Below are 389,936 nucleotides of genomic sequence, written 5' to 3'. Positions count from 1 at the left end.
CCTCGCCGACCGCCTCCACCCGGATCGTCGGCGTCCGCCGAACATAGGGCGCCAGCCGCGCGGCCGCCGCCTCGATCTCCGCGAGGCCGATCATGATGTCATTCTCCGAGTGTGGGGAGCGGCGGACGAGGATGAGAGCGCCGCATCAGGGCAGGGTGAGCCGGCAGGATATCATGATCGGCGGCTGTCCCAGCAAGCGGGGACGGTGCCGGACCTCCCGCGGCACGCATTTCGGCAGCGGTCCTGAAACGCCCGACCGCCGGGCCGGGCGCGACCGCCGCAGCGTCCGGCTGAAGCCGTGGCCGGTTGCCGGCTTCAGCGCGGCCGGGTCTGATCGCGGATCGCGGCGAGGGCGCGCTGCGCGTCGCGCGAGCCGGTCGAGGCGAGCGCGACGAAGATGCGCTTCGCCTCGTCGAGCCGGCGCAGATGGAAATAGCTCCAGCCGCGCATCATCAGGAGGTCGTTGCGCTCCGCCGCGACCTCGGCGCGCGCGTCGAGATGGAAGAGGGTCTCGACATAGCGGCCGTCATTATAGGCGCCGATCGCGCGCTGGGCGAGGATGGCGGCGGAGAGTTCGCTCCGCCGGCCGGCGCTCTGCGGCGCTTCCGCCGCGGCGGTCGCCGCGAGATCGGTGAGCCCGGCGCGCAGATAAGCGAGGCTCTTGCCATAGGCGGCGTCGCGCCGCGTGGTCTCGCCGCCGGCTGCGCCAGCGGCGGCGAAAGCGTCGGCCGCCTCGATCGGCCGGTCGAGATCGAGCAGGCACCAGCCGCGGTCGAGCGCGCCGCGGCCTCCGCAGGACCCGCGCGCGGCGGGCGCCGCGGGCGCAGCGCGCGGTGTGGCCGGGGCGGGCGGTTCGGCAGCGGCGAACGCGGCCTCCTCCTCCGGTGCGTCGGGAGCGGGGCGCGCGACGGCCGCCGGCGGGGCGGCGCGGCGCGCGGCACGGCCTCCGCCGAGTTCGGCGATGCGGGGCGAGCGAACGGACCAGGCGGCGACGATCGATGCGAGTCCGGCGCGGTCGCCGAGCTTCTGGCGGGCGAGGGCGAGGCCGAAGGCGGCCGGCTCGGCATCGGCCTGCCAGCCGAGCGCCGTCTCGAACCATTGCGCGGCGGCGCGCGTCTGGCCGATCCGGTAGGCGTACCAGCCGAACTCCTCCGCCCCCGGCGCATCCTTCGCCGCGGTGACGGCGCTCGCCATCCGGCTCATCACGTCGGGGGCGAGCCGGGTCGGCGGCTCGAGCGCGAGCAGGCTCGCGGCGGCGATCAGATAGGCGGCGCGGTTGTCGTCGCCCGCGTCGCGGAAGGGCGCGGCCGCGGCCTCGGCGTCCGCCGGCCGCTTGAGGGCGTTCAGGGTGAGTGCGCGGCCGCGTCCGATCTCGGCATTGTCGCCCTTCGTTCGGGCGATCTCGAACCAGCGCAGCGCCTCGTCCGGCTGGCTGCGGCGGAAGAAATACCAGCCGAGAAGGATGGCATCGTCGGGCGCGGTCTCCGCCCTCGCGAGGGTCTCGACCCGCTCGCGGTCGGCATCGGAGACCGTGAGGGTCGGGTCCGTCGCGGCGCGGCTGAGGCCACGGCGGGCGATGTCGTCGCGCACCGCCTCGAATTCTCCCTTGCCGTCCGGGCCGCGCCGCTCGAGCGCCAGCAGACCGGCGAACTCGGCCTCGGACAGCAGCGGCAGCGCCTTCTGCACGGTGGCGAGCCGCTCGGCGGGTTCCTGGCAGTTGCGCAGGACGTAGGTGTAGACATCCCGGGCGCGGCCCGTGCGGTCGGTTTTCGCGAAGGCTTCCGCGACGCGCCAGAGCACGTCGATCTCCGCGCAGGTGAGAAGACTGGGCGTCGCCGCCGCCACCGTCACCACCGTGTTCCACTGCTGGTTGTCGGAGGCGTTGACGAGACGCTCGCGCGCCTCCGCAACATCGAGCCGGGTCAGCAGGTCGGCCGGCGGCTGCCATTGCGGGTCGCGCGTCTGGCGTGCGGCGATCGCGGCGCGGACCTCGGCATAGCGCTGCTCGCCATAGAGCCGCCACATCCGGTCGAGTTCGGCATCGCGGATCGGCGCGGGGCTCGTCAGGTCGTCGGGCGGAACCCAGTCGGGATAGAGCGCGCGCAGCCGGGCGATCTCGCGCGCCAGCCGCTCCTGATCGCCGTTGCGGGCGAAATAGCGCAGGGCCGTCTCGTCGACCGCCGGCTCGGCGGAAGGGGCGGCCGGCTCGTCCGGCGCGGGCGGCGACGGCGCCACGGGCGGATTTGCGGCGGACGGCGCGGGCGCGATGGTCGCCTGCGCCATGATGACCGGCGGCAGCGAGCCGCGCAGCGATGCGGTGACGATCGGCTGCGTCTCGCCGAGCGCGGCCCGGGCGGGCGAGACGGCCGCCGGCTCGCCGTGCTCGAGATAGAGCGCGAGCGCACCGCCGCAGACGGCGGAGGCGAGCGCGAGGGCGAGCGGGCGGCGCGTCACAGGCATTGCGGATGTCTCTCGCGCAGATAGGCGAGCGAAAGCAGGTGCAGCGTCGAGGGGTAGTAGAGCGTCGGCGCGAAACTCTCGAGCGCGTCCGGCATCTTGCGTCCGTCGAGGATGCAGCCGAGCACCGCACCGACCGCGGCATAGCCCGGCTCGCCGAGCGCCTCCTTCGGCTTCCCGGTCGTGACGTCGACGACCGCCGGGCCGGCCTCGGCGGCGGCCCGGAACGGGCCGAGGAGATCGGCATCGGTCTCGCCGGCGCGGGCGAGATAGAGCGGGATGCGGAAGGCGTTGTAGCCGTAGACCGGGTCGAAGCCCTTCGCGGGCGAGACCTTTCCGTCCCGGTAGTCGATCCAGTCGGTCGGCAGGCGCGTTTCGCCGAAGCGTGCGGCGGCGACGAGCCCGCGGCCGCTCCGCCCGAGCGCGGCCCAGTCCGTCGCGGCATCGAGCCGGGCGAGCACCGGCAGCGCCTCGAACACGAAGTATGAGAGATTGAGGATGAGCCTGTCCTTCTCCGACCGCTCGTCGAACCCCTCGACGCCGGGCAGGAGCAGCGGAACGCCGTTCCGCTCGATCACAACCGCCCGGCCGATCGAGGCGGCGAGGCGAGCGCCGGCCTGCCTATAGCGCGGCTCGGCCCAGCCTTCGCCCGCGAGGCCGAGGGCATAGGCGATCAGGATGTCGCCGTCGCTCGCATTGTTGCGGTCGGTGACGTGCGGCGTCGTCGCCGGGTCCCAGCGCCAGAAGGCGAGTCCGTCGTCGCGCAGCAGGAGCTGGGTCCGGGTGAAGAACCAGATCGATTCGAAACTCGCCCGGTCGTTCGCCGCATAGGCGAGGATGAGGCCATAGCCCTGGCTCTCGCTATGGCTGATGCCGCCATTGCCGTCGTCGATCACCCGTCCGCCCGGGTCGACGAAGCGGTCGCGATAGGCGGCCCACTCCGCCGCGGTGACGGTGTCCTTCACGGTGAGCTCCTCGGCCTCGACGGCCGAGGCCGAGGCGAAGAGCAGCGCGGCGCAGAGCGCGAGCCTCATCCCTGTCTCCCGATCCGGCGCAGGAGGAAGGCCGTCATCGCGCCGAGTATCGCGCACATCAGCACGAGCGCCACGGCGTAGACGAGAATATTGCTCGACAGCCAGTTCGCCGCGATCATCCGCAGATTGCCGACAGAGCGGTCGGTGAGCGGCAGGAAGGTCACGGCAGCGGCGGGGGCGGTTTCGATCGTGTCGGTCGCCGCCGCATAGGTGGCGAGACGGCCGTCGATGTCGCGCCAGCGGTCCTCGCGCGTCGCGGCCGCCATCGCGTCGGCGAGAAGGTCTTCCGACGGGGCGGCGAAGACCGTCCAGACGCCGTCGCCCGTCGGCGCTGCGGCCTGGGCGATGACGAGGCTCGTCTCCCGCGCCGGCGCATAGGGCGGAGCCTCGGGGGCTCGCAGGCGGAGTTCCGAGAGTGAGATGTCGAAGGTGCGCTGCAGCCAGTCCTCGAAGGAACTGACCTGACCCTGCCAGCCGCCGCCGCCCGACAGCCGGTCGCGCCAGCGGTCGAACACCTGCTCGGTGTCCGCAGGAGGTGCCGCTCTCTCGGTGGCCTGTTCCGTCGCTCGCGTTGGCACCTGGCCGGCCGGCTCGCGCCAGTCCGTCCGCGCGCTCTCGGCGATCCGCGTCGCCTGGAGCGCGACGGGCGGCGTCTGCGCGGCCGCGCCGACGAACAGCGCCATCGAGCGCGGCGCGGCCGAGGCACTCGTCTCCGCGACGGGTACGATCCGGCCGGCCTGGAGCGCCAGCCGGCCGAGCAGTGTCGCCGCGGCGGAGATCACCTGCGGGCTATGGCGGCCGAGCACCAGCGAGACGGGCTCGACGCTCGGACCATAGGGATATCCGGTGCCCGAAAGCGCGGCGAGATCGGGGGTGCGGGCCGCCCGGGCAAAGGCGGGCATATGGAACTCGGTCGTGTCGAACAGCACGAAGCGGCTGTCGTCGGTCGCGGCGGCATCCGGGGCGCAGGCCTCGTCGGCCGCGGTGTCGAGATTGGCTTCGATGGTGACGTGGTTGATGCCGGGCGTGAAGTGGCGGAGCGGAATCGGCACGGGATAGTGCCGGAAGATGCCGCCGCGCCGGCCGATGATGCGCGTCGTGGCGGCGATGTGGCCGTTCACATAGACGTCGAGATGGCTCGCCGGCCGCACCGCCTCCGTGAAGGCGGCGTCGAGCAGCAACGCCGCCTCGCCATAGGCCGCCGCATAGAAGTCGGCGGTGACGGCGACGGCGAAGGTCGTGCTGAAGCGGCGACCCGAGAACTCCGTCGTCCGCACCCCGAGGGCGGAGAGCGGCACGGTCTGCTCGCCCCGGAACAGCCGCACCGGCGGTGATTCCCAGCTCGCCGTGTCGAGCGTCTCGCGCAGTGCCGTGGCCGGCCGGTCGATACGACTGACCAGCGCCTCCACCGCATTGGCGATGTCGCCTTGCCGCGGTCCGGAGATCAGGAGCACCGCGCGGCCGAGATCGGGCCGGTCGAGAAAGGTGGTGACGGTCGTGCTCTGCGCGTCACGGCCCTCCGGTCCGACGAGGCCGGCGAGCTCCTCGGCGGTGCCCAGCAGCACTGTGAGAGTTCCGTGGCCGCCGCCCGGCGGCGGTGCGTCGAGCACTTCGACGCGGATATTCGGGAAGCCGCCGAGCAGGGCCAGCGACTGCGCGAGCGGCCAGATATGAGCCGCGGCGGCGCTCCGCTGCGCGCCGGGGGCCACGATCGCGATCGTGGTGAGGCCGGTGCCGTCGAAGCCGACCGCGGCGAGTTCGTCGATCGAGCGCGGCCGCAACTCGGCGGCGGAGCCGGCGAAGCTCAGATGGCTGCGGCTGCCGTCGATCTCCGTCCACAGCTCATAGGTCGACGGGATGGTGCAGTCGGTGCGATGGCGTTGCGCCGCCTCGAGCCGAAAGACGTTGGCGCCCGGCTGGAGCACACCGGACGGAAGGTCGGCCGTCAGCAGGCCGGTGGTCTCAGGCGCGGAAATCGGCGCGTCGATCACCGTCTGATCGTTGAGCACGAGCCGCAGGCGGGAGCGCTCGGGCATCACGAGCACCGCATTGCGATAGGCGAGGGTGACCGAAGCGGCGGCCGCCGCCTCCTCCTCGGTGACGAAGAGGGTCCAGCTGCGCCCCGCCATCTCGCCCTCGAACCGGACGGAGCCGAAGGGCAGCAGGGAGCGTTCGTCGGCCTCCGTTGCGGCCGGCTGCGGCCCGGCCGCGGGTTCCGGCACGGTCGCCTCGGGCGGCGCCGGTGCGGGTGGCGGGGCCTCGGGGGGAACGGGCGCCGGTATCGCGGGTGCCGTCGACGGCCCGGGGGCCGGCGCGGCGGCGGGCGGGGGGTCGGGCGGGGTCGGCGCGACGGCCGCGGGTGGGATCGGCTGCGGGGACGGCGCCTGCCCCGGCGGCGCCGGACGAGGCGCGAGGGGGGCGGGCAGGGCGCCCCGTTCGGGCGTCATGTCGAAAGGCTGCTGCGCCGCGGAGGGCGGAGCCGACGCGGCGAGCAGGAGCGCGAGGAGCCGGAACGCCGCTCTCATCGCCCGCCGGCCTCCGCCGCGGGATCGGCCGCGGGCCGCGCGGGCCTCAGCATCCGCGCGTAATAGGTGAGGCCGCGGCCGGTCTGGAACAGCGCGGTGCGCAGGAACCACACCGTGCCGCGCAGGATACCCGGATTGACGCGACGATTGTTCTGGATCCGCGTCCACACATCGGAATTGGCGAAGACGAGATCGGCGATCTTCGAGTAGTCCTTCGTCTCGGCGGGGCGGTACTGCACACGCAGCATGGCGCCATTGTCGGTGCGGTCGACGGCCCGGATCTCGACCGGCAGTTCGAGCGCCGGTCCGCCATCGTGCGGGCTGAAACGGATCCGCGCTATGGCGCCGCGCGGCACGCCCGCATCGGCGGCGATACCGACCCGGGCACCGCCGACCGAAACATCCTCGATCACCGCCGGCAGCACGCGGTCGCCGTGCAGCAACTCGGCGCGGCGCTGCACCGGCACGCGCTGGCTCGCGCGGCTCTCCGCCCGCTCGGAAACCACGCCGAGCGCACACCCCGCCATCAAGAGGTTGAAGATGTTCCAGGCGCCGACGACCATCGTCACATCGGCCTTGTACGGCTCGGTCAGCGTGCGCCAGACCGTCATCGCCACAGCGCCCGACAGCAACAGGAAGATCAGGAAGAACGGCGTGCCGAGCTCCGAAACGAAGCTGCGGTCGAGCGATTCGTTCTTCGCCGTCACCTTGAAGGTGGGCTTTCGCGGGTTGAGGAAAACCGAGATGACCGCCGGCAGAAGATAGACGGACTGCACGAACTCGTAGAGCTCGGATACCCAAGGCCAACGATAGCGCCCGTAGAGATAGTTCTGCATCATCATATTCACGATCATATACGAGAACGTATAGGACATGAATTCCGCGCCGGAGGCGATGAAGATCTCGAGATCGAAGAAGAGATAGCCGAGAGGGGCGAGCAGAAAGGCCCAGCGCGTGAACGGGAAAAGCCAGAACAGCGTGCTCGACATATAGCAGAGGCGCTGCGGCAGCGAGAGGCCGCGCTTGAGCGGCGGGACGCGGAGCCGCAGGATCTGCATCATGCCCTGGGCCCAGCGGCTGCGCTGGCCGATGAAGCTCGTGAAGGTCGCGGGTTGCAGGCCGGCGATCAGCGGCTTGTCGACATAGACGCTGTGCCAGCCCTTGGCGTGCAGTTCGAGCGCCGTCTCGGCGTCCTCGGTGATCGAGACGCCGCTGAAACCCTTCGTCGTGACGAGCGCTTCGCGCCGCAAGACGGCCGCCGAACCGCAGAAGAAGGAGGCGTCCCATTTGTCGAGGCCGCGCTGGATGATGCCGTAGAACATGTCGTTCTCGGACGGCATCCGGTCGAAGGTCTTGAGGTTCCGCTCGATCGGGTCCGGATTGAGGAAGAAGTGCGGCGTCTGGACGAGGAAGAGCTTGGGGTCGCGGCGGAAATAGCCGACCGTGCGGAGCAGGAAGTCGCGCGCCGGAGCGTGATCGGCATCGAAGACGCAGACGAGTTCGCCCGTCGAATGGGCGAGGCCGTTGTTGAGATTGCCCGCTTTGGCGTGCTGGTTGCGGTCGCGCGTCAGGTAGCGTGCGCCGAGCGATTCGCAGAGCGCCTCGAGGGTGCGCCGCCGCTCGATCGCTTCCGCGGCGGAGCGGATGTCGGTCGCCTCGCGCTTCTGCCGCGTGCCGCCGTCGTCGAGCAGCCAGACGGTGAACTTGTCCTTCGGATATTCCATCGCCATCGCCGCGGCGACGGTCATGGCGAGCAGCTCCGGCTCCTCGTTATAGGTCGGCACGAAGACGTCGACGGTCGGCAGGTCCTCGTCCTGCGGGGACACGACGAGATCGCGCGAGGGCAGCGGCGCCGACACGACGAACAGGCTGATGCCGAGCATCAACACGTTGTACATCTCGGCGAGATAGAGCATCAGGCCGGGGATGAAGTCTTCCGGCTGGTTGATCGGCGGCAGCGTGCTCGTCGTGCGCCAGTAGACATAGCGCAGCACGATGGACGTGCCGAGCGCGAGTGCGACCTGCCGCCAGATGCCGCCGAAGTTGAAGAACTTCAGGACGATCATTGCCCCGACGACGATCGTTCCGGCGACGAGATGAGCCTGCAGATTGATCGGCAGCGTGATCATGACGATCACGACGAGGGCGGCGAGGCCCCAGAGCAGAGCGTTGACGAACCGCATGCCGGCCTCCCGCCGCGATCAGACGGACGCGCGCAGGCGCGCCGCCCGGGGGTTGCGCGGACCCGCCGGATGGTTCGGTCGGCCGGAGGCGGCCGCGGCGTTCGGGGCGCTGTTCACGGTGTGCCCCCCGGCAGAGGCACGACCTCGAAGTCTTGATAGCGCTCCGATGCCGCCCCCGGCGCTGCGGGCGCGGCTGCCGATGGCGACGGCGCGACGGCCGCGGACGAGCCGGCCGGCATGGGGACGTCGGGATAGCCTTGCATCGGCGCGTCGGCGGGTGCTGCGGCGGCTGCCGTCCTCCGCCGCGGTGCCGCGGCAGCGGGTGCAGGCGCGATCGCGCCGGTGACGGTCGCGTCGGGCAGCATCACCGCGCCGGCCCGGCCGAAATCCGCGGCGAGCGGCGGCGGGTCGCCATAGGGGTTCCAGCCCGGCGCGCGCAGATAGCTGTTGATGGTGAAGCCCGCCATCACCGCGACGAGGTCCTGCTCGGTGGCGTCCGGATCGCAGATGCGCAGCCGGATCGCCAGCGTGCCGCGGCGGGCGAACAGCGTATCGTCGAGATCGGGCGCCCGGATCCGCTGCCAGCCATAGAAGCACAGATCGCGGGCCGCGGAGCGCCCGGTCGCGTAGCCGAATGCGCCGTAGCGGTTCTGCGCGTAATAGGGCGAGACGGACATCGCGACGCCGGGGACCGCGGCGCGCATGTCGCGCGCCACCGCGCCGATGTCGACCGGCGGATTGCCGGCGGTGTTTTCAGGCCCGGTCGAGGCGGCGACCGGGCCGAACACGGTCACCGTCATGCGGTTCTCGCCCGGCGTGCGGGAGCGGTTGCCGAGGATGATCTCCTGCCGGTGCGCGTTGGCGAGCTCCGTCGCGACGATGCCGACAATGCCCGGGCCACCGGGCGGCAGGTCGACCATCGCCTGTTCGGGCGCGACACGGGAGGCGAGCCGGCCGCTTTCGACCGGCACGACGCTGGTGCAGCCGGCGAGGAGGAGGGCGGAGAGGGCGATCGCGCAACGGCGCAGGCCGACGCCGGCCGCAAGGCCGCGCCGTCCTCCTTCGCACCCCGTCTCGTCCCATCCGTACATGAGCCGATGTTCACCCGCGTATGGTTAAGTCGCGGTTAAGTCTCGATTCGCCGCTCCGTTCGACCCGGCTCGCGGGTCGTCCCCCGTCGCTTTCGCTCCACCCGAGCGGAACTCACCTGCCAGTGGTGCATTCCGTTCGACAGGTCCGCGCGGCTTCCGAGGGGAATGCCGTGCGCCAGCGATGAGGGGACGGCAAGGATGGAGGGGGGCGCCACGCTTCCAGCGCAGGTCTATTGCGGGCCGGCGCCGACGCCGGCAGGCCTCGCATGGGCATGGAACGGGGATCCGTTCGCCATCGCCTTCGGCCTCCTCCTCGCGGGTGTCGTGCTGCCGCGGGCGCAGGCGCGCCGCGCGCCGCTCCTCCTCGCGCTCGGGCTCCTCGCCATCCTCTACCTCTCGCCGCTCTGCGCGCTCACCGCGGCGCTCTTCTCGGCCCGTGTTCTGCACCATGTCGTGCTGGTCGCCGTCGTCGCGCCGCTCCTCGCGCTCGCCCTGCCGCAGCGCGGCCGGACCGTGCCGCTCGGCCTTCTGGTCGCGCTGCACACCGCGACCCTATGGCTCTCTCACGTTCCGGCCGTCTATGACGTCGCGATCCGCGGGGCGGCGGGCTACTGGCTGATGCAGGCGGGCCTCGTCGCCACCGGCTGGCTCGTCTGGCGGGCCGTGCTCGCGGAGCGCACGCCGCCGCTCGCCGCCGTGTTCGGCCTCTTCACCCTGACCGTCCAGATGGGCCTGCTCGGTGCCTTGATCACCTTCGCGCCGGCCGCGCTCTACACGGCCCATTTTGCCACGACAGCCGCGTTCGCATTGACGCCGCTCGAGGACCAGCAGCTCGCCGGGCTCGTCATGTGGGTTCCGGCGGCGTTGCCCTATCTCGCCGTCGCGCTCTGGCGAATCGGCAGGGCGCTTTCCGGCGATCGCCCCGCCCCGGCGGCCGAGCGGCCATGATCCTGCTGAAAACGGTCCATCTCACCACGATCGCCCTGTGGGCGGCGGCGCTCGTCTGTCTGCCCGGCCTCTATGTCCAGCGCACCCGGCTTTCCGACGGACCGACGCTGCACCGGCTGCAGGCGACCGTCCGCTTCGTCTATGTGGCACTGATGTCGCCGGCCGCCTTCCTCGCCATCGCGAGCGGCACGGCGCTGATCTTCGTGCGCGAGGTGTTTGCGCCCTGGTTTGCCGCGAAGCTCCTGCTCGTCGGCCTGCTCGTCATGGCCCATGTGCTGACCGGGCTCGTCATCGTCCGGCTGTTCGACGAGCGTTTCGTCTATCCGCCCTGGCGGTTCGTCCTTACGACGGTCGTCACGCTGGCGATCGTCACCGGCATCCTGACGCTCGTTCTCGCCAAGCCGGACCTGCCCGACCTCGCACCGGAGGTGCTGCGCGAGCCCGGCGGCCTGTCGCGGCTCGTCGAGCGGCTCACTGGTCTTCCGACACGATGAGGCCGACACCGTGATCGAAGACGAGCTTGCCGCCATGCCAGCCCGCAAGGGCCGTGAAGAGCGCGCCGAGGACGGAAAGCATCAGCCCCATCGGCAGCACCGCCGCCTCATGGTCTTCGAGCCGGATGCCCCAGTTGAGGCCGGCGATCGAGACGAGCGTCATCGCCGCCACGGCGTGGGTCCAGCTCGCGACACGCAGCCGGATGCCGCGCACCAGCAACAGTTCCGCCGTGCCGACGAGACCGGCCGCGACGCCGAAGGCGAAGCCGAAGCCGGCCGCCCACAGCCCGGCCCGCGCCCAGAACGGATCGCCCCACCACCAGTAGAAGACGTCGCAGCCGAGCGTCGCGATGACGAGGGCGATCGGGAAATGCACGCTCATCGCATGCAGCGGATGGCCGGCGACAGCGACCGTCGAGGAGACATCCTCGGCGATCACCGCCTCGATGATCGGATTGGTCTTCTCGCCTTCGATCGAGCTCATCGCGCCTCTCTCTTTCCAGCGGAAAGCCGCGGAGGGCCGATCGGGTTCCGGCGCGATCGCCGCGCCCGCCGGCTTGCGGCGGTCTTTCTGGCGCCCTTGGCGCTCGCGGCGTGCGGCGGACCCTATTCGGCGCTCGCGCCCGCGGGGCCGGTCGCCGCGAATGTCGCGCTCCTGTGGTGGATCATGGCCGCCGGCGCGACCATCATCTTCCTCGCGGTGTTCGTCGCGCTCGCCATCGTCTGGCGGCGGCCGGCCCTCCTCGGCGCCGCGCCGGAGCGCCGGCTGATCCTGTGGGGCGGGCTCGCCCTGCCGGGCGCGATCCTCCTGCTCCTCCTCGCCGCCGCCTTCGTGCTCGGCGAGCGGCTCGTCGCGGCGGCGCGGGAGGACGAGGGCGCGATCGAGGTGATCGGGCGGCGCTGGGAATGGAGCTTCCGCTATCCGGGTGCGGCGGGCGCGGTGTCGACCGGCACGCTGCACATTCCGGCCGGCGAGGACGTCGCGTTCCGCGTCATCAGCGAGGATGTCATTCACGCCTTCTGGATCCCGCGGCTCGGCGGCAAGATCGACGCCATCCCCGGTCACGTCACCCGCATCCGGCTGCGCGCCGATGCGCCCGGTGTCTATGGCGGCGTGTGCGCGGAATTCTGCGGCACCGACCATGCCGCCATGTTCTTCCGCGTCGAGGCGCATCCGCCGGAGCGCTATGCGGACGTGCTCGCCGGCCTCGCACGGGAGACCGGCCAGTGACCGAGCGCATGACGGACCCCGACGCTCCTCCCGCAACGCCGACACCGCCGTCCGAACCGCCGCGGCTGTCGCCGATCCGCCTGCACAAGGCGCTCTCGGCCGCCTGGGGCACGCCGCCCGGCCTCGGCCGGCTGTCGGCGGTCAACCACACCGTGCTCGGCAAACGCTTCATCATCGCTGCCTTCGTCTTTTTCGCGATCGGTGGCGCGCTCGCCATGCTGATCCGTGTCCAGCTCGCCACCTCGGAGACCGCCTTCGTCGGACCGGACGTCTACAACCAGTTCTTCACGATGCACGGCAGCGTGATGATGTTCCTCTTCGCCATTCCGATGTTCGAGGGATTTGCGATCTACCTGCTGCCGAAGATGCTCGGCGCGCGAGACATGGCCTTTCCACGGCTCACCGCCTATGGCTTCTGGTGCTATGTCTTCGGCGGGGCGATCCTCGTCGCCGCGCTCGTCGCCGGCGTGGCGCCGAACGGCGGCTGGTTCATGTATACCCCGCTCACCTCCTCGACCTATACGCCGGGGATCAATTCCGACGTCTGGCTGCTCGGCGTCACCTTCGTCGAGATCTCGGCGCTCACCGCGGCGATCGAGATCACGGTGAGCGTGCTCAAGCTGCGCGCCCCCGGCATGTCGATCGACCGCATGCCGATCATGGCGTGGTATCTGCTGATCACCGCCTTCATGATGCTGTTCGGCTTCCCGCCGCTGATCCTCGGCTCGATCCTGCTCGAGCTCGAGCGGGCGGCGGACCTCCCCTTCTTCGACCCGCTGCGGGGCGGCGACCCGCTGCTCTGGCAGCATCTCTTCTGGCTGTTCGGCCATCCCGAGGTCTACATCATCTTCCTGCCCGCGGCGGGCGCGGTGTCGATGATGATCCCGACCTTCGCCCGGCACGAACTGGTCGGCTATCGCACCGTCGTCGTCGCCGTCATGGCCGTCGCCTTCCTCTCCTTCGGCCTCTGGGTGCACCACATGTTCACCGTGGGCATCCCGCATCTCGCGCTCGCCTTCTTCTCGGCGGCGAGCGGCCTCGTCGCCATTCCGACCGCGGTGCAGATCTTCGCCTGGCTCGGCACGATCGCCGCCGGCCGGCCGCGCTACGACGTGCCGATGCTCTATCTCGGCGGCTTTCTCGCCGTCTTCGTCATCGGCGGGCTGACCGGCGTCATGCTCGCCATGGTGCCGTTCAATTTCCAGGCGCACGACACCCATTTCGTCGTCGCGCATCTCCACTATGTGCTGGTCGGCGGCTTCGTCTTCCCGATGCTCGCCGCCACCTATTACTGGCTGCCGCACATCACCGGCCGCGCCTGCGAGCGGCGGCTCGCCGTGCCGGCCTTCTGGCTGATCTTCGTCGGGTTCAACCTCACCTTCTTCCTGATGCATCTGACGGGCCTCGCCGGCATGCCGCGCCGGGTCTGGACCTATCCGGAATCGGCCGGCTGGGACGGGCTCAACCTCCTCTCTTCGGTCGGCGGATTCCTGACGGCGATGGGTTTCGCGCTCTTCGTCATGGATATCGTCGTCCAGCTCCGCTTCGGCCGGCGCTTCCGGCGCAATCCGTGGCAGGCCCGGACGCTCGAATGGGCGACGCCGACGCCGCCGCCGGCCTATGCCTTCGCCGCGCTGCCGCGGATCGCCGACCGGGCGGACCGGCTCGACCCCGGCGCGATCGGCGTGGCGCTCGCCCGCGGCGAGGGCTATCTCGGCTTCGACCGCGATGGCCGGATGGAGACCCTTGCGGTGGAGATGGCGAGCGGCGCGCCGCAGCAGGTCGTCGTCCTGCCGAAGCCGACCTACCTGCCGCTCGCGACCGGCCTCGCCACGGGCGCGGTGGTGCTCGCTCTGCTCTTCAAGCTCTATCTGGTCGCATTGCTCGGCCTCGCCGCGACGCTCGCGCTGTTTCTCGCCTGGACGCCCAGTTGCGGCGCCCGGGCGGACAGCGGGCCGCTGCCGATCGGCATGGGGGAAACGGCGCCGCCGCATTGGGAGGCGGCGCGGCCGCCCTCCTGGTGGGCGATGGTCTTCACCCTCGCGGCGGATGCGACCCTTTTCGGCTCGCTTCTCTTCGGCGGCGTCTTTCTCGCCGTCGTCGGGCCGGCCGTGCCGGCGCCACCGATCGTCCTGCCGCCGGCCTTGCTGATCGGCGCCGGTGCGGCGCTCGTCGCAGGGGCCGCGGCGGCGGCCTTCGCCGTGCGGCGGCTCGTCGCCGGCCGTTCGCCGGCGGCAGCCCTTCTCGCGGCGCTCGTGCTCCCCCTCGCGGCGGTCGCGCTCCTCCTTCCCGTCATCGGCGGGCTCGGCGATCCGACCCTCCATGCGAGCCGGGCCGTCACCTTCGTGACGCTCGCCTATCTGATCCTGCACGCGCTGATCGCCGCGCTCTTCGCCGGCTTCGGCCTGTGGCGGATGCGGGCAGGCTTCCTCTCCGCCACGCGGAGCCTCGATCTGCGGCTCGGCGCCCTCTGGCACGGCTATTCCGCCGCGGCGGGCATTGCGGGCCTCGCCTTTCTCTGCGGGCTGTCGCTGCTCGGTGTGGTGCTGCCGGCGGTGCCGGGCGTCGAGGGAGGGCCCCCTTGAGAACCCGCCACCCGCTCGCGCTCGTCGCGCTCGCCGCCGGCTTCGGCCTCTGGCTCGCCGCCTTTATCCTTCTCTATGGCAGCCTGTCGGTCGGTTGCCGGCTCGGTTGGCACAGGATCGAACTGGCCGGTGGCCTCACCCTGCAGCGGGCGCAGCTCGTCGCGCTCTTCGCCGTCGCGGTGGCGGCGAGCGGGGGGCTCGCCGTCGCGCTGCGGCCCGTCCGCCCGGCCGATGAGCCCGCCGAGGGCTTCCTGCGGCCGGTCGCCTTCCGCGCGGCGGTGGCGGCGACGGCCGCGACCGTCGTCACCTTCGCCGCCGTGCTCGTCCTCACGACCTGTCGCTGAGGTCGGCGTCGCTCCAGGTGAGCACCGCGACCGGTGCCTCAGAAAGTGCCTGGTCGAGCCTCGCCGGCGCATCTCCGGCGCGTGCGTCGCGCAGGCCCTCGGCCGGCACGTCCTCCGGCAGGGCGAGGCGGAGGGGACCGTTTTCCTCCTCCGGTCCGAGCCGGCAGGCGACGAGCAGGCCCTCGCCGGCATGGCGGCGCAGGAAGGCGCAGATGCGCGCTGCGTTGGTGCCCTCGGCGAAGACCGGTTCGTAGGTGCCGTTCTCGAAGAGCGCGGGCGACCGGCGGCGCAGCGCGAGCAGGGCGGCGACGAGCCCTTGCTTCACGCCGTCCGGCGTCTCGCCCTCCTCGTCATTCGACGCGAGCGAGGCCGCGCGCCGCTCGAAATCGACCGGCCGGCGGTTGTCCGGATCGACCATGCCGAGGTCGAGCCGCTCGGCGCCCTGGTATATGTCGGGCACGCCCGGCAGGGTGAGCTTGAGCACGGTCTGGATCAGGCTGTTGCGCAGCCCGGCGGGCGCCAGCCGTTCGACGAACAACCCGACCGCGCCGAGAAAGCCGTCGTCACCGAGCGCCAGCCCGATGAAGGTCCGCACCGCCGCTTCATAGGCCTCGTTCGGCGCGACCCAGAAGCTCTCCTGCTTCGCTTCGCGGACCACCTTGATCATCGTCGTCTCGATGCGTTCCCGGAGCGCATCGATGGCGCCCGGGTCGGCGAGGATCGCGCTCGGATCGGCCGGCCAGGCGCCGACGAGGATCTGATAGAAGGCGTATTCGTCGTTGCGGCTGATCTGCGCCGCCTGCGGCGCCGCCGCAGCCCGCTCGTGCAGGGTCGCGCTCCAGCCTTCCACCACGGCCGCCCATTCGTCGCCCCGCTCCGACAGCGCGGCGAGCCGTGCACGGGCGTCCTCGCCGCGCTTGGTGTCGTGCGTCGAGGTGGCGAGCACGGCATGCGGATGAACCGCCGCGCGCCGGGCCACTGCCCTGTGGAAGGCGTCGACGCGCAGGCCGAAACGATCGGGATCGCCGCCGACCTCGTTGAGCGCGAGCAGCCGGTTGTAGCGATAGAAGGCGGTGTCCTCGCAGCCCTTCGCCATGACGGGCCCGCTATACTGCTGGATCCGCATCGCGGCGTCGCGGACCGCCTCGGGCGGATGGGTCCCGGCCGGCAGGGTGAGGGTCATCACCGCCGCGACGAAATCGAAGGCGGCCGGGTCGATCATCGGATGGCGGCGCCGGGCACGGCGGACCGCCTGGCCGATGACGCGGCGGTCCACTTCGGTCACCGGCCCCTCCGCGGCGACATAGCTCCGATAGACCGAAAACTCGGTGAGGATCGCGGCAACGGCCCGGCGGAGCGCGGCCGGTGCGAGGTCGACGGTGTCGGCCTCGGCCGCGGCGAGGGCGGCGAGACGCGCCGTGATGGTTGCGAGCTCGCTCGCCATCTCGTCACGCATGATCGCCTGCTTGCTCTCGCGCGCGATCTCGGCGAAGCCGCGGCTCTCGCCCGTGAAGCGGCGATAGGCCTCGGTGAGCGGCGTCTCGCCGGCCGGATCGATCATCAGGCCGAGCGCGAGATTGGCGAAGTCGTAGCCGGTCGTGCCGTCGACCCCCCAATCCTGCGGCAGCATCTCATCGGCCGAGAGGATCTTCTCGACGACGAGATAGATCGGCCGCGGGCTGGCCGCGCGCAGGCGGCGGCAATAGGAGGCGGGATCGAGCAGGCCATCGACATGATCGAGCCGCACGCCATGGACGATGCCCGCTTCGATCAGATCGAAGAGCAGCCGATGCGCGTCGGCGAAGACGGCGTCGTCCTCGATCCGGATCGCGGCGAGATCGCTGATATTGAAGAAGCGGCGATAGTTGATCTCGTCGGCGGCGAGGCGGAAATGCGCCGGGCGCCAGTGCTGCGCCGCGATCAGTGCCGCGAGGCGCGAGCCGCCGCGTTCCTCCCGCGCTTCGCCGTTCAGGGCGTCGAGATGACGCTCGATCGCCTCGCGCACCGGCTCGTCGGCGAGCCGCGCGGAGAGGGCGGCCTTAGCGGCCGCAGGGTCGCCATCCAGCCCCTCGGCAAACTCCGGGGGCAGGGCGTCGCGATAGGTCTCGGGTGCGAGCGGCAGCTTGTGCGCCTCGTGCGCCCAGACGGCGAGGCCGCCATCCTCCGCGTCGAGCCGGATCGTCAGCGCGCCGGAGCCGAGCGCCCGGCCATAAGGCTCGCCGAGAAAGGGCACGAGCACCCGGCCGTCATGACGCGACCAGTCGACATCGAACCAGCGCGCCGCTTCGGAGTCCCGTCCGCGCTCGAGCAGATCGAGCCACAGCGCGTTCCGGTCGCCGCCGACCCCCATATGATTGGGGACGAAATCGACGAGGAGGCGCATGCCGTGCGCGGCGAGCGTTTCCGACAGGCGCTCGAGGCCGGCCCGGCCGCCGAGGTCGGGACTCACCTCGTCGAAGCGCACGGCGTCGTAGCCATGCGTGCTGTCGCGCCGGGCGGTGAGGATCGGCGAGAGATAGAGATGGCTGATGCCGAGCTCGGCGAGATAGGGCGCGACGCGGGCCGCGTCGTCGAAGCCGAAGCGGCTTTCGAGCTGCAGGCGGTAGGTGGCGCGGGGGATTTGGCTGTCGGTCATCGGGGGGCCTCGGCGAGGGTCCAGAGCACGGAAGCGGGAGCGAGCCGGTCGCCGTCGAGGCGGCCTTCTGTCCAGAGCGACGTGCCGTGCGGGGGGCGGGGGAGGAGGACGGGCGCCGGACCGAGATTGGCGTGGAGGACGAGATCACCGCCGGCGAAGCGCCAGTCGACGCGGACCGCCTGCGGGCCGAGCACCTCGAACGTCCCGGCCGCCGCGAGCCCATCGGCGAGGAGCGGCACGATCGATCGTCGACGCAGGGCGAGAAGGTCGCGGCAGAAGGCGCGGTGTGCACGTGCCGCCTCCGTCTCCGCTTCGCTCCAGTCGAGTTTCGCGGCCAGGAAGGTCTCCTCGATGGTCGGATCGGGAATGCGCTCCCGGCTCTCCTCGTTCGAGAAGGCGGCGAAGTGGGCGAATTCCTTCCGCCGGCCGTTGCGGATCGCGTCGCGCATGCCCTCCTCGAAATCGCTGAAGAAGAGAAATGGCCGTTTCGAGCCCCATTCCTCGCCCATGAAGAGGAGCGGGATCTGCGGCAGGAGGAGCAGGAGCGCCGTCGCCGCCCGAACGGCGGCGGGATCGGCGAGCGCTGCGATCCGCTCGCCGAAGGCGCGGTTGCCGATCTGGTCGTGATTCTGCAGAAAGGCGATGAAGGCCGTCGGCGGCAGATGTCCGCTCGGCGCACCGCGGGCGCTGCCCCTGAAGGGCATCAGCTCGCCCTGGAAGCCGAAACCCTCGGCGAGCGCCCGGCCGAGCTTGGTCGTATCGCCGAGATAGTCGCCGTAATAGCCCTCGCCTTCGCCCGTCAGCGCGGTATGGAGGGCGTGATGGACGTCGTCGTTCCACTGGGCGCTATAGAGCCGCGCGACGCCCGTCTCGTCCCGCTCGAGCCAGCGCGGGTCGTTCTCCTCGTTCTCGACGATGAGATGCACCCTTCGGTCGGTTGTTCCGCGGACCTTTGTGGCGATCTCTTCAAGGATGTGCGGCGCACCCTCGTCGAGAAGGGCGTGCACGGCGTCGAGCCGCAGCCCGTCGATATGGTAGTCGGTGACCCAGCAGACCGCGCTCTCGATGATGAAGGCGCGCACCTCGTCGGCGTCATCGCCGCAGAAATTCACCGCCGCGCCCCAGGCCGTATGATGCTGTGGATCGAAGATCGGCGCGTAGAGGGGGAGATAGTTCCCTTCCGGCCCGAAGTGGTTGTAGACGACGTCGAGGATGACCTGCAGGCCGAGGCCGTGTGCGGCGTCCACGAACCGCATCAGATCTTCAGGCCGGCCGTAACGGGAGTCCGGGGCGAAAGGCAGCACGCCGTCATAGCCCCAGTTCCAGCGGCCTGGGAAATCGGCGATCGGCATCAATTCGATCGCCGTGACGCCGAGTTCGGCGAGCGCGGCGAGATGCGGGATGGCGGCGGCGAATGTGCCTTCCCCGGTGAAGGCGCCGACATGCAGCTCATAGATCACCGTCTCGGCCCAGCGCCGTCCGCGCCAGCCGGCATCGGTCCAGCCGAAGCCGGCGGTGTCGACCACTTCGCTCGGGCCGTGCACGTCCTCGGGTTGGTGCCGCGAGGCGGGATCGGGCACGGCGCTACCGTCCGCGAGCACGAATCGGTAGCGCGCGCCCGGACCGGCGCCGGCGGCGTCGAGGCCGTGCCAGCCGTCGGGGTGGCGGGTCATCGCCTGCGGCGCGCCGCCGTCCAGTTCGAGCCTGACCTCGTCCTGCAGCGGTGCCCAGAGGCGGAATTCGACGCCTCGCGAATGAAGCCGGGGGCCGAACCGACGGCCCGCTGCGGCCGGCGAGGCGGCTCCTGCAGCGGCCGGGTTGACGAAAGTGTCCAAGGGGGAGCCTCGCTCGCTCGAGAAGGCTCACCCAACGGCGCGTCGCGTCGGCCGGTTCCTGCACCGCAGCAAGATGGAGCGGCGCATGTGCAAGCCTGCGGCACGATTGCTCTGGGATCGCTGCGCTGCCGGGCGCATTGTCCCGGCAAAGCGCCCGCCACGGGCACCCCGCCACGAGTTCAAGGATCGCGCCGCCCTTGTCGCCCTCTGCCACACGCCCCCAGATACCCGGAGCGGTCCCGCTCCGGATCCTCACCTATAATGTTCATCGCTGTCTCGGCCTCGACCGGCGCTATTCGCCGCAGCGGATCGCGTCGGTGATCGCCGAGAGCGGCGCGGACGTGATCGCGCTGCAGGAGATCGACGCGCACCGGCCGCGCAGCGGCCATGTCGACCAGGCGATGGAGATCGCCGAGGCCCTGAAGATGCAGGTCCACTTCTTCCCGGCGCTCCGGCTCGAAGAGGAGCTCTATGGCGACGCCGTGCTGTCGACCTATCCGATGCGGCTCGTGAAGGCGGCCTCGCTGCCGCGCCCGCCCGGCCGGCTGTGGGAGGAGCGCGGCGCCTTGTGGGTCGAGATCGATCTCGGCGCCGCCCGGCTGCAGGTCGTGAACACCCATTTCGGCCTGCGCGACCGCGAGCGGCGGATGCAGGCGGAGGTGATCATGGGGCCGGAATGGTTCGCCCGGCCGGACATGCGGCCTCCGGCGGTGCTGCTCGGCGATTTCAACTCCGTGCCCGATTCCGCCGCCTATCGCCGGCTGACGACCGATTTGCGCGATGCGCAGCGTCTGATCGAGCGGCCGCCGCGGGCCACCTTTCCGACCCGCTTTCCCCTGCTGCGCCTCGATCACGTCTTTCTCTACGGCGACATCGCCGTGCGCGACGTGACGCTGCTCAGGAGCCGCACGGCGCGCATCGCCTCCGACCACGTGCCGCTCAGCGTCGACCTCACCATCCCCGCCGAGACAAAGGTCGCAGTGCCGGAAGGCATGGATATCGGCGCATGAGCGCCGCTGCGGATGCCTCCCCGAGCGGGCGCGCCGGGAAGCGGCTGCTGCGCTGGGGCATCGGCCTCGCCGCCGTGGCGCTCGGCGGCTTCCTGCTCTACCGGACGCTCGCCGGCTATTCCCTCGATGATCTGGTTGCGTCGGTGACAGGCCTGCCCGGCCCGCGGCTCGCCGGTGCCGCCGGCTTCGCCGCGGCGAGCTATCTCGCGCTCACCGTGTTCGACTTTCTGGCGCTCGGCTATGCCGGCCGGCCGCTGCCCTATCGCCAGGCTGCGCTCGCCTCCTTCTGCAGCCTGTCGCTCGGCCACAATATCGGCTTCGCGGGCTTGAGTTCGGGCGCCATCCGGTATCGCTTCTACGCCCGCTGGGGCCTCGATACGGAAGCCGTGGCGAAGGTCGTGCTGTTCTGCGGGGTCACCGTGGGGCTCGGCCTTTCGATGCTCGCCGGCATCGGGCTGGCGCTCGATCCGACGCTCGCCACCGATCTCGCCGGTCTTTCGACGGGCGTGGTCTATGCGATCGCCGCACTGTGCTGCCTGGTGCCGCTCGCCTATATCGGGCTCGCCGCCCGGCTGCGGCAGCCGCTCCGCATCCGGAGCTGGAGCTTCGCCATGCCCTCGGCCCGGCGCGCCGCAGCGCAGGTGGCGGTCGGCACGGTCAATTTCGCCCTCGTCGCCGCCTGTCTGCACCAGGTGCTGCAGGCCGTGGCCGAGCCTTCCTACGCCGATACCGTCTCCGCCTATGTGACGGCGAACGTCGCGACCCTCGTCACCCATGTGCCGGGTGGCGCGGGTGTCATCGAGACGGTGATCCAGCACATGCTGCCGGGCGCCCGGCTGATCGGCGCGCTGATCGCCTTCCGGGCGATCTATTTCCTCGCCCCGCTCGCGATCGGCAGCCTCGTCTTCGCCGTGGCCGAACTCGTCTTCCGCGGCCGTTCGGCTCAGCGCTGACGGCGGCGCCGCCGTTTCAGGAACCAGAGCGGCTCGAAGGGGCGCTTCGGATCGAAGATCGCCGTGCCCGGCATCGGCCGGCGGGGACCGCGCGGCGCGAGATCGCGGATCGAATCGAGCGTCCGCGGTCCGCCGGCCAGGGCGCGGATCGTCCCGGCGATCGAGCCGGTCGCGGCATGGGCGGATGCCACCTGCCGCGGCGTCGTGCCGAGATGTTCGGCGAGCAGCCGGTCGCGGAAGGCCGTAATCGCCGTGGCCTGGTCTTCCTCGGCGGCCTCCAGCGTGATGTCGAGTTCGGTATCGAGCCCGAGCGAACGGTTGTTCATGTTGGACGAGCCGATCCGCATCAGCCGGTCGTCGACGAGGATCAGCTTCGAGTGGACGAGAATCGCGGTCCGCCCGCTTTCGTCGGACACCATCGGCGAATGGATGTGGAAGCGGCCGAACCGATCGGCATCGACGAGCCGGCGGATCAGCCGGTCGCGATTCTCGCACATCACGAAACGCTCGAGCAGGCTGTGCGCGGACCGGCTGACGATGACGACGATCTCCGGTCCGTCGGGTTCGGCGAGCCGCTTGGCGACCTCCGCGCCGATCGGCGCAGCGCTGAAATATTGCGCCTCGATCAGGATGCTGCGCCGGGCCGCGCGGATGAGGTCGACCGTCATCCGCGCCGATTCGTGAGCCGCCTGTCGCTCGCCCCAGGCCGGCTGGGTGCGCGACAGGGCGAGCCGCAGGCCGCGGAACTCGACCGGCAGACCGGCGGGCCAGAGATCGGCCGCGCAGTCGCCTTTTTTGGACGGCGGTTCGCCCGTGCCCTGCCGCCAGCGCGTCTCGGCGAGACCGCACACGGCCTGCGCCGCCTCGCCGTCGACGAGCATGTGGAGATCGTGCACGGGCCCATAGAGATCGCCGTTCGGCAGGCGCCGGCGCGGATCTTCGGGCCGATGCTCGGGCGTGTCCCAGCGGTCGACGGTCAGGTCCATGCCGCCGACGAAGGCGAGCGCCCCGTCGATGCAGACGATCTTCTGATGGTGCGCGGCATAGATCGGATGGGTGGTGTCGAGCCGGACGCGGATGCGCGGATGGTCCTGCCAGGCCCCGCCGACCAGCAGTTCGCCGGGCGCGCTCGGGGCGTGCACGACGGCGACGCTCCAGACGAGGACGCGCACCTCGAGATCTTCGTTTTCCTCGACGAGCCGGCGCAGCAGCGGGCCGAGCGGAACCGCGTCGTCGCCCTCGCGGTCGGCACGGAGGCGGAGATGCCCGTCGAAATCCCAGCCGACGATGAGGATCGACCGCCGCGCGCCCCGCAGCGCCTCGTCGAGTGCGGCGAAATAGATGCAGCCGTCGACGAGCACGGTGGCGCGGTCGGCGGTCGCCACAGTGCAGCAATTCCGCCCCGGTTCGAACAGCGTCGGGTTCGTGGCGCGCGCCGGGAGGGAAGGGGAAGCGGGATAGTGGACTTGGGCTTGCGCGCTCATCACCGGCCGGGCGAAAGGCCCGCCGCGCGGGCTGCGCGGCGGCTGCTCGCAGAAGAATGCGGCGCCGGCCGGTGCGTTCCGCTCCGGCACCGCATCGAACCGCCCCTTGACCTTCCCGTCGCTGGAAGCCCCATCTTCGGGTCCGATCGATCCGGGAGACCGCGATGACTGAGAAGCACGGACAGGCCGAAGGCTGCTGCGCGAGCGGCGGGCATCATGCGCCGACGCCGCACGCCCATCACGACCACCATCACCATCACGGCGTGCCTTCGGCCGCCGCCGGCGCAGACGCCGCGCAGGGCGCCTGCTGTTCGGGCGAAGCGGCGGGGAGGGCCGAGACGGCGCGCGATCCGGTCTGCGGCATGACCGTCACGGTCGCGACCGCCAAGCATTCGACGGTTCATGACGGCGAGACGTATTATTTCTGCTGCGCCGGCTGCAGGGCGAAGTTCGAGGCCGATCCCGGCCGCTATCTGGCGCCGCCGGTGACGCCGCCCGCGGCTCCGCCGGTCGCGGAAGGAACGATCTACACCTGCCCGATGCACCCCGAGGTGCGGCAGGTCGGCCCGGGCAGCTGTCCGATCTGCGGCATGGCGCTCGAGCCGGAGATGCCGACGGCGGAGGCCGGCCCCAACCCGGAACTCGCCGACATGACGCGCCGGCTGAAGATCGGTGCGCTCTTCGCCGTTCCCGTCGTGGTGCTCGAGATGGGTGGCCATTTCCTCGGCCTTGATCGCCTGATCGCGCCGCGCCTCTCCGCTTTCCTGCAGCTCGTCCTCGCCGCGCCCGTCGTGCTGTGGGCGGGCTGGCCGTTTTTCGTGCGCGGCGTCGCCTCGGTGCGGAACCGGGCGCTCAACATGTTCACCCTGATCGCGATGGGAACCGGGGTCGCCTATGTCTACAGCGTCGTGGCGACGCTCGCGCCTGAACTCTTTCCGCACGCCTTCCGCCATGACGGGGCCGTCGCGGTCTATTTCGAGGCGGCCGCGGTGATCACGCTCCTCGTGCTGGTCGGCCAGGTGCTCGAACTGGGCGCTCGCGAGCGCACATCGGGCGCCATCCGCGCCCTGCTCGATCTCGCTCCGGCAGTGGCGCGGCGGATCGAGGCAGGCGGGGCGGAGCGCGAGGTGCCGCTCGCCGAGGTGAGGGAGGGCGACCGGCTGCGGGTGCGGCCGGGCGACAAGGTGCCGGTCGACGGCGTCGTGGTCGAGGGCCGCTCGCATCTCGACGAATCGATGGTGACCGGCGAGGCGCTGCCGGTCGCGAAGGCGGCGGGCGATCCGGTGATCGGCGGCACGCTGAACGGCCAGGGTGGCTTCGTCATGCGGGCGGAGCGGGTCGGCCGCGACACCATGCTGTCGCAGATCGTCGCGATGGTCGCCAAGGCGCAGCGCTCGCGCGCGCCGATCCAGCGCCTCGCCGACCGGGTCGCCGCCTGGTTCGTGCCGCTCGTCATTGCGGCGGCGGTCGCCGCCTTCCTCGCCTGGGCATATTTCGGGCCGGAGCCGGCGATGGCCTATGGCCTCGTCGCGGCGGTGAGCGTGCTGATCATCGCCTGCCCCTGCGCGCTCGGGCTCGCCACGCCGATGTCGATCATGGTCGGCGTCGGCCGCGGCGCCGAGGCCGGCGTGCTGATCCGCGATGCCGAGGCGCTGGAACGGATGGAGCGCGTCGATACGGTCGTCGTCGACAAGACGGGCACGCTGACCGAGGGCAAGCCGCGCGTCACCGCCATGCGATCCGCGGGGATGGCCGAGGACGAGATGCTGCGGCTCGCGGCGAGCGTCGAGGCGGCGAGCGAGCATCCGCTCGGCGCGGCGATCGTCGCGGTGGCGAAGGGGCGCGGCCTGGTCCCGGCGCCGGTCGCCGGGTTCGATGCGCCGGCCGGCAAGGGCGTCGTCGGTGAGGTCGGCGGCCGGCGCGTCGCGATCGGCAACCGCCGCTTCCTCGCCGAACAGGGCATCGCGCCCGCGCCGGCGCTGGAGGACGAGGCGGACCGGCTGCGCGCCGAGGGCGCGAGTGCGGTTCTCGTCGCGGTCGACGGCCGGACGGTCGGCACGATCGCCATCGCCGATCCGGTCAAGGAGACGACGGCGGAGGCGCTCCGCCTGCTGCACGAGGCCGGTCTGCGCGTCGTCATGCTCACCGGCGACAACCGCACGACGGCGGAGGCCGTCGGCCACCGGCTCGGCATCGATACCGTGCGGGCGGAGGTTCTTCCGGAGGAGAAGGGTGCGGTGATCGCGGCTCTCAAGCGGGAGGGCCGCGTGGTGGCGATGGTCGGCGACGGCGTCAACGACGCGCCGGCGCTCGCCGCGGCCGATGTCGGCATCGCGATGGGAACGGGCACCGATGTCGCGATCGAGAGCGCCGGGATCACGCTCCTGTCGGGTGATCTGACCGGCATCGTCAAGGCGCACCGGCTGAGCCGGGCGGTGATGGCGAACATCCGGCAGAACCTGTTCTTCGCCTTCGTCTACAACGCCGCCGGCGTGCCGATCGCCGCGGGCGTTCTCTACCCGGTGCTCGGGCTGCTGCTCTCGCCGATGCTCGCCGCGGCGGCGATGGCGCTGTCCTCGGTCAGCGTGATCGGCAATGCGCTGCGGCTGAGGACGCTGCGGCTCTGACCGTCACCCCGGCGGCCGGCGAAAGCGCCGGCCGTCCCGGCTGTCCGGGATCGATCAGAAGAACTGGCGCTGCTGCAGCGCGATACGGGTGTAGCGGTCGGACAGTTCGGAGCGGACATCCTGGCCGGTAAGGCCGATATCGGCGAGCAGCCGGTCGTCGAGATGCCGCAGCCGGCGCCGGGCCCGCGCGCCTTCGATCTGCTCTTTCAAAAGGTTGAACATTCCCGTCTCCGTCCATCCATTGCCTGTGTCGTCATCCCGATGCTCAGGAGACGCGCACTATCCTGCTCAGGATATAGGCAGGGCCGCCGCGGATATCGACAGTCCAGGGCTGCGCGCTTTGCCGCACCGCAACAGCACGGGTAGAGCGATGTGGGCGGCGCAACGAAGGAGGATGAAGGCGGGCGCTCAGGCCTCGCCATGCACCGCTGCGGGGTCGGAACGGGAGGCACCCTCCGCCGGTTCGGCGGGCGAACCGGGCGGGGCGGCCGAAGTTCCGCCGAAAAGGGCGGTGAGCGCCTCGTGGAAGGCCCGGGCGGACACCGGCTTCGCGAGGACCGTAACGCCCGGGGAGCCCAGCGAAGCGGCGTTGGCGCCCTCGCCCGCGAGCAGGATCAGGGCCGGCGGCGGCGCGACGGCGCGGGCGGCGTCGAGCGTCAACGCGGCGTCGGCAAGGTCGCGGTCGAGTACGAGGACGGCCGGCGGCGCGGCGGCGAGCGCCGCGCGGGCGGTCGCGCCGTCGGCCGCCTCCTCGATGCGCAGCACGCCGAAACCCTCAAGCATGCCGCGCAGCACGGCACGCAGATGACCGTTGTCTTCGACGAGAAGGAAGGACAGTTGATGGAAATCAATGTTCAAGGCGGCGCCCTCGACCACCCTCTTGATGCGCCTCGACCTCTGAAGATGCGGTAAATTGCGCCATGGCCCATGGCGGCGTGCGTGTGCTTCGTCACACCCCGTCGAACCGGGCGGTGCTAACACCCCGTCCTCCCTCCGGAGACCGCGGCAAACTGGCGTTGGACAGGGAGCGTCCGGGCCACTAGTTTTGAAGCGCTCCAATCATAGGCGTCGGAATGGACTATCAGTCGTTCTTCCACGATGCGATCGCGGCCCTGCACGCCGAGAAGCGCTACCGGGTCTTCGCCGATCTCGAACGCATCGTCGGCCGTTTTCCGAAGGCGATCTGGCGTCACGACGGCGTCGCGCGCGAGATCACCGTCTGGTGCTCGAACGACTATCTCGGCATGGGCCAGCACCCGTCCGTGCTCGCCGCGATGACCGGTGCGGCGAACGGCATGGGCGCCGGCGCCGGCGGCACGCGCAACATCTCCGGCACTAACCATCCCCTCGTCGAGCTCGAGGCCGAACTCGCCGACCTGCACGGCAAGGAAGCCGGCCTCGTCTTCACCTCCGGCTTTGTCTCCAACGAGGCGGCGATCTCGACGCTCGCCCGCCTGCTGCCGGATTGCGTCATCCTCTCGGACGAGTTGAACCACGCCTCGATGATCGAGGGCGTGCGCCGCTCCGGCGCGCAGAAGCGCATCTTCCGCCACAACGACCTCGCCCATCTCGAGGCGCTCCTCAAGGAGATCCCGGCCGAACGGGCCAAGCTGATCGTCTTCGAGAGCGTCTATTCGATGGATGGCGACATCGCCCCGATCGGCGCGATCTGCGACCTCGCCGAGAAATACGGCGCGATGACCTATATCGACGAGGTCCATGCGGTCGGCATGTACGGCCAGCGCGGTGCCGGCATCGCCGAGCGGGACGGCCAGATGCACCGCATCGACGTCATCGAAGGCACGCTCGCCAAGGCGTTCGGCACGCTCGGCGGCTACATCACGGCGAGCAAGGCGGTGGTCGACGCGGTCCGTTCCTATGCGCCGGGCTTCATCTTCACGACGGCCCTGCCGCCGGCGATCGCCGCGGCGGCGACCGCTTCGATCCGCCATCTGAAGACCTCGCAGGCCGAGCGCACCGCCCATCAGGCGAATGCCGCGCGGGTCAAGCAGGTGCTCGCCGAGGCCGGCCTGCCGGTGATGCCATCCGAAACCCACATCGTGCCGGTCTTCGTCGGCAATCCCGATCTCTGCAAGCGCGCCTCGGACATGCTTCTCGAGGAGCACGGCATCTACATCCAGCCGATCAACTATCCGACCGTGCCGCGCGGCACGGAGCGGCTGCGCATCACCCCGACGCCGTTCCACGGCGAGGCGGAGATCGCCGTGCTGCGCGACGCGCTGGTCGATGTCTGGCATCGGCTCTGGCTGCCGCTCGGCCGGACCGCGCCGGCGGCCGTGCCGCGCGTCGCCGCCGCGGGTGGCGACCTGACCCGCCTCGCCGTCTTCCCGCCCGCCGGCGGCTGACGGTCGCGGCAGGGGCGTGCGCCGGGAGCGAAGGGCTGTCCGGCTCCGCCGCCTCCAGTTCTGCCGCTCCGATAGCGTTCGGCCGCCCGGCTTCGGGCCGCTCGGCCCCGGCCGATCGCCGCGGCGAGGCGTTCTCCTGCGGCGACGCATTGGCGGGCGCCCCCGTGGAGCGAACCCTGTGACGCCGGACACAGGCCGCCAACGCGACATAAAAAGAACAACGCCGTCAAAGTCTTGACCGAGGCCCCCGGAATCCGCCCCGGCTTGCGGGCGGGGCGGCGCGGACGTAGTGTCGCGGCAGGGCTGGGCTGATCGATCGGGAGGTTTCGATGCGCGGTCTTCGCCGTTTCGCGCGCCATGCGCTGATGGTGCTCGGTCTCGCCGCGCTCGCCGCCGGGCCGGCCGCGGCGCGCGACGAGGCTGCGGGTCAGCGTGTCGTCACCACGCGGAACGCCGATTATCCCGGTTTCGATCTCGAAACGCTGAAGGATGTCGATCTCGACGCCTGCACCGCGGCCTGCACGGCGGACCAATCCTGCCGTGCCTTCACCTATAACGAGAAGGCGCGCTGGTGCTTCCTGAAGTCCGATTTCGGCACGCTGACCCAGGCGCCCGGGGCCACGGCCGGCCGAATCGTGCCGGTCGCCACCCTGTCGCAGAGCGAGACGGTGAAGCGGCGCGACGAGCTCGGCTTCGTCATGCCCTGGTTCATGGACGAGGCGCGCGCCCTCGAGGGCGCGCTCGCGCAGCGCGCTGCGGGCGAGTCCCGCAGCGCCGCGACGCTCTCGGCCGATCTCGCGCAGGCCCTGTCGGGCGGCGATTTCGAGGCCGCGTCGAGCGCGGCGATCGGACTGCTCGCCCTGTCGCCCGAGGATCCGGCGAACTGGCTCGCGCTCGCCCGCGCCGCGCTCGGCCGCAGCCCGCAGGACTGGCAGGCTCAGAACGAGGCGAAGACCGACGGCACGGCCGCGGTCATCGCCGCCTATCTGCGGATGACCGGGCCGGCGGAGCGGGCGCAGGCGCTCGCGCTGCTCGGCCGGGCGTTCGAGAAGCGCGGCGAGGGCAGGATGGCGCTGAAGGCCTATCGCGCCAGCCGCGGGCTCGAGGCCGACGCCGCCGTCGCCGCCGATTACGAGCGGGCGCTCGAGCAATACGGCTTCCGCGTCGTCTCGAACGAGGTCGACGCCGATTCGGCCTCGCCGCGGCTCTGCATCGTCTTCTCGGACAGTCTGAAGCCCGGCGCGCCGATCGCCGATTTCGTCACCGTCGAGGGCGGCACCGGTCTCGCCATCGAGCCGCGCGACAATCAGGTCTGTGTCGAAGGTCTGAAGCATGGCGGTCGCTATACGGTGCGGGTGCGGCCCGGCCTGCCGGCCGCCGACGATGAGGCGCTCGCGCGCCAGGTCGAGATCACGAGCTATGTCCGCGACCGGGCGCCCTGGGTCGGCTTCGCCGGCAAGGCCTATGTGCTGCCGGCGGGCGGCGAGGCCTCGATCCCGATCGATTCGGTCAATGCCGACCGCATCGACGCCAAGGTCTACCGGATCGGCGACCGCGCGCTCGCCTCTGCGGTGCGCGACGGCACTTTCCTTCGCCAGCTCGAACGCTATGCCGCCGATCAGATCGGCGACAGTTCGGGCACGCTCGTCTGGCAGGGCGAGATCGAGGTGAAGGGCGGCACGCTCAACGAGACGATCACCACGGCGATCCCGATCACCGAGGCGGTCGGCAAGGCCGAACCGGGCGTCTATGTGATCGTCGGGCGCGCCGCGCTCGACCAGCAGAACCAGTGGGGGACGCAGGCGACGCAGTGGTTCATCGTCTCGGATCTCGGCCTCACCGCGCTCTCGGCCACCGACGGGGTGCACGCCTTCGTGCGCTCGCTCGGCTCGGCGAAGGCGCTCGCCGGCGCCCGCGTGAAGCTCGTCGCCACCAATGACGAAGTGCTCGGCGAGGCGACGACCGACGCCGACGGCCATGTCCGCTTCGAGCCCGGCCTTGCCCGCGGCGCCGGCGGCATGGCACCGCAGCTCCTCGTCGCCGAGACGGATGCCGGCGACTATGCCTTCCTCGATCTGAAGAAGACGCCGTTCGACCTTGCCGATCGCGGCGTCGACGGCCGGCCGGCGCCCGCGGCGATCGACGCCTTCCTGACGCCGGAGCGGGGCATCTACCGGCCGGGCGAGACGGTGCATCTGACGGCGCTGCTGCGCGATTCGCGCGCGCAGTCGGTCGACGGCCTGCCGCTCACCCTCGTCGTCGAGCGGCCGGATTCGGTCGAGGCGTCGCGCGAGCAGATCGCCGATCAGGGGCTGGGGGGCTATCACGCCGCCGTGCCGCTCGCCGCCGAGGCGATGCGCGGCGCCTGGCGGTTCAAGCTCTTCGTCGATCCGAAGGGCGCACCGATCGCCGAAATCTCCGTGCTCGTCGAGGATTTCGAGCCCGACCGGCTCGCCTTCGAGGCGGACAGCCCGGCCGAGCGGCTCACCTCCGGCGGCGCGCTGCCGCTCTCGATCGCCGCGCGCTACCTCTACGGCGCGCCGGCGGGCGATCTCGCGGTCGACGGCGAGGTGATCGCGACGCCGACCGCGACGCTCGATGCCTATCCGGGCTATCGCTTCGGCCTCGCCGACGATCCGGCCCCGACGGTGCGCGACACGCTCGGCGCCACCGGCCTCACCGATACGGACGGCGCCGCCGCCTTCGAGGCCACGGTGCCGACGCTGCCCGAGACGACGCGGCTGTGGAACGCCGAGATCGTGGTGCGCGTCACCGACACCAATGGCCGGGCGGTCGAACGGCGGCTCAGCCGGCCGGTCGACGCCGGCGGGCCGCGGCTCGGCATCCGGCCGGCCTTCGACGGCAGCGTCGCCGAGGGCGGCCCGGCCGATTTCATGCTCGTCGCGATCGGCGGCGACGGCACGCGCATCGCCGCCGCGGGCGTCGCCTGGACGCTCGAACGGCTGACGACGACCTACCAATGGTATCGCCGCGACGGCAACTGGAACTATGAGCCGATCACCTCGGCGGAGAAGATCGCCGACGGCGCGCTCGATCTCGCCGCGTCGGGCGAGCCGGCGAAGCTCTCTCTGCCGGTGGACTGGGGCCATTACCGCCTGACCGCGACGCTGTCGGGCGCGGCGACGACCGCCTCGAGCGTCGATTTCGACGCCGGCTGGTATGTCGACGCCGCCGGCGGCTCGGAGACGCCCGACATGCTCGGCGTGTCGCTCGACAAGCCGCGCTATAAGGTCGGGGACACCGCCCATCTGCGCCTCGAGGCGCGTTTCGCCGGCGTCGCGCTCGTCGCCGTCATCGACGACCGGCTGATCGCCATGAAGACGGTCGAGGTGCCGGAGGGCGGCACCACCGTGGCGCTGCCGGTCACCGCCGAATGGGGGCCGGGCGCCTATGTGACGGCGGCGCTCTACCGGCCGATGGACATCGCCGCGAAGCGCATGCCGGCGCGCGCCCTCGGCCTTTCCTGGCTGGCGGTCGATCCGGGCGAGCGCAAGCTCGATCTCGCCCTCGACGTCGCCGCCGAGTTGCGGCCGCGCGAGGCCATGGCGATCCCCGTGACGCTCCGCGATCTCGCGCCGGGGACGGAGGCCTATGTAACGGTCGCCGCCGTCGATGTCGGCATTCTCAACCTGACCGGCTTCAGGACGCCGGACCCGGACGGCTGGTATTATGGCCAGCGCCGGCTCGGCACCGAGATCCGTGATCTCTACGGCCAGCTGATCGACCGCATGCAGGGCGTGCCCGGCGTGCTGCGCTCGGGCGGCGATGGCGGTTCGGCCGGGCTCAAGGCGCCGCCGCCGACACAGAAGCTGCTCGCCTTCCATTCCGGTGTCGTCCGTGTCGACGATGACGGCCGCGCCACGGTCTCCTTCGACCTGCCGGACTTCAACGGCACGGTGCGAGTGATGGCGATGGCCTGGTCGAAGGCCGGCGTCGGCCATGCCGAGAAGGACGTGATCGTGCGCGATCCGGTCGTCGTCTCGGCGAGCCTGCCGCGCTTCATGACGCCGGGCGACAAGAGCCGGCTGCTCGTCGAGATCGACAATGTCGCCGGCCGAGCGGGCGACTACACGCTCGCGATCGGCGCCGCCGGCCTCGCCCTCGCGTCCGAGGACGCCGCCCGCATCGTCACCCTCGCCGAGAAGCAGAAGGTCACCCTCGTCCTGCCGATCGAGGCGGTCGACATCGGCGATCACACGATCACGGTCGACCTCGCCGCGCCGGACGGCGAGCGCTTCCCGAAGGATTATGCGCTCGGCATCCGTCCGGCCGGGACGCCGGTGTCGCGCCGGTCGCTCGTCGCGCTTGCGCCGCAGACCGGCCGGCTGACGGTGAACGGCGCCGCCTTTGCCGATTTCGTGCCCGGCACGGCGAGCGCGACGCTCGGCCTCGGCGGTCCGGCGCGGCTCGACGTGGCGACGCTGATCGACGCGCTCGACCGCTATCCCTATGGCTGCACGGAGCAGATCGCCAGCCGGGCGATGCCGCTCCTCTATCTCAACCAGGTGGCGGCGACGATCGGCATCGCCGAGGACACCGAGATCCGGAAGCGCGTCGCGGATGCGATCGGCGCCGTGCTCGCCAACCAGTCGGGCGCCGGCTCCTTCGGCCTGTGGGGGCCGGGCTGGGACGATCTCTGGCTCGACGCCTATGTGACGGACTTCCTCACCCGGGCGAAGGCGGTCGGCTATGCCGTTCCCGAGGTCGCCTTCGGCAATGCCGTCGACAATCTCGCCAACAAGCTCGCCTATGCGCAGGATTTCGAAAGCGGCGGCGAGGCGATCGCCTATGCGCTCTACGTGCTCGCCCGCAACGGCCGGGCGGCGATCGGCGACCTGCGCTATTATGCGGAGACCAAGCTCGATGCCTTCGCGACGCCGCTCGCCAAGGCGCAGATCGGCGCCGGCCTCGCCCTTTATGGCGACAGGGCCCGGGCCGAGCGCGTCTTCGAGGCGGCTTATCGAGACGCCCGCGCCGGCGCGGGTCCGCAGTCGGGCGGCCGCGACGATTACGGCTCGGCGCTCCGCGACGAGGCGGGCGTGCTCACCCTCGCGGCCGAGACGGGCCAGAACGGGCTCGATCTCGGCGCGCTCATCGACAGGGTGTCGGAGACCCGCGCGACCCGCCGCGCCGTCTCGACGCAGGAGCAGAGCTGGACGCTCCTCGCCGCCGCCGCGCTGATGGACGGCATGGCGAAGGGCTCGGCCGAGGTCGACGGCGTCGCAGCCGACCTGCCGCTCTTCCGCAAGCTCTCCGGCACAGAGGTGGAGGACCGGCCGCTCGCCATCGCCAACACCGGCACGACGGCGCTCGACGCGGCGCTCACCATCACCGGCGTCCCGGCCGTTCCGGAGCCGGCCGGTGGGGTGGGCTTCTCGATCGCCCGCGCCTATTACGCGACGGACGGCTCCGAAATCGACCCGTCGACGGTCGCGCAGAACGACCGGATGGTGGTGGTGCTGACCGTGACGGCGACCGAAGGGCGGTTCGGCCGGCTGATGGTGACGGACGGACTGCCGGCGGGCTTCGAGATCGAGAACCCCAACATCTCGCGCTCGGGCGATACGGCGAGCTATGACTGGCTGTCGGTCGAGACCAATGTCGCCCATACCGAGGCGCGCACCGACCGCTTCCTCGCCGCCGTCACGCGCTCGGCCTCCGATCCGCTCGAATTCTCCGTCGCCTATACGGCGCGCGCCGTCTCGCCCGGAACCTTCGTCCACCCGGCGGCGACCGTCGAGGACATGTACGATCCCGACCGGTGGGCGCGCACCGATACCGGCGCGGTCGAGATCGTCGGCGCGATGCGGTGATGTCACGACCTCGTCGTCCGTCATCCCGGGCGAGCCAGGCGAGACCCGGAACCCCGCAGGCCGAGGACGGCGCGGCGGGAGGGATCCCCGCCTCCGCGGGGAGGGCGGCGGGGAAATGGCCTCGCCGCATCACGGCCGCCCTCACCGCCACCGCCTTCGGCGCCTTTCTCGGCGTCGCCTGGCTGTCGGGCGAGATCGCGGCGATCGAGGGCTCGCTCCCGGCGACGCCCCAGGCGGCGGAGCTCGCCCGCTCGACCGTCGTGCTCGACCGCACCGGCGCGCTGTTGCGGCCCTACACGACGCCCGAGGGGCGCTGGCGCCTGCCGGTGGCGCGCGACGCGGTCGATCCGGCCTTCCTCGCCATGCTCTGCGCCTATGAAGACCGCCGCTTTCGCGACCATCACGGCGTCGACTGGCGGGCGATCGGCCGCGCCGCATGGCAGCTCGTCCGCTCCGGTCACATCGTCTCCGGCGGCTCGACCCTGACCATGCAGGTCGCCCGCCTGATCGAGGCGCGGCCGACCCGCGGCCTTTCCGAGAAGCTGCGCCAGATCGTTCATGCCCGCCGGCTCGAGGCCGACTTGTCGAAGGACGGGATCCTCGATCTCTATCTCGCCCTCGCCCCCTATGGCGGCAATATCGAGGGCGTGCGGGCGGCGAGCCTCGCCTGGTTCGGCAAGGAGCCGCGCCGGCTGACGCTCGCCGAGAGCGCGCTGCTCGTCGCGCTGCCGCAGGCGCCCGAGGCCCGCCGGCCGGACCGCGACCCGGCCGCGGCGAAGGCGGCACGCGACCGCGTGCTCGACCGGCTGGCGGCGGCCGGCGCCATCGATGCCGAGGCGGCCGCGGCCGCGAAGAGCGAGCGCGTGCCCGCCGCGCGGCGCGATTTCCCGCTTCTCGCCGCGCATCTCGGCGATGCCGCCCGGCGGGCGCAGCCCGGCGCCGGCGCGATCCGTCTCACGCTCGATGCCCGGCTGCAGGCGCGGCTCGAGCGGCTCGCCGCCGAGCGGGCCGCCGCCGCCGGGCCGAAGGCTTCGGTCGCCATCCTCGTCGCCGACCAGACGACGGGCGAGATTCTCGCCTCGGTCGGCTCGGCCGGTTTCACGACGGAGGGCCGCGGCGGCTATCTCGACATGACGCGCGCGGTGCGCTCGCCCGGCTCGACGCTCAAGCCGCTCATCTACGGCCTCGCCTTCGAGGACGGGCTCGCCCATCCGCAGAGCCTGATCGAGGACCGGCCTTCCGCTTTCGCCGGCTACACGCCGGTCAATTTCGACGGCTTCTATCGCGGCACGGTGACGGTGCACGACGCGCTCACCGAATCCTTGAACGTGCCGGCGGTCGCCGTGCTCGACGCGGTCGGCCCGGCGCGTCTGGTGGCGCGGCTGAAGCGGGCGGCGGCCGCGCCGGTGCTTCCGGAGCTCTCGGCGCCCGGCCTCGCGGTCGGGCTCGGCGGCGTCGGCCTTTCGCTGCGCGATCTCGTCGCCACCTATGCGGCGATCGCCCGCGGCGGCGCGCCCGTTCCGCTCGTCGACGGTTCGGAGGCCGCAGCGCCGGTGCGGGAGGCGGCCGCCCCCCCGGTGCTCGACCGTATCGCGGCCTGGTATGTCGCCGACATCCTCGCCGACGTGCCGCCGCCGGCGAACGGCGCGCGTGGCCGCATCGCCTACAAGACCGGCACCTCCTATGGCTATCGCGACGCCTGGTCGATCGGCTTCGACGGATCGGTGGTGATCGGCGTCTGGGTCGGACGGCCGGACGGCGCGCCGGTCACCGGCCTCACCGGCATCGGCACGGCGGCGCCGATCCTCTTCGAGGCCTTCGACCGGCTCGGCCATGAGCCGGCGCCGCTGCGGCCTGCACCCGCCGGTGCGCTCATCGCCCGCACCGGCGACCTGCCGGCGCCGCTGCGCCGTTTCCGTGGCCGCGCCGTGCTCGCCGGCAAGGCCGACGACCTGCCGGAGATCGCCTTTCCGCCCGACGGCGTGGCGATCGATCTCGGTTTCGCCGCCGGCGATCCCGGGCCGCTCGCCATCAAGGTGCGGAACGGCCGGCCGCCCTTCGTCTTCCTCGCCAATGGCGTGCCGATCGCGCGCTCGCCGTTTGCCCGCAGCGAGAGCTATGCCCCGGAGGGGCCCGGCTTCGTCACCCTCTCGGTGGTCGATGCCGACGGCCGCTCCGACCGGGTGACGGTGTTCGTCGAATGAGACCTATTCCGCTGCCGCCTTGAGCGCCCGGCTGCGGGCGAGAAAGGCGCGCAGCGCCGCCGGCTTGACCGGCTTGTTGATCACCGTCACGGCGGCCGCCGTCGCGGTCTCGCGCACCGCCGGCGTGCGGTCGGCCGTGACGAGCGCGGCCGGCACCGCGCTGCCGAAGCGCGAGCGCAGCCGGCCGATCGCCTCGAGCCCGTTCCCCGTATCGAGATGATAATCGACGAGGAGCACGTCGGGCGGCGCCCGCCCTGCGGCCGCGGCGTGCACCGCTTCGTCGGCCGACAGCGCGGTGATGACGTGGCAGCCCCAGCCGCCGAGCAGCGCCGCGGTGCCGGCGAGGATCTGCGGCTCGTTGTCGAGCGCCAGCACGACGAGCCCGTCGAGCGCCGCGGCCGGGGCGGGTGCGGCGGCATGGGCGGGGATGGTGGCGGCGCGCCCTTCGGCACGTGGCAGCTCGACGGAGAAATGTGAGCCGCGGCCGGGCTCGGAGACGACGCGCACCCGGTGCTTGAGCACGCGGGCGATCCGCTCGACGATCGAAAGCCCGAGGCCGAGGCCGCGCGCTGCCCGCGCGCCGGCATCGAGCCGGTGGAACTCGCGGAAGATCGCCTTCTGCTTCGAGGCGGGAATGCCGAGCCCGGTGTCGTAGACGGAGATCACCACCGTCTCGCCGCGGCGACGCGCGCCGAGGAGGACCCGGCCGGAGGCGGTGTATTTGACGGCGTTCGAGACGAGGTTCTGCACCACGCGGCGCAAGAGGCGCCGGTCCGACCGTACGGAGAGCGAGGTCGGCACGAACCGGAGCGCGACGCCCTTTTCCCGCGCCATCGCGTCGAACTCGGCTGCGATCGGCCGCAGCACGTCGTCGAGCGCGAAGACGCCGATTTCGGGTTTCAGCGCGCCCGCGTCGAGCCGCGAGATGTCGAGCACCGCCCCGATGATCTCCTCGACGCCTTCGAGCGCGCTGTCGATATTGCCGACGAGCGCGCGCTCCGGCCCCTTGTCGAAGCGCTCGACGAGGCTCGTCGTGTAGAGCCGGGCGGCGTTGAGCGGCTGCAGGATGTCGTGGCCGGCGGCGGCGAGGAAGCGCGTCTTCGAGAGGTTCGCCTCGTCGGCCTCGGCCTTCGCCCGGACGAGCTGCTCGTTGACGCGCACCAGTTCCTCGGTGCGCTCCTGCACCCGTTTCTCGAGCGTGTCGCGGGCGCGTTCCAGCGCCTCGGCGCTCTTCACCCGCTCGGTGATGTCGGCGAAGGTGGCGACGATGCCGCCGTCGGGCATGGCATCGACACGCACTTCGAGCACGGTTCCGGAGGGGTGCAGGACCTCCTGATAGGGGCCGCGGCGGCCGACCAGACGGTCGAGCCGGCTCGCCACCGCCTCCTCGATCGGACCCGGTCCGAACGCGCCGACCGCCGCCTGGTGGCGCAGGATCGCGTCGAGCCCGATACCGACCTGGCCGAGCTCCGGCGGCAGGTCGAGGAGGGCGCGGAACGGCCGGTTCCAGCAGATGAGCTTCAGCTCGCGGTCGAACACCGCTATGCCCTGGCTCACCTGGTCGATCGCGGTCTGCAGGAGGTCGCGATTGTACTGGATCGCCGCCGAGGCGTCGTCGAGCAGCTTCACGGCGCCCTTCGTCGCCGGGTCGCGTCGTTTGATCAGCAGCGACAGCACGAGTCGGGAGGAGGCGGCGCCGATCGCGCTCGCGAGCAGGCGTTCGGCGAAGCGCAGCAGCGGCAGGTCGGCCGGCCGTGCCGGATCGAGCGCGATGCCCCGCTCGCGCGCATAGGCGGCGAAGGAGCGCCCCGTCCGCTCGGCGCCGAGGAAGCGGGCGACGGTTTCCTCGAGATCGCGCACCGTCACGGCGGTGCGCCAGAGCCGGAGCGCCGGCGCGTGCACCCGCTCGGCGGCGACGAAGATCGTCGCCTGGACGCGCTCGCTCGGCTCCGGCCCGCGGGCGAGCGAGACGAGCACGAAGGCAAGGATGTTGACCGAAAGGCTCCACACGACGCCGTGGGTGAGCGGCTCGAAGGAGAAGTTGAGGAGCCCTTCCGGCCGCAGGAAGCCGAGGCCGAACGGCCCCTCGGTGACGAAGCGCTCGGGCAGCCAGCCCGAGGCGGCGAAGGCCGGCAGCATCAGCGTGTAGAGCCAGACGGCGAAGCCGGCGAGCATGCCGGCGATCGCGCCGCGGCCGGTGGCGCGCCGCCAGACCAGCCCGCCGAAAAAGGCCGGTGCGAACTGCGCGATGGCCGCGAAGGAGAGCAGGCCGATCGAGGCGAGCGCCGCCGTGCCGCCGGTCGCCTTGTAGTAGCCATAGGCGAGCAGCATGACGAGGAGGATCGCCGCCCGGCGGATGAGGAGGAGCCGCGGCCGCTGGTCGGCGCCGGCGTCGAAGCCGTGCTGCCGGTGCCGCAGCAGAAGCGGCATGACGACGTCGTTCGAGATCATGATCGACAGCGCGACGCATTCGACGATCACCATCGCGGTGGCGGCCGAAAGGCCGCCGACGAAGGCGAAGAGGGTCAGCGCCTCCGCGCCGTGCGCCATCGGCAGGGCCACGACATAGGTGTCGGCGTCGACCCCCGCGGGCAGCAGGACGAGGCCGGCGAGGGCGATCGGCACGACGAAGAGGTTGATGAGGACGAGATAGCTCGGCAGCAGCCAGCGCGCCCGCCTGAGCTCGGAATCGGCGTTGTTCTCGACAACCGTGACGTGGAACTGGCGCGGGAGCAGGACGATGGCGCAGAAGGAGAGCAGCGTCATCGTCAGCCAGGCGCCACCGTCGAACGGCCGGCCGAGAATGTCGATCGTGCCGGCCCGGGCCGCGGCCTGCGCGGCGAGATCGCCGAAGCCGTCGAACAGCCCGTAGGTGACGTAGAGCCCGACGGCCAGAAAGGCGACGAGCTTGATCAGCGATTCGGTGGCGATCGCCAGCATCAGGCCTTCCTGATGCTCCGTCGCGTCGGCGTGGCGGGTGCCGAAGAGGATCGAGAAGGCGGCGAGGGCGAGGGCGATCGGAAAGGCGACGTCGCCGAGTGCGGCGAAGCCGCCGCCCGGTCCTGCGAGCGTCACGAAGGAGGTCGAGATCGCCTTCAGCTGCAGCGCGATGTAGGGCACGATGCCGACGACCGCGATCAGCGCGACGACGCCGGCGACGGCGTAGCTCTTGCCGTAGCGCGCGCCGATGAAGTCGGCGATCGAGGTGATCCGTTCGGCCTTGGCGAGCCGGACGAGCCGGCGCAAGAGCGGATAGAACAGCCCGATCATCAGCGCCGGGCCGAGATAGATGGTGAGGAATTCGAGGCCGGAGCGGCTCGCGAGACCGACCGAGCCGAAGAAGGTCCAGGACGTGCAATAGACCGACAGCGAGAGCGCGTAGATGAAGGGCCGGCCGCGGCCGCTGGCGCGCGGCCGACGCGCCCGGTCGCCATAGCTCGCGACCAGGAACAGAAAGCCGATATAGAGGATCGCCGCCAGGACGACGATCGAGCCCTGCAGCATCGCGCCTCCCCCTCCGGTCCCGGAACCTAGCATGAAGATCGGCCCTTATCCGCTCGCTTGCCGCATCCGGGTCGCTCGGGCACCCTGGAGGGCGCGAGAGGCGTTTCTGAAGAGGCAGGAGACGGGCCGATGCTGAAGGAATTCCGCGAATTCGCCCTCAAGGGCAACATGGTCGATCTGGCGATCGGCATTATCATCGGCGCGGCCTTTTCAGGCCTCGTCAACTCGGTCGTCAACGATCTCTTCATGCCGATCATCGGCTTCATCACCGGCGGCATCGATTTCTCGAACATGTTCATCCAGCTCGCCGGTGCGCCGCAGGCGACGCTCGCCCAGGCGCGCGAGGCCGGAGCGACGATCGCCTATGGCAACTTCATCACCTTGGCGATCAATTTCATCATCGTCGCCTGGGTGCTGTTCATGGTCGTCAAGCTGATGAACCGGCTGAAGCGGCAGCAGGAGGTGGCGCCGAAGCCCGCCGAGGATCCGAAGGACGTGCAGTTGCTGCGCGAGATCCGGGACCTGCTCGCCAAGCCTTGAGGGCTCCGATCGATCAGATCGGGTGAAGCGACCGACCACGAGAAATCATGGGCGGGGCCGGGACCGATCGGCTATGGTCCCGGCCTTCCGTTAGAGCCCGAGGCCGCCCGTGACGTCGCTTTCCTTTCTCTCCACGCTCCGCCCCGAGGCGCGCGAGGCCCCCGAGAGCGGCATCGTCGAGGTGTTCAATTACGGCCGCGGCCGGCAGGGGCTGATCCCGCTCTGGGTCGGCGAGGGCGATCTTTCGACGCCCTCCTTCATCTCGGAGGCGGCGAGCGCGGCACTCGCCGCCGGCGAGACCTTCTACACCTGGCAGCGCGGCATTCCGGATCTGCGCGCCGCGCTCGCCCGCTATCACGAGCGGACCTTCGGCCGCCCCTTCGACGTGGAGCGCTTCTACGTCACGATCGGCGGCATGCACGCGATCCAGACCGCGCTGCGGATGATCGCCGGCACAGGCGACGAGGTCATCGTGCCGACCCCGGCCTGGCCGAACTTCGCGGCGGCGATCGAGGTCGGCGGCGCGCGCACCGTCGAGGTGCCGATGGGGTTCGGCAATCGGGGCTGGGTGCTCGATCTCGACCGGATGTTCGAGGCGGTGACGCCGCGCACCCGGGCGCTCTTCATCAACTCCCCCTCCAACCCGACCGGTTGGACCGCGACGCGCGACGAACTCGTCGCCATTCTGGCTTTCGCGCGGCAGAACGGTCTGTGGATCATCGCCGACGAGGTCTATTCCCGCTTCTTCTATGAGGGCATCCGGGCGCCGTCCTTCTACGACATCGCCGAGCCGGAGGACCGCATCCTCTATGTCAACACCATGTCGAAGAACTGGGCGATGACCGGCTGGCGGGTCGGCTGGCTGTCGGCGCCGCCCGAGCTCGGCCAGGTGATCGAGAATCTCGTCCAGTATTCGAGCTCCGGCGTGCCGCAATTCCTGCAGCGCGGTGCGGTGACGGCGCTCGACGAGGGCGACGATTTCATCGCGCTGCAGCGCGGCCGTGCCGAGGCGAGCCGGGCGGTGATCTGCGATGCGCTCGCGGCGACCGGCCGTGTCCGCTTCGCCCGGCCGGCCGGGGCCTTCTATCTGTTCTTCTCGGTCGACGGCGAGCCGGATACGCGCCGGCTCGGCCTCAGACTGGTCGACGAGGCGAATGTCGGCGTCGCGCCGGGCGATGCCTTCGGCGCCGCCGGAAAGGGGTTCCTGCGCCTCTGCTATCTGCGCAAGCGCGAGGACATCGAGGTCGCCGCCGAGCGTCTGGTCGCCTGGCTGAAGCGCTGAGCCGGCCACCCGGTCCGCGTCGCGCCGTCTACCGCTCGCCGAGCACCTTCAGCACGGCGACCGCCGCGGAGGCGCGGTTCTCGACGCCGAGCTTCTGGTAGATCGTCTCGAGGTGCTTGTTCACGGTGCGCGGCGACAGGCCGAGGATCTCGCCGATGTCGCGGTTCGACTTGCCGCGGGCAACCCAGATCAATACGTCGGCTTCGCGCGGGGTGAGCTGGAACTGGCGGCGCAGCACCTCGGCCTCGTCCTTCTCCTCGCCGCGCGAGAGCCGGAAGAGCAGTTCGTCCTCGCCGGCCGAGCCGACGAAGGAGAGGGTCAGCACGGTGCCGTCGGCGAGCGCCAGCGTCGTCGCGGTCGCCTCGGCCGCGCCGCCGGCGAGCGCCGCGAGCCAGGGGCGCAGGCGCTCGGGGAGCACGCGGCCCCCGCCATCCGCTGGCAGCAGCGTTTCGAGGAGCCGCACCGCCTGCGGCGTAGACCACAGGATGGCGCCGGCCCGGCTCGCCGCGAAGAGGAAACGGCCGGCGCTGTCGAGGGCGACGCGCGCGCTCTGCGCCGAGCGGGCATTGGCGAGGTGGACGCGGATGCGCGCGAACAGTTCGTCGAGCACGATCGGCTTCGTTACATAGTCGACGCCGCCGGCGCCGAGCCCCTGCACGACGTGTTCCGTCTCCGAAAGCCCGGTCATGAAGATCACCGGCACATGGGCGACGGTGCCGGTCGCCTTCAGCCGGCGGCAGGTCTCGAACCCGTCCATGCCGGGCATGACCGCGTCCATCAGGATGATGTCGGGCGTGATGTCCTCGACAAGGGTGAGCGCCTGAAGGCCGCCGGTGGCGACCAGCACCATGCGGCCGGACTGTTCGAGCGCATCGGTGAGGAAGGACAGAGTCTCGGGCGAATCGTCGACGACGAGGACGATATCGCGCGCCTTCATCGCATCAACCATGGCCGCGCAGCCCCTCCAGGACCTCGGTCAGGCGGCGGAAGTCGAAGCTCTTCAGATGGGTGCGCAGCGCGTCCACGAACGGTCTGTTCTCCTCGTCGGCGTCGAGCTGGTCGAGCTTCGCCTCGATGCCGCGGACATAGCCGATCCGGCCGAGCCGCAGAAGCTCCGCGACATGCTCCGGCCCCGGGCTCTTCAGCCGGATGCCGGCCGGCCGCGGCGGTCCGAACCGGTCCGGCGCGCTCTCGTCGATCCAGGCGAGGCCGAGCAGGCTCTGCACGCGGTCGAGCAGTTGCGACACGTCGAAGGGCTTGGCGAGCGTGTCGTCATGCGCAGGCGCCTCCGCCTCGGAGGGCGCCGTCTCGCCGACATTCGCCGACAGCATGACGATCCGGCCCGGGTGTCCGGTGGCGCGCAGCGCCCGCGCGAGCGCATAGCCGTTCATGCCCGGCATCGAGATGTCGAGGAGGAAGAGGTCGGGTTCGAGCGTCTCGGCGAGGGCCAGCGCGGACGGTCCGTCCGCGGCGAGCAGAACGGTGAAGCCGACCGGCTCCAGCACCTCGCGCACGAGGGCGCGATGGTCGGCGTCGTCGTCGACGCAGAGGATGGTGCGGCGCGGACCCTGATAGCCGAGGATGCGCTTCGCCGGCAGCACGGCGTGCGGCCGCTCGATCGCCGAGAGCATCAGCCGCACCTCGAACAGCGAGCCGCGTCCCGGCGTGCTCTTCACCGTGATGTCGCCGCCCATCAGCTGGGCGAGCATCTTGGTGATGGTCAGGCCGAGACCGGTGCCGGGCACGGTGGCGCCGGTGCCGCGGCCGCGTTCGAACGGCTCGAAGATGCGCTCGAGTTCGTCCTCCGGAATGCCCGGCCCGGTATCCGCGACGGCGATCGTGGCGACCTGGCTGCGATAGCGGATGGTGAGCGAGACGGTACCGCGCTCGGTGAACTTGATGGCGTTCGACAGCAGGTTGACGAGGATCTGGCGGAGCCGCTTGTCGTCGGTGGTCACCACTTCGGGCAGATGGGCGGGCCGGTGGAATTCGAAGCCCAGCCCCTTCGCCTCGGCCTGGAAGCGCATCATCTCGACGATCTGGTCGAGGAAATCGGTGAGCCGGACCTCGTTGCGCTGCAATTGCAGGCGGCCGGCCTCGATCTTGGAGATCTCGAGCAGGCCGTCGATCAGGCCGGAGAGGTGTTCGGCCGAGCGGCGGATCACCCGCACGCTGCCCTGCCGCTTCTCCGGCAGTTCGGGGTCGCGCTCGAGGATCTGGGCGTAGCCGAACACGGCGTTGAGGGGCGTGCGCAATTCGTGGCTGAGGCCGACCAGATAGCGGCTCTTGGCGTCGTTCGCGGCCTCCGCCGCCTCCTTCGCCTTCTGCAGCGCCGCGTCGGTGCGCCGGTGCGCCGCGATTTCGCGCAAGAGCAGTGTCGTCTGGCGGGCGGACTCTTCCTGCGCGACGCGGCGGCTCTCCTGCGCCAGCACGAGGAACCACGCCGCGACGCCGGCGACGATCAGGAGCACGAAGAAGGCGGCCCACAGCGTCTGGCCGATCACCGCCTGGTTCTCGGTGGAAAAGCCGTCGGCCTGCACGCGGATCAGCATGAGAACGAGGATGATCACCGCGACGAAGACGGCGAGCACGCCGAAATAGCGCACGAGCCGCGGGCTGATCCGCTCCTTGAGCCGGGCGGGCAGGAGTGTGGCGATCGCGCCGTTCACCTGCGTCTCGAACTTCGCGTGCGGCTTGCAGAGATCGTGGCAGCGGGCATCGAGCGAGCAGCAGAGCGAGCAGATCGGCCCGGCATAGGCCGGGCAATAGGCCATGTCCTCGGGCTCGAAATCGTGCTCGCAGATCGAGCAGGTGAGGGTGCGCATCGACGCCCACTGCGCCCGCGGCTTCCGCGCGAGATAGTAGCGGCCCTTGGTGGCATAGGCGATCGCCGGCGCCGTGACGAGGGCGACGCCGAGGGCGACGAAGGGGGCGAGCGCCTGCGCCGTCACGCCGAACGCGCCGAACGAGGCGGCGAGCGCGATCGCCGCGGCGATCCCCATCGCGCCGGTGCCGACCGGATTGACGTCGTAGAGATGGGCGCGCTTGAACTCGATGCCCGGGGGGGCGAGGCCGAGCGGCTTGTTGATCGCGAGGTCGGCGACGATCGCGCCGAGCCAGGCGACGGCGACGACCGAGAACAGGCCGAGCGTCTGCTCGAGCACGTGATAGATGCCGAGTTCCATCAGAAGCAGGGCGATCACCACGTTGAACACCAGCCAGACGACGCGGCCCGGATGGCTGTGGGTCAATCGCGAGAAGAAGTTCGACCATGCGAGCGAGCCCGCATAGGCGTTCATCACATTGATCTTCAGTTGCGAGACGACGACGAAGGCGGCGGTGAGGAAGAGCACCGCATCCTGCCAGGGCAGCACATAGCCGAAGGCGACCGCGTACATATAGGCCGGTTCCGCGGCGTGTTCGGCGGGTACCGCATGGCGCAGCGCGAGCACCGCGAGGAAGGAGCCGAACAGGAGCTTCGGCGCGCCGACGACGATCCAGCCCGCGCCGGCGAGGAGCGCCGCGACGCGGCCGCGGCCGCCGGCCGAGCGCGGCGGGCGGAAGCGCAGCATGTCGACCTGCTCGCCGATCTGCGGCATCAGGGCGAGAATCACCGAGCAGGCCGAGCCGAAGGAGACGAGATCGAGCGGCTTCGCTCCGGCGAGCCCTTCGAAGGCGAACCAGGCGTCGAGCGAGCCCCAGTCCTGCCACAGGATGAAGCCGACCGGCAGCACGTTGAGGCCGATCCACAGCGGCTGGGTGAAGATCTGGAAGCGCGAGATGCCGGCGAAGCCGTGCGTGACGAGCGGAATGACGACGACCGCGCTGACGATGTAGCCGAGCCAGTCGGGCACGCCGAAGGCGAGTTCGAGCGCCGTCGTCATGATCGACGCTTCGATCGCGAAGAGGATGAAGGTGAAGGTGGCATAGATCAGCGAGGTGATCGTCGAGCCGATATAGCCGAACCCCGCGCCGCGGGTGAGCAGGTCGATATCGACGCCGTAGCGCGAAGCGTAGCGGGCGATCGGCAGGCCGGTGAGGAAGAGGACGACGCCGGCGACGAGCGTCGCGGCGAGGGCGTTGGCGAAGCCGTGCGACAGGGTGATCGTGCCGCCGATCGCCTCGAGCGCCAGGAAGGAGATGGCGCCGATCGCCGTCTGCGCCACGCGCGGTGTCGACCAGCGGCGGGCGCTCTTCGCGGTGAAGCGCAGCGCATAGTCCTCGAGCGTCTGGTTGGCGACCCAGCGATTATACTCCCGCCGGACCGGGACGATCCGCTGCCTGCCCGCCATCGCGCTCTTCTGCCCATTCGCAGGGCGTGCCTATGCCCGCGGCACAGACTAGCGGCGGCGGCGCGGAGCGCAAGGACTGCGGCGTCCGCGCCCGCTGATCGCCGTCCAGCGGAACAAATTTCTAAATCACGGCTAGTTCAGTCGTGATTTAGGCTCGGCTTCGGGAGGGCGTTGGGCGCCACCACATGCTTCGCCGACCCGAAAAAGCCTTCATCCATAAGGTGCTGCGCGATCACCGCGGGCTGGCGCGGAAACGCTGCGGACTGGATTCTTTTTCCGCGAGGAGGGGAAAGATTGGAAGCGCCGTCGTCGCGGGCGGGACCGGCTTCGCCTAAATAGGCTGGAACCGTTTCAGCCTGCGCCCGCGGGCGCGCCCCGAGGAGTCCGGCGCATGGCCGATCGCCGCAAGCTCGGCGTCTTCCCTGCCTTCCATGTCGTCGATGGCCGGCGCGTCGCCGTCGTGGGCGGCGGCGTGGAAGCCGCGGCAAAGCTGCGGCTCGTCGCCGAAACGAAGGCCACGCTCGTCCTCTACGCCCCCGCGATCGAGGCGGCGACCGCCGCGGATGCGATCGCTGCCGGAGCGGAGATCGTGCCGCGCCTGCCGGAAACCGGCGATCTCGAAGGCGCCGCGCTCGTCTTTGCCGCGACCGGCGAGGAAAGCGAAGACCGGATCGTTCGGGATCGGGCGAAGGCCGCCGGCGTGCCGGTCAATGTCGTCGACCGGCCGGAGCTCTGCGATTTCTATACGCCCGCCCTCGTCAACCGGGCGCCGCTCGCCGTCGCGATCGGCTCGGAGGGGGCCGCGCCCGTGCTCGCCCGCCATGTCCGGGCGCGGATCGAGGCGATGCTGGCGCCGGCCTTCGGCGATCTCGCCTTCCTCGCCGACCGGCTGCGGGCGCGCGTCGCCCGGGCCATCCCGCCGGGCGAAGGCCGCCGCCGCTTCTGGGCGCGCTTCTTCTCAGGCCCGATCGCGCAGCGGGCGCTGTCGGGCGATCTCGCCGGCGCGGAAGGTGACGCCGTCGCGGTACTGGAGCGGCCGGAGGCAGCCGGCGGCCATGTCGCGCTGGTCGGCGCCGGACCGGGCGCCGAGGACCTCCTGACGCTGCGCGCCCAGCGCCTGCTCCAGGAGGCGGACGTCATCGTCTACGACAAGCTCGTCCCCGAGACGATCGTCGCCATGGGCCGGCGCGATGCGCTCCGCCTCTATGTCGGCAAGGCGAAGGGCGCGCACGCGGCGAGCCAGGACGAGATCAACGCCATCCTGGTCCGCGAGGCGAAGGACGGTCGCCGCGTCGTGCGGCTGAAATCGGGCGACCCGCTGATCTTCGGCCGGGCCGGCGAGGAGATCGCGGCGCTGCGCGAGGCCGGGATTTCCTTCGAGATCGTGCCGGGCGTCACCGCGGCGATCGCCGCGGCCGCCGAGACCGAGATCCCGCTCACGCTGCGCGGTGCCGCGTCGAGCCTCGTCTTCGCGACCGGCCATGATCTGCGCGGCGACACCCTGCCGGATTGGGCGGGGCTCGCGCTTTCGGGGGCCACGGTCGCCGTCTATATGGGCCGTTCGGTCGCCGCGAAGGTCGCGGCGAAACTGATCGAGAACGGCCTCGCCCCCTCGACCCCTGTCGCGATGGTCGAGAACGCCTCGCGGCCCGACCGCCGCAGCCATGCCGGCCGGCTCGACGGGCTCGCCGCACTCGCCGATCTTTCGGGCTCCGCAGCGCCCGTGGTCTTCATCATCGGCGCCGTGGTGGCGGAGGGGGCGGTCGCCGTGCCCCCGCTCGCCCGCGCGGCGCTCGCCGCCTGAGGTCCCGATGGCGCTCTTCCTCGTCACCGCCAACCGACTGTCCGACGGTCTCGTCGTGTTTCTCGATCCGTCCGGCGGCTGGACGACGGCGCTCGCGGGCGCGCGCGTGATCGCGCCCGACGAGCTCGCCGCCGCGCTCGCCCACGGCAAGGCGCAGCACGATGCCCGGATCGTCGTCGAGCCCTATGAGATCGAGACGACGGTCGAGGCGGGCGTGCCGGTCCCGGTGCGCCTGCGCGAACGTATCCGCGCCGCCGGGCCCACCGTCCCTTATGGCGAGGCCGAGTTCGAGGCCCGCGTCGCCGCCCAGTCGGGAACGCCCTGATGTATCGCTATGACGAATTCGACCAGGATTTCGTGGCGGCCCGCGTCGCGCAGTTCCGCGACCAGGTCGAGCGGCGCGTCTCGGGCGCGCTGACCGAGGACCAGTTCAAGCCGCTCCGGCTGATGAACGGCGTCTATCTGCAGCTGCACGCCTATATGCTCAGGATCGCCATCCCCTATGGCACGCTCGACGCGCGCCAGATGCGGATGCTCGCCCATATCGCACGCACCTATGACCGCGGCTACGGCCATTTCACCACCCGGCAGAACATCCAGTTCAACTGGCCGGCCCTGTCGCAGATCCCCGATATCCTCGCCGAGCTCGCCTCCGTCGAGATGCACGCCATCCAGACCTCGGGCAATTGCATCCGCAACGTCACGGCGGACCATTTCGCCGGCGTCGCCGCGGACGAGGTCGCCGATCCGCGGCCCTATGCGGAGATTCTGCGGCAGTGGTCGTCGCTGCATCCGGAATTCGTCTTCCTGCCGCGGAAGTTCAAGGTCGCGGTCACGGGCGCCGAGCGCGACCGCGCGGCGATCCAGGTGCACGACATCGGCCTGCATCTGAAGAAGGACGAGAACGGCCGGCCCGGCTTCGCGGTCTATGTCGGCGGCGGCCAGGGCCGCACGCCGATGATCGCCAAGAAGATCCGCGATTTCCTGCCCGAGGAGGACCTGCTCTCCTATTGCGAGGCGGTGCTGCGCGTCTACAACCTCTCCGGCCGGCGCGACAACAAATACAAGGCCCGCATCAAGATCCTCGTGCACGAGACCGGCGAGGAGGAGATCCGCCGTCAGGTCGAGGAGGAGTGGGAGCGTATCCGCCGCGGTGCGCTGAAGCTGCCGCAGGGCGAGGTCGAGCGCATCCGCGCCTATTTCGACCTTCCTCCGTCGGTGCGGCCGCGCGAGGACGGCGCCGCGGCGCTCGCCGCCGCGCGCGCCGCCGATCCGGAATTCGACGCCTGGGTGCGGCAGAACACCGTGCCGCACCGCGTCGCCGGCCATGTCGCGGCGACGGTCTCGCTGAAGCCGATCGGCGGCACGCCGGGCGATGCCACCGCGGCGCAGATGGACGCCGTCGCCGATCTCGCCGAGCGCTACGGCCATGACGAGCTGCGGGTCAGCCACGAGCAGAACCTCGTTCTGCCGCATGTCGCGGAGGCCGATCTGAAGGCGGTCTATGACGAGCTCGTCTCGGCGGGGCTCGCCACCGCCAATGCCGGCCTCATCACCGACATCATCGCCTGTCCGGGGCTCGACTACTGCGCGCTCGCCAATGCCCGTTCGATCCCGATTGCGCAGCGCCTCTCCGACCGCTTCGGCGACGCGGCGCGGCAGCGGGAGATCGGCGAGCTGAAGATCAAGATCTCGGGTTGCATCAATGCCTGCGGCCACCACCATGTCGGTCATATCGGCATTCTGGGCGTCGAGAAGAAGGGCGAGGAATTCTACCAGATCACCCTCGGCGGCTCGGGCGCGGAGGACGCCTCGATCGGCGAGATCGTCGGCCGCGGCTTCTCGACCGAGGAGATCGTCGATGCGGTCGAGACCGTGGTCGACACTTATCTCGCGCAACGCACCGGACCCGACGAGAGCTTCCTCGCCGCCTATCGGCGCCTCGGCCAGGCGCCGTTCAAGGAAGCCCTCTATGGCGCCGCTTGACGCGCTCGCCTTCGACGCGGCCGCACCCTCCGCAGCGCCCGACCTCGCGCGGCTCAACGCGGCGCATGGCGACCGTCCGGCGCGCGAGATCGTCGCCCGCGCGCTCGACCTGTTCGGCCGCCGCATCGCGCTGGTCTCGAGCTTCGGCGCGGAATCCGCCGTGCTGCTCCATCAGGCGGCCTCGGTCGACCGGGCGATCCCGGTCGTCTTCGTCGATACCGGCCGGCTGTTTCCCGAGACGCTCGCCCATCGCGACCGGTTGATCGAGATGCTCGGCCTCGCCGATGTCCGCACCGTCGGGCCGGACCCGGCGAAGCTCGCCAATGCCGATCCCTACAAGGCGCTGTGGATGCGGGACCCCGACGCCTGCTGCCAGATCCGCAAGACCGAGCCGCTCGCCCGCGCGCTCGCCGGCTTCGACGCCTGGTTCACCGGCCGCAAGCGCTTCCAGGCCGCGACGCGGGCGGCGCTCTCTGTTTTCGAGGCCGACGGCGCGCGCATCAAGGTCAATCCGCTCGCCGGCTGGACCTCGGCCGACCTGAAGGCCTATGCGGCCGAACACGGCCTGCCCGCCCATCCGCTCGTCGCCGAGGGCTATCCCTCGATCGGCTGCGTGCCCTGCACCTCGAAGGTCGCGGCGGGCGAGGACGAGCGCGCCGGTCGCTGGCGGGGGCTGGACAAGACCGAATGCGGCATCCATCTCGGGCTCGAAGCGGACGGGAGCGGGATTTGACCGCGCCGCCGGCTTGGGCGATGACGGACGGCGCGCCGCCGCGGATGATCGCGCCCTCTTCTGGGAACTGACCATGGCCTTGTGGAAGAACCGCCGTTTCGTCGAGGATCCGTTCCGCCGCGCCGCCGATGACGAGGCGATCGCGCCCGGCGAGGCGGTGCTCGTCTCGCTCGGCCGCTATCTCGACGAGCGCGAAACACTCATCGCCCGATCGGCGCCGCTCGGCATCGTCGTGCCGCCGGGCGCGGACTGGAGCGGCCTCGTGCCCGATCTCGGCCGGCTCGCCGTCATCGCGGTGGAGATGCCGAAATTCGCCGACGGCCGCGCCTTCTCGATCGGCCGGCTGATCCGCGACCGCGAAGGCTATCGCGGCGAATTGCGGGTGGTCGGCGACTTCTTCCTCGATCAGGTGCCCTTCCTGCTGCGGGTCGGCTTCGACGCCTTCGCGGTCGACAATCCGCTCGTCGAACAGGGCTTGCGCGAAGGGCGCTGGCCGGAAGTGAAGGAATATCTCCAGCCGGCCGGCGAGGTGGGCGAGGTGCCCGCCGGAACCCGCCCCTGGATCCGCCGCCCCGCCGCGGCGGCCGAGTAGGACGCGCGCATGAAGATCTTCGTCACCGACCACAAGGGCGCCGAGCACGAGCTCGAGGCGCTCGAGGGCTGGCGGGTCATGGAAGTGATCCGCGACTGGGGCATCGGCATCAAGGCGGAATGCGGCGGCGCCTGCGCCTGCGCCACCTGCCACGTCTATGTCGACGCCGACTGGCTCGACCGTCTCGTGCCGATGACGGACGAGGAGGAAGAGCGGCTCGACGACGCGATGGCGGTCAAGCCGACCTCGCGCCTCTCCTGCCAGATCCTGATGTCGGACGAGCTCGACGGCCTGCGCGTCCGCCTCGCCCCCGGCAGCGAGCCGGAGGAGATGGCGGCGTAGCGGCCCGGCACACCGTCAATCCAGCGTCCGACGATACCTGAGCAGCGCCAGTGTGCCGACGGCGAGCCAGAAGGCGGCGAGCGGCCAGATCTGCGGGGCGAGGTCGGCGAGGCCGCTGCCCTTCAGCATGATCGCCCGGACGATGCGCAGGTAATGGGTGAGCGGGAACACCTCGCCGACCCATTGCGCCCAGACCGGCATGCCGCGGAACGGGAACATGAAGCCCGAGAGCAGGATCGACGGCAGGAACCAGAAGAAGGTCATCTGCATCGCCTGCATCTGCGTCCGCGCGACGGTCGAGAAGGTGTAGCCGAGCGTCACATTGGCGGCGATGAAGAGCAGCGTCGCGGCGAGCAGCAGCGGAAAGGAGCCGGCCATCGGCACGGCGAAGAGCAGCCGCGCGCAGACGAGGATCACCGCCACCTGGACGAAGCCGAGGCCGATATAGGGCACCACCTTGCCGATCATGATCTCGAGCGGCGTCGCCGGCATCGCCATCAGGTTTTCGAGCGTGCCGCGCTCCCGTTCGCGGGTGAGCGCGAGCGCCGTCATCAGGATCGTCGTCATGGTGAGGATGGTGCCGAGCAGGCCCGGCACGATGTTGTGCGAGGTGATGCCTTCCGGATTGTAGCGCCGTTGCACGACGAGATCGACCGGCAGGGCCGACGGCGCGCGGGCGGCGAGCGGGCCGACGAGCTCCGGCCGGAACGCGCTTTCGAGGATCGGCTGCAGCGCGCCGAGCGCGTTGGAGGTCGCGGCGGGGTCGGTCGCGTCCGCCTCGACGAGGAGTTGCGGCCGGTCGCCGCGCACGAAGTCGCGCTCGAAGCCGGGCGGGAAGGTGATCGCATAGGTCACGGTGCCGGCCGCCATCGCCGCCTCGACCTCGCGCTCGGTGGCGAGCCCGACGCGCACGTCGAAATAGCCCGACGCCTGCATGCCGGCGAGGACGGTGCGCACCACCGGGCCGTTGTCGGCGGCGACGACGAGGGTCGGCAGCCGCTTCGGATCCATGTTGATCGCATAGCCGAACAGCACGAGCTGCAGGATCGGCACGCCGATGATCATCGCGAAGGTCAGCCGGTCGCGTCGCATCTGGATCATCTCCTTGACCATCAGCGCGGCGATGCGCGAGGCGGAGACGAAGTCGGCGGCGGTCCGGCGGGCGTGTGCGGCGCTCATGCCGCGGCCTCCGGCCGGTTGGAGGGGTCGTCGGCGCGGGCGACGTCCATCAGCCGGATGAAGACGTCCTCGAGGCTCGTCTCGCCGCGCGCGGTGGTGACGTCCCGCCCTTCCGCCGCCGCATCGACCGCCGCGCCGAGGAGACCGTCATCGGTGCCGACGACGTGCAGCGCGCTGCCGAACAGCGCCACCTGAGCGACACCCGGCGCGCCCCGCACGGCCCGGGCGACGGCGGCGACCTCGCGGCCGGTGACGACATAGGTCGAGAGGCCCGACTGTGCGATCACCTCGCCGACCGTGCCGCGCGCGACGATGCGGCCATAGGCGATGTAGACGATGCGGTGGCAGCGCTCGGCCTCGTCCATGTAATGGGTCGAGACGAGGACGGTCAGCCCGTCCTCGGCGAGGGCATGGATCTCGTCCCAGAACTCGCGCCGGGCGAGCGGGTCGACGCCGGCGGTCGGCTCGTCGAGGAGGAGCACCTTCGGCGCGTGCATGATCGAAGCGGCGAGCGCGAGGCGCTGCTTCCAGCCGCCGGAGAGGGCGCCGGCGAGCTGGTTCTGGCGCGTCTTCAGCCCGAGCCGGTCGAGCGTCGCGTCGACCGCGCGGCGGCGGTCCGGCAGGGCGTAGAGCCGCGCGACGAAGTCGAGATTCTCCCGGATCGTCAGGTCCTCGTAGAAGGAGAAACGCTGCGTCATGTAGCCGACCTCGCGCTTGATCCGCTCCGACTGGGTGCGGATGTCGAAGCCGAGCGCGGTGCCCTCGCCCGCATCGGGCCGCAGCAGGCCGCAGATCATGCGGATGGTGGTCGTCTTGCCGGAGCCGTTCGGTCCGAGAAAACCGACGATCTCGCCGCGCCGCACTTCGAGATCGACGGCGTCGACCACGGTCTTCTCTCCGAAGCGCTTGGTGAGGCCCTTGATCGCGACGACCGTCTCGTCGCTCACGTCCCGCTCCCTTCGAGCGGCCGCACGTCGACCGGCTGGCCGGGCGCGAGCGTCGCGGCCGCCCCGTCGAGCCGCGCCTCGACGCGGAAGACGAGCTTGGCGCGGCTCGCCTCGGAATAGATCACCGGCGGGGTGTATTCGGCATCGGTCGCGACGCTCTCGACGGTCGCGGAAAGGCCCGCGGCGCAGCCGTCGCAGGCGAGCGCCACCCGGCTTCCGGGCGCGAAGCGGGCGCGCACCGGTTCGGGCACGTAGAAGCGGGCGATCGCCGCCCCCTTCGGCAGCAGCGAGACCACCGGCTGGCCGGCCGCGACGAACTCGCCCGGCTCGAAATAGGTCTCCTCGATGCGGCCCGCGGCGACCGCCGCGGCGGAGCGGCGGGCGAGGGCCGTGCGGGCCGTCTCGACGGCCGCCCCCAGCGCTCCGACATTCGCCTCGGCCGCGGCGATCGTCTCCGGCCGCGCCTCGAGCGTCGCGACGAGCCGGTTCTGCCGCGCCGCCGCAGTGCGGGCGCGGGCCGCATCGAGCGAGGCCTGCGCCTGGTCGAGCTCGGCGCGTGCGGAGACGGCGCGCGCGGTCAGCGCCTGGGTGCGCCGATAGGTCTGCCCGGCGGCCCGCTCGCTCGCCTCCGCCTCGGCGAGCTCGGCGTCGAGCACGCGGATCTCCTCCGGGCGCTTGCCGGAGCGCAGATCGGCGAGCTGCGCCTGTCCTTGCGCGAGCCGCGCCTCGGCCTCGGCGAGCGCCGCCGTCTCGACGCGCGTGTCGAGCGTGAAGAGCGCTGCGCCCGTCTCGACGGTCTCGCCGCGACGTACCGGCCGCGCGTCGAGCCGGCCGGCGCTCTCCGCGGCGACCAGCACGTATTTGCCCTCGACATAGCCCTGATAGACATCCTCGCCCGTTTCGCCGCTGCAGGCGGCGAGGAGGAGCGTGATCGGGGCGAGCCCGAGGGCTGCCCTTCTCATCGCGCCACCCCGAGCAGGATCGCCTCGAAATTGTCCGCGAGGATTGCCGCCACCTCTGCCCGGTCCTCGGCCGTCAGGCTCTTCTTGTTCAGCCGGCGCAACACGACGGGATGGCAGAAGCGGAAGACGAGGATCTGGCCGAGCAGGGTGAACACCCGCATGCGGACGCGGTCGCTCGCCGGATCCTCGCCGAGCGCGATGCCGACCAGCCGGCAGATCAGTTCGTGCGCGCCGGCCATGAAGTCGAAGATCACCTCGAACACCGCCGAGGGCTCCATCTGCTCGCGCATCACGAAGCGCGCCCAGAGTTCTGCTTCGGTCGTGCCGAGCATCAGCTCGACCTGGCTCTGCGCCAGCCATTGCAGACGCTCGATCGCCTGCGCCCTCGACAGGGCGGCGAGATCGCCCGTCGCCATCGCTTCGAGCGTCGGGCGGAGCTGGCTGCCGATGCGGGACACGACATAGTCGGCGACGGCGCGGTGCAGCCCGTCCTTGCCACCGAAATGATAGACGATCGCCGCGAGATTGGCGTCCGCCCGGCGGGCGATCTCGCGCGTCGGGGCCGCCTCGAATCCGTAGCGGCCGAACACGTCGAGCGCGGCCAGCACGAGCCGCTGCCGCGTTTCGCCGCCGCGGTCCGCCTTGGCGCGGCGATAATGCCGGGAGGCCGGCGTCCGTCGCTCCGCCCTGTCCTCGGCCGCCGCGTCGACTGCAGCCGCTACGGATGAGGCGCCGCCGTCGAGCTCCGCCGGCCGTCGCCCCTCGGCGCTTGCGTCTTGCTCCCCGCCATACGGGCCGTCCTGCCGGGCGAGGGGCGCCGAATCGGGTGCGAAGAGGGTGGAGGTCGCTCTCGGGTCCATCTCGGTCTCCTTGGTCTCCGCCTAAATCAGTCGATCGATTTAGTCAATCGATCGACTGACTGTTGCGGCCCTCCGGCACAGCCGGGCACGTGCGACGCCCTTCCGGGAGCGAGGCCGAACGCACCACCGAACGGGCGAGGCCGGGATCGGCCGACGCGATCACCGGCCAGTCGGTGATCCGGGCTACCCCCGCGGCCCCGCCGCGCGTCATGGCCGCGGCGGCGGCGGCTGCAGCGCCTGCCGGCGCGTTTCGAGGAAACGCCGCACCGCCGGGTCCGCGGCGAGGCCGATGGCGATCTCATAGGCGTGTACCGCCTCGTCCACGGCATCCGCCGCGGCGAGCAGGGCGGCGCGCGCCGCCCAATAGGGCTGATAGGTGGCGAGCCGTCCGTCCGCGGCGAGTCCGTCGAGCAGGGCGAGGCCGGCCTGCGGTCCCTCGGTCCCGGCGATTGCGACGGCGCGGTTGAGCCCCACCACCGGCGAGCCGGTGAGGGCGAAGAGGGCCTCATAGAGGGCCGCCACGGCACGGCTCGTGTCGCGGCCGCTGCGGCGACGGTCCGCATGGGCCGATTGCAGCGCCGCTTCGATCTGGTAGCGGCCGGGCTGGCGGCGGGAGGCCGCGCGGCGGAGCAGCCTCTCGGCCTCGGCGATCATCGCCCCGTCCCAGAGTGCGGGGTTCTGTGCCTCGAGCGGGATATAGTCGCCGTCCGCGCTGCGCCGGGCCGGCCGCCGCGCCTCGGCATGCAGCATCAGCGCGGCGAGGCCGAGCGCCTCCGGCTCGTCCGGCATCAGTTCGGCCATCAGCCGCGCGAGGAAGAGCGCTTCCTCCGGCAGGTCGCGCCGCGACGGGTCGGTGCCGGCCGGGTCGCTCCAGCCTTCGGCGAAGGCGGCATAGATGGCGTCGAGCACGGCGGCGAGCCGCGGCGCCAGCTCGTCCCGCCCGGGCGGCGCGAAGGGAATGCCGGCGGCGCGTATCTTCTCCTTCGCCCGGACGAGCCGTTTCGCCATCGCGGCGGGCGAGGTGAGGAACGCCGAGGCGATCGCCGCCGCGTCGAGGCCGAGCACCGTCTGCAGCATCAGCGGCGCGCGGATCCCGGCATCGATCGCCGGATGGGCGCAGGCGAAGAGCAGCGCCAGTCGCCGGTCCGGCAGTTCGCCCGCCGTGTCGCCGGCCCGTTCCTCGGCGAGCTGCCGCAGGGTCTCGGCGGCGGCCGTCCCGGTACGGCTTCGCCGTCCGGCATCGACCATCCGCCGCCGCGCCACCGTCAGCAGCCAGGCCTCCGGATTGTCCGGGCAGCCGGTCTCCGGCCAGTCGCGCAGCGCTGTCGCGAAGGCTTCGGCGAGCGCGTCTTCGGCCCCCGCGAGATCGCGGGTGGCGGCGGCGAGGAAGGCGACGAGCTTGCCGTAACTGTGCCGTGCCACCGCCTCGGCCGTGCGCCGCGCCCGCTCCGCCGCCATCGCCGCCCTCCCGCCTCAGCCGGTCCGCGGCGGCCAGACCGGCCGGACCTCGACGACACCGTGGCCGACCGTCGGGCAGCGGGCGGCCCAGGCGAGCGCCTGGTCGAGATCCGGCAGTTCGACGAGATAATAGCCGCCGAGCTGTTCCTTCGTGTCGGCATAGGGTCCGTCGAGCACCTGGCTCTTGCCGCCGGTGAGCCGGACGGTCGTCGCCGAGGGGCTGGGCTGCAGCCGGTTGGCGCCGATGAGGATGCCGGCCGTCTGGAGCGCCTCGGTATAGGCCATGTAGGCGCCTTCACCCTCGGCCTGCTGCTCCGGCGTCATGGCGTCCCAGCCGCCTTCCTCGAGATAGAGAAGATAGAGATAGCGCATGTCCGTCTCCTGTGATCGGTGATGGCGTCGTCCGCCGCAGAGATGTCGCGCGCGGCGAGCCCCGATGGACAGCCGGCCCGCTTTTCTTGCCTGAGCCGGTTCATCGCGGCGGCCATTCCCAGGCGGGCGCGTCGAGGCCCTCGACCTCGGTCTCGCCGAACGGCTTTTCGAGCTCGTGCCGGACGAGGCCGCGGCACCCGGCGAGGGCCTCGGCGAGCGGCGCGGCGTGGGTGACGACGACGATCTGGCAGCGCGTGGCCGCCGCGCCGATCAGCCTTCCGAGGGGAGGCAGGAGGTCGGGATGGAGGCTCGTCTCCGGCTCGTTGAGCACGATCAGGCCGGGCGGACGCGGCGTCAGCAGCGCCGCGAGCAGGAGCAGATAGCGGAGCGTCCCGTCCGAAAGTTCGGCGGCGGCGAGCGGACGCAGCAGTCCCTTCTGCCGCATGCCGACCGTGAAGGCGCCGTTCGTCTCGCCGATCTCCACCGTCGCGCCGGGAAAGGCGTCGTCGATCGCCGCATCGAGCGCGGCGGCATCGCCGATCTCGCGGATCGTCTGCAGCGCCGCGGCGAGATCGGCGCCGTCCGCGGCGAGCGCCGGCGTTCGTGTTCCCGCCGTCGCCGCGCGGGCGGGGGCCGCCGCATCGGTGCGGAAATGGTCGTAGAACCGCCAGCGCCGCATCCGCTCGCGCAGCACGAGCAGTTCGGCGAGGCTCTGCGGGTCGGCCGCATGCGTCATCATGCTCTCATAGGGCGGCAGGTCGCCGATCAGCACGCGCCGCCGACCGTCCGCACCGAGCGCTGTCACCGCAGGGCCGGCCCGGGTGGCGAAGGCGTTGCGGCGCGACAGCACGTCGCCGGCCCAGACCGCCTCGGCCTTCACTTCCGGGTCGCGGTTGAACATCGAGCCGTTCTGCGGCACCGGCAGGCCGAGATCGATCGCATAGCCGTAGTCTTCCGCGGCGAAGCCGAGCCGCAAGCTCACCGGCCCGCCGCGCACCGTCCCCTCGAGCGGCCGCTCGCCGCGGCGGACCGCCGCGCCGATCCGTTCCGGCCCGGCCCACAGCGTGGAGGCGAGGCCGCCCTCGGCGGCGAGCGCGGCGACGACGCGCCCCTGCGCCACTTCGGCGAGCAGGCGGAGCGCGCGATAGAAGCTCGACTTGCCGGTGCCGTTGCGGCCGGTGATCACCGTGAGCGGGCCGAGCGGCAGGACGAGGCTGCGGATCGACCGGTAGCCGGCAATGGCGAGGGTGTGGATCAAGCGCGGGGCCTCCCGGTTCGGTGGCGCCGGCCCGGCCGCCGGCGCATCGAGAATGACCAATGCCGCCGGAGCGGAGAAGGTGTCCTGTCGCCGATAGTGCCATTTTCGCGCCCGCCCCGCCGCCGATTGGGCTATGAGCCCCGTGTTGCGGTGCAGCGCAGGAGAGACGCCGATGGATGAGGGGTCGGAACCGCCCGCAAGGGTCCTGCCGCCGTCTGTCCAGTGGGCGGCGCTCGTCGCCGGCACGGTCGCGCTCGTCGCCGTGCTCGAATGGGCGGCGCTGCCGGCGGCGCTCCTCCTCGGCCCGATGATCGCGGCGATTCTCCTGTCGACGAATGGCGGCACCGTGCGGCCGCCGCCGATCGCCTTTCTCGCCGCGCAAGCGGTCGTCGGCTGCCTCGTCGCCCGTTCGATCACGCCCTCGATCCTCGTCTCCTTCCTCGACGACTGGCCGCTCCTCCTCGCGGTCGTCCTGACGACGCTCGCCGCGTCGAGCCTGCTCGGCTTCCTGATGAGCCGCTGGCGCGTGCTGCCGGGCACGACGGGCGTCTGGGGCTCGACCCCCGGCGCGGCGAGCGCGATGGTGATCATGGCGGGGGCGTTCGGGGCCGACGCTCGCCTCGTCGCCTTCATGCAGTATCTGCGCGTCGTCTGCGTCGCCGGGGCGGCGGCGCTGATCGCGGGGCTGATGGTCGACACCTCGGGCGCCGCGCCGCCGGCGGTCGTCTGGTTTCCGCCGCTCGACCTCCTCGCCTTAGGCGAGACGCTGGCGCTCGCGGCGGTCGGCGGCTTCGTCGGCGTGAAGCTGCGCGTGCCGGCCGGCTCTATGCTGGTGCCGCTCGTCGCCGGCGCGGTGCTGCACGGCACCGGGCTGATGGCGATCGAGCTGCCGCCGGCGCTGCTCGCGCTCGCCTATGCGATCGTCGGCTGGCGGATCGGCGGCGCCTTCACCCGGCAGGCGCTCCGCCACGCCTTTCGCGCCCTGCCGCAGATCCTCGGCTCCATCCTGCTCCTGATCGCCTTCTGCGGCGGCCTCGCCTGGCTGCTCGCGCATTTCGTCGGCATCGACCCGCTCACCGCCTATCTGGCGACGAGTCCCGGCGGCATGGATACCGTCGCGATCATCGCGGCCGCGAGCCATGTCGACCTGTCCTTCGTCATGGCGCTGCAGACGCTGCGCTTCCTGATCGTCCTCCTGCTTGGCCCCGCCCTCTCCCGCCTCGTCTCCCGCCGCCTGCCACCGCCTCCGCCGTGAGAGGTAACGCGATAGCGCTCACCGTCACTGAAGCCTACGTTTCAAGCTTGGCGCCGGGTATCCCAAGTAGGAGGGTACGTATGTCGTCTTGCGACCATATGAGATCCTCTCCGATCGATTCAGAGAATCCGCTTACCAGTATTAATATTTCACCATCTTCAACTTCCATATGCATTATTAGCATAAGTCCAGGAAAGGTGACGTTGCATATCCGAAATAATTGTGTCCTTCGTGTCCCGCAGCGTCCTATCCTGCCTTTTTTACTTTCAAAATACGTTATCATGGGAGGAGGAATTTCATTTATTAATTCAAATTTCTCTTTATCTTCTGTGCCTAGGGGCACTCGGATAACTTCGGACACCACTTCGAATGCCGGACCCACCCAATCTGTACCCGCCGAGGAGAGTATCGCTTTCCGGTCTCCTCCAATGGACGCGCTATAGTAGGATTTGAAAGAATCCCATGCCTCGGTCAGTGCATCGAGATCAGTAGATGCGAGTAAGACTATTGTTAATCGGTTGCTATTCTCTACGATACAGCGCGCGCCGATCCGAATGCCGCGTCGCTCGGTAAAGTTGACTTGGTCTGGCGAGTGCCAAAAGACAATCGACGCAAACTCGCGCCATTTTACCCATTCTCGCACTCGGTCGAGGCACGCCTTGCTGCTTTGAAAAGGGAAAGCAACCCATGCCATCCGGATGTCGGAGGATTGATTGAGAGTGATGTTACCGGTAGGACCAACTATTGAGTTAGCCTCTGATGGCAACTTAGTGATTTCTATATCATAGCTACTCCATAAAACAGTACCTGCTGTAGTAGCCGAGACAAGGCAGAAAAGTACAATGGATCCTACTATGTGCTCCGTAATTTTATCAAAGATTACTTTGAGCAGGCCTCTTCTGTGACCATGCGGGGCGGCTTGGCTTGGGCCGGGGTCGTTTGCTTGATGGTCCATCGGGCATTCTCAACATGGATTGGGGCCGACTTTGCAGCTGCCTCCCAAGAGTAGTGGATCATGAACAGCTCGCCAATCGAGAGTGGGGCCTGGCGGAAGAATTTACGGGGAGAATCAAGGGTTGGGCCAATCTGCTAACCGTCAAATCCGGTCCCGGAGCGCGTACCACGTCATCCCCGCGACCAGCGCGGGGTAGCGGAGCAGCGTGCCGCCGGGGAAGGCCGGGGCGGGCAGGGCGGCGAAGGTGTCGAGGCGCGCCGGGTCGCCGCGGATCGCCTCGGCGAGTATCTTGCCGCCATAGGGCGCGAGCGCCACGCCCTGGCCGGAATAGCCCGAGGCGACATAGACGCCGGGCCGCGCCCGGCGGATATAGGGCAGGCGCTTCACCGTGACGGCGAGCGTGCCGCCCCAGGCGTGCGAGATCGGCGTATCGGCGAGGCCGGGATAGATGCGCAGGAGATGCCGCCGCACGAAGGCGAACAGGTCGCGCGGATCGGTCCGCGAATAGGTCTCGCCGCCGCCGAAGAGCAGCCGCCCGTCCGCCGTCGGCCGCCAGTAATAGACGACGAAGCGGGAATCGGAGACCGCCTCGCCGCCCGGCAGAAGGCCGCCCGCCGCGCCGGCGCCGATCGGCTCCGTGGTCAGGATGAAGTTCTTGATCGGCAGCACGCGGGCTTCGACCGTGCCGTCTATGCCGTCGAGATAGCCATTGCCGGCGAGCACGACGATGTCCGCCGTGACCCGGCCGCGCGCCGTCTCGAGCGTCGGCTTCGCGCCCGTGGCGAGGCGGCGGACGCGTGTCCCTTCGTGGAGCCGGGCGCCCGCCTTCGCCGCGGCGCGGGCGAGGCCTTGGGCGAATTTGAGCGGGTGGAGATGGCCGGCGCCGCGGTCGAGACGGCCGCCGAAATAGGCGTCCGTGCCGATCATCGCGGCGAGCCGGTCAGGCTCCAGCCATTCGGCGTCCCGGTAGCCGTAGTCGCGGGCGAGCCGCTCGGCATAGGCCCGCTCGTGCGGCACCATGCGGCGCTTGTGAACCGCCTCGACGAGGCCTGGGCGCCATTCCGCATCGATGCCGTGCCGGGCGATCAGGTCGTGGACGAGCGCCTTCGCCTCCTCGGCCATCGTCCACAGCGCGCGTGCCGGGGCGAGGCCGAGCCGCGCCTCGAGCCAGTCCTGGTCGCGGCGCTGGCCGGTGTGGAGCTGGCCGCCGTTCCGCCCCGAGGCGCCCCAGCCGACCCGCTCCGCCTCCAGAAGCACGACGTCGACGCCGGCCTCGGCGAGATGCAGCGCCGCCGACAGGCCGGTATAGCCGCCGCCGACGATCGCCACATCGGCGCGCGTGTCGCCCTCGAGGGGGGGAAAGGCGAGTTCGGCATCGGCGGTCGCCGCATAGAAGGAGGGCGCGTGCGGCGCCCTCATGCCTTGAGCCCGAGCCGGCGCGCCGCGTCGAGCGTGTCGTCGAGCGTCTTCCGGGCGGCGGCGAGGAGGAAATCGGCCTCCTCGAAGGAAAGGGTGAAGGGCGGCGCGATGATCAGCGAATCGCGCACCGCCCGCATGACGAGACCGTTCGCGATCGAGAGATCCCGGGCGAGCGTGCCGACCTTGCCGGTGTCGGGGAAGGCGACGCTGCGCGACGGCTTGTCGGGCACCAGTTCGAGCGCGCCGATCAGGCCGACCATCCGCGCCTCACCCACCAGCGGATGGTCGGCGAGCGCCCGCCAGCCACGCTGCAGATAGGGGCCGATCTCCTCCGCCACCCGATCGACGAGCCTCTCCTCTTCGAGGATGCGCAGATTTTCGAGCGCGGCGGCGCAGCACACCGGATGAGCCGAATAGGTGAAACCGTGGTTGAACTCGTTCGCCGACAGCACCTCGGCCACCGCCGAGGAGACGACGACGCCCCCGATCGGCAGATAGCCGGAGGAGAGACCCTTGGCGATCGACATCAGGTCGGGCCGGATGCCGAAGAAATCCGAGCCGAACCAGCGGCCGGTGCGGCCGAAGCCGCAGATCACCTCGTCGGCGACGGTGAGGATCTCGCGGCCGGCGAGGATCCGGGCGATCTCCGGCCAGTATGTCTCGGGCGGGATGATCACGCCGCCGGCGCCCTGGATCGGCTCGGCGATGAAGGCGGCGATGTTGTCCTCGCCGATCTCCTCGATCGCCGCTTCGATGTCGCGCGCCGCCGCGATGCCGAATTCCTCCGGGCTCATTTCGCCGCCCTCGCCGAACCAGTAGGGCTGGGCACGGTGGACGATGCCGGGAATGGGCAGGCCGCCCTGCGCGTGCATCGGCTTCATGCCGCCGAGCGAGGCGCCGGCCATGGTCGAGCCGTGATAGGCGTTACGGCGGCTGATGATCACCTGCTTTGCGGGCTTTCCCCGCTCGGCCCAATAGTGCCGCACCATCCGCACGACGGTGTCGTTCGCCTCCGAGCCGGAGCCGGTGAAGAAGACGTGCGACAGGTGCGGCTGGGTCAGCGTCGCGATCTTTTCGGCGAGCGCGATCGCCGGCGGATGCGTGCTCTTGAAGAAGGTGTTGGTATAGGAGAGTTCGGCCATCTGGCGGGTGACCGCAGCGGCGATCTCGCGCCGTCCGTGGCCGATGTTGACGCACCAGAGGCCCGACATGCCGTCGAGCGCGCGACGGCCGTCCGAATCCCAGATCCAGCTCCCTTCGCCGCGCACCACGACGCGACTGCCCTCGGCATTGAGCGCCCGCATCTCGGAAAAGGGATGAAGATGATGCGCCGCATCGCGGGCACGGTAGTCGGCGGTGATGTTGGAGATCATGGTCGTGGTGTCGGACCTGGAGGCTTTCGTTTGCGCGGCGAAGAGGGCGGCGGGAAGGCGCGAAGATCGGGCGTCGCACGGCTTGATGGGTCCCGGGTCTCCGCTGCGCTTCGCCCGGGATGACGGGCCGTATCTTTAGTGGAAAGAAGCGATCTCATCGTAGAGGTCCGCCCAACGCGGATTCATCTTCTCGATGAGCTCCAGTTTCCATGCCCGGCGCCAACGCTTCAGCAGCTTTTCCCGGGCGATCGCCGCTTCCATGGTCGCGTGGGTTTCGTACCACACCAGCCTCTTCAGTTCGTGCTCCTTGGTGAAGCCTTCGAATATGGCTTCGCGGTGCTGCCAGACTCTTTGCACCAGGTTGCTGGTTACGCCAACATAGAGCGTGCCGTTGTAGAAATTCGTGACGATGTAGACCGAGGGAAGCACCGCATCCTCCGTCATCCCGGGCGGAGCGCAGCGGAGACCCGGGACCCATCTCGCCGAGCGACGCTTCTCTACTCCGATGAGGCAAGGGCCTGTGCTGCATCGTTCCCTGCGCGCCACTCGAACACAGCGCGACCCTCACACGTTCAACAGCAGGAACTCCCGCTCCCAGGGGCTGATCACTTCCATGAAGGTTTCGAACTCCGCCCGCTTGATCGCGCGGTAGGTGGTGACGAAGGAGGAGCCGAAGATGTCGACCAGTTCCTCGCAGTCTTCGAACAGCGCCACCGCTTCGAGCAGGCCGCGCGGCAGGTCGATCTCGTCGGAATTGGCCGAGCCCTGCACCGGCTCGCCCGGCTTCAGCCCCTCGGTCATGCCGAGATAGCCGCAGGCGAGCGAGGCGGCGATGGCGAGATAGGGGTTGGCGTCGGAGGAGGGCAGGCGGTTCTCGAGGCGGCGGCCGGAGGGCGAAGAGTTCGGGATCCTGAGGCCCACCGTGCGGTTGTCGTAGCCCCATTGCGTGTTGACCGGCGCTGAAGAGCCGCGCACCAGCCGGCGGTAGGAGTTCACGTAAGGGGCGAGGATGCACATCACCGCCGGCAGGTATTTCTGCGAGCCGCCGATGAAGGCGAAGAACTCGTCGGTCGGGTCGCCGTCCGAGTCGGAGAAGATGTTGCGGCCGGTCTCCGTCGACAGCACCGATTGATGGATGTGCATCGCCGATCCCGGCTCGCGCATCATCGGCTTCGCCATGAAGGTGGCGTACATGCTGTGCCGCAGCGCCGCCTCGCGGATCGTCCGCTTGAAGAGGAAGACCTGGTCGGCGAGGGTGAGCGGGTCGCCGTGCAGCAGGTTGATCTCCATCTGCGCGGCGCCCTCCTCGTGGATCAGCGTGTCGATCTCGAGCCCTTGCGCGGCGGAGAAGTCATAGATGTCGTCGAAGAGGTCGTCGAACTCGTTGATCGCGGCGATCGAATAGGATTGGCGCGCCGCCTCCGGCCGGCCGGAACGGCCCATCGGCGGCTCGAGCTGGTAGTCCGGATCGGTGTTCGGCTTGACGAGGTAGAACTCGATCTCCGGCGCCACGACGGGCTTCCAGCCGCGCTTCGCGTAGAGCTCGACGATCCGGCGCAGCACCTGGCGCGGCGCGGTCTCGACCGGACGGCCGTCGCGGTGGAAGCCGTCATGGATGAGCTGGGCCGTCGGATCGTTCTCCCAGGGCACCACGGTGAGGGTCGAGAAGTCGGGCTCGAACAGGATGTCGGCGTCGGCGGCGTCGTTGTGATAGAGGTCGTCGTCGTGCGGATAGTCGCCGGTGATCGTCTGGGTGAGGATCGAACCCGGCATCGACATGGTCGGCCCGGCGAGGAATTTCGACACCGGCATCATCTTGCCGCGAGCGACGCCGGCCTGATCCGGCGCGATGCATTCGATGTCCTCGATGCCGCGGGCGCGAAGCCAATCCTGCGCCTCGTCGAGCGAGGCCACCCCCCGCACGTTGTCGGCGGGCGATTTCTCCCCCTTTTTGCGTCTGGCCACGCTCTATCCTTTCGTTTCCCCGGCGATTCTGTGATCGGAGGCCGGGTCCGAGTCAACCGCGCGCAATCGCCCGGACGCTGCGGCAACACGACCGGCAGCCCGCAACCGCACGAACATGACGCCGCGCCCGCCATCTCGCTGTTGTCGCACCGCCGCAAGCACACTAACCTTCGCCGCCGGGGACGCGAGCCGAACCGAATTCGAGCGAAAGGCAGGGCAAGAGATGAGTTTTTCCCGTTTGATCGGCGCGACGGCGCCGCGTGCTGTGATCGCCGCCGCCTTCGCGGCCGCGCTCGGCGGTGCCGCAATGGCGCAGGAAGTCCATATCTACAACTGGTCGGACTATATCGATCCGACGATCCTCGACGATTTCACCAAGGAGACCGGGATCAAGGTCGTCTACGACGTCTTCGATTCGAACGAGATGGTCGAGACGAAGATGCTCGCCGGTGGATCGGGCTACGACATCGTCGTGCCGACCGACCGCAACATGCAGCGCCTGATCGAAGCCGGCGTTTTCCAGCCGCTCGACAAGGCGAAGATTCCCAACCTTCAGTATGCCTGGCCGGCGATCTATGAGCGGCTCGCCACCTATGACCCGGGCAACCAGTATGCCGTGAATTATATGTGGGGCACCACCGGCATTGGTTACAACAAGAAGATGATCGCCGACCGGATGGCCGATGCTCCGGTCAACTCGATGGATATGATCTTCAAGCCCGAAGTAGCGGCGAAATTCGCCGATTGCGGCATCTATGTCCTCGATTCGGCGGACGATGTGATGCCGGCCGCGCTCAACTATCTCGGCCTGCCGGCCGATTCGAAGAAGACCGAGGATCTCGAAAAGGCCGCGGAACTGCTTTCCTCGGTGAAGCCCTATATCCGCAAGTTCCATTCCTCGGAGTTCATCGAGGCGCTGGCGAATGGCGACGCCTGCATTGCCTTCGGCTTCTCCGGCGACATCCTCCAGGCCCGCGACCGCGCCGTCGAGGCCGGCAACGGCATCGAGATCGCCTATACGATCCCCAAGGAGGGTGCCCTCCTGTGGATGGATTCCATGGTGATCCCGAAGGACGCGCCGAATCCCGATGCGGCCTATGCTTTCATCAACTATCTGCAGAAGCCGGAAGTCATCGCCAAGGCGACGAACTACGTCAACTATCCGAACGGCAATCTCGAGTCGCAGAAGTTCGTCAATAAGGAGATCCTCGACGATCCGACGATTTATCCGTCGGCGGACGTGCTCGCCAAGCTCTACACGACGACGCCGAACGACCCGAAGGTGCAACGTGTGGTGACCCGGCTCTGGACGCGGATCAAGAGCGGGACCTAAACTTCGGGAGGCCCGGCTTCGGCCGGGCCTTTTCCTGCGGCGGGGCTGGGGAGTTCTGAAGCGTGGCAGCAGACAAGGCGATCGGGCCGATCCGGCGTTCCTTTGCGCCGTGGAATGATCCGAAGGCACGACCCTTCATCGAATTTCGCAACGTCACCAAACGGTTCGGCGATTTCACCGCGGTCGACCACCTGTCGCTCGGGATCTACGAACGCGAGTTCTTCGCGCTGCTCGGGCCGTCGGGCTGCGGCAAGACCACGCTGATGCGGATGATCGCCGGCTTCGAGGAGCCGACCGAGGGCCATGTTCTGCTCGACGGGCAGGATCTGGTCGGCGTGCCGCCCTACCGCCGGCCGACCAATATGATGTTCCAGTCCTATGCGTTGTTCCCGCATATGAGCGTGTGGGACAACATCGCCTTCGGGCTCAAACAGGACAAGATGCCGAAGCCGGAGATCGCCGCCCGCGTCGAGGAGATGCTGGCGCTCGTCAAGCTCGGGCCCTTTGCGCGGCGCAAGCCCCACCAGCTCTCCGGCGGCCAGAAGCAGCGCGTCGCGCTCGCCCGCTCGCTCGCCAAGAAGCCGAAAGTGCTGCTGCTCGACGAGCCGCTCGGCGCGCTCGACAAGAAGCTGCGCGAGGAGACGCAGTTCGAACTGACCGACCTGCAGATGAAGCTCGGCATGACCTTCATCATCGTCACCCACGATCAGGAGGAGGCGATGACCGTCGCCGACCGGATCGCCGTGATGGATCACGGCAAGATCGTGCAGGTGGCGACGCCGGCCGAGATCTATGAGCTGCCGAATTCGCGCTATGTCGCGGACTTCATCGGCGACATCAATCTGATCGAGGGCCGGCTGGCACCGGCGGCGGGCAACGGGGCGCGGCTCGAATGCGCGGGTACGGGCGCGACGGTCGAGACGAGCCAGCCGGTCGAGGCCGCGCCCGGCAGCGAGGCCTGGTTTGCGATCCGTCCCGAGAAGGTGACGATCGGCCTTGAGCCGCCGGCCGATCCCACGAAGAACGCGCTGAAAGGCACGGTCTGGGACATCGGCTATCTCGGCGACGTTTCGATCTATCATGTCCGGCTCGCCACCGGCGCCACGGTGAAGGCGACGATCGCCAACCGCACCCGGCTCGTCGAGCGGCCGATCACCTGGGAGGACGAGGTCTGGCTCTCCTGGTCGCGCGACGGTGGCGTCGTGCTGACGCGGTAGGGGGAACACCATGGCGGTTGCATGCGAGACGGTGAGGCCGGCGCTCTCCCGCAGGCGAGACGGCGGCGACGCGGGCGCGATGCGCCGAGCGGGAGGCGCCGATGGCCGGGCCTGATCCGAAGGGCGGCGGCGGCCGCTTCCTGGTGCTCGGCATCCCCTATCTCTGGCTGATCGTCTTCTTCCTCATCCCCTTCCTGATCGTCCTCAAGATCTCCTTCTCGACGACGGCGATCGCCATCCCGCCCTATACGCCGGCGATCGATTTCGCGCAGGGGCTGACGGCGGTCTGGGAACAGGCGAAGGAATTCACCACCGACAATTACGTCTGGCTGACCGAGGATGCCCTCTACTGGAAGGCCTATCTCGAGAGCCTGTGGATCGCGCTCGTCTCGACCTTCCTCGTGCTCCTGATCGGCTATCCGCTCGCCTATGGCATGGCGCGGGCGCCGGCCCGCTGGCGCCCGACCCTCGTGATGATGGTGATCCTGCCGTTCTGGACCTCGTTCCTGATCCGCGTCTATGCCTGGATCGGCATTCTGAAGCCGGAGGGCCTGCTCAATCAGGTGCTGCTCGCGGTCGGCGTGATCGACGAGCCGCTCGTCATCACAGGCACCAATCTCGCGGTCTATATCGGCATCGTCTATTCCTACTTGCCCTTCATGGTGCTGCCGCTCTATGCCGCGCTCGAGCGGCAGGACCAGACCCTGCTCGAGGCGGCGGCCGATCTCGGCTGCCGGCCGATCGAGTCGTTCTGGAAGATCACGTTCCCGCTGTCGCTGCCGGGCGTCGTCGCCGGCTGCTTCCTCGTCTTCATTCCGGCGGTCGGCGAGTTCGTCATTCCCGACCTGCTCGGCGGCTCGGGCACGCTGATGATCGGCCGCACGCTGTGGAACGAGTTCTTCCTCAATCGCGACTGGCCGGTCGCCTCGGCCGTCGCCGTCATCCTGCTCCTCGTGCTCGTCGTGCCGATCGTGATCTTCCAGAACCAGCAGAAGAAGAACGAGGAGCGGCTCAGATGAACGACAGGCCGTCCTGGTTCAACGTCACCTCGCTGGTGCTCGGCTTCTCCTTCCTCTATCTGCCGATCGTGCTGCTCGTCGTTTATTCGTTCAACGCCTCGCGGCTCGTGACGGTATGGGGTGGGTTCTCGACCCAGTGGTACGTGTCGCTGATCCACAATCAGGGCATTCTCGACGCCGCCTGGGTGACCATCCGCGTCGCGCTGATCTCGGCGACCTGCGCCACGATCCTCGGCACCCTCGCCGCGGTGGCGCTGGTGCGCTACGGCCGCTTCCATGGCCGGACGCTCTTTTCGGGCATGGTCTACGCCCCGCTCGTCATGCCGGAGGTGATCACCGGCCTGTCGCTGCTGCTGCTCTTCGTGGCGGTCGGGTTCGACCGCGGCTTCTGGACCGTTGTGCTCGCCCACATCACGCTCTCGATGTGCTTCGTCGCGGTGGTGGTGCAGTCGCGCCTCGTCACCTTCGACCGCTCGCTCGAGGAGGCCGCGCTCGATCTCGGCTGTCCGCCGGGGAAGACCTTTCTCAAGATCACCCTGCCGCTGATCGCGCCGGCCGTCGTCGCCGGCTGGATGCTCGCCTTCACCCTGTCGCTCGACGATCTCGTCATCGCGAGTTTCACGACGGGGCCGGGGGCGACGACCCTGCCGATGAAGATCTACAGCCAGGTGCGGCTGGGCGTGACGCCGGAGATCAACGCCGTCTGCACGATCCTGATCGGCATCGTCGCGACCGGCGTGATCATCGCCTCGATCGCCACCAAGCGGCGCGAGGTCGAGCGCGCCCGGGCCGAACGGCTCGCCGCCGCAGCGCCCTGAGGCGCGGCTTCTCCGTCAGAGCGGCGGCGGGGGCGGCGGGTCGTCGAATCGCGGGCCGCGCGGCTCGCGGATTTCGGACCGTTCCTCGGGGGTAGCGCGTTCGAGGGCCCGCAGCACGGCCTGTTCGCCGCGCTTGCGCATGCCTTCGAGCCGGTCCCCCAGCGCGGCGAAGGCCGCTTCGACGCGGCTGCGGTCGAAGGGCTCCGTCTTGATCGCTTGCACCAGATCCCGGCGCTGCTCGCGAATCCGGGCGAGATCCGCCGCCATCTCAGGCTGCGTCGCTTCGAGTTCCGCCGCGACCGCATCGCGCAGCGATGGCGGCAGCCCGCCCAGTCCCTGTTCGACGATCCGCATCATGTTGGGTGGGCCGCCGGGGTGGAAGCCGCGGCCGGCGAGGAAGCCGATCACCAGGAAATTCGCCGACAGCGACAGAGCGAGCAGCACGAAGAGCGCGATCACGAGGCGGCGCGACAGGGTCAAAGCGTGCCTCCCGAACTCGTGCCGGCGCTCGACCCGCCATCGATGTCGGGCAATACGAGCGCGGCGAGCGTCGACGCGTCATCGGTCGGCGCGAGCGTCGTGCCGAGCACGAAGCCGGCGACGAGCGAGGCGGCGAGCGCCGTCGTGCCGAAGGCTGCCGCGAGACGGCCGAGTCGCGGGGCCGCCATCCGGTCGGCGACCCGTGCGGCGATCCGCGTCGCATAGCCCAGTTCGACCGGGGCGGCCGGCAGGGCGCCGAGCGCCCGGTCGAGACGCGCCGCGAGCGCGAGTGCGGCTGCAGCGTCCCGGTCGGACAGGACGAGCGACTGCGCGGCGCGGCGCTCCGCCTCGGGCCACTGCGCCAGCGTGCCGCCGTGGCGATCGAGCGAATCCTCGAATTCGGTCCGGCTCATCGAGAGAGGCTGACGGGTCGATCCGGTCATGTCTGGTCCCCTTCTCCGGCATCCTGACGCGCGGCGAGCTTCGTGCGAAGCGTCCGGCGCGCCCGGACGAGCAATTGTTCGGCGGCACCCTCGCTGACGCCGAGCGTTGCGGCGATCTCCGCCACCCCGCGATCCCCCTCCGCCGCGAGCAGGATCGCGGCCCGCTGGCGGTCGGGCAGGGTCCGTATGTCGTCGAGCACCGCGCGGGTCTCCGCCGCGTCGATCATGGCGGCCTCGGGACCGGGCGCGGGGTCTTCGGGCTCCGCCGTCTCCGCGAGGCCGGTCCAGCGCCAGAGCCGCGCCCGCCGGGCGCGATCGATGGCGCGATTGATCGCAACCCGCGTCAAGAAGGCGGCGAAAGGCGCAGCGCCGGGCCGCCACCGCGCGGCCTCCTTCCAGGCGACGACGAAGGTTTCCTGCACGATGTCGTCCGCTTCGTCCCGCCGGCCGCTGAAGCGCAGCACGAGCGTACGCAGCCGCCCGCCATGGCGGCGGATCAGCTCGGCGAGCGCCCGCTCGTCGCCCTGCCGCAAAGCGGCGACGAGTGGTGCGTCGGGATCGTCCGCCGGGCTCGTCGCGCCCGGCGCAGCTGGGCGCATCAGGAAGCCTCGCGAGAAGCCGTCGCGGACGATCTTAGCATGGCGGACGCGCGCTGCGTCGGGCGCGGGGGCGGTTGGCCCTTTCGCAGCGATCGCGTCCGCCATGCATCCCTCGGCCCGTCAGCGCGCCAGGGGACCCAGGAAGCCGAGCACATGAGGCCCGGCCACCATGAATTCGGCGCGGCTCACCTTGCCGTCCTCATTGGTGTCGAGCCGGGTGAAAGCGGGCGTCGGCCGTGCGACGAAATCGGCCCGCGTGATCGAATCGCCCTCGCCGAAGCCGAGCCGGGCGAAGAGGCGCTCTTCCATCTTCTCGTGACGCTCTTCCATCTTCGCGCGGCGTTCGTCGCGGCGGGCACGCCGTTCCTCGCGCCGCGCGTCGCGGTCGCCCTCCGCCGCGGGGCCGCCATCCGGTCCGCCCCAGCCGGGGCCGCGACCGTCCGGTCCGGGGCCATCCCGACCCATGGGTCCGCCCGGCCCATCCTCGGGACCCATCATGCCCCTCTCCATGCCGGGACCGCGACCCATGCCGGGGCCGCCCCAGCCATGCGGGCCATGGCCCATGCGCGGCAGGCCGGCGAGCACCTCCTCGCGGGTCAGCGTGCCGTTCTTGTCGGCGTCGAGCGCGTCGAAGAGGGCGCCGCGCGCCGCCTGGAGCTCGCTCTGATCGATCGCGCCGTCGCCATTGCGGTCGAGCGCCCAGAACAGCATCGCCCGGCCGACCGGTTCGCGGTCTTCGGGATCGGGGCCTTGCGCGGCCGCCGGGAGGGAAAACGCGGTCGCGGCGAGCACCAGGGTGGTCGCGAGCAATCGGCTTCTCATCATCGGTTCGTCTCCTGTCGAAGAGCGCCCCGTCAAACGCCTTCGAGGAGCATCACGCCGCAGCGCGGTTTTCCCTACGCGGGTGAAGATCTTTTTTCGTGCCTCAGCGGGGGCTGAGAAAGCCGAGCCGGATCGGCCCCGGCGCAGCGCCGGCATCGGCATGGTCGAGAATGCCGTCGAAATCCGGCACAAGGGTCGGCGCATCCCAATGCCCACCGAGAAGGAAGGGGACGGGGACGGTGTCGGCCGGCCCGTCGGGCCTGCGGGCCGCGCGCTCGACGAGCAACTGGCCGCGGCCGGAGATCGACGTGGTGCCGATCGGCGCCCGCCCGACGAGTTCGACCGTATAGCCGCTGCCGCGGATCGACAGATCGCCGGTGCGCACCTCTCCGTCGCCGATCGAGAGACCGGCGGTCAGCTGTTCGAAACCGGTGCTGCCGCCGACCAGGCTGTTGAGCGGGCTGAAACTCCCCGTGTTGACGGCCCGCACGATGGCGCCGACGTCGAGACCGGCGATCGTCCCGCGGGTGATGCGCACTCGTCCGTCCCCGGAAAGCGACCCGATCAGGGCGCCGAGCGTCGCGCCCTGCGCACCGAGCGTCACCTCGCCGCCGCCGATGCCGTCGACGGCGCCGAGGCCGAGCAGATCGGAGAGGGCGAGCCGTGCGGGGATGCCGTCCAGTCGGGCCGAGAGCCGCGCGGCGGCGCCGCCGGCCTTCGGGCCGAGATCGAGCGAGCCGACGAGCCGCCCGCCGAGGAGCTGCGCTTCGCCGAGACTGGCCGCGAGCCGGCCGGCGGAGATATTCAGGGCAGCGGCGCTGCGGCCGAGCCGCACGCGGCCGGTCAGTACCTCGTTCGCAGAGAGACGCAGGTCGATGTCGAGCGCGTCGAGCAGGCCGGTCGGAACGGGGAAAGTGCTCCAGCGCCTCGGGCCGCCCGTTGCCGCGACGAGCGCGTCGGCGTAGGGCGTCAGATCGAGCCGGTCGAGCGCCAGCGTGCCGGCGAGGGCCGGACGCGCCGTCCCCGGCGAAAGGCTGAGTGCCCCTTCCGCCTCGTTGCCGTCGAGCCGCAGCGTCGCCTGGCTGAAGGAGAGTCCGTCGGCGGCGAGTCGCGCGCGCCCCTCGACGGAGGCGGGACCGAAAGTTGCGCCGGAGCCGCCGGGGCCGTCGAGCCAGGCGGAGAGATCGCGCAGCGACGCGGTCGAGAGCGAGAGCTGCCCCTCGGCGACGAAGCCGCCGGCCGTCTGCGTCGTGCCGGAGAAGCTCGCGCGGACCGGCTTGGCCCCGAGGCTCAGGCGCAGCGTCGTCGACCGTCCGTCGGCCAACGCCGCCGGGTTCGCGATCGTCGCGCCGAACTCGACCGGCTCGCCGCGCCAGGCGAGCCAGCCATGCGCGTCGAAAGCGGCCGCCGTCGAGGGCCAGTCGAACTCCGCGTCGATCGCGTCGGCCGAGAAGGCCGGGGCGCCCGCCGCGTCGCGATAGACGAGCGTGCCGGACCGGATCATCACCCGGCCGAAGCGCGACTTCACCGGATCGTCGTCGAAGGCGTAGCGCGCGAGATGTGCGGCCTCCGGCGAAAGATGGAAATGCGGCCTGTCGAGCTCGAAGGATTTCGTCTCCAGCCGCCCGAAGAGCAGGGCGAGCATGCCGACCCGCACGACGAGCGCGTCCATCTCGGCGAGCGGCGCGTCGGCGGGGCCGATCCGCGCGTCCTGGAAGCGGATCGACAGGCCGTGATCGAAACGCACCGCCGGCGTGCCGGAGAAGGCGAGGGTCTGGCCGGTCCAGCCGAGCACGTGGCGGGTCAGCGCGGTGGCGACCATATCGGTCGAGACGAGGAAGGGCGTCGCGGACAGAGCCGCGGCCACCGCTGCGGCCACGAGGAGGACGGGAATGAGCAGCCGTTTCATCAGCGCACCGCCCCCGGTCTTTTCATTGCACCGCGGCATAGGCATCGGATAGGGCCATTCGGCAGGCCCTTCAAGGAATTTTTCAGAACGTCCACATCCCGTGATCGACGGGCGGCGAGCGACGGGGAAGGATTATCGCCGTCCGGTGCGGGCGAGGAGCGCGACCGGGACGAGGCCGGCGAGCACGATGGCGAGCGCGGCGACGGCGCCATCCTCATAGGTGCCGCGGGCCGCCTCGCCATAGACATGGGTAGCGAGAGTCTCGAAATTGAACGGCCGCAGCAGCAGCGTCGCCGGCAATTCCTTCATGCAGTCGACGAAGACGAGCAGCCCGGCGGCGGCGAGCGCCGGAGAGAGCATCGGCAGGTGGATGCGGCCGACCGTCTTCAGCGGCCCGGCGCCGAGGCTGCGCGCCGCCATGTCGATCGACGGGCTGATCCGCGCGAGACCGGCCTCGAGCCCGCCGGCCGAGACCGCGAGGAAGCGCAGCACATAGGCGAAGACGAGCGCCGCCCCCGAGCCGGTGAGGAGGAGGCCGGGCGAGACGCCGGTCCAGCTCCTGACCGCATTGGCGATGAGATTGTCGAGGCTCGCGAGCGGCACGAGCAGCCCCGCCGCGAGCACCGTGCCGGGAAGCGCATAGCCGACGCTCGCCACGCGCACGAGGAAGGGCGCGAGCGGACCGCGCACGACGCGCACCGTATAGGCGAGCACGAGGCCGACCGCGACGGCGACGAGCGCGGCGATCGCCGCGAGGCCGACGCTGTTGGCGATCCAGGAGCCGAGATCGGCCGGCAGGCCCCGCGTCCCGACCCGGCGCACCGCGGAGAGGACGAGATAGCTCGCCGGCACGACGAAGCCGAGCAGGACGGGAAGCGAGAGGAGCAGGGCGGCGGCGAGCCCGCGCCAGCCGGCGAGCCGCCGCGGCGCCGGCGCGCGGCCGCGGCCGGCGGGGCCGGCATAGCGGCGGCTCCGGCGGGCGCGGTGCTCGACGAGGATGAGGACGAAGACGATCGCCAGCATGAAGAGGGCGATCTGCGCGGCGCCCTCGATCGAGGAGCGGGTGACCCAGGTGGTGTAGATCGCGACCGTGAGGGTGCGCACGCCGAGGAATTCCGAAGCGCCGATGTCGTTGAGCGCTTCCAGCATGGCGAGGCTGACGCCGACGACGAGCGCCGGCCGGGCGAGCGGCAGCGCGACGGTGCGGAAACTGCGCCACGGCCCGGCGCCGAGCGTGCGCGACACCTCGAGCATCGAGGCCGACTGCATCAGGAAGAGCGCCCGCACCGGGAGATAGACGTAAGGGTAGAGCACGAAGGCGAGAAGAAAGATCGCCCCGCCGAGCGAGCGGATCTCGGGAAACCACAGGCCGCGCGGGTCGGAAATGCCGAGAAGGCCGCGCAGGAAGGTCTGCACCGGCCCGACCGGGTGGGTCACGTCGAGATAGGCATAGGCGGCGATATAGGTCGGCACCGCGAGCGGCAGGATCAGCGCCACTTCGAGGATGCGCCGGCCGGGAAAGCGGAACATCGCCACGAGCCAGGCCGCGCCGACGCCGATCACCGCGACCGACAGGCCGACCCCGGCGAGCAGCAGCACGGTGGTGCGGACCGCCACCGGCAGGACGTTCTGGAGAAGGTGGGGCCACAGCCCGCCGGAGCCGCGGCTCGCGAAGACGACGAGGCCGGCGACCGGCGCGAGCACGAGCAGCGCCACGGCGAAGGAGGCGGCGAGCCAGGGCCAGCCCGGGCCCAGGCGGCTCTTCACGGCCGCCGCTTCGGCGACGGGATCGGCGGGCTCGAGAAGGTCTGTCAAGCGGGCGCGGTGGTCTGAAGGGGAAAAGGCGGGCCGGGACGGCCCGCCTCGAGGCGCTTCGCTTTACTCGTCGAAGCCGACCTTGTCGACGAGCTCGCTCGCCTGCTTGCGGTTCTTCGCGACCACGGTGAGCGGCAGCGGGTCGATGGTGAGCGGGCCGAGTGCGGCGATGATCGGGTCCGCCTCGATGCCCGGCTTGACCGGATATTCGAAGTTCGCCTTGGCATAGATGTGCTGCGCCTCGTCGGACGCGAGGAATTCGAGCAGCTTCTTCGCATTGTCGAGGTTCGGCGCGTTCTTGGCGATCGCCGCACCGGAGACGTTCACATGCGTACCCTTGCCGTCCTTGAAGGTCGGCAGGATCACGCGGATCGCCTCGCCCCAGGGCTTCTGTTCCTCGCCGCCGGCGCCCGACCGCATCAGGCCGACATAGTAGGAGTTGCCGATGCCGATGTCGCAGAGGCCGGCGAGGATGTCGCGCGCCACATCGCGATCGCCGCCGCCGGGCTTGCGGGCGAGGTTCTCCTTGACGCCGGAGAGCCAGGTCTCGGCCGCCTCGGCGCCGTCCTTGGCGATCAGCGCGGCGATCAGCGAGGTGTTGTAGGGGTGCTGGCCCGAGCGGATGCAGACCTTGCCCTTCCATTTCGGATCGGCGAAGTCCTCATAGGTCAGCGTCTCGTCGCTCACCCGGTCCTTCGAGACATAGGCGACGCGGGCGCGGATCGAGAGAGCGAACCACTGATTGTCCGGGTCGCGCAGGTTCTGCGGAATCGAAGCGGTCAGAACCTCGGACTGGACCGGCTGGGTGAGGCCACGGTCGACGAGTTCGATCAGATTGCCGTAATCGACGACATTGAAGAGGTCGGCGGGCGAGTTCTCCCCCTCCGCGGCGACGCGCTCGGCGAGGCCCTCCTTGACGAAGATCGTGTTGACCTTGATGCCGGTCTCGGTGCTGAAGGTATCGAGGAGCGGCTGGATCAGCCCGGGTTCGCGGGTCGTGTAGACGTTCACCTCTTGCGCGAGCGCAGTGGGCACGGCAGCGCAGAACGCGCCGAAGGCCAGAAGGGGGCCTGCGAGAAGGCGGGTCATCGTCTCTCTCCATCCGTTCGTGTCGCCGGCGCGTCTGCGCCGGAGCGCCGGCAAAATGCGGGCGGCGACCGTTGCGGTCAACCAGAAGCCCAATCAAATCAATGTATTAGATTGATTCCAATGTGGAACATCTCTAAACTCGGCTCGGAAACTGCGGATCGGACTGGGACCTCGCGACCGGATTCCAAGTGATCCTTACGATCCGCGCCAGTCGCCCTTCGCGGCCTGGACGAGCGCGAGCGCGGCGACCGCCGCGGTATCGGCGCGCAGGATGCGCGGCCCGAGCGCGATCGGAACGACGAAAGGCAGGCGCCTCAGCCGGTCGCGTTCCTCGGCGGAGAAGCCGCCCTCCGGCCCGATCAGGACGCCGAGCGGGCCATCGGTCAGGCGCGACAGCACGGCGAGCGGATCGCCCGCCTCGTTCTCGTCGCAGAAGACGAGCGGCATCGCCATGGGCCACTCGGCGACGACATCGAGGAGGGGCCGCGGCGGGTCGATCGCCGGCAGGGACAGGATGCCGCACTGCTCGGCCGCCTCGATGGCGTTCGCCCGCAGTCGCTCCGGATTGAGCTTCGGCACCTGGGTGTGCTGGGTGATCACCGGCCGCAGCCGGCCGGCGCCCATCTCGACGGCCTTCTGCACCATATAGTCGAGGCGGCCCTGCTTGAGCGGCGCGAAGAGATAGTCGAGCACCGCCGGCGGCGTCTGCGGACGGGTGCGTTCCCCGATCGTCAGGGCCGCGCGCTTGCGGTCGCCCTCGAGCACGGCGCGCCATTCGCCGTCGCGCCCGTTGAAGACGAGCAGGCTCTCGCCCGGCCGCATGCGCAGCACGGTGACGAGATAGTTCGCCTGGTCGCGATCGAGCGGCAGCGTCGCGCCAATGGCGAGATCGGCGTCGAGGAAGAGGCGCTGGCTGGTGAAATCATAGCGGGACATGCTTCTTCCGATACCTCCCGCCGCATCGTGTCGCAACGGAGCGGTCGACGGGAACACCGGATCGGGTTAGGCATGCGCCATGGCCGAAACGCCCGCCACCAACGCCGCCGAATTCACGGTCTCCGAGATCTCGCTCGCCCTCAAACGGACGGTCGAGGAGAATTTCGGCTATGTCCGCGTCCGGGGCGAGGTGTCGGGCTATCGCGGGCCGCATTCCTCGGGCCACGCCTATTTCGCGCTCAAGGACGACCGCGCCAAGCTCGAGGCGGTGATCTGGAAGATGACCTTCCAGCGGCTGCGCTTCCGCCCCGAGGAGGGGCTGGAAGTGATCGCCACGGGCAAGCTCACCACCTTCCCCGGCTCGTCGAAATACCAGATCGTCATCGATTCGCTGGAACCGGCCGGCGCCGGCGCGCTGATGGCGCTGCTCGAGGAGCGCCGCCGCCGGCTCGCCGCCGAGGGCCTCTTCGACGCGGCGCGGAAGCGCCCGATCCCCTATCTGCCGCGCGTCATCGGCGTCGTCACCTCGCCGACGGGTGCGGTGATCCGCGACATCCTGCACCGCCTCGCCGACCGCTTTCCGGTTCATGTCCTCGTCTGGCCGGTGCGCGTCCAGGGCGAGACGGCGGCCGCCGAGGTGGCGGCGGCGATCGCCGGCTTCAATGCGCTGCCCGCGGGCGGCCGGATCCCGCGGCCGGACGTGCTGATCGTGGCGCGCGGCGGCGGCAGCCTCGAGGATCTGTGGGCGTTCAACGAGGAGGTGGTGGTGCGGGCCGCCGCGGCCTCGGCGATCCCGCTCATCTCGGCGGTGGGCCATGAGACGGACACGACGCTGATCGACCACGCCGCGGATCTGCGCGCGCCGACGCCGACCGGCGCCGCCGAGATGGCCGTGCCGGTGCGCTCCGTACTCGTCGCGGCGGTGGGCGATCTCGCCCGCCGGCTCGAGAGCGGGGCGCTGCGCGGCATCGAGCAGCGCCGCCGCGAGGTGCGCGCGCTCGCCCGTGGCCTGCCGCGGCTCGACGACCTGCTCGCCATCCCGCGCCGCGCCTTCGACGAATGGGCGACGCGCCTCGACCGGGCGCTCGCCGCCAGCGCCTTCGCCCACAAGGCGCGGCTCGGCCGTGTCGAGGCACGCTTCACGCCCGCCTGTCTCGAGCGCATCGTCGGCCGCGCGCGCGAACGGCTCGCGCTCGCCGCGGATCGCAAGGGCCGGGCGCTCGAACGTTCGGTCGAACGCCGCCGGGCGACGTTTCTGCGGGCCTCCGGCCGATTGCGCATCGAGCCGGTGGCGGAGCGGCTGCGGCGCGCCGCTGAGCGGGCCGAGACGCTCGACCGGCGCGCCTTCACGGCCTTCTGCCGCAGCGCGGAGCGGAGCCGTGAGCGAATGGACCGGCTGTGGCGGCTCGCCGAGACGCTGTCCTACAAGGCGGTGCTCGCCCGCGGCTTCGCGCTCGTCACCGACAGCGACGGCGCACCCGTGAAGACGGCTGTCGCGGTGTCGCCGGGCATGGCGCTCACGATCCGGTTCCAGGACGGCCCGGTCGGCGCGACGGCCGCCGGCTCCCCCGCGGAGCCGGCGGAACGGCCGAAGCCGGCACCCGCCGCGCCGAAGAAGTCGTCGTCCGCCCGCAGCGGCCAGGGCAGCCTGTTCTAGGCACGTCCTCTCCCGGACCGGGCGGGGGCGTAGGCGTTTCTGCCGCTCTCTTCTGCCTCGTTTTTGGGCGGCAACCGACGGATGTCCCGTGCAGGACGGCTGCGCGCGCCGGCGGCATGGAACTTGCCATGGGCTCGACAGGGTGCGGGCCGCAGGGTCCGCGCGGTCGTTCCCGGAAGGAGAGTTCATGCCCACGTCGCGCCTCGTCCGTCGCTTCTCGTCCCTTGCCGCGCTGGCCGGCTTCGCGCTCGCCGGCCTCGCGGCCGCCGCGTCGGCGCAGACGCCGGTCAAGTTCTCGCTCGACTGGAAGTATGAGGGTCCGGCGGCGCCGTTCCTGATCGCGCTCGACAAGGGCTACTTCAAGGATGCCGGGCTCGACGTCACGATCGATACGGCGGGCGGCTCGCTCGAGCCGATCAATCGGGTCGCGTCCGGCACCTACGACATGGGGTTCGGCGACATCAATTCGCTGATCAAATTCGTCGACGCCAATCCGACCGTGCCGCTCAAGGCCGTCTACATGGTCTACAACAAGCCGGCCTTCTCGATCGTCGGGCGCAAGAGCCTCGGCATCACCGCGCCGAAGGATCTCGAGGGCAAGAAGCTCGGCGCACCCGCGCCGGACGGTGCCTGGGCGCAGTGGAAGATCTTCGCCGCCGCGAACGGCATCGACAGCACGAAGGTGACCGTCGAGAATGTCGGCTTCCCGGTCCGCGAGCCGATGCTCGCCGCCGGCGATGTCGATGCGATCACCGGCTTCTCCTTCTCCTCCTTCATCAATCTGAAGGCGAACGGAGTGCCGGCGGACGACATCACCGTGCTCCTGATGGCCGATCACGGCGTCGATCTCTACGGCAATGCGATCTTCGTGAATCCGGCCTTCGCCGAGAAGAATCCCGAGGCGGTGAAGGGCTTCCTCGCCGCCTTCAACAAGGCGCTGAAGGAGACGGTCGCCGATCCCGCCGCGGCGGTCGAGCACGTGACGGCCGCCAACCCGCTGGTCGCGAAGAATGTCGAGCTCGAACGGCTGCAGATGGCGGTCGACCAGAACATCCTGACGGACGAGGTCAAGGCGAACGGCTTCGGCGCTATCGACTCCGCCCGGCTCGGCGCCGCCATCGACCAGATCGGCCTCACCTACGAATTCAAGGCGAAGCCGGCGGCCGAGGCCGTCTTCGACCCGTCCTTCCTGCCGTCGGCCGACGACCGGAAGGTGATGTAGGCGTGTCGGCGGGGCAGGGGGCGGCGGCGGATCCCTTCGTCCGCCTCGAGGGGGTCAGCCATGTCTATGGCGGCGCGGCCGCGCTGAAGGCGGGGACCGGCACGCTCGCCGTGGACGGTCTCGACATCACGATCGGCCGCGGCGAATTCGCCGCGGTGGTCGGGCCGTCGGGTTGCGGCAAGTCGACCCTGATGAAGCTCGCGACCGGGCTGCAATTCCCGGTCGGGGGCACGGTCTCCGTTGCAGGCGAGCCGGTCACGAAGCCGGTGAAGATCGCCGGCATGGCCTTCCAGGCGCCGAACCTCCTGCCCTGGCGGACGACGCTCGACAATCTGATGCTGCCGCTCGAAGTGGTCGAGCCGCATCGGCGGCGGCTGCGCTGGAACAAGGCGGAGTATGTCGACCGGGCGGAGCGTCTGCTCGCCTCGGTCGGCCTCGCCGGCTTCGGCGACAAATTCCCCTGGCAGCTCTCGGGCGGCATGCAGATGCGCGCCGCGCTCTGCCGGGCGCTGATCCACGAGCCCCAACTGCTGATGCTCGACGAGCCGTTCGGCGCGCTCGACGCCTTCACGCGCGAGGAATTGTGGTGCGTCATCCGCGACCTGCACCAGCGGACCGGCATCACGGTCGTGCTCGTCACCCATGATCTGCGCGAGGCGGTGTTCCTCGCCGACCGGATCTTCGTCATGTCGGCCCGGCCGGGCCGCATCCTCGTCGAACGGACGGTCGGCATTGCGAGGCCGCGCGACCTCGAGATCACCTATACGGCCGGCTTCCAGGAGATCGTGCACGAGTTGCGCGGCCATATCGTGGAGGCCCGCCGATGACCGCGACGCCCGTGCTCATCCGCTTCGCGCCGTGGATCTTCACCGTCGGCCTGTTCGTGATCTGGGAAGCGGTGTGCCGGCTCTTCGCCATCCCGCCCTTCTTCCTGCCGCCGCCCTCGCTCGTCTTCGGCGCGATGGTGCAGTTCTGGCGGCCGCTCGTCGACAATTCGCTCGTCACCCTCGTGACGACGCTGATCGGCTTCCTGCTCGCGGTCGGCTTCGGCCTCCTGCTCGGCCTCGCGATCGGCGCCTCGCGCACCGTCTATGCCGGCGTCTATCCGCTGATGATCGGCTTCAACGCCATCCCGAAGGTGGCGGTCGTGCCGATCCTGGTGCTGTGGTTCGGCATCGGCGCGGTACCCGCCGTGCTCACCGCCTTCCTGATCTCGTTCTTCCCGATCGTCGTCAATGTCGCGACCGGGCTCGCCACCATCGAGCCGGAGCTCGAGGACGTGCTGAAGGCGCTCGGCGCCTCGAAGCTCGACATCATGCGCAAGGTCGGCATTCCGCGCGCGCTGCCCTATTTCTTCGGCTCGCTCAAAATCGCCATCACGCTCGCCTTCGTCGGCTCGGTGATCTCGGAATCGGTCGCCTCCAATCGCGGCATCGGCAATCTGATGCTGCAGGCGCAGGCGCTGTTCCAGGTGCCGCTCGTCTTCGCCGGTCTGATCGCCCTCGCAGTCGAGGGCATCGTCATGTATGCGGCGATGGCCTGGCTCGAAAAGCGCACTACCGGCTGGGCGCAGCGCTCCGGCTTCGGAACCTGAGGGCCTCGCGCGCCGGTGTTGTTTTCATCGACAACGGGGCGGTATGGCGGTATCGTTGCGGACGTGAAAGCGGAGCTGCTCTATTTCCGTCGTATGCCGATCGGTGAAACGGCCTTCACCGAGATGGTCCTTTGGAGAGTGCCTACCCCGGTTCCCGGCAGCAGCCATGCCTTCAGATATCGGCTCGCGCTGATCGTCGAGGGTGTCTGCGTGGTGCGCTACGACAATGAGCGGGGCAAGGGCGACCACCGCCACATCGCCGGCCGGGAAGAGCCGTTCGTTTTCACCGGGCCGGCCGATCTGTTCGCTGCGTTCGAGGCCGACGTGAGGAGGATCATGGCATGAGGACGCTGCACGTTCGGATCGAGACGATGGATGCCATGAGGGCGGGCTTCCTCGACGCGTGGGAGAACGCTGCCGCGGGCAAGCCGAGGACCGCCGATCACGGGGTAAGCTTTGCCAGCTACGACGACATGCATCGCGTTCTTGCGCCTTCGCGCCTCGCCATCGTCAAGATCATGGCGGGTCAGGGGCCGCTCGCGATTCGCGAGGTCGCCCGGCGGGTGGGCCGCGACGTCCAGGCGGTTCATCGCGATATCACGACCCTCATCAATGCCGGCATCATCGATCGCGAAGAGGGAGGCGTCGTGTTCCCCTATGACGAGATCGACTTCGCCTTCAAGGTGAGCGCGGCGGCGTGAGGGCGGGCGGTCCGCCGGTTGCGCCCCGCGCCGATCGGACCTAGACGAGAAGCATCGCTTCCTCCTCACGCGGTCCCCATGGTCGAAAACATTCCTCCCCGCACCGGCGGCCGGTTGCTCGTCGAGGCGCTCGCGGCAAACGGTGTCGAACGGGTCTTCTGCGTTCCGGGCGAGAGCTATCTCGCCGCGCTCGACGCGCTCTATGATTCCGGCATTCCGGTCACGGTGGCACGCCACGAGGGCGGCGCGGCGATGATGGCCGAGGCGTTCGGCAAGCTCTCCGGCCGGCCGGGCATCTGCTTCGTCACGCGCGGGCCGGGGGCGACCAACGCCGCCGCGGGCCTGCACGTCGCCATGCAGGATTCGACGCCGATGATCCTCTTCGTCGGCCAGGTCGGGCGCGACATGCGCGAGCGCGAGGCCTTCCAGGAGATCGACTATCGCCGCATGTTCGGCAGCGTCGTCAAATGGGTGGCCGAGATCGACAGCGCCGAGCGTGTGCCGGAATTCGTCTCGCGCGCCTTCCATGTCGCCGTCGCCGGCCGGCCGGGACCCGTCGTGCTCGCCCTGCCGGAGGACATGCTGCGCGAGACCGCGGCCGTGCCGGTCGCGGCGGCGGCCGAGCCGGTCGAGACCTATCCGGGCCTCACCCAGACCGCGCAGCTGCAGAAGCTGCTGTGGGCGGCGCAGCGCCCCTTCGCCATTCTCGGCGGGGCGCGCTGGAGCGAGAAGGCGCTCGCCTCGGTCGCCCGTTTCGCGGAGCGCTTCGACCTGCCGGTGGCGGTTTCCTTCCGCCGCCAGGGCCTGTTCGACCACGAGCACCCGAATTTCGCCGGCGATGTCGGCGTCGGCATCAATCCGGCGCTCGCTGCGCGCATCCGCGCGGCCGATCTCCTGCTCCTGATCGGCGGCCGGATGGGGGAGATGCCGTCGCAGGGCTATACGCTGATCGGCATTCCCGAGCCCGACCAGACGCTCGTCCACGTCCATGCCGATGCCGATGAACTCGGCCGGGTCTATCGGCCGGCGCTCGCCATCAATGCGACGCCGAACGGCTTCGCCGCGCAGCTCGAAGTCGTCCATCCGCCGGTCTCGATCCCCTGGGGCGCCGAGACCCGGGCGGCAAACGCGGCCTATCGCGCCTGGTCGGAGCCGACGCCGCGCGATCTCGACGGGGTCGACATGGGGCCGGTGATCAAGGCGCTCGGTGCCCGCCTGCCCGCCGACGCCATCCTCACCAATGGCGCGGGCAATTACGCCGTCTGGCTGCATCGCTATCATCGCTTCCGCGCCCCCGGCACCCAGCTCGCGCCGACCTCCGGCTCGATGGGCTATGGCGTTCCGGCGGCGGTCGCAGCGAAGCTGCGTCATCCCGAGCGGATCGTCGTCGCTTTCGCGGGCGACGGCTGCTTCCAGATGACGGGGCTCGAATTCGGCACGGCCGTGCAGGCCGGCGCGGCGATCGTCGTCGTGGTGGTCGACAACGGCATGTACGGCACGATCCGCATGCACCAGGAACGTCATTATCCGGAACGGGTCGTCGCCACGCCGCTCGTCAATCCGGATTTCGCCGCCTTTGCCCGCGCCTATGGCGGGCATGGCGAGACCGTCGCGACGACCGGGGACTTCATGCCGGCCTTCGAACGCGCGCTCGCCTCGGGCAAGCCGGCGATCCTGCACGTCAAGGTCGATCCCGAGGCCATCACCCCGTCCTCGACCATCGGCGCGATCCGCGGCGCAGGGCGGCGCTGAGGGGTCTTCGGTCGCGGCTCGCAATCGGCAGGAGCCTCGCGACGGGCGGCACGTCGCAGCCTTTCGAGATGACCGGCCGAAAGCTAGGGTGGAAGCCGTCGAGCGAGTCGAGAGGGGCGTGTCGGATGAAGCTGTTCGAACATGCGCGTGCCGCCCGCGGCGGCCTCGCCGTCCTGATGGCCGTCGGATCGATGCTCCTGGCGGCGCCCGCCTTCGCGCAGGACCCGGAGGAGGACGGCCCGGCCTATCCGCACATCGAGTTCTCCGAAGGCGCTCGCGACGGCAGCGTTACAGACGGCCCGATCACCGCGCGGATCGTCCAGGAACCGATGCCGGCGGGCGCCGATGCGGTCGAGACCCCGGAACTGACCGTTTCGGTCGACGGCAAGGCGGTGTTGAGGGCGAAGGGCGCGCCCTCGGGCCTCGATGAGATCGCTGCGGACGCGATGATCGCGGAGATCGACCCGGCGAACGCCGGCAAGGAGGTCTATTTCTCGAGCTATACCGGCGGGGCGCATTGCTGCTCGCAGGCGATTGTCGCGACGGAGACCGAGGCCGGCTGGACGGGCGTCGAGATCGGCACGTTCGACGGCGACGGCGATTACCTGCGCGACGTCGACGGCGATGGTGTTGCCGAGATCGTCACGGTCGACAACCGTTTCCTTTATGCCTTCGATTGCTATGCCTGCAGCGCCGCACCGCTCGTCGTCTATGCGGTGCGGGCGGGCGTGCGGATCGACGTGACGGCGGAGCCGCGCTTTCTTGCCGAACACCGGGCCTGGCTCGCGCAGCTCGAGTCGGACGTCGACCCGGAGAATCGCTGGACCTCGCCGGGCTTCGTCGCCGGCTGGGTGGCGGCGAAGGCGCGCGTGGGGGAGGGGGGCGCGGCGATGGCGGCGCTGCGGTCGCACTGGGACTCCGCCGCCGACGAGGGCGAGGAGACCTGCCTTTCCGGTGACGATATCGACGCCTGTCCGCGCAAGGACCGGAAGCTGCTCAAATTCCCCGACCGCCTGGCGCTGTTCCTCAAACGCACCGGCTATCCGATCTGAGCGACGGAAAGCGGCTTCTTCTTCGTTCACGCGATCGGGGGACCGGGGCGCGCCTGCGAGGAGCGGGCGCGTTCATGTCCAAGGAGTCGTGCATGCTCTCGCGTCGTAGCCTGTTGACGGGTCTTTTCGCTTCGGTGGCGCTCGTGCCGCTCGCGGCGGTGGATGAAGCCGCCGCCGATGTGCGGGTGCGGATGGCGCCGCCGGCGCCGCGCCGCGAGGTCCGGCCGCCGCCCCGCCGCGGCTATGTCTGGGTGCCGGGCTATTGGGAGTGGCGGCGCGGCCGTTTCGCCTGGGTCGAGGGACGCTTCGAGCGCGAGCGCCGCGGCCAGCGCTGGCGCGAGCCGCGCTGGGTCCGCCGCGGCGGCGAATGGCAGTTCACGCCGGGCGGCTGGGGGCGCTGAGGCGCCGCCCATCAGCGATCATCGGGAGGGGGCGGCCACGGCCGCCTCTTCGCCGCTCATCTCGGTCTCGCGCCGTTCCGGCCGACCACACGCCAGCCTCGCGCCAGCTTCGGCGCCTATCTCGCGTGGAGGTGGTATATCACGAAGGAGCGGTCATGGCCGGCGTCGGTCGGAAACTGGGCAGTGTCCTCGTTCTCGTCGCAACGAGCGCCGTGGCGGCCTCGGGAATCGCGATTTATGCGAGCGAGCGTTTCGCGGGCGAGCTGTCGCTCTCGGCCACCACCAATACGGCGCTGCGCCAGCACATGGTCGGCGACATGATGCACGACGCCTTGCGGGGCGACGTCTATGAGGCGCTGATCGACTCTGGCGACGGGCAGGCCGCCGCCGCCGCGGTGCGCGCGGCGACGGACGAGCACGCCGCGACCTTCCGCGAGACGGTCGCGCGGAACAAGGCGCTGCCGCTGTCGCCCGAGGCGCGCGCCATGCTCGACGGGCTGGACCAGCCGCTCGCCGATTATATCGATCAGGCGCAGCGCATTGTCGCACTGGCCTTCGAGGACGGTGCCGCGGCGCGTGCGCAGCTCGCGCAGTTCGATCAGCGTTTCAGCGTCCTCGAAGATGCGATGGAGAAGGCCGGGGATGCGATCGAGCGGAGCGTCACCGAGGCCGCGGCTCAGGGCGCCCGTTTCGCGCAGCAGGCCATATCTGTGGCCGTGCTCCTGCTCGCCGCTGCCCTTCTGATCGCCGCCATCGGGCTCTTCATAACCAATCGCGCCGTGGTTCGTCCGCTCGTGCGTCTGCAGCGGACCACGCAGCGTCTCGCCGAGGGCGATCTCGACGTCGCGGTCACCGGCCACGACCGGCGCGACGAGATCGGCCGCATGGCGGCGGCGCTCTCGGTGTTCCGCGAGAACGGGCTCGAGGTCCGCCGGCTCGCCGCGGAGCGGCGCGAGGCGGAAGCGCGCGCCGCCGCCGAGCGTCGGGAGGCGTTCGGCGCCCTCGCCGACCGGTTCGAACGCAACGTGCGCGGGGTCGTCACCGCCGTCGAGACGGCCGCCGTCCGGCTGAAGGAGAACGCCAAGGTGATGGACGAGACGGCGCGCGACGCCTCGAGCCGTTCCGCCGCGATCGTCACCGCTTCGGGCAGCACATCGGACAATGTCGGCCTCGTCGCGGCCGCTGCCGAAGAACTGTCCTCCTCGATCGACGAGATCGGCGCCAAGGTCTCGGACGCGGCGGTGATCGCGGCGGAGGCGGCGAGCCAGGCGAGCACGACCCGGCAGATCGCCGGCGGTCTCGCCACGACCGCCGGGCGGATCGGCGAGGTGGTCGACCTCATCAACCGCATCGCCGAGCAGACCAATCTCCTCGCGCTCAATGCGACGATCGAAGCGGCGCGGGCCGGCGATGCCGGCCGCGGCTTCGCGGTCGTCGCGTCGGAGGTGAAGACGCTCGCCAACCAGACGGCGAAGTCCACCGAGGACATATCCCAGCAGGTCGCGTCGGTGCAGCAATCGACCCGTGCCGTGGTCGACGCGATCGGCGGCGTCACCCGCACGATCGACCGCGTCAACGAGATCTCGGCGGCGATCGCCGCCTCGGTGGAGGAACAGACCGCGGCGACCGGCGAGATCGCCCGCAATGTCGACCAGGCGGCGATCGGGACGCGCGCCGTCTCGACCACGATCACCGGGCTCTCGGCCGCCGCAGAGCGGACGGGCAGCGCGGCCGCCTCGATCGTCGATTCGGCCGAAGACCTCGCCCATCAGGCCGAGACCCTGCGCAGCCAGCTCGATCATTTCGTCGCCGAGATCCGCGCCGCCTGAGCGGCGCGGTCCGGCCTCAGACGATCTGCGCGATCTCGTCGAAGGGCAGGCGGTAGCCGCGGGGGAAGAGCTTCCCGCTGTCGCCATAGCCGATATTGACGAGGAGGTCGGTCTTCACCGTGCCGCCGGGGAAGAACTCGGCATCGACCTTCTCCGCGTCGAAGCCGGCCATCGGGCCGGTGTCGAGCCCGAGCGCGCGCAGCGCCAGGATCAGATAGGCGATCTGCAGCGTCGCGCTCTGGCGCGCCGTCGCCTTCGCCGCATCCGGATTGCCCTCGAACATCGGCTTCAGGTCGACATGCGGGAAAGTGCGGTGCATCTGGTCGAAGAAGCGGACATCGTGGCCGACGATCGCCGTCACCGGGGCGCTCATCGTCTTGTCGACATTGCCCGGCGCGAGCGCCGGCTTCAGCCGCTCCTTCGCCTCCTGCGAGCGGACGAAGACCACCCGGAGCGGCAGGCTGTTCGCCGCGGTGGGGCCGAAGCTCGCGACCTCGACCGCCTCGCGCAGCAGTTCTTCGGAGACGTCCCGGTCCTGCCAGGCGAAATGGGTGCGCGCCGTGCGGAAGATCTGGTCGAGCGCGGCGTCTGAGACGCGCGCCGGCACAGCGGTCGCGGCCTGCGGCCGATCGAGGGTTTCGGTGGTCATGGTCGGGTGCTCCGTCGTGGTCCCGTCTTGCGGTGACCCGAAGATCGGCATCGACATCCATCATCTCAATCGGCAAAAATTAGATGAGAACCATCTGTGGAGATGATGGATGTTGGACCGTCTGACGCTCGACCAGCTCCGCGTGTTCGTCGCGGTGGTCGAAACCGGATCCTTCTCGGGCGCGGCGCGCCAGCTGCGGCGCGTCCAGTCGGCGGTGAGCCAGGCGATGCAGACGCTCGAGGAGACGCTCGGTGTCGCGCTTTTCGACCGCGCCGGCCGGACGCCGAAGGTCACCGAGGCGGGTGCCGCGCTCGTCGTCGACGCGCGGGCGATCCTGCGCGACGCGGAGCGGCTGAAGGACAAGGCGCGGGCGATCACCGAGGACATCGAGCCTTCCCTCCCGGTCGCCATCGACCCGATCCTGTCGCCGACCGTCATCGTCGGGGCGCTGCGCCGCTTCTCGCGCACCTTTCCCGATGTGCCGCTCACCGTGATGACCGAGCCGCTCGCCGGCCCGGAGCGTCGGCTGCGCGACGGCGATGTGCGGCTCGCCTTCCATTCCTGGCCGATGGGCGGCGATCTCGACGTCGAGCGGCGCTTCCTCGTCGGCTATCCGATGATTCCGGTCGTCGCAATGAACCACCCGCTCGCCCGCGAGGCGGAGCCGGTGCCGCGCGCGGTGCTCGAGCGGCATCGTCAGCTCGTCATGACGGATGGCCGGCCGACCCAGCCGGCGGCGAGCGTGATCAGCCGCGACGTGTGGCGCTTCATCGATATGCCGACCCGCGTCTCCTTCCTCTTTGCCGGCTTCGGCTGGTGCAACATGCCGGTGCATCTCGTCGCGCGGGCGATCGCCTCGGGCCGGTTGAAGGCGATCGCCACCGAGAACCGGCAGAGCTTCGAGATCCCGATCAGCGCGGTCAATCTCGTCAGCCGGCCGCTCGGCCGCGCCGGGCGCTGGCTGGTCGACGAGATGGAGCGGCAGATCCGTGCCGAGCTGGAGGCGCTTCCGCATCTCCTGCCCGGCGTCTGCGAGGCCGTCCGTCTCGGCGGGCGTGACGCGGCGCCGCCTGTCGGCTAACCTCGCCGGCCGAACCACAAGAAACCGGAAACGCCCCGATGCGCGCCCTCGTCCTCGAAGAAAAACACCGTCTGTCGCTGCGGGAGATCGACCTGCCGCTCGACCTCGGCCCGCGCGACGTCAAGATCGCCATCCACACGGTCGGTATCTGTGGCAGCGACGTGCACTATTACACGCACGGCCGCATCGGCCCCTTCGTCGTCGAGGCGCCGATGGTGCTCGGCCATGAGGCGGCCGGGACGGTGGTCGAGGTCGGTGCGCAGGTGAAGAGCCTGAAGCCGGGCGATCGCGTCTGCATGGAACCCGGCATTCCCGACCCGCAGTCGAAGGCCTCGAAGCTCGGCCTCTACAATGTCGATCCGGCCGTCACCTTCTGGGCGACGCCGCCGATCCATGGCTGCCTGACGCCGCATGTCATCCATCCCGAGGCCTATACCTACAAGCTGCCGGACCATGTCTCGTTTGCGGAAGGCGCGATGGTCGAGCCGTTCGCCATCGGCATGCAGGCGGCGACGCGGGCGAAGATCGTGCCCGGCGACGTCTGCGCGGTGATCGGCGCCGGCCCCATCGGCATCATGGTGGCGCTCGCCGCGCTCGCCGGCGGCGCGAGCCGGGTCTACATCTCCGATCTGGTCGCCGAGAAGCTCGCGATCGCCGGCCGCTATGACGGGCTGATCCCCGTCAACATCCGCGAGCGCGGCCTCGCCGCGACGGTGGCGGCGGAGACCGAGGGCTGGGGCGCCGACGTGGTGTTCGAGGCGAGCGGTTCGCCGAAGGCCTATCAAGGCCTCTTCGACACCGTTCGGCCGGGCGGCTGCGTCGTCTTCGTCGGCATGCCGGTCGAGCCCGTCGCCTTCGACATCGTCGCGGCCCAGGCGAAGGAAGTGCGGATGGAGACGGTGTTCCGCTACGCCAATGTCTATGACCGGGCGATCAACCTGATCGCCTCGGGCAAGGTGGACCTCGAGCCGCTCGTTACCGGCACTTATCCGTTCGAGAAGAGCGTCGAGGCGTTCGAGCGCGCCGCGTCCGCCAATCCCAACGATGTCAAGCTGCAGATCGTGCTCGGCGCCTGAGCCGGCGGCGGTTGGCGCGGATGCGCTTGCCATAGGCGCCGGTCACCACGCGGCTCGTCTCGACGACCGACAGCGGGCCCTTGACCGAGGCGGCGATCACCGCCGCCATCGCCTCGGCGGGGGCGAACATCTTTTCGACGATCATCTTCTCGTATTCCGCGGTCGCGAAGGCGCCGGGGCTGGCGAGGGCGGCGAGGCGATGGGCGATCACCTCCTGGGCGGCGAGCGCGAGGCGCATCTGCTCCAGGCCGAGCGAGAGGAACGGGTTCATATGTTCGCCTTACGAAGCATCGGGTGGCGGAACAAGCCGCGGCAGCCCGCCGGGTTCCGGCGACGCGAGCGGTGCCCTTGACCCTCGTCCCCATCGACGATCCTTCCGATCCCCGGCTCGATCCCTACAGGGCGGTCCGCGAGCGCGATCTCGTCGGCCGCGCCGGCCTCTTCGTCGCCGAGGGCGAGGTGGTGCTGCGTATGCTCGCCGCCAGCCGGCGCTTCGCCGCCGTCTCGGCGCTGATCGTCGACAAGCGGCGCGACAAGCTCGCCGATCTCCTCGCCGCGCTCGATCCCGACGTGCCGGTCTATCTCGTGCCGCAGGCGGTGATCGATACGGTCGCCGGCTTCGAGATCCATCGCGGCATCCTGGCGCTCGGCCGGCGCCCCGAACCCGTCCCGGCCGATGCGCTGCTCGCCGGCTTGCCGGCGCGGGCGCTCGTGGTCGCCGCGGTCGGCATCGCCAATCACGACAATATGGGGGGCATCTTCCGCAACGCCGCCGCCTTCGGCGCCGCCGCGGTGCTGCTCGACCCGACCTCGTGCGACCCGCTCTACCGCAAGGCGATCCGCGTCTCGGTCGGCGGTGTGCTCGCCATGCCCTTCGCCCGTCTGGCGGCGGAGGATGACCTGCCGGACCTCCTCGCCCGGCACGGCTTCACCGCCTTCGCCCTGTCGCCGCAGGGCTCGACCCGCCTCGCCGATCTCGCCCGGCCGCCCCGTGCCGCGGTGATTCTCGGCGCCGAGGGGCCCGGCCTGCCGGCCGCTCTGCTCGCCCGGACCCACACGGTGCGCATCCCGATGGCGGCCGGCTTCGATTCCCTCAACGTCGCGACGACATCCGGAATCGTGCTCCACCGGCTCGCCGAGGCGGACGGTCTCCCGGTTTCCTGACCCGGCGGGACGGATTTCGGGTTGCGGAGGCGGCGAAGCTCCGCGACAGTGTCGCGCCGCCCGACCGGGCGGCGAGCACTGTGCCGCGGTCCGTCGCGACGGGCGACCGGAGAGGACGGGCGGCGGCCGAAACGCACCATCCGGCTTTCAATGCCGATTTTCGGCATGGCCGAGGAGGAAGAATGGCAACGGTCAATATCGACAAGGTCCGCAAGAGTTACGGCGGACACGAGGTGATCCACGGCGTCTCCGTGGATATCGCAGATGGCGAGTTCGTCATCCTGGTCGGCCCGTCGGGCTGCGGAAAGTCGACGCTCCTGCGCATGATCGCGGGGCTCGAGGAGATCACCGACGGCGACATCCGCATCGGCAACCGCGTCGTCAACGACGTGCCGCCGAAAGAGCGCGACATCGCCATGGTGTTCCAGAACTATGCGCTCTATCCGCACATGACGGTCGCCGAGAACATGGGCTTCTCGCTCAAGCTGTCGCGCGCCTCGAAGGCGGAGATCGCGCAGCGCGTCGGCAAGGCGGCCGATATTCTCGGGCTGCAGCCGCTGCTCGAGCGTTATCCGCGCCAGCTCTCGGGCGGCCAGCGCCAGCGCGTCGCGATGGGCCGCGCGATCGTGCGCAATCCGCAGGTCTTCCTCTTCGACGAGCCGCTGTCGAATCTCGACGCCAAGCTGCGCGTGCAGATGCGCACCGAGATCAAGGCGCTGCACCAGCGGCTGAAGACGACGACGGTCTATGTCACGCACGATCAGATCGAGGCGATGACGATGGCCGACCGGATCGTCGTGATGCATGACGGCATCGTCGAGCAGGTCGGCGCGCCGCTCGAGCTCTACGATCGCCCGGCCAATCTGTTCGTCGCCGCCTTCATCGGCTCGCCCTCGATGAACCTTCTCGAAGGCACGGTCGAGGCGGGCAATGGCCGGCCTGTGTTCCGCGTCAAGCAGGGCGGCGCGAGCCTGCCTCTGCCGTCGGACATCGCGGCGCAGCCGGGCAAGGCGGCGGTCTATGGCGTGCGGCCGGAGCATTTCGCGCTGTCGAGCGAGAGCAATCCGGACGCGCTCGCCGCCACCGTCGAGGTGGTCGAGCCGACCGGATCGGAGACCCAGGTGTTCATGAAGCTCGGCGGCGTCGATCTCGTCGGCGTGTTCCGCGAGCGCATCGAGGTCGCCCCCGGCGCCAAGCTCCACATCGCCCCCGACCTCGCCAAGCTGCACCTGTTCGACCAGGCGAGCGGCAAGCGGATCTAACCGTCTCCCCGGAGCGGCCCGCGCCGCTCCGGGCCTCCGTGTTGGCGCCGCATCCCGGAACACCCGTCACCCCGGCCTCTGTGCCGGGGTCCATAATCGTGCCGCCGGGCTGCCCGAGGGGGGCGTCACCCCACACGCCGTGACCCGGGTGAGACGCAGCCGAGACCCGGGAAGCATCCCGCAGACCGCTCCGGATCGGTGCTGTCGCCCGGCTCGATGGGCCCCGGCTTTCGCCGGGGTGACGGATGGTGAGATCGTTCCAAAGACACCGCCGTCACGATTATGGAGCCCGGCACGGAGGCCGGCATGACGGGTCGATCGGACCGGTCGCAGCATGACGGGTCGGGCTGTTCCGATAGGAAAGGCGCCCGCCCGCGGCCGTGAGGGGCAACGCCCCTTCAGAAAATCCCGAGCGCCCGCTGCAGCGCCTGCGAGAAGTGGAGCTGGAGCGCCGCCTCGGCCGCGTCGATGTCGCGGCTGCGGCAGGCGGCGAGGATGTCGAGGTGCTCGTTGAGCGTCCTGAGCGCCGTCGCCGCGGTCAGGCGGCGGTCGAGACGGATCAGCTGCAGATAATTGTGCACCCGGCGATAGGTCGAGCCGACCAGAGGGTTGGCGAGCGCCGCGACGATCGCGAAATGGAAATCGGCGTCGATCGCGATGATCTCGTGCACGTTCTCGCCGGCGAGACCCGCGGCGCCGATCGCGGCGATCAGCCGGTCGTGGCGCGAGACGAAGGCGTCGATCGCGTCGGCGCCGGCCGTCTCGGCGAAGACGCGGACGGCCGGCCGCTCGAGAATGCCGCGGAACTGGTAGGTGTTCTTCGTGAACTCGAAATCGGGCTTCAGGAAGCGGATGCCCGAGCGCGAGTGGATCGTCAGCACGCCCTCGGTCTGAAGGACACGGAGCGCATCGCGCAGCGGCGCGACCGGCACGCCGACCAGCCGCACCAATTCGTTCTGCGACACGAAGGCGCCGGCCGGCAGATGGCGGCCGAACAGCATTTCGAGGATGCGGTGATAGGCGACCTCGCTCAGCGAGACCGGACCCGCCTCGCTCTCGCGCTCCGCGTGCGCCTCGCCCTCTTGCGGGTCCGGCACAATTGATCTATCAGTCGCCATACTTGATATATCAATCTGTCTCTGTTGATCGATCACCGAGTCTTAGCATGCGCCTCGCCGATTTTCGAGTGACCCGTTTCCAGTTCCGGCGCGATCGCGTGATCGGCGACAGCCAGGTCCGCACCGACCAGGTTCATGTCGCGGCGCTCGAACTCTTCGCCGAGAGCGGCGAGGTCGGGCTCGGCTTCGTCTTCTCGCTGTTCCATCCGCTGCCCGACGAGGCCGAGATCGCCCGCATCTTCCGCGAGGAGGCCTGGCCGCGGCTCGAGGGCAAGGACCCGTCGGCCCTCGTCCACCGCGTTCGCCGGCCGCGCGGCGGCAACTGGCGCGGCTACACGCTCCTGTTCGCGGAGGGCATCGACCAGGCGCTGTGGGACCTCTCCGCGAAGCGGCTCGGCATGCCGCTGTGGCGGCTGCTCGGCGGCGAGCCGCGGCGCATCAAGGCCTATGCGAGCGGGCTCGACTACCATCTGTCGGATGCCGACTTCGTCGCGCTCTTCGAGCACGCCGCCTCGGTCGGCTACCGCTCCTTCAAGGTGAAGGTCGGCCATCCCGATCTCGACTGGGACATCCACCGGCTCGACCTGCTGAAGAAGACGGTCGGCAAGGCCGAGGCGGTGATGATCGACGCCAATGAGGCGTGGTCGCCGCAGGAGGCGGTCCGCCGGCTGAACGCCATCCACCGCGCCGGCTTCGACATTCTGTGGATCGAGGATCCCTGCCTCAGGACCGATTTCGCGGGCTTGAACGTCATCCGCGCCGGCTGCCCCTTCACCCTCGTCAATTCGGGCGAGTATCTCGACGCCTCGGGCAAGCGCGCCTTGATGGAGGCGCGCGGCACCGACATGATCAACGTGCACGGCCATGTCACCGACGTGATGCGCGTCGGCTGGCTCGCCGCCGAATACGGCATTCCGGTCAGCCTCGGCAACTCGTTCCTCGAGATCGGCGCCAACATGGCGTTCGCGCTGCCCGAGGTCGACTGGCTCGAATACTCGTTCCAGAACTTCGACCATCTGGTCGAGCAGCCGATGGAGATCCGCGACGGCGTGATCCTGCCGCACGACCGGCCGGGCCACGGCCTCGCGCTTTCGGCCACCGCCCGCGCGATGGCGGTGCCCACCGTAACGGCGACCGACGCTCTGCCGCCGGCGCCGGCCAATCCGCGCCTGCCGCCGCTTTCCGGAAGCCGCCTCGCCGCGGCCGCCGGCTGATCGTTCACACACGCTTCTCGAGGGAGGGGACTGCGATGATGAAGACGAGGACCATTCTGCTCGCCGCCGCCGCGCTGGCGGGTCTGGCCACCACCGCCGCGCGCGCCGAGGACGCGACGCTGACGGTATGGGACTGGAAGTCGGGCGATCCGGTGACGGCGCCCTATTACGAGAAGGTGAAGGCCGATTTCGAGGCCGCGCATCCGGGTGTGACGGTCAATTACGTCATGCAGCCGCACGACCAGTATTACACCCTGCTCGGCACCGCGATCGCGGCGAGCCGCGGCCCCGATCTCGTGCTCGTCCATGGCGGTTCGCAGGCGAAGGAGCGCGTCGGTGCTTTCGTGAAGCTCGACGAGGCGATCGCCGACATTCGAAACGATGTCGTCGGCTGGGGCGAGTTCGCCGATGCCGCCGGCGCGGTCTATGCCGTGCCGCTGTCGATCCAGGGCTTCATGGTCTATTACAACAAGGATCTCTACACGAAGGCCGGGCTCGATCCCGAAAAGGCGCCCGCGACCTGGGCGGAGCTCGAGGCGAACTGCGCCGCGATCAAGGAGAAGGCCGGCGTCGCCTGCTTCGCGCTCGGCAACAAGGAAGGCTTCGGCGCCGACTTCTTCCTCTCCGCGCTCGCGGCGAACGGCTGGACCGACGCGCAGCAGGCGGACTGGGCGGCCGGCACGCTGCACTGGTCGGATGCGCCGGTGAAGGCGGTCGTCGCCGAGTGGCTCGAGACCTGGAAGACCGGCTGGTATTCCGAGGGCGCCAACTCGACGCTCAAATTCATGGACGAATACGAGAGCTTCATGCGCGGCGAGAACGCCCACACGATCGGGCTGATCTCCGACGTCGCGCACTGGAAGCAGTTCGACGAGTTCCTCGGCGCGGACAAGGTCGGTGCCTTCCCGATGCCGGCGCCGACGCCGGCCGCGGAAGGCCCGGTGCGCATGCCGTTCGCCGGCGGCATCGGCTATGCGGTCACCCGCTTCTCGCCGCACCAGGATCTCGCCATTGCGCTTGCGAAGTCGTTCGCGGCCCCGGCCGCGATGCAGATCTTCTTCGAGAGCGCCGGCGCCATCCCGGCGAGCACCAAGGTCGACACGTCGGGCCTTTCGAGCCCTTCGGCGAAGGTCGTTCTCGCCCTGCTCGGCTGCTGCGGCGCGAGCATCGCGCACAACAACATGTCGACCGCCGAGGTCGAGGAGTGGCATCGTCAGAGCCAGCTCCTCTTCACGGGTGAGACCACCGTCGACGGCGCCGTGACGCGGCTCGACGAGGTTCAGGCCGCGGCGAAGAAGAAGTAGGCACCGATCGTCTCTCCCGGACGCGCCGCGACGTGGCGAGGGCGTCCGATCCACCGGGCTGGCGGTGCGCCGGCCCGGTGGAAGCCCCGCTCGGCGGGGACGACGGATCAGGCGGCGAACACGACTGAAGAGAGCATGACTTCGGCGACAGAAACGCACGGAACGGCGACGGCAGTCCGCGCCCGGGAATTGCTCGACCGCAACCCGGCGAGCCGGGCGGAACGACGCTTCGGCATCCTCTTCGTCCTGCCGGCGCTCGCCCTCGTCATCGTCTTCCGCATCGTGCCGCTCGTCTGGGGCGCGGGCTATTCGCTCACCGACTACAACGGCATCGACGCGCCGTCCTATATCGGGCTGCAGAACTATGCCGCGCTCGCGACCGACCCGGCCTTTCGAGACAGCATCGTCAACACGCTGATCCTGCTCGCCACGCTGCCGGTCTGGATCGGCCTGCCGCTCGTCCTCGCCATCCTCATCCATCAGGGCGTGCCGGGCGGGCGGCTGTTCCGGGCGGTCTATTTCTTCCCGGCCGTGCTTTCGAGCGTGATCGTCGGCGCCATCTTCAACATGGTGCTGCGCTATGACGGCTCGTTCAATGCCATGCTCGGCAGCCTCGGCCTCTCGCCGGTCGACTGGCTCGGCAATTCGAACACGGCGCTCTTCGCCCTGATCGGCGTGCAGCTCTGGTCGACCTTCGGCATGAACGTGCTGATCTTCCTCGCCGGCCTGTCGACCGTTCCGGAGGAACTGGTCGAGGCGGCGAAGCTCGATGGCGCCTCGACGCTGCAGACCTGGCGCCATGTCGTCGTGCCGTCGATGGTGCCGATCATCGAATTCGCCACCGTCGCGACGACGATCGGCGTGCTCACCTCGATGTTCGGACTCATCTATGTGCTGACCGCGGGCGGGCCGGGCACCTCGACGACGCTGCCGGAATATCTGATCTGGCTCGAACAGGGCCGCATGAACCGGCCGGGCTATGCGAGCGCGATCTCGATCGTCCTGTTCGGCGTGATGGCGGTGCTCGCGCTCGTCCAGATCCGCATCATGACGAAGAACGCGGAGATCTGAGATGGCGACGCTCGGCGCCTCGGAGAAGCGCATCCGCTGGCTGATCGCCGTGCCGATGGCGCTGCTCGCGATCTCCTGCATCTATCCGCTCGTCTTCGCGTTCAATGTCGCCCTGAAGAGCAAACGCGACTACATCCTCAACCGCTTCTCGCTCGTCGCCGACGCGACCTTCGACAATTTCCGCCTCGCCTGGGTGCAGGCGAAGCTCGCCGACTATTTCGTCAATTCGCTCACCGTCACGGTCGGTGCGGTGGCGCTTCTTCTGCTCGTCTCGTCGCTCGCGGGCTATGCGCTGGCGAGCCTGCGCTTCCCCTATCGGCGGGCGGTGTTCCTGGTCCTGCTCGCCGCGCTGATGATCCCGGTGCAGGTGGTGCTGGTGCCGTTCTACCGGACGATGATCGCGACCGGCCTCGTCGACACGCGGATCGGCCTGATCCTCGCCTATACGGCGTTCTTCCTGCCCTTCTCGATCTATCTGATGACGGCCTTCTATGCCCGGCTGCCGCGCGAGCTGATCGAGGCGGCGAAGATCGACGGGGCGAGCCTGCTCGCGATCTGGTGGCACGTCATGCTGCCGCTCGGCAAGCCGGCGCTCTTCACGCTCGGCATCCTCAACACGCTCTATTGCTGGAACGACCTTTTGATCTCGCTGCTCGTCTTGCAGAGCCGGCGCACGCTGATGGTCGGCATCGCCGCGCTCCGGGGCGAGTACACGACCAATGTGCCGATGCTCGCCGCCGGCGTGGTGCTCGCCGCGCTGCCGATCGTGGTGATCTATGTGATCTTCCAGCGTCGGATCGTCGCCGGCATCGCCGTCGGCGCGGTCAAGGGGTAGCGCCGATGCGCCGGATGGGCATGGTGATCCGGGTGCGGCCGGAGAAGATCGCCGAATACAAGCGCCTGCATGCCGATCCCTCGCCGGAGGTGAACGCGCTGCTCTCGGGGTGCGGCGTGCGCAACTACTCGATCTATCTGCGCGAGCCGGAGAATCTCCTGTTCGGCTATTGGGAGTATCACGGCGCCGACTGGCCGGCGGATGCCGCGCGGCTCGGTGAGGAGCCGGCGATCCGCGTTTGGCTGGCGCAGACCGATCCCTGTCAGGAGAAGCTCGCCTCCGCCGGCCCCGACGAATGGTGGGCGGCGATGGAAGAGGTCTTCCACCTCGACTGACGGCTGTCGGCCGCCGCTCAGGCCGCCTCGACGAAGGCCGCCGACAGCACGTCGTTCTCGCCGAGCCCGGCCCGCGGCGCATAGAGCGTGCGCCGGCCGTGCGCGAGCACCATCACGGTCGAGGCGAGCGCCAGGATCTCCGGCAGTTCGGACGAGACGAAGACCACGGCGAGACCCTCGCCGGCGAGGTCGCGCACCGTCCTGTAGATGTCGCCCTTGGTGCGCACGTCGACGCCGTGCGTCGGCTCGTCGAGCAGCAGGATGGAAGGGTCGGCGGCGAGGCAGCGGGCGAACAGCGCCTTCTGCTGGTTGCCGCCGGAAAGGCTGCGGATCGGCTGGCCGGGACCGGCGGCGACGATGCCGAGCGTGCGCCACAGGCGGTCGGCGAGCGCCCGCTCGCTGCCCCGCGCGACGAGCCCGCCGCCCGCCTGACGGCGCGCCACGACGATGTTCTCCTCGACCGAGAGGTTCGGCAGGATGCCGTTCGTCTTGCGCCCTTCGGGCAGCAGCGCGAGGCCGCTCCGCCAGGCGGCGGTCGGCGAGGCGGGCGCGGCGCCCGAGGCGAGCCGGATCGCGCCGCTCTTTATCGCGCGCTTGCCGCAGAGCATTTCGAGCAGTTCGGTCCGCCCTGCGCCGACGAGGCCGAACACGCCGAGGATTTCCCCCGCCCTGAGCTCGAAGGAGATCGGGCCGATGCCGGCGCCGTCGCCGATCGCCTCCGCCGCGAGCCGCAGCGGCGCGCCCTCCGGCACGATCGCCGGCGGCATCGCGCCGAGCGCGAAGGCGCGGCCGGTCATGTCGGCGATGATCGCCTCGCGCGAGGTGGCGGCGACCGGCCGGTCGCTGACGACGCCGCCGTCGCGCAGCACCACCACCCGGTCGGCGATCTGGAACACCTCTTCGAGCCGGTGGCTGATGAAGATCACGGCGACGCCGCGGCTCTTCAGCTCGCGCACGACGGCGAAGAGCGCCGCCGCCTCGTGCGGCGTCAGCGAGGCGGTCGGCTCGTCGAGGATGAGGAGCCTGGCGTTCCGCGACAGGGCCTTGGCGATCTCGACCAGCTGCTGCTCGGCGGTCGACAGCTCCCCGGCGGTGCGGCGCGGATCGATATGGCCGGCGCCGACCCGTTCGAGCAGCGGGCGCGACGCGGCGGCGAGCGCCTTGCGGTCGATGATGCCGGAGCGGCCCGTGCGGTAGTCGCCGATGAAGAGGTTTTCCATCACCGACAAGGAGCCGATCAGCGACAGCTCCTGATGGATGTGGATGATGCCGGCGTCGATCGCCTCCCGCGTGGTGGAGAAGACGGTCTCGGCGCCGGCGAAGACGACGCGGCCGGCGTCGCGGCCGAGCGCACCCGACAGGATGTTGACGAAGGTCGACTTGCCCGCGCCGTTCTCGCCGAGCAGCGCGACCACTTCGCCCGCGGCGATGTCGAGGTCGATGCCGGTGAGCACCCGGTTGCGGTCGAAGGATTTCTCGATGCCGCGGACGGAGAGGAGGGCGGTCATGGATGTCTCCCATCGAGGCCGCCCGAAGACCCTCGCCCCGACCCTCTCCCGCGGGGCGGGAGAGGGAGGCTCGGGCCTTTGCGGCGGCCGTTCCGCGCGGCGGCCGCGCGTTTGGCTCGGCGTTACGGCTTGGCGTTCTTGCCGAGCGCGAGCGGCGCCGCGACCGGGATGTCGGCCGGGTATTCCTTGCCGAAGGCGAGGATGTTGTGGAGCATCACGAGGCTCTCGAAGGTCTGCCGGCCCGGCGCCTGGTCGAGCAGGGCGAGGATCTCGCCGCCGTCCTTGTACTGCTGCTTCTCGGGCAGGTCGTCATAGCCGACGACGCCCACCTTGCCGGTCTGTCCGGCGTCGCGCACCGCCTTCGCCGCCGCTTCCGAGCCGCCGGCCGTCACATAGATGACGGAAAGATCGGGGTTGGAGGTCATCGCGTCGGTCGCCTGCGAATAGGCGGTCGCATCGTCGTCCTTGCACTCGAACGGGCCGACGATGGTGATGTCGGGATGCTCGGCCTTCAGATAGTCGAGCGCGCCGTTCATCCGCGCGTCGTGCTGGGCGGCGCCGAGATAGCCGGTGATGACGGCGATCTTGCCCTTGCCGCCGAGCTGCTTGGCAATGAACGCGCCCGCCGTCTTGCCGGCGTCGTAGGCGAGCTGGCCCATGCCGACGGTGCGGTTCGAGCGCTCGGCCGAGTCGGCGATGAAGGCGACGAAGGGCACGCCGGCGGCGACCGCCTCGTTCACCTTGGCGACGGTGCCGTCGAAGATCGGCACGGTGGCGATGCCGTCATACTGCTTGGTCAGCGCGCCATCGATGCCGGCGACGATCGTCTCGGCGGTCAGGCCGGTGCCGAGCTGGATGTAGTCGACCGTGGTGTTGAGCGGCTTCAGATAGTCCGTCGCGGCGGCGATGCCCTTGTCGGCCGCTTCCCAGAAGGACGATCCCTGGAAGGAGAGCACGGCGAGGCGGAGCGGCTTTTCCGAGGGGCCTTCGGCGGCGACCGTCGCGCCGAGCGCCTTCGCGGCGTCGGGCAGCGGCACCTCGGCGGCGGCGAGCCGCGGCAGCGCGGTGAGCGAAAGGCCGGCGGCCGAGAGCGCCAGGAAGCGGCGGCGGTCGAGCAGGATCTTCATCTTTGTCTCCTCCCAGAGGTTCAGTGCGATCAAACGGTTCAGTCGGGGCAGGGCCGGCGCCGCGGGCGTCGCCGGTCAGTCGTCCTCCCGTCGCCGGTTCAGGCTGTCCGCACCGACCGCCAGGATGACGACGAGGCCGATGGTGATGGTCTGCCAGTAGCCGGAGACGTTGAGCAGCACGAAGGCGTTGCGCAGCAGTCCCATGAGGGCGGCGCCGATCACGACGCCGCCGATCGAGCCGCGGCCGCCCGACAGCGCGACGCCGCCGAGGATCACCGCGGCGATCACGTCGAGCTCGTAACCGAGGCCGAGATTGGGGTTCGAATTGGTGAGCATGCCGCCGAGCAGCAGCCCGCCGAGCCCGGCGAGGCTGCCCGAGAGCGTGAACACCATGATCCGCGTCCGTGCGACATCGATGCCGGCGAGCCGCGCGGCGCGGGCATTGTCGCCGACCGCATAGACATTGCGGCCCCAGCGGGTGCGCGTCGCGAAGAAAGCGACGACGAGGGTGAGCGCGACGAGGAGCAGGAACTGCACCGGCACCTCGCCGATCCGGCCATAGCCGAGCCAGGCCGCCCAGTTGTCGAAGCGCTGCGGGTTGCCGTTGGTGGCGAGCAGCGCCGCGCCGCGGGCGATCGACAGCGTGCCGAGCGTGGTGATGAACGGGTTGATGCGGATGCGGGTGACGAGCACGCCGTTGAGGAAGCCGACCGCCATGCCGATCGCGATCGCGCCGACGATGCCGAGCGAGGGCATGCCGGTCGCCGCCGAGACCATCGCCGCGGTCACCGCGGCGAGGCCGATCACCGAGCCGACCGACAGGTCGATGCCGCCGGCGATGATGACGAGCGCCTGGCCGAGCGCGACGATGCCGACGACCGAGATCTGCCGCGCGACATTCGACAGATTGCGCCCGGTCAGGAAGAACTCGCTCGCGAAGGTGAGACCGAGAAAGACGATGACGAGCATCGCCAGGACGGTCGCTTCACGGCGGGTCCGCAGGAAGCGGACGACGGACCTCCCCTCCATCCCCTTCGCCCTCACTTCCGCGAGAAGACGGGCGGCCGCTTTTCCTTGAAGGCGGCGCGGCCCTCGGCGGCATCGGCGGTGGCGAAGCAGATGGTCTGCAGGTCGCGCTCATATTCGATGGCGTTTTCGAGCGGCATCGAGAAGGCGGCGCGCAGGTTCGCCTTCGCCGTCTCGGCGGCGATCGGGGCGCGGCTCGCGATCGTCGCGGCGATCGCGCGCGCCCGGTCCATCAGGCTCGCGAGCGGCACCACCTCGGAGACGAGGCCCCAGGCGAGCGCCTTCTCGGCGTTGATCGGGTCGCCGGTCATGATCATCAGCGCGGCGTTGGACGGGCCGACCGAATGGGCGAGGAAGGCCGACATGCCGCCGCCGCCGATCCAGCCGAGCTTGATCTCGGGCGCGGCGAACTGGGCGTTCTCGCTCGCGATCCGGATGTCGCAGCTCATCGCCGTCTCGAGCCCGCCGCCGAAGGCATAGCCGTTGACCGCGCAGAGGGTCGGCTTGAGCAGCTTGCGGATGGCGTCGCAATAGTCCGGCCGGTTGCGGAACTGCCAGGGCGTCTCGTAGGTGTCGAGCTCCTTGATGTCGGACCCGGCGCAGAAGGCGCGCTCGCCCGCACCCGTCACGATGACGACGCGGATCGTGTCGCTGTCGTTGCACTCGGCCACCGCCGCGGTGATCGCCTCCGCCATTTCGGGCGTCACGGCGTTGAGCTTCTGCGGCCGGTTGAGGGTGATCGTGGCGATCGCGCCGTCGATCGAGAAGGTGACGTCGTCGGTCATGGTCCTCACCTCTCGCCGCCCGGCACGCGGCCGGCGGCATAACGGTCGTTCAAACGGGCGATGGTGTCGCGGTGCGGCGTGCCGGCGGCGAGCGCCGCGCGGATCGCCGCCGAGGCCTCGGTCTGGAAGGCGATATACCCGTCGTGCCTCGGCCGCACGTAAGCCGCCTCGAGCGTCGCCGCGGTGTTGCGGTAGAAATCGCCCCAGCGGGCGTTGACGGCGTCATCGGCCCAGGCCGAGCGCCGGCTCGGCTGGCCGTCATGGGCCGGGATGAAGCGGGTCTGCGCCTCGTCCGACAGGAGCCAGCGCAGATGGTCGAGGAGCGCCGGGGTGACCTTCGCATGGCGCGACACGGCGATCCCGGTGCCGCCGAGCGTCGTGCCCGGTCGGCCGCCGGGAACCGCCACCGGGGCGTCGCGGAAGGTGACCTTCGCCGCGCCGGCCGCCGGCGCCGCGTAATTGACATAGCCATAGACGAGCGGGGCGAGCGCCACGGCGTCGCTCGACGCCATCAGGCCGAGCAGGCCGATCGGGTTGAGCGGCTTCGCCGCCTCCGGCATGCGGGCGAACAGCCGCGCCATGATGTCGAGCGCCGCTGTGCCGGTTTCTTCCGAGACGAGGCGGTCCGGATCGGCGACGGCCGGCGGCTCGCCGAGCGCGGTGGCGATCGACCAGAGCGACAGGGCCGCGTGCGGCCCGGCGAGCGACAGGGCGACCGGCTTCGTCTCGGAGAGCGCGATCACGCCGTCCCAGTCGCGCGGCCAGTCCTCGCCGAGGAGGTCGGCACGGGTCGCCATCACCTGCGTCGCCGCATCGAGCGGCAGCGCCCAGTGCCGGCCGGCGAAGCGATAGCTCGACAGCGACGGCCCGATCGATTCGGCTTCGAGCGCCGCGACGGCTTCGGTGCCGAGGAGGTCCTCCATCGGCAGCAGCACGCCCTTCGCCACCGCCTCGCCGACATGGGGATGGTCGAGCACGATGAGGTCGTAGCGCGCGGCGAGATCGTCGATCGGGTGCGCCTCGAAGCCCTCGAGCGGCTGTTTCTCCCAGTCGATGGCGAGGCCGTCGCGGGCCTCGTCGAGCCGGGCGGCCGCGGCGGCGAGCGCGTTATAGCCGCGCGGATGATCCCAGGTGAGGGCGCGATAGCGCATCCTCACGCCTCCGTCGTCGCGGCGACGGCGCCCTTGGCGATCAGCGCATCGATCGCATCGTCGCCGAGCCCGGCCTCCTTCAGCACCTCGCGGGTGTGCTCGCCGACGAGCGGGGCACCGCGCCAGACGTCGGACGGCGTCTTCGAGAATTTGATCGGGAAGCCGGGGACCTTCACATGGCCCTCGGTCGGATGGTCGTATTCGACGAAGGTGCCGTTATGGGCGATCTGCGGGTCGGCGACGAGATCGGCATAGCCATAGACCGGGCCGCACCAGATGTCGGCGGCGCGCAGCGCCTCGAGCCATTCGGCCGAGCTCTTCGTTTTCAGCTTCTCGCGCGTCTTCGCAAAGATCTCGTCGCGCCGCGTCCAGGTGTCCGTCTCGTCGTTCATGGTGAGGAAGGATTCCTCGCCGATCACCGTGCCGAGCGTCTTCAGGCTCGGGAAGGCGACGATGATGTAGCCGTCCGTGGTGGCGAAGGCGCCGTAGGGCGAGCGGATATAAACATGCGCATGCGGCTCGGCGGAGCGCTGCTGCGGCTTGCCGGCGACGGTGAAGACCGACAGCTCCTGCATCTGCAGCGTCGTGATCGCGTCGAGCATGTTCACCTGGACGAGCTGGCCCTCGCCGGTCCGCTCGCGGTGGAGGAGCGCGGCGAGCGCCCCCTCGAAGGCCGTGTACGCGGTGACCGCGTCGACGAGATACTGGCCGGCGGCGGTCGGCGGCTCGCCGGCGCGGCCGGCCGAGAGCATGGCGCCCGAAAGGCCCTGCAGGACGAGATCCTGGCCGGGCCGGTCGACATAGGGGCCGTCCTCGCCATAGCCGGACATCGAGACATAGACGAGGCGCGGATTGATCGCCGACAGCGTCTCGTAGTCGACGCCCAGCCGCTTCGCGACCCCCGGCCGGTAGTTCTGCAGGAACACGTCGGCGGTCTTGACGAGCTCCATCAGCAGGGCCTTGCCCTCCGGGTTCTTCAGGTCGACGGCGAGCGAGCGTTTGTTGCGGTTGAGCGAGAGGAAGGAGACGTTGATCTTGTTGCCGCGGGCGCCGCCGGCCGAGACATGGCGCTGCCATTCGCCGGTGACCGGCTCGACCTTGACGACGTCGGCGCCGAGATCGCCGAGCCGCTGCGCCGCGAAGGGGCCGGCCATGGCGATCGAGCAGTCGAGCACCCGGTAGCCCGAGAGGATGCCTTTTCCATTGGTCACGACGAGTGCTCCGGCGTCGACGGGCGGTGCCCATCCGTGTTAGCGTTCAAGTGAGCGCTAACATCGGCTCGGCGAGCGCGCAAGTGGATTTCATGCGCCGTCCACGGCTTGACCGGTCGGGCGCAGCGCGGCAAGCCGGGCGGAGCGGAACTGAGGAACGCGGGTGGCGGGCGAAACGGCGGGCGAGGGCAGGACACGGACGCGGCGCCGCTCCGCCGGGCGGGCGGCGACCATGGCCGACGTGGCGCGCGAGGCCGGCGTCTCGGCGCAGACCGTGTCGCGGGCGCTCCGCGACGCCGCGACCGTGACGCCCGAGACGCTCCGCCTCGTTCAGGAGGCGGTGCGAAAGACGCGCTATGTGCAGAACCTCTCGGCGAGCCATCTCGCCTCCAACCGCTCGATGACGGTGGCGGCGATCATCCCCAACATCTCCGCTTCGATCTTCGCCGAGACGATCCAGGGCCTCGCCGATACCCTTTCGGCGGAGGGCTACCAGATCTTCCTCGGGGATACGGAATACCGCACGGACCGCGAGGAGGCGCTGATCCGCAGCTTTCTCGGCCGGCGGCCGGACGGCATCTTCCTGATCGGCGCCCATCACAGCCGAGCGGCGGCGGCGCTGCTGAGGCGCGCCGGCGTGCCGGTGATCGAGAGCTGGGAATGGCCGGCGCGGCCGATCGACGGGCTGGTCGGCTTCTCGAACCGCGCCTCCATGGCGGCCGTCGCCGCGCATCTCATCGAGCGCGGCCGGCGCCGGCCGGTCTTCGCCGGCGTGCTGCGGCCGGGCGATCATCGCGCCGCCGAGCGGCGTGACGGCTTCGCCGAGGCGGTCGGCCGGCTGCTGCCCGGCGCGCCGGCGCGCATCGTCGATCCGACCGACCTGCCGCTCGCCATCCGCAGCGGCGAGGCGTTGCTCGACCGGGCGCTCGCCGCGCATCCGGATGCCGACGCGCTCGTGTTTTCGAGCGACCTCCTCGCCGCCGGCGCGCTGCTCGCCTGCGACCGGCGCGGCATCGCCGTTCCCGACAGGATCGCGATCACCGGCTTCGGCGATTACGACATCGCCCGCGAACTCAATCCGGCGCTCACCACGATTGCCGTGCCGAGCCGGCGGATCGGCAGCGAGGCGGGGCAGATGTTGCTCGCCGCGATGCGGGGCGGGGGCGGCCCGGCCGGCCGCCGCATCGACGTCGGCACCGAGCTGGTGGTCCGCGAGAGCACCTGAACGGCCCTCCGTTCTGCGGCTCGGGACGCCACGGCGCCGGCTGGCAACGATGGCGGATCCCCGGCGTTCTCCTTGCGCAACCGCAACCAAGGAGGATCCCATGGCGCGCGCGAGCAAGAAGGGCAAGGGCATGGGCGACGGGCAGGTCGTCGGCCATCCCCACACCGGGCCGGTCGGCCCGGAGGTGCTCGACGAGGACGATCTCGCGAACGAGATCAAGGGCCGCAACGCCCTGCAGGGCGAGGACCAGGGCCGCCATCACAATCAGAGACTGACCAATCCGGGCGCGCAGGATCTGCGCAACCAGCCCGATTAGGTCAGTCGTCGGGAGCGGAGCCGACGGGCGAGCGGCGGCAGAGCGCCGCGGCCTCGCGCGCGACCACGAGTTCGGCGCGGGGATCGGCATCCGGCCCGGCGAGCCGGAACAGCTCCGGCACCAAGTGACCGGCCGCCATCAGGGCCGCCGCGGCGCAATGGGTGTGCGGCGGGCTGACGCCGGCGAGCCGGGCGAAGCGCGCCGCGGTCTCGGCGAGATCGGGCCGGGGTCCGCTGCGCGCCGCGGCGAGGCTTTCGGCGAGTCTCGCCTGCGCCGGCATGGCGGCGACGCCCGACCACAGATAGGCGACGGCCCGCGCCTGCAGTTCGATCACCGGCAGCGCGGCCCCGCGCTGGTCGAAATGGCCGAGCACGGCGATTCCCGGCAGGTCCGGATGGAAGGTCGATTCGGCGAGGGCGATACGCCCGTCGGCCGTGACGAGCGCTGCTTCGAGACCGGGCGGGAAAATCGAGAGGGCGGGCCGGTACCCGGTCGCCGCGATGATCGAATCATAGGTCTCGGCGGTGCCGTCGGCGAAATACACGCCGTGCGTCGTGACGGAGGCGACCGGCGGCGCCGGCAGAAGGCGTCCCTCGGCGCAGAGGGCAGCCAGAGCGGCGTCGCACCGGGCGGGATGAGCCGCCGGGGAAGAGAGCCACGCCGGACCCGCGAGTGCGACGCTGACGCCCGCTCCCGCGAGATCGAGCGCGATCGCTCCCCCGGCCGGTCCACCGCCGATGACGAGGACGCGCCGGCCGCGATGTTCGGCGGCGCCGCGATAGCCGGAGCTGTGGACGAGTCCGCCCGGACCCGTGAAACGGTCGGCGCCGCGCAGGCCGCCGAAAGAGCGCTCCGCATAGAAGCCCGTCGCCACCACGACCCGGGCGAAGGCCTCCTCGCGACGGGTGGTCGCGGCGGTCGTCGAGCGCACCATCCAGCCGCCGATCGGATGACGGGCGACGGAGTCGACGCTCGTCCGCAGCCGGATCTCGGTGCCGAGCGCGAATCCGGCCGTATACCGGGTGAGATAGGCGGAGATCGCGTCGGCGCTCGGGCGGGCGGCGACCGCCTCGTCGTGATCGAGATCGGCAAAGCGGGTGGCCGCCCGCGGGGTGTTGGCTGTCAGGCCCTCGGCGCTCGCGGTGGAGCAGGGCCCCTGCGTCCAGAGGCCGCCGAGCCGGCCGCCCCGCTCGAAGACGACCGGTGAAAAGCCCCGAGCGCCGAGCCAGCGCGCCGCAGCGATTCCGGCCGGCCCTCCGCCCAGCACGGCGATACGTTCGGCATTGCCCGGCATCTCGGTTCGTCCCTCCCCCGATCAAGCGCGCCTTGATCTGCCCGGCATCCGATGTCGCGCATTAGCTTGTGCGACGCTGTGATCGCCTTCACCTTCCCCACCGAGCCTGACGCCGCGCTTCCTTCCGCCCTCCGCTGCCCAAAAGGCATGCACTGCGCCCCTCCGCCGCGGGCAGCCTTGCGCGACGGGGTTGCCGGCGCGCGCGGATCGGCTCAGACTCCACCCTTGATCGCACCGGTTCCGCGACGGCATCCATGTTGCATCGTGCCAGGGGTGGCGCGCCGCGCCGAGGTACCGCGAGCCCGAAGACGGATGAGGCCGATGAACGACAGCACGGTGTTGGACGCGCCCGCGGGCGGAGGACCGGTCGGCCCTCCGCCGGACCGGGTTGATGTGATCCGCAAGTCCATCCTCGCCAAGCTCACCTATGTCGTCGGCAAGAACCCTGCTACGGCGAGCGAGCGCGACTGGTTCATCGCCACCGCGCATGCGGTGCGCGATCATATGGTCGACCCCTGGATCGCCTCTTCGCGGGCCACCTATGCCGAGGGCCGCAAGCGGGTCTATTATCTCAGCCTCGAATTCCTGATCGGACGGCTGCTGTTCGACACGCTCGGCAATCTCGGCCTCACCGATACCGTGCGCAGCGCCCTCGGCGATCTGGGCGTCGATCTCGACAAGCTGCGGACCGTCGAGCCGGACGCCGCCCTCGGCAATGGCGGTCTCGGCCGTCTCGCCGCCTGCTTCATCGAGAGCATGGCGACGCTGTCGATCCCGGCCTATGGCTACGGCATCCGCTACGATCACGGCCTGTTCCGGCAGGTGATCAAGGGCGGCTGGCAGCAGGAATATCCCGAGGACTGGCTGTCCTTCGGCTATCCGTGGCAGTTCGAGCGCCCGGAGGTCACCTACGACATCGCCTTCGGCGGTTCGGTCGAGGCGGTCGCCTGGCCCGGCGGCGCGACCCGCTATGTCTGGCATCCGGCCGAGACGATCGAAGCGGTCGCCTACGACACCCCGGTGGTGGGCTGGCGCGGCCGCCACGTCAACACGCTGCGTCTGTGGTCGGCACGCGCCATGGACCCGCTGCGGCTCGATGCCTTCAACCAGGGCGACCATGTCGGCGCGCTGGTCGAGCAGGTGAAGGCCGAGGCGATTTCGAAGGTTCTCTACCCCTCCGACGCGACACCGGCCGGGCAGGAATTGCGGTTGCGGCAGGAGTATTTCTTCGCCTCGGCGTCGCTGCAGGACCTCATTTACCGCCACACCCGGACCTATGGCGACATCCGCTCGCTGCCCGACAAGGTCGCGATCCAGCTCAACGACACCCACCCTGCCATCGCCGTCGCCGAACTGATGCGCATCCTCGTCGATCTGAAGGATATTTCCTGGGACGAGGCTTGGGATATCACCCGGCGGACCTTCGCCTATACCAATCACACCCTGATGCCGGAGGCGCTCGAGACCTGGCCGGTGCCGCTGATGGAGCGGATGCTGCCGCGCCACATGCAGATCATCTATCTGATCAACGCCTATCATCTGGAGGCGGTGCGCAAGGACTTTCCGCAGGATCCGGACAGTTTTCTCTCCTCGGTCTCGATCATCGAGGAGAACCATGGCCGCCGGGTCAAAATGGGCCATCTCGCCTTCATCGGGTCGCATTCGGTGAACGGTGTCTCGGCCTTGCATTCAGACCTGATGAAGGTGACGGTCTTCCGGGATCTGCACCGGCTGCATCCGGAGCGCATCAACAACAAGACCAACGGCATTACGTTCCGCCGCTGGCTCTACCAATCCAATCCCGGGCTGACCCGCGCTCTGGTCGACATTTGCGGCCCGCGCGTGCTCGACGATCCTGCTGCGCTCGGGGCGCTCGCCGACCGCGCCACCGAGGCGGCGGTTCAGCAAAGGCTGGAGCAGATCAAACACGACAACAAGATCGCGCTCGCCCGGCTGATCCGCGACCGCATGGAGACACGCGTCAATCCGAGCGCCTTGTTCGACGTCCAGATCAAGCGCATCCACGAATACAAGCGCCAGCTCCTCAACATCCTGGAGACCATCGCGCTCTATCAGGCGATGCGGGCGCAGCCGCATCGCGACTGGGCGCCGCGGGTCAAGATCTTCGCCGGCAAGGCGGCGGCGAGCTATCACATCGCCAAGCTGACCATCAAGCTCGCCAATGACGTCGCCGCGGTGGTCAACAGCGATCCGATGGTGCGCGACCTGCTCAAGGTCGTGTTCATGCCGAACTACAATGTCAGTCTCGCCGAGACGATCATCCCCGCCGCCGATCTCTCCGAACAGATCTCGACCGCCGGCATGGAGGCGTCGGGCACCGGCAATATGAAGCTGGCGTTGAACGGCGCGCTGACGATCGGCACGCTCGACGGCGCCAATGTCGAGATCCGCGACCATGTCGGTGACGACAACATCTTCATCTTCGGTCTGACCACCGACCAGGTCGCCGAAACGCGGGCCCGCGGAAACTGGGCCGAGGCGGCGATCGGCAACTCGCCGCTCCTTTCCGACGTGCTCGCGGCGATCGAAGGCGGCTTCTTTTCACCCGGCGAAAAGGACCGCTTCCGCGATCTCACCGGGAACCTTCGCTATCACGACCACTTCTTGGTGACAGCGGACTTCGACTCCTATTTCGCGGCCCAGCGGAGGGTTGACGCCAAGTGGGCCGACAAGCGAGCTTGGTGGGCATCGAGCGCGATCAACACGGCGAAGGTTGGATGGTTTTCATCGGACAGGACGATCGCCGAATACGCCCGGGACATCTGGGACGTCCCGGTGCGCCCGATCGCCTGAGGGCGGGCTCCGGCCTCCGCCCCCGGGCTGCAGCCGCGGCCGAAGCCGCGGGGTGGCTTGATGGCTGAGTGGAAGGCGTCCGAGGATGACGTGAGGGCGCTCGTCGAGGCGCGGCACGCCGATCCCTTCGGTGTGCTGGGGCCGCACGAGACGGAGGCGGGCCTCGTCATCCGGGCGCTCGTTCCGCGCGCGGAGACCGTCGAAGTGGTCGAGATCGGCGGTGCGCCGGTCGACACGCTCGAGCGGCGGGACCCCGGCGGCTTCTTCGAAGGGCACGTCGACCGGCCCGGGCGGTTCTCCTATTTCCTGCGCGCCGCCAACGCGACCGATGCCTGGGAGTTCTGCGACCCCTACGCCTTCGTCGGCGTGCTCGGCGACATGGACGACTACCTGCTCGTCGAAGGCACGCACCGCCGGCTCTACGAGCGGCTCGGCGCCCACCCGATGGTGCATCAGGGGGTCGAGGGTGTGCATTTCGCCGTCTGGGCGCCGAACGCGCAGCGCGTCTCGGTGGTCGGCGACTTCAACGAGTGGGACGGTCGCCGCCACCAGATGCGCAAGCGCGTGACGAGCGGCCTTTGGGAGATCTTCGCGCCCGATCTCGGCGAGGGCACACTCTATAAATACGAGATCGTCGGCGCGCACGGCGAACTGCTGCCGCTGAAGGCGGATCCGTTCGGCTTTTCCGGCGAGATGCGCCCCTCGACGGCCTCGCGCGTCGCCCGCACCGACAATTTCACCTGGAGCGACGAAGCCTGGATGGCCGAGCGCGCGGAGGGCGATCCGCGCCGCAAGCCGATGTCGATCTACGAAGTCCATCTCGGCTCCTGGCGGAAGGCCGAGGGCTGGCGCTTCCAGACCTATGACGAGATCGCCGACGAACTGATCCCTTACGTCGTCGACCTCGGCTACACCCATCTCGAACTGCTGCCGATCTCCGAGCATCCGCTCGACGCCTCATGGGGCTACCAGCCGATCGGCCTGTTCGCGCCGACGAGCCGGTTCGGCGATCCGGCCGGCTTCGCCCGCTTCGTCGACCGCGCCCATCAGGCCGGCCTCGGCGTCATCCTCGACTGGGTGCCGGCCCATTTCCCGACCGACGTGCACGGCCTCGCCCATTTCGACGGCACGCCGCTCTACGAACATCCCGATCCGCGCCGCGGCTTCCATCCCGACTGGAACACCGCGATCTACGATTACGGGCGCCGCGAAGTGTCGAACGTGCTCGCGGCGAACGCGCTCTACTGGCTCGACCGGTTCCATGTCGACGGCTTGCGCGTCGATGCCGTCGCCTCGATGCTCTATCTCGACTATTCGCGCAAGGCGGGCGAATGGCTGCCCAATCCGGACGGCTCGAACGACAATCGCGATGCGATCGGCTTTCTGCGGCGCGCCAATACGCTCGTCTATGGCGAGCATCCCGGCGCGATGACGATCGCCGAGGAATCGACCTCCTGGCCAGGCGTCACCCGGCCCGTGCACGATTCCGGCCTCGGCTTCGGCTTCAAGTGGAACATGGGCTGGATGAACGACATGCTCGGCTACATGAAGCACGAGCCGGTTCATCGCCGCTGGCACCACGATCGGGTGACCTTCGGATTGCTCTACGCCTTCTCCGAGAATTTCGTGCTGCCGATCAGCCATGACGAGGTGGTGCACGGCAAGGGCACGGTGCTCGGCCGCATGCCGGGCGATGCGTGGCAGCAATTCGCCAACGTCCGCGCCTTCTACGGCTTCATGTGGGGCTATCCGGGCAAGAAACTGCTCTTCATGGGGCAGGAATTCGCGCAAGGCATCGAGTGGAACGACGAGAAGGGCCTCGAATGGCATCTGCTCGGCCAGCCGGCCCATGCGGGCGTCCACCGGCTCGTCGGCGACCTGAACCGCGCCTATCGCGGCATCCCGGCGCTGCATGCCCGGGACTGCGAGCCCGAAGGCTTCCGCTGGGTTGTGGTCGACGACCGCGACCAGTCGGTCTTCGCCTGGCTCCGCTTCGGCGCGCCGGATGACCCGCCGGTGCTGGTGGTGTCGAACTTCACGCCGGTGCCGCGTCCCGGCTATCGCATCGGCCTGCCGCGCGCCGGGCGCTGGCGCGAGATCCTCAACACCGACGCGGTCGTCTATGGCGGTTCGGGTCAGGGCAATATGGGGGGCGTCGAGGCGGCCGCGCAGGGCGCGCACGGCTTCCCGGCCTCGGCCGAGATCACGCTGCCGCCCCTCTCGACGGTTTTTTTCGAAGCCGAACAACAATAACTTGGCCTTGGGGGGCTTGGGAGGAAGATGATGGAGCGTCCTGGACAGACCGGCGGTCCGCTCGCGCGGCACGCCATGGCCTATGTGCTCGCCGGGGGCCGCGGCAGCCGGCTGCTCGAACTGACCGATCGGCGGGCGAAGCCGGCTGTCTATTTCGGCGGCAAATCGCGCATCATCGACTTCGCCCTGTCCAACGCGCTCAATTCGGGCATCCGCCGGATCGGCGTCGCGACACAGTACAAGGCGCACAGCCTGCTGCGCCATCTCCAGCGCGGCTGGAACTTCTTCCGCCCCGAGCGCAACGAGACGCTCGACATGTTTCCCGCCAGCCAGCGCATTTCCGAAGAGCAGTGGTATCTCGGCACGGCGGATGCCGTCTATCAGAACCTCGACATCATCGAGAGCTACGATCCCAAATATCTGGTCATTCTGGCGGGGGATCACATCTACAAGATGGACTATGAGGAGATGCTGAAGCAGCACTGCGAGAGCCAGGCCGACGTGACCGTCGGCTGCCTCGAAGTGCCGCGCATGGAGGCGACCGGCTTCGGCGTCATGCATGTCGACGAGCAGGATCGGATCCTCGCCTTCGTCGAGAAGCCGAAGGACCCGCCGGCGATCCCCGGCAAGCCCGACAGCGCGCTCGCCTCGATGGGCATTTATGTCTTCGACACGCGCTTCCTGATGGAGGAACTGCGCCGCGACGCCGCCGACCCGCATTCGAGCCATGATTTCGGCAAGGACATCATTCCCGCCATCGTCAAGGGCGGCAAGGCGGTGGCGCATCGCTTCGAGAACTCCTGCGTCCGTTCTCCGGGCGAGACCGGCGTCTATTGGCGCGATGTCGGCACGGTCGACGCCTATTGGGAGGCGAACATCGCCTTGACCGACGTGGTCCCCGACCTCGACCTCTATGATCGGGACTGGCCGATCTGGACCTATGGCGAGATCGTCCCGCCGGCGAAATTCGTCCACAACGAGGAGCATCGCCGCGGGCACGCGCTGTCCTCCCTCATTTCCGGCGGCTGTATCGTCTCCGGCTCGCAGCTCAACCGGTCGCTCCTGTTCACCGGAGTGCGCGTGAATTCGTACGGCAGTCTCGAGGGCTGCGTCGTGCTGCCCTATGTCGAGATCGGCCGCGGTGCGCGATTGAGAAACGTCGTCATCGATGCGCGGGTCCGGATCCCCGAGGGGCTGGTGGTCGGTGAGGATCCCGAGGCGGATGCGCGGCGCTTCCGCCGCACGGAGAAGGGGATCGTGCTGATCACCCAGACGATGATCGATCGCTTGGGAGGCTGATCCTGGCTGCGACCGACGAGCCGCCGCGCAAGACCGTGCGGCCGCGCAAATCCCCGACGCGCAAATCCCCGACGCGCATGGCCGCGACCGGCGCGGCGACGGCGCCGCAGTCCCCGGCCGACCCGATCAGCGAGCCGGCCGGCGGGGATATCGCTGCGGCGACCGAGCCCCCGGCGGCGCCGGCCGAGCCGCGCCCTGCGCTCCGCGCGCTGTCGGTGACCTCCGAGGTCTATCCGCTCGTCAAGACCGGCGGTCTCGCCGATGTCGCCGGCGCGCTGCCGAAGGCGCTCGCCGATCACGGCGTCGAGACGGTGACGCTCGTCCCCGGCTATCCGCGCGTCATGGCCGCGCTCGAGGCGGCCGAGCCGGTGCATTTCTTCGCCGATCTGTTCGGCGGGCCGGCGCGCCTCCTGCGCGCCTCGGCCGCAGGGCTCGATCTCCTGATTGTCGACGCGCCGCATCTCTACGATCGGCCGGGCGGCCCCTATCTCGATCCGAACGGACAGGATTTCGCCGACAACCCGATCCGCTTCGCCGCCCTCGGCGCCGCGGCGGCCGCGGTCGGCCTCGGCTATGCCGGCAGCTGGCAGCCCGATCTCGTGCACGGCCACGACTGGCAGTCCGGACCGGCGATCGCCTATCTCGCCTATGCCGAAGGGCCCCGGCCGGCGACGGTGGCGACCGTGCACAATCTCGCCTTCCAGGGCCAGTTCGCACTGTCGCTGGTCGGCGTGCTCGGCCTGCCGCCCCGCGCGCTCTCGGTCGAGGGCGTCGAGTATTTCGGCTCGGTCGGCTATCTGAAGGCCGCACTCCGGCTCGCCGACCGGGTCACCACCGTATCGCCGAGCTATGCCCGCGAGATCCGGACACCCGAGGGCGGCATGGGGCTCGACGGGGTGTTGCGGGCGCGCGGCGCCGCCTTCAGCGGTATCCTGAACGGCATCGACACCGGCATCTGGAACCCGCAGGCCGATCCCCTCGTGCCGCATCCCTTCGGGCCGGATTCGCTCGCCGAGCGGCAGGGCAACAAGGCGGCGCTGCAGCGCAGCCTCGGCCTCGACGAGCATCGCGACGCGCTGCTTTTCGGCGTCGTCAGCCGGCTGACCTGGCAGAAGGGGCTCGACCTTCTCGTCGACCGGCTCGATGCCTTGATGATGACCGGGGCGCAGCTCGTCGTGCTCGGCGACGGCGACGCCGCGATCGCCGAGGGCCTGCGCGGCATCGCGGCGCAGCATCCGAACCGGGTGGCGCTCGCGACCGGCTATGACGAAGGCCTCGCCCATCTGATCCAGGCCGGCGCCGACGCGCTGCTCGTGCCGTCCCGTTTCGAGCCCTGCGGGCTCACCCAGCTCTGCGCGCTCCGCTATGGCGCCCTGCCGGTGGTGTCGCGCGTCGGCGGGCTCAACGACACGGTGATCGATGCCAATCCGGTGGCGCTCGCCGCGGGGGTGGCGACCGGTTTCCAGTTCGGACCGGTGTCCGCGCTCGGCCTCGAGGCGGTGCTCCACCGCGTCGTCGAGCTCTGGCGCGACCGGCCGGCCTGGCGCCGCATGCAGGAGAACGCCATGCGCACCGACGTCTCCTGGGACCGGGCTGCGGCCGCCTATGCCGCGCTCTACCGGCAGGCGGTCGCCGAGCGCGCGGTCGGCGAATGATGCCCCTCGGCCTCGGCCGGCCGGAGCCGCTCGGCGCGGCCTATGACGGGGCCGGTGTCAATTTCGCCGTCCATTCGGCCCATGCCGACGCGATCGATCTGTGTCTCTTCGACGCCGATGGCGGCGAGACGCGCATACCGCTGCCCGGCCGGACCGGCGCGGTGTTCCACGGCCGCGCCGAAGGGCTCGCCCTCGGCGCCCGCTATGGCTTCCGCGCGCATGGCCCCTTCGCACCGCATAAAGGCCACCGGTTCAACCCGGCCAAACTGCTCGTCGATCCCTTCGCGGCGGCGCTCGACCGGCCCTTCGCGCTCCATCCCTCCCTGTTCGATGCGCGCCGGCTCGGCGCGGCCGAGGACGGGGCCGACAGCGCCCCCTTCGTACCGAAGGCGCTCGTCATCGCCGATCTTCCTGCCGCGTCGCGTCTCGCATCGGCCGTGCCGTGGGACCGACAGATCGTCTACGAACTGCATGTCCGCGGCTTCACGATGCGTCATCCCGGCGTGCCCGAGGCGCTGCGCGGCACCTTCGCCGGGCTCGCCCAGCCGGCGGCGGTCGAGCATCTCGTCCGGCTCGGCGTGACGACGGTGGAGCTGATGCCGTCCGCCGCCTGGATCGACGAGCGGCATCTGCCGCCGCTCGGCCTCTCCAATTACTGGGGCTATAATCCGATCGCCTTCTGCGCGCCCGATCCGCGGCTCGCGCCCGGCGGCTGGCCGGAGGTGCGCGCCGCGATCGCCGCGCTGCACGCCGCCGGGATCGCCGTCATCCTCGACGTCGTCTTCAACCATTCCGGCGAGAGCGATCATCTCGGCCCGACCCTCTCGATGCGCGGCCTCGACAATGCCTCCTGGTACCGGTTGCGGCCGGATGACCCGGCCCTCTATATCGACGATGCCGGCTGCGGCAACATCCTCGCCGCCGACCGGCCGATCGTCGTGCGGCTCGTCATGGATGCGCTGCGACGCTGGGCGGATGCCGGGCTCGACGGCTTCCGCTTCGACCTCGCCACCACGCTCGCCCGGCGACCGGGCGGCTTCGACGCCGAGGCGCCGCTCCTGACCGCGATCGCGCAGGATCCGCGGCTGCGCGATCTCACGCTGATCGCGGAACCGTGGGACATCGGCCCCGGCGGCTACCAGCTCGGCGAGTTTCCGGCCGGCTGGGGCGAGTGGAACGACGAATACCGCGACGCGGTGCGTCGCTTCTGGCGCGGCGATGCCGGGTTGCTCGGCGCCTTCGCGACGCGGTTCGCCGGTTCGGCCGATGTCTTCGTGCCCCGCTGCCGGCCGCTGTCGCGCTCGATCAATTTCGTCACCGCGCATGACGGCTTCACCCTCGCCGACCTCGTCGCCTATGAGCGCAAGCACAATCGCGCCAATGGCGAGGACAATCGCGACGGCACGGACGACAACAAGAGCTGGAACAACGGCGCCGAAGGGCCGAGCGACGATCCGGCGGTCGCCGCCGCGCGGGCGAACGACGTGCGGGCGCTGCTCGCCACCCTCCTCGTCTCGCGCGGCACGCCGATGCTCGCGATGGGCGACGAGGCGGGCCGCAGCCAGGCGGGCAACAACAATGCCTATGCGCAGGACGGCCCGATCGCCTGGTTCGACTGGGCGGGCAAGGACGAGGCGCTCGTCGACTACACCGCCGCGCTGATCCGGCTGCGCGCGCGACATCCGGCGCTGCGGGACGAGCGGCCGCTCGGCGGCGCGCCGAACGATCAGAGCGGCGTGCCCGACGTGCTCTGGCTGCGGCCGGACGGCGCGCCGATGGCCGAGGCGGACTGGCACGGCGGCCGTGCGGTCGTCGCCGTCCTCTATGCCGATGCGGATCGGGTCGCGGTGGCCGTCAACGGCGCGCCCGAGGCGCCCGCGCTCAGGCTCGCGCCGCCGCGGCCCGGCTTCCGCTGGGAGCGGGCGATCGCCTCCGCCGAGCCGCCGGCGCCGGATCGGCTCGCGCCGCGCTCGGTGTCGGTGTTCGTCGAGGTCGCGGCGCCGGAGTGAGGCGTCCGCGCAACGATGCTTCGCCGTCGCGCGAGAATTTCCGAGCACCCTCTTTCGCTTCCGCAAAAGCGGGCCTATCTTTTGATCATCGTCAACAAACGGAAGGAGGTGATCCAGTGTCTCATTGTCACGCATCGCGGTCGTCGGAGACCCGGGTCCTCGCCTTTGAGGGTTTCGCTGCGTAACACCGACGTTCGTCCGGCCCTTGCCGGAACGCGGTCAGGCAATGGAGGGGTCGCTCGACCGAGCGACCCCTCTTTGTATTTGATGGTTGCTTGGCGGCCCCGCCGCGGCAGGAAGGAAGCATGAGCCGTCCGATCCGCATCTTCGTCGATGCCGACGCCTGCCCGGTGAAGGACGAGATCTATCGCGTCGCCGAGCGTCACGACCTCGCCGTCTTCATCGTCGCCAACGCCTTCGTCCAGGTGCCGCGCGACCCGCGCATCGAGCGGGTGATCGTGCCGGCGGGGCCGGACGTCGCGGACGACTGGATCGCCGAGCGGGCGGCGACGGGCGACGTGGTGGTCACGGCCGATGTGCCCCTCGCCGCGCGCTGCGTGAAGACGGGTGCGACGGTGATCGGCCCGACCGGGCGCCTCTTCGACGACGCCTCGATCGGCATGGCGCTCGCCACCCGCAATCTGCTCGACGAGCTGCGCTCGGCCGGCGCCGTGACGCGCGGACCGCCGCCTTTCGCGAAGAAGGACCGCTCGGCCTTCCTCTCCGCCCTCGACCTCGCGATCCGCAGGCTCTCTCGCGCGGCCTGAGCGCGTCAGAGAAGCGTGCGGCGGAGGAAGCCGACGATCTGGTCGCGCGCCGACCGGGCGCCGTCGAGGAGCCGGGTCTGGTTGAGGAAGCCGTGCGGCATCCCTTCGTAGATCGTCAGCTCGACCGGGTTGCCGGCCGCGGCGAGCCGCGGCTCGAGGGCGAGCGTGTCGTCGAGCAGGGGGTCGAGCGCGGCCGCGATCAGGAGCACCGGCGGCAGGCCTGCGAGATCGGCGGCGGCGAGATCGTCGAGCACCTGCCGGCGGAGCGCGGCGTCGGGCAGGTAGCGCGACCAGAACCATGCGAGCCGGGCCGTCGTCAGCCCATAGCTGCCATCGCCGAAGTCGCGGTGCGAGGGGCTGTCGTGCCGGTCGCTCAGCATCGCATAGACGAGCGCCGCGGCCCGGAAGCGGCCGAGCCCGGCGGCCCGATCGGCGAGCAGCTGCTGCAGGGCGAGATGCGCGCCGGCCGAATCGCCGCCGATCGCCATGCGCTGCGGATCGAGCCCATGGGCCGCCCCATCGCTCGACAGCCAGGCCGCGACCGCGGCGACCTGGCGCGGCGCCGCGGGGTAGGGGTGTTCCGGGGCCAGCGCATATTCGAGCCCCACCACGGCGATGCCGGCCTCGCTCGCGATCTCGCGCTTCACCCGGTCGAGCGTCTCGAGCGTCCCTTGCGCGAAGCCGCCGCCATGGATGTGCAGATAGACCGGATGCGGGCCGGGCCCGTCGGGCTTGTAGAGACGCAGCGGCACCGGCGGCTCGGCGGCCACCGTCGCGGTCTCGACGGCCGGCTGCGGCCCGCCCTCGTTCAGGAAATGCTGGAAGCGCAGATTGGCGGCACGGACCTCATCGGCCGGCGCCTTGACGAAATCGAGCTGCACGATGCCGGCATCGGCTGCTGCCCGCTGGGCGGCCTTCACCTCGTCGGCGAGCGCCGGCTTCGTTTCGGTCGTCATGATCCTTACTCCTCCCGCTTGTCGGCGCCCGAGAAGGGCCGCCCAAGAAAGGCCGAGCCGCCGCATTGCGCAAGAGGGGTCCGGGCTTCGGGCCAGTTCGGGCGTCCCGCGGCAGCGTCTTCACCACGGCCTCGAGCTTCACCCGGTCCGGCACGGCGGCGTCCGTCCGAACGCGCTCGGCTGGGCGTTCATACGTCGATATACCCTGTTCAGAACATTCTTATTGATGGTCTGGACATCATTCTTCAGGCGCGATAGAGTCGTGCATCAGTCGGAGCCACGATGATCACCGCCGCGCAGATGCGGGCCGCCCGGGCCCTGCTCGGGATCGACCAGCGCCAGCTCGCCGAGCTGTCGGGCGTCTCTCTGCCGACCATCCAGCGGATGGAGGCGAGCGAGGGCACGGTACGCGGTGTGATCGACACGCTGACCAAAGTCGTCGAGGCGTTCGATGCCGCCGGCATCGAGCTGATCGGCGACAACGCGCCGAGCCAGGGCCGCGGCCGCGGTGTCCGGCTCAAGGACGCGAAAGCGTGATCGGGGGCGACGGCTGACCACCCGCGACGGCGACCGCCGACGAGAAGCCGACGATCCCGCCGCCTTTCATTCCTGAAGGCGGATTGAATGGCTGCCCAGACCCGCGAAGCGAGCTTCGCCGACCTCTACACCCCGAAACTCGTCACGGTGCTGCGCGAGGGCTACCGCCTCGCCGACCTGAAGCCCGACATCGTCGCCGGGCTCACGGTGGCGATCGTCGCGCTGCCCTTGTCGATGGCGATCGCCATCGCCTCCGGCGTCACGCCCGACCGCGGGCTCTATGCCTCGATCGTCGGCGGCTTCATCGTCTCGGCGCTCGGCGGCAGCCGGTTCCAGATCGGTGGGCCGGCCGGCGCCTTCATCGTACTCGTCGCGGCGACCGTCGCACGGCACGGCGTCGACGGGTTGATGCTCGCCACCATGATGTCGGGCGTCTTCCTGCTCTTGATCGGCCTCCTGCGGCTCGGCACCTTCATCAAATACCTGCCCTATCCGGTGACCGTCGGCTTCACCTCGGGCATCGCTGTCATCATCTTCTCGAGCCAGATCAAGGATCTGTTCGGCCTGACGCTCGACCATGAGCCGGGCCCGCTGCTGCCGAAGCTCGAGGCACTCGCCGGCGCCATGCCGACGCTCAATCCCGCCGCGCTCGGCGTGGCGCTCGGCTCGATCGCCGTCATCATCGCGGTGCGCCGGCTGCGGCCGCACTGGCCGGCCTTCCTGATCGCCGTCGCGGTCGCCTCGGTCGCGGCGCTCCTCCTCCATCTGCCGGTCGAGACGATCGGCACGCGCTTCGGCGGCATTCCGCAGAGCCTGCCGCTGCCGCATCTGCCGCCGATCTCGCTCGACCTGATGGTCGATCTCTTGCCCGATGCGATCGCCTTCACCCTGCTCGGCGGCATCGAGAGCCTCCTGTCGGCGGTCGTCGCCGATTCGATGACCGGCCGGCGGCACCGGTCGAACAGCGAACTGGTCGCGCAGGGCGTCGCCAACATCGTCACGCCGCTCTTCGGCGGCATCTGCGTCACCGGCACGATCGCCCGCACCGCGACCAATGTGCGCGCCGGTGCGCGCGGGCCGATCGCCGGCATGCTCCACTCCGCCTTCCTGCTCGTCTTCATCCTCGTCGCCGCGCCGCTCGCGAGCTATATCCCGCTCTCCGCGCTCGCGGCCGTGCTCGCGGTCGTGTGCTGGAACATGGCGGAAAAGCACCAGTTCGCGACGCTGGTGCGCGCCTCCTGGGGCGATGCGCTGGTCCTCCTCGCCACCTTCCTCCTCGTCGTCTTCCGCGATCTGACCGAGGGCATTCTCGCCGGGTTCATCATCGGCACGCTGCTCTTCGTCCACCGCATGGCGCAGACGGTCGAGATCGAGAGCGGCCGGCCGCTCGCGCAAGCCGATCTCGCCGACGCACCCGACGGGGCGCGGGAGCGCTACGATACGGCGGTCGCGACGGACGAGGACGTCGTGCTCTGCCGGATCTCCGGTGCCTTCTTCTTCGGCGCGGCGGCGAGCGTCGGTGCGGTGCTCGACCGGATCGGCGCGCATCCGAAGGCCTATGTGATCGATTTCGCCGCTGTGCCGATCCTCGATTCGACCGGCGCGGCGACGGTCGAGGGCTTTGTCGGCAAGGCGCGGCGGGCGGGCGCGCGGGTCTTCGTTTCGGGCGCGCGGCCGTCTGTGCGGCGGGTGCTGCTCGCCCATGGCGTGCGCATGCCCGAAGTGGTCTTCGAGAACGATGCGGAGACGGCCCTCGCCGCAGCCCATGCGGCGGCGAGGGGGGAGGCGGTGGCGACCTGAGCCCCGGCGGGGGCTCAGCTGCCCTTCATTGTCTCCTGGAAGGTCGCGAGGTGCTTCTGCTGCGCCTCGAGCATCCGCTCGCGATAGACGCCGTAGATGATGTCGGTGTCGTGCAGCGTGACGCCCGGAATGGTCGGCGAGGCGAAGACCGGCAGCTCGACGTTCCGCTTCGACAGCTGGTCGGCGGTGCGGGCGATCAGCTCGTGCGTCAGGGCCATCGCGAGCACGGTCGAGGAGCCCGACACCGGCCGGCTCCAGCCCTCGATCGGGACGATCGCGTCCTCGACCGGCGAACCGGTGTCGATGACGACATCCGCGATGTCCTTGAGGCGCTTGCCCGAGGAATGCTTGGCCGGGCGGTCGTTCTTGGCGCTCGTCACGGCGACGACGAAGAGGCCGCGCTTCTTCGCATAGAGCGCGGTCTCGATGCCGGCCGAATTGGTGCCGGAATGACTGTAGATGATGATCGAGTCGCCCGGATTGAGCGGCTGGTGGTCGAGGAACTTGTCGATGTAGTTTTCGGTCCGCTCGAGCCACAGCAGTTCGCGCACGCCGCCGGCGCCGAGCACGTTGTGCCACATCACGCGCGGGTCGGTGAGCGGGTTGAAACCGACATAGGTGCCGTAGCGCGGGAAGGCCTCCTGGCAGGGCAGCACCGAATGGCCCGAGCCGAAGAGATGGACGAGGCCGCAATCGGCGAGGCTCTGCGCGAAGCGCTCGGCGACCTGCGAGAGATTGGCGTCGTTCTCGCGCCCGGCGGATTCGATCAGCGCCGTCAGGCGGTGCAGGTAGAAATCGGTCATGGTCTTCTCTTTTCTTCTCTCGGGAGAGCTCGGAGCGAGGGGTTGATCAAAGCCGCAGCGTCGAACGGATCTCGTAGCGATCGCCGCGCATGATGGAGCTCGTGAATTCGAACGGTCCGCGCGCATCGACGGTGACGCGCTCGACGATGAAGCCCGGGCTACCCTCCGGCACGCCGAGCAGCTTCGCCTCTTCGGCCGGCACCGCGCCGACGCGATAGAGTTCCGTCGCCTCCACCGGCTCGATGCCGAAGCGCCGCTTCAGATGCAGATAGAGCGAGCCTTCCGCGAGCTCTTCGTCGAAGAGGCCGGGCACCCGGTCGGCGCGCAGATGGGCGTTCTGGATGCCGACCGGCGCGTCATTGCCGATCCGCAGGCGGCGGATCAGGAACACCTCCTCGCCCTCATCGATCTCGAGCGCGGCGGCGACGAGTGTCGAGGCAGGCACGCGGGCGCGCTCGAGCACCAGCGAGCCGACCGAGACGCCGAGCGCCCGCATCTCCTCGGTGAAGCTCGTCAGCCCGCGCGCGCCGGCAACGACGGTGGCGCTCCGCACGAAGGTGCCGCGGCCGTGCTCGCGGCGCAGCAGCCCCTGCGCCTCGAGATTCTTGAGCGCGTGGCGGACGGTGATGCGCGACACGCCGAGCAGATCGCAGAGCCGGTCCTCGGCCGGGATCTGGCTCGCCGGCGGCCATTCGCCGCTTTCGATGCGGGACCGGATGGCGCGCTCGGCCTGGTGCCAGAGCGGCTCCGGCCGCCGGCGGTCGAGATCGACGGCGGGCGTCGTCTTGGTCATCGGCGGATCCTCCACCAGTCGGAACCGAGCGTCGCGGCGATCGCCGCACCGGTCAGCCCGGCACGCGGGCCGAAGGCGCCGACCTCGACGCGGACGGCGCGCAGATGCGCCGGCAGATTGCGGATAAGCGCGGCGCGCAGGTCGGGCATCAGCACGTCGGCCGCCTCCGAGACGCCGCCGGCGAGCAGCACGGCCGAGGGGTCGAGCAGGCCGACCGCGCCGGCGAGTGCCGCGCCGAGCGCGGCTGCGGCGGGAGCGATCGCGGCGCGCGCCTGCGGGCTGCCGGAGCGGGCGGCGGCGATCAGCGCGGCGCCATCGGCGAGGCCGACCGTCCGCGCCGCTCGGTCGAGCGCCGGGCCGGCGGCGTTCCGCTCGAGCCAGCCGAGCCGCTCGGCGCCGGGATCGGCGGGATCGCCATTTGCCCAGCCGAAGGAACAGGCGCCGCCGCGCGCGCCGCGCACGATCCTGCCCGCGGCGAGAACGGCCGAGCCGATGCCGGTGCCGATCGCGACGAGGAGGGCGTCGTCGAGGCCTTTCGCAGCGCCGGCCGACGCTTCGGCGACCAGCGCCATCTGCGCGTCATTGCCGGCGGCGAGCGGCAGGCCGCGGCAGAGCGGGGCGAGGTCGACGCCGTCGAGCGCCGGCAGGTTGGGCATCCAGCGCGACACCGTGCCCTCGACGAGACCGGGTGCGGTGAGGCCGATGGCGGCGACGTCCGGCGCCGCCTCGAGAAGGGCGCCGATCCGGGCGGCGAGCGCCTCCGGTGTCTGCGGCGCCGGCCAGTGTCCGGCCGGTTCGAGCGCGGTCGGCGCGGCGGCCGGCGCGGTGGCGGCGCGCAGGCTGGTGCCGCCGAGATCGAGGGCGAGGACGCGGCTCATCCGTGCTTTCCCCCGCAGCCACAGGCGGGCCGCAGCCGCATCGGCGGCATGAACTGGCCGAAGCCCGCGCTCCAGGAATGCGAGGTGGTGGCGAAGGCCTGGGCGTAGGTGACGCCGCGCAGGCAGCCATGCGTTCGGTAGAGCGCGCTGTAGTAATCGACATAGGGGAAGCTCGCGAGGCCGCGCGCGAGCTCGTATTCGAGGATGCCGGCGCGCCAGGCCTCGAAACCCTCGGTGACGTCGACGAGCTGGCTCGGCACGAAGCCCTCGTCGTCCTCCCAATTCTGGCCGAAGAGAAGGAGATCGGGCGTGTGGGCCGGCGCGGCGCGGACGAGGGTCGGCAGGGCGGCGTAGAAGACGGCCTTCCTGGTCGCCTCGCCGGCGGCACGATGGTCCTTGTGCCAGCTCCCCGACCAATGGGTGATGACGGTCTGCGGCTTCGTCTCGCGGATCACGTCGCAGATCCGGAGCGCCGTTTCGTCGGTGTCGGGCAGGAAGGCATCCGGCAGGTCGAAGCCGAGCCAGGAGATGCCGAGCCGGGCGGCGCAGCGCGACGCCTCCTCCTTCTTCTGCGCGGCATAGGCATCGGGGGCGAGCCGCGTGTGCCCCTGCTCGCCCATCGTCAGGTGCAGGAAGGTGACCGCGGCGCCGCGGGCGGCTGCGGTGGCGGCGAGCGGCCCGGCGATCACCTCGGCATCGAAGGCGTGTGCGCCGACGACGAGCACCGGCCCGCCGGAATAGATGCGATCCTCGATCATTTCAGTCCTCCGCCCGCGCCGACACCTTCGCGGATCTGCCTCGCGAGCAGCACATACATGAGGAGCACCGGCGCCATCGAGAGGGCGAGCGAAGCGAAGACCTCGCCCCATTCGGTCCGGTACTGGCCGATGAAGCTCATCGTCGCGAAGGGGACGGTGCGCAGGTCCTGATCGAAGATGAAGATCAGCGGGAAGAAGAAGTCGTTCCACACCGCGATCGCCGTGAAGATCGCGACGATCGCCACCGCCGGCCGCACGATCGGCAGGATGACGAGGAAGAGCACGCGCCATTCCCCGGCGCCGTCGATGCGGGCCGCCTCTTCGAGTTCGCGCGGCAGGGCGCGCATGAAGTTCGCGAAAATGAAGATCGCGAAGGGCAGCCGGATCGCGACATAGACGAAGACGAGGCCGAGCCGGCTGTCGAGCAGGCCGAGCTCCTTCATCAGCGTGAAGAGTTCGACCGAGGCGAGCCGGATCGGCAACATGATGCCGGCGAGGAAGAAGGCGAGCACCGGCGAGGCCCATTTCAGCTCGTAGCGGCTGAGCGGATAGGCCGCCATCGCGGCGAAGAGAACGGTGAAGACGACCGCGGCTCCGGTGACGCCGAGGCTGTTGAGCAGGTAGCGGCCGAAATCGACATGCGTCCAGGCCGAGATGAAGTTCTGGAAGGTCCAGGCGGAGGGCAGGCCGAACTTGTCGTTGTAGATCTCGGCCGTCGTCTTGAAGCAGGAGACGATGAGAATGTAGAGCGGCAGCGCGACGGCGGCGGCCCAGGCGAGGAGCACGATCCAGCCGGGGACCTGCCCGATGCGGTGACGGAGGGCGAGGGAGGTCATGCCGGCTGCACCGTGCGGCGCTCGAAGAAGCGGATGAGCAGGATCGTGACGAGCGTCAGCAACAGGAAGAGCGCCGAGCCGAGCGCGAGCGCGAGCCCGATATCGGTGATGCCGACCGCGCCGATGGCGCCGAAGGCGAGCCGGTAGAAATAGGTGACCAGCGTGTCGGTCGCGTAGTTCGGGTTCCCGGCCACACCCTGCATCACATAGACGAGGTCGAACTGGTTGAAGGTGTTGATGAAGGAGAGCGTCGTCAGCGACGACACGGCCGGCACCAGCAGCGGCAGGGCGATGCTCCACAGCGTGCGCACCGGGCCGGCGCCGTCGAGCCGCGCCGCCTCGAAGACGGAGGGGTGGATCTGGCGCAGCCCCGCGAGGAAGATGAGCACCGGCAGGCCCATCCAGTTCCAGGCGTCGATGGCGATCAGCACGTAGAGCGCATAGGTCGAATTGCCGAGGATGGTCAGCCGGCCCTCCATCAGACCGAGCGCGGAGAGCATCGCCTCGACCGCACCCTCGGGCGAGAGAAGCAGCTTCCACAGCGCGCCGACGATCACCGGACTCAGCACCGCGGGGAAGAAGAAGACGGACTGGAGCAGCGCGGTGCCGCGGCCGCGCCGGAAGAGCAGATAGGCGAAGATCAGTCCCAGCCCGTTCTGCAGCAGCATGACGCCGGCGAACCAGATCACGTTGTGGCCGAAGGCGCCGAAAAGGAGATCGCGGCTCGGCGGCTCGACCAGGCGGACGAAATTGTCGAGGCCGATGAAGCCCTGCTGGCGCAGGCCGCGCCAGCGGAACAGGCTGCCCCACAGCGAGAGGGCGAGCGGATAGACGATGAAGACGACATAGAGGGTGAGCGCCGGCAGGATGAAGAGGAAGGCGCGGCGGTGCCGTGCGAAGGCGGCGGCGGAAAACCGCCGTCCCGTCCGCGCCCTCCCGGTCCTTGTTGCTTCGGCCATGCCCCTCTCCGCGCCTTATGGGCGGGCCGCGTCGCCGCGGCCCGCATCGGCATCACTCTTTCGGCTTGAACCAGGTGGAGACCGCCGCATCGGTATCGGCGGCGAGCTTCTCGGCGGCAATCTTGCCCTCGATCATGTCGATGATGCCGGCCTGGATGACCGAGGAGGCGGTCGGCGTCTGCCAGCGGTAGCCGACCAGAGTCAGGTAGGGCGTCGCGTGCTTCTGCATCTCGAGCATCGCCTTCAGCACCGGGTCGTTCGCCGTCGCGTCGATCCGGGCCGGCGGCCAGCCCAGCTCGTCCGCGAAGAGCTGCGCGAATTCGGCCGAGGCCATGAAGCGCAGCACCTCGACCGCCGCGTCCTTGTTCTCGCTGTCGGCGACGAGGCCGTAGGAGCCGTCCGAGAAGGTCGATGTGTAGGCGGGCTCCTCGGCCTTGTCGGTCGGGAAGGCGAAGATCGAGAAGTGGAGGTTCGGATTCTGGCTCTTGAAGCTGCCATTCTCCCAAGCGCCGCCGAAGAACATCGCCGCCTTGCCGGCGATGAACTGCTGGGTGGCGGTCGTATAGTCGACACCGGCGAAGCCGTCCGAATAATAGGGCGCGAGCGCCTTCACCCGTTCGAGCGCCGCGACGAAGCGCGGGTCGGTGAACTTCGCCTTGCCGCTCATCATCTCGTCGTAGAAGCCGGGGCCGTAGACGGTCGGTCCGACGACGCCGAGGCTGATCTCGAGCGCCCAGCCGGAACCGTTGGCGCCGCCCGCGGCGATCGGCAGGATGCCGGCTGCCTCGAGCTTCTCGCAGGCCGCGACGAAGGCCTCGTAGGTCTTCGGAATCTCGATGCCCTGCGCGGCGAAGATGTCGGTGTTGTAGAACACGCCCATCACCGGCGTCGAATAGGGCACGCCATAGATGAGGCCATCGGAGACGGCGCGCGAACCCCCGAGCGCGGTCTCGGGAAACGCCTTCAGCTCGGGAACGCTCTCGTCGAGCGCTTCGAGATAGCCGGCCTCGACGAGCGGCTGCAGCTCGCCATAGGCCTTCAGCTGCGCGATGTCGGGGCCCGCGCCACCGCGCAGCGCGGTCGACAGGCGGTTCTGATAGTCCGCATCGGCCGTGAACTGCAGGTCGACCTTGATGTCCGGGTTCTTCGCTTCGAAGGCGTCGAAGATCCGGTTCATCGCCGCCTCGTCCTCGGTCCGCCAGCTCCACAGCGTGACCGTCGTCTGCGCGAAGGCGGGCGCGGCCAAGGCCGCGAGCGCGCCGAACATCGCGGCAGCCGCGACCGGGGCCTTCCAGCGGCGACGCTTCTCGATCCGTTCCGTCATGAGATTGTCCCTCTGATCATCGACATTATGTCGTTATAACGTCCTGACCTTAGAGTCGATCTTCGCCCGCCGGCAAGAGAGAAATTGAGCGGGGGTGAAAGTTCGGCGGCAGAGCGGGCCGTCATCCCGTCATCCCCGACGAGACGATCGTCTTCACGAAGAAGCGCTGCAGGAAGACGAAGAGAACGAGCGGCGGCAGCACGGCGAGAGTGGCACCGGCCATCACGAGATTGGTGTTGATCGCCGAGCGGTTGTAGGAGAGCAGCCGCGACAGGGAGAGCACGATCGGATAGGCCTCGTCGCGGCCCTGCAGGACGGTGAGCGGCCAGAGATAGCTGTTCCAGTGATAGACGAAGGCGAAGAGCGCGAGCGCGGCGAGCGCCGGCGTCACCGCGGGGGCGACGATGCGGAAGACGATCCGCATCTCCGAAGCGCCGTCGAGCCGGGCCGCCTCGATCAGCTCGTTCGGCACGCCGGCGATGAACTGGCGCATCAGGAAGATGCCGAAGGCATTGGCGAGATTGGGCAGGATGACGCCGGCGAGATTGCCGTCGAGGCCGATCGAGCCGACGAGCCGGTAGAGCGGGATCAGCGTGACGATGGGCGGCAGGAACATCGTCGCGATCATCGCGGCGAACAGCGTGTTGCGGCCACGGAACTCGTATTTGGCGAAGGCGAAGCCCGCCATCAGGCTGGTGACGAGGATGCCCGCCGTGGTGATGCCGGCGATCAGCGCGGAGTTGAGGAAGGATCGCCCGACCGCGATCAGATCGGCGACGCTTTCATAGGCCGCGAGGCTCGGGCTCGCCGGCAGCCAGACCGGCGGGGTCTGCATCGTCTCGGCCGGTGTCTTGAGGCTCGACAGTATCATCCAGGCGAGCGGGAAGGCGGCTGCGACCGCGATGGCGATCGTCGCCAGGTAGACGAGGCCGCGGCCGGGCGTCGGCAAAGGGAGGCGGGCGCTCATCGCTGCTTCTCCTTCCGCACCGCCGCGAAGACGGCGCTGACCGCGACGACGAGGGCAAGCAGGAGCGTCACCGCCATCGCCGAGCCGAGCCCGCCCTGGGCGCGCTCGATGCCGACGCGGCGGATGTGATAGGTGACGACGTTCGTCGCGCCGACCGGCCCGCCCTGGGTGATCAGGGCCACCGGCTCGAACACCTGCACCGCATTGATGAGGGCGATGACGGCGCAGAAGACGAGCGTACGCTTGAGGAGCGGCAAGGTGATCGAGACGAAGAGGCGCGGGCCGCGCGCGCCGTCGATCTTCGCCGCCTCATAGACGCTGTCGGGAATCTGGGTGAGGCCCGCGATGGCGAGCACGGTGAAATAGCCGACCTGCTGCCAGACATTGAGGATGACGAGCGAGACCAGCGCCGAGGAGGGCGAGGAGAGCCAGGGCTGCCGGCCGATGCCGACGAGGCCGAGCACCTGATTGAGCGGCCCCTCCGTCGGCGAATAGAGCTTCGAGAAAACGAGCGCCACCGCGATCATCGGCACCATGTAGGTGGCGAAGAGAATCGTCCGCAGCAACGTCGCCCCTCTCGGCCGCGCCTGGTGGATGAGCATGCCGAAGAGCACGGAGAGCGGCAGGATGAGCGCGATCGACAGCGCCGAATAGAGCGCGGTGTTCGTGAGCGCCCGCTTGAAGTCGCTGCCGACCGAGCCGGCGCCGAAGATCTCGCGGAAATTGTCGAGGCCGACAAAGGTGGCGGTCGAGAACGGGGTCTGCGACGACCAGCGCTGGAAGGCGAGCCAGAGCGTCAGGAGGAGGGGGAGGAGGACGAACACCGCGATCGGCCCGACGCTCGGAGCGAGCATCGCGATCGTTGAGCGCCGCAGGCCGAAGCCGGTCATGAGGGGTCCGTATCGGGAAGGCCGGAATACATCCTCCCGCCGTCATGCCCGGGTTCGGCCCGGGCACCCACGTCCTCCCCGGTCCGCCGCGGAAGGAAAGGCGTGGATGGCCGGGACGAGCCCGGCCATGACGCACGGAAGCGCGCGCGAAGTGAAGGGTTACTGCGCGGCGCGCTCGAGGATCGAGACGGCGTCGGCCTGCGCCGCCGCGGCGGCATCGGCCGCGCTCGCCTGGCCGAACTGCACGGCCTCGATCTGCGCCTGCAGCGCCTCGGTGAATTCCTGTCCGCCGAGCACGACGGGGAAGGGCCGTGCCTCTTCGAGAACGCTCACATAGCCGGCGAGGAAGGGCGTATCGAGCCGGTCCTTGAAGGCCGCGACGTCGGACTTGCGGGTCGGCAGGATGCCCATGGATTGCAGGATGTCGCCCATCGCCGAGGCGCCGTTGGCGCCGGAGGTCGGGCCGTTCAGCCAGGCGAGGAAGTCCCAGGCGGCCTTCTGCTCGGCGGGGGCGGCCGCGGCGCTGACGACGGTGAGCCAGGAATAGGAGATCGAGTGCGGGCCATCGCCCTTCGGTCCGACCGGGATCGGCGCGGTGGCGATGTCGGCGAAGGCGTCGCCCATGCCGGCCTTGAGGGCCGATTCCCACCAGTTCGCCATGATGATCATGCCGGTCTTGCCGGACACGAAATTGTCGAGGAACGGCCCGGTGGTGTTGGCGTCGGCTGTGCCCATGGTGGCCTCGGAGGAGCCGGCCTTCACGAGCGTCTCATAGAGCGCGAAGGTCTCCTTCGCCGCGTCGCTGTCGAGCGCCGGCTTGCCGTCCACCACCAGCGCGCCGCCATTCGAGGCGAGCAGCGAGGCGAAGGGATGGACGACACCGGCCGCCCAGGAGTTGATCATGCCGAAGCCCTGCCGGCCGGCATCCTTGTCGGAGAGCTTGGCGGCGGCGGCGACCAATTCGTCCCAGGTCTTGGGCGGCGCGTCGATGCCGGCTTCGGCGAACAGCTTCTTGTTGTAGTTGAGCGCGTAGACGTCGATCTCGTTCGGATAGCCATAGACCGTGCCGCCGACCGAGGCGGCGGTCGCCACACCGGCCGGCCATTCCGCCTTGACCTCCGCGGCATTCGTATCGGGTGCCGCAGCGACGAGCTTGTCGCGGACGAGCTCGGGCAGCCAGAGATCGTAAATGCCGGCGATCGTCGGGCCGCTCGCCTGCCCTGCGGAGGAGCGGATGGTGGTCAGGAGGTCGCCGAAGGGAACGGCGCGCACCGTGACGGCGACGCCGGGATGATCCTTCCGGTAGGCAGCGGCGGCCGCCTCGAGCTTCGCGACCGTCTCGGGGGGCCAGTGGGTGAGGAAGGACACGGTGACGTCCTCTGCGAACGCGCCGCCCGCCGAGGCCGCAACGAGCGCGCCGAAGGCGCCGCCCAGGATCAGACCCTTGATGCCGAGACTGCTCACGAAGCTCTCCTGCTCTGGATTGGGCCGCGCTCCCCGGCACGGCTCCGCTTATGACGTAAGGACGTTATAACGACTTCTCCCGCGCTGCAAGATGGCGCGTCGTCAGGGAGGGGCGCCGGACGGCGCCAACCCTTCTCGCGCGGCAGAAATGCGCCGGGAGGCGGGGGAGGATGACGCCGAGCGGAGAGCGGCCGAGGAGAGGAGCGGTCGAGGAAAGGCGGGGCCGGCGGAGGTAGGCGCGATCACGCCGACCGCGCCCCTGAAGGAGCGGCGGCTGTGATGCGGACCGGACGGACGGGTGGACCGGCGCGGGCGGCGGTCCCGCTCCGCCGCGTTGCAGGCCGCGGCGGAGCGGGGGCGGGCCGGCTCAGCCGAGGGCGGCGAGCACGGCGCGATAGGCGGCGAGGAAGATGTCCGGCCGGTCGAGATTCATCCGGTCCGGCCGCAACCGGATCAGTCGCGCCATCTCGGCTGGATCCGCCCCGAAATACTTGATCATCGCCTCGGCGCCCTGCGTCCGGCAGGCGGCGATCTCGCCGAGGTCGTCGCAGTCGGGATCGAACTCGACGATCGCCGCGCCCTCGGCGGCGATCGCCGCATCGAGGCTCGGATAGGGCGTCCGCTGCGCCATCAGGCGCACCTTTGGCCCGAGCGCACGCAACGCCGCGCGGATCGCCGGATCGGGGCTCCAGAAGAACGAGCGCGGCAGCGCTCCGGCCGCCTCGACCATGGCCACGATCGCCGCGGCGTCGCCGGCCTTCACTTCCACATAGAGCCCGCCATCCGGACCGGCGGCGGCGAGAACTTCGCCGAATTCGGGAAGTCCTTCGCCGGCGAAGAAGGGATCGAACCACAGGCCGGCGGAGACGCCGTGGAGTGCCGCCCGGTCGAGCGCAGCGACCGGGCCGCGGCCCGACGTGGTGCGGTCGAGCGTGGCGTCGTGCAGAACGGCGATGGTGCCGTCGGCGAGCTGGTGCACATCGAGTTCGACGGTCTGAAAGCCCTGGTCGAAGGCGAGCCGCGCGGCGTGCAACGTGTTCTCCGGCGCGAGCGCGGCCATGCCGCGGTGGCAGACAACGCCGATCGGAAGAGCCGGATCGGGCCGGTAGCGGTTCATCATCTCCGGCTTGTCGGTGCAGATGCCGAGCACCGGCTTCGCCATCAGCCGGTCGAGCACGTCCCGCCGCTCCTCGTGCCAGAGCACGACACCGAGCTCCGCCGCGGCGGCCCGCGCGATGAGCGCATCCGTCACCAGCCGGTCGGGATCCGCGCCGTCGCGCTCCCAGCAGAGATGGATGATCGCGGCCCCCGTCGCCTCCGCCGCCGCGAAGGGATCTTCCGCCATCCGCACCAGGACGGAGACGGGAAAGCGGGACCGGGCCGCGACGAGGTCGCGCACCGTGTCGTGGTCGAACGACCCGATCGCCGCGAAGGGGGCCGCGCCGGCGGAGAGCACGGCGAGCGCGGCGCCCGCCGCGGCGCGCTCCTTCACCTCGACATAGAGGCCGCAGCCGGCCTCCGCCGCGAGATCGACGATCGCGGCGAATGCGGGCATCGTGCCGCCGCGGGCGAGCGCCACCCCGGCGAGCGCCGCCCAGTCGTGGTCCGCGATCGTCACCCGGCGGCCGTCGGCGAGCGCGAGCGTCGCGTCGTGGCTGACCACCGGCACGCCGTCGCGCGACAGCCGCACGTCGAGCTCCCACATCGCCGCGCCGAGGGTCGCGGCCTTCTCGAAGGCGGCGCGGGTGTTCTCGTTCGCGTGCGCGCTCGCGCCGCGATGGGCGATGGCGAGCGGCGCCAGCGCGGCCCGTTCCGGCCAGCCGTGCCGGCGGACGAATTCCGCCCGGAAATCGTCGGTCACAGGCGCCTCCCCTCGCCGTCGAAGACGAGCATCCGAGCGGGGTCGAAGCCCCAGGCGACGGCCTCGCCGATCCGTGCGCGCGCGATGCCGGGTTGGATCGCCCGCAGACGCGCGCCGAGCGCGAGATCGACCGCATAGAGCATTTCCCGGCCATGGCTCTCCACCGCCGCGACGGTGCCGGCGAGCCGGATCGGGCCGTCCGGCCCGAAATCCTCCGGCCGGACGCCGATCGAGAGCGGGGTATCCCGCGGAGCGGTGCCCGCCCAGGGCACCAGCGCGTCGCCGACCCGCAGCCCGCCCTCGGTCGCGGCGGCCGGCAGATAGGCGATCGGCGGGCTGCCGAGGAAGCTCGCGACGAAGCGGCTCGCCGGCCGCTCGTACATCTCCGCCGGTGCGGCGATCTGGACGACGCGGCCGCGGTCCATGATGGCGATGCGGTCGCACATCGACATCGCCTCGACCTGATCGTGGGTGACGAGGATGGCCGTGGTGTGCGTCTCGCGCTGGATGCGGCGGATCTCGCCGCGCATGTCGAGCCGCAGCCGGGCGTCGAGATTGGCGAGCGGCTCGTCGAGCAGGAGCACGTCGGGCCGGCGCACCAGCGCACGGGCGAGCGCGACGCGCTGCTGCTGGCCGCCGGAGAGCTCGCCCGGCCGCCTTTCGAGCAGCGGCCGGATCTCGAGCAGCTCCGCCATCTCGTCGATCGCCCTGTCGGCGGCGCGCCTCTCCATGCCGCGGATGGCGAGCGGGAAGCCGATATTGCGGCGCGCCGTCATGTGCGGATAGAGCGCGTAGGACTGGAAGACGACGCCGACATTGCGCTTCTGTGCCGGCAGCCGCGTCACGTCGCGGCCGCCGATGGTGATGCGGCCCTCGTCGACCCGGTGCACGCCGGAGATGGCGAACAGCGTCGTCGTCTTGCCGCAGCCGGACGGGCCGAGCAGCGCGATCATCTCGCCCTCTTCGACGACGAGGTTCATGTCGGAGACGACGACGGTGTCGCCGAAGCGCTTGGAGAAATGCTGCAATTCGATGCGCATCAGCCCTTCGTCCCTCCGCCGTAGATCGACATCAGTCGGTTCTGGAAGATCATGTAGATGAGCGTCACCGGCAGGACGTAGAACAGCCCCACCGCCTTGAAGAGGTGGAAATCGAAGCGGGAATCGTCCGAGATCAGGCCGGCGAGATAGACCGAGAGCACCTGCACGTCGCTGCGCGGGGCGAGCACCTGCGGCAGGATGAACTCGTTCCAGCCATCGATGACGGAGAACAGACCGAGCGCGGCGAGGCCGGGCCGAACCTGCGGCAGGACGAGCTTGCGCCACACCGTGAAACGGCTGGCGCCGTCCTGCACACCGGCGATCTCGATCTCCCACGGCACGGTGTCGTAGAAGCCCTTCATCAGCCAGATGCCGAGCGGCAGGTTGAGCGCGGTCTTCACGAGGACGACGCCGGCGAGCGTGTTGTAGAGCCCGGTCACCTGCAGCACGAGGAAGATGGCGATGATCAGCGTCACCGTCGGAAAGGCGTGCATGACGAGCACGCCGCCGAGGAAGAAGGCGCGGAAGGGCAGGTCGAGGCGGGCGAGCGCGTAGCCGGCGGTCGACGAGATCGCGACGAGCAGCGTGCCGGTCGCTCCGGCGAAAAGGAAGGTGTTCGCCGTCGCGGTCCAGATGCTCGGCCGGCCGGGCAGGGTCTGCCACAGGAAGCGCCAGTGCTCGAGCGTGAATCGGTCGGGAATGAGCGTCCCGGGCGGGCTCGCGCTGAAGGAATCGATGACCAGGAAGGCGAGCATGACGATGAGCGGCAGCGACGCGATGCCGATCAGGCCGAGGATCATCAGGCTGCGGAGGCGGTTCGGCATGGCGGGCCTCACTGCTCGATGCGCGGCCGCTCGACGAGCGCCGCGAAGTTGAAGAGCCGCAGATAGGCGAGCGAGACGAGGATGCCGACGACGACCAGCACGACGGCGAGGGTCGCGCCCATGCCGTATTGCAGATTGCCGGTGTAGCTGTTGAGCGCGGTGTTGTAGGCGGCGAGCGCCCAGACCTCGGTGGAGGAGCCCGGTCCGCCATCGGTCGCGAGCAGGATCTCCTGGAAGGAGGCGAGCAGGGACAGCGTCTGGTACGAGGTGACGAAGAGGATCGGCCAGCGCAATTGCGGCAGGATGACGTGCCGGACCTGCTGCAGCGTCGAGGCGCCGTCGACCGCGCTCGCGTAGAAGAGCGGCTGCGGGATCGCCCGGATCGCGCTCGAAAAGATGATCATGCCCATCGAGGCGCCGATGAAGCCGTTGATCAGCACGATGAAGATCCAGGCATTGACCGGGCTGTCGAGCAGCCAGTTGCGCGGCGCGACGCCGAGCGGGGCGAGCACGGTCGACAGGAAGCCGCCATCCCAGGCGAGCCATTTCCACAGCATGACATAGAGCACGACGGGCATCACGCGCGGGATCAGCCAGAAGGCGCGCACCGCGGCACCCGGCCCCTTCGGCAGGTAATAGGTGGCGATGGCGAGCACGAGGGCGAAGCCGACATTGAAGAACAGGATGGTCGAGGCGACGTAGAGGAGCGTGCGCCCGAGCCGGGCGAGCGTCTCGGGCGAGGCGGCGAGCCGCCCGTAATTCGCCGTCGTCCAGCGCCAGCCGGTATAGGCCTCGCGCCCGACGAGATCGCGGGCTGCGGCATCGAGCGCGACGCCGGAGCCCGCCACCGCCGCATCGAAGGCCGCCGCCGTCTCATAGCGGACATTGACGATCGAGACGCGGAACGGCGGCACCGCCGCCTTCAGCGCCGCGACATTGGCGGGCTTCGCCGCGAGGCCCTTCAGGAAGCGCTCGAAATCGCGCCGGTTGTCGAAGGTCTCGCCGCCGTGCCGGGTGCGCAGCTCCTCGATCGTCGCGGCCGCGACACCCGCGTCCGCCGCCGTGGCGAGCGTCGTCTCGTCGATGCGATAATGCTCGGCGGCGAGTGCGTCGACGGTTGCTGCGGCAAGGCCGGCGGAGCGCAGCCGACCCATCGCCTCGCTCGTCAATTGCCACGCCCCGCCGGTGATGCCGGTCGCGGTCGTCATGCTCGTGAAGGAGAACACGCCGGTCAGGATCGCCGGCGCGACGAAGAGCAGCGCCACGACGATCGCCGCCGGCGCCAGCATCAGAAGGCCGAGACGGGCGGAGGACGACATGGCTTCCTTTCGGGATGGGGATGAAAGGGGGAATGGGCGGGTTCGGATGGTTGAACGCGGAGAACGACCTTCGTCGTGCCGGCCTCCGTGCCGGCATCCATAACCGTTCCGGTTCGGGATCATGGGCACCGTCGGCGAGGCCCACTTCGCGGCCAAGGACGCGAGCAGCGCCCCGCCTCACGATCATGGACCCCGGCACGGAGGCCGGGGTGACGGCCGTTCGTGTGAAGGCCGCACCCTGGCCCGAAGCGGAACCCTCCCCCGCCATGTGCAGGGGCGGGAGAGGGGCTGTCCACTCAGCGGATGATGATCGCGTCGCCGAGCTGTTCCTTGACCGCGGCTTCCGCCTCGGCGACCGCCTGGTCCGGCGTCTTCTCGCCGGTCCAGGTGGCGAGCAGGCCCTTCCAGTAGATGTCCCAATAGGGGCTGAACTGGCTGTGGTTCGGCATCGCCGTCGCGGTCGCGAGCAGGCGCTCGGTCGCCTCGGCCGCCCAACGGTTCTCGGAGTAGAGCGGGATCGTCGTCTCGGCCTGCGAGATGGCGAGATGGGCCGAGGAGATCGCGTGCAGCACGTTGATCCGCGGCTCCGAGGCTATGGCGATCAGCCGCGCGGCGATCGTCGCCTCCGCTTCGTCGCCCTTCGCGGTGACGAGATAGACGAGCGGATGGGTGAGCGTGTTGGCGCGGCCGATGCCCTTGTCGCCCGCCGGGATCAGCGAGAACTGGGTGGTGCCGAAGAAGTCCTTGTTGCCTTCCTTGCCGGTGTAGCGGGCGAAGTGCCAGGTGCCGCCGTGCCAGAAGCCGGCCTTGCCGGTCGCCACTTCATGCCACCACTGGTCGCCCGGCATGCCGATATGGTTCTTCTTCGTCACGCCCATGGCGACCGCATCGGCGAAGAACTTGTAGGTGCGCTGCATCGCGGCGCGATCGAAGACCAGCTTGCCGGTCTCCGGATCGGCGATCTCGCCACCGAAGGAGGTGTAGAACTGCCAGTAGTCCGGGCCGTTCGAGTTGCGCGGGTAGAAGCCGTAGCCGGGCTCGACCACGCCGGCGTCCTGCATCTTCTTCGCATCGGCGAGCATGTCGTAGAGCGTGTATTCGCCATTGGCGACGCGCTCGGGCAGGGAGGCGATCTGCGCCTCGCTCCAGCCGATCTGCTTCAGATGCGGGATCCAGGCGAAGAAGGGGCGCGATTCCGCGTCCTGCGGCACGCCGTAGATCGTGCCGTTCAGCGAGGCGATGTCGACGAGATTGGGGTAGAGGTCGGAGAGCGGCCAGGCGTCGAAATCGACATAGTTCTCGATCGGCCGGATCAGGCCCGACTGCGACCAGGTGGCGATGTCCTCATGGCCGGTGACGAGGATGTTCGGGCCGGTGCCGGACTGGGCGGCGAGCGTGAAGGCCTGCTTGAACTCGTCCCAGCCGTTGAAGGCGCGGCCTTCGACCGTGATCTTCAGGTCCTCGCCGTCGATCTGCGCCTCGCGCTCGAGCTGTTCGGCGGCGATCTTGATCGCGTCGATGCGGTAATGGTCGGGCTCGCTGGTGCCGCCGGCCCAGACGGAAACCGTGACGTCCTTGGCGAAGGCGACCGGCGCGGCGCCGAGCGCCGCAACGAGCGCTGCGGCGGCGAGACCGCCGCGGAGGAGCGGGCGTTTGAGCATGTCGGAAGTCCCCCGGAATGGGATGTGGTTGCACACTATGTGCAATCCATAGCTACCCGGATCGGATGACAGCTTGATAACGCGGTCGAACCTCGCGGCTGCCTTGGCCCGGCAGGCAAGATCTCCATCATCGTTCTGTAATGCTGTTCGGATACCGATCGCCGGATGACGATCGACGGACCGGCGAGTTTGTGCAATTTATGTGCAATGTGTTTCCCCGGCCCCCCGGACGATCCTGACGCTGTGCTGCGACGCCCTCGCGTCGTTCCCGCCCGCGGTGCGGTCGATGGCCGCTGAGGATCGTCCGGGTGGGGGACCGGACACCCCCGGACTGGCCGAGGGCGCCTCGCCGGGCTCCGCCGCGGAGCCGGCGGCGGCCTATCCGAGTGCCCAGGCGGTCGCGGCGCGGGCGGGCGTCTCCCGCTCCGCCGTGTCGCGGGCCTTCACCCCCGGCGCCTCGATCGCCCCGGCGACGCGCGCCCGGATCGTGCGCGCCGCCGAGGAACTCGGCTATGAGGTGAACGACCTCGCGCGGGGCCTCCTGTCGCGCAAGAGCCGGCTGATCGGCCTCGTCGTCACCGCGCCGGAGGAGGGCTTTCGCGCTCATCTCGTCGGAGCGCTGACCCGCGCGCTGGTGCTGCGCGACCGGGCGCCGATCGTCGTCAACACCGGCCGCAGCGCCGCCGACATCACCGCGGCGCAGAAGATGCTCGTCGGCTATCGCGTCGAGGGGACGATCGTGCTCTCCGGCTCGCCGCCCGCCGCGGTGGTCGATCTCGCCCGCCGCAACGGCCAGCCGCTCGTCCTGATGGGCCGGTTCGAGCCGGGCTCCGACCATGTCAACGCCGACAATGCCGGCGCCGCCGCGCAGGCCGTGGCGCTCTTCACGGCGCTCGGCCGGAGTCGCCTCGGCTTCGTCGGCGCGGTGCGGGCGACGCCGAGTGTCGTCGAGCGCGAGACGGCGTTCCGCGCCGCGGCGGAGGAGCGGGGCCTCGCCGTCCGGATCGGCCGCGGCGGCGAGAGCAGCTATGCCGGCGGCCGCGAGGCGGCGGCGGCCATGCTCGATGCCGGTCCGGCGCCCGATGCGGTGTTCTGTGTCAACGATCTGATGGCGCTCGGCTTCATGGATGTCGTCCGCGGCCGGGGGCTGCGCGTGCCCGACGATCTCGCCGTGATCGGCTTCGACGACATTCCCGAGGCCGGCTGGGAATCCTACGCGCTCACCACGTTCCGTCAGGATCCGGCGCGCATGGCGGCGGAGGCGATCGGCCTGCTGGAGCGCCGCCGCGAATTCCCGCAATCATCGCCGGTAACGATTCGCGTCGCGGTGCCGCTGGTGCCGCGTCGCTCCTGCCCGCTTCCCGTCTGAACCCCGTCGAGGACCGCTCGTGCCCCTCTCCGCCGCCGATATCGCCGCCCGCCACCGTCTCGCCGAGGAACTCGCCCGCGAGGGCGGCGCTCTCGCCATGTCCTATTTCGAGCGGCTGGCGAGCCTCGCCGTCGAGTTCAAGAAGGGCGGGCAGGACGTGGTCAGCATCGCCGATCGGTCCGTCGAGGCGCTGATCCGCGCCCGCGTCGCGGTCGCTTTCCCGCAAGACGGCGTGCTCGGCGAGGAGGAGGGTCTGACCGAAGGCACCTCCGGCGCGTTGTGGATCGTCGATCCGATCGACGGCACGAGCCCCTTCCTCGCCGGCATGGCGGACTGGTGCGTCTCGATCGCCGTCGTGGAAGAGGCGCGACCGGTCGTCGGAGTGATCTACAAGCCGACCTCGGAGGAGATGTTCTCCTCCGCCGACGGGCTCGGCGCGACGTTGAACGGCGCGCCGATGCGGGTGGAGCCGAAGCGCGGGCTCGGCGAGGGCCTGCTCGGCTATGGCTGCAACCATCGCATCCCGGCCGCCGATGTGGCGCGCTTCGTCGAGGTGCTGCTCGCATCGGGCGGCATGTTCTACCGCAACGCCTCCGGCGCGCTGATGCTCGCCTATGTCGCCGCCGGCCGCCTCGTCGGCTATTTCGAGCACCACATGAATTCCTGGGACTGCGCCGCCGGCCTCTGCCTGATCCGCGAGGCGGGCGGCTGGCAGAATGATTTCCTCGCCGGCGACGGCATCCTCAATGGCAATCGCATCGCCGCCGGCGCGCCGCAGATCCGCGGGGAGCTCGCGGCGCTCGTCGAGGCGGCGGGGGTCGAGCGCTTCTTCTGACCGCAGCCGTCACGCGGCCGCAGTCTTCTCCCGCTACGCCGTCGTCCGATTTCCCTCGCGAACCGGACGACGGCCATGAAGATCATCCAGGTCACCGACCTCCATCTCGTCGCGCCCGGCGAACGCCTGCACGGGCTCGATCCGCTCGGCCGGCTCGATGCGGCGCTCGCCGATATCGCCGCCCATCACGGCGACGCCGCGCTCGTCGTGTTCTCGGGCGATCTCGCCGATGCGGGCGCGCCGGCCGCCTATGAAGCGCTGCGCGACCGGCTGGCGCGGTTTCCGGTTCCCGTCCGACTGATGCTCGGCAATCACGACGACCGCGCGGCCTTTCGAGCCGTCTTCCCGGAAGTGCCGGTGGAGCACGGCTTCGTCCAGACCGTTGTCGACACCGGGGAGGGAAGGCTGATCCTTCTCGACACGCTCGATCAGGGGGCCGTGCCCGGCCGGCTCTGCGATGACCGGCTCGCCTGGCTCGACGCGCGCCTCGCGGAGGCCGCCGGCCGGCCGGTCTACATCTTCCTGCACCACCCGCCCTTCCGGCTGCACATGCCGGTGCTCGACGCCGTCCGGCTCCTCGACGATCAGGCGTTCCTCGCCGCCTGCCGCCGCCACGGCGACGTCCGCCACGTTTTCGCCGGTCATGTCCACCGCCCCGTGACCGGCAGCTGGCAGGGGCTGACCTTCTCGGCGCTGCGCGGTACCAACCATCAGTCGAGCTTCGATTTCACCACCGGGCAGGGTGCGACGATCGAGGAGCCGCCGGCCTATGCGGTGATCCTGATCGATGCCGCGGGTGTGGTGGTACACTTCCACGACTTTCCGGTGCGGCTCGACGCGACCGCTGTTGCCCGGGACCCGCTACCCGCCTAACAATCAGGAATGCATTCCGATGCTGAGGGCGCGCGGGTGGGCTCTGTCACGGTCGCGGCGGTCATCCCGCTCTACAATGGAGCGCCCTTCATCCGCGAGGCGCTCGAGAGCGTCATCCGGCAGACCGTGCCGGCCGATGAGATCATCGTCGTCGACGACGGCTCGACCGATGACGGCCTCGGCGTCGCGCGCGCCGTCGCCGCGGAGCATCCTCGCGCGCCGATCCGCTTCGCCGAAAAGCCGAATGGCGGCCAGTCATCGGCCCGAAATCTCGGTGTGGCCCTCGCATCGAGCAGCCACGTCGCCTTTCTCGATCAGGACGACGTCTGGTACCCGGACCATCTCGCCATCCTGAGGGAGCCCTTCGAAACCGCCGGACCGCGCGGCCTCGGTCTCGCCTATGGCAATCTCGACCGTATCGACCGCTCGGGGCGGATGGTGATGAGAGCGATGCTCGACGCCTTGCCGCAGCGGCATCCGAAGACCTCCCTCGCGGCGCTCCTGCGGGACGACCTCTACATCGTTCCGGCGGCATCGCTGGTTTCGGTCGCTGTGTTCCGCGCGCTCGGCGGCTTCGACGAGCGGCTGATCGGCTATGAAGACGACGATCTCTTCCTCCGCCTGTTCTGCGCGGGCCACGAAATGGTCTTCGTCGACCGGGCGGTGACGCGATGGCGCGTGCACGCCTCCTCGACGACGCACAGCCCGGTGATGGCGCGCTCCCGGATGATCTACTGGGAGAAGCTCCGGGCGACCTTTCCGGACGATCCGGTCGTCGGGGAGAGGTGGGTCTCCGAGCTCATTGCGCCGCGGTTCTTTCGCATCGCCTTCCAAGAGTTGCGCGATGCCGCGCGGCAGGGCCGGCCCGAGATCGCGCGGCGTGCCTTCGCGGATATGATGCGGATCGGGCCGCATCTGCGCCGGCACCGGCGCCGCCGCTTCAATGCGGTCGCGCCGCTGGCGAGGGCGCTTCTGGCTTCCGGCCGTGACCGGCTCGCCTATGCCCTGATCAAGGCGGTCCGGCCGGTCTGATCCCGCGGCCGTTTGGTGGCGTCACAGCCCCGGCTGGACGGCGAGCAGCAGCTTGCCCGAAACGGTGCGGGATTCGAGCCGGTCGTACATCGCGCCCACCTCGGCGAAGGGGAACACCGCCTCGATCGGCACGGCGAGCGACCCGTCGGCGATCGCGCCGGTGACGAAGGCGGCACCCGCCCGCCATTCGGGCGACTGGAAGTTCGAATGGCCGAGATGGAAGCGGGTGAAGGTGAGCGACTTGCGCACCAGCCTCTCCCACAGATTGGGGAAGGGCTTTCCCTCCGCCTCGCCATAGCTGACGATGTGCCCCAGCTTGCGGATGAGCGCGAAGCTCTGGTCGAGAATGGTGGCGCCGGTCGAGTCGACGATCTTGTCGATGCCGTCCTTGCCGGCAAACTCTTCGATCGCCGCGACGAAGTCCCGCTCGGCGCGGTTGACGACGAGCGCCGCGCCATAATCGAGCGGCCGCTTCTCCTTGCCGGCGGTGCCGATCGTCCCGATCACCCGCGCGCCGGCGAGCACGCCGAGCTGCGTCAGATAGAGCCCGACCCCGCCGCCGATCGCGTGGACGAGCAGCGTGTCGCCGGGCTTCGTCGTCGAGACCGTGTGGAGCATGTGCCAGGCGGTGAGCCCCTGGACGAGGAAGGCGGCGCCGGTGTCGAAGCCGATCGCCTCGGGCAGCACGACGCAGCGCTCGGCCGGGACGGTGCAGAAATCGGCGAAGCCGCCGGCTTCTTCCGAGAAGGCGGCGACCCGGTCGCCGATCGCGAGCGTCGTGACGTCGGGGCCGAGCGCCACCACACGGCCGGCGATCTCGAGCCCGGCGACGATCGGATAGCCCTTCGGGTGCGGATAGGTGCCCTTGCGCATCATCGTGTCGGCGAAATTGCAGCCGCAATAGGCGACCTCGACGAGCACGTCGCCCGGACCCGGTTCCGGCCGGGCGATGTCGACGAGCGACAGGGCCTCGCCCTCGCCGCCCGGCTTCTGCAGCAGCATCGCGCGCATGGCTCGATCTCCTCCGTTCAGGCCGCTTCGGCGCGCAGGCGCGCCGTGCGCATCGCGTCGACCCGGCCGTCCTCGATGGCGACGCCATAGACGGTGAGCGCCGTCGCCGCGTCGATCAGCCCGTCGAGCACGTCGTCGAGCACGGCCTGCGGATCGCGCTTCATCGGATCGCCATAGCCGCCGCCATTGGGGCCGAGCGTCACGATGCGGTCGCCGGTGCGCGCCTCGTGATAGGCGACCTTCGAAGGCAGCGGTTTCTCGCTGCCGTCGGCGCGCCGCAGCGTCAGCGTGCCGGGCTTGCCGGGCGCCCCGCCGGCAAAGCCCCACGGGGCAGTGCCATGGCCGTCGCCCTCGATCGAGAAGGCGCCATCGGAGAGCAGCGTGAAGGAGCGCACCGACCCCATGCCGCCGCGCCAGGCGCCGGCCGCGGGCGGTTCGGGGCGGAGTTCATAGTCCTCGACCCGGATCGGCAGGTGCGATTCGATGTCCTCGATCGGGTTGTTGCGGGTGTTGGCGTAGAGCGTATCGACGGCGTCCATGCCGTCCATGCCGAAGCGGCCGCCATAGCTGCCTTCGAGGATCTCCATGTGCACCCAGTGCCGGCCGTCCTTCAGGCCCGAGAAGGAGACGACGCGCAGATTGCCGATACCGGCCGAGACCTGCTTCGGCACGGCCGCGGCGAGCGCGTGCATCAGCGTGTCGGCGATCGCATTGCCGGGCGTGAAGCGGGCGATGGTCGGCGCCGGGAAGATCGGATTGGCGAGGCAGCCGAGCGGCGCGACGATCCGGATCGGCCGGGTGAGCCCGGCATTCTGCGGGATCTCGCCATAGATCGCCGAGTCGAGCAGGATCGAGCGCAGCGTCAGCCAGATCGCGCAATCGACCGTGCCGACAAAGGGCATGTTGATCGGCCGGTCGGGCACCTGAGGCGCGGTGCCGGTCAGGTCGACGGTGATCTCGTCGCCCTCGACCGTCACCGCGACCTTGATCGGCAGGTTCTTGCGGCTCGGGCTCGGATCGTCGAGATAGCCGTCATAGATCGTCTCGGCGGCATAGACGCCATCGGGGAGCCCCCGGATCGCGTCGCGCATCAGCCGCTCGGAATAATCCATCTGCGCGGCGGAAGCGGCGGCGATCGCCTCGAGCCCGAACTGGTCGACGAGACCGCGGAACCGCTCGGCGCCGATCTCGGCCGCCTTGATCTGCGCTTCCATGTCGCCGACGACGAGATCGGACGCCCGGATGTTGTCGCGCACCATCTGCCAGAGCGGCCGGTTCCACTGGCCCTCGTCGATGATCTTCAGCGCCTTGAACTGCAGGCCTTCCGCATAGGCGTCGACCGCTTCGACGATGCCGGCGCTGCCCGGCGTCGCCGCGCCGATGTCGAGATGGTGGGCCGTCGTCGCCGAGAAGGCGGCGAGCGTCTGGCCGATGAAGACCGGCACGATGAAGGCGACGTCCGGCCCGTGCGAGGCGCCGGCATAGGCGTCGTTGTGCATGATGACGTCGCCCGGCCGGATCTTCTCGCCGCGGGCGGCGAGGATCTTCCGGATGCCGCGGATATAGCCGGGGATCGGGCCGGACTGCAGCGGCGTCGACAGCTTGCACTCGCAGAGCTGGTTGCCCTCCGGATCGGTCAGTGCGGCGCCGAAATCCTCCGATTCGCGAATGATGCTCGAATAGCTCATCCGCATCAGCTTGTAGCCCATCTCGATCGCGACATTCTCGAGCGCGCCCTGGATGACGGCGGCGGTGATCGGGTCGATCCGGGATTCGGCCGCGGCTTCGAGCGCGCTCATCGGGAGGCCTCCAGCGTGATCAGGATGTTGCCCGCCGCGTCGACGCGGGCGATCGAGCGCGGCGGCACCACGGTGGTGCTGTCGCGCTGCAGCACGATCGCCGGGCCGGCGAAGGCCTCGCCGACCGGCAGCAGGGTGCGGCGGTAGAAGGTCGTCTCGAAGCGCTCGAGCACGCCATCGACGCGGAAGACGCACGGCCCGGTGCGGATCGTCGCCGCCTCGAGCGAACCGCCCTCGGGCGCGGTGAGCGGCTTCAGTTTCGGCATGACGCCGATTCCACTCACCCGCACATTGACGATCTCGATCGGGCTCTGCCGGAAGGCGTGGCCGTATTCGGCGGCATGGGCGGCATGGAAGGCCTCCCAGACCGTATCGAGCGCCGCCTCGTCGAGCGGGCCGGCGGGGATCGGCACCTTCAGCTCATAACCCTGGCCGACATAGCGCAGGTCTCCGGTCCGCTGGAAACCGCGCTTCTCCGCCGGCACATGGTCGGCGGCGAGGCGCTCGTCGAGCCCCGCCTCCATCTCGGCGAGATCGGCGTTGAGGCGAGCGAGATCGATGCCGCCCGAGACCTGGAACTGGGTCCGCACCGCATCGTATTTGAGATCGGTGGTGAGCAGGCCCATCGCCGATGTGATGCCGGGGAAGGGCGGCACCAGCACTTCGCGGATGCCGAGGATCGCGGCGACCTCCGCGCCGTGCAGGGGCCCCGCGCCGCCGAAGGCGACGAGCGCGAAATCGCGCGGGTCGATGCCCTTCTGCACGGTGCGCGAGCGGATGGCATTCGCCATGTTGTTGTTGATGACGGTGAGGATGCCCTCCGCCGTCTCCTCGAGCGACAGGCCGAGCGTCTCGGCGAGCCGGCCGACGACGCGGCGCGCGGCCGAGCCGTCGAGCGCCATGCCGCCACCGAGGAAATCGTCCTCGTCGAGCCGGCCGAGCACCAGATTGGCGTCGGTGACGGTCGGTTCCTCGCCGCCGCGCCCGTAGGCGGCGGGGCCGGGCACCGCGCCGGCCGAGCGCGGCCCGACGCGGAAGGCGCCGCCGCGGTCGAGATGGGCGATCGAACCGCCGCCGGCCCCGATCGTGTGGATGTCGATCATCGGCGCGAGCAGCGGGAAGCCGGCGATCGAGGTGGAGCGCGAATCCGTCTCCGCGAAACGGCCGTCGACGATGATGCCGATATCGGCGCTGGTGCCGCCGATGTCGAAAGTGATCAGCTTCCTGCGGTCGGCGATGGCGCCGACGAAGGCGCCGCCGAGCACGCCGGCGGCGAGGCCCGAGAGGAGGGTGAGCGTCGGCTTCTCGGCGACCATCGCCGCGGTGGCGACGCCGCCGCTCGACGCCATGATGCGCAGTTCGCCGCGCACCCCGACATAGGCGAGCGCCTCTTCGAGATGGGCGATATAGCGCCGCACCTTCGGGCCGACGAAGGCAGCGAGGCCGGCCGTCGTGAAGCGCTCGAATTCGCGGAACTGCGGCGAGACGAAGGAGGAGGTGGTGACGAAGGCGTCGGGCATCACGTCGGCGACGATCTCGGCCGCCCGCTTCTCGTGCGCCGGGTTGAGATAGGAGAACAGGAAGCAGACCGCGACCGCCTCGACGCCGGCCGCCTTCAGCTCCAGCGCCGCATCGCGCACGCCCGCCTCGTCGAGCGGTTCGAGCTCGGCGCCGGTCGGCGGCACGAGGCGGCCGGCCACCGTCTTGCGGTGCCGCCGCTTGACGAGCGGCCGGTCCTGCCAGGGCAGTTCCTGCCGGATCGAATAATGCAGGACGCGCTGGTGCCGGCCGATATGGACGATGTCGCGGAAGCCCTCATTGGTGATCATCCCGGTCGTCGCGCCCTTGTGTTCGAGCACGGCATTGGTGGCGATCGTCGTGCCGTGGAACACGGTGTCGATCTCCGCCGGCGTCACGCCGACGATGTCGCAAAGCTCCGTGATCCCGGTGAGCACGCCGCGGGACGGATCGTCGGGTGTGGTCGAGACCTTGTGGATCTCGACCGCGCCGGTCGAAAGGTCGCAATAGACGAGGTCGGTGAACGTGCCACCGACATCGACGCCGATCGTTTTCATCCGCGATCTTTCCTTATGCCGTCGGACCGTAGCCGGCGAAGTTCCCGGTATAGGTCTTGGGGAGCGGCCGGGCATAGCCGCCGCGCTTCGCCGTGCCGAGGCCGAGCGCCACCAGCCCCTCGACGAGCTTGACGCCGGCCGAGACGCCGTCGATCGCCGGCGCGCCGATCTCGCGCGAGACATGCGCCATCAGGTCGGACATGCCCCCGCAGCCGAGCAGCACGCAGTCGGCCTTGTCCTCCTCGATCGCCTTGCGGCACTCCTCGACGACGACGGCGCGGGCGTTCGAGCCCTCTTCCTCGAGGTCGAGCACCGCCATATCGGTGGTGCGGATCGAGCGGCAGCGATGCGTCATGCCATAGGCGTGGACGAGATGTTCGAGATGGGCGCGCGAACGGTCGAGCGTCGAGACGACCGAGAAGCCGGTGCCGATCAGGCTCGCGGCGTGCATCGCCGCCTCGGCGATGCCGACCACCGGGCCCTTCGCCAGTTCGCGGGCGGCGTGCAACCCGGGATCGCCGAAGCAGGCGATGACATAGCCGTCGAACCCTTCCGCCTCGCCCTTCCGCACCTCGTCGATCACGCCGATCGCGGCGAAGGCGTCGTCATAGAAGCCCTCGATCGAGACCGGCCCCATCTGCGGCGAGACGGCGACGATCTCCGTGCCCACCGCCGCGACGGCGCGCGCCGCCTCGCCGATCTTGGCCGTCATCGAAAGCGTCGTGTTCGGGTTGATGACCTTGATCTTCATGGCGTCCTCCTCAGGCGGCCGGAGCGAAGCGGGCGAGGTCGACCGCCGGCCGGGCGCCGCCGATCAGGTCTGCAAGAACCCGGCCGGATCCCATCGACATGGTCCAGCCGAGCGTGCCGTGCCCGCTGTTCAGATAGAGATTGGCATAGGCGAGCCGGCCGATCTCCGGCGGGCCGTCCGGCGTCACCGGGCGCAGCCCCGACCAGCGCTCGGCGGAGGCGATCGCGGCCTCCGGCACCTTGGGGAACAGGCTCTTCAGCGTGTGGATGAGGCCGGCATAGCGAGCCTCGCGCCGCGACAGGTCGAAGCCGGCGAGCTCCGCCGTGCCGCCGACCCGGATGCGGTCACCGAGATTGGTGACGCCGACCTTGGTCGTCTCGTCGCCCACCGTCGCCATCGGCCCGACCGCGTCGGACTCCGCCTTCACCGTCAGGGAATAGCCCTTCACCGGATAGATCGGCAGGTCGATGCCGAGCGGCGCGAGCAGTGCGTTCGACCAGACGCCGAGCGCCACGACGACGGCGTCCGGCTCGAAGGTTTCGACCGTCGTCTCGACCGCCTTGATCCGGCCGGCCTCGGCGACGAGCCGCGTCGCCGTCGCGCCGTGCACGAAGCGGACGCCGCGGGCCGCACACTCCTTCGCCAGCGCCTGCGTGAAGCGGTGGCAGTCGCCGGTCTCGTCGGTGATCAGATGCGCGCCGGCGATGATGCCCGATTCGGGCGAGAGATTGGGTTCGAGCGCCTGCAATTCGTCGCGTCCGATCTTGCGATAGGGCACGCCGAGCTCGTCGAGCACGGCGAGATCCTTCGCATAGCCATCGACCTGCGCCGTCTCGCGGAAGGCGACGAGGAGGCCGCGCTGCCGGCCTGCATAGTCGATCGCGATCTCGGCCCGCAGCGCCTTGAAGCAGTCGCGGCTGTATTCGGCGAGCTTCACCATCTCGCGCTTCGAGCGGACATAATCGTCCGGGCTCGACGCCCGCCACATCCGCCACAGGAAGCGCAGCATGGCGGCATCGGGCGCCCGGCCGAGCACGAGCGGGGGATATTGCGCGAAGGCCCAGCTCATCGCCTTGCCGACGAGACCCGGAAAGGCCCAGGGCGAGGAGAGCGCCGGCGAGATCTGGCCGGCATTGCCATAGCTCGTGCCGAGCGCCGCCGCGCTCTCGCGCTCGACCACCGTGACGCGGTGCCCGTCGCGGGCGAGATACCAGGCGGTTGCGACGCCTACGACACCGGCGCCGAGCACGACGACATGCACGGTCGATAACTCCCGAATCGATCAGAGCTCCGCGATCAGGCCGTAATGCTGCGGCTGACGGTGGAGTTTGAAATTGAACATATGCTCGCGCAGTTCGCGGCAGCGGTCGAGATCGATCGGCGCGGAAATCACCTCGTCCTCGAGCGTGGTCGAAAGTGCCGCGATCTCGCCGGTCGGCGCGACGATGCAGGAATGGCCGAGCAGCATGCAGCCCTCCTCGACGCCGACCTTGCCGGCGGCGGCGGCATAGGCACCGTTCTGGTAGGCGCCGGCCTGCATCGACAGGAGGTGGTGGAAGGAGGTCAGGTGATCGTGCTGCGGCACCGGCGGGTTGTGGGTCGGCGTGTTGTAGCCGCCGGAGATGAGCTCGGCCCCCTTCAGCCCCATGACGCGCCAGGTCTCCGGCCAGCGCCGGTCGTTGCAGATGAACATGCCCATCGCCGCGCCGTCGACGCGATAGACGGGAAAGCCGAGATCGCCGGGCTCGAAATAGCGCTTCTCGAGATGCTGGAACGGCCGGTAATCCTCGTAGTCCTTGTGCCCCGGCAGGTGCACCTTGCGGTATTTGCCGATGATCGTTCCCGTCGTGTCGACGAGGATCGAGGTGTTGAACCGCCGCTTCACGCCGCTCTCGAAGACCAGTTCGGCATAGCCGAGATTGAAGCCGATGCCGAGTTCGCTCGCCTTCTCGAAGAGCGGCCGCGTCTCAGGCCCCGGCATCTCGGTCTCGTAGAAGGCGTCGAGTTCCGCCTCGTCGGTGATGTACCAGCGGGGGAAGAAGGTGGTCAGCGCCAGTTCGGGGAAGCAGACGAAGGTGGCGCCGCGGCCGGCCGCCTCCTCGAGCATGGCGACGAGCCGCTTGACGACGGCGGTGCGGCTGTCGGCGCGCGCGATCGGACCCTGTTGCGCGACGGCGATCGTCATCTTGCGGGCCATGATGGTCGTTCCTCTCTCTTCCGCCCGCCCGGCTCAGCCGCCGAGATAGAGCGCCTTGACGTGATCGTTGTGGAGCAGATCGGCCGACGCGCCCTCGAGGCCGATCCGGCCGGTTTCGAGTACATAGGCGTATTGGCTGATGCGCAGCGCCATGCGCGAGTTCTGTTCGACGAGGATGACGCTCACGCCCTCGTCGCGGTTGATCTCGACGATCAGATTGGCGATGTCGCGCACCACCATCGGCGCGAGGCCGAGCGAGGGTTCGTCGAGGAGCAAGAGCCGCGGCTTCGCCATCAGCGCCCGGCCGACGACGAGCATCTCCTGCTCGCCGCCCGACAGCGTGCCGGCCGACTGGCGGAAGCGCTCCTCGAGGCGGGGGAAACGGGCGAGGATACGCTCGAGGTCGCGGGCGACGCCGGCCTTGTCCTTCCGCGTATAGGCGCCCATCAGGAGGTTGTCGCGGATCGACATGTGCGGGAAGACGCGGCGCCCCTCCGGCACCATGGCGATGCCGCGCTCGACGAGGGCGGCGGGCGCATGGCGGTCGATCTGCTCGCCCTCGAACCAGATCTCGCCCGCCTTCAGCCGCGACAGGGCGGTGATCGCCCGCAGCGTCGTGGTCTTGCCGGCGCCGTTCGCGCCGATCAGGGCGACGATCTGGCCCTCGTCGAAGCCGATCGAGATGTCCTTGATCGCCGTCACCCGATCGTAGTCGACGGTCAGCCCGCGGGCCTCGAAATAGCGCATCGCACCCTCCGCTCAGTGACCGATCGTCTCGTCGTCCTTGCCGAGATAGGCTTCGACGACGGCGGGGTCGGCGCGCACCGCTTCGGGGCTCCCTTCCGCGATCTTGGAGCCGAAGGAGATCACGACGATGCGGTCGCTGATCCGCATCACCGCGCGCATGTCGTGCTCGACGAGGAGCACCGTGACGCCGCGCTTGCGGATGCCCTCGACCATCGCGACCGCACGGTCGGTCTCCTCCGGGTTCATGCCGGCGAAGGGCTCGTCGAGCAGCAGGAGGCGCGGCCGGGCGGCGAGTGCGATGGCGATGCCGAGCGCCCGCAGGTAGCCGTGCGGCAGGTTGCGCGCCTCGACATCCTTGACGTGGCCGAGGCCGAGATAATCGAGGATCTCGGCGGCGCTGTCGCGGAAGCGCCGTTCGTCGGCACGCGCAGCGGCGCTCGAGAAGAAGGTGCCGAGCGGGCTTGCCGTGACGCCGAGCTGGTGCGCCACGACGACGTTCTGCAGGGCCGTCATTTCCTTGAAGACGGTGGTCTCCTGGAAGGTCCGCACAATACCCTTGCGCGCCACCTGATTGGGCTTCAGCCCGCTCACCACCGCGCCTTCGAAGAGCACGCGGCCGGCCGAGGGCGGCAGGAAGGAGCCGATCAGCTTGAAGAGCGTCGACTTGCCGGCGCCGTTCGGGCCGATCACCGAGAGGATCTCGCCCTCGCTGACCGTGAAGGAGACGTCGTTGACCGCGACGAGGCCGCCGAAACGCCGGGTGAGCCCCTCGACCGAGAGCAGCGTCATGAGGCACCTCGGCCGAAGCGGCGCACGAGGAGCGGGAAGAGGCTGATGACGCCGTTCGGCAGGAACAGCATGACGACGATCATCAGGATGCCGTAGAGCAGCGCCTGGTATTCCTGGATCGAGCGCAGCAGCTCGAAGGCGATGACCAGACCGAAGGTGCCGACGATCGGCCCGAGCACGAAGTCGAGCCCGCCGAGGAAGCAATAGAGCATGAAGTTGATCGAGTCGGAGACGGTGTAGCTCGCCGGATAGATGTTCTGCTGCAGGCTGGCGAAGCAGCCGCCGGCAACGCCGCCCATGGCGGAGCAGATGGCGAAGGCGACGACGCGATAGCGCGCGACGTCGATGCCGATCGACAGCGCCAGTTCCTCGTTCTGCCGCATCGAGCGGAACACCCAGCCGATCCGGCTGGTGGCGAGCCGCCAGACGAGCAGATAGCCGGCGAGGAGCAGCGTCGCGGCGAAGAGATAGAAGGCGAGCGGGGTGTCGAGCCCGGCGGGGCGGGGAATGTTGAGGATGCCGCCGCCGCCGAGGCCGGGGGCATTGAGGAAGGCGAGCCGCATCGCCTCGGTGAGGCTCAGCGTCACCATCGCGAAATAGATGCCGCGCAGCCGGAGCAGCGGCCAGCCGATCGCCGCGCCGACGAGCGCCGCGACGAGCGCCGAGGCCGGCAGGCAGAGCCAGAACGAGACGCCGTAGAGGGTCGAGAGCAGCGCCGTCACATAGCCGCCGAGGAGGGCGAAGGCGCCCTGCGCGATGTTGACCCGGCCGATCGCGAAGGTGAGCCAGACGCCGAGGCTGGCGAAGGAGAGCACCGCGCCGTTCGTCATCACGTTCAGCCAGTAGGGCTGGCCGGCGAAGAGCACCGGGATGAGGCCGTAGAGCACGGCGGCGAGCGGCAGCAGGGTGAGGAGGACGCGCGACACGCCGCCCATCCTCTCCGGAGCTCTGCCGGCGATCGCGTCGAGGGAGGCTGCCATCGCGCCGTCCGCCTTTCTTTGCTTGCCGGGAAGGGTCAGGCCGCGGGCTTGCCCATGATCCCCTGCGGCCGGAACAGCAGGAAGACGATGAGCGCCACGAAGATCAGGAGGTAGGTGACGGAGCCGGGGATCAGCGCGTAGCCGATCGCCTCCGCGAAGCCGAGCACGACGGCGCCGAGCAGCGAGCCGCTGATCACGCCCGCGCCGCCGATCATGATCATGATGAAGGCCTTGGTGGAGATCGCCGTGCCGATGCCCGCATTGACGCCGGAAATCGAGATCAGCAGGCCGCCGGCGACTCCGGCGAGCGCTGCGCCGAGGCCGAAGCCGAGCGTCGAGATGCGCTTCGCATCGACGCCCATCAGCAAGGTCGCCGTGCGGTCCTGGGCGAGGGCCCGCATCGCCCGGCCGGTCTTCGTGTAGTTGACGAAGACGAGCACCGCGGCGATCAGCACGAGCGACAGGACGAGTACGAGCGCCCGGCTCGCCGGCAGGAAGGCATTGCCGATGCGATAGACGCCCGAGACGATCGGCGGGATGGCCCGCTGCTTCTCGCCGAACAGGGAGAGGGCGGCGTTCTCGAGCAGCAGCGAGGTGCCGACCGCGAGCAGCATGGTGTTCTCCTCGCGGTTGGAAATCCGCATCACGCGCTGGAAGAACACGTCTTCGAACAGCATGCCGATCAGCCCGACGATCACCACGGCGGCGATCAGCGCGAGCGCATAGGGCAGGTGCAGAACGACGCAGACATAGTAGACGATCAGCCCGCCGAGCATGAACATCTGGCCGTGCGCGAAGTTGAGCACGTTCATGATCGAGAAGATCAGCGTGATGCCGAGCGCGATGAGCGCGTAGTTGGCCGCGAGAATGGTGCCGTTGACGAGGATCTGTTCCATGCCGCCCTGCTTTCGTCCCTCTTCGTCGAGCCGCCCTGCGTCCGTCACGCCAATGCCGTCCGGCCTCAGTCGCGAAGACCGGCCGATCCCCCCTCTCCCGCGCGGGAGAGGGGGGATCTCATCCGGACGTCAGGAGGCGACGCTCGAGATCGCGAAGGTGGTGAAGGCGCCGCCCTTCGTCTCGGTGATCACCATCGGCACGCCGATCTGGCGCTTCTGGCCGAAATCGCCTGTGCCGACATAGGTGAGCTGCGACTCTTCCTTGAGGAACGGGTTCTTCATCGAGAAGCCGTCGATCGCCGCCTTGAAGGGCGCGATGTCGTCGATCGCTTCCGGACCGGCCGCGGCGAGCGTGGCGAGCAGGATCTCGAGCGCATAGGCTTTCGTGCCCGCCTCGTCGTTCCATTCGCCGGCCACCTTGGTGTAGCGGGCGATGAACTCCTCCATGTAGGGGCTGCGGATCTCGGGCGTCGAAGCGCCGCCGATCGAGATCAGCCCGTCGCCATATTCGCCGGCCACCTCGTTGATGATCTTGATGTCCTGCGCCGCCTCGCAGGCGAAGAGGCCCTGAAAGCCGAGCTCGCGGGCGACGCGCATCATCTGCGGCGCGTGCGCCGGCGCCGCCGAGGAGAGCACGATGAGGTCCGGCGCCAGCGAGACGAGGTTCGACATGACGGGGAAGAAGTCGGTGATCGTCGGCTCATAGGTATCGGAGGACGAGACGATCTCGAGCCCGAGCGTCTGCGCGACCTTGACGCCCTCGTCGCGCTGCAGCAGGCCGTCGGAGTCGTTGCGGGCGACGAAGCCGATCGTCTTGACGCCGCGCTGCTCCTTCAACTGCTGATACATGATCGGCGCGACCTGGTAGCTCGCGATCATGCCGAGGATCGCGTTCTCCGCCGGCTTCGTATAGAGCGATCGGGCGAAGGCATAGGGGAAGTAGATCGCATTATTCTTCTCGGCGATCGGCCGGACGCTCGTCGCGGTGGTGTCGGTGTTCGGGCCGATGAAATAGCGGATGTTTTCCGATCCGGTGAGCCGCTCGGCGCCGGAGACGGTCAGCTTGGGATCGTTGCGGTCGTCGACCGAGACGATCTCGATCTTGTATTTCGTGCCGCCGATCTCGTAGCCGCCCTTGTCGTTCCACATCTCGGCGGTGGCGAGCGCGGAATACTTGTTGACGAGGCCCCAGGAGGCCTCCGGGCCGCTCATCACGCCGAGCTGGCCGATGCGCAGCGCCTTTTCCTGAGCGCGGACGATCGATGGCGTCGACAGCGTCGTGGCGAGCGCCAGAGCGCCGGCGCCCTTCAGAACCGAGCGGCGGGATGCGTTGACCATGTCCCTGTTCCCTGTCGTTGGAGCGCGGAAGGAGGGTGCCGCGAGGCCCTCCCTCGCGACCGTCCAGGCGCTGTAATTCTGTAGAAAGAACGACGTCTTACATACAGGATGAGATTACAGGCATGAATGCAGGAGCTGTCAACTCCTGATCTGTATGTTTTTTGCGCCTGCCTAAAGTTGAGACGGTTGCCCGCGCGCGGGGCAGTCCCGCGCTGCCGGAACAGGCGAACCGGACGGTGTGCGGCGTGCGGGACGGCGTGCGCAGCGCGGCGGGAGGGCGCCGGGCGTGAGCCGCGGCCCGGCCTCAGGCCGGGAAGTCGGGTGGCATCCGTCCCTGGACCGCGCGGTTGATCGCGATCGCGCTGCGAATGAGGTCGCGGGCGATCGTCTCCTCGAGCGGGGCGAGCGTCGCCATCAGGCCCGAGCAGGTGACGACATAGTCGACCTCGCCGTGCCGGTTGAAGATCGGCATGCCGAGCGCCATCAGGCCTTCGGTGAACTCGCCGGCGCTGCGGGCGTAGCCGCGCTTGCGGGTGGCGAGGATTTCCGCGCGGACCGCGTCCTTCGACAAGAGGGTCGCGCTCGTGTAGCGCACGGGCTCCCAGGCGGCGAGCCAGGCCTCGATCTTCTCTGCCGGCTGCCAGGCCAGGTAGGCGCGGCTGTTGGCCGTCGAGTCGCGCGGGAAATGGTGGCCGATCGGAAACGAGACCTCCATGGCCTGTGGCGCGTTGAACTTGTCGACGACGATGAAGGTGTCGTCCCCTTGCGTCTGCGCGAGCACGGCCGAGATGCCGGCGCGCCGCACGAAGGCGGTCACCTCGGCGCGGATCCGTTCGATCACCGGCGAGCCGAGCAGCGAGGACGCGCTCGCGACGAGGCCGGAATTGAGCTCATAGGTCTTCGCCCGCGGATCGAAGCGCAGCCAGCCGAAATGGGTGAGCGTCTTCAGGATCGAATGGCAATGGCTCTTCGAGATGCCGAGCTTCGTCGACAGTTCGGCGAGCGAGGCGATGTGCGGCGGCACATGGTTGATATAGTCGATGATCGCGATGGCGTTCTCGAGCGCGGGGACGAGGCCGGGCGCGGCGGGCCGGGCCGTCTGGTCGTCCTGCGCGGTGAGCAGCCAGCGCGAGCCTTCCTGCCGCAGTTCCGACCGGTAGAGCGGCGCGGTGCTCGTCTCTGCGGGGGCGGCCGGGCGTGCGCCCGCTTCCACCTTGACCGTTCTCCTCGCCACGCTTCGCTCCGATACCGTTCTTGTCGGCGTTGATACCGCCTCCTTCTCAATCCGGGAAGGCGCATCCGTTCAGTCGCCGCAACGATCTTGACCGCGGCGCAATATGCCGTCAATCTTTTATACGGAACATAATTCTTCATATAGAACAAAAGGGGCCGCCATGCCGGAGATCGCCGTCGATCCCGATTTCGTCGAGCGCACCATTCTCGAGATGGGCCGCTACGGCGCCTATGCCGATACCGGTGTCTGGCGAACCGTCTATTCGCCCGAATGGGTGCAGGCGACCGACCAGTACGCCGCCTGGTGCGCCGAGGCGGGCCTCGCCGTGACACGCGACGCGGTCGGCAATGTCTGGGGCCGGCTCGAAGGCTCCGAACCCGGCCCCTCGATCGTCTCCGGCTCGCACATCGACACCCAGCGCCCCGGCGGCCGCTATGACGGAACGCTCGGCGCGCTCGCCGGCCTCATCGCCATCCGCGCGCTCAAGGAACAGTTCGGCCGGCCGAAGCGCACGCTCGAGGCGCTGTCGCTCTGCGAGGAGGAAGGCAGCCGCTTCCCGTCGACCAATTTCTGGGGCTCGCGGGCGATCACCGGCCGCATCGCGCCGGGCGATGCCGAGGCGATGAAGGGCTATGCCGACGAGACGATGGCCGACGCGATGCGCGGCGTCGGCCTCGATCCGGCGGCGATCCCGAGCGCCCGGCGCGACGACATCGACAGCTTCGTCGAACTCCATATCGAGCAGGGGCCGATCCTCGAACATGCCGGCCTGCCGGTCGCGGTGGTCGATGCGATCACCGGCATCCGCCATTACAGCGTCGTGCTGACCGGCGAGCAGAACCATGCCGGCGCCTTTCCGATGGATCTGCGGCGCGACCCGATGGCCGGCTTCGCCGAAATCACGACGGGCGTCATCAACACCGCCCATCGCATGGGCCGCCCGGCGGTGACGACCGTCGGCCGCGCCGTCGTCGACCCGAACGGCCCGGCCGTCGTTCCGCGCAGCGTCGCCTTCACGGTCGATGCCCGCCACCCCGATCCCGCGCAGCGCGCCATCCTCTATCGCCGGCACGAGGCGCTGATGCGCGAGGTCGCCGAACGGCGCGGCCTCGAGATCTCCTGGACCCATTATGTCGACCACGCGCCCTGCCTCTCCGATCCGGGGCTCGTCGCGACCTTCCAGGACGCGGCGCGCGAGCAGGGCATTCCCTTCATGACGATGCCGAGCGGCGCCGGCCATGACAGCCAGCAGATGGCCTCGATCGCCAAGGTGGTGATGATCTTCGTCCGGTCGAAAGACGGCCGCAGCCATACGCCCGAGGAGTTCTCCTCGATTCCCGACATCGTCGCCGGCATCCGCACCCTCGCGGCCGGCCTTTACAAACTCGCCTATTGAAGGCCGGAGGGCGTCCCATGGATCTCGTCATCACGAACGGCACCATCGTCACGGCGTCGTCGATCTCGCGCGCCGATATCGGCATCAAGGACGGCAAGGTGGTGCAGATCGGCGGGGAATTCGACCCGGCCGCCCGCACCCTCGACGCGGCCGGCCGCTACCTCCTGCCGGGCGGCGTCGACGTCCATACCCATGTCGATTCGGTGAGCTTCGACACCCAGTCGGCCGACACCTTCGAGACGGCGACGCGGGCCGCGGCCTGCGGCGGCACAACGACGATCATCGATTTCTGCCAGCAGGAGCACGGCGGCACGCTCGCCGAGGCGGTCGCCGACTGGGATTCGAAATCGGTCGGCAAGGCGGCGATCGATTACGGCTATCACATCATCATCGTCGATGCGCCGGATGCGGTGATCGAGGAACTGGCGACCTTGCCCGACAAGGGCATCACCTCGTTCAAGCTCTTCATGGCCTATCGCGGCATGAACATGATCGACGACGTGACGCTGCTGAAGGCGCTCGACGTCGCGAAGCGGACGGGCGCGCTCGTCATGGTGCACGCCGAGAACGGCGACGCGGCCGACTATCTGCGCGACAAGTTCGTCGCCGAGGGCAAGGTCGAGCCGATCTATCATGCGTTGAGCCGTCCGCCGCGTGTCGAGGCCGAGGCGACGGCGCGGGCGATCGCGCTCGCCGAGATCGTCGGCGCGCCGATCTACATCGTCCATCTCACCTGCGACGAGGCGCTGCAGGAGCTGATGCGGGCGAAGGCGCGTGGCGTCACCGCGCTCGCCGAAACCTGCACCCAGTATCTCTATCTCACCAAGGAGGATCTCGCCCGGCCCGACTTCGAGGGCGCGAAATATGTCTTCACGCCGCCGGCGCGCAGCGTGGCCGACCAGGAGCTGCTGTGGAAGGCGCTCGCCGACGGCTGGCTCGAGACCGTGTCGTCGGACCATTGCTCGTGGCTCTTCAAGGGCCACAAGGACAAGGGCCGCGACGACTTCCGCAAGATCCCGAACGGTGCGCCGGGCATCGAGGAGCGGCTGATGATGGTCTATCAGGGCGTCAATGAGGGCCGGCTGTCGCTCACCCAGTTCGTCGATCTCGTCGCCACGAGGCCATCCAAGGTGTTCGGCCTGTTCCCGCAGAAGGGCACGATCGCCGTCGGATCGGACGCCGACATCGTGCTGTGGGATCCGGAGGAGACCTTCACCATCACCCAGGGCGCGATGCACAATGCGATGGACTATTCGAGCTATGAGGGGCGGACGGTGAAGGGCGTGCCGAAGACGGTGCTGCTGCGCGGCAAGGTCGTCGTCGAGGACGGCCGCTATGTCGGCGCGCCGGGCGACGGCAGCTTCCTCAAGCGGCGAAAGTTCGGCGCGTAGAGCGCGCCCGAACGGCCAGCCGGGGTGGTCCGCGCCGGCACCACCCCCTCAACCCCTCATCCCGGGCGAGGCGAAGCCGAGATCCGGGATCCACCCGGCCGAACTGGCCGCCGGTTCACGGATTCCCGCCTTCGCGGGGATAAGGGGGCTGCGGCGGACGCGCCGCGACCGGCGATCGCCGGGCGGTCGGGTGCCGCCGGCGCCGTCTTTACGGCCGGGCCTGTCGTTCAGGCCCGGCGCGGTATTGTCTTCTCAGACCGGATGCCACCAGCGGCCGGCGATCACGACGCCGCCGGCCAGCAGGCGCTGGCGGCCGGTCAGGATCTCGCCCGTCACGTCGGGATAATCGAACGAACCCTCGACGAGGTCGAGGATCGAGGCGTCGCCGACCGAGCCGGGCTTCAGCGTGCCGAGCTCCGGCCGGCCGACGGCGAGCGCCGGCGCCTCGGTGGTGGCGCGGATCACGTCGACGAGCGGCATGCCGAGACAGAGCATCTTCGACAGCGTCGTCACCTGGTCGAAGGCCGGGCCGTCGAGGCAGAGGGCGTGGATGTCGGAGGAGATCGTGTCCGGCCAGAAGCCGTTCGCGATCATCGCCCGCGCGGTCTTGTAGGCGAAGGACCCCATACCGTGGCCGACGTCGAAGATGACGCCGCGCTCGCGTGCGGCGAGCACCTCGGGCTTCACCTTGCCCTGCCGGGTCACCGGCGCGTTCGGGAAGGGACGGAAGCAGTGCGTCAGCACGTCGCCCGGCCGCAGCTTGTCGACCACGGCTTCATAGGAGGGTGGCGGCTCGTCGATATGGGCCATCAGCGGCAGGCCGGCCTCGTCGGCGACCTGGAGCGCGATGTCGAGCGGCGCTATGCCGGAATCGCCGCCGGCATTGCGGCCGACGCGCACCTTGATGCCGATGATCACGTCGCGGTTCGCCTCGGCGACCTCGACCGCCTCGCGCGCCGCCATCAGCTTCAGATTGGCACTCTCGCCGAGATTGATGTTCTTCGAGAAGGCGAAGATGCCGGCGAAGGAGACGTGCAGATAGACGAGGATTCGGGTCTCGCTCTTTTCGATCACGTGCTTGCGGAAGCCGGGAAAATTGCCCGGGCCGGCGCTGCCGGTGTCGACCGCGGTGGTCACCGCGCTCTTCCGCGCAAACTCTTCCGCGTCGATGCCGAGCGAGGTGCCGCCCCAGTAGACATGGGTGTGCAGGTCGATCAGGCCGGGCGTGACGAGGCGCCCCGAGACGTCGCGCACATCGCCCGCGCTCGTGCGGTCGAGGCCGGCGCCGAGCGCCGCCACCTTGCCGTCCTTGAAGGCGACGTCGAGCACGGCGTCGATGCCCTGCGACGGGTCGATCACCCGTCCGTTGGTGAGGATGAGGTCGAAGGCCATGGCCGTCTCGGAATGCTCTCGGGGGAGGGAGGGGAGCCGCGCGCCGGAGCGCGCGGCGAGCCGGGCGGTCAGCCGCGCGGCGAATAGGCGACGGCTTCGATCTCGACCTTGATGTCGATCATCATGCGCGATTCGACCGTCGTGCGGGCCGGCGGCTCCTTCGGGAAGAAGGTCGCATAGGCCTTGTTGAAGCCGCCGAAATCGCGCGCGTCCTCGAGCCAGGCCGTGGTCTTCACCACCTGGTCCATGGTCGCGCCGGCGAGCGCCAGCGCCGCCTTGATGTTCTCGAGCACCTGGGCGGTCTGCTCCTCGATGCCGCCCGTCACCAGCTTACCGTCCGGCCCGACCGGAACCTGGCCGGAGACATAGACGAAGTCGCCGGCGCGCACGGCGGGCGAGATCGGAACGTGCGAGGTGCCGAAGGTCTGCTTGGACATGATCATCCTCTGAGCGATGGGGAAGGGCGGCCGGTCACTTCACCGCGCCGAGCGCAAGGCCGCGGACGAGATAGCGCTGCAGCCAGGCGAAGAGCACGGCGACCGGCAGGGTGGCGACGAAGGTCGCCGCCATGACGTGGTGCCATTCGACCGTGTAGCGGCCGGCGACGAGCGAGAAGACCTGGATCGGCAGGGTGTAGCTCTCCTGCCGCCGCAGCAGCGTGAGCGCGATGACGAACTCGTTCCAGGCATTGATGAAGGTGAAGATCGCAGTGACGGCGATCGCCGGGGTGACGAGCGGCAGGAACACCTTGACGAGCGTCTGAAAGCGGCTGGCGCCCTCGATCCACGCCGCCTCTTCGAGATCCTTCGGCACGGTGGCGAAATAGCTCTGCAGCATCCACACCGTGAAGGCGATGTTGAAGGCCATGTAGACGAAGGTGACGGCGCCGATATTGTCGATCAGGCCGAAGGAGGCGATCACCCGGAACAGGCCGACGACGAGCACGATCGGCGACAGCATCTGGGTGATGAGGAGGAACTGGCGGTAGGCCTCGCGGCCGCGGAAGCGGAAGCGCGACATCGCATAGGCGGACGGGATCGAGATGACGATCGCGCCGAGCGTCGCGAAGGTCGAGACCACCACGGAATTCCACAGCGCCTGACCGAAATTGGTCGCCGCCCACATGTCGATGAAATTGCGCCAGCGCGGCTCGTGCGGCCACCAGTGCGGCGACAGAACCTCGGTCTGCGGCTTGATCGCGGTGATGAACATCACCGCGAAGGGGAAGAAGACGAGCACGACGAGCGGCGCGAGCAGCAGCCAGGCGATGATCGAACGCTTGAGCTTCTTCGACATCACGCCCCCTGATGCGCCCGCTCTTCGCGCATGGCGAGCCGGACATAGACGATGGTGAAGAAGAGCAGGAGCGCGAACATCACCAGCGACACGGCCGAGGCCTGGCCGAGCTGGCCGATCCGGAAGCCGAGCTTGTAGAGATGGGTGACGAGGATGTCGGTCGAATTGGCCGGGCCGCCCTGCGTCATCACCCAGATGATCGGGAAGGAGTTGAAGACATAGATCGTGTTGAGGACGATCGCGATGTTGAGAAAGGGCCGCAGCAGGGGCAGCGTGATCTCGCGGAACTGCTGCCAGCCGCTCGCCCCCTCGAGCGAGGCGGCCTCGTAGAGATCGCCGGGGATCGAGGAGAGGCCGCCGAGGAAGATCGTCGTCGTGAAGGGAATGGTGACGAGGATGCCGATGGCGATCTCCATCGGGAAGGCGGTCGACGCGCTCGCCAGCCACTGGATGTTGGTGTCGATCAGGCCGAGCGCGCGCAGGCCCGAATTGAGCATGCCGCTCTCGCCGTTGAGCGCCCAGCGCCAGACGATCGCCGTCATGGTGAGCGACACCGCCCAGGGCAGCATGACGATCACGCGGGCGATGTCGCGGCCGTAGAAATCGGAATTGAGGATCAGCGCCACCGGCACCGAGACGAGAATCGCGCCGGCGACCACCGCGACCGTCCACAGCGCCGTGCGGCCGACCGCGGCGAGGAAGTTCGGATCGGCGAACAGCGCGGTGAAATTGGCGAAATCATTGAAGCCGCGCAACTGGCCGAAGCGGTTTACGTCGTTCGAGGCGATCTGGACGAGGTCGTAGACCGGCCAGATGATGACCGCGGCGGCGAGCAGGAAGCTCGGCAGGATCAGGAGATAGGGAAGCGGATTCCTGCGGCGCATCGGTGCGCTGTCGCCCTTCTCGGCCCGCCCGGCGGGCGCGCGTGTCGACGAGGGAGGGCGTCCGGGGCGGATCGGCCCCGGACGCGGTTTCCGTCCGGCTTACTTGCCGAGAACGGTGTTCGCTTCGGCCGCCGCGGCCTTCAGCGTCGCCTCGACCTCACCCTGGCCGAGATAGATCGACTGCAGCGCGTTCGAGGTCTTCTCCGCGATTTCTTCCCAGCCGGCGATCACCGGCGCGAAGCGGGCGTTCGGCAGCAGGCTCGCGAAGACCTTCAGGTCGGCGTCGTTGACGAAGTGCGGGTCGGCCGCTTCTTCCTTCTGGACCGGCAGGAAGCCTTCATTGACCGTGAACTTGACGCGCCACTCGGTCGAGAACAGGAAGTCGAGGAACTTCCAGGCTTCGGCCTTGTTCTGCGAGTTCTCGAACAGGATGATCGAGTCGGTGACGCCGTAGGTGCCCTGGTCGCCGTTCGGACCGGCCGGGATCGGCGCGACGCCGTACTGGAGGTCCGGCGCCTCGGCCTTGATCTGGCCGGACAGGAACGGCGCCGTCATCATCATGCCGATCTTGCCCTGCTTGAACAGGTTCTGCACGTCCTCGCGGTTGTACGAGGTGACGCCCGGCTCGGTGGCGCCCTCGTCGATCAGCGCCTTGTAGAGCTTCGCCGCGTCGATCGCCGCCTGGCTGTCGAGACCCGACGTGCCGTCCGCTTCTACGATTTCGCCGCCATAGGACCACATCGCATAGTAGAAATAGACGTCGGTCTCGATTTCCTTGCCCTGCAGGCCGAAACCATAGACGCCGTCACCGAGCGCGGAGATCTTCTTGGCGGTGTCGGTCAGTTCGGCCCAGGTCTTCGGCGGCTCGGAGACGCCGGCCTTCTCGAACAGCGACTTGTTGTAATACATCGCACGGGCGGACGCGGCGATCGGCAGGCCGTAGGTCTTGCCGTCCATGATCGACGGGGTGAGGAAGGTGTCGATGAAGCGACCCTTGAACTCCGGCGTGATATACTCGTCGAGCGGCGCGGCGACGCCCTGCTGCACGAAGTCGACCAGCCAGCGCGTGCCGATGATCGACAGATCGGCGTTCGAGCCGCCGGCGATGTCGGTGGTCAGCTTCTGCAGCAGGTTGTCCCAGGGCACGACCTCGAACTGGATGTCGATGCCGGGATTGGCCGCCTCGAAGGCCTTCTCGGCCTCGGCGAAATAGGGGCCGGTCTTCGAGGAATATTCCGCGACCGTGACGCGGACGGTGCCGGCCGAGGCGGCGGCCGTGAGCGCGGCGAGGCTGACGCCCGCGAGCGCGATCTTCTGCCAAATGGTCTTCATCCTGGTCCCTCCAGACGATGGACAGTCGAGGCTTTCCGGGCGCGCGGCCAAGTCCCTGAGCGCATGATTGACGCAGCCGGAAGTCTTGTTGCTTTCCTACATTACACGGCGCCCCTGCCGGCACAAGGCGATATTTTATGTTGCGAACTTTCATTTTTCGCGCTGTTGTGAGCCAAACAGCACGCCCCCCGCGGGGGGCCGGACAGGGACGACGATGCAGCTTAGCGGAAAACGCGCCGTGGTCACCGGCGCCGGCGGTGGAATCGGCACGACGCTCGTCGAGGTGTTCAAGGCCGCGGGCGCGGAGGTGGTCGCCTGCGACCGCACGAATGGCGATCTCGAGGGCACGGCGGCCGATCACGCCGTCACCTTCGATCTGCTCGACGCCGATTCGGCGAGCGCCGCGGGCGGGCGGATCGCGGAAGCCTTCGGTACGCCGGACATCCTCGTCAACAATGCCGGCTGGACGCGCGCCGAGACGCTCGACCATCTCGACGAGGCCTCGATCACCCGCGAGGTGGAACTGAACCTCACCGGCGTGATGCGCTTCACGCAGGCGCTGCTGCCTTCGATGGTCGCGGCGCAATCGGGCGCTATCGTCTTCGTGAGCTCGGTCAACGGCCTCATCCATTTCGGCAATCCGGCCTATGCGGCGGCGAAGGCCGGCATCCTCGCCTATTCGCGCGGCATCGCGGTCGAGTATGGCCGCCACGGCCTCCGCTCGAACGCGGTCTGCCCGGGCTCGGTGATGACCGCCGCGTGGGAGCACCGCATCGCACGCGATCCTTCGATCGCCGACAAGATCCTGCGGCTCTATCCGCTCGGGCGGCTCGTCTCGCCGGTCGATGTCGCGAAGGCCTGCCTTTTCCTCGCCTCGCCGGCCGCCGCCGGCATCACCGGCGTCGCGCTGCCGGTCGACGCCGGCCTCACCGCCGGCAATCTTCCCTTCATCCACGACGTGCTCCAGGGGTGACGCGATGTCCGATCTCGCCTTGAGGAATGTCGCCAAGCGGTTCGGCCCGGTCGCCATCCTGCACGCCATCGATCTCGACATCGCCGATGGCGAGTTCGTCGTGCTGGTGGGGCCGTCGGGCTGCGGCAAGTCCACGCTTCTGCGCATGATCGCCGGGCTCGAGGATATCTCCTCGGGCGATCTCCTGATCGGCGGCAAGCGGGCGAACGAGCTCTCCGCGCAGCAGCGGAACATCGCCATGGTGTTCCAGTCCTATGCGCTGTTCCCGCACATGACGGCGCGCGGCAATATCGGCTTCGGCCCGCGCATCCGGAAGGAGCCGGAGGCCGACATCGGCGGCCGCGTCGAGCGGGCGGCCGGCATCCTCAACCTGCACGCCTATCTCGACCGCTTCCCGCGCCAGCTCTCCGGCGGCCAGCGCCAGCGGGTCGCCATGGGCCGGGCGATCGTGCGCGATCCGGCGGTGTTCCTGTTCGACGAGCCGCTCTCCAATCTCGATGCGCAGCTCCGCGTGCAGATGCGCGTCGAGATCAAGGCGCTGCACCAGCGGCTGCGCTCGACCATCGTCTATGTCACGCACGACCAGATCGAGGCGATGACCATGGCCGACCGGATCGTGGTGATGAACGAGGGCCGGATCGTCCAGGCCGGCGCGCCGCTCGACCTCTACGACAATCCGGCCTCGAAATTCGTCGCGAGCTTCCTCGGTTCGCCCTCGATGAGCTTCATCCCGGCGACCGTGCGGGGCGGCGAGAGCGGAACCGCGGTGGTGCGGGCGGACGGTTCGGCGATCGCGACACGGGCGATCGGCGCGGCGCACGCCGGCAAGGCGGTCGAGATCGGCATCCGGCCGGAGAACTTCCGCATCGGCGAGGGCGAGGGAGCGCTGCCCTTCCGCGTCGACGTCGTCGAGCCGACCGGCTCGGAGACGCATCTCTACGGCACGATCGATACGGCGCCGGTGCGGGCGGTGTTCCGCGAGCGCATCCGCGTCGCGCCCGGAGAGACCCTGCCGCTCAGGGCCGATCCGGCCCTCACCCATGTCTTCGATGCGGCGACGGGCATGCCCGTGCGATGAGGGACATCCTCGACATCGTGATGCGGATCCGGCTGCGGGCGGAGGAGGGGTCGAAATCCGACCGCCGGCTCGCCGCGTTGATCCTCGCCGATGTCGACTTCGCCTCGAAGGCCTCGATCGCCGAGCTGGCGACGCGGGCGGGCGTCAGCGAGCCGACCGTCACCCGCTTCTGCCGCACGCTCGGCTGCGAGGGCATCCGCGACTTCAAGTTCCACCTCGCCCAGGCGCTCGCCGTGGGCGGCATCTATCTCAACGCCGACGCCCCCGACCGCGACGCGCGCGAGAGCCGGATCGCCACCGCGGTGGCCGCCTCCGCCATCGCCGCGATCGAGCGGATTCGCGATTCGCTCGACATGTCCGGCGTGATGGGCGTCGCGGCCGCCATCGCGCGGGCCGAGCAGGTGGTGATCGTCGGCTCGGGCGGCACCTCGTCGATGATGGCGGTCGAGATGCAGAACCGGCTGTTCCGGCTCGGCGTCCGGGCGGCGGCCTATACCGACGGCCAGTTGCAGCGCATGGCGGCCTCGGTCGCCCGGCCGGAGACGGTGCTCATCGCCTTCTCGACGTCCGGCTTCGCCCGTTCGGCGATCGACGCGACGGTGATCGCCCGGCAATATGGTGCGACGACCATCGCGATCACCGCCGCCGATTCGCCGCTCGCCGCCGCCGCGGAGTTCGTGGTCGGTTTCGCGGCCGCCGACGACCCGAACATCTACAAGCCGCATTCCTCCCGCTACGCCCTTCTCGCCATCGTCGACATGATCGCCACCGCGACCGCCGAGACGATCGGTCCGAAGGTCCTCGAGGGGCTCCGCCGCCTCAAGCAGAGCCTCGCCACCTTCAAGGTCAACAATCCGCGTCTGCCGCTCGGCGACTGACGCGCTTCCGGACGAGAACATGACCCTTCCGAAGACGATCGACGACATCGAGACCCCGGCCGTTCTGATCGACGTCGACCGCGTCGAAGCCAATCTCGCACGCGCGCAGGCCTATGCGGACGAGCATCGGCTGGCGCTGCGGCCGCACATCAAGACGCACAAGCTGCCGGCTTTCGCGAAGCGCCAGGTCGAGCTCGGCGCGGTCGGCATCACCTGCCAGAAGCTCGGCGAGTCCGAGGTGATGGCCGATGGCGGGCTCTCCGACATCTACATGCCCTACAACATTCTCGGGAAGGCGAAGCTCGCCCGCCTCGCCGCGCTCGCCGACCGCATCACCATCAAGGTGACGGCGGACAGCCTGCCGGTGGTCGAGGGCCTGTCCGGGGCCTTTGCGGGGCGGGCCGCGCCGATCGCCGTGCTCGTCGAATGCGACACCGGGGCCGGCCGCTGCGGCGTGCAGTCGCCGGAGGCGGCACTCGCGCTCGCGCAGGCGATCGACCGGGCGCCGGGCCTCGTCTTCGGCGGCCTGATGACCTATCCGCCGGTCGGGGGCATGGCGGCGGTCGACGCCTATCTCGGCGAGGCGCTCAGGCTGCACGAAGCGGCCGGACTCGAGGTGAAGGTGGTCTCGGCCGGCAACACGCCTGATCTCTACCGCTCGCACCTCGTCACCCATGCGACCGAGATCCGGCCCGGCACCTACATCTACAACGACCGCTCGCTGATCAACCGCGGCGCAGCCACCCATGCCGATTGCGCCCTCACCGTGCTGACCACCGTGGTCAGCCGTCCGACCGCCGACCGCGCGGTCCTCGACGCGGGATCGAAGGCGCTGACGAGCGACCTGCTCGGCTGCGTCGGCTATGGCGAGATCCTCGAGGCGCCGGGCGCGGTGATCGCCGGGCTGAGCGAGGAGCACGGCCATGTCGACCTCTCCGCCGCGACGGCGAGGCCCTCGGTCGGCGACCGGGTCCGCGTGCTGCCCAATCACGCCTGTCCGGTCAGCAATCTCTTCGACATCGTCCATCTCGTCTCGGGCGAGAGGGTCGTCGACGTGCTGCCCGTCGCGGCCCGCGGCAAGGTCACCTGAGCCCGCCGAGCACGACACGAGACCCGCCCGAGGAGCCCGCCATGGACGCCACCGTCAATCCCTTCCCCGCCGATCCGGACCGCCGCGCGATCTGGACCATGCTCGTCGAGCGCGACATCGACGCCTTCCTCGCCGCCGACTGGTCGATGGTCGACGGCGACTTCGTCAAGGAGGGCTTCATGGGGCTCCACGCCCATGGCTCGGAACTGCCGGACAGCTGGCGGCTCGCCTTCCCGACGCTCGAGGTCTATCGCGACGAATGGCTGCGCCAGGCGGCCGAGACGGCGAAGGTCGCCTATGCCGAGCCGCTTCGGGCGGCGCTCTTCCGCGCCACCAATCTGCGCGACATCGACCTCGCGGGCGAGCGCGCCGTGGCGCACAAGAAGTTCGACGGCACGGTGGCGCGCGCCGACGGCGGCACGGACGTGCTCAGCTGGCAGACGCTCTACTTTTGTCGAAAGGTCGACGGAGTGTGGAAGCTCACCGGCTTCGTCGGCTATATGCCCTTTCCGATGGGCCGCCCACGCAAGGGCTGACGCCGCCGGCTCCGCCAAAGCACATCCCGAAACATCCAAAAGGCCCGTCGGCCGCGACCATGGTGCGGGGTTCCGTGGTCGCGGCCGAGGCTTGGCCGAGCTTGGGCGATTGCCGGCTCGGCTCGAGATCATCGGGTTGCCGGCGCCGGATCATGGCCGGCACGCCCCGATATAGCACCGCTTGATCGGCGAGAAGAGTCTCGTGAATTGTGCGGAGGCTTCGCCTCACCGAGTTCCGTATTCCATCGCTTCCCAACCGATCCTGCACCCGATTGCAAGGCCTGCGCCAATACGGGCGGCGGCAGTGGGCCCCGCCGGCCGCCGGCCTTCGGCCCCCGCACCCGCCGAGGGCTGCGCACCGACCGGTCATCTGCTCACGTTATCGACATATACGCAAAGTGTGGAAAATTTGTCTCTCTGCCGATTTTCAGGGTCGACCGCGCGCGTGCGACGGGGGTTTTCGTGGCGCCGTGGCGGTCTATCTTAAGCCGGGCACCCCGCCGCCCGCCCAGCCGGCTCAAGCCGCGCGCTCCCCGTCCCGAAGGAATGTCCCATGGCCCATCAGACCGCGCTCGACCTCAATGATGGCCGTTCGATCCCGCAGCTCGGCCTCGGCGTCTGGCAGGTCGACGACGGCGAGGCGCCGGCGGTCGTCGGGGCGGCGCTCGCCGCCGGCTATCGGCTGATCGACGGCGCGGCGGCCTATCGCAACGAGCGCGGCGTCGGCGCGGGCGTGCGGCAGTCCGGCCTGCCGCGCGACGAGGTCTTCGTGACGAGCAAGCTCGCCAATTCCGAGCACGGCTACGACGAGGCGCTGCGGGCCTGCGCGGCGAGCCTCGCCGCCTTCGGCTTCGATGCGCTCGACCTCTATCTGATCCACTGGCCGCAGCCGGGCCGGAATCGCTATGTCGAGACGTGGAAGGCGCTCGTCCGGCTGCGCGAGGAGGGCCGCGTCCGTTCGATCGGCGTGTCGAATTTCGGACCCGACCATCTGAAGCGGATCGTCGACGAGACCGGCGTCGTGCCGGCGGTCAACCAGGTCGAGCTGCATCCGCGCTTCCAGCAGCGGCGTCTGCGCGATCTCCACGCCGAGATGGGCATCGCCACCCAGTCCTGGAGCCCGCTCGGCCAGGGCCGGCTGCTCGACGATCCGACGATCGGCGCGATCGCCGCCCGGCACGGCAAGACGCCGGCCCAGACGATCATCCGCTGGCACATCGACAACGGCCTGCTCGTCATTCCGAAATCCGTGACCCCGGCGCGCATCCGCGAGAATGTCGAGGTGTTCGACTTCGCGCTCTCGGAGGCCGACCTCGACGCGATCGCCGCGCTCGACGACAGCGCCGGCCGGATCGGCCCGGATCCCGACCGGTTCGGCTGACCGCCGCCGGCAGGCGCGCCCTCGCCACGCCGCATTTCCCGTGTCGGGAAGGAGCGGGCGGCGTGGCTGCGGAACGAAGTGCGGGAGAGACGGGTGCTGAGACGATCCGCGACGGCGGTCCGGGTGGGCGATCGCCTCGAATTCTGGGCGCGGGCGAAGCCCGGCGCCGCCACGGACACGCCGATCGCCATCCGCGCCGGCGGCAAGACCTTCTTCCGTCTCGCCTATCCGACCCCCTATTTCCAGTTCTACACCTACACCCACTATCGCGAGGGCGAGATCGAGATCGAGTGGGAGGACGCCGCGATCGAGATATCGGTCGCCTATCTGTTCAATCCCGCGACCGTCGCGCAGACCGGCGTCACCTTCGTCGAGTTCCGCAATGGCGACATCCGCACCTATCCGCGCGACCGCTGGCCGGGCTGGTACGCCGCCGAGCGCGGCCGGCCGCAGCTTCGCTTCTCGCCCTTCCGCGGCTGGATGAACGACCCGAACGGGCTCTGCTATGTCGACGGCCTCTACCACCTCTTCTACCAGTTCCATCTGAACAGCACGGACTGGGGGCCGATGCATTGGGGCCATGCGGCGAGCCCCGATCTCTACCATTGGACCCACCTGCCGGTGTTCCTGCATCCGGAAGAGAACCTCGAGGCGCTCGGGGCAACGGGTGGCGCCTTCTCCGGCACGACCTGCATCGGCCCGGGCGGCAAGCCGCTCGTCTACTACACCGAGCGCATGCCCACCTATGAGGGCAACAGCGACTTCAAGGAGCTGCAGCGGCGCGTCGTGCCCTCGCGCGGGCTGTTGCGGCCGAACGACAACGAGGTCGTGCTCGATCACGAGCCGGAAGGCAGCGCGCACGACTTCCGCGATCCGAAGGTCTGGTACGACACCGAGCGGGGCGTCTACCGGATGGTGCTCGGCGCGGCGATCGAGGACGATCCGGCCGTGCTCCTCTACGGCTCGGAGGACGGCATCGACTGGACCTTCGTCTGCGTGCTCTACCGGGCGCCGGCGCAGTATCGCGAGAACGGCGCGCGCTGCGTCGAATGCCCCGACTTCTTCCCGCTCGACGGCCATTTCGTGCTCGTCATGAGCTTTGTCGGCCTCGTCGACCCCGACACCGGCCGGCACAATCTGATGTATGCGTTGACCGGCAGCTTCGAGAACGACCGCTTCCAGCCTCATGGAAACGAACTCCAGGAGCTCGATTTCGGCACCGATTTCTACGCGATGCAGAGCTTCGCGGCACAGGGCCGGCAGATCGCCTTCGCCTGGCTCTTCAACTGGCAGTTCCGCAAACCCCCCGGCTCCGTCTATAGCGGCGAGATGTCGCTGCCGCGGGTCCTCGCGCTCGACGCGCGGCAGCGGCTGGTGATGCGGCCCGAGGAGGGCTACCGGGCGCTGCGCTCCGAGCCGCTCGCCGAGGCCGAGCCCGGGCGGCTCGCCACCGTGGCCGGGGCCGCGGCCGAGATCGCGCTCGCCGGCCGGCTCGACGGGATCCGCATTTTCGGCCGCACCGCGGACGGCCACGCCTTCGCCGTCGAGCACATCGACGGCCGGCTGAAGATCAGCGTGCCCGAGGATGACGGCCGCATCCGCTACGCCTCGGCGCCGCTCGACCTCTCCGAACTGACGCTGATCTTCGACCGCGGCACGATCGAACTGTTCGCGAATGGCGGCGCCGTCTGCGGCACGCGCCGGACCTATCGCGTCATCGACCTCGACGTGATCGAGATCGTCCCCGGCCCCGCGACGGAGATCATGGCGCGCGAGGCGTGGAGCCTGCGCTCGGTCTGGGGGTAGGTTCCCCGGCCGGACGGCGGCTCAGCCGCGGCCGATGCTCAGATAGTCGAAACCGTGCTGGCGCACCTCGTCGCGCCGGTAGATGTTGCGCAGGTCGACGAGGAGCGGCGCCTTCATCGCGCCCTTCAGCCGCTCGAAATCGAGCGCGCGGAACAGCTCCCACTCGGTGACGATGACGAGCGCCTCGGCGCCCTCCGCCGCCTCATAGGGGCCGCCGCAGAAGGTGACGTTCTCCGTCAGCCCTTTCGCCGCGTCCATGCCTTCGGGATCATAGGCCCGGATGCGGGCGCCGGCGTCCTGCAGGGCCTGGATGATCGACAGCGAGGGCGCCTCGCGCATGTCGTCGGTATTCGGCTTGAAGGTGAGGCCGAGCAGGGCGACCGTCTTGCCGCGCACCTCGCCGCCGCAGGCGGCGATGATCTTGCGGGCCATCGCGCGCTTGCGGTGATCGTTGACCGCCACCGTCGTCTCGATGAGGCGGAGCGGGGCGGAATAATCCTCCGCGGTCTTCGCGAGCGCGATCGTGTCCTTCGGGAAGCACGAGCCGCCATAGCCCGGCCCGGCATGCAGGAACTTCGATCCGATGCGGTTGTCGAGGCCGATGCCGCGCGCGACCTCCTGCACGTCGGCGCCGACCTTCTCGCAGAGATCGGCCATCTCGTTGATGAAGGTGATCTTCATCGCGAGGAAGGCGTTGGCGGCATATTTGGTCAGTTCGGATGTGCGCCGGCCGGTGAAGAGCAGCGGCGCCTGGTTGAGATAGAGCGGCCGGTAGACCTCGGTCATCACCGGGCGGGCGCGCTCGTCCTCGAGGCCGACGACGATGCGGTCGGGACGCTTGAAGTCGGAAATCGCCGCTCCTTCGCGCAGGAACTCCGGATTGGAGACGACGGCGACATCGGCCGCCGGATTGGTCTCGCGGATCACCCGCTCGACCTCGTCGCCGGTACCGACCGGCACGGTCGACTTCGTCACGACGACGGTGAAGCCGTCGACCGCCGCGGCGATCTCGCGCGCCGCCGCATAGACATAGGACAGGTCGGCATGGCCATCGCCGCGCCGCGAGGGCGTGCCGACCGCGATGAACACGACGTCGGCCGGGCCGACCGCCGCGGCGAGATCGGTCGTGAAGGAGAGATTGCCGCGCCGCACGTTCTCGGCGACGAGACTGTCGAGGCCGGGTTCGAAGATCGGGATCGTGCCGCGCCCGAGCGCCGCGATCTTGCCCGCATCCTTGTCGACGCAGACCACCTGATGGCCGAAGTCGGCGAGACAGGCTCCCGAGACCAGGCCGACATAGCCCGACCCAATCATGGCGATACGCATGGAAATCCCCGTTGACGCCGCGACGGCACGCGCGGCCTCTTTACCCCGCAGCGGCCGAAGATGTCACGCCTTCCGAGCCGTTGCGGCATGCGAATACCGGCCGCTGCGGCAGTGCGGAAACACCTCGCCGGGACGCGCGGCGGCGACGCGATCGGCCCGATCGCTCGGATGACCGGGGAATGCAATCCCAGGCGGTGAGGCTGGAAGGCCGAAATCTGAACGCCGAGTTAAAAATTTTATTACTATCAAAGTGATGGGTGGATCTTCGCCCGCCGTGCGGCGTCGGAAGGGGCTGGACTCCTCCGCTCATAAAGCCTATGCGTGTAGCACGCGAGAGTTGCGCTATGGGCAGGCTCGCAGGGGTTCGCGGGGAAAAGGGGCATCGCGATGTCGATGAGGCTGTTCTTGGCGTCAGTGGCGCTCGTTGGCTCGGCCGGTCTGGCGGCTGCGCAGGATCACGACTGGACGGGCGTCTATGTCGGCGCCTCGGTGGGCGTGACCGGTTCGGAGAGCGACGCTTCGGTCCGCTATGACGATCCGGGCGCATCCTACAGCGGCTCGGCCTCGGCCGGCGCGCCGCACGGCCGCTGGGAAAACGGCATGTATGTCAGCGATCTCGCGCGCGAAGAGCATTACGATAACGTGCGCGCGTCGACGACCTACGGTCCGACCTATGGCTATGGCGGCACGCTCACCTCCGTCGGCTCGCTCGACGGCGCCACGCTCGGCGTCGCCGACCCGATCAGCCCCTGGATCAATTCGATCGCGAACGGCGACATCAACGTCGTCGGCTCGCTCAGGATCGGCGCCAATTACCAGCTCGGGCCGGTGGTGTTCGGCGCCGAGGTCGACGGCTCCCTGATGAAGCAGGCGGTGGACAAGGCGTTCGCGATCGGCGAGGGCGCGACGATCGACGCTTCGACCAGCCAGTGCATCGTCGGCGGCTCGCCCTGCACGACGACCTACTACACCGACTATCAGAGCGAATACAGCCAGAGCGGCGGCTTCACCTTCGAGAGCGAGGCGTCGAACATCCGCACCGCGCGCGCCCGGCTCGGTCTCGCGGCGGGTCCGGTGCTCGTCTATGCGACCGGCGGCGTCGCATCCGGCGACATCCGGATGAAGACCTCGGCCTCCGTCTCGGAGCAGGTCGACAATGACTGGAGCGGCGATACCGGCAGCTCGCCCACCGATGTCGGCAGCGGCGGCGTCACCAACAACACCTCCTGGTCGGCGAGCGATTCGGAGACGAAGTATGGCTTCGCGGTCGGCGGCGGCGCGAGCTACGCCGTGACCGACAACGTCATCCTGACGCTCGACGGCTATTACTACGACCTCGGCCGACATTCGCTCACCGCGGTCGATAACCACGGCGAGACCAGCTACACGATCAGCCAGGATTTCGACGGCTACGTCGTCCGCAGCGGCCTCGAATACCAGTTCTGACCTTCCAGCAGGGTATCGGGCCGCCGCTTCGAGACGCGGCGGCCCGGCTTCCGGGTCCAAGCCGTGGGTCCCGCAATTGCTGCGGATCAAGGCAGGCAAGTCGGCTTCAGACTTGGGCACGCACTACCACAAGACTTCCGGCGGGCCTGCGGTCCGCTCCATGTATGCCTTTCCCGCAGCATCGCAGGCGTTGTAGTTGGTGAATTCGGCGGCCGGTGTGGCGGATTGCCCCGATAAATGATACTCAAGATCATGATTACCGTCACATCGGCTTCCAGCCGGTGCGGCCCATCTTGAAATGGGAATGGCGGCTGACTATCTACTGCAAGAGACGCGCTGGCTACCCTGAACAAATAGCTACAGCGCGCGGCCGAGATCACGGATTGTAGGGTCCAGCCGCCCTGCCGGTCGCCTCGTGAGCGATCATCGCAATTTGGATGGGCAACCGTAGAGCCTTCTTATGCGTAGAGCATATGGACGGCTCGACCGAATGGTGATGATCGTGAACTTGCTGAAAGCAATTCTCGTTACAATCACAGCGCTGGTCGAGCTTATCTCGCGTATTATGTGAAGTGAGCGATGAGCGGCGATCACTGTGGCGCCGCTCACTCCTCAATCCAACATTACCTCGGCGTTAACGTGTCAGATCTTCGCAGCGTGACCGGCTTGGTGTCCTGAGTGGGCTGGCGCCGGAAGCACTGCGGGGCGTGACGCTCCTTGGGCCGGTTCACGTCCACATCGCTCGCATGCGCGCGCCGATATCGATGCGGGGCGCGTCGGGGCGGGCCGCTGTGGCGGCCTCGGGGCTGGCGATCGGCCAGGCCTCGCGGGCGAAGAAGCCGGCGAGCCGGTCGGGGATGAAGCGGCTGCGCACCGCATAGACGTGGCGGTCGCCGCGGGCCGCCTGACCGCTCGTATAGAAGCGCTGCGGTACGACGAGCTTCAGCGTGTCCTTCGCCCGCGTCATGGCGACATAGAGGAGCCGGCGCTCCTCCTCGATCTCCGCCGAGGAGCCGACGCCGAGATCGGACGGCATGCAGCCGTCGACGACGTTGAGCACGAAGACCGACTTCCACTCCTGTCCCTTGGCGGAATGGATGGTGGAGAGGACCAGATAGTCTTCGTCGCGGCCGGGCGGCACCGCTTCGCTGGTCGCATCGGGCGGATCGAGGGTCAGGTCGGTGAGGAAGCGCTCCCGCGAGGGCGCACCGGTGGCGATCTGCTCGAGCTGGACGAGATCGGCCCGCCGCAGCGCCGCATCCTCGTGGATCCGTTCGAGATGCGGCTCGTACCAGAGCCGCGCCGCCTCGATCTCGGCCGGCCAGGGCGATTGGCCGGCGATCAGGCGCGTCATCAGGCCAGAGAAGGCGGGCCAGTGTTCCGCAGCACGGGCCGGCGGCGTGAAGGCCGCGATCGCCGCGCCCGGGTCGGCCGCGGTCGCGAGCGAGTCGAGCACGCGCGCCGCGGTCGAGGCGCCGACGCCGGGCAGGAGCTGGAGCACGCGGAAGCCGGCGATCCGGTCGCGCGGATTGGCGGCGAGACGCAGGACGGCGAGGAGGTCCTTGACGTGCGCGGCGTCGAGAAATTTCAGCCCGCCGAACTTGACGAAAGGGATGTTGCGGCGCGTCAGTTCGATCTCGAGCGGACCGCTGTGGCTCGACGTGCGGAAGAGCACCGCCTGATCCTTGAGCCGCAGGCCGGCCTCGCGGTTGGCGAGCACCTCGGCGGCGACATAGTCGGCCTGGACGGCTTCGTCGCGCACCGCGACGAGGGCGGGCGGCGCGCCGGTCTCGCGCTCCGACCAGAGATTCTTGGTGAAGCGCTCGGCGGCGAGGCCGATCACCGCGTTCGCCGCGGCGAGCACGGCGCCCGTCGAGCGGTAGTTCTGTTCGAGCGTCAGCACGCGCGCCGGCGGCGCGAAGGCGGTGGGGAAGTCGAGGATGTTGCGCACCGTCGCGGCGCGGAAGGAATAGATCGCCTGCGCGTCGTCGCCGACCACGGTGACTCCCGCCCCGTCCGGCCGCAGGGCGAGCAGGATCGAGGCCTGCAGCCGGTTGGTGTCCTGATATTCGTCGACGAGGACATGATCGAAACGGCCGCCGAGATCAGCGGCGAGCGCCGGCTCGGCCATCATCTGCGCCCAATAGAGCAGGAGATCGTCGTAATCGAGCACGCCCTGCGCCTGCTTCGCCTCGACATAGGCCGAGAACAGGGCGCGCAGTTCCTTCTCCCACATCGCGCACCAGGGGAAGACGTCGCGCAGCACCGTGGCGAGCGGCGTCTGCGAGTTCACCGTGCGGGAATAGATCGCAAGGCAGGTGCCCTTCGCCGGGAAGCGGCTCTCGGTCTTCGAGAAGCCGAGCTCGTGCCGGACGAGGCTCATCAGGTCGGCCGAATCCTCGCGGTCGTGGATCGTGAAGCGCTCGTCGAGACCGATCGCGCCGCAATACTCGCGCAGCACCCGCGCGCCGATCGCGTGGAAGGTGCCGCTCCAGGTGAGGGCACCCGACACCGCGTCCGGCCGGCCGGCGAGCGCCCGGCCGGCGATCCGCTCGACCCGGCGGGCGAGCTCGGCTGCGGCGCGGCGCGAGAAGGTCATCAGGAGGATGCGGCGCGGATCGGCGCCGCGCACGATCAGATGCGCCACACGGTGGGCGAGCGTGTTGGTCTTGCCTGAGCCCGCGCCGGCGATGACGAGCAGCGGCCCCGCGCTGCCGTCGAGCCCGTGCTCGACCGCGGCCCGCTGCGCCGCGTTCAGCCGGTCGAGATAGGAAGCGGACGAATCAGGGGCTGCCATGACCCGCGGAAGCACGCACGATTCACTCTCTGTTCGCAATGGGCGGATAAAATGGCGGGGAACGCGACTCACCCTCGTCGAATTTGACAGGGCCGACGCCACATCGTGACCACGATTGGATTCAAGGCTAATTTGGGGCGTGGCGTCGGGTTGGGGTAGGCGTATCAGAGTAAGGCGTATCGCGCATGGTTCCGCAGCCGGCCGGAAGACGAAGAGCGACCGGTGGCGGCGTGGTTCTCGGTGCGCTTCTGTTGGCGAGCGTCTCGACCCTGCCGGCGCCGGCTCAAGAAATGGGCTTCTTCGAGCGGGTCGGCGTGTTCCTCGGCCTGCGCGACGCGCCGGTTCCGGCCATTGCCGATGCGCTGCCCTATACGGTCGAGCTGACGGTCGAGGGCGCCGGCCGGTCCACCCGCAAGGAGATCGAGCGCTCGTCCCGGCTGCAGCGGCTGCGCCGCGCGCCGCCCTCCGGTTCCGCCGGCCTGTTGCGCCGGGCGCTCGGCGACATCGATCTCATCACCGCCGCGCTCTATGCCCATGGCCGCTATGCCGGCACGATCCGCATCACGGTCGCCGGCGTGCCCGTCGACGCCGACGGCGCGCTCGCCGCCATCGAGGCGGCGCGATCGGCCGGCCCGGTTCCCGTCGCCGTGACCGTTGCCGCGGGGCCGGAATTCCGGTTCGGCAGTATTGCCCTGGTCGACGCGCGCGGCCGCCCGCTCGTCGAGCCGCCGACCCTCGCGGCGATCCGCCTCGAGCCCGGCGAGCCCGCCCGGTCGGCCGCCGTGATCGACGCGGAGGGCCGCATCGCGCGGCATTATCGCGATCTCGGCCATCCCTTCGCCAAGGTGGCGTCGAAGGATGTCGTTGCCGATCATGCCCGCAACACGCTCGACGTGACCTTCTTTGTCGATCCCGGCCCGGTCGCGACCTTCGGCGCGGTCACCGTCTCGGGCGAGGAGCAGGTCCGGAAAGGCTTCGTCGCCGAGCGGGTGCGCATCGTTCCGGGCGAGATGTTCTCGCCGAAGCGTCTCGCCGATACGCGCAAGTCGATCGCCCGCTACGAGATCTTCTCGGGTGTGCGTATCGTCGAGGGCGACGCGCTCGATGCGCAGGGCCGGCTGCCGGTCGAGATCGTGGTGACCGAGCGCAAGCCTCGCTATGTCGGCTTCGGCGCCAAATATTCCTCGACCGACGGCAGTTCGATCAATGCCTTCTGGGGCCACCGCAATCTCTTCGGCGGGGCCGAGACGCTGCGGCTCGACGGCCAGCTCTCCTGGTACGGCAAGACGCCCGATGATGTGCCGGATGCCGATCCGTTCGGCTATCGCTTCACCGCGCGCTTCGGCAAGCCCGGCATCTTCACGCCGATCGACGACCTCGTCACCGAGGCCTCGGTGCTGCGCGAGGTGACCGACGCCTATGTCCGCGAGGGCTATACGGTGACGGCCGGTGTGAGGCGGGCCTTCACCGAACAGCTCTCCGGCCAGATCGGCCTCGATTTCGAAGATGCGACGGTCGAGGACGGCGACGGCAGCCGCGACGACCTGATCCTCGGCGTGCCGCTCGACGTCGCCTATGACACGACGGACAACGCGCTCGATCCGAGCGAGGGCATCCGGGCGAGCGCCACCTTCGAGCCCTTCGCGCAGCTCGGTGCGGCGGGGGCGGGGCCGCTGCTCTTCCGCGGCGCGCTGTCGGCCTACCGCGCCTTCGACGAGGAGAAGCGCACCATCATCGCCGGCCGCGTCTCGGCCGGCACGATCTTCGGCGCGGACCTCCTCGACGTGCCGCCGCAGCGGCGCTTCTTCGTCGGCGGCGGCGGCACGGTGCGCGGCATCGATTACCAGTCGGCGAGCCCGCGCGACGCCGATGGCGACATCATCGGCGGCCTCTCCTTCTTCGCCGCCTCGGCGGAGATCCGCTATCGCATCACGGAGAAGATCGGCATCGTCCCCTTCGTCGACGTCGGCGCCGCCTTTGCGGACTCGCTGCCCGATTTCCAGGACCTGCGCTATTCCGCCGGTCTCGGCCTGCGCTACTACACCGGCATCGGGCCGCTCCGCTTCGACGTCGCCGTGCCGCTCAACCCGCACAGCGAGGATTCCGGCTACGGGGTCTATCTGAGCCTCGGACAGGCCTTCTGATGCGCATTCTCCGCCGCCTTCTCCTCTCGCTCATCGCCCTCCTGCTGGGCGTCGCCGTGCTCGCCGCGCTGCTGTTCGGTGCGGCGCAGACGGGGCCCGGCAAACGCGCACTCGCCGCACTCGCCGGGCGCCTCGCGAGCAGCGAGGGCCTCACCGTGACGGTCGAGGGTCTTTCTGGCTTCGTCCCCTCCGAGATCGGCGTCGAGCGGATCGTGCTTTCCGACGGCGCGGGCCGCTTCGCCACCATCGAGGGGGCGTCGCTCGTCTGGGATCCGCTCGCGCTCCTCTCCGGCACGGTGGCGATCGAGCGGCTCGCCGCGGCCCGCGTTGCGATCGATCGCCGGCCGGTCCTGCCGGACGCGCAGCCGGATGGCGGTGCGGGCCTGCCGCTCCTCGAGCTCGCGCTCGAGCGGCTCTCCGTCGACGAGATCGCGCTCGCCGGACCCGTTGCCGGCCTCGCCTCCCGCTTCGCGCTCACCGGCTCCGCCCGTCTCGCCGACCCCGACGCCGGCCTCGCCGTCGATTTCGCGCTCACCCGGCTCGATGCGCCCGGCACGATTTCCGGCCGGCTCGGCTATTCCCCCGGCACCGCCGGCGGGCGCCTCTCGGTCGACGTCACCGGCACGGAGCCCGCCGATGGCCTCGTCGCCAATCTGCTCGAGATCGAGGGGCGGCCGCCGCTTTCGCTGACGATCGAGGGCACTGCGCCGCTCGACGACTGGAACGGCACGCTGGCGCTCGATGCCGGCCCGGCCGGCACCGTCTCGGGCACGGGCGCGGTGCGTCGGGTCGAAGGCGGCCGCCGCGTCATGCTCGACCTCGCCGGCGCGGTCGAGGGCCTCGTTCCCGCCAAGGTGGCGCCGCTCTTCGCCGGCCGGACGACGCTGATGGGGTCTGCCGTCGTGCGCGACGGCGGCGCGGTCGGCATCGAGGGGCTCAATCTCTCGGCGCCCGGCTTCGGCCTCGCCCTCGTCGGCGCGATCGACCGGAGCGCGGACTCGCTCGACCTGACCCTCGATCTCGTCGGCGGCGATCCCGCCCGCTACGCAGCCCTCGCGCCCGGGCTCGCCTGGCGCGAGTGGCGGCTGAACGCCACCGTCACCGGCCGGCTCTCGGCGCCCGAGGCGTCCGCCACCTTCACCGCGCGCGATGTCGCCGGCGAAGGCTATGGCGCCGCAGCGATCGAGGCGCGGGCGAGCGCGACCCCACGCGACGAGGGCGGCCACGCCTTCCGCCTCGACGGCACGGCAACGGGCCTCACCGCGGACGATCCGGAGGTCGCGGCGGCGCTCGGCAGCAATGGCGCCTTCGGCGCCGCGGGTACCTATGTCGACGGCGTCCCGACCGTCACGGCGGCGGAAGCCCGGCTCGACCCGCTCGACGCCAGCTTCGCCGGCACGGCCGGCGCGGCGGGCCTCGACGGCCGGCTCGACGTGACGCGGCTCGATCTCGCCGCCTTCTCGGCGCTCGCCGGGCGGCCGCTCTCGGGCACCGCGGCGCTGCGTGCCACCGTCGCCGCCTCGGCGGGCTTCGCGGATCTCCGCGCCACGGTCGAAGGCCGCGGCGATCATGTCGCGACCGGCATCGCGGCGCTCGATGGCATGCTCGCCGGCCGCAGCGTGGTGCGCGGTGGCGTGGCCCGCAGCGCCGACGGGATCGCCGTCGACGGGCTGACGCTCTCCGCGGACGGGCTCGACGTGTCCGTCGACGGACGGATCGACCGGACAACGGCCGATCTGTCCGGCAGGGCGGCGCTCGCCGATCTCGGGCGGTTCGATCCCCGCGTCTCCGGCGCCGCGGACGCCACCTTCCGCTTCTCCGGCGCGCTCGGCAGCCTCGCCCTCGACGCGCGTCTCGCCGTGCCCTCGGGCGTCGCGATGGGCAAGCCGGTCGAGAACCTCGCCCTCGAGGCGACGCTCGCCGATCTGACCGGGCGCCCCTCGGGCACGCTCGCGCTCACCGGCAGCGTCGCCGGCAAGCCGGCGCGCGGCCGCGCGACGCTCGCCACCGACGCCGATGGCGGCCGCACCCTCGACGGGCTCGATCTCGCCGTCGGCTCGGTCACAGCGCAGGGCACGGCCGCGCTCGGCGCCGATGGGCTGTTGCGCGGCCGGCTCGCGGTCGCGGCCGGCGATCTCGCCGATCTCGCGCCGCTGGTGCTCGCCGATATCGGCGGCCGGCTCGACGCGACGGTGACGCTCGATGCGGCGGACGGGCGGCAGACGATCGCGCTCGAGGGCACCGGCGCGGGGCTCACCTTCGGCGACAACCGCGCCGGACGCGCCGAGATCTCCGCGACGGTCACCGATCCGGCCGGCGCCCTGCGGCTCGACGGACGCGCCGTGCTCGGCGATGTCGCGGCCGGCGGCCGGCGGATCGAGCGGGCGACGGTGACCGCCTCGGGCGACGGCAGCGCCACCGCGCTCACGCTCGACACGGCGATCGAGGGCGCCACGGTACAGGCCGCCGGCCAACTCGCCTTGGCGGGAGAGACCCGCCGGCTGCGGCTCGACCGGCTCGACATCGCGCGGAGCGGTGTAACCGCGGCGCTCGGCGCGCCTGCGACCTTGACCTTCGGTGCGGACGGCGTCGCGATCGACGCGCTGGCGCTGCGCACCGGCTCGGGCCGCGCGACGGTGCGCGGCCGGGCGGGCGAGACGCTCGACCTTTCCGTCGAGATCGCCGACCTGCCGCTGTCGCTCGCCGCGCTCGCCGATCCCGGCCTCGATCTCGACGGCGCTCTGTCGGGCGAGGCGCAGATCTCGGGCCGGGCCGACCGGCTCGAAGGGCGCTACCGCCTGACCGTGCCGCGGCTGACCAATGGCCGGATCGCCCGCGCCGGCCTCGGCCCCTTTGCGATCCGCGCCGAGGGGACGCTTGCGGGTGGCCGCGCGACGGTCGATGCGACGATCGACGCGCCTTCCGTTTCCGGCGTCAGGGTAGAGGGCAGCGTACCGCTCGGCGCCGGTGATCTCGATCTCGCCCTTGCCGGCACGATCGACCTCGCGATCGCCAATACGGCGCTCGCCAATTCCGGGGCGCGGGTCGCCGGCACGACGGCGATCGATGCGCGAATCGGCGGCAGCGCCGCCGCGCCGCGCCTGTCCGGGACGGCGCGGGTGAGCGGCGGGCGCTACGACGATACGCTCAACGGCATCGCGCTGTCGGACATCGCGGCGACCCTGACCGGGTCGGACCGCACGGTCGAGATCGCCGCGCTCACCGCGCGGACGCCGCAGGGCGGCACGGTGACCGGCTCCGGCCGCATCGGGCTCGACCCCGCCGCCGGGTTTCCGGCCGACATCACCCTGACGCTCAGCCGGGCGACGCTCCTGTCGAGCGACCTCGTCCGGCTCGTCACGGGCGGCCGGGTGACGATCAGCGGCCCGATCGCACAGCGGCCGCGCATCGGCGGCCGGCTCGACATATCGAGCCTCGACGTCAACCTGCCGGAGCGGCTGCCGGGCGGCCTCGATCCGCTCGACGTCCGCCACATCAATATCGGCCGCGCGCCCGGGGCGGAGCGGGGCCTGCGGGCCCGCGCCCGCGAGGAACAGGCACGCCGCCGGAGAGCGGATGCCGCGCCGCCGGCCTTTCTCGCCGATCTCGACCTGACGCTGTCGGCGCCGAACGGCGTGTTCGTCCGCGGCATGGGCATGGATGCCGAGTTCGGCGGCGACCTCACGCTCTCCGGCACCACCGCTTCGCCGGTGACGCTCGGCGCCTTCGAACTCCGCCGCGGACGACTGGAAATCCTCGGCCGCCGGCTCGACTTCACACGCGGCAATGTCGGCTTCACCGGCTCGCTCGACCCGACGCTCGACATCGCCGCCGATACGACGAGCGACAACGTCACCGTGACCGTGGAAGTCACCGGCACGGCATCCACGCCCGAGGTGAGCTTCACCTCGAGCCCGGAACTCGCCCAGGACGAGGTTCTGTCGCGCCTTCTGTTCGACCGCTCGATCGGCTCGCTCACCCCCGGCCAGGCGCTCCAGGTGGCGCAGACCATCGCCCAGTTCTCCGGCGGCGGGCCGGGTGTTGTCGACGACGTGCGTCGCTCGCTCGGCGTCGACACCCTCGACATCGGCACCGACCCGACCGGAACCGGCGCCGAGGTCGGCATCGGCAAGCGCCTGAACGACCGCGTCTATCTCGGCGTCCGCCAGGGCACGAAGCCGGATTCGAGCCGCGTCACGGTCGATGTCGATGTGACGCGCAACATTCGCCTGCAGGGCGCGACCGGGGCGGACGGCGACAGCGAGATCGGCATCGGCGCGCAGTGGGACTATTGATCCCGCATCCTGCGCTCCGCCCACTGGCCTGAGGCCGCGCCGCTCGCCCCGATCCGCGCTGCGGCGCGGCTTCCTTCTCTCTTCCCCTTTCTCCCTCCCTCTCCCGTCACGCCGGTCGACCGGCCCCGCCGGGCGGTGGCGCTCATGCGCGTCGAGGACGACGCGCGCCCCTCTTGCCGTGTCCCGAATGCTGGTTATAAGATGATGCTATTATAAACTTAAGAGCGGCGATTCACGCCGCAGCGCCCTGTTCGGGGCAGTCACAGGTGGGGAAATGAGCCGAACCTCCTCCCGCGCCGCAGCCAGCGGCCGATCGCTCCGTCCCGTCCCCAATCTCGAGATTCCCCAGCTCCTGGCGCTCTACGAGAAGATGGTGCTGCTGCGCCGTTTCGAGAGCGTCGCGCAGATCGCTTGCCGCAAGGGCGAGACCCCCGGCTTCCTGCATCTTTATATCGGCGAGGAGGCGACGGCAGTCGGCGTCTGCGCCCATCTGCGGTCGACCGACTGGGTCACCTCCACCCACCGCGGCCACGGCCATGCGCTCGCCAAGGGCATGGACCCCAACATCCTGATGGCGGAGCTGTTCGGCAAGCGCGACGGCTGCTGCGGCGGCCGCGGCGGCACGATGCATCTCTACGACCGTTCGGTCGGGCTGTTCGGCACCAATGGCATCGTCGCGGCCGGCATCAGCCACGCCGTCGGCGTCGGCATGAGCGCCCGCCGCCAGGGCCGGGACGACATCGGCGTCGCCTTCTTCGGCGATGGCGCGACCAACCATGCCGGCTTCCACGAATCGCTGAACTTCGCCGGCATCCAGCGGGCGCCCGCCGTCTTCGTCTGCGAGAACAATCTCTACGCGACGGCGACGCCCTTGAAGACGGCGACCCTCAATCCCGAGATCGCCAGCCGCGCCGCCGCCTATGGCATTCCCGGCGTCGCCGTCGACGGCAATGACGTGCTCGCCGTCTGGGAGGTGACGCGCGACGCCGTCAACCGCGCCCGCCGCGGCGAGGGGCCGACCCTGATCGAGGCGAAGACCTATCGCACCGTCGGCCATCACGAGGGCGACCCGGTGGTCGGCACCTACCGCACCCAGGAGGAGGTCGACGCCTGGGCGGCGCGCGATCCGATCAAGACCTTCCGCGAGCGGCTCGTCGACCAGTTCGAGGCGGCCGCGGCCGGCGAACTGGATGCGATCGACGGGCGTATCGAGAACGTCGTTCAGGAGGCGCTCGAATTCGCCCGCCGCTCGCCGGAGCCCGATCCGGCGACCAGTTTCCATCACGTCTTCGCCGAGCCGCTCAATCCGGCGGCCGCGCTCGCTCATCGGCCGAGGACCGGCGGGCCGGTGACGAGCTGGCTCGACGCGGTGCGCGACGGCATCGCCGAGGAGATGCGGCGCGACGCGGCGATCATGTATTTCGGCGAGGGCACGGGCGAGCGCGGCGGCACCTTTGCGCATACCAAGAACCTCTTTGCCGAATTCGGCCCCGAACGGATGATCGATACGCCGATCTCCGAGCAGGGCTTCACCGGTGCTGCGGTCGGCGCCTCGGCGACGGGCGCGCGCACCATCGCCGATCTGATGTTCGCCGATTTCATGTTCGAGGCGGCCGGCCAGATCGTGCTCCAGGCGGCGAAGCTGCGCTACATGTCGAACGGCCAGATGAACGCGCCGATGGTGGTGCGCGTCGGAGCCGGCGCGGTCCGCAGCGCCGGCCCGCATCATTCCGGCGCCTATCATCCGGTCTGGGCGCACATTCCCGGCCTCATCGTCTGCCTGCCGTCGACACCGGCCGACGCCAAGGGCCTGATGAAGACGGCGCTGCGCGGTTCCGATCCGGTGTTGATGCTCGAGATGAAGGCACTCTTCGCCACCAAGGGCGAGGTGCCGGACGGCGAGCATCTGGTGCCCTTCGGCGTCGCCCGCATCGCGCGGGAGGGTCGCGACCTCACCATCGCGTCGGCCGGCCAACTCGTCCACCGCGCGCTCGAAGCGGCCGAGGCCCTCGCCAAGGAGGGCATCGAGGCCGAGGTCATCGACCTGCGCACCATCATGCCGCTCGACGTGAAGACGGTCGCCGAGAGCGTCGCGAAGACGCACCGGCTGCTGATCGTCGACGAGGGCTGGGCGATGTGCGGCGTCGGCGCCGAGCTCGGCCAGGCGATGAACGAACTCGCCTTCGACGATCTCGACGCGCCGGTCGGCCGGCTGCACAGCGAGCCGATCAGCCATCCGCTCGCCCCCGCGCTCGAACGGACCATGCTCGTCGACGCCGCGAAGGTGGTCGCCGCGGCGAAGTCGGTGCTCGCCGGTCGCGCCCCGGTTCCCTGGCACTGGCGCCATCCGGCGCTCGCCGCCGCGGTGCCCGCAACCGCCGCGCCGTCCCCGGTCGCTGCGCCGGTTCCGCCCGCGCTCGCGCCCGCCGCACCGGTCGTGCCCGCCGAGGCGCTGTCGAGCGCGGCGGCGGGCGGCGAGCCGATCACCATGCCGTTCGGCGATCTGACGGTGAGCGAAGGCACCATTCTGCGCTGGGCGAAGGCCGAGGGCGATACGGTGAAGGCGGGCGAGCTCGTCGCCGAGATCGAGACCGACAAGGCGGTCGTCGAGATCGAGGCGCCGGTCGCCGGCCGGCTGGCGATCGAGCTGCGCGAGGGCACGGTGGTGCCGATGGGCGGCCGCATCGGCGCCGTCCACTGACGCGCGCGAAGGAGAACTCCGTGAGCGCTCTCGCCGCCGCGCCCGCCGGGCGCATTCTCGCCACGCCCTATGCCCGCCGGCTCGCCCGCGAGCGGGGCGTGCCGCTCGCCGCGCTCGCCGGCTCCGGCCCGAACGGCCGCGTCGTCGCCGCCGACGTGATCGGTTTCGTGCCTGCCCCGGTCCAGCCGGCGCCGCCGCCCGCCGCCGCGCCGGCTCCGGTCCCAGCCGAAGCTCCGGCTGTCCCGGCCGCGGCGGCCGTGCCGGTGCCCGCCGCGCTCGCGGTGGCGATCGACTTTTCGGCCGTCGCCGACCTCCTCGCGCGGCTCGGCGATCTCGCCCCCGGTGTCGGCCGCGAGGACGTCTGCCTCAAGGCCGCTGCGGTGGCGCTCGCCGAGGCTCCGGCGCTCGATGGTGCGATCGGCCTCCCGGGAGGCGCGCGCGACGGCGGCCGTGTCCTCGGGCGGCTCGCCGGCCTGTCGCTTGGCGGCATCGCCGCCCGCCGCGCGGCCTCCGAGCCGGGCGTGGCGACGCTCGCGCTCTCCTTCATCGGCCGGGCCGGCCTGCGGCCCGTCGCGGCGCCGATCCCGGCCGGGGCGGTCGCCCGGCTGGTCGTCGGCGGCGCGGATGCCGCCGGAATCGCCGATTGTCTCCTCAGTTACGATCCCGACCGTCTCGACGACGGCGACGCGGCGGCGTATCTCGCGGCGTTCAAGGCGCTGGTCGAGACGCCCCTGCGTCTCCTCGTCTGAAGACCGCGCCGATCGGGAGAGACGGATGGCGATCGAACAGTTGAACGGCGTGCGCACGGCGAAGGCGGCGCTCGAGGAATATGTCGAGGCGCTGCTCGGCGCGGCAGGGGCCGATGCGCCGAGCGCTGCCGCGGTTGCCCGCTCGGTCGTCGATGCCTCATCGCGCGGTGTCGACACGCACGGCGTCCGGCTCGTGCCGTGGTATCTGCAGATGATCGAGGGCGGCCGTATCAACGGCCGGCCGGTGCTCGGCTTCGAGAAGAAGGCGGCGGCGGTCGGCCATGTCGATGCCGATAACGGCTTCGGCCATCTGGCGAGCTACCGGGCGATCGAGGAAGGCATCGCGCTCGCGAAGGAGGCGGGCGTCGCGGCGATCACCGTCGGCCGCTCCTCGCATCACGGCGCCTCGGGCGTCTACGCGCTCGCCGCGGCGCGGCAAGGCTTCGCGGCCATCTCCATGACCCATGCCGATCCGGCCGTGGTGCCGTTCGGCGGCAAGAAGCCCTTCTTCGGCACCAATCCGCTCGCCTTCGCCGTGCCGGCGCCGGGCGAGGAGCCGATGCTGCTCGACATGGCGACGAGCGCCATCCCCTACAACCGCATCTTCCTGCGCCGCGCCACCGGCACGCCGCTGCCGGCCGAAGTGGCGGTCGACGCCGAGGGCCATCCGACGCGCGATCCGCACGCCGCGACCGCGGTGCGGCCGCTCGGCGGCGCCGATTTCGGCTACAAGGGCGCCGGCCTCGCCTCGATGGTCGACATTCTCTGCTCGGCCTTCACGGGCATGGGCCATGGCGCGACGATCGATCCGCTCGCCGGCAGCGATTATTCGAAGACCATCCCGATCGGCCATTTCTTCCTCGTGATGAATCCGTCGATCTTCCAGGCCTTCGCCGCCTTCGATGCGCGCGTCGGCGCTTTCCTCGCCGATCTGCGCCGCCAGCCCGCCCATCCGGGCCAGACGGTGATGGCGCCGGGCGATGTCGAGAAGGCGGAAGCCGCCCGCCGCGCCGAGGCGGGCATCCCGGTCGACGCCGTGACCTGGGCGGCGCTCGAGGCCGCCGCGGGCCGCTACGGCAAGGCCGTTCCCCAGTCCTGGACCTGACGGAGCCCATGCTGTGAAGATCGATCTCGACGGCCGCCTCGCTTTCCTCGTCGGCACGCCCGGCACGGTCGCGACGGCCGTCGAGGCCGCACTCGCCGCGAACGGCGCCCGCATCGTGCGCCCCGCATCGGCGGACGAAGCGGCGCTCGCCGCGGCGGTCGCGGCGCACGGCACGCCCGTCCTCCTCCTCGCCGCGAGCTGCGGCGCGGACGGTCTGCCGGCGGAGGATGACGGCGACATGGCGGAGTTCACCGCCTTCGCCGGCGCGATCCGCCGCCTCGCGCCGCATCTCGCCCGGGCGATCCTCATCGTCTCGTCCGCCGGCCTCGTGCCGGTCCGCGGCGCGGCCGCCTTTTCGGCGGCGCAGGCCGGGCTCGTCGCGCTCACCCGCACCCTCGCGATGGAACGCGGTCCCGCGGTGCGGGTGAATGCGGTCGCGGTCGGCGCCTATGCGGCGGGGGAGGGGGCGGACCCGGCGAACGCCCGTTTCCTCGGCCATACCGGCCTTCGCCGTCCGGCGACCCTCTCCGAGATCACGGCCGCGGCGCTCTTCCTCGCCGATCCGCAGAACGGCTACATGACCGGCCACACGCTCAATGTCGACGGCGGCTGGGCAGCGGGCTATGCGCGGAATTTCTGATCGCGCCGCTTCGAGGGCGGCGGGCTCAACCCCCCTCCGCGCGGCGCCCGCGGGTCCCGCACGGTCGGCCGGGTCCCGCGGCCGGGGTCCCCTGGCGAGGACCCGTTCGCCTCAGGCCAAGGGGATGAGTGCCGTCGCTTCGCTAGACCAGGTCGTTCGGCGCGTCGTAGGTCACGCTGAAGGTGTCGGCGCGGTTCCGGGCGATCGACAGCTCGATCGGCTCGCCGTCGACCGAGCGATAGAGCATCTGAGCGACCAGCACCGGCGCGCCCTCCGGATAGTTGAGTTCGTGGGCGAGGTCGGCGTCGGCGATCTCCGCCTTCAGCGTCACCCGGGCGCCGGACAGCCGGATGCCGAGCTGACGCTGCACCGAGCGGAACACCACGACATCGTCGAAATCGGCCTTCTTCAGCCGGCTGCCGATCGTCGGCGGAAAATAGATGGTGTGCTGGCTGACCGCCTGGCCGTCGACATGCAGCACGGCCCGCAGGCAATAGACGCTCTCGCCGGGCTCGAGGCCGAAGGCGTCGGCGGCGGCGGCCGAGACCTCACGGCCATAGGAGCGGATGCGCAGCTTGCGGTGGCGGGTCGATTCGGCGATCGCGGCGAGGCTGTGGAAGTCGATGCTCGGCCGCATCAGCGGCTCGGAGGCGGCGACGACGGCGGGCTTCGCGGCGCGCTTGCGGATCAGCCCTTCGTCCTCCAGCTCGCGCAGGCTGCGGCGCACCGTGATCAGGCTGATCGCGAAACGATCGGCGAGCTCGGCCTCCTTCGGCAGCGCCGAGCCGATCGGGAAGATGCCGTCGGCGATCTGCTGCCGCAGGATGTCGGCGAGCTGCTGGTAGAGCGGGCCGTGCCGCCGGTCGAGCGGTTCGCCGGAAAGGGCGTCGAGCGGGCCGTCCTTGGTTCCGTCGTCGAGCAAGCGGTCTGTCCTTGGCTGGAGGCCGGGCGGCGGGCGCCCGATTCCGGAGTGAAGGCAGATATTATAACGTTTGTCGCTGCACCGAAATGCCCGCCCTTGGTCGAATCTGGGAGGTTTTGATGCGCTGCGATCTCAACGGCCGCGTCGTCTTCGTGACCGGCGGCGCCGGCGGCATCGGCCGGGCGACGGTGAAGCGGCTCGCCGAGAACGGTGCCGCGGTGGTGGTCGCCGACATCGACGCGGCGGGCGCCGAGGCGGTGGCGGCCTCGCTCCCCGATGCGCTCGGCCTCGCCCTCGATGTGCGCGACCCGGACGCGGCCGAACGCGCCGTCGCGGCGACGCTCGCCCGCTATGGCCGGCTCGACGTGCTCGTCAACAATGCCGGCGTCAACACCTTCAAGGACCGCGTCGACATCGACGCCTTCCCGAAGGAGGAATGGCACCGCGTCGTCTCGATCGATCTCGACGGGCTCTATGTGGTGAGCCGCGCGGCGGTGCAGCCGATGATCCGCCAGGGCGCCGGCCGCATCGTCAACATCGCCTCGGTGGTCGGCGTCACGGCGATGCGGCTGCAGAGCGCCTTCGTCGCGGCGAAGGCGGGCGTCATCCACCTGACGCGTTCGATGGCGCTCGAGCTCGGTCCGAAGGGCATCCTCGTCAACGCGCTCGCGCCGGGCTCGGTGCTGACCGAGGGCACGAAGAAGCTCTTCTACGGTGACGACGGCACCTTCCGGGCGCAGATGGCCGCGTTCCTCGACCACGTCCCCCTCGGCCGCCCGGCGGATGTCGAGGAGATCGCCGAGGCGATCCTCTTCCTCGCCGCGCCGGAAAACTCCTACATGACGGGCCATTTGATGATGGTCGACGGCGGCTGGACGGCCGGCTTCATGATGTGACGGATGGCGCGGCGGAATGGCGGCGCGGCCGGGCGCGTTTCGCTGCGCCCCTGCGGGGGAGCTGCCGTTCCCGGAGTTCGTCCTGGCGGCTCCTCCGATCGGCCCTCTCCACCCGTCATGCCGGCCTCCGTGCCGGCATCCATAATCGTGAGGTGCGGCGTCTCGGCGCGACCTTTCCATTCGCCACCCCGGCGAAGGCCGGGGTCCATCGAGCCGTGCGGTTCCATATGGTCTGCCTGACGGGTCGCAGGTCCCGGCTTCGCCTCGCCCGGGATGACGGCGCGGGGGGTGGGCGTGGTGCCGCACGCGCCGGAGGAACGGCAGATCGATAGGGCGTCGTGGTGCGTCTTCGCCACGCGACACGATTATGGACCCCGGCACGGAGGCCGGGGTGACGGGCGCTCTCGATGGCACCCATGCTCTGCGTCCTCGAAGCGTCCTGCCACGTAGCGTCCTGCCACGTCCAGCCCGCCCTCTCGCCGCTCGCCCCTCCGCCGCCTCGCGAACAGCCCCCACCCCCCGTCATGCCGGCCTCCGTGCCGGCATCCATAATCGTGTCCTTTGGCGTCCTGGCACGGCGCTCTCCATCCATCATCACCTCGGAAAGGCGGGCCCCGCGGCGCCGGACGGCCTCGCCGTGTTCTCCCCGCGGGATGGATACCGGGCCTCCGCCCCGCCTCGCCCGGGATGACGGCGCGGGGGGCGTGGTGTCGCACACGTCGGAGGAACGGCAGATCGATAGGGCGTCGTGGTGCGTCTTCGCCACGCGACACGATTATGGACCCCGGCACGGAGGCCGGGGCGACGGGTGCTCTCGATGGCACCCATGCTCTGCGTCCTCGAAGCGTCCTGCCACGTAGCGTCCTGCCACGTCCAGCCCGCCCTCTCGCCGCTCGCCCCTTCGCCGCCTCGCGAACAGCCCCAACCCCCGGCATGCCGGCCTCCGTGCCGGCATCCATAATCGTGAGGTGCGGCGTCTCGGCGCGACCTTTCCATTCGCCACCCCGGCGAAGGCCGGGGTCCATCGAGCCGAGCGGTTCCATGTGGTCTGCCTGATGGGTCGCAGGTCCCGGCTTCGCCTCGCCCGGGATGACGGCGCGGGGGGCGTGGTGCCGCACGCGCCGGAGGAACGGCAGATCGATAGGGCGTCGTGGTGCGTCTTCGCCACGCGACACGATTATGGACCCCGGCACGGAGGCCGGGGTGACGGGTGCTCTCGATGGCACCCGTGCTCTGCGTCCTCGAAGCCTCCTGCCACGTCCAGCCCGCCCTCTCGCCGCTCGCCCCTCCGCCGCCTCGCGAACAGCCCCACCCCCCGTCATGCCGGCCTCCGTGCCGGCATCCATAATCGTGAGGTGCGGCGTCTCGGCGCGACCTTTCCATTCGCCACCCCGGCGAAGGCCTGGGTCCATCGAGCCGTGCGGTTCCATATGGTCTGCCTGATGGGTCGCAGGTCCCGGCTTCGCCTCGCCCGGGATGACGGCGCGGGGGGCGTGGTACCGCACGCGCCGGAGGAACGGCAGATCGATAGGGCGTCGTGGTGCGTCTTCGCCACGCGACACGATTATGGACCCCGGCACGGAGGCCGGGGTGACGGGTGTTCGGGGAGACGGCCGTGCTCTGCGTCCTCTTTTTTGAAATCCATTTGACTTGAAATTCATCGGTGCTACCGTTTGGGCAAAGACGGGGCGGGGCGCGGATGACTCTGCGGGGGACCAATCAGGAATTCGGGCGGCCGTACAACCGGCGGATCGTGCTCGAGACCATTCGGCTCTCCGCCCCGATCGCCCGCGCCGAGATCGCCCAGAAGGTCGGCCTCACCGTCCAGACCGTCTCGACCATCACCCGCGAGCTCGAGCTGCAGGGCTTCGTGCGCAGCGCCAAGGAGCCGCGCAAGGGCCGCGGCCACCCGCCGGCGACACTGACGCTCAATCCCGAGGGCGGCTTCGCGATCGGCCTGCACGTCACGCCGCTCGGCATCGAGGCGGCGCTCATCAATCTCGCCGGCGACGTCATCGCCCGCCGCGGCAGCCCGGGCGCGCCGAGCGATCCGGATGCCGCCTTCGCGCGCTGCGGCGCCCTCGTTGCCGAGATTCGGGCGCTCCGCCCCACCGGCCGCATGCTCGGCATCGGCATGGCGATGCCCGGGCCGGTCGGCGTCGAGACGATGAGTTTCGTCGGCCCGACGACGCTCGAGGGCTGGCGTGAAGTCCGCATCGCGGAGCGGCTCGAGGCGGCGACCGGGCTGCCGGCCTTTGTCGGCGTCGATCTCGCCGCCGCGGCGCTCGGCGCCCGGCTCTATGGCGCCGGCCGTGCCTTCCGCGACTTCTACTATCTCTATTTCGGCGTCGGCCTCGGCGGCACCATGGTGCAGGACGGCGTCGTGCTGCGCGGCGCGCGCGGCAATGCCGGCGAGATCGGCCATATCCCGGCGGTGCCGGGCGGCGATCTCTGCCCTTGCGGCAATCGCGGCTGCCTCGAGCGCTATCTCTCGCTCGATGCGCTCGACCGGCGCCTGAAGGCGGACGATCCGACGGCCGATCTCGCCACCGCGGTGGCGGGCGGTGCACCGGCGGTCGCGGCCTGGGTGGAGGAGGTGGCGCCGCTGCTGCGCGCCGCCGTCGTGACCATCGAGAACCTCTTCGATCCCGAGACGATCCTGATCGGCGGGCTGGCGCCCGATGCGCTGCTCGCCCGCCTCGTCGCCGCTGCGGCGCCGCTGCCGCATTCCATCGCCGAGCATGGCGGCCGGGCGGCGGAGCGGCTCACCCCGACCGGCGAAGGCCAGGACGCGGTGCTGCGCGGCGCCGCCGCGCTCGCCGTCTCCGGCGTTCTGTCGCCGCGCTTCGGCCTCCTCTTCGCCGGCGAGGAGGAACGGGTCGAGCGGGATCCCATCATGGCCGGAGCGAACAAGCCGGAGGTCGCCGCATGACGGCACGCGAACCCCTTCTCAGCCTCGACGGCATCACCAGGAATTTCGGCGCCATCGAAGCGTTGCGCGGCATCACCTTCGAGATCGGAAAAGGCGAGGTCGTCGCGCTGCTCGGCGACAACGGCGCCGGCAAGTCGACCCTCGTCAAGATCATCTCCGGCGGGCTGGAGCCGTCGGGCGGCCGGCTCGTCTATGAGGGCCGCGAGGTCCGCTTCGGATCGCCCGCCGAGGCGAAGGCCGCCGGCATCGAGACCGTCTATCAGGACCTCTCGCTCTGCACGAATGTCGACGTGGTGGCCAATTTCTTCATGGGCCGCGAGATCGTGAAGCGCTTCCTCGGTATCCCGATCCTGCAGGAGCGGGCGATGGAGGCGGCAACCGCCAAGGCGATCGCCGACGCCGGCACCCGCATCCCCTCGCTCAGGACCAATGTCGAGCATCTCTCGGGCGGCCAGCGCCAGGCGATCGAGCTGAACCGCTTCGTCCACTGGGGCGGCAAGCTGGTGCTGCTCGACGAGCCCTTCGCCGCACTCGGTGTCGAGCAGACGCGGCGCGGCCTCGAGATGATCAAGCGCATCGCCGCGCAGGGGATCAGCGTCGTCATCATCACCCACATCATGGCACAGGCCTTCCAGGTCGCCGACCGGATGGTCGTCATCCGGCAGGGCCAGGTGGCGGGCGACGTGAGGACCGAGGACACCACCGCGGACGAGGTGGTGCGGATGATTACCGGCGAGGCGGTCAAGCCGCCCCGCGCACCGATCGCGGAGGCCCGGACAACGGGCCCGGCGTAACCGGCGGCCGCGGCCGCCTTCCACTTCCGGAAGAGAGCACAGGGAACATCGACATGAAGAGAATGATGGCGACACTGGCGGGTGCGGTCGCGCTCGCCGCCGCGACGTTCATGACGCCCGCCTTCGCGCAGGACAAGGGCACGATCTACTACCTCGTTCCGACCCTGCTCGACGAATTCCAGACCGGCTCGGTCTCGGCGATCGAGAAGTTCATGGGCGATGTCGGCTACAAGACGGTGACCCTCAACGCCGACAACAAGACCGACGTGCAGCAGGGCCAGATGAACGACGTCATCGCCCTGAAGCCCTCGGCGATCGTGCTCGCCGCGGTCGATTTCAACGCGCTGAAGCCGCAGATCGAGGCCGCCCGCGCCGCCGGCATCCCGGTGATGCAGTTCGACCGCCAGATCACCTCGACCGTCTCCGACTTCACCTCGGTGGCCGGCACGGTCGAGATCGGCGAGGTCGCCGCCGGCGAGATCGAGCGCCTCCTGAAAGAGAAGAACGGCGCGGTGAAGGGCAAGGTCCTTCAGGTGCTCGGCGACCCCGGCGACCCCTACACGCTCGACATCCAGAAGGGCTTCGAGGCCAAGATGAAGGCCTTCCCGGACGTCACCATCATCACCCATCCGGCGATGCAGTGGGAAGCCTCGAATGCCGGTTCGATCGTCGCCGACCAGCTGCTCGCCAATCCCGACATCGATCTCGTCTTCGTCCACGCCGCGCATCTGGCGGTCGCCGCCGTCGCCTCGCTCGAGGCGGCCGGCAAGAAGCCGGGCGACGTGCTCCTCGTCTCCTCGAACGGCGCGCCTGTCGGTCTCGACCTGATCCGCAAGGGCTGGGAACAGGTCGAGGTCGAGCAGCCGCTGTTCGCCCAGGCGGCGGCGCTCGCGATGTTCGCCGACAAGGTGGTCGGCAAGCAGGAGCTGAAGCCCGGCAGCTATGACGTGCTCGGCCTCCAGGGCACGCTGACGATCGAGAGCTGGGGCCCGAACATCAAGCTGCCCGGCGCCGCGATCACCAAGGACAATGTCGACGATCCGAAGTTCTGGGGCAACATGAAGACCCCGGAGACGCCGGTCGCCCCGGTCCCCTGATCGGTCGAGCCTTGCTTGCGGACGCCGGCGCGACCGGCGTCCGCATCCTCCCCCCGCGCCGTCCTCCTTCGGAGCCGCTCCATGGTCTCTCCCCGCCGCCGGGCGGCGATCGAGTTCGTCCTCGACAATCTCGTCTGGTTCATTCTCGTCGCGGTCGTCGCGATCTTCTCGTTCGCCGTTCCGAACTATTTCCAGATCGGCATCTTCGCCAACATCATCGAGCAGGCGACCTTTGTCGGCACGCTGGCGATCGGCCTCTCGCTCCTCATCATCGCCGGCTATATGGACCTGTCGATCGAGTCCGTGATGGCGCTCTCGGCGATGGTGATCGGCATCCTGTTCGCCGCCTCGGGGGTCGGGCTCGGCATCACGCTGACGCCGGAATGGCTCGTCGTGCCGGTCTCGCTCGCCGTGGCGCTCGCCGTCGGTGCGGTGGTCGGCGCGACGAACGCCTTCTTCGTCGTCCGGCTGAAGATGAACGCCTTCATCGTCACGCTCGCCGCCTATATCTGGGGCCGCGGCCTCGTCGTGGCGCTGTCGGGCGGCCGCTCGGCGCAGGAAATGCCGGCCGCGCTCCGCGTCTTCGCGATCGAGCGCTTCCTCAACGTGCCGCTGATCGCCTGGGTGTCGATCGTCGCGACGCTCGCCTTCGCCTTCGTCCTGCGGAAGACCCCCTTCGGCCGCCATCTGCTGCTGATCGGCGGCAATCCGGTCGCCGCCTATCGCGCCGGCATCCGCGTCGACCGGCTGACGGTGATCACCTTCATCCTCGCCGGTGCGATCGCCGGTCTCGCCGGCTGGCTGCTCGCCATCCGCACATCGGGCGCGACGGCCAATCTCGGCGTCGGCATGCTGTTCCAGACCTTCGCGGCGGTCGTCATCGGCGGCGTCAGCCTGAAGGGCGGCGTCGGCAGCCTGACGGGTGTCTATGCCGGCGTGCTGCTGCTCTCCTCGATCCAGACCGCGATCAACCTGATGGGCATGCCCGCCCATTTCACCCAGCTGATCCAGGGCGCGATGGTGCTCGCCGCCGTGCTGCTCGACACCATGAAGCTCCAGATCCGAAAGAAACTCGCCTGATGACCGTATCGCGTGAGAAGAGGCTTCTCGGCCGCGTCGCCCTCGTCGTCGGCGCGGCGCGGGGGATCGGCAAGGGCATTGCCGCCCGCTTCGTCGCGGAGGGGGCGAAGGTCGTCGTCGCCGATACCGAGGCCGAGGCCGGCGCCGCGACGGTCGCCGAACTCGGCGGGCCGGAGGTCGCCCGCTTCGTTGCCGTCGACATTGCGCAGAAGGCCGGCGCCGATCTCGCGGTCGCGACCGCCGTCGAGGCGTTCGGCGGGCTCGACATCCTGGTCCAGAACGCCGGCATCTATCCCTGGACGCTGATCGAGCACATCTCGGCCGAGGAATGGGACGCCGTGCTCGGCGTCAATCTGCGCGGCACCTTCCTCGCCGCGCAGGCGGCCCTGCCGGCGATGCGGGCGCGCGGCGGCGGCCGGATGATCTTCACCTCCTCGATCACCGGGCCGAAGGTGACGAGCCCCGGCCATGGCCACTACTCGGCGTCGAAGGCGGGCATCAACGGCTTCATCCGCGCCGCCGCGCTCGAATTCTCGGGCTATGGCATCACGGTGAACGGCGTCGAGCCCGGCAACATCCTGACCGAGGGCATGAAGGCGCACCGGAGCCCCGCCTTCATCCGGCAGATGGAGGAGGCGGTCCCGCTCGGCCGGCTCGGCACGCCGGAAGACATCGCCGGCGCCGTGTTCTTCCTCGCGTCCGACGACGCCGCCTATGTCACCGGCACCACGATCGTCATCGACGGGGGCCAGATCCTGCCGGAAGGCAACGACTTCCGGCTCTCTCCGGGCTGAACCATGGCGGCGATCCACGACGCGCTCGGGCTTGCCCCCGTCATCAACGCCTCCGGCACGATGACCGTGATCGGCGCCTCGCGCGTCGTGCCCGAGGCCGTCGCCGCGGTCGCGTCGGTGTTGCCGGAGTTCGTCGACATCGCCGACCTGCAGCGGAAGGCGAGCGCCGTGATCGCCGCAGCGACGGGTGCGGAAGCCGGTTTCGTCACGTCCTCGAGCGCCTCGGCGATGACGCTCGGCGTCGCCGCCGCGATGACCGGCGCCGATCCGGCCGCGATCGAGCGCCTGCCCGACACCGGCGGGCTGCGCGACGAGGTCGTCGTGCCGGCCGGCCATCTCGTCAATTTCGGCGCGCCGGTCGGCCAGATGATCCGGCTCTCCGGGGCCATGGTCGTTTCCGCCGGAACCGCCTTCGACGTGCAGCCTTTCCATGTCGCCGCCGCCCTGTCGGAGCGCACGGCGGCCGGGCTCTTCGTCGTTTCGCATCACGTCGTGCCGACCGGCCAGCCCGATCTGCCGACCTTCGTCGCGCTCTGCCGTGCGAAGGGCGTGCCGGTGATCGTCGACATGGCGAGCGAATACGATCTCACCGGCGCGATCGCTGCCGGAGCCGATCTCGTCATCTGGAGCGCCCACAAATTCCTCGGCGGGCCGACCGCCGGCATCGTCGCCGGCCGCAAGGACCTCGTCCGTGCCGCCTATCTGCAGAGCCGCGGCATCGGTCGGGCGATGAAGGTCGGCAAGGAGGGCATCGTCGGCGCGATCGCCGCGCTCGAAGCCTGGGGCCGGCGCGATCACGCCGCGGCGCGGGCTCGCGAGACGGCGATCGTCGCGGCATGGCTCGCGGCGCTCGCCGATGCGCCCGGCCTGACGCTCCGCCGCCAGCCGGACTGGACCGGCAATCCGATCGACCGCGTCGAGATCGGCGTCGGCGAAGCGGCGGGGCTGTTCGCCTGGGAACTCGCAGACCGGCTCGCGGCCCGCACGCCCTCGATCCGCGTCCGCGCCGATCTCGTCGAGACGGGCATCGTCCATCTCGATCCGTGCAATCTCGATGCGGCGGAAGCGGAGCTGGTGGCGACCGCCATCCGCGCGGAGATCGAGGCGGCGCGTGCGCAGGGCGACGGCCGCCGTCTCTCCCATGCCGAATACCGCACGGCCGGTCTCGCCGCCGCGCTCGCCTGGCCGGACTGAGGCGCCGCTCCTCGGGCGCCGCGGTCCGACGTGCCGCCTCCGCGGCGACGAGACGCCGGCCAGGGGCGTGCAGGGGCTCCCGCCGCGACGTCCGGAGAGGTAGAAGGGCGGGATGCGCGTGGCGGAGGAGAGACCATGCAGAGCGATATGCTGGTGAGCGGCGGCCTCGAACTCGCGCTCGCCCCGGCGGCGGGCGGCAGCGTCGCCGCCTTCCGGATGCGGGTCGATGGCCGTCCGGTCGATCTGATGCGGCCGATGTCCGCCGAGGCGCAGGCCCGGCACGATCCGATCGGCGCCGCGATGTTCCCGATGGTCCCCTTCGCCAACCGGATCGGCCGCAACCGGCTCAGCTTCCGCGGCAGAGGCTTCGACTTCCCCGCCAACAACCCGCCGGAGCGCTACCATGTGCACGGCACGGGCTGGCATTCCGCCTGGACAGAGACGCGGCTCGGTCTCGACGCGGCGATCCTGTCGCTCGACCGTGCGATCGCCGGCGAGCCCTATGCCTATCGGGCCGAACAGCGCTTCGCCCTCACGCCGGAGGCGCTCGTTCTCACCATGGCCGTCGAGAATCGCGGGCCGGAGACGATGCCGTTCGGGTTCGGCGCCCATCCGTGGTTCATCCGCGACCCGGATGTCGAGCTGCGCTTCTCGGCGGAGAAATTCTGGCTCGAGGGGCCGGACCATGTCGCGACCGATCCGGTCTCGATCCCGCCCGAGCTCTCCTTCCACGACTGGAGCGCGCTGCCGCGCGGCTGGCGGAACAATTGCTACAGCGGCTGGCACGGCGTCGCCGAGATCCGCTGGCCGAGCCGGGGCGTCGGGCTCGAGATCGTCGCCGATCCGCTCTACGGTCATCTGATGCTCTATTGCAGCCCGGACGCGCCGTTCTTCTGCCTCGAGCCGCAGACCCATGCCACCTCCGCCTTCGACCACATGGTGGCCGGCCGCGAGGCGGAGCTGGGCGTCATCGTGCTCGCGCCCGGCGAGCGGGCGGAAGGGGCGATGACCTTCTCGCCCTTCCGCCTCGACTGAACGCCCCGCCCCTTGGGACGGGGCGAAGGCCGGCTTCAGGCGGCCGCCGCGAGGGCGAGCGCATCGGCGCCGGCCGGCAGGCGGAGCGGTGCCGCCGGATCGGTCGCGGCCCGCCAGACGGCCTCGGCCACATCGTCCGCGCGGGTGACCGGTGCGTCGGCATCGGCGAACATCGCGAACATCTGCGTTGCGAGCGGCGCATAGGCTTCGGGGATCGCCGTGTCTGCGCCGGTGTGGCCGCGCGCATTGTCGGCGAAGCGGGTGTCGGGCGCGCGGCCCGGCAGCACGATGTGGGTCCTGACGCCGATCTGCGCCGTCTCGAGCGCCAGCGCCTCGGAGAAGGCATTCACGGCGACCTTGCTCGCCGTATAGGCGGAGAGGAGCGGGAAGGTCGCCATCGTCACGGTCGACGTCACATTGACGATCACCCCGGCACCGCGGGCACGGAACTGCGGCAGCACGGCGTGCACCATGGCGATGGTGCCGAGCGTGTTGGTCTCGAAGATGTCACGAACCATGCCGATCGGCGTCGCCTCGGCGGCATTCAGCCAGCCGATGCCGGCATTGTTGACGAGCACGTCGATCGGACCCGCGGCCTCGACGGCGCGGGCGATGCTGTCGGCATCGGTGACGTCGAGGGGGAGGATGCGCAGCCGGTCCGAGGCCGGCAGCAGGTCTTCGCGCGGCGTGCGCATGGTGGCGACGACGGTCCAGCCGCGGTCGAGGAAGAGGCGGGCGGTCTCGAGGCCGAAGCCGGACGAGCAGCCGGTGATGAGGACGGTGGCCATGGCGGCGAACTCCTGAAAGGGTGCGACGGCCGGAAGATAGGAACGCCACTCCGTGGAGACATTGGCAGAGTGCGCCATCCGATTGGCAAAAGACGCCAATCGATCGGCGGGGTCGGCGCGGTTCAGCCCGCCCGGGCGGCGGCCGCCGCGGCGCCGGGGCCGTTCTGCGCCAGCCATTTGCCCGGCGTGATGCCCTCCCAGTCGCGGAAGGCGCGGTAGAACGAGGTCTTGTCCTGGTAGCCGAGCAGGCACGCGACCTCGTCGATCTCCGTGCCGGGCTCGGCGAGCAGCGCCCGGCTCATCTCGCGCCGTGCCTCGGCGAGCAGGGTGCGGAAGCTCGTCCCCTCCTCGGTGATGCGCCGCTGCAGCGTCCGCTCGCTCATGCCGAGGTCGCGGGCGATCGCGCCGACATCCGGCCGTCCGCCGGCGAGCCGCTGCTTGAGGGTGGTCTTCACCCGCTCGGCAACCGTCTCCTCCGGACAGTCCGCGCTGAGGGCCGCGGTCAGGGCCGGTGTGAGAATGGCGAGCAGTTCGGGATTGTGCCCGGGAAAGGGCCGGTCGAGATCGGCCGAGGCGAGCACCAGACGATTTCCCGTTGCGCCATAGCGGGCCGGCACGCCGTAGAAGGTGTCGCACTCCGGGCTGCGCGGTCCGGAATGGCTGAACTCCACACGGATCGGAGCGATGGGTAATCCGGTGCCGCGCCGGCCCAGTTCGAGCGCGAAGGCGAAGCTCAGCTGGACGAGGATGAGCGGCTCCGGACCGGTCGCGTGCGGCCAGCGCTTGAAGAGGGTGAAGGTCCCGTCGCGCTCCTCCGAATCGACTTGTTCGCAGGTGGTCAGCCGCTTGAAGCGCAGGATCCGGGCGAGCCCGTCGCGAAAATCCGCGGCGTAGCAGGCGGCGAGGAAGAGCGGCTGGTAGCCGGCCGAGCGTGCCGCCTCGAGCATGCGCATGGCGACGTTCGGATCGCCGGAGAGCGTCTCGACGGCGCGCCAGAGCTCGAAGAACTGGGCGGTGGTGAGGATGGCGTGCGGGTCGAGATGGAAGGCGGCGGGAAGCCGCGCCTGGCGCAGCACCGCCGCCGGCGGCAGGCCGACATCCTCGATGGCCCGCCACATCGCCGTCGGCATCCGGCAGCGATCGATCGGCATGCGGTCCATGGATTTGGGGCCTCCGCACCGGAACGCGGCGACCGCCCCTGGCGGCCGCCGCTCGGCGGGAAGATAGGTGCATCGCGGCGCGGCGCAATGACCGATCGCGCCATTCGATTGCCCGATCGCGCCAGCTTCAGGCCGGCGTGCGCGCCCGCAGATGTTCGCGGTTGACGCAGTTCATCAGCACGCCCTCGCGCAGATAGGTGACGATCACCTCGATCGCCTTGCGCTGCATGTCCTCGAGCGCCGAGGGGCTGTAGAAGGCGGCGTGCGGCGTGACGACGAGCCGGCCTTCCGTCCAGGCCTCGCGGGCCCGCCAGGCGCGGATGAGCGCATGGTCGGGATCGGCCGGCTCCTTCGGCAGCACGTCGAGGCCGGCGCCGGCGACGCGGCCGCTCCGGAGCGCCTCGGTCAGCGCATCGAGGTCGACGATCGGGCCGCGCGCCGTGTTGACGACGATGAGGCCGGGCTTCGCCTTGGCGAGCGCCGCCGCGCCGACCATGCCGCGCGTCTCGTCGTTGAGCGGGGTGTGGACGGAGAGCACGTCGGCGCGCGCCATCGCCTCGTCGAGCGAGCGAACCCGCTCATAGCCGACGGCGAGTTCCGCGCCGTTCGGAAGGTAGGGATCGTAGAAGATCACCTTCATGTCGAAGGCGGCGGCCCGCCGGGCCGCGGCGAGGCCGATCCGGCCGAGGCCGAGCACGGCGAAGGTTGCCCCGCGCAGCCGGCGGACGAGCGGCGCGCCGGCGAAGTTCCAGCCGGCCGGATCGTCGCGCACCGCCTCCTGATAGGTCGCCGTGCCGCGGGCGAAAGCGAGCATCAGCGCGATCGCATGGTCGGCGACCTCGGTCGTGCCGTAATCCGGCACGTTGCAGACCGGCACGCCGCGCGCGCCGAAGCCTTCGAGGTCGAGATTGTCGTAGCCGACGCCCTCCCGCACCACGATCCTGCAGTTCTCGAAGGCCGAGGGCGGCATGCCGAGCGGCAGGGTCGCGGCGCAGTTGATCACCGCATCGGCGGCGCGACAGCGCTCGGCGGAAGGCGGCGCGACGGCCTCGGCGCCGGCCCGATGGATGTCGAAGGTGACGTCGGGACCGAAGGCCTGATAGAGCGGCGTATCGGGGGCGTAGGTGTTGACCTTCAGAATGCGCATGGAGCCTCGCTGGTGTGCCGGACGCCGGGGCGCATGACCCTTGGCGGACGGCCTTCGTTGATTGTAAACAATTGAAGATGAGCGACGAACTTTCCGCCCTCTCTCCCACCCGCCGCCGCGTCCTGATGGACGACGTCGTCGATGCGCTGCGCGACGCGATCCTCGCCGGCAAGCTGAAGCCGGGGATGCGCCTGATCGAGGATGATCTCGCCGCGATGCTGAAGGTCAGCCGCGGCCCGGTGCGCCAGGCGATCTTCCGCCTGGAGCAGGAGGGGCTCGTCGCGCACGAGGCACATCGCGGCGCCACCGTGCGGGCGATCTCGCCGGAGGACGCGGCCGAGATCTACAGCCTCAGGACGGCGCTCGAGACGCTCGCCATCGACTGTGCCTGCCGCCGGGCCGGCCCGGCCGAGATCGCCGCGATCGAGGCGGTGCTGACGCGCTTCCGCGACACGCCGCGCATTGAGATCTCGCGCAAGATCGTCGCCGAACTCGACATCGACTTCCACGATGCGATCTTCCGGGCCGCCGGCCACGCCCGGCTCTATCGCGCCTGGGAGACGCTGCGCTCGCAGGTGATGATGTTCCTCCTGCTGCGCGACGCGCTGCCCGACGACTATCTCGACAGCTGGCACCGCGATCATCTCGCGCTGCTCGAGATCGTCCGCGCCGGCGACCCTGCGGCCGCCCGCGCCGCGATCGAGAGCCATATCGGCCTCGCCTATGCCCGGCTGCTGGCGCTCCTGAAGGCGAGCGGGCGCTTCGCCGCGACCGGCTGACCGCGCCGCGCTGCCTCCCTTCTTCGCCGCCCTCTCCGCCGCCGCTCGCCTTGACACGCCGTGCCTCCGACCTCTACGCTCGGATTGTAAACAATAAACGATCGTCGAATGCAATCGCATCGGCGACGCGAGAAACGAGGGAGAGAGGGATGGCCACTTCGGAAGCCACGGGCCGCACCGGCGCATCGCGCGGTCCTTCACGGCGCCGCTTCCTGTCGGGCGCAGCCGCGCTCGGCGCGAGCGCGGCGCTGGCGCCGCTCGCTGCAGGGCGTGTCCGGGCGCAGGAACGCAAGACGCTGAAGCTGATGAGCTGGGAGCAGTTCCAGCCCGGCGAGAAGGACGGCTGGAACGCCGTGCTCGACAAGTTCAATCAGTCGCAGAGCCAGTACAAGGTCGAGTGGACCGGCTGGCCGGCGAGCCAGTACGCCTCCAACGTCGTCATCCAGGCGCAGGCCGGCGGCATCGACGCCGACATCCTGATGGCGATGCCCGATCTCGCGGCGCAGACCATCCGCAAGTTCAAGTTCGCCGAGCCGCTCGATCCGATCGTCGCCGATCTCGGCATCACCCCCTCGGGCGGCCACGCCTTCCTGAAGCAGGACGGCAAGCTCTACGGCCTGTCGGCCATCGATGTGAATTTCGCGCTCGTCTACAACAAGGCGCTGTTCGAGAAAGCGGGGGTGAAGCCCGCCACCTCGGCGGATGAATGGGTCGAGACGACGGCGAAGCTGACCGACCGGCCGAACCAGTTCGGCATCGCGCTCACCAACACCATCGCCGATGGCGGCGAATGGTGGTTCCAGCTGCAGAATTTCTGCCTGCCCTATGACGGCAAATGGGCCGAGGGGAAGACGCCGCTCGCCAATTCCGAGGCGACCGTGAAGGGCCTCGAACTGTGGAAGCGGCTCTATGAGGCGGGCGTGCCGCAGGGCACGGCGCAGGGCGCGATCATGAAGCTCGCCGCCGACGGCCGCGTCGCGCAGGCCTTCGGCGTCAACCCGACGGTCGTCGTGCTGCGCGCCACCAATCCCGACATCTACCCGAACCTCCTGTCGGCCGCGCCGCCCTGGGCGAGCCGCCGTTCGCTCGACCGCATCCATCCGCTGATGGCGCTCAACACCTCGAAGAATGTCGAGGGCGCGATGGACTTCATCAAATTCGCCATGCAGCCCGACATCATGGCGGAATTGATGGAGACCAATCTCTACGTCATCCCGCCCTATGACCTCGCGGCGAAGTCCGAGAAATTCAAGGCGTTCCTCGCCGACAAGCCGTGGGTGTCGGGGTTCAACGAGGCGAAGCAGGTCTCACCGATCGATGTGATGGGCGACTTCGCTTACGTCGACGATCAGTTCGGCCGCATCATCATGCAGAACTTCCAGCGCGCCCTGCAGCCCGGCGGCTCGGTGAAAGCGGCCATGGACGCCGCGCAGCGTCAGCTCGAGGGTCTCGCCGCCCGGATCTGACGCCGGCGCGGCCTCCGGGCGCGTCGCGGGGCGCGCCCGGATTCATGACGTCCGGCCCCCTCCGCCATCCCGCCTTCGGGGATGATGGAGAGGGCGCGGATGACGGGGGTGCCGGAGGGCGCGTCCGGCGAAGGAGGAGAGGCGGCTTGCAGGCGGCGACGGCGATGATCGGAGGGGAGGGGGACGTTCGCGTCCGGCGCGGCGTGCTCGCCGGCAAGGCGCTGCCCTATCTGCTCGTCCTGCCCGTTCTGGTGCTCGAGGCGGTGCTGATCCTCTATCCGATCGTCCGCGGCGCGCTGTTCAGTCTCGAAGGGCCGGCGGGCGGCCTCGACCTCGACAATTACCGCTTCATGCTCGCCGATCCCGACTTCTGGCGGATGCTCGGCCACACGCTCGTCTACACGCTCACCGTCGTCGTCGCGATCCTCGTCGTGGCGCTCGGTGTCGCGCTCTTGATGAACTGGAGCTTTCGCGGCCGCGGCCTGGTGCGCAGCATCCTCACCGTGCCCTGGGCGATCCCCGACGTCCCGGTCGCCATCACCTTCGTCCTGATGCTCGACCCGACCTTCGGCGTGTTCAACCGGCTCGCCGGCCTGCTGCCCTTCATCGGGGAGGACCGGCAATGGCTGCTCGACCCGACGCTCGCCATGGCGGCGGTGATCATCGTCACGGTCTGGAAGGGCTTTCCCTTCTATGCGCTCGTCCTCCTCGCCGCGCTGCAGAACGTGCCGGACGAGCTCTATGACGCGGCGCGGGTCGACGGCGCCGGGCCGCTCGCCCAGTTCCGGCACGTCACGCTGCCGGGCGTGCGCGACACGATCGCGCTGCTCGCCGTGCTCGCCTTCATCTTCTCGACCCAGCAATTCACCCTGATCTGGCTGATCACCGGCGGCGGACCGGTCGATGCGACGACGACGCTCGCCCCGGCGATCTATCTGCAGGCCTTCCGCTTCTACAATTTCGGCTATGCCGGCGCGATCGCGGTGATCGGCTTCCTCGTCTCCGCCCTGTCGACGGTCGCCTTCGTGGTCGTGCAGCGCCGCATCGCGAGCGAGCCATGAGTGTGGCAGCCCCTTCCGCGCGGCGCCGGCGCAGGATCGCCCCGGTCGAGATCCTCCGCGTCGCGGCGATCGTCATCGTCTGCGCCGTCGTCTTCTTCCCCGTCTACTGGATGCTCCTGTCGGCGATCCAGCCGACCGAGTATTCGCTCTCCTATCCGCCGCCCCTCGTGCCGAAGGGCTTCAACTGGGCGGCCTATGCGCAGCTCTTCGCCGACAAGCCGATCGGCCGCTGGCTCGTCACCTCGATCTTCGTCGCCCTCCTCGTCGTCGCGGCGACGCTCCTTCTCGTCATTCCGGCCGCCTATGCGCTGTCACGGCTGCATTGGACAGGCCGGTCGGCCTTCGGGCTGATGCTCCTCTTCACCCAGATGATGCCGGCGGCCGTCGTCGTCGCGCCGGTGCTCGCGCTCTACCGGGCCTTCGGCTGGACCGACAATCTCGTCGCGCTCGCGCTCCTCCACACCGCCTTCGTCGTGCCGCTCTGCGTCTGGGTGCTGAAGAGCTCCTTCGACGCGATCCCGAAGGAAATCGTCGAGGCGGCGCTGATCGACGGCTGCAACCGGCTTTCCGTGCTGCCGCGCATCTTCCTGCCGCTCGCGAAGCCCGGCCTCGTCGCGGTCAGCGTGATCGCCTTCTTCGCGAGCTGGAATGAATACCTCTTCGCGTCGACACTGATCGTCCGCAACGAGCTCTATACCGCCTCGCTCGGCATCGCGACGCTGATGACCCAGCTCGACACGCCGCTCTTCGTTCTGATGGCGGCCGGCGTCGTGTTCTCCGTCATGCCCGTGCTCTTCTACATGGCGATCCAGCGCCATGTGCTGCGCGGCCTCACCGCAGGTTCGGTCAAGGGATAGTCAGGACGATGCGCATCACCAAGGTCGAGACGATCTGGTTCGAAGCCCAGCCGCACGCCGTCTGGAACGCCGCCAATCCGAAGGCGCGCCAGGCGCTGCCGAACAATCTGTGGGTCCGCATCCACACCGATAGCGGGCTTTCGGGCCTCGGCGAGACCTATTACCTGCCGCGCGCCGTCGCCGCGGTGATCCATGACGTCTATGCGCCGCTGCTCGTCGGCCGCGACCCGCGCGACATCGAGAACCACTGGCAGAACCTCTTCTCGCTCGTCAATTTCTGCGGGCCGATGGGCGCCGAGATGCGGGCGATCTCGGCGATCGACGTGGCGCTGTGGGACCTCCTCGGCCAGATCGCCGGCCTGCCGATCCACACGCTGCTCGGCGGCCGCAGCCGGGACCGGATCCGGCTCTACAACACCTGCGTCGGCTTCGGGAAATATCCCGATCTCGACGCCTGGACGAACGGCCGCGCCGGCGAACTCGCCGAGGACCTGCTGAGACAGGGCATCACGGCGATGAAGGTCTGGCCGTTCGACCGGTTCGGCCCCGGCCTCGCCGGGCCGGAGAACGAGCGCGGCCAGACCATGGTCTGGGGCGCCGTGACGGCGGCGGGCACGCTCGGCCACGTCATCTCGAACGAGGACCTCAAGGCCGGCATCGCCGTCGTCGAGGACATCCGCCGTGCCGTCGGCGACCGGATGCAGATCGCCATCGAGGGCCATTGCCGCTGGGATCTGCCGTCCTCGGTGAAGATCGCTCGGGCGCTCGAACCCTATGACGTGCTCTGGCTCGAGGAGATCATGCCGCCCGACAATGTCGACGCCTTCGTCCGGCTGAAGGCGCAGACCACCGTGCCGATCTGCGAAAGCGAGCGCGTCTTCACCCGCTTCGGCTTCCGGCCCTGGATCGAGAAGAACGCCGTCGACATCGTCATGATGGACCTCTCCTGGGGCGGCGGCCTCACGGAAGGCCGCAAGGTCGCGGCGATGGCCGACACCTATTACCTGCCCTTCACCTGCCACGACACGATCGGACCCGTCGCGCTCTGGGCCGCGACCCATCTGATGCTGCACGCGCCGAACGGCATGATCATGGAGACGGTGCGCGGCTATATCGACGGCTGGTACGACGATGTGCTCGAAGACCGCATCCCGATGATCGAGGGCCGGCTGACGCTCCCCGACAGGCCCGGCCTCGGCACGCGACTGCGCGAGGATTTCACCAGCCGTCCGAACGTCCGGATCGAGGTGACGTCGGAAGAGAATCTGAAGGCGTGGTGAGCGGATGCTCGTGTGTCGGGACACCGGACAGCGCCTCTTCCCCTCTCCCGCTTGCGGGAGAGGGCAGGGTGAGGGTCTTCCCTTCGCCGGTCCGGCAAAGGACCCTCACCCTTCGCGTCTAGGCTCGCTTCGCTCGCCAAGAAACGAAGCCCTCTCCCGCGAGCGGGAGAGGGGAAGCGGCGCCGGCGCGGAGCGCCCGGCATCACGGCTATGGAGGCGGGCATGACCGATGGAGGGATTGTGGCTGGACGTCGATCGACCTTTGCGGTCAACTACACCGGCGACTATCTCGACGAGACGGGCGCGCTCGCCGTGCCCGACATCGCGCTCGACCTCTACGCGCCGCACCCCTTCGTGCGGCCGGGCTTCCTCACCGACCAGAGCCCGACGCCCGGCGATACGACCTATTGGGACCGGCTCTATTCGCTCGCCATCACGCCCGCGCATGTCGCGGCCTCGGAGGCGATCGTCATCTTCCGGCCGTGGGTGAAGGCCTCGGCCTTCGTCGATGGCGCCGACCGGCTGGTGGTGATCGGACGGGCAGGCGCGGGCATCGACAAGATCGACCTCGCCGCCTGCACGCAGGCCGATGTCGCCGTCTTCAACGCTCCCGACACGCTCACCCATGCGACCGCCTCGTCGGCCTTCCTGCTCATCCTCGCCCTCGCCAAGCGGCTGACGGCGCAGGAAAAACTGGTGCGCACCGCGCGCTGGGACCTGCAGCCGCACGTGATGGGGCTCGACCTGCCGGGCAAGGTGCTCGGCATCGTCGGGCTCGGCGCGAGCGGGCGCGAACTCGCCCGGCTCGCCCGTCCCTGGGGCATGGAGATCATCGCTCATTCCCCGCACGCCGATCCGGCGGCTGCGGCCGCGCTCGGCGTCACCCTCGTTCCGCACCGCGAAACGGTGTTCGAGCGGGCGGATTTCGTCAGCCTGCACAACCGGCTCGACGCGGCGAGCCGCGGCTCGATCGGCGCTGCGGATTTCGCGCGGATGAAGCGGAGCGCCTATTTCGTCAATGTGGCGCGCGGCGAGATCGTGCGCGAGGCAGAACTCGTCGCGGCGCTTCGGGACGGGACGATCGCCGGTGCGGGCCTCGACGTCTTCGAGCACGAGCCGCTGCCGCCCGGACATTCCCTGCTCGCGCTCGACAACGTCATCCTGACGCCGCACTGGCTGCCTTCGACGCGCGACGCGGCGCGGCTCACCATGACGAGCGTCGCGAACGGCATTCTCGCGGCGGCGACGGGCCGTGTGCCGGATCATGTCGTCAATCCGGCGGTGCTCGATCGGCCGGGATTTCGTGCGAAGCTCGCGCGATTCGCCGTCAATGCTCCCGCCTCGTCCTGACAGGATCCCCGATGTTCCGTCCAAACCGCCTGAAGGCCCGCATCCGCGCGGGCGAGCCCTCCTTCGGCACATGGCTGCAGAGCGCCGAGCCGACCTTCGCCGAAATGGCGGCGATCGCCGGCTTCGATTTCATCATCATGGACGAGGAGCACGGCGCCGGCGCGCTCGAGGCGGCGGTGGCGACGATGCGGGCGGCGGCCTGCACCGAAGCGACCGTGATGATCCGCGTGCCCTCCGCCGATCCGGTCTATCTGCGCCGCCTCGTCGACGCGGGTGCGCAGGCGCTCCTCGTGCCGATGGTCGAGACGGCCGAGGAGGCGCGCGCCATCGTCGAGGCGGTGCGCTATCCCCCGCACGGCAGGCGCGGCAATGCGAACGACATCACCCGCTCCTCGAGCTACGGCATGGTGCCCGACTATTACGCTCGCGCCGACGACAGCCTTCTCATCGTCGTGCAGATCGAGACGGTGACGGCGGTCGAGAACGCCCGCGCGATCGCCGAGGTGGACGGCGTCGACGTCGTCTTCATCGGGCCGACGGATCTCTCCGGCAGCGCCGGCCTGCCCGGCCAGACCGGTGCGCCGGAGGTCGAAGCGCTGATCGCGCGAACCGTCGAGGCGGTGCGGGCGGTCGGCAAGCCGCTCGCCACCGTGCCGCGCGCCGGCCGCACCCATCAGCAGCTCTTCGACGAGGGCTATTGCTTCGTCGCGAGCGGCAGCGAGATCTATTTCTACCGCCGCGGCGTCGAGGCGCTGATGGCCGAGTGGCGCAGCTATCGCGGCGAGGCGGCGGCCACCCCGGCTGCGGCCCCGTCCTCCTACGGCCGCTGAGCGGCAGACGGGCGAGGCGGGGCCGGCCGGAGACCGTGCGGCGACCGGGTCTCGAGCCGTCGCCGGCCGCTCCCTGCCGTGCGGGCCGCCTCGACCTCTCGTCCCGGAGTGGCGAGGGGGCGGCCGGCGGATCGCCGGCACCATGGACAGTCACATAAGATTATAATAGCATGCCGATCCAACGTGCCGGGTGCCCTGTTCAGCCGGGAACCGGCATGTTACCGTTATCATCGCGGGCGTGGCCGGGGAGGCGGTCTGTTCCGCGAACGATCGAGGCGGCCTCGAAAGCCGCGACGAGGAGCGCCCGCAGTGGCGCCGAGGGAGGGAAGTCGTGAAGGGAGGAAGCATGATGAATCCGGGAATCCGCCCGGGCGCGCTGGCGCGCTCGGTCTGCGCGGCGGTCTCCGCCGTTGCGCTCGGCGCGGCGCTCGCGGCCGGCATTGCCGCCGGGCCGGCAGCCGCCGCCGAGGGCAAGACCTACAAGATCTACCTGTCGAACAATTTCGTCGGCAATGACTGGCGCCAGCAGATGATCCGCATCGCCGAGCTGGCGGCGAAGAAGGCGCCGCTCGCCGGCCGCGTCGATCTGAAGGTCGAGAATGTCGAGACGACGGTTCAGGCGCAGATCAACTCGCTCAACAACATCATCCGCGCGAAGCCCGATGCGATCCTGATCGATGCGGGCTCCGATACCGCGCTCAACCCCACGATCGAGAAGGCCTGCGCCGCCGGCATCGTCGTCGTCTCCTTCGATCAGGTCGTCACCGCGCCCTGCGCCTATGCCCTCGAATCCGATTGGGACCGCATCCCGGCCCTGATGGCCGAATGGATGGCGAAGGAACTCGGCGGCAAGGGCAAGGTCTTCATCGATCGCGGCCTCGCCGGCGCGCCGATCTCGGCCCGCCTCCAGGAGGGCTATGAGAAGGTCCTGAAGAACCATCCGGGCATCGAGGTCATCGGCTATTACAACGGCGAATACGCCCTCGGCCCGGAGCAGGCGGGCGTGGCGAGCCTGCTCGCCGCCCATCCGGAGGTCGACGGCATCCTGACCCAGGGCTATGGCTCGGGCGCGATCAAGGCGCTGCAGGACGCCGGCCGCAAGGTCGTGCCGGTCACCGCCTTCTCCTACAATGTGACGGGCGTCACCTGTGCCGAGACCGAAGGCGCGAAGTGCATTCTCGGCTCCAATCCCGGCTATCTCGGCGCCGAGGCGATCAAGCTCGCGGTCGACGTGCTCGACGGCAAGAAGCCGGCCGACCGCCACGTCCTCGTCTATGCCGACTTCCTCGCCACGGACGAGTTCAAGTCCGAGCTCTATCCGGACGCCAAGGTGCAGAAGATCGCCCTCGGCACCAATGCGTGGAAGGATCGCCCGCCCGGCTTGACGCTGCCGATCAGCCCGGACTGGATGGAGGTCACGGCCGAGGAGGCCGCTGGCAACTGACCGTCCGCGGCGGCCGGGAGGAGTTTCTGACATGGCCTTCCTCGAGGCGACGTCCGTCGCCAAGCGGTATGGCGGCATCGTCGCGCTCGGCGGGGTGGATTTCGCCGCGGAGCGCGGCGAGGTCCACGCCCTGCTTGGCGAGAACGGCGCCGGCAAGAGTACCTTCATCCAGGTGCTCGCCGGCTCCGTCCGGCCCGATGCCGGTTCGATCCGGCTCGGCGGCGCCGAATACCGCCCAGCCGATCCGCGCGCCGCGCGTGCCGCCGGCGTCGCCGCGGTGTTTCAGGAGCTCTCCCTCGTCCCCGATCTCACGGTGGCGCAGAACGTCTGGTTCCGGCGCGAGCCCCTGTCGCGGCTCGCCACCGCAAGGCGGAGCGCGCTCATCGAGCGCACGGAAGCGCTCTTCGCGCGCTACCGATTCCCCGACATCGCGCCGGACCGCGAGGTCCGGCGCCTCTCGCTCGCCGACCGGCAGGTGGTCGAGATCGCCAAGGCCCTCGCCGGCGATCCCTCCGTCCTGATCCTCGACGAGGCGACCTCGGCGCTCGCCCCGCGCGAGACCGAATGGCTGCTCGATCTCGCCCGGTCCTTCGCCCGCTCCGGCCGGCTCGTCGTGTTCATCTCGCACCGGCTCGGTGAGGTGCGGGCGCTCGTCGACCGCGTCACCGTGTTCCGCAATGGCGAGACCGTCGGCGCCTATCCGATCGGCGCGGTCAGCGACGAGACGATGATCGCCGACATGCTCGGCCGCCGGCTCGACCGGCTCTATCCCGAACGCCACGCGACGGCGACCGCCCGGCTGGCGCTGAAGGTCCGCGGTCTCTCGGCCGGCGCGGCCCTCAAGAATGTCGATCTCGACCTCAGGGAGGGCGAGGTGCTCGGCGTCGCCGGCCTGCAGGGGCACGGCCAGCAGGCGCTGTTCCAGGCGCTGTTCGGCGCGCTCCGCGCCACCGGCGAGGTCGAGGTCTGGGGCAAGCCGGTCTCGATCCGCAATCCGCGCCGGGCGCTGTCGCCGGCGCTCGGCCTCGCCCTCGTGCCGGAGGACCGCCGCGGCCAGGGGCTCCTGCTCTCGAAGAGCGTGCGCGAGAACCTGACGCTCTCCGTCATCCCGCGCTTCTCCCGCTTCGGCCTTCTCTCCGCCCGGCGCGAGAAGGCGCTCGTCGACGAGATGATCGCCTTCCTGCAGATCAAGGCGAAGACCCCCGAACAGCCGGCCGGAACCCTTTCGGGCGGCAACCAGCAGAAGGTCATCTTCGGCAAGATGCTGCTCACGGAGGCGAAGATCCTGCTCCTCTTCGATCCGACGCGGGGCGTCGACGTCGGCACCAAGGGCGAGATCTTCCGCCTGATGCGCGATCTCGCCGCGAAGGGTTATGCCATCCTCTTCTATTCGAGCGACCTCTCCGAACCGGTCCATGTCGCCGACCGTGTGGCGGTGATGCGGAACGGCGCGGTCGCCGCCGTGCTCGCCGGCGAAGCGGTCACCGAGGAAGGGATCCTGCGCGCCGCCATGGTCGAGAGGGCCGCCGCATGACGCTCGCCGCCCGCAGCGAACCGGTCGCCGCCGATGTCCGGCCGCGGGCCGCCCGCGACTGGACCGCGCTCGTCGTCGACCGCGCGCCCTTCCTCGTCGCCTGCGCCATGCTCCTGATCCTGCTCGGGATCTATTCGACCCTGCAGCGGGACGTCTTCACCCTCGAGGAGTTGAACCTCGACACCACCGCCTCGCTCACGCTGCTCCTCGCCGCGACGGGCCAGACGATCGTGCTCGTGCGCGGCGGCATCGATCTGTCGATCGGCGGCATGATCAGCCTCGGCACGGTGATCGCCGGCACGCAGTTCGGCGAGGATCCCGCGAATGCCGCGCTGTGGGCGGTGATCATCCTCGCGATCGGCGTGGGCGCCGGGGTCGCGAACGGTCTCCTCATCTCCGTCCTCCGGCTGCAGCCCTTCCTCGTCACGCTCGCCACCTGGTCGATCCTCGGCGGCACGGCGCTCGTCATCCTGCCATCGGACGGCGGCAGCATCCCTTCGGGCTGGACCTGGTTCGGCAATACGGGCTTCGGCGGGCTCTCCACCTCGGTGTGGATCCTCGCCGCGCTGGTCCTCTTCTGGCTGTGGTTCCGCGCGACCCGGCTCGGCATCGCCATCCGCGCGACGGGCTCCAACGAGCGCTCGGCCTATCTCTCCGGCGTCTCGCTCACCGCCGTCAACTGCGCCACCTACGGCCTCTCCGGTCTCTTCTCGGCGCTCGCCGCCCTCTATCTCGTCACCCAGACCGGCACCGGCTCGCCCACGGTGGGCAATGGCTACATCCTCAACACCGTCGCGGCCGCGGTGATCGGCGGCGTCAGCCTGTTCGGCGGCCGCGGCGGGCTGGCGAGCACGATCGTCGGCGCCTTCATCCTGACGATCATCGGCAATCTCGTCTTCGTCCTGTCGATCTCGAGCTATTGGCAACCGATCGCCTCGGGCGTCATCCTGCTCGCCGCCGTGCTCGCCAGTTCGCTCGCCGAGAAATCCGCCCGGAGGGGAGGGATGTGATGGCGCCGCTTTCCCGTCACCGCGCGATCCTGCTCGCCTATGGCGCGATGATCGCGCTGCTCCTCGTGACGAGCATCTTCTCGCCCGGCTTCCTGTCGCCGGGGCATCTGCGCTCGATCGTCGTCCTCGCCGCCTTCATCGGCATCGTCGCGCTCGGCCAGACCTTCGTCATCATCGGCGGCGGCATCGATCTCTCCGTGCCCTGGGTGCTCAACAGCGCCGCCGTCTTGATGACGCTGTTCGCCGCCGGGCAGGACGCGCCGCTCCTGTGGATCGTGCCGCTGCTGCTCGCGGCCGGTGCGCTCGTCGGCGCCGTCAACGGCATCGGCATCGCGGTGTTCGGTGTGCCGCCGATCATCATGACGCTCGCCGTCAACGTCATCCTGCAGGGCGGCATCCTCGTCTATACCGGCGGCTCGCCGGCCGCCGCGGCGCCGCCGCTGATCCAGTATCTCGCGGTCGGGCGGATCGGCGTCGTGCCGGTGATCGGCGTCGTCTGGCTCGTCCTCGCCCTCCTCGCCTCGCTCGTTCTGTCGCGCACCGCCTTCGGCCGCCAGCTCTATGCAGTGGGTACGAGCGCGACCGTCGCCACCTTCTCCGGCCTGCCGACGCTGCGCACCGCGATCGCCGGCTATACGCTGTCCGGCTTCACCGCCGCGCTCGCCGGCATGCTGCTCACCGGCTATTCCGGCCAGGCCTATCTCGGCATGGGCGATCCCTATCTCTTCACCTCGATCGCCGCGGTGGCGATCGGCGGCGCCTCGATCCTCGGCGGCAGCGGCCATTACATCGGCACGATCGCCGGGGCCTTCGTGCTGACCATCCTCACCGGGCTCCTGCCCGCGCTCAACCTGTCGAACGGCGCGCTGCTCATCGTCTATGGCGCGGTGATCCTCGTCACCGTCTCGGTGTCGAGCGACGCCTTCGCCGATCTGTTCGCGTTCGTCCGCCGGCGTCGTGCCGCCGGCTAGCCGCAGAAGAGGAAACGGGGGAAGAGATGGTGGAGATCGCCTGCGTCGTCGATGCGAAGGCGCAGCTCGGCGAGGGCACCTATTGGGACCCTGCGGCCGGAAAGCTGTGGTGGATCGACATCTACGGTCCGACCATCCATCGCTACGATCCGAAGACCGGGGCGAATGAGAGCTTCTCCGCGCCGGAATATCTCGGCTGCCTCGCGGTGCGCGAGAAGGGCGGCCTCGTCGTCTCGATGGCGAGCGGCTTCTATTTCGCCGATCCGGAGGCCGGCCGCTACGAGAAGATCGTCGACCCCGAGGCCGACCTTCCCGACACCCGCTTCAACGACGGCAAGACGGACCGCCAGGGCCGGTTCTGGTCCGGCTCGATGTTCGAGGCGCCGGGCAAGAAGGCGGCCTTCATCGCCTCGCTCTATCGGCTCGACCCGGACCTCTCGGTGCACCGGATCGTCGAGGGGGTCGGCTGCTCGAACGGCCTCGCCTGGAGCCCCGACAGCCGGACGATGTATTACACCGACAGCCACACGCCGGTCGTCTGGGCCTTCGATTTCGACGCCGCGACGGGCGCGGCGGAAAACAGGCGGACCTATGTCGACCTCTCCTTCATGAACGGCATCGTCGACGGCTCGACGGTCGATGCGGAGGGCTGCTACTGGCTGACCGTGCCCTTCCAGGGCAAGGTGATGCGCTACGATCCGGACGGAAGGCTGATGCAGACGATCGGCATGCCGGTCGACCTGCCGACCTGCTGCGAGTTCGGCGGCGACGATCTCGACATCCTCTACGTCACCTCCGCCGTCTACAACCGCACGCCCGAGCAGCTCCGCGCCTGGCCGCAATCCGGCGGCCTCTTCGCCCTCGACGTCGGCGCCAAGGGCCTGCCGCTGGTGCCGTTCAAGGGCTGAGCCGCGCAACCGCCGGACATCCCTCACCCTCCGCGCCGCGGGAGAGGGGAAGAGGGCAGCGAACGCGGCGCCGGATCGTCGGCTGAAAAAAACGAGCACAACCGCCGGGCATCCCCTCTCCCGCGCCGCGGGAGAGGGTTGGGTGAGGGCCTTCCTCTCCACTGCGCGCGCCGGCTTCGGCCCCTTTCACCCTCACCCCCGGCCCTCTCCCGCGGAGCGGGAGAGGGGGGAAGGGCCGCTCCGGTTGCCGGCCGTCAAGGAGCGGATGAGCCGCCGGGCATCCCCTCTCCCGCCTGCGAAGTCGGCTGTTGCCGACTTCGCTTTCTCCGCGCTCGGCTCGGCGACGCCGAGTCCAGTGGGGAGAGGGTTGGGTGAGGGTCTTGTCTTCGCCGCCGAAGCAGGGTGAGGGTCCTTCTTCCTACAGCCGCGATGCGCCGGCGGCCGGGTGAGGCACCTCGTTGAGGCCGACCTCGAGCGGTGCCACGCCGCGCGGGATGCGGCTGCGGCTCGCCGTCAGCCGACGTTCGAGCCGTCCGGCGAGGAGCGACAGCGGCCAGCACAGCGCGAAATAGATCGCCGCGACGGTTCCGAAGACGAGCATCGGCTCGAAGGTGATGGTGTTGATGGTCGTCGCCGTGCGCGCCACCTCGTTGAGCCCGATCAGCGAGGCGACCGAGGTCGATTTGACGATCTGCACCATGAAGCCGACCGTCGGCGGCAGGGAGAGCGGCACGGCCTGCGGGATGACGACGAGCCGCAGCGTCTGCAGGAAGCGCAGGCCGAGCGCGGTCGATGCCTCCCACTGGCCCTTCGGGATCGATTCGATCGAGCCGCGGAAGATGTCGCCGAAGAAGGCTCCGGAATTGAGCACGAAGGTGAGCGCCGCGGCCGCCCATGGGTCGGGCCGCAGCCCGATGAAGGCCGAGCCGTAATAGGCCATGAAGAGCTGGATCAGCAGCGGCGTGCTCTGGAAGAACCGCACATAGGCGATCGAGATCGCCCGCAGCGTGCGGAAGCGGCTGACGCGGAGCCCCGCGACGACGAGGCCGACGATCCCGCCGCCGACGAAGGCGACGAGCGACAGGATGACGGTCCACTTGGTCGCGAGGATGAGGAACCAGACCTCGTTGAAGGTGAAGTCGCGCAGCATCGCCTCACACCTTCCAGCGGAACAGCCAGACACCGCCGAGCCGGAAGGCGACGATGAAGGCCTGCACGACGACGAAATAGATGACGGCGATGGTGATGTAGATCTCGAAGGAGCGGAACGACTGCATCACCATGTTGTTGGCGATCGCCGTCAATTCTTCCGCCGCGATCGCCGAGACGATCGACGTGCCGAGCAACTGAAGGATGAACTGCGCGGTCATCGCCGGATAGACGGCGCGCATCGCCGGCACGAGGACGATGTGGCGGATGATCCGGTAGGAGGAGAGGCCGAGCGATTTGCCGGCCTCGATCTGCCCCACCGGCACGGCGGCGATGCCGGCGCGGACGATCTCGGTCGCATAGGCGCCGAGATGGATCGAGAGGGTGAGGATCGCCGCTGCATCGCTCGACAGCCGGAGCCCGAGAAAGGGCAGGGTGAAGAAGACGAAATAGAGCTGGATGAGGAGCGGCGTGTTGCGGATCAACTCGACATAGGCGGCGAGCGCGAGCGAGAGGGGCCGCGGCCCGAAGCTGCGGCCGACCGCGCCGAGCACGCCGATCGCGAGGCCGAAGGCCATCGACAGCACCGAGAGCTCGAGCGTCCGCCAGAGACCCCAGGCGAGGTCCTCCCAGCGGGCGAAGACCGGTCCGAAATGAAAGACGTAATCCTGCATGGGCCGCCTCGCTGCGAACGGGGTCGCCCGCCGGTCGGGCCGGCGGGCGACCGGGTTGACGGGGACGGCTCAGAACACCGGCAGCGGCGGCAGCGGCGTCTTCCTGTATTTCATCGACAGTTCGTCGAGCGCGCCATTGTTCTTCTGGAAGTAGATGAAGGTGTTGAGCCATTGCAGCAGCTCGGGATTGCCCTTGCGGATCCCGACGCCGAAGAAGAAGCTGCGCAGCACGTATTTCATCTCGAAATCGTCGCCCTGCGCGCTCTTCTTCAGGTAGATGTCGCCATAGTCGCCGCCGCCCATCGCGTCGATCTGGCCGGACAGCATCGCCTGCAGGAGCGAGGCGTAATCGTCGAAGCGCAGGATCTCGATGCCCGGATTCTTCTCCGCCGCCGTGGTGAGCAGCCCGTCCTCGCCGGTGCCGCGGGTGACGCCGATCTTCTTGCCGACGAGATCCGCATGGCCCTTGATCGAGGCGCTCTTCGGCGCGATCACCACAGCCGACTGGCCGGCATAGGGGATCGAGAAGGCGATCTGCAGCGCCCGCTCCGGCGTGATCGAGAAGATCGAGACGACCATGTCGACGCGGTTGGTCAGGAGCGCCGGAATGCGGCCGGGCGAGGTGACCGTGACGAATTCGACGGGAACGCCGAGCGCCTTGCCGATCGAATTGGCGAAGTCGATGTCGAAGCCGGCCGGCTGCATCGTCTCGTCGACCATGCCGTAAGGCGGCGTCGTGGTGTCGATCGCGACCACGAGCTTGCCCTTGGCGATGATCTCGTCCGGCGTCTGGGCTGCCGCCGCCCCGGCGAAGGCGACGCCGACCAGTGCCGCGAACCCGGCCGCGAGGCCCTTCAACCACGTCCCTTTCATGCATTCCTCCCGCTTCGACGCATCCCTGAAGGGTGTTCCGCGGCCTGCGTCGAGCCGCCCCCTCTCGTTTCAGAAGAGCAGTGCGGTCATGCCTCCGTCGGCGACGAGGCCCGAGCCGGTGATGAAGGAGGCCGAGTCGGACAGGAGGAAGGCGATCACCGCGGCGAGTTCGGCCGGCTGCGCGATGCGCGGCACCGCGGTCGGCGAAAACGAGAGCCCGACCGATTCCGGCCAGCCGGCCGGTGCGTCGGCCGGGCGCGTCATCCGCGTGTCGACCGAGCCGACGATGAGGGCGTTGACCCGGATCCGGTCGGCCGCATAGTCGAGCGCCAGCTGGCGGGACAGGGCGAGCACGCCGCCCTTCGAGGCGGCGTAGGCCGGCACGAGCGGCACGGTGGCGAGGGCGTGCACGGAGGCGATGTTGACGATCGCCCCGCCGCCCGCCCTGCGGAGTTCCGGCAGCGCGGCACGGCAGACGCGGAACGTGCCCGACAGATTGATGTCGAGCGTCAGCGCCCACTCCGCTTCGTCGACCTCCTCGGCGCGCCGGCCCGTGCGGTAGACGCCGGCGGCGTTGACGACGGCGTCGAGCCGGCCGAACGCTTCGACCGCATCGGCGACCGCGGCGCGCACGGCCGCGTCGTCGCGGATGTCGACCGGGGAGAAGCGGATCGGTGCGCCGGACGCGGCGGCGCTGGCGGCGAGCGCCGCACCATCCTCCGCATCGCCGCCGATGCCGTAGACCGCCATGCCGGAAGCGGCGAGCCGCTCGGCGGTCGCCCGGCCGATGCCGGTCGCCGCGCCGGTGACGAGCGCGACCTTGCCGGAGAGCGAGTCGAAGCGGTCGGTCGCCCGGGTCATGCCGCGCGCTCCGCCTGCGCCGCCGCAATCGAACGCAGCACGCGCTCCTCGCTGCCCGCGCCGCGCTCGAAGGCGTCGACGAAGCGCCCGTCGGCCATGACGAGGCAGCGGTCGGCGAGGCCGATCACCTCCTCGAGCTCGGAGGAGACGACGATCAGCCCGACGCCCGTCTCGGCGAGATCGACGATCAGCCGGTAGATCTCCGAGCGCGTGCCGACATCGACGCCCTTGGTCGGCTCGTCGAGGAGCAGGATCTTCGGCTGGCGCATCAGCACCCGGCCGAGCAGCAGCTTCTGCTGGTTGCCACCCGACAGATGGGCGACGGCGGCGTTCGGCGAGGGCGCCTTGACCCGCAGGTCGCGCATGGTGCGCAGCGCCGCCGCCCGCTCGGCGCCGGGATTGAGGACGCCGCCGGACGAGAAGAGCATCAGATTGCCGATCGTGATGTTCTTCGCGACCGGCAGGTTGAAGAGGAGGCCGGAGCGCTTGCGGTCCTCGGTGAGCAGCGCGATCGCAGCGTCGCGCGCGTCTTTCGGCCGGCGGATCGTCACCGCGCGGCCCTCGACCCGGATGCGGCCGGAATAGGGGACCGAGCCGTAGATGGCGCCGAGCAGTTCGGAGCGGCCGGAGCCGAGCAGGCCGGCGATGCCGAGGATCTCGCCCGCCCTGAGCGTCAGGTCGATTCCCTCGAGGGCGCGCTGCTCATGGCCGCGGCCGGCGACGGAGAGCCCGTCGATCTCGAGCAGCACGGGCGATTGCGCCGGCGGCGTGTGCGCCGGGTAGAGCCGGCTCAGGCGCTGGCCGGACATCGCGGCGATCACCGTGCCGGCGTCGAACTCGCCACGCTTCAGTTCGGCGGCGACGCGTCCGTCGCGCAGGACGGTCGCCCGGTCGCAGAGCGCCATCACTTCGGGCAGACGGTGGGTGATGAAGATCATCGTCGTGCCCTGCGCCTTCAGGCGGCGCAGCAGGATGAACAGCCGGTCGACCTCGGCGCCCGACAGCGAGGCGGTCGGCTCGTCGAGCATCAGCACGGCGGGCTTCGCGGCGAGCGCGCGCGCGATCATCACGATGTGGCGCTGCGCCGGGGTGAGCGCGGCGACGAGGGTGGAGGGCGCGATGTCGAGCCCGAGCTCGCGGAAGAGCACGGACGCCTGCCGTTCGAGCACGCGCTGGCGCACCAGCCGGCCGCCGAGCCCGGTCTGGCCGGCGAAGACGTTTTCGGCGACCGAGAGCTGTTCGAGCACCTCGATCTCCTGCGGCACATAGCCGACGCCGCCGAGGCGCGCCTGCGCGGTCGACCCGAAGGAGACCGGCCGCCCGTCGAGCAGGATGCGCCCCTCGAAGGAGCCGGCGCGGTGGACGCCATTGAGAATCTTGACGAGGGTCGACTTGCCGGCGCCGTTCTGGCCGAGCAGGGCGTGGATTTCGCCGCGCCGCACGCGGAAATCGACGCCGGCGAGCGCGGTCGCGCCGCCGAAGCGCTTCACGATCGAGAGCGCCTCGACGACGAAGGGGGCATCGGTCTCTGCGGCCATCGCTCTTCCGTCGCGTCTGGGGGAGGGGCCGGCGTCGCGGACGACGCCGGCGGGACGGTGCGGCCTTACTGGCCGGCGCTGTCGAGGATCGCGTAATAGGGATCGAGATCGGCGGCGGTGATCACCTTCGCCGGCAGCGGGTTGAGGTAGGGGACCTCCTTGCCCTCGGCGAGCGCCGCGGCGAGCTCGGCGGTCTTCGCGCCTTCCTCGTAGAGCGGCTGCGCGACGAGGCCGTAGGCGCCGCCCGACTTGATGATGTCGAGGTTCTGCCGGATGTAGTCCATGCCGATGATCGCCACCGTGCGGTCGGCCTTGCGGGCGGCGCCCGACCAGGTCTGGATGCCGTTGCCGGTGGTCGAGAAGGCGCCGACGATGTCGGCATTGCCCTGCAGGATGCCGACCGCCTTCGCCTCGGCCGCCGACGGCTCGAAGCCCTCGAGCTGCGTGTCGAGGACAGTGATGCCGGGATACTTCTCCTTCATCGTGGCGCGGAAGGAGTCGGCCATCACGTTCTCGGTGTCGTTGTAGCTGCCCTGCGTCAGCGCGACGACGCCCTTGCCGCCGAGCTTGTCGCCCATGGCGATCGCGGCGTTGCGGCCGGCATCGGGAATGTCCTCGCCGGTCGCCGCCTTGAGGCCGGCGACGGTGCCTTCCTTCGGCAGGACGTGCCAGGTGACGATCGGGATGCCTTCGGAGCCGAGCTTGCCGATATAGGGGTAGAGTTCCGGGCCCGGACCATAGACGGCGACGGCGCCGAACTGGGTGCGGGCGAGCGCGGCTTCGGCGAGCGGGATCGAGGCGGCGACGTCGTAATTCGTCGCGCTCGCATTGCCGACCACCTCGCATTTGTAGCCGAGCGCCTCGCACTTCTTGAGGAAGCCGGCCTGCATCAGGCGGTGCACCGGATGGTCGCGCATCGGCTGCACCCAGAGCAGGCTCTTCTCCGCCGCGGAGGCGAGCCCCATGCCGCCGGCGAGCGTCATCGCCGCGACGACGCCGGCGAGGCCGGCTGTCTTGAGGTTGGCGAGTATCTTCAGGTTCATGTCGTTCGTTCCTCCCAAAACGGGCCGTGAGCCGGCCTTCGAAAAGCGGGCGCGATGCGCCCGTCCGTCACTCCGATCGCAGTGGCGAAGGGTCCGCGGGGGCGGCGTCCTCGCGCGCACCCCCGGCGATGAAGAAGCGCCGGCGCAGGATGTCGAGGCCGACGGCGAGCACCATGATGATGCCGACGGCGATCTGCTGCCAGTTGGCGTTGACGCCGATCACGACGAGGCCGCTCTGCACCACCTGCAGCAGCAGGATGCCGACGAGGCCCCCCGCCATCGTGCCGGCGCCGCCGAACAGGCTGACCCCGCCGACCACCACGCCGGCGATCACCGCGAGTTCCCAGCCGCTGCCGATCGAGGTCGTGCCGCTCGACAGGTCCGCCATCACGAACATGCCGGCCGTGGCGGCGAGCGCGCCGATCAGCATGAAGGCGCCGATCTTGTAGCGGTCGGTGTCGATGCCGACGAGCTTCGCCACCTCGGGATTGCCGCCGGTCGCATACATGTTGCGGCCGAGCACGGTGCGCCGGAGCATCAGGTCGGCGGCGATCGCGGCGACGATGAAGAAGACGAAGCTCCAGCCGAGGCCGAAAATCGGCCGCGCGAAGCCGACGGCGCTGACGGAGGGTGGCAGCGGATAGACCGGATAGCCGTTCGTCACCACCTGGATGAGGCCCTGGCCGATGAACAGCATGCCGAGCGTCTGGATGAAGGCCGGGATCTTCAGCCTTACGACGACGAGGCCGTTCATGAGCCCGATGCCGGCGCCGATCAGCACGCCGCCCAGCACGGCGACCGGAACGGGCAGGGCGAACACCGTCATCAGCTTGGCGCTCGACACTGCGCAGAGCCCGGCGACCGAGCCGACCGACAGATCGAACTCGCCGTTGACGAGCAGGATCGTCTGGCCGATCGCGATGATGCCGACGAAGGAGACCACCGTGAGGATGGCGCGGATGTTGCGCTCCGACAGGAAGGCCGGTTCGAGCGCATAGAAGAACAGCACGACCACGACGAGGGCGCCGATCACGCCGACCTCGCCGACGGCGAACAGCCGGATCAGGCGATCCCGTGCCGAAACCGGCGGCGCGCCGATCCGCCCGCTCGCTTCAAGCGTTCCCATGCTCCTCCCCACCTGTCTGCCGCCCGTCTGACGGGGCGATCGGTGCGCCGGCGGACCGGCGCCGGCCGGCGCGCTCTCCTCCCGCGCCGGCTTCAGAGATTATGCTATTATGAATCTATCCTCGCTGTCCATCGCCCCGTCGTGCCGCATCGGCGGTTCCGACGAGCCCGAGCGGAGCCCTTTCCCATCGGGACTGGGACCGTTACCATCGACGTGCCGACCTCGATTTCCGGCGCCGCCGCCGATAGTCTCCGGCGCGAGGAGAGACCGTGTCCGACGATTCCGATCCCCCATCCGATCCCGCGGCGGCGAACCGCGTCCGGTCCGGCCGGCTCGGCATGCGGGAGATCGCGCGGCGGGTCGGCGTCGCGCCGATGACCGTGTCGCGCGCCCTCAACGATCCCGACCGGGTGTCGCCCGAGACGCGGCGCAGGATCCTCGCGGCGATCGAGGAGGCCGGCTTCATCCCCAACCAGCTCGCGAGCTCCATGCGCGGCGCCGGCCGGATCATCGGCACCATGGTGCCGCCTCTGATCAATTCCGGCATTGCCGAGCAGGTGCAGGGCATGTCGGACGCCTCGATCGCGAACGGCTACCAGCTCCTGCTGATGCAGGGCGATTTCACGTCCGCAGCCGAGGAGCGCGCGATCCGCGGCATGCTCGGCTGGCGGCCCTCCGGCATGATCCTGCAGGCCTTCGTGCAATCGCCCGCGGCGCGCGAGCTCCTCGAGGCGAGCGGCCTGCCGGTGGTCGAGATCAGCGAGATCCGCGGCAAGATGCCGATCGACATGGCGGTCGGCGTCTCGAACTTCGAAACGGCCTACGCCATGACGGCGCATCTCGCGGCGCGCGGCTATCGCCGGATCGGCTTCGTCTCGACGCCGATCCACGGCAATGACCGGCTCCGCCAGCGCCGCATCGGCTATCGCCAGGCGATCGCCGATCTCGGCCATGCCTATCCGGTCGATCTGGAGGTCGAGGTGCCGATCACGCCGTCGGGCGGCGCCGAGGCGGTGCGGGCGCTGGTGGCGCGCGATGCCGCGCTCGACGTCGTCTTCTGCTCGAGCGACACGCTGGCGATCGGCGCGGTCCAGGAATGCCATCGCCAGGGCTGGCCAGTGCCCGGCCGGCTCGCGATCGCCGGCTATGGCGATCTCGATCTCGCCGGCCAGCTCTACCCGGCGCTCACCACGGTGCGCGTGCCGCGCTACGAGATGGGCCGGATCGCCGTGGAGCATCTGCTGCGCAAGCTCCGGGGCGAGAGCCGCGTGCCGACCATCGTCGGCCTCGGCTTCGAGATCATCGAGCGGGAGAGCGCCTGAGGCCCGCCGCACGACTCAGCCCGTATCGCCGCGGCTGCCGAGCCGGCGTTCCCAGCCCTCCTCGTGAATGTTGAGGAAGGCGCGCGGGTCATAGGCGTGGGCGCGCGCCGCCTCGACGTTCAGATCGATGCCGAGGCCCGGCGCGTCGGGCAGCGAGAGGTGGCCGTTCGCCGGGTCGACGGTCGGATGCCAGGTGACGAGATCGCGCGTCCAGGGGTCGTTGAAGGCGTCGAAATGCTCCTGGATCAGGAAGTTCGGCACCGCCGCCGCGAGTTGCAGGCAGACCGCGGTGGCGACCGGGCCGCCGCTCTGGTGCGGCGCGATATAGCTGCCATGGGCGAGCGCCAAATGCGCGACCGCCATGGTGTTGCCGATGCCGCCGAGCGACATCGGCTCGGGCTGGAAGATGTTGACGCCGCCGCGTTCCGCGAGGGTGTAGAACTGGCCCACCGTGTCGTACATCTCGCCGGTCGCGACCGGGATCGGGCTCGCCGCGGCGACGGCGTGGACGGTCTCCTGCCGGTCGCGCGTCGTCGGCTCCTCCCACCAGTAGAGGCCGATCGGCGCCAGCCGCTTCGCGGCGCGGATCGCCTCGATCTCGGTGAAGCGGGCGTGCACGTCGATCAGGATGCGGAAATCCGGCCCGGTCTCGGCGCGGATCGCGGCGAGGATCGCCTCGGCGAGATCGAGTTCCGCATCGGAGATGAAGCCTTGCGCCGTGCCGAAGGGGTCGAGCTTCGCCGCCTTGAAGCCCTTGTCGCGCACCGTGCGCACCGCCGCGGCGAAGGCCTCCGGCGTCCGCTCGGTGCGGTACCAGCCATTCGCGTAGCCGGGCACGCTGTCGCGCACGCGGCCGCCGAGGAGCTGATGCACCGGCACGCCGAGCGATTTGCCGAGAATGTCCCAGCAGGCGACCTCGACGGCGGCGATCGCGGTGCGGTGGATGTGGCCGCCGTCGAGCGAGACGCTGTCGAGCATGCGCTTCGCGAGCGCCGTGATGCGGCGCGGGTCCTCGCCGGTAACGAAGTGTTCGAGTTCCCGGATCGCCGCCTCGGTGGTCCGGATGAAGCCGTTGAGCGTGCCCTCGCCGATGCCGTAGAGCCCGTCGATATCGGTCAGAACCCGGATGAACAGCCAGTTCTTCCAGCCGGCGCCGACGGTGAAGGTCTCGATCCCGGTGATCCGCATCGCTTCTCCTCAGGCGGCGATGACGGTGGCGACGATCGCCGCGGTGGTCAGGCCGTAGCGGGCCTGCAGGGTCGGCACGGAGCCGCATTCGATGAAGCGGTCGGGCAGGCCGATCCGCTGGAGCGGCTTCGACACGCCGTGCTCGAACAGCGTCTCGGCGACGAGGCTCGCGAGCCCGCCCGCCACCACATGGTTCTCGACGGTCACGACGCGATCCACCTCCGCCGCGAAGGCGGCGACCGTCGCCGCGTCGAAGGGCTTGATCGTCGGCACGTGCAGCACGCCGGCCGAGACGCCGCGCCGCTCGAGTTCCGCCGCCGCGTCGAGCGTCCGCTCGGTCATCATGCCGGTCGAGATGAAGCCGATCGCGCCGCCCTCGCGGACCTGCTGCGCCTTGCCGATCTCGAAGCGGTAGCGCGCGGGGTCGAGCACGACCGGCACCTTGCCCCGCAGGAGCCGCATATAGACCGGCCCGTCATAGTCCGCGATCGCCGCGGTCGCCTGCGCGATCTCGGTCGCGTCGCAAGGGTCGATGACGACGAGGCCGGGGATCATCCGCATCAGCGCGAGGTCCTCGATCGCCTGATGCGTGCCGCCATAGCCCGTGGTGAGGCCGGGCAGTCCGGCGACGATCTTGACGTTGACGCCGCTATGGGCGAGCGCGATCGCGATATAGTCGTAGGCGCGGCGGGTCGCGAACACGCCATAGGTCGTCGCGAACGGCAGCTTGCCGGTCCGCGCGAGGCCGGCGGCGATCGCGACGAGATTCTGTTCCGCCATGCCGATGTTGAGGAAGCGGTCCGGATAGGCGTCCCGGAACGGCAGGATATCGGTGTATTTGCCGAGATCGGCGGTCAGGCCGACGATCTCCGGCCGCTGCCGGGCGATCGCGACGAGTGCGCGCCCGAAGGGCGCCTCGACCGTGTCGCGCGCGCCGGTGGCCTCGTCCTCGCCCATGGCGAGGGTGCGTCCGCGTTCAGCCATGGGCCGCCTCCCGTTCGAACTCCGCGACGAGCGCATCCCACTCGCCGGGATCGACACGGACGAAATGCGCCCGTTCGCGCGCCTCGAGCGTCGGCACGCCGCGCCCCGGCTTCGTCCGCAGCACGATCGCCTTCGGCCGCCCGGTCCGCGCGCGCAGTTCCGCGAGCGCCGCGAGGATGGCACCGAGATCGTTGCCGTCGATCTCGCGGGTCTCGAAGCCGAAGGCGCGCCATTTGTCGGCGACCGGCTCCATGTCGAGCACGACCGGCCCGTCCGCCTGGATGCCGTTGCAGTCGATCAGCGCGACGAGATGGTCGAGCCCGAAATGGCTCGCGGCCATCGCCGCCTCCCAGGTCGCGCCTTCCTGCATCTCGCCGTCCGAAAGCTCGACGAAGACGCGTGCCTCGATGCCGTCCATCCTGAGGCCGAGCGCCATGCCGACGCCCTGGCCGAGACCGTGGCCGAGCGAGCCGCCGATGATCTCGACGCCCGGCGTAGTGTCGAGCGTCGACATCTCGAGCCGGCTGTCGTCGGCGCCGTAGGTCGAGAGCTCCTCGACCGGCAGGATGCCGCATTCGGCGAAAGCCGCCCACAGCGCGATCGAGTAATGCCCGGTCGAGAGCAGGAAGCGGTCGCGCCCGGCCCAGGCGAGGTTTGCCGGATCGTAGCGCAGCTCGTGGAAATAGAGCACGGCGAGGAGGTCGGCGATGCCGAGCCCCTGGCCGATATAGCCGCTGCCCTGGCCGCGGGCCATGGCGAGCATGTGGCGGCGCAGATTGGCGGCCCGCCGCGCCAGCGCGGCGAGGTCGGGCGTGTCGGAGGGGCTGTTCGGCCGCGCCATCGCTCAGTCCTTGTCCATGCCGCCGGTGAAGTTGAGCCGCTCGGCGGTGACATAGGCGGGCGCGTCGAGCGCCAGCCAGACGATGCCTTGGGCGACCTCCTCCGGCTCGACCCGCCGGCCGAGCGGGATGCGGCGGGTGCGTTCGGCGAGGAAGGCGTCGAGATCGTCGCGCCCCTCGACGCGGGCGAGCACGGCCTCGGTCGAGCGCTGCATCTCGGTGTCCATCATTCCCGGCGAGAGGCTGTTGACGAGGACGCCATAGGGCGCGAGCGCGACGGCCGCGGCGCGCGTCACGGCATCGACGCCGGCCTTCGAGGCGGCATAGGCGGTGTAGTTCGGCAGCGCCATGCGGGCGGCGGGGGAGGTGATGTTGACGATCCGGCCGCTCCGCTGGTCGCGCATCACCCGGCCGGCGGCGGCGGTCGTCAGCGCGAGCGCCTTCAGATTGATCGCGAGCGTGCGGTCCCAGAGCGCGGCCGTCATGTCGAGGAACGCCTCGATCCCGCCATAGCCGGCATTGTTGACGAGCACGTCGAGCCGGCCGAAGGCGGCGACCGCCGCATCGACGGCTGCCTGCGGGCCGTCGGGCGCCGTCAGGTCGATCGCCCGCGCCTGCGCCCCGTTGCCGGCGAGCGTCGCGCTCTCCTGCGCGCTCGCCGGGTCGATATCGAGCACCACGACGCGGCAGTCGCGCCCCGCGAGCTGCCGTGCGATCTCGCGGCCGAGCCCGCGCCCCGCCCCCGTCACCAGCGCAACGGGCGCTCCGTCCGGTTCCTGCACCACCTTCCGAGTCCTCCCACTCGGTCTGAATGGTAACGGTATCATTCGACGATCGTCAAGCCGCTCGACGGGAGAGGGCGGTTGCGCTTAGGCTGGGGCAGCCACGATCGGTAGGTGGGGAGGACCGTCGATGTCGAAGGCAGGGGTGAGCGCCGAGACGCTCGCAATGCTCGGCGAACTGGAGCGCAAGGTGCTCTGGCTCGCCGCCTGGACGATCCACAACGCCAACCATCTGCGCGACAATGCCGAGGGCCTGAAGGTCGGCGGTCATCAGGCCTCCTCGGCCTCGCTCGCGACGATCATGACGGCGCTCTATTTCTCCGCGCTCCGGCCGCAGGACCGTGTCGCGGTGAAGCCGCATGCGAGCCCGGTCTTCCACGCGATCCAGTATCTGCTCGGCCGGCAGACGCGCGAGAAGCTCGAGAACTATCGCGGCTACAAGGGCGCGCAGAGCTATCCCTCGCGCACCAAGGACATCGACGACGTCGATTTCTCGACCGGCTCGGTCGGCCTCGGCGTCGCGCAGACGCTCTTCTCGGCGCTCGTCCAGGACTATGTCCGCGCCCATGGCTGGGGCACGGAGCGGCCGGAGGGCCGCATGGTGGCGCTGGTCGGCGACGCGGAGATGGACGAAGGCAACATCTTCGAGGCGCTGCTCGAAGGCTGGAAACACGGCCTGCGCAATTGCTGGTGGATCGTCGACTACAACCGCCAGAGCCTCGACGCGGTGGTGCGCGAGGGGCTGTGGCAGCGTTTCGAGGCGATCTTCGCCAATTTCGGCTGGGACGTCGTGATCCTCAAATACGGCGTTCTGCTCGAGGCGGCCTTCCGCGAGCCGGGCGGCGACCGGCTGCGCGCCTTCATCGACCATTGCCCGAACCAGCTCTATTCGGCGCTCTGCTTCCAGGGCGGCGCGGCCTGGCGCCGGCGTCTGCTCGACGAGATCGGCGATCAGGGCCCGGTGACCCGCCTGATCGAGTCCCGCTCGGACGAGGACCTCGCCCGGCTGATGACCAATCTCGCCGGCCACGACCTGCCGACCCTCCTCGAGGCCTTCGAAACGGCTGGCCGGCACGACCGGCCGACCTGCTTCATCGCCTATACGATCAAGGGCTTCGGCCTGCCGCTCGCCGGCCACAAGGACAACCATGCGGGCCTCATGAACCCGCAGCAGATGGATGCGTTCCGCCAGGCGGCGGGCGTCCGCCCCGGCCATGAATGGGACCCGTTCGAGGGCCTCTCGGCGTCGCCCGAGCGGCTCGGGCGCTTCCTCGCCGGCGTGCCCTTCGCGGCGCGCCGGCCGGCGCCGGCCGCGCCCCGCGTCGCGGTGCCGGCAACCCTGCCGAGCCCGGCCTCGGGCGGCAAGACGCTCTCGACGCAGGCCGGTTTCGGGCAGATCCTCAACGAGATCGCCCGCGCGGAGAGCGAATTCGCCGCCCGCATCGTCACCACCGCGCCGGACGTCACCGTCTCGACCAATCTCGGCCCGTGGGTCAACCGGCGCGGCCTGTTCGCGCGCGAGACGATGGCCGATCTCTTCCGGTCCGAGCGCATCCCCTCGACCTTCGCCTGGGATTTCTCACCGGAGGGCCAGCATCTCGAACTCGGCATCGCCGAGATGAACCTCTTCCTGATGCTCTCCGCCCTCGGCCTCAGCCATGCGATCCATGGCGAGCGCCTGCTGCCGGTCGGCACGCTCTACGACCCGTTCATCTATCGCGGCGCCGATGCGCTCAACTATGCCTGCTATCAGGACGCCCGCTTCATCCTCGTCGCGACCCCCTCGGGGGTGACGCTGGCGCCCGAGGGCGGCGCCCACCAGTCGCTCGGCACGCCGCTCGTCGGCATGGCGCAGGACGGGCTCGCCGCGTTCGAGCCGGCCTTCGTCGACGAGCTGGCGACGATCCTGCGCTTCGGCTTCGACTATATCCAGCGCGAGGGCGGCGGCGATCCGGACGAGCGCACCTGGCTGCGCGATCAGACCGGCGGTTCGCTCTATCTGCGCCTGTCGACCCGGCCGGTCGAGCAGCCGCTCCGCACGATCGGCGAGGATCTCGCCCGCGGCATCGTCGACGGCGCCTACTGGCTGAGGAGGCCCGGCCCGAATGCCGAGATGGTGATCGCCTATCAGGGCGCGGTGGCGCCGGAGGCGATCGCCGCGACGGGCCTGCTCGCCGAGGACCGGCGCGACATCGGCCTGCTCGCGATCACCTCGGCCGACCGGCTCAATGCGGGCTGGACCGCGGCGGGCCGGGCGCGCGAGCGCGGCCTCGTCCACGCCCGTTCCCACATCGAGCGGCTGTTCGCCGACCTGCCGCGCCATTGCGGCCTCGTCACCGTGATCGACGGCCATCCGGCGACGCTCGGCTGGCTCGGCGCGGTCGCCGGCCACCGCACCCGCTCGCTCGGCGTCGAGCATTTCGGCCAGACCGGCACGATCGCCGATCTCTACCGCCATCACGGAATCGACGCGCAGGCGATCGTCCGCGCGGCGCACGCACTCGCCCCCGAACGCCCGGCCCGCCACCTCAAGGCGGCGAGCGGCGACATGGCGGGGTGAGGGGAATTCCGGAGAAGGCGGGCTGACGTGGAAGAATGGTACAGCTGGGTGGACTCGAACCACCGACCTTCGGAGCCACAATCCGACGCTCTAACCAACTGAGCTACAGCTGCCCAAGGCGGGCGGCCGATCGTCGGCGCACCCGCGGAAAGCGGCTGGACCCTAGTCAAGGGCCGGCCGCGTTTCAAGTGCAATCGTCAGCGGTGCACAGGACGGCGGCGCCGCAGACAAAAGGCCCGGAACCGTCCGGCCCGGGCCTCGTTCACCGCGCCCCACGCGCGCGTGCGGTCTCGTTTCAGACGAAGCCGAAGGTCTTCACCGACTTCTCGACGCTGTCCTTCATCGGCTTCGAGGCGTCGGTCACGACCTTGGTCGTGAGGTCCTGGAAGTCCTTCGCCTGCGCGGTCAGCGCCTCGAATTCCTGGCGCAGGTAGCGGCTCTGCAGTTCGATCGCTTCGGCGAAGGTCTTCGTCGCCAGGAGGCCGCGGGCGAGATCGAAGGCCGAATCGGTGCGCGCCTTGCCGGCATCGAGCATCTTGTAGCCGAGGGCGAGCATGCCCTCGCGGGTCGCCTCGTAGGAATCCTCGAAGGCGTCCGTCGTCTCTTCGGCGGCCGACTTCATCTTGGCATAGGCCTCCTTGGCGCTCGACACCGACTTCTCGGCCATCTCGCGGAAGGCGGCGGGAACTTCCATCTGCGGCATGTTCATGCTGAAGGCCTCGAACGGCATGTCGAAGGCCTTCGTCGCGGCGGCCTTCGCGGCCTTGGCGGCTTTCGGCGGGGTGGCGGCAGCTTCGGTCATGGATTTGCTCCTCGCGTTCCTCTTCGAACGAAAGACCGGCCCGCCCGCCGCCCGAGGGGCGCGCGCCGCGGACGCAGCACGGCTGTTCCGAGCTTATATAGCGAGGTCTCTTGTGCGTTGCAACAATCTTTTGCGTTGCACAAAAAAATGAGCGAAATCAAGCGGCTGCACACGGAAAGGTGGCGGCTGCCGCTCAACTGCGCAGGGGCGCCGGCGGCTAGCCGGGCTTGGGTGCCGCCTCGCTCGCCGCACGGCCGATCGTCTCGGCCATGCCGCGGCCCTGGTTCGTGGCCTGCTCGACCTGCCGCCTCAGAAATTCCTGCTGCAGCGCCGCGATCTCCTCCACCGTGGTGGCGCGGACGAGCTTCTGGGCGAAATCGAAGCCCGAGGCGACGTTCTCCTCGAGATAGGCGAGGGCCTGCCGGTTGATGTCCTGCGCTCCGCCCTGCACGGTGCGGGCGGAGTGCTCGGTCTTCTCGATCGCCTTCAGCGTCGCCGTCATGAAATCGTCGAAGGCCTTCTTGGCCTGGTCGACGCTCTTGTCGGCGAAGGCGCGCATCGGCTCGGGAATGTCGAAAGCCGTCTTGTCGGTCATGGCGTTCTCCCTCCTGGAGGCGGCGAGCATAACCCTGCGGCGAGACGAGAGAAAGTCGCGGCCGGTTAACCCTTGCGCGCGACAATGGGCGGGCCGCGGGCCTCTTTTCGTGACGGGGGCCGGCCGGCGCGCTATGGAAGGCTCGTCGCGAACAAGGGTGCGGATCCGATTTCGGGCATGAGCGGCAGGACCTACGCGTTCCTCGATCTGGCGGCGCTGCCCGCCATCGGCGCCGGCCTGCTGGCGCCGGAGCCCCGGCTCGTCTGGTCGGCCGATGGCCGGCGCGTCCTGTGGGCGAACGCGGCCGGCGTGCGCTTCCTCGGCGAGGCGCGGCTCGCGGCGCTCGCCGAGCGGCGTTTCTCCGAGGCTCACCCTGCCACGACGCAGATTTCCCGGCTCGCCCGCAGCCTGCCGCCCGACGCGCCGCGGCTCGAGCGGATCAGCTTTCTCGCCGCCGGCCGGCTTGCGGCCCGGCTGTGCGCCGCCACCCGCATCGCCCTGCCGGACGGATCGGCCGCGCTCCTCCTCGTCGTCGAGCCCGGCCTGCCGCCCAGCGCGCCGCTCGAGGCGCGCGCCCGCGATCTCCTCGAGGCGATCGTCGCGGAGGACTGCCTCGCCGTCATTCTCGACGATGCCGGGGCGCCGCTCGCTTCCGCCGGCGCGGTCGAGGCGCTCGGCGATGCCGAGGCGGCCGCCGATACGCTGCGCGCCGCACTTCCAGCGGGCGCGCGGCTCGCCAAGCGGGCGCTGCGGATCGGAGCGGCGCGCCGCCCGGTCGGTATCTGCCGCTTCGAGGCCGAGGGCCGCCCGCTCCATCTCGCGATCGTCGGCCCGGCGGTCGAGATCGTGCTCGCCGAGGAGGCGTCCCCTGGGGCATCGTCCGGGGCCGCCCGACCGGTGCCGGAGCCGGCTTCCGCCGCTCCGGAACCGCCCTTCGGTGGGCGCCATGCCGATGGACCGGTCGGGGCCGAAACACCGTTCGCGGCGATCCCCCCCGACCCGACGGCCGGGCCGCAACCGTCGAGCGCGCTGCCGGCGGATCCGGCCTCGTTCGCATCGGCCGCCGAGACGTCGATTGCCGATGCGACCGGCGGCGAGGAGCCCGTCGGCGCCGACCTCGACGCGCCCGAGGTCGCGCCCGCCGACCCCGCATCGGCCGACCCGGCATCGGCAGAGGCCGTTTCGACCGATCCCGCTTCGGCCAGAGCCGCTTCGCCGCAGACCGACGAGGCGCCCCTCGCGGCGCCGGTCCGCTTCCTCTGGCGGATGGACGGCGAGGGGCGGTTCACGGAGCTTTCGCCCGAGTTCGCCGCCGTGTTCGGACCCGTCGCCGAACGGCTGGTCGGCCTCGATTGGAGCGCCGCCGCCGTCCTGCTCGGCGTGCCGGCCGAGCCGGTCGCCGGGCTGATCGCCGGGCGCGACACCTGGAGCGGCGTCACCATCGCCTGTACCGCACCCGGCGGCGCCGTCCTGCCGGTCGATCTCGCCGCCTTGCCCGCCTTCGGCCGCGATCGCGGCTTCGAGGGCTATCGCGGCTTCGGCGTCATCCGGCCGCCCGAGCGGGCGCCGCGCCCCGCCGGCCGCCGCGCCGCGCCGCCGGCGTCCGATGCGGCCGGTCGCGCGCCGTCTGTCGCCCTCGCCGGCGAGCCGGCCTCCCTGCCGCCCGCGCCGCGCCTGCCCGACCCGCCGAAGGGCGCGGACCGGCTGAGCGGCACGGAGGAGGAGGCCTTCCGCCGCATCGCAGAGGCGCTCGGCCGCACCGTGCCGAAGCGGATCGGCGCCGCGCCGGCCACGCCGGCCGCGGCACCCGAGCGGGCGTCGTCGCCGGGCGTCGCCGCGCCCGTGCCGCCGCCGGCACCCTCCGCGTCATCCACGCCGCCTCCGCCGGCCGTCCCCGAGGCGCCCCGCGATGAGGGCGCACCAGCCGTAACGCCGGGCCGTTCCGCGCCCGAAGCGGTGGCCGACGACACGCCGCCGCCCGTGCCGCCAATCCCCGTCCGGCCCGAGCCGGAGCCGGACAGGGCCGTGCTCGATGTGCTCGCCGCGGAGCGGGACGCCGCGCTCGCCCGCGCCGCCGAGCTCGAGACCATCCTCGATACGGCGACGGATGGCATTCTCGTCGTCGATCGCGCCGGCACGATCGAGCGCGTCAACCGCAGCGCCGAAGCCCTCTTCGGCATCGATGCCGCGGCCGTGCTCGGCACGCCCTTCGTCACGCTGTTCGCCGAAGAGAGCCGCCGCGCCGCCGGCGATTATCTCGACGGTCTCGCGGAGAACGGCGTCGCGAGCGTGCTGAACGACGGCCGTGAGGTGATCGGCCTGGTGCCGCAGGGTGGGCTGATCCCGCTCTTCATGACGATGGGCCGGCTCGGTGCGACCGGCCGCTTCGCGGCGGTGCTGCGCGACATCACCCACTGGAAGAAGGCGGAGGAAGAACTCATCGCCGCCCGCCGCGCCGCGGAGGAGGCGTCGATGCAGAAGTCCGACTTCCTCGCCAAGATCAGCCATGAGATCCGCACGCCGCTCAACGCCATCATCGGCTTCTCGGAAGTGATGATGGAGGAGCGCTTCGGGCCGGTCGGCAATGCGCGCTACAAGGACTATCTGCGCGACATCAACCGCTCGGGCGGGCATCTGATGAGCCTGCTCAACGATCTTCTCGACATATCGAAGATCGAGGCGGGCAAGATCGACCTCTCCTTCGAAGCGGTGTCGCTGTCGGAGATCGTGACGGAATGCGTCGCGCTGATGCAGCCGCAGGCGAACCGCGAACGCATCATCATCCGCACCAGCCTGCCGTCCGGCGTGCCGAGTGTCGTCGCCGATCCGCGCTCGCTGCGCCAGATCGTGCTCAACCTGCTGTCGAACGCGGTGAAGTTCACCCTTGCCGGCGGCCAGGTGGTCGTCTCCACCGCGCTCGATCCCTCCGGCGAGGTGACGCTGCGCATCCGCGACACCGGTATCGGCATGTCGGAGAAGGACATCGAGACGGCGCTGAAGCCGTTCCGCCAGATCGCCACCGCCGTCCGCCCGCGCACCGACGGCACCGGTCTCGGCCTGCCGCTCACCAAGGCGCTGGTCGAAGCGAACCGCGCCGCCTTCGCGATCGATTCGACCGTCGGCCAGGGCACGATGATCCGCGTCACCTTCCCGACGACGCGGGTGCTCGCGGGGTAGCCGAGCCCGCAGCGCCTCCTCGAGGACCTTGGCCGAGCGTCAGGTGCCGATCCAGCGGAATCCGACGAAATCCGAGCGCGGGAAGACCTTCTCGCAGACCTGATCCGGACCCGTGCCGCCGGCCGGCTTCTGGTTGCCGGCGAGCAGGACCACCTGCCCATCCTTGGTGCTCTTCACGAAGCCGACATGCCCGGTCGTGTCGGTCGAATAGGGCTTTGTCACGCCGATTGCTCCGGCCGTCGGCTCGAGAACGACTTTTGGCAGCTTGAGCCAATCGGCCGCGAAGCTGCTCCTGTACTTCTTGGCGGTGGCGATCGCCGTCGCATCGCCGGAGTTTTCAAGACACCAGCAGACGAAGGCGGCGCACCAGGCGGTCTCGTCGGACTGGTTCGCTGCGAAGCCCACCGTCGTCAGATAGGCTGATATCCGGGGATTGCTTGCGGCGCCCGGAACCTCGCTCTGGCCTACCTCCTTCTCGGCGATGGAGAGCCAGGGCGTTGGCCCGCCGGACGAGGCCGGGGAGCCAGCGGCCGCGGGCCACCAGTCCTCCGGCTTGGCGAGCAATGGCGCGTTCGCGGTATAGGCGTCAAAGAGGCGCCTCGCGACCTCGTCGAGAACGCCGTCGCGCGTGCGCGGCTTCCCATCGGCCTTGAGGAGGCTGGCATTGCCGTTCATGATCGAGGTGACCCGATCCGGCTTGTCGTAGATCGTGGCGAGCAGGGAATCGATTGCCTGATCGCCCTTGCCGCCCATAACCTTGAGCGCAGCCGGCCAGCCGAAGAAGTGATAGAGATAAAGCTCGGCGGGACTTGGAAGTCCGCCGAAGTTTTTCTGATGGCGGTTGATGGCGTCGTCGGCGAGTTGGGCGGCCATGAAGGCCTGCGCGCGCGCATCGATGATGTCGACGGCGCGCAGATAGGGCGGATCGCCTGCGGTCTTGCTCAGGTCGTTCCATGTCGAGGCAAGAAATTGGAACGGCCCGGTCGCGCCCGTATCCTTGTAGATGCTGGCCCGGATCACGCCGGCCGTCCTGTCCCAGGCCGATCCGCTTTCAATGCGAGCGAGCGCGAGAAGGTAGGCGACGTCGACATTTGCGGCCACCGCGGCCTGCGCGACAAAGGATACGAAATCGGTGAGCTTCACATCCTGCGGCGCGAGCGTCTTCTCAAGCAGATACTCGGTCCGCACGAAGCCCTTCGGCCCGTTGCCTCCCCCGCCGTCAATTCTGACCGAGGACCAGCCGTCTGCCTGATCCTGGCGGTCGACCAACACATACTCAGGATAGATGCGAACGGGGGAGCCATCGGGAGCCTGTATCGGGGCGCTGCCGTCTACGGGCTCGGATCGAAGAAAAGTTGGCTCTTCTACGAATGTAACTTTCATTTTTGCCCAGCGACCCTCCCTGCCTATCTGGTAATTGCCAGTGCCACCTCTTCGGAATATTTTCCGGTTTCTTCTTTTCCATTTATCTTCTGTATAATGTTTATTATATATCTATTTTGATCATTCAATCGATCTCCAGACACGAAAGATTCTTTATTAACAATTATCTTAGTATCATTATTAATATATTCGTGAGATGTTCTATTGATGTACATTCGGAGTCTTTCTTGAAGAGCCTTGATCTCCGCTTCGTTGCGAAGATGAACCTGTTCATACGTATCTGCTCGCCGCGCAGGATCGCAGTCCGGCAGCTCGACTGCGGCGCGCAAAGTTCCGGGGTCGAGCCGGAGAGTTGGTGTCGAGAAGGACGCCATCCTGCCTTGCAGTATCCCCAAGGCTTTTCTGGTGTCGCTTGCTGGCCCCCCCAGATCGCCATCGACCGCGACGCAAAGACGCCGCTGAACAATTTTCACTTGTTCGGGCGTCAGAGACGGGATGTCGCCGGGCAGGAGGTTGGCGGCCACCGGCTGGGGCGCCGGCCGGACATTGTCCGTGCCGGTCCTCACATCCGCCAGCCGCGGCTGCGAGGCGGTCTGGACGCGCTCGAGGGTCGGCACGCCCGAGGGCGAGGCGACGGCGACATAGACGGTGTTCTGGATGGCCGCCTTGATCTGCGCTTCGATGGCGACCGGCAGGCAGAGATTGAGATAGCCGCGCACCGCCTCCATCGCAGTGCTCGAACTGGAATAGTTCGAACGCTGCAGGGCGACGCCGTTGCGGTAGGCCTGCATCTGGTTCTTCAGGAGCACGTCGATGTCGGCCGGATCCATCGAGTAGAGCACCGCGGCGCTCGCATTGTCGGTGATCTGCGATCCCAGGCCGAAAGCGGCCGCGGTGATCGCGATGGCGGCTTTGCTGGCGTCGGCGACGCCCAGAATGCTGTTCGTGGTGCCGCCGATCGAAGTCAGCTGGCTCTTGATGTGATCGCGTTCGCGGCGCACCCGGTAGAGCCCGTCGAGATAGGCGGCGCATTGCTCGTCGACATAGCCGAAGCCTGCCACGGCCACCTCGTACCAGTCGACATAGGCCGCGGTGGTCGGGTAGCCCGCACGACGAATGAAGATGTCGCGAACGTTCAGATAGTTGTCCGACGATCGGGCCGCATCGGCCGCCTGGATGACCGGGTCGGGACCGATCGGATTGTCGAGTGCCGTGCACGCCGAGAGGAGCGTTCCGGACAGCAGAAGGACAGGGATCCCCGAGCGCTTCGCCATGCCGCCACCCCCCGGTAGAATGCTGGCATGGCGTCCGGAGGGGAACAATCCTCAACTAAAAATTGCGATACCAAAATTAACTATTGCCTCAGTGAAACAGCGCGCTTCTATCGTGTCGCGAGCGGCCGCCGCTCGGGGGGATTGCGCGCGGTTCATCTCTGCTGCAGTCATCCCGTAGCGTTCGACGTTCCTATCGCGCTTGCCTCGGCCGCCGCCCGCCGTCACGCTCGGCGCCGCACACGAATCGGCGGCGGAAGGGATCGGCATGGCGACGGTGGAGTTCGCGGCGGGCGGCTATCGGTTCATTCCGGGGGTGTTCCAATATTCGGCCGGCGTCGCGGCGCTGCCGGGGCACGCCATCGAGCGGGTGCGCTTCTCGCGGCCGGTGCCGCTCGCGGAAGGGTTTGCCCGGATCGCCGCGCATCTCGGTGCCGCCGGCCGGCCGCGCGCCGCGTTCTGCGCCTGCGAACTGCGCTCGCCCGCGCCCTTCGACGAACCGGGCTTCCGCGCCTTCAACGAGCGCTATGTCGGCACGCTCGCGCAATGGGGACTGCTTTCGGGCGAGGTGAACCCGGTCGCGCGGGCGAATGTCTGCCCGGAACGCGATCCGCCGGCCGAGCCGAGCTTCTTCGCCTTCTCCTTCACCCGGCCGGAGGCGGGTGCCCCCGCCTCCTTCGTCGTTGCCGGCAGCGGCGAGGTGCCGGAAGGGAAGGGGAACTATCGCGACCACATCGTGGCGCCCGGCGACACCAGCCCGGCCGGGCTCGCCGCCAAGGCGCGCTTCGTGCTCGCCGAGATGGAGGCGCGGATGGCGGCGCTCGGCGGCAACTGGGCGACCGCGACCGGCGCGCAGCTCTATACGGTGCACGATGTCTTCCCGCTGCTCGCGGACCAGATCGTCGCCCGCGGCGCCGCGCGGCACGGTCTCGCCTGGCATTTCTGCCGGCCGCCCGTGGTCGGCATCGACTACGAGATGGACTGCCGCCGCGTCGCCACCGAGCGGGTGCTGTTCGTCGATTGACCGCGGTCCGCCGTGCCGTCGGGCGGGCACCGGCCCCTCTCGCGATCCCGTGTCGGGGGTGGGCCGCCGCGCCCGGACGTCGCACCCGCCGAGTGGATCAGTTTTTTGACCACTCGCTTCCCCGCTGCTAGCGTGCGGCCATGGTCTTCCATCCCGTCCCCGCCCGCGCGACCGCCGACGACGTTGCCCGCCAGATCGAGCTCCTGGTGCTCGAAGGCGTGCTCCATCCCGGCGACCGTCTGCCGGGCGAGCGCGAGCTGTCGGGCCTTCTCGACGTTTCCCGGCCGGTGCTGCGCGATGCGCTGAAGGCGCTCGAGACCCGCCATCTGGTCGAGAGCCGGCACGGCGGCGGCACGTTCGTCGCGGCGATCGAGGGTACCGTCTTCGCCGCGCCCGTGCTCGACCTGATCGCCCGGTCGGAAAAGGCCGGCGGAGACTATCTCGAATTCCGCCGCGAGATCGAGGCGACCGCGGCGGCGATGGCGGCCGAGCGCGCGACGGAAGCCGACCGCACGCTCCTGTCCCGGCTCTTCGCCACCATGGAAGAGGCGCATGCCGGGGCTGACCTGCGGCGCGAGGCGGCGCTCGACGTCGAGTTCCATCAGGCGGTCGGCGAGGCGACGCACAACATCGTCATGATCCATGTCCTGCGTGCCTGCTACCGCTTGCTCGCCGAGGGCGTGCTCGAGAACCGCGCCCTGCTCTACGATCAGGCCGGCTCGCGCGACGCCCTGCTCGCGCAGCACCGGGCGATCAGGGACGCGATCCTCGCCGGCGACGCGCCGGCCGCCCGCCTCGCGTCGATTGCCCATATCCGCTATGTCGCGACCGCGCTCGAGGAAGCGGCGCGCGCCGGCGCCCGCGCCGAAATCGCGCAAATGCGCCTGATGCAGTTCGAGGAACGCGCGTCGAAACGGCGGGGACGCCGCAGGGACGAGACGCCGGAAAAGAGAAGCGCATGACCACCACGCCTGCCGGGCCCTCCGTCGGCCTCTTCGTCACCTGTCTCGTCGATCTCTTCCGCCCGACGGTGGGCTTCGCGGCTGTGAAGCTGCTCGAGGATGCCGGCTGCACCGTGTCGGTGCCTGCGGCGCAGACCTGCTGCGGCCAGCCCGCCTTCAATTCCGGCGATCGGGCGGATGCGCGCGCGCTCGCCGAGGGCGTCATCCGGGCCTTCGAGCCCTATGATTATGTCGTGGCGCCGTCGGGCTCCTGCGCCGGCATGATGAAGACGCATTACGACGAGCTCTTCAAGGGCGATGCGGTGTGGTCGGCGCGGGTCGCGGCCTTCACGGCGAAGACCCATGAGCTCGTCTCCTTCCTCGCCGATGTGCTCGGCGTCACAGCGGTGCCGGCCGCCGCCTATGCCGAGACGGTGACCTATCACGACTCCTGCTCGGGGCTGCGGGAACTCGGCATCAAGGCGCAGCCGCGGGCGCTCTTGCGCTCGGTCGAGGGGCTGTCGATCCGGGAGATGCAGGATCCGGACGTCTGCTGCGGGTTCGGCGGCACGTTCTGCGTCAAATATCCCGACATCTCGAACGCCATCGTCGAGCGCAAGACCGCCGATATCGGCGCCTCCGGCGCGACGACGCTGCTCGCCGGCGATCTCGGCTGCCTGATGAACATGGCCGGCAAGCTGAAGCGCCAGGGCTCGCCGATCCGCGCCCGCCATGTCGCCGAAGTGCTCGCCGGCATGGCCGACGGCCCGGCGATCGGCGAGAAAAGATGAGGGGTTTCCGTCGGTCCGTGACATGCTCGGCGGGCCAACGCTCAAGGGAGACGATGATGGGTCTCGCCAAGGAGAAGCCGCTCTATCCGTCCCCGACGGAGCACAAGACCGATTTCGACCTCTGGCTCCGCGAGCAGATCGCCCTGTTGCGGCAAAGGCGCATCGACGAGATCGATCTTCCGAACCTGATCGAGGAGCTCGAAGACATGGCGAAGGCGCGCCGCAATGCGCTTCGGTCGGCCTATCGCCTCGTCATCGCCCATCTCCTGAAGTGGACGTTTCAGCCGGCGCGCCGCAGCGCCTCGTGGGAGATCACCATCACGCGGGAACGCGCCCACATCGCCGACGAGGAGAACCTCAGCCCGTCCCTCCGGGCGGACGCTGCGGAGATCGTCCACTATGTCTACGGCTCGGCCGTGCGTGAAGCCGTCGCCGAGACCGGCCTGCCGCGATCCGCCTTTCCCGCCGAATGCCCGTGGACGCCCGAAGAGCTCCGCGACGAAGACTTCTTGCCGGACTGAACTGGTTTGAAGATGAAATACCTTTGCGATTCCATGGCATGTCCACGAAACAACGATCGAGGGATACGATAATGGGTCTCGCCAAGGAAAAGCCGCTCTACGCGACGCCGACGGACTATGAGGACGACTTCTGTCAGTGGACTTTCGAGCAGGCCGAACTGCTCCGGCAGAAGCGATTTGCGGAGGTTGATCTTCCCAACCTCATCGAGGAAATCGAGAGCATGGGCAATGAACAGCTGCATGCCTTGGAGTCCTCGTATCGGCTGCTGATCAGCCATTTGCTGAAATGGGCCTATCAGCCTCAGCTCCGGACGAGTTCGTGGTCGATCACCATCATTCGGGAGCGCAGTCACATATTTCAGCGCGAGAAACGCAATCCGAGCCTGAAGGGACGCGCCCAGTCGATCATCGAGGACATCTATCCGGCGGCGGGACGAGAAGCTGTCGCCGAAACCGGCCTGCCGCGCAGCGCCTTCCCCGCCGAATGCCCGTGGACGCCCGAAGAGCTCCGCAACCCCGACTTCATGCCGGACTGAGTACCCCCATGCATCTCACCTCGCCCGAGTTCAAGTCGAACGCCCACCACGCGCTCGACGACGGCCAGCTCCAGCGCGCGCTCGGCAATGTCCGCGCCGGCTTCATCGACAAGCGGATCAAGGCGGTCGACGGCCTGCCGGAATTCGAGGCGCTGCGCGAGCAGGCGCGGGCGATCAAGAACCACACGCTCGCCCATCTCGACCTCTATCTCGAGGCCTATGAGAAGCGGGCGACCGAGAACGGCGCCAAGGTCCATTTCGCCGAGACCGCCGCGGACGCCCGGTCGATCATTCTCGACATCTGCCGCTCCGTCGGCGCCAGGACGGTGACGAAGGGCAAGTCGATGATCGCCGAGGAGATCGGCCTCAACGAACACCTCGAATCCGCCGGTCTCGTGCCGGTCGAGACCGATCTCGGCGAATACATCATCCAGATCCGCAACGAAGGGCCGAGCCACATCATCGCCCCGGCGGTCCACCTCAACAAGGATCAGATCGAGGCGGATTTCCGCCGCGTGCATACCGGCCTGCCGAAGGACCGCGACCTCACCGAGCACGCCACCCTGCTCGCCGAGGCGCGCGCCGTGCTGCGGGAGAAGTTCCTGGCCGCGGATGTCGGCATCACCGGCGCCAATTTCCTCGTCGCCGAGACCGGCACCTCGGTCATCGTGACGAATGAGGGCAATGGCGATCTCACCCAGATCCTGCCGAAGGTCCACATCGTCGTCGCCTCGATCGAGAAGGTGACGCCGACCCTCGAAGACGTCTCGCAGATCCTGCGCCTGCTCGCCCGCTCGGCGACCGGGCAGGAGATGTCGGTCTACACCACCTTCTCGACGGGACCGCGCCGGCCGGGGGATCCGGACGGCCCGGAAGAGTATCACGTCGTGCTGCTCGACAATGGCCGCTCGGCCATGCTCGGGACGGAGTTCCAGGACATGCTGCGCTGCATCCGCTGCGGCGCCTGCATGAACCATTGCCCGATCTATCATTCGGTCGGCGGCCACGCCTATGGCTGGGTCTATCCCGGCCCGATGGGGGCGGTGCTCACCCCGACGCTGGTCGGCGTCGACAAGGCCGGGCATCTGCCCAACGCCTCGACCTTCTGCGGCCGCTGCGAGAGCGTGTGCCCGATGAAGATCCCGCTGCCGAAGATGATGCGGCATTGGCGCGAGCGCGAGTTCGAGCGCCATCTCTCGCCCGCGACGGTGCGCTGGGGCCTCTCGGTCTGGTCCTATTTCGCGCGACGGCCGAAGCTCTACCAGTTCGCGACGCGCATCGCGATGGGCGGCCTCGGCCTCGTCGGCCGCTCGAAGGGCCGCTTCCGGACGCTGCCGCTCGCCGGCGGCTGGACCAAATATCGCGACCTCCCGGCGCCCGAGGGCAAGACCTTCCAGCAGCAATGGGCGGAACGGAGGAAGGCGGCTTGATCGGGCGAGATTCGGCACCATAATGGTGCCGCGATCCGATGCGCGGGGGGGCGCATGGAGAAGCGGAAGCCGAGCCACGATCTCGACCGGTTCAAGGCGGTGTGCGGTGATCCATACCTTGCTCAGATGACCCAATCCGCGAGGTTGTCCGCCGCCGAGCTCGGCTACGCGACGAGCGACGTCGCCGCCCTCATCAGGACGATGGATCGGACGATGTTCTATAAATCCATGACGAGCTTTGCTGATCATCGCCGCTGGCAGGATGTCTACCATGTGCCCGCGCCAGACGGCATGACGATCTACCTGAAGTTCACCGACGATCTGATCACCGAATTCATGATCCTTTCCTTCAAGGAGAAGTGAATGTCATCGGAGACGCGCATCCACCCGGAGACCGGCCGCGAACTGAGGCGCGGTATCCGCGCCCTCACGATCCGCTATCGCGGGCTGGAGCGGACGGTTGACGTCCCGGGTTGGTATCCGGAAGACGACAGCGACGGCATTCTCGGCCATGATGGCCTGACGGTGACCGACGCCGCCCTCTCCGAGATCAAGGCGGAGATCACGGGGCTTCCCAATCCGGACGAAGTCCGCCGTATCCGCGAGAAGCTCCGGCTGTCGCAGCGCCGTGCCGGCGAGCTTCTCGGGGGCGGGCCGCGCGCCTTCCAGAAATACGAATCCGGCGAGGTCGTGGTCAGCCGGCCGATGGCCAATCTGCTGCGCCTGCTCGATCGCGATCCGGCGCGCCTCGAGGAACTCCAGACAGAGGAGGCGGCATGACCGCCCGCGACGCCGTTTTGTCGAAGATCCGCCGCGCGATCGGCGTCACGGGCGGCGAGGCGCCGCGCCGCATGTCCGTCGCGGAGCGGCTGGCGCAGAGCCCGAAGGGCGTCATCCCGGCGCGCGCGCAGATCGATCACGACGCACAGATCGCGCTGTTCGTGAAGAAGGCCGAAGCCTCGCTCGCCACCGTCGAGCGTGTCGCCGCCGCAGCCGATGTGCCGGAGGCGGTCGCCGCCTTCCTGCGCCGGAGGAACCTGCCGGCGGAGGTCAAGCGCGGCGCCGACCCGCGGCTCGCCGGTCTGCCCTGGGAGCGCGTGCCGCAGCTCACCCTGACCTCCGGCCGCAGCGACGGCCAGGATCTCGTCGGCCTGTCGCATGCGGAAGCCGGCGTCGCCGAGACCGGCACGCTCGCGCTCGCCTCCGGGCCGGACAATCCGACGACGCTCAACTTCCTGCCCGACTATCATCTCGTCGTCGTCGATGCCGCCGATGTGGTCGGCGACCTCGAGAGCGTCTGGGCGCGGCTGCGGGCGAAGCACGGCAAGGGCCTGTTGCCCCGCACGGTCAATTTCGTCACCGGCCCGTCGCGCTCGGGCGACATCGAGCAGAAGCTGCTCCTCGGCGCGCATGGCCCGCGCAGCCTGCACGTCATCCTCGTCGGCTGACGCTTCTCCCGTTCCCGCGGCAAAGGGCTGTGGCTGGGGCGCCTACCGCGCCTCCCAGCCGCGCTTCAGGCGCCGCTCGAGACCGCGGACGAGCAGCGACAGGCCGATCGTCATGACGAGATAGAGGAAGGCGACGACGTTGTAGGTCTCGAAGAACAGGAAGGTCGAGGCCGAATAGACCTTGCCGAGCTGGGTGATGTCCTGCACGCCGAGCGCCGAGACGAGGGCCGAATCCTTGACCATCGAGACGAACTCGTTGCCGAGCGGCGGCAGCACGGTGCGCAGCGCCTGCGGCAGCACGACGAAGCGGAAGCTCTGCCGGCGCGACAGGCCGAGCGCCGCCGCCGCCTCGCTCTGGCCGCGCGGCACGGCCTCGATGCCGGCGCGGAAGATCTCGGCGAGGAAGGCGGCGTAGCCGAGCGAGAGCGCCGCGATCGCCCGCCCGCTCATGTCGAAGTCCCGCACCGACAGCGCCGGCAGGAGGCCCGCGCCGATCGCCCCGCCGAGCGCCCAGTTCCAGAAGGCGACGAACTGCGGCGCGCCGACGAAGGCGATGTAGAAGAGCAAGACGAGCATCGGGATGCCGCGCACGATCTCGACATAGAAGGTCGCGATCTCGCGCAGCAGACGGAAGCGCGACAGCCGCGCGAGCGCGATGAGGAGGCCCAGCCCGGCGGCGAGCGTGAAGGCGACCGCCGTCACCCAGAGCGTCGTCGACACGCCGGTCACGAGCGTCGCGGCGATGGTGCGGTAATCGCCGTCGGCGAGGATCAGCCAGAGGAAGAGCAGCCCGAGAAAGAGCGCCGCGAGCAGCCAGTAAGGGATCGCGCGGCGCGGTTCGGAGGGTCGGCTCACGGCCTCACTGGCTCGCGCGCCACTCGTAGAACCACTTCTTGTCGAGCCCTGCGAGGGTGCCGTCCGCCTTCATCGCCGCGAGCGCCGCATTGACCGGGCCGACGAGATCGGAGCCCTTCTTGAAGATGAAGCCGAACTCCTCGCGGCCGAGCGGCCCGCCGACGATCTTGAAGGAGCCCGGCGAGGCGCCGATGTAGCCTTCGGCCGAAACCTTGTCCATCAGCACGAGATCGACATCGCCGGTCTTCAGTGCCTGGACGGAGGCGCCGAAGGTCTCGAAGAGTTTGACGCGCGGGTCCTGCTCATTGCTCTCGAGCACGTTGTAGACCGAGACGTAGAAATTCGTCGTGCCGGCCTGCGCGCCGACGAGGAGCTTCGGATCGGCCTTGAAGCCGGCGGCGTCCGAGAAACGGTTCTCGTCCGCGCGCACCAGCATGAACTGCTCCGAGACCATGTAGGGGTCGGAGAAGTCGACCTGCGCCTTGCGCTCGTCATTGATCGTGATGCCGTCCATGCCGATGTCGAACTGGCCGTCGCGCACCGCCTGGATCATCACGTCCCAGCTGGTCAGCTTCCAGTCGACCTTCGCGTTGAGGCGCTTGGCGATCTCGTTGACGGCGTCGTATTCCCAGCCGATGCCCTCGCCGGTCTTCGGATCGGCGAAATTGAGCGGGGTATAGGCGTTCTCGGTCACGGCGACGATCGTCCGCCCGCCGAGATCGGGCAGACCCAGCGCCGGCGCGGCGGCCGGCAGGAGCGCGAGCGACGCGGCGACGGCGAACAGCTTGAGAAGGCGCATGGTGCTCTTCCGGGGTCGAGGTGAGGTGAACCGCATCCTTTCTAGCCGGCGGCGCGGAGCTTGACGATAGCGGGACGCACCGCGTGGCAGCGGGGAAACGCATCTCCGCCTTGGCGAACGCCGCCCTCATCAACTTCCGTGAAGCCGGACTTCACGAGGCTTGATTGGACGCCTCCGCCCGCGCGGCGCAAGGTCCGGCCCTTCCTCGCCCGGCGGATGCGATGCGCCCCTCCGAACTGCCCCTTTCCGAACCCGCCCCGCGCAAATCCGTGTCGGAGCGTCCGATGGCGCCGCTCGATTACGGGCTCTATGCGCTCACCGTCTTCGCCTGGTCGACGAGCTGGATCGCGCTCAAGAACCAGCTCGGCGTCGTCGCCCCCGAGGTCTCCCTCGTCTGGCGCTTCGGCCTCTCGGCCATCCTGATGTTCGGCTGGGCGCTCCTGCGTGGCGAGCGCATGCGCTTCCCGCTCGCCGATCACCTGCGCTTCGCCGGGCTCGGTGTCTTCATCTTCTCGGTCAATTTCGTCTTCTTCTACCATGGCGGGATGGCGCTCACCTCGGGACTGCTCGCGGTGATCTTCTCGCTCGCCTCGGTGTTCAACATGCTGCTCGGCGCCGTCTTCCTCGGCCAGAGGATCGACCGGCGGGTGCTGGTCGGTGCCGCTTTCGGCTTCTGCGGCGTCGCGCTGATGTTCTGGCCGGAGATCGCCGGCACGGAGTTCGACCGCCATGCCGCGCTCGGCCTCGCGCTCTGCATCGGCGGCACGCTTTGCTTCTGCACCGGCAACATGATTTCCGCCGTCAACCAGCGCCGCGGCCTGCCGGTCATCCCGGCCAACGCCTATGGCATGGCCTATGGGACCCTTCTTCTGACGCTCGCCTCGCTCGCGCTCGGCCATGCCTTCGTCATCGAGCCGACCGCGCGCTATCTGGCGGCGCTCGGCTGGCTCTCGGTCGTCTCCTCGGTGCTCGCCTTCGTCGCCTATCTGACGCTGCTCGGCCGCATCGGCTCGGCCCGCGCCGGCTATTCGACGGTGCTCTTCCCCGTCATTGCGCTCGCCATCTCGACGGTCTTCGAGGGCTATCACTGGACGGCGGCGGCGATCGCCGGCCTCGCCCTCGTCATGATCGGCAACGTCATCGTGCTGCGGCGGTAGGGCGCTCTTTTCGTCTCGGCAAACGCCGCCCGTGATCACGGGCGGGAGCGAAGCGGAGACCGGGGGCTGTCACGCCGGGCCATCGGCCGCATGGATTGCCGGGCATGACGGATGGAGAAGGTCCGCCGCGAACGCCTGCCGTCACGATTATGGATGCCGGCACAGAGGCCGGCATGACGGGTGGCGAGGGCTGCAGACCGGCCCTGAGAACGAAGCCCCGCTGGAACGCGCAGCGCTCCGAGGACGAAGCGCACCGCTTCGCCCCCGAATGCCCGTCACCCCGGCCTCTGTGCCGGGGTCCATAATCGGGACGCTGGGCCGTCCGCACAGCGGCTCGGTACGCCGCCCGTCATCCCGGGTCTCCGCTTCGCTCCGCCCGGGATGACGGATGTATGGCCTTGAGGGAGGGCTCGGCTACTCCGCCGCGATCCGCATCGTCAGATTGTCGAGCGAGGAGACGATGTGCTCGGCGAGCGCGTCGACGATCGCGTTGGCGGGCTGGGTCCAGGAGCGCATGATGGCGATCTCGGCGGGCCGCAGCCGGGAGAAGCCGTCGGCCTCGCCGAGGATCCGCATGCCCGGGCGGAGCGCCGATTCCGGCTGCACGGAGACGGCGAGGCCGGCGAGCACGGCCGCCGACAGCGCCGTCGAATTGTTGCTCGCATAGAGGATGCGATACTTCCGGCTCATCGTGGCGAGCGCGTCGAGCGCCTCGCGCCGCCAGCAGCAGGTCTGCCGGCCGAGGGCGAGCGGCAGCACCTCCTCGTCCTCGACGCGGTGGTGGCTCGACGTCACCCAGTAGAGCGGCTCGTGCCGGATGATCTCGGCCTGCGGCGTCTCGCGCATATTGGTGATGATGCCGAGATCGAGCTCGCCATTGCGCAGGCATTCGATCAGCTGCACGGTCGGCTCGCAGACCACCGTCACCTCGACGCGCGGATTGGAGCGCGAGAAGCGGGCGAGGATCTCGGGCAGGAAACGGTCGGCATAATCATCCGGCGTGCCGAGCCGCACGCGGCCCGACAATTCGTCCTCGTCGAAGGCGGCGACCGTCTCGTCCGAGAGGCGGACCAGCCGGCGCGCATAGCCGAGCAGCCGCTCGCCGTCCTCGGTCAGCTTGGCGCTGCGGCCGTCGCGGCCGAAGATCGGCTTGCCGATCCGCTCCTCGAGCCGCCGCATCTGCATCGACACGGCCGACTGGGTCTTGTGGACGGTGTCCGCCGCCCGCGTGAAGCTCCCCGTGTCGGCGATCGCGACAAAGGTCCGCAGCTGGTCGAGATCGAGCACATTCGCCATTTCGCTTCTCCTCTCGTGCGGGGGCGTCGACGCAGTTTTCGGGTGGAGCGGAGCCGTCCGATGGTCGATGGTCCGGCAACGATATCGCCGTCGAAGGATCACTGATTTCGATGGCTGATATTAGAAACATTCGTTTGAATGATCAATGGCCCTCGGCCATTCTCCAATTGTTCCGAAACGCCGCGCCGAGCAGCCCCATCCCGAGAGCGGGAGGATCTCGCGCCGCCAGCCGCCGGAGGCTCCGATGACCACGCTCGAGCATTACGCGTCCACGCCCCGCCCGCATCGCGCTTCGCTGCGCAACGCAGTGGCCGGCGTGCTCTATCCGGTCGTCTCGTTCCTGCGCGCCTGGAAAAACCGCCGCGAGCTGGGCCGGATGCTGGAATGGGATTCCCGCATGCTCGCCGATATCGGCGTGACCGAAGGCGACGTCCGCTCCGCGCTCGCCTCCGCCTCCGACGAGGATCCGACGCTGCGGCTCAACCATTTCGCCATCGAGCGGCGGGCCGCCTCGCGCGCCCATGCGCTCGACCGGCGCGGCCTCGCGGCCGATCTGCGCGCCCGCGGTGTCTCGACGAGAACGATTGGCGAGCCCTGGGCGCGGTGATACGCACTGCGATCACGAGCGCCGCCTGAAGCCCCCTCGGCGCGCGCCCCTCGCCGCGGACGGCGTGATCCCCCGCGCCGTCCGCCTCATTCCGATCGGAACGACCCTTCGATCCCCTGGGTCCGTTCCAAACTGCCCGCCGCCCCGTGCGGCGGGCCTTTTCGTTCCGGCCCTCTCCCGCGCGGCGCCGCCGCTCAGCCCTTCGAGAACCGGTCGAACAGCGTCTCCATCGACTTCACATAGCTCTGCTGCATCGATCGTCCCGCGTCGAAGAGACGGTCGACGACCTCCTCCTCGCTCATCGGTTCCTCCGGCTCGGGTTCGGGCTCCGGCGGCAGGCCGAGCCAGGATTCCATCAGGCGCGAAAAGGGCGTCGGTCCGCCTCCGGCCGGACGGCGGTCGCCCTCCGGACGCATCGCATCGAACCAGGCGAGGAAGGGATTGCCGAAGGTGGGTGCCGGCCGGGCCTTTTCGAGCCCGCCCATCATGACGTTCGCCATCCCGGCCATCATCCGCTGGATCGCGTCCTGGCCGATGCCCGTCATCGTTTCGGCCTGACGGGCGACCGCGCGGGCGAGATCCTTCGAGCCGAACAGGCGCTCGAGCGCGGCTTCGCCCTCGGCGAAGGCCGAGGCCTGGAAGGCCGCCATCGGATTATCGAAATAGGAGAGATAGCGGCCGGCGCCGAGCGACTCCCAGAAGGCCCGATAGCCGAACGGGTCGGCCGCGGAGCGCCGCATGCCGAGCCAGAAGGCCGGCATCAGCGCCTCGAAGGCGCGCGTCGCGTCGCCGGCGGAGAGGCCGAGGCGCTCGCCGCTCATCGCCTTCAGCGCGCCCTCTTGGGCGTCGCGCATCCAATCATAGACGGTCTTCATGGGCGCTCCTTTGGCCCATGATTTCCTGCCGTCGCGGCGCCGTCAAATCGCGGCGGCGCCGGGTCTCGGCGGGATGCCTCACCGGGCCATCAGGACCGGCACGGTCATCGTATCGAGCATCGAGCGGGTGACGCCGCCGAACACCCATTCGCGCAGTCGGCTGTGGCCGTAGCCGCCCATCACGAGCAGGTCGGCACCCGATTCGAGCACCGCCTGGCGCAGCGTCGCGGCGATGTCGCCGGCGGTGTCGGCGACGGTGCGGATCGTCACCGGCACGCCGTGCCGGGCGAGATGCGCCGCGACATCGGCGCCCGGCTCGCCGCCCTCTGGCAGATCCTCGCCGACGATCACCACATCCACCGCCTTCGCCCGCTCGAGCACGGGCATGGCGGCCCGCACCGCCTTCGCCGCCGTGGTCGAGCCGTCCCAGGCGACGACCACCCGGTCGAGCGGGATGGTCGGGGCGCCCTTGCGCGGAATGAGAAGCGCCGGCAGGCCGGCGTTGAAGAGCACGCCCTCGATCACCGCGTCGCGCATCGGCTCGGAATGATCCGCATCGTCCTGGCCGATCACCACGAGATCGGAGAAGTGCAGTTGCGCGACGAGGCCGTCGAGCCCGCCGCCGGTCAGCACGTCCGTGATTCGCGTCTCGGCGGCGATGCCCGCCCGCTCGGCGATCGCGCCGAAGGCGGAGGCAGCCACCTTCGCCTCGTCGATCGCCCGCTCGCGCGCCTCGACCATGAAATCGGCGGGCACCGGCGCGACGCCATAGCCCGGCACGACGGGGTCATAGGCGAGCGCGATGCCGACGAGATGGGCGTCGAAGCGGCGTGCCAGTTCCGCGGCGGCGACCGCCGCCGGCTGGCTGCCGGCATTGTCGATGATCACGCTGATGTCCCTGATCGCCATGACGACCCTCCGTATCTCTCACGATGGCGCCGACAATGGCGTCTCGCACCGCCCCGGACCTTGAGGCCGATCAACATGTAGGCCGTCGTCACGCAGTTCAGTAGGCGTTCTCCCGGAAGATCGGTGCGAGGCTGCCGTCCCAGGCCTCGCGCTGCAGGACGAGAAGCCGCTCGGCGGGCGTTAACCCGCTCTCGACGGCCTCTTCGACGGGTCCGAGATAGACCGTCTCGTCGACGCCCTCGCTGTTGAGCCGGCCTCGCGCGGCGAGCCCGGATCGCGCGATCGCCACCGCGGCGCGCGCGATGTCGCGCACCGTGCCGCCGCGGAACGGCGTCGCGAGGGCGTTCCGCGGCACGCCGTCGCGCAGCGCCTGCCGTTCCTCCGCCGTCCAGTCGCGCACCAGCTCCCAGGCCGCGTCGAGCGCGGCCTGATCGTAGAGCAGGCCGACCCAGAAGGCCGGCAGCGCCGTCAGCGACCGCCACCGGCCGGCGTCGGCGCCGCGCATTTCGAGGAAGCGCTTCAGCCGCACGTCGGGGAAAAGTGTGGACAGATGGTTCTTCCAGTCCGACAGCGTCGCGCGCGCACCGGGAAGGCCCGGCAGCCGGCCCTCCATCAGGTCGCGGAAGGACTGACCCGCCACGTCGTGATAGACATTGCCGCGCTTCACGAAATACATCGGCACGTCGAGCGCCCAGTCGACATAGCGCTCGTAGCCGAAGCCTTCCTCGAAGGCGAAGGGGATCAGCCCGGCGCGGGCATTGTCGGTGTCGCGCCAGATCTCGGCGCGATTCGACAGGAGCCCGTTCGCTGTACCGTCGATGAAGGGCGAATTGGCGAAGAGCGCGGTGGCGACCGGCTGCAGCGCGAGGCTCACCCGCATCTTCTTCACCATGTCCGCCTCGCTCGAGAAGTCGAGGTTCACCTGCACGGTGGCGGTGCGGTACATCATGTCGAGACCGCGCGTGCCGACCTTCGGCATGTAGCGGGTCATGATCTCGTAGCGCGATTTCGGCATCACCGGCGTCTCGGCGAGCGACCAGACGGGCGAGGCGCCGAGGCCGAGGAAACGGATGCCGAGCGGTTCGGCGCATTCGCGCAGCTGCGCGAGATGGGCGTGCAGTTCGCGACACGTCTGGTGGACGGTTTCGAGCGGCGCGCCGGACAGTTCGAACTGGCCGCCCGGCTCGAGTGAGATCGCGCCGCCGCCGACCGGATCGACGAGGCCGATGATCTTCTCGCGGTCGAGGATCGGCTGCCAGCCGAGCAGGCCTTCCATGAGGTGGAGCAGGCGCTCGATGCCGCGCGGGCCGGCATAGGGCACCGGCGCGAGGCTGTCCGCATAGAAGCCGAACTTCTCGTGCTCGGTGCCGATCCGCCAGTCCGCCTTCGGCTTTTCGCCGGCGGCGATCTCCTCGATCAGAGCGCGCCGGCCATCGAGCGGCGTCAAATCGTCGGCGTCTCGCGCCATGGGCGGCTCCGGGGGTATCAAGGCAGGGCGCGGCACATTAGCGGCGCCGCGGAAGCCGGGCAATGACGGCGCGCGGAACGAGGCCGGCCCTTGGTCGGACGGGATCTGGAGGAGAGATCGATGAACGAATCGGAGAGGCCGGTGGCCATCATCACGGGCGGCACGCGGGGCATCGGCGCCGCGATCGCCGAGGCGCTCGCCGCCCGCGGCGTCGATCTCGTGCTCGCCGGCCGGCACCGCGACGCCGAGGTCGACGCACTGCTCGCGCGGCTCGAACCGGTCACCGGCGTCGCGCTCGAACTGGGCGACGCCGCCGACCCGGCCTTCGCGACGGCGCTCGTCGAGGCCGCCGAGGCCCGTTTCGGCCGGGTCGACTATCTCGTCCCGGCGGCCGGCGGCGCCGTGCCGGGCACGGCGGTGTCGATCCCGGTCGAGGAATGGGAGGAGGCGTTCCGGGTCCATGTGCACGGTCCCTTCCACCTCTTCCGCGCGGCGCACCGTCTGCTCGCCCGCCGCGGCGGCGCGGTGCTCCTCGTCTCCTCCGTCGCGGGTCTCAAGGGTTGCCCCGGCACGGTCGCCTATCAGACGGTGAAGGGCGCCCTGCCGCAGATGGCGCGCGCGCTCGCCCGCGATCACGGCCATGAAGGCATCCGCGTCAACGCGATCGCGCCGGGCATCATCGAGACGCGCTTCCATGCGGCGATGACGCCGGAGGCCCGGCGCAACAACATCGACAACCGCATTCCGCTGCGTCGGCTCGGCACGGTCGACCACGTCGCGACCGCCTCGGTCGAGCTGCTCACCAACGGCTTCATCACCGGCGAGACCCTCGTCGTCGACGGCGGGATGAGCATGCGCATGGTGTAGGCCGGCCGCGGCAGGAACCCGGAGGCTCGCTTTTACTTGATCGACGCGGTTCATCCGCCATTCAGATTGCGGGCCTTAAACATCGTCGTCGAAGGGCCGCCGCGCGGCCCGGTGCTTGGAGAGAAACATGCTCAAGAAGATTCTCGTCGCGGTGGCCCTTTCCGCCTCGACGCTTGCGCCGACGGCGCTTCCCGCCGCCGCGCAGCAGATCATCATCGACGAGAACGGCGTCCGCATCCGTCCGGACGATCCCCGTTACGACATGTACCGCCGCGGTATCGACCGTGACGACGCCCGCCGCATCGCGCGGCGCGAGGGCATGCGCCGCGTCGTCGATGTCGACCGTCGCGGCCGCACCTTCGTGGTGCGCGGCGAGGACCGGCGCGACCGTCCGATGCGCGTCACGATCGACGCGCGGAGCGGCCGGGTGCTCGACGTCGATATCGCCCGCGGCCGCCGCTTCTGAGGCGCGAGCCGGCATTACCATATCGAGAAGGCGCGGCCGCGGCCGCGCCTTTTCTCGTATCGGCCGATCGGCCGGAGGCGGAGAGCCCGTGGCTCGGCCGGGTGTTCGCGAGCCGTACGAAGACGGACGCCCCGGCGCTCACTCCGCCGCGATCAGATCGTCGAGCCCTTCGTCCCAGGCGGGGTTTTCGCCATAGAGGCCGGCGAGATAGTCGATGAAGACGCGGACCTTGCCCGGCAGATAGCGCCGGCTCGGATAGACGGCGTGGACGGCGACGCGGTTCGAGGCGCGCCAGGCCGGCAGCACGACGCGGAGCCGCCCGGAGCGCAGCTCCGGGCCGACGTCCCAGGTCGAACGGAGCGCGATGCCGGCGCCGGCGAGCACCGCCTCGCGCACCACTTCGTTCGAGTTGGTCCGCAGCCGGCCGCTCGCGTGGATCGTCATCGCACCGTCCGGCCCCTCGAGCCGCCACGGATCCTGGCTCGCGGTCGCGAGCAGGGCGTGGCGGTGCAGTTCGGCGATCGAGCGCGGCGTGCCGTGCCGCTCAAGATAGGCGGGTGCGGCGCAGAGCATGCGATGGTTGGGGGCGAGACGCCGCGCGACGAGGGTCGAATCGGCGAGTTCGGCGATGCGGATCGCCATGTCGAAACCGTCGCGCACCAGATCGACGAAGTCGTCCGAGAGCACCAGATTGACCGTGATGTCCGGATAGGCCTCCAGAAAGGCGAGCATGTGCGGGGCGACGTGCAGCCGGCCGAAGGAGGTCGGCGCCGAGACTTTGAGCACCCCGCGGGCGAGTTCCGACCGGCGGCTCGCAAAGGCCTCGGCCTCCTCGATCGAGGCGAGGATGGCGACGATCCGGTCGTGGAAGCCGCGGCCGGCCTCGGTCAGCGCGATCTGCCGCGTGGTGCGCTGCAGGAGCCGCGTGCCGAGCCGGTCTTCCAGCCGCTTCAGCCGCTTCGACACCACGGCCGGCGAAAGGCCGAGTTCACGCCCCGCCGCCGACAGGCTGCCGGCCGCGACGACGCGGGCGAAGATTTCCATTTCGGTGAAGTCGGGCATGGGCGGGGGTCCCCGCGCGACAATGGCAACAAAGAGCGGCGACTTTCAACCCCGGGGCAACAGTTTGTCGCTGCCGGAAGCATTGGGCTTGTCGCGCGGATGGGCATAAACTATCCGCAGGGACAGGGGGTTGAGGAGGAGCCATGTCCGCGATACCGAAGCTCGCGCCGCGCGCGGGCGTCGTCGAGCGCCGCGCGTCGATCCTCGCCGGCCTCGCCGCGCTCGTGCCGCCCGCTGCCCTGATCACGGCCGAGGATGAGCGCCGCGCCTATGAGACGGATGCGCTGACCGCCTATCGCCAGATCCCGCTCGCCGTCGTGCTGCCGGAGACGACGGAGGAGGTGTCGGCCGTGCTCGCCTTCCTCAACCGCGAGGGTGTCCGTGTCGTCGCTCGCGGCGCCGGGACCTCGCTCGCCGGCGGGGCGCTGCCGACCGAGGATTCGGTCGTCGTCGGCGTCTCGAAGATGAACCGCATCCTCGAGGTCGACACCGCCAACCGCACCATCCGCGTCGAGGCGGGCGTCACCAATCTCGCCGTCTCGGGCGCGGTGTCGCATCTCGGCTTCTTCTATGCGCCCGACCCGTCCTCGCAGCTCGCCTGCACCATTGCCGGCAACATCGCGATGAATTCCGGCGGCGCGCACTGCCTCAAATACGGCGTCACCACCAACAATGTGCTCGGCGCGAAGATCGTGCTGATGGACGGCACGGTGGTCGAGATCGGCGGCAAGGCGCTCGATGCGGCGGGGCTCGACTGGCTCGGCCTCGTCGTCGGCTCCGAGGGCCAGCTCGGCCTCGTCACCGAGGCGACCCTGCGCATCCTGCCGCTCGCCGAAGGGGCGCGGCCGGTGCTGATGGGCTTCTCGTCCGCCGAGGACGCGGGCGCCTGCGTCGCCGCGATCATCGGCTCGGGCATCATCCCGGTGGCGATCGAATATATGGACCGGCCGGCGATCAAGGTCTGCGAGGCCTTCGCCCATGCCGGCTATCCGCTCGACGTCGAGGCGATGCTGATCGTCGAGGTCGAGGGGTCGGAAGCGGAGATCGAGGACCTGCTCGGCCGGATCACCGCGATCGCACAGGATTTCCGGCCGCAGACGATCAAGGTCTCGCGCTCCGAGGCCGAGAGCCTCGCGATCTGGAAGGGCCGGAAGAGCGCCTTCGGCGCGATGGGCCGGATCGCCGACTATATGTGCATGGACGGCACCATCCCGACCGGACAATTGCCGCTCGTGCTGCGGCGGATCGCCGAGATCTGCGCGGCGCGCGGGCTCGAGGTCGCCAACATCTTCCACGCCGGCGACGGCAATCTGCACCCGCTGGTGCTGTTCAACGCCAATGAGCCGGGCGGGCTCGAAAAGGCGGAAGAATGCGGCGCCGAGATCCTGAAGCTGTGCGTGGAGGTCGGCGGCTGCCTGACCGGCGAGCACGGCGTCGGCGTCGAGAAGCGCGAGCTGATGGTGCATCAGTATACGCCGGTCGATCTCGCCCAGCAGACCCGGTTGAAGTCCGCCTTCGATCCGGCCTGGCTGCTCAACCCCAACAAGGTGTTTCCGCTCGAAGGGCGGGTGCTGTCGTGAGGGCCAGGCTTCTGCTGCGGGTGCGCTGCTTTCCCCCCGTCATGCCGGCCTCCGTGCCGGCATCCATAATCGTGAGGGTCGGCATTCCGGGAGCGTGTTGCCCGGCTTCGGCGTATTCGTCTCGCGCCCCGGTTTTCCCCCCGAGGGGGGCGGCGGTTTGCGGGCGGCCCGGCGTCCCGGTTATGGACCCCGGCACGGAGGCCGGGGTGACGGGCGTCCGGAGGCGCCGGGAGGACAGAAATCCCTCAGTCAGACGCCCGCCTCCCTCCGCCGTGCGACGGGACTCCGCCTTCGCGGGGAGGACGGATGGAAAGGCCGTGCCCGGCCGGCCCCCTCTCCGGCTCTGTCCCACGAGGGGGGAGAGGGCAGGGCGTCGTTGGGTGGTGCTGTCGTGAGCGTGCTCCTTCCCGCGTCCGAGGCCGAGGCCGAGGCGATCATCGGCGAGGCGGCGGCGGCGCGCGCGCCGCTCGCCATCGAAGGCGGCGGCACGCGTCCGACCGGCCGGCCGGTGCAGGCGGAGAGGACCATCGCCACCCGTGCGCTTTCGGGCATCACGCTCTACGAGCCGGCCGAGATGGTGATCGCGGCGAGGGCGGGCACGCCGCTCGCGGAAGTCGAGGCCGCGCTCGCGGCGAACCGGCAGCGGCTCGCCTTCGAGCCGATGGACCATCGGCCCCTGCTCGGCACGGCGGGCGAACCGACCATCGGCGGCGTCGCGGCGGCGAACGTCTCCGGCCCGCGTCGCATCCATTCGGGCGCAGCGCGCGACTCGCTGATCGGCATCCGCTTCGTCAACGGCCGCGGCGAGACGGTGAAATCCGGCGGGCGGGTGATGAAGAACGTCACCGGGCTCGACCTCGTGAAGTTCCTCGCCGGTGCCCGCGGCAGTCTCGGCCTGCTGACCGAGGTGACCTTCAAGGTCCTGCCCGAGGCCGAGACCGAGACGACGCTCGTGATCGCCGGGCTCGACGCCGAGCGCGGCGTCGCGGCGCTGTCGGCGGCACTCGGCACGCCGTGGGAAGTGACCGGTGCGGCGCATCTGCCGGCGGAACCGGGCGACGTCTCGCACACCGTGATGCGGCTCGAGGGGTTCGCGCCCTCGGTCGCCTATCGGCGCGAGCGGCTCGCCGCGGCGCTCGCCGCCTTCGGCCCCGCCGAGCTTTTGGAGGGCGAGGATTCGCGCGCGCTCTGGGCGGCGATCCGCGACGTGCGCCTGCTCGCAGCGCCTCCGGGCAAGGCCGTCTGGCGCCTCTCCGTGCCGCCGATGGAGGGGCCGGCGGTCGGCCGAAGGCTCGAAGCGGCGCTCGGCAGCCGGCTCCTCTATGACTGGGGGGGCGGGTTGATCTGGGCGAGCGCCGACGAGACGGGCGATGCCGGCGCCGCCGCGATGCGCGCCGCGGCGGCGGCCGCCGGCGGCCATGCGACGCTGGTGCGCGCCGGCCCGGCGACGCGCGCGGCGGTCGCCGCCTTCACGCCCGATCCGGCGCCGCTCGCCGCCCTGGCGCGGCAGGTGAAGACGGTCTTCGACCCGGCGGGCATATTTCCCGCGGTTTTCGACGCGGCCTGACGAGAACGAGAGCGAGCGATGCAGACCGCCTTTTCCCCCGCGCAGCTCGAGGATCCGGACGTCCGGGAATCGGAGAAGATCCTCCGGACCTGCGTCCATTGCGGCTTCTGCACCGCGACCTGTCCGACCTATGTCCTGCTCGGCGACGAGCTCGATTCGCCGCGCGGGCGCATCTATCTGATCAAGGACATGCTCGAAGGCGGCAAGCCGGCGAACGAGGAGGTGGTCAAGCATGTCGACCGCTGCCTCTCCTGCCTCTCCTGCATGTCGACCTGCCCGTCGGGGGTGCACTACATGCACCTCGTCGACCATGCCCGGGCGCATATCGAGGAGACCTATCGCCGGCCCTTCCTCGACCGGATGATGCGGTCCGTCATCGCCGCGGTGCTGCCGCACCGCAACCGTTTCCGCCTCGCCCTCGCCGGCGCGGCGCTTGCGAAGCCCTTCGCCGGTCTCGTCGCTGGGCTGCCGGGCGGCGAGCGGATGGCGGCGATGCTGCGGCTGGCGCCCTCTTTTCCCGCCGGGCGGAGCGCCGCCGAGGGGCCGGGCGTGTTCGCGGCCGCCGCGCCGCGTCGCGGCCGTGTCGCCCTTCTTTCGGGCTGCGTCCAGCCGGTGCTCGATCCGGCGATCAACGAGGCGACGGTCCGCCTCCTGACGCGGCTCGGCGTCGAGGTGGTGATCGCGAAGGGCGAGGCCTGCTGCGGCTCGCTCGCCCACCACATGGGCAAATCCGACGCCGCGCACGAGAGCGCGAAGCGGACGATCGACGCCTGGATCGCCGAGATGGACGGGCCGGGCCTCGACGCGATCGTCATCACCGCCTCGGGCTGCGGCACGACGATCAAGGATTACGGCTTCATGTTCCGGGACGATCCGGCCTATGCGCAGAAGGCGGCGCGGGTCTCGGCGATCGCCAGGGACATCACAGAATATCTCGACACGCTGAAGCTCGCGCCGGCGCGCCCGCCGCAGCCGATGACCGTCGCCTATCACTCGGCCTGCTCGATGCAGCACGGCCAGCAGATCAAGACGACGCCGAAGACGCTGCTGCAGAAGGCGGGCTTCACCGTGCGCGACGTGCCGGAGGGGCATCTCTGCTGCGGCTCGGCCGGCACCTACAACATGCTGCAGCCGGCGATCTCGGCACGGCTCAAGGCGCGCAAGCTCGCCAACATCGCGAAGGTGGCGCCCGACGTCATCGCGACGGGCAATATCGGCTGCATCACCCAGCTCGCCTCGGGCGCCGGCGTGCCGGTCGTCCACACGATCGAACTGCTCGACTGGGCCTATGGCGGGGAGAGGCCGGCGGGACTGGCGTGAGGGCGGTTCCACGCCCATGTTCTTGGTCTGAGCGATTTCAGCTATCGTCTCGCTCGCGCACCCGGCCGCACCACGACAGGAAGATCCCTCCATGTCCCAGCCCATCAAGGCCGTGGTCTCACCTTCTGGACAGCTCAGCATTCCGGCCGAGTTGCGGAAGTCGATGGGGATCGACGGCGGCGGAGAAGTCCTTCTCACCCTCGACGGGGGGGAACTTCGCGTAAAGACGGCCGCCGAAGGCTGGCGGCGGGCGCGCGAGAAGGCGCAGGCGATCCTTGCGCAATCCGGCAAGAGTTTCACTGTCGACGATTTTCTCGCCGAACGTAAGACCTATTGGCGCGACTGATGGCGGTCGTGCTCGACGCCTCGGCCGTCATCGCGGCGCTTCTCGGCGAACGTGGCGGGGAGGTGATCGACGCGTATTCGGAAACGGCGGCGCTCGCGACCGTCAACCTTTCAGAGGCGGTCAGTGCCCTCGCCGATCATGGTTTCGCCCCGGAAACGGCATTCGCACTGATTGTCGAGACGAGAGTCGAGATCGTGCCGTTCGACGCTCAACTGGCCCTCGACGCCGCAGCAATGAAGCCGCTGACGCGTCGGGCGGGCCTCTCGCTCGGCGACCGCGCCTGCCTCGCGCTCGCGCGGCGCAGGGGCCTCGCCGCCATCACCGCCGACCGCGCCTGGTCGGCCGTCGCCGATGCGGTCGGGGTCGAGATCATCCTCATCCGCTGACGACTTCGCCGGCTTGCCAAGCCCGCGGCGTCCGGTCTAGGGTTCGCCCGCTTCATCGGGGTGCTTCGTCCGTCGGACGGGGCTGAGAGGCTTTCGCCAACCCGTGGAACCTGATCCGGATCATGCCGGCGGAGGGAATGAGGCGCGGGGCCGCGAGGCTCCTCGATCCGTCTTTCCGTCGTCGCGCCGCACAACACGGAGCACGACGCCATGTCGAACCAGACCATCCCGTCCTCCCTCTCGATCGAGGGTGCCGCCGAGGCGCTCGCCGCCGTTCGCGACGGCCGGCCGCTCGTCCACAACATCACCAATTACGTGGCGATGACCGTCTCGGCCAATGTGCTGCTGGCGGTCGGCGCGTCGCCCGCGATGATCCACGCGGTGGAGGAGGTCGAGGACTTCGTCGCGATCGCCTCGGCGCTGGTCGTCAATATCGGCACGCTCTCCGAACCATGGGTCGAGGGCATGCGGCGGGCGAGCCGCCAAGCGGCGGCGCTCGGCAAGCCCTGGGTGCTCGATCCCGTCGGTTGCGGCGCGACGCCCTATCGTACCGGTGTCGCGGCCGAACTCAGCAAGAACGGCCCGGCAATCATCCGCGGCAATGCGAGCGAGATCATCAGCCTTTCGGGCGCGGCGGGCGGCGGCAAGGGGGTCGATTCGACCGCTTCCTCGGATGCGGCGGTCGAGGCAGCGCGCGCGCTCGCCCGGGCGAGCGGCGCGGTCGTCGCCGTCACCGGTGCGATCGATTACGTGACGGACGGCGAGCGCCTTGTCGCGATCGAGGGAGGCGATGCCCTGATGCCGGCCTCGACCGCGCTCGGCTGCGCCCTGTCGGCGACGGTCGCGGCGTTCGCCGCCGTCCGCCCCCCGTTCGAAGCGGCGGTTGCGGCGCTCGCGGTCTATGGCGCGGCGGGTGCCGAAGCCGCCGCCCGGGTGAAGGGGCCGGGTCATCTGCCGGCCGAACTCTGCGACGCGCTCTACGCTCTCGATGCAGCGACGCTCGCCCGCCGCGCGGCGATCTCCCTCGTCGAGCCGGCCTGATGGCGCTCCACGAAGGCAGGCGCTTCGACCCGACGCTCTATCTCGTCACCGACCCGGTGCTCGCCGGGCCGCGCGGCGTCGTCGAGACGGTTCGGCAGGCGCTCGACGGGGGCGTGACCCTCGTGCAACTGCGCGATCCCGAGGCGAAAACACGGGCGCTCTGCGAGACCGCGGCGGCGTTGCTCGAAGTCACGCGGCCGCGCGGCATCCCGCTCGTCATCAACGACCGGGTCGACGTGATGCTGGCGGTCGGCGCCGACGGTGTCCATGTCGGGGCGCGCGACATGGCGCCCGGCCTCGTCCGCCGCCTCACCGGCCCGGACGCCATCGTCGGCCTGTCGATCACCACGCTCGAGGAACTCGCCGCGGCCGATCTCGGCCCGGTCGACTATATCGGCGCCAGCCCGGTGCACGCCACGCCGACCAAGACCGATACCGGGCCGGCGCTGGGGCTCGACGGTCTCGCGCGGCTGCGCGCCGCGACCGACCTGCCGATCGTGGCGATCGGCGGCCTGCACGCCGGCAACGTCCGGGCGGCGGTCGAAGCGGGTGCCGACGGCATCGCGGTCGTCTCGGCGATCATGGCGGCGGCCGATCCTGCCGCTGCGGCACTCGTGCTTCGGGGCGCAACTGGCCTCTGATCTTTTCCAAAACGGAAAGAGTGATCGGGAGTCAATGCCGGTTCAGCGCCGCACGGCTTGGTGGCATAGTCGTCTCATCCCGCCCGTTCCGGAGAACGAAGAGATGTTGGACGCCGCCGCGAAGCTCGCCATCAAGGGCGCCCTGGGCCCGCGCTTCGACGAGATCCTGACCGCCGAAGCGCTCGCCTTCGTCGCCGCCCTGCACGCCGCGTTCGACGAGCGGCGGCTCGACCTGCTCGCCCGCCGGGTCGAGCGGCAGAAGGCCTTCGACGCCGGCGCGCTGCCGGACTTCCTGCCCGAGACGGCCGCGATCCGCGCGGGCGACTGGACCGTGGCGCCGATCCCGGCCGATCTGCAGGATCGCCGTGTCGAGATCACCGGGCCGGTCGACCGCAAGATGATCGTCAACGCGCTCAATTCCGGCGCCAAGGTGTTCATGGCCGATTTCGAGGACGCCTCGTCGCCCTCCTGGTCGAACATGGTCGAGGGCCAGCTGAACCTCAAGGATCGCTGGCAGGGCAAGATCGACTTCACCGACGAGCGGACCGGCAAGGACTACAAGCTCAAGCCGAACCCGGCGGTGCTGATCATCCGGCCGCGCGGCTGGCACCTGCCGGAGCGCCACATCACCTATGACGGCCGGCCGGCCTCCGGCTCGCTGGTCGATTTCGGCCTCTACGTCTTCCATTGCGCCCGGCTCGCGCTCGACCTCGGCTCCGGCCCCTATTTCTACCTGCCGAAGCTCGAGAGCCATCTCGAGGCGCGGCTGTGGAACGACGTCTTCACCTTCGCGGAGGAGCGACTCGGCCTCGCCCTCGGCACGATCAAGGCCACCGTGCTGATCGAAACCCTTCCCGCGGCCTTCGAGATGGACGAGATCCTCTACGAATTGCGGCCGCACATTGCCGGCCTCAACTGCGGACGCTGGGACTACATCTTCTCCTTCATCAAGACGCTCCGGAACAATCGCGCCTTCCTTTTGCCCGACCGCGGCCAGGTCGTGATGGGCAAGGCCTTCCTGAAGGCCTATTCCGACCTCCTGATCAAGACCTGCCATCGCCGCGGGGCCTTCGCGATGGGCGGCATGGCGGCGCAGATCCCGGTGAAGAACGATCCGGCGGCGAACGAGGCGGCCTTCGCCCGCGTCCGCGCGGACAAGGAGCGCGAGGCCTCCGCCGGCCATGACGGCACCTGGGTCGCCCATCCCGACCTCGTTCCGGTGGCGATGGAGGTGTTCGACCGGCTGATGCCGACGCCGAACCAGCTCGGCGTGACCCGCGACGACGCCGCCGTGTCGCAGAAGGACATGCTCGAGATCCATGAGGGAACGCGCACCGAAGCGGGGCTTCGACACAACATCCGTGTCGGCGTGCAGTATATCGAAGCGTGGCTGCGCGGCCGCGGTGCGGTGCCGATCTACAACCTGATGGAGGATGCCGCGACGGCGGAGATCTCCCGCGCGCAGATCTGGCAGCAGCTCCATTTCGGCGCGACGCTCGATGACGGCACGGCAGTCACCGGGGCCTTCTTCGACAAGGCGCTCGCCGAGGAGATGGAGGTGGTGAAGGCCGAGGTGGGCGAGGCGGCCTATGCCGCGGGCCGTTTCCCGGAGGCGATCGACCTCTTCGCGCGGCTATCCACCGCGGAAAGCTTCGAAGCCTTCTTGACCGTCCCGGCCTATAAGTTGATCGACTGAGCGAATCGGGCGGCCCGTTTCGCTCGCTGGCGACGGAGAGACGGATGAACGGGGTGGGTGACCGCTACAAGCCGCAGAAGCGGACGCGCAAGACCGGCACGGTCAAGCGCGTCGCGCTCTCGGACGATGCCAAACGGGCCTATGAGGCGTTGCTCGAGACGCGGGCCGAGAAGGAAAAGGCCTATGGCCGCCATCTCGACCCGAACAACAAGACGCGCTGAGTTCGGGCACGGCCGGCTTCGAGCCGGTCGACAAAGACCGTTGCGCGCCGGAGCCTCTGACGGCCGCCGCTGAGCGGATCCGCCCGGCTGCGGCCATTGTCCGCCGGGCGCGCGGCGTCGGCGTGTCGCGACGACCCGCCCGCCCGAGGCGAGCGGGTTGCCGACGTGCCTCAGCCCTCCGCCGTCGGCGGCGGGTGGGCGCCGCCCCGGAGCGGGCGCTCCTCCATCACGAGGATCAGCACGAAGGCGATCGCGACCGAGATCGCCGCGGCGACGAATACCCAGCGGAAGGCTTCGGCGATCGCCGCGCCGTCGCCATGCGCCACGGCTCCGGCGACGAGCTGCTCGGCCGAGCCCGTGCCGCCGCCGCCGGCGGCGAGGACGGACAGGAAGACGGCGCCGAAGCCGGCGACGAGCAGCGCGCTGCCGAGCGAGCGCAAGAGGTTCATGAGGCCGGTCGCCGTGCCCATTTGATGGGGCAGCACGGCGTTCTGCACCGCGACGGTGGAAATCGGGAAGATCGTGCCGAGGCCGAAGCCCGCGACCGCGAGAAGGATCTCGAGCAGCCAGAACGGCACCCGGCCGGACAGCCAGGCGAGCACGATCATGCCGGCCGCGCTGACGACGAGGCCGACGAGCGGCAGCCGCTTGTAATGCCGCACCCTCACCATGATGCGGCCGGCCGTGAAGGCGCCACCGACGGTGGTCGCGGTGAAGAGCACCAGCGCGGCGCCCGACTGGGCGGCGGAAAAGCCCTCGATCGCCTCGAAATAGAGCGGCATGTAGATCGACAGCCCGACCATCGTGCCGACCGCGAAGAAGGCGGCGCCGGCACCGGGCGCGACGACCCTGTCGAACAGCACGTCGAGCGGCACGAAGGGCTCGGGCGCGGTGGTGACGCGGGCGACGAAGCCGGCCCAGAGCACGGCCGAAAGGCCGAACAGGCCGAGGATCTCGACGGACGACCAGGCGAAGCGCACGCCGCCCCAGGTGAGGGCGAGGAGGAGCGCCAGCGCGGCCGCCACCATCAGGACGGCGCCGGGCAGGTCGAGCCGATGCGGCCGCTCGTGGCGCGGCAGCTTCTTCAGCGCATTCGCCGTCATCAGGAAGGCGGCGATGCCGAGCGGCACATTGATCCAGAAAATGACGCTCCAGTGCAGCGCCCCGGCGATGAAGCCGCCGAGCACGGGTCCGGCAACGCTCGAGGCGCCGAACACGCCGCCGATATAGGCCTGGTAGCGGGCACGCTCCTTCGGCGCGACCACATCGGCGATGACGGTCTGGGCGAGCGAGATCAGCCCGCCGCCGCCCAGCCCCTGGACGAAACGGGCGATGATCAGCGCGAGCATGGTCGGGGCGATCGCGCAGGCGACCGAACCGACGATGAAGATCGCGATCGCCGTCATCAGCACCGGACGGCGGCCGTGGATGTCGCTGAGCTTGCCGTAGAGCGGCGTCACCGCGGTGGAGGAGAGCAGATAGGCCGAGACCACCCAGCCGAGATTGCCGAGATCGCCGAGCTCGTGACCGATCGTCGGCAACGCCGTCGCGACGATCGTCTGGTCGAGTGCCGCCAGGAACATGGCGAGCATGATGCCGGTGATGATGGTCAGCACCGTCGCATGGTCGAGCGGCGGCGGGGCGGCAGCGGTGGGGGCGTGCATGGGGGATGCTTTCAGCGGGGCGATCGCGGCGGCATCCATAGCACGAGGACGGCGCCGTGAAAGCGCCGCCGCGGCCGCAGGGATCAGAGATGCGCGCGCAGACCGTTCAGCGGACGATCACCTTGGCGCCGATTTCCGCCCGGCCGTAGAGATGGACGACATCGGCATTGACCATCCGGATGCACCCCGACGAGACGTTGCGGCCGATCGTCTGCGGCTCGTTGGTGCCGTGGATGCGATAGAGCGTGTCGCGCCCGCCGCGATAGAGATAGAGCGCGCGTGCGCCGAGCGGGTTGTCCGGCCCGCCGGCCATCCGCACCGGCAGGCGCCGGCCGCGGCGCAGCTCGCGCACCCGCATCTCCTCCGGCGGAATCCAGTCCGGCCACTCGGCCTTGCGGCCGATCTGCACCGTGCCGCGCCAGCCGAAACCCTCGCGGCCGACACCGATGCCGTAGCGGGTGGCCCGGCCGTTGCCCTCGACGAAATAGAGATATTTGGGGCCGGTCTCGATGACGATCGTGCCGGGTGTTTCCGCGCCGTCGAAGCGGACGCGCCGGCGCGCGAAGGGACTGCCGACGAGGGGATTGGGGCCGAGACCCGGCTCGAGCCCGCCGCCGCCGAAGAACAGCGCTTCGAAGAAGCCCTCGGCGCGAGCGGGCCGGCCGGTGGCGGTCAAGGTCGCCGCCAGTGCAGCAATGGACAGGAATTGGCGTCTGGTGGTCATCGCTCCGCCCTCTCTTCACGGCTCCCCGCTCCCCCGGGGCAAAGGATAGCGGCCTGCGACGTCCCGCCGCAATTCCGCCACCATTCACGGAGCCGTGATCGAAAGGGTCAGAGCACCACGACGCGGGTGCCCACCGCGACGCGCTCGTAGAGATCGACGACATCCTCGTTGCGCATGCGGATACAGCCGGAGGAGGCCGCCTTGCCGATCGTCCAGGGCTCGTTGGTGCCGTGGATGCGATAGAGCGTGTCGCCGAGATAGAGGGCGCGGGCGCCGAGCGGATTGTCCGGGCCGCCCTCCATGCGTACCGGCAGCTCCGGCTTCCGCGCCCGCATCTCGGCGGGCGGCACCCAGACCGGCCATTCGGCCTTGCGGCTCACCGTCTCGCTGCCGGACCAGGAAAAGCCCTCGCGGCCCACGCCGACACCATAGCGGCGCGCGGTTCCGTCCGGTCCGACGAGATAGAGGAACTTCGCCGCCGTATCGACGACGATCGTCCCGGGCGCCTCCGGGCCGTCATAGGCGACCACCTGCGGCAGGAAGCGGGGCTCGATCGCCGCGCTCGGGTCCGTCGGCGGGACGAGCGCGGCACTCTGCCGGCGGCCGTCGTCGATCCGGTCGGGGCGTGGTGCGGCCTCCTCGAAGCGGCTGTCGCCCCGCTCGCGCATCCGCTCGCGAAGCGGTCTGCGGTCTTCCACGCGCCGATCGTACCACGGGTCGGCCTCGTAGGCCGGCATGTCCTCCTCGTCATAATAGCCCGGCGCATCGTCATAGAGCGGCGCGTCGTAGAGTGGCCCGCCGCCGAAATAGAAGTCGCGGGCGAGAGCGCCGGCGGGCGCCAGGCCGAGCGTGAGCGCGACGAGGAGGGCAGGGAAGAACGAAGGGGCGATCATGGGCGAAGGCGACCTGTCAGCGAGGACGGGTGGGAAGGGTTCGTACCGATCCTGCCGCAAGGCCTTGATGAAATTGTGGATGGACGGCGGCGATTCGAGGATCGCGGAGCCTCTTGCAATTGGCGGGCGTCGGGCTAGACTGCGAACAAAGAGGGAACACGAGAATGGTCGAGCGGGACGGGCTGCTGATCGGGACGGACGGTCGGGCGCGCTGCTGGTGGCCGGGCGAGGCGCCGGACTATGTCGCCTATCACGATCGGGAGTGGGGCCGCCCGGTGACGGAGGATCGGCGCCTGTTCGAGAAGCTCTGTCTCGAGGGCTTCCAGTCGGGGTTGTCCTGGCTCACCATCCTGCGCAAGCGCGAGGGCTTTCGCGCCGCCTTCGCCGGGTTCGATCCGCATGTGGTGGCGCGTTTCGGCGAGGCGGATGTCGCGCGGCTGGTCGCCGATCCGGGGATCGTCCGGCATCGCGGCAAGATCGAATCGACGATCAACAATGCGCGCCGCATGCTCGATCTGATCGAGCGGGAAGGCTCCCTCGCCGCCTATGTCTGGCGGTTCGAGCCGGCGCGGACCGTTCGGGGCGGTCGCGGCGAGATCGTCGCGACGACGCCGGAATCGGTGGCGCTGTCGAAGGACCTGAAGAAGCGCGACTGGAGCTTCGTCGGGCCGACCACCGTCTACGCCTTCATGCAGGCGATGGGGCTCGTCAACGACCACATGGAAGGCTGTTTCTGCCACGCCGAGGCGGAAGCGGAGCGCGCCGCGCTCGCCCCGCCGACCGGCGCGGCTCAGTAATAGCGGGCGTTGCGATGCGAGCGGCGCTGGGCAACCTCGCGCTGGCGCAGTTCGAGGTCGATGCGGTCGGTGCAGTCGGCGAACTCGGCCGCCTCGGCCTGCTGCGGATCATAGGCGAAATAGCGCTTGAGCGACTTCAGGCCGAACATGGCGTGCTCTCCTCGTGTCTCGGTCGAGGAGAAGAATAGAGCGTTGGCGTTGCGTCGCAATATTGGTGCGTGCATTGCAGCATAGACGTTTTCGCATGGCTCCCGATAATGATCGAGCTCGAGCCATGCACAGGTCGGGGGATGGGGCATGAGCGGTCCGGCGGCCTTGGAGCAGGCGCGGGAGTTCGCCGATCAGCTCGCGCCGCTCGGCCCGGTCAAGGTCGAGCGGCTGTTCGGCGGGGCGGTGCTGAAGGCCGATGGACGCGCCTTCGCCTTCGTCGCGGACGGAATGCTCTATCTGCGCGTCGACGCCGAAACGCGCGATGCCTTCACGGCACGCGGATCGGTGCCGTTCAGCTATCCGACGCGCAAGGGGAGGGTCGAGGCTCGCAGCTATTTCGAGGCGCCGAGCGAGCTGTTCGACGATCCCGACCTCCTGCTCGCCTGGACCCGCGCGGCGATCGCGGCGGCCGGGCGGGCGGCGGTTCGGGCTCCACGCAGCCGTCGCCGGCCGTCCCCCATGGCGTAGCGTGCTCTCGCCGGCCCGGCCGGGTTCGTCCTCGCGCCTCCGATACCCGGCCACCGAATGTCGACCTGTTCAGCGAGGGATGGGCCGTGGGGCCTGCGACACGCCGGGATTCGGCAAGACGATCGTTCCGAGACGATCGATCCAAGCCTTGGCGCCGGTGCCGACGATGGCACGTTCGTCCGCGAAGACGCGATGCGAGAGGAAGTGCTCCTTTACCGAAAGCCGGACGTGCTCGACCGGGCCGGGTTCGGGGGAAGAGGATGGCGGGCGGATGAGGCTGGGGCTTGCCGGCAGCGTCAGCCGCCCGGTGACATGGTATCCGCCTGGTCGAGGACGGTGATGGCGTGGGCGTTCGGTGCGCGCGCGGCGGAGAAGGCGTCGAGGACGATCTGCCTCATGGCGGGATCGGCGCGGGGGCAGCGCCAGCGCGAAGGCGTCGCCGCTGCGAGGGCGGACGACGCCGTGGATTTGGGCCGACTCGGACCGTGCGTCGGCCGGACGGTCGGGCGGCGACCCTTCGCGTAACAGACGTGGGCGTTGCGTCCCTTTGACCCGGCATAGGCTTCGTCCTGGAACCACAGCTGAACGTCATTGTCGGGGCGGCGCTCGAGGACGCGCTTCACCGCCTTGGCGGTCCCTTCTGCAAAGCCCGCCGGGCGGCGGGAACGCGCCTCGCCGGTGCCGCGGCCGTGTCTTCTGGCGCGACAAGCCCGGCGATCTCATGAACTGCAACATGCTGTTCTCGGAATACCCCGAGGCCGAGGCGCTCTTGCGCGATGGGGCAGCCATCAGTCGCCCGAAGGCCGGAATGCCGGCCTTTCGAAGGTCGGGACCACGCGGGGACGATTTCTCTCAACACCGCTGCGCGATCGCCCGAGAGGGGGCCCGGCCTACCGTTGGAAGCGCCATGTCAGCGTAGCACAGCACATATTTCTCGCAGCCGGGAGGCAAAGCTGTGTTCTTCGGCGATCCACCGCGCGATCTCGTCGCGTTGTGAGAGGCTGTGACGAGATCTGGCTATGGCGATCGCATCGCGGAGCGAGATGTTCTCATCAAGCATGGTGCATGCTTCGCGCAGCGATTGCGGCATTCCCTCGACGCTGTCGGTGAGCAGTGGTGCGCCTGTCGCCAGCACGTCGAAAACGCGATTGGAAACGAAACCATGTGCGCGCATGCTTTCCCAATGGTCATTCAATACGACGTCCGCCCCTGCATAGTAGGTCGGCAGCAAGACATTCGCGACATTCTCTCCCTTGACCCAATCGACTGGCGCGAGACCGTCCCACATCTCGCCATAGATATCCAGCCTCATGCCTTCTGACATCGCTCGGGCGACCATGCTGCGCAAGAACTTGCGTGAATTCGCAACATAGAGACGCTCGTGATGAGGCGCGCCCGCCCGCGCCTCGAGATTGAAGCGTTCAACTTCCGTACATTGCAGCAGCGCCGTTATCGAGGGCTTCAGCCCTCGCTCGGAAAGCACGGTCGCCCACACGTCGGAGGCTACAAAAATGTGGTCGTAGCAGTCGAGCTCCTCATCGCTAACCTTGTCGGGATGGCTGATCATCCAGATCACGCGCCGCCCCCCGCCGGCCCGGCGGTTCGACCCGGGCCAAGGCGAGAGGCCGCGCAATACCACCTCCAACTCGCCCTTTGCCGCTGGCGTCGACCAGTCTTCGAGAAAATCGATCGTGGCTGCGAGGCCCTTGCTTGTCGCGGCCTTGGCCAGAGCGGCAGCGAAATGATAGTCGCCCCAACGGTCCTTCAGGTCGCGCCTCGGGCAGGGGATCCGCAGCCGAAGACCGGTCATGCCCGCAGAGAGAGCCGCGGTCGTCGGTCCGGGATAGGCGAGCGTCGGTATGGCCGTGGCAAGACCCATTGCAGCCAAGGGTTCGGAATCGACTCGATAGCCTTCGAGGTCCACGCCGTCCGTCACATAATGCAGCCGGTCGTCGCCGGCGATCCTGCCGGCCCACCGCTCGGCGAAAAGCGCCCTGTTGTCAGGGATCGCATTCCCTCGACCTGCCGACTTGCCTTCATGGTGAACGACAACCGAATCCGTAGCGCAGGTGAAGACCGGCTTGCCCCCTCCCACGCGCAGACAAAGATCCACGTCCTCTTGCCCGTTGACAAACAGCGGGTCGAATCCACCGGCTTCGACAAAATCGCGAGCCCGGATCGCAAGGCAGGCCGCGGTGAGCGCCTTGAACCGGCGGCGACGCCGGACGAGCGGCGCGTCTCCGGGCAATCGAGAGTAGAGCGGGTAGGCAAACGGTGAATGGTCGCTGAAGACCAAGCCGATGCACTGTATCGTGCCATTCGGGAAGACGAGCTTGGGTTGGACACCTCGCACATCATCCCTGTCGAGCGGGGCCAGCAACGAACTCAGCCATTCCGGGCTCACCTCTGTATCATTGTTGAGGAAGACGATCCTCTTTCCGCGGCTCATTGCGAAACCGAGGTTGTTGCCCAGGGAAAAGTTCATATTCTCCGGGTTGGACAGCAACCGGATGCGCGGCTCGCGGTCGCTCCACGCGCGCAGTAGCTCGGCTGTGTCCGCGTCGCTTCCATTGTCGACCACGATCACCTCGAAGGGTGAGCCGGCTTCATGGCGGAACAGCGAGTCGAGGCATTTATCGGTCAGTGCCGCGTTGTTGTAAACGCACACGATTATCGAGACGAGTAATTGATCGCGTTTGTCAAGGCCGGCCCTCAGAGCCGCCCAGTCGATCATGTATTTGTTTCTTATCGCATACAGATAGGATCTCTTCTCTCTCCGAGAAATACGATCTTATGTATCCGAATTATCGTAATCTGCTCCAATTGAATTGCAGTATGTGGGGGGATAAAACTCACAATAGCGGATAATCAGATCCCAGTCGACCATCCGCCGCAAGCTTTCGTCGAAACCACCAAGCTCCGTGAAGAGTGGTCGTCTATGAGAGAATACGTTGAGATCAATGTAGTTCTTAAACTTAAGGCTATTTATATCAAAATCGACGCAGAGTATATCCGAAAAACCGGATTCGTCAAAAATGTTGGGTAGTCGGCGCAATGCGGAATAGCAGCAAGAAGCGCCCGAGCGGAGCATCTGGAGCAGCGTGATCTCGAGATAGTCCGGTTGCCAGCGGTTGTCGTCATCGAGATAAGCGATGACATCACCGCGAGTCTCATGCAGGCCAGCGTTACGCGCGGCGCATACACCTCGCCCATCACCGCGGATTACGCGAATCCTGGCGTCCGAAAACCGCTCGGAAATGACTTCAAAGGTTCCGTCGTTCGACCCGTCGTCGATTATCATCAACTCCCAGCCGTCGTAAGTCTGCGCCAATACCGATTCAATCGCGAGACCAATACGGTGCAGACGGTTCTTCGTCGGCATGATGATCGAGACGAGCGGTCGCTCGGACGCCAGATGTTCCGTCGCGGCCGAGCGACGCAATTCATCCTTCCAGATAGCAGAAGCTTCAAATGAAAAATTGGATGTGGCCTTCGGCGTCGTCAATATGTCGACGGCAATCGAAGCGGGCGGCTCAACCGGCGCAGATGGTTTACTTGGTTCGTCGACAAATCCCAAAGGATCGCGATACTCCGGCCTGCCGAGTTCTGCCTCTCCCGGGTCAGCGTGTGCTGTCGCGCCGGGGTCGGCTGGTGTCATGACCGGGTTCACCGAATCGGCCAATGCCTCTGCCTCAGGCGGCAGCGTGCTGGTGGGAGCTTCGGGCAAGGCCGTACCTGCAGACAAACCGTCGTCGGCGTCGGCGCGTGCAGCAGCAGATCGTTGAAGTAGCGAACTTCTTTCAAATAAACCGAAGAATCGCCTCACGAATTGTCGGCCCTTCCGGCTGCCGACCATATTAATGAACTCTACCATCGGACTCGCCAACTGGTCGCCCAAAAATCGGAAAGCCCGCCCCTGCTGACCTCTTTAGCTCCAGGATGGATGGCACAATATTACGAGTGTCTACCCAGGAGCGAGATTCATCGAAGGCGTGCCTGCGCGCTTTGGTGTCGTAGAATAGGGCGACAGTGCGCCGCGAGGCCGTCGGCCTCCAGCTTTCGAGAAGATCCTTCACATCTCTACAGCAATTTCGTCCATCGAAATGAAACAGATCGATCGAGACTTGATCTGCATCCGTCAGGCCATCTGCAAAGGTCTTTTGCAGCAACGCGCTGGGCCCGTGGCGGCCGTCTTTTGCAACGACTCGCGGATAGACGTCGCCTTCGTAAAGGCTTGCGTGTTCAGGCCGCTCCGAACGATCAAGGGTATAAAAGGCCCATTGGTGCCCTGCCGATGCCACTGGCTCGTCTGAGACGAAGCAGGAGAACGCGTAATGCGTCCCGAGCTCTGAGATCCCTTGCGCGCGCATTGTACGAACCAGCGTCTGAGTGAAAGGTCCATGCGGTAGCCAGGCTGACACCCGCAGAACAGAATTGGGCGCGATAAATGCGTAGCCAGGAAATTCCGAATTCATGGAGTTCAACTGGCTGTTGATCGGCACGAATAGAAATAATGTTCTATGATACTATAAGGTGTTCCGAATTCACCGTCAACCGAGGCGAGAACGAATCGAGTCGTCATAGCTGCATGGGGCCGCCGAAGTTCGTTCGATCGAGCGAAGGCACCTGAGCGTCCCGACGTGCCCTTCGAGCCCGGGTTGTGCGGACGAGCGGGATTGTCCCATCGTCCGACATCTGATGGAACGCTGGTCAAGGGTCATGGCAGCGCGAAGGCGGAGGGTTGACTATCGGCTTCCACGTGACGCCCCGCCGGATCTCCGACAGGGCGGCGCACGGCGACTTCATAACGGAGGACGCGCCACCGCCAGCGGCGATGCTCGGCGGCAGGGACGATGACGGCGGCGCCATCGGATCCGATCTCGAACGGCGCGGCATCCGCCCGCTGATCCCGACCAAGTCGAGCCAAAGGGGCCGGCGGACGATCGACGGGCCGGCCCGCACCATGGGCAATCGGATCGAGTGCTTCTTCAACGAGATCAAGCCCTCTCGCCACACGGCGCTCGGCTGCGGCACGCTCGCCTCAGGCTTGCTCGGGGTTCGTCCGGCTCGCAGCAATCCGATGCTGGATCAAAGTGGTCCGCACGGCCCGGGTCGTCCGCCCATTCCCAGGCGCCGCAGCCCGCTGCCGCCTCGGACGCGCCCTCGCCGTCGCGGCTCGTGAGAACCGGGTTGCGGCGCCCCGATCCACCGCCATGGACGACCTCAAAGAACAGACAAGCTCGGAGAGCGAAAGAGGGACCAGCGCCGCCGGAGCATCACGGTTCCCGGGCCTCGACGCACAGAGGCTCGGAAGCGGATGGCTCGATGCCGGCGGGATCAGAGCCGGGTCTCGGCCCTGTCCTGCGCCGGGACTCCGTCACCGCAGCGCAGCGATCGCCGGCGCCGGACGGGCCTATCCGGCCGCTCCAGCGCCGTCAGGCCCGGCCGTTCAGACGGCCGAGCAGGCGCTCGGCGAGCGGGCTCGTGGCGGCAAAGATGCTCTCGACCTTGGCGACCGCGACGGTGCGGGCGCCGGCGCCGGTACGCAGCCATTCGGCGCAGGCATAGACCCTGCCCGCGTCGCAGAAGAGCCGCAGCGGTGCGCCGGCGGCAACGCCGAAGGGCGCCGTGGCGCCGAAGCGCGCGGCAGCCACCGAGGCGGCGCCTTCCGCATCGGCGACATCGGCGAGGATCTCACGCTTGGTCCGGCCCGCCGCTTCCGCTTCGATGCGGTCGAGGATGACGCGGAGCGCGCCGCGCGCCGCATCGCTCCAGCTCGCCGAAAGGCTCGCGACGAGATGCGCCTCGGACGACAGGATGACGCCGTCCTCGAGCACCTTGAGGGCGTTCGCCCGCAGCGTCGATCCGGTCGTGGTGATGTCGACGATGAGATCGGCGGCGCCGGAAGCGGGTGCCCCTTCGGTGGCGCCGAGGCTCTCGACGATCCGGTAGTCGGCGATGCCCGCCGTCGCGAAGTGGCGGCGGGTGAGGTGGACGTATTTCGTCGCGACGGTCAGCCAGCGGCCGTGCCGGCCGCGGAAATCGGCGGCGACATCGTCGAGATCGGCCATGGCGCGGACGTCGATCCACGCTTCCGGCACGGCGACGACGACATCGGCATGGCCGAAGCCGAGCGGCAGGACGAGATCGAGCCGCCGGTTCCAGTCGCGGATCTCCTCCTCGACGAGATCGCGGCCGGTGACGCCGAGATGGGCATTGCCGGCGGCGAGTTCGCGGGCGATCTCGGAGGCCGAGAGGAAGGCGATCTCGACGTCCGGCAATCCGGCGACGCGGCCGCGATAGGAGCGCTCGCCGCCCTGGACGATGACGAGGCCGGCGCGGGCGAAGAAGGCGGCGGCGTTTTCCTGCAGCCGGCCCTTGGACGGCACGGCGAGAACGAGCGGCGCGCTCATGCGACACCTCCGGCGCGCGCGGCGCGATCGACCCAGAGGGCGAAGCCGACCGCTGGAACGGCGGTCTTGGCGCCGAGCAGCGGCATCAGCCGGTCATAACGGCCGCCGCCGACGATCTGTCGTCCGTCGGACACCGCCGGATCGTGGATCTCGAAGACGAAGCCCGAATAATAGTCGAGCCGCCGGCCGAAATCGGCGGCGAAGGCGAGGCGGTCGGGATCGATGCCGCGGCGGGCGAGCCCCTCGGCGCGCCGCTCGAAGCCCTCGATCGCCGGGGCGAGCGCGAGCTTCTCGTCCGCGGCGAGGGTCTTCAGCGCCCCGGCCGCCGCATCCGGCGTGCCGGCAATGTCGAGGAAGCGGGCGATCACCGTGCGGGCGCGCGGATCGAGCCCGGCGCCGACGCGCAGCGCCGCCTGTTCGAGGAACCGGTCGGCGATCTCGCCCGCGGAGCGGCCGCCGACCGCCCTTATGCCGGCGATGGCGAGGAGGTCCTCGACCACCTTGTGCGCGGAGTCGTGGTCGCTGCCCTCGAGCGCGGCGAGGAAATCGGCATGCGCCGGGGCCGGCCCGTCGCCGTCGCCCGACAGCCGCGCGATCGTCCGGCGCAGCCGGTCGCGGTCGCCGAAGACGCGCGCCAGCCGCCGCCGCCAGGCCGCGGCGACGCCGAGCGCGTCGAGAAGCGTCGAGAAGAGTTGCGAATCGCCGATCCGCACGGTGGGCGCTGCAAGGCCGAACACCCGCACCGCCTCGATGGCGAGCGCGAGAATCTCGGCGTCGGCGGTGATGCGGTCGGTGCGGCCGAGCGATTCGACGCCCGCCTGCAGGAATTCGCCCGGCTCGCCCGGCCGGTGGCGGAAGACCGGACCGCAATAGGCATAGTCGGCGATGCGGTGGGCATCGCCGCCGGCGAGATGGTCGAGGCAGACGGGGATGGTGAATTCCGGCCGCAGGCAGAGCTGCGCCCCGTCCGGCCCGGTGGTCAGGAAAAGCCGGCGGCGCAGATCCTCGCCGGCGACATCGAGGAAGACGGCCGCATCGTGCAGGATCGGCGGATCGACGAAGCGATAACCGCCATCGGACAGCAGGGTGCGCAGCGTGGCGAGGGCGGCGCTCACGGGCGTCCACCGAGCAGGCTGCGCACCGCCTCGACCAGCCCGTCGACGGGCACCTCGAACTGCGCCGGCCGGGCCTCGCGCCAGGTGGCGTTGTCCTCGATCGTCGCGGCGAGCGCCTTGCCGAGCGCGAGGTCCTTGATCTGGACGACGCCGCGGTCGCGCTCGTCCGAGCCCTGGATGATCACGCAAGGGCTGTTGCGGCGGTCGGCATATTTAAGCTGCGCCTTGGGGCCGGAGCCGCCGAGATAGAGCTCGGCGCGGATGCCGCCGGCGCGCAGCCTCTGCACCATCGTCTGATAATCGGCGATCCGGTCGCGGTCGAACACGGTGACGACGACGGGGCCGACCTCGTCCTCGGTGGACAGCTTGCCGAGATTGGCGAGCGCCGCCATCAGGCGGGAGACGCCGATCGAAAAGCCGGTCGCCGGTACCGGGTCGGCGCGGAAGCGGCCGACCAGCCCGTCATAGCGCCCGCCGCCGCCGACCGAACCGAACCGCGCCGGCTCGCCCTTCTCGTTCACCGTCTCGAACAGGAGCTCGGCCTCGAAGACCGGACCGGTGTAATATTCGAGGCCGCGGACGACGGAGGGGTCGATGCGGACACGGTCGCTATAGCCGGCGGCCGCCACGAGGGCCTCGATCTCCGTCAGCTCCGCGACACCCTGTGCTCCGCCGACCGATGTCCCGACGGCAGCCGCGAAGTTCGAGAGGGTGACGGCGGACACCCCGGCGATGCTTCCGGATCCCGATCCTTGTTCTCCCCAGCCCGTAAAGTTGAGCACACGGTCGATCCCGTCGGGATCAAGACCTGCACCCTTGGTAAAGTCACCGCTCTCGTCGAGACGGCCGGCGCCGAGCAGCGCCGCGACCCCCCCCGGCCCGAACTTGTCGAGCTTGTCGATGGCGCGCAGCACCGTCAGCCTGCGGCCGGCATTCTCTTCGCCGGAAAGGCCGATCGCCTCCATCACGCCGTCGAGCACCTTCCGGTTGTTGACGCGGATGACGTACTGGCCGCGTTCGAGCCCGAGCGCCTCGAGCGTGTCGGCCATCATCATGCACATCTCGGCGTCGGCCGCCGGCGAGGCGGCGCCGACCGTGTCGGCGTCGAACTGCATGAACTGGCGGAAGCGGCCCGGGCCGGGCTTCTCGTTGCGGAACACCCAGCCGGCGCGATAGCTGCGATAGGGTTTCGGCAGCGCGTCGAAATGCTCGGCGACATAGCGCGCGAGCGGCGCGGTGAGGTCATAGCGCAGCGACAGCCACTGCTCGTCGTCGTCCTGGAAGGAGAAGACGCCCTCGTTCGGCCGGTCCTGGTCGGGCAGGAATTTTCCGAGCGCGTCGGTGTATTCGATCAGCGGCGTCTCGACCGGGTCGAAGCCATAGCGCTCATAGACGCCGCGGATCACGCCGAGCATGCGCTCGGCCGCCTTGATCTCGCCGGCCGGCCGGTCGACGAGGCCGCGCGGAAGGCGCGCCTTGACGGCGCTCGTCTTTGATTTTTCGGCCATGTCGTCGTCTCGCTTGCGGAGCGCCTGATTACTCCATCGCTCCCGGCGCATCAACCGCGGCCGGGCGAGAGCGGCCGAAGGCCGATCGCGGCTTGACGCAGGCCTTGCGCGCCCGCAAAATTCGCGGACTGCCGAAAACGAAGATCATGTGAAGACGATCGCACCGCGATCGGGTCTTCGCGGGGGGTATGGATGACGGGCGAGCAGGTGCCGCCACGCGCCGCGACGGAGAGGGGCAGCGCGATCGCCCGCGCACCGCTCGCCGGCCGGCTGCGGGCGCGCGTCGCGCGTCTCGCGGTGCTGCTCGGCCGCATCGGCTTCCTGTCCGATGGTCCGGCGCTGGGTCGCGACGGCATCGAGGTCGGCGCCGCCTGGAAGCGGCCGGCGAACTGCGAATAGCCGCTCACCCCGCGACCGTCGTTCAACGAAAAGGGCCGCCCTCGGGCGGCCCTCGTCATGTTCGGATGGAAGGCGACGGCGCCCGCTCAGCGGCGGTCGATCGACAGCGGGCCCGGGCCGCCGGCGAACAGGAAGAGGAAGCCGCCGACGATCGCGATGTTCTTCCAGAAATTGATCATCTGACCCATGTCGGCGGGCTGCAGGTGGAAGAGGAGGCCGGCGACAAGGGTGAAGGCGGCGAGGATCAGCGCCACGATGCGGGTCTGGTAGCCGACCACGATCAGGATGCCGCCGAGAAGCTCGACCACGATGGTCGGCCATACGAGGATGCCGGGAAGGCCGACCGAGCTCATGTAACCGGCGGTGCCGGCCGGATCCATCAGCTTGCCGAAGCCGGAGATGAGGAAAATGGCGGCGATCAGAATGCGGCCGACGAGCAGGGCCGGCGCGGAAAGGTTGGACATCGTTCACTCCATGGGCGCTCGGCCCGGCTGACAGTTCCCATCCCTTAACGGCAAGCGCGGCTTCGGCCTAGCGGGGGCGACAAGCACATAGCGTTCAACCTGCGTGAACAATGCTTCCATCAACCCGCCGCCGGCTCCGGCGCGGGCGCGGCGACGAGCGTGCTCGTCCCGTCCATCCCCCGTTCGAGCCGGAAGAAGCGGTCGTGCAGCGCGGCGAGGCTGGCGCGGTGGCCGATCGACACGAGGGTCGTCTGCGGCAGCCGGGCGGCGATCGCCCGGTAGACCCCGGCCTCGGCGGCCTCGTCGAGGGCGCTGGTCGCCTCGTCGAGAAGGAGCAGGTCCGGCGCGGCGAGAAGGGCGCGGGCGAGCGCGACGCGCTGCTGCTCGCCGCCGGAAAGGCGGTTCTGCCAGTGGTGCTCGGTCTCGAGGTCCGGCACGAGGCTCCCGAGGCCCACGGCAGCGAGCGCGTCGGCGGCCGCCTCCGGCGCGATCGTCGCGGCCTCGTTCGGATAGGCGAGGGCGGCGCGGAGCGACCCGATCGGCAGATAGGCGCGCTGCGGCAGGATCATCAGCCGCGCGCCGGCGGGCCTCACAACCTTGCCGGTACCGAACGGCCAGGCGCCGGAGAGGGCGCGGAAGAGGCTCGTCTTGCCGGTGCCGGACGCGCCGGTGACGAGCACGCGCTCGCCGCGGCCGATCACGGTCGGCGGCACGGTCGCCACGGTGCGGCCGTCGGGCAGGCCCACCGTGAGGTTCTCGATCGCGAGGCCGGTCGCGTCGCCGCGTTCTTCGAGCGCGGGTCCTGCGGTCGCCTGCGCCTCGGCAGCGCCGAGCGTCCGCTCGAAGCCGGCGAGACGGTCCGTGACCGCCTTCCAGGCGGCGAGCGTCGCATAGGCCGTGACGAAGAAGGAGAGCGCCGTCTGCACCATGCCGAAGGCCTGGCCGATCTGCATCAACTGGCCGAGCTGCATGTCGGTGAAGAAATAGGCCGGCCCGACGACGACGAAGGGAAAGATGATGGCGATCTGGCCATAGCCCGCAGTCAGGAAGATGAGCTTCTTCTGCCGGCGCATGATCGCGAACCAGTTGTCGATCACATGGCCGAAGCGGCGCGCCAGCCCGGCGCGCTCGGCCGGCTCGCCATGAAGCAGCGCGACCTCTTCGGCGTTCTCGCGCAGCCGGACGAGCGAGAAGCGGAAATCGGCCTCGAAACGCTGCTGCTGGAAATTGAGCGCGACGAGCGGCTTGCCGATCCAGTGGGTGAGCGCCGTGCCGACCACGGCATAGACGAGCGCCGCCCAGACCAGATAGCCGGGAATGTTGAGCGTCAGGTCGCCGATGATCAGCGGCGTGTTCGACGACAGCCGCCACAGGATGAAGAGGAATGAGACGAGCGTGACGATCTGGCCGAGCAGCGCGACGCTGACCGACAGAAAGCTGTCGGCAAAGAGATTGGTGTCCTCGGCGATACGCTGATCGGGGTTGTCGGCCGGGTTGCCGGCGAGCCGCATCCGGTAATGGGTGCCCGAGGCCATCCAGTGGCCGATATAGCGCCGCGTCATCCACTCGCGCCAGCGGATCTGCAGCCATTGCGCCAGATAGTACTGATAGACGGAAGTGAGGATCGAAAGCGCCGCGATCCAGGAGAAGACGACGAAGAGCTGATGCGCGAAGGTCGGCCAGTCCTTGCCCTGCAGCGCCGTGTAGAAATCATTGTTCCACTGGTTGTATTGAACGTCGAGCCAGACGTTGAAGAGCCGCAGCGCGATGATCGCGCCGAGGAGGCCGAGCGCGAACCAGCGGTGCTCGGACTTGAAATAGGGAACGCCGATGCGCCAGATTTCGGCGAGCGCGGCCTTCAGCTTCTGCATCGGGGTCTCCGGGGAGCGCGGGACGGATCGCCGTAAACTATCGAAAGGTCGACCTTGCCGCATCGTGAACGGAACATGACAGGCCGTTCATGAAAAAGCCCGGCGCAGGGGCCGGGCTCCGTCTCGGATGGGCGATGGGGACGCGCGGCCTCAGCTGCCGAACGGCCAGATCTTCCACTTCTTCTTCTTCGGCTCGGGCAGGTCGGTCGGCGAATTGGGGTCGAATTCGCGGTAGGTGCTCGGCGGGTCGGTCAGATAGCGGCGCACCGGCCGGCCTTCCTCGTCGAACGAGCCGCCCTTGTTCTTGCGCATCGAGGCCCAGATCTTCTTGGCCTCCTCGGGATCCATCGGCTTGCTCTCGTCGCGGATGCGGCCCATTTCCTGGCCCTTCGGGAGCCGGAAACCGGGATCGCGCGCGGCGCGTTCGGACGGGGTGAGATTGTCGAGCCGCGGCGTGTCGTCCTCGCGGGAGCGGGCGCGCCGCTCGGCATCGGGATCGCGCGGCCAGGCCGGGTCGGTATAGGCGGTCGCCTCGGCGGGCGGCGGCAGCGACTTCGACTTCGGGTCGACGATGGCGCCGCGCGGGCGATATTCCACCTCTTCCTTCGACGGCCCGCTCAGGGAGACGATGCCGAGCACGTCCTCCATGGTCTGCAGTTCGGGCGCCTTGCCCGTGCCGTAGGTGGTGCCGGAACAGCCGGCGAGCGCGGCGACGGCGAGGCTTGCGGCGGCGAGACCGCAGAGGCGGCGCGAGGCGGCGAAGGACGGCATCAGAACGGCTCTCCCGATTCCGCCGAAGTGAGGCGGGGCGACTGCGCTTTGCCCGAAGAAGCGGGCGAAATTCCGGCGCTCTCGCTTCTAACCCGGCCGCGTCGGCCCGGCAACTCGTCGCGACCGTTCAGAGCGGGGCGGGGAGCGCCCGGTCGATCGGTCCCGGCGCCGCGGCTTCGGCGAGAATTGCGCGGGCGGCGGCCGAATCGCGGTCCATCTGGGCGATCAGGGCGGCGACGCTGTCGAACTTCTCCTCGCCGCGCAGGAAGGTGTGGAAGCGGACCGCGACGCGCTCGCCATAGAGATCGCCGGAGAAGTCGAAGGCGAACACTTCGAGGAGCGGCGGGCCGTCATCGAAGGTCGGCCGCCGGCCGTAGCTCGCGACGCCTTCGAGCACCGTGCCGTCGGCGCGCGTCATCTCCACCGCATAGATGCCGTGACGCAGGCGGCTGTCGGCGCCGAGCCGGATGTTGGCGGTCGGATAGCCCAGTTCGCGGCCGCGTTTGTCGCCGTCGATCACCGTGCCGAGCACGAAGAAGCGGTAGCCGAGCGCCTCGTTCGCCGCGGCGACATCGCCCGCCTCGAGGAGCGCGCGGATGCGGCTCGACGAAAAGGGGACGCCGCCCGTGTCGACGACCGGCGCCAGCACCGCGAGGCGGAAGCCGTGCCGGGCGGCGGCGGCGCCGAGGAAGGCCGGGGTGCCGGCACGGTCGCGGCCGAAGTGGAAATCATGGCCGACGACGGCGCCGGCGACGCCGAGGCCGCCGACCAGAACCTTCTCGACGAAGCGGCCCGGCTCCATCGCCGCGAGATCGCGGTCGAAGGGCAGCACGACGAGCCCGTCGAAGCCGAGCGCGGTGAGGAGGCGTGCCTTGGCGGCCGGCGGGGTGAGCCGGAAGACCGGCGGGTCGGGCCGGAAGAAATCGCGCGGATGCGGCTCGAAGGTGAGCACGAGCGCCTTCAGGCCGCGGCTGCGCGCCTCGCTGCGGGTCGCCGCGAGCAGCGCCTGATGGCCGCGATGCACGCCGTCGAAATTGCCGATTGCGACGACGCCGCCGGCGAGGTGCGGCGGCAGCGTTTCGAGGGAGAGCGGCGTCAGCGGGTCGGCCATGGACACTGCAACGATCGGCACGGGGAAGAGGAGCGAGGAGAGGGTTCGGACGGGGTCCTGCGAGCGGCCGCAACGTGGCGTTCCCATCCCCCGCGGTCAAGGCCTCGTTGCGGTGCGGCAGACAAGGCGCCGCCGCGATCTCCGCGCGGCCGGTTCACCAGGCGAGACGCGGGATGAAGGCGGTGGCGCCGAGGCGTTCGGCAGCGAGGAAGCGATGCACGGCGTCCCGGTCCGGATCGTCCGCCGGGCCGAAATCGGCGGAATGGATGCCGGCCGTGACGAACAGAACGTCGAGGCCGAAATCGACCGCGCCGCGCAGGTCGGTCGGCGCGCCGTCGCCGATCGCCAGCACCCGGTCGAGCGGCACCGCGCCGGCCCCGGCCTCCGCCGCACGGGCGAGCGCCGCCTCGTAGATCGGCCGGTGCGGCTTGCCGGCGATCAGAGCCGAGCCGCCCAGCTCGCGATAGCGTTCGGCGAGCGCTCCGGCGCAGTAGATCAACTGGTGGCCGCGCTCGACGACACGGTCGGGGTTGGCGCAGATCATCGGCACGTTGCGCGCGCGAAAGCGCTCGAGCAGGGCCTGATAGTCGTCCGGCGTCTCGACCGTGTCGTCGAACAGGCCGGTGCAGGAGATGAGATCGGCCTCCTCGGCCGCGGCGAGCGAGAGATCGAGCCCGTCATAGAGGCCGAGATCGCGTTCCGCACCGAGATGGAAGGCCTTGGCGCCGGGATGGGCGGCGAGGAGGTCCCGCGTCACGTCGCCCGACGTCACGACCGTGTCGAAACACTCCGGCTCGACCCCGAGCGCCGCGAGCTGCGGACGCACGGCATAGTGCGGGCGCGGGGCGTTGGTCACCAGAATCACCGTGCCGCCACCGGCGCGGAAGCGGGCGAGCGCGTCGCGTGCCGCGGGCCAGGAGACCACGCCGTTATGGACGACGCCCCAGACGTCGCAGAGGACGACGCTGTAGCGATCGGCGATCGCGCTCAGGCCGGTGATCGGGTGCGGTGTGGTGTTGTTCATGGCCGCGGGGTTAGAAGGGCCGCGCCGCCCGGTCAAGCCCGCGGCACGGCATCCGCCTCGCCATCACCGGACAACGCTTTCTTTACCCTGTTCGCCGATTGTCGCGCAGGGGCTGCCACATCTTGGCCGGCGGCGCCGGAGACCGTCGATCCACCATGCCGGAGCAGGGTTTGCCCGAGCCCATCCTCCTCGCCCGAGCCCGCAGCGCCGGCTCTGCCGCGCCCGTCCGCGTCGTCATCGTCGATCGCGACCCGGCGCAGCGGCGGCTGATCGCGGCGCAGCTCGAGGCGTCGCGCGACGGCCGCTTCGCCGCCCAGGCTGTGGCCTCCGCCGAAGAGGCGCCCGGCTTCGGCGCCGGCGAGCGCGGGATTCTCGTCGCCGATCTCGACAGTGTCGGCGGAACCGACCGTCTCGGCCGCCTCGCCACCGGCGCGACTGCGGTGATCGCGACGAGCGCACGCGGCTCGGTGAGCACGGCGGTCGCGGCGATGCGGGCGGGCGCCGTCGACTTCCTGCCGAAGCCGTTCGGTCCCGCCGCCCTGATCGAGCGGATCGAGGCGGCGGTGGCGAACTGGACTCGCGACCCGGTGGCCGTCGAACTGCCGCCGACCGCCGTGCCACGCGAGGACTTCGAAGGCTTCATCGGCCGCTCGCCGGCGATGCGGCGCGTCTACGACCAGATCGAGCGGATCGCGCCCTCGCGTGCGCCGGTCTTCGTCACGGGCGAGAGCGGGACGGGCAAGGAGGTCTGCGCCGAAGCGATCCACGCCCGCTCGGGCCGGGCCGACGGCCCCTTCGTGGCGCTCAATTGCAGCGCCATCCCGAAGGATCTGATGGAGAGCGAGATCTTCGGCCATGTCCGCGGCGCCTTTACGGGAGCGACCGAGACGCGCGCCGGCGCGGCCGAGCGCGCGGACGGCGGCACGCTGTTTCTCGACGAGATCGGCGAGATGGACATGGCGCTGCAGGCGAAGCTGTTGCGCTTCGTGCAGACCGGCATGGTGCGGCGGGTCGGCGACGGCGAGGACCGCCGGATCGACGTCCGCTTCGTCTGCGCCACCCATCGCGATCCGCTCGTCGAGATCGCCGCCGGGCGCTTCCGCGAGGATCTCTTCTACCGTCTGCACGTGCTGCCGATCCATCTGCCGGCGCTGCGGGAGCGCGGCGACGATGTGATGGCGCTCGCCGAAGCCTTCCTCGCCCGCTACGCCGCCGAGGAGCGCAAGGCCTTTCGCGGCTTCGACGCCGGGGCGGCGGAGGCGCTCGGCCGCCACATCTGGCCCGGCAATGTGCGCGAGCTCCAGAACGTCGTGCGGCGGATCGTCGTGCTCGAGGATGGTGAGATGGTCACCTGCGGCATGTTGCCGGCGGCGGTTGCGGCCGGCGCGCGCGGTGCGGCGGCGCCGGTGCTCGCGGCCGCCCTCGGCCAGCCGATCGTCGTCACACCCTTCTGGGAGCAGGAACGGACGATCATCGAGGCGGCCGTCGCGGCCTTCGGCGGCAATGTCGCGCGGGCCGCAGCCGCGCTCGAGATCAGCCCCTCCACCATCTACCGCAAACGGCTCGCCTGGCAGGAACGGCGGACCGGCTGAGAGCCGGCTGAGCGTTACGGCGCCGAAACGGCCCTTGCCGCGCCTCGTTTTTGCTACGCCCGCATCTCGTGCTGCACTTGCGTCCTACGGCCAAGCTGCGGCATGGTCGGTCCGTGGGCTGAAACGGGCGCCTCCCGCGGCGTCCGGTGAGGGGTGGGATGATGAGACGAAGCGGTTCCCGGATCGCCGGGAGCGCCATGCGCGGTTCCCTGGCCGCGGTCCTGATCGCCATGCTGGTTCCGACGGCGGCTTCGGCCGGGCCGATCGCGGAGCGCGCCGCTGAGGCGGAGGCGAAGCTCGCCGCGGGCGATGCGGCCGGGGCCGCCGCCGCACTCGATGCCGCCTATGATGCCTTCGCCGCCGCCGCGCCCTTCGCGCTCAAGACCGCCGCCTTCGCGTCGCGGATCGACGGTTACGGGCTCTACACCCCGCGGGCGGCGGGGCCGTTCCGCGCCGGCGACACCGTGACGATCTATGCCGAACCGCTCGGCGTTGCCGGGTCGACGCTCGCGCCGACGATCGAGATTCGCGACGCGCGCGGCCTCATCTATGCGAAGGCGACCGATCTGCCGCCGATCGCGGCGCCCGCCGGTGCCGCCTCGCGCCTCTTCCACATCGCGCTCGCCTTCACGCTGCCGACGCTGCGGCCGGGCGATTACGAGCTCGTGCTGACGCTCGACGCGGGCGAGGCGCAGGGGCGGACGGTGACGGCGACGCTGCCGATGGCCGTCGCGCCCTGAAGTCGGGCACGCCGAGGCCGGCTTTTCCTGGAAGCGGCGCGAGGGATGACCGGGCGGGCTCATGAGGCGCCCGCTCGTGTCTCCCTGCCGCCGCTCGGCGCCACGGCGTTCCTCCGCGCGCCCTTCTTTCGTCCCTTTCCGCCGGCATGAGCAGGCGCAACGGCCGGTCTGCGGCGCTGCGGCCGCGATCGATCGTCGCCCGGCCTTGACAAGTCTCACCCCCAATCCTAAATCCGGCGCGCTCGTTGGCACTCGATCCGTGAGAGTGCTAACAGCGGCATTCCGGACGGACTCGCGAGGGGGTCCGCTTTCAGATATCTCAGGAGAGAGACATGGGATTCCGTCCTCTGCATGACCGGGTCGTTGTTCGCCGCCTGGCGTCCGAAGAAAAGACGGCCGGCGGGATCATCATCCCCGACACCGCCAAGGAAAAGCCCCAGGAGGGCGAGGTCGTCGCCGTCGGTCCGGGCACCCGTGACGACAGCGGCAAGCTGGTCGCGCTCGACGTGAAGGCCGGCGACCGCATCCTGTTCGGCAAGTGGTCCGGCACCGAAGTCAAGATCGACGGTGAAGAGCTCCTGATTATGAAGGAGTCGGACATTCTCGGCGTCGTCGAGGGCAAGGCCGAAAGCAAGAAGGCCGCGTAACGGCTCCGCCGACGCGCCTTTTCCATTGCCCCGAGATTGAAAGGAACCAGAAATGGCTGCCAAAGACGTCAAGTTTTCTGCTGATGCCCGCGAGAAGATGCTGCGCGGCGTCGACATCCTCGCCAATGCGGTGAAGGTGACGCTGGGTCCGAAGGGCCGTAACGTCGTCATCGAGAAGTCCTTCGGCGCGCCGCGCATCACCAAGGACGGTGTGACCGTCGCCAAGGAGATCGAGCTCGAGGACAAGTTCGAGAATCTCGGCGCTCAGCTCGTTCGCGAAGTCGCCTCGAAGACCAACGACATCGCCGGTGACGGCACCACCACCGCCACCGTGCTCGCCCAGGCGATCGTCAAGGAAGGCGCCAAGGCGGTTGCCGCCGGCATGAACCCGATGGACCTCAAGCGCGGCATCGATCTCGCCGTCGCCGAGGCCGTCAAGGATCTCGAGAAGCGCTCGAAGAAGATCAAGACCTCGGAAGAGGTCGCTCAGGTCGGCACCATCTCGGCGAATGGCGAGAAGGAAATCGGCCAGATGATCGCCAATGCGATGCAGAAGGTCGGCAACGAGGGCGTCATCACGGTCGAGGAAGCCAAGACCGCCGAGACCGAACTCGAAGTCGTCGAGGGCATGCAGTTCGACCGCGGCTATCTCTCGCCGTATTTCATCACCAACGCCGAGAAGATGATCACCGAGCTCGAGGATCCCTACATCCTCCTGCACGAGAAGAAGCTCTCCAACCTGCAGTCGATGCTGCCGGTGCTCGAGGCCGTCGTCCAGACCGGCAAGCCGCTCCTCATCATCTCCGAGGATGTCGAGGGCGAGGCGCTCGCCACGCTCGTCGTCAACAAGCTGCGGGGCGGCCTCAAGGTCGCGGCCGTCAAGGCGCCGGGCTTCGGTGACCGCCGCAAGGCCATGCTCGAGGACATCGCCGTGCTGACCGCCGGCCAGGTCATCTCCGAGGATCTCGGCATCAAGCTCGAGAGCGTCACGCTCGCCATGCTCGGCCGCGCCAAGAAGGTCACGATCTCCAAGGAGAACACGACCATCGTCGACGGCGCCGGCAAGAAGAAAGAGATCGAGGCCCGCGTCAGCCAGATCAAGGCCCAGATCGAGGAGACCACCTCGGACTATGATCGCGAGAAGCTCCAGGAGCGTCTGGCGAAGCTCGCGGGCGGCGTCGCGGTGATCCGCGTCGGCGGCGCGACCGAGGTCGAGGTGAAGGAGCGCAAGGACCGCGTCGACGACGCGCTCAACGCGACCCGCGCCGCGGTCGAGGAAGGCATCGTCCCGGGCGGCGGCACGGCTCTGCTGCGCGCCAAGAAGGCCGTCGAGAAGCTGAAGTCCGACAATCCGGACGTCGAGGCCGGCATCAAGATCGTGCTGCGCGCCCTCGAGGCGCCGATCCGCCAGATCGCCGAGAACTCGGGCGTCGAGGGATCGATCGTCGTCGGCAAGGTGCTCGAGTCGAAGGGCGACACCTTCGGCTTCGACGCCCAGAGCGAGACCTATGTGGATCTCGTCGCGGCCGGCATCATCGACCCGACCAAGGTCGTGCGCACCGCGCTGCAGGACGCCGCGTCGGTGTCGAGCCTGATCGTCACCACCGAGGCGCTGATCGCCGAGCGTCCGAAGAAGGAAGCGGCTGCGCCGGCGATGCCGGGCGGCGGCATGGGCGGCATGGACTTCTAAGTCCGGCCTTCCGGTCCAGGATCAAGAAGGGCGCGGCCGAGGCCGCGCCCTTTTTCTTTGGCCGCGTGGCACGGCGCGGTTGCAGCCTTTGGCCATTGCGCCCAGACTTGCCGTGCTCGGGCGCTCATAGGCCGATCTACCACTGACGTCCCCGGTGGCGCACCGCTCTGGTTCCCAATGATACCTGATAGTGATACTATATGACGTTGAGCAAGAAGCACCGGATGACGCTCGATGCCCTCTTTGCCGAACCGGTTCGCGCCGGCATCGTCTGGCGCGATATCGAGGCCCTCCTCGCGGCATGCGGTGCCGAGATGAGCGAAGGGCAGGGCTCGCGGGTGCGGGTGGCGCTGAATGGCGTTCGCGCCGTGTTCCATCGCCCTCATCCGCAGAAGGAGACGGACAAGGGCGCGGTCAAGTCTGTCCGGCGCTTCCTGCTCGAAGCGGAGATCGCACCATGAACACGATGAACTACAAGGGGTATGAGGCCGTCGTCGGCTATGACGAGGAGGCGGAGCTGTTCCACGGCGAGGTGATGAACCTGCGCGATGTGATCACCTTCCAAGGGCGATCCGTCGCCGAGCTCAAGCAGGCCTTTGGGGATTCGGTCGACGATTATCTGGCGTTCTGCGCGCAGCGGGGCGAGGAGCCCGAGAGGCCGTTTTCGGGCCAGTTCGTCGTTCGGGCCGAGCCCGAACAGCACAGAGCTTTCGTCAGCGCTGCGAAGCGCGCCGGCCTCAGCCTGAACCGGTGGGTGACGGCGACTCTGGAGCGGGCAGCGCTCCGGTAGCCGGGCGATCGCCTTCCGTCCGGTCCGAAATCGAGAAGGGCGCGGCCTCGGCCGCGCCCTTTTTCTTTGGCCGCGGGCCGCCCTCAGTGATCGAGCACCGAGCCGTCGGCGTGCAGCCGGGCGTGGATGTGCTGGATCGAGCGGCGGCGCGGCGGAAAGCGCTTCTCCGCTTCGGGGGCGAGCGCGATGCCGAGGCCCGGCGCGTCCGAAATGGTGATGAAGCCGTTCTCCGCCTTCGGCGTGCCGATCAGGAAATCCTCGCCGACCAACCCTTTCCGGCCATCGATATGCGGCGTGCCGATCGGATATTCCTGGATCGCGAAGTTGGGGATCGCCGCGGCGAGCTGCAGGCAGGCGGCGAGGCCGACCGGGGAGACCGGATTGTGCGGGATGATCTGCGCGTCGCTCGCCTCGGCGAGCGCGGCGATCTTCCGGCCGCCGGTGATGCCGCCGCAGATCGCGAGCGAGGTGCGCAGGAACTCGACGCCGCGGCGGGCGAGCAGAGTCTGGAACTGCTGCAGGTTGATGAACCGTTCGCCGGTCGCGACGGGCAGCGGAATATGGTCCGCCACCCAAGCCATGGCATCCGGGCTCGCCGGCTTGAGCGGGTCCTCGTAGAAATAGGGGTGGTAGGGCTCGAGCGCCCGTCCGAGCGTCACCGCCTCCGGCACGGTCAGGCGGCGATGCAGTTCGAGGCAGATGTCGACCTCGGGGCCGACCGCCTCGCGCACCCGCCGGATACGGTCGATCGCGGCATCCATGCGCGCCGCATGGGTCTGGAAATAGGTGCTCGTCTCGGACTCGTCGAGAAAGGGGTTGAGGTGTCCGATCGCGGTATAGCCCTCGGCCTTCCGCTTCGCCGATTCCTCGACCAGTTCGTCGGTGTTGCGCCCCTTCACCCAGGCGTAGACCCGGGCCTTGTGGCGATAGCGGCCGCCGAGCAGTTCATAGACCGGCACGCCGAGCGCCTTGCCCTTCAGGTCCCACAGCGCGATGTCGATCGCCGAGAGGGCGCCGTTGATCGCGGCGCCGGTAAAATGGTTCGAGCGGTGCATCACGTTCCAATGATGCTCGATGGCGCCGGCATCCTTGCCGACGAGATACTCGCCGAACTTCGCGACGGCGGCCGCACTCGCCTCGAGATGGCCCCACGTGCCGGATTCGCCGAGCCCGACGAGACCGTTATCCGTCGTGATCCGGACGAAAAGGAAGATGTCGATCAGAAGCGGTTCGACCTTGGCGATCTTCAAGGGGGGCACTCCAGGCGTGAAAGGGTCTCGGCGTGAAACGGCCGGCCATCCGCGAGCGGATGGCCGGCCACTATGAAGGAGAACGGACGGAGCCGGGTCAGGATTCGATCGAGATCGCCCAGGGCGCGAAGACCTGCCAGTCCGCATTCTTCGCCACACCCTTCACCCAGGGCATCGCCCAGACCGGCATGTTGCGGTAGATCCACGGAATATAGAGGGCATCGGCGCCGGCGAGCACCTGCGCCCGCTGCGCCAGTTCGATCCGCTTCGGGTCGTCGAGTGCCAGCACCGAGGCCTGTTCGAGCAGGGTGTCCACCTCGGCGTTCTTGTAGCCGCCCAGCTTGTTCTTCGCGTTCGAGGAGCCGGAATGCACCGCGCCGAGCAGGAAGGCGGTGGCGTCGGGAACCCGGGCGTTGACGCTGTCGCGGAAGATCTGCACCTGCGCCTGGTCGGGGCCGGAGAAGGCATCGATCTGCGGCTTCATGTCGACCGCCTCGATGCCGAGCACCTGGCGCCACTGCTCGGCGATGTATTGCGCCGCCACCTTGTGCGCCGGCCGGGCGATGCCGACGAAATTGAGCTTCGGCAGGGCGGCGGCGGTCTTGTAGCGCGATTCGGCGAGCAGCTTCTTCGCGCCCTCCGGATCATAGCCGATCGCCGGATAATTCGGATCGACGCCCGGCACGGCGTGCAGGATCTGGTCGGCCTTGGTCTCCGGCCCCTTCGGATAGCTCGCCTTGATCAGCCCGTCGCGATCGATCGCCTTGATCAGGGCGAGGCGCACCTTCGGATCATCGGTCGGGGCGCGGCTGACATTGAACCAGAAATGCTCGCCTTCCGGCGCCGGCGGCCCGGCGACGAAGTCGGCACCGAGATCGTCGACCACGGTCGCCGTCTGCAGCAGGGTGTGGAGATCGTAGCGGCGCTCCTTGAGGAGGAGCGTGGCCGCCACCTGGTCCTCGATCGCCGTCACCTCGACGCGGGCGAGCTTCGGCGTCGGGCCGAAGAAATGGGGATTGCGCTCGAAGACGAGCTTGCCGGCATCGAGGTCGATCGACACCGGCGCGAACGGTCCGCTCACCGCAACGCCGTTCTCCGGACGCCACCATTCGGCGATCTCGGCGCCCGTCTCGTCGCGCGCCGCCGACGCCTTGATCACCGGCGCCAACTGGTTGGCGAGCTTCGCGAAGAAGATCGGATCGGGCCGCGAGAGCCGGACGACGAGCGTCTTCTCGTCCTTGACGGAGACGCCCGACAGGGTCGACGCCGCGCCGCTCTGCACCGCGCCGAAGCCCTCCACCGTGCCGATCACCTGCTCGATGCGCTGGTTCTTGGTGGCCGGAACGGCGGCGATCTCCCACGAGCCCTTCACCTCGTCGGCCGTGATCGGGCTGCCGTCGGAGAACTTCGCCGCGGGATCGAGGGTGAACACCCATTCCGTGAATTCGGCGTTCGAAGTCCAGCTGGTGAAGACATAGGGATGGATCTGCCCCTCGCCGTCATAATAGAGCGGCGAGGCCCACCAGAAGGCGTTCAGCCGATAGGTCTGGCCGCCGCCGCGGATCGGCGACCAGTCCTGCGAGAAGGCGGGATAGATCACCTTGAGCGTGTCGTTCTCGGTCGCGGCGGCGGTGAGCACCATGCGGCCCGGCGCCACGGCGAGGGCGAGCGCGGAGAGGCCGACCCCCGCCATGACGCTGCGGCGGGAGGGGCCGGCGCGGTCGCGCGCGGCGCCAGAAGGCAGATCGAAATGCGGCGGGCGGGCCATGATGGGATCCGGTCTCGACGGTCGGGGGCGGCAATGAATTCCGCGGGTTGAAGCCCGGCTATGATCGCCGCCCGCGTGCCGCTGACGAGGAACGGAAAACCAATTTCACTCGTGCCGAAAGATTAAACGTCTATTCGGGGCGGGTTCCCGCCCGATCCGCCCCGCCGCTGCCCGCCTGACGGACGGCCCGAGCGCGCCTCATTCCCGTCTGGCGCGGAAAAACCCGCGCAGCAGGTCGGCCGCCTCGCGCTCGGCGAGGCCGCCATAGGTCTCGGGAGCGTGGTGGCAGGTCGGCTGGGCGTAGAGGCGGACGCCGTGCTCGACCGCGCCGCCCTTCTCGTCGCCGGCGCCGAAATAGAGCCGGCGGATGCGGGCGAACGAGATCGCGGCCGCACACATCGGGCAGGGTTCGAGGGTGACGTAGAGATCGCAGCCGGTGAGCCGCTCCGAGCCGAGCGCGGCGGCCGCCGCGCGGATCACCAGCATCTCGGCATGGGCGGTCGGGTCCTTCGCCGCCAGCGTCTCGTTGCCGGCGCGGGCGATCACGGTGCCGTCGCGCACGATCACCGCGCCGACCGGAACCTCGCCGCGCGCCGCCGCGGCACGGGCCTCTTCGAGCGCCAGCGCCATGAAGGAGGGCGCCGCCTCCGATCGATCTCGCAAGCCGCTCTTCCCTCTGCTAACAGTCCGCTCTAATGGGCCGCGCCGCCGATGGCGCCGCCGCGAGGATCACGAACTCTCATGACCGACACGAGGAAACGCAACGGCCGCGACGAGGCCGCCGGCGACGAACGGATCGACCGCATCGCCAAGGTGCTCGCCCGCGCGGGCCTCTGCTCGCGCCGCGACGCCGAGCGCTGGATCGAGGAGGGCCGCGTCGCCATCAACGGCCGGACGCTGACGAGCCCGGCAGTGAACGTCAAGCCCGGCGATTCGGTGACGGTCGACGGCGAGCCGCTGCCGGAGCGCGAGCGGACGCGGCTGTGGCTCTATCACAAGCCGCGCGGCCTCGTCACCACGGCGCGCGACCCCGAGGGGCGGCCGACCGTGTTCGATTCGCTGCCCGACGAGCTGCCGCGCGTCGTCGCGGTGGGCCGGCTCGACATCAACACCGAAGGCCTCCTGCTGCTCACCAATGACGGCGGGCTCGCCCGCGTGCTCGAACTGCCGGCGACCGGCTGGCTGCGGCGCTACCGGGTGCGCGCCTATGGCCGCGAGATCACGCCGGCCGATCTCCTGCCGCTCGCCGACGGGCTGACCATCGAGGGCGTCGTCTATGGCGCGGTCGAGGCGGTGATCGACCGGGTGCAGGGCGCCAATACCTGGCTGACGCTCGGACTTCGCGAGGGCAAGAACCGCGAGGTGAAGAAGATTCTCGGCCATCTCGGGCTCGATGTGAGCCGGCTGATCCGGGTGTCCTACGGGCCCTTCCAGCTCGGCGACCTGCCGGAGGGCGAGGTGGTCGAGATCCGCGGCCGCATGCTGCGCGACCAGCTCGGGCCACGCCTGATGGACGAGGCCGAGACCGATTTCGACGCGCCGATCCGTCCCCCGACGGCCGGCGACGCTCCGCCGCGCCGCCGCACACCGGCCAAGCCGGAGCCTGCCGAGGAGCGTCGCGGCGCGCGTGGCGACCGGCCGGTCCGGCCGCGTCGCGAGGAGGGCGCGGGCGAGCGCGCCACCCGCCCCCGGCGCGAGGAAGGCGCCGGCGACCGCCCCTTCAAGCCGCGGCGCGCGGAGGGCGCAGGCGATCGGCCGTTCAGGCCTCGGCGCGAGGGAGGCGCGGGTGACCGTCCGTTCCGGCCTCGGCGTGAGGAAGGTGCCGGCGATCGGCCGTTCCGGCCGCGGCGCGAGGAAGGTGCCGGCGACCGTCCGTTCAAGCCGCGGCGCGAGGAAGGTGCCGGTGATCGGCCGTTCCGGCCTCGGCGTGAGGAGGGTGGCGGCGACCGTCCATTCCGGCCTCGGCGTGAGGAGGGCGCCGGCGATCGCCCGTTCAAGCCGCGTCGCGAAGAGGGCGCCGGCGATCGGTCGTTCCGGCCTCGGCGCGAGGAAGGTGGCGGCGATCGGCCGTTCAGGCCGCGGCGCGAGGAAGCTGCCGGTGATCGGCCGTTCCGGCCGCGGCGTGAGGAGGGCGGCGGCGACCGTCCGTTCAAGCCGCGTCGCGAAGAGGGCGCCGGCGCTCGGCCGTTCAAGCCGCGGCGCGAGGAAGGTGGCGGCGATCGGCCGTTCAAGCCGCGTCGCGAAGAGGGTGGCGGCGGCGATCGGCCGTTCAAGGCCCGGCCGCCGCGGCGCGATGAAGCGGCGGGTGGCGGCAAGGGTCCGTCGCGCAGCGGTCCGCCGCGCGGCAAGCCGGGCGGTGGCCGTCCGACCGGCGGCAAACCGGGACGCGGGCCGACACGGGGCGGCGATGCGGGTCGTCGGCGGTGAGTTTCGCGGCCGGACCCTCGCGACGCCCGCCGGCGCCGCGATCCGGCCGACCTCCGACCGGCTGCGCGAGAGCCTCTTCAACCGGCTGGCGCACGGGCTCGGCGATCCCGTGCCCGGCGCGCGGGTGCTCGATCTCTTCGCCGGAACGGGCGCGCTCGGCATCGAGGCGCTGTCGCGCGGCGCGGATTTCGTGCTCTTCGTCGAGATCGGTGCCGAGGGCCGCGGCCTGATCCGCACCAATGTCGAGGCCTTCGGCCTCACCGGCCGCACCAAGATCTTCCGCCGCGACGCCACCGATCTCGGACCGGTCGCGCCGCTCGCTCCTTTCGATCTCGTCTTCGCCGATCCGCCCTATGGCAAGGGTCTCGGCGAGCGGGCGCTTGCTTCCGCGCGGGCGGGCGGATGGCTGGCGCCCGGCGCCCTGCTGGTGCTCGAGGAGGACGCGAAGGCCGAGATCGCGCCGATCGACGGGCTCGAGGAGATCGACCGGCGCGAGGCCGGCATCGCGCAGGTGCGGCTCTTCCGCAACGGTTCGTGAGGCGGATCGCCGCGCTGCATCTTTTTCGTGCAGCGGCGAGGGAACCGCCCTAGGCTGGCCGCAAAGAGCGGCAAGGATCGCCGCTCGATCCCGAGCCATGGACCAGCCTGTGACGAAAAGGCTTCGCCGCCGCCTTTCCGCCCTCGCCGGAGCCGCGTTGATCGCGGCGCTGGTGCTTTCTGCCGCTCCCCTTCGCGCCGAGACGCCGGCCGTGCCGCGCATCGCGCCGGCCGCCTCCGAATTCACGCTCGACAACGGGCTCTCCGTCGTCGTCGTTCCGGACCGCCGCGCGCCGGTGGTGACGCAGATGGTGTGGTATCGCGTCGGCTCGGCCGACGATCCGGTCGGCAAGTCCGGCATCGCCCATTTCCTCGAACATCTGATGTTCAAGGGCACGAAGACCCATCCGGCCGGCGTCTTCTCGGCCGAGGTCGCCGAGATCGGCGGCAATGAGAACGCCTTCACGACGGACGATGCCACCGTCTACCACCAGACGGTGCCGAAGGAGCAGCTCGGCCTTGTGATGGGGTTCGAGGCCGACCGCATGGCCAATCTGGTGCTCGACGACGCGGCGGTGCTGCCGGAGCGGGACGTGATCCTTGAGGAGCGCCGGATGCGGGTCGATTCCGATCCGGCGGCGCAGCTCGGCGAGGCGGTCGACGCCGCGCTCTATCAGCGTCACCCCTATGGCACGCCGGTGATCGGCTGGGCGCACGAGATGGCTGAGCTGTCGCGCGAGGACGCGATCACCTTCTACGACCGCGCCTATACGCCGAACAATGCGATCCTCGTCGTCGCCGGCGATGTCGACGAGGAGGAGGTCCGGGTGCTCGCCGAGGCGACCTATGGCAAGGTCGCGCGCCGTGCCGCGCCCGCCCCGCGCGACCGGGCGAAGGAGCCCGAGCCCGTCGCCGCCCGCGCCGTGACGCTTTCCGATCCGCGCGTCGCGCAGCCGAGCCTGCAGCGGCGCTATCTCGTGCCGTCCTATGCGAGCGCGACGGGTCGCGAGGCCGAGGCGCTCGACGTGCTCGCCGACATTCTCGGCGGCGGCACCGAGAGCCGGCTCTATCGCAAACTGGTACGCGGCGCGGCGATCGCGACCTCGGCCGGGGTCTGGTATTCCGGCTCGCAGCTCGATTACGGCAGCTTCGGCCTCTCCGCTTCGCCGCGGGGCGCGACGACGCTCGATACGCTCGCCGCGGCGATCGACGGCGTGATCGCGGATCTGCGCGATCGCGGCATCACCGAGGACGAGCTCGCCCGCGCCAAGCGGCGAACGCGGGCGGGCGCGATCTACGCGCAGGATTCGAGCCGCGGCCTCGCCAACTATCTCGGCACCGCGCTCCTGACGGGCGAGAGCCTTGCGAAAGCGCAGGATTATCCCGCCCGGATCGAGGCGGTGACCGCCGAGGACGTCCGCGCCGCCGCCGAGAAATATCTGGACCTGAAGCGGTCCGTGACCGGCTATCTCCTTCCCGCCCCCGCCGCCAAGCCGATCTGAGGCGCCATGACCGCGATGTTCCGCTCCGCCGCCGTCCGTCTCGCGCAGCATTCCCTCGCCGTCGCCGCTGCAGCCGGCTTCGCCCTGTTCGCCTGTGCCGCCCAGGCGACGACGGTCGAGCGGGTGGTCAGCCCCAAGGGCATCGAGGCCTGGCTCGTCGAGGAACAGGCCGTGCCGCTCGTCGCGATGAACTTCGCCTTCAGGGGCGGCGCGGCGCAGGACCCGCCCGAAAAGCCCGGCGTTGCCAATCTTCTCTCCGGCATGCTCGACGAGGGCGCCGGCGATCTTCCCTCCGAAGCGTTTCAGGCGCGGCTCGACGATCTGTCGGTCGAGCTCTCCTTCAGCGCCGGGCGCGAGGCCTTTTTCGGCACGCTGCGCACGCTCGTCGAGACGCGCGACGAGGCCTTCTCGCTCCTCAAGAGGGCGATCACCGTGCCGCGCTTCGACGACGAGCCGCTCGCGCGGATGAAGGACGCGGTGACGACGGGCATCCGCGCCGCCTCGACGGACCCCGATTCGCTCGCCAGCCAGGCGCTCGCCGCGGCGATGTTCCCGGGCCATCCCTATGGCCGGCCGATCGAGGGCACCGAACGGACCGTCGCGGCGATCACGCGGGACGATCTCGAACTGTTCCGCCGCGCCGCCTTCGCCCGCTCCAATCTGCGCATCGTCGTCGTCGGCGCGATCGACGCGAAGACGCTCGGGCCGCTCCTCGACGCGACCTTCGGCGATCTGCCGGAGAACCCGTTCCTGCGCCCGGTGCCGGATGTGAAGCCCGCCGATGCGGGGCTCGTCGAGGTCGCCTTCTCGACCCCCCAGGCGGTCATCCGCTTCGCCGGCAACGGCCTCGAGCGGCACGATCCGGATTTCATGCCGGCTTTCGTCGCCAATCACATCCTCGGCGGTGCCGGCTTCTCCTCGCGGCTCTATGCCGAGGTGCGCGAGAAGCGCGGCCTCGCCTATTCGGTCGGCACCGGCCTCGCGACCTTCGATCATGCAGCGGCCTTCTTCGGCGGCACGGCGACCCGTGCCGACCGCGGCGACGAGGCGCTGACGCTGATCGAGACGGAGATCCGCCGTCTGGCGAGCGAGGGGCCGACCGAGGCCGAGCTCGACCAGGCGAAGCATTATCTGATCGGCTCGTTCGCGCTCCGCTTCGACACCTCGTCACGCATCGCCAGCCAGTTGCTCGCCTTCTCGCTCGACGGTCTCGGCATCGACTATGTCGAGCACCGCAACGATCTCGTCGCCGCCGTGACGATCGAGGATGTGCGCCGTGCCGCGCGCCGCGTCTTCGAGGCCGGCCCGGCGGTGGTGGTGCGGGTCGGGCCGAAGCCGAGCTGAACGCTGCGATGAGCGAGGACGACGAAGCGCCGTCGCACCCGCCGGCGGAACGCAAGGCCGTTCCGGCGCGGACCACCGGGGGGCCGCGCGTCGGGCTCGCGCTCGGCGGCGGCGGAGCCCGCGGCCTCGCGCATATCGTCGTGCTCGAGGCGTTCGACGATCTCGGCATCCGGCCCTCGATCGTCGCGGGGTCCTCGATCGGGGCCGTCATCGGTGCCGGCTGCGCGGCCGGCATGCCCGCCTCGGAGATCCGCGCCTATGTGCTCGAGCTCTTCCGCAACCGGCCCGAGGTGCTCGCCCGGCTGTGGAAGCTGCGGTCGCGCGGCGCGTTGTTCGGCCTCGGCCAGATCGATCCCGAGCGGACACTCGATCTCTTCATGCCGGCCGGCCTGCCGCGCGACTTCGCCGATCTCATCGTGCCGCTCGAGATCGTCGCGGCCGATTATTACGCCGGCGAGGCGGCGATCTTCTCGCACGGGCCGCTCTTTCCGGCGATCGCCGCCTCGATCGCCATTCCGGTGCTGTTCCGGCCGGTGCTGCGCGACGGCCGGGTGCTGCTCGACGGCGGTCTCGTCAACCCGCTGCCTTTCGACAGGGTCGCGCCGCACGCCGACATCACGGTCGCCGTCGATGTGGTCGGCGCACCGGCCGGGACGCCGCCGCGCGTGCCGGGGTCGATCGATCTCGCCTTCGGCTCGTCGCAGTTGCTGATGCACACCATCACGCGCGAGAAGCTGCGCACGGCGCACGCGCCGGACATTCTTGTCCGTCCGGCGATCCAGCCGTTCCAGGTGCTCGATTTCTGGAAGGCACCGGCGATCCTCGAAGCGGCCGAGCCGGTGCGCGCCGAGGTCCGCGCCGCGCTCGAGCGGCGCCTCGCGGCGCTCTGAGGCCGCCTCAGCTCCAGCCCGTCCTGGCGCCTTCCGCCGGCGCGGGGTCCGGACGGTCGATGCGCTTCGATTCGCGCTTCGGCTGGACGAGCGGCTGCGGCGTGACGCGGGAGCGGGCGAGCTGCTGGCCGAAGGTGATGAAGCCGCCGGCCTGTTGGATGGCGAGCCGCTCGGCGTCCTTGGCCCGAAGATCGGCGGCGATCTCGGCCGCCCGGTCGGCGTCGACGCCGAGTCCTTCGAGCGCGGCCTGGCCGAAGGTGAAGGCGCTCTCGTAGAGTTCGCGCACCTGGTAGTCGACGCCCGCCTCGATCAGCTCGATCGTATGGACGCGGTCGAAGGAGCGCACATAGAGCTTCTTCATCGGATAGGCCTCGCGGATCACCTCGACGACCCGGCTCGTCGCCTCCTTGCGGTCGGTGCAGATCGCGACGAGATCGGCCTCCTCGATACCGGCGGCGCGCAAGACGTCGAGCCGCGTGCCGTCGCCGAAATAGACCTTGAAGCCGAACCTGCCGGCGCTGTCGATCATCTCGACATCATTGTCGATCGCCGTCACGTCGAGCCCCTGCGCCAGCATGAACTGCGAGGCGATCTGGCCGAACCGGCCGAAGCCGATCAGCAGCACCTTGCCGCCGGCGCCGGCGAAATCCTCCTCGATCTCGGCGGGCTTCGGCTTCGGCAGCACGAAGCGGAGCACGAGCATGGCGAGCGGCGTCAGCGCCATGGAGAGAATGACGGCGGCGGTCAGCACGGCCTGCGTCTCGCCGGGCAGGATGCCCGAGCCGGAAGCGGCGGTGTAGAGCACGAAGGCGAACTCGCCGCCCTGCGCGAACAGAACCGCGCGCGACAGCGCCTCGCCGTGCTTCGCCCGCGTCAGCCGCGCGACCAGATAGATCGCGGTGCCCTTGACGACCATGAAGGCGAGCACTGCGGCGAGCACGATCGGCCACTCGCGGCCGATCACCGCGAGATCGAGCGCCATGCCGACCGAGAGGAAGAAGAGGCCGAGCAGGATGCCGCGGAACGGCTCGATGTCCGCTTCGAGCTGATGGCGGAAGGTCGATTCGGAAAGGAGCACGCCGGCGAGGAAGGCGCCCATCGCCATCGACAGGCCGCCCAGATCCATGATCAGCGCCGCGCCGAGCACGACGAGGAGGGCCGCGGCCGTCATCACCTCGCGGGCACGCGCCGCTGCGAGGATGCGGAACATCGGGTTGAGCAGCCAGCGCCCGGCCGCGACGACGACGGCCACTGCGGCGGCGGCGATCGCGACGCTCGTCAGCCGGTCCATCGCCGTCGCTTCGCCGCCGCCCGGGGCAAAGAGGGCGACCACCGCGAGCAGCGGCACGATCGACAGGTCCTCGAGCAGGAGGATCGACACCATGCGCTGGCCCGGGGCGGTCGCGATATCGCCACGCTCCTCGAGGATCTGCATGATGATCGCGGTCGAGGAGAGCGTGAAGCCCATGCCGGCGACGAAGGCGACGAGCGGGGGAAAGCCGATCGCGATGCCGGCCGCCATGGTCGCCGCGCCGCAGGCCGCGACCTGGAAGGCGCCGAGGCCGAAGATCTCGCGCCGCAGCCCCCACAGGCGCGAGGGCTGCATCTCGAGGCCGATCACGAAGAGGAACATCACCACGCCGAGCTCGGCGACGTGCAGGATCGCCTCCGGATCGGTGAACAGGCCGAGCCCGAACGGTCCGATCAGCACGCCGGCGGCGAGATAGCCGAGCACCGAGCCGAGCCCCAGCCGCTTGAACAGCGGCACGGCGAGCACGCCGGCGCCGAGCAGCGCCGCCGCCGCGGTGAAGGCCGGATCCGTTTCGACCGCCATGCCCCGATCCTTCGCAAGCCTGTATGGGATGCTGCTGAGAGTGGTCAATCACGACGCGCTGTGCAACCCGGCGCCGCGTGCTTCTCCACCCCCTCTCCTGTCGGGGAAACGTGTCGATCCGATGTCGGCGGAGCGGGCGCCGCCGCGCGGGCGCTGCGGGGCCGGATCATCCGGCCGCGGGACCCTTGCGGCGGCGGGCCGGCATACCTACACAACGGTGCACCTGTCCGACGAAAGCGGAGCCCCCGATGACCGCCATGCCCGACGAGAGCCGCCTGCTCGACCGTGCCGCCGCCCTCGTCGAGGCGGCGAAGCGGGCCGGCGCCGATGCGGCGGACGCGATCGCGGTGCGCGGCACCTCGCTGTCCGTCGAAGTGCGTGACGGTGCGGTCACCGAGACCGAGCGTTCGGAGAGCGATCGGCTGTCGCTGCGGGTCTTCGCCGGCGGGCGGAACGCATCGGTCGGCTCGAATGCGCTCGACGAGCCCCAGGTGCTTGCGGAGCGGGCGGTGGCGATGGCCCGGGTCGCGCCCGAAGACCGCTATGCCGGCCTCGCCGACCCGGCGCGGCTCGCCCGCACCCTTCCCGCGCTCGACGTCGTCGATCCCGACATGCCGTCCTCGGAGACGCTCGTCGAGCGCGCGCAGCGCGCCGAGGCAGCGGCGCGCGCCGTTCCGGGCGTCGTACGCTCGGGCGGGGCGTCGGCCTCCTGGTCGCTCGGCGGCATGGTGCTCGTCACCTCGCACGGCTTTTCCGGCAGCCATCTGCGCTCGACTCACGCGGTGTCGCTCTCGGCGATCGCCGGGGAGGGGACGGGCATGCAGCGCGACTATGATTCGGCGGCGAAGACGCATGCCGTCGACCTGCCCGATCCCGCCGAGATCGGCCGGCGCGCCGGCGAACGCGCGGTCGCGCGCCTGTCGCCGGCCCGGCTCGCCACCGGCCGCTACACGGTGGTGTTCGACCCGCGCGTCGCGACGAGCCTCGTCGGCCATCTCGCCGGCGCGGCGAACGGCGCGGCGGTGGCGCGCAAGACGAGCTTTCTCAAGGATGCGCTCGGGACCCGCATCCTGCCCGAGCACGTGCGCATCAGCGACGATCCCTTGCGGCCGCGCGGCCTCGGCTCGCGGCCCTTCGACGGCGAGGGGGTGGCCGCCGAAGCCTTCGACCTGATCTCCGGCGGCGTGCTCACGACCTGGTTCCTCGACAGCGCCGCGGCGCGCGAGCTCGGTCTTCAGACGAACGGCCGGGCGTCGCGGGGCGGCGGCGGCACGTCGCCCTCGTCGACCAACCTCACCCTCCTGGCCGGACCGCTCGGTCGGGCGGAACTTCTTTCCGGCGCCGAGGACGGCATCTATGTGACCGAGCTGATCGGCCACGGCGTCAACGGCGTGACGGGCGATTACAGCCGCGGCGCCGCCGGCTTCCGCATCCGCGGCGGGGCGCTCGCCGAGCCGGTTGCCGAGATCACGATCGCCGGCAATCTCAAGGACATGTACGCCCGGCTGCTGGTCGCCGACGATCTCGAATACCGCTATGCGGTCAACGCGCCGACGGTCGCGGTCGAGGCGATGACGGTCGCCGGCCGATAGATGGCGGCGGCCGACGATCTCCTCCTGATCGCCGCGGCGGCGCGTGAGGCGGGCGCGATCGCGCTCCGCTATTTCCGCAACAATCCGCGCCGCTGGACGAAGGGCGTTTCCTCGCCCGTCACGGAAGCCGACATCGCCGTCGACGACTTCCTGAGCGCGCGTCTGCGCGCCGCGCGGCCGGACTATGGCTGGCTGTCGGAGGAGACCGCGGACGGGCCGGAGCGGCTCGACAGGGCGCGGGTCTTCGTCGTCGATCCGATCGACGGCACGCGCGGCTTCATCGAGGGCGACCGGCGCTGGACCGTGTCGATCGCCGTCGTGGAGCACGGCCGGCCGGTCGCCGCCGCGCTCTACGCCCCGGCACTCGACGAATTGTTCGAGGCGCGGACCGGCGGCGGCGCGACGCTCGGCGGACGGCCTTTGGCGCTCGCCACCCCGCCGGCGCTCGACGCGGCTCACATCGCCGGCCCGCGCCGGCAGGCGAAGCTCCTCGGCACCCGCGCGCCCGATTTCGTGCCCTCGCTCGCCTATCGCATCGCGCTCGTCGCGACCGGCCGGATCGACGTGGCGATCGCCGGGCCGAATGCGCAGGACTGGGACATTGCCGCTGCCGATCTCATCGTCGCGGAGGCGGGCGGGCTGCTCGCCGATCTCGACGGCGCGCCGCCCCGCTACAATCGGTCGGATCCGCGTCATCCCGCCCTCGTCGCCGCCGCTCCGGCGCTGCAACACGCGGTCGCCGCGGCGCTCGGCCGCGGCCACGGAGCCTAGGCGTCGCCCCATACAAGGTTTTGGTGGTATGGCGCGGACGCGGTCGGCATAGTACCGGGGCATGGCGTGATGCGCAGAGCAGAAGGGTCAGGCATGACGGCTCCCGACAAGCAGCTTCTTCACCTCGTCTTCGGCGGCGAACTGAGCGACCTCGAGGCGGTGAACTTCTCCGATCTCTCGAAGCTCGACATCGTCGGCATCTTTCCGAACTACAAGACCGCCTACGACGCCTGGAAAAAGGCGGCGCAAGGCTCGGTCGACAGCGCCCAGACCCGCTATTTCATCGTCCATCTGCATCGGCTGCTCGATCCCGAAGCGACGGGCGGGTGAATGCGCGGGGCCACCCTCGCCCTTCCCCTCGTGCGGCGTCCGTGCGAATGGTCGGGTGGCTCTTGAAGCTCGGATGGTTGTCGAAGCTCGGATGGTTCTTGGAGCGAGGGCCCGGTGTCGGCTGAGAACGACGCGCCCGAGAAACGCCCGCCGCTCGAGCGGCTCTATCGCAACAGACCCGCCCTGCGGGCGATTGGCTATGGCTTCGCCGGCTATCTCGCCTTCGTCCGGGCGACGAGCCGGGTCGTCTTCGAGCCGGAGGATCCCTATGCCGCCTATGCGCCGCATCTCCCCGCGATCGTCACGATGTGGCACGGCCAGCATTTCCTGCTGCCTTTTCTCCGGCGTCACGGGCACGACGTGCGGGCGATGATCTCGCGCAGCGACGACGGCGAGATCAACGCCGCCGTGGTCGAGGCGCTCGGCCTCGGGACGGTGCGCGCTTCGGCTGCGCGCGTGCCCTGGCACATCCGCGAGAAGCGCGGCGTGCCCGGCTTCCTCGCCATGCGGCGGGCGCTCGAAGAGGGCGCGACCGTGTGCATGACCGCGGATCTTCCCAAGCAGACGCCACGGCGGGTCGGTCTCGGCATCGTCAAGCTCGCGCAGGCGAGCGGGCGGCCGATCCTCGCTGTCTCCTTCCTGAGCCGTTACCGCATCACGATTCCGAGCTGGGACCGGTCCGAACTCAACCTGCCCTTCGGCCGCGCCGCCTGCGTCGTCGGCGCGCCGATCTATGTCGAGGCGCATCTGGACGACGCGGCGCTCGAATCCGCACGTTGCGCCGTCGAGGCGATGCTTCTCACGGTGACACGGCGCGCCGCCGAGCTGACGGGGCGCCGCGATGGATGAACGCGCCGGACGGCTTCTGCTCCGGGCCTATCACGCCGCCGGCTATGCCGCGCTGCCGCTCGTCCCGGCCTTTCTCGGCTGGCGCACGCGCCGCGGCAAGGAGGACCCGCTCCGGCGCGGCGAGCGCTTCGGCCGGCCCTCGCTCGCGCGGCCGCGCGGCCGGCTCGTCTGGATCCATGCGGCGAGCGTCGGCGAGACCAATGCCGTGATGCCGCTCGTCGCCCGCATCGTCGACGAGGGGGTCGGCGTGCTCTTCACGACGGTCACGCTGACCGGCGCGAAGACGGCGATGGGCAAGCTGCCGAAGGGGGCGTTCCATCAATATGCGCCGCTCGACATCGGCGCCTGCATCGATCGCTTCCTCGACAACTGGCGGCCGGACCTCGCGCTTTTCGTCGAATCGGAGCTGTGGCCGGCGACGATGGGGCGGCTCGTCCGGGCGAAGATCCCCCAGGTGCTCGTCAATGCCCGGCTGTCCGAGCGCTCCTTCGCGCGCTGGGAGAAGCTCGGCGAGACGGCCCGGCTGCTGTTCGGTCCGGTGACGCTCTGCCTTGCGCAGAGCGAGGCGGACGGCGCGCGTTACCACCGGCTCGGCGTCGAGAAGGTCACGGTGACCGGCAATCTCAAATTCGACGTGCCGCCGCCCTTTGCAGACCCGCGCACCGTCGCCGCTTTCGAGCCGCTGCTCGCCGGCCGGGACGTCTGGGTCGCCGCCTCGACGCATGAGGGCGAGGAGGAGGTGATCGCCGCGGCGCACCGGGTGCTGCGCCACCGCCGGCGCGGCCTCCTGACCATCATCGTGCCGCGCCACCCGGGTCGCGGGCCGGAGGTGGCCGCGGCGCTCGCGGCGCGCGGTTTCGCCGTCGCGCTGCGCAGCCGCGACGAGCCGATCCGCCCGGAGACCGACATCTATCTCGCCGACACGCTCGGCGAACTGGGCCTCTTCTACCGGCTCGCCCCGATCGCCTTTCTCGGCGGTTCCCTGGTGCCGCATGGCGGGCAGAACCCGATCGAGCCCGTGCGGCTCGACACCGCAATCCTGCACGGGCCGCACGTCCACAATTTCGCGGAGGTCTATGCCGCGCTCGACCGCACCGGCCGGGCGGAGACGGTGCGCAATTCCGAGGGGCTCGCCACCGTCCTCGATGCGCTGTTCTCGGACCCGACCGCGATGCGGCGGCGGGCGACCAAGGCGGCGGAGGCACTCGCCGCCTTTTCCGGGGCGCTCGACGCGACGATGCGGGCGCTGCTGCCCTATTTGCGGCCGATCGCCATCGCCTCCGGCCTCGACGCGCACCGCGGAGGCGGGGGATGATCAAGGCACCGGGTTTCTGGTGGCGGCGCCGGCCGACGGCGGCGGCGCTCGGTCTCGCGCCGGCGGGCCTCGTCTATGGCGCGGTGTCGGCGTCCCGCATGCGCCGGCCGCCCGAGCTCGTCGCGCCGGTGCCGGTGGTCTGCATCGGCAATTTCACCGTGGGCGGCGCCGGCAAGACGCCGACCGCGCTCGCGCTCGCCCGCATCGCCCGGACGCTCGGCCGCACGCCGGGCTTTCTGACGCGCGGCTATGGCGGCCGTGCCGGCGCAGCGGCGGTCGTCGACCCGGCGATCCACGATCCGGCGATCGTCGGCGACGAGGCGATCCTGCTCGCGGCGGAAGCGAAGACCGTCGTCTCCGCCGACCGGCCGGCGGGGGCGCGGCTGCTCGTCGAGGAGGGCGTCGACCTCGTCATCATGGATGACGGTTTCCAGAATCCGGCGCTCGCCAAGGATCTGTCCCTCCTCGTCGTCGACGGCGGGGCGGGGATCGGCAACGGCTTCGTCTTCCCCGCCGGGCCGCTCCGTGCGCCGCTCGCCGCGCAGATGGTGCGGGCCGATGCGGTGCTTGTGGTGGGGGAGGGCGCGGCCGGCGACAAGCTCGTCCGCCGCGCCGCGCGGGCCGGCAAGCCGGTGCTGCGGGCGCGGCTCGAGCCCGTTCCCGATCAGACCTTCGATGCGGCGGGCTATCTCGCCTATGCCGGCATCGGCCGGCCCGAGAAATTCTTCGACAGCCTCGTCGCCGCCGGCGTGCCGCTCAAGGAGGCGCGCGGCTTCCCGGACCACCATGTCTTCACCGTCGAGGACGCCCATCGCCTGCGTGCCCGCGCCGCCGAGGCGGATCTCGCGCTGATCTCGACCGAGAAGGATATGGCCCGGCTCGCCCGTGCGACCCGCGAGCGGGGCGAATTGCGCGAACGGACCACGGTGTTCCGCGTCCGCCTCGCCTTCGCGGACGAAGGCCGCGTGCGCGCGCTGTTCACCGATATGCTACGGCGCATCGCCGTCGCGCGGCCGAGGCCGGTTCAGTAGCGCTTCAGTTCCTGATGGCGCTTCAGCGACGCGGCCGCGTCGGCATAGGCCTCCTGCAGCTCGACATTCCAGTAGCGCAGTTCGTCGATCGGAATCTCGGCCCCCGTCACGGCGCAGCGGACGAAGGCCCCGGGCGTCAGGATCTGAAAGTCGCCGTCGAGATAGCGAATCCTCGCCTCTCCGCCACGGCCGTTTTCCATGCGGTTCATGCCTCTCTTATCCGGCGAAAGCGGGCGCCGCGCAACGCTTCTTCGACGCCGCATCACCGCCGGCCGAACAGCCGCTCGATGTCGGCGAGCTTCAGCTCGACATAGGTCGGCCGGCCGTGATTGCACTGGCCGGAACCCGGCGTCGCCTCCATCTCGCGCAGCAGCGCGTCCATCTCCTCGGGCTTCAGCCGGCGGCCGGCCCTGACAGAGCCGTGGCAGGCCATCGTCGCCGCGACATGGTCGAGCCGCTCGGCGATCCGCGTCGTCGTGTCCCATTCGGCGAGATCGTCGGCGAGATCGCGCACCAGCGCGGCGATGTCGGGCTTGCCGAGCAGCGCCGGCGTCTCGCGCACCGCGATCGCACCCGGACCGAACGGCTCGAGCACCAGCCCGACCATGGCGAGTTCCTCGGCCCGCCCGGCCAGCCGCTCGACGTCCTCTTCCGGCAGGTCGACGATCTCCGGAATCAGCAGACCCTGGCGCGCCACGCCCGTCCGGCCGAGCGTCTCCTTTAGCCGTTCATAGACGAGCCGCTCGTGCGCCGCGTGCTGGTCGACGATGACGAGCCCGTCGCGCGTCTGGGCGATGACATAGGTCTCGTGGATCTGCGCGCGAGCCGCCCCGAGCGGCCGGTCGAGCGCTTCCGCCGAGGGCGCGGCGTCGGCGCGCGCATCGGCCGACGGCATGGCGATCGTCTCGAACGCCGCCTGTGCGGCTTCCGCGAAGCCGGGTGCCGGCGCGAAGGCGGGTGCCCGCAACCCGGCGGTATTGCCGGCGACGGGCGCCGGTCCGCGGTCCGCGCCGCTCCAGGACGCCGGACGCGCAGAGCTCCAGGATCCGGCCGAGGCGGCAGCTGCGGCCGGCCGCACGGCCGGGCGGAAGGCGGCGATCGTCGCCCCGCCGCCGGTCGACGTCGCGCGGTGGCCGGCGCGGGCGATCGCCTCGCGGATGGCGCCGACGACGAGCCCGCGCACGAGACCCGCATCGCGGAAGCGCACATCGGCCTTGGCGGGATGGACGTTGACGTCGACCTGGTGCGGATCGAGCGCGATCGACAGCACCGCGACGGGATGGCGGTCGCGCGCCATCACATCGGCATAGGCGCCACGGATCGCCCCGAGGAGCAGCTTGTCGCGCACCGGCCGGCCGTTGACGAAGAGATATTGCTGCAGCCCGTTGGCGCGGTGATAGGTCGGCAGGCCGGCATGGCCGGAGAGGCGCACGCCTTCACGCACCGCCTCGATCGAGAGCGCATTGTCGACGAAATCCTCGCCGAGCACCTGCGCCAGACGCACGAGCAGCGCGTCCGGCCCGGTCGCGGCCGGGAAATCGAGCGCGCTGCGGTCGCTCCCGGCGAGCGAGAAGCGGACTTCCGGATGGGCGAGGGCGAGCCGCCGCACCACCTCGGTGATCGCGCTCGCCTCGGCGCGCGCGCCCTTCAGGAATTTGAGGCGCGCCGGCACCGCGAAGAAGAGGTCGGCGACCTCGACGCGCGTGCCGCTGCCGAGCGCCGCCGGCCGCACCGGCGAGGCCGCGCCGCCCTCGACCGCGATCGTCCAGCCGTGCGGCTCGGCCGCGTGGCGGGTGGCGATCGCGAGCCGCGCCACCGCGCCGATCGAGGCGAGCGCCTCGCCGCGGAAGCCGAGCGTGCGGATGTCGAGGAGATCGTCGACGAGCTTCGACGTCGCGTGCCGCTCGACGGCCAGTTCGAGATCGGGCCGCGTCATGCCCCCGCCGTCGTCGGTGACGCGCAGCAGCGCGATGCCGCCGCCGGCCGTCGTCACGTCGATGCGGCGTGCGCCGGCGTCGATCGCGTTCTCGATCAGCTCCTTGGCGACGCTCGCCGGCCGCTCCACGACTTCGCCGGCCGCGATGCGGTTGATCACCTCCTCGGAAAGCCGGCGGATCGCCATCGGACATCCTCTCTCGGGCTGCGAGTCTGTCGGATTCGCGGTCGTGCGGAAAGGCCCGCCGGGCCTCAGCCGGCCGTCTCTTCCCGCAGCACGGCGCGCCAGCCGATATCGCCGCGGCAGAAGCCTTCCGGCCAGTCGATCCGCGCGACCGCCGTGTAGGCGCGCGCCTGCGCCTCGCCGACCGTCGCGCCGAGCGCCGTGACGGCGAGCACCCGGCCGCCATTCGCCACCAGCACCCCGTCGCGGAGCGCCGTCCCGGCTTGAAACACCGTCACGCCCGGCAGCGCCCCGGCGGCCTCGAGGCCGGCGATCGGCGTGCCCTTCTCGTACGCGCCGGGATAGCCCTTCGCCGCCATCACGACGGTGAGCGCCGCATCGGCACGGAAGCGCGGCGCGGCGCCGGCGAGCCGTCCTTCGGCGGTGGCGAGGAGGAGGTCGAGCAGGTCGCTCTCGAGCCGCAGCATCAGGACCTGGCATTCCGGGTCGCCGAAACGGACATTGTATTCGATCAGCTCCGGCCCATTCGCCGTGATCATCAGTCCGGCGAAGAGCACCCCCCTGAAGGGCGTGCCGCGCGCCGCCATCGCGGCCACCGTCGGGCGGATGATCTCCGCCATCACCCGTTCCGTCATCGCCGCGTCGACGATCGGGGCGGGCGAATAGGCGCCCATGCCGCCGGTATTGGGGCCGGTATCGCCGTCGCCGACCCGCTTGTGATCCTGCGCCGCGCCGAGCGCGACCGCGGTCTCGCCGTCCGACAGCGCAAAGAAGCTCGCCTCTTCGCCGACGAGGCAATCCTCGACGACGACCTCGGCGCCGGCCGATCCGAACGCGCCCGTGAAACAGGCGTCGACGGCCGCTTCCGCCTCGGCGACCGAGGCGGCGACGACGACGCCCTTGCCCGCCGCGATGCCGTCCGCCTTGACGACGATCGGCGCGCCGCGTTCGGCGATATGGGTCTTCGCCGCGGCGGCGTCGGTGAAGCGGCGATAGGCGGCGGTCGGAATGCCCGCTTCGGCGCAGAGATCCTTCGTGAAGCCCTTCGACCCTTCGAGCTGCGCGGCCGCGGCGGAGGGTCCGAAGACCGGGATGCCGGCCTCGGCCATACGGTCGGCGAGGCCGGCGACGAGCGGCGCCTCCGGCCCCACGACGACGAGACCGATCGCGTTCTCGCGCGCGAAGGCGACGAGGGCATCGTGCGAATCGACCCCGATCGGCACCAGCTCCGCGAGCGCGGCGATACCGGGATTGCCGGGTGCGGCGTAGAGCCGGCCGAGCTGCGGCGAGCGCGAAAGCGCATGGGCGAGCGCGTGCTCGCGGCCGCCCGATCCGACGAGGAGCACATCGATGGTCACGCTTCACCCTCCTTTGTCCGCCCGCCTGTTAGCATCGGCGCGCGGGGAGGGGAAACGCTTCCGCTATTCGTCTGCCGCCGCGGCCTCGATCGCCCCGCAGGCGATGCGGTCGCCGGAGCCGCCGGCCGGATCGGTGTGATAGTCGTCCGGACCGGCATGGATGACGACCGCCGCACCGTCCTCGTCGAGCAGCGCGCCGGTCTCGCCGTGGGCGAGGGTGATCAGCGGGGCGAAATACTCGACCGTCAGCGTGCCGCTCTCCGGGACATGCAGATTGGGCAGGTCGCCGACATGCGGCCCGTCGCGATTCATCACGCCGTGCTCGGTGCCGGTCGGGTTGAAATGGCCGCCGGCCGCTTCCGGGTCGGGCGTGCAGGCGCCCTTCTCGTGGATGTGGATGGCGTGCGTGCCCGCGGGCAGTCCCTTCACCGCCACCGTGATCACCACGCCGACCTGCGCCATCGCGAAGCGGACGATGCCGTGCTCCGTGCCATCGGGTCCGACGAGCCGGGCCGTTGCGCGGACCGGCCCGCCATCCTCTGCCGACGTGCCGGGCCGCCCCTCCTCGGCGGGCTGGGGCAACTCGTCGCGCTCGACGGGCAGATTGCCCTGCGCAAGGGCGCCGGCGGCGGAGAGCGTGAAGAGCGCCGTTGCGGCGAAGAGGGCGGGGACAGGTCGCATCGGCTTCTCCTCGAGGCTCAACGGGGCGAGGCCGCCCGGGGGTCTCGATCGGCGGCTCGCCGTGCTAAACAGCGCGCGTCGGCCGCTTGTTCCGGTCGGACCGTCGATGAGGAGAGCCTGCGATGCGCGAGGAAAGCGCGATCGGAACCGGGAGCGGCACGGTCGCCGATGCCGACCGCGGCAATCTCATCGACCGTTTCGCCCCCGCCTGGCTGCGGCCCTATGGCCGGCTCGCCCGCTGGGACCGGCCGATCGGCTGGTGGCTGCTGCTCATTCCCTGCTGGTGGTCCGCCGCGCTCGCCGCCATTGCCTCCGGCGCGCGTTTTCCCGATCCCGTCCACCTCCTCCTCTTCTTCATCGGCGCGGTGGCGATGCGCGGCGCCGGCTGCACCTGGAACGACATCGTCGACCGCGACCTCGACGCCCGGGTGGCGCGCACCCGTTCGCGGCCGATCCCGAGCGGGCAGGTGACGGTCGGCCGGGCGAAGGCCTTCCTCGTGCTGCAGGCGGCGATCGGGCTCGTCGTCCTGCTGCAGTTCAATCTCTTCGCGATCGTGCTTGGCGCGTCCTCGCTCCTCGTCGTCGCCCTCTATCCCTTCATGAAGCGGCTGACCGACTGGCCGCAGAGCGTGCTCGGCCTCGCCTTCTCCTGGGGCGCGCTGATGGGCTGGGCGGCCGCCTATGGCAGCCTCGACTGGGCGCCGCTGTTTCTTTATGCCGGCGGCGTCGCCTGGACGATCGGCTATGACACGATCTATGCGCTGCAGGACATCGAGGACGATGCGATCGTCGGCGTCCGTTCTACGGCGCGGCTGTTCGGCGCCCGCGCGCCCTTCTATGTCGGGGTGTTCTACACCATCGCGGTGCTCTGCTTCGGGGCGGCGCTCATCGCGGCGGAGGCGGGGCCGCTCGCCTGGTCGGGGCTTTTCCTCGCCGCCGCCCATCTCGCCTGGCAGGCACGGCGGATCGACATCGACGATCCGGTGCGCGCGCTCGCCCTCTTCAAGTCCAACCGCGTCGCGGGCCTCGTCTTCTTCGCGCTGCTCCTCGCCGACGCGGCGTTCTGAGGTCAGTCCCGCGCGATGATCTCGCGACCGCAGAGCACCGGTTGCGGACCGGCGCGGCCGACCTTGCGGCGCTTCAGGAAGCGCGGCCGGCGGGCGGCGAAATGGGAGTGGAGCCGGCGCGGCTTCTGCGCGCCGATGTCGAGACCGCCGAGCCGGGCGACCGGCTCGCGCACCGCGCCGTCCGTATCGACGATCAGGAGCGGCAGGCCGAGCGCCCGGCCCCAGGCCTGCCAGTCGGCGGCGACATCCTCGCCATCGCCGAGGTCGTCGGCGACGACGAGCGGCAGCGACAGCGCCGGATCGCGGTGCATCAGCTCGATCACCGTGCGGACCCGGCCCTCGGCATCGGCGGTCATCCGGACCGCGACGCCGCGATAGGCCCGGATCGGGAAGGCGAGCATCGCCGGCACGCCGCCGATCCGCCGCTTCATCACCGCCTGGGCGCGGTCGAGATAGATCTGGGCCGGCACCGCGCCGCCACGCGGCGCCGGCAGGGGCGCCTCGAACCGGACCGGCAGGGCGAAGGGGTCGAGCCGCAGCCGGCCGCCCGCCGCCTCGATGTCCGCTCCGTCGCTCTTCCGCTGCACATCCGTCATCTGCCACCACCTCTTCGGGACCGCTTCCGGTCTTCGTCGATGGCGGCAGAGTGTCATGCGGCCGGCCCGTTCCAGCTTAACGGACACGGTTAAGTTTCGATGATTTCCGAAAGGGTTAGCGGGTGGTGATCAGGTAGGGTTGACGGCCGGTGAACGCGGCCTTCGGCGTCACAGCACACGGCCGGGGTTGAGCACACCCTTCGGATCGAGCGCCGCCTTGATGCCGCGCATCATCGCCATCGCGACGTCGCCCTCGACGCCCGGCAACAGGTCGCGCTTCGCCCGGCCGATGCCGTGCTCGGCGGCGATCGAGCCGCGATAGCGGCCGACGATCGCGTGAACGGTCTCGTTCACCTGCGCCCAGCGGGCGAGGAAGGCCTCGCGGTCGCCGCCGACCGGCTGGCTGATGTTGAAATGGATGTTGCCGTCGCCGAGATGGCCGAACGGCACCGGCCGCGCATCCGGGATCAGCGCGAGTACCGCCGCGGTCGCCTCGGCGAGGAAGGCCGGCACGTCGGCGACGGGAACCGAGACGTCGTGCTTGATCGAGCCGCCTTCCGGCTTCTGCGCTTCCGAGATGGCGTGGCGGATGCGCCAGAGCGCGTGCCCTTCCGCGAGCGAACGGGCGATCGCCGCGTCGAGCACATGGCCCGCTTCGTAGCCCTCGCCGAGCAGCCCCTCGAGCGTCGCGTCGGCGTCCTCCTGGTTACGGCCGGAGCTGACCTCGACGAGCACATACCAGGGATGGAGCGAGGCGAGCGGATCGCGCGTGCCGGGGATGTGGCGGAAGACGAAATCGAGCGCGATGCGCGGCATCAGCTCGTAGCCGGTCAGGTCCTGGCGCGCCCGCTCGCGGGCCGCGCCGAAAAGGGCGAGCGCGGCCTCCGGGCTCGGCACGCCGACAAGCGCGACCGCAAGGCCCTTCGGGCGTGGAAAGAGCTTCAGCGTCGCCGCGGTGACGACGCCGAGCGTGCCCTCGCCGCCGATGAAGAGCTGCTTGAGGTCGTAGCCCGTATTGTCCTTGCGCAGGCCCGAGAGCCCGTTCCACACCCGTCCGTCGGCGAGCACGACTTCGAGGCCGAGCACGAGATCGCGCATCGAGCCGTAGGAGAGCACGGCCGTACCGCCGGCATTGGTCGAGACATTGCCGCCGACCCGGCAGGAGCCCTCCGAGCCGAGCGAGAGCGGGAACAGCCGGTCGACCGCCTCGGCCGCGGCGTGGATGTCGGCGAGGATGACGCCCGCTTCCGCCGTGAGGGTGAAGCCGGCCGCATCGACGGCGCGGATCGTCCGCATCCGGTCGAGCGCGAGCACGACCTCGCTGCCGCTGTCGTCCGGCACCTGGCCGCCGACGAGGCCGGTATTGCCGCTCTGCGGCACGATCGCCGTCATCGTCTCGGAGGCCGTGGCGAGGATCGCCGACACTTCGGCGACCGAGCCCGGCCGCAGCACCAGCCCGGTGCGGCCGCCATAGCGGCCGCGATGCTCGAGCGTGTAGGGCTCGATCGCGGCCGGCTCGGTGAGGGCGTTGGCGGCGCCGACGATCGAGGCGAAGCGTTCGACGAGCGCGGCGGAGGGCGGATTTCTGACCATGGCGGACCGACTTTCTGCGCGGCGGGACGCGCCGCTGGCGACGGGACCGGGCGGCGGAGCGGCCTTCGGCCGCCGGCCGCCTTGATGCGAAGACCCCCCTATGCCATAGGAGGCGCTCCGCAGGGAGCGGAAACGGAAGGCGAGATGATGACGGCATCGGGCGGATTGATGGCGGGGAAGCGCGGCCTCATCATGGGCGTCGCCAACAACCGGTCGATCGCCTGGGGCATCGCCAAGGCCGTGCGCGACGCCGGCGCCGAACTCGCGCTCACCTACCAGGGCGATGCGCTGAAGAAGCGCGTCGAGCCGCTGGCGGCCGAACTGGGTGCGCTCGTCGCCGGTCATTGCGACGTCACCGACCCCTCGACGATCGACGCCGTGTTCGGCGAGATCGAGCGCGCCTGGGGCGGGCTCGACTTCCTCGTCCATGCGATCGCCTTCTCCGACAAGGACGAGCTGACCGGCCGCTATGTCGACACGACGGCCGAGAACTTCGCCCGCACCATGCAGATCTCGGTCTATTCTCTCACCGCCGTGGTGCAACGGGCCGAAAAGCTGATGACGAAGGGCGGCTCGGTGCTGACCCTCACCTATTACGGCGCCGAGAAGGTGATGCCGCACTACAACGTCATGGGCGTCGCCAAATCGGCGCTCGAGGCGAGCGTGCGTTACCTCGCCGCCGATCTCGGCCCGAACGGCATCCGCGTCAACGCGATCTCCGCCGGGCCGATCAAAACGCTCGCCGCCTCCGGCATCGGCGACTTCCGCTATATCCTGAAGTGGAACGAATACAACGCGCCGCTGCGGCGTACCGTGACGATCGAGGAGGTCGGCGATGCCGGTCTCTATTTCCTCTCCGATCTGTCGCGCTCGGTCACCGGCGAGATCCACCATGTCGATTCGGGCTATCATGTCGTCGGCATGAAGGCGGTCGACGCCCCCGACATCGCGGTGGCGAAGGAGTGAGCCCGGCCGCCCTGCCGCGCATTGTCTTCGTGCGCCATGGCGAGACGGACTGGAACGCCGTCGGCCGCCTGCAGGGGCAGCGCGACGTGCCCCTCAACGATCGTGGCCGCGGCCAGGCCCGGCAGAACGGCGCGTTGATCGCCGCGCGCATGCCCGAGGCGGCGGATTTCGACTTCGTCGCCAGCCCGCTCGTGCGCGCCCGCGAAACGATGGAACTGGTCCGGGCCGCGATGGGACTCGATCCCGCCGCCTACCGGCTCGATCCGGTGCTGCGCGAAGTCAGCTATGGCGACTGGGAGGGCCATACGCTCGACGAGATCGCGGCGATCGCGGCCGAGGCCTATGCCGCGCGCGACCGGGACAAATGGGGCTATGCCTCCCCGAACGGCGAGAGCTATGCCGACCTGTCGCGCCGGATCGAGGGTTGGCTCGCCACCATCGCGCGCGACACCGTCGTCGTCTCGCATGGCGGCGTCTATCGCGTGTTGCGCGGCCTGCTCGATGGTGTCGACCGGCTCGAGCTCGTCCGGCTCGACGTGCCGCAGGATCGCGTCTATCTCTGGCAGGGCGGGGTCGGCCGCTACATCTGAGACGGCCGTGGAAAGCCAAAGGCGGCGACCGGAGGGGACCGGCCGCCGCCTTCGCTAGAGCCCGGAGATCAGGATGGGGGACGGGCTCAACCGCTGTTTTCAGCCACTGCTCTTCGTCGGATCGGGGCGCCGCACGACGCCGAGTGCCACCGGATGGCCGTTCTCGTTCTGATAGCCGACGCTGACCGTGTCGCCGGGAATGAAGCCGAGCGCCTCATTGGGGTGCTCGAGGCGGAAGGACTGACCGTTCGTGAAGGTGATCGTGTTGGCGGTCACCGAGCCGACCGTGCCGTCGGCCTGCTGGGCCGCGAGGGCGGAGCCGGCCGCGGCGGCAAGGAACGCGACCGACGCGGTCGCGAGAGCAAGCGTCTTCATGGGACTTCTCCGTGGTTGTTCCCGCCTTCTGCGGGAGGGGTGGTCGAGGAGAGTCCGTGCCGGGCGGCGGCCCTGCCGCCGGCCCGATCGCGGGCTGGTCAGTTGTCGTTCTTGGTCGGGTCGGCGAAGCGGGCGACGCCGAGCGCCACCTTCTGGCTGCCTTCGTCGGCATAGCCGACCGCAACCGTGTCGCCGGGGATGAAGCCGATCACCGCCGAGCGGTTCTCGACGCGGAAGGACTGGCCGTTGGTGAGCGTCAGGGTCGAGCCGTTCACCGAACCGACGGTGCCGACCGCTTCCTGGGCGGCGAAGGCCGAACCGGCGGCGGCGAGGAAGGCGACCGAGGCGGCCGCGAGAGCGAGGGTCTTCATGATCATTCTCCGTGGATCGCGTCCCGTCTTGTGCGGAAGCGCGGTTTCATCGGGCGCCGGGCGGGGCGGCGTTGTCGCCGCCGGGCCCGATCGCCGGGTTGGTCGTTCAGTCCTTGGTCGGATCGGCGCGGCGGCTGACGCCGAGCGCGACCTTCTCGCCGCCCTGGCTCGCATAACCGACGGTCACCGTGTCGCCGGGGATGAAGCCGACCACGGCCGAGGGGTTCTCGACGCGGAAGGACTGGCCGTTGGTGAGGGTCAGGGTCGAGCCGTTGACGGCGCCGAGCGTGCCGTCGATCTGCTGCGCGGCGAAGGCGGAGCCGGCGGCGGCGAGGAAGGCGACCGAGGCGGCCGCGAGAGCGAGGGTCTTCATGATCATTCTCCGTGGATCGCGTCCCGTCTTGTGCGGGAGCGCGGTTTCATCGGGCGGCGGGCGGGGCGGCGTTGTCGCCGCCGGACCCGGTCGCCGGGTTGGTCGTTCAGTCCTTGGTCAGTCCTTGGTCGGGTCGGCGCGGCGGCTGACGCCGAGCGCGACCTTCTCGCCGCCCTGGCTCGCATAACCGACGGTCACCGTGTCGCCGGGGATGAAGCCGACCACGGCCGAGGGGTTCTCGACGCGGAAGGACTGGCCGTTGGTGAGGGTGAGGGTCGAGCCGTTGACGGCGCCGAGCGTGCCGTCGACCTGCTGCGCGGCGAAGGCGGAGCCGGCGGCGGCGATGAAGGCGACCGAAGCGGCCGCGAGAGCGAGAGTCTTCATGATCATTCTCCGTGATCGCGTCCCGTCTTGTGCGGAAGCGCGGTTGCGTCGGGCGCCGGGCGGGGCGGCGGGCTTGCCGCCGGGCCCGATCGCCGGGTTCTTGTTCAGTCCTTCGTCGGGTCGGCGCGGCGGCTGACGCCGAGCGCAACCTTCTGGCTGCCTTCAGCCGCATAGCCGACCGTCACCGTGTCGCCGGGGATGAAGCCGACCACCGCCGCGGGGTTCTCGATGCGGAAGGACTGGCCGTTGGTGAGGGTGAGGGTCGAGCCGTTGACGGCGCCGAGCGTGCCGTCGACCTGCTGCGCGGCGAAGGCGGAGCCGGCGGCGGCGATGAAGGCGACCGAGGCGGCCGCGAGAGCGAGGGTCTTCATGATCTTTCTCCGTGGTTGGGCGCGCCGCTCTTCAGGGCGGCGTGGTGTTTGTCGGGGTAGTCGGGCGCGACGATGGGGGCTCCGCCGCGCCCGACCGGGGCCGGCCCATCAGGGCCGTCCAGAGGTGGGGTTCAGTCGAGGCTCGGGCGCGGGGCCCGGGCTCAGTCGTTCTTGGTCGGGTCGGCGCGATGGCTGACGCCGAGCGCGACCTTCTGGCTGCCTTCGTCCGCATAACCGACCGTCACCGTGTCGCCCGGGATGAAGCCGACCACCGCCGCGGGGTTCTCGATGCGGAAGGACTGGCCGTTGGTGAGCGTGAGGGTCGAGCCGTTGACGGCGCCGAGCGTGCCGTCGATCTGCTGCGCGGCGAAGGCGGAGCCGGCGGCGGCGATGAAGGCGACCGAGGCGGCCGCGAGAGCGAGGGTCTTCATGATCATTCTCCGTGTTCGCGCCCTCTTCGTGGGGGCGCCGTTGTCATTCGCCCCGATCGATTCCGGCCGGCATGACGATGTCGGGATCGCAGGGCTCGAAGGCCGAGCGTCCGGTCTGCCGGAACTGATCGAGGCCGTCCGCTTCACCCGGAGCGAAGCCGATCAGCTGCGCCGGGTGAGAGAAGCTGAAGCGTTCGCCGGTCGACAGCACGATGGTGCCGGCATGCGCTTCCAGTCCGTCGACGGTTCGCTCCGACTGGAGCGCGGCGACCGCGGGGGTCGCGGCGAGCGCCAGGGTGAGGGCGAGAAGGCTGGGATTGGAGGCACGCATGGCACTGTCCGACATTCGCTTCGTCCGTCCGATCTGTCCTTCGCCGCTTGTTCGGCGCCGGTGATCGGCCGGTGACGATTACATCGGCCCAGCCCGCCCGAACCTCAACTCACGAACTTTTCAATGAACACCCCTTGCGAAAATCGGGTCGCCGACAGGGTCGAAATTCTGGTCGCTTTCAGCACGTATCGTGATTGAGAAATGGCGGAAATCAGCCATTTTAAGATTCTATATCACAACGACGTGAAAATCAGGTTTCCATATGATAGTCGAGCTTAGAGTCGTCGAACCTTGCAAATTTTTGCCTGATCCGGCTAACCCGCGCGCAGGCCCTCCGAGGGCGCGTCCCGGCGTTGTCGCGGCCGTCGTTTGACGGGCGGGGTGCTCGTCCCTAGAAACGCAGCGACCGCAAGGAATCCGCCGCCCCATGTCGCACAATACGTTCGGCCATCTCTTCCGCGTCACGACCTGGGGCGAGAGCCACGGACCCGCGCTCGGCGCGGTGGTGGACGGCTGTCCGCCGCGCATCGAGATTTCGGAGGCCGAGATCCAGGCCTGTCTCGACAAGCGCCGGCCCGGTCAGTCGCGCTTCACGACGCAGCGGCGCGAGCCGGACGAGGTGCGGATCCTCTCCGGCGTCATGCCTCAGGCGGACGGCCGGCTGCTCACCACCGGCACGCCGATCGCGCTCGAGATCCAGAACGTCGACCAGCGCTCGAAGGATTACGGCGACATCGCCGACCGCTACCGGCCGGGCCATGCCGACTATGCCTATGACGCCAAATACGGCATTCGCGATTATCGCGGCGGCGGACGTTCCTCGGCGCGCGAGACCGCGGCGCGGGTCGCCGCCGGCGCGATCGCCCGCAAGGTCGTGCCGGGCCTCACGGTGCGCGGCGCGCTCGTCCAGATGGGGCCGCTCAAAGTGGATCGCAGCCGCTGGAACTGGAACGCGGTCGACGACAACCCCTTCTTCTGCCCCGATCCCGTGGCGGCGGAGGAATGGGCGGTCTATCTCGACGGCATCCGCAAGTCCGGCTCGTCGATCGGCGCGGTGATCGAGGTGGTCGCCGAGGGCGTGCCGCCCGGCCTCGGTGCGCCGATCTATGCCAAGCTCGACCAGGACATCGCCGGGGCGCTGATGTCGATCAATGCCGTCAAGGGCGTCGAGATCGGCGAGGGCTTCGCCGCCGCCGCGCTCACCGGCGAGGAGAACGCCGACGAGATGCGGCTCGGCAATGACGGCAAGCCGGTCTTCCTGTCGAACCATGCCGGCGGCATTCTCGGCGGCATCTCGACCGGCCAGGAGATCGTCGCCCGCTTCGCCGTCAAGCCGACCTCGTCCATCCTCAATCCCCGCCGCTCGATCACCTCGGGCGGGCAGGAGGTCGAACTGATCACCAAGGGCCGGCACGACCCCTGCGTCGGCATCCGCGCAGTGCCGATCGGCGAGGCGATGGTCGCCTGCGTGATCGCCGACCATTACCTGCGCCATCGCGGCCAGGTCGGCTGAAGTTAGCCGGCTGCAGTTGCCCGGCCGCGCTACGCCGAAGACCGTGTTCAGCGAATGAAGCCGGCGACCAGCTCGACATGGCCGGACCAGAGGAACTGGTCGACCGGCTGGACGCGGACGAGGCGATAGCCGCCGTCGATCAGGATCCGCGCGTCGCGGGCGAAGGTCGCCGGATTGCAGGAGACCGCGACGACCCGCTCGACTTTCGAGAGCGCGAGCGCCTCGGCGACGGCCTTCGCGCCGGCCCGGGGCGGATCGAACACCACCGTCCCGAACGCTTCGAGTTCCTTCGCCGTCAGCGGGTCGCGGAAGAGGTCGCGCCGCAGCGCTGTGATCTTTTTCAGCCCCCTCGCGTGCCGCACCGACCGGTCGAGCGCGGCGAGCAGCGCCCTGTCGTGCTCGACCGCGGTCACCGGGCTCTTCCCGGCGAGGCGGAGCGTGAAGGTGCCGATGCCGGCGAAGAGATCGGCCATCGGCTTCTTCGATGCGCCGGCGAGGGCGAGCACCGCCTCGACCATCGCCGCTTCGGCCGGGGCGGCCGCCTGCAGGAAGCCGCCCGCCGCCGGGAACAGCGACGCGCCGCCGATCGCGATCTCCGGCGCGCGGGCGAGGAACACCTCTTCCCGGTCGACGGTCAGCCGGGCGATCGCGCCGTCCTCGCCGAGCCGGCCGAGCGCCTCGCGGTCGGCGAGGGTGAGCTTGCGTCCGCTGTCCTCGATCGCGACGTCGAGCCCGCCATCGGTGGCGGCAACCGTCATCCTGGCGCGCTTCGAGGCGGCGAGGATGCGGCCGGCGAGGGCCTCGAGCGCGGTCAGGCGCCGCGCGATCGCCGGCACCAGCACCGGGCAGCCGGCAGCCGAATGGACGGTGTGCGTGCCGCGCCGGTTGTAGCCGACGACCGTGCCGGCGGGACCGCGCAGCGCCGTGAAGACGGCACGGCGGCGCGTGCCGAGGCCGATCGGCACGATCGGATCAACAGGACCCTCGATGCCGCGCTGGCGCAGCGCCTCGACGACGAGACCGTGCTTCCAGGCGAGATAGGGGCCGGAGGCGAGATGCTGCATCGGGCAGCAGCCGCAGTCCGGATCGTGGCCGGGCAGGGGCGCGACGCGCTCGGCGCTCGCCGTCAGGATCTCGACGAGCCGGCCCGTCTCGCCCTCGACTTCGGCGCTGACCGTCTCGCCGGGCAACGCGCCCGCAACGAAGATCCGGCGGGTCGCGGTTTCGGCGATGCCGTCGCCCTCATGGCCGAGCCGGTCGATGACGAGACGCTCAAGCACCGGCGCCACCTCCACCCTTCTTGCGGGCGCCGATCAGGAATTCCCGATTGCCGTCGCCGCCGGTGATCGGGGAGGGGGCCACCCCCTCGACGATCCAGCCCGGCGTCGCGGCGACGAAGGCCCGGATGCCCTCGACCGCCGCGTCGATCGCGGCCCCGTCGCGCACCAGCCCGCCCTTGCCGACATGCGCCCGACCGACCTCGAATTGCGGCTTGATCAGCGCGACGAGGAAGGCGCCCGGCGCGGCGAGCGTGAGCGCCGGCGGCAGGCCGAGCCGGAGCGAGATGAAGGAGAGGTCGGAAACGACCGCTCCGACCGGCTCGCCGATCTCGGCCGCGGTGAGGTCGCGGACGTTGAAGCCCTCGCGCGAGACGACGCGCGGATCGGCGGCGAGCGCGGGGTGAAGCTGGCCATGGCCGACGTCGAAGGCATGGACGCGCGCCGCGCCGCGCTCGAGCAGCACCTGCGTGAAGCCGCCCGTCGAGGCGCCGAGATCGAGCGCGACCCGGCCGGCGGGATCGTAGCCGAAGGCATCGAGCCCGGCGACGAGCTTCAGCGCCGCCCGGCTGACATAGGCCGAGGCCGGATCGTCGATGGCGAGCTCGGCATCGTGCGGCACGCTCGTGCCCGGCTTGTCGGCGAGGCGGCCGGCGACGCGGACATGGCCGCGCAGGATCGCGTCGCGCGCCCGCGCCCGCGTGGGCACGAGGCCGCGGGCGACGAGCGCCTGATCGAGGCGGAGCGAGGGGTCTGTCATGGGCGCAACGGAGGCATGGGCGCAGGTGATGGCCCGGCGCCGCGCCGGACGCAAGCCTTCAGAGGCCGGCCGTCACAGGCAGAGCGCGAAGCCGGCGGCGATCGCGTCGAAAAACACCGCATCCGCCTGCGCCGCCCAGAGCACCCCGGCCCCGCCGAGCAGCAGCACGGCGGCGGTCGAGAGGGCGAGGGTGGCGGACCGGCTCATGGCATTGATCCTAGCACGAAACGGCCGCCGGGCGCCAATCGCCATGTTGCGGCGCGAGAAATGTGCAGCGCTCCTCTTGCGATGCAAAGGCCGCCACCGCTAGAAAGAGCTCATCCGCATGGACCCGGTGAAAATCCGGGTGGCTCTTCCGGCCGCCGATCCGCCGGACCACGAACAGCACAGACCGCCCCGCCGCCATTTCGCGCCGCCCGTCTGCCTGTCCGCGTCTCTCAAGTCCCCGATGATCCGAAACTCCGCCTATGGCCGCTCCTGGCTCGCCAACATTCGCGCCGACGTGCTCTCCGGCATCGTCGTCGCGCTCGCCCTCATCCCCGAGGCGATCGGCTTCTCCGTCATCGCGGGCGTCGACCCGAAGGTCGGGCTCTACGCCTCGGTGGTGATCGCCTGCGTCATCGCCTTCACCGGCGGGCGTCCGGGCATGATCTCGGCCGCGACGGCCGCCACCGCCGTGCTGATGGCCGGCCTCGTCCGCGATCACGGCATCGAATATCTCTTTGCCGCGACGATCCTGATGGGCGTGATCCAGATCGCAGCCGGCTTTCTGAAGCTCGGCCGGCTGATGCGCTTCGTCTCCCGATCAGTGATGACGGGCTTCGTCAACGCGCTCGCCATCCTGATCTTTCTCGCCCAGCTTCCGGAGCTCACCAGCGTCCCGCCGGCGACCTACGGCCTGATCGCCCTCGGCCTGGCGATCATCTACCTGCTGCCGCGGCTCACCCGCGCCGTGCCGTCGCCGCTCGTCGCCATCGTCGTTGTGACGGGCGCCGTCATGGCGCTCGGGCTCGACGTCAGAACGGTCTCCGACCTCGGCGAACTGCCGAGCGCCCTGCCGAGCTTCACGCTGCCGATGGTGCCGCTCACCTTCGAGACGCTCGCCATCATCTTCCCCGTCTCGCTGACGCTCGCCGCCGTCGGGCTGCTCGAATCGCTGCTCACCGCGCAGATCGTCGACGACATGACCGACACGCCGAGCGACAAGAACCGCGAATGCAAGGGGCAGGGCCTCGCCAACATCGCCTCGGCGCTGTTCGGCGGCATGGGGGGCTGCGCCATGATCGGCCAGTCGGTGATCAACGTCTCGTCCGGCGGCCGCGGCCGGCTGTCGGCGCTGACCGCCGGCGTCTTCCTGCTCGTGCTGCTCGTCCTGCTGCAGGACCTGCTCGCCATCGTGCCGGTCGCCGCGCTCACCGCGGTGATGATCATGGTTTCGATCAACACCTTCTCGTGGGGCTCGATCCTCCGGCTGCGCACCAATCCGCTGCCGTCCTCGGCGGTGATGCTGGCGACGGTCGCGACCGTCGTCGCGACGCACGATCTCGCCAAGGGTGTGCTCGTCGGCGTTCTCTTGTCGGGCGTGTTCTTCGCCGGCAAGGTGTCACGGCTCAGCCGGGTGAGCGCGACCCTCTCGCCGGACGGAACGGTGCGGACCTATCGTGTCGAAGGGCAGGTCTTCTTCGCCTCGGCCTCCGGCTTCTCCGACTCGATCGACGTCACCGAACCGGTCGAACGGATCGTCATCGATGTCGGCGCGGCCCATTTCTGGGACATCTCGGCCGTCGCCGCGCTCGACCGGGTCGTGCTGAAGGGGCGCCGCCACGGCCGCGTCATGGAGGTGATCGGCCTCAATGCGGCGAGCGCGACCATGGTCGAGCGCTTCGGCGTGCACGACAAGGAAGGCGGCTCGCTCGCCGCCCACTGAGCCGCCCGTTCAGCGCCGGCGGACCTCGATCGTGATGTGCGACAGGCCCGGCAGGTCCCTGATGCGGGCGGAATACGCCTCATAGCCGTCGGGCCGGTCGGACTCGACCGCGGCGACGAGGGCGTTGTGACCGGGCCCGAGCCGCCAGAGGTGCAGGTCGACGACCGAGCCCCCGGCCGATTCCAGACGGCGCCGCACCGTCTCGAGCAGACCTCGGTCGGGCACCGCGTCGACGAGGATCGCGCCGGTCTCCTTCATCAGGCGGGCCGACCACAGGCCGATCATCGCGGCGCCGAACAGGCCGATCGCCGGATCGATCCAGACGAGGTCGAACAGACCGCCGATCGCGAGGCCGGCGATCGCCGTGACCGATGTCGCTGCGTCGGCGAGCACGTGCAGATAGGCGGCGCGCAGATTGTTGTCGCCCGAGCCGGCCGTCTGGCGGAAGCGGGCAAGGAAGCCCGGTTTCGATGCGCCCCTGCCCTCGGCCGATTCCTCATGGCCGTGGTGGCGATCGCCGCCGGCATCGTGGGGATGATCGTGAGGGTGGGGGTGGCCGTGACCGCCGGCACCGCCGAGCAGGATGAAGGCGCCGGCGAGATTGGCCGCGAGGCCGAGCACGGCGACGATGAGCGCCTCACCGAACATCACCTCGACCGGCGCGAAGATCCGGCCGATCGATTCCACGGCGAGGAGCAGCGCGACGACGCCGAGCACCACGGCGCTCGCGAAGGCGGCGAGATCGCCGATCTTGCCCGTGCCGAAGGAGAAGCGCGGATCGTCCTGGTGCCGCCGCGCGAAGGCATAGGCACCGGCCGCGATGGCCAGCGAACCGGCATCGGTCGCCATGTGCCAGCCGTCGGCGAGCAGCGCCATCGAGCCGAACAGCCAGCCGCCGCCGATCTCCGCCACCATCAGGGTCAGCGTGATGGCGATCACGATCCGGGTGCGGCGGGCGTTCTCGTCATGCGCCGCGCCGAGGAAGACATGGTTCGACGGATGGGCGTTCGACATCGGCCTCACAGATATTTCGAGATCTCGCGAAAGTCGTCGAGCAGCCGTTTTGCCTCGGGCGAGGCGATCGCCGCGGCGCCGAGATGGTTCTCGAGATGATCGTGGATCACCATCGTCTTCACCTTCTCGATCGCCTTCAAAACGGCCTGCAGCTGCTGCGCGATGGCGAGGCAGTCGCGCTCCTCCTCGATCATGCGGACGACGGTGGCGAGATGGCCGGACGCCCGGCGGAGGCGGTCGCGGATAGCGGGATCGTTGACATGGCTCATGAGCCATAACCTATCCCCCGGGAGGGGATAAGACAAGGCTGAGAGCGCCTTGGTGCCGGAACGAAAACGCCCGGGCGGTGGCCCGGGCGTCGTTCGTGCGGAGTGGCCGAAAGCGTCAGCCGGCGATGAGCCGCTTCAGCTTGGCGAGCGCCGTATCCTCGGCCTCCTTGTAGTCGATCGTGCCGGCGAGCCGCGCATCGCGATCGAGCAGGTAGACCGTGGCGGTGTGGTCCATCGTATAGTCGCCGTCGTCGAGCGGCACCTTGCGGGAATAGACCCGCCAGGCCTTCAGCATGCCGTCGATCTCCGGCCGGCTGCCGGTGAGGCCGACGATGCGCGGATCGAAGGCGCTGAGATAGGCCGCCATCTGCTCCTGCGTGTCGCGTTCCGGATCGACGGTGACGAAATAGACCTTCAGCCTGTCGGCGTCCGGGCCGAGCGCCTTCAGCCACTGCGTCGTCTCGTAGAGCGTCGTCGGGCACACCTCGGGGCAGAAGGTGAAGCCGAAGAAGAGCACCGAGGGGTGGCCCTCGAGATCGGCCTGGGTGACCCGCTCGCCCTTGGTATCCACGACCGAGAACGGGCCTCCCATCGACGAGGCCTGCAGGCCCATGCTCTTGCCGGCCTGCCAGACGCTGAAGGACATCGCGCCGACGGCGAGCACGAGAACGACGATCGCCGCCCAGAGGAGGTAGCGGACGATCCGTAGCAGGGTCACGGCCGGTGACTTGCCCGGTCCTTGCGTCATGGTCTGTGATCCTTCGCGCCCGTCATGGCCTCACTGGCCCATGTTCATGTGCTGGTGATCGTGGCCGCCCGCATGGCCGGCATCCGCGTCGGGCTTCGGACCCGGCGAGCCGACCGGCAGGATGTGCAGGAAGGTGTCGACCGCGCCGGCCTTCTCGAAGGTGAGCGTGACCGCGACCTTGCCGCCCTCGACGAGCGGCGCTTTCGGCCGGATGAACATGATGTGGTAGCCGCCCGGAGCGAGCGCCACGGTGCCGCCCGCCGGGATGTCGACGCCGCCGGCGACCGGCCGCATGATCATCGTGCCGTTCTCGGTCTTCATCTCGTGGATCTCGACCTTCTCGGCGGCGTCGGAGGCGGCGGAGATCAGCCGGTCCGGTTCGCTGCCGTGATTGGTGATGGTGAGGAAGCCACCGGCGGCGGGGGCCGCGGGCGGCGTTGCACGGGCCCAGAGATCGGTGATCTCGATCGCGCCGACCTTCACCTCATGGGCGGCGGCGGGCGCAGCGGCGAGAAACAGGGCGAAGAGGGCGCCGGAGAGGCGCGAAAAGCGGCGATTCATGGCGGATGTCCTGAGACGGCCGGGGTCTTGCCGCCGGCCCGAAGGAATTGAGGGAGCGAAAGAAGGTCTCAGGCGAGAACCGGCGGGCCGCGTGGACCCTTGCCGCGCCAGGGCATTGCGACCGCGGGGCGGTCGATAGGCTCCGCCGATACGCCGGCGGCGAACAGCCGGGTCGGCTCGGGCGCGCAGGGCGGCGCCGCGGGAGAGGCCGCGGAAAGGCTCGCCTGGCAGGAGAAGGCGCAGAGCGCGGTCTGATCCCGGCCGCCATGGTCAGAGCCGGCCGGAGAGGCGACGCCGGCGGGCGTGCAGACGCTGCCGCCTTCCAGCATTGCGGCGAGGCTGACGCCGGAGCCGAGTGCGACCGCGAACAGCTTGACGATCAGGAAAAGGGCGAGCGTCCGCGCCAGAACGCGGCCATCCGTTCCCCGAAGGATCGCCAGAGTGGACATCGCCCGTCTCTATAGCAACCGGCCGCCGAAGGCGACAGGGTCGAGCCGTGCGACCTTCGGTCAGGCCCGCCGCATGGCGGTCGCCTCGGCGCCGCGGCCGAGCGCCTCGAACACGGTGGCGACGATGCTGCGTGCGTCGAGCCCCGCTGCGGCGATCATCGCTTCCGGCTTGTCCTGCTCGAGGAAGCGGTCCGGCATGGCGAGCGCGCGGATCTTCAGGCCGCGGTCGAGCGCGCCGGCGCGGGCGAGAATGCCGAGCGCATGGCTGCCGAAGCCGCCTTCCGCGCCTTCCTCGACGAGGATCAGCACGTCGTGCTCGCGGGCGAGCCGCAACAGGAGCGCGCTATCGATCGGCTTCGCGAAACGCGCATCGGCGACCGTCGCCGACAGGCCGAACGTGTCGAGCTGCTCGGCGGCGGCGAGGCAGTCGGCAAGCCGCGTGCCGAGCGAGAACAGCGCCACCTTCGTTCCCTCGCGGACGATCCGGCCCTTGCCGATCGGCAGCACCGCGCCGCGTTCCGGCAGGTCGATGCCGACACCCTCGCCGCGCGGATAGCGGAAGGCGGAGGGCGCATCGTCGATCGCAACCGCCGTCGCGATCATGTGCACGAGCTCCGCCTCGTCCGAGGGGGCCATGACGACGAAACCGGGCAGGCTGGCGAGGAAGCCGACATCGAAGGAGCCGGCATGGGTCGGTCCGTCGGCGCCGACGAAGCCCGCCCGGTCGATCGCGAAGCGGACCGGCAGGTTCTGGATCGCGACGTCGTGCACCACCTGGTCGTAGCCGCGCTGCAGGAAGGTGGAGTAGATGGCGCAGAACGGCTTGTAGCCTTCGGCGGCGAGGCCGGCCGAGAAGGTGACGGCGTGTTGCTCGGCGATGCCGACATCGAAGGTGCGCTTCGGAAAAGCCTGGCCGAAAAGGTCGAGCCCGGTGCCCGTCGGCATCGCCGCGGTGACGGCGACGATCTTCTCGTCGCGGCCCGCTTCCTTGATCAGGCTCTCGGCGAAGACGCGCGTATAGGCCGGCGCGTTCGGCGTCGCCTTCGCCTGCTTGCCGGTGATGACGTCGAATTTCGCGACGCCGTGATATTTGTCGGCGGACGCCTCGGCCGGCGCGTAGCCCTTGCCTTTCTGCGTCACGACATGGACGAGGATCGGCCCGTCCGTCGCGTCGCGCACATTCTCGAGCACCGGCAGAAGATGGGTGAGGTTGTGGCCGTCGATCGGGCCGACATAATAAAAGCCCAGCTCTTCGAACAACGTTCCGCCGGTCCAGAAGCCGCGGGCATATTCCTCGGCCTGCTTGGCCTTGTCGTGCAGGAAGCGCGGCAGCTTCTTGGCGAGCTGCTTCGCCGCACCGCGGAAGGAGCGATAGGCGCGGCCTGAAACGAGGCGGGCGAGATAGGCCGACATCGCGCCGGTCGGCGGCGCGATCGACATGTCGTTGTCGTTGAGGATGACGATCAGGCGGGAGCGCAGCGCCCCCGCATTGTTCATCGCCTCATAGGCCATGCCGGCCGACATCGCGCCGTCGCCGATCACGCAGACGACGCGGTTGTCGCCGCCTTCGAGATCGCGCGCGACCGCCATGCCGAGCCCGGCCGATATGGAGGTCGAGGAATGCGCCGCGCCGAACGGATCGTATTCGCTCTCCGCCCGCCGGGTGAAGCCGGACAGGCCGCCGGCCTGGCGGAGCGTCCTCATCCGGTCGCGTCGCCCGGTCAGGATCTTGTGCGGATAGGCCTGGTGGCCGACGTCCCAGATCAGCCGGTCGCGCGGCGTGTCGAACACGTAGTGCAGGGCGACGGTCAGCTCGACCACGCCGAGCCCGGCGCCGAGATGCCCGCCGGTCACCGAGACGGCATCGATCAGCTCGGCGCGCAGCTCGTCGGCGAGCTGGGGCAGGGCGGACTGCGGCAGGCGGCGGAGGTCTTCCGGCAGATGGACCTGATCGAGGAGCGGTGTTGAGGGTACGGCCATCAGGATTTTTGGAATCTTTCGAACGGCACGGTTACACGAGGCGGCGCTGCAAGGCAACGCGGCGGGCGGATCTCCGATCCTCCCGGCACCGCCACCCCCGCTTTCGGCGTTCGCGCGCCCGCCGAACTGCTCTACGCTCCCGCCCGGCCGAACCGGGAGGACCGCCATGATCCGACACACCGTCGTCTTTCGCCTGAAGCATGCCCCCGGCTCCCCCGAGGAGGGCGCCTTCCTCGATGCGGCGCTCGTGCTCGCCGCGATTCCGGGCGTCGAGCGGTTCGAGCGACTGCGCCAGACGAGCCCCAAGGCGCCGGACTATGATTTCGGCTTCTCGATGGAGTTCGCCGATCAGGCCGCCTATGACGGCTACAACGATCATCCGGACCATGTCGCCTTCGTGCGCGACCGCTGGCTGCCCGAGGTCGCCGCCTTCCAGGAAATCGACTACACGCCGCTCTGACCGTCCTCCGCGGCAGGGGTCGCGCGCACCGGCGCCGTCCGCGTTCGCCTCCGATGGTTTAGCCTTGCGGCGGTCTGCAACTGCGCTAAGCTCCGATCCGATCCGGTCGGGGAGAGCGGGGGCGGAGCATGCGGCTCGGGGAGCGGATCCGCGCGGTCTGGCGCACCATCGAAGCGTCGCGCCGGGCTTGGGCCGTCGGAGCGGCCGGCGCTGTCCTTCTATTCGCGGTCCTCGTCGTGCGGCCCTTCGGCGGGGCCGCCCCGATGCCCCGTTCTGAGGATATCGCACAGGCCTGGAACGAGGCGATCGAACGGCTCGGCATACAGCCCGTCTATCCGCCGACCGAGGATTTCTATGTCGGCGATCTGTGGGCGGTGGTCGAGAGCTCCGAGAAGGATGTCGGCCTGCTGCGGAAATCGGTCTGGCTCGGCCGGCTCGATCTGCGCCCCCATATCCTCGAGACGGCAGCCTCACGCCCGGTCTTCACCGAGACGAAGTTCGATGGGAACGGCGCTGTCACCCTCGCGCAGGAGCGCTTCGAGGAACCGCCCGGTCCCGCTCAGGATCGTATCGGCGTCCGCCTGATCGCCTTTCCCGGCATTACGATGCGGCGCACGGAACGGGCGGAGACCGCGCTCGGTAGCCTTTTCGGCGCCTCGCGGGTCAGCGAGACCCAGGAGGAGATCACCGTCCCGGTCGCGGAGACCTATGGAGCGCCCTCGGGCAAGGCGGCGGGCGCGCTGGTGGCTTGGTGCGCCGACGCGGCGAACGCCATCCTCTGCACCGACGCCTATGCCCGCCGGGTCTTCGCCTATGCCGTCGATCCCCGCGTGCTCGCCACCGAGAAGGACGAAGCCACCCTCGAGGAGCACTACATCGTCAAGCTGAACCTACAGCTCGTGACGCGGGTCTACATGACCCGCGCGCTCGCGACGCGGCGCGTTGTCGAGGGTGAGCGCGGCCCCGGCGTCGCGCTGCCCGTTCCGGGCGCGGCGGCCGCACCGCCGGATGCACCCGCGGCCGGTGGCGCAGGGACGGTGCAGACCGCCTCGCTCCGCTACAATGCGGGCGATCGGACCGATCTTCATCTCGAGAAGACGTTCCAGAGGCCGCTCGTCTTCGGCTATCGGGCGGTCACCTTTCCGCTCGAACCCTCGACGCCGGTGCAGAGCCGTGAGCCCGTGAAGCCGGAGGGGTCGCGATGAGACGCGGATGCGCCGCCGTTCTGTTCGCCGGCCTGATCGCCATTCCGGCCTCGTCGTCCGGCCAGACCGCGCCGGACGGGACGGCGCCGGCCTGCCAGCCCATGCCGGAATGCCTGATCATAGGGCTGAATCCCGTTCTGCCGAGCGGCCCTTTGGGTCCGGGCATGAACCCGCAGGGCCTCGAGCCGGACCGCGATAGAGCGCTTCAGGACTTCAGACCCGGTGCCGACCTCTATTCGCTCGATCCGAACGTGCTCCGGCGTTTCGATCCGGACACCTTCCGTCTGCCGGAGACACGGCCGTTGGCGCCCTCGCGCTGAAAGGGGGCGTTCGGCCTCGCACTTTCCGCGCGGCCGGTCGCGCAACCGTGTCCGGCGGCATGAAACATCTCCGCCCCCGCCGTCGTATAGAGGGCATGGTGCGCCCCGCGGCGCGCCCCTGCGTCAGGGCGATGAGGACGAACGTGACCGGCACGATAAGGCTCGCCAAGGCTCCCTGGCTTTCAAAGGCGCCCTGGCTCGACCGGCGCGGACGCTTTTCGTCCCTCAAGGCGATCGTGTTCGCGCTCCTCCTTCTGCCGGCGGCGATCCTGCTGTGGCGGACCTTCGCCGGCACGCTCGGCCCGCGGCCGATCACCGAGGTGCTGCATCAGCTCGGCCTCTGGGCCGTCCGGCTGATCGTCATCGGTCTCGCCGTCACGCCGCTGCGCGCCGTCTGGCGCTGGCCGGAACTGATCTTCGTGCGCCGGCAGATCGGGCTCGCGGCCTTCTTCTACGCGCTTGCCCATTTCGTGTTCTACATCGTCGATCTCGGCTTCGACCTGTCGAAGGTCGCCTCGGAGATCGTGCTGCGCTATTATCTCGCGATCGGCTTCGTGGCGCTGCTGCTGCTCGTGCCGCTCGCCGTCACGTCGAGCGACGCGATGATCCGCCGGCTGGGGCCGCGCTGGCGCTCGCTGCACCGGCTCGTCTATCCCGTCGCGCTCCTCGGCATCGTCCACTTCTTCATGCAGACCAAGGCCGGCGCGACCGAGCCGCTGGTGCTCGCCGGTATCGCGCTGTGGCTCGCGGTCTGGCGGATCGTCGACGGGACGGCCGGTGCGCGCGTGTCCGGCGCGCTCTGGTTCCTCGTGGCCTCCGGCACGCTCGCCGTCGCGGCGACGGGGCTCGGCGAGGCCGCCTACTACGCGCTCGTTCTCCGCGCCCCCTTCGATCGCGTGCTCGGCGCCAATCTCCTCTGGGCGGCCGGCTGGCGGCCGGCGTGGATCGTTCTGGCGCTCGCCGTCGCGCTCGTCGCCGTCGCAGGGGTGCGCCGGCGCATCAAGTCGCGCGCCCGCGGGCCGGGCCGGCAGAGGGACGGAGGCCGGCCTATTCGGGCAGCGGGATGAACTCGCTCTCGTCGCCGATCACCGGGCCGAAACGTCCCGCCTTCCAGTCTGCCTTCGCCTGTTCGATCCGCTCCTTCGAGGAGGAGACGAAGTTCCACCAGATGTGGCGGGGCCCGTCCATCGCCGCGCCGCCGATCAGCATCAGCCGCGCCGGGGTCCGCGCCGTCACCGTCAGCCGGTCGCCGGGGCGGAAGACGAGCAGCCGTCCGGCCTCGTGAACATCGCCGCCGATCTCCACCGTGCCGGAGAGCAGATAGGCGGCCCGCTCCTCGTGGTCGGCGTCGACCGGCAGCCGCGCCCCGGCCTCGAGCACGACATCGGCGTAGAGCGTGTCCGTGAAGGTCGAGACCGGCGACACCGCGCCATAGGCCTGTCCGGCGACGACGCGAACGCGGATCCCTTCCGCCGAGACTTCCGGAAGCGCCGCGGCGCCGTGATGGTGGAAGGCCGGCGCGGTCTCCTCGTGGTCTTTCGGCAGCGCCACCCAGGTCTGTAGCCCATAGACCTCGCGGTCGTTCGCCTGCTGGCGCCAGCTCGGGCTCGACCGCTCGGAATGGGCGATGCCGCGGCCCGCCGTCATCCAGTTGACGTCACCGGGGCGGATCGCCTGCATCGCGCCGGTCGTATCCCGGTGCACGATCTCGCCGTCATAGAGATAGGTCACGGTGGCGAGCCCGATATGGGGGTGCGGCCGCACGTCGAGCCCTTCGCCGAGCGCGATCGCGGCCGGCCCCATCTGGTCGAGGAAGACGAAGGGGCCGACCATGCGCCGCCTGGCGGTGGGGAGGGCGCGGCGCACTTCGAAGCCGCCGATGTCGCTCGTGCGCGGCACGACGATCAGATCGATCGCGTCGGAACTCGCGGCATCGCCATAGATCGGATCGTCGGCGTCCAGTCGCGACATCGCGGCCCCCTCTCTTCGATCCCGCCAATGTGGACCGATCGGGCGGCGATGGCGAGCGCGGCCGGCGGCGACGCGCTGTTCACCGGAAGGGCCTCCCCCCGACCTTCTCGTGCAAGCCGGAGGCTGCGGGCGCTCTGGTTGAGGCGGGGCGTTTGTAAGGAGAGAGCCTCCCTCTCCCGCCTGCGGGAGAGGGCCGGGGTGAGGGTCCTACCCTTCGACGTCGAGCGGCTCGGTGCCCTTTGCCTCGCCGGGGGCGCCGATGCGGATCTTCTCGACCTTGTCCTCGGCCTGTTTCAGGAGCGCGTCGCAGTGCTTCTTCAGCGCCTCGCCGCGCTCATAGATGCGGATCGACTCTTCAAGCGGCACGTCGCCGCGTTCGAGCTTGCCGACGATCGTCTCCAGCTCGGCGAGGGCCTGCTCGAAGGTGAGCGTCTCGATCGGGGCTGCGTCGGCCATGGCGGTCTCCTTTGCGGCGGGCCTTGTCCCGCATCGGGACGAGAAGCGCAAGCCGGCCTCAGGCCCGGGCGAGCACATCGAGATGAGCCGCGAGGCCGCCGGCGAGCCCGTCGAGGTCATAGCCCCCTTCGAGCACCGAGACGAGCCGCCCGCCGGCATGGCGTTCGGCCCGTTCGAGCAGCGCCTCGGTCACCCACGCGAAATCCGCCTCGACCAGTTCGAGCTCGGCGAGCGGATCGCGGTGATGCGCGTCGAAGCCGGCCGAAACGACGATCAGCTCCGGCGCGAAGGCGTCGAGCGCCGGCAGGATGCGGTCGCGATAGGCGGCCCGGAAGGCGGGTCCCCGCGTTCCGGGCGGCAGGGGAGCATTGACGATGGTGCCCGCCTCGCCCGTCTCGGTGGCGGCGCCTGTGCCGGGATAGCAGGGCATCTGGTGCGAGGAGGCATAGAGGACGCTCCGGTCCGCCCAGAAGATCGCCTGCGTGCCATTGCCATGATGCACGTCGAAATCGACGATCGCGACACGGCCGAGCCCGTGCGCGGTCTGGGCGTGGCGGGCGGCGATCGCCGCCTGGTTGAAGAAGCAGAAGCCCATGGCGGCATCGGGCTCGGCGTGATGGCCGGGCGGACGCGCGGCGCTGAAGGCGTTCTTCGCCGTGCCGCCGAGCACCCGGTCGACCGCGAGCACCGCGCCGCCCACGGCATGGAGCGCGGCCTCGAGCGTCTTCGGCGACATCACCGTGTCGGCATCGATCCGCACGAAGCCCTCGGACGGGCTCGCGGCGCGCATCGCGTCGAGGTGACGGGCGGTGTGGCAGGACAGGATCGCCGCCTCGTCGGCCATCGGCGCGGCGGCCCGCGGCAGGGCAGCGAAGGCCGGCGCGGCGAGCACCCGGCCGACCGCCTCCATGCGCTCCGGCCGCTCGGGATGGCCGAACGGCACGATATGGCGCAGAGAAAGCGGGCTCTCGACGATCAGCGTGGTCAAGCGGGACTCCGGCAAACGGCGTGCGAGGCGGTTCCGGCCGACCGGACGGTGCCGCGGCGCCGTCGTTCCTCCGCCCGGTGATCTTCCGGGAACAGGCTCTAGCGCGCCTTCCGCATGAAGGCGATGACATTGTCGCGGGCAAGCGGCGAACGCAGCCGCTCGACGATGAGCGCCGCCTCCTGGTCGACGCGGGCGAGGATCTCGCGCCGGTCGCCGCGGATCAGCCGTCGCGTCGCCGTCACCGCCTCAGGCGGCTTCCGGGCGATCGACCGCGCGACCTCGAGCGCAGCGTCGTCCACCGCCTCGGCGGGCAGGATGCGGTTGACGAGGCCGACCTCGCGGGCGCGCTCGGCGTCGAACCGCTCGCCCATCACGAGGAATTCGAAGGCCCGGGCATAGCCCATCAGCCGCGGACCGATCAGGGTCGACGCCGCCTCCGGCACGAGGCCGAGTTCGACCGAGGGGCACTCGAAGGTCGACCATTCGCTCGCGACGACATAGTCGCAATGGAAGAGGATCGTCGCGCCGATGCCGACCGCCGGCCCGTCGACCGCCGCGACCAGCGGCTTCTCGATCGTCGCGATCGTTTTCAGAAAGCGCGTCACCACCTCGTCGAGCGCACCGCGGTCGGCGAAGGCGAGTATTTCCTTCAATTCGCTGCCGCTGCAGAAAACGCCGGGCGTGCCCGACAGCATGAAGGCGCGGACCCTGCCGTCGCGCTCGCCGATGACGAGCGCGTCGGCGAGAGCGCCGAGCATGTCGAGCGTCCAGGCGTTCTGCGTCTCGGGACGATCGAAGCGGATCGTCACCACTCCGGCCCGGTTCTCGACGTGGATCGGCATGCTGGCCTGCGCGCTCATCCTGCGGGTCGTCCTCCCCTCATGAAGAGGTGCCATGGTCCCGGCGGGTGGCCGCTTCGTCAAGGCGAAAGGAGGATGCGGCAGCAACATGTAGAAAAAGTGGCGGAACCGGGAGCTTGACGCCCGCGCTGGGCACGGGCCATCTGGCGCTTTCAGCGTCACGGCCGATGTCAGAGCGTCCTCTTCTCCTTTCCGCCGCCGATCCCCGCTCGATCGAGCGCGCCATCGCGGCGCTCGCCGCGGGCGATCTCGTGGCGCTGCCGACCGAGACGGTTTACGGCCTCGCCGCCGATGCGACCAACGGCGCCGCCGTCGCCGGCATCTACGCGGCAAAGGGCCGGCCGCGCTTCAACCCCTTGATCGCACACGTCGCCGACCGTGCCGCCGCGGACCGGCTGGTGGTGCTCGACGCGGACCTCGCCCGCCTCGCGGCCGCCTTCTGGCCGGGGCCGCTCACCCTCGTCGCGTCGCGCCGGGCGGAGGCGGGGGTGGCCGATCTCGTCACCGCCGGGCTCGACACGCTCGCCGTCCGGGTGCCGGCCCATCCGGTGGCGCGGGCCGTGCTCGCCGCCTTCGACCGGCCGGTCGCGGCGCCGAGCGCCAATCGCTCCGGCCATGTCTCGGCGACGGAAGCGGCGCATGTGGCGGCCGATCTCGGCGCGGCCGTCGCCGTGATTCTCGATGCCGGTCCGGCCCCGATGGGGCTCGAATCGACCATTGTCGGCGCGGGTCCCAACGGCCCGGTGCTGCTGCGGCCGGGTGCCATCGCGCGGGGAGCGCTCGAGGCGGTGCTCGGCCGGCCGCTCGCGAAGGCCCCGGCGAGCGCGGCCCACGCGCCCGCCGCACCCGGCATGCTCGCCTCGCATTACGCCCCCGCCGCGGCGGTGCGGCTGCGCGCGACCGCGGTGCGTCCGGGCGAGGCGCTGCTCGCCTTCGGGCCGGATCTGCCGGAGGGCTGGCGCGAGGCCGCGGCGGTGGTCCAGCTGTCGGAGCGGGGCGATCTCGTCGAGGCCTCGGCCCGTCTCTTCGCGGCCCTCAGGACGCTCGATGGCAAGGCGGCCGTGATCGCCGTCGCGCCGATCCCGCAGGAGGGGCTCGGCGAGGCGATCAACGACCGGCTCGCCCGCGCCGCGGCGCCGCGGCCCGCGGCCGATCCCGTCTGAGCCGGTTCAGCGCTCGTATTCGGGGCCGCGCGCACTATAGGGCGCCCGGTCGCGCCAGCGCCGCATCAGCGCGTCGAGCTCCGGATCGGCCTTTTCGGGCAGCACGATGCGAAGGCTGACGAGCAGGTCGCCATGGCCGCCCTCGGCGGTCGGCAGGCCCTTGCCCTTCAGCCGCAGCACGCGGCCGATATTGGCGTTCGGCGGTACCGTCATCTGCACCGAGCCGGACAGCGTCGGCACGCGCACCTTGGCGCCGAGCACCGCCTCGTCGAGCGTCACCGGCAGGTCGAGCCGCAGGTGCTCGCCTTCCGGCTTGAACAGCGGATGCGGCACGAACTCGACCTGGACGAGCGCGTCGCCACCTGCGAAGCCCTGCCCGCGCAGCCGGATCGTCTTGCCGGCGCGTGTGCCGGGCGGAATGGTGATGTCGACCGTCTTGCCGGTCGGCAGGTCGACGCGCGCCTTCTCGCCGCGGGCGATCTGCTCGAGCGTCACGGCGACCGTCGCGCTCGCATCCTCGATCGGGCGTTCGGGCTTGGCTCGCGCGCCCCGCGCCCGGCCGGCGCCGAAGCCGCCGAAGAAATCGTTGAGGATGTCCTCGGCACCGCCGCCGGGCGCGCCGCCCGACCAGCGGAAGGTGCGGCCGCCGCCGAAACCCTGCGGGTCGAAGCCCTGGAAGCCGCCGGCCCCGCCGCCGAGCGGATCGAAGCGCGGCTTGCCGTCGGCGCCGATCTCGCCGCGGTCGAACTTCGCCCGCGCTTCCTCGTCGCCGACCACCTCATAGGCCTGGTTCACCTCGGCGAAGCGCTCCTTCGCCTTCGGATCGTCCTGGTTCTGGTCGGGATGATGCTGCTTGGCGAGCTTGCGGAACGCCTTCTTGATCTCGGCGGCCGATGCGGTCCGCGTCACGCCCAGCACTTCGTACGGATCACGCATGTCTACCCCCTTTCGAGGCGGGATATGGCCCGGACCCGCGCTGCGGCATCCGGCCGACCCCAATATAGATGGTCGTAGGAATAAATTCTACAGGCTACAGCAGGGCCGCATCTTCCGGCAGCATGCCGATCAGCCGCGCCATGCCGTCCTGCGAGCGGCACGCCTCGCCGCGATAGCGGCGGATGCCGCGCAGGTCGCTGACGGTGAGCGAGAAGGGCCGGCAGAGCCCGGCCGCCGCGTCGCGCCGGGCCTCGCCCGTCGCCGCCACCGTGCCGTTCGAGCCGGTCGCGGCATTCGTCCAGTCGATCACCTCGCCCTGTTGCGCGGTCGAGAGCGTCGTTGCGGCGACGAGCCGGATGCGCTCCCAGTCGGAAGGGTCGAGCGCGTCGACCACGGTGCGCGCCACCGGGACCGGGCGGGCCGCCTCGACCGAGCCGGTGACGGCCCGGTCGACCTCCGCCCGTTCGGCGAGCGGCGACAGGCCGCAGCCGGAAAGAAGAGCCGGCATCAGCGCGATCATGGTCCAGCGCGCGAGAGCCACCTTCCCAGCGACGCAACGGCCGAGGTATGACTGCCCGCGTCGCGCCATTCGGATCCCTTCGGCCGCCTCCCGCCATCGTGCAGCATCCAGGATCAGCGTTAACAATGAGTGACTTCACGCAAGCGAACGACCCCTTCGCGCTGTTCGGTGCCTGGCTCGCCGAGGCGACGGACCGCGAGATCAACGATCCGAACGGGATGGCGCTCGCCACCGTGGACGCGTCCGGCCTGCCGGATCTGCGCATGGTGCTGATGAAGGATTTCGACGAGGCGGGCTTCGTCTTCTACACCAACCTCGAAAGCGCCAAGGCGACCGAGCTCGCCGGCCAGCCCCGTGCGGCGCTGCTCTTCCACTGGAAGAGCCTGCGCCGTCAGGTGCGCATCCGCGGCGAGGTCGGCCGCGTCACGGCGGAGGAGGCGGACGCCTATTTCGCCACCCGCCCGCGCGGCAGCCGCATCGGGGCCTGGGCCTCGGCGCAGTCGCGCCCGCTCGAATCCCGCGCCCTCCTCGAGGAGCGCGTGGCGGCGGTGACGGCGCAATACGGAGAAGGGGACATCCCGCGTCCGCCACACTGGTCGGGCTTCCGGATCGCGCCGGTCGAGATCGAGTTCTGGCACGACGGCGCCTTCCGCCTGCACGACCGCGTCCGCTTCACGCGCGCCGTGCCCGGTGAAGGCCCCTGGACGCGGACCCGGCTCTATCCGTAGCGGTGCGACACTCGTTCTGGCGACGCCTCGCCCGCCGAAGCGGCGCCGGCCGGCCGGCGCCGTAGCGGGAGGCGCCTGCGCCGCGTTCTACTCGGCGGCCTGGGCGAGCGGCTGCAGCGCGGCCTCGCCGTCGAGGGTCGCGGCGACGGCGTGCACGGTCGCGGCGATGCGGACGGCCGACTGGACCTGCTCCTGCGTCAGCCCCTCGGCACGCACCGCGCGCTCATGGCTCTCGACGCACATGGCGCAGCCATTGATCGCGGAAACCGCCAGCGACCAGAGTTCGAAATCGGCCTTCTCGACGCCCGGCCGGCCGATCACGTTCATGCGCAGCTTGGCCGGCATGTTCGCATAGTCGCCGCCGACCATGTGGACGAAGCGGTAATAGACGTTGTTCATGCCCATGATCGACGCGGCGGCTTTCGCTGCATGCAGCGCCTCGGGCGAAAGCTGCGGCGCGAATTCGGCGACGATCGCCGCCGTCACGTCGGCGTTGCGCGAGGCGAGCGCCGCGGCGACGAAGGTGCCGGCGCGCTGCTGCGTCGTCAGGCTCGGCTCGGTCGAGAGCGTGCCGAGATTGAGCTTGATGTCCTTGGCGTAGTCGGGGAGGGCGTTCTTCAGCGTGTCGAGCGACATGGGATCCTCGTCGGAACGAAGGCCTGCGCACCGGCGGCGCGGAGGCGGATCGGAACCAAGGCCCGCGCGCCGGCGGCGCGCGGGTGGACTGGCGGCAGTCGCCGGCTCAGGCGGCCGGGCGGAGGAACTCGTCGCCCTTGTTCCAGTTGCAGGCGCAGAGCTCGTCGCTCTGCAGCGCGTCGAGCACGCGCAGCACTTCCTGCGGGTTGCGGCCGACCGACAGGTCGTTGACCGAGGCGAAGCGGATGATGCCGTCCGGATCGACGATGAAGGTGGCCCGCAGCGCCACGCCTTCCTTCTTGTCGAGAATGCCGCAGGCCGCCGACAGCTCGCGCTTGATATCGGCGAGCATCGGGATGGTCAGCTCCTTGAGGTCGGCGTGGTGGATGCGCCAGTTGGCGTGGACGAACTCGTTGTCCGTCGAGACGCCGTAGACCACCGTGTCGCGGTCGGCGAAATCGCCCGACAGCTTGCCGAAGGCGACGATCTCGGTCGGGCAGACGAAGGTGAAGTCCTTCGGCCAGAAGAAGATCACCTTCCACTGGCCGGCATCGGACTCGTTCGAGATGTCGACGAAGGGGTCCTTGAGGTTGAGGCCCGCCGGGCCGGGCTTCACGGCCTTGAGGTTGAAGGCGGGGAAGGTGTCGCCAACGGTCAGCATCGATCAGTCCTCATACGGTTGAATCGGGTCGAGGGACACGCTTGGGATGTTGCCGTGCAAACAAACTGGCGCGGTCCCTGTTGCGGCGCATATATTGATCAGTGATGCCGCGCAAACCAAATGAATTATTCCTGTCTTTTTGATCGATCGGATCGATGGCGCCCCTTCCCAGCCCGCAGCAGCTCCGCTACCTGCTCGCCCTCAACGAAACCCAGCATTTCGGCCGGGCGGCGGAGGAATGCGGCGTCACCCAGTCGACCCTTTCGGCCGGCTTGACGGCGCTCGAACGCCAGCTCGATGCGGCGCTCCTCGATCGCAGCCGGGCGAAGCGGGCGATGTTCACCCCGCTCGGGCTCGAACTGGTCGACCGCGCCCGCGTCGCGCTCGCGGCGCTGGAGGCCTTCGTCGAGGCGGCCGACGTCGCCCGCCAGCCGATGAGCGGGCCGCTGCGGCTCGGCGTCATCCCGACGATCGGGCCGTTCCTCCTGCCGCGCCTGATGCCGGCGCTGCGGAGCGCTTTCCCGAACCTGAAGCCGGTGCTGCGCGAGGACACGACCGAGCGGCTGGTCGCCCGGCTCGAGGCGAACCGGCTCGACGCGCTGCTCCTCGCCTTCCCCTGTTCCTGCAGCCGGCTCGAGACCGTGCCGATCGCGCAGGACGCGCTTCTCGCTGCCTTGCCGGCGGGCCACCGCCTCGCCGATCTCGAGCGCATCCCGGTCCGCGCGCTGGAAGGCGAACGCCTGCTGCTGATGGAGGACGGTCACTGTCTGCGCGATCAGGTCGTCTCGGCCTGCGCCCTTTCGCCCGAGGATGCGCCGGCACGCGACGAATTCGCCGCGACGAGCCTGCACACGCTCGTGCAGATGGTGGCGAGCGGCTTCGGCGTGACGCTGCTGCCGGAAATGGCGGTCGCCGCGGGCGTCACGGCCGGTACCGACCTCGTCGTCCGGCCGCTCGTCGGCCGCCGCACGGAACGCACCATCGCGCTCGCCTGGCGGCCCAACGCGCCGCGCGCCGCGGACTATCGCGCGCTCGCCGCGCTGCTCGGCGGAGATGCGGCCGCCGCGGCGTGACGAACCGGCATCCCCGGGCAGGTCCCGGGCGATGGCGGGTGGCGGGCGCCGCCATTGACAGGTCTATAAGCGCTCTCTAATTTAGAGAGATCTAATATAGAGGGTTTGATGTCAGGCGCACCGCGCATCGCGACCCACGATCTCGCCGCGCTCGAAGCGCGGGCGGGCGAGGCGGCGGCGCTGCTCGCCCTGATGGCGAACGAGAAGCGTCTGCTCCTGCTCTGCCATCTCTGCGGGGTTGGGGAGGCGCCGGTGGGCGCCCTCGCCGAGGCGGTCGGCCTGTCGCAATCGGCAGCCTCGCAGCATCTCGCGCGGCTGCGCGAGGAGGGTGTCGTGGCCTTCCGCCGCGACGGGCAGACCCTCCATTACCGGGTCGGGCATGCCGGGGCGCTCCGCCTGCTCGCCACCCTCAAGGACCTCTTCTGTCCCGCCGATCTCCCGGCGGGCGCTCCCAAAGGAACGACCCCGTGATCCGCACCATCGATGCCCTGAACGCCCGCGCCCTCGTCGAACAGGGCGCCGCGCTGATCGACATCCGCGAGCCGGCCGAATTCGCGAGCGAGCGCATTGCCGGCGCCGAGCTGCAGCCGCTGTCGCAGCTCTCGGCCGGCCCGGCGGCCGTGCGCTCATCGGGCACGGTGATCTTCACCTGCCGCTCCGGCCAGCGCACGGCGATGAACGCCGCGCGGCTCGTCGCCGCGGCACCGGGCTGTACCGTCTTCCTGCTCGAAGGCGGTCTGAACGGCTGGCTGCGCGCCGGCCTGCCCGTCGAGCGCGGCTGAGGCGCCGCCGGCGCCGCAACCCGCTTCCGCGCGGACGGTCAGGTGGCGGTGCCGCCGACCGTCAACCCGTCGATCCGGAGCGTCGGCTGGCCGACGCCGACCGGCACGCCCTGGCCGTTCTTGCCGCAGGTGCCGATGCCGCGATCGAGCGCCATGTCGTTGCCGACCATCGCGATGCGGGTCAGCGCGTCCGGCCCGTTGCCGATCAGCATTGCGCCCTTGACCGGCGCGCCGATCCTGCCGTTCTCGAGGAGATAGGCCTCGGTCGAGGAGAACACGAACTTGCCGCTCGTGATGTCCACCTGGCCGCCGCCGAAGCCGACCATATAGAGGCCCTTCTTCACCGACCCGAGGATCTCTTCCGGGCTGTGCGCGCCGGACAGCATCAGCGTGTTGGTCATGCGCGGCATCGGCGCGTGGGCGTAGGACTGGCGGCGGCCATTGCCGGTCGGCTTCATGCCCATCAGCCGGGCGTTCTGCCGGTCCTGCATGTAGCCGACCAGGATGCCGTCCTCGATCAGCGTGGTCGACTGGGTGGGCGTGCCCTCGTCGTCGATGGTGAGCGAGCCGCGGCGATCGGCGATCGTGCCGTCGTCGACCACGGTGACGCCCTTCGAGGCGACCCGCTCGCCCATCAGCCCGGCGAAGGCGCTCTCCTTGCGGCGGTTGAAATCGCCTTCCAGCCCGTGGCCGACCGCCTCGTGCAGCAGGATGCCCGGCCAGCCCGGGCCGAGCACCACGTCGAACGTGCCGGCCGGCGCCGGCACGGCCTCCAGATTGACGAGCGCCTGGCGGAGCGCCTCGTCGACCGCGTGCCGCCAGGACTCCTCGGTCACAAAGCTGCCGAAGCCCTCGCGGCCGCCCATGCCGTAGGAACCCTGCTCCTGCCGGTCGCCCGAGCCGGCGACGATCGAGACATTGACCCGGACGAGCGGGCGGACGTCGCGGCGATAGCTGCCGTCCGGCCGCAGGATCTCGACCACCTGCCAGGAGCCGGCGACCGAGGCGGAGACCTGCCGCACCCGTGGATCTTTCGCCCGCGCATAGGCGTCGATCGTCTCGAGCAGCTTCACCTTCTCGGCGAAAGAGGGCGAGGCGAGGGGGTTCTCGTCGCCATAGAGCGACCGGTTGGTGCCGGGGGGCGGCGCGGCGAGCGTGCCGGAGCGGCCCGCCTTCACCGAGGCGACCGCCTCGCCGGCGCGGCGGATGGCGTCGAGCGAGATCTCGCCGGAATGCGCATAGCCGACCGCTTCGCCGGCGACCGCACGGAGGCCGAAGCCCTGCGCGGTGTCGTAGCTCGCCGAGACGAGCCGCCCATTGTCGAAGCCCAAGCCTTCGGACTGGGTGTATTCGAGAAACAGCTCGCCGTCATCGGCGCCGGCGAGCGCCGCCCCGACGACCGATTCGGCCTCGCTTCGGTCGATGCCGGCGCGCTCGAGCAGGCTCTTTGTGTCCTCGGTCATGAGCGAAGGGTCCTTCCGTGGCGTGCTGGCCCGAAGATAGTGCGTCGCGGCCCGGTTCGCACCGGCGTGCGGTGATCGATCAGCGGCGCCGCTGCGGCCATTGTTGCGCGCCGTGAAGGACGCGAAGGATCGTGATCCGTTCCGCGGCGGCGCGATAGACGATGATGTGGGGCGTATGCGGGACGATCAGCTCGCGCGTCCCGGCGATTCGTCCCGCACGCCCCTGGTGCGGCATCGCGGCGAGGGCACCCGCCGCCGTTACGATCGCATCGCCGACTGTGACAGCCGAGGCGGGGCTGTCGAGCGCGATATGGGCGATCTGATCGGCGAGGTCCATCTCGGCCAGGACCGTCCAGACGACGGGCCGATCAGTCACCGTCGGGCTTCAGGAGATCGGCGCGGCGGCTCCGCCAGCGCGCCTCGACATCCGCCTGCGACAGCGCCGCTGCGCCGGCTGTATCGGCGGCCTGGATACCCCTATCGACCTCGGTCCGGAACCAATCATCATGATCGGCGCGGCTCTGATCGACCACGTCGCGCATGAAGTCGCGCAGCATCTGCGGGCCGCTGCGATCACGGGCCGCCGCCACTTCGGCGAAAGCGCGCTTGAGATCGTCGTCGACGAGGAAGGTGAACGGCGCATCGGGCATCGCGAAACCCTCTCTTCCGTTGCTCCAATATGACGCTGCCGGCTTCCGATCGGAAGAGGTCATGGCAGCGAATCGAAGCTCGGGCCGAAGCCGTTGAGCGAGATCGGGATGCCGATGCCCTCTTCCGGCGTCTGGAAGATGATGAAGGTCGCCGTCTTGCCGTCGCGCAGCTTCTGGATCAGCTGATCGTCGAGGATGACCTCGGCGAGGCAGCCGTCCGGCAGGCAGCGCACGAAGCCGGCGCGGCCCATGTCGCTCGTGTCGATCTTGAGCGCGAGGCCCGACGGCAGCAGCACGCCGAGCGGCGCCAGCACGCGCATGATGCGGGCCTTCTTGTCGGCCGTCTTCAGCACGATCACCGAAAGGCCGACATTGTCCCGATCCTCGGCCGTGACGAACTGCATCATCGAGCAGACCTCGTTCTGCGCGCCGGCGGGCGTGTCGCAGCGCACCTCCCAGTCGCCGTGCACGGCCTTGACGACGCCCTGCGCCGCTGCCGGCGCGGCGAGACCCGTCGCGGCGAGGGCGAGGGCGGCGAGCCGGAGGGCGATCCGGCGCGGGAACTTGAGCTCAAAGGACACGGGACGGCTCCTCGGTCACCGAAACGATCATCATGCTCCGCCGCGCGGCCGCATCGAGGCGGCGGCAGCGATTTGCCGCATGTCTTCGCATGTTCCACCGTTGCTCGGCAAAGGCCTCTGTGGCAAAGGGCGATCCGGACGCTCGAAGACCGTGCGCGAAACGAAAAAGTCGCATGGCCGGCGGGCCTTCTCGGCCTATACTGGGCTGGAAAAAGGCGCAAACGGGGCCGTCGGAGGGGAGCGCGCGAGGCGCTGCGGCGGCCGACGACAAGGAGTGGGACGTGGCGAAGGCGATCGCGCATTTCTCGGGCAAGCTTGCCGCCGTCGGCGCGCTGACCATGCTGCCGGCTGCGGCTTGGGCCGACCAGCCGCGGCAATGGGAAGTCTGGCACCAGGAGGCCGCCTCGCCGATCATGGCGCGGATCGAGAGCTTCAATGCCGGGCTGACGCTGACCATGGCGGCGGTCGTGGTGTTCGTGCTCGCCCTGCTGCTCTATGTGATGGTGCGCTTCAATGCGCGCGCCAATCCGACTCCCTCGCGCACCTCGCACAACACGCTGATCGAGGTGGTCTGGACGGTGGCGCCGATCCTGATCCTGATCGGCATCGCCGTGCCCTCCTTCTCGCTCCTCTTCGCGCAGGAAGACCCGGCGCGCATCATCCCCGGCTTCGATCCGGCCAAGGATCGCGTCGTTCACCTGAAGGCGACCGGCTATCAGTGGTACTGGGGCTATGAATACGCCCCGACGCAGGAGGGCGCCGAGCCGGTCAGCTTCGAATCGCGCATGCTGTCGGATGCCGACCGCACCGATCCGGCGACCCAGCCGCGGCTCCTCGCGGTCGACAATCAGGTCGTGCTGCCGGTCGGCGTCGTCGTCGATCTGCAGGTGATCGGCGCCGATGTCATCCATTCTTTCGCGATGCCGGCCTTCGGCGTGAAGATCGACGCCATTCCGGGCCGGCTCAACTCGGCCTGGTTCCGGGCCGACCGTGAGGGCGTCTATTACGGCCAGTGCTCCGAACTGTGCGGCCGCGACCACGCTTTCATGCCGATCGCCATCCGCATCGTGCCGCAGGCGCAGTACGACGCGTGGCTGGCGGCGGCGCAGACCGATCTCAAGAGCGCCTATCAGCTGCTCGCGGACATGAAGACCGAGGACGGCGCCAAGGCCGTCGACGTCGCCGCGCGCTGAGGCGGGCGACAGACGAAGCGATCCGGCCGGGCGCGCTCGGCGCGCCGCAGGGCGAGAAGGGAAGGAAGAGACATGGCCACGGGCGCTCACGCCGCTCACGTTCACGACCACGGCCATCCGACGGGTTGGCGCCGCTGGGTCTATTCGACCAATCACAAGGACATCGGCACGATGTACCTGATCTTCGCGATCATCGCGGGGATCATCGGCGGCGCGCTCTCGGTCGGGATCCGGCTCGAGCTGCAGGAGCCGGGCATGCAGATCTTCTCCGATCCGCATGTCTTCAACACCTTCACCACCTCGCACGGCCTGATCATGATCTTCTTCATGGTGATGCCGGCGATGATCGGCGGGTTCGGCAACTGGTTCGTGCCGATCATGATCGGCGCGCCCGACATGGCCTTCCCGCGGATGAACAACATCTCGTTCTGGCTGCTGCCGCCGTCCTTCCTCCTGCTCTTGATCTCGCTCTTCGTGCCCGGCCCGGCCGGCGCCAACGGCGTCGGCGGCGGCTGGACGATCTATCCGCCGCTCTCCTCGGCGGTGACCGGCGGTCATCCGGGCCCGGCGATGGACTTCGCGATCCTCGCGCTGCACATCTCGGGCGCGTCGTCGATCCTCGGCGCGATCAATTTCATCACGACGATCTTCAACATGCGCGCCCCCGGCATGACGCTGCACAAGATGCCGCTCTTCGCCTGGGCCGTGCTCGTCACCGCCTTCCTGCTTCTCCTGTCGCTTCCGGTGCTCGCCGGCGCGATCACCATGCTGCTGACCGACCGCAATTTCGGCACCACCTTCTTCAAGCCGGAAGGCGGCGGCGACCCGATCCTGTTCCAGCACCTGTTCTGGTTCTTCGGCCATCCCGAGGTGTACATCCTGATTCTGCCGGGCTTCGGCATCGTCAGCCACATCATCTCGACCTTCTCGAAGAAGCCGATCTTCGGTTACGTCGGCATGGCCTATGCGATGGTCGCCATCGGCGTCGTCGGCTTCGTCGTCTGGGCGCACCATATGTATACGGTCGGCCTCTCCTATGAGACGCAGGCCTATTTCGTCGCCGCCACGATGATCATCGCAGTGCCCACGGGTGTGAAGATCTTCTCCTGGATCGCCACGATGTGGGGCGGTTCGATCGAGTTCCGCACGCCGATGCTGTGGGCGATCGGCTTCATCTTCCTCTTCACGGTGGGTGGCGTGACGGGCGTTCAGCTCGCCAATGCCGGTCTCGACCGGGCGCTGCACGACACTTATTACGTCGTCGCGCACTTCCACTACGTGCTCTCGCTCGGTGCGGTGTTCGCGATCTTCGGCGGCTGGTACTACTGGTTCCCGAAGATGTTCGGCTACATGTACAACGAGACCATCGGCAAGCTGCACTTCTGGGTGACCTTCATCGGCGTCAACCTGGTGTTCTTCCCGCAGCACTTCCTCGGGCTCGCCGGCATGCCGCGACGCTATGTCGACTATCCGGATGCGCTCGCCGGCTGGAACTTCGTGTCGTCGATCGGCTCCTACATCTCGGCCGTCGGCGTGCTGATCTTCCTCTATGGCGTCGTCGACGCCTTCCTGAAGAAGGTTCCGGCCGGCGACAATCCGTGGGGCGAGGGCGCGACGACGCTCGAGTGGCAGCTCTCCTCGCCGCCGCCCTTCCATCAGTGGGAGACGCTGCCGAAGATCGGCGACGTCAAGCACTGAACGTGACGACGGGGCCGGGAAACCGGCCCCACTCTCGAAAGGCGACCAAGGGGCCGGGAAACCGGCCCCCTCGAAAGGCGACCATGTCCGACGTGGAGTTCCGCGACATCGAAGGGACGGCGAGCCATCTCGCCACGCCGTCCGATTTCATCGCGCTCTTGAAGCCGCGGGTGATGTCGCTCGTCATCTTCACCGCCTTCGTCGGTCTGGTCGCGGCGCCGGGGAGCATTCACCCTGTGATGGCCTTCACCGCGCTGCTCTGCATCGCGGTGGGGGCGGGCGCCTCGGGCGCGCTCAACATGTGGTATGACGCCGATATCGACCGGCTGATGCGCCGCACCGCGAGCCGGCCTGTGCCGGCCGGCCGCGTCGCGCCGGGGGAGGCGCTCGCCTTCGGCCTGACGCTCGCCGCCTTCTCGGTCGTGCTGCTCGGCCTCTTCGTCAATGCCGTCGCCGGCGCGCTGCTCGCCTTCACCATCTTCTTCTATGCCGTCGTCTATACGATGTGGCTGAAGCGCTCGACGCCGCAGAATATCGTCATCGGCGGCGCCGCCGGCGCGCTGCCGCCGGTGATCGGCTGGGCCTCGGTGACCGGCTCGGTGTCGCTCGAGCCGATCCTCCTCTTTCTCATCATCTTCATGTGGACGCCGCCGCATTTCTGGGCGCTGGCGCTCTTCAAGTCGGACGATTACGGCCGCGCCGGCGTGCCGATGCTGCCGAACGTCGCCGGCGCGGCGGCGACCCGCCGGCAGATCCTCCTCTATTCGCTGGTGCTCGCCCCGCTCGGCGTGACCCCGGCGCTGTTCGGCTTCGCCTCGCCGGCCTATGGCGTCGCGACTGCGGCGCTCGGCGCGGTGTTCGTGCATCACGCCTATCGCGTCTGGCGTGCGGGCGACGCGGACCCACGCTTCGCCGCCGCGAAGCGGCTGTTCGCCTTCTCGATCGTCTACCTCTTCCTCGTCTTCGCGCTCCTGCTCGTCGATCGGCTCGCTGCGCTCTTCGGATGGATGGTCTGACCATGGCCGAGGAAGGTCGCAAGCTCACCGAGGAAGAACTGCGCCGCCGCCGCGCCCGCTCGATAGCCATCGCCTGGGTGCTCGCCGGCCTGGTCGTGCTCTTCTTCGCGATGACGATCGTCAAGATGGGCGGCAATGTCGCCAGCCGCGTGATCTAGGAGGGGCGGATGAAGTCGAAGGTCGGAATGACCGCCGCGGCCTGCGTGGTCTTCGCCGGCGCCATGCTCGGCGCCGCCTTCGCCTCCGTGCCGCTCTACAATCTGTTCTGCAAGGTCACGGGCTATGGCGGCACCACGCAGCGCGCCGAAGCCGGGCCGGGCAAGGTGCTCGACCGGACCGTCCGGGTCCGGTTCGACGCCAATATCGGCAATGGCCTCGAATGGAGCTTCCGCCCGGTCGACCGCGAGGTCGAGGTGAAGCTCGGCGAGATCCGCGAGATCCATTATGCGGTCGCCAACCGCTCCGGTGCGCCGAGCGCCGCCACGGCCGTCTTCAATGTGACACCGGGCATTGCCGGGCAGTATTTCAACAAGATCGCCTGTTTCTGCTTCAACGAGCAGCACCTCGCCGCCGGCGAGAAACAGGACATGGCCGTCACCTTCTTCGTCGATCCGGCGATGGCGTCGGATCCGGAACTGCGCTACGTCGATACCATCACCCTTTCCTACACCTTCTTCCCCGCCGAAGACGGCGCGACGGTCAAGCCGCTCGCTGCCGTCCCGGCTACGAAGAGCCCGCTCTGAGCATAGGGGGAGCCGCCATGGCCGAGGCCCACGCCGTCCACGCACACGGCAAGAACCACGACTACCATCTCGTCGACCCGAGCCCGTGGCCGTTCCTCGCTTCGCTCGGCGCCTTCCTGCTGGCGGTGGCGGCGATCCAGTACATGCACGGCGCGAGCCCGTGGTGGATGGTGCCGGGCGTCCTGGTCGTCCTCTACACCATGTTCGTGTGGTGGCGGGACGTCATCAAGGAAGGCCAGAAGGGCGATCATACGCCCGTCGTCCAGCTGCACCTGCGCTACGGCATGATCCTGTTCATCGCCTCGGAGGTGATGTTCTTCGTCGCCTGGTTCTGGGCGTTCTTCGATGCGAGCCTCTTCCCGAACGAGGCGCATCAGGTCGCCCGCGCCGCGTTCACCGGCGGGCACTGGCCGCCGCAGGGCTTCGAGGTGTTCGACCCCTGGCACCTGCCGCTCCTCAACACGCTGATCCTGCTCACCTCGGGCACGACCATCACCTGGGCGCATCACGCGCTGCTGCACGACGACCGTGAGGGCCTGAAATGGGGCCTCGTCTGCACCGTCGCGCTCGGCCTGATCTTCTCGGTGGTGCAGGCGATCGAGTATCTGCACGCGCCCTTCGCCTTTGGCGGTCCGGTCGACGGTCCCTACGGCCCGGATGCCGGCAACATCTATGGCGCCACCTTCTTCATGGCGACCGGCTTCCACGGCTTCCACGTCATCATCGGCACGCTGTTCCTGATCGTCTGCCTGTTCCGGGCGATGGCCGGCCATTTCACCCCGAAGGCCCATTTCGGCTTCGAGGCGGCGGCCTGGTACTGGCACTTCGTCGACGTGGTGTGGCTGTTCCTGTTCTTCGCCATCTACATCTGGGGCGGCTGGGGCGCTCCGGTGCACGGCTGACGCTGTTCCGGCCGCGCCACCCCGGCGCGGCCGTTCCTCTCCTTTCGATCGAGCGGCCATGGCTTCCCCGACCCGCCGGCTGATCGCGCCGGGCATTGCCGCTCTCATCGGCGTCGCGATCCTCCTCGGCCTCGGCATCTGGCAGATCGAGCGGCTCGCCTGGAAGGAGGCGCTGATCGCGCAGGTCAACGCCCGCATCGGCGCCGCGCCGATCGCGGCGCCGGGGCCGGAAACCTGGCCGGCCCTCGATCTCGGTGCGGTCGATTACACGCCGGTGACGATCTCCGGCACCTTCCACTACCCGGCCGAGACGCACCTCTACGCCACGGTGAGCGAGCCCGAAGGCGGAGCCTATGGCGGCGTCGGCTGGATGGTCTACGTGCCCCTGAAGACCGATCAGGGGTGGTGGGTCTATGTCGATCGCGGCTTCGTGCCGGACGACCGGCGCGATCCCTCGACGCGCCGCGAGGGGCAGGTCGAGGGCCGCATCACCATCACCGGGCTGCTGCGCAAGCCGGAGACACCCTGGAGCCTGCTGCGGCCCTCCGGCGACGGCGCCAAGAACGAGTGGTTCTATCGCGAGCCGGCGCGCTTCGGCGCTGCCGCCGGGCTTCCCGCGGCCGACCTCGCGCCCTATACGATCGAGGCGGATGCGACGCCCAATCCCGGCGGGCTGCCGCAGGGCGGCGAGACCCGCGTGACCTTCGCCAACAACCACCTCAATTACGCGATCACCTGGTTCGCCCTGGCGATCGGCCTCGCGGCCGTGTTCGTCGTCTGGGCGCGCGCCCGGTTGCGCGAGGCCGGTCCGCGCTGACGCGCCTCAGGCGTGCCCGGCTTCGCCCGACAGCATGCCGGGCCGCACACCGAGAAGCGCGAGCGCCCGCTCATATTTCGCGTCGAGATCGGGATCGAAGATCAGATCCGGCTCGGCCGTACAGTGCAGCCAGCCATTCGCCTGGATCTCGCTTTCGAGCTGGCCGGGGGCCCAGCCGGCATAGCCGAGCGCCAGCATGGCGCTCGCCGGGCCGGAGCCGACGGCGAGCGCCTTCAGCACCTCGAGGGTAGCGGTGAGCGAGACGTGATCGTCGATCGGCAGGGTCGAATTCTCGACGAAGTAATCCGTCGAATGGAGCACGAAGCCGCGGCCGGTCTCGACCGGGCCGCCGCGCTGCACGATCATCCGCGAGGCGACGGAGGGCAGGCGGATTTCCGGGGTCTCTGGGATGATGTCGAGCTGGACGAGGAGGTCGTGGAAGGTCAGCTGCGGGGCGCGCTGGTTGATGACGATGCCCATCGCGCCTTCCGAGGAATGGGCACAGACATAGACCACCGAACGGGCGAAACGATCGTCCGTCATGCCCGGCATGGCGATCAGGAAGTGCCCGTCGAGAAAGGGCCGATCCGACGTGTCGAGGCTGTGCGCGCGCGGCTTCATGGCGATCGAGTCTAGCACGGGGTCGGAAGAAGGAAAGGGCGGGCGGACCCTGCGGCTCACGGAGAAGTGGTCGGCCGGCGTGCCCGCCGGCCTCGCCTTTGCCCGAGGCCGCCGATATCGTCCCGCGCTCATGAAGCGTGCCCTTCCGATCCTTTTCGCCGCCTTCGCAGCGGCGGCCCCGCCGGCCAACGCCGCGACCGGCGCCTGGGTTGCCGCCGATCACGTCCGGCTGCGTCTCGTCGCCACGCCGACCGCCGACGGCCGGATCGACGGCGTGATCGAGATCGCGCTCGACGCCGGCTGGCACACCTATTGGCGCGACCCCGGCGACGCCGGCATGGCGCCGCGCTTCGATTTCTCCGCCTCCGCCAATCTCGATGCGGCCGAGATCGCTTTCCCGCCGCCGCGCCGGTTCGACGACGGCTTTGCGGTCAGCAATGTCTATGAGGGCGCCGTGGCGCTGCCCTTCGCCGCGGCGATCCCCGAGGCCGGAGTGCCGGTCCGTGTCAAGGCGGCGGTCGATCTCGGCGTCTGCGCCGAGATCTGCCTGCCGGTGCGGCTCGACGCGACACTCGACGTGCCGCCCGGCCTGTCCGATCCGAATGCCGCGGCGCTCGTCGGCGCGGCGCGGGCGCGCCTGCCGGGGCCGCCCGCGCCCGGCCGGTTCGCCGTCCGCGACGTCGCCGGTCTCGGGGGCGCCGAGAAGGAGACGGGCTTCGAGCTGACGCTCGAAACCCCCGCGCCGCAAGGAACGGAAGTATTCGTCGAGGCGCCCGCCGGCTGGTATCCGTCGCCCCCGCAGCGCGTCTCCGCGACCGACGGCACGGCCACCTATCGCTTCACGGTCGACCGGTCGGCCACCCCGCAGCCGGCGCCCGGCGCGGCCTTCCGCTTCACGGTCGTGGCGGGGGACAGCGCGATCGAGCAGGCGGTCCCGCTCGACGGCCTCGTCCTCGAGGATCGCCCCCGGTGACGTCCCCTTGGCAGCGCCGTTCCGCCGCCCTAGTCTCCGCCGGCCTTTCCCTCTCCATCCGGAGCGCATCATGACGATCACGGTCGGCGACCGCCTGCCCGACGCCAGCTTCAAGGTCGCGACGCCCGAGGGCTTCGCCGACCGCACGACCGGCGAGATCTTCGCCGGCCGCAAGGTCGTGCTGTTCGCCGTTCCCGGCGCCTTCACGCCGACCTGCCACCGCAACCACCTGCCGGGCTATGTCGAGCAGGCCGAGGCGATCCGCGCGAAGGGCGTCGACGAGATCGCCGTCGTGTCGGTCAACGACCACCACGTCATGAAGGCCTGGGCCGAGGCGACGGGCGCGGCGGGCAAGATCACCTTCCTCGCCGACGGTTCGGCGGTCTTCACGCAGGCGGTCGGCCTCGACCGCGACCTGACCGCGGCCGGCATGGGCGTCCGCTCGCAGCGTTATGCGATGATCGTCGAGGACGGTGTCGTGACCGCGCTCAATGTCGAGGACTCGCCGGGCAGCGTCACCGGCTCGGGCGCCGCGGCGATCCTCGCTCTGCTCTGATCCACCTTGTGAGACCATCGGCGCGCGACTAGTTTCCGGTGGAAGACTGGAGCAGCGCCGATGACCCGTGTCACGCTGGAGCAGGCGGAGAAGAATCGACGCCGTTTTTCGATCCGCCGCCGGGTGACGCACTGCGGCTGCGGACCGGCCGTGAAGCGTCTCCCCGACACCCACGCCCGACCTTCGGTGTCGAGTGCCTCCGGTGCTAGCTCTTGTCGTGGCGGCTTTCCTGATTCATGCCGTGGCGACTCACCGGGAACTCGCTCTGGCGGGCGTCCGGGTGCTTGATCGGATTGGGCGGGACGTCGCCTTCGGCGGTGCGTTCGAGCATCGCATCGGCTTCTCCGGCCTTCGGCAGGTCGTCCTTGCGCTCGAGCATGCGGAGCTGCTGCTCGTGGGTGATGCGGCCCTGGCGGCCTTCCGGCTTGGCGTGGCTCATAGGGTCCTCCTTTGCGTGCCTGACGAAAGGCGAACACCGGGACCGCGCGAGGGTTCCGCGCCGTCCGCAGGGACCTCCCGCCCTTTGGGGACGTGCGGCGCTGCGCCCAAGGCCTATGGCCGGAAGGCCGGCGCGGCCGGGCGGCGGGCGGGCTTGAAGGGGCGCATGCCTTCACGGGCGAGTTCGTCGGCCCGCTCGTTGAGCTCCGTGCCGGCATGGCCGCGCACCCAGTGCCAGGCGACATCGTGGCGGGCGAGCGCCGTATCGAGCCGCTGCCAGAGATCGACGTTCTTCACCGGCTTCTTGTCGGCGGTCCGCCAGCCGTTCCGCTTCCAGCCGTGGATCCAGCCGGTGATGCCGCCACGCAGATACTGCGAATCGGTGTGCAGGTTGACGCGCGACGGCCGTTTCAGCGCCTCGAGCGCGGCGATCGCCGCCATCAGCTCCATGCGGTTGTTGGTGGTGTCGGGGGCGCCGCCGGACAGTTCCTTGCGATGATCGCCGGCGATCACCACGGCGCCCCAGCCGCCGGGGCCGGGATTGCCCGAGCAGGCGCCGTCGGTCCAGATCTCGATCGCGGTGTCGTCCGTCACGCTTCGGCTCCATAGGCGGCGGCCGAGCCGGCGCGCTGGTGGAAGCGGAGCTTCCGGAGATATTCGAGCGGGTCCTTCGGCCGGACGAGCGCGCCGGGCGGCACGTTCAGCCAGTCATAGAGCCGGGTGAGCAGGAAGCGGAGCGCCGCGCCGCGGCAGAGCAGCGGCAGGGCCGCGATCTCCTCCGCGCCGAGCGGGCGGATGCGGCCATAGCCGGCGATCATCGCCTTCGCCTTCGTCACATTGAGCGCGCCGTCCGGCTCGAAGCACCAGGCATTGATCGAGACGGCGAGGTCGTAGGCGAGGAAGTCGTTGCAGGCGAAGTAGAAGTCGATCAGGCCGGAGAGCGCGTCGCCGAGGAAGAAGACATTGTCGGGGAAGAGATCGGCATGGATGACGCCGGCGGGGAGGGCGGCGGGCCACTGCGCCTCGAGCGCGCCGAGCTCGGTCTCGATCTCGCGGCGGAGCCCCGAGAGCACGGTGTCGGCGCGGCCGGCGGAGCGGGCGAAGAGCGGCCGCCAGCTGTCGACGGTGAGCGCGTTGCGGCGGGTGATCGCGAACCCCTCCGCCGCGGCATGCATGTGGGCGAGCGCCTCGCCGACCGCCGCGCAATGGAGGACGCGCGGCCGGCGCACCGACATGCCCTCGAGAAAGGTGACGATCGCCGCAGGCCGGCCGGCGAGCGTGCCGAGCGCCGCGCCGGAACGGTCGCGCACCGGCAGGGGGCAGGTGATGCCGCGGCCGGCGAGGTGCTCCATCAGGCCGATGAAGAAGGGCAGATCGTTCGGATCGACCCGCTTCTCGTAGAGCGTCAGGATGTGCGGCCCGGCCTCGGTGACGAGCAGGAAATTCGAGTTCTCGACGCCCTCGGCGATGCCCTTGAAGGAGAGCACGGCGCCGAGATCGTAGCGCGCGATGAAGGACGCGAGCGCGTCGTCGGAGACGTCGGTATAGACGGCCATGGCGGGGATCAGGCGGCGGCGGGCGGGAGCCTGAGCTCGCGCGGCAGGTTGAAGGCGATGGTCTCCTCGGCGTTGCGCACCACTTCGACCGAGACGGTGTAGCGCTCGGCGAAGGCGGCGATCACCTCCTCGACGAGCACCTCCGGCGCCGAGGCGCCGGCGGTGATGCCGACCCGGCGCAGCGACCCGAGCGCTGCCCAGTCGATCTCGGCGGCGCGCTGGATGAGCACAGCGCGGGTGCAGCCCTCGCGCTCGGCGACCTCGCGGAGCCGCTGCGAGTTCGATGAATTGGGCGCGCCGACCACGACCATCGCGTCGACCGCGGGGGCGATCCGCTTCACCGCCTCCTGCCGGTTGGTGGTGGCGTAGCAGATGTCTTCCTTGTGCGGCCCGACGATCGCGGGGAAGCGGGCCTTGAGCACGGCGACGATCGCGGCGGTGTCGTCGAGCGACAGCGTGGTCTGGGTGATGAAGGCGAGATTGGCGGGATCGCGCGGGGCGAAGCGCGTCGCGTCGTCGACGGTCTCGACCAGGGCGACGGTGCCTTCGGGCAACTGGCCCATCGTGCCGATCACTTCCGGATGGCCGGCATGGCCGATCAGGACGATCTCGCGGCCGCGCCGATGATGCAGCACCGCCTCCTTGTGGACCTTCGAGACGAGCGGGCAGGTGGCGTCGAGAAAGAACATGCCGCGCGTCTCGGCGTTCGCCGGCACGGATTTCGGCACGCCGTGCGCCGAGAAGATCACCGGCCGGCCGGTATCGGGGATCTCGTCGAGCTCCTCGACGAAGACCGCGCCCTTCGCCTTCAGCCCCTCGACGACGAACCGGTTGTGGACGATCTCGTGCCGGACATAGACCGGCGGGCCATAGCGCTCGAGCGCCAGCTCGACGATCTGGATCGCCCGGTCGACGCCGGCGCAGAAGCCGCGCGGCGCCGCGAGCAGGATATCGAGCGGGGGGAGCGGGCTCGTCATGACACCTCTGTCGCTTCGCCGGCAATAGAGGAGCGGCACGCCGCCCTGTCAAGGCGGGGCGGCCGATCGACGCCGCCGCCGGTGCCGCGGCGCGCTGCGCACGCTCACCCGCCGGAGCGGAGGGGGGCGGCCCGTGCCCCCAAGTCCCGCCTCGACCGCGGCTCGATCTCCAAGCACGACCAACGTAGATGAATTCGGCATAGCTAAAAATCGGAATCCGCTCTATCAACATTCCGGGGGCTGAAGCGGAGCTGTATGATCGTCACCAGCTTTCACGGGATGAGCCGCTCGGGAAACCATGTCATCATCCACTGGACGGGGTATTCGAGACAAGGTCTCTACTTGAACGATATGTTGCGGCGACGGCGCTACGCACTGGAGCGGGGCGCCGACCTGCCGCCGGCGCGGTTCACGCCGAGTGTCCTGCAGGCGTTGTCACGCCGCTCGCTGCGCAAACTGTTTCTCGATCTGCCGCGCCTTGCGAGGGGGCGCATCGTGGTCAGCCTCGAGGACTGGCCGCTCGACCGGCCGGTCTTCGCGACCCGGCCGCGGCGACAGCACGAGATCCTGATCCTGCGGGATGCGCCGTGCCTTCTCGCGAGCCGCGTGCGGGCCAGGATGTGGGACGCAGGCGGCTCCGCCGCCCGCAGCCCCTCCGAGGCGGTGGCGCAGTGGGCGGCGCGGTGGAAGCAGCACGCGCGGGAGTTTCTCGGCGAGACCCGGCATCTGCCCGGCCATTGCGGCATTCTTTATGATCGTTGGATCGCCGATCCCGCCTATCGCGCCGCGCTCGCCGAGCGCCTCGGTATCGTGCCCGACGAGGCGGCCCTTTCGATCGTACCGCCGCAGGGCGGCGGCAGCTCGTTCGAGGGGATGGCGCCGCTCGGCGCGGACGCCGTGACGCGCCGGCTGTCCCGCTTCGACATGCTGTCGGAGGAGGAAAAGGCGCTGTGCGCGCCGGTACTCGCCGATCCCGAGATCGCCGCGCTGCGGACGAGGCTGTTTCACCGGGCGCCTTGACATCGAACCGCGGCGCCGGCGCGGCTGCGAAGCCGCGCCCTCAGGCGATCAGCGCCTCTTCTTCCTCGGCGAAGAGGAGGCGGGCGGCTTCCGCCGCCGGCATGGCGTGGCCGAACAGGAAGCCCTGCGCGAATTCGCAGGAGAGATCGTAGAGGTCGAGCGCGTCGTCCTCCGTCTCGGCGCCCTCGGCGATGACCTCCATCTGGAGTTCGTGGGCGAGCGCGATCATCGCCTTCAGGATCACCCGCTTCTCGCGGGCGGCCGGGCCGCGGACGAAGCTCTGGTCGATCTTCAGCGTGTCGAAGGGGAAGCGCTGCAGATAGGAGAGCGAGGAATAGCCGGTGCCGAAATCGTCGAGCGACAGGCCGGCGCCGAGCTCGCGGATGCGGCCGAGCACCTGGGCGGCATATTCCGGGTTCTCCATCACGAGGCTCTCGGTCAGCTCGAGTTTCAGCGAGCCGTGCTGGACCGGCGAGCGGGTGAGCACCGATTTGACGTCGTTGATCAGGTCGTGGCGCAGGAGCTGGCGGCTCGACACGTTGACGGAGACGAAGAGCGGCACGTCGCGGCCGAGCTGCTCCTGCCAGTCGGCGAGCTGGCGGGCGGCGCGGTCGAGCACATAGAGGCCGAGCGGGATGATCAGGCCGCTGCGTTCGGCGAGCGGGATGAAGTCCGCCGGCGGCAGGCGGCCGTGCTTGGGGTGGTCCCAGCGCACCAACGCCTCGAAGCCGGCCACCGTGCGATCCTCGAGCCGGACCACCGGCTGGTAGAACACCTTGATCTCGTCGCGGCCGAGCGCCCGCCGCAGGTCGCTTTCGAGGGTGAGGGAATCGGCGCCGTGCTGGCGGAGCGCCGGGCGGAACGCCTCGATCCGGTCGCCGCCGTTCCGCTTGGCGTAATACATGCCGATCTCGGCGTCCTTCACCATCTCCTCGGCTTCGATCGGCTTCGCCGCATCGAGCATGGCGATGCCGATCGATGCGGTGAGGAAGATCTCGCGCTCGCCGAAGGTGATCGGCGCGCGCAGCGTGCGACGGACCGAATCGGCGAAGGCGGCGATCCGGTCCGGCTCGGATTCGGAGAGCAGCAGGAAGGCGAACTGGTCGCCCGACAGGCGGGCGAGCGTGTCCTGCGGCTTCAGGAGGCGGGCGAGGCGGCGGGCGATCATCAACAGGATCGAATCGCCGACCGACAGGCCGAAGGCGTCGTTCACCTGCTTGAAGCGGTCGATGTCGAGCACGAAGACCGAGGGCTGCGCCGCGCCTTCCGCCTTGGTGCGGGTCATCGCCGCCGAGAGCCGGTCCATGAAGAGTTCGCGATTCGGCAGACCGGTCAGATTGTCGTGCACCGCGTCGTGCAGCAGCCGCTCCTCGGCGGTGCGCTGCTCGGTGACGTCCGACAGCGTGCCGACGACGCGCTGCACCTCGCCATCGGCGCCGAGCACCGGCCGGGCGCGGAGCTGGAACCAGCGGTAATGGCCGTCCTCGCCGCGCAGGCGGAATTCCTGGGCGATGCGGCCGCGCTTCTGTTCGATCACCGCGTCGAGGGTGGCGCGGAACCGGTCGCGGTCGGTCGGGTGCAGCACATCGAGCCAGTCGCGCGCGGCGCCCTCGAGCGTGCCGCGCTTCAGGCCGAGCAGGTCCTCGGCGTCGGCGCCGGTATGGATCCGGTCGCGCGGGACGTCCCAGTCCCAGATGATGTCGCCGGCGCCGGTCAAGGCGAGGGCGCGCCGCTCCGTCTCGCCGATCGCGGTCTGCACCACGGTGCCGCCGGCGAAGGCGTGCTGCAGCACGGTGAAGCCGATCAGGAGAACGATCAGAACGAGGCCGCCGTTCAGCGCCGGCTGGATGACGTCGTTCTCGATGCCGCCGCTCACCGTCAGCGCGGCGCCGACGATCCACACCATCAGGAGCAGCCAGGTCGGGATCAGCATGATCGCCCGGTCGTAATGGTGGAGGGCGAGGTAGACGATGACGACGAAGCCGGCGATGCCGATGCCGGCGAAAGAGAGGCGGGCGACGCCCGAGGCGATCGCCGGTTCGAAGATCGAAACGCCGATCAGGATGACGAGGCCGACCAGCCAGGCGATGGTGGCGTGGCTGTAGCGGACGTGCCAGCGGTTGAGGTTGAGATAGGTGTAGGTGAAGATCAAGAGGGTCGCCGAGAGCAGCACCTCGGCGCCGGCGCGCCACATCTGGTCGTCGCCGGGCGAGACGCTGATCACCTTGTCCCAGAAGCCGAAATCGATGCAGAGATAGATCAGCACGGACCAGGCGAGCGCCGCGGTCGCGGGGAACATCGCGGTGCCCTTGACCACGAAGACGATGGTCAGGAAGAGCGCCAGAAGCCCGGAAATGCCGAGCACGATGCCGTGGTAGAGCGTGTAGGAGTTGACCGCGTCCTTGTAGCTGTCGGGATGCCACAGATAGAGCTGCGGCAGCACGGGGGTGCGCAGTTCCGCGACGAAGGTGACGATCGCGCCGGGATCGAGCGTGATGCGGAAGACGTCGGCATCCTGGCTCGGCTGCCGCTCGGGCGCGAAGCCCTGGCTCGGCGTGATCGAGGCGATGCGCGAGGCGCCGAGATCGGGGAAGATCAGTCCGGAGCCGGCGAGCCGGAAATGCGGCGCGACGAGCAGGCGGTCGATCTGCTCGTCGCCGGTGTTCGTCAGCGCGAAGAACACCCAGAACGAGGTGCCGCCGGGCTGGTTCGAGCGCACCTCGATGCGCCGTACGATGCCGTCGGCGGCCGGCGCGGTCGACACCTGGACGCGGTCTGAGGGGGTGCGCGAGGCGAACTCGATGACGTCGGTGAGATCGAGCGTCTTGTCGTCGAGGGGGACCGGCACTGCATCGAGCGCCTGCGCCGCGGCGCAGAAGGCGACCGTGGCGATCAGGAAGGTCCACAACGCTGCGAGCAGGCGGCGAAACGACAAGAACGGCCTCCAAAGCTGCAGAGGAGTATTATCCCTTCCTCCGGCGGCACAAGCCCTTTCGGCCCGGCCGGCGGCGGACGTCGAGACCGCCCGGGGGAAGGCGGCATTGGCGGCGGCGGCGTCAGCGCCGCGGATCGTCGGAAACGATCGCGTAGAGCAGATGATCCTGCCAGCGACCGTCGATGCAGAGATACCGCCGCGCGTAGCCCTCACGGGTGAATCCGGTTTTTTCGAGGAGCGCGATCGACGCGGCATTGTGCGGCAGGCAGGCCGCCTCGACGCGATGCAGACGCAGCGTGTCGAAGGCGAAGGGCAGCACGGCGCGGACGGCGGCGCTCATCAGGCCGCGGCGGGCGAAGCGGGCGCCGACCCAATAGCCGAGCGAGCAGGATTGCGTCACGCCGCGCACCACATGGGAAAGCGTCAGCCCGCCGACGAGCACCATTTCGGGCGCCGAGAAAACGAGAAAGGGAAAGCCGGTGCCGTCGCGAATCTCGCGCTGGTAGCGCCTCAACCGGCGGCGGAAGGCACTCCGCGTCAGGTCGTCGCTCGCCCAGACGGGTTCCCAGGGGGTGAGGAAGGCGCGGCTCTCGGCCCGCAGAACGGACCACGCGGCATGATCGGCCATGGCCGGATAGCGCAGGACGACGCGATTCTCGCCGAGCACCGGCGTCGAATACGGGACGACCGTGCGCAGGAAGGCCACGCGCCGCTCCTAGGAGGCCGGGGCGGTGCTGCCGAGGCGCTCGGCGATGCGCTCCTGCTCGGTCAGGCGCTCGATCGGCCCGATGGCGGCGAGGGTCGGCGGCGCGCCGGAGAGCAGGCGGCGGGCGAGATCGCGGATGCGCGGCACGCTGACGGCGTCGATGCGCTCGACCAGTTCCTCGACCGGGATCGGCCGGTCGAACAGCAGCATCTGGCGGGCGAGCTGGCCGGCGCGGGCGGCCGGGCTCTCGAGGCTCATCAGCAGGCTCGCCCGCATCTGGGCGCGGGCGCGGGCGACCTCCGCCTCCGTCAGGTCGTCGCTCGCCCGCTCGAGCTCGCCGACGAGCACCGGCATCAGCGCGTCGACGTCCTCGGCGCCGGTCGCGGCGTGCACGCCGAGCAGGCCGGTGTCGTTGAAGCTCCAGTGGAAGGCATAGATCGAATAGCAGAGGCCGCGCTTCTCGCGCACCTCCTGGAAGAGGCGCGAGGACATGCCGCCGCCGAGCACCGAGGCGAGGATCTGCGCGGCGTGGAAATCCTCGGAACTGTAGGGCACGCCCTCGAAGCCGAGCAGGATCTGGGCTTCCATCAGCTTGCGCCGCTCGCGCCGGTCGCCGCCGCGATAGCGCGCCGGCTGGGCGCTCGGGCCGGGCGAGGCGTCGAGCCCGCCGAAAACGTCGCCCGCCAGATCGACGAGGGCGGCGTGATCGACGGCGCCGGCCGAGGCGAGCACCATTTGCGGGCCGCGATAATGGCGGCCGAGATAGGAATCGAGATCGCCGCGCGCGGTGCGGCGGACCGTCTCCTCGGTGCCGAGAATGGTGCGGCCGATCGGCTGGTCGGGGAAGGCGGCCTCGACGAAGAGGTCGAACACGCGGTCCTCGGGCGTGTCGAGCGAGGCGCCGATCTCCTGCACGATGACGTGCTGCTCGCGCGCCAGCTCCTCGGGGTCGAACACCGAATTGGTCAGGATGTCGGAGAGGATGTCGACGGCGAGCGGGGCGTCGTCCTTGAGGATGCGGGCGTAATAGGAGGTCGTCTCGACGCTCGTCGCGGCGTTCACCTCGCCGCCGACCGCCTCGATCTCCTCGGCGATGTCGGTCGCCGAGCGGCGCGCCGTGCCCTTGAAGGCCATGTGCTCGAGGAGATGCGAGATGCCGTGTTCGTCCGGCGCCTCGAGGCGCGAGCCGGCGCCGACCCAGACGCCGAGCGCGGCGCTCTGGAGATGGTCCATCGGATGGGTCACGACCGTCAGGCCCGAGGGAAGGCGGGTCACCTCCACCGTCATGCTCTAGACTCCCTCAAGCCGCGCCCGGGCGTTGTCCTCGACGAAGCGCGCCACGGCGGCCGCATCGTTGGCGAGCACCGCGAAGCGCTCCTCCCCGCTCATCAGCGTCGCGAGGCGCGCGGGCAGGGCCGGCTCGATGCCGGTCGCGGCGCGCACGGCGGCCGGGAACTTCGCGGGATGGGCGGTTGCGAGCGTCACCATCGGTACAGCCGGATCGGCGGACCGGGACGCGACGGCGAGGGCGACCGCGGTGTGCGGATCGGCGAGATAGCCGGCCGCATCGAGGAGGCCGCGCATCGTCGCCGCGGTCTCCGTCTCGTCCGCCCGGCCGGCGGCGAAATCGGCCCGCATCGCCGCGAGCGCCGCCGCGGGCACGCCGAAGGCGCCGGACTGCGACAGGCTCGCCATGGCGCCGCGGACGGCATCGGCGTCGCGGCCCGAGGCCTCGAACAGGAGCCGCTCGAAATTCGACGACACCTGGATGTCCATCGAGGGCGAGGAGGTCGGCACGACGCCCGCCGTCTCGTAGCGGCCGGTCGCGAGGGTGCGGGCGAGGATGTCGTTGGCGTTGGTGGCGATCACCAGCCGGTCGATCGGCAGGCCCATGCGCTTCGCCACCCAGCCGGCGAAGATGTCGCCGAAATTGCCGGTCGGCACGGTGAAGGAGACCGGCCGGTGCGGCGCGCCGAGCGCCACGGCGGCGGTGAAATAGTAGACCACCTGCGCGACGATGCGCGCCCAGTTGATCGAGTTGACGCCCGACAGCGCGACCCGGTCGCGGAAGCCGTGATCGTTGAAGAGCGCCTTCACGATCGCCTGGCAGTCGTCGAACGTGCCCTCGACGGCCACCGCATGGACATTCGCCTCGGTCGCCGTCGTCATCTGGCGCTGCTGCACCGGCGAGACGCGGCCCTTCGGGAAAAGGATGACGATGTCGGTCGCGGCGCGGCCGCGGAAGGCCTCGATCGCCGCACCGCCGGTGTCGCCGGAGGTGGCGCCGACAATGGTGGCGCGCCGGCCGCGGGCGGTCAGCACATGGTCCATCAGCCGGCCGAGCAATTGCATCGCCACGTCCTTGAAGGCGAGCGTCGGGCCGTGGAAGAGCTCGAGGATGAAGGCGTTCGGGGCGGTCTGGACGATCGGCGCGACGGCCGGATGGCCGAAGGCGCCATAGGCCTCGGCGCACATCGCGGCGAGCGCCGCATCGGCGATCTCGCCGCCCGCGAAGGGCCGGATCAGCCGGAACGCCGCCTCGGCATAGGGAAGGCCGGCGAGCGCCGCGATCTCATCGGGCGACAAGCGCGGATAGGCCTCGGGAACATAGAGACCGCCATCCCTGGCGAGACCCGCCAGAAGGACGTCGGAAAAGCCGAGCGCCGGGGCGAGCCCGCGCGTGCTCACATATTTCACAGACGAAACGCCTCCACCGATGCGGGCCGCGATCGGACGGGCCGCATCGGGCCGCACCCTAGCCCAGCGCCGCGTCCCCCGGCAAGTTGTCGCATTTACCGGCTTTCGCCGCCTTCCTTCCGCCGCGGTCGCCTTTATGCTCGCCCGCTGCTATAGAGGGCGCCGCTCGGCGTCGAGGGGAGTGGTCATGAGAGAGGCGATTGGTCGCGCGCGGGCGGCGCGGGGAGCGGCTTTGGCCGGTGCGGCGCTGATTCTGGCCGCCTGTTCGAGCACGGGCTCCGGGCCCGGCTCGGGCGAAGGCTTCGCCGGCCGCATCTTCGGCGCCCCGGCGACCCAGGAGGCGCGCAAGGCCGAGGTCGTCACCGACGACCGCTTCGCCGCCACGCCGAAATGTCCCCGCATCGAGATCCGCCCCGGCACCGAGGCGCTCGTCGTCCGGGCGAAGCCGACCCGCGAGCAGACCGAAACGGGCGTCGAGCCGCCGGTGCGCTGGCAGGCGGCGATTACCAATACGGCGCGCGAATGCCGGCTGCAGGACGGCGCGACGGTGGTGAAGCTCGGCATTGCCGGCCGCGTCATCGCGGGGCAGGCCGGCGGCGCCGGCAAGGTGACGCTGCCGATCCGCGTCGCGCTGATCCAGGACGGCGAGACCGTGCTCTCCTCGCAGCTCTACAAGCTCGACGTGACGCTCGCGGAGCCCGATTTCGCGGCCGATTTCTCGAAGATCGAGGACGGCATCGTCGTGCCTCAGGGTCCGCCCGGCGCCGGCTACAAATTCTATATCGGCTTCGACGAGTCGGGCGCGAAGCGCTAGCCGGTCGACCTTCGGGCGGCCAAGAGAAGACCCTCACCCTGCCCTCTCACGCGGGGCGGGAGAGGGTTTCCGCCCTCATCCTGTCCCGTCCGGCGGCGGGGGAGGGCTCTTTGCGGAGAGGTCCGGATGAGCGCAGATCGGCCGCCGCGGCGGCGCCTGAAACGGCTGGGTCGGGTCCTGCTGGTGCTCGCCGGGCTCACGGCGATCGGCGCATTGACCGCGCTGAAGCCGCTCGACGAGACGCCCTATTTCGACGGTCCCTTCTATGAGGCGGCGCTGTCGCGCGTCGCGGCGGTCGCCCATCCCGCGATCGCGGAAGGGCCGGTCTCGGCCGGTTTCGGCGAGGCGACGCTCACCCCGACGCTCGACGGCACGGCGGACGATCCGGCCGCCGGCCGTTTCGTCGGGCTGCGGCTCGCCGGCTATTCGAAGCACATCGGCAAGGGGATCGACGGCGTCGCCGATCCGGTCTCGGTTCATGCCGTCGCCTTCGCGGTCGGCGGCCGGCGGGTCGTCGTGCTCGGCATGGACATGCTGATGGTGCCGCCCGAAGTGGCGCTGCGGCTGCGGCGCGACGTGCTGCCCTCGCTCGGGCTCTCGGGCGACGACATCTATCTCGCCGGAACCCACACCCACACCGCGCCGGGCGGCTGGTATCGCGGCCTCGCCGGCTATCTGATCGGCGGCACCTACCGTCCCGGCCTCGTCGACTGGATGACGGCCCAGGCGGCGCAAGCGATCCGCGCCGCGCTCGCCGACCTCAAGCCGGCGACGCTCGCGAGCGCCACGGTCGACCTGCCGGAGATGACCTGGAACCGCAACCGGCAGGAGCCCGCTCCGGTCGACGGGGGCCTGTTCGCGCTCGCGGTCCGGCAGACCGGCGGGCGGACCGCGGTGATCGGCTCCTATGGCGCGCATCCGACGACGCGCGGCGCCGGCGATCTGCGGATCAGCGGCGACTATCCCGGCGTCTGGGAACGGCAGATGAAGGCCGCGGGCTATGACGTCGCCCTCTTCATGGCCGGCGCGGTCGGCGGCCAGTCGGCGAATCGCGAGGACGCGACCCGCGGCAAGCCCGAGGCGATCGGCACGCGCCTCGCGGAGGAGACGGTGAAGGCGCTCGTCCGGGCGACGCCGCTCGAGCGCGTGCCGCTCGCCACCGCGACGGTCGGCCTGCCCCTGCCGCCGCCGCAATACCGCATCTCCGCCGAGATCGTGGTGCGGCCCTGGCTGCTCACGCGGGTGATCGGCCTGCCGCAGGAGGCGCGCATCGACGCGCTCCGGATCGGCGACGCGCTCCTCGTCGGGGCGCCCTGCGACTATAGCGGCGAACTCGCCGCGCCGTTCCGCCGCGCCCTCGCCGGCGCGGGGCTCGACGCCGTGGTGACGAGCTTCAACGGCGGCTATGTCGGCTATGTCCAGCCCTCGAGCCAAGCCTATCTCGACTCCTATGAGCGCGACATGGAGTTCTACGGCACCGGCCTCGGCGACTACATGGCCGAGATGATCGGCCTCATGACGAAGGGACTCGCCGCGCCGCACGGCGTCGCGCACGCCGCCCCCGTCGCCGCGGCGGAATGACCCTCCGGCCCGATTGACTCGGCCGCCGCCGCCTCTAGATTGCTGCCAGCCGGGCGATCGTCGCCGTCCGGCCGAATCGGCGGCGCGCCGCCGGTTCCGACGACCGCCGGGAGAGGCGATGGGCGAAGGCCCGACGCCGCCGAAGGAGCAACCGCCCCGGAAACTCTCAGGCCACCGGACCGGACGGTCGGCGACGCTCTGGAAAGCAGCGGCCCGCAAGGGCGGCTCACCGAAGGAGTAACCGCGGGTCGCCGCGGGAAATCTCTCAGGTTCTCGGGACAGAGGGGGCGCGGAGCGGACCGGAAGGGCCGTGCCGTGCGCTTGGCCCTTTTCCCGAGGCGGACCTGATGGCGGACGAAACGCCCACCGGCGAACTGCACGAGACCCCGCTCGCGGCGCTCCATCGCGCGCTCGGCGCCCGCATGGTGCCCTTCGCGGGCTATGCGATGCCGGTGCAATATCCGACCGGCATCCTCGCCGAACATCTCTGGACGCGCGAGAAGGCCGGCCTGTTCGACGTCTCGCACATGGGGCAGGCGGTGCTGACCGGCCCCGATCACGGAGCGACGGCCGCGGCGCTCGAGGCGCTGACGCCCGGCGATTTCCGCGGCCTCGCGCCCGGCCGGGTCCGCTACACCGTTCTGACGACGCCCGAGGGCGGCATCATCGACGACCTGATGGTGACCCGCTCGCCCGACCCGCAGGACGAGGGCGCGCTGATGCTCGTCGTCAATGCGGCGCGCAAGGCGATCGACTACGCCCACATCGCCGCCAATCTGCCCGAGGGGATCCTGCTCGACCCGCGCGACGACCGGGCGCTGCTCGCCCTGCAGGGGCCGGCCGCCGCCGCCGTGATGGCCCGGCACGCTCCCGAGGCGGTGGCGATGGGCTTCATGACGGCGCGGGCCGCCCTCTTCGACGGCATTGCCTGCCATCTGAGCCGCTCCGGCTATACGGGCGAGGACGGCTGGGAGATCTCGGTCGCCGCCGACCGGGCCGAGGATCTCGCCCGGGCGCTGCTCGCCGAGCCGGAGGTGGCGCCGATCGGCCTCGGCGCGCGCGATTCGCTGCGGCTCGAGGCCGGGCTCTGCCTCTATGGCCACGACATCGACGAGGCGACCTCGCCGGTCGAGGCCGACATCGCCTTCGCGATCGCGAGGCGGCGGCGCGAGGAGGGCGGCTTTCCCGGCGCCGGCCGGATCATCGGCGAACTCGCCGCCGGTGCGGCGCGCCGCCGCGTCGGCATCCGGCCCGAGGGCCGCGCCCCGGCGCGCGAGGGCACCGAGATCCGCGACCCCGCCGGCCGCACGCTCGGCCTCGTCACCTCGGGCGGCTTCGGCCCGACCGCCGGCGGCCCCGTCGCCATGGGCTATGTGCCCGCCGGGCACGCCGCGCCCGGAACCCCGCTCGTCCTCGTCGTGCGCGGCAAGGAACTTGCTGCCCGGGTCGAGACGCTCCCCTTCGTTCCCCACCGCTATCACCGCAAGCCGGCCTGAGCCGTCCAGAGGACCCCGATGAGCAAGCGCTACACCAAGGACCACGAATGGATCGAGATCGCCGGCGACGAGGCGGTCTTCGGCATCTCCCATTACGCCCAGGAACAGCTCGGTGACGTCGTCTTCGTCGAACTGCCCGAGGTCGGCAAGACGCTCGAGAAGGGCGGCGAGGCGGCGGTCGTCGAATCGGTGAAGGCGGCGAGCGAGGTCTATGCGCCCGTCTCCGGCACGGTGACCGCCGTCAACGAGGCGCTCGTCGACAATCCCGGCAAGGTCAACGAGGCGCCGGAAGGCGAGGGCTGGTTCGCGAAGATCGCGCTCTCCGACCCCTCGGAGCTCGACGGGCTGATGGACGAGGCGGCCTACAAGGCCTTCGTCGAGACGCTCTAGCCCACGCAGCCGTCATGCCCGGGTCTCGTCCGGGCTCCCTCGCATTTCTGCCCGCCCCACCGAAGACGTGGATGGCCGGGTCGAGCCCGGCCCTGACGGGCGTTGGAGACAGGTGATGCGCTATCTCCCCCATTCCGAGGCCGACCGGCAGGCGATGCTGCGGGCGATCGGCGTCGGCGCGATCGACGACCTCTTCCTCGACATCCCCGAGCCGCTGCGGGTCGGCGCGCTCGACCTGCCGAGGCGGGCGGGCGAGCTCTCCGTCGAGCGGACCATCGGCCGGATGGCGGCGAAGAACGTCGCCGCCGGCTCTGTGCCCTTCTTCGTCGGCGCCGGCGCCTATCGCCACCATGTCCCGGCGAGCGTCGACCACCTGATCCAGCGCTCGGAGTTTCTGACGAGCTACACGCCCTACCAGCCGGAAATCACGCAGGGCACGCTGCAGGTTCTGTTCGAGTTCCAGACCCAGGTCGCCCATCTGACCGGCATGGAGGTGGCGAACGCCTCGATGTATGACGGCTCGACGGCGACGGCCGAAGCCGTGCTGATGGCGCACCGCGTCACCCGGCGGAAGAAGGCGGTGCTGTCGGGCGGGCTGCATCCGCATTACCGCGCGGTCGTCGAGGGCCTGTCGAAGCTCGCCTCCGACACGGTGGCGGCGCTGCCGCCCGACCCCGCCGGCACGGAGGACATCCTCGCCGCGATCGACGCCGAGACCTCCTGCGTCGTCGTGCAGAGCCCGTCGGTCTACGGCCAGCTGATCGACCTCGCGCCGATCGCGCAGAAGGCGCATGCGGTCGGGGCGCTGCTCGTCGCCGTCTTCACCGAGGTGGTGTCGCTCGGCCTCGTCGAGCCGCCGGGCGCGCAAGGGGCGGACATCGTCGTCGGCGAGGGCCAGGGCCTCGGCAATGCGCTTTCGTTCGGAGGGCCTTATGTCGGGCTCTTCGCGACGCGGGCGAAATATGTCCGGCAGATGCCGGGCCGGCTGTGCGGCGAGACCGTCGACGCCGACGGCCGGCGCGGCTTCGTGCTCACCCTCTCGACCCGCGAGCAGCACATCCGGCGCGACAAGGCGACCTCGAATATCTGTACGAATTCAGGGCTTTGCGCGCTCGCCTTCTCGATTCACACGACGCTCCTCGGCGAAACGGGCCTCGCCCGGCTCGCCCGCATCAATCACATGAACGCGGTCGCGCTCGCGGAATCACTTTCCGAGCTTGCCGGCGTAAGTGTCCTCAACGACTCGTTCTTCAACGAATTCACGCTGCGCGTGCCGGGCGACGCCGCTTCGGTCGTCGAGGCGCTCGCCGAACGGGGCGTGCTCGGCGGGGTTCCGGTCTCCCGCCTCGAGCCCGGCCGGCCGGAGCTCGCCGACCTGATCCTCGTCGCGTCGACCGAGATCAACACGGACGAAGACCGCGCGGCCTATGCGGCGGCGCTGGCGGAGGTGCTCTGATGACGATGAACAGCGTCGGCCGCCCGACCGCGCCGGAGACGGCCGCTGCCGCCCCGATCGGGACCTTCACCGGCAATCGCGGCCTCGCGGTCGAGGAGCCGCTGCTCTTCGAGATCGGCCGGCACGACGTGACGGGCGTCGATCTCGACGAGCCCGGCCGCTTCGCGCCGCGCCTCGGTGCGCACATGCGCCGCGCCCCGATCGACCTGCCCGGGCTGTCCGAGCCGGAGGCGGTGCGCCATTACGTGCGGCTGAGCCAGAAGAACTATGCGATCGACAGCGGGCTCTATCCGCTCGGCTCCTGCACGATGAAGCACAATCCGCGGCTGAACGAGAAGATGGCGCGGCTTCCCGGCATCGCCGACATCCATCCGCTGCAGCCGCTCTCGACCGTTTCGGGCGCGGTCGAGCTGATGGCCGAGCTCGGCCGCTGGCTGCTCGAGATGACCGGCATGCGGGCGGTCGCCCTGTCGCCCAAGGCCGGCGCGCATGGCGAGCTCTGCGGCATGATGGCGATCAAGGCGGCGGTCGAGGCGCGCGGCGAGGCGCGGCCGATCGTGCTGGTGCCGGAATCGGCGCACGGCACCAATCCGGCGACGGCGGCGCTGCTCGGCTTCCGCGTCGTGCCGGTGCCGGCGCGCGCCGACGGCACGGTCGACCCCGAGGCGGTCCGCAAGCTGCTCTCGCCGCAGGTGGCGGCGATCATGCTGACCAACCCCAACACCTGCGGCCTGTTCGAGCGCGACGTCGTCGAGATCGCCCGGGCGGTGCACGAGGCGGGGGCGTATTTCTATTGCGACGGGGCCAATTTCAACGCCATCGTCGGCAAGGCGAAAGTCGGCGAGCTCGGCGTCGACGCCATGCACATCAACCTCCACAAGACGTTCTCGACGCCGCATGGCGGCGGCGGACCGGGCGCCGGGCCGGTGGTGCTGTCGCACCGGCTCGCCGCCTTCGCGCCGCTTCCCTTCGTCAGGATGGAGGCGGAGGGGCCGCGGCTCGTCGAAAGCGAGGCGGAGCTCGCCGAGGGCGAGACGCCGTTCGGCCGCATGGTCGCCTTCCACGGCCAGATGGGCATGTATGTGCGGGCGCTCGCCTATATGCTGTCGCACGGGGCGGACGGGCTGAAGCAGGCCTCGGAGGACGCCGTCCTCAACGCCAATTATGTCCGGGCGGGGCTGCGCGACCTGTTCAGCCAGCCCTTCGGCGACCGGCCCTGCATGCACGAGGTGCTGTTCGACGATTCCTTCCTCGACGGCACCGGGGTGACGACGCTCGATTTCGCGAAGGCGATGATCGACGAGGGCTATCACCCGATGACGATGTATTTCCCGCTCGTCGTGCACGGGGCGATGCTGATCGAGCCGACCGAATCGGAATCGAAGGCCTCGCTCGACCTCTTCGTCGCGACGCTGCGCGATCTCGCCATGCGGGCGCGGGCCGGCGAGACGGACCGCTTCAAGGCGGCGCCGCGCTACGCGCCGCGCCGCCGCCTCGACGAGACCCGCGCCGCCCGCACTCCGAAGCTGAAATGGGAGCCGCCGGCGCCCTTCGAACAGGCGGCGGAGTAGGGAAGGGCCCTCACCCCGGCCCTCTCCCCACTCGGCTCGGCTGTTGAGGAGCCGAGCGCGGCAAAGGCGAAGTCGGCAACAGCCGACTTCGCCCGCGGGAGAGGGATGCGGCGTCGGTTGCGTGGAAATTGCGGCCGAGGATGGGCCGAATCGGCGAACGGAAACGGATGAGCGCCGCTTGGCGTCCCCTCTCCCGCTCGCGGGAGAGGGCAGGGTGAGGGTCTTCCTCGGCTGTCGAACGCCTTCTCTTCAGCCGGCGATCAGGCCGAGGCCGGCGACCGCGATCGCCGCACCGCCGAGACGCAGCGCCGCGGGGCCGGCTCGCTCCGCCAGCCGGCCGGCGGCGAGGCCGAGGGCAAGGCCGGCCGTGTGCAGCAGACCCGTCGCGACCATGAAGCCCAATCCATAGGCAAGCCCTGATGCATCGGCGGGCATTTCCGTGCCGTGCGCATGGCCGTGGAAGACCGCGAAGACGGCGGCGAGCGCCATCGCGGCGGGGAGCGGCAGCGCGCGGCCGAAAGCCACCACGGCGCCGAGCACCAGCACCGAGCCGGCGATGCCGATCTCGACGAAGGGCAGCGGCACGCCGGCGACGCCGAGCGCGCCGCCCGCCGCCATCGCCGCCACGAAGGCGGCGGGCAGCATCCACAGCGCGCGGCCGCCGATCTGCACCGCGAGCAGGCCGACCGCGACCATGGCGAGCGTGTGGTCGAGCCCGCCGAGCGGATGCGCGAAGCCATGAGCGAAGCCGTGCGCGCCGCCGATGCCGGGATGGGCGAAGGCCGGCAGGCTGGAGCCGGCGAAGGCGGCGAGCGCGAGGAGGGCGCGCGAGAGGCGGCGGTTCATTCTCGATCTTCTCCCATGGACGTGGCGCGGCGAGGTCAGCAAGATGCGTTCCAGACGTTCGCCGCGCGCGACGGCGAAGGCAAGACGGCGGGACCCCGGCACGATGCGCTTCTCCAACCAGACCGAAGGCCTGCGCTTCCGGGTCGTGCTGAAGCCCGGTTTCGCGCTCGGGCCGGGCAAGGCCGATCTGATGGCCGCGGTCGCGCAGACCGGCTCGCTCGCCGCCGCCGGCGAGCGGCTCGAGATGAGCGCCAAGCGCGTCTGGACGCTGGTGCGCGAGATGAACGCCGCCTTCCGCGAACCGCTGATCGAGACCTCGAAGGGCGGCGCCGGCGGCGGCGGCACGGCGCGGCTGACCCCGCTCGGCGCCGAGGTGCTCGCCCGCTACCGGACGATGGAGCGCGACGCCGCGGCGGCGATCGCGAGCGGCGTCGCGGACCTGCGCGGTTTTCTCGCCCCGGATTGACATCGCCCGCCGCCCGGCGCGGCGCCGCTTGACCGCCGCGGCAGCCGGCTTATGAGGGCGCAACGCACCGAGGAGCCGAAAATGCCGTTCGCCGAACTCTCCGCCGCCACGCCGCTCGTCCTGATCGGGGCGGGCAAGATGGGCGGCGCACTGCTCGCCGGCTGGCTCGACCGCGGCATCGATCCCGCGGCGCTGCGCATCGTCGATCCCGCGCCGCCCGACGAGACGCGCGCCCGCGCCGCGGCCGCGGGCGTGGCGATCGAGGCGGTGCCGCCGCAAGGGCTGACGGCGCGGGTGCTGCTGATCGCCGTCAAGCCGCAGATGATGGGCGCGGCGCTGCCGGCGGTCGCCGCGCTGGTCGGGCCGGGAACGGTGACGCTGTCGATCGCCGCCGGGACGACGGTCGCGACCCTCGAGGCCGCGCTCGGCGGGGCGGTGGTGCGCTCGATGCCGAACACGCCGGCGCAGGTCGGCCGCGGCGTCACCGTCGCCGTCGGCAATGGCGCGGTGCGCGCTGCGGACCGGGCGATCGTGACGGCGCTCCTCGAGGCGGTCGGCGCGGTCGAATGGGTCGAGGACGAGGCGTTGATCGACGCGGTGACCGCGGTGTCGGGCTCCGGTCCGGCCTATGTCTTCCTGCTCGCCGAGGCGCTCGCCGCGGCGGGCGAGAAGGCCGGCCTGCCGGCGCCGCTCGCAGCAAAGCTCGCCCGGCTGACGGTCGAGGGCGCCGGCGAACTGCTCCACCGCTCGCCGCTGCCGCCCGATACGCTGCGGCGCAACGTCACCTCGCCGAACGGCACGACGGCGGCGGCGCTCGCCGTGCTGATGGCGGAGGACGGAATGCAAGCCCTCCTCGACGCCGCCGTCGCGGCGGCCAAGCGCCGCTCGGAAGAACTCGCCTGAGGGCCGGGAGCGGCGGCCCGCGAAAGGTCGGCCGATCCCGACACCCGGTGCGCCTCTCGCCCGGCGGCACGATTATGGACCCCGGCACGGAGGCCGGGGTGACGGGTGTGCGGGGGGTGGTGACCGCCCTCGCAGCGTCCGATCGCCCGGCGGCACGATTATGGACCCCGGCACAGAGGCCGGGGTGACGGGTGTGCGGGGGTGGTGACCGCCCTGGCGCGGTCTTCCTCCTCGGCCGGCCTCTTTAATGTCGGGGTTCCGCACCTATTCTCATCGGGGGCATCTTCCGCGAAAGGATGGAGCGATGGACGAGGTGAGGACGCAGATCGTCGATGCGCTGCTCGCGCTGCTCGCCGAACGGAGCTTCGAGACGATCGGGCTCGATGCGATCGCGGCAAAGGCCGGCGTGACGCTCGGCGCGGTGCGGGCGCAATACGACGGCAAGCTCGCCATCCTCGCCGATTTCGTCCGCCGCACCGACCGCACGGTGCTCGATGCCGAGGGCGGTGCGGTGGAGGGCGATACGGCGCGCGAGCGGCTGTTCGAACTCGTCATGCGGCGGCTCGACACGATCGAGCCGCACAAGGCGGCGCTCGCCTCGCTCGAACGGTCGGCGCGGCGTCAGCCGGCGCTGGCGCTCTGTCTCAACGATCTCGCGCGCACCTCGGCGCGCTTCACCCTCGCCGCCGCCGGCATCCCGGCCGAGGGCCTGCGCGGCGCCGCCCGCGTCCAGGGCCTCGTCCTCCTCGGCCTGCGTGTCCTCGCGGTGTGGAAGGACGACACCGATCCGGATCTCTCGAAGACCATGTCGGCCCTCGATCACGAACTCGACCGCGCCGAGGCGATCGAGCGCCGGCTCGACCGCGTCGTCGGCGGCGCCTGCCGGATCGCCCGCCGCTTCGAGCGCCGGCGCGCGCACCCCGCGCCGGAGCCGCGGCCCGCGCCGGAGGAGGCGGCGGAGGCCTCGGTCGGTTGAGCGGCGCCGTCCCGGCGTGCTAGCAGGGCCGGGACGAAAACACGGGAGCGGGCGATGGACGGGGCGGGCGAAACGGCGCGGATCGGCTTCGACGATTTCCTGAAGGTCGACATCCGCGCCGGCACGATCGTCGAGGCCGAGCCGTTCCCGCAGGCGCGAAAGCCCGCCTACCGGCTGGTGATCGATTTCGGACCCGAGCTCGGCCGGAAGAAATCCTCCGCTCAGATCACCAAATACTATCGGCCGGAGGATCTCGTCGGCCGGCAGGTGCTCGCCGTCGTCAACTTCCCGCCGCGCCAGATCGGCCCCTTCATGTCGGAGGTGCTGACGCTCGGCCTGCCGGACGCGGAGGGCGCGGTGGTGCTCGCCGCGACGGAGCGCCGGGTGCCCGACGGCGGCCGGCTGTTTTGAAGGCCGCAGGGCGGCGTTTCACAGCACACACCGTTCACGGAAAAGCGGCTGCGCGGCGGCCCGCCTCGGGCGCATATTCGGGCGAACAGCGTCCGATCGCGCCGGAGGCCCGGCGCCGCGCTTCGAGGAGCCGTCCGATGTCCGCCCCCCTTTCCGATGCGCCCGCCCGTGCGGCCGAGGCGCTGCCCTTCGCGCTCACGCGGCCGGTCCGCATCGCCGAGGTGGCGCTCGCCGCCCGCGATCCGCAGACCGTCGCCGCCTGGTATCGCCAGGTGCTCGGCCTCGAGCCGACGGGCACGGCCCCCGAGGGCGGCATCGCGCTCGGCGCGGGCGGCGTGCCGTTTCTCATCCTCCGCCGCGCGGCAGCGGACGCGGCGGGCGACGACCGGCGCGCCGCCGGCCTCTTCCACACCGCCTTCCTGCTGCCGAGCCGCCGCGATCTCGCTCGCTGGGTGCGCCGCGCCGCCGCGGACTCCATCAAGATCGACGGGCTCGCCGACCATCTCGTCAGCGAGGCCTTCTATCTGACCGACCCGGAGGGCAATGGCGTCGAGATCTATGCCGACCGCGACCCGGCCGAATGGCCGCGCGAGGGCGGACGGCTGAAGATGGCGAACGCGCCGATCGACTTCGAGGCGCTCGAGCGCAGCCGTGGCGACGCCGAACCCTATGGCGCCGCACCGGCGCTGACCCGGATCGGCCATGTCCATCTGCGCGTCGGCGACGCGGCCGTCGCGGAGGCCTGGTGGCGGAGCGAGGTCGGGCTCGACACGGTGACGAGCTGGCCGGGCGCCGCCTTCCTCGCCTCGGGCGGCTATCACCACCACATCGCCGCCAACACCTGGTCGAGCCGCGGCGCGGGTCCGCGCGATCCGGCGCGCACCGGCCTCGCCTATGTCCGTCTCGACGGCCCGGCGATCGCCAGCGAGCGCGAACTGCGCGATCCCTGGGGCACAACGGTGCGGCTCACGCCGGCCTGATGCCGGCGTCGCGGGCGGCGGTGTGGTACCGCCGTCACGCAACCGGGGAAAGACCCGGCCCTGTAGAAAATGCGGATGAAGGGAATCTGCGGTTGCGTTAGTGTCCTCGCCGGACAGTAAAGGCGTAGGGGATGTTGACGATGCGGACTTCGCTTCTTCTCGCGGGCGTTGCGCTCGCCGGTTTCGTTTCGGTGGCGCAGGCCGCGGACCTCACCGGTTACGAGCCGGCGCCGGCGCCCGTGCTCGCCCCGGCCGCTCCGGCCTTCGACTGGAGTGGCCTCTATATCGGCGTGCATGGCGGCTATGCCTGGTCCGACATCGACTATGACAGCCTGACCTCCGGGAGTTTCGATGCCGATGGCCTCTTCGGCGGCGTGCAGGCGGGTTACAATTTCCAGAACGGCCCGTTCGTCATCGGTGCCGAGTTCGACTTCTCGCTCTCCGATGTGAGCGGCGACACCTTCGACGGCGGGACGATCAGCACCTCGTCCGACTGGGGCGCGACGGCCCGGCTGCGCGCCGGCTACGCCTTCGACCGCTTCCTCGTCTATGGCACCGGCGGTCTCGCCGTTTCGGATGCCAGCGCCTCGGTGGAGGGCGTCGGCAGCGACGACAAGACGCTGGTCGGCTGGGCGCTCGGCGCCGGTGTCGAAGCCTTCGTGACGCAGAAGGTGTCGCTGAAGGTCGAGTATCTGCACCTCGATTACGGCAGCGAGACCTTCGATTTTGGCCCGTTCGAGAGCGACAACGACGTTTCGGCCGACATCGTGCGGGCCGGCCTCAACTTCCACTTCTGAGCCTTTCGGCGGCTGCGCCGCGGGGGACGGGCCGCCGGCGTCGCGCCGGCGGCCTTTTTCGTGGGCGGAGTCGGCCTGCCCGCGTCTCCTGGGTGGGGCTCTCGTTCCAAGGTGGGGCTCTCGGCCGCACGCCGCGGACCGGCGCGCCGCCGGCTTGACGGGCAGGCGACCGGCCGGGGCTTCTCCGGCCGTCGCGGTGCGGGCGCCGCCGTCCTCCGCGGCGGGCGCGTCTGGCCTTCGCGGACCCCGCGGTCAGGCCGGGATGCGCACCCGGGCGCGCAGGCCGCCGGCGGGGCCGTCCTCGAGCGTGATCTCGCCGCCATGGCCGCGGGCGATGTCGCGGGCGATCGCGAGGCCGAGGCCGGTGCCGCTCTCGTCGAGATTGCGGGCCTCGTCGAGACGATAGAAGGGCTTGAAGACGATCTCGCGCTGTTCGGGCGCGATGCCGGGGCCGTCATCGTCGACGACGATATCGAGCCATCCTCCGGCATGGGTGCCGGCGATCGAGACGGTCTCGCCATGGCGGCAGGCATTGGCGACCAGATTGCCGAGGCAGCGCTTGAAGCCGTGCGGCCGCAGCCGGACGGCCGGCGGGCCGGCGAAGCGGGTGGTGACGATATGGCCGGCGCGCCGCGCCTCGTCGGCGAGCTCGTCGAGCATCGCCGCCATGTCGGTCTCGGCCGTCTCCTCCTCGGCGTCGCCGCGGGCGAAGGCGAGATAGCCCTCGAGCATTTTCTGCATGTCGTCGACGTCCTTGCGCAGCGCCTCGACATCCGGCCCGCTGCCGAAAAAGGCGAGCTGCAGCCGGAAGCGGGTGAGGATCGTGCGAAGGTCGTGGCTGACGCCGGCGAGCATTGCCGTGCGCTGGTCGATCATGCGCTGGATGCGGTCGCGCATCTCCATGAAGGTGATCGCCGCCCGCCGCACCTCGGTGGCGCCGCGCGGCGTGAAATCGTCGACCGGCCGGCCCTTGCCGAACTCGTCGGCCGCCTGGGCGAGCCGCTGGATCGGCCGGATCTGGTTGCGCAGGAAGAGGATGGCGATGGTGAGCAGAACGAGGCTGGTGCCGACCATCCACAGGATGAAGATCTCGGAATTGGAGGCGTAGGTCTGGCTGCGGCGGGCGAGCACGCGCAGCACCGCTTCGTCGAGCCGGATGCGGATCTCGACGAGGTTCGAGCGTCCGACCGTGTCGATCCAGAACGGCTTGCCGACCTGGCTTGTGAGTTCGCGCGAGAGCGCGCTGTCGAGGAGCGAGAAGAAGGGCTTCGGCCGCACCGCGGGCAGCGGATCGGGCGGCAGCAGATCGACGGTCAGGTTGAGCTGGTCGCGCGCGACGCGCAGGATCTCGTCGGGCGAGGCACCCGCCGGCCGGGTCTCGAGCAGCTCGACGATCGCGGCGACATCGCGCACCGTCGCCGCCGAAAGCCGGCGCGTCACGGTCTGCCAGTGCCGCTCCATGAAGACGAAGGCGACGACCGACTGCAGGATGACGATCGGCGTGATGATGATGATGAGCGCCCGGGCATAGAGCCCCTTCGGCATGACCGCGGTCAGCTGCGCGCCGAGGAAATCGAGCGGCACGCGCGCCCGGCGCCAGAGCGGGGCGGCGACGACGCCGGCCCGGATGAGGAAGCGGCGCACCGCGCGCGCCGCCGGGCGGCGGAACCAGGGCTTGAGCGGTCCGGCGGCCCGCGCGGCGATGCCGGGCCGCCCCGCCATCGTCAGGCCTCCGTGACCAGCCGGTAGCCGATGCCGCGCACCGTCTGCAGGAACAAGGGATTGGCCGGGTCGACCTCGATCTTGCGGCGGAGCCGGTTGATCTGCACGTCGACGGTACGCTCGCTCGCCGGATCGTCGCCGGCGAGCAGCGCCTGGCGCGGTACCGTCTCGTTCGGCGTCGCCGCGAAGACGGCCATGATCTGGCGTTCGCGTTCGGTCAGCCGGATCGTCTCGCTGCCGCGGCGCAGCTCGCGCCGGCCGAGATGGAAGGAGAACGGCCCGAAGCGGACCTGCTCGATCAGCGGCGAGGCGACCGGCGCGCCGCGCCGCAGGATGTTGCCGACCCGCAGAAGCAGTTCGCGCGGCTCGAAGGGCTTGGCGAGATAATCGTCGGCGCCGACCTCGAGACCGCGGATGCGGCTCTCCGCCTCCGCCCGCGCGGTCAGCATCAGGATCGGCACGTCATTGTCGATGCGCAGGCTCTCGGTGAGGTCGAGGCCGCTCTCGCCCGGCATCATCACGTCGAGGATCAGACAGTCGAAGGCGAGGCCTTCGAGCCGGCGGCGCGCATCCGCCGCATCCGCCGCGACGGTGACGCGATAGCCGTTGTCGCGCAGATAGCGCGACAGGAGATCGCGCAGCCGGCTGTCGTCGTCGACGACGAGGAGATGGGGCGCGTCGTCCTCGGGCGGGGCGGCCTCGGGCCGGTCGGTCTCGATCATCGGTGGCATTGCGGGACCCTAGCGTGCCGTCAGCCGCGCGACGGCGTCGCGATCGGCGGGATCGACGACGAGGCGCAGGAAATGCTCCGCCCCGGCGCGTTCCTTCGGGTCGAGCGCGTCGAGCGCGGCGGCGATCCGGCGCGCCTGCGGCTCGATCAGCCGCTCGGCCAGCGCCCGGCCCTTCTGCGTCGGATAGAGGAGGCGCTGGCGGCGGTCGACCGGGCCGGGGCGCTGCTCGACGAAGCCGGTATCGACCAGCTCCTTCAGCACGCGCCCGAGACTCTGCTTGGTGATCTTCAGGATGTCGAGCAGGTCGGCGACGCGGATGCCGGGATTGCGGTTGACGAAGTGCACGACCCGGTGATGCGCCCGCCCGAAGCCGAAATCCTCGAGCACGGCGTCCGGGTCGGACACGAAGTCGCGATAGGCGAAGAACAGGAGCTCGATCAGCGCCACTTCGGGAATCGCCTCGCGGGTGAGCGGCTCGGCGATCGGCGGCGCCGAGGACGACGCCTCCGGGTCCGATGCGTCAGCCACGAAATTTACGTCAGCCATATTGACATATTTCGGTTCGATTGTTACGTCTCATGCGGTCCCGGCGAAAGGATCGTCCGCGCCCACCGTCCGCCTTCCTCACGGCAATTCTCCGGCCGAAGGCCCTCGATCGGCAGCTTATCGACTGTTTCGCCGCGGCGCAAAACGCGTCTGACGGTGCTATGCCGCCAAACCCGCGACGCGATAGAATGCCTTTACGAGAGGGCCGTCGGGACGGCCCCTGCCCGAGGAGCGAGAGATGTCGGTTCCCTTCGACCAGCGCGACGGATTCATCTGGCTGGACGGGGCGTTCGTGCCCTGGAAGGAAGCGAAGGTGCATGTGCTCACCCATGCGCTGCATTACGGCAGTGCCGTGTTCGAGGGTGAGCGCGCTTATGGCGGCGAGATTTTCAAGCTGACCGAGCATTCCGAGCGGCTCGTCGAATCCGCCCGCATCCTCGGCTTCAAGGTGCCCTATACGGTCGCCGAGATCGACGCGGCCTGCAATGCGACGCTCGCCAGGAACGGCCTCGTCGACGGCTATATCCGGCCGATCGCCTGGCGCGGCAGCGAAATGATGGGCGTGTCGGCGCAGAAGAACACCATCCACCTCGCCGTCGCGGCGTGGGAATGGCCGTCCTATTTCAGCCCGGCCGAGCGTCTGAAGGGCATCCGGCTGCAATGGGCGAAATATCGCCGGCCGGACCCGGCGACCGCGCCGTCGCGTTCGAAGGCGGCGGGTCTCTACATGATCTGCACCATCTCGAAGCACGAGGCGGAAGACAATGGCTATGCCGACGCGCTGATGCTCGACTGGCGCGGCCAGGTGGCGGAGGCGACCGGCGCCAATGTCTTCTTCGTCAAGGACGGTGTCATCCACACGCCGAAGGCGGACTGCTTCCTCGACGGCATCACCCGCCGCACGGTGATCGACCTCGCCCGCGCCCGCGGCTACGAGCTGATCGAGCGGGCGATCATGCCCGAGGAGCTCTCGACCTTCTCCGAATGCTGGCTGACCGGCACGGCCGCCGAGGTGACGCCGGTGTCGGAAGTCGGCGAGTTCCGCTTCACGCCGGGCGCGATCACCAAGACGCTGATGGACGACTACTCCGCCGCGGTCCGCCCGGCCGCCGTCCAGAAGCGCGCCGCCAACGCCTGAAGGCCCTCACCGAACCCTCTCCCGCCTTGCGGGGGAGGGATGCCCGGCGTTGCTGCGGTCCGCGGAGGGACCGCTTCATCCGGCGCAATCCCGCCCGCGGACGGAATGCCTTCCCCCCTCTCCCGCGGCGCGCGCGAGGGGGTGGCCGTCAAGGCCACTTCACCACCGGGGGCATGGAGGAGAGGATCGAATCGATATTGCCGCCGGTGCGCAGGCCGAAGATCGTGCCGCGGTCGTAGAGGAGGTTGAACTCGACATAGCGGCCGCGCCGCACGAGCTGTTCCTCGCGGTCCTCCGCCGTCCAGGGCGTCGCCATGTTGGCTTCCACGAGCCGGGGATAGATGTCGAGAAAGGCGAGGCCGACCGAGCGGGTGAAGGCGAAATCGGCGTCCCAGTCGCCCGAGGCGAGGCCGTCATAGAAGATGCCGCCGACGCCGCGATGCTCATTGCGGTGCTTGAGGAAGAAATAGCTGTCGCACCAGGCCTTGTAGCGGTCGTAATCGGCGACCGTATGGCCGGCGCAGGCGGCCCGCATCGCGGCGTGGAAGGCGAGCGTGTCGGGGTCGTCCTGGCTCCGGCGCCGGTCGAGCACGGGCGTCAGATCGGCGCCGCCGCCGAACCATTGCTTCGTCGTCACCACCATGCGGGTGTTCATGTGCACGGCCGGCACGTTGGGGTTCGTCATATGGGCGATCAGCGAGATGCCGGAGGCCCAGAAGCGCGGATCGTCGGCGGCGCCCGGGATCTCGCTGCGGAACTCCGGGGCGAACTCGCCGTGGACGGCCGAGACGTGGACCCCGACCTTTTCGAACAGCCGGCCGCGCATCATCGCCATCGTGCCGCCGCCGCCATCGGCGCCGGAATGATCGACCCGCTTCCACGGCCGCCGCTCGAACCGCCCGGCGGGGCCGTCGTGGAGCGCGGCGGGGGCGGCGTCCTCGAGCGCCTCGAAGGCGGCGACGATGCGCTCCTGCAGCGCGGCGAACCAGCGGCTCGCCTGCGCCTTCTGCTGGGTGAGGAGATCGGTCATCGAAGGCACCTCGTCTCGGGACGGTTCGTCATGGACCAGGAAAGGCCGGATCGGAAGGGCCGGCCGCAGCCGCGCCCGATGCCGGAAAGCCGCCGGTCTGGCGCAGCGCCTCGCCGGCGACGAGCGCCACCGTCATGGCGAGGTTGAGCGAGCGCAGGCCCGGCCGCATCGGCACGCGCAGCCGCGCATCGGCCGCGCCGTGCACCGCCTCCGGCACGCCGGCGCTTTCCCGGCCGAAGAGGAGCACGTCGTCCGGCCGATAGGCGAGGTCGAGATGCGACGCGCCGGCCTGCGTCGTGAAGAGGACGATTCGTCGCCCCGCGGCGCGCGCTTCCGCCTCGAAGGCCGCGAAGGAAACGTGGCGCCGGAGCGTTGCATGCCCCAGATAGTCCATGCCGGCGCGCTTCAGGCCGCGATCCGAAAGATCGAAGCCCGCCGGCTCGATGATCTCGACCGTGAGGCCGAGGCAGGCGGCGAAGCGCAGTATGGTGCCGGTATTCTGCGGGATGTCGGGCTGGTAGAGGGCGATCGAGGGCATCGGGTCCTTATAGCCGAGCCGCGTTGCGGCCGAACGAGGGAGAATGCGCCGGATGCTGAGGCGCTTCGAGACACTGATCGATCCGTTCGGCCTCGGCCGCGGCGCGCCGCCGGCCGGGCTTCTCGCCTTCTATCGCCATTTCATCCGCCAGGTCTGGCCGTGGATCCTCGCGCTGCTCGCAGCCGGGCTCGCGGTGTCGCTCGCCGAGGTGGCGATCTATTCCTATGTCGGCCGGCTCGTCGACCTGATGGCGTCGAGCGCGCCCGGCGATTTCGTCGCGGCGCATTTCTGGACGCTCGTCCTGATGGCGGTCGTCGTCGTGCTCCTGCGGCCGCTCGCCAATGCCGTGCAGACGGTGCTGTCGAACCAGATCCTGCCGCCGGCGCTCACCGCGCGGATCCGCTGGCAGAGCCACCGGCACGTCATCGGCCAGGCCTACGCCTTCTTTCAGAACGACTTTTCCGGCCGGATCGTGTCGAAGGTGATGATGACCGGCCCGTCGCTGACGCAGTCGATCACCCAGGTGATCGACGCGCTCTGGGTGGTCACCGTCTTCGCGACATCGGCCTTCGTCATCTTCGCCGATGCCGACACGCTGATGGTGGTGCCGCTCACGCTGTGGATCGGCGTCGTCGCGGCGATGGCGGTGTTCTTCGTGCCGAAGGTTCGGGCGCGGGCCGAAGCGAGCGCGGAGGCGCGGTCGCAATTGACCGGCCGGGTCGCCGACGTCTACGGCAACATCCAGACGGTGAAGCTCTTCGCCCGGCCCGATGTCGAGGATCGCGGCATGCGCCGCGCCTTTTCCGATCAGGTCGAGCGCCTCCTCGACCAGAACCGTCTTCTGACCACCGTCTCGGTGCTGCTGTCTGTGGTCAACGGCGTTCTGATCGCGACGACGGGGGCGCTCGCGGTCCGGCTGTGGATGACGGGCGCCATGACGCCGGGCGAGACCGCCGTTGCGCTCGGTCTCGTGATGCGGCTGACGGTGATGTCGGGCCGGGTGATGTCGACGCTGACGAGCCTCTTCGACAATCTCGGCACGGTCGAGGACGGCATGAAGACGATCGCCCGGCCGCACGCGCTCGTCGACCGTCCGGACGCGGCCGCGCTCGCCGTGCCGAAGGGCGAGGTGCGCTTCGAGGCGGTGCGCTTCGGCTATGGCGGGGCACGGCCGGTGATCGACGGCATCGATCTCGTCGTGCGGCCGGGCGAGCGGATCGGCCTCGTCGGCCGGTCGGGCGCCGGCAAGACGACGCTCGTCAGCCTGCTCTTGCGGCTCTACGATCTCGAGGGCGGCCGTATCCTGATCGACGGGGCGGACATCGCCGGGGTGACGCAGACGTCGCTGCGCGCCGCGATCGGCGTGGTGACGCAGGACACCGCGCTCCTCAACCGCTCGATCCGCGCCAACATCGCCTATGGCCGGCCCGACGCCTCCGACGAGGCGGTGATCGCCGCGGCGAAGCGGGCGGCGGCGCACGATTTCATCGTCGGCCTCTCCGACCTGAAGGGCCGCAAGGGTTACGACGCCCATGTCGGCGAGCGCGGGGTGAAGCTCTCCGGCGGCCAGCGGCAGCGCATCGCCATCGCCCGTGTGCTTCTGAAGAACGCGCCGATCCTCGTCCTCGACGAGGCGACCTCGGCGCTCGATTCGGAGATCGAGGCGGTGATCCAGGAACAGCTCGGCGGGCTGATGGAGGGCAAGACGGTGATCGCCATCGCCCACCGCCTGTCGACCATCGCGGCGATGGACCGGCTGATCGTGATGGATGCCGGCCGCATCGCCGAGACCGGCAGCCACGCCGAGCTGCTCGCCCGCGGCGGCCTCTATGCCGAGCTCTGGCGCCGCCAGTCGGGCGGCTTCCTGCCGGAAGAGATCGAGGCGAAGGCGGCGGAGTAGCGCCCGCCCGGGCGGCGGCGCTCAGCTCACCAGCAGCGCGTCGTCGTCGAGCGCCTGGCCGCGGGCCTTGCGGAACATCGCGATCAGGTCCTCGACGCCGAGCGATCGGCGGCCCTCGCCCGCGACGTCGAGGATCACCTTGCCCTCGTGCAGCATCACGGTGCGCGTGCCGTGATCGAGCGCCTGGCGCATCGAATGGGTGACCATCAGCGTGGTCAGCCGGTGCCGGTCGACGAGCGACTGGGTCAGCCCCATGATGAACTCGGCCATGCCGGGGTCGAGCGCCGCGGTGTGCTCGTCGAGGAGCAGCACCTCGCTGCCGGCGAGCGTCGCCATGACGAGGGAGAGCGCCTGGCGCTGGCCGCCGGAGAGCAGGTCCATGCGGTCCTCCATCCGGTTCTCGAGGCCGAGCCGCAGGCCCGCCACCCGCTCGCGGAAGGTCTCGCGCCGCCGGCCCGACAGGGCGAGGCCGAGGCCGCGGCGGGCGCCGCGCGCCGCGGCGAGGGCGAGGTTCTCCTCGATCGTCAGCGCGCCGCAGCTGCCGGCGAGCGGATCCTGGAACACCCGTGCGACGAGCTTCGCCCGTTCGGCCGTCGCGACGCGGGTGACGTCGCGCCCGCCGATCGTCACCCGGCCGGAGGAGGGGATGACGTCGCCGGCGAGCACGCCGAGCAGCGTCGACTTGCCGGCGCCGTTCGAGCCGATCACGGTGACGAAGGAGCCGGCCTCGATGGTGAGATCGAGGCCGGCGAGCGCGGTCTTTTCGAGCGGCGTGCCGCGGCCGAAGACCACCGAGAGGTTCGAAAGCGCGATCATGCGGCGGCCCTCCCGCGGCGCAGCCGGGGCAGGACGAGCGCCGCGGCGACGAGAACGGCGGTGACGAGATTGAGATCGGAGGCCTGCAGGCCGAGCACGTCGCTCGACAGCGCGAGCTGGATGGCGAGCCGGTAGAGCACCGAACCGAGCACGCAGCCGACGAGCGCGAGGAGGATCAGCCGCGAGCGGAACAGCGTCTCGCCGACGATCACCGCCGCGAGGCCGACGACGATCGTGCCGACGCCGGAGGTCACGTCGGCGAAGCCGTTGGTCTGGGCGAACAGAGAGCCGCCGAGCGCAACGAGGGCGTTCGACAGCGCCATGCCGAGATAGATGTGGACGCTCGTCTTCACGCCTTGCGCCCGCGCCATGCGCGGATTGGCGCCCGTCGCCCGCATGGCGAGGCCGAGATCGCTCGCGAGGAAGCGCCAGACGAGGAGGAGCACGACGAGCGCCAGGACCCCGACGAAGAGCGGCCGGACGTAATAGTCCGGCAGGCCGAGCCCGTAGAAGGGCGTCAGCATGGTCTCCTGATTGATCAGCGCGACGTTCGGCCGGCCCATGACGCGCAGATTGACCGAGAAGAGCGCGATCATCGTCAGGATCGAGGCGAGCAGGTTGAGGATTCGGAAGCGCACGTTGAGGAAAGCGGTGACGAGCCCGGCCGCACCGCCCGCGAGCATCGCCGCACCGGTCGCCGCCCAGGCGTTCCAGCCGGAGAGGATCAGCACCGCCGCGACCGCCGCACCGAGCGGGAAGGAGCCGTCCACCGTCAGATCGGGAAAATCGAGGATGCGAAAGGCGATGTAGACGCCGATCGCGACGAAGGCGAAGACGAGGCCGAGTTCGACGGCGCCGAGGAATGCGATCTGGCTCAAGGGAGGCCTCTTCGGAGCGCGGCATCCTTCTCGGGGCGCCGGGCCGCTTCGGGAACGAGCGGGTCCGGCCGAGCCGGACCCGCCGTCGCGTTATTCGATGACCTTGCTCGCGCGGTCGAGAACGGCCTTCGGCAGGTCGAGGCCGATCTTCTTCGCCGCACCGGTGTTGACGACGAGATCGGTGCCGGTCGCGACGGCGACCGGGATGTCGGCGGGCTTCTCGCCGTTGAGGATCTTCACGACGACCGCGCCCGTCTGCTTGCCGACGTCGAAATAGTTGAAGCCGAGCGCGGCGATGGCGCCACGGGCGACGGAATCGGTATCGGCGGTGAAGAGCGGGATCTTGCTCTCCTGCGCCACGCCGATCGCCGATTCGAGCGCCGAGACGATGGTGTTGTCGGTCGGCACATAGATCGCGTCGACCCGGCCGACCAGCGCGCGGGCGGCGTTCTGCACCTCCGAGGAGCGCGTGGCGGCGGATTCGACGACCGCGATGCCGGCTTCCGCGCTGCGCTTCTTCAGCAGATCGACGAGGGTGACCGAATTGGTCTCGCCCGGATTGAAGAGCACGCCGATCGTCTTCACCGACGGCACGATCTCCTTGATCAGCGCGACGTGATCGCCGACCGGCGACAGGTCGGAGAGGCCGGTCACGTTGCCGCCCGGCTTCTCCATGTCCTTGACGAGCTGGGCGCCGACCGGATCGGTGACGGCGGAGAAGACGACCGGGATGTCGCGCGTCGCCGAGACGACCGCCTGCGCCGAGGGGGTCGAGATCGGCACGATGACGTCCGGGCCCTCGCCGACGAACTGCCGGGCGATCTGCGCCGCGGTGCCGGGATTGCCCTGTGCCGACTGGTAGGTGAAGGTGAGGCCTTCGCCTTCCTTGAAGCCGGCTTCGGCGAGCGCCTCCTTGACGCCGTCGCGCACGGCGTCGAGCGCCGGATGCTCGACGATCGCCGTCACCGCGACGGAGACGTCGCGCGCGAAGGCGGGCTGGACGAGCGCGGCGGTGGCGATCGCCGCGAGTGTAACGAACCGCATGGACGTTGCCCTTGTTCTTGGGTGTCGATCCCCCGGCTCAGGTGAAACCAGCCCGCGGGCGAGAAGTCAATTTCGGGTGGCATCGCCCGTCGGGATGCGCTCCGGTCGCCCGCTGTCACCGATCCGCAACAGGGCGGTGGGAAAGCCGGGGCGGTTCCGTTTTCCCGGGTGACGGCGGCGCCGGCTCCGCTATAACGCCCTCGTCCGGTCGACCTCGTCCCGGACATCCCGCAGCGCACCAGGAGGGACGGATGAGCTTCATGTCGCCGAACGTCCTCGCGTGGCGCGCCCTCCCGGTCCTTTCCGGCTTCTGATCTCCTTCAGACTTCCCGAACGGCTCCCGGCCCGCTGACGCGCTTTTCCCGCGCGCCGGCCCGCTGTCCTCGCTTCCCCATCCCCCTCCCGGTTCCCGCGCGACGTGTCCATCCACGCGCGCTGCCTCGGATTCCCGTCATGTTCCGCACTTTCGAACGTCTCATCGATCCGTTCCGGCCGCACGACGGCGGCATGCCGCCCGCGACGCTCATCGGCTTCTACGTGCATTACTGCCGGCAGGTCTGGCCGCTGCTCGCCGCGCTGATGGCGATCGGCCTCGTCGTGTCGCTGATCGAGGTGTCGATGCTCTCCTATATCGGCTCGATCGTCGACATGCTGCGCGTCACCACGCCCGACCGGGTCTTCGACGAATACGGCCCGAGCTTCCTCGCCATGGCGGGCGTCATCCTGCTCGCCCGGCCGGTCGCGCAGGTGGTGCACGACCTCCTCGTGCAGCAGGCGATCGCGCCCGGCTTCACCAATCTGATCCGCTGGCAGACCCACCGCTATGTCGTGCGCCAGTCGGTCAATTTCTTCGCCAACGACTTCGCCGGCCGGATCGCCTCGAAGATCGTGCAGACCGGCCCGGCGCTGCGGGAATCGGTGGTGCAGATCATCGACGCGATCTGGTTCGTGATGATCTATGCGGTCTCGGCGCTCTATCTCTTCGCGCAGGCCGATCCGCGCCTGATGGTGCCGCTCGTCCTGTGGATCGTCGGCTATGCGCTGACGCTCGCCCGTTTCGTGCCGAAGATCCGCGACCGCTCGACCGAGATGTCGGAGATGCGCTCCGTGCTGACCGGCCGGATCGTCGACAGCTACACCAACATCCAGACGGTGAAGCTGTTCGCCCATCCGGAGCGGGAGGACGACTATGCGCGGGAATCGCTCGTCGAGCACACCCGCACCTTCCAGAGCGAGACCCGGCTGATCACGGCGATGAACGGCACGGTGGCGACGCTCAACGGCCTGCTCGTCGTCTCGACCGGCGCGATCGCCATCGGCCTGTGGTCGGCGAACGACATCACGCTCGGCGCGATCGCCCTCGCGACCGGGCTCGCCATCCGCATCACCAACATGTCCGGCTGGATCATGTGGGTGTCGATCGGCGTGTTCGAGGCGATGGGCACGGTCCAGGAGGGTCTCGAGACGATCGCCCGTCCCTTCGCCCTCGTCGACCGGCCGGCGGCGAAGGATCTCGCCGTGACGCGCGGCGAGATCCGCTTCGAGGATGTGCGCTTCCATTACGGCAAGGCGGGCGGGGTGATCGACGATCTCTCCTTCACCATCCGGCCGGGCGAGAAGGTCGGGCTGGTCGGCCGCTCCGGCGCCGGCAAGTCGACGCTCGTCAACCTGCTGCTGCGCTTCTACGACGTCGAGCGCGGGCGGGTGACGATCGATGGCGAGGACGTCTCGGCGGTGACGCAGGACAGTCTGCGCCGGCAGATCGGCCTCGTGACGCAGGACACCTCGCTGCTGCACCGCTCCGTCGCGGACAACATCCGCTACGGTCGGCCGGAGGCGAGCGACGCCGAGGTGATCGAGGCGGCGAAGCGGGCGCACGCGCACGACTTCATCCTCGGCCTGTCCGACCCGCGCGGCCGGACCGGCTATGACGCCCATGTCGGCGAGCGCGGCGTCAAGCTCTCCGGCGGCCAGCGGCAGCGGATCGCGATCGCCCGGGTGCTCCTGAAGGACGCGCCGATCCTGGTGCTCGACGAGGCGACCTCGGCGCTCGATTCCGAGGTCGAGGCGGCGATCCAGGAGAGCTTCGGCCGGCTGATGGCGGACAAGACGGTGATCGCCATCGCGCACCGCCTGTCGACCATCGCGGCGATGGACCGGCTGATCGTGCTCGATGCCGGCCGGATCGTCGAGACCGGCAGCCACGAGGAACTGCTCGCCCGCGACGGCCTCTATGCCGGCCTGTGGCGGCGGCAGTCCGGCGGGTTCCTGGACCTCGAGGCGGCGTGAGGGGAGGCCGGGCGGGGGGCGAGGGGGGCGGCAGGACGGTCGAGGGGCGGACGGTTCGAGAATGCGGAGCCCTCGGCTCCCTCGAGAACATCCGTCACCCCGGCCTCCGTGCCGGGGTCCATAATCGTGGCGCGTGGCGAAGGGCGCATCGGCGCCATGCCATCGCCCGTCATCCCGGGCCGAGCGCGGCGGAGACCGGGATCCATCACGCCGAACCGTCCTCTGTTGCATGGGTTCCCGCCTTCGCGGGAAGGACCGGCCAAAGACGCCGGCCGGCACGATTACGGATGCCGGCACGGAGGCCGGCATGACGGGTGGAGGGGGCGTTCGGAGAGCAGGACGGCCGAGGGACGGGCGGTTCGGGGATGCGGAGCCCTCGGCTTCCTCGAGAACACCCGTCACCCCGGCCTCCGTGCCGGGGTCCATAATCGTGTCGCGTGGCGAAGGGCGCATCGGCGCCATGCCGCCCGTCAACCCGGGCGTCGATCCGGGAGCGATCCGGCGCACCGGCTCCACCGTCCTCCTCGCGAGGGCGAGGGTCCATCACGCCGAACCGTCCTCTGTTGCATGGCGCCTTCGCGGGAAGGACGGGTGGGAAGGACCGGCCAAGGACGCCGGCCGGCACGATTATGGATGCCGGCACGGAGGCCGGCATGACGGGTGGAGGGGGTGTTCGGAGAGCAGGACGGTCGAGGAGTGGACGGTTCGAGGATGCGGAGCCGTCGGCTTCCTCGAGAACATCCGTCACCCCGGCCTTCGTGCCGGGGTCCATAATCGTGGCGCGTGGCGAAGGGCGCATCGGCGCCATGCCATCGCCCGTCATCCCGGGCGTCGATCCGGGAGCGATCCGGCGCACCGGCTCCACCGTCCTCCTCGCGAGGGCGAGGGTCCCTCACGCCGCCGTCCCCGCGCACCGGGTTCCCGCCTTCGCGGGAAGGACGGGTGGCGAGGAGCCACCGAGGACGCCGGCCGGCACGATTATGGATGCCGGCACGGAGGCCGGCATGACGGGTGGAGGGGGTGTTCGGAGAGCAGGACGGTCGAGGGACGGGCGGTTCGGGGATGCGGAGCCGTCGGCTTCCTCGAGAACACCCGTCACCCCGGCCTCCGTGCCGGGGTCCATAATCGTGTCGCGTGGCGAAGGGCGC

353 protein-coding genes, 1 tRNA gene, 2 riboswitches and 1 other annotated feature are annotated in these 389,936 nt (G+C 69.9%); of the genes, 178 read left to right on the top strand and 176 right to left on the bottom strand.

Annotated features, from left to right (window positions below; genetic code table 11):
- Positions 1–315 precede the first annotated feature (315 nt).
- From GGQ63_RS07055 to bcsN, 5 genes are all read right to left on the bottom strand, one after another.
- Positions 316–2,460 (bottom strand): cellulose synthase, encoded by a 2,145-nt coding sequence (locus tag GGQ63_RS07055; protein ID WP_183853963.1) that lies wholly within the window; start codon positions 2,458–2,460, stop codon positions 316–318.
- Positions 2,451–3,491 (bottom strand): family 8 glycosyl hydrolase, encoded by a 1,041-nt coding sequence (locus GGQ63_RS07050; protein WP_183853961.1) that lies wholly within the window; start codon positions 3,489–3,491, stop codon positions 2,451–2,453. Before GGQ63_RS07050 ends, GGQ63_RS07055 begins: the two co-directional genes overlap by 10 nt.
- The gene (locus GGQ63_RS07045) at positions 3,488–5,713 is read right to left on the bottom strand and encodes a cellulose biosynthesis cyclic di-GMP-binding regulatory protein BcsB (protein WP_183853959.1); all 2,226 of its coding nucleotides are present in this window, start codon (positions 5,711–5,713) and stop codon (positions 3,488–3,490) included. The genes GGQ63_RS07050 and GGQ63_RS07045 overlap by 4 nt, the downstream gene beginning before the upstream one ends.
- Before the next feature lie 299 nt (positions 5,714–6,012).
- On the bottom strand, positions 6,013–8,199 hold the full coding sequence (gene bcsA, locus GGQ63_RS07040; protein ID WP_183853957.1) for a UDP-forming cellulose synthase catalytic subunit: 2,187 nt from the start codon (positions 8,197–8,199) through the stop codon (positions 6,013–6,015).
- Positions 8,200–8,312: 113 nt separating this feature from the next.
- Positions 8,313–9,290, bottom strand: a complete 978-nt coding sequence (bcsN, locus tag GGQ63_RS07035; RefSeq protein WP_183853955.1) for a cellulose biosynthesis protein BcsN — start codon at positions 9,288–9,290, stop codon at positions 8,313–8,315.
- A gap of 198 nt (positions 9,291–9,488) precedes the next feature.
- Between bcsN and GGQ63_RS07030 the strand changes: the two genes are divergently transcribed.
- A complete protein-coding gene (locus GGQ63_RS07030) occupies positions 9,489–10,238 on the top strand; it encodes a cytochrome c oxidase assembly protein (RefSeq protein WP_183853952.1) in 750 nt (249 codons plus the stop codon).
- Positions 10,235–10,732, top strand: coding sequence for a CopD family protein (locus tag GGQ63_RS07025; RefSeq protein ID WP_183853950.1), 498 nt, complete (start codon positions 10,235–10,237; stop codon positions 10,730–10,732). The genes GGQ63_RS07030 and GGQ63_RS07025 overlap by 4 nt, the downstream gene beginning before the upstream one ends.
- On the opposite strand, the gene GGQ63_RS07020 is transcribed toward GGQ63_RS07025, so the two are convergent.
- Positions 10,710–11,216: a DUF2231 domain-containing protein gene (locus tag GGQ63_RS07020; RefSeq protein ID WP_183853948.1), complete on the bottom strand. Its 507-nt coding sequence runs from the start codon at positions 11,214–11,216 to the stop codon at positions 10,710–10,712. The two genes, GGQ63_RS07025 and GGQ63_RS07020, sit on opposite strands and share 23 nt — an antisense overlap.
- A 96-nt stretch (positions 11,217–11,312) precedes the next feature.
- Here GGQ63_RS07020 and coxB (GGQ63_RS07015) point away from each other — a divergent pair, with 96 nt between their 5' ends.
- From coxB (GGQ63_RS07015) to GGQ63_RS07005, 3 genes are read left to right on the top strand one after another with little or no spacing between them, the layout of a single operon-like run.
- Entirely contained in the window at positions 11,313–11,963 is a 651-nt protein-coding gene (coxB, locus tag GGQ63_RS07015; RefSeq protein WP_246429639.1) for a cytochrome c oxidase subunit II, read from the top strand.
- 8 nt (positions 11,964–11,971) lie between these two features.
- Positions 11,972–14,548, top strand: coding sequence for a cytochrome c oxidase subunit I (gene ctaD, locus GGQ63_RS07010; RefSeq protein WP_183853943.1), 2,577 nt, complete (start codon positions 11,972–11,974; stop codon positions 14,546–14,548).
- A complete protein-coding gene (locus GGQ63_RS07005; protein WP_183853941.1) occupies positions 14,545–14,892 on the top strand; it encodes a hypothetical protein in 348 nt (115 codons plus the stop codon). The genes ctaD (GGQ63_RS07010) and GGQ63_RS07005 overlap by 4 nt, the downstream gene beginning before the upstream one ends.
- Here the strand turns inward: GGQ63_RS07005 and treY are convergent.
- Positions 14,876–17,527: a malto-oligosyltrehalose synthase gene (treY, locus tag GGQ63_RS07000; protein ID WP_183853938.1), complete on the bottom strand. Its 2,652-nt coding sequence runs from the start codon at positions 17,525–17,527 to the stop codon at positions 14,876–14,878. The genes GGQ63_RS07005 and treY overlap by 17 nt on opposite strands.
- Complete coding sequence (gene treZ / locus GGQ63_RS06995) at positions 17,524–19,362, bottom strand: malto-oligosyltrehalose trehalohydrolase (protein WP_183853936.1); 1,839 nt, start codon at positions 19,360–19,362, stop codon at positions 17,524–17,526. The genes treY and treZ overlap by 4 nt, the downstream gene beginning before the upstream one ends.
- Before the next feature lie 197 nt (positions 19,363–19,559).
- Here treZ and GGQ63_RS06990 point away from each other — a divergent pair, with 197 nt between their 5' ends.
- Together GGQ63_RS06990 and GGQ63_RS06985 are read left to right on the top strand one after the other, a co-directional pair.
- Positions 19,560–20,372, top strand: coding sequence for an endonuclease/exonuclease/phosphatase family protein (locus GGQ63_RS06990; RefSeq protein WP_210308404.1), 813 nt, complete (start codon positions 19,560–19,562; stop codon positions 20,370–20,372).
- A complete protein-coding gene (locus GGQ63_RS06985; RefSeq protein ID WP_183853934.1) occupies positions 20,369–21,325 on the top strand; it encodes a lysylphosphatidylglycerol synthase transmembrane domain-containing protein in 957 nt (318 codons plus the stop codon). The genes GGQ63_RS06990 and GGQ63_RS06985 overlap by 4 nt, the downstream gene beginning before the upstream one ends.
- Here GGQ63_RS06985 and GGQ63_RS06980 read toward each other — a convergent pair.
- A complete protein-coding gene (locus GGQ63_RS06980; RefSeq protein WP_343061099.1) occupies positions 21,316–22,710 on the bottom strand; it encodes a phospholipase D-like domain-containing protein in 1,395 nt (464 codons plus the stop codon). The genes GGQ63_RS06985 and GGQ63_RS06980 overlap by 10 nt on opposite strands.
- Before the next feature lie 263 nt (positions 22,711–22,973).
- Between GGQ63_RS06980 and GGQ63_RS06975 the strand changes: the two genes are divergently transcribed.
- Positions 22,974–25,436 (top strand): heavy metal translocating P-type ATPase, encoded by a 2,463-nt coding sequence (locus GGQ63_RS06975; RefSeq protein WP_183853930.1) that lies wholly within the window; start codon positions 22,974–22,976, stop codon positions 25,434–25,436.
- 54 nt (positions 25,437–25,490) lie between these two features.
- Here GGQ63_RS06975 and GGQ63_RS06970 read toward each other — a convergent pair whose 3' ends face one another.
- A complete protein-coding gene (locus GGQ63_RS06970; protein ID WP_183853928.1) occupies positions 25,491–25,658 on the bottom strand; it encodes a YjiS-like domain-containing protein in 168 nt (55 codons plus the stop codon).
- Between the two features lie 186 nt (positions 25,659–25,844).
- Positions 25,845–26,312: a hypothetical protein gene (locus GGQ63_RS06965; protein ID WP_183853926.1), complete on the bottom strand. Its 468-nt coding sequence runs from the start codon at positions 26,310–26,312 to the stop codon at positions 25,845–25,847.
- Between the two features lie 197 nt (positions 26,313–26,509).
- Between GGQ63_RS06965 and hemA the strand changes: the two genes are divergently transcribed.
- The 3 genes from hemA to pbpC all read left to right on the top strand — a co-directional run bounded on the left by hemA (position 26,510) and on the right by pbpC (position 35,840).
- Entirely contained in the window at positions 26,510–27,802 is a 1,293-nt protein-coding gene (gene hemA, locus GGQ63_RS06960; RefSeq protein ID WP_183853924.1) for a 5-aminolevulinate synthase, read from the top strand.
- A gap of 329 nt (positions 27,803–28,131) precedes the next feature.
- Complete coding sequence (locus GGQ63_RS06955; protein WP_183853922.1) at positions 28,132–33,636, top strand: alpha-2-macroglobulin family protein; 5,505 nt, start codon at positions 28,132–28,134, stop codon at positions 33,634–33,636.
- Entirely contained in the window at positions 33,636–35,840 is a 2,205-nt protein-coding gene (gene pbpC, locus GGQ63_RS06950; RefSeq protein WP_183853920.1) for a penicillin-binding protein 1C, read from the top strand. Before GGQ63_RS06955 ends, pbpC begins: the two co-directional genes overlap by 1 nt.
- A gap of 3 nt (positions 35,841–35,843) precedes the next feature.
- On the opposite strand, the gene GGQ63_RS06945 is transcribed toward pbpC, so the two are convergent.
- Complete coding sequence (locus tag GGQ63_RS06945) at positions 35,844–39,344, bottom strand: PAS domain-containing hybrid sensor histidine kinase/response regulator (RefSeq protein ID WP_183853918.1); 3,501 nt, start codon at positions 39,342–39,344, stop codon at positions 35,844–35,846.
- A gap of 129 nt (positions 39,345–39,473) precedes the next feature.
- Here GGQ63_RS06945 and mscL point away from each other — a divergent pair, with 129 nt between their 5' ends.
- Positions 39,474–39,884: a large conductance mechanosensitive channel protein MscL gene (gene mscL, locus GGQ63_RS06940; RefSeq protein ID WP_183853916.1), complete on the top strand. Its 411-nt coding sequence runs from the start codon at positions 39,474–39,476 to the stop codon at positions 39,882–39,884.
- Between the two features lie 109 nt (positions 39,885–39,993).
- The gene (locus tag GGQ63_RS06935) at positions 39,994–41,166 is read left to right on the top strand and encodes a pyridoxal phosphate-dependent aminotransferase (RefSeq protein WP_183853914.1); all 1,173 of its coding nucleotides are present in this window, start codon (positions 39,994–39,996) and stop codon (positions 41,164–41,166) included.
- Between the two features lie 28 nt (positions 41,167–41,194).
- Here the strand turns inward: GGQ63_RS06935 and GGQ63_RS06930 are convergent, their stop codons facing one another.
- Complete coding sequence (locus GGQ63_RS06930) at positions 41,195–42,115, bottom strand: response regulator (protein WP_183853912.1); 921 nt, start codon at positions 42,113–42,115, stop codon at positions 41,195–41,197.
- Positions 42,108–45,458 carry a hybrid sensor histidine kinase/response regulator gene (locus GGQ63_RS06925; RefSeq protein ID WP_183853910.1) on the bottom strand — a complete coding sequence of 1,117 codons (3,351 nt, stop codon included), beginning with the start codon at positions 45,456–45,458 and terminating at the stop codon, positions 42,108–42,110. Before GGQ63_RS06925 ends, GGQ63_RS06930 begins: the two co-directional genes overlap by 8 nt.
- Before the next feature lie 391 nt (positions 45,459–45,849).
- Between GGQ63_RS06925 and cysG the strand changes: the two genes are divergently transcribed.
- The 6 genes from cysG (at position 45,850) to GGQ63_RS06895 (ending at position 50,915) form a co-directional block, all read left to right on the top strand.
- Complete coding sequence (gene cysG, locus GGQ63_RS06920; RefSeq protein WP_183853908.1) at positions 45,850–47,262, top strand: siroheme synthase CysG; 1,413 nt, start codon at positions 45,850–45,852, stop codon at positions 47,260–47,262.
- A 7-nt stretch (positions 47,263–47,269) separates the two neighbouring features.
- Positions 47,270–47,587: a DUF2849 domain-containing protein gene (locus GGQ63_RS06915; RefSeq protein WP_183853906.1), complete on the top strand. Its 318-nt coding sequence runs from the start codon at positions 47,270–47,272 to the stop codon at positions 47,585–47,587.
- Positions 47,587–49,248, top strand: a complete 1,662-nt coding sequence (locus GGQ63_RS06910) for a nitrite/sulfite reductase (protein ID WP_183853904.1) — start codon at positions 47,587–47,589, stop codon at positions 49,246–49,248. Before GGQ63_RS06915 ends, GGQ63_RS06910 begins: the two co-directional genes overlap by 1 nt.
- Entirely contained in the window at positions 49,235–49,981 is a 747-nt protein-coding gene (locus GGQ63_RS06905) for a phosphoadenylyl-sulfate reductase (RefSeq protein ID WP_183853902.1), read from the top strand. The genes GGQ63_RS06910 and GGQ63_RS06905 overlap by 14 nt, the downstream gene beginning before the upstream one ends.
- A 73-nt stretch (positions 49,982–50,054) precedes the next feature.
- The gene (locus tag GGQ63_RS06900) at positions 50,055–50,573 is read left to right on the top strand and encodes a DUF934 domain-containing protein (RefSeq protein WP_183853900.1); all 519 of its coding nucleotides are present in this window, start codon (positions 50,055–50,057) and stop codon (positions 50,571–50,573) included.
- Between the two features lie 9 nt (positions 50,574–50,582).
- Positions 50,583–50,915 (top strand): 2Fe-2S iron-sulfur cluster-binding protein, encoded by a 333-nt coding sequence (locus tag GGQ63_RS06895; RefSeq protein ID WP_183853898.1) that lies wholly within the window; start codon positions 50,583–50,585, stop codon positions 50,913–50,915.
- Positions 50,916–50,930: 15 nt separating this feature from the next.
- Here the strand turns inward: GGQ63_RS06895 and GGQ63_RS06890 are convergent, their stop codons facing one another.
- From GGQ63_RS06890 to GGQ63_RS06860, 7 genes are all read right to left on the bottom strand, one after another.
- The gene (locus tag GGQ63_RS06890; protein ID WP_183853896.1) at positions 50,931–52,094 is read right to left on the bottom strand and encodes an ABC transporter permease; all 1,164 of its coding nucleotides are present in this window, start codon (positions 52,092–52,094) and stop codon (positions 50,931–50,933) included.
- The gene (locus GGQ63_RS06885; protein ID WP_183853894.1) at positions 52,091–53,041 is read right to left on the bottom strand and encodes an ATP-binding cassette domain-containing protein; all 951 of its coding nucleotides are present in this window, start codon (positions 53,039–53,041) and stop codon (positions 52,091–52,093) included. The genes GGQ63_RS06890 and GGQ63_RS06885 overlap by 4 nt, the downstream gene beginning before the upstream one ends.
- Positions 53,038–54,003 carry an HlyD family secretion protein gene (locus GGQ63_RS06880; protein ID WP_183853892.1) on the bottom strand — a complete coding sequence of 322 codons (966 nt, stop codon included), beginning with the start codon at positions 54,001–54,003 and terminating at the stop codon, positions 53,038–53,040. The genes GGQ63_RS06885 and GGQ63_RS06880 overlap by 4 nt, the downstream gene beginning before the upstream one ends.
- Positions 54,000–54,863: a CerR family C-terminal domain-containing protein gene (locus GGQ63_RS06875; protein WP_183853890.1), complete on the bottom strand. Its 864-nt coding sequence runs from the start codon at positions 54,861–54,863 to the stop codon at positions 54,000–54,002. The genes GGQ63_RS06880 and GGQ63_RS06875 overlap by 4 nt, the downstream gene beginning before the upstream one ends.
- Positions 54,864–55,070: 207 nt before the next feature.
- Positions 55,071–56,321, bottom strand: a complete 1,251-nt coding sequence (locus GGQ63_RS06870) for an RNA polymerase sigma factor (RefSeq protein ID WP_183853888.1) — start codon at positions 56,319–56,321, stop codon at positions 55,071–55,073.
- A gap of 15 nt (positions 56,322–56,336) precedes the next feature.
- Entirely contained in the window at positions 56,337–56,693 is a 357-nt protein-coding gene (locus GGQ63_RS06865; RefSeq protein ID WP_183853887.1) for a YciI family protein, read from the bottom strand.
- Between the two features lie 100 nt (positions 56,694–56,793).
- Positions 56,794–57,951: an AAA family ATPase gene (locus GGQ63_RS06860; protein ID WP_183853884.1), complete on the bottom strand. Its 1,158-nt coding sequence runs from the start codon at positions 57,949–57,951 to the stop codon at positions 56,794–56,796.
- A gap of 172 nt (positions 57,952–58,123) precedes the next feature.
- On the opposite strand from GGQ63_RS06860, the gene GGQ63_RS06855 reads away from it, so the two are divergent.
- A complete protein-coding gene (locus GGQ63_RS06855) occupies positions 58,124–59,206 on the top strand; it encodes an AbrB family transcriptional regulator (RefSeq protein WP_183853882.1) in 1,083 nt (360 codons plus the stop codon).
- Positions 59,207–59,240: 34 nt separating this feature from the next.
- Here GGQ63_RS06855 and GGQ63_RS06850 read toward each other — a convergent pair whose 3' ends face one another.
- The 5 genes from GGQ63_RS06850 to GGQ63_RS06830 form a co-directional block, all read right to left on the bottom strand.
- Complete coding sequence (locus tag GGQ63_RS06850; RefSeq protein WP_183853880.1) at positions 59,241–60,161, bottom strand: hypothetical protein; 921 nt, start codon at positions 60,159–60,161, stop codon at positions 59,241–59,243.
- A 141-nt stretch (positions 60,162–60,302) separates the two neighbouring features.
- The gene (locus tag GGQ63_RS06845; RefSeq protein WP_183853878.1) at positions 60,303–61,580 is read right to left on the bottom strand and encodes an NAD(P)/FAD-dependent oxidoreductase; all 1,278 of its coding nucleotides are present in this window, start codon (positions 61,578–61,580) and stop codon (positions 60,303–60,305) included.
- The gene (locus GGQ63_RS06840; RefSeq protein WP_183853876.1) at positions 61,577–62,953 is read right to left on the bottom strand and encodes an aspartate aminotransferase family protein; all 1,377 of its coding nucleotides are present in this window, start codon (positions 62,951–62,953) and stop codon (positions 61,577–61,579) included. The genes GGQ63_RS06845 and GGQ63_RS06840 overlap by 4 nt, the downstream gene beginning before the upstream one ends.
- 135 nt (positions 62,954–63,088) lie before the next feature.
- Positions 63,089–63,382: a GIY-YIG nuclease family protein gene (locus GGQ63_RS06835; protein WP_343061098.1), complete on the bottom strand. Its 294-nt coding sequence runs from the start codon at positions 63,380–63,382 to the stop codon at positions 63,089–63,091.
- A 135-nt stretch (positions 63,383–63,517) separates the two neighbouring features.
- Positions 63,518–64,918, bottom strand: coding sequence for a type I glutamate--ammonia ligase (locus tag GGQ63_RS06830; RefSeq protein WP_183853872.1), 1,401 nt, complete (start codon positions 64,916–64,918; stop codon positions 63,518–63,520).
- A gap of 223 nt (positions 64,919–65,141) precedes the next feature.
- Here GGQ63_RS06830 and GGQ63_RS06825 point away from each other — a divergent pair, with 223 nt between their 5' ends.
- The 4 genes from GGQ63_RS06825 to GGQ63_RS06810 all read left to right on the top strand — a co-directional run bounded on the left by GGQ63_RS06825 (position 65,142) and on the right by GGQ63_RS06810 (position 69,305).
- Positions 65,142–66,251 (top strand): polyamine ABC transporter substrate-binding protein, encoded by a 1,110-nt coding sequence (locus GGQ63_RS06825; protein WP_183853870.1) that lies wholly within the window; start codon positions 65,142–65,144, stop codon positions 66,249–66,251.
- Positions 66,252–66,313: 62 nt separating this feature from the next.
- Positions 66,314–67,468 (top strand): polyamine ABC transporter ATP-binding protein, encoded by a 1,155-nt coding sequence (locus GGQ63_RS06820; RefSeq protein ID WP_183853867.1) that lies wholly within the window; start codon positions 66,314–66,316, stop codon positions 67,466–67,468.
- Between the two features lie 101 nt (positions 67,469–67,569).
- Positions 67,570–68,487, top strand: coding sequence for an ABC transporter permease subunit (locus tag GGQ63_RS06815; protein WP_183853865.1), 918 nt, complete (start codon positions 67,570–67,572; stop codon positions 68,485–68,487).
- Positions 68,484–69,305 carry an ABC transporter permease gene (locus GGQ63_RS06810; protein ID WP_183853863.1) on the top strand — a complete coding sequence of 274 codons (822 nt, stop codon included), beginning with the start codon at positions 68,484–68,486 and terminating at the stop codon, positions 69,303–69,305. Before GGQ63_RS06815 ends, GGQ63_RS06810 begins: the two co-directional genes overlap by 4 nt.
- A gap of 15 nt (positions 69,306–69,320) precedes the next feature.
- Here the strand turns inward: GGQ63_RS06810 and GGQ63_RS06805 are convergent, their stop codons facing one another.
- From GGQ63_RS06805 to GGQ63_RS06770, 8 genes are all read right to left on the bottom strand, one after another.
- Complete coding sequence (locus GGQ63_RS06805) at positions 69,321–69,785, bottom strand: periplasmic heavy metal sensor (RefSeq protein WP_183853861.1); 465 nt, start codon at positions 69,783–69,785, stop codon at positions 69,321–69,323.
- Entirely contained in the window at positions 69,782–70,228 is a 447-nt protein-coding gene (locus tag GGQ63_RS06800; protein WP_183853858.1) for a hypothetical protein, read from the bottom strand. Before GGQ63_RS06800 ends, GGQ63_RS06805 begins: the two co-directional genes overlap by 4 nt.
- Positions 70,225–70,827 carry an RNA polymerase sigma factor gene (locus tag GGQ63_RS06795; protein WP_183853856.1) on the bottom strand — a complete coding sequence of 201 codons (603 nt, stop codon included), beginning with the start codon at positions 70,825–70,827 and terminating at the stop codon, positions 70,225–70,227. The genes GGQ63_RS06800 and GGQ63_RS06795 overlap by 4 nt, the downstream gene beginning before the upstream one ends.
- Positions 70,828–70,947: 120 nt before the next feature.
- Complete coding sequence (locus GGQ63_RS06790; RefSeq protein ID WP_183853854.1) at positions 70,948–71,652, bottom strand: EF-hand domain-containing protein; 705 nt, start codon at positions 71,650–71,652, stop codon at positions 70,948–70,950.
- A gap of 100 nt (positions 71,653–71,752) precedes the next feature.
- Positions 71,753–73,558, bottom strand: a complete 1,806-nt coding sequence (locus GGQ63_RS06785) for an AsmA family protein (protein ID WP_183853852.1) — start codon at positions 73,556–73,558, stop codon at positions 71,753–71,755.
- Positions 73,559–73,690: 132 nt separating this feature from the next.
- A complete protein-coding gene (locus GGQ63_RS06780) occupies positions 73,691–75,325 on the bottom strand; it encodes an ABC transporter permease subunit (protein WP_183853849.1) in 1,635 nt (544 codons plus the stop codon).
- 111 nt (positions 75,326–75,436) lie between these two features.
- On the bottom strand, positions 75,437–76,462 hold the full coding sequence (locus tag GGQ63_RS06775) for a Fe(3+) ABC transporter substrate-binding protein (RefSeq protein WP_183853847.1): 1,026 nt from the start codon (positions 76,460–76,462) through the stop codon (positions 75,437–75,439).
- A 195-nt stretch (positions 76,463–76,657) separates the two neighbouring features.
- Positions 76,658–77,398 carry a 16S rRNA (uracil(1498)-N(3))-methyltransferase gene (locus GGQ63_RS06770; protein ID WP_183853845.1) on the bottom strand — a complete coding sequence of 247 codons (741 nt, stop codon included), beginning with the start codon at positions 77,396–77,398 and terminating at the stop codon, positions 76,658–76,660.
- Between the two features lie 79 nt (positions 77,399–77,477).
- Between GGQ63_RS06770 and xseA the strand changes: the two genes are divergently transcribed.
- The 10 genes from xseA to GGQ63_RS06720 all read left to right on the top strand — a co-directional run bounded on the left by xseA (position 77,478) and on the right by GGQ63_RS06720 (position 87,606).
- The gene (gene xseA, locus GGQ63_RS06765; protein ID WP_183853843.1) at positions 77,478–79,055 is read left to right on the top strand and encodes an exodeoxyribonuclease VII large subunit; all 1,578 of its coding nucleotides are present in this window, start codon (positions 77,478–77,480) and stop codon (positions 79,053–79,055) included.
- A gap of 187 nt (positions 79,056–79,242) precedes the next feature.
- Positions 79,243–80,277, top strand: coding sequence for an ABC transporter substrate-binding protein (locus tag GGQ63_RS06760; RefSeq protein ID WP_183853841.1), 1,035 nt, complete (start codon positions 79,243–79,245; stop codon positions 80,275–80,277).
- 2 nt (positions 80,278–80,279) lie between these two features.
- A complete protein-coding gene (locus GGQ63_RS06755) occupies positions 80,280–81,104 on the top strand; it encodes an ABC transporter ATP-binding protein (protein WP_425502065.1) in 825 nt (274 codons plus the stop codon).
- A complete protein-coding gene (locus tag GGQ63_RS06750) occupies positions 81,101–81,871 on the top strand; it encodes an ABC transporter permease (RefSeq protein WP_183853839.1) in 771 nt (256 codons plus the stop codon). The genes GGQ63_RS06755 and GGQ63_RS06750 overlap by 4 nt, the downstream gene beginning before the upstream one ends.
- A 63-nt stretch (positions 81,872–81,934) precedes the next feature.
- A complete protein-coding gene (locus GGQ63_RS06745; RefSeq protein WP_425502064.1) occupies positions 81,935–82,216 on the top strand; it encodes a toxin-antitoxin system TumE family protein in 282 nt (93 codons plus the stop codon).
- Positions 82,213–82,572: an HVO_A0114 family putative DNA-binding protein gene (locus GGQ63_RS06740; RefSeq protein ID WP_183853837.1), complete on the top strand. Its 360-nt coding sequence runs from the start codon at positions 82,213–82,215 to the stop codon at positions 82,570–82,572. The genes GGQ63_RS06745 and GGQ63_RS06740 overlap by 4 nt, the downstream gene beginning before the upstream one ends.
- 78 nt (positions 82,573–82,650) lie before the next feature.
- The gene (locus tag GGQ63_RS06735; RefSeq protein WP_183853835.1) at positions 82,651–84,324 is read left to right on the top strand and encodes a thiamine pyrophosphate-binding protein; all 1,674 of its coding nucleotides are present in this window, start codon (positions 82,651–82,653) and stop codon (positions 84,322–84,324) included.
- A 125-nt stretch (positions 84,325–84,449) separates the two neighbouring features.
- Positions 84,450–85,376: a hypothetical protein gene (locus GGQ63_RS06730; RefSeq protein ID WP_183853833.1), complete on the top strand. Its 927-nt coding sequence runs from the start codon at positions 84,450–84,452 to the stop codon at positions 85,374–85,376.
- Between the two features lie 92 nt (positions 85,377–85,468).
- Complete coding sequence (locus tag GGQ63_RS06725) at positions 85,469–85,777, top strand: YXWGXW repeat-containing protein (protein ID WP_183853831.1); 309 nt, start codon at positions 85,469–85,471, stop codon at positions 85,775–85,777.
- A 155-nt stretch (positions 85,778–85,932) separates the two neighbouring features.
- Positions 85,933–87,606 carry a methyl-accepting chemotaxis protein gene (locus GGQ63_RS06720; RefSeq protein WP_183853829.1) on the top strand — a complete coding sequence of 558 codons (1,674 nt, stop codon included), beginning with the start codon at positions 85,933–85,935 and terminating at the stop codon, positions 87,604–87,606.
- A gap of 16 nt (positions 87,607–87,622) precedes the next feature.
- Here the strand turns inward: GGQ63_RS06720 and GGQ63_RS06715 are convergent, their stop codons facing one another.
- The gene (locus tag GGQ63_RS06715; protein ID WP_343061106.1) at positions 87,623–88,213 is read right to left on the bottom strand and encodes a malonic semialdehyde reductase; all 591 of its coding nucleotides are present in this window, start codon (positions 88,211–88,213) and stop codon (positions 87,623–87,625) included.
- 151 nt (positions 88,214–88,364) lie between these two features.
- Here GGQ63_RS06715 and GGQ63_RS06710 point away from each other — a divergent pair, with 151 nt between their 5' ends.
- The gene (locus tag GGQ63_RS06710; RefSeq protein WP_183853824.1) at positions 88,365–89,336 is read left to right on the top strand and encodes a LysR family transcriptional regulator; all 972 of its coding nucleotides are present in this window, start codon (positions 88,365–88,367) and stop codon (positions 89,334–89,336) included.
- A gap of 38 nt (positions 89,337–89,374) precedes the next feature.
- Positions 89,375–90,412 (top strand): NAD(P)-dependent alcohol dehydrogenase, encoded by a 1,038-nt coding sequence (locus GGQ63_RS06705; protein ID WP_183853822.1) that lies wholly within the window; start codon positions 89,375–89,377, stop codon positions 90,410–90,412.
- Here the strand turns inward: GGQ63_RS06705 and GGQ63_RS06700 are convergent.
- Positions 90,384–90,683 carry a hypothetical protein gene (locus GGQ63_RS06700; RefSeq protein ID WP_183853820.1) on the bottom strand — a complete coding sequence of 100 codons (300 nt, stop codon included), beginning with the start codon at positions 90,681–90,683 and terminating at the stop codon, positions 90,384–90,386. The two genes, GGQ63_RS06705 and GGQ63_RS06700, sit on opposite strands and share 29 nt — an antisense overlap.
- A gap of 71 nt (positions 90,684–90,754) precedes the next feature.
- Between GGQ63_RS06700 and GGQ63_RS06695 the strand changes: the two genes are divergently transcribed.
- Complete coding sequence (locus tag GGQ63_RS06695; RefSeq protein WP_183854098.1) at positions 90,755–91,576, top strand: TrmH family RNA methyltransferase; 822 nt, start codon at positions 90,755–90,757, stop codon at positions 91,574–91,576.
- 182 nt (positions 91,577–91,758) lie between these two features.
- Positions 91,759–92,838 carry an ABC transporter ATP-binding protein gene (locus GGQ63_RS06690; protein WP_183853818.1) on the top strand — a complete coding sequence of 360 codons (1,080 nt, stop codon included), beginning with the start codon at positions 91,759–91,761 and terminating at the stop codon, positions 92,836–92,838.
- A gap of 398 nt (positions 92,839–93,236) precedes the next feature.
- Here GGQ63_RS06690 and GGQ63_RS06685 read toward each other — a convergent pair whose 3' ends face one another.
- Complete coding sequence (locus tag GGQ63_RS06685; protein ID WP_183853816.1) at positions 93,237–93,956, bottom strand: GntR family transcriptional regulator; 720 nt, start codon at positions 93,954–93,956, stop codon at positions 93,237–93,239.
- Between the two features lie 47 nt (positions 93,957–94,003).
- On the opposite strand from GGQ63_RS06685, the gene GGQ63_RS06680 reads away from it, so the two are divergent.
- From GGQ63_RS06680 to GGQ63_RS06660, 5 genes are all read left to right on the top strand, one after another.
- On the top strand, positions 94,004–95,170 hold the full coding sequence (locus GGQ63_RS06680) for a mandelate racemase/muconate lactonizing enzyme family protein (protein WP_183853814.1): 1,167 nt from the start codon (positions 94,004–94,006) through the stop codon (positions 95,168–95,170).
- A gap of 35 nt (positions 95,171–95,205) precedes the next feature.
- Entirely contained in the window at positions 95,206–96,474 is a 1,269-nt protein-coding gene (locus tag GGQ63_RS06675; RefSeq protein ID WP_183853812.1) for an ABC transporter substrate-binding protein, read from the top strand.
- A 135-nt stretch (positions 96,475–96,609) separates the two neighbouring features.
- Positions 96,610–97,545 carry a carbohydrate ABC transporter permease gene (locus GGQ63_RS06670; protein ID WP_183853810.1) on the top strand — a complete coding sequence of 312 codons (936 nt, stop codon included), beginning with the start codon at positions 96,610–96,612 and terminating at the stop codon, positions 97,543–97,545.
- 1 nt (position 97,546) lies between these two features.
- Positions 97,547–98,380 carry a carbohydrate ABC transporter permease gene (locus tag GGQ63_RS06665; RefSeq protein ID WP_183853808.1) on the top strand — a complete coding sequence of 278 codons (834 nt, stop codon included), beginning with the start codon at positions 97,547–97,549 and terminating at the stop codon, positions 98,378–98,380.
- A 5-nt stretch (positions 98,381–98,385) separates the two neighbouring features.
- Entirely contained in the window at positions 98,386–98,715 is a 330-nt protein-coding gene (locus GGQ63_RS06660) for an L-rhamnose mutarotase (protein WP_183853806.1), read from the top strand.
- Positions 98,716–98,732: 17 nt separating this feature from the next.
- Here GGQ63_RS06660 and GGQ63_RS06655 read toward each other — a convergent pair whose 3' ends face one another.
- The 6 genes from GGQ63_RS06655 to GGQ63_RS06630 all read right to left on the bottom strand — a co-directional run bounded on the left by GGQ63_RS06655 (position 98,733) and on the right by GGQ63_RS06630 (position 105,466).
- Positions 98,733–100,223 (bottom strand): sugar ABC transporter ATP-binding protein, encoded by a 1,491-nt coding sequence (locus tag GGQ63_RS06655; protein ID WP_210308402.1) that lies wholly within the window; start codon positions 100,221–100,223, stop codon positions 98,733–98,735.
- 122 nt (positions 100,224–100,345) lie between these two features.
- Complete coding sequence (locus GGQ63_RS06650) at positions 100,346–101,350, bottom strand: sugar ABC transporter substrate-binding protein (RefSeq protein WP_210308401.1); 1,005 nt, start codon at positions 101,348–101,350, stop codon at positions 100,346–100,348.
- Between the two features lie 75 nt (positions 101,351–101,425).
- Entirely contained in the window at positions 101,426–102,379 is a 954-nt protein-coding gene (locus GGQ63_RS06645) for an ABC transporter permease (protein WP_183853803.1), read from the bottom strand.
- 11 nt (positions 102,380–102,390) lie between these two features.
- On the bottom strand, positions 102,391–103,161 hold the full coding sequence (locus tag GGQ63_RS06640; RefSeq protein ID WP_183853801.1) for an enoyl-CoA hydratase/isomerase family protein: 771 nt from the start codon (positions 103,159–103,161) through the stop codon (positions 102,391–102,393).
- Positions 103,162–103,166: 5 nt separating this feature from the next.
- Positions 103,167–104,312 (bottom strand): ABC transporter substrate-binding protein, encoded by a 1,146-nt coding sequence (locus GGQ63_RS06635; RefSeq protein WP_183853799.1) that lies wholly within the window; start codon positions 104,310–104,312, stop codon positions 103,167–103,169.
- Positions 104,313–104,314: 2 nt separating this feature from the next.
- Entirely contained in the window at positions 104,315–105,466 is a 1,152-nt protein-coding gene (locus GGQ63_RS06630; RefSeq protein ID WP_183854092.1) for a CaiB/BaiF CoA transferase family protein, read from the bottom strand.
- A 220-nt stretch (positions 105,467–105,686) separates the two neighbouring features.
- Here GGQ63_RS06630 and GGQ63_RS06625 point away from each other — a divergent pair, with 220 nt between their 5' ends.
- Together GGQ63_RS06625 and GGQ63_RS06620 are read left to right on the top strand one after the other, a co-directional pair.
- Positions 105,687–106,748, top strand: a complete 1,062-nt coding sequence (locus GGQ63_RS06625) for a LacI family DNA-binding transcriptional regulator (RefSeq protein ID WP_343061096.1) — start codon at positions 105,687–105,689, stop codon at positions 106,746–106,748.
- A gap of 100 nt (positions 106,749–106,848) precedes the next feature.
- Positions 106,849–107,064, top strand: coding sequence for a hypothetical protein (locus GGQ63_RS06620; RefSeq protein ID WP_183853797.1), 216 nt, complete (start codon positions 106,849–106,851; stop codon positions 107,062–107,064).
- Between the two features lies 1 nt (position 107,065).
- Here the strand turns inward: GGQ63_RS06620 and GGQ63_RS06615 are convergent, their stop codons facing one another.
- Entirely contained in the window at positions 107,066–108,358 is a 1,293-nt protein-coding gene (locus GGQ63_RS06615) for an NAD(P)-binding domain-containing protein (protein WP_183853794.1), read from the bottom strand.
- 321 nt (positions 108,359–108,679) lie between these two features.
- On the opposite strand from GGQ63_RS06615, the gene GGQ63_RS06610 reads away from it, so the two are divergent.
- The 6 genes from GGQ63_RS06610 to GGQ63_RS06585 all read left to right on the top strand — a co-directional run bounded on the left by GGQ63_RS06610 (position 108,680) and on the right by GGQ63_RS06585 (position 119,155).
- Positions 108,680–111,172 (top strand): glycogen/starch/alpha-glucan phosphorylase, encoded by a 2,493-nt coding sequence (locus tag GGQ63_RS06610; RefSeq protein WP_246429637.1) that lies wholly within the window; start codon positions 108,680–108,682, stop codon positions 111,170–111,172.
- A 60-nt stretch (positions 111,173–111,232) separates the two neighbouring features.
- The gene (gene glgB, locus GGQ63_RS06605) at positions 111,233–113,425 is read left to right on the top strand and encodes a 1,4-alpha-glucan branching protein GlgB (RefSeq protein ID WP_183853790.1); all 2,193 of its coding nucleotides are present in this window, start codon (positions 111,233–111,235) and stop codon (positions 113,423–113,425) included.
- A gap of 30 nt (positions 113,426–113,455) precedes the next feature.
- A complete protein-coding gene (gene glgC, locus GGQ63_RS06600) occupies positions 113,456–114,724 on the top strand; it encodes a glucose-1-phosphate adenylyltransferase (RefSeq protein ID WP_183853788.1) in 1,269 nt (422 codons plus the stop codon).
- Between the two features lie 77 nt (positions 114,725–114,801).
- Positions 114,802–116,379: a glycogen synthase GlgA gene (gene glgA, locus GGQ63_RS06595; RefSeq protein WP_183853785.1), complete on the top strand. Its 1,578-nt coding sequence runs from the start codon at positions 114,802–114,804 to the stop codon at positions 116,377–116,379.
- Positions 116,379–118,388: a glycogen debranching protein GlgX gene (gene glgX, locus GGQ63_RS06590; protein ID WP_425502066.1), complete on the top strand. Its 2,010-nt coding sequence runs from the start codon at positions 116,379–116,381 to the stop codon at positions 118,386–118,388. The genes glgA and glgX overlap by 1 nt, the downstream gene beginning before the upstream one ends.
- A 305-nt stretch (positions 118,389–118,693) precedes the next feature.
- Positions 118,694–119,155 carry a YaiI/YqxD family protein gene (locus GGQ63_RS06585; RefSeq protein WP_183853781.1) on the top strand — a complete coding sequence of 154 codons (462 nt, stop codon included), beginning with the start codon at positions 118,694–118,696 and terminating at the stop codon, positions 119,153–119,155.
- Between the two features lie 5 nt (positions 119,156–119,160).
- Here the strand turns inward: GGQ63_RS06585 and GGQ63_RS06580 are convergent, their stop codons facing one another.
- Positions 119,161–120,111 (bottom strand): alpha/beta hydrolase fold domain-containing protein, encoded by a 951-nt coding sequence (locus tag GGQ63_RS06580; RefSeq protein WP_183853779.1) that lies wholly within the window; start codon positions 120,109–120,111, stop codon positions 119,161–119,163.
- A 282-nt stretch (positions 120,112–120,393) separates the two neighbouring features.
- Here GGQ63_RS06580 and GGQ63_RS06575 point away from each other — a divergent pair, with 282 nt between their 5' ends.
- Both GGQ63_RS06575 and GGQ63_RS06570 read left to right on the top strand, forming a co-directional pair.
- Positions 120,394–120,648 (top strand): helix-turn-helix domain-containing protein, encoded by a 255-nt coding sequence (locus GGQ63_RS06575; RefSeq protein WP_183853777.1) that lies wholly within the window; start codon positions 120,394–120,396, stop codon positions 120,646–120,648.
- Between the two features lie 87 nt (positions 120,649–120,735).
- Positions 120,736–122,448 (top strand): SulP family inorganic anion transporter, encoded by a 1,713-nt coding sequence (locus GGQ63_RS06570; RefSeq protein WP_183853775.1) that lies wholly within the window; start codon positions 120,736–120,738, stop codon positions 122,446–122,448.
- A gap of 14 nt (positions 122,449–122,462) precedes the next feature.
- Here GGQ63_RS06570 and GGQ63_RS06565 read toward each other — a convergent pair whose 3' ends face one another.
- From GGQ63_RS06565 to GGQ63_RS06495, 15 genes are all read right to left on the bottom strand, one after another.
- Complete coding sequence (locus GGQ63_RS06565) at positions 122,463–123,251, bottom strand: sugar isomerase domain-containing protein (protein WP_183853773.1); 789 nt, start codon at positions 123,249–123,251, stop codon at positions 122,463–122,465.
- Positions 123,252–123,297: 46 nt separating this feature from the next.
- A complete protein-coding gene (locus GGQ63_RS06560) occupies positions 123,298–124,044 on the bottom strand; it encodes a GntR family transcriptional regulator (RefSeq protein ID WP_183853771.1) in 747 nt (248 codons plus the stop codon).
- A complete protein-coding gene (locus tag GGQ63_RS06555) occupies positions 124,041–124,922 on the bottom strand; it encodes an ROK family protein (RefSeq protein ID WP_183853769.1) in 882 nt (293 codons plus the stop codon). The genes GGQ63_RS06560 and GGQ63_RS06555 overlap by 4 nt, the downstream gene beginning before the upstream one ends.
- Complete coding sequence (locus tag GGQ63_RS06550) at positions 124,919–125,680, bottom strand: PIG-L deacetylase family protein (RefSeq protein ID WP_183853766.1); 762 nt, start codon at positions 125,678–125,680, stop codon at positions 124,919–124,921. Before GGQ63_RS06550 ends, GGQ63_RS06555 begins: the two co-directional genes overlap by 4 nt.
- On the bottom strand, positions 125,677–126,516 hold the full coding sequence (locus tag GGQ63_RS06545; RefSeq protein ID WP_183853764.1) for a carbohydrate ABC transporter permease: 840 nt from the start codon (positions 126,514–126,516) through the stop codon (positions 125,677–125,679). Before GGQ63_RS06545 ends, GGQ63_RS06550 begins: the two co-directional genes overlap by 4 nt.
- Positions 126,513–127,475 (bottom strand): carbohydrate ABC transporter permease, encoded by a 963-nt coding sequence (locus tag GGQ63_RS06540; RefSeq protein ID WP_183853762.1) that lies wholly within the window; start codon positions 127,473–127,475, stop codon positions 126,513–126,515. Before GGQ63_RS06540 ends, GGQ63_RS06545 begins: the two co-directional genes overlap by 4 nt.
- A 52-nt stretch (positions 127,476–127,527) precedes the next feature.
- On the bottom strand, positions 127,528–128,799 hold the full coding sequence (locus GGQ63_RS06535; RefSeq protein ID WP_183853760.1) for an extracellular solute-binding protein: 1,272 nt from the start codon (positions 128,797–128,799) through the stop codon (positions 127,528–127,530).
- A 121-nt stretch (positions 128,800–128,920) separates the two neighbouring features.
- Positions 128,921–129,766 carry a carbohydrate ABC transporter permease gene (locus GGQ63_RS06530; protein ID WP_183853758.1) on the bottom strand — a complete coding sequence of 282 codons (846 nt, stop codon included), beginning with the start codon at positions 129,764–129,766 and terminating at the stop codon, positions 128,921–128,923.
- The gene (locus tag GGQ63_RS06525; RefSeq protein WP_183853756.1) at positions 129,763–130,656 is read right to left on the bottom strand and encodes a carbohydrate ABC transporter permease; all 894 of its coding nucleotides are present in this window, start codon (positions 130,654–130,656) and stop codon (positions 129,763–129,765) included. Before GGQ63_RS06525 ends, GGQ63_RS06530 begins: the two co-directional genes overlap by 4 nt.
- A gap of 159 nt (positions 130,657–130,815) precedes the next feature.
- Entirely contained in the window at positions 130,816–132,120 is a 1,305-nt protein-coding gene (locus GGQ63_RS06520; protein WP_343061095.1) for an ABC transporter substrate-binding protein, read from the bottom strand.
- A 367-nt stretch (positions 132,121–132,487) separates the two neighbouring features.
- Positions 132,488–133,981 carry a glycerophosphodiester phosphodiesterase gene (locus GGQ63_RS22390; protein WP_183853754.1) on the bottom strand — a complete coding sequence of 498 codons (1,494 nt, stop codon included), beginning with the start codon at positions 133,979–133,981 and terminating at the stop codon, positions 132,488–132,490.
- Positions 133,978–135,021 carry an ABC transporter ATP-binding protein gene (locus GGQ63_RS06510; RefSeq protein WP_183853751.1) on the bottom strand — a complete coding sequence of 348 codons (1,044 nt, stop codon included), beginning with the start codon at positions 135,019–135,021 and terminating at the stop codon, positions 133,978–133,980. The genes GGQ63_RS22390 and GGQ63_RS06510 overlap by 4 nt, the downstream gene beginning before the upstream one ends.
- Positions 135,021–135,845 (bottom strand): carbohydrate ABC transporter permease, encoded by an 825-nt coding sequence (locus GGQ63_RS06505; RefSeq protein WP_183853749.1) that lies wholly within the window; start codon positions 135,843–135,845, stop codon positions 135,021–135,023. Before GGQ63_RS06505 ends, GGQ63_RS06510 begins: the two co-directional genes overlap by 1 nt.
- An 8-nt stretch (positions 135,846–135,853) precedes the next feature.
- Positions 135,854–137,164 (bottom strand): carbohydrate ABC transporter permease, encoded by a 1,311-nt coding sequence (locus GGQ63_RS06500; protein WP_183853747.1) that lies wholly within the window; start codon positions 137,162–137,164, stop codon positions 135,854–135,856.
- 296 nt (positions 137,165–137,460) lie between these two features.
- Positions 137,461–138,825, bottom strand: a complete 1,365-nt coding sequence (locus GGQ63_RS06495) for an ABC transporter substrate-binding protein (protein ID WP_183853744.1) — start codon at positions 138,823–138,825, stop codon at positions 137,461–137,463.
- A gap of 286 nt (positions 138,826–139,111) precedes the next feature.
- Between GGQ63_RS06495 and GGQ63_RS06490 the strand changes: the two genes are divergently transcribed.
- The 4 genes from GGQ63_RS06490 to GGQ63_RS06475 all read left to right on the top strand — a co-directional run bounded on the left by GGQ63_RS06490 (position 139,112) and on the right by GGQ63_RS06475 (position 142,934).
- Complete coding sequence (locus GGQ63_RS06490; protein WP_183853742.1) at positions 139,112–140,194, top strand: LacI family DNA-binding transcriptional regulator; 1,083 nt, start codon at positions 139,112–139,114, stop codon at positions 140,192–140,194.
- A 19-nt stretch (positions 140,195–140,213) separates the two neighbouring features.
- Entirely contained in the window at positions 140,214–141,029 is an 816-nt protein-coding gene (locus GGQ63_RS06485) for an inositol monophosphatase family protein (protein ID WP_343061094.1), read from the top strand.
- A 75-nt stretch (positions 141,030–141,104) separates the two neighbouring features.
- Positions 141,105–141,902: a phosphodiesterase gene (locus GGQ63_RS06480; protein WP_183853740.1), complete on the top strand. Its 798-nt coding sequence runs from the start codon at positions 141,105–141,107 to the stop codon at positions 141,900–141,902.
- A 9-nt stretch (positions 141,903–141,911) separates the two neighbouring features.
- Complete coding sequence (locus GGQ63_RS06475; RefSeq protein WP_183853738.1) at positions 141,912–142,934, top strand: glycosyltransferase family 2 protein; 1,023 nt, start codon at positions 141,912–141,914, stop codon at positions 142,932–142,934.
- A 21-nt stretch (positions 142,935–142,955) separates the two neighbouring features.
- Here GGQ63_RS06475 and GGQ63_RS06470 read toward each other — a convergent pair whose 3' ends face one another.
- The 12 genes from GGQ63_RS06470 to GGQ63_RS06415 form a co-directional block, all read right to left on the bottom strand.
- A complete protein-coding gene (locus GGQ63_RS06470; RefSeq protein WP_183853736.1) occupies positions 142,956–143,945 on the bottom strand; it encodes a quinone oxidoreductase family protein in 990 nt (329 codons plus the stop codon).
- A 17-nt stretch (positions 143,946–143,962) separates the two neighbouring features.
- Positions 143,963–145,744: a hydantoinase B/oxoprolinase family protein gene (locus tag GGQ63_RS06465; RefSeq protein WP_183853734.1), complete on the bottom strand. Its 1,782-nt coding sequence runs from the start codon at positions 145,742–145,744 to the stop codon at positions 143,963–143,965.
- Entirely contained in the window at positions 145,741–147,819 is a 2,079-nt protein-coding gene (locus GGQ63_RS06460) for a hydantoinase/oxoprolinase family protein (RefSeq protein ID WP_183853732.1), read from the bottom strand. Before GGQ63_RS06460 ends, GGQ63_RS06465 begins: the two co-directional genes overlap by 4 nt.
- 13 nt (positions 147,820–147,832) lie before the next feature.
- A complete protein-coding gene (locus tag GGQ63_RS06455) occupies positions 147,833–148,570 on the bottom strand; it encodes an aspartate/glutamate racemase family protein (protein WP_183853730.1) in 738 nt (245 codons plus the stop codon).
- Positions 148,571–148,580: 10 nt separating this feature from the next.
- Entirely contained in the window at positions 148,581–149,831 is a 1,251-nt protein-coding gene (locus GGQ63_RS06450) for a D-amino acid dehydrogenase (RefSeq protein WP_183853728.1), read from the bottom strand.
- Between the two features lie 21 nt (positions 149,832–149,852).
- Complete coding sequence (locus GGQ63_RS06445) at positions 149,853–150,767, bottom strand: N-carbamoyl-D-amino-acid hydrolase (protein WP_183853726.1); 915 nt, start codon at positions 150,765–150,767, stop codon at positions 149,853–149,855.
- 33 nt (positions 150,768–150,800) lie between these two features.
- Complete coding sequence (locus tag GGQ63_RS06440; RefSeq protein WP_183853724.1) at positions 150,801–151,514, bottom strand: ABC transporter ATP-binding protein; 714 nt, start codon at positions 151,512–151,514, stop codon at positions 150,801–150,803.
- 12 nt (positions 151,515–151,526) lie between these two features.
- Positions 151,527–152,303 (bottom strand): ABC transporter ATP-binding protein, encoded by a 777-nt coding sequence (locus GGQ63_RS06435; protein WP_183853722.1) that lies wholly within the window; start codon positions 152,301–152,303, stop codon positions 151,527–151,529.
- Positions 152,300–153,283, bottom strand: coding sequence for a branched-chain amino acid ABC transporter permease (locus tag GGQ63_RS06430; RefSeq protein ID WP_246429636.1), 984 nt, complete (start codon positions 153,281–153,283; stop codon positions 152,300–152,302). The genes GGQ63_RS06435 and GGQ63_RS06430 overlap by 4 nt, the downstream gene beginning before the upstream one ends.
- A gap of 35 nt (positions 153,284–153,318) precedes the next feature.
- On the bottom strand, positions 153,319–154,227 hold the full coding sequence (locus GGQ63_RS06425) for a branched-chain amino acid ABC transporter permease (protein WP_343061093.1): 909 nt from the start codon (positions 154,225–154,227) through the stop codon (positions 153,319–153,321).
- A gap of 81 nt (positions 154,228–154,308) precedes the next feature.
- Positions 154,309–155,517, bottom strand: a complete 1,209-nt coding sequence (locus GGQ63_RS06420) for an ABC transporter substrate-binding protein (RefSeq protein WP_183853719.1) — start codon at positions 155,515–155,517, stop codon at positions 154,309–154,311.
- 304 nt (positions 155,518–155,821) lie between these two features.
- Positions 155,822–156,751 (bottom strand): IclR family transcriptional regulator domain-containing protein, encoded by a 930-nt coding sequence (locus tag GGQ63_RS06415; RefSeq protein WP_183853717.1) that lies wholly within the window; start codon positions 156,749–156,751, stop codon positions 155,822–155,824.
- 160 nt (positions 156,752–156,911) lie between these two features.
- Between GGQ63_RS06415 and GGQ63_RS06410 the strand changes: the two genes are divergently transcribed.
- On the top strand, positions 156,912–158,147 hold the full coding sequence (locus tag GGQ63_RS06410; protein ID WP_183853715.1) for a Zn-dependent hydrolase: 1,236 nt from the start codon (positions 156,912–156,914) through the stop codon (positions 158,145–158,147).
- Between the two features lie 17 nt (positions 158,148–158,164).
- Positions 158,165–159,538, top strand: coding sequence for a dihydropyrimidinase (gene hydA, locus GGQ63_RS06405; protein ID WP_183853713.1), 1,374 nt, complete (start codon positions 158,165–158,167; stop codon positions 159,536–159,538).
- Between the two features lie 252 nt (positions 159,539–159,790).
- Here hydA and GGQ63_RS06400 read toward each other — a convergent pair whose 3' ends face one another.
- The 5 genes from GGQ63_RS06400 to GGQ63_RS06380 all read right to left on the bottom strand — a co-directional run bounded on the left by GGQ63_RS06400 (position 159,791) and on the right by GGQ63_RS06380 (position 164,442).
- Positions 159,791–160,930 carry an amidohydrolase/deacetylase family metallohydrolase gene (locus tag GGQ63_RS06400; RefSeq protein WP_183853711.1) on the bottom strand — a complete coding sequence of 380 codons (1,140 nt, stop codon included), beginning with the start codon at positions 160,928–160,930 and terminating at the stop codon, positions 159,791–159,793.
- A 68-nt stretch (positions 160,931–160,998) separates the two neighbouring features.
- Positions 160,999–161,370 carry a Rid family hydrolase gene (locus GGQ63_RS06395; protein ID WP_183854080.1) on the bottom strand — a complete coding sequence of 124 codons (372 nt, stop codon included), beginning with the start codon at positions 161,368–161,370 and terminating at the stop codon, positions 160,999–161,001.
- Positions 161,371–161,401: 31 nt separating this feature from the next.
- Entirely contained in the window at positions 161,402–162,229 is an 828-nt protein-coding gene (locus GGQ63_RS06390; RefSeq protein ID WP_183853709.1) for an ABC transporter permease subunit, read from the bottom strand.
- Positions 162,226–163,110, bottom strand: a complete 885-nt coding sequence (locus tag GGQ63_RS06385; RefSeq protein ID WP_183853707.1) for a carbohydrate ABC transporter permease — start codon at positions 163,108–163,110, stop codon at positions 162,226–162,228. The genes GGQ63_RS06390 and GGQ63_RS06385 overlap by 4 nt, the downstream gene beginning before the upstream one ends.
- Positions 163,111–163,209: 99 nt before the next feature.
- Positions 163,210–164,442: an ABC transporter substrate-binding protein gene (locus GGQ63_RS06380; protein ID WP_183853705.1), complete on the bottom strand. Its 1,233-nt coding sequence runs from the start codon at positions 164,440–164,442 to the stop codon at positions 163,210–163,212.
- Positions 164,443–164,656: 214 nt separating this feature from the next.
- On the opposite strand from GGQ63_RS06380, the gene GGQ63_RS06375 reads away from it, so the two are divergent.
- The 7 genes from GGQ63_RS06375 (at position 164,657) to GGQ63_RS06345 (ending at position 172,184) form a co-directional block, all read left to right on the top strand.
- Positions 164,657–165,415, top strand: a complete 759-nt coding sequence (locus GGQ63_RS06375) for an SDR family oxidoreductase (RefSeq protein ID WP_183853704.1) — start codon at positions 164,657–164,659, stop codon at positions 165,413–165,415.
- Positions 165,416–165,419: 4 nt separating this feature from the next.
- Complete coding sequence (locus tag GGQ63_RS06370) at positions 165,420–166,493, top strand: ABC transporter ATP-binding protein (protein WP_183853702.1); 1,074 nt, start codon at positions 165,420–165,422, stop codon at positions 166,491–166,493.
- Complete coding sequence (locus tag GGQ63_RS06365) at positions 166,490–167,371, top strand: MurR/RpiR family transcriptional regulator (RefSeq protein WP_183853700.1); 882 nt, start codon at positions 166,490–166,492, stop codon at positions 167,369–167,371. Before GGQ63_RS06370 ends, GGQ63_RS06365 begins: the two co-directional genes overlap by 4 nt.
- Positions 167,372–167,390: 19 nt before the next feature.
- Entirely contained in the window at positions 167,391–168,461 is a 1,071-nt protein-coding gene (locus GGQ63_RS06360; RefSeq protein WP_183853698.1) for a D-TA family PLP-dependent enzyme, read from the top strand.
- Positions 168,462–168,502: 41 nt separating this feature from the next.
- Entirely contained in the window at positions 168,503–168,997 is a 495-nt protein-coding gene (locus GGQ63_RS06355; RefSeq protein ID WP_183853696.1) for a hypothetical protein, read from the top strand.
- 553 nt (positions 168,998–169,550) lie between these two features.
- Positions 169,551–170,378 (top strand): aldo/keto reductase, encoded by an 828-nt coding sequence (locus tag GGQ63_RS06350; RefSeq protein ID WP_183853694.1) that lies wholly within the window; start codon positions 169,551–169,553, stop codon positions 170,376–170,378.
- A gap of 93 nt (positions 170,379–170,471) precedes the next feature.
- Positions 170,472–172,184, top strand: coding sequence for a glycoside hydrolase family protein (locus GGQ63_RS06345; RefSeq protein WP_343061092.1), 1,713 nt, complete (start codon positions 170,472–170,474; stop codon positions 172,182–172,184).
- A gap of 21 nt (positions 172,185–172,205) precedes the next feature.
- On the opposite strand, the gene GGQ63_RS06340 is transcribed toward GGQ63_RS06345, so the two are convergent.
- On the bottom strand, positions 172,206–173,510 hold the full coding sequence (locus tag GGQ63_RS06340; protein WP_183853692.1) for a UDP-glucose dehydrogenase family protein: 1,305 nt from the start codon (positions 173,508–173,510) through the stop codon (positions 172,206–172,208).
- Positions 173,511–173,897: 387 nt separating this feature from the next.
- Between GGQ63_RS06340 and GGQ63_RS06335 the strand changes: the two genes are divergently transcribed.
- Positions 173,898–174,956, top strand: coding sequence for an outer membrane protein (locus GGQ63_RS06335; protein WP_183853690.1), 1,059 nt, complete (start codon positions 173,898–173,900; stop codon positions 174,954–174,956).
- Positions 174,957–175,683: 727 nt separating this feature from the next.
- On the opposite strand, the gene GGQ63_RS06330 is transcribed toward GGQ63_RS06335, so the two are convergent.
- A complete protein-coding gene (locus tag GGQ63_RS06330) occupies positions 175,684–177,753 on the bottom strand; it encodes an ATP-dependent helicase (protein WP_183853688.1) in 2,070 nt (689 codons plus the stop codon).
- Positions 177,754–177,938: 185 nt separating this feature from the next.
- Here GGQ63_RS06330 and GGQ63_RS06325 point away from each other — a divergent pair, with 185 nt between their 5' ends.
- From GGQ63_RS06325 to GGQ63_RS22320, 6 genes are all read left to right on the top strand, one after another.
- On the top strand, positions 177,939–179,897 hold the full coding sequence (locus GGQ63_RS06325; RefSeq protein ID WP_246429634.1) for an autotransporter assembly complex protein TamA: 1,959 nt from the start codon (positions 177,939–177,941) through the stop codon (positions 179,895–179,897).
- Positions 179,897–184,192, top strand: coding sequence for a translocation/assembly module TamB domain-containing protein (locus GGQ63_RS06320; RefSeq protein ID WP_183853686.1), 4,296 nt, complete (start codon positions 179,897–179,899; stop codon positions 184,190–184,192). Before GGQ63_RS06325 ends, GGQ63_RS06320 begins: the two co-directional genes overlap by 1 nt.
- A 274-nt stretch (positions 184,193–184,466) precedes the next feature.
- On the top strand, positions 184,467–186,893 hold the full coding sequence (locus tag GGQ63_RS06315) for a pyruvate dehydrogenase complex E1 component subunit beta (protein ID WP_183853684.1): 2,427 nt from the start codon (positions 184,467–184,469) through the stop codon (positions 186,891–186,893).
- A 20-nt stretch (positions 186,894–186,913) separates the two neighbouring features.
- A complete protein-coding gene (locus GGQ63_RS06310) occupies positions 186,914–187,642 on the top strand; it encodes an E3 binding domain-containing protein (protein ID WP_183853681.1) in 729 nt (242 codons plus the stop codon).
- A gap of 25 nt (positions 187,643–187,667) precedes the next feature.
- Positions 187,668–188,747: an Ldh family oxidoreductase gene (locus tag GGQ63_RS06305; protein WP_183853679.1), complete on the top strand. Its 1,080-nt coding sequence runs from the start codon at positions 187,668–187,670 to the stop codon at positions 188,745–188,747.
- 13 nt (positions 188,748–188,760) lie between these two features.
- Positions 188,761–189,387, top strand: coding sequence for an SDR family oxidoreductase (locus GGQ63_RS22320; protein WP_210308398.1), 627 nt, complete (start codon positions 188,761–188,763; stop codon positions 189,385–189,387).
- A 142-nt stretch (positions 189,388–189,529) separates the two neighbouring features.
- Here the strand turns inward: GGQ63_RS22320 and GGQ63_RS06295 are convergent, their stop codons facing one another.
- On the bottom strand, positions 189,530–190,309 hold the full coding sequence (locus GGQ63_RS06295; RefSeq protein WP_183853677.1) for a GntR family transcriptional regulator: 780 nt from the start codon (positions 190,307–190,309) through the stop codon (positions 189,530–189,532).
- 119 nt (positions 190,310–190,428) lie between these two features.
- Here GGQ63_RS06295 and GGQ63_RS06290 point away from each other — a divergent pair, with 119 nt between their 5' ends.
- The 8 genes from GGQ63_RS06290 to GGQ63_RS06255 all read left to right on the top strand — a co-directional run bounded on the left by GGQ63_RS06290 (position 190,429) and on the right by GGQ63_RS06255 (position 200,131).
- A complete protein-coding gene (locus GGQ63_RS06290; RefSeq protein ID WP_183853675.1) occupies positions 190,429–191,205 on the top strand; it encodes an SDR family NAD(P)-dependent oxidoreductase in 777 nt (258 codons plus the stop codon).
- 1,699 nt (positions 191,206–192,904) lie between these two features.
- Positions 192,905–194,137 (top strand): ROK family transcriptional regulator, encoded by a 1,233-nt coding sequence (locus GGQ63_RS06285; RefSeq protein WP_183853673.1) that lies wholly within the window; start codon positions 192,905–192,907, stop codon positions 194,135–194,137.
- Complete coding sequence (locus tag GGQ63_RS06280; RefSeq protein ID WP_183853671.1) at positions 194,134–194,931, top strand: ATP-binding cassette domain-containing protein; 798 nt, start codon at positions 194,134–194,136, stop codon at positions 194,929–194,931. The genes GGQ63_RS06285 and GGQ63_RS06280 overlap by 4 nt, the downstream gene beginning before the upstream one ends.
- A gap of 53 nt (positions 194,932–194,984) precedes the next feature.
- A complete protein-coding gene (locus GGQ63_RS06275) occupies positions 194,985–196,028 on the top strand; it encodes a sugar ABC transporter substrate-binding protein (RefSeq protein ID WP_183853669.1) in 1,044 nt (347 codons plus the stop codon).
- 81 nt (positions 196,029–196,109) lie between these two features.
- Complete coding sequence (locus GGQ63_RS06270; RefSeq protein ID WP_183853667.1) at positions 196,110–197,108, top strand: ABC transporter permease; 999 nt, start codon at positions 196,110–196,112, stop codon at positions 197,106–197,108.
- On the top strand, positions 197,108–197,902 hold the full coding sequence (locus GGQ63_RS06265; RefSeq protein WP_183853665.1) for an SDR family NAD(P)-dependent oxidoreductase: 795 nt from the start codon (positions 197,108–197,110) through the stop codon (positions 197,900–197,902). The genes GGQ63_RS06270 and GGQ63_RS06265 overlap by 1 nt, the downstream gene beginning before the upstream one ends.
- Positions 197,903–197,905: 3 nt before the next feature.
- Positions 197,906–199,096 carry an aminotransferase class V-fold PLP-dependent enzyme gene (locus GGQ63_RS06260; protein WP_183853663.1) on the top strand — a complete coding sequence of 397 codons (1,191 nt, stop codon included), beginning with the start codon at positions 197,906–197,908 and terminating at the stop codon, positions 199,094–199,096.
- A 135-nt stretch (positions 199,097–199,231) separates the two neighbouring features.
- Complete coding sequence (locus GGQ63_RS06255; protein WP_246429633.1) at positions 199,232–200,131, top strand: aldose 1-epimerase; 900 nt, start codon at positions 199,232–199,234, stop codon at positions 200,129–200,131.
- A gap of 35 nt (positions 200,132–200,166) precedes the next feature.
- On the opposite strand, the gene GGQ63_RS06250 is transcribed toward GGQ63_RS06255, so the two are convergent.
- From GGQ63_RS06250 to GGQ63_RS06240, 3 genes are all read right to left on the bottom strand, one after another.
- Complete coding sequence (locus GGQ63_RS06250; protein ID WP_183853661.1) at positions 200,167–200,919, bottom strand: SDR family oxidoreductase; 753 nt, start codon at positions 200,917–200,919, stop codon at positions 200,167–200,169.
- Positions 200,920–201,041: 122 nt separating this feature from the next.
- Positions 201,042–202,079 (bottom strand): AraC family transcriptional regulator, encoded by a 1,038-nt coding sequence (locus tag GGQ63_RS06245; RefSeq protein ID WP_183853659.1) that lies wholly within the window; start codon positions 202,077–202,079, stop codon positions 201,042–201,044.
- Between the two features lie 127 nt (positions 202,080–202,206).
- Entirely contained in the window at positions 202,207–203,226 is a 1,020-nt protein-coding gene (locus GGQ63_RS06240) for a C-terminal binding protein (protein WP_183853657.1), read from the bottom strand.
- 77 nt (positions 203,227–203,303) lie between these two features.
- Between GGQ63_RS06240 and GGQ63_RS06235 the strand changes: the two genes are divergently transcribed.
- The 12 genes from GGQ63_RS06235 to GGQ63_RS06180 all read left to right on the top strand — a co-directional run bounded on the left by GGQ63_RS06235 (position 203,304) and on the right by GGQ63_RS06180 (position 216,716).
- Complete coding sequence (locus GGQ63_RS06235) at positions 203,304–204,005, top strand: GntR family transcriptional regulator (RefSeq protein ID WP_183853654.1); 702 nt, start codon at positions 203,304–203,306, stop codon at positions 204,003–204,005.
- A gap of 149 nt (positions 204,006–204,154) precedes the next feature.
- On the top strand, positions 204,155–205,471 hold the full coding sequence (locus GGQ63_RS06230; RefSeq protein ID WP_183853652.1) for an extracellular solute-binding protein: 1,317 nt from the start codon (positions 204,155–204,157) through the stop codon (positions 205,469–205,471).
- Between the two features lie 146 nt (positions 205,472–205,617).
- On the top strand, positions 205,618–206,532 hold the full coding sequence (locus GGQ63_RS06225; protein ID WP_183853650.1) for a carbohydrate ABC transporter permease: 915 nt from the start codon (positions 205,618–205,620) through the stop codon (positions 206,530–206,532).
- Positions 206,529–207,389 (top strand): carbohydrate ABC transporter permease, encoded by an 861-nt coding sequence (locus GGQ63_RS06220; RefSeq protein WP_183853648.1) that lies wholly within the window; start codon positions 206,529–206,531, stop codon positions 207,387–207,389. The genes GGQ63_RS06225 and GGQ63_RS06220 overlap by 4 nt, the downstream gene beginning before the upstream one ends.
- Positions 207,390–207,397: 8 nt before the next feature.
- The gene (locus GGQ63_RS06215) at positions 207,398–208,669 is read left to right on the top strand and encodes a mandelate racemase/muconate lactonizing enzyme family protein (protein WP_183853646.1); all 1,272 of its coding nucleotides are present in this window, start codon (positions 207,398–207,400) and stop codon (positions 208,667–208,669) included.
- Between the two features lie 222 nt (positions 208,670–208,891).
- Positions 208,892–210,019, top strand: coding sequence for an NAD(P)-dependent oxidoreductase (locus GGQ63_RS06210; protein ID WP_183853644.1), 1,128 nt, complete (start codon positions 208,892–208,894; stop codon positions 210,017–210,019).
- Positions 210,020–210,030: 11 nt separating this feature from the next.
- Complete coding sequence (locus tag GGQ63_RS06205; protein WP_183853642.1) at positions 210,031–210,849, top strand: HpcH/HpaI aldolase family protein; 819 nt, start codon at positions 210,031–210,033, stop codon at positions 210,847–210,849.
- 346 nt (positions 210,850–211,195) lie between these two features.
- On the top strand, positions 211,196–212,293 hold the full coding sequence (locus tag GGQ63_RS06200) for a sugar ABC transporter substrate-binding protein (protein ID WP_246429632.1): 1,098 nt from the start codon (positions 211,196–211,198) through the stop codon (positions 212,291–212,293).
- A gap of 31 nt (positions 212,294–212,324) precedes the next feature.
- Positions 212,325–213,827 carry a sugar ABC transporter ATP-binding protein gene (locus tag GGQ63_RS06195; RefSeq protein WP_183853640.1) on the top strand — a complete coding sequence of 501 codons (1,503 nt, stop codon included), beginning with the start codon at positions 212,325–212,327 and terminating at the stop codon, positions 213,825–213,827.
- Positions 213,824–214,837 carry an ABC transporter permease gene (locus GGQ63_RS06190; protein WP_183853638.1) on the top strand — a complete coding sequence of 338 codons (1,014 nt, stop codon included), beginning with the start codon at positions 213,824–213,826 and terminating at the stop codon, positions 214,835–214,837. The genes GGQ63_RS06195 and GGQ63_RS06190 overlap by 4 nt, the downstream gene beginning before the upstream one ends.
- Positions 214,837–215,808 (top strand): ABC transporter permease, encoded by a 972-nt coding sequence (locus tag GGQ63_RS06185; RefSeq protein WP_183853636.1) that lies wholly within the window; start codon positions 214,837–214,839, stop codon positions 215,806–215,808. The genes GGQ63_RS06190 and GGQ63_RS06185 overlap by 1 nt, the downstream gene beginning before the upstream one ends.
- 26 nt (positions 215,809–215,834) lie before the next feature.
- Positions 215,835–216,716 carry an SMP-30/gluconolactonase/LRE family protein gene (locus GGQ63_RS06180; RefSeq protein ID WP_183853634.1) on the top strand — a complete coding sequence of 294 codons (882 nt, stop codon included), beginning with the start codon at positions 215,835–215,837 and terminating at the stop codon, positions 216,714–216,716.
- Between the two features lie 418 nt (positions 216,717–217,134).
- Here GGQ63_RS06180 and GGQ63_RS06175 read toward each other — a convergent pair whose 3' ends face one another.
- The 7 genes from GGQ63_RS06175 to GGQ63_RS06145 form a co-directional block, all read right to left on the bottom strand.
- Positions 217,135–217,866 carry an amino acid ABC transporter permease gene (locus GGQ63_RS06175; RefSeq protein ID WP_183853631.1) on the bottom strand — a complete coding sequence of 244 codons (732 nt, stop codon included), beginning with the start codon at positions 217,864–217,866 and terminating at the stop codon, positions 217,135–217,137.
- A gap of 4 nt (positions 217,867–217,870) precedes the next feature.
- Complete coding sequence (locus GGQ63_RS06170) at positions 217,871–218,539, bottom strand: amino acid ABC transporter permease (RefSeq protein WP_183853629.1); 669 nt, start codon at positions 218,537–218,539, stop codon at positions 217,871–217,873.
- 69 nt (positions 218,540–218,608) lie between these two features.
- Positions 218,609–219,412: a transporter substrate-binding domain-containing protein gene (locus GGQ63_RS06165; protein ID WP_183853627.1), complete on the bottom strand. Its 804-nt coding sequence runs from the start codon at positions 219,410–219,412 to the stop codon at positions 218,609–218,611.
- Positions 219,413–219,481: 69 nt separating this feature from the next.
- Positions 219,482–220,273, bottom strand: a complete 792-nt coding sequence (locus GGQ63_RS06160) for an SDR family NAD(P)-dependent oxidoreductase (RefSeq protein ID WP_183853624.1) — start codon at positions 220,271–220,273, stop codon at positions 219,482–219,484.
- Positions 220,270–221,811, bottom strand: a complete 1,542-nt coding sequence (locus tag GGQ63_RS06155; protein WP_183853622.1) for a sugar ABC transporter ATP-binding protein — start codon at positions 221,809–221,811, stop codon at positions 220,270–220,272. The genes GGQ63_RS06160 and GGQ63_RS06155 overlap by 4 nt, the downstream gene beginning before the upstream one ends.
- A 65-nt stretch (positions 221,812–221,876) precedes the next feature.
- Complete coding sequence (locus tag GGQ63_RS06150; protein WP_183853620.1) at positions 221,877–222,854, bottom strand: sugar ABC transporter substrate-binding protein; 978 nt, start codon at positions 222,852–222,854, stop codon at positions 221,877–221,879.
- A gap of 67 nt (positions 222,855–222,921) precedes the next feature.
- Positions 222,922–223,980, bottom strand: coding sequence for an ABC transporter permease (locus tag GGQ63_RS06145; protein WP_183853618.1), 1,059 nt, complete (start codon positions 223,978–223,980; stop codon positions 222,922–222,924).
- 269 nt (positions 223,981–224,249) lie between these two features.
- On the opposite strand from GGQ63_RS06145, the gene GGQ63_RS06140 reads away from it, so the two are divergent.
- Positions 224,250–225,302 carry a substrate-binding domain-containing protein gene (locus GGQ63_RS06140; protein WP_343061090.1) on the top strand — a complete coding sequence of 351 codons (1,053 nt, stop codon included), beginning with the start codon at positions 224,250–224,252 and terminating at the stop codon, positions 225,300–225,302.
- Between the two features lie 15 nt (positions 225,303–225,317).
- Here GGQ63_RS06140 and GGQ63_RS06135 read toward each other — a convergent pair whose 3' ends face one another.
- The 4 genes from GGQ63_RS06135 to GGQ63_RS06120 are packed head-to-tail and all read right to left on the bottom strand — an operon-like array spanning position 225,318 to position 229,098.
- Positions 225,318–226,490 carry a mandelate racemase/muconate lactonizing enzyme family protein gene (locus tag GGQ63_RS06135; RefSeq protein WP_183853616.1) on the bottom strand — a complete coding sequence of 391 codons (1,173 nt, stop codon included), beginning with the start codon at positions 226,488–226,490 and terminating at the stop codon, positions 225,318–225,320.
- A gap of 9 nt (positions 226,491–226,499) precedes the next feature.
- On the bottom strand, positions 226,500–227,474 hold the full coding sequence (locus GGQ63_RS06130; RefSeq protein WP_183853614.1) for a transketolase family protein: 975 nt from the start codon (positions 227,472–227,474) through the stop codon (positions 226,500–226,502).
- Positions 227,467–228,315, bottom strand: a complete 849-nt coding sequence (locus GGQ63_RS06125; protein ID WP_183853612.1) for a transketolase — start codon at positions 228,313–228,315, stop codon at positions 227,467–227,469. The genes GGQ63_RS06130 and GGQ63_RS06125 overlap by 8 nt, the downstream gene beginning before the upstream one ends.
- A gap of 3 nt (positions 228,316–228,318) precedes the next feature.
- Positions 228,319–229,098 carry an SDR family NAD(P)-dependent oxidoreductase gene (locus GGQ63_RS06120; protein ID WP_343061089.1) on the bottom strand — a complete coding sequence of 260 codons (780 nt, stop codon included), beginning with the start codon at positions 229,096–229,098 and terminating at the stop codon, positions 228,319–228,321.
- 127 nt (positions 229,099–229,225) lie between these two features.
- On the opposite strand from GGQ63_RS06120, the gene GGQ63_RS06115 reads away from it, so the two are divergent.
- Entirely contained in the window at positions 229,226–231,655 is a 2,430-nt protein-coding gene (locus tag GGQ63_RS06115) for a transketolase (RefSeq protein WP_183853608.1), read from the top strand.
- A 36-nt stretch (positions 231,656–231,691) separates the two neighbouring features.
- Here the strand turns inward: GGQ63_RS06115 and GGQ63_RS06110 are convergent.
- The 3 genes from GGQ63_RS06110 to GGQ63_RS06100 all read right to left on the bottom strand — a co-directional run bounded on the left by GGQ63_RS06110 (position 231,692) and on the right by GGQ63_RS06100 (position 233,052).
- Positions 231,692–231,768: transfer RNA gene (locus GGQ63_RS06110), tRNA-His, on the bottom strand.
- Between the two features lie 182 nt (positions 231,769–231,950).
- Positions 231,951–232,457 (bottom strand): phasin, encoded by a 507-nt coding sequence (locus GGQ63_RS06105; RefSeq protein WP_183853606.1) that lies wholly within the window; start codon positions 232,455–232,457, stop codon positions 231,951–231,953.
- 217 nt (positions 232,458–232,674) lie between these two features.
- Entirely contained in the window at positions 232,675–233,052 is a 378-nt protein-coding gene (locus GGQ63_RS06100) for a phasin family protein (RefSeq protein WP_183853604.1), read from the bottom strand.
- Between the two features lie 177 nt (positions 233,053–233,229).
- On the opposite strand from GGQ63_RS06100, the gene GGQ63_RS22200 reads away from it, so the two are divergent.
- On the top strand, positions 233,230–236,229 hold the full coding sequence (locus GGQ63_RS22200; RefSeq protein ID WP_281380114.1) for an ATP-binding protein: 3,000 nt from the start codon (positions 233,230–233,232) through the stop codon (positions 236,227–236,229).
- A gap of 39 nt (positions 236,230–236,268) precedes the next feature.
- Here the strand turns inward: GGQ63_RS22200 and GGQ63_RS06090 are convergent, their stop codons facing one another.
- Together GGQ63_RS06090 and GGQ63_RS06085 are read right to left on the bottom strand one after the other, a co-directional pair.
- On the bottom strand, positions 236,269–237,498 hold the full coding sequence (locus tag GGQ63_RS06090; protein ID WP_183853602.1) for a TIGR02594 family protein: 1,230 nt from the start codon (positions 237,496–237,498) through the stop codon (positions 236,269–236,271).
- A gap of 137 nt (positions 237,499–237,635) precedes the next feature.
- Positions 237,636–238,886: a hypothetical protein gene (locus GGQ63_RS06085; protein ID WP_183853600.1), complete on the bottom strand. Its 1,251-nt coding sequence runs from the start codon at positions 238,884–238,886 to the stop codon at positions 237,636–237,638.
- A gap of 265 nt (positions 238,887–239,151) precedes the next feature.
- On the opposite strand from GGQ63_RS06085, the gene cnbZ reads away from it, so the two are divergent.
- From cnbZ to GGQ63_RS06040, 9 genes are all read left to right on the top strand, one after another.
- Positions 239,152–239,907: a 2-amino-5-chloromuconate deaminase CnbZ gene (cnbZ, locus tag GGQ63_RS06080; RefSeq protein WP_183853597.1), complete on the top strand. Its 756-nt coding sequence runs from the start codon at positions 239,152–239,154 to the stop codon at positions 239,905–239,907.
- A gap of 140 nt (positions 239,908–240,047) precedes the next feature.
- Positions 240,048–240,869, top strand: coding sequence for a FadR/GntR family transcriptional regulator (locus tag GGQ63_RS06075; RefSeq protein ID WP_183853595.1), 822 nt, complete (start codon positions 240,048–240,050; stop codon positions 240,867–240,869).
- Positions 240,866–241,639: a (Fe-S)-binding protein gene (locus tag GGQ63_RS06070; protein ID WP_183853593.1), complete on the top strand. Its 774-nt coding sequence runs from the start codon at positions 240,866–240,868 to the stop codon at positions 241,637–241,639. Before GGQ63_RS06075 ends, GGQ63_RS06070 begins: the two co-directional genes overlap by 4 nt.
- Before the next feature lie 56 nt (positions 241,640–241,695).
- Positions 241,696–242,160 (top strand): DUF29 domain-containing protein, encoded by a 465-nt coding sequence (locus tag GGQ63_RS06065; RefSeq protein WP_183853591.1) that lies wholly within the window; start codon positions 241,696–241,698, stop codon positions 242,158–242,160.
- A gap of 71 nt (positions 242,161–242,231) precedes the next feature.
- Entirely contained in the window at positions 242,232–242,696 is a 465-nt protein-coding gene (locus tag GGQ63_RS06060; RefSeq protein WP_183853589.1) for a DUF29 domain-containing protein, read from the top strand.
- Positions 242,697–242,704: 8 nt separating this feature from the next.
- The gene (locus GGQ63_RS06055) at positions 242,705–244,126 is read left to right on the top strand and encodes a LutB/LldF family L-lactate oxidation iron-sulfur protein (protein ID WP_183853587.1); all 1,422 of its coding nucleotides are present in this window, start codon (positions 242,705–242,707) and stop codon (positions 244,124–244,126) included.
- A 54-nt stretch (positions 244,127–244,180) separates the two neighbouring features.
- Positions 244,181–244,489, top strand: coding sequence for a type II toxin-antitoxin system MqsR family toxin (locus GGQ63_RS06050; protein ID WP_183853585.1), 309 nt, complete (start codon positions 244,181–244,183; stop codon positions 244,487–244,489).
- On the top strand, positions 244,490–244,906 hold the full coding sequence (locus GGQ63_RS06045; RefSeq protein WP_183853584.1) for a type II toxin-antitoxin system MqsA family antitoxin: 417 nt from the start codon (positions 244,490–244,492) through the stop codon (positions 244,904–244,906).
- Positions 244,903–245,574, top strand: a complete 672-nt coding sequence (locus GGQ63_RS06040) for a LutC/YkgG family protein (protein ID WP_183853581.1) — start codon at positions 244,903–244,905, stop codon at positions 245,572–245,574. Before GGQ63_RS06045 ends, GGQ63_RS06040 begins: the two co-directional genes overlap by 4 nt.
- Before the next feature lie 42 nt (positions 245,575–245,616).
- On the opposite strand, the gene GGQ63_RS06035 is transcribed toward GGQ63_RS06040, so the two are convergent.
- Together GGQ63_RS06035 and GGQ63_RS06030 are read right to left on the bottom strand one after the other, a co-directional pair.
- Entirely contained in the window at positions 245,617–246,429 is an 813-nt protein-coding gene (locus GGQ63_RS06035) for an ABC transporter permease subunit (protein WP_183853579.1), read from the bottom strand.
- A gap of 4 nt (positions 246,430–246,433) precedes the next feature.
- The gene (locus GGQ63_RS06030) at positions 246,434–247,228 is read right to left on the bottom strand and encodes a transporter substrate-binding domain-containing protein (RefSeq protein WP_183853577.1); all 795 of its coding nucleotides are present in this window, start codon (positions 247,226–247,228) and stop codon (positions 246,434–246,436) included.
- 284 nt (positions 247,229–247,512) lie between these two features.
- Here GGQ63_RS06030 and GGQ63_RS06025 point away from each other — a divergent pair, with 284 nt between their 5' ends.
- Positions 247,513–248,385 (top strand): DMT family transporter, encoded by an 873-nt coding sequence (locus GGQ63_RS06025; RefSeq protein ID WP_183853575.1) that lies wholly within the window; start codon positions 247,513–247,515, stop codon positions 248,383–248,385.
- Positions 248,386–248,799: 414 nt separating this feature from the next.
- Here the strand turns inward: GGQ63_RS06025 and GGQ63_RS06020 are convergent, their stop codons facing one another.
- Positions 248,800–249,681, bottom strand: a complete 882-nt coding sequence (locus GGQ63_RS06020) for a LysR substrate-binding domain-containing protein (RefSeq protein ID WP_183853573.1) — start codon at positions 249,679–249,681, stop codon at positions 248,800–248,802.
- A gap of 244 nt (positions 249,682–249,925) precedes the next feature.
- Here GGQ63_RS06020 and GGQ63_RS06015 point away from each other — a divergent pair, with 244 nt between their 5' ends.
- Positions 249,926–250,288 carry a hypothetical protein gene (locus tag GGQ63_RS06015; protein ID WP_183853571.1) on the top strand — a complete coding sequence of 121 codons (363 nt, stop codon included), beginning with the start codon at positions 249,926–249,928 and terminating at the stop codon, positions 250,286–250,288.
- 194 nt (positions 250,289–250,482) lie between these two features.
- Here the strand turns inward: GGQ63_RS06015 and GGQ63_RS06010 are convergent, their stop codons facing one another.
- The 3 genes from GGQ63_RS06010 to GGQ63_RS06000 form a co-directional block, all read right to left on the bottom strand.
- On the bottom strand, positions 250,483–251,163 hold the full coding sequence (locus tag GGQ63_RS06010) for a DUF937 domain-containing protein (RefSeq protein ID WP_183853568.1): 681 nt from the start codon (positions 251,161–251,163) through the stop codon (positions 250,483–250,485).
- Between the two features lie 78 nt (positions 251,164–251,241).
- Complete coding sequence (locus GGQ63_RS06005; protein WP_183853566.1) at positions 251,242–252,072, bottom strand: universal stress protein; 831 nt, start codon at positions 252,070–252,072, stop codon at positions 251,242–251,244.
- A 97-nt stretch (positions 252,073–252,169) separates the two neighbouring features.
- Positions 252,170–253,540 carry a glutamate--cysteine ligase gene (locus GGQ63_RS06000; protein ID WP_183853563.1) on the bottom strand — a complete coding sequence of 457 codons (1,371 nt, stop codon included), beginning with the start codon at positions 253,538–253,540 and terminating at the stop codon, positions 252,170–252,172.
- Between the two features lie 120 nt (positions 253,541–253,660).
- Between GGQ63_RS06000 and GGQ63_RS05995 the strand changes: the two genes are divergently transcribed.
- Positions 253,661–254,407, top strand: a complete 747-nt coding sequence (locus GGQ63_RS05995) for an SDR family NAD(P)-dependent oxidoreductase (RefSeq protein ID WP_183853561.1) — start codon at positions 253,661–253,663, stop codon at positions 254,405–254,407.
- Positions 254,408–254,534: 127 nt separating this feature from the next.
- Positions 254,535–254,873: a PepSY domain-containing protein gene (locus tag GGQ63_RS05990; protein ID WP_183853559.1), complete on the top strand. Its 339-nt coding sequence runs from the start codon at positions 254,535–254,537 to the stop codon at positions 254,871–254,873.
- Between the two features lie 138 nt (positions 254,874–255,011).
- Here the strand turns inward: GGQ63_RS05990 and GGQ63_RS05985 are convergent, their stop codons facing one another.
- On the bottom strand, positions 255,012–255,935 hold the full coding sequence (locus GGQ63_RS05985; RefSeq protein WP_183853557.1) for a LysR family transcriptional regulator: 924 nt from the start codon (positions 255,933–255,935) through the stop codon (positions 255,012–255,014).
- A 143-nt stretch (positions 255,936–256,078) separates the two neighbouring features.
- Between GGQ63_RS05985 and GGQ63_RS05980 the strand changes: the two genes are divergently transcribed.
- The 9 genes from GGQ63_RS05980 (at position 256,079) to GGQ63_RS05940 (ending at position 264,733) form a co-directional block, all read left to right on the top strand.
- Positions 256,079–257,515, top strand: a complete 1,437-nt coding sequence (locus GGQ63_RS05980) for an FAD-linked oxidase C-terminal domain-containing protein (protein ID WP_183853555.1) — start codon at positions 256,079–256,081, stop codon at positions 257,513–257,515.
- A 391-nt stretch (positions 257,516–257,906) separates the two neighbouring features.
- Positions 257,907–259,082 carry an FAD-binding protein gene (locus GGQ63_RS05975; protein WP_183853553.1) on the top strand — a complete coding sequence of 392 codons (1,176 nt, stop codon included), beginning with the start codon at positions 257,907–257,909 and terminating at the stop codon, positions 259,080–259,082.
- Between the two features lie 18 nt (positions 259,083–259,100).
- Positions 259,101–260,402, top strand: coding sequence for a glycolate oxidase subunit GlcF (gene glcF / locus GGQ63_RS05970; protein WP_183853551.1), 1,302 nt, complete (start codon positions 259,101–259,103; stop codon positions 260,400–260,402).
- Between the two features lie 91 nt (positions 260,403–260,493).
- Positions 260,494–260,748, top strand: coding sequence for an AbrB/MazE/SpoVT family DNA-binding domain-containing protein (locus GGQ63_RS05965; RefSeq protein WP_183853549.1), 255 nt, complete (start codon positions 260,494–260,496; stop codon positions 260,746–260,748).
- The gene (locus tag GGQ63_RS05960) at positions 260,748–261,134 is read left to right on the top strand and encodes a type II toxin-antitoxin system VapC family toxin (protein WP_183853548.1); all 387 of its coding nucleotides are present in this window, start codon (positions 260,748–260,750) and stop codon (positions 261,132–261,134) included. The genes GGQ63_RS05965 and GGQ63_RS05960 overlap by 1 nt, the downstream gene beginning before the upstream one ends.
- Before the next feature lie 46 nt (positions 261,135–261,180).
- Positions 261,181–261,288, top strand: a riboswitch (TPP riboswitch).
- A gap of 56 nt (positions 261,289–261,344) precedes the next feature.
- Complete coding sequence (gene thiM / locus GGQ63_RS05955; protein WP_183853546.1) at positions 261,345–262,175, top strand: hydroxyethylthiazole kinase; 831 nt, start codon at positions 261,345–261,347, stop codon at positions 262,173–262,175.
- A complete protein-coding gene (thiE, locus tag GGQ63_RS05950) occupies positions 262,175–262,816 on the top strand; it encodes a thiamine phosphate synthase (RefSeq protein ID WP_183853544.1) in 642 nt (213 codons plus the stop codon). Before thiM ends, thiE begins: the two co-directional genes overlap by 1 nt.
- Positions 262,817–262,919: 103 nt before the next feature.
- Positions 262,920–264,512, top strand: a complete 1,593-nt coding sequence (gene aceB, locus GGQ63_RS05945; protein WP_183853542.1) for a malate synthase A — start codon at positions 262,920–262,922, stop codon at positions 264,510–264,512.
- 44 nt (positions 264,513–264,556) lie between these two features.
- A complete protein-coding gene (locus GGQ63_RS05940) occupies positions 264,557–264,733 on the top strand; it encodes a hypothetical protein (protein ID WP_183853540.1) in 177 nt (58 codons plus the stop codon).
- A gap of 170 nt (positions 264,734–264,903) precedes the next feature.
- On the opposite strand, the gene GGQ63_RS05935 is transcribed toward GGQ63_RS05940, so the two are convergent.
- The 3 genes from GGQ63_RS05935 to GGQ63_RS05925 form a co-directional block, all read right to left on the bottom strand.
- Positions 264,904–266,397 (bottom strand): MDR family MFS transporter, encoded by a 1,494-nt coding sequence (locus GGQ63_RS05935; protein ID WP_183853538.1) that lies wholly within the window; start codon positions 266,395–266,397, stop codon positions 264,904–264,906.
- A 106-nt stretch (positions 266,398–266,503) separates the two neighbouring features.
- A complete protein-coding gene (locus GGQ63_RS05930) occupies positions 266,504–267,121 on the bottom strand; it encodes a L,D-transpeptidase (RefSeq protein ID WP_183853536.1) in 618 nt (205 codons plus the stop codon).
- 107 nt (positions 267,122–267,228) lie between these two features.
- Positions 267,229–268,014 carry a L,D-transpeptidase gene (locus GGQ63_RS05925; RefSeq protein ID WP_246429631.1) on the bottom strand — a complete coding sequence of 262 codons (786 nt, stop codon included), beginning with the start codon at positions 268,012–268,014 and terminating at the stop codon, positions 267,229–267,231.
- 164 nt (positions 268,015–268,178) lie between these two features.
- On the opposite strand from GGQ63_RS05925, the gene GGQ63_RS05920 reads away from it, so the two are divergent.
- Positions 268,179–268,811 (top strand): DNA-3-methyladenine glycosylase I, encoded by a 633-nt coding sequence (locus GGQ63_RS05920; RefSeq protein ID WP_183853534.1) that lies wholly within the window; start codon positions 268,179–268,181, stop codon positions 268,809–268,811.
- Here GGQ63_RS05920 and GGQ63_RS05915 read toward each other — a convergent pair.
- The gene (locus GGQ63_RS05915; RefSeq protein WP_183853532.1) at positions 268,805–268,960 is read right to left on the bottom strand and encodes a hypothetical protein; all 156 of its coding nucleotides are present in this window, start codon (positions 268,958–268,960) and stop codon (positions 268,805–268,807) included. The genes GGQ63_RS05920 and GGQ63_RS05915 overlap by 7 nt on opposite strands.
- 148 nt (positions 268,961–269,108) lie before the next feature.
- Here GGQ63_RS05915 and GGQ63_RS05910 point away from each other — a divergent pair, with 148 nt between their 5' ends.
- Entirely contained in the window at positions 269,109–269,489 is a 381-nt protein-coding gene (locus tag GGQ63_RS05910) for a TfoX/Sxy family protein (RefSeq protein WP_183853529.1), read from the top strand.
- A gap of 910 nt (positions 269,490–270,399) precedes the next feature.
- Here GGQ63_RS05910 and GGQ63_RS05905 read toward each other — a convergent pair.
- On the bottom strand, positions 270,400–272,223 hold the full coding sequence (locus tag GGQ63_RS05905; RefSeq protein ID WP_183853527.1) for a glycosyltransferase: 1,824 nt from the start codon (positions 272,221–272,223) through the stop codon (positions 270,400–270,402).
- 57 nt (positions 272,224–272,280) lie between these two features.
- A complete protein-coding gene (locus GGQ63_RS05900; protein ID WP_183853525.1) occupies positions 272,281–273,363 on the bottom strand; it encodes a glycosyltransferase family 2 protein in 1,083 nt (360 codons plus the stop codon).
- An 867-nt stretch (positions 273,364–274,230) separates the two neighbouring features.
- Here GGQ63_RS05900 and GGQ63_RS05895 point away from each other — a divergent pair.
- Complete coding sequence (locus GGQ63_RS05895; protein ID WP_183853522.1) at positions 274,231–274,671, top strand: hypothetical protein; 441 nt, start codon at positions 274,231–274,233, stop codon at positions 274,669–274,671.
- A 253-nt stretch (positions 274,672–274,924) separates the two neighbouring features.
- On the opposite strand, the gene hisG is transcribed toward GGQ63_RS05895, so the two are convergent.
- The 3 genes from hisG to hisS are packed head-to-tail and all read right to left on the bottom strand — an operon-like array spanning position 274,925 to position 278,525.
- Positions 274,925–275,902, bottom strand: a complete 978-nt coding sequence (hisG, locus tag GGQ63_RS05890; RefSeq protein ID WP_183853520.1) for an ATP phosphoribosyltransferase — start codon at positions 275,900–275,902, stop codon at positions 274,925–274,927.
- Positions 275,899–277,017 carry an ATP phosphoribosyltransferase regulatory subunit gene (locus GGQ63_RS05885; RefSeq protein WP_343061087.1) on the bottom strand — a complete coding sequence of 373 codons (1,119 nt, stop codon included), beginning with the start codon at positions 277,015–277,017 and terminating at the stop codon, positions 275,899–275,901. The genes hisG and GGQ63_RS05885 overlap by 4 nt, the downstream gene beginning before the upstream one ends.
- A complete protein-coding gene (hisS, locus tag GGQ63_RS05880) occupies positions 277,014–278,525 on the bottom strand; it encodes a histidine--tRNA ligase (protein WP_183853518.1) in 1,512 nt (503 codons plus the stop codon). The genes GGQ63_RS05885 and hisS overlap by 4 nt, the downstream gene beginning before the upstream one ends.
- A 192-nt stretch (positions 278,526–278,717) precedes the next feature.
- Between hisS and GGQ63_RS05875 the strand changes: the two genes are divergently transcribed.
- Positions 278,718–278,924 (top strand): hypothetical protein, encoded by a 207-nt coding sequence (locus GGQ63_RS05875; protein ID WP_183853516.1) that lies wholly within the window; start codon positions 278,718–278,720, stop codon positions 278,922–278,924.
- 86 nt (positions 278,925–279,010) lie between these two features.
- Here the strand turns inward: GGQ63_RS05875 and GGQ63_RS05870 are convergent, their stop codons facing one another.
- The 5 genes from GGQ63_RS05870 to GGQ63_RS05850 form a co-directional block, all read right to left on the bottom strand.
- A complete protein-coding gene (locus tag GGQ63_RS05870) occupies positions 279,011–279,388 on the bottom strand; it encodes a DoxX family protein (protein ID WP_183853514.1) in 378 nt (125 codons plus the stop codon).
- Between the two features lie 119 nt (positions 279,389–279,507).
- The gene (locus GGQ63_RS05865; RefSeq protein ID WP_183853512.1) at positions 279,508–281,259 is read right to left on the bottom strand and encodes an ABC transporter ATP-binding protein/permease; all 1,752 of its coding nucleotides are present in this window, start codon (positions 281,257–281,259) and stop codon (positions 279,508–279,510) included.
- A 150-nt stretch (positions 281,260–281,409) separates the two neighbouring features.
- A complete protein-coding gene (locus tag GGQ63_RS05860; protein WP_183853510.1) occupies positions 281,410–282,030 on the bottom strand; it encodes a hypothetical protein in 621 nt (206 codons plus the stop codon).
- A 127-nt stretch (positions 282,031–282,157) separates the two neighbouring features.
- Entirely contained in the window at positions 282,158–283,141 is a 984-nt protein-coding gene (locus GGQ63_RS05855) for a bifunctional riboflavin kinase/FAD synthetase (protein WP_183854058.1), read from the bottom strand.
- 154 nt (positions 283,142–283,295) lie between these two features.
- A complete protein-coding gene (locus GGQ63_RS05850; protein WP_183853508.1) occupies positions 283,296–284,165 on the bottom strand; it encodes a TIGR01459 family HAD-type hydrolase in 870 nt (289 codons plus the stop codon).
- 170 nt (positions 284,166–284,335) lie between these two features.
- Here GGQ63_RS05850 and GGQ63_RS05845 point away from each other — a divergent pair, with 170 nt between their 5' ends.
- The 6 genes from GGQ63_RS05845 to GGQ63_RS05820 all read left to right on the top strand — a co-directional run bounded on the left by GGQ63_RS05845 (position 284,336) and on the right by GGQ63_RS05820 (position 289,624).
- Positions 284,336–285,757, top strand: coding sequence for a sigma-54-dependent transcriptional regulator (locus GGQ63_RS05845; protein ID WP_246429630.1), 1,422 nt, complete (start codon positions 284,336–284,338; stop codon positions 285,755–285,757).
- A gap of 197 nt (positions 285,758–285,954) precedes the next feature.
- Positions 285,955–286,497, top strand: coding sequence for a hypothetical protein (locus GGQ63_RS05840; RefSeq protein ID WP_183853503.1), 543 nt, complete (start codon positions 285,955–285,957; stop codon positions 286,495–286,497).
- A 332-nt stretch (positions 286,498–286,829) separates the two neighbouring features.
- Positions 286,830–287,144: a co-chaperone GroES gene (groES, locus tag GGQ63_RS05835; protein WP_183853501.1), complete on the top strand. Its 315-nt coding sequence runs from the start codon at positions 286,830–286,832 to the stop codon at positions 287,142–287,144.
- A gap of 52 nt (positions 287,145–287,196) precedes the next feature.
- Positions 287,197–288,834 (top strand): chaperonin GroEL, encoded by a 1,638-nt coding sequence (gene groL / locus GGQ63_RS05830; RefSeq protein ID WP_183853499.1) that lies wholly within the window; start codon positions 287,197–287,199, stop codon positions 288,832–288,834.
- Positions 288,835–289,034: 200 nt separating this feature from the next.
- Entirely contained in the window at positions 289,035–289,295 is a 261-nt protein-coding gene (locus tag GGQ63_RS05825; RefSeq protein WP_183853497.1) for a type II toxin-antitoxin system HicA family toxin, read from the top strand.
- Positions 289,292–289,624 (top strand): type II toxin-antitoxin system HicB family antitoxin, encoded by a 333-nt coding sequence (locus GGQ63_RS05820; RefSeq protein WP_210308396.1) that lies wholly within the window; start codon positions 289,292–289,294, stop codon positions 289,622–289,624. The genes GGQ63_RS05825 and GGQ63_RS05820 overlap by 4 nt, the downstream gene beginning before the upstream one ends.
- 83 nt (positions 289,625–289,707) lie before the next feature.
- Here GGQ63_RS05820 and GGQ63_RS05815 read toward each other — a convergent pair whose 3' ends face one another.
- The 3 genes from GGQ63_RS05815 to GGQ63_RS05805 all read right to left on the bottom strand — a co-directional run bounded on the left by GGQ63_RS05815 (position 289,708) and on the right by GGQ63_RS05805 (position 293,272).
- Positions 289,708–290,883: a mandelate racemase/muconate lactonizing enzyme family protein gene (locus GGQ63_RS05815; RefSeq protein ID WP_425502062.1), complete on the bottom strand. Its 1,176-nt coding sequence runs from the start codon at positions 290,881–290,883 to the stop codon at positions 289,708–289,710.
- A gap of 88 nt (positions 290,884–290,971) precedes the next feature.
- Positions 290,972–292,642, bottom strand: coding sequence for an ABC transporter substrate-binding protein (locus GGQ63_RS05810; RefSeq protein WP_183853493.1), 1,671 nt, complete (start codon positions 292,640–292,642; stop codon positions 290,972–290,974).
- A gap of 198 nt (positions 292,643–292,840) precedes the next feature.
- Positions 292,841–293,272, bottom strand: a complete 432-nt coding sequence (locus tag GGQ63_RS05805; protein WP_183854054.1) for a nucleoside deaminase — start codon at positions 293,270–293,272, stop codon at positions 292,841–292,843.
- A gap of 111 nt (positions 293,273–293,383) precedes the next feature.
- Between GGQ63_RS05805 and GGQ63_RS05800 the strand changes: the two genes are divergently transcribed.
- The 5 genes from GGQ63_RS05800 (at position 293,384) to GGQ63_RS05780 (ending at position 299,342) form a co-directional block, all read left to right on the top strand.
- Entirely contained in the window at positions 293,384–295,069 is a 1,686-nt protein-coding gene (locus GGQ63_RS05800; protein ID WP_183853491.1) for a pseudouridine synthase, read from the top strand.
- Positions 295,050–295,607: a 16S rRNA (guanine(966)-N(2))-methyltransferase RsmD gene (rsmD, locus tag GGQ63_RS05795; protein WP_183853489.1), complete on the top strand. Its 558-nt coding sequence runs from the start codon at positions 295,050–295,052 to the stop codon at positions 295,605–295,607. The genes GGQ63_RS05800 and rsmD overlap by 20 nt, the downstream gene beginning before the upstream one ends.
- A 109-nt stretch (positions 295,608–295,716) precedes the next feature.
- On the top strand, positions 295,717–297,108 hold the full coding sequence (locus GGQ63_RS05790) for a M16 family metallopeptidase (protein ID WP_343061086.1): 1,392 nt from the start codon (positions 295,717–295,719) through the stop codon (positions 297,106–297,108).
- Positions 297,109–297,114: 6 nt separating this feature from the next.
- Complete coding sequence (locus GGQ63_RS05785; protein WP_183853485.1) at positions 297,115–298,452, top strand: M16 family metallopeptidase; 1,338 nt, start codon at positions 297,115–297,117, stop codon at positions 298,450–298,452.
- Positions 298,453–298,460: 8 nt separating this feature from the next.
- Positions 298,461–299,342, top strand: coding sequence for a patatin-like phospholipase family protein (locus GGQ63_RS05780; protein WP_183853483.1), 882 nt, complete (start codon positions 298,461–298,463; stop codon positions 299,340–299,342).
- Positions 299,343–299,349: 7 nt separating this feature from the next.
- On the opposite strand, the gene GGQ63_RS05775 is transcribed toward GGQ63_RS05780, so the two are convergent.
- Positions 299,350–301,176, bottom strand: coding sequence for a monovalent cation:proton antiporter-2 (CPA2) family protein (locus tag GGQ63_RS05775; protein WP_183853481.1), 1,827 nt, complete (start codon positions 301,174–301,176; stop codon positions 299,350–299,352).
- 248 nt (positions 301,177–301,424) lie between these two features.
- Between GGQ63_RS05775 and GGQ63_RS05770 the strand changes: the two genes are divergently transcribed.
- From GGQ63_RS05770 to lpxK, 6 genes are all read left to right on the top strand, one after another.
- Positions 301,425–302,768: a TldD/PmbA family protein gene (locus GGQ63_RS05770; RefSeq protein ID WP_183853479.1), complete on the top strand. Its 1,344-nt coding sequence runs from the start codon at positions 301,425–301,427 to the stop codon at positions 302,766–302,768.
- Entirely contained in the window at positions 302,769–303,539 is a 771-nt protein-coding gene (locus GGQ63_RS05765; protein ID WP_183853477.1) for a 3'(2'),5'-bisphosphate nucleotidase CysQ, read from the top strand.
- A 93-nt stretch (positions 303,540–303,632) separates the two neighbouring features.
- A complete protein-coding gene (locus GGQ63_RS05760) occupies positions 303,633–303,869 on the top strand; it encodes a DUF4170 domain-containing protein (RefSeq protein WP_183853474.1) in 237 nt (78 codons plus the stop codon).
- 114 nt (positions 303,870–303,983) lie between these two features.
- Entirely contained in the window at positions 303,984–304,718 is a 735-nt protein-coding gene (locus tag GGQ63_RS05755) for a DUF374 domain-containing protein (protein WP_183853472.1), read from the top strand.
- Positions 304,711–306,033, top strand: a complete 1,323-nt coding sequence (locus GGQ63_RS05750; protein WP_183853470.1) for a 3-deoxy-D-manno-octulosonic acid transferase — start codon at positions 304,711–304,713, stop codon at positions 306,031–306,033. The genes GGQ63_RS05755 and GGQ63_RS05750 overlap by 8 nt, the downstream gene beginning before the upstream one ends.
- On the top strand, positions 306,030–307,064 hold the full coding sequence (gene lpxK, locus GGQ63_RS05745) for a tetraacyldisaccharide 4'-kinase (RefSeq protein ID WP_183853468.1): 1,035 nt from the start codon (positions 306,030–306,032) through the stop codon (positions 307,062–307,064). The genes GGQ63_RS05750 and lpxK overlap by 4 nt, the downstream gene beginning before the upstream one ends.
- Here the strand turns inward: lpxK and GGQ63_RS05740 are convergent.
- From GGQ63_RS05740 to GGQ63_RS05725, 4 genes are all read right to left on the bottom strand, one after another.
- Positions 307,058–307,273: a DUF2093 domain-containing protein gene (locus GGQ63_RS05740; protein ID WP_183853466.1), complete on the bottom strand. Its 216-nt coding sequence runs from the start codon at positions 307,271–307,273 to the stop codon at positions 307,058–307,060. The two genes, lpxK and GGQ63_RS05740, sit on opposite strands and share 7 nt — an antisense overlap.
- Before the next feature lie 53 nt (positions 307,274–307,326).
- On the bottom strand, positions 307,327–309,186 hold the full coding sequence (gene mutL / locus GGQ63_RS05735; RefSeq protein ID WP_183853464.1) for a DNA mismatch repair endonuclease MutL: 1,860 nt from the start codon (positions 309,184–309,186) through the stop codon (positions 307,327–307,329).
- Positions 309,187–309,251: 65 nt separating this feature from the next.
- Positions 309,252–310,535, bottom strand: coding sequence for a phosphoribosylamine--glycine ligase (gene purD / locus GGQ63_RS05730; protein ID WP_183854052.1), 1,284 nt, complete (start codon positions 310,533–310,535; stop codon positions 309,252–309,254).
- 69 nt (positions 310,536–310,604) lie between these two features.
- Positions 310,605–311,222, bottom strand: coding sequence for a superoxide dismutase family protein (locus GGQ63_RS05725; RefSeq protein WP_183853462.1), 618 nt, complete (start codon positions 311,220–311,222; stop codon positions 310,605–310,607).
- Positions 311,223–311,344: 122 nt separating this feature from the next.
- On the opposite strand from GGQ63_RS05725, the gene ubiA reads away from it, so the two are divergent.
- Complete coding sequence (gene ubiA, locus GGQ63_RS05720; RefSeq protein WP_183853460.1) at positions 311,345–312,289, top strand: 4-hydroxybenzoate octaprenyltransferase; 945 nt, start codon at positions 311,345–311,347, stop codon at positions 312,287–312,289.
- Positions 312,290–312,291: 2 nt separating this feature from the next.
- Here the strand turns inward: ubiA and GGQ63_RS05715 are convergent, their stop codons facing one another.
- Together GGQ63_RS05715 and GGQ63_RS05710 are read right to left on the bottom strand one after the other, a co-directional pair.
- Entirely contained in the window at positions 312,292–312,885 is a 594-nt protein-coding gene (locus GGQ63_RS05715) for a DUF6101 family protein (protein WP_183853458.1), read from the bottom strand.
- Between the two features lie 168 nt (positions 312,886–313,053).
- Positions 313,054–314,478 (bottom strand): FAD-binding oxidoreductase, encoded by a 1,425-nt coding sequence (locus GGQ63_RS05710; RefSeq protein ID WP_183853456.1) that lies wholly within the window; start codon positions 314,476–314,478, stop codon positions 313,054–313,056.
- A gap of 147 nt (positions 314,479–314,625) precedes the next feature.
- On the opposite strand from GGQ63_RS05710, the gene fabI reads away from it, so the two are divergent.
- On the top strand, positions 314,626–315,444 hold the full coding sequence (gene fabI / locus GGQ63_RS05705; protein WP_183854050.1) for an enoyl-ACP reductase FabI: 819 nt from the start codon (positions 314,626–314,628) through the stop codon (positions 315,442–315,444).
- Positions 315,441–316,034 (top strand): histidine phosphatase family protein, encoded by a 594-nt coding sequence (locus tag GGQ63_RS05700; RefSeq protein WP_343061085.1) that lies wholly within the window; start codon positions 315,441–315,443, stop codon positions 316,032–316,034. Before fabI ends, GGQ63_RS05700 begins: the two co-directional genes overlap by 4 nt.
- A gap of 99 nt (positions 316,035–316,133) precedes the next feature.
- Here GGQ63_RS05700 and GGQ63_RS05695 read toward each other — a convergent pair whose 3' ends face one another.
- The 7 genes from GGQ63_RS05695 to GGQ63_RS05665 all read right to left on the bottom strand — a co-directional run bounded on the left by GGQ63_RS05695 (position 316,134) and on the right by GGQ63_RS05665 (position 318,685).
- Positions 316,134–316,409, bottom strand: a complete 276-nt coding sequence (locus GGQ63_RS05695) for a hypothetical protein (protein ID WP_183853454.1) — start codon at positions 316,407–316,409, stop codon at positions 316,134–316,136.
- A gap of 98 nt (positions 316,410–316,507) precedes the next feature.
- Complete coding sequence (locus GGQ63_RS05690; protein WP_183853452.1) at positions 316,508–316,780, bottom strand: hypothetical protein; 273 nt, start codon at positions 316,778–316,780, stop codon at positions 316,508–316,510.
- Positions 316,781–316,886: 106 nt separating this feature from the next.
- Positions 316,887–317,153 carry a hypothetical protein gene (locus tag GGQ63_RS05685; RefSeq protein ID WP_183853450.1) on the bottom strand — a complete coding sequence of 89 codons (267 nt, stop codon included), beginning with the start codon at positions 317,151–317,153 and terminating at the stop codon, positions 316,887–316,889.
- 117 nt (positions 317,154–317,270) lie between these two features.
- Positions 317,271–317,537: a hypothetical protein gene (locus GGQ63_RS05680; RefSeq protein ID WP_183853449.1), complete on the bottom strand. Its 267-nt coding sequence runs from the start codon at positions 317,535–317,537 to the stop codon at positions 317,271–317,273.
- Positions 317,538–317,641: 104 nt separating this feature from the next.
- Positions 317,642–317,908, bottom strand: coding sequence for a hypothetical protein (locus GGQ63_RS05675; protein WP_183853448.1), 267 nt, complete (start codon positions 317,906–317,908; stop codon positions 317,642–317,644).
- A 161-nt stretch (positions 317,909–318,069) separates the two neighbouring features.
- Positions 318,070–318,339, bottom strand: coding sequence for a hypothetical protein (locus tag GGQ63_RS05670; protein WP_183853446.1), 270 nt, complete (start codon positions 318,337–318,339; stop codon positions 318,070–318,072).
- A 43-nt stretch (positions 318,340–318,382) separates the two neighbouring features.
- The gene (locus GGQ63_RS05665) at positions 318,383–318,685 is read right to left on the bottom strand and encodes a hypothetical protein (RefSeq protein WP_183853444.1); all 303 of its coding nucleotides are present in this window, start codon (positions 318,683–318,685) and stop codon (positions 318,383–318,385) included.
- 412 nt (positions 318,686–319,097) lie between these two features.
- Between GGQ63_RS05665 and aroC the strand changes: the two genes are divergently transcribed.
- Positions 319,098–320,183, top strand: coding sequence for a chorismate synthase (gene aroC / locus GGQ63_RS05660; RefSeq protein ID WP_183853442.1), 1,086 nt, complete (start codon positions 319,098–319,100; stop codon positions 320,181–320,183).
- Positions 320,184–320,230: 47 nt separating this feature from the next.
- Here the strand turns inward: aroC and GGQ63_RS22315 are convergent, their stop codons facing one another.
- From GGQ63_RS22315 to GGQ63_RS22195, 3 genes are all read right to left on the bottom strand, one after another.
- Positions 320,231–321,472 carry a class I SAM-dependent RNA methyltransferase gene (locus tag GGQ63_RS22315; protein WP_343061084.1) on the bottom strand — a complete coding sequence of 414 codons (1,242 nt, stop codon included), beginning with the start codon at positions 321,470–321,472 and terminating at the stop codon, positions 320,231–320,233.
- Positions 321,456–322,220 (bottom strand): TlyA family RNA methyltransferase, encoded by a 765-nt coding sequence (locus GGQ63_RS05650; RefSeq protein WP_183853440.1) that lies wholly within the window; start codon positions 322,218–322,220, stop codon positions 321,456–321,458. The genes GGQ63_RS22315 and GGQ63_RS05650 overlap by 17 nt, the downstream gene beginning before the upstream one ends.
- A 72-nt stretch (positions 322,221–322,292) precedes the next feature.
- Entirely contained in the window at positions 322,293–322,427 is a 135-nt protein-coding gene (locus GGQ63_RS22195; protein ID WP_281380112.1) for a hypothetical protein, read from the bottom strand.
- Between the two features lie 117 nt (positions 322,428–322,544).
- Positions 322,545–322,600 (top strand) — a sequence feature (sul1 is cis-regulatory element that is thought to sense ions involved in sulfur or methionine metabolism; They are found in Alphaproteobacteria).
- Between the two features lie 68 nt (positions 322,601–322,668).
- Between GGQ63_RS22195 and GGQ63_RS05645 the strand changes: the two genes are divergently transcribed.
- The gene (locus GGQ63_RS05645; protein WP_210308393.1) at positions 322,669–324,147 is read left to right on the top strand and encodes a SulP family inorganic anion transporter; all 1,479 of its coding nucleotides are present in this window, start codon (positions 322,669–322,671) and stop codon (positions 324,145–324,147) included.
- 9 nt (positions 324,148–324,156) lie between these two features.
- On the opposite strand, the gene dmeF is transcribed toward GGQ63_RS05645, so the two are convergent.
- From dmeF to dxs, 6 genes are all read right to left on the bottom strand, one after another.
- Complete coding sequence (gene dmeF, locus GGQ63_RS05640; RefSeq protein WP_183853436.1) at positions 324,157–325,161, bottom strand: CDF family Co(II)/Ni(II) efflux transporter DmeF; 1,005 nt, start codon at positions 325,159–325,161, stop codon at positions 324,157–324,159.
- A 5-nt stretch (positions 325,162–325,166) separates the two neighbouring features.
- On the bottom strand, positions 325,167–325,430 hold the full coding sequence (locus GGQ63_RS05635) for a metal-sensing transcriptional repressor (protein WP_183853427.1): 264 nt from the start codon (positions 325,428–325,430) through the stop codon (positions 325,167–325,169).
- A 115-nt stretch (positions 325,431–325,545) separates the two neighbouring features.
- Positions 325,546–326,178, bottom strand: a complete 633-nt coding sequence (locus GGQ63_RS05630) for an SCO family protein (protein WP_183853418.1) — start codon at positions 326,176–326,178, stop codon at positions 325,546–325,548.
- Positions 326,179–326,208: 30 nt separating this feature from the next.
- On the bottom strand, positions 326,209–326,739 hold the full coding sequence (locus GGQ63_RS05625; protein ID WP_183853416.1) for a copper chaperone PCu(A)C: 531 nt from the start codon (positions 326,737–326,739) through the stop codon (positions 326,209–326,211).
- Positions 326,740–326,807: 68 nt separating this feature from the next.
- Positions 326,808–327,188: a hypothetical protein gene (locus GGQ63_RS05620; protein ID WP_183853414.1), complete on the bottom strand. Its 381-nt coding sequence runs from the start codon at positions 327,186–327,188 to the stop codon at positions 326,808–326,810.
- A gap of 60 nt (positions 327,189–327,248) precedes the next feature.
- The gene (dxs, locus tag GGQ63_RS05615; RefSeq protein WP_183853412.1) at positions 327,249–329,168 is read right to left on the bottom strand and encodes a 1-deoxy-D-xylulose-5-phosphate synthase; all 1,920 of its coding nucleotides are present in this window, start codon (positions 329,166–329,168) and stop codon (positions 327,249–327,251) included.
- A 166-nt stretch (positions 329,169–329,334) separates the two neighbouring features.
- Here dxs and GGQ63_RS05610 point away from each other — a divergent pair, with 166 nt between their 5' ends.
- The 4 genes from GGQ63_RS05610 (at position 329,335) to GGQ63_RS05595 (ending at position 332,220) form a co-directional block, all read left to right on the top strand.
- Positions 329,335–329,628, top strand: coding sequence for a Dabb family protein (locus tag GGQ63_RS05610; RefSeq protein WP_183853410.1), 294 nt, complete (start codon positions 329,335–329,337; stop codon positions 329,626–329,628).
- A gap of 263 nt (positions 329,629–329,891) precedes the next feature.
- Positions 329,892–330,833: a hypothetical protein gene (locus tag GGQ63_RS05605; RefSeq protein ID WP_183853408.1), complete on the top strand. Its 942-nt coding sequence runs from the start codon at positions 329,892–329,894 to the stop codon at positions 330,831–330,833.
- Complete coding sequence (locus GGQ63_RS05600; protein WP_183853406.1) at positions 330,830–331,153, top strand: hypothetical protein; 324 nt, start codon at positions 330,830–330,832, stop codon at positions 331,151–331,153. Before GGQ63_RS05605 ends, GGQ63_RS05600 begins: the two co-directional genes overlap by 4 nt.
- A 143-nt stretch (positions 331,154–331,296) precedes the next feature.
- A complete protein-coding gene (locus GGQ63_RS05595) occupies positions 331,297–332,220 on the top strand; it encodes a ferric reductase-like transmembrane domain-containing protein (protein ID WP_210308392.1) in 924 nt (307 codons plus the stop codon).
- Here the strand turns inward: GGQ63_RS05595 and GGQ63_RS05590 are convergent.
- The 4 genes from GGQ63_RS05590 to GGQ63_RS05575 all read right to left on the bottom strand — a co-directional run bounded on the left by GGQ63_RS05590 (position 332,201) and on the right by GGQ63_RS05575 (position 335,428).
- A complete protein-coding gene (locus tag GGQ63_RS05590; RefSeq protein ID WP_183853402.1) occupies positions 332,201–333,124 on the bottom strand; it encodes a pirin family protein in 924 nt (307 codons plus the stop codon). The two genes, GGQ63_RS05595 and GGQ63_RS05590, sit on opposite strands and share 20 nt — an antisense overlap.
- A 207-nt stretch (positions 333,125–333,331) precedes the next feature.
- Positions 333,332–333,580, bottom strand: coding sequence for an exodeoxyribonuclease VII small subunit (locus GGQ63_RS05585; protein ID WP_183853400.1), 249 nt, complete (start codon positions 333,578–333,580; stop codon positions 333,332–333,334).
- Positions 333,581–333,638: 58 nt separating this feature from the next.
- Positions 333,639–334,568 carry a histone deacetylase family protein gene (locus GGQ63_RS05580; protein ID WP_183853399.1) on the bottom strand — a complete coding sequence of 310 codons (930 nt, stop codon included), beginning with the start codon at positions 334,566–334,568 and terminating at the stop codon, positions 333,639–333,641.
- Positions 334,569–334,666: 98 nt separating this feature from the next.
- Entirely contained in the window at positions 334,667–335,428 is a 762-nt protein-coding gene (locus tag GGQ63_RS05575; RefSeq protein WP_210308391.1) for an enoyl-CoA hydratase-related protein, read from the bottom strand.
- Positions 335,429–335,595: 167 nt separating this feature from the next.
- Here GGQ63_RS05575 and GGQ63_RS05570 point away from each other — a divergent pair, with 167 nt between their 5' ends.
- Entirely contained in the window at positions 335,596–336,591 is a 996-nt protein-coding gene (locus tag GGQ63_RS05570) for an L-threonylcarbamoyladenylate synthase (protein WP_183853397.1), read from the top strand.
- A 6-nt stretch (positions 336,592–336,597) separates the two neighbouring features.
- On the opposite strand, the gene GGQ63_RS05565 is transcribed toward GGQ63_RS05570, so the two are convergent.
- Both GGQ63_RS05565 and GGQ63_RS05560 read right to left on the bottom strand, forming a co-directional pair.
- Positions 336,598–337,527, bottom strand: coding sequence for a DnaJ C-terminal domain-containing protein (locus tag GGQ63_RS05565; RefSeq protein WP_183853395.1), 930 nt, complete (start codon positions 337,525–337,527; stop codon positions 336,598–336,600).
- Positions 337,528–337,621: 94 nt separating this feature from the next.
- On the bottom strand, positions 337,622–338,035 hold the full coding sequence (locus tag GGQ63_RS05560) for an RT0821/Lpp0805 family surface protein (protein WP_183853393.1): 414 nt from the start codon (positions 338,033–338,035) through the stop codon (positions 337,622–337,624).
- A 137-nt stretch (positions 338,036–338,172) separates the two neighbouring features.
- On the opposite strand from GGQ63_RS05560, the gene pdxH reads away from it, so the two are divergent.
- The gene (gene pdxH / locus GGQ63_RS05555; protein WP_183853391.1) at positions 338,173–338,775 is read left to right on the top strand and encodes a pyridoxamine 5'-phosphate oxidase; all 603 of its coding nucleotides are present in this window, start codon (positions 338,173–338,175) and stop codon (positions 338,773–338,775) included.
- An 87-nt stretch (positions 338,776–338,862) separates the two neighbouring features.
- Here pdxH and ahpD read toward each other — a convergent pair whose 3' ends face one another.
- Both ahpD and GGQ63_RS05545 read right to left on the bottom strand, forming a co-directional pair.
- Positions 338,863–339,411, bottom strand: a complete 549-nt coding sequence (gene ahpD / locus GGQ63_RS05550; RefSeq protein ID WP_183853389.1) for an alkylhydroperoxidase, AhpD family — start codon at positions 339,409–339,411, stop codon at positions 338,863–338,865.
- Between the two features lie 106 nt (positions 339,412–339,517).
- Positions 339,518–340,072 carry a peroxiredoxin gene (locus tag GGQ63_RS05545; RefSeq protein ID WP_183853387.1) on the bottom strand — a complete coding sequence of 185 codons (555 nt, stop codon included), beginning with the start codon at positions 340,070–340,072 and terminating at the stop codon, positions 339,518–339,520.
- Positions 340,073–340,227: 155 nt separating this feature from the next.
- Between GGQ63_RS05545 and GGQ63_RS05540 the strand changes: the two genes are divergently transcribed.
- From GGQ63_RS05540 to GGQ63_RS05530, 3 genes are all read left to right on the top strand, one after another.
- Positions 340,228–341,145: a hydrogen peroxide-inducible genes activator gene (locus tag GGQ63_RS05540; RefSeq protein ID WP_183853385.1), complete on the top strand. Its 918-nt coding sequence runs from the start codon at positions 340,228–340,230 to the stop codon at positions 341,143–341,145.
- A 108-nt stretch (positions 341,146–341,253) separates the two neighbouring features.
- Complete coding sequence (locus GGQ63_RS05535) at positions 341,254–341,616, top strand: ArsR/SmtB family transcription factor (RefSeq protein ID WP_183853382.1); 363 nt, start codon at positions 341,254–341,256, stop codon at positions 341,614–341,616.
- The gene (locus GGQ63_RS05530) at positions 341,613–341,927 is read left to right on the top strand and encodes a rhodanese-like domain-containing protein (RefSeq protein WP_183853380.1); all 315 of its coding nucleotides are present in this window, start codon (positions 341,613–341,615) and stop codon (positions 341,925–341,927) included. The genes GGQ63_RS05535 and GGQ63_RS05530 overlap by 4 nt, the downstream gene beginning before the upstream one ends.
- Before the next feature lie 38 nt (positions 341,928–341,965).
- Here the strand turns inward: GGQ63_RS05530 and tldD are convergent, their stop codons facing one another.
- The 4 genes from tldD to GGQ63_RS05510 form a co-directional block, all read right to left on the bottom strand.
- On the bottom strand, positions 341,966–343,390 hold the full coding sequence (tldD, locus tag GGQ63_RS05525) for a metalloprotease TldD (protein WP_183853377.1): 1,425 nt from the start codon (positions 343,388–343,390) through the stop codon (positions 341,966–341,968).
- A gap of 79 nt (positions 343,391–343,469) precedes the next feature.
- On the bottom strand, positions 343,470–343,766 hold the full coding sequence (locus GGQ63_RS05520; RefSeq protein WP_343061083.1) for a type II toxin-antitoxin system RelE/ParE family toxin: 297 nt from the start codon (positions 343,764–343,766) through the stop codon (positions 343,470–343,472).
- A complete protein-coding gene (locus GGQ63_RS05515) occupies positions 343,759–344,040 on the bottom strand; it encodes a hypothetical protein (RefSeq protein WP_183853375.1) in 282 nt (93 codons plus the stop codon). Before GGQ63_RS05515 ends, GGQ63_RS05520 begins: the two co-directional genes overlap by 8 nt.
- 59 nt (positions 344,041–344,099) lie before the next feature.
- Positions 344,100–344,621 carry an invasion associated locus B family protein gene (locus GGQ63_RS05510; protein WP_183853373.1) on the bottom strand — a complete coding sequence of 174 codons (522 nt, stop codon included), beginning with the start codon at positions 344,619–344,621 and terminating at the stop codon, positions 344,100–344,102.
- 338 nt (positions 344,622–344,959) lie between these two features.
- Between GGQ63_RS05510 and coxB (GGQ63_RS05505) the strand changes: the two genes are divergently transcribed.
- The 7 genes from coxB (GGQ63_RS05505) to GGQ63_RS05475 all read left to right on the top strand — a co-directional run bounded on the left by coxB (GGQ63_RS05505) (position 344,960) and on the right by GGQ63_RS05475 (position 350,990).
- Entirely contained in the window at positions 344,960–345,814 is an 855-nt protein-coding gene (gene coxB / locus GGQ63_RS05505; RefSeq protein ID WP_183854040.1) for a cytochrome c oxidase subunit II, read from the top strand.
- Positions 345,815–345,886: 72 nt separating this feature from the next.
- Positions 345,887–347,512, top strand: coding sequence for a cytochrome c oxidase subunit I (ctaD, locus tag GGQ63_RS05500; RefSeq protein WP_183853371.1), 1,626 nt, complete (start codon positions 345,887–345,889; stop codon positions 347,510–347,512).
- Positions 347,513–347,595: 83 nt separating this feature from the next.
- Positions 347,596–348,528 carry a heme o synthase gene (gene cyoE / locus GGQ63_RS05495; RefSeq protein ID WP_183853369.1) on the top strand — a complete coding sequence of 311 codons (933 nt, stop codon included), beginning with the start codon at positions 347,596–347,598 and terminating at the stop codon, positions 348,526–348,528.
- A gap of 2 nt (positions 348,529–348,530) precedes the next feature.
- A complete protein-coding gene (locus tag GGQ63_RS05490; protein WP_183853367.1) occupies positions 348,531–348,686 on the top strand; it encodes a hypothetical protein in 156 nt (51 codons plus the stop codon).
- 9 nt (positions 348,687–348,695) lie between these two features.
- Positions 348,696–349,271, top strand: coding sequence for a cytochrome c oxidase assembly protein (locus tag GGQ63_RS05485; RefSeq protein ID WP_183853365.1), 576 nt, complete (start codon positions 348,696–348,698; stop codon positions 349,269–349,271).
- 17 nt (positions 349,272–349,288) lie between these two features.
- Positions 349,289–350,173 (top strand): cytochrome c oxidase subunit 3, encoded by an 885-nt coding sequence (locus GGQ63_RS05480; RefSeq protein WP_183853363.1) that lies wholly within the window; start codon positions 349,289–349,291, stop codon positions 350,171–350,173.
- 58 nt (positions 350,174–350,231) lie between these two features.
- Positions 350,232–350,990, top strand: a complete 759-nt coding sequence (locus tag GGQ63_RS05475) for an SURF1 family protein (RefSeq protein WP_183853361.1) — start codon at positions 350,232–350,234, stop codon at positions 350,988–350,990.
- 6 nt (positions 350,991–350,996) lie between these two features.
- Here the strand turns inward: GGQ63_RS05475 and GGQ63_RS05470 are convergent, their stop codons facing one another.
- Positions 350,997–351,611: a YqgE/AlgH family protein gene (locus GGQ63_RS05470; protein ID WP_183853359.1), complete on the bottom strand. Its 615-nt coding sequence runs from the start codon at positions 351,609–351,611 to the stop codon at positions 350,997–350,999.
- A 130-nt stretch (positions 351,612–351,741) separates the two neighbouring features.
- Between GGQ63_RS05470 and GGQ63_RS05465 the strand changes: the two genes are divergently transcribed.
- A complete protein-coding gene (locus GGQ63_RS05465) occupies positions 351,742–352,584 on the top strand; it encodes a protein-disulfide reductase DsbD domain-containing protein (RefSeq protein ID WP_183853357.1) in 843 nt (280 codons plus the stop codon).
- A 70-nt stretch (positions 352,585–352,654) separates the two neighbouring features.
- On the top strand, positions 352,655–353,140 hold the full coding sequence (locus GGQ63_RS05460) for a peroxiredoxin (protein WP_183853356.1): 486 nt from the start codon (positions 352,655–352,657) through the stop codon (positions 353,138–353,140).
- Positions 353,141–353,345: 205 nt separating this feature from the next.
- Here the strand turns inward: GGQ63_RS05460 and GGQ63_RS05455 are convergent, their stop codons facing one another.
- The 4 genes from GGQ63_RS05455 to ispH all read right to left on the bottom strand — a co-directional run bounded on the left by GGQ63_RS05455 (position 353,346) and on the right by ispH (position 356,111).
- Positions 353,346–353,579, bottom strand: a complete 234-nt coding sequence (locus tag GGQ63_RS05455) for a hypothetical protein (RefSeq protein WP_183853354.1) — start codon at positions 353,577–353,579, stop codon at positions 353,346–353,348.
- A gap of 113 nt (positions 353,580–353,692) precedes the next feature.
- Positions 353,693–354,172 carry a ribonuclease HI gene (rnhA, locus tag GGQ63_RS05450; protein ID WP_183853351.1) on the bottom strand — a complete coding sequence of 160 codons (480 nt, stop codon included), beginning with the start codon at positions 354,170–354,172 and terminating at the stop codon, positions 353,693–353,695.
- Positions 354,169–355,134 (bottom strand): homoserine kinase, encoded by a 966-nt coding sequence (locus tag GGQ63_RS05445; protein WP_183853349.1) that lies wholly within the window; start codon positions 355,132–355,134, stop codon positions 354,169–354,171. Before GGQ63_RS05445 ends, rnhA begins: the two co-directional genes overlap by 4 nt.
- A gap of 8 nt (positions 355,135–355,142) precedes the next feature.
- Positions 355,143–356,111, bottom strand: coding sequence for a 4-hydroxy-3-methylbut-2-enyl diphosphate reductase (gene ispH, locus GGQ63_RS05440; RefSeq protein WP_183853347.1), 969 nt, complete (start codon positions 356,109–356,111; stop codon positions 355,143–355,145).
- Between the two features lie 255 nt (positions 356,112–356,366).
- On the opposite strand from ispH, the gene GGQ63_RS05435 reads away from it, so the two are divergent.
- Positions 356,367–357,131, top strand: a complete 765-nt coding sequence (locus tag GGQ63_RS05435) for a hypothetical protein (protein WP_183853345.1) — start codon at positions 356,367–356,369, stop codon at positions 357,129–357,131.
- Between the two features lie 40 nt (positions 357,132–357,171).
- On the opposite strand, the gene GGQ63_RS05430 is transcribed toward GGQ63_RS05435, so the two are convergent.
- The 4 genes from GGQ63_RS05430 to thrC form a co-directional block, all read right to left on the bottom strand.
- The gene (locus GGQ63_RS05430) at positions 357,172–360,066 is read right to left on the bottom strand and encodes an EAL domain-containing protein (protein WP_183853342.1); all 2,895 of its coding nucleotides are present in this window, start codon (positions 360,064–360,066) and stop codon (positions 357,172–357,174) included.
- 121 nt (positions 360,067–360,187) lie between these two features.
- Positions 360,188–360,772, bottom strand: coding sequence for a GNAT family N-acetyltransferase (locus tag GGQ63_RS05425; protein ID WP_183853340.1), 585 nt, complete (start codon positions 360,770–360,772; stop codon positions 360,188–360,190).
- A gap of 9 nt (positions 360,773–360,781) precedes the next feature.
- Positions 360,782–362,059 (bottom strand): M16 family metallopeptidase, encoded by a 1,278-nt coding sequence (locus GGQ63_RS05420; RefSeq protein WP_183853338.1) that lies wholly within the window; start codon positions 362,057–362,059, stop codon positions 360,782–360,784.
- Between the two features lie 3 nt (positions 362,060–362,062).
- Positions 362,063–363,469, bottom strand: coding sequence for a threonine synthase (thrC, locus tag GGQ63_RS05415; protein ID WP_183853336.1), 1,407 nt, complete (start codon positions 363,467–363,469; stop codon positions 362,063–362,065).
- A 187-nt stretch (positions 363,470–363,656) separates the two neighbouring features.
- On the opposite strand from thrC, the gene GGQ63_RS05410 reads away from it, so the two are divergent.
- The 6 genes from GGQ63_RS05410 (at position 363,657) to gcvPB (ending at position 370,777) form a co-directional block, all read left to right on the top strand.
- The gene (locus GGQ63_RS05410; RefSeq protein ID WP_183853334.1) at positions 363,657–364,283 is read left to right on the top strand and encodes a hypothetical protein; all 627 of its coding nucleotides are present in this window, start codon (positions 363,657–363,659) and stop codon (positions 364,281–364,283) included.
- Positions 364,284–364,409: 126 nt separating this feature from the next.
- Entirely contained in the window at positions 364,410–365,864 is a 1,455-nt protein-coding gene (locus tag GGQ63_RS05405; RefSeq protein WP_183853332.1) for a neutral/alkaline non-lysosomal ceramidase N-terminal domain-containing protein, read from the top strand.
- 188 nt (positions 365,865–366,052) lie between these two features.
- A riboswitch (glycine riboswitch) is annotated at positions 366,053–366,156 on the top strand.
- Between the two features lie 55 nt (positions 366,157–366,211).
- The gene (gcvT, locus tag GGQ63_RS05400) at positions 366,212–367,360 is read left to right on the top strand and encodes a glycine cleavage system aminomethyltransferase GcvT (RefSeq protein WP_183853330.1); all 1,149 of its coding nucleotides are present in this window, start codon (positions 366,212–366,214) and stop codon (positions 367,358–367,360) included.
- An 18-nt stretch (positions 367,361–367,378) separates the two neighbouring features.
- Complete coding sequence (gene gcvH, locus GGQ63_RS05395) at positions 367,379–367,750, top strand: glycine cleavage system protein GcvH (protein ID WP_183853328.1); 372 nt, start codon at positions 367,379–367,381, stop codon at positions 367,748–367,750.
- A 115-nt stretch (positions 367,751–367,865) separates the two neighbouring features.
- Positions 367,866–369,206, top strand: coding sequence for an aminomethyl-transferring glycine dehydrogenase subunit GcvPA (gene gcvPA / locus GGQ63_RS05390; RefSeq protein ID WP_183853326.1), 1,341 nt, complete (start codon positions 367,866–367,868; stop codon positions 369,204–369,206).
- Entirely contained in the window at positions 369,206–370,777 is a 1,572-nt protein-coding gene (gcvPB, locus tag GGQ63_RS05385; RefSeq protein WP_183853324.1) for an aminomethyl-transferring glycine dehydrogenase subunit GcvPB, read from the top strand. Before gcvPA ends, gcvPB begins: the two co-directional genes overlap by 1 nt.
- A 249-nt stretch (positions 370,778–371,026) precedes the next feature.
- Here gcvPB and GGQ63_RS05380 read toward each other — a convergent pair whose 3' ends face one another.
- Positions 371,027–371,623: a HupE/UreJ family protein gene (locus tag GGQ63_RS05380; RefSeq protein ID WP_183853322.1), complete on the bottom strand. Its 597-nt coding sequence runs from the start codon at positions 371,621–371,623 to the stop codon at positions 371,027–371,029.
- A 43-nt stretch (positions 371,624–371,666) separates the two neighbouring features.
- On the opposite strand from GGQ63_RS05380, the gene GGQ63_RS05375 reads away from it, so the two are divergent.
- The 6 genes from GGQ63_RS05375 (at position 371,667) to GGQ63_RS05350 (ending at position 376,156) form a co-directional block, all read left to right on the top strand.
- On the top strand, positions 371,667–372,089 hold the full coding sequence (locus tag GGQ63_RS05375) for a winged helix-turn-helix domain-containing protein (RefSeq protein WP_246429629.1): 423 nt from the start codon (positions 371,667–371,669) through the stop codon (positions 372,087–372,089).
- 81 nt (positions 372,090–372,170) lie between these two features.
- Positions 372,171–372,992 carry a pyrroline-5-carboxylate reductase gene (gene proC / locus GGQ63_RS05370; RefSeq protein WP_183853320.1) on the top strand — a complete coding sequence of 274 codons (822 nt, stop codon included), beginning with the start codon at positions 372,171–372,173 and terminating at the stop codon, positions 372,990–372,992.
- 304 nt (positions 372,993–373,296) lie between these two features.
- Complete coding sequence (locus GGQ63_RS05365) at positions 373,297–373,968, top strand: TetR family transcriptional regulator (RefSeq protein WP_183853318.1); 672 nt, start codon at positions 373,297–373,299, stop codon at positions 373,966–373,968.
- Positions 373,969–374,022: 54 nt separating this feature from the next.
- The gene (locus GGQ63_RS05360) at positions 374,023–374,379 is read left to right on the top strand and encodes a tRNA-binding protein (RefSeq protein ID WP_183853316.1); all 357 of its coding nucleotides are present in this window, start codon (positions 374,023–374,025) and stop codon (positions 374,377–374,379) included.
- 137 nt (positions 374,380–374,516) lie between these two features.
- Positions 374,517–375,359 carry a VOC family protein gene (locus tag GGQ63_RS05355; protein WP_183853314.1) on the top strand — a complete coding sequence of 281 codons (843 nt, stop codon included), beginning with the start codon at positions 374,517–374,519 and terminating at the stop codon, positions 375,357–375,359.
- Positions 375,360–375,499: 140 nt separating this feature from the next.
- The gene (locus GGQ63_RS05350) at positions 375,500–376,156 is read left to right on the top strand and encodes an outer membrane protein (protein ID WP_183853312.1); all 657 of its coding nucleotides are present in this window, start codon (positions 375,500–375,502) and stop codon (positions 376,154–376,156) included.
- A gap of 252 nt (positions 376,157–376,408) precedes the next feature.
- Here GGQ63_RS05350 and GGQ63_RS05345 read toward each other — a convergent pair whose 3' ends face one another.
- The 3 genes from GGQ63_RS05345 to GGQ63_RS05335 are packed head-to-tail and all read right to left on the bottom strand — an operon-like array spanning position 376,409 to position 379,155.
- Positions 376,409–377,878, bottom strand: coding sequence for an ATP-binding protein (locus GGQ63_RS05345; protein WP_183853310.1), 1,470 nt, complete (start codon positions 377,876–377,878; stop codon positions 376,409–376,411).
- Positions 377,879–377,880: 2 nt separating this feature from the next.
- Positions 377,881–378,600 (bottom strand): response regulator, encoded by a 720-nt coding sequence (locus tag GGQ63_RS05340; protein WP_183854035.1) that lies wholly within the window; start codon positions 378,598–378,600, stop codon positions 377,881–377,883.
- An 18-nt stretch (positions 378,601–378,618) separates the two neighbouring features.
- Positions 378,619–379,155 (bottom strand): MarR family winged helix-turn-helix transcriptional regulator, encoded by a 537-nt coding sequence (locus GGQ63_RS05335; protein ID WP_183853308.1) that lies wholly within the window; start codon positions 379,153–379,155, stop codon positions 378,619–378,621.
- A 238-nt stretch (positions 379,156–379,393) separates the two neighbouring features.
- Here GGQ63_RS05335 and GGQ63_RS05330 point away from each other — a divergent pair, with 238 nt between their 5' ends.
- Positions 379,394–380,293, top strand: coding sequence for a branched-chain amino acid aminotransferase (locus GGQ63_RS05330; RefSeq protein ID WP_183853306.1), 900 nt, complete (start codon positions 379,394–379,396; stop codon positions 380,291–380,293).
- A 148-nt stretch (positions 380,294–380,441) separates the two neighbouring features.
- On the opposite strand, the gene hemF is transcribed toward GGQ63_RS05330, so the two are convergent.
- Entirely contained in the window at positions 380,442–381,323 is an 882-nt protein-coding gene (gene hemF / locus GGQ63_RS05325; protein ID WP_183853304.1) for an oxygen-dependent coproporphyrinogen oxidase, read from the bottom strand.
- Between the two features lie 28 nt (positions 381,324–381,351).
- Positions 381,352–381,861, bottom strand: a complete 510-nt coding sequence (locus GGQ63_RS05320) for a tRNA (cytidine(34)-2'-O)-methyltransferase (RefSeq protein WP_183853302.1) — start codon at positions 381,859–381,861, stop codon at positions 381,352–381,354.
- Positions 381,862–381,913: 52 nt separating this feature from the next.
- On the opposite strand from GGQ63_RS05320, the gene GGQ63_RS05315 reads away from it, so the two are divergent.
- A complete protein-coding gene (locus tag GGQ63_RS05315; RefSeq protein WP_183854033.1) occupies positions 381,914–383,761 on the top strand; it encodes an ABC transporter ATP-binding protein in 1,848 nt (615 codons plus the stop codon).
- 21 nt (positions 383,762–383,782) lie between these two features.
- Here GGQ63_RS05315 and GGQ63_RS05310 read toward each other — a convergent pair whose 3' ends face one another.
- From GGQ63_RS05310 to GGQ63_RS05300, 3 genes are all read right to left on the bottom strand, one after another.
- Positions 383,783–384,577: an ABC transporter ATP-binding protein gene (locus tag GGQ63_RS05310; protein ID WP_183853300.1), complete on the bottom strand. Its 795-nt coding sequence runs from the start codon at positions 384,575–384,577 to the stop codon at positions 383,783–383,785.
- Positions 384,574–385,455, bottom strand: coding sequence for an ABC transporter permease (locus tag GGQ63_RS05305; RefSeq protein ID WP_183853298.1), 882 nt, complete (start codon positions 385,453–385,455; stop codon positions 384,574–384,576). The genes GGQ63_RS05310 and GGQ63_RS05305 overlap by 4 nt, the downstream gene beginning before the upstream one ends.
- 90 nt (positions 385,456–385,545) lie before the next feature.
- Entirely contained in the window at positions 385,546–386,499 is a 954-nt protein-coding gene (locus tag GGQ63_RS05300) for an ABC transporter substrate-binding protein (RefSeq protein ID WP_183853296.1), read from the bottom strand.
- 453 nt (positions 386,500–386,952) lie between these two features.
- On the opposite strand from GGQ63_RS05300, the gene GGQ63_RS05295 reads away from it, so the two are divergent.
- Positions 386,953–388,788: an ABC transporter ATP-binding protein gene (locus tag GGQ63_RS05295; RefSeq protein ID WP_183853294.1), complete on the top strand. Its 1,836-nt coding sequence runs from the start codon at positions 386,953–386,955 to the stop codon at positions 388,786–388,788.
- Positions 388,789–389,936 lie beyond the last annotated feature (1,148 nt).

It is taken from the genome of Prosthecomicrobium pneumaticum (assembly GCF_014199915.1).
Lineage (GTDB): Bacteria > Pseudomonadota > Alphaproteobacteria > Rhizobiales > Kaistiaceae > Prosthecomicrobium > Prosthecomicrobium pneumaticum.
Note: the sequence above shows the minus strand (reverse complement) of the source record. Positions and strands in the feature narration are given on the sequence as shown.

Bases quoted from the DNA above. Each gene is read 5' to 3' on its own strand.
- GGQ63_RS06575 (WP_183853777.1), top strand. From the start codon at position 120,394: ATGATCACCGCCGCGCAGATGCGGGCCGCCCGGGCCCTGCTCGGGATC.
- GGQ63_RS06580 (WP_183853779.1), bottom strand. From the start codon at position 120,111: ATGACGACCGAAACGAAGCCGGCGCTCGCCGACGAGGTGAAGGCCGCC.
- GGQ63_RS05565 (WP_183853395.1), bottom strand. From the start codon at position 337,527: ATGCGTGATCCGTACGAAGTGCTGGGCGTGACGCGGACCGCATCGGCC.
- GGQ63_RS06540 (WP_183853762.1), bottom strand. From the start codon at position 127,475: ATGGCCGAAGCAACAAGGACCGGGAGGGCGCGGACGGGACGGCGGTTT.
- GGQ63_RS06220 (WP_183853648.1), top strand. From the start codon at position 206,529: ATGAGTGTGGCAGCCCCTTCCGCGCGGCGCCGGCGCAGGATCGCCCCG.
- GGQ63_RS05545 (WP_183853387.1), bottom strand. From the start codon at position 340,072: ATGCTGACCGTTGGCGACACCTTCCCCGCCTTCAACCTCAAGGCCGTG.
- GGQ63_RS06280 (WP_183853671.1), top strand. From the start codon at position 194,134: ATGACGGCACGCGAACCCCTTCTCAGCCTCGACGGCATCACCAGGAAT.
- GGQ63_RS06000 (WP_183853563.1), bottom strand. From the start codon at position 253,540: ATGGCGCGAGACGCCGACGATTTGACGCCGCTCGATGGCCGGCGCGCT.
- GGQ63_RS06865 (WP_183853887.1), bottom strand. From the start codon at position 56,693: ATGCGCTATCTCTATCTTCTCTATCTCGAGGAAGGCGGCTGGGACGCC.
- GGQ63_RS06655 (WP_210308402.1), bottom strand. From the start codon at position 100,223: ATGACCGCCCTCCTCTCCGTCCGCGGCATCGAGAAATCCTTCGACCGC.
- GGQ63_RS05875 (WP_183853516.1), top strand. From the start codon at position 278,718: ATGACGGGCGAGCAGGTGCCGCCACGCGCCGCGACGGAGAGGGGCAGC.
- GGQ63_RS06030 (WP_183853577.1), bottom strand. From the start codon at position 247,228: ATGCGCCTTCTCAAGCTGTTCGCCGTCGCCGCGTCGCTCGCGCTCCTG.
- GGQ63_RS06060 (WP_183853589.1), top strand. From the start codon at position 242,232: ATGGGTCTCGCCAAGGAAAAGCCGCTCTACGCGACGCCGACGGACTAT.
- GGQ63_RS05985 (WP_183853557.1), bottom strand. From the start codon at position 255,935: ATGCCCGACTTCACCGAAATGGAAATCTTCGCCCGCGTCGTCGCGGCC.
- GGQ63_RS06945 (WP_183853918.1), bottom strand. From the start codon at position 39,344: ATGCTGCAGGGCTCGATCGTCGTCCTGGCGGCGATCCTCTATATCGGC.
- GGQ63_RS05435 (WP_183853345.1), top strand. From the start codon at position 356,367: ATGATCGTCACCAGCTTTCACGGGATGAGCCGCTCGGGAAACCATGTC.
- GGQ63_RS06505 (WP_183853749.1), bottom strand. From the start codon at position 135,845: ATGCCGAACCGCCTCCGCAGCCTGATGATCCTCGGCCTGATCGGCATC.
- GGQ63_RS06165 (WP_183853627.1), bottom strand. From the start codon at position 219,412: ATGAAAGGGACGTGGTTGAAGGGCCTCGCGGCCGGGTTCGCGGCACTG.
- gcvT (WP_183853330.1), top strand. From the start codon at position 366,212: ATGGCGGACGAAACGCCCACCGGCGAACTGCACGAGACCCCGCTCGCG.
- GGQ63_RS05320 (WP_183853302.1), bottom strand. From the start codon at position 381,861: ATGCCCTCGATCGCCCTCTACCAGCCCGACATCCCGCAGAATACCGGC.
- GGQ63_RS06550 (WP_183853766.1), bottom strand. From the start codon at position 125,680: ATGATCGAGGATCGCATCTATTCCGGCGGGCCGGTGCTCGTCGTCGGC.
- GGQ63_RS05420 (WP_183853338.1), bottom strand. From the start codon at position 362,059: ATGACGGTGGAGGTGACCCGCCTTCCCTCGGGCCTGACGGTCGTGACC.
- GGQ63_RS06585 (WP_183853781.1), top strand. From the start codon at position 118,694: ATGAGCCGTCCGATCCGCATCTTCGTCGATGCCGACGCCTGCCCGGTG.
- GGQ63_RS06410 (WP_183853715.1), top strand. From the start codon at position 156,912: ATGCCGGAGATCGCCGTCGATCCCGATTTCGTCGAGCGCACCATTCTC.
- GGQ63_RS06180 (WP_183853634.1), top strand. From the start codon at position 215,835: ATGGTGGAGATCGCCTGCGTCGTCGATGCGAAGGCGCAGCTCGGCGAG.
- GGQ63_RS05930 (WP_183853536.1), bottom strand. From the start codon at position 267,121: ATGACCACCAGACGCCAATTCCTGTCCATTGCTGCACTGGCGGCGACC.
- GGQ63_RS05865 (WP_183853512.1), bottom strand. From the start codon at position 281,259: ATGCAGAAGCTGAAGGCCGCGCTCGCCGAAATCTGGCGCATCGGCGTT.
- GGQ63_RS06490 (WP_183853742.1), top strand. From the start codon at position 139,112: ATGGCCGCTGAGGATCGTCCGGGTGGGGGACCGGACACCCCCGGACTG.
- GGQ63_RS06255 (WP_246429633.1), top strand. From the start codon at position 199,232: ATGCAGAGCGATATGCTGGTGAGCGGCGGCCTCGAACTCGCGCTCGCC.
- GGQ63_RS06045 (WP_183853584.1), top strand. From the start codon at position 244,490: ATGTCATCGGAGACGCGCATCCACCCGGAGACCGGCCGCGAACTGAGG.
- GGQ63_RS05805 (WP_183854054.1), bottom strand. From the start codon at position 293,272: ATGGCGCTGGCGCTCGAAGAGGCCCGTGCCGCGGCGGCGCGCGGCGAG.
- GGQ63_RS06875 (WP_183853890.1), bottom strand. From the start codon at position 54,863: ATGGACCCGAGAGCGACCTCCACCCTCTTCGCACCCGATTCGGCGCCC.
- GGQ63_RS05470 (WP_183853359.1), bottom strand. From the start codon at position 351,611: ATGAAGCCGCGCGCGCACAGCCTCGACACGTCGGATCGGCCCTTTCTC.
- GGQ63_RS06170 (WP_183853629.1), bottom strand. From the start codon at position 218,539: ATGCAGGATTACGTCTTTCATTTCGGACCGGTCTTCGCCCGCTGGGAG.
- GGQ63_RS06470 (WP_183853736.1), bottom strand. From the start codon at position 143,945: ATGCGCGCGATGCTGCTGCAGAAGCCGGGCGGCGAGGGCGAGGCCCTG.
- GGQ63_RS05590 (WP_183853402.1), bottom strand. From the start codon at position 333,124: ATGTCGCGACTGGACGCCGACGATCCGATCTATGGCGATGCCGCGAGT.
- glcF (WP_183853551.1), top strand. From the start codon at position 259,101: ATGCAGACCGCCTTTTCCCCCGCGCAGCTCGAGGATCCGGACGTCCGG.
- GGQ63_RS06105 (WP_183853606.1), bottom strand. From the start codon at position 232,457: ATGACCGAAGCTGCCGCCACCCCGCCGAAAGCCGCCAAGGCCGCGAAG.
- GGQ63_RS05445 (WP_183853349.1), bottom strand. From the start codon at position 355,134: ATGGCCGTCTATACCGACGTCTCCGACGACGCGCTCGCGTCCTTCATC.
- ubiA (WP_183853460.1), top strand. From the start codon at position 311,345: ATGCGCGAGGAAAGCGCGATCGGAACCGGGAGCGGCACGGTCGCCGAT.
- GGQ63_RS05490 (WP_183853367.1), top strand. From the start codon at position 348,531: ATGGCCGAGGAAGGTCGCAAGCTCACCGAGGAAGAACTGCGCCGCCGC.
- hisG (WP_183853520.1), bottom strand. From the start codon at position 275,902: ATGAGCGCGCCGCTCGTTCTCGCCGTGCCGTCCAAGGGCCGGCTGCAG.
- GGQ63_RS05355 (WP_183853314.1), top strand. From the start codon at position 374,517: ATGTCCGCCCCCCTTTCCGATGCGCCCGCCCGTGCGGCCGAGGCGCTG.
- GGQ63_RS05855 (WP_183854058.1), bottom strand. From the start codon at position 283,141: ATGGCCGACCCGCTGACGCCGCTCTCCCTCGAAACGCTGCCGCCGCAC.
- bcsN (WP_183853955.1), bottom strand. From the start codon at position 9,290: ATGTACGGATGGGACGAGACGGGGTGCGAAGGAGGACGGCGCGGCCTT.
- GGQ63_RS06400 (WP_183853711.1), bottom strand. From the start codon at position 160,930: ATGGCCTTCGACCTCATCCTCACCAACGGACGGGTGATCGACCCGTCG.
- GGQ63_RS06630 (WP_183854092.1), bottom strand. From the start codon at position 105,466: ATGGCCGGCCCCTTCGCGGCGCAGCGGCTCGGCGATCTCGGCGCCGAC.
- GGQ63_RS06160 (WP_183853624.1), bottom strand. From the start codon at position 220,273: ATGACCCGGGCGACCGACCGCTTCGACTCGCTCTCCGGCAAGGTCGCG.
- GGQ63_RS06480 (WP_183853740.1), top strand. From the start codon at position 141,105: ATGAAGATCATCCAGGTCACCGACCTCCATCTCGTCGCGCCCGGCGAA.
- GGQ63_RS05965 (WP_183853549.1), top strand. From the start codon at position 260,494: ATGTCCCAGCCCATCAAGGCCGTGGTCTCACCTTCTGGACAGCTCAGC.
- GGQ63_RS05695 (WP_183853454.1), bottom strand. From the start codon at position 316,409: ATGAAGACGCTTGCTCTCGCGACCGCGTCGGTCGCGTTCCTTGCCGCC.
- GGQ63_RS05605 (WP_183853408.1), top strand. From the start codon at position 329,892: ATGCCCCGTTCTGAGGATATCGCACAGGCCTGGAACGAGGCGATCGAA.
- GGQ63_RS05935 (WP_183853538.1), bottom strand. From the start codon at position 266,397: ATGCACGCCCCCACCGCTGCCGCCCCGCCGCCGCTCGACCATGCGACG.
- GGQ63_RS06370 (WP_183853702.1), top strand. From the start codon at position 165,420: ATGTCCGATCTCGCCTTGAGGAATGTCGCCAAGCGGTTCGGCCCGGTC.
- GGQ63_RS05375 (WP_246429629.1), top strand. From the start codon at position 371,667: ATGCGTTCCAGACGTTCGCCGCGCGCGACGGCGAAGGCAAGACGGCGG.
- GGQ63_RS06190 (WP_183853638.1), top strand. From the start codon at position 213,824: ATGACGCTCGCCGCCCGCAGCGAACCGGTCGCCGCCGATGTCCGGCCG.
- GGQ63_RS06305 (WP_183853679.1), top strand. From the start codon at position 187,668: ATGGCGATCGAACAGTTGAACGGCGTGCGCACGGCGAAGGCGGCGCTC.
- GGQ63_RS06790 (WP_183853854.1), bottom strand. From the start codon at position 71,652: ATGATGAGAAGCCGATTGCTCGCGACCACCCTGGTGCTCGCCGCGACC.
- GGQ63_RS06825 (WP_183853870.1), top strand. From the start codon at position 65,142: ATGAGTTTTTCCCGTTTGATCGGCGCGACGGCGCCGCGTGCTGTGATC.
- GGQ63_RS05780 (WP_183853483.1), top strand. From the start codon at position 298,461: ATGAGCGAGGACGACGAAGCGCCGTCGCACCCGCCGGCGGAACGCAAG.
- GGQ63_RS06380 (WP_183853705.1), bottom strand. From the start codon at position 164,442: ATGAAGACCATTTGGCAGAAGATCGCGCTCGCGGGCGTCAGCCTCGCC.
- GGQ63_RS05820 (WP_210308396.1), top strand. From the start codon at position 289,292: ATGAACACGATGAACTACAAGGGGTATGAGGCCGTCGTCGGCTATGAC.
- GGQ63_RS06100 (WP_183853604.1), bottom strand. From the start codon at position 233,052: ATGACCGACAAGACGGCTTTCGACATTCCCGAGCCGATGCGCGCCTTC.
- glgA (WP_183853785.1), top strand. From the start codon at position 114,802: ATGGCCGCGACCGGCGCGGCGACGGCGCCGCAGTCCCCGGCCGACCCG.
- GGQ63_RS06365 (WP_183853700.1), top strand. From the start codon at position 166,490: ATGAGGGACATCCTCGACATCGTGATGCGGATCCGGCTGCGGGCGGAG.
- GGQ63_RS05330 (WP_183853306.1), top strand. From the start codon at position 379,394: ATGTCGGTTCCCTTCGACCAGCGCGACGGATTCATCTGGCTGGACGGG.
- hemA (WP_183853924.1), top strand. From the start codon at position 26,510: ATGGACTATCAGTCGTTCTTCCACGATGCGATCGCGGCCCTGCACGCC.
- GGQ63_RS06680 (WP_183853814.1), top strand. From the start codon at position 94,004: ATGCGCCTCGCCGATTTTCGAGTGACCCGTTTCCAGTTCCGGCGCGAT.
- GGQ63_RS05485 (WP_183853365.1), top strand. From the start codon at position 348,696: ATGAAGTCGAAGGTCGGAATGACCGCCGCGGCCTGCGTGGTCTTCGCC.
- GGQ63_RS05775 (WP_183853481.1), bottom strand. From the start codon at position 301,176: ATGGCGGTCGAAACGGATCCGGCCTTCACCGCGGCGGCGGCGCTGCTC.
- GGQ63_RS06970 (WP_183853928.1), bottom strand. From the start codon at position 25,658: ATGTTCAACCTTTTGAAAGAGCAGATCGAAGGCGCGCGGGCCCGGCGC.
- GGQ63_RS06465 (WP_183853734.1), bottom strand. From the start codon at position 145,744: ATGAGCGCGCTCGAAGCCGCGGCCGAATCCCGGATCGACCCGATCACC.
- ctaD (WP_183853371.1), top strand. From the start codon at position 345,887: ATGGCCACGGGCGCTCACGCCGCTCACGTTCACGACCACGGCCATCCG.
- GGQ63_RS05690 (WP_183853452.1), bottom strand. From the start codon at position 316,780: ATGAAGACCCTCGCTCTCGCGGCCGCCTCGGTCGCCTTCCTCGCCGCC.
- GGQ63_RS06870 (WP_183853888.1), bottom strand. From the start codon at position 56,321: ATGGCGGCGGAGCGGGCGCGGCGCACGGCCGAGGCGGTGGCACGGCAC.
- GGQ63_RS05750 (WP_183853470.1), top strand. From the start codon at position 304,711: ATGGATGAACGCGCCGGACGGCTTCTGCTCCGGGCCTATCACGCCGCC.
- GGQ63_RS06510 (WP_183853751.1), bottom strand. From the start codon at position 135,021: ATGCGCATCGAATTGCAGCATTTCTCCAAGCGCTTCGGCGACACCGTC.
- GGQ63_RS06360 (WP_183853698.1), top strand. From the start codon at position 167,391: ATGACCCTTCCGAAGACGATCGACGACATCGAGACCCCGGCCGTTCTG.
- GGQ63_RS06690 (WP_183853818.1), top strand. From the start codon at position 91,759: ATGGCAACGGTCAATATCGACAAGGTCCGCAAGAGTTACGGCGGACAC.
- GGQ63_RS05540 (WP_183853385.1), top strand. From the start codon at position 340,228: ATGGCGCCCCTTCCCAGCCCGCAGCAGCTCCGCTACCTGCTCGCCCTC.
- GGQ63_RS06385 (WP_183853707.1), bottom strand. From the start codon at position 163,110: ATGCGCCGCAGGAATCCGCTTCCCTATCTCCTGATCCTGCCGAGCTTC.
- GGQ63_RS06040 (WP_183853581.1), top strand. From the start codon at position 244,903: ATGACCGCCCGCGACGCCGTTTTGTCGAAGATCCGCCGCGCGATCGGC.
- GGQ63_RS05680 (WP_183853449.1), bottom strand. From the start codon at position 317,537: ATGAAGACTCTCGCTCTCGCGGCCGCTTCGGTCGCCTTCATCGCCGCC.
- GGQ63_RS05920 (WP_183853534.1), top strand. From the start codon at position 268,179: ATGGTCGAGCGGGACGGGCTGCTGATCGGGACGGACGGTCGGGCGCGC.
- GGQ63_RS06335 (WP_183853690.1), top strand. From the start codon at position 173,898: ATGTCGATGAGGCTGTTCTTGGCGTCAGTGGCGCTCGTTGGCTCGGCC.
- GGQ63_RS06570 (WP_183853775.1), top strand. From the start codon at position 120,736: ATGGCTGCCCAGACCCGCGAAGCGAGCTTCGCCGACCTCTACACCCCG.
- GGQ63_RS05905 (WP_183853527.1), bottom strand. From the start codon at position 272,223: ATGATCGACTGGGCGGCTCTGAGGGCCGGCCTTGACAAACGCGATCAA.
- ctaD (WP_183853943.1), top strand. From the start codon at position 11,972: ATGACGGACCCCGACGCTCCTCCCGCAACGCCGACACCGCCGTCCGAA.
- GGQ63_RS05620 (WP_183853414.1), bottom strand. From the start codon at position 327,188: ATGTCCACTCTGGCGATCCTTCGGGGAACGGATGGCCGCGTTCTGGCG.
- GGQ63_RS06955 (WP_183853922.1), top strand. From the start codon at position 28,132: ATGCGCGGTCTTCGCCGTTTCGCGCGCCATGCGCTGATGGTGCTCGGT.
- GGQ63_RS05715 (WP_183853458.1), bottom strand. From the start codon at position 312,885: ATGACGGATGTGCAGCGGAAGAGCGACGGAGCGGACATCGAGGCGGCG.
- GGQ63_RS05925 (WP_246429631.1), bottom strand. From the start codon at position 268,014: ATGATCGCCCCTTCGTTCTTCCCTGCCCTCCTCGTCGCGCTCACGCTC.
- GGQ63_RS06245 (WP_183853659.1), bottom strand. From the start codon at position 202,079: ATGGACCGCATGCCGATCGATCGCTGCCGGATGCCGACGGCGATGTGG.
- gcvH (WP_183853328.1), top strand. From the start codon at position 367,379: ATGAGCAAGCGCTACACCAAGGACCACGAATGGATCGAGATCGCCGGC.
- proC (WP_183853320.1), top strand. From the start codon at position 372,171: ATGCCGTTCGCCGAACTCTCCGCCGCCACGCCGCTCGTCCTGATCGGG.
- GGQ63_RS06840 (WP_183853876.1), bottom strand. From the start codon at position 62,953: ATGATCTCCAACATCACCGCCGACTACCGTGCCCGCGATGCGGCGCAT.
- GGQ63_RS06640 (WP_183853801.1), bottom strand. From the start codon at position 103,161: ATGACCGACGACGTCACCTTCTCGATCGACGGCGCGATCGCCACGATC.
- GGQ63_RS06495 (WP_183853744.1), bottom strand. From the start codon at position 138,825: ATGCTCAAACGCCCGCTCCTCCGCGGCGGTCTCGCCGCCGCAGCGCTC.
- GGQ63_RS06985 (WP_183853934.1), top strand. From the start codon at position 20,369: ATGAGCGCCGCTGCGGATGCCTCCCCGAGCGGGCGCGCCGGGAAGCGG.
- GGQ63_RS05860 (WP_183853510.1), bottom strand. From the start codon at position 282,030: ATGCCGTCCTTCGCCGCCTCGCGCCGCCTCTGCGGTCTCGCCGCCGCA.
- GGQ63_RS06455 (WP_183853730.1), bottom strand. From the start codon at position 148,570: ATGAAGATCAAGGTCATCAACCCGAACACGACGCTTTCGATGACGGCC.
- GGQ63_RS06725 (WP_183853831.1), top strand. From the start codon at position 85,469: ATGCTCTCGCGTCGTAGCCTGTTGACGGGTCTTTTCGCTTCGGTGGCG.
- GGQ63_RS06915 (WP_183853906.1), top strand. From the start codon at position 47,270: ATGGCGCTCTTCCTCGTCACCGCCAACCGACTGTCCGACGGTCTCGTC.
- GGQ63_RS06815 (WP_183853865.1), top strand. From the start codon at position 67,570: ATGGCCGGGCCTGATCCGAAGGGCGGCGGCGGCCGCTTCCTGGTGCTC.
- GGQ63_RS06770 (WP_183853845.1), bottom strand. From the start codon at position 77,398: ATGTCCCGCTATGATTTCACCAGCCAGCGCCTCTTCCTCGACGCCGAT.
- GGQ63_RS05625 (WP_183853416.1), bottom strand. From the start codon at position 326,739: ATGAATCGCCGCTTTTCGCGCCTCTCCGGCGCCCTCTTCGCCCTGTTT.
- GGQ63_RS06760 (WP_183853841.1), top strand. From the start codon at position 79,243: ATGCCCACGTCGCGCCTCGTCCGTCGCTTCTCGTCCCTTGCCGCGCTG.
- GGQ63_RS06175 (WP_183853631.1), bottom strand. From the start codon at position 217,866: ATGCTGCGCGACTTCACCTTCAACGAGGTCTGGTTCCTCATCCTCGCG.
- GGQ63_RS06285 (WP_183853673.1), top strand. From the start codon at position 192,905: ATGACTCTGCGGGGGACCAATCAGGAATTCGGGCGGCCGTACAACCGG.
- GGQ63_RS06855 (WP_183853882.1), top strand. From the start codon at position 58,124: ATGGATGAGGGGTCGGAACCGCCCGCAAGGGTCCTGCCGCCGTCTGTC.
- ispH (WP_183853347.1), bottom strand. From the start codon at position 356,111: ATGACGAGCCCGCTCCCCCCGCTCGATATCCTGCTCGCGGCGCCGCGC.
- lpxK (WP_183853468.1), top strand. From the start codon at position 306,030: ATGATCAAGGCACCGGGTTTCTGGTGGCGGCGCCGGCCGACGGCGGCG.
- GGQ63_RS06150 (WP_183853620.1), bottom strand. From the start codon at position 222,854: ATGAACCTGAAGATACTCGCCAACCTCAAGACAGCCGGCCTCGCCGGC.
- GGQ63_RS06260 (WP_183853663.1), top strand. From the start codon at position 197,906: ATGGCGGCGATCCACGACGCGCTCGGGCTTGCCCCCGTCATCAACGCC.
- GGQ63_RS06315 (WP_183853684.1), top strand. From the start codon at position 184,467: ATGAGCCGAACCTCCTCCCGCGCCGCAGCCAGCGGCCGATCGCTCCGT.
- GGQ63_RS05455 (WP_183853354.1), bottom strand. From the start codon at position 353,579: ATGAGCCACGCCAAGCCGGAAGGCCGCCAGGGCCGCATCACCCACGAG.
- GGQ63_RS05840 (WP_183853503.1), top strand. From the start codon at position 285,955: ATGCGCGGTTCCCTGGCCGCGGTCCTGATCGCCATGCTGGTTCCGACG.
- thiE (WP_183853544.1), top strand. From the start codon at position 262,175: ATGGCGCTCCACGAAGGCAGGCGCTTCGACCCGACGCTCTATCTCGTC.
- pbpC (WP_183853920.1), top strand. From the start codon at position 33,636: ATGTCACGACCTCGTCGTCCGTCATCCCGGGCGAGCCAGGCGAGACCC.
- GGQ63_RS05315 (WP_183854033.1), top strand. From the start codon at position 381,914: ATGCTGAGGCGCTTCGAGACACTGATCGATCCGTTCGGCCTCGGCCGC.
- groL (WP_183853499.1), top strand. From the start codon at position 287,197: ATGGCTGCCAAAGACGTCAAGTTTTCTGCTGATGCCCGCGAGAAGATG.
- GGQ63_RS06020 (WP_183853573.1), bottom strand. From the start codon at position 249,681: ATGGCGAATGTGCTCGATCTCGACCAGCTGCGGACCTTTGTCGCGATC.
- GGQ63_RS05915 (WP_183853532.1), bottom strand. From the start codon at position 268,960: ATGTTCGGCCTGAAGTCGCTCAAGCGCTATTTCGCCTATGATCCGCAG.
- GGQ63_RS05465 (WP_183853357.1), top strand. From the start codon at position 351,742: ATGAAGCGTGCCCTTCCGATCCTTTTCGCCGCCTTCGCAGCGGCGGCC.
- GGQ63_RS05575 (WP_210308391.1), bottom strand. From the start codon at position 335,428: ATGAGCGCGCAGGCCAGCATGCCGATCCACGTCGAGAACCGGGCCGGA.
- hemF (WP_183853304.1), bottom strand. From the start codon at position 381,323: ATGACCGATCTCCTCACCCAGCAGAAGGCGCAGGCGAGCCGCTGGTTC.
- GGQ63_RS06320 (WP_183853686.1), top strand. From the start codon at position 179,897: ATGCGCATTCTCCGCCGCCTTCTCCTCTCGCTCATCGCCCTCCTGCTG.
- cysG (WP_183853908.1), top strand. From the start codon at position 45,850: ATGGCCGATCGCCGCAAGCTCGGCGTCTTCCCTGCCTTCCATGTCGTC.
- GGQ63_RS06930 (WP_183853912.1), bottom strand. From the start codon at position 42,115: ATGGTTGATGCGATGAAGGCGCGCGATATCGTCCTCGTCGTCGACGAT.
- GGQ63_RS05335 (WP_183853308.1), bottom strand. From the start codon at position 379,155: ATGGCTGACGTAAATTTCGTGGCTGACGCATCGGACCCGGAGGCGTCG.
- mutL (WP_183853464.1), bottom strand. From the start codon at position 309,186: ATGGCGATCCGCCGGCTTTCCGAGGAGGTGATCAACCGCATCGCGGCC.
- bcsA (WP_183853957.1), bottom strand. From the start codon at position 8,199: ATGCGGTTCGTCAACGCTCTGCTCTGGGGCCTCGCCGCCCTCGTCGTG.
- GGQ63_RS06565 (WP_183853773.1), bottom strand. From the start codon at position 123,251: ATGACCGATTTCTACCTGCACCGCCTGACGGCGCTGATCGAATCCGCC.
- GGQ63_RS07020 (WP_183853948.1), bottom strand. From the start codon at position 11,216: ATGAGCTCGATCGAAGGCGAGAAGACCAATCCGATCATCGAGGCGGTG.
- GGQ63_RS06525 (WP_183853756.1), bottom strand. From the start codon at position 130,656: ATGACCGGCTTCGGCCTGCGGCGCTCAACGATCGCGATGCTCGCTCCG.
- GGQ63_RS06145 (WP_183853618.1), bottom strand. From the start codon at position 223,980: ATGGGAACGCTTGAAGCGAGCGGGCGGATCGGCGCGCCGCCGGTTTCG.
- GGQ63_RS06475 (WP_183853738.1), top strand. From the start codon at position 141,912: ATGCATTCCGATGCTGAGGGCGCGCGGGTGGGCTCTGTCACGGTCGCG.
- GGQ63_RS05570 (WP_183853397.1), top strand. From the start codon at position 335,596: ATGTCAGAGCGTCCTCTTCTCCTTTCCGCCGCCGATCCCCGCTCGATC.
- GGQ63_RS05350 (WP_183853312.1), top strand. From the start codon at position 375,500: ATGCGGACTTCGCTTCTTCTCGCGGGCGTTGCGCTCGCCGGTTTCGTT.
- GGQ63_RS07050 (WP_183853961.1), bottom strand. From the start codon at position 3,491: ATGAGGCTCGCGCTCTGCGCCGCGCTGCTCTTCGCCTCGGCCTCGGCC.
- GGQ63_RS06230 (WP_183853652.1), top strand. From the start codon at position 204,155: ATGGCCACTTCGGAAGCCACGGGCCGCACCGGCGCATCGCGCGGTCCT.
- GGQ63_RS06635 (WP_183853799.1), bottom strand. From the start codon at position 104,312: ATGCGCTATCGCGCCCTCACCTGGGATCATCCGCGCGGCTATAACGCG.
- treY (WP_183853938.1), bottom strand. From the start codon at position 17,527: ATGACCGACAGCCAAATCCCCCGCGCCACCTACCGCCTGCAGCTCGAA.
- GGQ63_RS07030 (WP_183853952.1), top strand. From the start codon at position 9,489: ATGGAGGGGGGCGCCACGCTTCCAGCGCAGGTCTATTGCGGGCCGGCG.
- GGQ63_RS06925 (WP_183853910.1), bottom strand. From the start codon at position 45,458: ATGGCGGGCAGGCAGCGGATCGTCCCGGTCCGGCGGGAGTATAATCGC.
- GGQ63_RS05295 (WP_183853294.1), top strand. From the start codon at position 386,953: ATGTTCCGCACTTTCGAACGTCTCATCGATCCGTTCCGGCCGCACGAC.
- GGQ63_RS06420 (WP_183853719.1), bottom strand. From the start codon at position 155,517: ATGGTCAACGCATCCCGCCGCTCGGTTCTGAAGGGCGCCGGCGCTCTG.
- GGQ63_RS07025 (WP_183853950.1), top strand. From the start codon at position 10,235: ATGATCCTGCTGAAAACGGTCCATCTCACCACGATCGCCCTGTGGGCG.
- GGQ63_RS06675 (WP_183853812.1), top strand. From the start codon at position 95,206: ATGATGAAGACGAGGACCATTCTGCTCGCCGCCGCCGCGCTGGCGGGT.
- GGQ63_RS06880 (WP_183853892.1), bottom strand. From the start codon at position 54,003: ATGAGAAGGGCAGCCCTCGGGCTCGCCCCGATCACGCTCCTCCTCGCC.
- GGQ63_RS06910 (WP_183853904.1), top strand. From the start codon at position 47,587: ATGTATCGCTATGACGAATTCGACCAGGATTTCGTGGCGGCCCGCGTC.
- GGQ63_RS06905 (WP_183853902.1), top strand. From the start codon at position 49,235: ATGGCGCCGCTTGACGCGCTCGCCTTCGACGCGGCCGCACCCTCCGCA.
- GGQ63_RS06700 (WP_183853820.1), bottom strand. From the start codon at position 90,683: ATGAACCCGTTCCTCTCGCTCGGCCTGGAGCAGATGCGCCTCGCGCTC.
- GGQ63_RS06720 (WP_183853829.1), top strand. From the start codon at position 85,933: ATGGCCGGCGTCGGTCGGAAACTGGGCAGTGTCCTCGTTCTCGTCGCA.
- GGQ63_RS06710 (WP_183853824.1), top strand. From the start codon at position 88,365: ATGTTGGACCGTCTGACGCTCGACCAGCTCCGCGTGTTCGTCGCGGTG.
- coxB (WP_183854040.1), top strand. From the start codon at position 344,960: ATGCTGCCGGCTGCGGCTTGGGCCGACCAGCCGCGGCAATGGGAAGTC.
- GGQ63_RS06240 (WP_183853657.1), bottom strand. From the start codon at position 203,226: ATGCGCATTCTGAAGGTCAACACCTACGCCCCCGATACGCCGCTCTAT.
- GGQ63_RS05810 (WP_183853493.1), bottom strand. From the start codon at position 292,642: ATGGCCCGCCCGCCGCATTTCGATCTGCCTTCTGGCGCCGCGCGCGAC.
- GGQ63_RS05670 (WP_183853446.1), bottom strand. From the start codon at position 318,339: ATGAAGACCCTCGCTCTCGCGGCCGCCTCGGTCGCCTTCATCGCCGCC.
- GGQ63_RS05630 (WP_183853418.1), bottom strand. From the start codon at position 326,178: ATGACGCAAGGACCGGGCAAGTCACCGGCCGTGACCCTGCTACGGATC.
- GGQ63_RS06500 (WP_183853747.1), bottom strand. From the start codon at position 137,164: ATGTCGTCCTCCGCCCGTCTCGGCCTTCTGATGCTGGCGCCGGCGGCG.
- GGQ63_RS06460 (WP_183853732.1), bottom strand. From the start codon at position 147,819: ATGAAAACGATCGGCGTCGATGTCGGTGGCACGTTCACCGACCTCGTC.
- glgC (WP_183853788.1), top strand. From the start codon at position 113,456: ATGGAGCGTCCTGGACAGACCGGCGGTCCGCTCGCGCGGCACGCCATG.
- GGQ63_RS05410 (WP_183853334.1), top strand. From the start codon at position 363,657: ATGAGAGAGGCGATTGGTCGCGCGCGGGCGGCGCGGGGAGCGGCTTTG.
- GGQ63_RS05405 (WP_183853332.1), top strand. From the start codon at position 364,410: ATGAGCGCAGATCGGCCGCCGCGGCGGCGCCTGAAACGGCTGGGTCGG.
- GGQ63_RS07055 (WP_183853963.1), bottom strand. From the start codon at position 2,460: ATGCCTGTGACGCGCCGCCCGCTCGCCCTCGCGCTCGCCTCCGCCGTC.
- GGQ63_RS06795 (WP_183853856.1), bottom strand. From the start codon at position 70,827: ATGCGCCCAGCTGCGCCGGGCGCGACGAGCCCGGCGGACGATCCCGAC.
- dxs (WP_183853412.1), bottom strand. From the start codon at position 329,168: ATGGCCGTACCCTCAACACCGCTCCTCGATCAGGTCCATCTGCCGGAA.
- GGQ63_RS06610 (WP_246429637.1), top strand. From the start codon at position 108,680: ATGAACGACAGCACGGTGTTGGACGCGCCCGCGGGCGGAGGACCGGTC.
- GGQ63_RS06185 (WP_183853636.1), top strand. From the start codon at position 214,837: ATGGCGCCGCTTTCCCGTCACCGCGCGATCCTGCTCGCCTATGGCGCG.
- GGQ63_RS06215 (WP_183853646.1), top strand. From the start codon at position 207,398: ATGCGCATCACCAAGGTCGAGACGATCTGGTTCGAAGCCCAGCCGCAC.
- GGQ63_RS06210 (WP_183853644.1), top strand. From the start codon at position 208,892: ATGACCGATGGAGGGATTGTGGCTGGACGTCGATCGACCTTTGCGGTC.
- GGQ63_RS06065 (WP_183853591.1), top strand. From the start codon at position 241,696: ATGGGTCTCGCCAAGGAGAAGCCGCTCTATCCGTCCCCGACGGAGCAC.
- GGQ63_RS06545 (WP_183853764.1), bottom strand. From the start codon at position 126,516: ATGACCTCCCTCGCCCTCCGTCACCGCATCGGGCAGGTCCCCGGCTGG.
- GGQ63_RS06205 (WP_183853642.1), top strand. From the start codon at position 210,031: ATGTTCCGTCCAAACCGCCTGAAGGCCCGCATCCGCGCGGGCGAGCCC.
- GGQ63_RS06115 (WP_183853608.1), top strand. From the start codon at position 229,226: ATGTCGAAGGCAGGGGTGAGCGCCGAGACGCTCGCAATGCTCGGCGAA.
- GGQ63_RS06850 (WP_183853880.1), bottom strand. From the start codon at position 60,161: ATGGACCATCAAGCAAACGACCCCGGCCCAAGCCAAGCCGCCCCGCAT.
- GGQ63_RS06375 (WP_183853704.1), top strand. From the start codon at position 164,657: ATGCAGCTTAGCGGAAAACGCGCCGTGGTCACCGGCGCCGGCGGTGGA.
- GGQ63_RS06735 (WP_183853835.1), top strand. From the start codon at position 82,651: ATGGTCGAAAACATTCCTCCCCGCACCGGCGGCCGGTTGCTCGTCGAG.
- GGQ63_RS06535 (WP_183853760.1), bottom strand. From the start codon at position 128,799: ATGACGGAACGGATCGAGAAGCGTCGCCGCTGGAAGGCCCCGGTCGCG.
- GGQ63_RS06055 (WP_183853587.1), top strand. From the start codon at position 242,705: ATGCATCTCACCTCGCCCGAGTTCAAGTCGAACGCCCACCACGCGCTC.
- cnbZ (WP_183853597.1), top strand. From the start codon at position 239,152: ATGGCGACGGTGGAGTTCGCGGCGGGCGGCTATCGGTTCATTCCGGGG.
- rsmD (WP_183853489.1), top strand. From the start codon at position 295,050: ATGCGGGTCGTCGGCGGTGAGTTTCGCGGCCGGACCCTCGCGACGCCC.
- GGQ63_RS06705 (WP_183853822.1), top strand. From the start codon at position 89,375: ATGCGCGCCCTCGTCCTCGAAGAAAAACACCGTCTGTCGCTGCGGGAG.
- GGQ63_RS22195 (WP_281380112.1), bottom strand. From the start codon at position 322,427: ATGAGCCGGTCCGCCACCCTCGCCCTCTCGACCGCCGCCGTGCTGCTG.
- GGQ63_RS06975 (WP_183853930.1), top strand. From the start codon at position 22,974: ATGACTGAGAAGCACGGACAGGCCGAAGGCTGCTGCGCGAGCGGCGGG.
- GGQ63_RS06010 (WP_183853568.1), bottom strand. From the start codon at position 251,163: ATGAAGACCGTCTATGATTGGATGCGCGACGCCCAAGAGGGCGCGCTG.
- GGQ63_RS06750 (WP_183853839.1), top strand. From the start codon at position 81,101: ATGACCGCGACGCCCGTGCTCATCCGCTTCGCGCCGTGGATCTTCACC.
- fabI (WP_183854050.1), top strand. From the start codon at position 314,626: ATGACGGCATCGGGCGGATTGATGGCGGGGAAGCGCGGCCTCATCATG.
- GGQ63_RS06895 (WP_183853898.1), top strand. From the start codon at position 50,583: ATGAAGATCTTCGTCACCGACCACAAGGGCGCCGAGCACGAGCTCGAG.
- GGQ63_RS05740 (WP_183853466.1), bottom strand. From the start codon at position 307,273: ATGAACCGCATGGAAAACGGCCGTGGCGGAGAGGCGAGGATTCGCTAT.
- hydA (WP_183853713.1), top strand. From the start codon at position 158,165: ATGGATCTCGTCATCACGAACGGCACCATCGTCACGGCGTCGTCGATC.
- GGQ63_RS06810 (WP_183853863.1), top strand. From the start codon at position 68,484: ATGAACGACAGGCCGTCCTGGTTCAACGTCACCTCGCTGGTGCTCGGC.
- GGQ63_RS05980 (WP_183853555.1), top strand. From the start codon at position 256,079: ATGTCCGCGATACCGAAGCTCGCGCCGCGCGCGGGCGTCGTCGAGCGC.
- GGQ63_RS06275 (WP_183853669.1), top strand. From the start codon at position 194,985: ATGAAGAGAATGATGGCGACACTGGCGGGTGCGGTCGCGCTCGCCGCC.
- GGQ63_RS06250 (WP_183853661.1), bottom strand. From the start codon at position 200,919: ATGGCCACCGTCCTCATCACCGGCTGCTCGTCCGGCTTCGGCCTCGAG.
- GGQ63_RS05475 (WP_183853361.1), top strand. From the start codon at position 350,232: ATGGCTTCCCCGACCCGCCGGCTGATCGCGCCGGGCATTGCCGCTCTC.
- glgB (WP_183853790.1), top strand. From the start codon at position 111,233: ATGGCTGAGTGGAAGGCGTCCGAGGATGACGTGAGGGCGCTCGTCGAG.
- GGQ63_RS05850 (WP_183853508.1), bottom strand. From the start codon at position 284,165: ATGAACAACACCACACCGCACCCGATCACCGGCCTGAGCGCGATCGCC.
- GGQ63_RS06620 (WP_183853797.1), top strand. From the start codon at position 106,849: ATGGCGCGCGCGAGCAAGAAGGGCAAGGGCATGGGCGACGGGCAGGTC.
- GGQ63_RS05960 (WP_183853548.1), top strand. From the start codon at position 260,748: ATGGCGGTCGTGCTCGACGCCTCGGCCGTCATCGCGGCGCTTCTCGGC.
- thiM (WP_183853546.1), top strand. From the start codon at position 261,345: ATGTCGAACCAGACCATCCCGTCCTCCCTCTCGATCGAGGGTGCCGCC.
- GGQ63_RS06195 (WP_183853640.1), top strand. From the start codon at position 212,325: ATGGCCTTCCTCGAGGCGACGTCCGTCGCCAAGCGGTATGGCGGCATC.
- GGQ63_RS06555 (WP_183853769.1), bottom strand. From the start codon at position 124,922: ATGAGCCGCGTCCTCGCCCTCGATCTCGGCGGCACCAGCCTGCGCGCC.
- groES (WP_183853501.1), top strand. From the start codon at position 286,830: ATGGGATTCCGTCCTCTGCATGACCGGGTCGTTGTTCGCCGCCTGGCG.
- gcvPA (WP_183853326.1), top strand. From the start codon at position 367,866: ATGCGCTATCTCCCCCATTCCGAGGCCGACCGGCAGGCGATGCTGCGG.
- GGQ63_RS06125 (WP_183853612.1), bottom strand. From the start codon at position 228,315: ATGGCGCGGCCGAACAGCCCCTCCGACACGCCCGACCTCGCCGCGCTG.
- GGQ63_RS06845 (WP_183853878.1), bottom strand. From the start codon at position 61,580: ATGAGGGCGCCGCACGCGCCCTCCTTCTATGCGGCGACCGCCGATGCC.
- hisS (WP_183853518.1), bottom strand. From the start codon at position 278,525: ATGGCCGAAAAATCAAAGACGAGCGCCGTCAAGGCGCGCCTTCCGCGC.
- GGQ63_RS05635 (WP_183853427.1), bottom strand. From the start codon at position 325,430: ATGAGCCATGTCAACGATCCCGCTATCCGCGACCGCCTCCGCCGGGCG.
- cyoE (WP_183853369.1), top strand. From the start codon at position 347,596: ATGTCCGACGTGGAGTTCCGCGACATCGAAGGGACGGCGAGCCATCTC.
- GGQ63_RS05480 (WP_183853363.1), top strand. From the start codon at position 349,289: ATGGCCGAGGCCCACGCCGTCCACGCACACGGCAAGAACCACGACTAC.
- GGQ63_RS06330 (WP_183853688.1), bottom strand. From the start codon at position 177,753: ATGGCAGCCCCTGATTCGTCCGCTTCCTATCTCGACCGGCTGAACGCG.
- pdxH (WP_183853391.1), top strand. From the start codon at position 338,173: ATGAGTGACTTCACGCAAGCGAACGACCCCTTCGCGCTGTTCGGTGCC.
- GGQ63_RS06265 (WP_183853665.1), top strand. From the start codon at position 197,108: ATGACCGTATCGCGTGAGAAGAGGCTTCTCGGCCGCGTCGCCCTCGTC.
- glgX (WP_425502066.1), top strand. From the start codon at position 116,379: ATGCCCCTCGGCCTCGGCCGGCCGGAGCCGCTCGGCGCGGCCTATGAC.
- dmeF (WP_183853436.1), bottom strand. From the start codon at position 325,161: ATGTCGAACGCCCATCCGTCGAACCATGTCTTCCTCGGCGCGGCGCAT.
- aceB (WP_183853542.1), top strand. From the start codon at position 262,920: ATGTTGGACGCCGCCGCGAAGCTCGCCATCAAGGGCGCCCTGGGCCCG.
- GGQ63_RS06070 (WP_183853593.1), top strand. From the start codon at position 240,866: ATGACCACCACGCCTGCCGGGCCCTCCGTCGGCCTCTTCGTCACCTGT.
- GGQ63_RS05650 (WP_183853440.1), bottom strand. From the start codon at position 322,220: ATGACAGACCCCTCGCTCCGCCTCGATCAGGCGCTCGTCGCCCGCGGC.
- GGQ63_RS05710 (WP_183853456.1), bottom strand. From the start codon at position 314,478: ATGGTCAGAAATCCGCCCTCCGCCGCGCTCGTCGAACGCTTCGCCTCG.
- GGQ63_RS05300 (WP_183853296.1), bottom strand. From the start codon at position 386,499: ATGCGGTTCGTTACACTCGCGGCGATCGCCACCGCCGCGCTCGTCCAG.
- GGQ63_RS06355 (WP_183853696.1), top strand. From the start codon at position 168,503: ATGGACGCCACCGTCAATCCCTTCCCCGCCGATCCGGACCGCCGCGCG.
- GGQ63_RS05785 (WP_183853485.1), top strand. From the start codon at position 297,115: ATGACCGCGATGTTCCGCTCCGCCGCCGTCCGTCTCGCGCAGCATTCC.
- GGQ63_RS06340 (WP_183853692.1), bottom strand. From the start codon at position 173,510: ATGCGTATCGCCATGATTGGGTCGGGCTATGTCGGCCTGGTCTCGGGA.
- GGQ63_RS05460 (WP_183853356.1), top strand. From the start codon at position 352,655: ATGACGATCACGGTCGGCGACCGCCTGCCCGACGCCAGCTTCAAGGTC.
- GGQ63_RS06445 (WP_183853726.1), bottom strand. From the start codon at position 150,767: ATGGCCCGCAAGATGACGATCGCCGTCGCGCAACAGGGTCCGATCGCG.
- tldD (WP_183853377.1), bottom strand. From the start codon at position 343,390: ATGACCGAGGACACAAAGAGCCTGCTCGAGCGCGCCGGCATCGACCGA.
- GGQ63_RS06800 (WP_183853858.1), bottom strand. From the start codon at position 70,228: ATGACCGGATCGACCCGTCAGCCTCTCTCGATGAGCCGGACCGAATTC.
- GGQ63_RS05600 (WP_183853406.1), top strand. From the start codon at position 330,830: ATGAGACGCGGATGCGCCGCCGTTCTGTTCGCCGGCCTGATCGCCATT.
- mscL (WP_183853916.1), top strand. From the start codon at position 39,474: ATGCTGAAGGAATTCCGCGAATTCGCCCTCAAGGGCAACATGGTCGAT.
- GGQ63_RS06290 (WP_183853675.1), top strand. From the start codon at position 190,429: ATGCGCTGCGATCTCAACGGCCGCGTCGTCTTCGTGACCGGCGGCGCC.
- GGQ63_RS06235 (WP_183853654.1), top strand. From the start codon at position 203,304: ATGAGCGACGAACTTTCCGCCCTCTCTCCCACCCGCCGCCGCGTCCTG.
- GGQ63_RS22200 (WP_281380114.1), top strand. From the start codon at position 233,230: ATGAGCGGCAGGACCTACGCGTTCCTCGATCTGGCGGCGCTGCCCGCC.
- GGQ63_RS06015 (WP_183853571.1), top strand. From the start codon at position 249,926: ATGACCACGCTCGAGCATTACGCGTCCACGCCCCGCCCGCATCGCGCT.
- GGQ63_RS05560 (WP_183853393.1), bottom strand. From the start codon at position 338,035: ATGCCGGCTCTTCTTTCCGGCTGCGGCCTGTCGCCGCTCGCCGAACGG.
- GGQ63_RS05870 (WP_183853514.1), bottom strand. From the start codon at position 279,388: ATGTCCAACCTTTCCGCGCCGGCCCTGCTCGTCGGCCGCATTCTGATC.
- aroC (WP_183853442.1), top strand. From the start codon at position 319,098: ATGTCGCACAATACGTTCGGCCATCTCTTCCGCGTCACGACCTGGGGC.
- GGQ63_RS05310 (WP_183853300.1), bottom strand. From the start codon at position 384,577: ATGATCGCGCTTTCGAACCTCTCGGTGGTCTTCGGCCGCGGCACGCCG.
- GGQ63_RS06025 (WP_183853575.1), top strand. From the start codon at position 247,513: ATGGCGCCGCTCGATTACGGGCTCTATGCGCTCACCGTCTTCGCCTGG.
- GGQ63_RS05770 (WP_183853479.1), top strand. From the start codon at position 301,425: ATGACCGCCATGCCCGACGAGAGCCGCCTGCTCGACCGTGCCGCCGCC.
- GGQ63_RS05340 (WP_183854035.1), bottom strand. From the start codon at position 378,600: ATGATCGAGACCGACCGGCCCGAGGCCGCCCCGCCCGAGGACGACGCG.
- GGQ63_RS06050 (WP_183853585.1), top strand. From the start codon at position 244,181: ATGGAGAAGCGGAAGCCGAGCCACGATCTCGACCGGTTCAAGGCGGTG.
- GGQ63_RS06430 (WP_246429636.1), bottom strand. From the start codon at position 153,283: ATGGCAGCCTCCCTCGACGCGATCGCCGGCAGAGCTCCGGAGAGGATG.
- GGQ63_RS06350 (WP_183853694.1), top strand. From the start codon at position 169,551: ATGGCCCATCAGACCGCGCTCGACCTCAATGATGGCCGTTCGATCCCG.
- GGQ63_RS05585 (WP_183853400.1), bottom strand. From the start codon at position 333,580: ATGGCCGACGCAGCCCCGATCGAGACGCTCACCTTCGAGCAGGCCCTC.
- xseA (WP_183853843.1), top strand. From the start codon at position 77,478: ATGGCCGAAACGCCCGCCACCAACGCCGCCGAATTCACGGTCTCCGAG.
- GGQ63_RS05645 (WP_210308393.1), top strand. From the start codon at position 322,669: ATGATCCGAAACTCCGCCTATGGCCGCTCCTGGCTCGCCAACATTCGC.
- GGQ63_RS06130 (WP_183853614.1), bottom strand. From the start codon at position 227,474: ATGGCTGAACGCGGACGCACCCTCGCCATGGGCGAGGACGAGGCCACC.
- GGQ63_RS05725 (WP_183853462.1), bottom strand. From the start codon at position 311,222: ATGCGACCTGTCCCCGCCCTCTTCGCCGCAACGGCGCTCTTCACGCTC.
- GGQ63_RS05365 (WP_183853318.1), top strand. From the start codon at position 373,297: ATGGACGAGGTGAGGACGCAGATCGTCGATGCGCTGCTCGCGCTGCTC.
- GGQ63_RS06440 (WP_183853724.1), bottom strand. From the start codon at position 151,514: ATGCGCTATTTCGAGGCCCGCGGGCTGACCGTCGACTACGATCGGGTG.
- GGQ63_RS06890 (WP_183853896.1), bottom strand. From the start codon at position 52,094: ATGAGCGCCGCACACGCCCGCCGGACCGCCGCCGACTTCGTCTCCGCC.
- GGQ63_RS06670 (WP_183853810.1), top strand. From the start codon at position 96,610: ATGACTTCGGCGACAGAAACGCACGGAACGGCGACGGCAGTCCGCGCC.
- GGQ63_RS06685 (WP_183853816.1), bottom strand. From the start codon at position 93,956: ATGGCGACTGATAGATCAATTGTGCCGGACCCGCAAGAGGGCGAGGCG.
- GGQ63_RS05800 (WP_183853491.1), top strand. From the start codon at position 293,384: ATGACCGACACGAGGAAACGCAACGGCCGCGACGAGGCCGCCGGCGAC.
- GGQ63_RS05380 (WP_183853322.1), bottom strand. From the start codon at position 371,623: ATGAACCGCCGCCTCTCGCGCGCCCTCCTCGCGCTCGCCGCCTTCGCC.
- GGQ63_RS06435 (WP_183853722.1), bottom strand. From the start codon at position 152,303: ATGACGCTGCTCTCGGTCGAGGGGCTCACCCGGCGTTTCGGCGGCCTC.
- GGQ63_RS06730 (WP_183853833.1), top strand. From the start codon at position 84,450: ATGAAGCTGTTCGAACATGCGCGTGCCGCCCGCGGCGGCCTCGCCGTC.
- GGQ63_RS06645 (WP_183853803.1), bottom strand. From the start codon at position 102,379: ATGGAGGGGAGGTCCGTCGTCCGCTTCCTGCGGACCCGCCGTGAAGCG.
- GGQ63_RS06270 (WP_183853667.1), top strand. From the start codon at position 196,110: ATGGTCTCTCCCCGCCGCCGGGCGGCGATCGAGTTCGTCCTCGACAAT.
- GGQ63_RS05665 (WP_183853444.1), bottom strand. From the start codon at position 318,685: ATGTCGGACAGTGCCATGCGTGCCTCCAATCCCAGCCTTCTCGCCCTC.
- GGQ63_RS05685 (WP_183853450.1), bottom strand. From the start codon at position 317,153: ATGAAGACCCTCGCTCTCGCGGCCGCCTCGGTCGCCTTCCTCGCCGCC.
- gcvPB (WP_183853324.1), top strand. From the start codon at position 369,206: ATGACGATGAACAGCGTCGGCCGCCCGACCGCGCCGGAGACGGCCGCT.
- GGQ63_RS05990 (WP_183853559.1), top strand. From the start codon at position 254,535: ATGCTCAAGAAGATTCTCGTCGCGGTGGCCCTTTCCGCCTCGACGCTT.
- GGQ63_RS05535 (WP_183853382.1), top strand. From the start codon at position 341,254: ATGTCAGGCGCACCGCGCATCGCGACCCACGATCTCGCCGCGCTCGAA.
- GGQ63_RS05675 (WP_183853448.1), bottom strand. From the start codon at position 317,908: ATGAAGACCCTCGCTCTCGCGGCCGCCTCGGTCGCCTTCATCGCCGCC.
- GGQ63_RS05995 (WP_183853561.1), top strand. From the start codon at position 253,661: ATGAACGAATCGGAGAGGCCGGTGGCCATCATCACGGGCGGCACGCGG.
- GGQ63_RS06665 (WP_183853808.1), top strand. From the start codon at position 97,547: ATGGCGACGCTCGGCGCCTCGGAGAAGCGCATCCGCTGGCTGATCGCC.
- GGQ63_RS06085 (WP_183853600.1), bottom strand. From the start codon at position 238,886: ATGGCGAAGCGCTCGGGGATCCCTGTCCTTCTGCTGTCCGGAACGCTC.
- GGQ63_RS06775 (WP_183853847.1), bottom strand. From the start codon at position 76,462: ATGACCCGCCTTCTCGCAGGCCCCCTTCTGGCCTTCGGCGCGTTCTGC.
- GGQ63_RS06530 (WP_183853758.1), bottom strand. From the start codon at position 129,766: ATGAGCGCCCGCCTCCCTTTGCCGACGCCCGGCCGCGGCCTCGTCTAC.
- GGQ63_RS05940 (WP_183853540.1), top strand. From the start codon at position 264,557: ATGAACGGGGTGGGTGACCGCTACAAGCCGCAGAAGCGGACGCGCAAG.
- GGQ63_RS05910 (WP_183853529.1), top strand. From the start codon at position 269,109: ATGAGCGGTCCGGCGGCCTTGGAGCAGGCGCGGGAGTTCGCCGATCAG.
- GGQ63_RS06135 (WP_183853616.1), bottom strand. From the start codon at position 226,490: ATGCGGATCACCGGGATCGAGACCTTCACCGTCGGCGCCGGCTGGAAG.
- GGQ63_RS06660 (WP_183853806.1), top strand. From the start codon at position 98,386: ATGCGCCGGATGGGCATGGTGATCCGGGTGCGGCCGGAGAAGATCGCC.
- GGQ63_RS06560 (WP_183853771.1), bottom strand. From the start codon at position 124,044: ATGACCAAGACGACGCCCGCCGTCGATCTCGACCGCCGGCGGCCGGAG.
- ahpD (WP_183853389.1), bottom strand. From the start codon at position 339,411: ATGTCGCTCGACACGCTGAAGAACGCCCTCCCCGACTACGCCAAGGAC.
- GGQ63_RS06155 (WP_183853622.1), bottom strand. From the start codon at position 221,811: ATGGCCGCAGAGACCGATGCCCCCTTCGTCGTCGAGGCGCTCTCGATC.
- GGQ63_RS06785 (WP_183853852.1), bottom strand. From the start codon at position 73,558: ATGAAACGGCTGCTCATTCCCGTCCTCCTCGTGGCCGCAGCGGTGGCC.
- GGQ63_RS06650 (WP_210308401.1), bottom strand. From the start codon at position 101,350: ATGAAGATCCTGCTCGACCGCCGCCGCTTCCTGGCGCTCTCGGCCGCC.
- GGQ63_RS06900 (WP_183853900.1), top strand. From the start codon at position 50,055: ATGGCCTTGTGGAAGAACCGCCGTTTCGTCGAGGATCCGTTCCGCCGC.
- GGQ63_RS06005 (WP_183853566.1), bottom strand. From the start codon at position 252,072: ATGGCGATCAGGGACATCAGCGTGATCATCGACAATGCCGGCAGCCAG.
- GGQ63_RS05345 (WP_183853310.1), bottom strand. From the start codon at position 377,878: ATGGCGGGGCGGCCCGGCATCGCCGCGCGGGCCGCCGGACCGCTCAAG.
- GGQ63_RS06740 (WP_183853837.1), top strand. From the start codon at position 82,213: ATGAGGACGCTGCACGTTCGGATCGAGACGATGGATGCCATGAGGGCG.
- GGQ63_RS06615 (WP_183853794.1), bottom strand. From the start codon at position 108,358: ATGCCGGGCAATGCCGAACGTATCGCCGTGCTGGGCGGAGGGCCGGCC.
- GGQ63_RS05760 (WP_183853474.1), top strand. From the start codon at position 303,633: ATGACGGCTCCCGACAAGCAGCTTCTTCACCTCGTCTTCGGCGGCGAA.
- GGQ63_RS05825 (WP_183853497.1), top strand. From the start codon at position 289,035: ATGACGTTGAGCAAGAAGCACCGGATGACGCTCGATGCCCTCTTTGCC.
- GGQ63_RS05360 (WP_183853316.1), top strand. From the start codon at position 374,023: ATGGACGGGGCGGGCGAAACGGCGCGGATCGGCTTCGACGATTTCCTG.
- GGQ63_RS05610 (WP_183853410.1), top strand. From the start codon at position 329,335: ATGATCCGACACACCGTCGTCTTTCGCCTGAAGCATGCCCCCGGCTCC.
- GGQ63_RS06200 (WP_246429632.1), top strand. From the start codon at position 211,196: ATGATGAATCCGGGAATCCGCCCGGGCGCGCTGGCGCGCTCGGTCTGC.
- GGQ63_RS06075 (WP_183853595.1), top strand. From the start codon at position 240,048: ATGGTCTTCCATCCCGTCCCCGCCCGCGCGACCGCCGACGACGTTGCC.
- GGQ63_RS05515 (WP_183853375.1), bottom strand. From the start codon at position 344,040: ATGCCCGATGCGCCGTTCACCTTCCTCGTCGACGACGATCTCAAGCGC.
- GGQ63_RS05900 (WP_183853525.1), bottom strand. From the start codon at position 273,363: ATGGTAGAGTTCATTAATATGGTCGGCAGCCGGAAGGGCCGACAATTC.
- GGQ63_RS06325 (WP_246429634.1), top strand. From the start codon at position 177,939: ATGGTTCCGCAGCCGGCCGGAAGACGAAGAGCGACCGGTGGCGGCGTG.
- GGQ63_RS05765 (WP_183853477.1), top strand. From the start codon at position 302,769: ATGGCGGCGGCCGACGATCTCCTCCTGATCGCCGCGGCGGCGCGTGAG.